The 461373-nt window shown below is 44.1% G+C and carries 361 protein-coding genes, 3 tRNA genes and 1 riboswitch (1 of these 365 cut by a window edge); of the genes, 179 read left to right on the top strand and 185 right to left on the bottom strand.

From position 1 onward, the window contains the following. Positions 1–430: 430 nt before the first annotated feature. From B050_RS0105230 to B050_RS0105240, 3 genes are all read right to left on the bottom strand, one after another. A tRNA-Ala gene (locus tag B050_RS0105230) sits at positions 431–507 on the bottom strand. A 111-nt stretch (positions 508–618) separates the two neighbouring features. Next, positions 619–1239: a recombination mediator RecR gene (gene recR / locus B050_RS0105235; protein WP_018472839.1), complete on the bottom strand. Its 621-nt coding sequence runs from the start codon at positions 1237–1239 to the stop codon at positions 619–621. Between the two features lie 12 nt (positions 1240–1251). Then, a complete protein-coding gene (locus B050_RS0105240; RefSeq protein ID WP_018472840.1) occupies positions 1252–1545 on the bottom strand; it encodes an ATP-dependent Clp protease adaptor ClpS in 294 nt (97 codons plus the stop codon). Between the two features lie 54 nt (positions 1546–1599). Here B050_RS0105240 and B050_RS0105245 point away from each other — a divergent pair, with 54 nt between their 5' ends. Next, positions 1600–3057 (top strand): sodium:solute symporter, encoded by a 1458-nt coding sequence (locus B050_RS0105245; RefSeq protein ID WP_018472841.1) that lies wholly within the window; start codon positions 1600–1602, stop codon positions 3055–3057. On the opposite strand, the gene B050_RS0105250 is transcribed toward B050_RS0105245, so the two are convergent. Continuing rightward, positions 3054–3515: a helix-turn-helix domain-containing protein gene (locus tag B050_RS0105250; protein ID WP_018472842.1), complete on the bottom strand. Its 462-nt coding sequence runs from the start codon at positions 3513–3515 to the stop codon at positions 3054–3056. The genes B050_RS0105245 and B050_RS0105250 overlap by 4 nt on opposite strands. Before the next feature lie 539 nt (positions 3516–4054). On the opposite strand from B050_RS0105250, the gene B050_RS0105255 reads away from it, so the two are divergent. After that, on the top strand, positions 4055–4240 hold the full coding sequence (locus tag B050_RS0105255) for a hypothetical protein (protein ID WP_018472843.1): 186 nt from the start codon (positions 4055–4057) through the stop codon (positions 4238–4240). A gap of 39 nt (positions 4241–4279) precedes the next feature. Here B050_RS0105255 and B050_RS0105260 read toward each other — a convergent pair whose 3' ends face one another. Further along, entirely contained in the window at positions 4280–4615 is a 336-nt protein-coding gene (locus B050_RS0105260) for an MGMT family protein (protein WP_018472844.1), read from the bottom strand. Continuing rightward, positions 4596–5483, bottom strand: coding sequence for a mechanosensitive ion channel family protein (locus tag B050_RS0105265; protein WP_018472845.1), 888 nt, complete (start codon positions 5481–5483; stop codon positions 4596–4598). Before B050_RS0105265 ends, B050_RS0105260 begins: the two co-directional genes overlap by 20 nt. Before the next feature lie 197 nt (positions 5484–5680). On the opposite strand from B050_RS0105265, the gene B050_RS0105270 reads away from it, so the two are divergent. The 3 genes from B050_RS0105270 to B050_RS0105285 all read left to right on the top strand — a co-directional run bounded on the left by B050_RS0105270 (position 5681) and on the right by B050_RS0105285 (position 8079). Beyond that, a complete protein-coding gene (locus tag B050_RS0105270) occupies positions 5681–6361 on the top strand; it encodes an SDR family NAD(P)-dependent oxidoreductase (RefSeq protein WP_018472846.1) in 681 nt (226 codons plus the stop codon). Between the two features lie 12 nt (positions 6362–6373). Next, entirely contained in the window at positions 6374–7069 is a 696-nt protein-coding gene (locus B050_RS0105275; RefSeq protein WP_018472847.1) for a GIN domain-containing protein, read from the top strand. Positions 7070–7626: 557 nt separating this feature from the next. Then, positions 7627–8079 carry a hypothetical protein gene (locus B050_RS0105285; RefSeq protein WP_018472849.1) on the top strand — a complete coding sequence of 151 codons (453 nt, stop codon included), beginning with the start codon at positions 7627–7629 and terminating at the stop codon, positions 8077–8079. A gap of 14 nt (positions 8080–8093) precedes the next feature. On the opposite strand, the gene B050_RS0105290 is transcribed toward B050_RS0105285, so the two are convergent. Continuing rightward, on the bottom strand, positions 8094–8513 hold the full coding sequence (locus B050_RS0105290; RefSeq protein ID WP_026235656.1) for an META domain-containing protein: 420 nt from the start codon (positions 8511–8513) through the stop codon (positions 8094–8096). Positions 8514–8881: 368 nt separating this feature from the next. On the opposite strand from B050_RS0105290, the gene B050_RS23730 reads away from it, so the two are divergent. The 4 genes from B050_RS23730 to thrC all read left to right on the top strand — a co-directional run bounded on the left by B050_RS23730 (position 8882) and on the right by thrC (position 13776). Beyond that, positions 8882–9007: a hypothetical protein gene (locus B050_RS23730; RefSeq protein WP_262485346.1), complete on the top strand. Its 126-nt coding sequence runs from the start codon at positions 8882–8884 to the stop codon at positions 9005–9007. 95 nt (positions 9008–9102) lie between these two features. After that, a complete protein-coding gene (thrA, locus tag B050_RS0105300; protein ID WP_018472853.1) occupies positions 9103–11550 on the top strand; it encodes a bifunctional aspartate kinase/homoserine dehydrogenase I in 2448 nt (815 codons plus the stop codon). Further along, positions 11547–12482: a homoserine kinase gene (locus B050_RS0105305; protein ID WP_018472854.1), complete on the top strand. Its 936-nt coding sequence runs from the start codon at positions 11547–11549 to the stop codon at positions 12480–12482. Before thrA ends, B050_RS0105305 begins: the two co-directional genes overlap by 4 nt. Before the next feature lies 1 nt (position 12483). Then, positions 12484–13776 (top strand): threonine synthase, encoded by a 1293-nt coding sequence (thrC, locus tag B050_RS0105310; RefSeq protein WP_018472855.1) that lies wholly within the window; start codon positions 12484–12486, stop codon positions 13774–13776. A gap of 588 nt (positions 13777–14364) precedes the next feature. On the opposite strand, the gene B050_RS0105315 is transcribed toward thrC, so the two are convergent. Then, complete coding sequence (locus tag B050_RS0105315) at positions 14365–16182, bottom strand: M56 family metallopeptidase (protein WP_018472856.1); 1818 nt, start codon at positions 16180–16182, stop codon at positions 14365–14367. Continuing rightward, a complete protein-coding gene (locus B050_RS0105320; protein ID WP_018472857.1) occupies positions 16179–16556 on the bottom strand; it encodes a BlaI/MecI/CopY family transcriptional regulator in 378 nt (125 codons plus the stop codon). The genes B050_RS0105315 and B050_RS0105320 overlap by 4 nt, the downstream gene beginning before the upstream one ends. Positions 16557–17057: 501 nt before the next feature. Between B050_RS0105320 and B050_RS0105325 the strand changes: the two genes are divergently transcribed. Continuing rightward, a complete protein-coding gene (locus B050_RS0105325) occupies positions 17058–18041 on the top strand; it encodes a YpdA family putative bacillithiol disulfide reductase (RefSeq protein WP_018472858.1) in 984 nt (327 codons plus the stop codon). A 14-nt stretch (positions 18042–18055) separates the two neighbouring features. Here B050_RS0105325 and B050_RS0105330 read toward each other — a convergent pair whose 3' ends face one another. After that, complete coding sequence (locus B050_RS0105330) at positions 18056–19312, bottom strand: sensor histidine kinase (RefSeq protein WP_157492582.1); 1257 nt, start codon at positions 19310–19312, stop codon at positions 18056–18058. 126 nt (positions 19313–19438) lie between these two features. Then, entirely contained in the window at positions 19439–21070 is a 1632-nt protein-coding gene (ade, locus tag B050_RS0105335; RefSeq protein WP_018472860.1) for an adenine deaminase, read from the bottom strand. A 351-nt stretch (positions 21071–21421) separates the two neighbouring features. Here ade and cmk point away from each other — a divergent pair, with 351 nt between their 5' ends. From cmk to nqrE, 7 genes are all read left to right on the top strand, one after another. After that, positions 21422–22105, top strand: coding sequence for a (d)CMP kinase (cmk, locus tag B050_RS0105340; protein ID WP_018472861.1), 684 nt, complete (start codon positions 21422–21424; stop codon positions 22103–22105). 5 nt (positions 22106–22110) lie between these two features. After that, positions 22111–23001 carry a 4-hydroxy-3-methylbut-2-enyl diphosphate reductase gene (locus B050_RS0105345; protein ID WP_018472862.1) on the top strand — a complete coding sequence of 297 codons (891 nt, stop codon included), beginning with the start codon at positions 22111–22113 and terminating at the stop codon, positions 22999–23001. 134 nt (positions 23002–23135) lie between these two features. After that, the gene (locus tag B050_RS0105350) at positions 23136–24500 is read left to right on the top strand and encodes a Na(+)-translocating NADH-quinone reductase subunit A (protein ID WP_018472863.1); all 1365 of its coding nucleotides are present in this window, start codon (positions 23136–23138) and stop codon (positions 24498–24500) included. A 5-nt stretch (positions 24501–24505) separates the two neighbouring features. After that, positions 24506–25708: an NADH:ubiquinone reductase (Na(+)-transporting) subunit B gene (locus B050_RS0105355; protein ID WP_018472864.1), complete on the top strand. Its 1203-nt coding sequence runs from the start codon at positions 24506–24508 to the stop codon at positions 25706–25708. Continuing rightward, positions 25695–26444 (top strand): NADH:ubiquinone reductase (Na(+)-transporting) subunit C, encoded by a 750-nt coding sequence (nqrC, locus tag B050_RS0105360; RefSeq protein ID WP_026235657.1) that lies wholly within the window; start codon positions 25695–25697, stop codon positions 26442–26444. Before B050_RS0105355 ends, nqrC begins: the two co-directional genes overlap by 14 nt. A gap of 44 nt (positions 26445–26488) precedes the next feature. Continuing rightward, a complete protein-coding gene (locus B050_RS0105365; protein WP_018472866.1) occupies positions 26489–27172 on the top strand; it encodes an NADH:ubiquinone reductase (Na(+)-transporting) subunit D in 684 nt (227 codons plus the stop codon). Between the two features lie 13 nt (positions 27173–27185). Then, positions 27186–27797: an NADH:ubiquinone reductase (Na(+)-transporting) subunit E gene (gene nqrE, locus B050_RS0105370; protein WP_018472867.1), complete on the top strand. Its 612-nt coding sequence runs from the start codon at positions 27186–27188 to the stop codon at positions 27795–27797. Positions 27798–27802: 5 nt separating this feature from the next. Here the strand turns inward: nqrE and B050_RS0105375 are convergent, their stop codons facing one another. Next, positions 27803–28036 (bottom strand): hypothetical protein, encoded by a 234-nt coding sequence (locus B050_RS0105375; protein WP_018472868.1) that lies wholly within the window; start codon positions 28034–28036, stop codon positions 27803–27805. A gap of 311 nt (positions 28037–28347) precedes the next feature. On the opposite strand from B050_RS0105375, the gene B050_RS0105380 reads away from it, so the two are divergent. Then, on the top strand, positions 28348–28914 hold the full coding sequence (locus B050_RS0105380) for a DUF502 domain-containing protein (protein WP_018472869.1): 567 nt from the start codon (positions 28348–28350) through the stop codon (positions 28912–28914). A 140-nt stretch (positions 28915–29054) separates the two neighbouring features. On the opposite strand, the gene trxA is transcribed toward B050_RS0105380, so the two are convergent. Continuing rightward, positions 29055–29375 (bottom strand): thioredoxin, encoded by a 321-nt coding sequence (trxA, locus tag B050_RS0105385; RefSeq protein WP_018472870.1) that lies wholly within the window; start codon positions 29373–29375, stop codon positions 29055–29057. 112 nt (positions 29376–29487) lie between these two features. Further along, on the bottom strand, positions 29488–33777 hold the full coding sequence (gene dnaE / locus B050_RS0105390; RefSeq protein WP_018472871.1) for a DNA polymerase III subunit alpha: 4290 nt from the start codon (positions 33775–33777) through the stop codon (positions 29488–29490). Positions 33778–34177: 400 nt separating this feature from the next. On the opposite strand from dnaE, the gene B050_RS0105395 reads away from it, so the two are divergent. Further along, on the top strand, positions 34178–36346 hold the full coding sequence (locus B050_RS0105395; RefSeq protein ID WP_026235658.1) for a bifunctional alpha,alpha-trehalose-phosphate synthase (UDP-forming)/trehalose-phosphatase: 2169 nt from the start codon (positions 34178–34180) through the stop codon (positions 36344–36346). A 4-nt stretch (positions 36347–36350) separates the two neighbouring features. On the opposite strand, the gene B050_RS0105400 is transcribed toward B050_RS0105395, so the two are convergent. The 6 genes from B050_RS0105400 to B050_RS0105425 form a co-directional block, all read right to left on the bottom strand. Then, positions 36351–40448, bottom strand: coding sequence for an ATP-binding protein (locus tag B050_RS0105400; protein ID WP_018472873.1), 4098 nt, complete (start codon positions 40446–40448; stop codon positions 36351–36353). A gap of 172 nt (positions 40449–40620) precedes the next feature. Then, positions 40621–42075 (bottom strand): sodium:solute symporter, encoded by a 1455-nt coding sequence (locus B050_RS0105405; protein WP_018472874.1) that lies wholly within the window; start codon positions 42073–42075, stop codon positions 40621–40623. Beyond that, a complete protein-coding gene (locus B050_RS0105410) occupies positions 42072–43610 on the bottom strand; it encodes a glycoside hydrolase family 10 protein (protein ID WP_044201853.1) in 1539 nt (512 codons plus the stop codon). Before B050_RS0105410 ends, B050_RS0105405 begins: the two co-directional genes overlap by 4 nt. A 13-nt stretch (positions 43611–43623) precedes the next feature. Continuing rightward, positions 43624–44436: an N-acetylmuramic acid 6-phosphate etherase gene (gene murQ, locus B050_RS0105415; RefSeq protein WP_018472876.1), complete on the bottom strand. Its 813-nt coding sequence runs from the start codon at positions 44434–44436 to the stop codon at positions 43624–43626. Between the two features lie 9 nt (positions 44437–44445). Then, positions 44446–45303: a hypothetical protein gene (locus B050_RS0105420; RefSeq protein WP_018472877.1), complete on the bottom strand. Its 858-nt coding sequence runs from the start codon at positions 45301–45303 to the stop codon at positions 44446–44448. 122 nt (positions 45304–45425) lie between these two features. Then, positions 45426–46319 (bottom strand): N-acetylmuramoyl-L-alanine amidase, encoded by an 894-nt coding sequence (locus B050_RS0105425; protein WP_044201856.1) that lies wholly within the window; start codon positions 46317–46319, stop codon positions 45426–45428. A gap of 58 nt (positions 46320–46377) precedes the next feature. Between B050_RS0105425 and B050_RS23375 the strand changes: the two genes are divergently transcribed. Continuing rightward, positions 46378–46521, top strand: a complete 144-nt coding sequence (locus tag B050_RS23375) for a hypothetical protein (protein ID WP_157492584.1) — start codon at positions 46378–46380, stop codon at positions 46519–46521. Between the two features lie 51 nt (positions 46522–46572). On the opposite strand, the gene B050_RS0105430 is transcribed toward B050_RS23375, so the two are convergent. After that, on the bottom strand, positions 46573–47238 hold the full coding sequence (locus B050_RS0105430) for a response regulator (protein WP_018472879.1): 666 nt from the start codon (positions 47236–47238) through the stop codon (positions 46573–46575). Positions 47239–47498: 260 nt separating this feature from the next. Between B050_RS0105430 and B050_RS0105435 the strand changes: the two genes are divergently transcribed. Further along, positions 47499–48191 (top strand): N-acetylmuramoyl-L-alanine amidase, encoded by a 693-nt coding sequence (locus B050_RS0105435; protein WP_229802445.1) that lies wholly within the window; start codon positions 47499–47501, stop codon positions 48189–48191. Between the two features lie 298 nt (positions 48192–48489). On the opposite strand, the gene hflC is transcribed toward B050_RS0105435, so the two are convergent. After that, positions 48490–49428 (bottom strand): protease modulator HflC, encoded by a 939-nt coding sequence (gene hflC / locus B050_RS0105440; RefSeq protein WP_018472881.1) that lies wholly within the window; start codon positions 49426–49428, stop codon positions 48490–48492. Then, positions 49425–50402: an FtsH protease activity modulator HflK gene (gene hflK / locus B050_RS0105445; RefSeq protein ID WP_018472882.1), complete on the bottom strand. Its 978-nt coding sequence runs from the start codon at positions 50400–50402 to the stop codon at positions 49425–49427. The genes hflC and hflK overlap by 4 nt, the downstream gene beginning before the upstream one ends. Positions 50403–50725: 323 nt before the next feature. On the opposite strand from hflK, the gene B050_RS0105450 reads away from it, so the two are divergent. From B050_RS0105450 to B050_RS0105470, 5 genes are all read left to right on the top strand, one after another. Continuing rightward, entirely contained in the window at positions 50726–53977 is a 3252-nt protein-coding gene (locus B050_RS0105450; protein ID WP_026235660.1) for a SusC/RagA family TonB-linked outer membrane protein, read from the top strand. Positions 53978–53989: 12 nt separating this feature from the next. Then, entirely contained in the window at positions 53990–55699 is a 1710-nt protein-coding gene (locus tag B050_RS0105455) for a RagB/SusD family nutrient uptake outer membrane protein (RefSeq protein WP_018472884.1), read from the top strand. A 269-nt stretch (positions 55700–55968) separates the two neighbouring features. Continuing rightward, positions 55969–58920 carry a glycoside hydrolase family 3 N-terminal domain-containing protein gene (locus B050_RS0105460; protein ID WP_018472885.1) on the top strand — a complete coding sequence of 984 codons (2952 nt, stop codon included), beginning with the start codon at positions 55969–55971 and terminating at the stop codon, positions 58918–58920. A 3-nt stretch (positions 58921–58923) separates the two neighbouring features. Further along, on the top strand, positions 58924–60762 hold the full coding sequence (locus B050_RS0105465; protein ID WP_018472886.1) for an outer membrane protein assembly factor BamB family protein: 1839 nt from the start codon (positions 58924–58926) through the stop codon (positions 60760–60762). 584 nt (positions 60763–61346) lie between these two features. Next, positions 61347–63575 carry a heparin lyase I family protein gene (locus B050_RS0105470; protein ID WP_083923238.1) on the top strand — a complete coding sequence of 743 codons (2229 nt, stop codon included), beginning with the start codon at positions 61347–61349 and terminating at the stop codon, positions 63573–63575. Between the two features lie 159 nt (positions 63576–63734). Here the strand turns inward: B050_RS0105470 and B050_RS0105475 are convergent, their stop codons facing one another. The 4 genes from B050_RS0105475 to B050_RS0105490 all read right to left on the bottom strand — a co-directional run bounded on the left by B050_RS0105475 (position 63735) and on the right by B050_RS0105490 (position 68407). After that, the gene (locus tag B050_RS0105475; RefSeq protein WP_018472888.1) at positions 63735–65525 is read right to left on the bottom strand and encodes a glycoside hydrolase family 15 protein; all 1791 of its coding nucleotides are present in this window, start codon (positions 65523–65525) and stop codon (positions 63735–63737) included. A gap of 384 nt (positions 65526–65909) precedes the next feature. Beyond that, on the bottom strand, positions 65910–66554 hold the full coding sequence (gene rsmG, locus B050_RS0105480; RefSeq protein ID WP_018472889.1) for a 16S rRNA (guanine(527)-N(7))-methyltransferase RsmG: 645 nt from the start codon (positions 66552–66554) through the stop codon (positions 65910–65912). 123 nt (positions 66555–66677) lie between these two features. Continuing rightward, complete coding sequence (locus B050_RS0105485; RefSeq protein WP_018472890.1) at positions 66678–67289, bottom strand: RNA polymerase sigma factor; 612 nt, start codon at positions 67287–67289, stop codon at positions 66678–66680. After that, positions 67280–68407 (bottom strand): glycosyltransferase, encoded by a 1128-nt coding sequence (locus tag B050_RS0105490; RefSeq protein ID WP_018472891.1) that lies wholly within the window; start codon positions 68405–68407, stop codon positions 67280–67282. The genes B050_RS0105485 and B050_RS0105490 overlap by 10 nt, the downstream gene beginning before the upstream one ends. A 133-nt stretch (positions 68408–68540) precedes the next feature. Here B050_RS0105490 and tgt point away from each other — a divergent pair, with 133 nt between their 5' ends. From tgt to B050_RS0105505, 3 genes are read left to right on the top strand one after another with little or no spacing between them, the layout of a single operon-like run. After that, entirely contained in the window at positions 68541–69671 is a 1131-nt protein-coding gene (tgt, locus tag B050_RS0105495; protein ID WP_018472892.1) for a tRNA guanosine(34) transglycosylase Tgt, read from the top strand. Next, positions 69671–70744, top strand: a complete 1074-nt coding sequence (locus tag B050_RS0105500; RefSeq protein ID WP_026235661.1) for an LptF/LptG family permease — start codon at positions 69671–69673, stop codon at positions 70742–70744. Before tgt ends, B050_RS0105500 begins: the two co-directional genes overlap by 1 nt. A 4-nt stretch (positions 70745–70748) precedes the next feature. Next, positions 70749–71669, top strand: a complete 921-nt coding sequence (locus tag B050_RS0105505) for a DMT family transporter (RefSeq protein ID WP_018472894.1) — start codon at positions 70749–70751, stop codon at positions 71667–71669. A 54-nt stretch (positions 71670–71723) separates the two neighbouring features. Here B050_RS0105505 and ispE read toward each other — a convergent pair whose 3' ends face one another. Further along, entirely contained in the window at positions 71724–72542 is an 819-nt protein-coding gene (ispE, locus tag B050_RS0105510; RefSeq protein WP_018472895.1) for a 4-(cytidine 5'-diphospho)-2-C-methyl-D-erythritol kinase, read from the bottom strand. A gap of 563 nt (positions 72543–73105) precedes the next feature. On the opposite strand from ispE, the gene ilvD reads away from it, so the two are divergent. From ilvD to leuB, 8 genes are all read left to right on the top strand, one after another. Then, on the top strand, positions 73106–74788 hold the full coding sequence (ilvD, locus tag B050_RS0105525; RefSeq protein ID WP_018472898.1) for a dihydroxy-acid dehydratase: 1683 nt from the start codon (positions 73106–73108) through the stop codon (positions 74786–74788). A 56-nt stretch (positions 74789–74844) separates the two neighbouring features. Further along, a complete protein-coding gene (gene ilvB, locus B050_RS0105530; protein ID WP_018472899.1) occupies positions 74845–76539 on the top strand; it encodes a biosynthetic-type acetolactate synthase large subunit in 1695 nt (564 codons plus the stop codon). A 12-nt stretch (positions 76540–76551) separates the two neighbouring features. Continuing rightward, positions 76552–77055: an acetolactate synthase small subunit gene (ilvN, locus tag B050_RS0105535; protein ID WP_018472900.1), complete on the top strand. Its 504-nt coding sequence runs from the start codon at positions 76552–76554 to the stop codon at positions 77053–77055. 11 nt (positions 77056–77066) lie between these two features. Then, entirely contained in the window at positions 77067–78110 is a 1044-nt protein-coding gene (ilvC, locus tag B050_RS0105540; RefSeq protein ID WP_018472901.1) for a ketol-acid reductoisomerase, read from the top strand. A 156-nt stretch (positions 78111–78266) separates the two neighbouring features. Next, the gene (gene leuC, locus B050_RS0105545; protein ID WP_018472902.1) at positions 78267–79664 is read left to right on the top strand and encodes a 3-isopropylmalate dehydratase large subunit; all 1398 of its coding nucleotides are present in this window, start codon (positions 78267–78269) and stop codon (positions 79662–79664) included. A gap of 18 nt (positions 79665–79682) precedes the next feature. Next, positions 79683–80276 (top strand): 3-isopropylmalate dehydratase small subunit, encoded by a 594-nt coding sequence (leuD, locus tag B050_RS0105550; protein WP_018472903.1) that lies wholly within the window; start codon positions 79683–79685, stop codon positions 80274–80276. A 168-nt stretch (positions 80277–80444) separates the two neighbouring features. Continuing rightward, positions 80445–82025, top strand: coding sequence for an alpha-isopropylmalate synthase regulatory domain-containing protein (locus B050_RS0105555; RefSeq protein ID WP_026235662.1), 1581 nt, complete (start codon positions 80445–80447; stop codon positions 82023–82025). Beyond that, entirely contained in the window at positions 81994–83061 is a 1068-nt protein-coding gene (gene leuB / locus B050_RS0105560) for a 3-isopropylmalate dehydrogenase (protein ID WP_018472905.1), read from the top strand. The genes B050_RS0105555 and leuB overlap by 32 nt, the downstream gene beginning before the upstream one ends. A 515-nt stretch (positions 83062–83576) precedes the next feature. Here the strand turns inward: leuB and B050_RS0105565 are convergent. From B050_RS0105565 to B050_RS0105600, 8 genes are all read right to left on the bottom strand, one after another. Continuing rightward, positions 83577–84395 (bottom strand): enoyl-ACP reductase FabI, encoded by an 819-nt coding sequence (locus tag B050_RS0105565; RefSeq protein ID WP_018472906.1) that lies wholly within the window; start codon positions 84393–84395, stop codon positions 83577–83579. Between the two features lie 126 nt (positions 84396–84521). Then, positions 84522–86174, bottom strand: a complete 1653-nt coding sequence (gene recN / locus B050_RS0105570) for a DNA repair protein RecN (RefSeq protein ID WP_018472907.1) — start codon at positions 86172–86174, stop codon at positions 84522–84524. 54 nt (positions 86175–86228) lie between these two features. Further along, complete coding sequence (gene porD, locus B050_RS0105575; RefSeq protein WP_018472908.1) at positions 86229–87131, bottom strand: type IX secretion system protein PorD; 903 nt, start codon at positions 87129–87131, stop codon at positions 86229–86231. A gap of 102 nt (positions 87132–87233) precedes the next feature. Beyond that, positions 87234–88460: a bifunctional phosphopantothenoylcysteine decarboxylase/phosphopantothenate--cysteine ligase CoaBC gene (coaBC, locus tag B050_RS0105580; RefSeq protein WP_018472909.1), complete on the bottom strand. Its 1227-nt coding sequence runs from the start codon at positions 88458–88460 to the stop codon at positions 87234–87236. Positions 88461–88466: 6 nt separating this feature from the next. Beyond that, complete coding sequence (locus B050_RS0105585) at positions 88467–88787, bottom strand: DNA-directed RNA polymerase subunit omega (RefSeq protein WP_018472910.1); 321 nt, start codon at positions 88785–88787, stop codon at positions 88467–88469. 21 nt (positions 88788–88808) lie between these two features. After that, complete coding sequence (locus B050_RS0105590; RefSeq protein ID WP_018472911.1) at positions 88809–89762, bottom strand: outer membrane protein assembly factor BamD; 954 nt, start codon at positions 89760–89762, stop codon at positions 88809–88811. A 69-nt stretch (positions 89763–89831) separates the two neighbouring features. Continuing rightward, complete coding sequence (locus B050_RS0105595) at positions 89832–90548, bottom strand: T9SS type A sorting domain-containing protein (protein WP_018472912.1); 717 nt, start codon at positions 90546–90548, stop codon at positions 89832–89834. A 161-nt stretch (positions 90549–90709) separates the two neighbouring features. Then, positions 90710–92374 (bottom strand): OstA-like protein, encoded by a 1665-nt coding sequence (locus B050_RS0105600; protein WP_018472913.1) that lies wholly within the window; start codon positions 92372–92374, stop codon positions 90710–90712. A 50-nt stretch (positions 92375–92424) separates the two neighbouring features. On the opposite strand from B050_RS0105600, the gene tilS reads away from it, so the two are divergent. The 5 genes from tilS to B050_RS0105625 all read left to right on the top strand — a co-directional run bounded on the left by tilS (position 92425) and on the right by B050_RS0105625 (position 99959). Further along, a complete protein-coding gene (gene tilS, locus B050_RS0105605; protein WP_018472914.1) occupies positions 92425–93756 on the top strand; it encodes a tRNA lysidine(34) synthetase TilS in 1332 nt (443 codons plus the stop codon). 5 nt (positions 93757–93761) lie between these two features. Then, on the top strand, positions 93762–94277 hold the full coding sequence (locus tag B050_RS0105610; protein WP_018472915.1) for a Crp/Fnr family transcriptional regulator: 516 nt from the start codon (positions 93762–93764) through the stop codon (positions 94275–94277). 176 nt (positions 94278–94453) lie between these two features. Continuing rightward, the gene (mdh, locus tag B050_RS0105615) at positions 94454–95392 is read left to right on the top strand and encodes a malate dehydrogenase (protein WP_018472916.1); all 939 of its coding nucleotides are present in this window, start codon (positions 94454–94456) and stop codon (positions 95390–95392) included. 141 nt (positions 95393–95533) lie between these two features. Then, positions 95534–98257 (top strand): DUF3352 domain-containing protein, encoded by a 2724-nt coding sequence (locus tag B050_RS0105620; protein ID WP_018472917.1) that lies wholly within the window; start codon positions 95534–95536, stop codon positions 98255–98257. A 25-nt stretch (positions 98258–98282) separates the two neighbouring features. After that, entirely contained in the window at positions 98283–99959 is a 1677-nt protein-coding gene (locus B050_RS0105625) for a mechanosensitive ion channel family protein (protein WP_018472918.1), read from the top strand. Here B050_RS0105625 and B050_RS0105630 read toward each other — a convergent pair whose 3' ends face one another. Beyond that, the gene (locus B050_RS0105630) at positions 99960–100661 is read right to left on the bottom strand and encodes a VTT domain-containing protein (protein WP_018472919.1); all 702 of its coding nucleotides are present in this window, start codon (positions 100659–100661) and stop codon (positions 99960–99962) included. Positions 100662–100829: 168 nt separating this feature from the next. Here B050_RS0105630 and B050_RS0105635 point away from each other — a divergent pair, with 168 nt between their 5' ends. Further along, positions 100830–101975 (top strand): trans-sulfuration enzyme family protein, encoded by a 1146-nt coding sequence (locus B050_RS0105635; RefSeq protein WP_018472920.1) that lies wholly within the window; start codon positions 100830–100832, stop codon positions 101973–101975. A 10-nt stretch (positions 101976–101985) separates the two neighbouring features. On the opposite strand, the gene B050_RS0105640 is transcribed toward B050_RS0105635, so the two are convergent. From B050_RS0105640 to B050_RS0105655, 4 genes are read right to left on the bottom strand one after another with little or no spacing between them, the layout of a single operon-like run. Next, the gene (locus tag B050_RS0105640) at positions 101986–102825 is read right to left on the bottom strand and encodes a hypothetical protein (RefSeq protein WP_026235663.1); all 840 of its coding nucleotides are present in this window, start codon (positions 102823–102825) and stop codon (positions 101986–101988) included. A gap of 6 nt (positions 102826–102831) precedes the next feature. Continuing rightward, positions 102832–103788 carry a Smr/MutS family protein gene (locus B050_RS0105645; protein ID WP_018472922.1) on the bottom strand — a complete coding sequence of 319 codons (957 nt, stop codon included), beginning with the start codon at positions 103786–103788 and terminating at the stop codon, positions 102832–102834. Then, on the bottom strand, positions 103785–105083 hold the full coding sequence (locus tag B050_RS0105650; protein WP_018472923.1) for a cryptochrome/photolyase family protein: 1299 nt from the start codon (positions 105081–105083) through the stop codon (positions 103785–103787). The genes B050_RS0105645 and B050_RS0105650 overlap by 4 nt, the downstream gene beginning before the upstream one ends. 50 nt (positions 105084–105133) lie before the next feature. After that, a complete protein-coding gene (locus tag B050_RS0105655; protein ID WP_018472924.1) occupies positions 105134–109804 on the bottom strand; it encodes a translocation/assembly module TamB domain-containing protein in 4671 nt (1556 codons plus the stop codon). A 6-nt stretch (positions 109805–109810) separates the two neighbouring features. Here B050_RS0105655 and tsaD point away from each other — a divergent pair, with 6 nt between their 5' ends. The 7 genes from tsaD to rpsA all read left to right on the top strand — a co-directional run bounded on the left by tsaD (position 109811) and on the right by rpsA (position 117738). Beyond that, complete coding sequence (gene tsaD, locus B050_RS0105660; RefSeq protein ID WP_018472925.1) at positions 109811–110818, top strand: tRNA (adenosine(37)-N6)-threonylcarbamoyltransferase complex transferase subunit TsaD; 1008 nt, start codon at positions 109811–109813, stop codon at positions 110816–110818. A gap of 196 nt (positions 110819–111014) precedes the next feature. Next, complete coding sequence (smpB, locus tag B050_RS0105670; RefSeq protein ID WP_018472926.1) at positions 111015–111476, top strand: SsrA-binding protein SmpB; 462 nt, start codon at positions 111015–111017, stop codon at positions 111474–111476. Further along, the gene (locus B050_RS0105675; RefSeq protein ID WP_018472927.1) at positions 111445–112254 is read left to right on the top strand and encodes a C40 family peptidase; all 810 of its coding nucleotides are present in this window, start codon (positions 111445–111447) and stop codon (positions 112252–112254) included. Before smpB ends, B050_RS0105675 begins: the two co-directional genes overlap by 32 nt. A gap of 1 nt (position 112255) precedes the next feature. After that, the gene (locus B050_RS0105680) at positions 112256–112771 is read left to right on the top strand and encodes an HNH endonuclease (RefSeq protein WP_018472928.1); all 516 of its coding nucleotides are present in this window, start codon (positions 112256–112258) and stop codon (positions 112769–112771) included. Between the two features lie 114 nt (positions 112772–112885). Beyond that, positions 112886–114202 carry a gluconate:H+ symporter gene (locus tag B050_RS0105685; protein ID WP_026235665.1) on the top strand — a complete coding sequence of 439 codons (1317 nt, stop codon included), beginning with the start codon at positions 112886–112888 and terminating at the stop codon, positions 114200–114202. Between the two features lie 234 nt (positions 114203–114436). Beyond that, positions 114437–115567: a D-TA family PLP-dependent enzyme gene (locus tag B050_RS0105690; protein WP_018472930.1), complete on the top strand. Its 1131-nt coding sequence runs from the start codon at positions 114437–114439 to the stop codon at positions 115565–115567. A gap of 389 nt (positions 115568–115956) precedes the next feature. Further along, on the top strand, positions 115957–117738 hold the full coding sequence (gene rpsA, locus B050_RS0105695) for a 30S ribosomal protein S1 (RefSeq protein WP_018472931.1): 1782 nt from the start codon (positions 115957–115959) through the stop codon (positions 117736–117738). A gap of 764 nt (positions 117739–118502) precedes the next feature. On the opposite strand, the gene B050_RS0105705 is transcribed toward rpsA, so the two are convergent. Then, positions 118503–118576: transfer RNA gene (locus B050_RS0105705), tRNA-Cys, on the bottom strand. 372 nt (positions 118577–118948) lie between these two features. On the opposite strand from B050_RS0105705, the gene B050_RS0105710 reads away from it, so the two are divergent. The 19 genes from B050_RS0105710 to B050_RS0105800 all read left to right on the top strand — a co-directional run bounded on the left by B050_RS0105710 (position 118949) and on the right by B050_RS0105800 (position 144274). Continuing rightward, positions 118949–120211 (top strand): c-type cytochrome, encoded by a 1263-nt coding sequence (locus tag B050_RS0105710; protein WP_026235666.1) that lies wholly within the window; start codon positions 118949–118951, stop codon positions 120209–120211. A 40-nt stretch (positions 120212–120251) separates the two neighbouring features. Continuing rightward, complete coding sequence (locus tag B050_RS0105715) at positions 120252–123341, top strand: TAT-variant-translocated molybdopterin oxidoreductase (RefSeq protein ID WP_018472934.1); 3090 nt, start codon at positions 120252–120254, stop codon at positions 123339–123341. 18 nt (positions 123342–123359) lie between these two features. Next, positions 123360–124724, top strand: coding sequence for an NrfD/PsrC family molybdoenzyme membrane anchor subunit (gene nrfD / locus B050_RS0105720; RefSeq protein WP_026235667.1), 1365 nt, complete (start codon positions 123360–123362; stop codon positions 124722–124724). Then, positions 124724–125254, top strand: coding sequence for a DUF3341 domain-containing protein (locus B050_RS0105725; RefSeq protein WP_018472936.1), 531 nt, complete (start codon positions 124724–124726; stop codon positions 125252–125254). The genes nrfD and B050_RS0105725 overlap by 1 nt, the downstream gene beginning before the upstream one ends. A 17-nt stretch (positions 125255–125271) precedes the next feature. After that, positions 125272–125898, top strand: coding sequence for a c-type cytochrome (locus B050_RS0105730; protein ID WP_018472937.1), 627 nt, complete (start codon positions 125272–125274; stop codon positions 125896–125898). Positions 125899–125900: 2 nt separating this feature from the next. Next, positions 125901–127292, top strand: coding sequence for a quinol:cytochrome C oxidoreductase (locus B050_RS0105735; protein ID WP_018472938.1), 1392 nt, complete (start codon positions 125901–125903; stop codon positions 127290–127292). A gap of 21 nt (positions 127293–127313) precedes the next feature. Further along, complete coding sequence (locus tag B050_RS0105740; RefSeq protein ID WP_026235668.1) at positions 127314–128342, top strand: cytochrome c oxidase subunit II; 1029 nt, start codon at positions 127314–127316, stop codon at positions 128340–128342. 27 nt (positions 128343–128369) lie between these two features. Further along, positions 128370–130265 (top strand): cytochrome c oxidase subunit I, encoded by a 1896-nt coding sequence (locus B050_RS0105745; protein WP_018472940.1) that lies wholly within the window; start codon positions 128370–128372, stop codon positions 130263–130265. After that, the gene (locus B050_RS0105750) at positions 130246–131328 is read left to right on the top strand and encodes a COX15/CtaA family protein (RefSeq protein ID WP_018472941.1); all 1083 of its coding nucleotides are present in this window, start codon (positions 130246–130248) and stop codon (positions 131326–131328) included. Before B050_RS0105745 ends, B050_RS0105750 begins: the two co-directional genes overlap by 20 nt. Continuing rightward, complete coding sequence (cyoE, locus tag B050_RS0105755) at positions 131325–132230, top strand: heme o synthase (protein ID WP_026235669.1); 906 nt, start codon at positions 131325–131327, stop codon at positions 132228–132230. The genes B050_RS0105750 and cyoE overlap by 4 nt, the downstream gene beginning before the upstream one ends. Further along, entirely contained in the window at positions 132230–132811 is a 582-nt protein-coding gene (locus B050_RS0105760; RefSeq protein ID WP_018472943.1) for a cytochrome c oxidase subunit 3, read from the top strand. The genes cyoE and B050_RS0105760 overlap by 1 nt, the downstream gene beginning before the upstream one ends. A gap of 26 nt (positions 132812–132837) precedes the next feature. Next, positions 132838–133608: a cytochrome c oxidase subunit 3 gene (locus tag B050_RS0105765; protein ID WP_018472944.1), complete on the top strand. Its 771-nt coding sequence runs from the start codon at positions 132838–132840 to the stop codon at positions 133606–133608. A gap of 18 nt (positions 133609–133626) precedes the next feature. Further along, entirely contained in the window at positions 133627–133956 is a 330-nt protein-coding gene (locus tag B050_RS0105770; RefSeq protein WP_018472945.1) for a cytochrome C oxidase subunit IV family protein, read from the top strand. 70 nt (positions 133957–134026) lie between these two features. Then, positions 134027–134695 carry an SCO family protein gene (locus B050_RS0105775; protein WP_018472946.1) on the top strand — a complete coding sequence of 223 codons (669 nt, stop codon included), beginning with the start codon at positions 134027–134029 and terminating at the stop codon, positions 134693–134695. After that, on the top strand, positions 134682–135233 hold the full coding sequence (locus tag B050_RS0105780) for a DUF420 domain-containing protein (RefSeq protein WP_018472947.1): 552 nt from the start codon (positions 134682–134684) through the stop codon (positions 135231–135233). The genes B050_RS0105775 and B050_RS0105780 overlap by 14 nt, the downstream gene beginning before the upstream one ends. Before the next feature lie 32 nt (positions 135234–135265). Then, on the top strand, positions 135266–135511 hold the full coding sequence (locus tag B050_RS0105785; RefSeq protein ID WP_018472948.1) for a hypothetical protein: 246 nt from the start codon (positions 135266–135268) through the stop codon (positions 135509–135511). Positions 135512–135639: 128 nt separating this feature from the next. Continuing rightward, positions 135640–139320: a sensor histidine kinase gene (locus B050_RS0105790; RefSeq protein WP_018472949.1), complete on the top strand. Its 3681-nt coding sequence runs from the start codon at positions 135640–135642 to the stop codon at positions 139318–139320. A 36-nt stretch (positions 139321–139356) separates the two neighbouring features. Then, complete coding sequence (locus B050_RS0105795) at positions 139357–142839, top strand: hypothetical protein (RefSeq protein WP_026235671.1); 3483 nt, start codon at positions 139357–139359, stop codon at positions 142837–142839. A 295-nt stretch (positions 142840–143134) separates the two neighbouring features. Next, positions 143135–144274, top strand: a complete 1140-nt coding sequence (locus B050_RS0105800) for a glycoside hydrolase family 10 protein (RefSeq protein WP_018472951.1) — start codon at positions 143135–143137, stop codon at positions 144272–144274. Positions 144275–144806: 532 nt separating this feature from the next. Here B050_RS0105800 and B050_RS0105805 read toward each other — a convergent pair. Next, positions 144807–145193, bottom strand: coding sequence for a hypothetical protein (locus tag B050_RS0105805; RefSeq protein ID WP_044201868.1), 387 nt, complete (start codon positions 145191–145193; stop codon positions 144807–144809). A 749-nt stretch (positions 145194–145942) separates the two neighbouring features. Between B050_RS0105805 and B050_RS0105810 the strand changes: the two genes are divergently transcribed. Genes B050_RS0105810 through B050_RS0105830 form a run of 5 tightly spaced genes read left to right on the top strand, consistent with a single transcriptional unit; the run spans position 145943 to position 150234 of the window. Further along, positions 145943–146647 carry an SDR family oxidoreductase gene (locus B050_RS0105810; RefSeq protein WP_018472953.1) on the top strand — a complete coding sequence of 235 codons (705 nt, stop codon included), beginning with the start codon at positions 145943–145945 and terminating at the stop codon, positions 146645–146647. A gap of 11 nt (positions 146648–146658) precedes the next feature. Next, positions 146659–148647 carry a (E)-4-hydroxy-3-methylbut-2-enyl-diphosphate synthase gene (gene ispG, locus B050_RS0105815; protein WP_018472954.1) on the top strand — a complete coding sequence of 663 codons (1989 nt, stop codon included), beginning with the start codon at positions 146659–146661 and terminating at the stop codon, positions 148645–148647. Positions 148648–148704: 57 nt separating this feature from the next. After that, positions 148705–148896, top strand: a complete 192-nt coding sequence (locus B050_RS0105820) for a DUF6728 family protein (RefSeq protein ID WP_018472955.1) — start codon at positions 148705–148707, stop codon at positions 148894–148896. Between the two features lie 34 nt (positions 148897–148930). Continuing rightward, the gene (locus B050_RS0105825; protein WP_018472956.1) at positions 148931–149281 is read left to right on the top strand and encodes an MmcQ/YjbR family DNA-binding protein; all 351 of its coding nucleotides are present in this window, start codon (positions 148931–148933) and stop codon (positions 149279–149281) included. Next, a complete protein-coding gene (locus B050_RS0105830; protein WP_018472957.1) occupies positions 149278–150234 on the top strand; it encodes an ABC transporter ATP-binding protein in 957 nt (318 codons plus the stop codon). Before B050_RS0105825 ends, B050_RS0105830 begins: the two co-directional genes overlap by 4 nt. A 262-nt stretch (positions 150235–150496) precedes the next feature. On the opposite strand, the gene B050_RS0105835 is transcribed toward B050_RS0105830, so the two are convergent. From B050_RS0105835 to B050_RS0105850, 4 genes are all read right to left on the bottom strand, one after another. Beyond that, positions 150497–151015, bottom strand: a complete 519-nt coding sequence (locus tag B050_RS0105835) for an FKBP-type peptidyl-prolyl cis-trans isomerase (RefSeq protein ID WP_018472958.1) — start codon at positions 151013–151015, stop codon at positions 150497–150499. A gap of 394 nt (positions 151016–151409) precedes the next feature. Further along, positions 151410–154184 carry a leucine--tRNA ligase gene (gene leuS, locus B050_RS0105840; RefSeq protein ID WP_018472959.1) on the bottom strand — a complete coding sequence of 925 codons (2775 nt, stop codon included), beginning with the start codon at positions 154182–154184 and terminating at the stop codon, positions 151410–151412. A 122-nt stretch (positions 154185–154306) separates the two neighbouring features. Continuing rightward, positions 154307–155269 carry a hypothetical protein gene (locus B050_RS0105845; RefSeq protein WP_026235672.1) on the bottom strand — a complete coding sequence of 321 codons (963 nt, stop codon included), beginning with the start codon at positions 155267–155269 and terminating at the stop codon, positions 154307–154309. Positions 155270–155360: 91 nt separating this feature from the next. Next, positions 155361–156263: a mechanosensitive ion channel family protein gene (locus B050_RS0105850; protein WP_018472961.1), complete on the bottom strand. Its 903-nt coding sequence runs from the start codon at positions 156261–156263 to the stop codon at positions 155361–155363. A 163-nt stretch (positions 156264–156426) separates the two neighbouring features. Here B050_RS0105850 and B050_RS0105855 point away from each other — a divergent pair, with 163 nt between their 5' ends. From B050_RS0105855 to B050_RS0105880, 5 genes are all read left to right on the top strand, one after another. Then, positions 156427–157968: a bifunctional GNAT family N-acetyltransferase/carbon-nitrogen hydrolase family protein gene (locus tag B050_RS0105855; protein ID WP_018472962.1), complete on the top strand. Its 1542-nt coding sequence runs from the start codon at positions 156427–156429 to the stop codon at positions 157966–157968. A gap of 63 nt (positions 157969–158031) precedes the next feature. Next, entirely contained in the window at positions 158032–158583 is a 552-nt protein-coding gene (locus tag B050_RS0105860) for a KdsC family phosphatase (RefSeq protein ID WP_018472963.1), read from the top strand. Between the two features lie 3 nt (positions 158584–158586). Further along, entirely contained in the window at positions 158587–159432 is an 846-nt protein-coding gene (gene kdsA, locus B050_RS0105865; RefSeq protein WP_018472964.1) for a 3-deoxy-8-phosphooctulonate synthase, read from the top strand. Between the two features lie 146 nt (positions 159433–159578). Further along, the gene (locus B050_RS0105875; protein ID WP_018472966.1) at positions 159579–161270 is read left to right on the top strand and encodes a L,D-transpeptidase family protein; all 1692 of its coding nucleotides are present in this window, start codon (positions 159579–159581) and stop codon (positions 161268–161270) included. 144 nt (positions 161271–161414) lie between these two features. Continuing rightward, positions 161415–163013 carry a L,D-transpeptidase family protein gene (locus B050_RS0105880; protein ID WP_018472967.1) on the top strand — a complete coding sequence of 533 codons (1599 nt, stop codon included), beginning with the start codon at positions 161415–161417 and terminating at the stop codon, positions 163011–163013. On the opposite strand, the gene B050_RS0105885 is transcribed toward B050_RS0105880, so the two are convergent. Then, positions 163010–163765 (bottom strand): murein L,D-transpeptidase catalytic domain family protein, encoded by a 756-nt coding sequence (locus B050_RS0105885; RefSeq protein WP_018472968.1) that lies wholly within the window; start codon positions 163763–163765, stop codon positions 163010–163012. The two genes, B050_RS0105880 and B050_RS0105885, sit on opposite strands and share 4 nt — an antisense overlap. Positions 163766–164157: 392 nt before the next feature. Between B050_RS0105885 and B050_RS0105890 the strand changes: the two genes are divergently transcribed. Both B050_RS0105890 and folE read left to right on the top strand, forming a co-directional pair. Then, positions 164158–164568 carry a 6-pyruvoyl trahydropterin synthase family protein gene (locus B050_RS0105890; protein ID WP_018472969.1) on the top strand — a complete coding sequence of 137 codons (411 nt, stop codon included), beginning with the start codon at positions 164158–164160 and terminating at the stop codon, positions 164566–164568. Beyond that, the gene (folE, locus tag B050_RS0105895) at positions 164528–165226 is read left to right on the top strand and encodes a GTP cyclohydrolase I FolE (RefSeq protein ID WP_026235673.1); all 699 of its coding nucleotides are present in this window, start codon (positions 164528–164530) and stop codon (positions 165224–165226) included. Before B050_RS0105890 ends, folE begins: the two co-directional genes overlap by 41 nt. A gap of 442 nt (positions 165227–165668) precedes the next feature. Here folE and B050_RS0105900 read toward each other — a convergent pair whose 3' ends face one another. Genes B050_RS0105900 through B050_RS0105915 form a run of 4 tightly spaced genes read right to left on the bottom strand, consistent with a single transcriptional unit; the run spans position 165669 to position 172169 of the window. Continuing rightward, the gene (locus B050_RS0105900; protein ID WP_018472971.1) at positions 165669–166781 is read right to left on the bottom strand and encodes a DUF5007 domain-containing protein; all 1113 of its coding nucleotides are present in this window, start codon (positions 166779–166781) and stop codon (positions 165669–165671) included. A gap of 27 nt (positions 166782–166808) precedes the next feature. Continuing rightward, a complete protein-coding gene (locus B050_RS0105905; protein WP_018472972.1) occupies positions 166809–167444 on the bottom strand; it encodes a fasciclin domain-containing protein in 636 nt (211 codons plus the stop codon). A 24-nt stretch (positions 167445–167468) separates the two neighbouring features. After that, positions 167469–169007: a RagB/SusD family nutrient uptake outer membrane protein gene (locus B050_RS0105910; RefSeq protein WP_083923239.1), complete on the bottom strand. Its 1539-nt coding sequence runs from the start codon at positions 169005–169007 to the stop codon at positions 167469–167471. Between the two features lie 12 nt (positions 169008–169019). Further along, positions 169020–172169 carry a SusC/RagA family TonB-linked outer membrane protein gene (locus B050_RS0105915; RefSeq protein WP_026235674.1) on the bottom strand — a complete coding sequence of 1050 codons (3150 nt, stop codon included), beginning with the start codon at positions 172167–172169 and terminating at the stop codon, positions 169020–169022. Between the two features lie 1274 nt (positions 172170–173443). Between B050_RS0105915 and B050_RS0105920 the strand changes: the two genes are divergently transcribed. Next, on the top strand, positions 173444–176560 hold the full coding sequence (locus B050_RS0105920; RefSeq protein ID WP_018472975.1) for a glycoside hydrolase family 2 TIM barrel-domain containing protein: 3117 nt from the start codon (positions 173444–173446) through the stop codon (positions 176558–176560). Between the two features lie 12 nt (positions 176561–176572). Continuing rightward, complete coding sequence (locus B050_RS0105925) at positions 176573–177865, top strand: DUF3472 domain-containing protein (protein ID WP_018472976.1); 1293 nt, start codon at positions 176573–176575, stop codon at positions 177863–177865. A 243-nt stretch (positions 177866–178108) separates the two neighbouring features. On the opposite strand, the gene B050_RS0105935 is transcribed toward B050_RS0105925, so the two are convergent. Beyond that, a complete protein-coding gene (locus B050_RS0105935) occupies positions 178109–180028 on the bottom strand; it encodes a peptide-N-glycosidase F-related protein (protein ID WP_018472978.1) in 1920 nt (639 codons plus the stop codon). Positions 180029–180119: 91 nt separating this feature from the next. Then, positions 180120–181526 carry a sulfatase-like hydrolase/transferase gene (locus tag B050_RS0105940; RefSeq protein ID WP_157492588.1) on the bottom strand — a complete coding sequence of 469 codons (1407 nt, stop codon included), beginning with the start codon at positions 181524–181526 and terminating at the stop codon, positions 180120–180122. 574 nt (positions 181527–182100) lie between these two features. On the opposite strand from B050_RS0105940, the gene B050_RS0105945 reads away from it, so the two are divergent. After that, on the top strand, positions 182101–182967 hold the full coding sequence (locus B050_RS0105945; protein ID WP_026235675.1) for a 3-keto-disaccharide hydrolase: 867 nt from the start codon (positions 182101–182103) through the stop codon (positions 182965–182967). A 148-nt stretch (positions 182968–183115) separates the two neighbouring features. Here the strand turns inward: B050_RS0105945 and B050_RS0105950 are convergent, their stop codons facing one another. The 4 genes from B050_RS0105950 to B050_RS0105965 form a co-directional block, all read right to left on the bottom strand. Next, complete coding sequence (locus B050_RS0105950) at positions 183116–183376, bottom strand: hypothetical protein (protein ID WP_018472981.1); 261 nt, start codon at positions 183374–183376, stop codon at positions 183116–183118. A 182-nt stretch (positions 183377–183558) separates the two neighbouring features. Next, on the bottom strand, positions 183559–184812 hold the full coding sequence (locus B050_RS0105955) for a DUF2264 domain-containing protein (RefSeq protein WP_018472982.1): 1254 nt from the start codon (positions 184810–184812) through the stop codon (positions 183559–183561). A 12-nt stretch (positions 184813–184824) separates the two neighbouring features. Next, on the bottom strand, positions 184825–186354 hold the full coding sequence (locus B050_RS0105960) for a beta-N-acetylhexosaminidase (RefSeq protein ID WP_018472983.1): 1530 nt from the start codon (positions 186352–186354) through the stop codon (positions 184825–184827). 189 nt (positions 186355–186543) lie between these two features. After that, on the bottom strand, positions 186544–187776 hold the full coding sequence (locus tag B050_RS0105965) for a glycoside hydrolase family 88 protein (protein WP_018472985.1): 1233 nt from the start codon (positions 187774–187776) through the stop codon (positions 186544–186546). 254 nt (positions 187777–188030) lie between these two features. Between B050_RS0105965 and B050_RS22065 the strand changes: the two genes are divergently transcribed. The 5 genes from B050_RS22065 (at position 188031) to B050_RS0105990 (ending at position 195277) form a co-directional block, all read left to right on the top strand. Next, entirely contained in the window at positions 188031–188501 is a 471-nt protein-coding gene (locus B050_RS22065) for an RNA polymerase sigma factor (RefSeq protein ID WP_052308736.1), read from the top strand. 84 nt (positions 188502–188585) lie between these two features. Beyond that, positions 188586–190541: a heparinase II/III domain-containing protein gene (locus tag B050_RS0105975; protein WP_157492590.1), complete on the top strand. Its 1956-nt coding sequence runs from the start codon at positions 188586–188588 to the stop codon at positions 190539–190541. A 120-nt stretch (positions 190542–190661) separates the two neighbouring features. After that, positions 190662–192194: a sulfatase family protein gene (locus B050_RS0105980; protein ID WP_018472988.1), complete on the top strand. Its 1533-nt coding sequence runs from the start codon at positions 190662–190664 to the stop codon at positions 192192–192194. Between the two features lie 8 nt (positions 192195–192202). After that, positions 192203–193756, top strand: a complete 1554-nt coding sequence (locus B050_RS0105985; protein WP_083923256.1) for a sulfatase family protein — start codon at positions 192203–192205, stop codon at positions 193754–193756. Between the two features lie 69 nt (positions 193757–193825). After that, positions 193826–195277: a sulfatase family protein gene (locus B050_RS0105990; RefSeq protein WP_026235678.1), complete on the top strand. Its 1452-nt coding sequence runs from the start codon at positions 193826–193828 to the stop codon at positions 195275–195277. 192 nt (positions 195278–195469) lie between these two features. On the opposite strand, the gene B050_RS0105995 is transcribed toward B050_RS0105990, so the two are convergent. Next, positions 195470–195937 carry a hypothetical protein gene (locus B050_RS0105995; protein WP_044201874.1) on the bottom strand — a complete coding sequence of 156 codons (468 nt, stop codon included), beginning with the start codon at positions 195935–195937 and terminating at the stop codon, positions 195470–195472. Positions 195938–196527: 590 nt separating this feature from the next. Here B050_RS0105995 and B050_RS23380 point away from each other — a divergent pair. Both B050_RS23380 and B050_RS0106005 read left to right on the top strand, forming a co-directional pair. Beyond that, complete coding sequence (locus B050_RS23380) at positions 196528–196698, top strand: hypothetical protein (RefSeq protein ID WP_018472992.1); 171 nt, start codon at positions 196528–196530, stop codon at positions 196696–196698. Positions 196699–196702: 4 nt separating this feature from the next. Beyond that, positions 196703–197068: a hypothetical protein gene (locus B050_RS0106005; protein ID WP_018472993.1), complete on the top strand. Its 366-nt coding sequence runs from the start codon at positions 196703–196705 to the stop codon at positions 197066–197068. Between the two features lie 471 nt (positions 197069–197539). Here B050_RS0106005 and B050_RS0106010 read toward each other — a convergent pair whose 3' ends face one another. The 4 genes from B050_RS0106010 to B050_RS0106025 are packed head-to-tail and all read right to left on the bottom strand — an operon-like array spanning position 197540 to position 201627. Continuing rightward, on the bottom strand, positions 197540–198280 hold the full coding sequence (locus B050_RS0106010; protein WP_018472994.1) for a LytR/AlgR family response regulator transcription factor: 741 nt from the start codon (positions 198278–198280) through the stop codon (positions 197540–197542). After that, entirely contained in the window at positions 198277–199338 is a 1062-nt protein-coding gene (locus B050_RS0106015; protein WP_018472995.1) for a sensor histidine kinase, read from the bottom strand. Before B050_RS0106015 ends, B050_RS0106010 begins: the two co-directional genes overlap by 4 nt. A gap of 15 nt (positions 199339–199353) precedes the next feature. Continuing rightward, on the bottom strand, positions 199354–200343 hold the full coding sequence (locus B050_RS0106020; RefSeq protein WP_018472996.1) for a Kelch repeat-containing protein: 990 nt from the start codon (positions 200341–200343) through the stop codon (positions 199354–199356). Between the two features lie 6 nt (positions 200344–200349). Further along, positions 200350–201627 carry a DUF4270 family protein gene (locus B050_RS0106025; protein ID WP_018472997.1) on the bottom strand — a complete coding sequence of 426 codons (1278 nt, stop codon included), beginning with the start codon at positions 201625–201627 and terminating at the stop codon, positions 200350–200352. A 300-nt stretch (positions 201628–201927) separates the two neighbouring features. On the opposite strand from B050_RS0106025, the gene B050_RS0106030 reads away from it, so the two are divergent. Together B050_RS0106030 and B050_RS22835 are read left to right on the top strand one after the other, a co-directional pair. After that, a complete protein-coding gene (locus B050_RS0106030; RefSeq protein WP_018472998.1) occupies positions 201928–203166 on the top strand; it encodes a hypothetical protein in 1239 nt (412 codons plus the stop codon). A gap of 52 nt (positions 203167–203218) precedes the next feature. Then, positions 203219–203653: a DUF2141 domain-containing protein gene (locus tag B050_RS22835; RefSeq protein WP_018472999.1), complete on the top strand. Its 435-nt coding sequence runs from the start codon at positions 203219–203221 to the stop codon at positions 203651–203653. A 644-nt stretch (positions 203654–204297) separates the two neighbouring features. Here the strand turns inward: B050_RS22835 and rlmB are convergent. Continuing rightward, positions 204298–205080 carry a 23S rRNA (guanosine(2251)-2'-O)-methyltransferase RlmB gene (rlmB, locus tag B050_RS0106045; RefSeq protein WP_018473001.1) on the bottom strand — a complete coding sequence of 261 codons (783 nt, stop codon included), beginning with the start codon at positions 205078–205080 and terminating at the stop codon, positions 204298–204300. Continuing rightward, positions 205053–206300: a GWxTD domain-containing protein gene (locus tag B050_RS0106050; RefSeq protein WP_026235679.1), complete on the bottom strand. Its 1248-nt coding sequence runs from the start codon at positions 206298–206300 to the stop codon at positions 205053–205055. The genes rlmB and B050_RS0106050 overlap by 28 nt, the downstream gene beginning before the upstream one ends. Before the next feature lie 49 nt (positions 206301–206349). Between B050_RS0106050 and B050_RS0106055 the strand changes: the two genes are divergently transcribed. Together B050_RS0106055 and B050_RS0106060 are read left to right on the top strand one after the other, a co-directional pair. After that, positions 206350–207132, top strand: a complete 783-nt coding sequence (locus B050_RS0106055) for a class I SAM-dependent methyltransferase (RefSeq protein ID WP_018473003.1) — start codon at positions 206350–206352, stop codon at positions 207130–207132. 14 nt (positions 207133–207146) lie between these two features. After that, positions 207147–207587 carry a GNAT family N-acetyltransferase gene (locus B050_RS0106060; protein WP_018473004.1) on the top strand — a complete coding sequence of 147 codons (441 nt, stop codon included), beginning with the start codon at positions 207147–207149 and terminating at the stop codon, positions 207585–207587. A 234-nt stretch (positions 207588–207821) separates the two neighbouring features. Here B050_RS0106060 and B050_RS0106065 read toward each other — a convergent pair whose 3' ends face one another. After that, a complete protein-coding gene (locus B050_RS0106065; protein ID WP_018473005.1) occupies positions 207822–210803 on the bottom strand; it encodes a glycosyltransferase family 117 protein in 2982 nt (993 codons plus the stop codon). A 145-nt stretch (positions 210804–210948) separates the two neighbouring features. Further along, positions 210949–211566 (bottom strand): hypothetical protein, encoded by a 618-nt coding sequence (locus B050_RS0106070; protein ID WP_018473006.1) that lies wholly within the window; start codon positions 211564–211566, stop codon positions 210949–210951. 650 nt (positions 211567–212216) lie between these two features. On the opposite strand from B050_RS0106070, the gene B050_RS0106075 reads away from it, so the two are divergent. The 5 genes from B050_RS0106075 to B050_RS0106100 all read left to right on the top strand — a co-directional run bounded on the left by B050_RS0106075 (position 212217) and on the right by B050_RS0106100 (position 217205). Further along, complete coding sequence (locus B050_RS0106075; RefSeq protein WP_018473007.1) at positions 212217–213410, top strand: tetratricopeptide repeat protein; 1194 nt, start codon at positions 212217–212219, stop codon at positions 213408–213410. A 211-nt stretch (positions 213411–213621) separates the two neighbouring features. Continuing rightward, positions 213622–214104 (top strand): Lrp/AsnC family transcriptional regulator, encoded by a 483-nt coding sequence (locus B050_RS0106085; protein WP_018473009.1) that lies wholly within the window; start codon positions 213622–213624, stop codon positions 214102–214104. Between the two features lie 73 nt (positions 214105–214177). Continuing rightward, entirely contained in the window at positions 214178–214720 is a 543-nt protein-coding gene (locus tag B050_RS0106090; RefSeq protein WP_018473010.1) for an NUDIX domain-containing protein, read from the top strand. 117 nt (positions 214721–214837) lie between these two features. Next, a complete protein-coding gene (locus B050_RS0106095) occupies positions 214838–216190 on the top strand; it encodes an MATE family efflux transporter (RefSeq protein ID WP_018473011.1) in 1353 nt (450 codons plus the stop codon). Positions 216191–216638: 448 nt separating this feature from the next. Further along, positions 216639–217205: an acyl-CoA thioesterase gene (locus B050_RS0106100; RefSeq protein ID WP_018473012.1), complete on the top strand. Its 567-nt coding sequence runs from the start codon at positions 216639–216641 to the stop codon at positions 217203–217205. 6 nt (positions 217206–217211) lie between these two features. Here the strand turns inward: B050_RS0106100 and B050_RS0106105 are convergent, their stop codons facing one another. The 11 genes from B050_RS0106105 to B050_RS0106160 form a co-directional block, all read right to left on the bottom strand. After that, a complete protein-coding gene (locus tag B050_RS0106105; RefSeq protein ID WP_044201879.1) occupies positions 217212–218432 on the bottom strand; it encodes an MFS transporter in 1221 nt (406 codons plus the stop codon). 52 nt (positions 218433–218484) lie between these two features. Beyond that, positions 218485–219589, bottom strand: a protein-coding gene (prfB, locus tag B050_RS0106115) for a peptide chain release factor 2 (RefSeq protein ID WP_157492592.1) whose coding sequence is annotated in 2 segments (ribosomal slippage) — positions 218485–219528 and positions 219530–219589 — 1104 coding nt in all. Because the reading frame shifts where the segments join, the coding sequence is not laid out codon by codon here. Between the two features lie 335 nt (positions 219590–219924). Then, positions 219925–220443: a hypothetical protein gene (locus B050_RS0106120; RefSeq protein ID WP_018473015.1), complete on the bottom strand. Its 519-nt coding sequence runs from the start codon at positions 220441–220443 to the stop codon at positions 219925–219927. Positions 220444–220579: 136 nt separating this feature from the next. Beyond that, positions 220580–221653, bottom strand: a complete 1074-nt coding sequence (locus B050_RS0106125) for a branched-chain amino acid aminotransferase (RefSeq protein WP_026235680.1) — start codon at positions 221651–221653, stop codon at positions 220580–220582. Positions 221654–221657: 4 nt separating this feature from the next. Further along, a complete protein-coding gene (locus tag B050_RS0106130; RefSeq protein WP_018473017.1) occupies positions 221658–222212 on the bottom strand; it encodes a cob(I)yrinic acid a,c-diamide adenosyltransferase in 555 nt (184 codons plus the stop codon). Positions 222213–222345: 133 nt separating this feature from the next. Then, on the bottom strand, positions 222346–223068 hold the full coding sequence (locus tag B050_RS0106135) for an ABC transporter ATP-binding protein (protein ID WP_018473018.1): 723 nt from the start codon (positions 223066–223068) through the stop codon (positions 222346–222348). Positions 223069–223140: 72 nt separating this feature from the next. Further along, positions 223141–225954, bottom strand: a complete 2814-nt coding sequence (locus B050_RS0106140; RefSeq protein WP_018473019.1) for a tetratricopeptide repeat protein — start codon at positions 225952–225954, stop codon at positions 223141–223143. After that, complete coding sequence (gene gatC, locus B050_RS0106145) at positions 225954–226241, bottom strand: Asp-tRNA(Asn)/Glu-tRNA(Gln) amidotransferase subunit GatC (protein WP_018473020.1); 288 nt, start codon at positions 226239–226241, stop codon at positions 225954–225956. The genes B050_RS0106140 and gatC overlap by 1 nt, the downstream gene beginning before the upstream one ends. Positions 226242–226250: 9 nt before the next feature. Then, entirely contained in the window at positions 226251–227009 is a 759-nt protein-coding gene (locus tag B050_RS0106150; protein ID WP_018473021.1) for a lysophospholipid acyltransferase family protein, read from the bottom strand. A 9-nt stretch (positions 227010–227018) separates the two neighbouring features. After that, a complete protein-coding gene (locus B050_RS0106155; RefSeq protein ID WP_018473022.1) occupies positions 227019–227390 on the bottom strand; it encodes a globin domain-containing protein in 372 nt (123 codons plus the stop codon). 123 nt (positions 227391–227513) lie between these two features. Continuing rightward, complete coding sequence (locus B050_RS0106160) at positions 227514–228878, bottom strand: NfeD family protein (protein ID WP_018473023.1); 1365 nt, start codon at positions 228876–228878, stop codon at positions 227514–227516. Between the two features lie 548 nt (positions 228879–229426). On the opposite strand from B050_RS0106160, the gene B050_RS0106165 reads away from it, so the two are divergent. The 3 genes from B050_RS0106165 to B050_RS0106175 all read left to right on the top strand — a co-directional run bounded on the left by B050_RS0106165 (position 229427) and on the right by B050_RS0106175 (position 232109). Further along, entirely contained in the window at positions 229427–230647 is a 1221-nt protein-coding gene (locus B050_RS0106165; protein WP_026235681.1) for a LysM peptidoglycan-binding domain-containing protein, read from the top strand. 140 nt (positions 230648–230787) lie between these two features. Then, the gene (locus B050_RS0106170; RefSeq protein WP_018473025.1) at positions 230788–231342 is read left to right on the top strand and encodes a hypothetical protein; all 555 of its coding nucleotides are present in this window, start codon (positions 230788–230790) and stop codon (positions 231340–231342) included. Further along, the gene (locus B050_RS0106175; protein ID WP_018473026.1) at positions 231342–232109 is read left to right on the top strand and encodes a TIGR02757 family protein; all 768 of its coding nucleotides are present in this window, start codon (positions 231342–231344) and stop codon (positions 232107–232109) included. Before B050_RS0106170 ends, B050_RS0106175 begins: the two co-directional genes overlap by 1 nt. Before the next feature lie 73 nt (positions 232110–232182). Here B050_RS0106175 and pyrE read toward each other — a convergent pair whose 3' ends face one another. Beyond that, a complete protein-coding gene (pyrE, locus tag B050_RS0106180; protein ID WP_018473027.1) occupies positions 232183–232827 on the bottom strand; it encodes an orotate phosphoribosyltransferase in 645 nt (214 codons plus the stop codon). Positions 232828–232910: 83 nt separating this feature from the next. Between pyrE and B050_RS0106185 the strand changes: the two genes are divergently transcribed. Beyond that, on the top strand, positions 232911–233597 hold the full coding sequence (locus B050_RS0106185; RefSeq protein ID WP_018473028.1) for an NUDIX hydrolase: 687 nt from the start codon (positions 232911–232913) through the stop codon (positions 233595–233597). Here B050_RS0106185 and coaD read toward each other — a convergent pair. From coaD to B050_RS0106205, 4 genes are read right to left on the bottom strand one after another with little or no spacing between them, the layout of a single operon-like run. Then, a complete protein-coding gene (gene coaD, locus B050_RS0106190) occupies positions 233585–234040 on the bottom strand; it encodes a pantetheine-phosphate adenylyltransferase (protein ID WP_018473029.1) in 456 nt (151 codons plus the stop codon). The genes B050_RS0106185 and coaD overlap by 13 nt on opposite strands. A gap of 13 nt (positions 234041–234053) precedes the next feature. Next, positions 234054–234890: a DUF3822 family protein gene (locus tag B050_RS0106195; protein WP_018473030.1), complete on the bottom strand. Its 837-nt coding sequence runs from the start codon at positions 234888–234890 to the stop codon at positions 234054–234056. Between the two features lie 2 nt (positions 234891–234892). Continuing rightward, entirely contained in the window at positions 234893–235480 is a 588-nt protein-coding gene (locus B050_RS0106200; RefSeq protein WP_018473031.1) for a hypothetical protein, read from the bottom strand. A 52-nt stretch (positions 235481–235532) separates the two neighbouring features. Beyond that, positions 235533–236036: an NUDIX domain-containing protein gene (locus B050_RS0106205; RefSeq protein WP_018473032.1), complete on the bottom strand. Its 504-nt coding sequence runs from the start codon at positions 236034–236036 to the stop codon at positions 235533–235535. Between the two features lie 22 nt (positions 236037–236058). Here B050_RS0106205 and B050_RS0106210 point away from each other — a divergent pair, with 22 nt between their 5' ends. Together B050_RS0106210 and B050_RS0106215 are read left to right on the top strand one after the other, a co-directional pair. Beyond that, positions 236059–237486: an ATP-dependent DNA helicase gene (locus B050_RS0106210; protein ID WP_044201884.1), complete on the top strand. Its 1428-nt coding sequence runs from the start codon at positions 236059–236061 to the stop codon at positions 237484–237486. A 174-nt stretch (positions 237487–237660) separates the two neighbouring features. Further along, complete coding sequence (locus tag B050_RS0106215) at positions 237661–238086, top strand: DUF1573 domain-containing protein (protein WP_018473034.1); 426 nt, start codon at positions 237661–237663, stop codon at positions 238084–238086. A gap of 297 nt (positions 238087–238383) precedes the next feature. On the opposite strand, the gene B050_RS0106220 is transcribed toward B050_RS0106215, so the two are convergent. After that, positions 238384–240273 carry a DUF294 nucleotidyltransferase-like domain-containing protein gene (locus B050_RS0106220; RefSeq protein ID WP_018473035.1) on the bottom strand — a complete coding sequence of 630 codons (1890 nt, stop codon included), beginning with the start codon at positions 240271–240273 and terminating at the stop codon, positions 238384–238386. A gap of 209 nt (positions 240274–240482) precedes the next feature. On the opposite strand from B050_RS0106220, the gene B050_RS0106225 reads away from it, so the two are divergent. Beyond that, positions 240483–241145 carry an HAD family hydrolase gene (locus B050_RS0106225; protein WP_026235683.1) on the top strand — a complete coding sequence of 221 codons (663 nt, stop codon included), beginning with the start codon at positions 240483–240485 and terminating at the stop codon, positions 241143–241145. 47 nt (positions 241146–241192) lie between these two features. Here the strand turns inward: B050_RS0106225 and B050_RS0106230 are convergent, their stop codons facing one another. The 5 genes from B050_RS0106230 to B050_RS0106250 form a co-directional block, all read right to left on the bottom strand. Beyond that, a complete protein-coding gene (locus tag B050_RS0106230; protein WP_044202046.1) occupies positions 241193–241954 on the bottom strand; it encodes an SGNH/GDSL hydrolase family protein in 762 nt (253 codons plus the stop codon). Positions 241955–242042: 88 nt separating this feature from the next. After that, positions 242043–243098 (bottom strand): S66 peptidase family protein, encoded by a 1056-nt coding sequence (locus tag B050_RS0106235; RefSeq protein WP_026235684.1) that lies wholly within the window; start codon positions 243096–243098, stop codon positions 242043–242045. A gap of 19 nt (positions 243099–243117) precedes the next feature. Further along, positions 243118–244413 (bottom strand): D-alanyl-D-alanine carboxypeptidase/D-alanyl-D-alanine-endopeptidase, encoded by a 1296-nt coding sequence (locus B050_RS0106240; protein WP_018473039.1) that lies wholly within the window; start codon positions 244411–244413, stop codon positions 243118–243120. A gap of 18 nt (positions 244414–244431) precedes the next feature. After that, the gene (locus B050_RS0106245; RefSeq protein ID WP_018473040.1) at positions 244432–244818 is read right to left on the bottom strand and encodes a DUF423 domain-containing protein; all 387 of its coding nucleotides are present in this window, start codon (positions 244816–244818) and stop codon (positions 244432–244434) included. A gap of 3 nt (positions 244819–244821) precedes the next feature. Continuing rightward, the gene (locus B050_RS0106250; RefSeq protein ID WP_026235685.1) at positions 244822–245496 is read right to left on the bottom strand and encodes a YggS family pyridoxal phosphate-dependent enzyme; all 675 of its coding nucleotides are present in this window, start codon (positions 245494–245496) and stop codon (positions 244822–244824) included. A gap of 381 nt (positions 245497–245877) precedes the next feature. Here B050_RS0106250 and B050_RS0106255 point away from each other — a divergent pair, with 381 nt between their 5' ends. Both B050_RS0106255 and B050_RS0106260 read left to right on the top strand, forming a co-directional pair. Further along, entirely contained in the window at positions 245878–247413 is a 1536-nt protein-coding gene (locus B050_RS0106255; RefSeq protein WP_018473042.1) for a GH3 family domain-containing protein, read from the top strand. A 3-nt stretch (positions 247414–247416) separates the two neighbouring features. Then, on the top strand, positions 247417–248049 hold the full coding sequence (locus B050_RS0106260) for a LysE family translocator (RefSeq protein ID WP_018473043.1): 633 nt from the start codon (positions 247417–247419) through the stop codon (positions 248047–248049). A gap of 165 nt (positions 248050–248214) precedes the next feature. Here the strand turns inward: B050_RS0106260 and B050_RS0106265 are convergent, their stop codons facing one another. The 3 genes from B050_RS0106265 to B050_RS0106275 are packed head-to-tail and all read right to left on the bottom strand — an operon-like array spanning position 248215 to position 251018. Then, the gene (locus B050_RS0106265; protein ID WP_018473044.1) at positions 248215–249261 is read right to left on the bottom strand and encodes a vWA domain-containing protein; all 1047 of its coding nucleotides are present in this window, start codon (positions 249259–249261) and stop codon (positions 248215–248217) included. Further along, positions 249248–250147: a hypothetical protein gene (locus B050_RS0106270; protein ID WP_018473045.1), complete on the bottom strand. Its 900-nt coding sequence runs from the start codon at positions 250145–250147 to the stop codon at positions 249248–249250. The genes B050_RS0106265 and B050_RS0106270 overlap by 14 nt, the downstream gene beginning before the upstream one ends. Next, positions 250140–251018: a DUF58 domain-containing protein gene (locus B050_RS0106275; protein ID WP_018473046.1), complete on the bottom strand. Its 879-nt coding sequence runs from the start codon at positions 251016–251018 to the stop codon at positions 250140–250142. Before B050_RS0106275 ends, B050_RS0106270 begins: the two co-directional genes overlap by 8 nt. 108 nt (positions 251019–251126) lie before the next feature. Between B050_RS0106275 and B050_RS0106280 the strand changes: the two genes are divergently transcribed. Beyond that, positions 251127–251468, top strand: a complete 342-nt coding sequence (locus tag B050_RS0106280; RefSeq protein WP_018473047.1) for a DUF4296 domain-containing protein — start codon at positions 251127–251129, stop codon at positions 251466–251468. Between the two features lie 249 nt (positions 251469–251717). Further along, positions 251718–254111: an endonuclease MutS2 gene (locus B050_RS0106285; RefSeq protein WP_018473048.1), complete on the top strand. Its 2394-nt coding sequence runs from the start codon at positions 251718–251720 to the stop codon at positions 254109–254111. 15 nt (positions 254112–254126) lie between these two features. On the opposite strand, the gene B050_RS0106290 is transcribed toward B050_RS0106285, so the two are convergent. From B050_RS0106290 to B050_RS0106320, 7 genes are all read right to left on the bottom strand, one after another. Next, positions 254127–254558 (bottom strand): nuclear transport factor 2 family protein, encoded by a 432-nt coding sequence (locus tag B050_RS0106290; protein WP_018473049.1) that lies wholly within the window; start codon positions 254556–254558, stop codon positions 254127–254129. Between the two features lie 3 nt (positions 254559–254561). Next, positions 254562–255044, bottom strand: coding sequence for a hypothetical protein (locus tag B050_RS0106295; protein WP_018473050.1), 483 nt, complete (start codon positions 255042–255044; stop codon positions 254562–254564). A gap of 146 nt (positions 255045–255190) precedes the next feature. After that, positions 255191–255826, bottom strand: coding sequence for an ABC transporter ATP-binding protein (locus tag B050_RS0106300; RefSeq protein ID WP_018473051.1), 636 nt, complete (start codon positions 255824–255826; stop codon positions 255191–255193). A 3-nt stretch (positions 255827–255829) separates the two neighbouring features. Beyond that, positions 255830–256609: an acyl-ACP--UDP-N-acetylglucosamine O-acyltransferase gene (lpxA, locus tag B050_RS0106305; protein ID WP_018473052.1), complete on the bottom strand. Its 780-nt coding sequence runs from the start codon at positions 256607–256609 to the stop codon at positions 255830–255832. Beyond that, entirely contained in the window at positions 256606–258000 is a 1395-nt protein-coding gene (locus tag B050_RS0106310; protein ID WP_018473053.1) for a bifunctional UDP-3-O-[3-hydroxymyristoyl] N-acetylglucosamine deacetylase/3-hydroxyacyl-ACP dehydratase, read from the bottom strand. The genes lpxA and B050_RS0106310 overlap by 4 nt, the downstream gene beginning before the upstream one ends. A 44-nt stretch (positions 258001–258044) precedes the next feature. Beyond that, positions 258045–259067 (bottom strand): UDP-3-O-(3-hydroxymyristoyl)glucosamine N-acyltransferase, encoded by a 1023-nt coding sequence (lpxD, locus tag B050_RS0106315; RefSeq protein ID WP_018473054.1) that lies wholly within the window; start codon positions 259065–259067, stop codon positions 258045–258047. A 15-nt stretch (positions 259068–259082) separates the two neighbouring features. Continuing rightward, the gene (locus B050_RS0106320) at positions 259083–260312 is read right to left on the bottom strand and encodes an HD domain-containing protein (RefSeq protein ID WP_018473055.1); all 1230 of its coding nucleotides are present in this window, start codon (positions 260310–260312) and stop codon (positions 259083–259085) included. Between the two features lie 66 nt (positions 260313–260378). On the opposite strand from B050_RS0106320, the gene porX reads away from it, so the two are divergent. From porX to B050_RS0106335, 3 genes are read left to right on the top strand one after another with little or no spacing between them, the layout of a single operon-like run. After that, a complete protein-coding gene (gene porX / locus B050_RS0106325) occupies positions 260379–261941 on the top strand; it encodes a T9SS response regulator signal transducer PorX (protein WP_026235686.1) in 1563 nt (520 codons plus the stop codon). A gap of 7 nt (positions 261942–261948) precedes the next feature. After that, positions 261949–262371, top strand: a complete 423-nt coding sequence (locus B050_RS0106330; protein WP_018473057.1) for a bifunctional tRNA (adenosine(37)-N6)-threonylcarbamoyltransferase complex ATPase subunit type 1 TsaE/phosphotransferase — start codon at positions 261949–261951, stop codon at positions 262369–262371. 5 nt (positions 262372–262376) lie between these two features. Then, on the top strand, positions 262377–263594 hold the full coding sequence (locus tag B050_RS0106335; protein ID WP_018473058.1) for an alanine dehydrogenase: 1218 nt from the start codon (positions 262377–262379) through the stop codon (positions 263592–263594). Between the two features lie 55 nt (positions 263595–263649). On the opposite strand, the gene B050_RS0106340 is transcribed toward B050_RS0106335, so the two are convergent. Then, the gene (locus B050_RS0106340) at positions 263650–264123 is read right to left on the bottom strand and encodes a response regulator (protein ID WP_018473059.1); all 474 of its coding nucleotides are present in this window, start codon (positions 264121–264123) and stop codon (positions 263650–263652) included. Between the two features lie 244 nt (positions 264124–264367). Here B050_RS0106340 and B050_RS0106345 point away from each other — a divergent pair, with 244 nt between their 5' ends. From B050_RS0106345 to B050_RS0106360, 4 genes are read left to right on the top strand one after another with little or no spacing between them, the layout of a single operon-like run. Beyond that, positions 264368–265456 carry a ThiF family adenylyltransferase gene (locus B050_RS0106345; protein ID WP_018473060.1) on the top strand — a complete coding sequence of 363 codons (1089 nt, stop codon included), beginning with the start codon at positions 264368–264370 and terminating at the stop codon, positions 265454–265456. Between the two features lie 7 nt (positions 265457–265463). Beyond that, a complete protein-coding gene (locus B050_RS0106350; RefSeq protein WP_026235688.1) occupies positions 265464–266150 on the top strand; it encodes a hypothetical protein in 687 nt (228 codons plus the stop codon). A gap of 5 nt (positions 266151–266155) precedes the next feature. After that, positions 266156–268294 (top strand): 7TM diverse intracellular signaling domain-containing protein, encoded by a 2139-nt coding sequence (locus B050_RS0106355; protein ID WP_018473062.1) that lies wholly within the window; start codon positions 266156–266158, stop codon positions 268292–268294. Beyond that, on the top strand, positions 268291–269373 hold the full coding sequence (locus B050_RS0106360) for a hybrid sensor histidine kinase/response regulator (protein ID WP_018473063.1): 1083 nt from the start codon (positions 268291–268293) through the stop codon (positions 269371–269373). The genes B050_RS0106355 and B050_RS0106360 overlap by 4 nt, the downstream gene beginning before the upstream one ends. 158 nt (positions 269374–269531) lie before the next feature. Here B050_RS0106360 and B050_RS0106365 read toward each other — a convergent pair whose 3' ends face one another. After that, positions 269532–270248 (bottom strand): SIMPL domain-containing protein, encoded by a 717-nt coding sequence (locus B050_RS0106365; RefSeq protein ID WP_026235689.1) that lies wholly within the window; start codon positions 270246–270248, stop codon positions 269532–269534. Between the two features lie 166 nt (positions 270249–270414). Here B050_RS0106365 and B050_RS0106370 point away from each other — a divergent pair, with 166 nt between their 5' ends. From B050_RS0106370 to B050_RS22075, 3 genes are all read left to right on the top strand, one after another. Beyond that, on the top strand, positions 270415–270954 hold the full coding sequence (locus tag B050_RS0106370) for an inorganic diphosphatase (RefSeq protein ID WP_018473065.1): 540 nt from the start codon (positions 270415–270417) through the stop codon (positions 270952–270954). A gap of 360 nt (positions 270955–271314) precedes the next feature. Continuing rightward, positions 271315–272451: a 1-acyl-sn-glycerol-3-phosphate acyltransferase gene (locus B050_RS0106375; protein ID WP_018473066.1), complete on the top strand. Its 1137-nt coding sequence runs from the start codon at positions 271315–271317 to the stop codon at positions 272449–272451. Between the two features lie 237 nt (positions 272452–272688). Further along, complete coding sequence (locus B050_RS22075) at positions 272689–273060, top strand: DUF983 domain-containing protein (RefSeq protein ID WP_052308737.1); 372 nt, start codon at positions 272689–272691, stop codon at positions 273058–273060. Between the two features lie 6 nt (positions 273061–273066). On the opposite strand, the gene B050_RS0106385 is transcribed toward B050_RS22075, so the two are convergent. Further along, entirely contained in the window at positions 273067–274596 is a 1530-nt protein-coding gene (locus B050_RS0106385) for a BCCT family transporter (RefSeq protein ID WP_026235691.1), read from the bottom strand. A 409-nt stretch (positions 274597–275005) separates the two neighbouring features. Between B050_RS0106385 and B050_RS0106390 the strand changes: the two genes are divergently transcribed. Then, positions 275006–276052, top strand: a complete 1047-nt coding sequence (locus tag B050_RS0106390; RefSeq protein WP_018473069.1) for an App1 family protein — start codon at positions 275006–275008, stop codon at positions 276050–276052. A 2-nt stretch (positions 276053–276054) separates the two neighbouring features. Beyond that, entirely contained in the window at positions 276055–276930 is an 876-nt protein-coding gene (locus tag B050_RS0106395) for a diacylglycerol/lipid kinase family protein (RefSeq protein ID WP_018473070.1), read from the top strand. A 19-nt stretch (positions 276931–276949) separates the two neighbouring features. Here B050_RS0106395 and B050_RS0106400 read toward each other — a convergent pair whose 3' ends face one another. Next, positions 276950–277405: a DinB family protein gene (locus tag B050_RS0106400; protein ID WP_018473071.1), complete on the bottom strand. Its 456-nt coding sequence runs from the start codon at positions 277403–277405 to the stop codon at positions 276950–276952. Between the two features lie 482 nt (positions 277406–277887). Then, positions 277888–279348, bottom strand: coding sequence for a Gfo/Idh/MocA family protein (locus B050_RS0106410; RefSeq protein WP_018473073.1), 1461 nt, complete (start codon positions 279346–279348; stop codon positions 277888–277890). Between the two features lie 309 nt (positions 279349–279657). Between B050_RS0106410 and B050_RS0106415 the strand changes: the two genes are divergently transcribed. Beyond that, positions 279658–281208, top strand: a complete 1551-nt coding sequence (locus B050_RS0106415; protein ID WP_229802442.1) for a beta-N-acetylhexosaminidase — start codon at positions 279658–279660, stop codon at positions 281206–281208. 44 nt (positions 281209–281252) lie between these two features. Here the strand turns inward: B050_RS0106415 and B050_RS0106420 are convergent, their stop codons facing one another. From B050_RS0106420 to B050_RS0106430, 3 genes are all read right to left on the bottom strand, one after another. Then, a complete protein-coding gene (locus tag B050_RS0106420; protein ID WP_018473075.1) occupies positions 281253–282428 on the bottom strand; it encodes a trans-sulfuration enzyme family protein in 1176 nt (391 codons plus the stop codon). 128 nt (positions 282429–282556) lie between these two features. Beyond that, positions 282557–282663: riboswitch (SAM riboswitch) on the bottom strand. Positions 282664–282875: 212 nt separating this feature from the next. Beyond that, complete coding sequence (locus B050_RS0106425; RefSeq protein ID WP_018473076.1) at positions 282876–283544, bottom strand: GDSL-type esterase/lipase family protein; 669 nt, start codon at positions 283542–283544, stop codon at positions 282876–282878. A gap of 1217 nt (positions 283545–284761) precedes the next feature. Beyond that, positions 284762–285970: a Gfo/Idh/MocA family protein gene (locus tag B050_RS0106430; protein WP_018473077.1), complete on the bottom strand. Its 1209-nt coding sequence runs from the start codon at positions 285968–285970 to the stop codon at positions 284762–284764. Positions 285971–286449: 479 nt separating this feature from the next. On the opposite strand from B050_RS0106430, the gene B050_RS0106435 reads away from it, so the two are divergent. Both B050_RS0106435 and B050_RS0106440 read left to right on the top strand, forming a co-directional pair. Next, positions 286450–287046: an acetyltransferase gene (locus tag B050_RS0106435; RefSeq protein ID WP_018473078.1), complete on the top strand. Its 597-nt coding sequence runs from the start codon at positions 286450–286452 to the stop codon at positions 287044–287046. Then, positions 287043–287699: a Crp/Fnr family transcriptional regulator gene (locus tag B050_RS0106440; RefSeq protein WP_018473079.1), complete on the top strand. Its 657-nt coding sequence runs from the start codon at positions 287043–287045 to the stop codon at positions 287697–287699. Before B050_RS0106435 ends, B050_RS0106440 begins: the two co-directional genes overlap by 4 nt. A 32-nt stretch (positions 287700–287731) precedes the next feature. On the opposite strand, the gene B050_RS0106445 is transcribed toward B050_RS0106440, so the two are convergent. Continuing rightward, positions 287732–288538, bottom strand: a complete 807-nt coding sequence (locus tag B050_RS0106445; protein WP_018473080.1) for a universal stress protein — start codon at positions 288536–288538, stop codon at positions 287732–287734. A gap of 532 nt (positions 288539–289070) precedes the next feature. On the opposite strand from B050_RS0106445, the gene B050_RS0106455 reads away from it, so the two are divergent. The 7 genes from B050_RS0106455 to B050_RS0106485 all read left to right on the top strand — a co-directional run bounded on the left by B050_RS0106455 (position 289071) and on the right by B050_RS0106485 (position 297904). After that, positions 289071–289871, top strand: coding sequence for a sulfite exporter TauE/SafE family protein (locus tag B050_RS0106455; RefSeq protein WP_026235693.1), 801 nt, complete (start codon positions 289071–289073; stop codon positions 289869–289871). A gap of 139 nt (positions 289872–290010) precedes the next feature. Then, on the top strand, positions 290011–291435 hold the full coding sequence (locus B050_RS0106460) for an MBL fold metallo-hydrolase (RefSeq protein ID WP_018473083.1): 1425 nt from the start codon (positions 290011–290013) through the stop codon (positions 291433–291435). A 255-nt stretch (positions 291436–291690) separates the two neighbouring features. Then, positions 291691–292275: a YeeE/YedE family protein gene (locus tag B050_RS0106465; protein WP_026235694.1), complete on the top strand. Its 585-nt coding sequence runs from the start codon at positions 291691–291693 to the stop codon at positions 292273–292275. 28 nt (positions 292276–292303) lie between these two features. After that, positions 292304–292759 carry a DUF6691 family protein gene (locus B050_RS0106470; protein ID WP_018473085.1) on the top strand — a complete coding sequence of 152 codons (456 nt, stop codon included), beginning with the start codon at positions 292304–292306 and terminating at the stop codon, positions 292757–292759. Positions 292760–293709: 950 nt separating this feature from the next. Beyond that, positions 293710–294879: an MFS transporter gene (locus B050_RS22080; protein ID WP_018473086.1), complete on the top strand. Its 1170-nt coding sequence runs from the start codon at positions 293710–293712 to the stop codon at positions 294877–294879. Between the two features lie 87 nt (positions 294880–294966). After that, positions 294967–297027, top strand: a complete 2061-nt coding sequence (gene metG / locus B050_RS0106480) for a methionine--tRNA ligase (protein WP_026235696.1) — start codon at positions 294967–294969, stop codon at positions 297025–297027. A 649-nt stretch (positions 297028–297676) separates the two neighbouring features. Continuing rightward, complete coding sequence (locus B050_RS0106485; RefSeq protein ID WP_018473088.1) at positions 297677–297904, top strand: hypothetical protein; 228 nt, start codon at positions 297677–297679, stop codon at positions 297902–297904. 197 nt (positions 297905–298101) lie between these two features. Here the strand turns inward: B050_RS0106485 and B050_RS0106490 are convergent, their stop codons facing one another. The 7 genes from B050_RS0106490 to B050_RS0106525 all read right to left on the bottom strand — a co-directional run bounded on the left by B050_RS0106490 (position 298102) and on the right by B050_RS0106525 (position 317535). Beyond that, positions 298102–298881: a 4'-phosphopantetheinyl transferase family protein gene (locus B050_RS0106490; RefSeq protein WP_018473089.1), complete on the bottom strand. Its 780-nt coding sequence runs from the start codon at positions 298879–298881 to the stop codon at positions 298102–298104. A gap of 850 nt (positions 298882–299731) precedes the next feature. Next, on the bottom strand, positions 299732–303799 hold the full coding sequence (locus tag B050_RS0106500; RefSeq protein ID WP_018473091.1) for a non-ribosomal peptide synthetase: 4068 nt from the start codon (positions 303797–303799) through the stop codon (positions 299732–299734). 4 nt (positions 303800–303803) lie between these two features. Beyond that, positions 303804–310505, bottom strand: coding sequence for a type I polyketide synthase (locus B050_RS0106505; protein ID WP_018473092.1), 6702 nt, complete (start codon positions 310503–310505; stop codon positions 303804–303806). A gap of 276 nt (positions 310506–310781) precedes the next feature. Further along, on the bottom strand, positions 310782–312827 hold the full coding sequence (locus B050_RS0106510) for a S9 family peptidase (protein WP_018473093.1): 2046 nt from the start codon (positions 312825–312827) through the stop codon (positions 310782–310784). 286 nt (positions 312828–313113) lie between these two features. Then, positions 313114–315195: a ComEA family DNA-binding protein gene (locus tag B050_RS0106515; RefSeq protein ID WP_026235697.1), complete on the bottom strand. Its 2082-nt coding sequence runs from the start codon at positions 315193–315195 to the stop codon at positions 313114–313116. A gap of 2 nt (positions 315196–315197) precedes the next feature. Beyond that, positions 315198–316019, bottom strand: coding sequence for a PorV/PorQ family protein (locus B050_RS0106520; RefSeq protein WP_044201895.1), 822 nt, complete (start codon positions 316017–316019; stop codon positions 315198–315200). A gap of 97 nt (positions 316020–316116) precedes the next feature. Next, a complete protein-coding gene (locus tag B050_RS0106525) occupies positions 316117–317535 on the bottom strand; it encodes a POTRA domain-containing protein (RefSeq protein ID WP_018473096.1) in 1419 nt (472 codons plus the stop codon). Positions 317536–317663: 128 nt separating this feature from the next. Here B050_RS0106525 and yidD point away from each other — a divergent pair, with 128 nt between their 5' ends. Next, positions 317664–317885, top strand: coding sequence for a membrane protein insertion efficiency factor YidD (gene yidD, locus B050_RS23050; protein ID WP_083923242.1), 222 nt, complete (start codon positions 317664–317666; stop codon positions 317883–317885). On the opposite strand, the gene B050_RS0106530 is transcribed toward yidD, so the two are convergent. The 5 genes from B050_RS0106530 to B050_RS0106550 form a co-directional block, all read right to left on the bottom strand. Continuing rightward, complete coding sequence (locus tag B050_RS0106530) at positions 317882–318982, bottom strand: prolipoprotein diacylglyceryl transferase (protein WP_018473097.1); 1101 nt, start codon at positions 318980–318982, stop codon at positions 317882–317884. The two genes, yidD and B050_RS0106530, sit on opposite strands and share 4 nt — an antisense overlap. Positions 318983–319020: 38 nt before the next feature. Further along, positions 319021–320871 (bottom strand): NAD(+) synthase, encoded by a 1851-nt coding sequence (nadE, locus tag B050_RS0106535; RefSeq protein WP_018473098.1) that lies wholly within the window; start codon positions 320869–320871, stop codon positions 319021–319023. Positions 320872–320959: 88 nt separating this feature from the next. Further along, the gene (gene rnc / locus B050_RS0106540) at positions 320960–321703 is read right to left on the bottom strand and encodes a ribonuclease III (protein ID WP_018473099.1); all 744 of its coding nucleotides are present in this window, start codon (positions 321701–321703) and stop codon (positions 320960–320962) included. A 7-nt stretch (positions 321704–321710) separates the two neighbouring features. Further along, a complete protein-coding gene (gene fabF, locus B050_RS0106545) occupies positions 321711–322964 on the bottom strand; it encodes a beta-ketoacyl-ACP synthase II (RefSeq protein WP_018473100.1) in 1254 nt (417 codons plus the stop codon). Positions 322965–322986: 22 nt separating this feature from the next. Beyond that, complete coding sequence (locus B050_RS0106550; protein WP_010855324.1) at positions 322987–323223, bottom strand: acyl carrier protein; 237 nt, start codon at positions 323221–323223, stop codon at positions 322987–322989. A gap of 151 nt (positions 323224–323374) precedes the next feature. Between B050_RS0106550 and B050_RS0106555 the strand changes: the two genes are divergently transcribed. Further along, positions 323375–323803 (top strand): IPExxxVDY family protein, encoded by a 429-nt coding sequence (locus B050_RS0106555; protein ID WP_018473101.1) that lies wholly within the window; start codon positions 323375–323377, stop codon positions 323801–323803. Positions 323804–323820: 17 nt separating this feature from the next. Next, the gene (gene pyk / locus B050_RS0106560; RefSeq protein WP_018473102.1) at positions 323821–325257 is read left to right on the top strand and encodes a pyruvate kinase; all 1437 of its coding nucleotides are present in this window, start codon (positions 323821–323823) and stop codon (positions 325255–325257) included. 241 nt (positions 325258–325498) lie between these two features. Here the strand turns inward: pyk and B050_RS0106565 are convergent, their stop codons facing one another. The 5 genes from B050_RS0106565 to B050_RS0106585 are packed head-to-tail and all read right to left on the bottom strand — an operon-like array spanning position 325499 to position 329241. Next, a complete protein-coding gene (locus B050_RS0106565; protein WP_026235698.1) occupies positions 325499–327055 on the bottom strand; it encodes an NFACT RNA binding domain-containing protein in 1557 nt (518 codons plus the stop codon). 2 nt (positions 327056–327057) lie between these two features. Then, positions 327058–327819: an MBL fold metallo-hydrolase gene (locus B050_RS0106570; protein WP_018473104.1), complete on the bottom strand. Its 762-nt coding sequence runs from the start codon at positions 327817–327819 to the stop codon at positions 327058–327060. Further along, positions 327816–328094 carry a hypothetical protein gene (locus B050_RS0106575; RefSeq protein WP_018473105.1) on the bottom strand — a complete coding sequence of 93 codons (279 nt, stop codon included), beginning with the start codon at positions 328092–328094 and terminating at the stop codon, positions 327816–327818. The genes B050_RS0106570 and B050_RS0106575 overlap by 4 nt, the downstream gene beginning before the upstream one ends. Positions 328095–328112: 18 nt before the next feature. Then, positions 328113–328493 (bottom strand): response regulator, encoded by a 381-nt coding sequence (locus B050_RS0106580; RefSeq protein WP_018473106.1) that lies wholly within the window; start codon positions 328491–328493, stop codon positions 328113–328115. Next, positions 328486–329241 (bottom strand): Hpt domain-containing response regulator, encoded by a 756-nt coding sequence (locus B050_RS0106585; RefSeq protein WP_018473107.1) that lies wholly within the window; start codon positions 329239–329241, stop codon positions 328486–328488. The genes B050_RS0106580 and B050_RS0106585 overlap by 8 nt, the downstream gene beginning before the upstream one ends. A 45-nt stretch (positions 329242–329286) precedes the next feature. On the opposite strand from B050_RS0106585, the gene miaA reads away from it, so the two are divergent. After that, the gene (gene miaA / locus B050_RS0106590; protein ID WP_018473108.1) at positions 329287–330210 is read left to right on the top strand and encodes a tRNA (adenosine(37)-N6)-dimethylallyltransferase MiaA; all 924 of its coding nucleotides are present in this window, start codon (positions 329287–329289) and stop codon (positions 330208–330210) included. On the opposite strand, the gene B050_RS0106595 is transcribed toward miaA, so the two are convergent. Both B050_RS0106595 and pfkA (B050_RS0106600) read right to left on the bottom strand, forming a co-directional pair. Further along, positions 330195–330509, bottom strand: coding sequence for a hypothetical protein (locus B050_RS0106595; protein WP_018473109.1), 315 nt, complete (start codon positions 330507–330509; stop codon positions 330195–330197). The genes miaA and B050_RS0106595 overlap by 16 nt on opposite strands. 1 nt (position 330510) lies before the next feature. Further along, on the bottom strand, positions 330511–331485 hold the full coding sequence (gene pfkA, locus B050_RS0106600) for a 6-phosphofructokinase (protein WP_018473110.1): 975 nt from the start codon (positions 331483–331485) through the stop codon (positions 330511–330513). A 487-nt stretch (positions 331486–331972) separates the two neighbouring features. On the opposite strand from pfkA (B050_RS0106600), the gene B050_RS0106605 reads away from it, so the two are divergent. From B050_RS0106605 to B050_RS0106630, 6 genes are all read left to right on the top strand, one after another. Then, positions 331973–335062: a gliding motility-associated C-terminal domain-containing protein gene (locus B050_RS0106605; RefSeq protein WP_018473111.1), complete on the top strand. Its 3090-nt coding sequence runs from the start codon at positions 331973–331975 to the stop codon at positions 335060–335062. Between the two features lie 35 nt (positions 335063–335097). After that, the gene (locus tag B050_RS0106610; RefSeq protein WP_018473112.1) at positions 335098–336042 is read left to right on the top strand and encodes a PorP/SprF family type IX secretion system membrane protein; all 945 of its coding nucleotides are present in this window, start codon (positions 335098–335100) and stop codon (positions 336040–336042) included. 466 nt (positions 336043–336508) lie between these two features. Beyond that, positions 336509–337549 (top strand): NAD-dependent epimerase, encoded by a 1041-nt coding sequence (locus tag B050_RS0106615; RefSeq protein WP_018473113.1) that lies wholly within the window; start codon positions 336509–336511, stop codon positions 337547–337549. 108 nt (positions 337550–337657) lie between these two features. After that, a complete protein-coding gene (rfbB, locus tag B050_RS0106620) occupies positions 337658–338707 on the top strand; it encodes a dTDP-glucose 4,6-dehydratase (protein ID WP_018473114.1) in 1050 nt (349 codons plus the stop codon). A gap of 181 nt (positions 338708–338888) precedes the next feature. Further along, positions 338889–339689 carry a polysaccharide biosynthesis/export family protein gene (locus B050_RS0106625; protein ID WP_026235699.1) on the top strand — a complete coding sequence of 267 codons (801 nt, stop codon included), beginning with the start codon at positions 338889–338891 and terminating at the stop codon, positions 339687–339689. A 3-nt stretch (positions 339690–339692) separates the two neighbouring features. Then, a complete protein-coding gene (locus tag B050_RS0106630; RefSeq protein WP_018473116.1) occupies positions 339693–342140 on the top strand; it encodes a GumC family protein in 2448 nt (815 codons plus the stop codon). A 28-nt stretch (positions 342141–342168) separates the two neighbouring features. Here the strand turns inward: B050_RS0106630 and B050_RS0106635 are convergent, their stop codons facing one another. Together B050_RS0106635 and B050_RS0106640 are read right to left on the bottom strand one after the other, a co-directional pair. After that, complete coding sequence (locus B050_RS0106635) at positions 342169–343428, bottom strand: anthranilate synthase component I family protein (protein ID WP_018473117.1); 1260 nt, start codon at positions 343426–343428, stop codon at positions 342169–342171. Positions 343429–343509: 81 nt separating this feature from the next. Next, positions 343510–344232 (bottom strand): YceI family protein, encoded by a 723-nt coding sequence (locus B050_RS0106640; RefSeq protein WP_018473118.1) that lies wholly within the window; start codon positions 344230–344232, stop codon positions 343510–343512. 644 nt (positions 344233–344876) lie between these two features. On the opposite strand from B050_RS0106640, the gene B050_RS0106645 reads away from it, so the two are divergent. Further along, on the top strand, positions 344877–345392 hold the full coding sequence (locus tag B050_RS0106645; protein ID WP_018473119.1) for a gamma carbonic anhydrase family protein: 516 nt from the start codon (positions 344877–344879) through the stop codon (positions 345390–345392). 472 nt (positions 345393–345864) lie between these two features. Here B050_RS0106645 and B050_RS0106650 read toward each other — a convergent pair whose 3' ends face one another. The 3 genes from B050_RS0106650 to B050_RS0106660 all read right to left on the bottom strand — a co-directional run bounded on the left by B050_RS0106650 (position 345865) and on the right by B050_RS0106660 (position 349419). Beyond that, the gene (locus tag B050_RS0106650; protein ID WP_018473120.1) at positions 345865–346884 is read right to left on the bottom strand and encodes a cytochrome d ubiquinol oxidase subunit II; all 1020 of its coding nucleotides are present in this window, start codon (positions 346882–346884) and stop codon (positions 345865–345867) included. Between the two features lie 3 nt (positions 346885–346887). After that, positions 346888–348213, bottom strand: coding sequence for a cytochrome ubiquinol oxidase subunit I (locus tag B050_RS0106655; protein ID WP_026235700.1), 1326 nt, complete (start codon positions 348211–348213; stop codon positions 346888–346890). Between the two features lie 111 nt (positions 348214–348324). Continuing rightward, positions 348325–349419, bottom strand: a complete 1095-nt coding sequence (locus tag B050_RS0106660; protein WP_018473123.1) for an AMP-binding protein — start codon at positions 349417–349419, stop codon at positions 348325–348327. A gap of 313 nt (positions 349420–349732) precedes the next feature. Between B050_RS0106660 and B050_RS0106665 the strand changes: the two genes are divergently transcribed. Then, complete coding sequence (locus tag B050_RS0106665) at positions 349733–350566, top strand: 1,4-dihydroxy-2-naphthoyl-CoA synthase (RefSeq protein ID WP_018473124.1); 834 nt, start codon at positions 349733–349735, stop codon at positions 350564–350566. Between the two features lie 275 nt (positions 350567–350841). Here the strand turns inward: B050_RS0106665 and menD are convergent, their stop codons facing one another. From menD to B050_RS0106685, 3 genes are read right to left on the bottom strand one after another with little or no spacing between them, the layout of a single operon-like run. After that, on the bottom strand, positions 350842–352539 hold the full coding sequence (gene menD, locus B050_RS0106675; protein ID WP_026235701.1) for a 2-succinyl-5-enolpyruvyl-6-hydroxy-3-cyclohexene-1-carboxylic-acid synthase: 1698 nt from the start codon (positions 352537–352539) through the stop codon (positions 350842–350844). 6 nt (positions 352540–352545) lie between these two features. Next, positions 352546–353748, bottom strand: a complete 1203-nt coding sequence (locus B050_RS0106680; protein WP_018473127.1) for a chorismate-binding protein — start codon at positions 353746–353748, stop codon at positions 352546–352548. Beyond that, a complete protein-coding gene (locus B050_RS0106685) occupies positions 353748–354173 on the bottom strand; it encodes a hotdog fold thioesterase (RefSeq protein WP_018473128.1) in 426 nt (141 codons plus the stop codon). Before B050_RS0106685 ends, B050_RS0106680 begins: the two co-directional genes overlap by 1 nt. Positions 354174–354336: 163 nt before the next feature. Here B050_RS0106685 and B050_RS0106690 point away from each other — a divergent pair, with 163 nt between their 5' ends. Then, positions 354337–354969: a histidine phosphatase family protein gene (locus B050_RS0106690; RefSeq protein WP_026235702.1), complete on the top strand. Its 633-nt coding sequence runs from the start codon at positions 354337–354339 to the stop codon at positions 354967–354969. Positions 354970–354971: 2 nt separating this feature from the next. Here the strand turns inward: B050_RS0106690 and B050_RS0106695 are convergent, their stop codons facing one another. From B050_RS0106695 to B050_RS0106705, 3 genes are all read right to left on the bottom strand, one after another. Beyond that, a complete protein-coding gene (locus B050_RS0106695) occupies positions 354972–355358 on the bottom strand; it encodes a hypothetical protein (protein ID WP_018473130.1) in 387 nt (128 codons plus the stop codon). Between the two features lie 283 nt (positions 355359–355641). Next, positions 355642–356421 (bottom strand): zinc ribbon domain-containing protein, encoded by a 780-nt coding sequence (locus B050_RS0106700; protein WP_018473131.1) that lies wholly within the window; start codon positions 356419–356421, stop codon positions 355642–355644. A 3-nt stretch (positions 356422–356424) separates the two neighbouring features. Continuing rightward, positions 356425–357525 carry a Nif3-like dinuclear metal center hexameric protein gene (locus B050_RS0106705; RefSeq protein WP_018473132.1) on the bottom strand — a complete coding sequence of 367 codons (1101 nt, stop codon included), beginning with the start codon at positions 357523–357525 and terminating at the stop codon, positions 356425–356427. A 41-nt stretch (positions 357526–357566) separates the two neighbouring features. On the opposite strand from B050_RS0106705, the gene lpxK reads away from it, so the two are divergent. From lpxK to B050_RS0106725, 4 genes are all read left to right on the top strand, one after another. Further along, a complete protein-coding gene (lpxK, locus tag B050_RS0106710; protein ID WP_018473133.1) occupies positions 357567–358640 on the top strand; it encodes a tetraacyldisaccharide 4'-kinase in 1074 nt (357 codons plus the stop codon). 25 nt (positions 358641–358665) lie between these two features. Next, positions 358666–360558, top strand: a complete 1893-nt coding sequence (locus tag B050_RS0106715; protein WP_018473134.1) for a putative porin — start codon at positions 358666–358668, stop codon at positions 360556–360558. A gap of 61 nt (positions 360559–360619) precedes the next feature. Further along, positions 360620–361231, top strand: coding sequence for a tRNA-(ms[2]io[6]A)-hydroxylase (gene miaE, locus B050_RS0106720; protein ID WP_018473135.1), 612 nt, complete (start codon positions 360620–360622; stop codon positions 361229–361231). A 210-nt stretch (positions 361232–361441) separates the two neighbouring features. Next, positions 361442–362686 (top strand): ABC transporter permease, encoded by a 1245-nt coding sequence (locus tag B050_RS0106725; RefSeq protein WP_026235703.1) that lies wholly within the window; start codon positions 361442–361444, stop codon positions 362684–362686. Positions 362687–362904: 218 nt separating this feature from the next. Here B050_RS0106725 and mtaB read toward each other — a convergent pair whose 3' ends face one another. Continuing rightward, a complete protein-coding gene (mtaB, locus tag B050_RS0106730; protein ID WP_018473137.1) occupies positions 362905–364224 on the bottom strand; it encodes a tRNA (N(6)-L-threonylcarbamoyladenosine(37)-C(2))-methylthiotransferase MtaB in 1320 nt (439 codons plus the stop codon). Between the two features lie 233 nt (positions 364225–364457). Between mtaB and B050_RS0106735 the strand changes: the two genes are divergently transcribed. Further along, the gene (locus B050_RS0106735) at positions 364458–366620 is read left to right on the top strand and encodes a glutamine synthetase III family protein (protein ID WP_026235704.1); all 2163 of its coding nucleotides are present in this window, start codon (positions 364458–364460) and stop codon (positions 366618–366620) included. 54 nt (positions 366621–366674) lie between these two features. On the opposite strand, the gene B050_RS0106740 is transcribed toward B050_RS0106735, so the two are convergent. Next, positions 366675–367436 carry a creatininase family protein gene (locus B050_RS0106740; protein WP_018473139.1) on the bottom strand — a complete coding sequence of 254 codons (762 nt, stop codon included), beginning with the start codon at positions 367434–367436 and terminating at the stop codon, positions 366675–366677. A 453-nt stretch (positions 367437–367889) separates the two neighbouring features. Here B050_RS0106740 and B050_RS0106745 point away from each other — a divergent pair, with 453 nt between their 5' ends. Together B050_RS0106745 and rfbA are read left to right on the top strand one after the other, a co-directional pair. After that, positions 367890–369329, top strand: a complete 1440-nt coding sequence (locus B050_RS0106745; RefSeq protein WP_018473140.1) for an alpha-L-fucosidase — start codon at positions 367890–367892, stop codon at positions 369327–369329. Positions 369330–369481: 152 nt separating this feature from the next. Next, entirely contained in the window at positions 369482–370339 is an 858-nt protein-coding gene (rfbA, locus tag B050_RS0106750; RefSeq protein WP_018473141.1) for a glucose-1-phosphate thymidylyltransferase RfbA, read from the top strand. 482 nt (positions 370340–370821) lie between these two features. Here rfbA and B050_RS0106755 read toward each other — a convergent pair whose 3' ends face one another. Further along, positions 370822–371517 (bottom strand): hypothetical protein, encoded by a 696-nt coding sequence (locus B050_RS0106755; RefSeq protein ID WP_229802440.1) that lies wholly within the window; start codon positions 371515–371517, stop codon positions 370822–370824. A gap of 292 nt (positions 371518–371809) precedes the next feature. Here B050_RS0106755 and gloA2 point away from each other — a divergent pair, with 292 nt between their 5' ends. Further along, on the top strand, positions 371810–372202 hold the full coding sequence (gene gloA2 / locus B050_RS0106760) for an SMU1112c/YaeR family gloxylase I-like metalloprotein (protein ID WP_018473143.1): 393 nt from the start codon (positions 371810–371812) through the stop codon (positions 372200–372202). Positions 372203–372208: 6 nt separating this feature from the next. Here the strand turns inward: gloA2 and corA are convergent, their stop codons facing one another. The 4 genes from corA to B050_RS0106780 all read right to left on the bottom strand — a co-directional run bounded on the left by corA (position 372209) and on the right by B050_RS0106780 (position 375757). After that, a complete protein-coding gene (gene corA, locus B050_RS0106765; RefSeq protein ID WP_018473144.1) occupies positions 372209–373210 on the bottom strand; it encodes a magnesium/cobalt transporter CorA in 1002 nt (333 codons plus the stop codon). Further along, the gene (locus tag B050_RS0106770) at positions 373203–373598 is read right to left on the bottom strand and encodes a response regulator (protein ID WP_018473145.1); all 396 of its coding nucleotides are present in this window, start codon (positions 373596–373598) and stop codon (positions 373203–373205) included. Before B050_RS0106770 ends, corA begins: the two co-directional genes overlap by 8 nt. 195 nt (positions 373599–373793) lie before the next feature. Continuing rightward, positions 373794–375425 carry a chaperonin GroEL gene (gene groL, locus B050_RS0106775; protein WP_018473146.1) on the bottom strand — a complete coding sequence of 544 codons (1632 nt, stop codon included), beginning with the start codon at positions 375423–375425 and terminating at the stop codon, positions 373794–373796. Between the two features lie 53 nt (positions 375426–375478). Then, complete coding sequence (locus tag B050_RS0106780) at positions 375479–375757, bottom strand: co-chaperone GroES (protein ID WP_026235705.1); 279 nt, start codon at positions 375755–375757, stop codon at positions 375479–375481. Positions 375758–375975: 218 nt separating this feature from the next. Here B050_RS0106780 and B050_RS0106785 point away from each other — a divergent pair, with 218 nt between their 5' ends. Beyond that, positions 375976–376683, top strand: a complete 708-nt coding sequence (locus B050_RS0106785) for a hypothetical protein (protein ID WP_018473148.1) — start codon at positions 375976–375978, stop codon at positions 376681–376683. A 692-nt stretch (positions 376684–377375) separates the two neighbouring features. On the opposite strand, the gene B050_RS0106790 is transcribed toward B050_RS0106785, so the two are convergent. From B050_RS0106790 to miaB, 6 genes are all read right to left on the bottom strand, one after another. Next, positions 377376–378335, bottom strand: a complete 960-nt coding sequence (locus B050_RS0106790; RefSeq protein ID WP_018473149.1) for a sterol desaturase family protein — start codon at positions 378333–378335, stop codon at positions 377376–377378. A 198-nt stretch (positions 378336–378533) separates the two neighbouring features. Continuing rightward, positions 378534–378896: a preprotein translocase subunit SecG gene (gene secG / locus B050_RS0106795; RefSeq protein ID WP_018473150.1), complete on the bottom strand. Its 363-nt coding sequence runs from the start codon at positions 378894–378896 to the stop codon at positions 378534–378536. 12 nt (positions 378897–378908) lie between these two features. Continuing rightward, the gene (locus B050_RS0106800; protein WP_018473151.1) at positions 378909–379754 is read right to left on the bottom strand and encodes a hypothetical protein; all 846 of its coding nucleotides are present in this window, start codon (positions 379752–379754) and stop codon (positions 378909–378911) included. A gap of 37 nt (positions 379755–379791) precedes the next feature. Further along, positions 379792–380334, bottom strand: a complete 543-nt coding sequence (lptE, locus tag B050_RS0106805) for an LPS assembly lipoprotein LptE (RefSeq protein ID WP_018473152.1) — start codon at positions 380332–380334, stop codon at positions 379792–379794. Beyond that, the gene (locus B050_RS0106810; protein ID WP_018473153.1) at positions 380327–381625 is read right to left on the bottom strand and encodes a sigma-54 interaction domain-containing protein; all 1299 of its coding nucleotides are present in this window, start codon (positions 381623–381625) and stop codon (positions 380327–380329) included. Before B050_RS0106810 ends, lptE begins: the two co-directional genes overlap by 8 nt. A 19-nt stretch (positions 381626–381644) precedes the next feature. Next, positions 381645–383105 (bottom strand): tRNA (N6-isopentenyl adenosine(37)-C2)-methylthiotransferase MiaB, encoded by a 1461-nt coding sequence (miaB, locus tag B050_RS0106815; protein ID WP_018473154.1) that lies wholly within the window; start codon positions 383103–383105, stop codon positions 381645–381647. 895 nt (positions 383106–384000) lie between these two features. On the opposite strand from miaB, the gene B050_RS0106825 reads away from it, so the two are divergent. Both B050_RS0106825 and tamL read left to right on the top strand, forming a co-directional pair. Then, entirely contained in the window at positions 384001–389028 is a 5028-nt protein-coding gene (locus B050_RS0106825) for a translocation/assembly module TamB domain-containing protein (protein ID WP_026235707.1), read from the top strand. Positions 389029–389038: 10 nt separating this feature from the next. After that, on the top strand, positions 389039–391342 hold the full coding sequence (gene tamL, locus B050_RS0106830; RefSeq protein WP_018473157.1) for a translocation and assembly module lipoprotein TamL: 2304 nt from the start codon (positions 389039–389041) through the stop codon (positions 391340–391342). A 301-nt stretch (positions 391343–391643) separates the two neighbouring features. Here the strand turns inward: tamL and pfkA (B050_RS0106835) are convergent, their stop codons facing one another. The 5 genes from pfkA (B050_RS0106835) to B050_RS0106855 all read right to left on the bottom strand — a co-directional run bounded on the left by pfkA (B050_RS0106835) (position 391644) and on the right by B050_RS0106855 (position 398798). After that, positions 391644–392630: a 6-phosphofructokinase gene (pfkA, locus tag B050_RS0106835; protein WP_018473158.1), complete on the bottom strand. Its 987-nt coding sequence runs from the start codon at positions 392628–392630 to the stop codon at positions 391644–391646. Continuing rightward, positions 392620–393006: a methylglyoxal synthase gene (locus B050_RS0106840; RefSeq protein ID WP_018473159.1), complete on the bottom strand. Its 387-nt coding sequence runs from the start codon at positions 393004–393006 to the stop codon at positions 392620–392622. Before B050_RS0106840 ends, pfkA (B050_RS0106835) begins: the two co-directional genes overlap by 11 nt. A 243-nt stretch (positions 393007–393249) precedes the next feature. Further along, positions 393250–395766 (bottom strand): replication restart helicase PriA, encoded by a 2517-nt coding sequence (priA, locus tag B050_RS0106845; RefSeq protein WP_018473160.1) that lies wholly within the window; start codon positions 395764–395766, stop codon positions 393250–393252. Between the two features lie 9 nt (positions 395767–395775). Next, a complete protein-coding gene (locus B050_RS0106850) occupies positions 395776–397812 on the bottom strand; it encodes a thioredoxin domain-containing protein (protein WP_018473161.1) in 2037 nt (678 codons plus the stop codon). Positions 397813–397826: 14 nt separating this feature from the next. After that, positions 397827–398798, bottom strand: coding sequence for a GSCFA domain-containing protein (locus tag B050_RS0106855; protein ID WP_018473162.1), 972 nt, complete (start codon positions 398796–398798; stop codon positions 397827–397829). Positions 398799–398991: 193 nt separating this feature from the next. On the opposite strand from B050_RS0106855, the gene B050_RS0106860 reads away from it, so the two are divergent. After that, the gene (locus B050_RS0106860; RefSeq protein ID WP_018473163.1) at positions 398992–399240 is read left to right on the top strand and encodes a hypothetical protein; all 249 of its coding nucleotides are present in this window, start codon (positions 398992–398994) and stop codon (positions 399238–399240) included. A gap of 62 nt (positions 399241–399302) precedes the next feature. On the opposite strand, the gene rplI is transcribed toward B050_RS0106860, so the two are convergent. From rplI to apaG, 6 genes are all read right to left on the bottom strand, one after another. Then, positions 399303–399746, bottom strand: coding sequence for a 50S ribosomal protein L9 (gene rplI / locus B050_RS0106865; protein WP_018473164.1), 444 nt, complete (start codon positions 399744–399746; stop codon positions 399303–399305). Between the two features lie 41 nt (positions 399747–399787). Beyond that, positions 399788–400039, bottom strand: coding sequence for a 30S ribosomal protein S18 (rpsR, locus tag B050_RS0106870; RefSeq protein WP_018473165.1), 252 nt, complete (start codon positions 400037–400039; stop codon positions 399788–399790). Further along, positions 400036–400410, bottom strand: a complete 375-nt coding sequence (rpsF, locus tag B050_RS0106875) for a 30S ribosomal protein S6 (protein WP_018473166.1) — start codon at positions 400408–400410, stop codon at positions 400036–400038. Before rpsF ends, rpsR begins: the two co-directional genes overlap by 4 nt. 224 nt (positions 400411–400634) lie before the next feature. Further along, positions 400635–401558, bottom strand: a complete 924-nt coding sequence (locus B050_RS0106880; RefSeq protein ID WP_018473167.1) for a hypothetical protein — start codon at positions 401556–401558, stop codon at positions 400635–400637. A gap of 394 nt (positions 401559–401952) precedes the next feature. Continuing rightward, the gene (locus B050_RS0106890) at positions 401953–402726 is read right to left on the bottom strand and encodes a class I SAM-dependent methyltransferase (RefSeq protein WP_018473169.1); all 774 of its coding nucleotides are present in this window, start codon (positions 402724–402726) and stop codon (positions 401953–401955) included. 2 nt (positions 402727–402728) lie between these two features. After that, positions 402729–403115 carry a Co2+/Mg2+ efflux protein ApaG gene (gene apaG / locus B050_RS0106895; RefSeq protein ID WP_018473170.1) on the bottom strand — a complete coding sequence of 129 codons (387 nt, stop codon included), beginning with the start codon at positions 403113–403115 and terminating at the stop codon, positions 402729–402731. A 71-nt stretch (positions 403116–403186) separates the two neighbouring features. Here apaG and B050_RS0106900 point away from each other — a divergent pair, with 71 nt between their 5' ends. Then, positions 403187–403849, top strand: coding sequence for a uracil-DNA glycosylase (locus B050_RS0106900; protein WP_018473171.1), 663 nt, complete (start codon positions 403187–403189; stop codon positions 403847–403849). 129 nt (positions 403850–403978) lie between these two features. Here B050_RS0106900 and lepB read toward each other — a convergent pair whose 3' ends face one another. From lepB to B050_RS0106940, 7 genes are all read right to left on the bottom strand, one after another. Then, positions 403979–405049, bottom strand: coding sequence for a signal peptidase I (gene lepB, locus B050_RS0106905; protein WP_018473172.1), 1071 nt, complete (start codon positions 405047–405049; stop codon positions 403979–403981). Positions 405050–405066: 17 nt separating this feature from the next. Continuing rightward, positions 405067–405789 (bottom strand): 4-hydroxy-tetrahydrodipicolinate reductase, encoded by a 723-nt coding sequence (gene dapB, locus B050_RS0106910; protein WP_018473173.1) that lies wholly within the window; start codon positions 405787–405789, stop codon positions 405067–405069. A gap of 5 nt (positions 405790–405794) precedes the next feature. Further along, complete coding sequence (locus tag B050_RS0106915) at positions 405795–406346, bottom strand: DUF5683 domain-containing protein (RefSeq protein WP_018473174.1); 552 nt, start codon at positions 406344–406346, stop codon at positions 405795–405797. An 88-nt stretch (positions 406347–406434) separates the two neighbouring features. Beyond that, a complete protein-coding gene (locus tag B050_RS0106920) occupies positions 406435–407364 on the bottom strand; it encodes a ParB/RepB/Spo0J family partition protein (protein WP_018473175.1) in 930 nt (309 codons plus the stop codon). Positions 407365–407376: 12 nt separating this feature from the next. Then, positions 407377–408156, bottom strand: a complete 780-nt coding sequence (locus B050_RS0106925; protein ID WP_018473176.1) for a ParA family protein — start codon at positions 408154–408156, stop codon at positions 407377–407379. 576 nt (positions 408157–408732) lie between these two features. Further along, the gene (yidC, locus tag B050_RS0106935) at positions 408733–410526 is read right to left on the bottom strand and encodes a membrane protein insertase YidC (RefSeq protein WP_018473178.1); all 1794 of its coding nucleotides are present in this window, start codon (positions 410524–410526) and stop codon (positions 408733–408735) included. 40 nt (positions 410527–410566) lie between these two features. Continuing rightward, positions 410567–412189, bottom strand: coding sequence for a CTP synthase (locus tag B050_RS0106940; protein WP_018473179.1), 1623 nt, complete (start codon positions 412187–412189; stop codon positions 410567–410569). Positions 412190–412921: 732 nt separating this feature from the next. Between B050_RS0106940 and B050_RS0106950 the strand changes: the two genes are divergently transcribed. The 3 genes from B050_RS0106950 to B050_RS0106960 are packed head-to-tail and all read left to right on the top strand — an operon-like array spanning position 412922 to position 415539. Continuing rightward, entirely contained in the window at positions 412922–413395 is a 474-nt protein-coding gene (locus B050_RS0106950; protein ID WP_018473181.1) for a hypothetical protein, read from the top strand. Continuing rightward, a complete protein-coding gene (locus B050_RS0106955) occupies positions 413392–414810 on the top strand; it encodes a CCA tRNA nucleotidyltransferase (protein ID WP_018473182.1) in 1419 nt (472 codons plus the stop codon). The genes B050_RS0106950 and B050_RS0106955 overlap by 4 nt, the downstream gene beginning before the upstream one ends. 15 nt (positions 414811–414825) lie before the next feature. After that, entirely contained in the window at positions 414826–415539 is a 714-nt protein-coding gene (locus B050_RS0106960) for a tetratricopeptide repeat protein (protein WP_018473183.1), read from the top strand. Between the two features lie 193 nt (positions 415540–415732). On the opposite strand, the gene B050_RS0106965 is transcribed toward B050_RS0106960, so the two are convergent. Beyond that, positions 415733–417202 (bottom strand): S41 family peptidase, encoded by a 1470-nt coding sequence (locus tag B050_RS0106965; protein ID WP_018473184.1) that lies wholly within the window; start codon positions 417200–417202, stop codon positions 415733–415735. A gap of 882 nt (positions 417203–418084) precedes the next feature. Between B050_RS0106965 and B050_RS0106970 the strand changes: the two genes are divergently transcribed. Further along, positions 418085–419230, top strand: a complete 1146-nt coding sequence (locus B050_RS0106970) for a glycosyltransferase family 4 protein (protein ID WP_018473185.1) — start codon at positions 418085–418087, stop codon at positions 419228–419230. Positions 419231–419391: 161 nt separating this feature from the next. Here the strand turns inward: B050_RS0106970 and B050_RS0106975 are convergent, their stop codons facing one another. Further along, positions 419392–420144 (bottom strand): DUF2490 domain-containing protein, encoded by a 753-nt coding sequence (locus tag B050_RS0106975; protein ID WP_018473186.1) that lies wholly within the window; start codon positions 420142–420144, stop codon positions 419392–419394. A 9-nt stretch (positions 420145–420153) separates the two neighbouring features. Next, on the bottom strand, positions 420154–420939 hold the full coding sequence (locus B050_RS0106980) for a DUF3050 domain-containing protein (protein ID WP_018473187.1): 786 nt from the start codon (positions 420937–420939) through the stop codon (positions 420154–420156). A 247-nt stretch (positions 420940–421186) separates the two neighbouring features. On the opposite strand from B050_RS0106980, the gene B050_RS0106985 reads away from it, so the two are divergent. The 6 genes from B050_RS0106985 to B050_RS0107010 all read left to right on the top strand — a co-directional run bounded on the left by B050_RS0106985 (position 421187) and on the right by B050_RS0107010 (position 430176). Beyond that, the gene (locus B050_RS0106985) at positions 421187–421654 is read left to right on the top strand and encodes a GNAT family N-acetyltransferase (RefSeq protein WP_018473188.1); all 468 of its coding nucleotides are present in this window, start codon (positions 421187–421189) and stop codon (positions 421652–421654) included. A 119-nt stretch (positions 421655–421773) separates the two neighbouring features. Next, positions 421774–421856, top strand: a tRNA-Leu gene (locus tag B050_RS0106990). Between the two features lie 187 nt (positions 421857–422043). After that, on the top strand, positions 422044–422652 hold the full coding sequence (locus tag B050_RS0106995) for a hypothetical protein (RefSeq protein ID WP_018473189.1): 609 nt from the start codon (positions 422044–422046) through the stop codon (positions 422650–422652). Positions 422653–423049: 397 nt separating this feature from the next. Further along, positions 423050–425458 carry a glycoside hydrolase family 3 N-terminal domain-containing protein gene (locus B050_RS0107000; RefSeq protein ID WP_157492594.1) on the top strand — a complete coding sequence of 803 codons (2409 nt, stop codon included), beginning with the start codon at positions 423050–423052 and terminating at the stop codon, positions 425456–425458. A 155-nt stretch (positions 425459–425613) separates the two neighbouring features. Then, positions 425614–427917 carry a family 20 glycosylhydrolase gene (locus tag B050_RS0107005; RefSeq protein WP_018473191.1) on the top strand — a complete coding sequence of 768 codons (2304 nt, stop codon included), beginning with the start codon at positions 425614–425616 and terminating at the stop codon, positions 427915–427917. 6 nt (positions 427918–427923) lie between these two features. Beyond that, positions 427924–430176 carry a GH92 family glycosyl hydrolase gene (locus B050_RS0107010; RefSeq protein WP_018473192.1) on the top strand — a complete coding sequence of 751 codons (2253 nt, stop codon included), beginning with the start codon at positions 427924–427926 and terminating at the stop codon, positions 430174–430176. 195 nt (positions 430177–430371) lie between these two features. On the opposite strand, the gene B050_RS0107015 is transcribed toward B050_RS0107010, so the two are convergent. From B050_RS0107015 to B050_RS0107040, 6 genes are all read right to left on the bottom strand, one after another. Beyond that, positions 430372–430974, bottom strand: coding sequence for a ribonuclease HII (locus B050_RS0107015; protein ID WP_018473193.1), 603 nt, complete (start codon positions 430972–430974; stop codon positions 430372–430374). Continuing rightward, complete coding sequence (locus B050_RS0107020) at positions 430946–433618, bottom strand: MGH1-like glycoside hydrolase domain-containing protein (RefSeq protein WP_018473194.1); 2673 nt, start codon at positions 433616–433618, stop codon at positions 430946–430948. Before B050_RS0107020 ends, B050_RS0107015 begins: the two co-directional genes overlap by 29 nt. Before the next feature lie 365 nt (positions 433619–433983). After that, complete coding sequence (locus tag B050_RS0107025; protein WP_018473195.1) at positions 433984–435117, bottom strand: glycosyltransferase family protein; 1134 nt, start codon at positions 435115–435117, stop codon at positions 433984–433986. Positions 435118–435120: 3 nt separating this feature from the next. Next, on the bottom strand, positions 435121–435978 hold the full coding sequence (locus B050_RS0107030) for a UDP-2,3-diacylglucosamine diphosphatase (protein ID WP_018473196.1): 858 nt from the start codon (positions 435976–435978) through the stop codon (positions 435121–435123). 181 nt (positions 435979–436159) lie between these two features. After that, positions 436160–437503 carry a sensor histidine kinase gene (locus B050_RS0107035; RefSeq protein WP_018473197.1) on the bottom strand — a complete coding sequence of 448 codons (1344 nt, stop codon included), beginning with the start codon at positions 437501–437503 and terminating at the stop codon, positions 436160–436162. Beyond that, positions 437493–438875 carry a sigma-54-dependent transcriptional regulator gene (locus tag B050_RS0107040; protein WP_018473198.1) on the bottom strand — a complete coding sequence of 461 codons (1383 nt, stop codon included), beginning with the start codon at positions 438873–438875 and terminating at the stop codon, positions 437493–437495. The genes B050_RS0107035 and B050_RS0107040 overlap by 11 nt, the downstream gene beginning before the upstream one ends. A gap of 302 nt (positions 438876–439177) precedes the next feature. Here B050_RS0107040 and B050_RS0107045 point away from each other — a divergent pair, with 302 nt between their 5' ends. After that, entirely contained in the window at positions 439178–439606 is a 429-nt protein-coding gene (locus tag B050_RS0107045; protein WP_018473199.1) for an FKBP-type peptidyl-prolyl cis-trans isomerase, read from the top strand. A 206-nt stretch (positions 439607–439812) separates the two neighbouring features. Here the strand turns inward: B050_RS0107045 and B050_RS0107050 are convergent, their stop codons facing one another. The 5 genes from B050_RS0107050 to rsfS form a co-directional block, all read right to left on the bottom strand. Then, positions 439813–440241 carry a hypothetical protein gene (locus B050_RS0107050; protein WP_018473200.1) on the bottom strand — a complete coding sequence of 143 codons (429 nt, stop codon included), beginning with the start codon at positions 440239–440241 and terminating at the stop codon, positions 439813–439815. Between the two features lie 210 nt (positions 440242–440451). Continuing rightward, on the bottom strand, positions 440452–441294 hold the full coding sequence (locus B050_RS22085; protein WP_018473201.1) for a hypothetical protein: 843 nt from the start codon (positions 441292–441294) through the stop codon (positions 440452–440454). Continuing rightward, a complete protein-coding gene (locus B050_RS0107060) occupies positions 441291–442055 on the bottom strand; it encodes a UDP-2,3-diacylglucosamine diphosphatase (protein ID WP_018473202.1) in 765 nt (254 codons plus the stop codon). Before B050_RS0107060 ends, B050_RS22085 begins: the two co-directional genes overlap by 4 nt. 431 nt (positions 442056–442486) lie before the next feature. Further along, positions 442487–444526 (bottom strand): ATP-dependent zinc metalloprotease FtsH, encoded by a 2040-nt coding sequence (gene ftsH, locus B050_RS0107070; protein ID WP_018473204.1) that lies wholly within the window; start codon positions 444524–444526, stop codon positions 442487–442489. Positions 444527–444592: 66 nt separating this feature from the next. Continuing rightward, positions 444593–444940 (bottom strand): ribosome silencing factor, encoded by a 348-nt coding sequence (gene rsfS / locus B050_RS0107075; protein WP_018473205.1) that lies wholly within the window; start codon positions 444938–444940, stop codon positions 444593–444595. 89 nt (positions 444941–445029) lie between these two features. On the opposite strand from rsfS, the gene B050_RS0107080 reads away from it, so the two are divergent. The 3 genes from B050_RS0107080 to B050_RS0107090 all read left to right on the top strand — a co-directional run bounded on the left by B050_RS0107080 (position 445030) and on the right by B050_RS0107090 (position 448391). Next, positions 445030–445794, top strand: a complete 765-nt coding sequence (locus B050_RS0107080) for a biotin--[acetyl-CoA-carboxylase] ligase (protein WP_018473206.1) — start codon at positions 445030–445032, stop codon at positions 445792–445794. A gap of 135 nt (positions 445795–445929) precedes the next feature. Beyond that, a complete protein-coding gene (gene ahcY / locus B050_RS0107085; RefSeq protein WP_018473207.1) occupies positions 445930–447246 on the top strand; it encodes an adenosylhomocysteinase in 1317 nt (438 codons plus the stop codon). A gap of 272 nt (positions 447247–447518) precedes the next feature. Then, positions 447519–448391, top strand: coding sequence for an SDR family oxidoreductase (locus B050_RS0107090; RefSeq protein ID WP_018473208.1), 873 nt, complete (start codon positions 447519–447521; stop codon positions 448389–448391). 11 nt (positions 448392–448402) lie between these two features. On the opposite strand, the gene B050_RS23055 is transcribed toward B050_RS0107090, so the two are convergent. Continuing rightward, positions 448403–448591, bottom strand: a complete 189-nt coding sequence (locus B050_RS23055; protein ID WP_083923243.1) for a CPXCG motif-containing cysteine-rich protein — start codon at positions 448589–448591, stop codon at positions 448403–448405. Positions 448592–448814: 223 nt separating this feature from the next. On the opposite strand from B050_RS23055, the gene B050_RS0107100 reads away from it, so the two are divergent. The 5 genes from B050_RS0107100 (at position 448815) to B050_RS22095 (ending at position 456737) form a co-directional block, all read left to right on the top strand. Next, on the top strand, positions 448815–449204 hold the full coding sequence (locus tag B050_RS0107100; protein WP_018473210.1) for an HYC_CC_PP family protein: 390 nt from the start codon (positions 448815–448817) through the stop codon (positions 449202–449204). A 104-nt stretch (positions 449205–449308) separates the two neighbouring features. Beyond that, the gene (locus tag B050_RS0107105) at positions 449309–453121 is read left to right on the top strand and encodes an efflux RND transporter permease subunit (RefSeq protein WP_018473211.1); all 3813 of its coding nucleotides are present in this window, start codon (positions 449309–449311) and stop codon (positions 453119–453121) included. Between the two features lie 7 nt (positions 453122–453128). Beyond that, complete coding sequence (locus B050_RS0107110) at positions 453129–454439, top strand: TolC family protein (RefSeq protein ID WP_157492598.1); 1311 nt, start codon at positions 453129–453131, stop codon at positions 454437–454439. Beyond that, positions 454436–456139: an efflux RND transporter periplasmic adaptor subunit gene (locus tag B050_RS22090; protein ID WP_018473213.1), complete on the top strand. Its 1704-nt coding sequence runs from the start codon at positions 454436–454438 to the stop codon at positions 456137–456139. Before B050_RS0107110 ends, B050_RS22090 begins: the two co-directional genes overlap by 4 nt. Positions 456140–456173: 34 nt before the next feature. Then, positions 456174–456737 carry a DUF3347 domain-containing protein gene (locus B050_RS22095; protein ID WP_018473214.1) on the top strand — a complete coding sequence of 188 codons (564 nt, stop codon included), beginning with the start codon at positions 456174–456176 and terminating at the stop codon, positions 456735–456737. Between the two features lie 47 nt (positions 456738–456784). On the opposite strand, the gene B050_RS0107125 is transcribed toward B050_RS22095, so the two are convergent. Then, complete coding sequence (locus tag B050_RS0107125; protein WP_018473215.1) at positions 456785–458080, bottom strand: acetyl-CoA hydrolase/transferase family protein; 1296 nt, start codon at positions 458078–458080, stop codon at positions 456785–456787. Between the two features lie 520 nt (positions 458081–458600). Here B050_RS0107125 and B050_RS0107135 point away from each other — a divergent pair. Next, positions 458601–461373, top strand: the 5' portion of a protein-coding gene (locus B050_RS0107135) for a methylmalonyl-CoA mutase family protein (RefSeq protein ID WP_018473217.1). 569 nt of this gene lie beyond the right edge of the window; only the first 2773 of its 3342 coding nucleotides appear in the window; the start codon lies at positions 458601–458603; its stop codon lies off the right edge, out of view.

The raw sequence follows: 461373 nt of genomic DNA on the forward strand, positions 1-461373 counted from the left end.
TTAAGCCATTTCCTTCTCTTTATTTTAAGGAAACACGCTTTTCCACGAACAGGGAAATCTTGAATACTCACCTCATCATAGAAGCCTTTGGAGGTGAGCTTAGCTCCTTGAAGATGCTCAGGATGAATGTTCTACTCCTCTAAATAAATAAAGAAGCTATCATCTTTAAACTCTGAAGATGTGATATTGAAATAATCTAGCATACCTGCTGGTAAAACTAATCTTGAAATTTCCTTCCCGTCCATTTTCTTTTTTTAACAAAGAAAATCATTTCATCCCAATCCCCCAACTTTTAGGACTGATCCAAGGCTTTTAAATTAAAATGGTGGAGAATATCGGATTCGAACCGATGACCTCCCCGTCGCCTGACGGGGCGCACTATCTACCAAAAAAGGAAGCCCTGCATTTCTGCAAGGCTTTTAAATCAAAATGGTGGAGAATATCGGATTCGAACCGATGACCTCTACACTGCCAGTGTAGCGCTCTAGCCAACTGAGCTAATCCCCCATTTTTTGAGCTTTTAATAAGGGCACAAATATAGGTGTTCGGCTGTTTATAAGCAAGGAAAACCTGTTGGATATATCGTTAAGGTTTTTAAGTGCTTGATTATCACCTTTGTTAATCGATATTATAATTTACCCTAGTGAGGATGCTTCTTCCCAGAGTGATTTCATCGGTGAATTCTAGCTCTCCGCCGATAGGAATGCCTCTGGCAATTGTACTTACTTTCACTCCTTTTTCCTTTAGCTTACGCGTGATATAGAAGGAAGTGGTGTCGCCTTCCATCGTGGAGGGCAGCGCTAAAATTACCTCAAGGACTGGCTCGTCTTTATGTGGCGAGGATATTCTCTGGAATAAGGAGTCTATTTTTAATTCGTCAGGACCAATCCCCTGGATAGGGGATATTACACCTCCGAGGACATGATATAGACCGGTATATTGTGAGGTGTTTTCTATGGCCAGCACATCGGGGATGTCCTCCACTACGCAGATCAGCTGATGCTCGCGTCGAGGACCATTGCAGATGGCGCATATTTCCTGGTCAGAGATGTTATGACAAATCTTGCAGTAAGTGGTTTCTTTCCGAAGTTTAAGAATGGCTTCAGTGAGGTTCTCCGAAATGGTCTCAGGTTGCTTGAGGAGGTGTAAGGCCAGTCTTAGCGCTGTTTTTTTTCCTATTCCCGGCAATCTACTGATTTCATTGACCGCCTCTTCGATGAGTTTAGAGGGAAAATTCAATGCGTCAGGGGATTAAACGATGGCAGCCTGTATGCCCGCATCCAAAATGGACTGGCATAAAGGTTTTAGTGTCTTGTGACTGCCTTTTTTGACAGCACATTTTCCTTTATAGTGAATGATTAGGGTACACTGCTCAGCCTGTTCCTGGCTATGATTGCATACCTTGATCAGCACCTTGGTGACATGGTCAAAGGTGTTGATGTCATCGTTGAATACCACCAGGTCATTCTCCTCCGTATCCACCAAATCCTCTAGTAAGATTTCGATTTCTTCTTCAACAGTATGTTCCAATGGTTGCATGCTCATTTTGCAAAGTTAATAATTATAAACAATTTAGCAGCCTTTATTATATAGCAGACTATGAACTCAAATTTAATACTCCTGGTAATAACATCCTATTTTCTGTTGTTGTTCATTATTTCTTATTTTACTTCAAGGAAAGTGACGCAGGAAACCTTCTTTACCGGGGATCGGCAGTCTCCATGGTTCCTGGTGGCCTTTGGAATGATCGGCGCCTCCCTTTCTGGGGTGACCTTTATCTCTGTTCCTGGAGAGGTTGGAAATAGTAACTTCTACTATTTCCAGGTGGTTATGGGTTATACCTTGGGCTATTTGGTGATCGCCAAAGTCCTATTGCCTTTATATTATAGGCTGAATCTGGTGTCTATTTATGCCTATTTGGAGGATCGATTTGGCTTTTGGTCGTATAAAACAGGCGCCTTCTTTTTTATTCTCTCCAGAATTTTAGGCTCTTCCATCAGGGTATTTTTGGTTGCTGGGGTATTACAATTGATTTTATTTGATGATTGGGGAATCCCTTTTTGGGTGTCTGTGCTGATTACAGTCTCCCTGATATGGCTATACACCCATCGTGGAGGAATCAAGACCGTGGTGTGGACGGATACTTTGCAGACCTTATTTATGCTGATGGCTGTGGGCACGGGGATAGTTTTGGTTAGTCAGGACCTGGGGATCGAAGGAGCCAAAGGCTTATTTACCTCCGTTTTTGAGGATTCCAGATCGACAATCTTCAATTGGGACTGGCAGTCTGGTACCAATTTCTTCAAGCAGTTTGCTTCTGGCGCATTTATTACCATCGTGATGACTGGTTTGGATCAGGATATGATGCAAAAAAACCTGACTTGCAAGAATATTGGTGATGCACAAAAAAATATGCTTTGGTTTACGGTGATTTTGGTGATAGTAAACCTACTATTTTTGATGTTGGGGGTGTTGCTCTATCAATATTGTGAGGTGAATAATATCACACTGCCCACTAAGACCGATGACCTCTACCCGATGCTTGCCACAGAGCATTTTAGCGTGTTTGCAGGGACAGTGTTTGTGTTGGGGATCATTGCCGCGGCTTATTCAAGCGCAGATTCTACGCTTACGGCTTTGACCACTTCGTTTTGCTTTGATTTCTTGGAAATTGAAAGAAAATATCCTCGAGATAAACAGCAAAAAATCCGGAAAAGAGTCCATTTAGCGTTTACTGCCCTTATGTTTCTGGTGATATTGCTCTTCCGTTGGATCAACGATCAAAGCGTAATCAACTCCGTCTTTATAATTGCAGGATATACTTATGGTCCATTATTGGGTTTATATTCATTCGGGCTGTTCACCAAGAGAATAGTCAAAGATAAAGTGGTGCCATTCATTGCCGTGTTAGCACCACTTTTAGCCTTTCTGGTCAGTGTTAATTCTGAACAATGGCTCTTTGGGTATCGATTCGGATTCGAAATCCTTATTCTAAATGGAGCATTGATGTTCCTCGGATTATGGCTCTTCAGCCATGGAAAGGTGAGGGGATCCTAGATCTCCCCCTTTTCTATCATATTATTGAGCTTCTTCAATCTTCTGAATTGATTATCCAGCGTTTCTGGGGAGCCGTCCAAAGTGATTAGAGTAGAGAAATCCTTGAATCCGAAGGTGTCCTTCTGCATGCGCTGCTGCTTAATGGCTGGAGTGCCGCTTACTAATTCCTGAATCGGAACTTCGTATAAAGCTGCAAGCTTGATGGCATCATCCATCTTTAAATTTGATCGGCCTTGCTCATATCTTGAATAGGCAGTGTAATCCTTCTTGCCTAAATATTCTGCAATGTACTCCTGAGTAAAGCCTCTAAGTACTCTGTATTTTCTTAGGTTCTCAGCAATGTGTTGTTTCAATTGTTTTTCCATTTCCATTCCGCTTTTAATTTCCCTTACCTTATCACTGGTTGAAACTATCATGTTTTCATTACCGTTTCCTGAGATTTGATGTTGTGTCTGCATAATTTTATTCTTTAGGCTATAAATTAATATTTACAATTTTTCTGTTTTCGATTACTATAAATGTAACGAAACAACAATGTTTCATTCAAAATTTACCCTACGCACATCTACGCAACTAGCTTAAAATGTGGTAAAAATGGTTTAAAACCATATAAAAAAGGCGAATAATACCAGTTATATATCACCTATTTCCGCCAATTAAATGCTTGTTTGACGAAAAATCATGAAAAATTGACTCCTATTCTCTGTCATAAGAGCCTAAAAATTAGGTCGATTGCTCTCTGTTTTGGCTTTGACTTTCCTGAGTTTCGGTAATTATTCCTAAACTTTAGCTCTTCATTGCCTTAGCGAGTTTTGGAAGCTAGAAAAATTGCATCCGATTTAGATTCGTTTTTAAGACTAATTTTAGATAAAACGACCATAATTAGCCTTTATAAATTTACCTTAGCTTTGGTCTTAAATGCGGGTAGATGAAAATCTGCCTACCCGAACTGGTGATTTTGACTGGTGCTGGATAGACTCCCTAATAAGTGTAAAAAATGAAAGGTGGCATCCTAAGGTATCGGCTGGCTGCGCATTATAAATATAGTGAAGAATTGAATTGGCTGCTAAATTCCCAATGTACTCGGTATTTAATAGCAGATTCCTATACCGTCCGAGCCTACAGGATCGGTCATGGCAATAGAGACGGTGCGAATGGGGGAATTCAGGCAGGTGGAGAGTGAATACTATACTATTGGCCAGCGGCCAAAAAAAAAGCTTTATCAGGTGAGTTCCCTGGAAGGATCCCAGAATTTGCTATCGAAATCTTGTATTTTATCATTTTTGACCAGAATTCCTTCTTCCTCTAAAGCCTCTTGCATGGCGCTGGGAGTGGGGAAATGGTGTTTTCCGGTGAGTAAGCCAGATCGATTGACTACTCGGTGTGCGGGGACATCGGGGAGGCTGTGAGCGGCGTTCATCGCATAGCCCACGGTCCGCGCTCCGGATTTTGTGCCCAGATACTGGGCGATAGCTCCATATGAGCTCACTCGGCCTTTGGGGATGAGTTTTACTACCTGATATACCTGATCGAAGAAGTTATGCTTGTCTATTTTCACGGGATATGGAGATTATTTCTTGATGTACCGCCCAGTTTATTTTTTCTATCAAGGCCTTATTTGAGTTGATCAGCATAAATTGACATTTTAATTTGAGGCTGTTTGCCATGATTTCTACGGTTTTGAGCGTAAAAGTATTCTTCATCAAATGCTGATCAAAGGCATTCACCGCCAGATAAAGCCGGGACTTGATCTGGTCCAAATTGGTTTCTGGCCCTAGATTTAGTTCAAAGTCAAAGGTGAGCTTCTTGCTGTTTTGCCGGGAGTGGTTGACGATTTGGGAGCTAAGGATAAGGTTGTTAGGGATCATTACGGTATCTCCTTCTTCATTGAGTATCACCAGATTGAGAAGGGTGACATCTTGAATCCTCCCCGTTTGGTCGGCGATCCTGACCTTATCCCCAAGGGATAGCTGGTCAGAGAACATGATGATGAGGCCATTGATCATATTGGTAATATAGTCCTTAGACAGTAGGGCGATCGCAGCAGCCACAATGGTGATGCTGGCGAAAAAATTCAATGGGTTTACCCCAAACAAGAACATGAGTGAGATCAGGAATACGGCCACATTCAGTATGCTGGAGATATGATTTATCCCCAATACAAAGTTGCTTCTAAAAGGGTCAGTGGCCTTTTTGCTCAGGTAAAACCGGACCGTGATCAGTCTGCCAAGAGAGATCAGCATATGGCTACTGAGAAGGAAGGTCAGTGCCTTGAGGACATTGTCAGTATGACGGAAATAGGGGGTAAGAAAGGTGGAGATAGTATTGCTGAACCAAAGTAAAATCAGAAAGCTAATAAGCTTAATGACGAAAAGGACTCTTTTTCGTTTTTCCCGGTCCTTTAAAGCAGTTTTATCGTTTGTCATATTTATTTCGCAAATAAAATCTTATTTTTATCAATTATGAAAAAAACAGGCAAGTGAGCAGTTTCCCGTTTAGATTCCCAGCACACTATTTGTGTAGCGGACATTGGACCATCTAACGGCGCAAGCTAGATTTTAGATAAGAATTTTGATTGTTTTTTTAGATAGGCTAAAATTAATAAATTAACCATATATCACTTATGAATAGGAATATAATTATTACCGGAGCAGCAGGTAACCTAGGGAATGCAGTAGTGGAAAAATTTAAAAGAGAAGGTTTTAGAGTGATTGCGACGGTAGCGCCAGGGAAAGGTGATGAGCTGGAGGAGGCAAATGATATTTATGAATTGGATGTGACAGATGAGGAGAAGGTGGCGGCATTTGCAAAGGAATATACAGTGCAGTATGGCTCTGAGCTTGAGGCTATCGTTACTTTGGTAGGTGGATTTACTCTGGGAGGCTTAGAAGACACCACCAAGGCGGATTTGGAGAAGATGTTTCATCTGAACTTTTTTAGTACCTATAATATGATGAAGGCTTTCCTGCCCGTATTCAAAAACAATAATAAAGGAGCATTTCTGATGGTGGGAGCCAAGCCAGCCCTGCAAGTTTCTGAGGGGATAGCTACTGTGGCATACACTTTGAGTAAGAGTCTGGTGGTCAACCTAGCTGATATGATCTCTGCGGAGGTGAAAGGTACAGGCGTGAGGGCACATCTATTTGTCCCAAGCATCATTGATACCCCGCCAAACCGAAAAGCGATGTCAGATCAGGATTTCTCGAAATGGGTGACTCCCGACGAAATCGCCGAAGCAATGCACTTTGCGGTAGCAAACCCAAAATTGAAAAATACGACCTTCAAAATTTATGGTCAAGTATAGTAGATTGAAAAAATGAAAAACAAAGTAAAAGTACTCCTCGCATTAATTATCCTTACGTCCAGCACTTTAGTATTTGGACAGACTAGCACAGAAACTCGCGACCTGTCAGTCTTTAATTCCATATCAGTATCAAATGCCATTGAGGCTGATCTGGTCAAAGGCGAGACCAATAGCATAGAAATCCAAGCCTCTGGAGTGGATGCCTCCAATATCCTCGCGGAAATCAAAGACCGACAGCTGGAAATTAAATTGGCCAAAGGCAATTTTGGTACTAATACCGTAAAAGTGATCCTTACTTATGCCGGTGATATCGATAAGATAGAGGTGTCCAACAGCGCTAAGGCCTTCGTAAAGGATGTATTGGCAAATAAAACCCTGGACTTACGAGTGGAAACCAGCAGCTATCTAGAAGCAAAGGTAAATGTAGCCACGCTAAATCTGGAGGGCGCTACCAACGGTAAAATGTTTCTTCAGGGAACCGCTGAAAAGCTAAATTTAGAGGCCTATACCAAATCGACGATTTCGGCTGATAAACTAGAAGTAAAAGACGCTAAGGTGAAAACCAATACTGCTGCTGAATCCGTGATCCTGGTTACCGGCTCCATCTCAGGATCTGCTGGCACTGCAGGTAAAGTGTGGTACCTGGGAGACCCAGGAAATGTGGACGTGAAGTCCAATACAGGCGGAGATATCTCTAAGAAACAATAAGGCTAATTGCTTTATTTTATACGATAAGGTGTAGATAAATCTGATCCATTCAGGTCATATCTGCACCTTTTTTTGTGCTTATTAATGCAAGGTTCTCCCTAGTGGAGCTTGTATGCCTATTTTTTTCGGTTTTTGATTAATAAAAATATAATGGCAAGCTCCGCCAAAACAAATCCAAAAGCAAAGAAGATTTGAGCCTGATCATTATGAATACTGCCTTTAAATAGAATAAAAAGCAAGAATATGCCGATTGCCGCAATGAAGCCTCTGGTGGTAGTCATGATGCAAAAGTAATCATTTGCAATAAAAAAACGCAAGTTTATATAATGGGTCTTCATGAGACTAAGAAATTCTGTATTAGGTATCAAATGGCGGCTGTAGATTTTAATGAACCCTATCTACTAGGTCTAAGGCTAGGTGGGGTACATTCACGCTATCGTTCAGTGGATCCCACAGGATACGGAGAGTGATTTTTTCCAGGCCAAAGCCGGTCAATTGTCACCGGCCTTAGGAGGGGGATATTAATATGTTAGATTTGCATTTTAGACCAAGGAAGAATGAATATCACAAAACAGGCTCTTATCTCAGAAGTTAGGGATTATCTGAATAGCAAAAAGGCGGAGCTAGAGGCCAGCCTGGTGGAACTCAAGCAGTCTGCGGCTTCGGACACCAAAAGCAGCGCGGGAGATAAGTATGAAACCGGCCGGGAGATGGTACGTCAGGAGATGGATAAGGCCACTAATGTGCTGGCGGAGTATAATAAGCAAAGTCAGATTCTTAGCGGAATTGACCCTAATTCGGTGCATGAAAAAGTCCAGGTGGGCAGCTTGGTGATTACTGATAAGGCCTTCTTATTTATAGCGGCCGCTATAGGTCAGCTAAAAATAAATGGGCAAGTGGTGTTTGTGATTTCGCCACATGCACCGCTTGCCCAATCTATGCTAGGTAAAAGCTTAGGAGATAGGATTAATTTTGGCCAAATAAGCCATAAAATCACTGCGCTCTACTAAGACCTTGCCTATGATTATTTTCCTTGTGGAATTAAAGTCATCAATTCAGAAGCTCCATCCATAAGCGTAAGTTTGTCCTTCGCTATTTTGAAGTTAGAGACATCTTTCAAGGCGCCTAGGAATTTGCTTTCGCCATCTCCCTCACACGCTTTCTTGGTGATCGCTCCTGGATCAAGGTCGATACCTGTACCGCTCAATTCAAAATCACCGCTGAAATTGTTACAACCGGAGAATCCGTTTAGTTTACCTCCGTCAGAAAAACCTAGAGAAGGTAAGGCTCCTTTAAACATGTCCAATCCGCCACCCGTAAGTGATGATAATATCCAGTTGTTCCCTGTCAATAAATCCAGAGGATTAAGGCTGGATACTGAGCTGCAAGAACTAAAGCCTAGAAATAGGCAAACAAGTAAGGTAGAAAGTTTAAACTGTTTCATAGAAAAATTGCTGTTAAATGATAAGTATGTTTTAATCGTGAAAAGGTAATGAAATAACTGCAAAAAAATCCTGATTTATGGTATTAAATTCTTTTAATTTAGGAGGTTTTTATTGGTCTTTGGGATGAGAGGTGATTCTAATGTCTTTAAAATCAACAGGTAAGCGCATAAGTGGGGCTTGGGGATTGGAAGTGTTGGACTTAGCCAGATCGACTGGTAATTTGTGCCGCTTTAGCCAAGGAGAAAAGTAATTTGTTTGATGTGTTTTTGTCAAAGTATTAATAAAAGAGCGGGTAAATTGAAGATTTGTTAATCAAAAATTTGGGATAATAGAATTTTGTGATTAAGATTGTCCTGTCAATAAAAAAATGATGATTAGCCCAGTCAATATACATATCGCCACCAGCTCAATTGCAGACTTGCAAGCAGTGGACTGTGCCACTTTTTTTACCATCATTTCTACCATCACTTTTACCAGCACCATTACGGGGTAATCCCGTGTGTATCTATTATATTGCCGCCTAGACTAGGGACTGTTTTTACAGCCACTCAAAAAATCCATTAACAAGCCAATAAATCATTTGTTTTCATGAACATTATAAAATTCGGAGGTTCATCAATTGCCAATTTCGAAAATATCCAAAAGGTATTCTCGATAATTGATCAAAAATCAGATAAAGAGGAATTTGCCTTAGTCTTTTCTGCATTTGGAGGAGTTACAGAGCAGCTGCTACAGTGTGCCACTTTGGCGCAGCAGAGCGAGGAAAGCTACCATACCTTATTGCAGGACTTAGAAAAACGCCATTTGGATATCGCCAGGCAACTTGTGCCTGTACAGCAACAATCCACTGCCCTTACTTTTGTGAAAGTTCGCTTCAATGAGCTTGGGGATGTCTTCCACGGCATTTACCTGATCAAGGAATGCTCGGATCGTACTCTGGATTATGTTCTCAGTTTTGGGGAGCGTCTATCAAATTTCATTCTGACTGCTGGCCTTCAGGCCCGTGGCAAAGATGCCGTGTACCTGGATGCTAGAGATGTCGTGAAAACGGATGATCGATTTGGCCATGCCAAGGTAAACTTTTCCCTGACCAATGAATTGGTGAAAAAATACTTTGAGATGCATGCGGGCATCAAGGTAATCACTGGTTTTATAGGGTCCACCACCAAAGGCGAGACCACCACTGTGGGCCGAAGTGGCTCCGATTATACCGCCTCCATATTTGCGGCAGCTCTAGAAGCTAATCAGGTGGAGATCTATACCGATGTGTCTGGAGTCATGACTGCGGATCCTCGATTGGTATATACTGCCTTTACCATTCCTCAGCTGAGCTATAATGAGGCCATGGAGCTTTCGCATTTCGGTGCCAAAGTCGTATTCCCCGCTACCATGCAGCCAGCCATGAAGATGGGGATTCCTATATATATAAAGAATACTTTCAAGCCCGAAGATACAGGCTCCCTTATTTCTAAGGATAGCGGAGAAGGTAAAATCATTAAGGGCATCTCCTCCATGGGGAATATATCCATCCTCAATGTCCAGGGTCCAGGATTGGTGGAAGTCATTGGCGTAAGTCAGCGATTCTTTGGGACGCTGGCGAGCTCCAAGATCAATATCGTATTGATCAGCCAAGCTTCTTCAGAGCATAGCATCTGCGTGGCTGTAGCCTCCAAGGATGCTCATAAAGCCAAGACGGTCATCGAAGAGGAATTTCGATATGAAATCCAAAATGGCGAGATGGACCAGATCCAGGTCATGCCAGATATGGCCGTGATCGCCGTGGTGGGAGAGAATATGCAGCATAACCCTGGCGCCAGTGGAAGGATGTTCCAAGCCCTGGGACGAAATAATGTGAACGTAGCCGCGATTGCTCAGGGAAGCTCTGAGCTGAATATCTCAGCGGTAATCAAGCAAGCAGACCTTCAAAAAGCGCTAAATGCCCTGCATGAAGCCTTTTTCCTTTCTGATTATAAGGTCCTTCACGTATTCCTAGTCGGTGTAGGCCTTATCGGCAAAGCTCTGATCGGTATGGTGAATCACCAACTTAAAAAACTACAGGACGAAAACCTGCTGGACATTCAGATCCATGGAATGGCCAATTCCCGATTTATGAAGTTCCATGAAGATGGTTTTGACTTGGCCACTGTGGAGGCGCCAGATGAAAATGATGAGCCTATGGACATGGCTAAGTTTATAGGAACTATGGAGAAGATGAATTTCTCCAACTCGGTATTTGTGGATTGCACAGCAAGTCAGGAAGTCGCTGATGTATATGAGCAGATCCTGGATGCCAAAGTGGGGATTGTCACTCCAAACAAAAAGGCCAATTCTGGCCCGCTACCGGTTTATAAGCAACTGAAGAAGCTTGCCAGCCAGCGTGGGGTGCGGTTCTTCTATGAGACGAATGTGGCTGCCGGCCTTCCGGTGATCAATACCTTGCAGGATCTTATGCTCAGCGGGGACCATGTACACCGTATAGAAGCGGTGCTGAGTGGCTCGATGAATTATATCTTTAGTGAGTTGGAGAAAGGCATGCCTTTCAGTGAAGTGGTGGCTCAGGCCAAGGAGAAAGGATATACCGAGCCAGACCCGCGGGATGACCTAAGTGGTATGGACGTGGCGCGTAAGATATTGATCCTGGGAAGAGAAGCCGGTCAGGATCTTCACTTCGAGGATGTGACGATACAGAGTATGGTTCCTGAAGACTGTGCTGATGCGGCGACTGTTCCGGAGTTTTTCGAGAAATTGAAGCTGCATGATGGTCATTTCCGCCAGTTGCTGGAGGAGGCCAAAGCCAAAGGTGAGAAGCTCCGTTTTATGGCGACTCTGGAAAATGGTAAGGCGAAGGTAGGACTCAATTCCCTTGACCAGGAGCATCCTTTTTTCACGCTGAAAGGCAGTGATAATATGATCCTCTTCACTACCGAAAGGTATAATGATTTCCCGATGATTGTGCGGGGCCCTGGAGCTGGAGCGGATGTTACTGCTGCGGGAGTTTTTGCAGATATAATAAGGTTAGGAAATTATTCAAGATGAAAAATGTAACCGCGTTTGCCCCGGCGACAGTAGCCAATGTCTCCTGCGGGTTTGATATTTTGGGCTTTGCAGTAGAAGAAATGGGGGATAAGGTGACCGTGTCGCTTTCCGACACGCCTGGAGTACGGGTGGTGAGGATAGAGGGTGATGGAGGTCGACTTCCCTATGAAACCGACAAAAACACGTGTAGCGTAGCCTTAAAGGCATTTGCGGAGCATATTGGTTTTGAAGGAGGACTGGAGATTGAGCTTTTTAAGGGCTTGCCTTTAGGAAGTGGCATGGGATCCAGCGCTGCCAGCTCTGTGGCTGCATTGGAAGCGGCAAATGTTCTGCTGGGAAATCCCCTAGAAAAGAAGGATTTATTGCCATTTGCCATGAAGGCAGAAGGTGTGGCTTGCGGGGCGGAGCATGCTGATAATGTGGCGCCGTCACTGCTGGGAGGATTTGTGCTGATCAGAAGTTATCACCCTCTCGATGTGACGAAGCTTCATGTGCCAAAAGGACTTTATTGCACCTTGGTGCACCCTCATTTTGAACTGAATACCGCTGATTCGCGAAGTGTATTGCGCCAGCAAGTTTCCCTGAAAGATGCGATCATCCAATCGGGCAATATCGCTGGTTTAGTCGCTGGTTTGTTTCAGGAAGATATGGGCTTGATCAGCAGGTCTTTGCAGGATGTGATTGCGGAGCCTTCCCGCTCGGTATTGATTCCGGGATTTGATGAGGTGAAGAATGCCGTCAAAGATATCGGTGCGCTGGGGGTAGGGATCTCTGGTTCCGGCCCCACCACATTTATACTTTCTCCCGCCCAGGATGTGGCCTACGCTGCCAAAGAAGCCTGCCTGAAAGTGTTTGAGAAAATAGGGCTTGACGTGGATATCTATGTCTCTGCCGTCAATACCAAAGGTACTTATGTGATAAATAAATCCTGACATGAAATTTTACAGTACAAATAATAAAGACCAAAAGGTCTCCCTAAAAGAAGCGGTGATCAAGGGCCTGGCTCCTGATCAAGGCTTATATATGCCGGAAGAAATCCCTATTTTACACCCTTCCTTCATCGAGAATTTGCCTGCACTTTCCTTTCAGGAGATTGGCTATGAGGTGATCAATGCGGTGTTTGGCAAGGACCTGACGGAGGAGCAGATTATCGATTTGGTCGATCATACCTTGAGCTTTGATGCTCCCCTCGTGAAGGTGGAGGAGGATGTGTATTCCTTGGAGCTTTTTCATGGACCTACCCTTGCTTTTAAGGATTTTGGGGCCCGGTTTTGCTCTAAGCTGATGAGCTTATTGGTCGAAAACCAAAAAGTAAGAGTGCTGGTGGCCACTTCTGGAGATACAGGGAGCGCAGTAGCCAATGGATTCTATAAGGTGCCGGGTGTGGAAGTAATTATTCTTTACCCTACGGGCAAAGTCAGTGAATTGCAAGAGAAGCAATTTACCACCCTTGGAGAGAATATCACAGCCCTGGAGGTAGATGGCGTTTTCGATGACTGCCAAAGCATGGTGAAAGAAGCCTTCTTGGATCAGGAGCTTAATAAGGAAATGCTGTTGACCTCTGCCAATTCTATAAATATTGCTCGCTGGATTCCTCAGTGCCTGTATTATTTTTATGCCTATTCACGCTTGCCGGCTAGCGATAAGAAGCTTGTGTTTTCTGTGCCTAGCGGCAATTTTGGGAATATAGCAGCAGGAATGCTCGCCGAGCGTATGGGACTTCCAATTCACACTTTTGTGGCTGCTACCAATGTAAATAAAGTCGTGCCGGACTTCCTGAAAGGTGTTCCTTTTAGAGCAAGGCCTTCACTGCAGACCATCAGTAATAGCATGGATGTGGGAAACCCAAGCAATTTTTATCGATTGCTGGACCTATATCCCGAGCCTAATACCCTCAAAGAAATGATCAGAGGGTACTTCTATGATGATGCCACCACTAGAGAGGCTATGCAAGAGGTGAAGGCTAAAACCGGATATACCATGGATCCGCATGGTGCCGTGGCTTATTTAGGATTAAAAGACTTTATGGCCACCAATCCAGGCTATCTAGGAGTGTTTCTGGAGACGGCTCATCCGGGTAAGTTCAGAGATGTGGTAGAAGCTGTCCATCAGGAAGAAGTAGTGCTTCCGGAACGCTTGGCCGCTTTCTTGGACGGTGAGAAGAAGACGGAGCGGATGGCAAATGATTATCAGGAATTTAAAGCCTATCTATTATCAAAAAAATAAATTAAAATCCAGGGCGGCGGATTATCCTTAAAGGTTTTCCCGCTCTGGATAAATTCTCCCTTGTACCTTGAGATTTTTTTCCAAAGTAACTGTTTCTTTATTTGCGGTAAATAATGACAACTTTTTACTGTCCGGTTTCCTCATAGGCAGTGATTAATACGGAATCCTTTCTGAAAGAGTAATTGTTGGTTTGGAGTGAACGAAAGCCATCCTTTGATTGATTTCTGTGGAATCGATGAGTATATACTTTATAGCAAGTAGAGTATGCTTAAGCCTCCTCCTTTACTATTTTCCTTAGCCTGGGATTTCCTACATTCCATTCACAGGGTCACCTCTGTTTATGATGAATAAAGTAGTGTTTCTTCAGTAATTTCTGCGACACTGTATAAAATAATTATTGTATAATTTGAGCGCTCAGGAGAGATAAATCCCGAATCTACATTAAAAGAAGATCCTTTTGCAGGACCTCTAATAGTTTTGTGGGAAATTGAAAACCCTTTTGTACCTATAATAAAAAAAGCCGCCTCGACTTCCAGAATTGGTTCGCAGCGGCTTTTTGACTAATTGGCTAATTGTGTTTTCTTGAAGTTATGGTTGGCGATTTTCCTCAATTTCCTGCTGGCGCTCCTGCCAAGCCTCCATTTGGGCTTCATACGCCTTGATTTTTGGCTCATTTTGGGCTTCCCATACTTCCATCTCCTTCTCAAAGGCCTTCATAAGTGGTTCAAATTTTGCCTGCCATTCCTTTTGGCTTTCCTCCATTTGCACTTGCCACTGTTCCATCTCTACTTCCCATTTCTTCAATTCAAGCTCATATTGCTGTTCCCATTCTTTCATATTTAGCTCATATTTCTGAGCTTTCTCCTCAATTTTGGCATGCATTTTATCCATTGTCTTCTCTAGGGATTTTATCTTCTCAGTGGCCTCAGGGCTATCCGTAAGACTCAAAGCGCTGATTTCACTTCCTATACGCGCCATTTCCAAGCTTTCCTCTGCGATATCCATAGGAGCTATATTCATGGTAGGCACCTGCAGAGTGCTGGCAGGTGGGCTGACGCTCATCGGAGGGACATTGGGGAACTTCGGTGTGGGACTTAATTCCAGCACCGGCATGGGGTTGCTTTTATGATCTTCGCTACAATAGACTGTCGTCGTTTTCATAGGCTCATTGGGTATGGAATCTTTCTTAATAAACACCATCGTAGTATCCACCGTAATGATGTTGGACGGTTGATGGTTGGTGATGGTCTTCACCGTATAATAGTGTGTGGAGGAATTTTTTATAGGAGCAACACTCTCTTGAGTGGTCAATTCCGCGTCTTTTTTGGAGGGATTATTAGCGAGGACTAAAGATCCACATAGTAGAAGGCTAAGTATCATAGTAGCAGAAATTAAGGGTGAAAATTTATCCTTGGTGGAAGTGTTTTGGTTCATTATTCTCTGAATCCGGGTAAGGAGTGGATTCTTATTGCCGCTTGCGGCCATGGTCATGGATGGAGACTGCTGATGGCTATACTCCGCTAGATTGGCCAATCCAGTCGCCAATTCTCGAGGAGAATACCCAAGCTGCACGGCAAGATCATCACAGGCATGCTCTCTTTCTTTTTCCAACTGCTCGCTGATCCACCAGAAGCAGGGATGGTAGAAAAACATCATTTCCATTAGTCGCTGGATGATATTTACCAAAAAATCATAGCGTTTGATATGGGCCAGTTCGTGGGCGATGATAGCTTCCAGCTGCCTGATAGAAATACCTGTGAGCATACTGGCAGGGATGAGAATTACCGGCTTTACTATCCCATAAGTGACGGGGACTTGGATTAGTTTGCTGCTCATGACTTTGATGGGCCTATAGATCCCCATTTCTTTGGTCATGGCCTTTACTTGAGCACGTAGATTTTCGGGCACAGTACTGCGATGCTGTAGGTGGAAGTTGCGTAAATCCCAAAGGCTTCCGATGAGTTTTACCAAATAAAATAGCACGCCCAATAGCCAGAGATTGACAATCGTGGCCAGATGATTTTCGAGGTAAACCAGTGTTTTGTCAAGAATACCAGGCTGTACCAGTGCCGAAGCGGATGAATCGATCGATTCCTGGGCCGGGGAGGCTGGAGCAATGCTCGCGATCGCCTTACTAGTCTTCCCAATGATATAATGTGCGTGATTTTTAGTTTCCTGAGACGCTTGGCGGGCAAGGTAATCAAAGGTGAAAATAGCACTAAAAAGAATGAGCAACAGCCCTATCATAGATACTACATATCGCTTTTGTGCTTTACGCTGAGGAATGAATTTCAGGGCCAATGCTACCAAAGCACTGATAATCATAATCTGCCATACCGAATGTATCAGGGTCCAGCCGATGACGCTAAAATATACCTCTTCAAATATTGCCTCAAATGGGTTCATTCGTTCTTGTTTTCAAGTTCGTTGAGTAAATTCCTGATTTCTTTAATTTCTTCCTGAGAAGGATTGCTCTCACCCAATGCTCGCAAAATGAGCTTTTTGGCAGAGCCTCCAAAAGTGGCATTCACAAAGTTGCTCAATAAGGAGCCCTGAGTTTCTTTCTCTGATAAGCTAGGAGTATATAAATGTCCCCTTCCTTGCTCAGCCCGGTCCAAAATCCCTTTATTATGCATGTTTTGCATGGTCTTGAGGGTGGTGGTATAGCCGGTATCCTTAGCGGTGGCTAGTATCTCATGTATGTCCCTTACCGTGGAGGGGCCTTTCTCCCATAGGATAGTAAGTATCTCCAACTCGGAATCTGTAGGCTTAGCTTTCATTTTTTTCTAGTACGATCTAATTCGTAGTAAATATATACGATTATTTTCGTAAGTCCAATAAGTACTACGAACTTTGTCGTAATTGATTGTTAAAGATCGTTAAAAAAGCCTGGGAATGGGGCGCAAAAGGGGGAAGGAGGGAACTAAGGTTAAGGGCTGAGCGTATAGGATTACATAGATGGAGAGTATGAGATGCTTTCTTTTATAGGAATAAAAAATACTATACAGCTACCTGAAATTTAGTAAAAAAGTGCTAAAATGAAATAATAGGAGAGTTGTTTCTTCACCCCCTTAAAGGCCAGTTCGCTGGCCTTTATTTGTTTACTGGCATTACTATTTTAAAGTGTCAATGGTGTTTTTGCAGCATTTGTTGTGAGCATGGAGGGGATTTGATGAGATGAAAGAAGATTTATCAATAAGGAACAAGAATGAGAATCATTTGCCAGCGGATTTTTTTGAGTATTTTCGAACTCTAATCATTCAAAACTGTTTATTTTAAATATGAAAGAAATAGATGTGCTAATAGTAGGGGCTGGCCCGATAGGCCTGGCTTGTGGAATTGAAGCAGAAAAGAACCATTTGGAATATGTGATTCTAGAAAAGGGTACTTTGGTCAATTCCCTCTATAACTACCCGGTGAATATGACTTTTTTCTCTACTTCGGAGAAGTTAGAGATGGGTGGAGTGCCATTTATGTCGATCAATAAACAACCTACCCGGCAGGAGGCCTTGGAATATTACAGAAGAGTGGCCAAGCACTTTCAGCTAAATATTCATTTGTATGAGCAGGTAAACCATGTGGAGAAGCAGGCGGATGGAAGGTTTCTTATTCATTCCTCCAAAGGCAGCTATTTGGCTGAAAAGCTAGTCTTGTCCACTGGATTTTATGATATTCCAAATAAAATGGGTGTCCCGGGAGAGGAGCTTCCTAAAGTGAGCCATTATTATAAAGAACCTTGGCCGTTTATAGGACAGAAGATTGTGGTAGTCGGCGGAGGCAATTCCGGGGTGGATGTCGCGCTGGAGACCTGGCGAAAAGGCGCAGAAGTGACCATGGTCCTGATGGGGCCCACTGTGGACCAGACCGTGAAATACTGGGTGCTTCCCGATGTGGAAAATAGAATCAAAGAAGGTTCTATTAAGGCGTATTTCAATAGTAAAATTGCCGAAATAAGAGAAAACGAGGTGGTCCTAGACACTCCTGAAGGAGAGGTGATTCTCGCCAATGATTTTGTGCTGGCAATGACCGGTTACCGCCCTAATTTTGCCCTACTCAATTTGCTAGGAGTGGAGCTGACCTTAGATGAAAAGAAACGGCCATGCTTTGATGCCAATCAGGAGTCCAATGTGGCCGGTTTATACCTAGCCGGGGTAGTCTGTGGAGGCCTCAACACCCGAGAGTTTTTTATTGAAAACACCATTGTCCACGCAGAGGCCATATTCAAAGATATCATGGCTAAACGTAAATCCACCGTGTCAAAATAAACGATAGAAGAGCTTTAATGGAATACAGGCTGCTTAGGAAGCTTAAGGGTGAAGGTACTTCCCTCATCCAGTTCGCTTTCTACAAGGAGGCTTGCGCCTATGCGCTTGGCGTTTTCATTGCTAATGTATAAGCCAAGCCCCGTCCCTTTTTCTTCGGCTGTTCCTGGAGAGGAACTGAAATTCATTTCAAACAACTTACCGAGTTTTTCCTTTGCTATACCCGTGCCATTGTCGGTGATGATTATAAAAATTCCTTGTTCATTATTTTTGAAGATAAACTGTATCTGCCCTCCTTTTGGGGTGAATTTTATGGCGTTTTGGAGGAGGTTGCGGATGATGAGCAGCAGACGATCAATGTCTGCCGGGATTACCGTGCTGCCTTCAAATGATATGTTTAATGAAAGTCCTTTCTGCTGCGCCAGACTGGAATAGGTCTGCATTATCGTCTGGAATTTCTTCCGAATATCGACCATTTTGAATTGAGGAAGATCGTTTTTTAGTTCCACCGTGGCCCATTCCAAAATTTCCTCAGTCAATTTCTGAGCATTGGAAGCCATGATTAGCAGTTCCTTCTTGACGGCGGTTTCCTCCTCCGGGTCTAGCTGGCCCTCGTTCATTATTTCCAGGACATTGGTGATGGAAAGCAAGGGGCTCTTGAGGTCATGAGATATCAATGCGATGATCTTATTCTTTTGGAGATTGCTTCTGGAGAGTTCTTTATTCGCTTTTTTGAGGGCCAATCCCTTCTGTTCGCTGATCTCTTTTTGCTGTAGGTAATTCCATTTCAAGGCACTGATAATCCCAATAATCGACAATAAACAAAAAAGATAGGTGATGGTAATATCCATAAAGCGGATCTCCTCATCAGGATAATTTGTAGGGATTTGGTGAGGATGAAATATGCCGATATAAGCGAGAATGATAAAGAATAGTAAATTATAAGAACCCCAAAACCAATAGCTTTCCTTGTTTTGGACACATATGATAATGCTCAGCACCATTAGGAATATAAAAAAGGTGGGGCCATTCACCCCGTCGTTATAGTAGAAGTTGAAGGCCAGGACTGGATAGGCCATCAAGGATAGGAAATTGATGCCAGTGGTAAATTCCGTGCGACGACGAGCGATGAGGTAATAGCCCAAAATCAGCCCAGAGGCAAAGAAAATCACCCCTGCGAGAAGGTACTGACCTAACAGCAGGTTGAAGACCGTCATAGAGATCATATAAATGACTGCAATGAAAGCCGCAGAGATGAAAATTTTGGTTTCCATCTGCTGACCTGGAATGGCAGGATTTAATTTTTTCCAAAAATTAATTATATGATTGATCAAAGTAAAATAGTTGTGGCGTGAATGGGCTCTTGCAAAAGGGTAATACTCGGTAAAATGGATTTAGGCCTATGTGAAAGGAGAAATAAATTTAAAATTCTCCCCATCAAATAGCCCTTTATCGCTCAGTTTGAGAGATGGGATGACCAATAAGGCCATGAAGCTGAGTGACATAAAAGGGGCGGCCAGTGTGGTTCCCATTTTTTTAGAAAGTTGATCAAGTGCCTCATATTTTTTGGCTACTATTTCTGCGCTTTCGGTGCTCATTAGGCCAGCGACAGGCAGCGGTAATACCTTCTTAGCAGCTTCGCTTACCACGGACAGTCCACCTTGGGACGCTATGATGAGGTTTATGGCTTCGCAGATGGACTCATTGTCCAGGCCCACGGCGATTATATTATGAGAGTCATGAGCGACAGAGGACCCAATTGCGCCTTCTTTGAGCCCAAAACCTTTGATAAAAGCGATGGCAGGTGGAGCGTCTGCGTATCGATTTACCACGACTATTTTCAGAATGTCCTCTTCTACATTGGCTTCTATATTCCCTTGTCTCAATTGACCTTTTCCTTGGGCAGATTTGGTGATCAGCTGGCCGTCTTCCACCACGATCACCCGAATGTCGTCCGAGGTGGAGGGCAAATTAAAATCTTCCGGGTTTTTGGGATTAGCGTGGAAGTTATTAATAGGTCTGGCCTCGGTGGTATTGATTAGGGATTGGCCGTTTTCAGCCACTTTTTGTCCTTTAATATAGGTTTCCCTGACCATGAAGGAAGTCAAATCCGAGCAAATAATAAAGTCGGCGGGATCTCCAATTTGGAGGGTACCGACTTCCATTTTATAATGATCGACAGGGTTGATGCAAGCTGCCTGCAAGACCTGATAGAGGTCCTTTCCCGCAGCGACTGCCCGGGCGGCGAGCTGGTTGATATGTCCTTCCACGAGGTTGTCAGGATGCTTATCATCGGAACAAAACATGAGGGAGTCATGATATTCATCGAATAATCCGACCAAGGCCTCGAAGTTTTTGGCGGCACTTCCTTCTCTAATGAGGATTTTCATCCCCAAAGCAAGTTTATCGAGGGCTTCGGCTTCTGTAAAGCACTCATGGTCTGTACTGATGCCGGCGCTGGCATAGGCCTTGGCCTGCTCTCCTCTGAGTCCGGGGGCATGGCCATCCACTGGCTTGCCATATTTTTGCGCCAGGTGGATTTTTGACATGACATCGGGATCCCTATGGATGGTACCCGGCCAGTTCATCATTTCAGCAAGGTAGCCGATTTCCTTTCGGGCAAGTAAAGTGTCAATATCCTCCACGGATATTTGACTGCCGGCAGTTTCGAAGATGGTGGCTGGCACGCAGGATGGCGCACCAAAGTTGAAATGGAAGTTGACCGTTTGGCCATTTTTGATCATAAAGTCAATGCCTTCCATGCCGCAGACATTGGCGATCTCGTGTGGGTCAGAGACGGTGGCCACGGTGCCATGAGTTACGGCTATTTTTGCAAATTCCGATGGCACCAGCATGGAGGATTCTATATGTACATGAGCATCGACGAATCCCGGAAGGATATATACGTCTGGAGCCTGCTCTATGGGGGTAATCGCTATGATTTTGGTGTTTTGGACGTTTATCCGAGCAGGATAAATGCATTTTTTCCTAATATCCACCAATTGCCCTTCTATGAAAAAGGTATCTGTCATAATAAGAATTCTTTTGAGGCTATGCCTCCTCTAAAATCTAGAAAGTAAACTACTTAATGAACCGTAAAATGTAAGAAAAACATTCCGAATGTGGTATTGCTGGTTGATTTAATAGAGAAAAATGGCAATCAAATCGCCGAAATCTGTGGTGATATTGCTGATTTTGTCAGTAAACGGTTTGGTAAATTTAATATAAATTTAGGTTTAATGACCAATAAGCAATAAAGTATTTCGGGGTTTGGGAAGAGGAAACAGAAGGGTGTAGGATTCAGGCTTCTCAATCCTGTATTATCCATTTAAAACCTTATATTTGCACCTGTTAATCATTTAATGCACAGGTAATTTTTGGGAATGAAAAAAATTGTAGTTGCCATTGATGGCTTTTCCGGATGTGGAAAGAGCTCTACAGCTCGTCAGGTAGCCAGTAGATTAGGATATACCTATATAGACTCTGGGGCGATGTATCGGGCGGCAACACTACATTTTTTAAATCAATTTACGGTTCTTACCAATCCCAAGGAAATTCAGAAGGCCTTGGATACCATGGAGATCAGTTTTCACCATAATGAAGACACGGGGAAGCAGGAGACCTATTTGAATGGGCTGAATGTAGAAAAAAAGATCCGTTCTATGGAGGTCTCCGAAAGGGTCAGTGACATAAGTAAGATCAGGGAGGTGCGGCTGGAATTGGTCGCACAGCAGAGGCGATTGGGCAGGCATAAGGGGGTGGTGATGGATGGAAGAGATATTGGGACGGTGGTTTTTCCTGATGCTGAGTTGAAGGTTTTCATGATTGCTGATATTCATATTCGAGCGGAGCGAAGGCAAAAGGAATTGCTGGAAAAGGGTGAATTAGTTGAATTGAAGAAGATAGTAGAAAATCTGTCCACCAGGGACCGCATAGATTCCAGCAGGGCTGAAAGTCCGCTGACCAAGGCGGGAGATGCGGTGGAGATCGATACAAGTTTATTGGATTTTGAGGAGCAAGTGCAACGTATCACCGATATTGCAGAGCAAAAAATCGCTAAAAACTAAGTTTTATGCAGGTAACGATAGATAAAAATTCAGGGTACTGTTTCGGAGTGGAGTTCGCCATCCAAATGGCAGAGGACGAAATGGCCGAATCTGACCGACTGTATTGTCTTGGAGATATTGTCCATAACGATATGGAGGTCAATCGACTAAGTGCCAAGGGACTGGTGGTGATCGACCGTGAGGAGCTGAAGAATCTCAGGGACTGCAAGGTTCTGATTAGGGCTCATGGTGAGCCGCCGGAGACTTATCAATTGGCGATAGAGAATAATATCGAATTGATAGACGCTTCTTGTCCGGTGGTGCTGAAGCTGCAACATCGGGTGAAGACGGCCTTTGATAAGATGGAAAAGAGAGAGGGGCAGATCGTTATTTATGGTAAAAAAGGACATGCTGAGGTGATCGGGCTTACCGGTCAAACCTTGGAGAAGGCCATAGTGGTGATGGAAGATGAGGACTTGGAGAAGATTGATTTTAGTCGTCCAGTGACTTTATTTAGCCAAACCACTAAGAGCACCAAAGGCTTCTATGCGCTAAAGGCAAAGATCGCTGAGAGAATGGCCAAAAGTAATCAGGAGATGGAGGAAGTGGATTTTACGGCGAATGATTCCATCTGTCGGCAGGTATCTAATCGTGAGCCACAGCTGAATCGATTTGCCCAAGAAAATGATGTAATTATCTTTGTGTCAGGCAAAAAGAGCTCCAATGGGAAGGCCTTATACCAGGTGTGTAAGGCGGAGAATCCTCGGAGTTATTTTGTGGAGAATGAAAATGAACTAGATCCAAAGTGGTTTGATCCACAGGATAAAGTAGGTATTTGTGGAGCTACTTCTACGCCGATGTGGCTGATGGAGCAGGTCCAAAATTATATTCAATCGATGGATACTGCCACGGTATGAGGTAGTTTTAATTAAGAAAATCAAAAACACACACGGTTCCGCTCATAAATATTCGCTGATTTATCTTCTAATAACTAATGTATTTTATTAGATTTGAGGCGTTTTTCAAAGGACCATATAGTTTCAAATAAAATATGTCAAAACTAGTTAAGCTTAAGAAGGGATTTGATATTAAGCTGGCAGGAAAGGCGGAAAAGAAAATTGAGGCATTCCAGCCAGCCCAGACCTTCGCAATTAAGCCTACAGACTTTGTAGGTATGCAGCGTCCAAAAGTTATTGTCAATGAAGGAGATACTGTGAAGGCAGGAACTCCCCTCATGATTGACAAGAAACTTGATTCGGTATTATATGCAGCCCCCGTATCAGGCGAAGTTGTAGAAATAAAAAGAGGTGAAAAGAGAAAGCTTCTCGAGATCAAAATCAAGGCCGATAAAGAAATCAGCTACGAGGCGTTCGAGAAGTATTCGGAGTCAGATCTCAAATCCCTAAGCAAGGCGCAGGCAACTGCTGCGATTTTGAAGGGTGGAGTATGGCCACAGATCATCCAGCGTCCTTACGGTATTGTTGCCAATCCGGAGGATGAGCCTAAGGCCATTTTTATCTCAGGTTTTGATTCTCATCCTTTGGCTCCCGATTATGGCGTGCTACTGAAAGGTCAGGAGAAATACTTCCAGGCAGGTATCAATGTGCTTAAGAAGCTGACTTCTGGAAAGGTCCACCTTAATCTAGACCAACAATCTGAGGTATCACCGGTATATGCAGGTGCTCAGGGAGTGGATGTCAACAAATTTTCAGGTCCTCACCCAGCAGGAAATGTGGGCGTGCAGATTCATCACCTAGACCCTATGAATAAGGGTGAGGTCGCTTGGACTGTGAACCCTTACGGCGTGGTGCAGATCGGAAAGCTATTGTTGGAAGGGATTTATGATGCTTCCAAAGTGGTGGCTATCACAGGTTCTGAAGCGAAAAAAGCAGTATATGCTAAGACTTTCCTTGGAGCATGTGTGGATAAGTTTACCACTGGCAATACCCATAGCACAAATTTCAGAGTAGTATCTGGAAATGTCCTTACGGGAGAAAGAATCAACGCTGACGGCTATCTAGGTTTTTACGATCACCAGCTTACCTTACTTCCCGAAGGTGATTACTATGAGTTTATGGGATGGGCAAAGCCTACCAGCACTAAACTTAGTTTCCACCGGGCATTAGGCTTACTTTCTTTCTTATCCCCTAATAAGGATTATGTATTGGACACCAATACAAGAGGAGAGGAAAGAGCTTTTGTTCAGACGGGAGTATTTGAGCAAGTTACCCCAATGGATATCTTCCCTGTTTATCTTTTGAAAGCCATCATGGCAGAAGATTTCGATGAGATGGAAGAGCTTGGTATTTATGAAGTGATCGAGGAGGATTTAGCTCTTTGTGAATTTATAGATGTATCTAAGCATCCTGTTCAGGAAATAGTCAGAAAAGGAATAGAACTAATTCAATATAGTTAATCGATATGAAGTTTCTACGTGATCTGTTAGATAAACAGAAGCCACTCTTCGAAAAGGGCGGCAAATTCGAGAATTTATATTATTTGTATGAGGCAGGGGAGACCTTTATGTTTAGCCCAAATCATACAACGAGTATAAAAGGCACCCAAGTAAAAGACGCTATTGATCTTAAGCGGATGATGATTACCGTGGTAGTGGCCATGTTGCCATGTCTGCTTTTCGGTATGTATAATGTGGGGGCGCAGCATTTTATGGCAGTGGGTGAGTCAGCTGGTTTTGGTGAGAAGTTCTTGCTAGGCCTTAAGTTGGTTCTTCCATTGGTACTTGTTTCTTATACTGCCGGGGGTATCGTGGAAGCGGTATTTGCGGTGATAAGAAAGCACCCTATCAATGAAGGCTTCCTGGTGACAGGGATGCTTATTCCATTGGTAGTGCCTGCGACGATGCCGCTTTGGCAAGTTGCTTTGGCGACGATCTTTGCGGTAATTATCGCTAAGGAAGTATTTGGTGGCACAGGGATGAATATCCTGAATGTGGCCATGACCGCAAGGGCATTCCTTTATTTTGCTTATCCAGCTCAGATTTCTGGCGATAAGGTATGGACTTACCTTGGAGACAAGGTAGCCGTTGATGGTTTCTCTGGAGCTACGGCCCTATCTGTGGCTTTTCAGGCAGGACAAACGGGAGAAACAGTCTCCTCAGCGCTGGCAGCACATAATGCCAGTATCGGTGACCAGCTCTATAGCTTTGCCAATATGTTCTTCGGATTTATCCCTGGATCGATTGGTGAGACTTCTGCATTGATGGCGCTGATCGGTGCTTTGATCTTAATCGCCACAGGCGTTGCCAGCTGGAAAATCATCGTAAGTGGATTCGCCGGTACCTATATCATGGGACTGATAATGAATGCCTTTGCTGTGAATGAGTTTATGGCCATGCCTGCACATTACCATTTGGTGATGGGTGGTGTAGCCTTTGGTATCGTGTTTATGGCTACCGATCCGGTATCTGCCGCGCATACCGAAACTGGCAAATGGGTGTATGGTTTGTTGATCGGTTTCCTGACCGTCATCATCCGTGTGACTAACCCTGCCTATCCGGAAGGAATCATGCTGGCCGTTCTTCTAATGAACGTCTTTGCCCCATTAATTGATTATTATGTTGTAAATGCAAACAAGAAAAGGAGGTTACAACGTGCAACAGTCTAACTCATATATTATCACATTTTCGGTAATCCTGACCGTAGTGCTGGGATTCTTATTATCCGGAACATCCCAATTGCTAGGCCCTATCCAGAAGGAAGCAGTGGCCTTGGATACCAAAAAGCAAATCCTTGGCGCCGTGATTCCTGTAGAGGAGATCGCAGCCATGAAGCCTGCAGATATTAATGCGTATTACGAAAATACCATTTCTTCTAAAGTAGTAAACATCTCTGGAGAAGAAGTGACCGAACAAGATGGTGTAGCAGTAACTGCTGAGACCGTTGATATTAGCAAGAACTATAAGAAGCCAGCTGATCAGCGTCTTTATCCTGTATTCATCTTCCATGATGAGGGAAGTGAAGATAAAGTTATCTCTTATATCCTGCCTGTATATGGCGCTGGATTATGGGATGCGATCTGGGGATACCTTGCATTGGAAACTGATATCAATACGATCAAAGGGGTGACTTTCTCCCACGCTGGAGAAACTCCGGGTCTGGGCGCTAGAATCACCAGTCCGGAAGTTCAAAACAGATATACTGGTAAGAAAATCTATAGCGAGTCAGGAGAACTGGAGCCTGTAGAGATGCAAAAAGGAGAAGGTAGAGATTATTCAGGTCAGGAACATCAGGTGGATGGATTGTCTGGAGCTACCTTGACCGCTAAAGGGGTAAACAATATGTTCGTAAATTATCTAGGAGCCTACCAAGCTTACCTCGAAAAGGTAAAAGGTAAGTCTTAATAATCTGCCTCAATAAAAACTTAAACGTCTCAACATTTATTGATATGAGCACAGAAACAGCAGAAAAAACAGCATTCAAAAAGCCCGCAGAGGCGATGCTGTCTAAGAGAAGAAAAAAATTAATATCTGATCCCTTAGTGGATGATAACCCGGTGACCATTCAGGTATTGGGGATTTGTTCGGCATTGGCAGTGACCACGCAGATGAAGCCTACCTTGGTAATGGCCCTCTCTGTAGTATTCGTAATCGTAATGTCAAACCTTACCATTTCCCTGATGAGAAATACCATTCCATCCAGGGTTAGGATTATCGTACAGCTTGCCGTTGTGGCGACTTTGGTGACCTTGGTAAATGAGGTCCTCAAGGCTTTTGCTTATGATATGTATAAGGAACTTTCCGTATTCGTAGGTTTGATCATTACCAACTGTATCGTAATGGGTCGTCTTGAAGCTTTTGCCATGGGTAATAAGCCTTATGATTCCATTCTTGATGGTTTTGGTAGTGCCTTAGGTTATTCATGGATTATCCTAGCCGTGGCTTTCTTTAGAGAGCTTTGGGGCTCAGGTACCGTGTTTGGTATCCCGGTTTTCGATACCATTTCTTCCCTTTTCGGTGAAGATTTTAACTTGGCGACCAATGGTCTTATGGTGAGTCCCGTGGGGGCATTTATCATCCTAGGACTTATCATCTGGGTACAGCGTACCAAAACTGGTTATGTAGAACATTAAAATTTGCTGGGAAATGGAATTATTTAGTTTAGGAATCCGGTCAATCTTTATTGACAATATGGTATTTGCTTACTTTTTAGGAATGTGCTCTTTCCTTGCAGTTTCTAAAAAAGTAAATACAGCACTTGGTCTAGGTGCCGCTGTAGTTTTCGTATTGACGATTACAGTACCTATGAACTGGCTATTGAATGAATTTGTCCTTAAGGAAGGCGCATTGTCTTTCTTGGGTGAGTCTTTCGCTAGTATCGACCTTACTTTCTTGAGGTTTATCATGTTTATCGCCATCATCGCTGCCATGGTGCAGTTGGTGGAGATGATCGTGGAGAAGTTTGCTCCTGCACTTTATGGTGCCTTGGGGATCTTCCTTCCTTTGATCGCGGTAAACTGTGCCATCCTCGGTGGATCACTATTTATGGCTCAGAGAGATTATACCCTTGCTGAAGCTGCCGTTTATGGCTTCGGTTCAGGTATCGGCTGGTTATTGGCCATCGTTGCCCTTGCCGCCATCCGTGAGCGATTGAAGTATTCTAACGTACCAAACGGCCTGAAAGGCCTTGGGATTACCATGCTGATTACAGGACTTATGGGTATCGCCTTTATGTCTTTCATGGGAATCGACTTATAATAAGCCTACCTCGTGTATGCTGATAGAAGCTCTGCCAATCTCTGGCAGAGCTTTTTTAGCTTTATATCCAGAGGGAAATAGTTTGGTCCTGTATTTTTTTTTCCGGCCAATATGATTTCGCCCCTTTCTTCCAAAACTGTTTTGAGTCCGTACCTTATTTTAGGCTCCATCCCTAGCCTCTGTATCCTATACCTCTCCGGGTGGTACTTAGCCAATATTGAATATATGGCTCTTAGCATCTCCAATAAGCGAATTATCGCTCACCTCGTCCGTCCCTTGGGCTTCCTTAGGTCGTGGAAGTTCCTCCTTCAGGAAATATACGAGTGCATTTATTTAGCTCTTATTGCTTATCCATGATCTATTATGGGAGCTTAGGTTCAAATTGATTTTTCTTTCTATCCCATAAATACCTAAAATAGGACTAGGGCCGGGAAAGGTAAAATACCTAAATCAGTATGCAGGGCTTCGCGGTGTAGATATGGAAGTGTTTATTTATTGTCTTTGAATAAAATTGATCCTATTTTTATAGGGTTCATTCATTCTAAAAATTATGTCATTTACATCCAAACGCATCCTTAATTACTTCTTCAAGGGCTTGCTATTTGTAGCTCCTTTGGCCCTTACCGCCTATATCATTTGGCAAATAGTACTGTTTTTGGATAACCTGCTTCCTGTGCCCATTCCCGGACTTGGGATACTCATCGTATTTGGCATGATCACCTTTATCGGCTACCTCGCCAATATTTTCATCACCCGGCCGATCTTTGAATTGGTCGAAAGGTGGCTGTTTCGCATTCCGCTGGTAAATATCCTCTACACTAGTATCAAAGACCTGATGTCAGCATTCGTGGGTGATAAGAAGAAATTTAATACCCCGGCTATCGTAAAACTGTCTGAGAATATGAGTCGTCTAGGTTTTATTACCCAAGACAACCTGGCCATGATAGGAGAGGACGAGATGGTAGCGGTTTATCTTCCTCATTCGTATAATTTTAGTGGGAATTGCTTTCTGGTGCCTAGAGATAATGTCCGTATTCTTCATGGAGCCAATAGCACCGAGGTAATGAAATTTATCGTTTCAGGAGGGGTGTCAGAACTTAGCGATCCCAAAAAATAGATTACCTTATTTTTATTGTAGGTAAAGAATAGATTGGTCTGGGTCAACTGGGGAATGCCCATTGGAACAAAAAAAGAGGAACAAAAAAAGAGGCTCAAAATATTGAGCCTCTCCGTATATCCTTAGATAGGGTTTTTTGATTAGATTTGGTCTTCTAGCTTTTGAGCTAAAACCGCCTTTGGTACAGCGCCCACTTGCTTATCTACTACTTCTCCGTTTTTGAAGAACAATAGAGTAGGGATACTTCTGATACCGAATTTTGAAGCTACACCTGGATTGGCATCCACGTCCACTTTTCCTACTACCGCCTTGCCGTCATACTCTCCTGCAATCTCCTCAACAACAGGTCCGATCATTTTACATGGTCCGCACCATTCAGCCCAGAAATCCACTAGAATTGGCTGATCAGATTTAATAATTTCTTCAAAGTTAGCGTCTGTAATCTCGATTGCTTTTGCCATTGTATTAATTGTTTAAAGTTTCTATTTCTTTCAAATATAATAATCTAAATGATTTTAACTTTTAATTAGTTCCAATCCTACTAAAAGTTTTTATTCCTAAGCTTTCTTGGGCTTAGATAATCTTATACACGACCTCTGGAAGTGTTTCGAGCTCTTTGATCATTTCATGAGATGGATCCACAGTGTATTTCGTTGACATCAGATCCACAGCGATCCTTTCCTTGATATCCGTGACATTGATGTGTAGCTTAGCTTCTCCCTTATACTTGGTGGTGATGGCCTCCAGCTTCTCCATTAGGTCCAAGGTAAGGTCATCTAAATTGATGTTTATCCGTATGCCCTTGACCATCTTCCCCCTCACTTCATTGAGAAGCATGATATTACCTACTTTGAATTCCACATCATCAGGATTCCAGCGCTTACCCTGGACACTTCCTGTGATATAGAGGAACCAACCTGTCATGAAGTATTCCTTAAATTTGATATAGTCTTCCCCAAAGAAGAAGAAAGTATGCCCTCCCTGGTAATCCTCCATGGTCAAGGTACCAAATGGATTTCCATTCTTGGTCGTCCGGTGGGCAAAAGTCGTGACAATTCCAGCGGCCTTGATATTATCGCCTTTGGATTTTAATAATTCCAAATTGGTGAAATCAGACAATGGGGTATTGGTAAAGGACTCAAACTCCACTCTAAACTGATCCAGTGGATGGCCAGAAATATAGAGTCCGACCACCTCCTTCTCGATATTGAGCTGCTGCAGCTGACTGAAAGGCTCAATAGGCGTCAGGCTAGGTAGCGGCACTTCCATTCCTGAGCCACCGCCAAACATCGATACCTGAGAGCTTTCGGCTTCCTGAGCTTTCTTCTGAGCGTACTTTACAGCTTTCTCGATCAGGGTGGCGTCATTTTCTGCCGCCTCCAAATATTGGCGACGATGATGCGCCGTAAAACAGTCAAAGCCTCCTGCCATGGCAAGGGATTCAAGCGTTTTCTTATTTACAGCTCTTAAATTGATACGCTGGGTAAAGTCAAATATATTTTGATAAGGCCCCTTATCGGCCCTTTCTACGATGATGGAATGCACCGCAGAGGCCCCCGCCCCCTTGATGGCCGCAAGACCAAAACGGATTTTTCCTTCCTGGTTTACCGTAAAGCCATCCTTAGATTCATTGACATCTGGACCAAGTACGGGGATGCCCATTCGCTTACATTCCTCCATGAAAAACGTCACCTGAGTGATGTCATTCATATTATTACTCAATACCGAGGCCATATATTCCGCAGGGTAGTGTGCCTTGAGATAGGCCGTCTGGTAAGCCACCCAAGCATAGCAGGTGGAGTGTGACTTATTGAAGGCGTAGGAGGCGAAGGCTTCCCAATCCTTCCAGATCTTCTCCAGTCTGGTTTTGTCATGACCTTTTTCTGCGGCTTGGTTGACGAATTTTGGCTTCATCTTATCCAGCACGTCCTTGAGCTTTTTACCCATGGCCTTTCGCAGTACATCGGCTTCACCCTTGGTAAATCCTGCCAACTTCTGTGACAGCAGCATCACCTGTTCCTGATAGACGGTAATACCATAAGTTTCCTTTAGGTATTCTTCCATATCATCCAGATCATAGGTGATGGGCTCTTCGCCATGCTTCCGCTTAATGAAACTTGGAATATATTCCAGCGGTCCCGGTCGGTACAGCGCGTTCATGGCAATAAGATCCGCAAATACGGTGGGCTTCAGTTCCCTCATGTATTTCTGCATCCCTGGGGATTCATACTGGAAGATCCCTACCGTCTCGCCACGCTGGAAAAGCTCATAAGTCTTCACGTCATCGATAGGGAAGTTTTCCGGATCCAGGTCGATATCATGGCGTTCTTTGACAATGCGAACGGCATCTTTGATCAAGGTTAGGGTTTTTAGCCCCAAAAAGTCCATTTTTAGTAGTCCGGCATTCTCCACTACGGAGTTGTCAAACTGCGTGCAATACATGTCTGAGTCCTTCGCTAGCGCCACTGGGACGAAGTTGGTGATGTCATCTGGTGTGATGATCACCCCACAGGCGTGGATTCCTGTATTTCGTACTGAGCCTTCAAGGACTTTGGCCTGGTTGATGGTTTTGGCCAGGTCATCATTTCCCTTGGACAGGGAAATGAGCTCATAGGCTTTGTCCAGATTTTCAGAATTGTTTTTTAGCTTATCAGCCAATTTCGCTCGGTCGTTCGCCAGGCTGAAAAGCGCTTTTAGCTTGATGTCTGGCACCAGCTTCGCCAATCGATCCGCATCAGCCAGAGGAAGATCTAGCGCTCTGGCTGTATCTCGAATGGCGGATTTGGCGGCCATGGTACCATAGGTGATGATTTGAGCCACCTGATTAGCGCCATATTTATCGATTACATAATCGATCACCTTCTGACGACCATGGTCATCGAAGTCAATATCAATATCGGGAAGTGATACCCTATCCGGATTTAGGAATCTCTCAAAAAGGAGGTCGTACTTGATAGGATCCACATTGGTAATCGCTATGCAATATGCCACCGCGGAGCCTGCAGCTGATCCCCTTCCCGGACCCACCGATACGCCCATCTCTCGGGCGGCAGTGGTGAAATCCTGTACAATCAGGAAGTAGCCAGGATAGCCAGTATTAGCAATGATGGACAATTCAAAGTCCAGCCGCTCCCGGATTTCGGGAGTGATCTCCTCGTATCTTTTCTTTGCTCCCTCATAAGTGAGGTGCCTCAAATAAGCATTTTCCCCTCTTTTTCCGCCATCCTCATCATCTTGAGGATCTATGAATTTCTCCGGGATATCAAACTTGGGAAGTAATACATCCCTGGATAGTTTATAAGCCTCTACCTTGTCAACGATTTCATTGGTGCAGGCGATTGCTTCGGGAAGGTCAGCAAAGAGCTTCTTCATTTCCTCCGGTGTCTTGATATAGAATTCCTCATTTGGAAAACCATACCTAAACTCTCTTCCCTTTTTGCCAATATATCGCTTTGGTTTATCGACTTTCTCACCATCCTTTACACAGAGTAGGATGTCATGCGCTTTGGCGTCATTCCGAGTATTATAATAGGTATTATTGGCCGCGAAGTATTTCACATCGTACTTCTTTGCAAATCGCAGTAATACTTCGTTTACCTTCTCTTCCTCTGGTACCCCATGTCGGTTTAGCTCCACATAGAAATCCTCGCCAAATTGCTCCTTCCACCAGAGGAAGGCCTCCTCGGCCTGGGTCTCACCTACGTTAAGAATAAGGAAAGGTACTTCTCCCCATAATCCGCCTGTGGTGGCGATGATGTCTTCTTTGTACTGAATGACAAGTTCTCTGTCGATTCTTGGTACATAATAGAATCCTTGCGTATAGGCATAGGAAGCCATTTTTGCCAGATTATGATATCCAGCTTTATTTTTTGCTATAAGGACGGACTGGAAGCCATCGTCCTTTTGTGATTTATTTCGATGGTCTTTGCAGACGTTAAATTCACAGCCCACCACTGGTTTGATATCATTGTCCATTGCCGCCTTCACGAAGTGATAGGCCGCCATCATATTACCATGATCCGTCATGGCAATCGCAGGCATATTAAATTCCTTCGCACGTGCCACCATGGCCGGTATCTCGGAGGTAGCCTGCAGGATAGAATACTGAGTATGAACGTGCAAATGGCTGAAAGGGACATCCACCAGATCACTGATATTGGCCTTTTTAGCTTGCTGAATAATGTCTTGAGCGGCTTTCTTTTGCTCGTCCTTGGCCGCAGCAAAATTCGCTGCATCTAGCTTTGGAGCTTCATAGATGACTTCCGCCACCGTCACCCCTGCCTCCGGTGCCAGCACCCCCGCAGTGATCAGCCCAAAGAAACACCTGGCCGTGGCATCCACATCGTAGGCAGCATCGTGAGCATCGCCGAAACCTTTGCCAAATAACTTCTGGTGAAGCTCTGTCAAGGTCGGCCACTTGTATTTGCCCCCTCTGCCACCAGGTATGGCACAAAACTCCGTGGAAAGGTCCTTGGTGTCTAGGTCTTCCTTCTCCAGCAGCTGCATGGGGATCTCCTTCCGGAGAAACTCTGACCCACATACATTAATGTCAAAACCAATATTGTGACCTACCAGGTATTTGGCTTTTTCTACATCTTTATGGAATATTTCCAAAACCTTGGCTAGGTCATGGCCTTCCTTCAGCGCACGGTCCGTGGAGATGCCATGGACTTTCTCCGCATTATAGGGGATGGTAAAACCCTCTGGTTTTACAATATAGTTCTCACTGGATAGGAGTTTGCCTTTCTCATCATGGAGCTGCCAAGCAAGCTGCACCAGCCGGGGCCAATTGTCCAGATCGGTAATCGGGGCATTATAATTCCTGGGTAAACCAGTAGTTTCTGTATCAAAAATGATATACATAAAGTACTCCTTGGATTTTGTGGTTTGGGGAATCTAAATTAAGCTTATTCTTTTTATTGTGCCAGTGCTCTGGGGCAAATTGTCGCAGTAATTCGGATTAAGAAGCTTCGGGGTGTTTTAGGTCCACAAATCCATAAAAATCGCTGTCTGGTCGGTAAAATTGAGAAGGAAAAGAAGGTAAAGAGAATGAAAATATCCTTCGGAACCTGGGAAACTCCGCTATTTTACTTTAAATAGTCTTTTTTAATGGGTTTTTTGGTACTTAGTGAAGGGATGGCAGTTTTTTTGAGAGGCATATTTTTAGTATATTGAACTGTAAAGTTTTAGACTGTTATTTTGTCAATATCACACCAAAATACCTTATGTCTTTTCATTTTTAATAAAAAACCACATAGCAATTATGGCTAAAACAATTATTGTGTCTAACAGGTTGCCTGTTAGTTTGAGACACAAAAACGGAAAATTTGAATTTAAGCCCAGTGCAGGAGGATTAGCGACAGGATTAGGCTCTATTTATAAAGAAGGCGAAAATATTTGGATTGGTTGGCCCGGAAATGACGTAGAAGACCCTGAGCAAAGGGCAGAGATTATAATAGAATTACATGAACTCAAGATGGCTCCTGTCTTCCTCACCAAAGAGGATATCGAGCAATTCTATGAGGGCTTCAGCAATGAGACACTTTGGCCAGCATTTCACTATTTCACCCAAAATATTAATTATGATGAAAACCACTGGGAAGCCTATGTGCGCGTAAACCAGAAATTCTGTGATGCCATCATCAAGAAGGCCTCCCCTGAGGATACCATTTGGGTGCATGATTATCAGCTGCTGCTACTGCCGCAGATGCTTAGAGAGCGCCTTCCCGGGGCCACCATCGCCTTCTTCCAGCATATCCCCTTCCCATCCTATGAGGTGGTGCGTATGCTGCCCTGGAGACAGGAGATCCTCTCGGGGATGTGTGGAGCGGACCTGATTGGTTTTCATACTTATGATGATATGCGTCACTTCCTCAGTGCAGTGGGCCGTATCATGGGACTGAGCAACGAAAGTGGCTATATCCAAGCCGAAAACCGGCTCATCAACGTGGATAGCTTCCCTATGGGCATCGACTATGATAAGTTTGCCAATTCGGCAAAATCAAAAAATACTCAGAGAATTGCCAAGAAATTCCTCGGTCAACTTGACGATCAGAAACTTTTATTATCTATAGATCGACTGGATTATTCCAAAGGCATACCCCAACGGATCAAGGCCTTCGATCGGTTTTTGGAGGAAAATCCCGAGTACCATGAAAAGGTATCCATGATCATGATTGTGGTGCCTTCCCGGGCAAAGGTCAAGTCTTATATGGAGCTGAAAGAGGAAATAGACACCCTGGTCGGGCGAATAAATAGTGATTACTCGACCCTCAACTGGCTGCCGATCCATTATTTTTATAGAAGTTTTCCTTTTGAGGAATTGAGTGCTTTCTATGCCATGTCTGACATCGCTCTGGTCACCCCTCTGAGAGATGGGATGAATCTCGTCTGCAAGGAATTTGTGGCCAGCAAGGTGGATATGAAGGGTACGCTGATCCTCTCCGAAATGGCAGGGGCCAGTAAGGAACTTCAGGATGCTATTCTGGTGAATCCTAATGATAATAAAGGGGTGGCTGAGGCTATCAAGTACGCGATCACCATGGACGAAAAGGAGCAAAAACTCCGTATTACCTCCATGCAGGAAACCATCCAGCGATATGATATCTTCCAGTGGGTGAAAGTATTCATGGATCGACTGGACCATGTAAAACAAAAACAGCTAGACCTACAGTCTAAGGAAGTGGATGCCGATGTGATCAGAGATCTTGGAGGACATTTTGACAAGGCTAAGAAGCCGATCTTATTCCTGGATTATGATGGTACGCTGGTAGGCTTCAAGAGTAAGCCGGAGGATGCCTTCCCGGATGAGGAACTGAAAACTCTCATCACCAAATTGTCCAAAAAATCTCAGGTGGTCATCATCAGTGGACGGGATAAGGAGACCTTAGGAAGCTGGTTCCAAGGTCAAAATGTGGATCTGATCGCAGAGCATGGCGTATGGCTGAAAATGAACGGTAATGAGGATTGGGATGCCTATGCAGAAGTGGACGATCATTGGAAGCCGGATATCAAGTCGGTAATGGCCTATTATGTTCAGCGGACTCCGGGGGCCTTTATCGAAGAGAAACACCATTCCCTGGTTTGGCATTACCGAAAGGTGGAAAGTGGGCTGGGAGACCTGCGAATGAGAGAGCTCTTCAGCCACCTGAAATACATGGCCCGAGGTCATAACCTGCAGGTACTGGAAGGAAATATGGTGCTGGAGATCAAGCGGCCGGATATCAATAAGGGCCGAGCAGCCACGAGTTTTATGAAGGGTAATACGTATGACTTCATCCTCGCCATAGGTGATGACTGGACCGATGAGGATACGTTTCAGGCCATGCCGGAGGGTGCATTTAGCATCCGCGTGGGCTATAGCTATACCAAGGCCACCTATAATATTAAGAACTCCAAAGAGGTACGTTATTTACTGAATAAGTTTACCTGATCAGTTAGTCAGAAATAGGAATATCAATTACAGCCAGGCAGCCTCTGCCTGGCTGACTTTCTATATCGAATTCACCTTCCAGCATTTTTACCTTTGCACGAATGCCTTCCAGCCCCAATCCAAGCGATAGGGAATTCATATCCATCCCTTTACCATTATCCTCCACAGTAAGATTGAGGCTTTGGGGATGTCGGATGATCTGTAGATGAATGCTGGTAGCCTCGGCATGTTTGAGGACATTCTGCACCAGTTCCTGGCATATTCTATATAGAGTCAGTTCTAGTTGCTCTTCCAGCCGCTCCTGTATCCCTAGGACCTGGAGGCTGGCTTCCATCTGCGGACTTTGGTTGAGCTGCTCGGTGAGCGTCTGCAAGGCCGAAGCCAATCCAAATCGAGTGAGCGATACCGGAGACATATTATGTGCGATGCGCCGTACTTCCTCTATGGCCTCATCCATCCTGCCTAAGGTGTCTGAGGTAAAGTTGGCCTCGGGATTTGGAGCATGCTGCAGCTGCATCCGGATGGTGGATAGCAGGGAGCCCAAGCTATCATGCAGCTCACCCGCAATCCGCTTCCTTTCCTCTTCCTGGGTCTTGATAATATCTCTGAGATGACTGTTTTTTTGTTTTTCCACCATGGTGACCAGCGCCTGTTTTTCGGCAATTTCTGACCTTATCTCCTCATTCAGCAGGAGGGTTTTTTCATGCGTTCGGGCATTTTCTATGATCAGCCCACCTTGATTGGCCGTCAGGGTGATCCATCGGATCAGGTCTCCTTCCATGGGGATCGTGGCCAGGCTATATTCCAGATAGATGACCATGGTCAGATAGCTGTTGAGGCTGATGGGAAGGATGAGAAAGGACTTCACACCTTTTTCTTGTAATTGACGCACCTCGGAGAAGCCTCTTTCCGTGTCCAACTGGCTTACGATAAGTGGAGACTGACTTCGGTGGCACATCATCATCAGCCCTGCAGGATACTTGTCAGGGTACTCCATGCTGGATAATAATCTTTTGCTTTGATGATCGATTACCTCCCCTTTATTTTCTATCCATTCCAGCACCACGCGATCTGCGCCGGCGATTCGCAAGAGCATGTTCATCAGTTTCTGCCGCAAGGGGGAGAGCTGTAGGTCGCCGCTGAGCTCCCGCTGGATGGATTCGATATCGGGATAGTTCCAGTGGTTATTCTTCGCTAAGATTCCTCGAAATTGCAGCGTAAGCTGCCGCACCTTAGCATGAGCTTCCCATTCTGAATAGGACTCTATGGCCGTATTTAATGCCTTTAGGCCCGGCTTTATCTTCCCTCCAGCCAGTAAGTACCGCGCATAGGCCTCATGAGCCATCGCTCTATCACTGAGGCTGTGATCGGCGGAAGCGATGGATTTTTGATAGGTTTCTTCCACCTCTTTTTGGGCCTCTCCATGGATTCTTTTCCATTCTGCGAGTAATAAATAATAGGCGGATCGGTAATTCTGCGGAGCATGTTTTCTCCATCTATTCAGCTGATCGAGTAGTTGCTGTAGGGAATTGATATGTTTTTTTTGCCTGACTTCGTCAATATTATGCCAGTTTAAAGTCAGCGATAAGGCCAGAAGACTGAGGTTTGCAGGGACCAAAGGCGATCCTTCCTGTAGCTTCCGGTTGTTATTTGCTTCCTCAGCACAATGGAAAGCTTGCTCATAATGGCCAAATAATAAATAGTACCTTGCCCAAACATGATTTCGATAAAATCGCTCCTCCTGAATGGTGAGCTTGGCCGCCAGCCAACTGGGCTGTTGGCGGGGAATCGCAAAATAAGGGGAGTCGCCAAGGAGGAATTTCACCAGGCTCTTTTGGTAGTGAGTGATATAATAGGTGAGCTCCATGCCTGGGTAGGACTCCTCAAAAGTGAATTCCATTAAGGATCCTAAGGGAAGCCCCGCTATAAAATGCAAATTGAAAAGGTGGGTTTTGAGAATGTATAAGCCAATCAAGTCGCCGACTTTTCTCCCGGCTTCCATCCCTTCCTCTAATAAGGGCATGGAATTAATAAAGGGCTGCTTCCAGGGGGAGATATAAAATGCGTAAACCCCATATACCCGACATCGGTATTCCTGATCATTCATGGACTTATTATGGGTAAGACCATATTGCCCCAGCATAAATCCCTTATCGATATCTCCCGAGATGATGGTCATGCGCCCATAGCTGACATAGCCGATCGCCATGACTCCTTCGGTAGCGCTCTTTGCCGCTCGGATAATGATCTGGCTTGCTGCCCAGGTCATCAGGGTGTCGGAGGTGTGATGCAGGGCCATGCCACCGACATATAATAGTCTCAGGATCATCCTTTCATCAGTACTCAGTACCCCCGATGGCACGCTCCGGTGAATCCCATAATCATGAATCGTGGGGCTAAGAGACTGGATGACCTGAAGGAGTTCCTGCTCGCTATCTGGGATATTTAGTCCCAGTTCGGCCAGCGCTTCCTTCAGGATGGTGATCACTTTCCGGTACCTCCCGAGGTGATTATTGATGGTGATCTTCAGGATAAATGCCTCTGCCCGTCGGCTAGGGTCAAGTGGCCGCTCCAGGATTCGGTCTAGATAGATCTCCGCCAGATCGTATTCTCCCAGCTGATACTCGATCCTTGCCCGCTCCAAAGCCACCTGCCAGGATTGGTTTTTGAATTTCGTCCAGGGGGATTTTAGCATGAGGTCTTCTGCGACCTGAAGGGAATGGCGGGCCTGCTCATAGGCTCCATCAAACTTATAGCTTCCTGCCACCTCAATATTTAGCCGGACCAGTTCCTCTATGGATCGCTGTTCGCCAAAGAGAGCCCGGCTTTGATTGAGGTGTTGGACGGCGAGGGATCTCAGGGTGGATGGAACCGCCGGATCAGGCTGGTCTAGCAGCTGGATGCCGATACGGTAGTGCAATAAGCTTTTATCTGATTCGGGGATTTGCTGGTAGATCAGTTCGCCGAGGTGATTTTCGGAGAAACGTATCGCATTATTATTTTCGAGCAGCACCAAGCCCGAGTCAATGCCTTCCTTGATGGCGGGGAATAGCACTTCCTCCCCCAGGATCTCGCTGGCTTTAATTTGAGACAGATAAGGATTGCCTCCACATGCAAGCCAAAATAGCAGGGTTTTGGTGGAGGATTCCAGGTTGGAAAAGCGTTCATAAATGACTTTCTGAGAATTTTGCCCTTCATATTGGGCGGAGATTTTGGAGGCTTCACCCTGCCAGGTTCCATTTTTTCGGCTCAGCAGCCCATTGGCCTTCAGGCTATCGACCAGCACCTGCATATAGCTGGGATTGCCCAGGCTGGTTTCGTATAATACCTGTGATAATTCGGCAGCAATAGGTCCCTCTAGGATTTCCTCCAGGTATTGCGTGCTTTGGCTGGGACCAAAGCCCGTCAGCGGTAACGTTTCAATGTTTTTGGCCTGATGTTCCAGCCTTTCTAAGAGGGTGTTGAGCCTTTCGACATCCTCTTTGTTGTCTCTGCAGGTGGCCAGCCAGAGGGTTTTTTCGGGAGAAATAGAGGTCAATAAAAAATGAAGAAGCTTGATCCCCGAGCGGTCGGTCCACTGAAGATTATTGGTGAAAAGTAAAAGTGGTTTATCAAAATAATCAGTAAAAAACTCCAGTAGCAGTCGGAATAGACGATAGAGTTGGTTTTCTACTTTTGGCGAAGGGTTTACCGAAATTTCCAGGCTCTCCGCCAATAGGTTTAGTTCAGGGACATATTCATAGAGAAGAGGCAGATGTGCGCCGAGGCCTTGATGAAGTGCCAGGCTGAATCTTTTGAATTCAGCTTGCGGCAATTCCTTATATAGATTTCTTAAATATTCTCCAATCCCCCTTTTAATTCCGGCATAAGGAAGGCTTACCTGCTGGGGGAGATGATTCATTTCGATCAACACAAAGGAGTCTGCATAGGCATCCAGATGCTTATGGAGCAGGTGTGATTTGCCGATTCCAGAAGGACCTGTGATCACCATTCCCGCAAAATCCGCCTTGCCTGCAATACTAGATTGCAGAAATTGATGGATCTTAGCGGCTATCTTTGGGTGGCTATTTCCAAGAAGTGAGTATGGGGAAGGTTCAGACATTGTATAGCGTGCATGAATGATTGACAACTAGGCTCAGACGAAACCCTTGCGGGATACAGGACTGCAATATAATCCAAAAACCACCTGGGTCCGCCATCCGCCCCCTTAGTAAAACCCTGATAAAGCATTCAATGGGCGATGCATAATATTGGCGATGCCTGGATGTGGGTTTTTAGTGAAGGATGAGTGGTTTTTGCTGGCGCAATGCCCATAATCCTATATAGGTGATGGCTGCATTGACGAGTAATATTTCGAATCCAAACTGATATCCGCCGAGCCAGGAGGCGGAATTATAGTCAAGGATAAAACTCAATATAGGACTTAGAAGGCATAATGCCGGTACCCAGCGGTCCTTGATCTGCACGGTATTGGTCAGGCCAAAGGCAAATAGGCCAAGTAAAGGCCCGTAAGTAAACCCGGCGGCCTTGAACACTGCGCTGACCACACTGCTATTATTGAGCAGGTCGAACAGGACGATCACCAGGAATATCAGCACCGTAAAGCCAATATGAACCTTCAGACGAGTGGACTGCTGTTGTTTTCCGGGTTTATTAGGAAGGTCAAGGATATCCACACAGAAGGAGGTGGTAAGTGCCGTCAAGGCTGAATCAGCGCTGCTGAATGCCGCTGCAATGATTCCCAATAAAAAGGTGATCCCCGCTAGTACCCCAAAGTGATCCAGGGCTAAAATCGGATACAGCTCATCTGTGGATTCGGGGATGCTGATATTGTATTGCTCAGCATAATAGTACAACAGGACACCCAGGGAAAGGAAGAAGATATTGGATATAAAGAAACTGATCGAAAACCAGAGGATGTTTTTCTTTGCTTCCTTCTGATCCCTGCAGGTGAGGTTTTTTTGCATCACATTTTGGTCAAGACCATTCATGGTGATGGTGATGAATATTCCTGCAAGGAACATTTTGAAGAAATTTTTATTGGATAGTGGATCCCATTCAAATATGGTGGATAGCGGGCTGGCCTGTACGGTGTGGACGAGGTCCATAGCGCCGAAGTCGAGTTTTTGGCAGATAATAATGATGCTGATCACCACGGCTAGCAGTAGGAAGGTAGTCTGCAGGGTGTCTGTCCATACGATGGTTTTGATGCCCCCCTTATAGGTATAGAGCCAGATCAGTGCTGCAGTGGTGAGGACAGTCACAAAAAAGGGTATGTTGAAAGCATCAAAAAAGGCAATCTGGAGGACGGTAGCAGCTAGAAAAAGCCGAAAAGAGGCTCCTATCGTTTGGGATACCAGGAAGATGACAGAACCTGACAGGTAGGATCTAGGGCCAAATCGATCCCTTAAATACTCATATATAGAGATTAGTTTGAGCTTATAAAAAAGCGGAATCAGCACCAAAGCGATCACTGCATAGCCGACCATATTTCCCATCACAAATTGCAGATAGGTCCAGGAGCTATTGCCGACTTCGCCGGGTACTGAGATGAAGGTGACCCCCGATAGGGAGGCGCCCACCATTCCAAAAGCTACCAAGTACCAAGGGGATTGTCTGTTGCCGGTGTAGAAGGTCAGTTCGTCAGAGTGGCGTGAGGTGAAATAACTAATGAGCATTAATAATAAAAAATACCCGATAATAATCCCTAAAACCAATCCTTCGCTCATTCCTTTACTAGTTTAATTGCCTTATTTGTTCCCTTGGTCTTTACCCATATAGGTGGAGAGGGCTTACTTTCTTTATGTAAGCGATTGAACCCCGTGATAATATAGCTATATTCTTTATGCTTTTCCACATTGTGATCTATCCAATGATGTTTTCCATTGGGCGAGGCTCGGACTTTGGCCAGGATGCTGGAGGAGAGTGAGGAGTCTGGCTGATCTGGGGCGGTCGATTCGCTTCTATAAATCACAAAATAATCGGCCTCGCCTGCCCATGAGAGCGCTAGACCTTCGGCAGGATTACCCTTCGCCAGAGGCCGGCTTGGCGCCAATGGGAGGGTGGACTCGAGCCACGGCATCAATGGCGGGATCGCTGGGGTAGGATAAAGTACCTTAAACTGCTCGCTCACTTTTTCCTTATCCTCCACGATGGTCCTTGCACTGAAATACATGCTTCCATGGACCTCTTCAAAACTACGGTTGAAAGTGATTTGGTTGATCACTTCTGCTTTGTCCTCCCAGCCTTTTTGGCCAAGCCGATAGATTCCTTGGCCGATGTACACATGCTTGCCATAGCTATGTTCTACCCACCACTGTACCAGCGTCTTGTATTCTGCCAGCTCAAAGCCGATATGCCAATAGATCTGGGGAGTGATATAATCCACCCAGCCTTCACGCAGCCACTTCAGGACATCGGCATATAGATCATCATAATTGGTTTGGCCAGCCTGTGTGGCTGATCCTTCCGGGTCTTTGTCTTTATTTCTCCATACGCCAAATGGGCTTATCCCAAATTTCACGAAAGGCTTTTCTTTCTTGATTCTTTCGGCGAGTGTCTCCACGAAATAGTCCACATTAGCTCTTCTCCATTCCTCTATTTCAGTAAATCGTGCCCCGTATTTCTTGAAAGACTGCTGATCTGGGAAGTCCTCTCCGGCGATTTTATAAGGGTAAAAATAATCATCAAAATGCACGGCATCCAGATCGTAATGCCTGACCACTTCTATGATTGCATTGAGCACATATTCCCGTGCTTCGGGGATGCCGGGATCATAATACCACTTGCCGCCGTAGCTTACGAACCACTCTGGATGGCTGACCATGGGATGAGAAGGAGCGGGGATAAAGTTCTTACTATTGGAGGCGCGATAGGGGTTAAACCAAGCATGAAACTCCATATTTCTATTTTTTGCCTCCTCGATCATAAATTGTAGTGGATTGTAATAGGGCTGAGGGGCCTGGCCCTGGGTTCCGGTAAGATAGGCAGACCAAGGCTCATAGCTTGAGGGGTAAAAGCTGTCAGCCGTGGGACGGATCTGCATGATGACAGCATTCATGCCTGCCGCCTGCAACTTGTCCAATAGCTGAATATATTCTGCTTTTTGTTCATAACTGCTCAGTCCAGGTTTTGAGGGCCAATCTATATTGTTTACCGTAGCGATCCATGCCGCACGCAGTTCCCTTTTAGGTGACTGAGCATATAAGGGGCTGCTGATCATGATAGCAATAGCTAGTACTGCAATAAGTGAAAGTATTCTCATGGGTGGGGCAAATCTATTTTTCCTGATGAAAGTGATCTATCGCATTTTGAACTGAGCCGTGGTTTCGCAATAATTCAGCCGCTTGCAGATAGCTTAAAGAAGGGATTTCTTCCATCAGCATCCGGGTGCCACGATCGACCAGCTTATTGTTTGACAGCTGCATATGGACCATTTTATTACCTTTTACTTTTCCTGCAAGGATCATCAGGCTGGTGCTGATCATATTGAGGACCATTTTCTGTGCTGAGCCGGACTTCATTCGGGTACTTCCAGTGACAAATTCCGCTCCCACTTCCACTTCTATTGGGTAATGGGCGGCTTCGGAGACCTTAGCATTGGCATTGCAAGCGATGCTTCCTGTAAGTATGCCCGCCTTGGAGGCTTCTTTTAGGCCGCCGATGACATAGGGAGTTCTGCCTGAGGCGGCGATGCCGATGAGGCAGTCTTTCTCGGTGATTCCAGCGCTTTGCAGGTCTATCCAGGCTTGATCGCTATTGTCTTCCGCACCCTCCACGGCATGGCGGATAGCTCGATCCCCTCCGGCGATGATTCCGGTGAATAAAGAGGGATCAGCACCGTAAGTAGGAGGGATCTCCGAGGCGTCCAGGATGCCCAGCCTTCCCGAGGTGCCCGCTCCAATATAAAATACCCTTCCTCCATTTTGCATTCTCCTGGCAATGGCCGCTACGAGTGTTTTTATAGAAGGGATGACCTCCTCGACGGCGAGGGCTACTTTTTTATCTTCTTGATTGATTTTAATAAGCAGCTCTTCGGCGGACATCTTGTCCAGGTCTGTGTGGAGCGATGAGGATTCTGTTGCAAGCATAACTATGTTTTATTTGATAGCAGGGATGGTTTTGGAATGGTACTTTACCAAGCCTTCCATGGGATGCTGAATGATGGATTTTATCTTAAGCCCTAGGGACTCGGCAGTTTCCTGGAGAAATTCACTGAAATGATAGGCGATAGAGCCTGTAAATGCGATGGGAGGACATTTGCCTACCTCATAGGAAAATACATAATATTCAAAGAACTTTTGGAAATTCGAGCGAATGATGGCCTGGCAGGCAGGGTGTGCAGCGTGCTTTAGGAGAAATGGGGTGAAGGAAGCCAAAAATCGATTGGCCTGAGGCTTATTATAGATTTTGTCAAGAATCTCCCGTAGGTCCATATCATAGGTTTTATGAAAATCATCTATAATACTTCGATCAATATTGCCCTGAAGAATAAGAGCGATCAGGTCCTTGCAGAGCACAGTTCCTGAGCCCCAGTCTGCGAGGATATAGCCTAAGGAAGGGACATTGTCCAGGAGGTTTTTGCCATCATATACGCAGGAATTGGCGCCTGTCCCGAGGATACAGGCAATACCCGCCTGATCCTGAAGTAGGCTTCTGGCGGCCCCAAGGATATCTCCGTACACCTCGGTGGGCAGAGGACTTGAGATGACCCTGTCTATGGCCTCCTGCATCTGGGCCACCTTGGCCGGTAGGCCACATCCTGCACCATAGAAAATAACCTTGTCCACGGAGCCGGCGATGGGGGAAACTTTCTCTCGAATGACTTCAGCAATCTCCGATACAGACAGAAAATAAGGGTTTAAACCCTTACAAATGGCTGTTCCCTTGGTGTTTCCTGCTTCATCTACCAGCCTCCAGTCGGTCTTGGTGGAGCCACTATCTGCAAGTAATAGCATATATTGAGGTTTAATGTCGATATTATTTAGTATAAACGCAGGGTGTATACTCTTAATACAAAGATGTTGGGATTAGATTTTTTGTACATCCCTGAAAATGGGGATTTCCTACAATCACTGGATTAGTAATATTTCTGGTATAGGTTATGGAGAATCCTGATCTCATTCTCCGTCAATGGCGCTTGGATATCGCGCTGTATAAAGTGCAGCTTGAAGGCTCGAATGGCGGCCGGAAGGTCGCTGGTGTCATAGCCAATGATCTTTAGAGCATTCCGAATATTAAAACCCGCTGGCACCAACTCCATCATGACTTCCTCCGTTTTATAGTTTTCATTATCCACCGGGATATCCACGGTCATGATCATAAAGTCATCATACCATAATCCATAGCCATTCTCAGCCAGGGTCTTCCAAGGGAACAAAGGACTGGGGTCCACCTTGCGGGTGGGAGCTATGTCGGAGTGACCTATGATATTGGCTGCCGGGATATTGTAGCGCTCTTTTAGTTCATGGAGGAGTTTTAGTAAACTGGATATTTGCGCTTCGCTAAAAGGTTCTGATCCATTATTATCCAGCTCTATTCCAAGAGAGGAGGAGTTGAGGTCGGTGTCCTGTCCCCATCTGCCGCGTCCGGCATGCCAGGCACGCAGGTAATCGTTCAGCATCTGAACCACTTCACCATCTCTGCCTACCACATAGTGTGAACTCACCTGGGTGTGGGGGACGGTGAAGGTGTGGATGGTCTGTGCCAGCGAGTCCTGCGCGGTATGATGAATGATAATATAGTTTGGTTTGCGAATACTGAAATTAGTCGTGCCCACCCAGAGGTCGTTGAGATGGGTGCTGTCTGAGGCATTTTCTTTTACTGGTGGGGTGGCGGTGATTTTTTCCACTTGGGATTCCACTTGTTTTTGATGTGCTTTATTAAGCTGTGCATAGGGCTTGGGGCTGCACGAATACATCACTATCCCTAAGCTGAGGAAGAGGAAAATACGCTGATAGCTGCTGAGAATCATAATTGGGGTTTCAGAAGTGAATGTTTAATATACAAATATCGCTCAAAAAACCGGGCTTTTGCTCACCGAAAACAGGGATTTGGGGAGAGAGAAATGGGATGGTCTAATAGAGAGGAGAGGACTGGAAGAAGGGGGATTCGAAAGTGGAGAGGTAAGTTATACCAAAAAAATACAGAGTATCGTAAACGTGCTTTCTCACTGATGGGGATAGAATGATAGGAAGGGGAGAATGTCTAAAATATATAAGTCATCTTTAACCGATCAATCGTCTCTTATAAGCATTGTTTACTAGCTCAGCCGTGTTTTTGGCTTGTAGTTTATAGAGTAGGTTTTTGCGGTGGGTTTCCACGGTGTTTTTGCTGATGAAGAGGATTTCTGCTATTTCCTGAGTGGTATGACCCACAGCGATGCTTTCTAGCACTTCCTGCTCTCGTTGGGAGAGTTTTTCATTGACCTGCATGCGGCTAGGGTTCTTCATAAAGCTGGTGAGGAGAGTCTTACTGACTTCTTCTCCCAAATAGGTGCCTCCTGAGTAAAGCGTTTGGAGGGCCAGAACCAAATCTTTCTTGCCGGTATTCTTCAGAATATACCCTTGCGCTCCGGTTTTTAGCATATCCGAGATATAGTGGCGGTCATTATGCATGCTAAGCCCCAGGACCTTGAGGCTTTTATGACTTTTTAGCAGTCGTTTGGTGGCTTCCAGACCATCCATGATGGGCATATTGATGTCCATGATGACTATGTCCACCGGCCTTGCCTCACAATAATCCAATGCTTCCTGCCCATTCAAGGCTTCCCCCACCACCTTAATGCCCGGAATGTCCGTAAGCATCGCCTTCAGCCCATCAATAAACATCCGGTGATCATCGGCTATGAGTACATTGATATTATCGGCGGTCTTCTTGAATGAGGTTTCCATTGGATTGCTGGTTAGGAAGTTATAAGGACAAGTAAGTTTAATTTAACCAAAATTAACAATAGATTTACAGGAACGGCAGTTGGCTAAGGTCTGGTGAATGGTGCTTATTATTAGGTAAAAGGTGTCATATTGAGTGTAATTGGTGATTTTGACTATGAAAATGATTTTTTTCATTATTCGTAAAATCACTGTTTTCAGGGATGCTGTTTTAGGATTTTTGGTGCTTATTTTATGCTAAACTATAAATGACAAAGGAGAGGATGATTAATTTAAAAAGGCGAATAGCACTAAATAGCATCTCAACCTTGCTATTTGGCCTGTCCCTGGGACTGCTGATGCTGGGCTGTACTCGATCGACATTTAGGATCATTGAAAAACCGATACTGTTCAACGAAGAGCGTATAGCCCTCTCTCAGGAATATTTGGCTGATCATTATGGACTGATCCAGGATTACCCCTCCATCGAACCCAAAATGGTGGTATTGCACTGGACGGCTATCCCTGATGTGGAGCGGTCGTACTCGGCCATGAACCCGGTTTTACTGCCTGGCAGCAGAACGGGGATCGCCTCGGCAAGTGCTTTAAATGTATCGGCCCATTTTCTGGTGGATAGAGATGGGACCATATTCCGGCAAATGCCGGATACCCTAATGGCCAGGCATGTGATAGGACTAAATCACTGTGCCATAGGGGTGGAAAATGTGGGCGGCCCCAAGGCCCAACTTACCAAGGCTCAGCTGAAAGCTAATGAAGCATTGATAAGGTATTTGGCAGCAAAATATGATATTCAATATATCATCGGTCATTATGAGTATAAGGCTTTTGAGGGGCATCCATTATGGAAGGAACTGGATGAGGGCTATCGCACCAGCAAAACCGATCCGGGAGAGAAATTTATGAAAAAAATCCGAACGCGCTTAAGTGATTTGGACCTGAAGGAAATAGGAGATTGATGAGAGATGAAACCTGAAATCTTCCTTATCCAAAATGACACTCTTCTTCTTTGGTGCATAGGCTCATACATAGGTATTGTATCCAGACAAAGCTTCTAAATCAGTCGAAAGCCATAAGTTTTCGACCGTCCCGAAGCTGTCTAAGGGCCCGCCGCTCCTTAGCTTTTCCTTTTCTTATATTTTCAGTTCATCCCGACCTTCGCCGCGAATGACTGATCCCTCCTGCCTAATCGGATAAAAATAAACGGGAGCCAACTCTTTATTAAAAGAAGAGCTGGCTCCCGAAATAGGTATCTGATTAATTTAACTTGTTCAAAAACTTGAAAAATTCAGAGTCTGTGGATAGAATGATACTTGTGTTTTCGTCAAATGATTTTTCATAACTTTCCATAGTTCTGAGGAATTTATACAATTCGACGGTTTGTCTGTTTTGATTATAGGCATTGGCATAGATAGCAGTAGCTTCGGCATCGGCGAGTCCTTTGATTTCTTCTGCCTCACGAAATGCCTCCGATTGGATTTTAGCCAAATCCCTTTCTTTATCTCCCTGGATTTTACGCGCTTGGCCCTGCCCCTCCGAGCGGAACTGATCTGCAATACGATTCCTTTCACTGATCATTCGATCATATACCCTGTCTCGTACTTCGTTTACGTAATTCATTCGTTTGAATTTGAAGTCAAGTATTCGGACGCCAAGGTCAGTGGTACGTTCATTGGCTTTGGTGAGGACAATTTCCTCGATCTTCTCCCTACCAAAGGAAATTTCTTCAAGAATTTCTAATTCCTCCATGAAATCTTCTGTTACCTCTGGATCACGATTAGAAGATCGGACGACGTCCAGCAGATTATGGCTGGCTATGGCATTACGGGTCTCACCATCCAGGATGTCATCTAATCTTGACTGTGCAGATCTTTCGTCCCTAAGTCGGATAAAGAACTGTAAAGGATCCGTGATTTCCCAACGGGCATAGGTATCCACGAAGATAAACTTTTTGTCTTTGGTGGGCACCTGATTACGATCTCCATCCCATTCCAAATACCTTTTGTCGAAGAACTGTACTTTTTGTAAAAAAGGCACTTTAAAGTTGATCCCCGGTGTGGTACGTGGTTCACCGATAGGCTTTCCGAACTGCGTTACGATGGACTGTTTGGTTTCATCCTGAATAAAGATGCTACTGTTTACAGTGATCAATAAGATGACTCCTATGACGATATATATGATTATGCGCTTATTCATTTTTCAGAACCTCCTTTTTTGTCCAGATTTAATAGGGGCAATACGTTATTACCTTTTTCATCTACTATGACTTTATTCTCAAGTTTAGGTAAGATTTTTTCCATTGTTTCCAGATAAATCCGTTGCTTGGTTACTTCTGGAGCCTTGATATAAGCCTCATAGAGCGAAATAAATCGTTCTGCTTCCCCTTTTGCCCGGTTTACCCTGTTTAATGCATAAGCTTCTGCCAGCTCTATGGTTTCCAGCGCCTCTCCCCGTGCTCTGGGAATGATACGGTTGTAGTCTGCTTCAGCTTGATTGATAAGGGTTTCCCTTTCCTGTTGAGCCTCATTGACCGCATTAAAGGAGGGCTTGACGGGATCAGGTGGATTGACATCCTGTAAGACCACCTGATCTATACGGATGCCATTCTCATATTCATTACATAGTTCCTGCAATAGCTGCTCAACGCTACTGGCAATTTCCTGTCTTCCTACGGTAAGCACTTCATTAACGGTACGGTCACCGACTATTTTTCGCATGGCAGCTTCAGACATATCACGAAGAGTCTTGTCGGCATTTCTAACTTTGAAAAGATACTTATAGGAATCACTGATTCTATACTGTACAACCCATTCTACATCGGTAAGGTTTAGGTCACCAGTAAGCATGGTGGATTCGCCTACGTACCCTTCTTTGACATAGCTGGAATGTTGTCCGGCAGTTCCTGTTCGAAAGCCAAATTCCTGTTTTAGTTGCCTTTGAACAGGTATTTTGTGCATTCTCTCGATGCCAAATGGCCAGGTGAAATTTAGTCCGGGCGGCACAGTGCGGTTATATTTACCCATTTGAATGACCACCCCTTCCTCTTCCGGCCCGACCGTATGGATGGAACTGAACGCAACGATAATGATCACAAATCCCCAGATGATCTTCCTGAGGTTTCTTTTGATCATATCGGGATCAATATTGACGTTAAATTTTTTGTTACTCATGAGAAGTATGTGTTTTTAAAGCTAATGAAGGATCAATAATCAAAAAAATATTGAGACCACCACGAGGAAAGGCCTGAAATGTCCATGTTATTTCAAAATGGGCCTTTGCAGGTCTGGTAGTTAGTTTTCGTATTGTGGTGATTTTAGAATATCCCTGTTTTCAGGGATGGAACAGATTGATTTTTTAGGAAAATTTGACCAAAGAAAATAAGAGAGAAATAATCATGGGCAATTGACAGTGGACCCAAAATCAATATTGTACTCATTTTTATTTCGCTCTTATCGATAATTAATTCACTTAACTATTATCTAAAATGTCAAACATGAAAAAACTTTTACGCTGTTGCTTGGTAATGGCTTGTTTTCTCCTGTTCCATTTTCAGCTGATAGCCCAGACTAATACAGTTTCCGGGACTATTACCAGTGCTGAGGATGGAGGGACTCTTCCGGGAGTTAGTGTCTTAGTAAAAGGCACCACTAAAGGAGTATCATCAGATGTAAACGGTAAATACCAAATAGAGGTGGCCAAGGGTCAGACTTTGGTATTTAGCTTTATTGGGATGGTTACCACCGAAAGAGAAGTAGGAAACCAGTCAGTCATTGATCTGGCATTAAATTCGGATGCCAAAAGCCTGGATGAGGTGGTCGTCGTGGGGTATGGTACCCAGAAAAGAAGTGATCTTACCGGGGCTGTTGCCACCGTGGACACCAAGGTATTGGAGTCTCGTCCCATCACAGATGTGGGTAGAGGACTGCAAGGTACCACTCCTGGGCTTACCGTCACCACTCCTAGTGGCCAGATCGGGGATAATCCTACCATCCGACTGAGAGGGATGACCGGGACACTCAGTAATTCCGGAGGCGCTCAGCCTTTGATCCTTGTGGATAATGTGGAAATCCCAAACCTCCAAATGATCAATCCCGAGGATATTGAGTCCATTTCCGTATTGAAGGACGCTGCTTCAGCCTCTATATATGGTTCTCGAGGTGCATGGGGGGTAATCCTGATTACCACCAAATCCGGCAAACGCGGAGAAGCCCCAAAAGTTAATTATTCTAATAACTTCTCCTGGGCCACTCCGACCAAGACTCCCCAAATAGCACCTGCCGCTGATGGAGCAGAGATGGCATTTAGGGCCTTGCAAAGAACCAACCCTTCCACCAATGTATTTGGCGTGGTCGGAATGTACTTTGATGAGGAAGGAATCCAGAAAATGAGAGAATGGGAACAGAATTACGGCGGCCAGGATTTAGGAAACGATATGGTCTTGGGACGTGATTTTGAGATTAGAGACGGTCGTCTCTTCTTCTACCGCCCATGGGATGCAGGTGATATGTTTATGGAAAATTGGACCCCTCAGCAGAAACATGATATCTCCGTATCCGGAGGAAGTGAAAAAACCAACTACCGTATGGGTATTGGTTACCTGGGCCAAAACGGCGTGCTGAAGGTCAATCCTGACGAATTTGACCGCTACTCTGTCGATCTAAGCGTAAATACCTCGGTGACCGACTGGATGGATGTGAGAGGCAAAGTCCTGTATAGCAAAACCAGATTTACGAAGCCTTTTTACTTTAGCTCTAATACCTACGATCCTTGGTATTATCTGTACAGATGGCCTCAAAACTACCCTTACGGTACTTATGAAGGATACCCATTCCGCAGCGCGGTGACAGAGGTGAGCCAGGCCAAGATGAACGAAGAAACTACTTCACTAGCCAGAATCAACCTTGGTACCACCATCAGACCCTTACCAGGCCTGAGCATCGATGCCAACTATACCTTTGACTCTAATAACTTCCATGATCATCAAACGGGTGGAGAGGTGTCAGCGTATAATTTTTGGTCCACTGGTGCCAACTTACAGTATGCCCCTTATACCAGTGCTTCTTATAATCGCGTGATTTATGGCTCCAGCTGGAGTAATAGAAATGTCGGGAAGGTATTTGGTACTTATGAAAAAACCTTTGAAGACCATGACCTGAAATTCATGGCTGGTGGTGACCTTGAATCTTACGAATATTGGTATCACAGCTCTCAAAGAAGGGATCTAATGGATATGGATAAGGGAGAGCTAGACCTCGCTTCTGGTGATCAGTTTGTGGATGGATCACGGAATGTATGGGCCACGATGGGAGTTTTTGGTCGTGTAAATTATGACTATAAAGACAAATATTTCCTCGAGCTAAATGGCCGTTATGATGGTTCTTCGAGACTATCGCCTACAGAGAGATGGGCGTTTTTCCCATCCATGTCTGCCGGATATGTCCTGAGTGAGGAGCCATTTATGGAAAGTATCACTCCGGTGATGTCCTTCTTGAAGCTACGAGCGAGCTGGGGAGCCATCGGCAACCAAAATGCCTACCTAAGTGATATTTACAGAATTATGTCTTCCTATTCTTCTGGATGGTTAGTAGGTAGTGATAATAAATTGACCTTCAGCACTCCAGGAGCCTTGCCTTCTTCCTTGACCTGGGAGACGGTAGAGACTTTGGATTTTGGCCTTGATGCCCGATTCTTTATGGATAAGTTAGGCGTTACCTTTGACTGGTACCAGCGTACCACCAAGAATATGCATAGTGCAGGGGAGGTATTACCCGCCTCTTATGGTACCAGCGCCACCAAGCAGAATCTGGGAGAACTGGAAACTACAGGCTTCGAATTGGCGATCGATTATTCTCATTCTTTTTCTGGTGGCCTGACCTTGAATGCTGTGGCGACCTTATCGGATTTCCAGGAAAAAATCACCGCCTTCGCAGATAATAAGAGCATTTACTCCAATAGAGAAGGACGAGTGCTGGGTGAAATCTGGGGATATGAAACAGACCGATTATTTACTAATGATGATTTTGTGAAAGATGCCAATGGCGACTTGTTGCTTCAGGATGGTAAATATGTGATGCAGGAAGGCATCGCCTCTCAGTCGCTTTTCGAAAACAGTTGGTTCTTCTATGGCCCAGGTGATGTGAAGTACAAAGACCTTGACGGTGATGGTGAGATCAGCTACGGCTCCAATACTGTGGATGATCATGGCGACCTTAAGGTAATCGGAAACTCCACCCCACGATACCAATATGGATTCCGCCTTGGTGGGGATTATAAAGGGCTGGACTTCAGCTTCTTCATTCAGGGTGTAGGGAAGAGAGATTACTGGGCAAACGGCCCCATCTTCGTACCGGGATACCGTCCAGGCGAAGCGTGGTACGAGCACCAGTTAGATTATTGGACCCCGGAGAATCCAGATGCTTACTATCCACGACCTACCGATCAGGGGCAAAGCAGCAACTCTAGAAACTTCCTGAGACAATCAAGATACCTGCTGGATATGTCTTATATGAGAATGAAAAATATTACCATAGGTTATTCCCTGCCTCAGTCGCTGATCAGCAAATGGAATATTGACAAAGTACGTGTGTACTTCAGTGGGGAAAATCTGTTCGAATTTGATAACCTGCAGTTGCCGCTAGATCCAGAAGTAGATTACACTTCTTCGGGGGCTAATGATGCCAATACATTTGGCCGGGTATATCCTTATAGCAGAAACCTTTCTTTTGGACTACAGCTAACGCTCTAAACCAAGCAAAACATGAATCGAAAAATAGTAGTGATAATAGCTGCGGTAATCGCGCTAACAGGATGTGATGATTTTCTGGAAAAACCGCCGGTAGATCAGCTTACAGATGAGACTTATTGGACTAGTGAAGATAATGTACGGAGTTTTTCCTGGGGATTTTATACCGCTTACTTTAGCGGATATGGATCAGGATATACCTGGGGGGATTTCTTCTCAGGCCAGTCCCTGAATGATGACTTTGCCCCTTCCAGCCCTTCCCAATTCAGAAGGACAGTGCCTACCAATGCGGGCTCTTATTGGAGTTTTGCCTGGGTGCGTAAGGCCAATATTTACCTGCAAAGGATCCAGACTGTGCCTATGGACGAAGAGGCGATTGCCCATTGGTCGGGCGTGGCGAGGTTTTTCAGAGCTATGGAATACCATGATCTCGTGAAGCAGTTTGGCGATGTGCCTTATTATGATCATGAGGTGGATGAAACTAATGAAGCGGATCTTTATCGTCCTCGGGATCCTAGAGAATTTGTTATGGATCGGGTATTGGAAGATCTGGAGTTTGCTGCCGCCAATGTTAGGCTTGATGATGGCAGTCCCGGACTTTCTGTGGATAAGGACGTGGTATTGGCTTTTATGTCTCGCATCATGCTCTATGAAGGTACTTGGCAAAAATATCAGGAAGGCAATACCGAAAAAGCACAGACTTACCTGGCCGCTTCCAAGTGGGCTGCCAATGAACTGATCCAATCTGGAAGATATAGCCTGGGCAATTATAGAGAGGTATTCACTTCCCTGAATCTGGCGGGGAATTCGGAGGTGATCATATTTAGACATTATGAGCCAGGCCTGATCACCCATGCGCTAAACAGCTATAATAATATGGAACCTCAGACAGGGGTGAGCAAGGATGCCGTGGAGACCTATCTGGCAAGTGATGGCCTGCCGATTACCCTTTCCCCTCTATATCAAGGAGACCAAGGCATCACCAATGTGATGGCCAATAGGGACGGTAGAATCTATGAGACGCTGGTGTCCACTGAGCTTCGCCTCAATGGTATTCAGTCTAATTACAGCACCTCAGGCTATGCCACACATAAGTTCTTAAATGAGGCCATCAAAGATGAGCCAGAAGGAAGCTCCAACCTGAACTATACCGACTCTCCAGTGATGCGTTTTGGGGAGGTGTTGATGAACTATGCTGAAGCGGCCGCAGAGCTGGCGACAGTAGGTGGTCCCGCCTTCACGCAGGCCGATCTGGACCAGTCCATTAATGTACTTCGTGACCGTCCAGGTATTCAGATGCCGCACCTTATGATGATGGGCGATGCCCCTGTCGTAAGTGGCGTTGTTTATGATGATCCTCAGCGGGATCCGGCCGTACCTTCCATGATTTGGGAGATTCGCAGAGAGCGTAGGATAGAGTTGATAATGGAAGGATTCCGCCTGGATGACTTACAGCGTTGGGCCAAATATGAATATACCGATACTCAGGACAATTCAGATATCAACCGAGGCGCTTGGATCGATCGGGCAGAATACCCGGATCTGCAAAGTAGCGTGGTCTTATCTGATGGAGAGACGGGATATATCATTCCCGCGACAGCGGAAACCTCCCAGAGAAGATTTAATGATCCTAAGGTGTACCTGGACCCTGTTCCATTGGATCAGATTACCCTGTATGCGGAGCATGGTGTGACCTTGGACCAAAATCCAGGCTGGGAAGAATGATCCCGATAGTGCCCGCCAAAAGAACGAGGAAAGTAAGCAAGAAAAAAGGATTTGATCGCTATTCAAAGTGATTTATCCCATGCCTAAAGTACAGATGCGCAGTTGCATTCTTGGGTAGCAAAGCATCAGGTTGATCTTTCTTATTGCTCTGCATGGTGGGAAAAAAAGTGAACGTGTTAATAGTTTATTAGATTTGCCCTTCTTTTCTCTGTGAAAAGAGGGGCTTTTTTCAGAAATTGACTTGACACATTATTATACCTAGAAATAAAATGAAAAACCCTTTGTTAAGATTTGTCTTATTATTCACCTGTACGATACTTTCTTTTGGAAGTATAAGGGCGCAGGATCAGGACAAAGCGCCCATTCCATTTTTAGAGAATGAATCCCCTTGGGCAGAGGCTGTATTGCAGTCACTCAGCCCGGAGGAAAGAATAGCGCAGTTGATTATGATCCCTGTTTACTCCAATAGAGATCAGGCTTATATAGATTCCATCGCCTCGCTGATCGAGGAATATAAGGTGGGAGGCTTGATCTTCTTTCAAGGTGGCCCGGGGAGGCAAGCTGCCATGACCAATCGCTACCAAAAGCTGAGCAAAGTGCCCATGATGATCTCCATTGATGCAGAATGGGGGCTGGGGATGCGCTTGGATTCTACCATGAGCTTCCCTTACCAGATGGCCTTAGGAGGAGTAGAAGATGAGAATCTGCTTTTTGAGATGGGCAGGGAGATCGCCCGACACTGTAAGCGGATTGGGGTCAATGTGAACTTTGCTCCGGTAGTTGATATCAATAATAATGCAAATAACCCTGTCATTGGGTTTCGCTCTTTTGGGGAGGACAAGCATAATGTCGCTACAAAAGCCATCGCCTATATGAAAGGGATGCAGGAAGAACACGTTTTGGCCAATGCCAAGCACTTTCCAGGGCATGGCGATACCAATGTGGATTCCCATGTGGGCTTACCACAAATTAGCTTTTCCAGGCTGAGGTTAGACTCTGTGGAGCTATATCCCTTCCGCAAGCTGATGGATGAAGGACTCGGGAGCGTGATGGTCGCTCATATGAATATCCCTGTATTGGATAATACCCCAAACCTAGCCTCGACACTTTCTAAGCCAATCGTCACCGACCTGCTGAAAGGAGAGCTGGGATACGAAGGTCTGGTTTTTACGGATGCTCTGAATATGCAGGGAGTTGCAAAATACTACCCTCCCGGAATCGTGGATGTGAAGGCCCTACTCGCTGGAAATGATATGCTTCTCAATACCATGGACGTGAAGACGACCATAGAGCAGGTGAAGCTGGCGATCGCCAATGGGGAGATTACGCAGGAAGAAGTGGACCGTCGTGTGCTGAAGGTCCTTCGGGCCAAAGACTGGCAAGGCCTTAGCAATTGGAAACCGATAGAGATGAAGGGCATTTACGAAGATCTGAATAGCTCAGCGTCCATGGATATCAATCGGAAATTGGTAGAAGCTTCTGTCACTGTCTTGAGAAATAAAAATGAGCTGCTTCCGATTCAGCATTTGGCGGAGGAAAAACTGGCCTATGTGGCCTTAGGGACTGATAAGCCAACAGCCTTCCAGGAAGGGCTGAGCAGGTATGTGGAGGCAGATCAGTTTTTAGTTCCTAAGAATATGGCTGTGGAGCAGCTGGCGGACTTATTGGACTCGCTGAAGGGCTATACCAAAGTGATCGTCGGATTGCATGAGTTGGGCTTAAAGGCTAGCGTGAAGAATTTCGGGATTACAGCAGAAATGAATTTATTTCTCAAAAACTTGATTGATCAGCAGGAGACGATCGTGACGGTATTTGGAAATGTATATAGCTTAGACAAAATAGAGAATCTCCAAAATGCCGCTGGCCTGATCACCACTTACCAGGAGTCGGCATTGACCCAGGATATCGCCTCTCAAATCATCTTCGGCGGTATCGGTGCGAGCGGGAAGCTACCCGTGACTATCAACTCTCATTTCAAAATAAATGACGGCATCAAGACCCAGGGAGGGCTCAGGTTTTCCTATGTGGAGCCCGAGCGCTTAGGTATAGCCGCTGCGCAATTGCAAGGTATTAGCGAGGAGGTTCATAAGGCTATTTCCGAAAAGGCCATTCCTGGAGCCAGTGTTTTAGTGGCCAAAGACGGGAAGGTTTTTTATCAGGAAGCTTTTGGCTATCATACGTATAAGGAGGAAAATCCCGTGAAGGTGACAGACCTCTATGACCTAGCCTCGGTGACTAAGATCAGCACCTCTTTGGCAGCTTTGATGAAGCTGCAGGGGGAGGGGAAATTTGATGTGGATAAGACCTTAGGCGATTACCTGCCCCTAGCGCAAGGCAGCAATAAGGAAAATTTAAAGTATAGAGATATTCTCACCCATCAGGCAGGCCTGACGGCCTGGATCGCCTTTTGGCAAAGTACGGTAAAGAAAAATGGACAGTTCAAATGGTTTACCTTTAAAGATCATCCGAGCAAGAGATTCCCGATTCAGGTGGCTGATCACCTCTATATTCACCGAAATTACGCCGATAAGATCTATAAGGAAATCATGAAATCGCCAGTCAGTGGGAAGCATGATTATGTGTACAGTGATCTGTCCTTTATCCTAGCTCCACTGGTGGTTAAGGAGATTTCCGGTGAAAATTTTGAGACCTACCTTCAAGAGGGCTTATATCGTCACCTTGGAGCCAGTACCCTGACCTTCAATCCCTATAGGCATTATGCTGAAGACCGCATAGTCCCTACAGAATATGACAGTTTGTTCAGAGGACAGCTGCTGGATGGTACCGTCCATGATGAGGGAGCAGCCATGTTAGGAGGTGTGAGTGGGCATGCAGGGCTCTTTGGGGATGCAAATGACCTTGCCAAGCTCATGCAGCTCTACCTTCAGGACGGGGAATACGCCAAGGAGGAGTTGATTAAAGGAAATACCGTGAGCGAATATAGCAAGTGCCAATTCTGTCCGGATAATTACCGCGCATTGGGCTTCGATAGACCTCGCAAGCCCGGAGACCCTAATGGCAATTCAGCACCAAGTGCTCCTGCAAGTAGCTTTGGTCATACGGGTTTTACAGGAACTTACGCGTGGATGGATCCAGAAAATGGCCTGGTATATATCTTTTTGTCTAATAGGGTGCATCCCACCAGAGAAAATACCAAGCTGTATCAGCTAAATACCCGCACCAATGTGCTGGAGCTGGTCTATCAAGCGCTAAATCACTAAGGTATGAAGTGGTGCTGGTTGATTTTATTTTCTCTCTGTATTTCCCTTTCTCATGCCCAGGTATTTAAGTTCGGCTTTGTGACCGACACCCATATTGGCTCCCCAAATGGTCAGGCGGAGGAGGACCTGATGCGGACCGTTCAGGATATAAATGCGCAGACGGATATAGCCTTTGTCCTAGTGACGGGAGACCTGACGGAAATGGGGACGGATGAGGAGATTAGTAATGCCAGGAGGATATTGGATGGGCTATCGATTCCATATTATGTGGTGCCGGGAAATCATGATACCGGTTGGTCCGAGTCCGCTGGCCTGACTTTTATTAAGACCTTTGGCTATGATAAGTTTGCCTTCGAATATGAGGGGTACAAATTCATTGGTACGGCATCGGGTCCCTATGTCCGCATGTCCGATGGACATATCCCTCGAGATGCGGTGGTATGGTTGGATTCGGTATTGCAGGCCACTCCTCCCAGCCAGCGAATCATCAATATTAATCATTATCCTTTGGATGAGAGCCTGGACAACTGGTTTGAACTAACCGATCGCCTAAAGGAATACAATACCCAGTTTACGATTTGCGGTCATGGTCATCGTAATAAGGTTTATGATTTTGAGGGAATAGAAGGGGTGATGGGCAGGTCAAACCTCCGTGCAAAGGAAGCTGTAGGTGGCTATAATATCGTGGAGGTTACTCCAGATACGGTGTATTTTCACGAGAAGACTCCCGGAAAGGCAGTCGCCAACCTTTGGCACCAGCTGCCTTTATCAAGCAAGGAATATGAAGACGATAATTCTTACCCAAGGCCTGATTATGCTGTGAATAAGGAATATGCTTCGGAGGTAACTGCAAAGTGGGATTATCACAGTTCGGCAAATATCATTTCCACCCCTGTAGTGGTGGAAGGTTTGGTGATATATGGCAATAGCATTGGGCAGATGGAGGCCTTGTCATTGGACTCAGGGATGTTGGTATGGACTGCAGATGCGGGGGCTGGTGTATTTTCTTCTCCTATTAGGTTTGAGGATATGGTTATTGTTGGTGCAGGAGATGGCTATGTGTATGCTTTCGATATAAGTTCGGGAGAGCAGCGGTGGAGGTATTCCGCAGAAGCAGCCGTTTTGGGTTCTCCGGAGCTCGATGCGGATAAGGTGCTGATCGGTGGAAGTGATGGCGTGTTTCGAGCGATTGATGCGGAGACTGGCGAGGAGATATGGCGGTACGAAGGGCTAAATGGGCCAGTGGTGAGCAAGCCTCTGGTGTATGATGGTTTGGTGTTCTTTGGGGCATGGGACACGTATTTATATGCATTGGAGGTTGATACTGGAAAGCTAAAATGGAAATGGTCCAATGGCTCATCAAATAGGATGTTTTCCCCCGCTATGTGCACCCCTGTCGCAGCAGAAGGACGGCTATTTATCGTGGCTCCGGATCGATATATGACGGCTTTTGATGCGCGGACCGGAGAGCAGCTCTGGAGGACCAATGAGCATACCGTGAGGGAATCGATTGGGATTTCTGAGGATGGCACAGAGGTATATGCCAAAACTATGAATGATAAAATTGTCGCCTTTGCGGCTAGGGGCAATTCACCCCAGCTCCTTTGGGAAGTAGATTGTCATTTTGGCTACGATCATATTCCTAATATGCTTCAAGTAAAAAACAGGGATGTTTACTTTGGAACAAAAAACAGCACTATTTATAGTCTTGATTCGAAGTCTCAAGCGATCAATTGGAAGTATAAAATTGATAACTCCATGGCGAATACGGTTCGTTTGGTGGATGGTAATTCACTAATAGTCACCACGATGGATGGTAAAGTGCTGCGGTTGATGTATTAGGGATTGATAATAAATAGTATTTGTTGCAATGGCATTTTCTCTAAGGAGAGGATGCCATTTTTTTTGTCTTATGCTCCAGCATGATTTCAAAGCATTTGTACTTTGAGGAAGGAAAGTAAATAGTGTTAAAGTTCTTATTATCAATATTTTATGGCTTTTATGTCCTTAGATATTGCGTGTTCCTTCCTTTGTTTTGAAAAACACGGCGAAAGTGTGTATTTACGTTTTTGGAGGAACTGGCCGACTGATTGTGAGTAGGCTGTGGTTTGTTTACAGAATAACTCTGATCATACAGGGTATTGGTGGGTCTTTATACAAATGATTAAATGCCTATTGGTATTGAAGTATAATGGTATTAAATTTAGTATGATCATTTTATGTTTTCATAGATGATAATATTTTGAGTTTTTATTTTCTTTATCTGCTTTATAATGGGTTTTTTAGGTTAAAAAGAATTTTGATATAAAGCGAGTACTTATGTGAGTTTTTTGGGTGAAGTCTAGGCAGAGGGAAGGAGTGGGAGGAAGGAATTGATTTTGAATAGCATAGAATATCTAACATTTACACCTATAAACAACAAGATTATGGCAATTCAGATAGTACCGGGAGACTTAGGGTCGAAGGAGTTTTTTGTTAATGACGAGAGTTATCCCGTCGGGGAATTTTTCTTATACCGATCGGGTGATTCAGTAATGTTTAAAAGCCTTAATACTGGCTGCACGGCTATTTCCGGTAAATATTATGAATTCATTGATGAGGCTGGGGATTCATTCAATTCATCAGGTGATTTGCTGACCTATCTTGATCAGGTGATTTTTGAGGGGAATCCTAATCCGGTGAATGGTCAGGAAATAGTAAGTGCTTTACAGAATTTACCAAAAGAGCAGCGGTTGAGTTATATGTATTTGAAAAATACTCCCAGTCTAAAATTAAGAGAAACTGATTTTAATGTTACAGGAGATGAGGTTCAACTAAACGAGTATGAATATACTGAGGGAAATATTCTATTATTCGACCGGAAAAGGATGTATGGCTCCCATATGACACCTTTGAGAGGCGATATTTTAGATTATTATGATGCGGGGGTGGATTCTACCAAAGGTGAGGGGATGATATTTCATAAGGACAGTGTAGTGCCAAATTTTCCGGATGGTTTTTATTTGGAAGCTGGATCTTATCTTATTGATAATTTAAATATTATTAGGTACCAATTTATTAGTAATTCTTTCAAGTTGTATTCGATTACTAGCATTAGTGGTTTTGAGCCTGCGGATTTAAATTACGGACTTGTATTATCCTATGACTTCAACCAGGAAGCACTTCGCAGAGGGGCCATTGTTGATAAAAGTCTCTATGAAAATGAAGGTGTCCTGGTGAATAGTAATGATGCTTTATGGGAGCCGGACTCCACTGATGGGTATAAAATAGTATTGGGAAATTCTGACGATGAAAATTCGAGAAGTTATATTCAGGTTCCTGTTTCTGATTCATTGGAAAGTGTAAAGTATAAATTTTCAATTTATGTGGATTTCGGAAGGTATTCCTCCGCTGGAAGGGTGTTTTTTGCCACATTTAAGAAAAGCAGTGGAGACACAGGGATCAAAATAGGTACCGTTTCTGATGGAAGACTCGAGGTGTCAATCAATGAATCGATTATCGGTACATATGGAAGAATCCGCTCCAACAGCCCGGAAGGTTCCTATCCTTTGGATGGTACCACCTTGGGCTACCTGATCACCTATGATGGACTTGCATTAAAGATCTATGTAAATGGGGTGCTCAATAAAAGCCAAGATATCCCTGAAGCTTACCTGGATATTTCTTCTGATTCAGATTGGTTTTTAGGTAAAATGGATGGTGAAACACCACCTGACAGAACTGTTATTACCAACTTTATGGTTTGGAATAGGGTCTTAACAGACAAAGAAATCGAGATTTTAGAATCTAAAATCGATAAAGTGTCGGTGGTGAAATATTGCCCATTTGATGAAATTCTTACTAATACCGTGAGAGATCAATTAGGGGAAAAAGATGCATGGATCAAAAGACAGTGCTTCAATGATCCTGAGGATATTTCAATTAGTGATTTTGTTTCCAGAGAAGGGGGCACATCGGGTAAATTTGTTTTAACACGTGGATTGCTTTACGGTGGGACAAAACACCGAACCGAGCTCTTGTCTGAAACAGCTATGCCGGAGCATTATACTGATATGAAAAAGTGGACCAGCTTCTCCATCTATTTTCCTGAAGATTATTATATCGATGAAAGTCATCAGATTGCAGAAGTAATTTATCAGGTACATGCTGGCCATGGTCAGTCTCCACCAGTAAGTATTAGGTCAGAATATGATCATTTTTATCTGCAAGTTTGCTTTGGTGAATTTGATGCAACGTATGAAGAACATGCGGAGCTAAAGGATGAACTTAGACAAAGATTCTATTTTGGAGAGATTGATCCAGGATCATGGCATGACTTTGTGGTATACTATGAGTTAAGCCCCTTTAGTGATGGAGTTACTAAGTTGTGGTTTAATAGAGATTTAGTGGTCGATTATGTCGGTCCAAACCTATACACGAATGACGTAGAATTTGAGTATTCCTGGAAAGTGGGTCTATATGCAGCCGCTTGGCTGGATGGTAAAGGAGAAACGCTGCCAAATGATAGGGTTTTATACTATGATGAAGTTAGGATTGCAGATAATAATTTGCCAGCTTCAGTAATGTTCCAAAAAATGGATCCGGAGGGAAGAAAAGCCTTAAGTGGGATTAGTTATCCTAATAATCCTATAGAAATTTTTGGCCAAGGAAAATAGAATGGGCAATAATTTATAAGGCCTATTTATTTCAGTAAATTTAAAAAGCCGTCATTCAGCTACCTGCATTAGGTGCTGATGACGGCTTTTTCTTTTTCTTTGATAAATAATTAGAATTCATCTCCCTCCAATATTTACCTCTCAGCAAGCTGGAACTGACTATAAGAAGTTTGGTTTGTCAAGCTTCTGGCCTATCCTGTAGGCGGCATTCATCAAGCCCACATGGCTATAAGCCTGAGGGAAATTACCCCACTGACTGCCGGTCTTATGATCCACATCTTCGGAGAATAACTGAAGGTGATTACAGTACTTAGTGAGCGTTTCAAATCCCTCTACAGCCTCATCCAGTCGATTGACACAGGCCAGTGCTTCGATATACCAGAAGGCACAGATCAGGAAGGTAGTTTCCGGCACTCCAAAATCATCCATATGCTTATACCTATAGAAGAGGTAATCCTCTGCCAATAAGTCTTTTTCCAGCATTTTTAGGTGATTGTTGGCGCGCTCCAGGTCGTTTCCGAAATAGCCCATCGTGATGAGCTGCAAGGTGCTGGCATCCATATTCTTGGTGCCTATCGCCTGAGAATAAGCCTTCATCTCAGGGATATAGCAAGCCTCGATCTTGTCGATAGACAGCTGCTTCAGGCGCTCAGCCTTGGTTCTCATTTCATCATCCCCCATTCGATCGGCGATCTTGATCGCTGCACAGGATCCCGCCCAGTGGAAGATAAAGGTATAGCAGTGCTCTTGAGCTAGGTTCCTGAATTCCCATAAGCCTGCATCTTTTTCATTCATGGTCTCTTCGATCTTGTCGAGCAGGTTATGAATGAATGGAGCCGAATGGCTCTTTTCTGCCTCTATGAATCGCTTATCTGCATACAATGGCAATAAACTCACTAATACCTGACCGTAAAGGTCATTCTGAATATGGGTATAAGCTTGATTTCCAAACCTTACTGGCTGATTGCCCATATATCCTGAGAGTTCACTTAGCTCCTCTGTAAGCAGGGCGGAGCCAGTGATGGAATATAAAGGCTGATATCTCCCCGTCTCATTGGTGGGTAGGTTTTGGATGAATTCAAAATAGCGCTCTAATTCCTGAAAGTGCCCCAGGGAATTGAATACATTCAGGGTGTAATAGCTGTCTCTAATCCAGCAGTAGCGGTAATCCCAGTTTCTGGTCGAGCCCGGAGACTCGGGAAGGCTGGTGGTGCTAGCCGCAATAATGGCTCCGGTGTCCTCAAACTGGTGGATCTTCAAAGCCAAGGCTGAACGAACAACCAGCTTCTGGTAGAAATGAGGTATGCTGGTGGATTTTATCCATTCCCTCCAATACTGAGTGGTGGCTTGCAGGAAGCGTTCTGCGGTGCTTTCTACCGCGGCTTCTAGAGGCTGGCCGTAGGTGAGGAATAAGTAAATGGGGCGCTGAAGCCTGAAGGCACAGTCATCCATAATATAATTGACCGAGCAGTTGGAGGTAAGTCGTACCGCTTGCTCTGCTCCTAAGTATTCGATATGGTTGCTATTCATGCAGGGCTTCAATACCGTCTGCCCACGATTGGCCACTGGCTTGCAATTAATTTTTATTCGCGGCTCGCCTTTGATAGGTTCCACCTTACGGATCACCATCAGTGGCTTATGATAGCGATCAAAATTCATAAACCTCGGCGCAAAATCGGTGACGGAATAAGCCTCCTCGCCTCCGTTGGTATGAATAGTGGTTTTTAGAATGTTGGTGTTTTCCAGGTATTCCTGATCGGTGGTGAAGTCTGGTGACTCCGGCAATATGCTGAATTCGCCCCCTTTTTCCCGGTCCAGCATTCCTCCAAACATAAAATCGCTGTCAAATCTTGGAAAACATAGCCAGCTGATATTGGTGTTTTTTTCGATATGGGCGATGTAGGCACAGTTGCCTATAAGACCCGTACCGTATAAATGTCTATCTGTCATATTTTTTGGTTGAATGGTAAAAAAAGTAACGTGGCAAATTTTGGGCTTAACGTTGAATATAGGAAAAAAAATAAAAAATTGTAAGCCGATCTCACTTAAATTGGCCTTGGGTTAATTATAACCGAGGGTATCGCTTTTTCAATATCAGCCTTCAATGGGGTTTTTCCCCTTGCTTTTTACGAAAGTACCAATGGTATTTACCCCTTATCACTATCCGATAGCAGCTCCTTTTTCTATCCTCAATTGGCATCAGCCTTAATAAGAGATATAAAAAGAACCGTTTTTCTTGGGCCAGGAGTGCGGTATGGCCTATGCAAGAATGAATGACTGCTGCCAAAAATCAATTGCCTTAAACCTTAATTAAATTAGTTTTAGAAATAAGTCTTATCGACGCTCTTCGAAAGGAACATACACCACCTTTTTAGTGTCAAAATACTCCTCGTCGAAATAGTCTTCGAGGTGATAAGTGACATAGCTGATGGATAACTCTTCCATTTCCTCATCCACTTCACCACCTTTTAGGTAAAGAATGCCATTCTGGAATTCGTTAATATCTTCTTTCTTAAATTTGCCTTTTACCCATGGATAAAAATTCACCATACGTGTCACCGCACGGCTCACCACAAAATCATATTTTCGGTTTAGGCTTTCTGCTCGGACCTGCTGAGCTTCCACATTGGAGAGCTTAAGTTGTTTGACCACATCCTTGACCACCGTTATCTTTTTGCCAATGGAGTCCACCAAGTGGAAGTTTACCTCTGGATAAAGAATCGCCAGTGGAATGCCCGGAAATCCCCCGCCAGTGCCGATGTCCAGCACCCAAGTGCCAGGCTCAAAACTGCAGACCTTGGCGATACCTAGTGAATGCAAGACATGGTGGGTATAAAAAGCCTCCATGTCCTTACGGCTGATGACATTGATCTTTTGATTCCAATCGTTATACAATTCCCCCAAAGCAGTAAATTGCTCCTTTTGCTTATCGGTTAATTGGGGGAAGTATTTTAAAATCAATTCAAGTTCCTCAGACATGGTTTGTAATATTTTGGATAATGAGTCGGCAAAGATACACCTTTAGCCGATACATAGCGAAGGGATGGGGGCTGTAAATGATTTAAATTGTCCAGGAGAATAGAATGCCTTCTCCCTTATTTATTAGATGTGCTTTTCTTTACCTTGAGCGATTTCGTACAGCAATTCACGTGATCGGTGCAGCTGTGCCTTTACCGTACCGAGGGGCTTGTCCAGCTCCTTGGCGATCTCATCATAGGAGAGCTCATCAAAATACCGCAGTTTTACTAGCTTACGGTACTTTGCAGGAAGCTTATTGACAAATATCCTTACCATTTCGATGCGCTGGGATCTGATATACTCGTCCTGCGGGTTGTTATCATCATCTTCTACGTCAATATTGACCGAGTTTCCCCCATCATCCGTCAGGGTATTATTTAGACTCATGGTCTTCAGCTTCTTTTTCCGAATAAAATCAATTGTATTATTAGTGGCGATACGGAATAGCCAAGTACTAAAAGTATAGTCTTTTTTGAATTTATGTAGATTTCGGAAGGCTTTTGCAAAAGCCTCCATGGTAAGGTCCTCAGCGTCGTCAGCATCACGGATCATCTTTAAAATCATAAAATACACCGCTTTTTTATACCTCTTCATCAAGGAAGCATAAGCCTGCTGGTCATTTTTCTCAACCGCCTGATCTATTAAATCAAAATCTTCTAACGCTTTGTCTGAGAAACCTCTTTCGTTTATTTCCATCGAACTGTTTTTGATAGGTAACCTTTAGCCCCAATAACCCAAAAATAACTTAAATACATTAAATCAAAAAACATAGTCCACATCACTTTCTGTTTGCCCTCTAATTTTTCGACTGCCTGATTAAATGTTGACCATTGGAGCACTGCCCTTGCTAAGATAATAACTGTTATCAGCAGAATTAGTTCCCAAGCCTTTATATTACATATCAAAACTAAGGCTGTTGCCCAAAAAAACAAATGACTTAATGCATATATGCCAATTTTTATTTTGGCGCCGGCCTTATAATGCCTCCCCGCCTGATAGTGACGCTGTTTTTGGAGGAAATAATCATTGAACTTTTTCTTGGGAGTGGAATAGGTGATGCTTCTTGGGTCGATTACCACGGCAGTGTTTTTTCTGCTGGCATGCCGATTTACGTACAGATCATCATCTCCCCCCAGAATATGCCATAATCCTTTGAAGGCTTTTTGGTCCATAAAATACTGCCTTCTATAGGCGAGGTTTCTGCCAATACCCATAAAAGGCGCCTTCCATAGCGCAAAGGAGAAATACTGAATAGCTGTAAACCAAGTCTCATATCGTATAAGCGCATTGATGAAGCCCTTCTCCTTATGGTAAGCACCATAGCCCAGAGCAAAAACCTTCCCTTGCATGCGAATGGGCCGTGTCAGAAGCTTTACCCAATCCTGGGTGGCGGGCAGGCAGTCCGCATCCGTCAGGACCAATACATCGTACTTGGCCACCTTGATGCCCAGGGTTAGCGCATACTTCTTTGGCGTGACATGGGCAGGAGTGTAATCTATGGTGACCGTACGCAGCTGAGGGTACTGTATCATAAGCTGCGCAAGTACCTCACGGGTACCATCAAAGGAGCGGTCATTGATCACTAAGATCTCAAAAGCCTCATAATTCTGCTGAGCCAGCAGAGGGATCAAAACCTCAAGATTCCTGGCCTCATTCCTTGCGGCAATAATAATGCTGACCCCTTCCAATTGCTGGTCGGGCTGGTCGGTATTATTTTGACGAAAATAGCTTAGCTTACCAAACACCACCAGCAAATAGAAAAATTGGATGAATGCCGTAAACCCGAATATGAGCCAGAGAAAATTAATGATCATTGGATAGTTTGATTACAAGGCAAAGATAAAATCAAAAACAGCAACTCTTTTAAGGATAAGCTTATATTTTTGTGACAGATTTGATAATTAAATCATAACTAGATCGTTTGATCTGGATTGAAAAGGAGATTTCATGAAGTTTATTCTTGAGCATAAAGACGAAAAAAGTAAAGCCAGAGCGGGAATCGTTAAAACCGACCATGGCGATATCCAAACGCCCATTTTTATGCCTGTCGGAACCGCTGGTTCTGTCAAGGCGGTGCATCAGAGGGAGTTGACCTATGATGTGAAGGCACAGATCATATTGGGTAATACCTACCATCTCTACCTTAGACCTGGTCTGGATATACTCGAAAAGGCCGGGGGCTTACATAAGTTTAATGGCTGGAATAAACCGATCCTGACCGATAGTGGAGGATATCAGGTGTTTTCTCTTGCTGGTACTCGCAAGATTACCGAGGAAGGTGTGATGTTTAAGAGCCATATAGATGGCTCAAAACATAACTTCACTCCGGAGAATGTCATGGACATCCAGCGAACCATCGGTGCGGATATCATCATGGCCTTTGATGAGTGTACGCCCTATCCCTGCGACTATGGCTATGCACGCGAAAGCATGGGTATGACACATCGCTGGCTGAAGCGCTGCATCGAGCAGGTGGACAAGACCGAAGGGAAATATGGCTATAACCAGACGCTATTCCCCATCGTGCAGGGAAGTGTGTATAAAGACCTGCGAAAGCAATCTGCGGAATTTATCGCTTCCTGCGAGAGGGACGGCAATGCGATCGGTGGCTTGTCCGTGGGAGAGCCCGCTGAGATGATGTATGAGATGACCGAATTGGTCACCGATATACTTCCTTCCGACAAGCCTCGTTACCTTATGGGGGTGGGGACTCCCGCAAATATTCTGGAGTGTATTGCCTTGGGTGTGGATATGTTTGACTGCGTGATGCCCACCCGCAATGCCCGAAATGGGATGTTATTCACCTCTGAGGGGATTATGAATATGCGAAATGAAAAATGGAAGGATGATTTCTCCCCTATAGATTCTAGTATCAATAGCTATGTGAGTAATTTCTATTCCAAAGCTTATTTGAGACACCTCACCGTTAGCAAGGAGATTCTGGCTGCTCAGATAGCAAGTGTGCATAACCTGAGCTTCTACCTTTGGCTGGTAGCTGAGGCGAGAGAGAAGATCAAGACAGGGGAGTTTTCTGCCTGGAAAGACATGATGGTCAAAAAAGTAAGCACAAGATTATGATCAAAATACTGGATAAACTTATCATTAAAGATTTCCTCAAAACCTACTTTTTTGTGGTGTTGATGTTGATTCTTATTGTTTTGGTATTGGATTTTACCGAAAAGAATGATGCGTTTATCCGTAATGAGGTGCCTTCAGGGGAGATTTTAAAGTATATGTTCAATTATGGGCTGTACTTAAATAATCTTCTGACACCGATTACAGTCTTTATTTCCGTGATTTTCATCACTTCGAGGATGGCGGGCCGCACAGAGATAGTGGCGATTCTGAGCAGTGGCATTAGCTTTATCAGAATGCTGCGCCCCTTTCTGATGGGTGCAGCGATGATTGCAATAGCCAGTTTCCTTCTCAATGGCTGGGTCTTGCCGGGAGCCACCGCTTCATTATATAAGTTTAAAATGGAGTACCTGGATGATGACGCTCAGTTTAATTACCAAAACCTCCATGTCAAGGTAGCCCCTGATGTATATGCCTATATTTCTAAGTACTATACAGGGCCTAAAACGGGCTACAGCTTTACCTTGGAGCATATCACTGAGGGACGGCTGATCAGTAAGTTGACCGCAGATAGGATTACCTGGGACACCACCACCAATGCCTGGAAGGTGAAAAACTGGAAGATCAGAAAGCTGCAGGATATGGGTGAAGACTTCTCCGTGGGAGAAGAGATGGATACCGTGCTATCTATTACTCCAAATGACTTTGACCTGCCTCCGAATCACCACGAAACGCTGATCCTGCCTGAATTAAGTAAGCAGATCAAGGTGCTGGAAGAGCGTGGGGCAGACAATGTTAGTTTTTATAAAATCGAACGTTATGTGCGCTTCATGTCACCTTTTGCAGCGATTATATTGACTTTTATAGGCGTGATCGTGTCTTCAAAGAAAACTCGCGGCGGCTCAGGCTTTAAGATTGCCCTGGGCTTCATGCTGGCCTTTGTGTATATTATTTTGTTTTTGCTTTCTCGTACTTTTGCGGAAGCAGGGACCACTTACCCGATATTCGCCATATGGCTCCCCAATATCATTTTTGCCTTGACTGGCTTAGTGATGTATAAAACTATCCCTCGATAAACCAATGAATAGCACCTCTGCAAAAGATTATCTGATGCTGCATCTTGTGGTATTGATATGGGGCTTTACAGCCATCTTGGGACTATTGATAAGCATCCCGGCAGTGGAGATTGTGTTTTATAGAACCTTGATAGCCTCGGGGATATTGGGGCTTTTCTTTTTGCTGCGCAAAAGAAATATGCGTCTGCCAAAAGAAGATTTCTGGAAAGTCATCGGCACTGGAGCCCTGATCGGCATGCATTGGATCTTGTTTTTTGGTGCTGCCCGGGTGGCCACGGCATCCGTATGCTTAGCAGGAATTGCGACCTGCTCTCTATGGACAGCATTCCTGGAGCCCATGGTGAATAAGTCTCAGGTGAAATGGTATGAGGTCATGCTGGGACTCATCGTCCTGCTGGGTTTATATGTGATTTTTAGATTTGAATTTGAGCATTGGGAAGGTCTGCTGATGGCGGTGGCCTCCGCATTTCTGGGGGCTTGCTTTACCGTAAGCAATGGATTACTTACCAAAAAACACTCGGCCTACCTCCTTACATTCTATGAGATGGCTGGAGCATGCGCTTTCTCCGTGCTTTTCATGCCTATATATGCTTATTATTGGGCAGGCGAATCAGGATTACAATTGATTCCTACTGCCGCAGATTGGTTTTGGTTACTGGTACTAAGTGGAATTTGTACAGTGTATGCCTTCTCTGTTTCGGTAGAACTAATGAAAAGGCTCTCGGTATTTGTGATTAACCTTAGCGTAAATATGGAGCCGGTGTATGGAATAGCCCTTGCCGTTTTGATATTTGGGGAGAAGGAAAAGATGACGGAAGGTTTCTATTTTGGCACCTTGATCATCCTGGCCTCGGTAGCGCTGTACCCAGTTTTTAATTATGTCTATAAGAAAAGGAAGAATAAACAATTGCTAAGAGTGCAGTAAAGCCCACGTCCTGGAAGGCAGGGCTTTATTGACCTATATTTTTTGGACTTCCTCTCAGGATTTTACCTCTAAGGGGGCTGAATACGTGAAATAGTGCTCGGGGTAGTCCAGAAGCTTCGGGGCATGATCAAATAGTCCAAACACGGTGGAGCCAGAGCCCGACATGGAGGCATAGAAAGCTCCACTAGTATATAGCTGTTCCTTAACCTCTGCTATTTCGGGGTGTTTCGGAAAGATGCTGGTTTCGAAATCATTGCTTAGTCTTTCTTTCCAAAGCTTCCGATCCGCCAGGGTTTCCCGAATATCATATGTGGGGGCAGCGGGACTGACACCTGCATACGCTTCTTTGGTGCCTATATGGATGGCAGGATTGATCAGGACAAGGTGGCAGTCGGAGAGGTCGATGGAGAGGTCTTCAAGGATCTCGCCCCTGCCGGTAGCTATTTTAGGCTTATTCTCTATAAAGAAAGGGCAGTCGCTCCCCAGTTCTGCAGCATAGTCCTCGAGAAACCAATCTTCGAGATGGAGATCAAACATGCTATTCATCATGCTAATGGCAAAGGCGCCATCTGCTGAGCCTCCGCCGAGGCCTGCTCCCATGGGGATGGTTTTGTGTAAGTGAATTTGGATATTAGGGAGGTCATTGAAGTCTTTTCTGAGTAGCTTCAGGGCTTTTAGAATCAGGTTGTCCTTTTCATTTCCAGGGATAAGGATTCCTGTGTTTTTGAAGGAGGTTTTGTCTGCGGGGATGATCTCCAGGGCATCTGTAAGCGGGATGGGGATCATGCAAGTAATCAGGTTATGATAGCCGTCTTTTCGCTTTTCAGTGATATATAATCCAAGATTGATCTTGGCATTGGGGAATAGTAACATAAAATATGGGGCAAAGTATCAGAGCAAAAGTATTAAAAATGATGTATATTTTTTTGGTCAAAGGGGAAGTGCTAGGTGGAATCTTTGTGATTTCTTTCGAAATGGCCTTCAAAAGTTGGTTTGAGGGATTATTATTCCTGTTTTTTTTAACAAAAATTTAAAATAAAATGAAATCAGAAGATTATTTTGAAAATTCTGAAATTCTTTTTGATATAACACAAAAAAGTGGGTAATACATAAAAAAGACTATCAAAAACTAAAGTGAAATAGGAGTAATGCAATAGTTTAATTTTTATTTCATTTTAAAAAATGAAATAAAATATTGTAAGTGTGGAATTAGGGTTTTACTTTTGTTAAGCAATTAGAAAAAGAAAAGGTTCGATACCACTAAACACTAAAAATAGCATGTTAAAAATAGTCAGCGTCATTAACTTTATTATCATTCTCATTTTCACTTGTAAATGAGGCGCTAGACTATTGTAAAACATCCATAAAGCAATAAAGTGCCTCATACCCTGAGGCACTTTTTTTTATAAGGCATAAAACAGAAGAAAATATACATAATGAGTGATTTGAAGAAATATAGTTGGGAAATCAGTGATAATCAGGAGAATCCTGCGGCTATGGCGATGTTATATGCCACCGGTATCAGTGATAAAAAGATGAAGCAGCCCTTCGTAGGGGTAGCGAGTTGTGGGTATGAGAGCAATCCTTGCAATATGCACCTCAACAGCTTTGCGGCAGATATTAAGGAATCCACCGAAAAGGCGGATCTTTCAGGCTTTATTTTTAACACTATTGGGATTTCTGATGGGCAGTCCATGGGTACTTCCGGTATGAAGTACAGTCTTCCTTCTCGGGAGGTAATTGCTGACTCCATCGAATCCTTCATTTTGGGTCATTCTTTTGACGGGGTGGTGACCATCCCGGGTTGTGATAAGAATATGCCCGGCGTGGTAATGGGTATGTTGCGTATCAATCGACCAGCGATTATGGTTTTTGGCGGTACCATCCGTTCAGGACACTATAAAGGAGAAAAGTTAAATATCGTTTCAGCCTTCGAAGCTTACGGAAAGAAGATCAATGGTCAGATCTCCGATGAGGATTATATGGGAGTGATCAAGAATGCCTGTCCTGGTGCAGGGGCTTGTGGTGGAATGTATACTGCCAACACCATGTCTTCAGCGATCGAGGCAATGGGGCTTTCCCTGCCTTTTAGCTCTTCTTATCCTGCCACTTCTCAGGAGAAGCGTGATGAATGTGCCAATATGGGCAAGTATATCAAGCAGCTATTGGCGCTGGATATCAAGCCAAAAGATATTATTACTCGCAAGAGTCTTGAAAATGCAGTTAGAGTTACGGTTGCCCTTGGTGGAAGTACCAATGCTGCCCTTCATATTCTGGCTATCGCCAAGACGGCCGGGATAGAGTTTACCCTTGAAGATTTCAAGAAAATCAATGCGGAGACTCCGGTATTGGGAGACTTCAAGCCTAGTGGTAAGTTCATGATGGAAGATTTATATGAAATAGGCGGTCTTCCGGCATTTTTGAAATACTTCCTGAATGAAGGCTTGCTTCATGGAGATTGTATCACGGTTACTGGTAAGACCATGGCCGAAAACCTCGAAGGCATAGAGCCAGTGAAAGTTTCCAAGGAGAGCGTTATCCATCCATTGGATAATCCTATCAAGGAGTCTGGCCACCTTTGCGTATTGCATGGTAACCTTGCTCCAGGAGGAGCAGTAGCAAAGATCTCTGGAAAAGAGGGGAAAAGCTTCACGGGTACTGCCAGGGTATTTGACAGTGAGGAATCGGCCAATGAGGCGATGAAGAATAAAAATGTACAAAAAGGAGACGTTGTAGTGATCAGAAATGTAGGGCCAAAAGGTGGTCCAGGCATGCCTGAGATGCTCAAGCCTACGTCTATTATCATTGGTGCGGGACTTGGTTCTGATGTTGCGATGGTGACAGATGGCCGATTCTCAGGAGGTACCCATGGTTTTGTGGTGGGTCACGTGACTCCAGAAGCCTATCTGGGAGGTCCTATTGGACTGATCGCAGATGGTGATATCATTACCATCGATGCCGATAGCCTGGAGATCAATGTAAATCTATCCGAAGAGCAGTTTGCCGAAAGGAAGAAAAGCTGGAAACAAAAGGACTTGAGTCATCTGGAAGGTACTTTAAAGAAATATAATTTATTAGTATCTACCGCGTCTGAGGGGTGTGTTACAGATCAAAAGTAACATTATAGACCAATCATAAAAAAGGACTTGAACCTCAAATATAATATATTTTAACAATGAAAGATTCGAGAATCAGAGGAGCTGAGATCGTAATCAAATCCTTGGTAGCCGAGAATTCAGAGTATATCTTTGGATACCCAGGAGGAGCCATCATGCCAGTGTATGATGCGCTATATGATTACGCCGATCAAATCAAACATGTACTTACAAGGCATGAACAAGGAGCCATCCACGCCGCCCAAGGGTATGCACGGGTTTCCGGTCGGGTCGGTGTCTGCATCGCTACGTCAGGACCAGGTGCTACTAACCTTATTACAGGCTTAGCAGATGCCTTGATCGATAGTACTCCTCTGGTCTGTATCACTGGTCAGGTGGCTTCGGCTCTGCTAGGTACAGATGCTTTTCAGGAAACAGATGTAGTGGGATTTTCTATGCCTGGTACCAAGTGGAATATACAGGTACGCAGGGTAGAGGATATTGCTCCGGCAATCGCCAAAGGATTTCATATTGCTGGCACGGGAAGACCGGGGCCAGTACTGATTGATATTACCAAGGATGCTCAAAATGCCCTAGGTGAGTTCAGCTATGTGCCTTGCTTAGGCATAAGATCATATAGACCCTATCCAGTGGTAAATATGTCCGAAATTGAGCGCGCTGCAGAGGTGATCAATAAGGCCGAAAGACCCTATGTTGTCTTTGGCCAGGGTGTCGTAATCGGCACCGCCGAGGCAGAGCTTAAGGCTTTCCTTGACAAAACAGGGATTCCTGCAGCCTGTACTTTATTAGGCTCAGGCGCACTTAGTGAAGATCATCCACTCTATGTGGGTAAGCTGGGAATGCACGGTAACTATGCTCCAAACCTCCTTACCAATAAGTGTGATGTATTGATCGCTATTGGGATGAGATTTGATGACCGGGTGACGGGCGATCTGAAGCGATACGCTAAGCAAGCGAAGGTGGTTCACCTAGAGCTTGACAATGCCGAGATCGATAAGAATGTAAGATGTGAAGTGTCGGTATTAGCTGACTGCAAAGAAAGTCTTCCTCTTCTGACTGCCAAGGTGAATGAAAATAACCATGCAGACTGGGTAAGTAAATTCCGGGAATTGGAAGAAGATGAGAAGAGTGCGGTGGTTTCCTTAGATCTCTCTCCGACCAAAATCGGGCTGACTATGGGTGAAGTGATCCGATATATCAATGAGTTTAAGAATGACAATGCTGTGCTGGTGACCGATGTAGGTCAGCATCAGATGATCGCTTGGAGGTACTTTAAGTACAAGCAGACACGTACCCAGATCACCTCAGGTGGACTTGGTACGATGGGATTCAGCCTTCCCGCAGCACTTGGTGCGCAGCTAGCAGACGTGAATCGTCAGGTGGTATGTGTGGTAGGAGATGGCGGTATACAGATGACGATCCAGGAGCTTGGGACCATCATGCAGACTAAGGCACCAGTGAAGGTAGTACTGCTTAATAATGACTTCCTTGGAATGGTAAGACAGTGGCAGCAGCTATTCTTTGATAAGCGTTATTCCTTTACAGAGCTGGACAACCCGGATTTTGTAAAGATTGCTGAGGCGTATAATATGAAAGCCACGAAGGTCTCTGAGAGAGGGAATCTCCGTGATACGGTAGCAGAAATGATGTCCCATCAGGGACCATACTTCCTGGAAGTGGTAGTGGAAAAAGAAGATAATGTTTTTCCAATGATCCCGACAGGGTGTTCTGTAGAAGAAGTTAGACTAACCTAAGCTCAATATTTTATGAATCGATATACTGTATCTCTTTTTACTGAGAATTTTATAGGTATCCTTAATCGGGTAACCTTGATTTTCACTAGAAGGGGTGTAAATATAGACGCCCTTACGGCATCAGAAAGTAAGGAAGACGGAGTGCATAGGATCACGATAGAAGTGACCACCACGGAGGATCAAGTGATCCAGATCGTGAAGCAAACCGAGAAGATTATCGATGTGATCAAGTCTTTTTATTATTTGGATGAGGAAGTGGTGTATCAGGAGATCGCCCTTTACAAAATCCCAATAAGCAGTTTGGATCCGGGATTGGAGAAGGTAATTCGCCAATACAATGCAAGGATTATTTCTGCGGAAAAAGAATTTGTAGTCATCGAAATGACCGGCCATAAAGAGGACACCAAGGCCTTATTGGAGATTTTGCAGGATTTTAATATCCTGGAATTTGCCCGATCTGGACGCGTGGCCGTGGCCAAACCAATGGGAACAATAGCACAATATTTGAATAATTAAATCTAGAAACAATGAAACTGAAATTCGGAACAGTTGAAGAAGATGTAGTAACAAGAGAAGAATTCCCTCTTGAGAAAGCCAGAGAAGTACTTAAGGATGAGACCATTGCTGTATTAGGCTATGGTGTTCAAGGTCCTGGACAGGCTCTAAACCTTAAAGACAATGGTTTTAATGTAATCGTTGGTCAGCGTAAAAATTCCAAAACTTGGGACAAGGCTGTCGCTGACGGATGGGTACCTGGCGAAACCCTTTTTGAGCTTGAAGAAGCTTGCGAAAAAGGCACCATTCTTCAGTTCTTACTTTCTGATGCAGGTCAAATTTCTCTATGGCCAACCGTAAAGAAACACCTTACTCCTGGTAAGACTCTTTATTTTTCTCACGGTTTTGGAGTTACTTATAAAGACCAGACTGGTATCATTCCACCTGAAGATGTGGACGTAATCCTGGTAGCACCAAAAGGATCAGGTACTTCTTTGAGAAGAATGTTTGTAGAAGGTAGAGGACTTAACTCTTCTTTTGCAATCTATCAGGACGCTACAGGCAAGGCCCGTGAGAGAGTAATCGCTCTTGGTATCGGCGTGGGTTCTGGATACTTGTTCGAAACCAACTTCTACAGAGAAGTGACTTCTGACCTTACCGGCGAAAGAGGTACTTTGATGGGAGCTATCCAAGGGATCTTTGCTGCTCAGTATGAAGTGTTGAGAGAAAATGGTCACTCTCCTTCTGAAGCTTTCAACGAAACGGTAGAAGAGCTTACTCAGTCTCTTATGCCTTTGGTAGCTGAAAATGGAATGGACTGGATGTATGCCAACTGCTCTACAACAGCACAAAGAGGTGCTTTGGACTGGTGGAAGCCATTCAGAGATGCTTCTAAGCCAGTATTCGAGGCGCTTTACAAAAGCGTAACCGACGGTCAGGAAGCTGCCAAGTCTATCGAGTCTAACAGTAAGTCTGATTACAGAGAGAAGCTTGAAGTAGAATTGACTGAGCTTAGAGAATCTGAAATGTGGAGAGCTGGAGCAACTGTCCGCAAATTGAGACCAGAAAATAATTAATTTATAGCTTATTGGGAGGTCTTAGATTATGAAGAGATTAGAGATAATGTGCAGTAGATAGAGACTTTCCCGAAACAATATTCGGGAGGAATAGGTAGAAGCTCAGGCTTTTAAACCTATTCCTTCTGGATTTTAAGACGATTGACAACAGAACAGATGGAACAGAAAACATTATTTGACAAAGTCTGGGATGCACACGTGGTTAAGTCCGTTCCGGGCGGCCCTGATGTGTTTTTCATTGATAAGCACTTTATCCATGAAGTAACCAGTCCAGTGGCATTCCTTAACCTTGAAACCAGAGGGAATAAGGTGCTCTTTCCGGAGCGTACTGTAGCCACTCCTGATCATAACGTACCCACGATCGATCAGGATAAAACTATAAAAGATAAGCTTTCCCGTATGCAGGTGGAAAAGCTTCGCCAAAACTGCAAAAACCACGATATTGAACTGCATGATCTAGGATCAGATCATCACGGTATCGTCCATGTTATTGGTCCCGAGCTCGGTATTACCCAGCCAGGAATGACCATTGTATGTGGAGATAGCCACACTTCTACCCATGGAGCTTTTGGCGCTATCGCTTTTGGTATCGGTACCAGCGAAGTGGAGATGGTTTTTGCCTCTCAGTGCATCATGCAGTCCAAGCCAAAAAGAATGAGAATCACCGTCAATGGTGAACTCGGCGAAGGCGTCACTTCCAAGGACATCATCCTTTATATCATCTCAAAAATCTCCGCTAGTGGTGGCACTGGTTACTTCCTGGAGTATGCCGGATCTGCGATCCAAAGCCTCAGCATGGAAGCGCGAATGACCATCTGTAATATGAGTATTGAGATGGGGGCTAGAGGTGGACTGATCGCTCCTGATCAGACCACATTCGACTACCTCGAAGGGAAAGACCATGCGCCTAAAGGCGAAGATTGGGATAAGGCTGTGGCCTATTGGAAAACCCTCAAAACCGATGATGGCGCTGAGTTTGATCTTGAATATACCTATGATGCTGCCGACATCGAACCTATGATCACCTATGGTACCAACCCTGGTATGGGGATCAAAGTAAAAGGCAATATCCCTACCACAGACGGTATGGAAGGAAGTAATAAAAAAACCTACCTGAAGTCATTGGATTATATGGGCTTCCAGCCCGGTGAACCTATCCAAGGGAAGAAAATTGACTATGTCTTCGTTGGTAGCTGTACCAATGGACGTATCGAAGATATTCGCTCCGTAGCCAACTTCGTGAAAGGAAAGAAAAAAGCAGATAATATCACCGCTTGGATCGTTCCTGGATCTAGAGAAGTAGAAAGACTGGCGATCAAAGAAGGCTTGGTAGAAATACTTGAAGAAGCTGGTTTCAAACTGAGACAGCCTGGCTGCTCGGCTTGCCTAGCCATGAACGATGATAAAATCCCTGCCGGTAAATACGCTGTGTCTACCTCCAACAGGAATTTTGAAGGTCGTCAAGGACCTGGAGCAAGAACCTTGCTCGCCTCTCCATTGACTGTGGCGGCAGTGGCCATCACAGGCGAAGTGACTGACCCACGCGAAGTATAATCTAAAACGATCTAAACAATGGCTTACGATAAGTTTAATGTATTAAAAAGTACGGTGGTCCCCTTGTCAACAGAGAATGTGGATACGGACCAGATCATCCCTGCTCGATTTCTGAAAGCTACCACTAGAGAAGGTTTTGGAGATAATCTATTCAGGGATTGGAGATATGATAACGAGGGCAACCCTAAAGCGGATTTTGTACTGAATGACCCTACTTATAGCGGTAAAGTACTCGTGGCAGGTAAAAACTTCGGTTCAGGATCTAGCCGGGAGCATGCCGCATGGGCCATCTATGATTATGGCTTCAGATGTGTGGTTTCTAGCTTTTTTGCTGATATCTTCAAAAATAATGCCCTAAATATCGGCATTCTTCCAGTGACCATCAGCCCTGAATTCCTGGACGAAATCTTCGCGGAAGTGGAGAAGGATCCTAAAACTGAGGTGGAAGTGGATATCGAAAAACAAACCATAACCCTGCTCAGCACAGGTACTTCTGAGTCTTTTGACATCAACTCCTATAAAAAGGACAATATGCAAAATGGCTTTGATGATATCGATTACCTCCTGAGTATGAAAGAGGAAATCCTGGCCTTTGAGCCTTCCAGACGATAAGTCGCCACGATTATAATACTAATGGGAGCGTAGCGGTCGGCTTCGCTAGCCCCTGCGCTCCCATAATTAATGTTGATCGCCCAGCCGCCCCCTGAGTGCATTGGGCTTGATACTATTATTATTACCTGATACTAGACACTTGATGCTAGTCACTAGATACTAAATAACATGCGTCTTCATCATCAAATAGAAATCATGGATACCACGCTGAGGGATGGCGAACAGACCTCGGGCGTATCTTTCCTGCCTTCCGAAAAACTCCAAATTGCTAAACTGCTCTTGGAGGAATTGAAGGTGGACAGGATTGAAGTGGCATCCGCAAGGGTTTCTGAAGGAGAGCTGGAGGGGGTGAAGAAAATCACGCATTGGGCAACCGAAAAAGGATACCTCGATAGAGTAGAAGTTCTCGGATTTGTCGATACGCCAGCCTCAGTAGATTGGTTAGTGGAAGCTGGTGCCAAAGTGCTCAACCTCCTGACCAAAGGCTCTCTAAATCACCTGGTCCATCAGCTTAAAAAAACTCCTGAAAGGCATTTTGCAGATATCAAAAAATGCATTGACTATGCCCGCCAAAAAGGCATCGCCGTCAATGTATACCTGGAAGACTGGAGCAGTGGCATGCGTAATTCTAAGGAATATACCTTATCACTTATTGACTTTTTGAAGGACCAGCAGGTGGAGCGAATCATGCTTCCTGATACTCTTGGAATCCTGAAGCCTGAAGAAGTAGCGACTTTTATCGCAGAGGTACACGCTACTTTTCCGAAGGTACATTTTGACTTTCATGCCCATAATGATTACGATCTCTCCGTTGCCAATGTCCTTGAGGCAGTGAAAAACGGAGTGAAAGGGGTACATTCCACCATCAATGGTCTGGGAGAAAGAGCCGGCAACGCTCCTTTGGAAAGTGTCGCCGCCGCCTTATCGGATTTTACTTCTACAAAACTGAATATTCAGGAAAATAAAATCTATAGGGTAAGTAAATTAGTGGAGCAGTTCTCTGGACTGCATATCCCATCTAATAAACCCGTGGTGGGTGAAAATGTATTCACCCAAACCGCCGGAATCCATGCAGATGGAGATAATAAAAAGAACCTTTATTTCAATGACCTCCTTCCCGAGCGATTTGGGAGAACAAGAAAATATGCTCTTGGCAAGACCTCTGGCAAAGCGAATATCCTCAAGAACCTGATGGAATTGGGGATCTCCCTTGAGCCGGATGAACTCACTAAGGTGACGCAAAAAATCATCGAACTAGGAGACCGTAAGGAAAGGGTCACCACCGAAGACCTTCCTTATATCATATCTGATGTGCTTCAGAATAACTCTATCCGTAAGGATATCAGTATTGAAGGCTATCATATGACTCACTCCAAAGGCCTCAAGCCAACGGTGCAGCTGAAGCTAAACATCCTCGGCAGCAGCTATGAAGCTCACGCTTCTGGCAATGGCCAATTTGACTCTTTTATGCTTGCGGTACAGGAGATTTACCAGACCTTGGGTAAGAAGCTTCCAAAGCTTACAGACTTTAGTGTCAGCATCCCTCCAGGTGGTAAGACGGATGCCTTCGTGGAAACGGTAATCACCTGGGATTATGGTAGGATTATCAAAACCAAAGGCCTGGACAGTGACCAGACTGTGGCTGCAATGATGGCCACAGAAAAAATGCTAAATATTATAGAACAAATTACTTTAGGAACAACAGAAAATACAAACCATGGAAATGAATATCGCACTGCTGCCAGGTGATGGCATTGGACCAGAAGTGATCGAGCAAACCGTAAAGGTGATTAAAGCTATCGGTCAAAAATTTGGACACACAATTACTTTTACCGAAGCTGTAGTAGGAGCCGCGGCTATTGACGCCACCGGAAACCCTTACCCTGACGCCACACATGAGATATGCCTTAAGGCTGATGCTGTGCTTTTTGGTGCAATCGGTGACCCGAAATATGATAATGATCCCAAAGCTAAAGTAAGACCTGAGCAAGGATTGTTAGACATGAGAAGGAAATTAGGCCTTTTTTCAAACGTTCGACCTACTTTTACCTTCCCTTCCCTAATCCATAAATCTCCATTGAAAAAAGACCGTATCGAAGGTACTGACCTGGTGTTCTTAAGAGAGCTTACTGGTGGTATCTATTTCGGTGAGCCTCGTGGAAGAAATGAGCAAGGAACCAAAGCTTTTGATACTAATATATATAGCAAGGAAGAAATCACTCGTTTGGCGAGAATGGGCTTCGAATTTGCTCAAAAAAGAAGAAAACTGTTGACCTGCGTAGATAAGGCCAACGTGATGGCGACCTCCAGGCTATGGAGAGAGACCGTTCAGGAGCTGGAAGCAGATTATCCGGATGTGAAAGTGGAGTATGAATTTGTCGATGCCGTAGCCATGCGACTTATCCAGTGGCCTAAAGCCTATGATGTATTGATCACCGAAAACCTCTTTGGTGATATCCTTACGGATGAAGCTAGTGTGATCTCTGGCTCTATGGGCTTGATGCCTTCCGCTTCTTTGGGTACTGATGTGAAGTTGTTTGAGCCTATCCATGGTTCTTATCCTCAAGCTGCTGGCAAGGACATCGCCAATCCATTGGCGACTGTGCTCTCTGCTGCTATGATGTTTGAGTATGCATTTGACCTTAAAGATGAGGCTAAAGCTATTTCTGATGTCGTAAACCTCTCTCTTGCAGAAGGAGTGGTGACAGAAGATATCGCTGAAGGCGATAAGGCTTATAAAACTTCCGAAGTGGGAGATTGGCTGGCGGAGCAGATTCTAAAGTAATTTAGATAGTATTGATATGAATAGTTAGAGACGGAATCCATTTTGGGTTCCGTTTTTTTTGTTATACCTGCCAGAAGCCCGGCAGACTTAATCTCTTTATGAAAAATACAGAAGTGAGCGGTGGAGATCCTACCGATTAATCACACCAAAATTTGAGATTGTAGGTGATTTGATTTTACTAAAGATACTTCTTACACTTGAAGGGGGGCACTTATAGTGGACAGCTTTACCTTTCACTGAGCCCTCCTATCAAGTAGCGATCGCATTATAAAATGATCTAGGTGGGTTTTTCAGCGTAAGAAATTATGATAATGTGGGCTTAAATGGTTCTGACGAAGGCCACTGGCTCAGGAAATCTAAAAACCTTGAGGATGTTTTATTAAAAATAGGGAAATATTACTAGGGCAATATTCGGTAAGACAAGGCGGCCTCTACTGTCAAAAGTATAAAAGCCACGGATGCGCGAATAAACTGTATTCGGCATCCGTGGCTTTTATTAATTGCTATCGTATGATTTATTTCTTATCAGAAAACTTCTCCATGATTTCCTCGGAGATTCCTGTATTGGAGTATCCACCATCATGAAAAAGATTCTGCATGGTGACCATTCTCGTGAAGTCAGAGAATAAGGACACGATATATTCTGCACATGATTCCGCTGAGGCATTGCCTAGGGGAGATACAGAATTAGCAAAGTTATAGAAAGCATCAAAACCACCGATGCCAGCACCTGCCGTGGTGATGGTAGGAGATTGGGAGATGGTGTTTACCCTTACTTTCTTACTCTTGCCATATCGGTAGCCGTAGCCTCTGGCTATACTCTCCAATAAGGCCTTAGCATCTGCCATATCCGTATAAAAAGGGAATACCCGCTGCGCGGCAATATAAGATAAACCGACGATGGAACCCCACTCGTTCATGACATCCTGCTTCTCGGCGACCTGCATCATCTTGTGAAATGACAAGGCAGAGATATCATATGATTTCATTGCCCAGTCATAATTAAGGTCTCCATAAGCTCTGCCTTTCCTGATATTAGGAGACATGCCGATAGAATGCAGCAAAAAGTCGAAATTGCCACCTAAATATTCCTTAGCCTCAGCATATAGCTTTTCGATATCCTCCACAGAAGTGGCATCTGCAGGTACCACGATGGTATTACACTCCTGCGCCAGCTCATTGATGGCTCCCATTCGCATCGCAATTGGAGCATTGGTAAGTACAAACTTAGCTCCCTGCTCTTTTGCTTTAAGGGCTGTTTTCCATGCGATAGAGTTCTCGTCCAATGCGCCGGTAATGATTCCTTTTTTTCCTTGTAATAGGTTTTCAGGCATAATATGTTCTGATTTTGATTTCAAATGGATGGGTAAAAATAACTAATTTTTACACTAATTCTTATCTTGAATAAGTTTATATACTGTCCTAGGTATCATATAGACCAATTAAAGCCCCAAATTCTCCTAGGAAGTTAATAAGTCTTTTGCACTTTTGAGAGCCGATTCGGAAGGCTTCGCGCCAGCGATCATCTTCGCAATTTCCAGGATTCGCTCTTCCTCATTTAAGGTTTTTATCTTACTCGCCGTTTTCGCGGCACTATTATCTTTATAAACGAAATAATGCTTTTCACCTTTCGCCGCCACCTGCGGCAGATGACTGATACAGATTACCTGGTGGTTTTTGGCAATTTCCTGCATCATCGTAACCATCTGCAAGGCCACTTCCCCGGAAATACCTGTGTCTATCTCATCAAAAATCAAGGTGGGCAGTGCGATCTTGTCGGCCATTATGTATTTTATGGCAAACATCAATCGTGAGAATTCTCCCCCTGAGGCCACCTGACGGATTGGCTGTGGTTTGATGCCTTTATTAGCAGAAAACTGGATTTCTATTTCGTCCACACCACTGTTGGTTGGAGGGACTGTCTGATGATTGATGACCATGCTGGCATTCTCCATTCCCAGATGGGCGAGCAAGCCAGTGATTTGAGCCGCAAATTCCTTGAACTGACCTTTCCTCTTTGCAGATAATTTATTTCCCGCTTCCTGCAAAGCCTTTTCATTCGCCTTCAATTCCTGATGGAGCTTCTCCAGCTCATCATCTAAGTTTTCGACCTGCAGGGCTTTATCCGCTAAGTCAGCTTCCAGTTGGATCAATTCTTCCACAGTCTGAAGTCCATGCTTCTTCTGCAGTTGATAGATCTTGCTTAGACGATCGCGGATTTCCTCCAGCTTATCAAAGTCCACTTCGATTTTGCTATCCTCATCCTCCAGACTGCCTGCAATATCACTTATCTCAATGAAAACGCTATTAAAACGCTCTTTCAGCTCCTCAAATTTTGAGCTATACCTCGCCAGTTGTTGTACGTTTTGGTTGGTTTGCTGAAGGAGGTGCATTGCTCCAAGATCTTCTCCCTGGAGTGTCTGCAGACTTTCGTTGATCTTAGACTTGATCTCCTCAGCATTGTCCAGGATCTCCTGCTCATTCTCCAGCTCGAGCTGTTCTCCGGCTTGCAGCTGTAAGCTGGATAATTCTTCTAGCTGAAACTGATTGAAATCAGCCTCTTTCCGAAGGTCCGCCGCATCCTTAGCTAGGGCTTCATAGGACTTCTTTGCTTTTTTGTAGGCCTTATAATTACTGGTATAATGCGTGATTTCCGCTTGAGTATTTGCAAAGCCATCAATCAGGCTTAGTTGGTATTCAGAAGCGCCGAGCATGAGATTATCATGCTGGGAGTGAATGTCCATCAGGGCTTTTCCGAGGCTCTTTAGTACCTCCAGTCGTACAGGAGTGTCATTGACAAAAGCCCTTGATTTTCCTGAAGGAGCGATTTCTCTTCGGATGATGCACTGGTTTTCGTAGTCCAGGTCTTGTTCCTCAAAGTACCCCTGAAGACCATAATCCCCAATATCAAATAAGCCTTCAATAATGCATTTTTGATCTTCATCATATAGGGATTTGATGTCCGCCCGATTGCCTAGGAGCAGCCCAATGGCGCCAAGCATAATCGATTTACCGGCACCGGTCTCCCCCGTGATCATATTCAGCCCTCGAGATGGACTCATCTCCAGAGATTCAATCAAAGCATAATTGGTAATGCTTAAGTTTTTTAGCATAAGTCTAAAACGCTTGGTGTTGGTTATGGGGTAAAATTAATTAAAAATTAATGGTTAGTCCTTAAGGATATCATTGTATTTTCTGGAGTTGTTTGGATCCACTTTTATAAGGGCTTCCACGGCCTGCTCCTTGATTTCCATAGGGGCATTCTTTAGCACCTTGCTTATTTCGTCAGACTTGGCATCCATGAAGCTGATTACCAATATGGTATTGGGCTGGGTGTCATTTACCTCCAAGAGTTTTTGGATGGAAATAAGGATGTTTTCATAGGCTTTCTCCGGATTGGAGATGAGCAAATCGAGCCCTTGGCGATGGTATAAATAGAAGGCCTCCCGCACAGGTTTGCTGACCTGAGAATTATATAACTCGTCCACCAGCCAAAATCTGCTCCTTCGGCTTCCCGTGGTTTGTCCCCAGCCATTTCTGCCTGCTTGCTGGGCATTGCTCATTATATTATTGGCAATCTCAAAATAGGGCTCCCCACCTTCCATCGCAAAGGTGTCATAATCTATTCCAATCACGATATGTGCATAATATGCCAATAAAGAGGTGATCTCGCTTAGATAAGAATAACGGCTAAACTCCATTTGCTGCGATTCCTTAAATTCAAAACTCCACTCACGATCCACATAATTGAAGGCTAGTGTTTCAAAACTGGTTCCATAGACAGGTCTTAATGCTTGGATTTGGACCGTAGCCTCAAAAAAACCAACCTGTGGCATATCATTAATGGTGACCAGCATATTGCCTTTGATTCTTTCACTTACAGTAAACTGATCTTCAGTCCAGCTTCGCCCATTTAGGAATTGCTCAAATGAATTTTTCATCTGTTCAAATATGTCCTTATTCTGAGTTCTGGCACGTTCACTATTAATGGTTACCGTGAAGTTGAGCTCCTGGGAATAGCCGCCTGTACTGGCTATTAGACAAAAAAAGAAAATGAGTAAAACTCTCATGGGCTGTAGATCAAATCAATAATTCTATAAATATAAGTGGACCAGAGCAATTTGAGAAATTTATTAGCCTTATGGGCAAGAAGGATTTTATGACCGAAAAGATTATTGGCCTTCAGTAGAAAATATTTTCTCAATCGATTTTACTATTTCTTTAGCGATATCGGTTTTAGACATCAACTCCGTACGATGGATTTTTCCATCCTTATGGAATATCGTCACCTTATTAGTGTCATGTTTGAAGCCCGCGCCTTGATCGTTCATTGAATTTAATATGACCAGGTCAAAATTCTTTCTTTCGAGTTTGGACAGCGCATTTTGGTTTTCATTAGAAGTCTCCAGCGCAAAGCCGATATGAACTTGGTGAGATTTTTTTACTTCTCCTAATTTAGCCGCGATATCTATATTTTTTTTGAGGGAGATGCTGAAGTCTTCGGCAGCTTTTTTGATTTTATCTTTAGCTGGATGAGCAGGGGCATAGTCTGCCACGGCTGCCGCAAACACGCTAAGGTCTGTGTTTTGATGTAGCTTAGCAGCAGCCTCATACATTTGGTGAGCACTGATCACCTTGGTGATGTGGATATTAGGATGGGTCGGCAGGGCCAGAGATACCGGACCCAAAATCAACTCTACTTTAGCGCCCTTTTCTGCCAGCTCTAGGGCAATCGCTAGGCCCATTTTACCACTCGAGTGATTGCCAATATACCGAACAGGGTCTATGGCTTCCTGAGTGGGGCCAGCGGTTACTAAGGCTGTTTTTCCCGAAAAACTCTTTTTAATGTCAGTATCCTGAAAATAGGATTTAAGATGTTGGACAATGTGCTCAGGTTCCATCATGCGACCTTGGCCTGATAGTCCACTGGCTAGTTCTCCACTTTCCGCGGCCAAAATAATATTGCCATATCCCTCGATGGTCCGGAGATTTTGCTGCACGCTAGGATGCTGGTACATGTCCAGGTCCATGGCAGGAGCCACCATGACGGGGCATCGTGCGGAGAGATAGGTTGCGGTGAGAAGGTTGTCCGAGTTTCCTGTAGCGATCTTAGCCAGGGTACTGGCGCTGATCGGAGCGATCAAAAATAAATCCGCCCATAATCCCAGTTCTACATGGTTAGTCCATTCTCCCGTTTCACTATGATGAAAACGATGATATACTGGCCTTTTGGAAAGGGTGGATAAGGTGAGGGGGGTGATAAAATCAAGAGCAGAAGTACTCATTATTATTTGTACTTCTGCTCCTTCTTTGACCAATAATCTGGTCAGATGCGCAGCCTTATATGCGGCAATACTGCCGGTGACTGCTACTACTATTTTTTTTCCTTGCAAGGGCATGGAAAATTATAGATTGTCGTCACCTTCTGGTTCTGGATGACGGAAATGTACTTTTCCTTCCATAAATTCCTCCATAGCCAAGGTGCTTGGCTTTGGCATTCTTTCATAGAATTTGGAGATTTCTATCTGCTCCTTATTTTCGAATACCTCTTCCAAGTTGTCCACCGTAGATGCAAATTCAGAAAGCTTATTGTTAAGCTCTTCTTTGGTGTCCAAAGAAATTTGTTTTGCACGTTGGGAAACCACGTGAAGTGATTCGTATAGGTTTCCAGAAAGATCAGCGACTTTGTCCAAGTCTCTAGTGATGATAGAAGGATTAACTGCCATATAGATATGTAATTTAATTGCTTATTGGTTTGAGATTTCTCCAGCTTTAGGAGCTACTGTTTGCTCAAGATCTTCCTTAGCCTTATTTTCTTTAATACTGTTTTCTCGAGCCTTTTGTTCTAATTTTCTGATCTCATCATATTGCACACGCAATTTCTGATGAGAATCCAACTCACTAGTGGACTGGGCCATCAGTGTAGAGACATCACCTAGGTATTTACTCTTAGGGTATTTTCTCTTAAATTCCTCACCAAATTCCATGGATTGGTTGAGACGTTCCTCTTTTTTGGCAAATACACTTCGCTCTGCGTATTCATAACTTACCTCTACCAGTTTATACGACAGCTCTTCCACATGTTCGCTATTAGGATAAGTCTTGGCGAAGTTTTGGAAGTTTATGATGCAGGCCAGGTAGAATTGACCAGGGAATAAGCCCTCGGTCAGTCGGTAGTACATCTTAGCTTCCTCATACGCTTTCTTTTCAAAACGCTGCTGAAGGTCATCGATCATGCCCATGGCACGCTCATAACTGTCAGATTTCGGAAAACGATTGATGAATTGCTGTATGGCTGAGACGGCTTCCCGGCTACTGGTCTGGTCAAGATTATAATCTGGCGAATCCATATACAAGGCATAGGCATGCATAAATAGCGACTCCTCTGCCAGTGGGCTTCGGCTATAGCTTTCGTAGAATGTCTTGAAATAACTTGCCGCCTCTATATAGCGCTTCAACCTAAAGTGCGCATAGGCATAATTAAATTGAGCAATTTCAGATTTTTCGCTTCCTCTTATGACTGGCAGTACCTTGTCATAGAGAATAATGGCTTTATTGTATTCCCCGTTTTCGTAGTACTCGTTGGCCGCAGTATATAGCTCATCCCAGTTGGTGCTTTTCTCGAGCTTATAAAATCGCCCACATGCACTTATAGAGGCCACTAATACGATTAGGAGTATATGTTTGATGCTGTTGTTCATAATTTTCAATCTGCAAATATAAGGGAAATTGATTCTGTATCAAAACGGATGGGGGATCAGGCTTCTCCGCTATTTTTTTACAACGAGTTTTTTGGTGATGATATTTTCACCGTTTACAATTAAAGTATAAAAATAAACCCCCGGATTGAAGTCACTGACATTGATAAGTACAGTCTTTTGCCGTGGGGAAAGGGTGATTTCCTGGATCGGGTTACCGATGAAGCTATTGATGAGTAATTTGATGTTTGCATTTGGATTTTTAATACTATAATCGATTTGGGCTACTCTATTGCTAGGGTTGGGATATACGCTCCCAAAAGAGATATCCCGATGATTGGTTTCTTCTTCTTTTGTTTCTGAGATACACTCATACACCCCTTCGACGATAAATACGTCACGCAAATCCTCAGAATTGGTGAAGTGCAGATCAAAAGTGCCCTTGGTCGTGGTGATCCCCATATTCATTTCTATATAAAACTCTGTGAATACCTCTTGCGGCTTTAGCGTAATTTTCACCTTAGCCAGGTCCTTTCTCGGATCAAAACACTGCTCACCTATGCATACTTTTAAGGTCTGCGATGAACCAATATTCCCACGCATGAATTTCAATACATATTCTTTGGCGGAGTCAGAGGTGTTTTGAAGAATGACGGATTTTCGTTGAATATCATTTATTTTACCTGTAAGCATAGCTTTATCGCTCAAGACATTTACTTGTCTTGCCTGTACAGTGGAGAACCCAAGGATCAGGTGAATAAAAATTATTAGCGATAAAAAATTTTTCATGTAAATAGTATGTCGATATGATATTCTTTTAAATGATTGACTTTCTAAATCTTATACTTATAAAAATACCGATTAGAATTCGGGAAAGGAAGTAAAGCTGGTTAAAAAATGTTAACCTTAGTGAAATTTTTTATAGTCGGTAGCGTTTATCACTAGTTTTGCTATTTTTGCTTTACCTTAAAATCCGATTTATCCTTCTCCGTGACCGATTCATTTATGATTTTTTCGATTTCATCCTCATCAGGAAAAGGGATTCTGATATTGGGTTCGTCAAAAAGATTTTTTTGATTTGGGTCTTTTTCGGTAGGGCTACGCCAAGTCATAATCATCTCCATAGATGGCCGCTCTTCTATTCTCCACGTGAAGCCTTTGAGCTGAGTGTTTTCCTCGGTAATCATATGCGGAGGAGTGAATGAGGCCTCTGGATTGATAGTATGATTGATGCTCGTGATATTCCCATCATCGAAGTGCATGATGATTTTACCGCATAGAAGGGCATTTACCCCCTGTACCGTGGTGTCATTTTCCAAAGCGAAATAGAGCGATTCCCCATTTCCTTCTACCTCCAGGCGATGCATGTCCCCATCCTTAAAGAAGCCGGTCATCTCCCGGCCTTTTATCTGATTATAGTTGACCACCGTATCTGTGGTCACCGCAAAGGAGTTGTTTTTTAAGAATGCCCGGTCAATATTTTCATTGGCAATCAGGAAATGAATGCTGTCCGCTGAGATCTGGCTCTTATTGTTCCATAGCAGTGGATCGCCATACAGGTATATCGTCGAGTCCGAATAAGTATATACCGTGGAATCAGATCTTCCAGACATATTTCCTTTTATAAATCGGGAATTGGGGAAGGCCAGCATATGGCGCTCCTGCGCAATCTCACTGTCCTGACTGATCAGGGTATCCGCCACCATATACATGGTGTCCGCCTCAAAATACTTCTGCACTAAGGCATTGCCATAGACTTCCGAGTATTTCTTTCCCTCCCAGTATTTGCCCTCATCGCCAAAGATCTCCAAATTTCGGTCTTTATGGAAAATACTTACATTGTTTGTTCCCTCGTAATATTTCTCCTGCTCATCATAGTAAAGCTCATCGCCCACCACGCGGCTGGTTTCATTTTCTACATCACCTTCATAAAATCGAAAAATCTTGTTTTCGGTATCATAAAAGCTGCCTTTTTTGGCATTTAGCACATCACCCTTGGTGGAGCGGATATTGGTCAGACCATCGGTTTCCGCGACCTTGGGGAGGGTGAAATAGTAGAGCACATTGGATTTGAGGGTGTACTCTGGGTTTACTAGGATGACATTATCCGTAAAGGTGATTTTTTCCAGCTGCGTATCATACTTCCCTTTTTGACTGGTGAGCACATTGGTAGAATCTACCACTTTGCCGGAGTTGAAATAGTCAGCCACACCCGTTTGGCGGTTATAGTCCAGGAAATCGGTGTAAAGTGTCGTATTGGATTTAGTAAACACCACATTGTCCCGCAGCTTCGCTAGAGAAGTATTTCCATTATAGTCAGCGTAGCGGCTGGTGCTAGTGACGGTGTCCTTAGGGTTTTTGATTCGTACATGACCGAAAAGTTCAGCACGGTTTTCGGTTTCTATGAAATTGGCGGAGTCGCAATAAATCAGGATGTCCTGGTGGGTCATGAATACATTCCCTAATAAGCGCTGGACATTTCCCTTATTTTTTAGATTGTCTGCTTGCTGGATTTCCAGAAATTTAGTCTTTGGCTGCGTCTGAGCGAGTAAATCGCCAGCTAGGAGCAGGGTAGGAAATATAAAAGCAAGGTATTTAAGGGTGTTTTTTAGCATTCTGTTTTTATCTCAAGCACAAAATTAATGAAAAATGGTATTTTTGGTTTATGCTAGCAGAGTTTATCAGCCATATACGTAGTAAAAATCTTTTAGATGTCCAATATCGGTATTTAATAGCCATTAGTGGTGGGGTAGATAGTATCTGCCTAGCGCATTTGATGAGGCAAGCGGCCATTCCCGTTGAATTAGCCCACTGTAATTTTGGTCTGCGGGCAAATGATAGTGAGGAAGATCAGCATTTTGTCGAGCAGATGGCGGAGCAATGGCAGGTAAAAGTACATACCAAAAAGTTTGATACCAAAAACTATGCAGCCACCAAAGGAATCTCCACCCAGATGGCAGCGAGAGATTTGCGGTACGAGTGGTTTGCCGAATTACTAGCCCACCATGGACTCAAAGGTACCGTGGTGGCACATCATGAGGATGATCAGCTGGAGACGATCCTGCTTAATTTGGCTCGGGGTACAGGCATAGAGGGGATTTATGGGATGTCTGAGCAGCGGGAAAAGTTGATCCGACCCTTATTGCCATTCTCCAAGCAGCAATTATTGGATTATGCCGCAAGGGAGGGGCTTTCCTGGCGGGAGGATAGTTCTAATGCACTGAGTGATTATAAGAGGAATTTTATCAGGAATGAGGTATTACCGCTTTGGGAGAGCCATGAGCCCTTGATAAAAGGCCAGTTGCACGCCAGTTTTGATCGGATAAAAGATACCGGTAAGGCTTTCTTTCATCTGTTTACAGAATGGAAAGTAGCGCATATTCACCAAAGTGGACGCTATCAAAAGCTCGCCAAAAGCGACCTTGAAGCAGTACCAGGCAAGGCCAGCTTCCTTTATTATTGGCTGAGAGAATATGGCTTCAATACCGCGGCGATAGAAAACCTGGTGTCGGTGGTGAGCACCGATCAGCAGGTGGGGCAGCAGGTCTTTTCTCAGGATTTCTGTGTGAATGTAGATCGTGAATATATTTATCTTGGCGCTAGGCAGGAGGAATTTGAAGAGATTATAATAGAGGCGACGGAGGTCGCTGTGAATTGGGAAAACACCGCTTATGATATCTTACAGCTAGAGGAAGTCCCCGCCCTGGATACTCGGCCAGAAAATGCAATGCTGGATGCCGAAAGACTGGAATTCCCCCTGCTGGTGAGGTCCTGGCAGGAAGGAGACCGATTTAGACCGCTGGGAATGAAAAAGTTTAAGAAAATCAGTGATTTTTTGATAGATTTGAAAGTACCTGTTTTACTCAAAAATGACGTAAAGGTGGTATGTGATGCAAGAGGGGAATTGGTATGGCTTCCGGGTTTTCGGATTGATGACCGGGTGAAGATCAGTTCTCTGACCAAAAAGGTGATATATTTTAAGGCAACCAATAAATAAAGGCTATGTTGAATCCATTCAAGCGGACCTATACAGAACAGGAACTAAAGATTTTCGATTTTTTGGCAGCGGTCCAGTTTTTTAGTAGCCTAAAAGAGGCGGAGATGTATCGGTTCTTGCCGGCGATTCATTATCGTAAATACCAGAATGGAGAGGCTGTTTTTTTTCGAAATGACCCTAGCCAGGCCTTATACGTTGTCCGCTCGGGTATGGTAAGTCTGAATGTGGACATCCGTGAGGAGTTTGAGACCATTCATCAGGTGCGCAGGGGGGAAGCCTTCGGCGAAAATTCCCTGCTAGACAGTGCCAAGAGGATCTATACTGCCGTGGTCGAATCCGAGGAGGCAGAGCTTATGGTGATTCCTAACTATGCTATCAAGGAGATTTTTGACAGTAGTCCTAAGATAAAAGCCAAAATGATCACCTCGCTGGCCCTTTATTATGACAATAGGAATCAGCAATTGTTCTCTTCCTACCGCAAATCCTTTGGTTTTTTTAACCTCAGCCAAATGTTTGAATAGACAGCAGGCCGAGTACTGCTTATATAGGTAAATATTGCCAGTAGAGGGATTTAGGGAATAGCAATAAAAAGACAAAATCCCTTCCAACTTATTAATTGAATACTTTATTTAATAGCTATTCTTTAATATCTTAGCGGAGCTTTTCAAAAAATCAATCAATAAAAAAATCATATATCATGACTAAAGTAACCGTAGTTGGAGCCGGAAATGTGGGAGCAACCTGTGCCGATGTATTAGCTTATCGCGAGATAGCCGAAGAGATCGTATTGGTAGATATCAAAGAAGGTGTCGCTGAAGGCAAAGCCTTGGATATTTGGCAAAAAGCCCCAATCAATGCCTATGACAGTAGAACGGTAGGCAGCACCAATGATTATTCCAAAACTGCTAATTCGGATGTAGTGGTGATTACCTCAGGACTTCCTCGTAAGCCAGGCATGACCCGTGATGACCTTATCGAAACCAATGCTGGTATCGTGAAGTCGGTAACCGAAAATGTGGTGAAGCATTCTCCAAATGCGATCATCATTATCGTTTCCAATCCTTTGGACGTGATGACGTATCAGGCTCATATCACCTCAAAACTTCCTCGTACCAAGGTCATCGGAATGGCTGGTATCCTGGATACTGCGAGATATAGAGCATTCCTTGCTGAGGCTTTGGATGTTTCTCCAAAAGAAATTCAGGCCATCCTGATGGGCGGACATGGTGATACCATGGTTCCTTTGCCTAGATACACGACAGTAGCAGGTATTCCTGTGACTGAGTTGATCGACGCCGATAAACTGAATGAAATCATCGAAAGAACTAAATTTGGTGGTGGTGAACTAGTGAAACTGATGGGTACTTCTGCTTGGTATGCGCCAGGAGCAGCAGCTGCTCAGATGGTGGAAGCGATCCTGAAAAACCAAAGAAGAGTATTCCCTGTTTGTATCAAGCTGGATGGTGAATATGGAATTGACGATTGCTATTTGGGAGTACCAGTTATTCTGGGCCGAAATGGTGTCGAAAAAGTAATCGAACTTCATCTTAACGAGGACGAAAAAGCATTGTTGGAGACTTCCAGAACTCACGTGAAAGAAGTGATGACGGTACTTGATAATATTGCCGCCAAATAATTCCTCTATAAAGGCGAATTAGTTAAAGATAAATCCTGGCTATAGGCCAGGATTTTTTACTTTTTGACCAGTTATAATTTGAAAGCTTATATACTTGTCCTTATTTTACATATTGTCTAATCAATCAGAAGTGATAAGCTTATGCTAAAGCATTTATTGGTGATCATATTGGTCTTGGTGTTGGGCTTGGCAGGGTATCTTTTTTTTACTTCCCGAGCATTTACCAATACCCTCGACGCTATGGAGTTGGTGTCCGATGACGCCATCTTGGTTTTCGAAACCCGCGAACCAGTGAAGGCTTGGAACCAGCTGGTCAGCCAGCCCATCTGGGGGAGATTGTCCGCTGTACCCTCCTTACAAGAAGTGGAAAAACAACTGGTGGCCCTCGATAGCCTTACCGGCAAAGACGGAAAGCTGGAAGCTTCCCTCGGTGGCAATCAATTCATTATCTCTATGCACCCCACGGCCAAGGCCGAATTTGACTTTTTATTTATGGTGGCTTTTGAAGATAAAAGCCAGGATCAATTTATCCAATCCATAAAAAGTAGGCTGGACGAAAGCCGTATCAATTCACGAAATTATAGCGGAGAAACCATCTATGAATATTCTACCATCGGCAGTCAGAAGAAACTCTCATATGCCTTACTGGAGAATATCATCATCGGCAGCTTCAATTCATTCCTGATCGAAGAGGCCATCCGCCATCTTCAATCCCCCAATTTGGCAGGGTTCAAGTCCACCTATAAAGAACTGTATCAATCCAAAAAAGACCTCAGCAAAGAAGTAGGGGTATTTAGACTAGGCACCCGTGGTGTGGCAGCCTTCGTCCATGGCGTGGCCCAAAGAGATGATCTGCGATTTGTAAATAACCTGTCTAAGCATAAAATGTCGGCAAACCTAACTATGAAATTTGCCGAAAATAAAATATTCCTCGATGGATTTACCTTCTACCAGGATGGCAACAAAGTCGATTTTAGCAATGAGAAAAAAAGACAAGGAAACCTCTTTAGCAAGTATATCTCCAACCGCACTGCCATCTATTTTCAATACAATATTGATAATATCGACCAACTGCAATCTCTAGCTAACTATGCCTTTGAACCCAAAAACACGCTCATGGGGGAAGTGCAAAAGCACCTTATCGATGAGGGGTTTCTGGATAAACTCACCGGCCAGATAGGCTATATGATGATGGAGAAACTCCCCAATACGGCGGAGGATAGGGTACTCATCCTCAAAACCGCCTCGCCAGATGCAGGACTTGCCGCTTTGAAGAACTTCAGCCTTAAACTGCATCAGGGAGATAGCAGCCAGCTGCTAAGCGATTATTATAAGGACCAAGAGCTCTTTGTGATCGATCAGCCCGAATTTCCCGCACACCTGCTTAATGGACAGTTTTTGGGCTTTCCGAGAACCTATATTTCCAAATATGATGATATGCTCGTGCTGGGCAATAGTCTTCGGGCCATCAAGGTCTTTGTGGATGATATTCATAATGACAATACCTGGGGACGATCCTTGAACCAAAAGCGGTTCCTCGATGGAATCTCTAAAAACGCAGGGTTCAACTTCATCGTCAATATCCCGAGATTTTGGCCCTCATTGATCGAGCTTAGCTCACCGCAGTGGAAGGCACTGTTTCAGAAATATGCCCCACAATTGAAATCCATAGACCTCATGGCCCTGCAGCTCAGTGAGGTGGGCGATGACCAATATATCAACTTAGAGCTGGGCTATAACCTGGCCCCTATTAAGTCTGTTCAGGACATTGTGCTCTCGGAGAGCCTCGGGCTGCAGTTTAAGGCTCCCTTGGTCTATGGACCAAAACCCCTCGAAAACTTCAACGACCGCAGCACCGACTTCCTGGTGCAGGACGAAACCAATGCCATCCACTTCTTCAATGATGAAGGGGAACGAATTTTTGAAGCGCCCCTGAATGGGCGAATTCTTACCGATGTATTTCAGATTGACTACTATAAAAACGGAAAACTTCAGCTAATCTTCGCCACCAAAGATTTGATTTATGGTTTTGATCGCTTGGGAAATGAACTTCCAGGCTATCCTATCCGATTGCCTGAAGGGGTGGAGCTTACCCATATGAACCTTATAGACTATAATAATAGTCGGAATTATCGTTATTTTCTATCTTCAAATTCAGGGGATTTATTCCTTTTGGATAAAAAAGGCTCTTTTCTGGATGGTTGGGATCCACGGCCGACATCAGGCAAGCTGGCTACAGGGCCGGCTCACCATAGGCTTTCGGGCGTGGGAGATTTTATGCTGGCACTTTGCAGAAATGGAGAGCTCTATGTGATGAACCGCCGTGGAGAGCTTCAGACTGGCGCTCCAGTCAATCTAGGCGAGGGAGTGGCGAGTGATTACGCCCTCATTCAGCATGCTGGCCAGGGAGAAACCCAGCTGGTGACCATTACCGCCGAAGGTGAGGTGATTCGTGTCAATTTCCGGGGAGAGCTCACCTATCGTAATCAGCTACTTCGACCGGACAAGAACACCAGGTTTAGTCTGGTGAAAGATCAGGCAGGTGATCGGTATTTCTTCGTGATCCAGGAGTATAATAAAATCTCCGTGCTCAACAGTGAAGAGGAAGTAGTGTTTGAGAAAAATATGGCCTCCGAGGAGTTGGATTTTCAGTTCTTCTCCTTCGGCAATGATAAAAACATCTTCGTGGTGATCGATAGGATACAGGAATTCATTTATCTATATAATCTCAAAGGCGAACTACTCAACACCCGACCTCTGAATGGTCGCGACAAAATTGAAATTAAATATTCAGGAAGCAAAAACGAATATACCATCTATACCATTCATGGTAATAGTTTTTCCGCATACAAATTACCATTGTAAAATACCTAAAGGTTAAGAATTAAAAATGCAAAGTTTGTTAGCAAAACAGATCAGAGGAATTATTCTATCCTTATTCCTACTCGGGGCTTATAGCCCGGCCATGAGCCAGATGCTGGCCGATGAGGATTTGATGCAGATAAGTGATACGGTGGTTTATGAGAATTTATCCACGCCTTATACCACTACGCTGACTTTCTTCCATAATCTACAGGAAGATAATTTTAAGCCAGAAATAGCCGCTAAAACCTTGAGGGATTTTGGCGGAACGGACAAGCAAGCGGCCAGGCAGATCGTCAAGCTAAAACAGATATTCGATGGTAAAGGGGTCTTTGTGGATGTCGATGCCGTGCCGAATACCGCAGACTTTGTGGATACGACTCATAATTATCAGTCCAAGTATTACTACGATAAGGGACGGCTTCCTCAGATCTTTCTGGATAAGCAAGGCGGGGATTGGAAATTTTCCAGATATACCCTCTCCCAGATCGATGCGATGCATAAGGAGACCTATCCATTTGGGACAGACAGGCTGCTGAACTTACTACCCAAAATCGGGCAGCAGGTTTATTTAGGACTGCATTTGTGGCAATTGGTGGGGATATTCATTCTGGTGATGTTTGTGGTGGTGGCACATAAGCTATTTACCTTTATCATTGACAGGGGGCTATTCTATGTCAGCCAGCGGGTGGGCTATAAGCATGTAGCGGAGAAGTACCTGCTGCCAGTGGCGCGAGTGATCAGTATCTACTTTATCGTATTATGGGTGGATATCTTTATCCGGGTATTACAGTTGCCCATAGAGATTGTCACTTGGTTGGTGGTATTATTGAATGCCATCAAGCCGTTGATTATTACGATTGTCTTTTATAAGCTGGCGGACTTGCTTTCTGCCTATTTTGAGCGAAAAGCCGAAAGGACAGAGTCTAATTTGGATGACCAGTTAGTGCCTTTGGTACGAAAGACCTTGAAAGCTTTTGTAATCGTCATTGGGTCATTATTTATCCTCAAAGATGGCCTTCAAGTGGATATTTGGCCATTCCTGACGGGCTTATCTATTGGTGGTCTGGCCTTTGCCCTGGCGGCTCAGGATACCATTAAGAATTTCTTTGGCTCGGTGATGATATTCATCGATAAGCCATTTCAGGTAGGCGACTGGATCACCAGCGGCGACGTGGATGGGATCGTGGAAGAGGTAGGATTTAGGTCCACCCGTGTCCGCACTTTCCGCAATTCCCTGATGTATATCCCCAATGGTCGTATCGCAGATGCGACGGTGGATAACCATGGGCTGCGCCAATATCGAAGGTTCTATTCGACGATCACCATCACCTATGATACACCTCCAGAGCTGATCAATGTATTTGTGGAGGGCTTGAGAGAAATAGTGGAAAATCACCCTAAGACTCGGAAGGATTATTATAATGTCTATTTCAATGATATGTCTTCTTTCAGTTTGGACATCATGTTTTATGTGTTCTTTGAGGTACCCACCTGGGGCGATGAGCTTCAGGCGAGGCATGAGCTATTGATTCAGATATTGAAGTTAGCGAAAGAATTAGGGGTGAACTTTGCCTTCCCGACTCAGACCTTGCATATGGAGACTTTCCCCGAGAAAGAAGGATTGTCTCCCATATATCCAGACCATTCTGAAGGCTATCGCCGAAAGCTGGATGAATTTATCAAAAAGCAAAAAGGGAATTAACTAGCCTTTGGCAGAAAAGAATCGGATCATGCCGAAGCTGCTCAGACCGATCAACCCTAGGATAATCCATACCTGATAAGACTGCTCGGCACCCCCTTTCAGGGCAAGCTCTAAGGAGGCGGCAGCAAGCCCCAGCCCAAAGGCCATAGCAGTACGAGGAAGCATCCCCGGAATGCCAAAGTAAATGACCCGCCTCCAGCCGGTATGCAGCAGCGCAAAGAGGATATTAGAAATTGCAAAAGGGACGATGGGGCTGATGCGCATATAGAAAACCAATTGCCCCATTTTACTCTGCCGCTGGAGGATCATCTGATGTACCTTGGGGTAGGGGGCCAGTAAGGTGGATAAGGTATTTTGGTCAAGGCGATTGCCAATGAAATAGCCGATCAAGCTTGCCAGAGCATAGCCCCCCACCAGATAAGGGAAAATGGGCCAAGCCCATAGGTATCCTGAAATAATAGCCAATAAGGTGGTCGGGCTTAGAGCTAAGCCCATTAGTAATGCCGAGATTAGCATGAAGGCCAGTTTCTGGCCGAAGCTCAATGTTTCAGGAAGTGCTGGCGCCAGTTGATACACCAAGGTGGCGAGAATAGAACTGCCGAGCAATGGAACCAAGCTCACCCAAGCTAATACTAGCGAAATGGCAGGGTTTTGGCGATGGATTACTCGAAGTTGATTAAAGAAAGATTCTATTTTCGACATTATTAAGGCAAATCTCTGACGAAAATAGGAAATTTATTTTCTTTGATTTACGTTGCCTCCCTAAATGATCCCTGGAAAGCCGCAGTTTTTCTTAGGCTTCGCCAAAAATGATAACTAGAGAAATAGAATATCTCCTACTAAATACATAACAGTAAAATATACGAACATATGAAATTTGGAACTAAAGCCATTCATGCCGGAGTGGAGCCGGACCCATCCACAGGGGCCATCATGACCCCTATCTATCAGACCTCTACCTATGTTCAGAAATCCCCCGGAAATCATAAGGGTTTTGAGTATTCGAGGACCCATAATCCCACCAGGAATGCCCTGCAAAACAGCATTGCCGCCCTCGAAAACGGGAAGCATGGTCTGTGTTTTTCTTCTGGCCTAGGTGCCATAGATGCTATTATTAAATTGCTCAGCCCAGGGGATGAGGTGATCAGCACCAATGACCTTTATGGAGGCACATATAGGATTTTTACTAAGGTATTTGCCAAATATGGCATCAAATTCCACTTCGTCTCCATGGATAAACCAGAGACAATAGAGAAGTATATCAATGAAAATACGCGGTTGATCTGGGCGGAAACTCCCACCAATCCGATGATGAATATTATCGATATCCAAGCCTTAGCCGCCATTGCCCAGAAGCACGATGTAATCTTGGGTGTGGACAATACCTTTGCCACCCCTTACCTGCAGAATCCCCTGGATCTCGGTGCAGACCTGGTGATGCATTCGGTGACCAAATACCTCGCAGGCCACTCCGATGTGGTGATGGGTGCCTTGGTGGTGAATAATGATAAACTGGCAGAGGACTTAGCCTTCATCCAAAACTCCTGTGGAGCCACTCCTGGACCTCAGGATTGTTTCTTAGTATTGCGAGGAATAAAAACCCTACACCTTAGAATGGAGCGTCATTGCCAAAATGGAAAAACCATCGCGGGATACCTTCGCAATCACCCAAAGGTGGACAAGGTGTACTGGCCAGGATTTGAGGATCACCCCAATCATGAGGTGGCAGTGAAGCAGATGAGCGATTTTGGTGGGATGATTAGCTTTACCACTGTGGGAGATAAGCAGGAAGATGCCATGACCATTCTTGAAAACTTACATTATTTCGCCTTGGCAGAGTCTCTGGGTGGCGTAGAGTCTCTCTGTGGTCACCCAGCGTCCATGACGCATGCGAGTATCCCAAGAGAAGAACGCCTCAAGGTAGGCCTTACCGATTCTCTTATCCGCCTTAGTGTGGGTGTGGAGGATGCCGAAGACCTGAAAAATGATCTTGCGGAAGCTTTATCGAAAATTTAAGGATTCCGGGCTAGCCCAGGATATCTGAAAATAAGTGTTTACACTGGCTCACTGCTTTGGCGGTGAGCTTTTTTTTGTCCGAACGGATTTTCTTGATGAGCTCCACATATTTTTCGTTGATGGGGTCCTCACGATCCGATAGACTGAAGGTCAGATGCTGAAGGATCAGGTGGTTTTGGTACCAGCGGTAGAGCAATTTGCTAAGCTCCTGCATATGCTCATGAATGATATTGGTGAAGGTGGCATTGAGCCCAGAGGCTATACGGAGGTTTTCCAGCGTGATGATCTGCTGTAATCCTTCATAAATGTCCTTGATCTCCTTAGCCTCCAGCTTGGTCTCACTGTCAAATTTAAAGAAAGCTAACTCCTCATTGATGATTTGTGTGGTGGCGGTATTCACCATGAGTGGAGTGAGCGATTGGCTATGCTCAAAAGCCTCCCTGTACAAGTTCTCCCATACTTTTACGGGGGTAGCCATGATCAATTCATAAGCCTCGGCATAGATACTCTTCTTATCCTTGGCCACTTGCTTTTCATAGCTAGCATAAGTCTGCCCAGTTTTCTCCTGAAGCTGCGCTAGGGCCTGATGAATTAGACGGATATGCAGGGCTTTCTTCAATGCCCTAAAAAGATCCTTATAAGGCCCGAAGAGTTTGAATTTTAGCTTGGCCTCTTGAAAGTGAATCCTTCCCAATAAGTCCACGTATATTTCGAGAAAAATCAGTTTCTCTTCCAGTTCAGCAGATTTGTTAGACTTAAACATCTTCGCCAATGAGTCAAAAAGACTTTTGGCCTCAGTGTACTGTCTGTCAAACGGTTGGAAGATGGGGGAAATTTTTTGAACCTGCATAGTTGTCTAGTTTATCCGTACCAAGGTGGCACCATATCCGAATCGGCTCTTTTGGGTATCCTGAAAATACTTAATATTCTCCAGTTGGCTGAGATATTTGTGAATTTCTTTTCGTAAAACCCCATTTCCCAATCCGTGAATGAAGGTGATTTCATCCATTCCAGTGGCGATAGCATAGTTGAGGTTCTTCTCAAAAGTCTCCATCTGAAGGCGGAGCATCTCGGTATTACTCATAAATTCATGCTCATCAGATAACTTCTCGATGTGCAGATCTATTTCCTTTGGGGGGCGGGTGAACTGCTGACTTACAGGGCTCGCCTCTTTTTCCTCATTCAGCTCCTTATTCAGCTGGTGGATGTCCAAAGTTTTGGTTTGATCTAGCAGGCTAAAGAGGTATCCTTTTTTGTTGATCAAAGGCGTTTCATGCTGACTTTTGAAAAAAGAGGAAGCCTTGAATTTAATCTTTTTTTCGAAGGCCGGCTCCATCTTCTCCATCCGGCGGTTGATAGGAATAAATTGCACGAAAAGGGTAGGCCATTTTTCGAACTGTGGGATGGCTTTTTCATCAATCTTGATCGAGGTCTTGGCAGTGAAGTTTCCTGAAGATAAGGTTCTGGAGCTTTCCCCTTGCATCTCGCTAGCCATGAATAAGTAGTCCTTATCCGTATGATTGACCAGGTACACGCTCAGGTCCTTATCATTGATGGATACATAGCTGAGATATATATTATCATCCGCTTTGCTCTCCTTGACAGGAGCAAGAGATTGCCCGGTTTGGACTGTTTTTTCTTCCCGGTTAAAATATTGTTTCTCTGAGGCATTGACAAGTACCACTTCATTCTTCATGGCGGGGATTTTGAACCCATCCTCGATTTCAATCTCTATCCGGCCACTGCCCGATATTTTGGTGATTATCCCCTCTTCGTTGCCGTGTAGTAATCGTACTTTGTCTCCTATATTCATTGGTCTAGTGCTGATTTGAAAGCTTTAAGGGCTCTTTCACGAGCCATTTTATGTTCCACCATAGGTTCAGGGTATTGGTCGCTGCCATATTCCTGCACCCACTTTTTGATGTATTTATTTTCGTTGTCGAATTTTTTCTGCTGTGATGCTGGATTGAATATCCGGAAATAAGGCTGGGCATCCGTGCCCGTACCTGCGGCCCACTGCCAGTTGCCGTTGTTGGAGGAAAGTTCGTAATCCAGTAATTTTCTTGCAAAATACGCTTCTCCCCAACGCCAGTCAATTAAAAGATGCTTTGTGAGAAAACTCGCTACCACCATTCGCACGCGATTATGCATAAATCCCGTTTGGTTTAGCTGGCGCATTCCGGCATCCACTAGCGGATAACCGGTCTTTCCTTCACACCATTGCCGGAATTCCCCCTCCTCGTTTCTCCATTTTATCCGATCGTATTTTTCCTTATACGACTCGTCCACCACCCGTGGATTGTGGTACAATATCATCATAAAAAATTCCCTCCATATCAATTCCCCCAAAAAAGTCTCATTTAACGATGACACTTTATGGACAAGTTTACGAATGCTGATCGTTCCAAAACGGAGGTGAAGCCCCAGCTCCGTGGTTTTTTCCAATGCTGGAAAATCCCTATAATGATGGTATTCCTTGATGAGCTCCTCCGAAAAGCGCGCTTTAGGAATAGGGATGTCCTCGTTTCGCTCAAAGCCTATTTCCGATAAACTGAGCTTGGCTAGAGGCTTGGTCTGACATAAGCCTTGGTAGTTGACCTGATGGGTGGAGATATCCTCAGCCCGGTACTTGGCGAGCCAGGCTCTTTTATAGGGGGTAAATACTTTATAATGGGTGCCGCTGTCATTCATGATTTCTTCTTTTTCAAAAATCACCTGATCCTTAAAATCAATAAAAGCGATCCCCTGCTGCTCTAACCATGCTGCCACCTCCTTGTCCCGCTGGATGGCGAATGGCTCATAATCCCTGTTGGTATATACTTTTGTCAAATTATATTCCTCGGCGAGGGACTGGAATATCTCCAGGGGCTTTCCGACTTTGAGCAATAAGGAAGAGCCCTTTTCCTCGAGATGCTCCTTGAGTATCATCAGCTGGTCATAGATGAAGGTCACACGGGGATCGTTTCGGTCTTCTAAATCCCCCAGGATGGAGCTGTCAAAAATAAATATTGGCAATACATTGTCTTCATTTTGCGAAGCCATACATAAAGCAGTATTGTCCAATAAGCGAAGGTCCCTTCTAAGCCAAACTAAGGTCAACTTGTCCATTTCTAGTTAGTTTTTAAGATTAAAAGCTAAAACCCCGGGCAATTGTTTTCTTATTCCTGGCTATTTTCCTCAGGTGGTCTGGATTCGATAATATTGATCTGTAAGGAATCTGCAGGAGCCAACGGGTCAGGAGACCGGGGGGGAGTGGAGGAGGAAGGATACCTGAGGTAGTCATCGGAGTCATTGATCAGCATCCGCTCAGACTTGCGCTTTCCGAGATTCTGGAAGAGCTCTTTGAAGGAGCTAAATAGTAAGGTCTGGGAGAGGGATACACCATAGGTATTCACTCGCTCGGCCAGATTGAGAGAGGTGAAGGTGTTAAAATTGTTTTTATTATAAATCCTGATTCTATACCGTCCATCATCAGTGATCAAATATTCTGCTTGCCAGTCCCCAGCGATACTTCCAATATCAGCATTTCCCTGGGGATCTGTAAAGCTGCCGTCGCGGCTGACCCTAAGCCTACCGTCTAGGAAGGTATAAGCCACACTAAGCTGGAAGGTCTCCAAGGCCGTCTCATCAAATGAAGCCAGGTCGATATTAATTTCAAGATTTTGATCCACCTGCGAGATCAGGGCATTGAGCTGAGAAGACACCAGCTGGCTGAGGTTAGAGAATCCTATGCCTGCTCCGATAAATTGCCCCTCGGGAGAGAAGCTTCGTGTCATGATAATGCTGAAGACCTGTCTGTTTTTTTCCTGCTCATCATTGGCGATTCTGTTTTTGAAGGCAGAGATGGTCGTCTGTGCCTCACCTTCAGGGAATTCAGAGAAGTCAAAGTCAAAATCAATATTGGGTGACAGCAAGGGGCCATTCAGGTCCATGATGACCTTCACAGGATATCGGCGATAGAGCTGAGCATCCTCAATCGCACTGGAGCTTTGGCTAGTTTGCAGACTGGTAAGAGAGACATTTTCCTCGTAAGTGGCGGTGATATTCAGCACGCCTTCGTAGGGATCCCCATACCAGGAGATCCTTCCGCCTGGCTGTATCGCAAACTGACGGTTGATGATATTATAGAGGGAGAAATTGTATTTGGCATCCACTATTTCATAATCCCCGGTCATACTGAAGTTTCCTTGTGTATCGATATTTAGGCTAAGATTGCCTTTACCACGGCCTTGGATATTCTCACCCGTCCTTGGGTCTATCTGGATTTCAGTATAGGCATCCGGTGTGACATCGATCACCAGATTCATCCGCACATTATCGATTTCCAGTTTGTCAATGAGCTCATTGGTCTGCTCCGCTTGGGTGGTGTCGCGAATATTGATGATGGTAATGAAGTCTTCCTGTACCTGTGTGTCGGCGTCGGAGAGTGGGATATAAATTTGCGTTTTGGGCTGGGTGCTTACTTTTGCCGTGACATCGAGATTGTCTGGCTTCCCAAAAACCTTAAGGGTGCCGCTGGCATAAGCATTCCCATAGAACAGGGAGTTGTCCTTCAGGGAGGTGTTTAGCACCTGGAAGTTGGATAGGTTGGCATTGATGTCCAAGTTGAAATTCCGGAAGCCTTCATGACTAATTCCCCCGCTCATATTCGCCCGATGATTATAGGCATCGGTAAGGTTTAGCCCTTGGAAGTTTATCTCATTTGGGGAGAAATTGACCACTCCATCCACGGTGTAGCGGGTCTTCAGGTAGTTCACCAATAAGGTGCCTTGCTTGATAGTAGCAGTGCCATTGACGATAGGGCGTTGCAGGGTGCCTCCCATCTTAAGCGCTCCGGAGAGGGTGCCGTCCAGCTCACTGATGTATTCAGATAAGAATGGCTCAGCAATGTCCAGTCGTGTTTCCTTAAACTCCCCTTCGAGGGATAGCTGATCATTGGCCGTGCTGATAAAGCCCACCACCTCTATATTTTTGCGGGCGTCTCTTTCATTGGTGAGGCTAAGATTGATTTTATCATTTTCGAAATAAGTAGCCGCTTCCATATTACCTATGAGGAAGTGATTTACCGTAAGGCTGTCCACCCTCAAGCTTCCATAGGCCCCTGTTTTCTGAAGGAGATTATTAAAGGCAAATATCCCGTTTGCTCTTCCGGAATATTCTTTAGTGTCAAAAGTGTTGAGGAAATCCAAGGATACATCGTTGATCTCAAAGCTGAGGATTTCATCAGGATTTTCGTTGATTCGGCCATTGAGGGCGAGGAATTGCCCGTTATTTGAGAGCTTCAAATTGTCCACATCCACCTGTCCCTGACTGATGACAATGGAGTTTTCGGGATCAAAAGACCAGAAGTTCTCCAGTATTTTTATTTCCGAAGGGTCAAAGATTATGGCGGTTTGTGTAGGAGAGAGCTCTATCTGGCTGCTGATTTTTGCAAAACTTTCAGTTTCTAATTCTTCCAGCCCCAGCTGGAAATCTATTGCTGCATTATTCCAGATGGCCTGGGCGCTGAGGTTATTGAAGATGACCTGCTGGCTGAGTTGCTGCTCCTTGGAGTTGATATAGCAAGCGGCGATTACCTCGCGGCTGCTGCGGGATTTTGAGGTGTTGAAGTCAAGATCATTTTCCAGAAAGGTCTTGCCACCATATCGTATGGTATCGATTCCCGCATAGAAGTTGAATATCGTTTCTTCTGTTGACTGATAAAAAGCACCTTCCACGAGGGTATTTCTGGAGATCTCCAGCGAGGGGACAAATAGCTTGAGGATGGGATTGATATCATATAGACTCATGTTTAGGTCCATATTGTACTCCTGCTCGCTAAGGCTTCCTTCCTCATATTCCTCCAAGGGGGAGTTGGTCAGGATAGCGATATAGTCTTTGATGAGGTAATTGATGTCCCGATAGACTTCTTTGGCTTGGAATTGGCCAGAAATACTCGCCACCAATAGGTCGGAGTTTAGCGAAATCATCCGGGTATCATTCGCAAACACCGACTGGAAGAAGAAGTTGTCCACCGCCAAGGTGCGTTCGTCTAGGCTGACCATCACGTCCTTAAATCTGGCAATGCCTTCTACCTTATCCACATCTGTGCCCTTGGTATCGAGCTCCACCTCTCCATGGAGGATGAAGTTATCCTGAGCGAGATGCAAAGGCTGAAGCTTAGCGGTATCTAGCTTTACCTGCATCCTCGCGGAGTCTTTATGGTTTCGCAGATCCAGGGTGCCATTGACTTCCATTTGTAGGTTAGGGTCTGAGATTTTCAGTTTTCCCTTAAAGAACTCCTTTCCAAAAGTGGCGTTGGTCTGGATGGATTTATAGTTGTACTTATTGATACCAATGGATTGTATTTTGGCGTCTAGCTGAAGGAGCGCTTCCGCTGCGCTGGTCCCCGTACCTCGGAGATCTCCCTTCATGGTGATCTTCTGAAACATCTCGGGGTTATTGAGTAATACCCCCAGGTCCAATTGCTTTAAGGCTGCCTGACCGTAATATCGGGACTGCCCATTCTCGGTGAGGTAATCCAGCCGGCCTTCTATTCCCCCGATTTTAGTCCGGAATTCACCTGTGGTCCTAAAGCGGGTGGAGTAACCCGAAAAGTCCGCATCGAAATAGACCTCTTGAAACTTATCCATTTCTTGCTGAGCTTCAGCGCTGAGATAGGGTGCCAGGTCACGGCTGTTGATAGTTGAGTTTACCAGCGATAGCTGGAAAAATGTACTGTCGATCTTTGGCAATCCATCTATGGTGAACTTGCCAAATAAGGCGCTCTTATTGCCAAATCGCACCAGCAATTCCTCAGAAAACAGGTCGCTTACCTTGCCGGAAACCTCCCCGCTGAGGTAGATCTGGTCATCGAAATCAGGAATATTATCTGTAAAATACTTCAGGTCTTTAATATCAAGCACCGACTCGTCCAGTCGGGCCAGCATGGTGACCTCATTATTGAAATCAGACAGGGAGGCCACGCCCTCATAGGTGAATCGTAAGTAGTTTTTGATGACCGTCTTATTGGATTTGAAATAAAGGTCATCGAACTCCATACCTGTGCTGGAGTAGGTGAAATTTGACAGCATCTGGTCTATCACCACCCCAGAGGTAGCTTCCACCCCTCTGAGGTAACGGATATCAAATGAAATGAAGCCGTCTTTGCTCAGGAAGTCGCGGGCAGCGCCAGTAAGCTCTCTGAATCTGAGTCTCGTATAGTCAAATCCCGTGGGGATGGAATCCTTTCGCAGGTCTAGAATATCCAAGGAAACCTCATCAAAGGACATCTCAGAGATGAAAAACTGACTGGTATTCTCCTCGTCATCCTTTTTTTTCTTTCGAAAAATATTATTAATCTCATTAATGAATTTTGAGATATTCGGTGTTCTATTCCCTGGATGGGTGAGGAAGCGCAGCTGCCCACCCTGAAGCTTTATCTCATCAATGCCCGGCTCATTGGCATCCAGGATCGTGCTGGGCGAGAAGTCTATATATACATCCTCGAGGTTTGCCATCAAGGAATCCCGGGTGTCATTGATCGTAAGTCCCTGGATGCTCAAAGCATCCCACCAGCGGATGTGTACCCTCTCAATTTCTGTGTGGAAACCCGTGCGCTCACTGAGCTGCCCCGCCAAAAACTGGGAGGCTAGCGTTTGTACAAAGGGAATATGCAGGGAGCCGGCGAGTATTACAAAAAATATAAGGAGGTACAATGCTATTTTAAGTACCTTTCTAATCAGTTTTTTTAGAAATAAATTAAAAAATACGTACGGAACAGCAAGGATCCGAGCCATACCCTTCCCTGCTTTCTGTAAAAATTCCGTAACTTTCGAGTTCTTTTCCAAAGGATAATGAAGAATATTAATATACTCGCAATTGAGTCATCATGTGATGAGACTTCCGCCTCTGTCATATCTGACGGCAAAATACTTAATAATATTGTCGCCACGCAATCAGTACATGAAAAATATGGTGGTGTGGTGCCAGAATTGGCTTCCAGAGCTCATCAGCAACACCTGATCCCTGTGGTCAGTGAGGCCTTGCTGAGCTCGGGCCTGAAGGCTGAGGACTTGTCCGCGGTCGCAGTGACCCGTGGACCAGGATTAATGGGCTCCCTCATGGTGGGATTGTCCTTTGCCAAATCCTATGCGTATGCCTTAGGTATTCCATTGATCGATGTAAATCATATGCAGGCACATATTTTGGCTCATTATATTGATGATCCTAAGCCTGCCTTTCCTTTTATATGCCTTACGGTGAGTGGAGGCCATACCCAATTGGTTTTGGTAAAAAGCCATTTGGACATGGAGGTGATCGGTGAGACCCTTGATGATGCCGTAGGGGAGGCTTTTGACAAAACCGCAAAGCTACTTGGACTGCCCTACCCTGGAGGGCCGATGGTGGATAAGTTGGCTGCAGAAGGCAATCCACTGGCTTATACTTTTCCGCTGTCCGAAATGCCAGGCTTGAATTATTCCTTCAGCGGAATAAAAACCGCCGTGCTTTATTTTCTGAGAGATCAGTTGAAGAATAATGAGGATTTTATCAAAGATAATCTTGCCGATATCTGTGCCTCCGTGCAATATACCCTCATAAAAATGCTGATGCAGAAGCTGAAGCGGGCGACCCGAGAGCATAGAATTTCTCAGGTGGCGATTGCCGGCGGGGTGTCAGCCAACTCCGGTTTGAGGAAAGAGTTGAATAGTTTGGCCGCAGATTTGGGGTGGAAGGTCTTCATTCCCAAATTTGAATATTGTACAGACAATGCTGCGATGATCGCTATGGCGGCACATTATAAGTTTTTGGAAGGCGACTTCTGCGGATTAGACATCAGCCCCATTGCCAAGATGAAAATATAGACCTTCCCCTTTTTACACTATAATATAAGGAGTGTATGAGAGAAGGGCTTTACTATAATAGGAAAGGTAGGGGAGGTAGGAAAGCTGTTTTACTATTCGCCCTAAGGAATACAGTGCAGCAGTGGGATTAAGAAAAGTGGCCAATGTGTGAAGTTGGAGGAAGTGGATCACAGGGGCAAAGAAAAAGTAATTAATCATGAAGAAAGAAAATAGATTCAGTAAAATCATCAATATCAAAAACCGAAAAGCAAAATTTGAATTCGAGTTTATTGATACCTATGTGGCCGGGCTCAGCCTAGTGGGCACAGAGATCAAGTCCATCCGTGAGGGAAAGGTGTCTCTTAAGGAGGCTTTTTGTTATTTTAAACGTGGGGAATTATGGGTAAAACAAATGCATATCTCTCCTTATTCTCAAGCCGCCCACTTTAACCATGACTCAGTTAGGGAAAGAAAGCTCTTGCTTAATAAACGAGAGCTTGATAAATTAGAAAGTAAGATGAGTGAAAAAGGACTGGCGATCGTGCCCGTAAGGATTTTTATCAATGACCGAGGTTTGGCAAAAATGGAAATTGCCCTTGGTAGAGGTAAAAAGCTGCATGATAAACGCGAGGATATAAAGAAAAAAGATGCAAAAAGAGACCTTGATCGAATGCCCTGAGGAGCAAAAATACGGAGTGTGCAGGCTGAGTTTAGTGCCTGTATATCTAAGCCCCGATGCGGGAGCCGGCCTGCTTACGCAGCTGTTGTTTGGCGAGACCTATCAGGTGGAGGGATTCACGGCTAGTAAGAAATGGATGAAAATCTCCATTCCCCCTTATGGGCTTCGGGGATGGATGCTGAAGGCACAGCAGCAGATTATTTCGAAGGAAGCTTTTGAAGATTATAATAACGGTGAATATAAGGTGGTCACTTCTCCCATGTCCACCATAGAGTATAAGGGGAATAAGATTTTTTTATCACCTGGCAGCCTTTTACATATAGGAACCAATGAGCTTTTTGAGGTGGAAAAACACCTTAAATTCCATGGAGAAAGCCGTCCCATGCGACCTGTATCCTCTCCGGAGGAGATCATTTCCCTGGCTAGATTATTCCTAAATGTGCCTTTTCTGTCTGGCGGAAGAGGCTTTTTTGGTATTGGAGCTGGGAGTTTTCTGCAATTGGTATTCCGCATGGCGGGCTATCAGATTCCAAAATTTATTTCTGAAATAATTCATGTCGGTAAGGCGGTGACCCTTGCAGAAATTGAGGCTGGAGATGTTTTGATATTTGGAAATAACAAAGATATTCCCCATCATGCAGGAATATATGCGGGTGAGAATCAGGTGATTCATGTGCATGGGATGGTGAGGATCGATAGTTTGACTAGAGATGAAGCCGGATTATACGGAAATAAACCGCCTATATTAAACGTATTGTATGTCAGGAGAATAAGATAAAATGGAAAAAAGGGTATTAGTTTTGAACCTGGACCACACACCGATTGCCGTCGTAAATGTGCAAAAAGCCATGGTGCTTACCTATCTGGAGAAGGTAAGTGTGCTGGCTGATTATGCCATGCACAGTATTCGCACCGTGGACAGAGAATATAAATACCCCGCCGTCCTGAGGCTCGATGAGTATAAATCCGTGCCCTATCGAGGAGTCATGCTCAATCGTACCAATCTCTTCCGCAGAGACAATAATGAATGTCAATATTGTGGCTCTCCGAAGCAGCTGACCATTGATCATGTGGTCCCCCGATCAAAGGGTGGACCCACCACCTGGACCAACCTGATCACTGCCTGCCACCGCTGCAATGTCCAGAAAGGTGACAAAAGACCCGAAGAAGTGGGTATGCTATTAAGTAGAAAGCCCTTTCGACCGAGTCTATCCTATTTTTTGGCAGATTATGCCGAGCGCAACGCCAGCGAATGGATCCCATTCCTGGAAGTGAAACCCATCCAAGCCAGATAATTGATGATGGTCAGTCCCTGAGAGTGAAGGACCATTTATGTATTCCTAAAGAAATAAAGGAAGTGTTTCAGGATAAATTTATAAATTGGTTTTTTACACTAAACCCATTTACCTGTGACCATTATTTATATTCTACTTAGCATACTATTGCTAATACTCCTGATTACCTGGCTTAAGCTCAACCCATTCATCGCCTTTATGATCACCTCTATTTTTGCGGGCCTAGTATTAGGAATCCCCGCAGAGCAGGTCGTGGGCTCGGTGGAAACGGGCATGGGGAAGCTAATGGGAGATCTATTGATCATCATCACCACAGGGGCTATGCTCGGTAAGCTAGTTGCCGAAAGCGGGGCAGCCCAGCGAATAGCCGATTTTCTTATGCGGCTTTTTGGTGCCAAATATATCCATTGGGCCATGATGCTAACCGGCTTGGTCGTTGGGATTCCACTTTTTTATAATGTCGGTTTTATTTTATTGGTGCCCTTAGTGTTTACCGTTGCTCATCAGTATAAGCTCTCCGCAGTGTATGTGGGGATTCCTCTGCTTGCGGCCCTATCGGTTACACATGGTTTTTTGCCTCCTCATCCTTCTCCAGCAGCTTTGGTAGCTCAGTTTGATGCAGATATGGGGATTACTCTGATGTATGGGTTGATTATTGCCATTCCCACCATTTTGGTGGCCGGCCCCTGGTTTGCCAGGTTCTTTAAGAATACCGATGCACAGCCATTAAAGAGTTTTCGAGCCAATCCAAAGCCCGTAGAGGAGCTTCCTGGTGTGGCAAACAGTTTTTTTACGGCCCTTTTACCCGTGTTTTTATTGGTAGGAATGACCATCTGGAACCATAGTCTGGTGGAGGGCGATGAAGGATATGGCTTATCCGCCTTCTTTTCCAATCCCAGTGTGGTGATGTTATTGTCCCTCCTGGTGGCGATCGTCACCCTGGGCTTAAGGCAAAATCAAAATATGAAGCAGCTCACCGAATGGTTTGTTGATGCGGTGAAGGATGTAAGTATGATTATCCTTATCGTGGCAGGGGCGGGCGCGCTTAAGCAGGTACTTATAGATAGTGGTGTCAGCGAGGTGATTGCCTCGGCCCTGGATGGCTGGGATGTTCATCCGCTTATATTAGCATGGTCCATCACGGCATTGATTCGGGTATGCGTAGGCTCGGCCACTGTGGCAGGGCTGACCACTGCTGGTATTATCGCTCCGGTGATGCATGCTCAAGGTGTCGATCCCAATCTGCTGGTACTTGCGATTGGCGCAGGCAGCCTGATGTTTTCGCATTTCAATGACTCTGGATTTTGGATGTATAAGGAGTTCTTTAACCTGTCCATCAAGGATACCATAAAGTCATGGTCGCTGATGGAGACCATCGTGGCCGTGGTGGGGCTAGGAGGAGTGATGGTATTGGAGTTTTTTGTGTCCTGAGTAGATCGTAATGGCATGGACTTTGGTTAGTGTTGCTTAGTAAAATTGGTAGTATATGGCTCTTTTTATTAAATATATTGAGATATATACCTTCATATTGAATTATGATCGATAGCTTTAGTAGTTATTGATACCCATTTTGCAGGTCTCGATTTTACCGAAAGTAATGATGATTTTTGGTTATTTTGAGAATTTAGGTGCTAAGTTTAACGCTAAAAACACGAAGGAGAAATCATGCATGCAGCAGCAGAAGTGCTCGAAGATTGGTACGAGGTAACTAATGTAGGGAAGATCGATTCCCCGGCCTTATTAGTTTATTCCGATCATATCAGGTCAAATATCAGGAAGTTGGTGGATATGGTAGGGGATGTGTCCTTACTTCAGCCCCATATGAAGACCAGTAAATGTGCGGAGGTGGCCAAGATCATGATGGAATTTGGGATTGACAAATTTAAGTGTGCCACGATTGCTGAGGCAGAGATGCTGGCTTTGGCAGGAGCTAGCAAGGTGCTTATCGCCTATCCTATGGTAGGGCCCAAAGTGGACCGAATGGTGAAGCTTATGCTGGTCTATCCTGATACCGAGTTTTCATGTTTGGTGGATTGTCCTGAGCAAGCCCGTCATCTTTCTGCACATACTTATCAGGCGGATGTGCATATGAGATTGTATGTGGATCTTAATGTCGGCACAGATCGTACAGGCATCTCTCCATCGGCGGGAGCTGCGGCATTATATGATTTTTGTAAGAATACTAGTCACCTGATCGTGGAGGGTTTTCATATTTACGATGGACATATCAACTGCAGTTGTCTGGATCAGCGCAAGGCTTTATATGATAAGGCTTATAGCGAAGTCTGGGATTTGGTGAAGGATTTAAGTGAAAAATATCAAAAGACTATTCCTGTAATTGCGGGTGGATCCTGCACTTTTCCTCTTCATGCGGAGGCGGGTAATGTCATTTGTAGTCCGGGGACTTTTGTATATTGGGATAAGGGATACCAGGAGCTCTTGCCTGAGCAACCTTTTGATTTTGGTGCTCTGGTACTGGCGAGGGTGATTTCCAGGCCTTCTCCAGATTTAGTTTGCCTGGATTTGGGCTATAAATCCATCGCCTCAGAGGGGCCTTTGGATAAGCGGGCGTATTTTTTGAATTTTCCGGGTTGGAAATTGGTGAGTCATAGCGAGGAACATATGGTGGTGAGGGAGTCTATCCCGGGAGAGTCGGCCATTGGCCAGGAGGTATTTGTGGTTCCTTACCATGTCTGTCCCACGGTGGCCATGTATGATCGGGTGCTGGTGGTGGAAGAAAAGGAAGTTTCGGCCTGCTGGAATACCCTGTCCAGGAGAAGGAAGATCAATATATAAACGATATAAAGTAGGTTTAAGAAAAAAGTAATTGATAGAATAAGTCCATTTCTCCTCAGCCTGTCACTAGCTAGGCCAGCAGGGATGAACTTTATTTTTTGCATAGAATTTAGGATCATTGGCATTGCTTGGTATCGTAGGTTCAGGGTGGTAGGAGGCTAATGAGTTTAGGATGAGTAGGTTCTGTTGATAGTCGGTGTGGCGAATACCGTGCTTTTTAGTATTACTTTTTGGCTCATAATTCTGGAAAGTTTCAAAAAATCTGTACCTTTGCAATCCGTTCGGGTGAACGGGTTCTATCTGTCTGGTATTCAGGTGGAAGTATTTATGGATAAAAACCTCAGCCCAATGACTCTAGGGCTGTTGAAAATCAGAGTCAACTTATTAATATGTCTAATAACGAAGATTTTAACTGGGACAAGTTCGAAACCAAAGGTTTTGGCGAAGGCTACACTTCTGCAGAAAGAGCAGAGATGGAGAAGCTTTATGATCAGACGTTGACGGAGATCAGTGAGAAGGAAGTAATCAAAGGTGCTGTAGTAGGTATCAATGATAAGGACGTGATCATTAACATTGGCTTTAAGTCTGACGGTCTTGTACCAAGAACAGAATTTAGAGACCTTCCTGACTTGAAGATCGGTGATGAGGTAGAACTTTTCATTGAAGAGCAGGAGAACTCTCTAGGCCAATTGGTACTTTCTAGAAAGAAAGCCAAAATGGTAAGAGCATGGCAGGACATTGAAGATGCATTGGAAAATGACAATGTAATCGAAGGTCTTGTGAAGAGAAGAACTAAAGGTGGTCTTATCGTAGATATCTACGGTGTAGAGGCTTTCTTGCCAGGTTCTCAAATTGACGTGAAGCCTATCAGAGATTTCGATATCTATGTAGGTAAGAAAATGGAAGTAAAAGTGGTTAAAATCAACCACGCTAACGATAACGTTGTAGTTTCTCATAAAGTATTGATCGAAAAAGATCTAGAGAAGCAAAAAGCGGAAATCCTGAACAACCTAGAAAAAGGTCAGGTATTGGAAGGTGTGATCAAAAACATGACCAACTTCGGTGTATTCATCGATCTTGGTGGCGTAGATGGTCTTCTTCACATCACCGATATCTCTTGGGGTCGTATCAATCATCCAGAAGAAGTGCTTAACCTTGACGACAAAGTTCAGGTGGTGGTACTTGACTTTGATGATGATAAGAAACGTATCTCTCTAGGTATGAAGCAGCTTACTGCTCATCCTTGGGATTCTCTTTCTGCTGAGCTTGAAGTGGGATCTAAGGTTAAAGGTAGAATCGTTAATGTGGCTGATTATGGTGCCTTCCTTGAGCTTGCTCCAGGTGTAGAAGGTCTAATCCACGTTTCTGAAATGTCTTGGTCTCAGCACTTGAGAAATCCAGCTGACTTCGTGAAAGTTAATGACGAGATCGAAGCAGTTGTATTGACCTTGGACAAAGATGACAGAAAAATGTCTCTTGGTATCAAGCAGCTTACTGAAGATCCATGGACTAAGCAGGATATGGGTACTAAGTACGCTTTGGGTACTAAGCACACAGGTGTGGTAAGAAACCTTACCAACTTCGGATTGTTCCTTGAGCTTGAAGAAGGTATCGACGGTCTTGTTCACGTTTCTGATCTTTCTTGGACTAAGAAAATCAAACACCCTTCTGAGTATGTGAAGGTAAGTGACGAACTGGAAGTTATCGTTCTTGAACTTGACGTTGACAATAGAAGACTTGCACTAGGTCATAAGCAACTTGAGGAGAACCCTTGGGATACCTTCGAAGGTGTGTTCCCTGTAGGATCTACTCATAAGTGTACTGTCGTTTCTAAAAACGATAAAGGTGCCGTTCTTGAGCTTCCTTACGGTCTTGAAGGTTTTGCGACCATCAAAAACCTTGAGAAAGAAGATGGTTCTCAGTTAGAGGTAGGTGATTCTGTTGATTTTGTGGTGACTGAGTTCTCCAAAGATGATAAGAGAATCGTACTTTCTCACACTGCAACTTTCAGAGAAGAGGCTATGCCATCTAAGCAACCTGCTAAGAAGGCTGCTGCTCCTAGCGCTAAGAAGAAGGCTCCTGCAGCTGATGCTGGTGAGAAGTCAACCCTTGGTGATCTAGACGCTCTTACTGCATTGAAAGAGAAAATGGAAGGTGGCGATAATAAATAAGGTGTAATCACCGGATATTATCCTACTCAATAATATAAAGCACCCTATGAAAATAGGGTGCTTTTTTTTGTTTTAGCCCCTGGGGCAATGATAGGCTACGTCAACGGTAGCTATATATGGCACCAGACAAGTGTCGGTTCGAGGATGATGGCGGATTCGACCTCTGTATTCTTATAGTGACAAAAGAAGCTTATTTGCTTTGCCCCTGAGGCAGGTAGGGTTGTTTTTGGGGGAGATTGCGCTAGGCTCGCTGGATAGGAGGCGGTTGTGCTGGTGATCTAGCCTCTTGGGGAGCCTTGTGGATAAGAGTGAGGGAAGGACGATGGGTGATTCAAGCTTACCATTATAAGAGAACCTCAGAGAGGTTTTAGCTTTAGTGAGTGGGGAAGCTGGAATCCTGGATATAAGGAAAGGCCGGTTTGAATTGGGTATATAAGCAAGTGTGCTTATAGAGGTGTTGCAGGATCAGGAAGGCTTGGTTTGTGGAATCACTGGTTTTGGATCGGCAGGAATAGCCCTTGGATTGGGAAAGGTTTGAGGCTTTGGAAAGAGAGGGGGGGATAAAGAAGCCTGAGTTTTATATAGTGCTCCACAAAAGACGAGGGGTGGGTCGGCGAATAGAGCTGAGTTTAATATTATATAATTATACTTCGGTGGTATGGGATGGTAATATTGGTTTAATATAAAAAGTATTTAATCAATAATAATGGAGCTGAAAAAAAGATGGGGCATAAAAAAACACCTCGTAAAAGAGGTGTTTTAATTGGAGGTCGAGAGCGGATTCGAACCGCTGTAGAAGGTTTTGCAGACCTCTGCCTAGCCACTCGGCCACTCGACCATTGTTTATTGAGATGCAAATGTAGGTATATTATTTTAAATTACAAATTTCCTCTGTTTAATTTAATAAGTTTTTTATAAAGGGAATTTGTAGGTTTTGTCAGTATTTGTTGAGGGGGAGGGCAAATTCACTGCCTGAAATCGCAAGACTAACAAGATATTGTCCCGCGGGGGTTATTTATAAAGGTTCTAAATAGATCGAATATGCTGATATTAGGGTGTAATTAACTGTTTATTAAGTGGTTATATTGCTTAATAAGAACATTTCTTAATAAGTAAACCCTTATATACGGGTTTGAAAAATAGAAGTTGGGTAGTACATTTGTGGGGAGTTTTAAAAACCGTGAAATAAACTGATTAAAGAGTTATAAATATGTCAATCAAACGCTCGTTATTAAGTGTTCCCTTCAGATTTTGCAACATGGCGTTGATTATTTCCTTTTTGCTATTAGGATTTAATGCTTTTGCTGCTGACCCTGGAGTATCGGATAGTGAAGACGCCATCAAGGCTGGTGAATCACTATTTAACGCCAATTGTAAGACCTGCCACAAACTTGATTCCAAGTTCACCGGCCCAGCACTAAGAGGGGTAAGTGATCGTAGAGAGCTCACGTGGATTCAGGCTTTCATTAAGAATTCCCAGCAAGTTATTCAGCAGGGGGATGCCACAGCTACTGCACTTTTTGCAGAGTACAACAACACGGTGATGCCGGCCCATCAGTTCCTCAGTGATGAGGATGTGATGAGCTTACTTTCATACATTGAGTATGGAGGCAAAGCCGAAGCTACTCCTGCTGCTGGTGACGGAGCTGCTGGTCAAGGTGCCGCCACTGGCGGTGTTCCTGGCGAGTACCTTACCATCATTCTCGCGGTTTTGGTGGTAGTGCTTCTGCTCATCCTCATTGTGCTAGGCTTGATCGTTTCTGTACTTACGAAGTACCTAAACAAACAAGATGATCTGGAGGAAGATGACAAGCAATTCATCAATCAGAGGACCGACTTCAAGAAGGTGTTCAAGAGTGATGCATTCATCATCATCATCACAGCCATCGTGGTAGCATTGGTTGCCAAGACCGCTATCGATGGTCTGTACACGGTAGGTGTGCAGCAAGGATATGCGCCGACTCAGCCTATCGCCTTCTCTCACGAACTCCACGCAGGTGATAAGGAGATCCCTTGTCAGTACTGCCATACAGGAGTAGAGATCGGTAGATCTGCCAATATCCCTTCTCCTAATATCTGTATGAACTGCCATATGCACGTACAGAATCTGGAAGGTAAGGAAGGCGTATCTCCTGAGATTCAGAAAATTTACGATGCTGTAGATAATAACACACCTATAGAATGGGTAAGGGTACATAACTTACCTGATCTGGCATACTTCAACCACTCCCAGCACGTGAAAGTGGGAGGGATCGAATGTCAGACTTGTCATGGTCCTATCGAAGAAATGGAAGTAGTACGTCAGCATAGCGCCCTTACCATGGGCTGGTGTATCGACTGTCACCGACAGACTGATATCAAAACTGCTGGCAATGAGTACTACGACAAGTTGGTTCAACTGCACTCAGAGTCCAAAGATGCCCTCAAAGTGAAGGACATCGGTGGTCTGGAATGTGCTAAGTGCCACTATTAATTAAAAAATCTTTTAAGAACATTCTTTTCTTTAATATAAAATGAAAGAAAATAAAAAGACATACTGGAAGGGATTAGAACAGCTGACCAACGATCCGGAATTTGTAAAAAATGCAGATCGGGAGTTTCCTGAATACCTTCCTATCGCTGGACAAGAAGAAGGAGGAGCATCAAGAAGAGATTTCCTTAAACTAATGGGATTCAGCTTAGCAGCCGCCTCTTTGGCCGCCTGTGAAGCTCCTATAAGAAAGGCTATTCCTTATGTGAACAAGCCGGTAGATGTCAATCCTTCCGTACCTAATTATTACGCCTCTACCTTCTATGCTGGTGGTGAATATGCCTCTGTAGTCATTAAAACTCGTGAAGGCCGACCAATCAAAGTAGATGGAAATAAACTTTCTCCAATCACCAAAGGAGGAACAAGCTCTATCGTGGAGGCCTCTGTGCTTTCTCTATACGATAAAAACAGACTCGCTGGCCCTCATAAAGCAGGCCAACCTTCTGACTGGGCTACTATCGATAAGGAAGTTTCGGCTAAGCTGAAGACCGCTTCCAATGTCAAGATCGTAACCAATACCATAATGTCTCCTTCTTCTGAAAAGGCCCTGGCCAAATTAGCAGAAGCCATCGGAGGTGCTGAAGTCGTGACCTATGACGCTACTTCTACTTATGGTATCCTGAAGGCAAATGAGACTTATTATGGTACTGGCGTACTGCCAAACTATAGCTTTGACAAAGCCAAAGTGATCGTCAGCTTTGCGGCCGACTTCATTGGCTCCTGGATCTCTCCTATCGAATTCTCTAAGCAGTATGCTCAGGGAAGAAAGATCTCTAAGGAGAACCCAAATATGTCAAGACACTTCCAGTTTGAGTCTAACCTGTCCCTTACTGGTGCCAATGCAGACTATAGAACTCCAATCAGAGCTTCCCAAAGTGGACTAGCAGTATTGGCGCTTTATAATCTACTGGCCAAAAAAGCCGGAGCCAGCACAGTAAAAGCTGCTGCGGTAGAGGTGGCACATCTTGATCAAGCCGCCAACGAACTATGGGCCAATAAGGGCAAATCCCTGGTGGTTTCTGGTTCCAATGATCCAAACGTTCAGATTGTAATCAATGCAATTAACGAGCTGCTGTCAAATCATAATGCAACTATCAGTTTTGCAAAAACTGTAAATTATAAGAAAGGAAATGATGCTTCCATGAACAAGTTTGTAGCTGACTTAGCTGCAGGACGTGTTGGTGGGGTGTTATTCTATAACTGTAACCCTGTGTATGATCACCCGCAAGGTGAGGCTATCGCTCAGGGAATCGCCAAAGCTAAAGTATCTGTGGCCACCAACGGTAGCCTGGATGAAACGGCTTCTTTGGTACAGTATGTAGCTCCTGATCATCATTACCTGGAATCATGGAATGATTTCAATCCTAAAGTAGGAGAGTATAGCTTGTCTCAACCAGGCATCTCACCTTTGTTTGACACCCGTCAGGCGCAGGATTCATTCTTGACTTGGGCTGGAGACAGCACGAGTTACTATGACTTTTTGCAGTCCACCTGGAAAGACCTTTTTGCAGGTCAATCGGCTATTAGCTCCTTCCAGGAGTTCTGGGATCAATCATTATACAATGGCTTCTACTCCGTAGCTGGAGAGATCAGCGATGTGAGCCTTACTCCAGTAAGTGAGGTTTCTTCTGCCGCTGCCGCTATTGCCAAAACTTATTCTGCTTCCAATACTGCTCCTGAGCTGATCATGTATCAGAAATTGGGCATAGGGGATGGACGATTTGCCAATAACCCTTGGTTACAGGAAATGTCTGATCCTATTTCTAAAACAACCTGGGACAACTATCTTACGGTATCACAGAAGTGGGCATCCGATAATGGACTCAACATCGTGGAAGGTAAGACGCTGAAAGCGAAAATCACCGCCAACGGTAAATCCCTAATTGTCCCTGTGCTCATCCAGCCAGGGCAAGCGGACGGAACCATCGGTCTGGCGATAGGCTATGGTCGTACCAAAGGTGGCCGAGTGGCTAACGGTATTGGGGTAAACGCCTACCAATTACTTGATAGCTCAAAAGGCTATGTGAATTTTGATATTACCACCGGAGTAAGCATCGAGCTTACAGGTGATAGCTATAAAATTGCCCAGACACAGACCCACCATACCTATATGGATCGTGGCAATGTGATTCAGGAATCTACCCTTGCAGAATACAAGGAAAATCCTTCTGCAGGTCGTGAGCATCCAATGATCTATAAGGATGGCGAATTTGTGAAGCCTTCCAAGATTAGTCTTTGGAATGGTCACAAATACAGCCAGCATCACTGGGGTCTGGCGATTGACATGAACTCTTGTGTGGGTTGTGGTGCTTGTACCATTGCTTGCCAGGTGGAGAACAACGTCGCTGTAGTGGGCAAGGAAGAAGTGCTGAACCGTCGTGAGATGGCTTGGATCAGAATTGACCGTTATTATAGCTCTGACGCCGACACTGATGATCTAGAAGGACTGGAGAAAGCTTCTGATAATCCAGAAGTAACCTTCCAGCCGATGATGTGTCAGCATTGTAATAATGCTCCTTGTGAGACCGTGTGTCCGGTAGCTGCTACGACGCACAGTTCTGAGGGGCTAAACCAAATGACTTATAACAGATGTATCGGTACACGTTATTGTGCCAACAACTGTCCTTATAAAGTACGTCGATTCAACTGGTTCAAATATCATGATAATAAGGATTTTGCTAAGGTGAACGTTGCTCAAAACGATGACTTAGGCAAGATGGTCCTTAATCCTGATGTGACTGTAAGAGCCAGAGGGGTGATGGAGAAATGTAGCTTATGTGTGCAGCGTATCCAAGCTGGTAAACTAGCCGCCAAACGTGAGAAGAGAAAAGTGCAGGATGGAGAGATCAACGTGGCTTGTGCAGTAGCTTGTCCTACCGATGCATTGGTATTTGGAGACCTTAACGACGCGAATAGCCAAGTTAGCAAGATGTTGAAGATTGAGGAGAACTCTACTTCGGCATTGAAAGAGGTCAATGAAGAGCGAGCTTACCACGTATTAGAGGAGATCAATGTGAGCCCTAATATCTGGTATATGACCAAGATTAGAAATAAGGACAAAAAAGAAGCGTAAATAATAATTTTATAAGATATGCAGGTTACTTCATCCGTACGCGAGCCGTTAGTTACGGGCGGTAAAACTTACAAAGACGTTACCCACGACGTTTCCAGACACGTGGAAGGCAAGCCTACCATCGGCTGGATGCTGGGTTTAGCTGTTTCCATTGGCGCCTTACTTTTAGGTGGGATTGCTGTGGGAGCCACAGTCTGGGAAGGAATTGGTATGTGGGGATTGAACAAGACAGTAGGCTGGGCATGGGATATCACCAACTTCGTATGGTGGGTAGGTATCGGTCACGCCGGTACACTGATCTCCGCCGTATTATTGCTATTCAGACAGAAGTGGAGAACATCCATTAACAGAGCAGCGGAAGCCATGACCATCTTTGCCGTAATATGTGCAGCGATGTTCCCGGTACTCCACATGGGACGTCCTTGGTTAGGAGCCTATTGGGCACTTCCCCTTCCAAACGTCTTTGGTTCTCTTTGGGTAAACTTCAACTCCCCATTGCTTTGGGATGTTTTTGCAATCTCTACTTATTTCTCCGTATCCCTAGTTTTCTGGTATATCGGTTTGATTCCTGATTTTGCAACCATCCGTGACAGAGCTACTGGCCTTCGCAAGACTATCTATGGAGCATTGAGCTTTGGATGGACTGGCGGCGCCAAAATCTGGATGAGGTACGAAACCGTATCCTTGATCCTGGCAGGTCTAGCCACCCCATTGGTACTTTCAGTACACACCATTGTATCCTTTGACTTTGCCACCTCCGTAATACCAGGATGGCATACCACGATCTTCCCTCCCTACTTTGTGGCTGGAGCGATTTTCTCGGGTTTTGCCATGGTACTTACCTTGATGCTTATTACCAGAAAGCTATTTAAGCTGGAAGATTATATCACCATGGTTCATATTGAGTTGATGAACATCGTAATTATCATCACTGGATCCATCGTAGGTATAGCTTATATCACAGAATTTTTTATCGCTTGGTATTCAGGAGTGGAAGCAGAGCAATATGCTTTCATCAACCGGGCATTCGGTCCTTACTGGTGGGCATACTGGTCCATGATGACTTGTAATGTGATCTCTCCACAACTTTTCTGGTTCAAAAAAATCCGAACTTCATTGGTATTTACATTCATCTTATCGATAGTGGTAAACATCGGGATGTGGTTCGAGCGATTTGTAATTATCGTTACCTCCTTACATAGAGATTACCTTCCTTCTTCTTGGGCGATGTTTCATCCTACCTGGGCAGATATGGGAGTTTACCTCTTTACCTTCGGTTTATTCTTCACCCTTTTCTTATTGTTTGCCAAATTCTTCCCGGTAATCAACATGGCTGAGGTGAAATCTGTTCTTAAGTCTTCATCTGAAAAAGTAAATAAATAATGGAAAGAGATACGAATTTTGTCCTCGGTATTTATGAAGATGAGGATGTATTAAAAGACGCAGTAACCAAGGTGCGTGATAGTGGGGTGAAAATCCACGAAGTATTCACTCCTTATCCGATTCACGGATTGGAAGATGTATTAGGCTATAAGAGAAGTCGCTTGCCAATTGCGGCATTCATCTTCGGAGTTTGTGGGACTGGTTTGGCCCTTACCATGCAGCTATTGATGATGGCTGTAGATTGGCCAATGATCATTGGTGGTAAAGATCACGCTGCCATACCTGATTTTATCCCAGTGACCTTTGAACTTACAGTGCTTCTGGCTTCTTTCGGGATGGTAGGGGTATTTATGGTAAGTAGTAACCTCAAGCCTTGGGGTCAGCCAAGGATCTTTGATACCAGAAGTACAGATGATAAGCATGTGATGGCGATAGATCTAGCGGTAAACGCCGGTCTTGGAGAAGATAAAATCAAAGAAGTGCTTCAGGCTTCTGGTGCTTCTGAGGTGAATAATAAAAGTTTTGAATAGTAGGTAACCACGAAAATATGAAAATTTTAAAGTCCATATATTTACTTACGCTTTCGGCTGCTTCTATGGGAGTAGTATCCTGTGGGGCTTCCGGAGAGGATCAAGGTTTGGAATATGCACCTCAAATGTATCACTCTGTAGCTTATGAGCCGCTTACGCAGATTCAGAATGAAGATGCTGGTAGCTGGCTGTCTAACAGAGAAGATGGAAAAGGTGAATTTTTCAATAGTAATATTTATAACCCGCATAGCATGAATATGCGGGAGCCTGTAGCCAATACGGTTCCTAGAAACGAGCACGGTATTTTACCTTATAGACTTGGAGTAGCGGAGTTGGAAGCATCCGACAGTGTAGCCAATCCTGTAGCGTTAAACGACCAGGTTTTGGCAGAAGGTCAGCAGTTGTTTACGCAATATTGTATGCCATGTCATGGTGACAGCGGTCAGGGAGACGGTAAAGTAGGAGAAGTAATCGGTGGTGTGGCCAACCTTACGGGTGGAGCATATATCAACCTTACTGAAGGACATATCTTCCATGTGATCACACATGGTAAGGGAAGAATGGGAGCTCATGGTTCTCAGATTAGCCCTGAAAGAAGATGGAAGATTGTTCACTATGTTAAACAAGAAATTCAGAAACAATAATAATGGCGCACGTTACAAATTTTAACCTGGATCAAAAATTTGACTTTACGGCGGCTTTGAAGAAGTCCCTCATGATAATGGGTGGCATCGGAGCACTACTGTTAGTCTTAGGTATTTTCACCGCTGGAAGCGGGGATCATGGACATGAAGCTGCCGGGCATGGCACGGAGCATGTAGATGCTGCTGCTCATGGTGATGATCATGGAGCACATGATGATCATGCAGCAGAAGCAGGACATGCTGATGCAGGTCACGAGGATGGCGGTCATTCCGCCTTTCACTGGTCTGAGCGTTTCTTCGCCAACCTTTGGATAAACAATGTTTATTTCGCAGGTATCGCCATTATTGGAGTGTTCTTCTTTGCTATTCAATATGCCTCTCAGGCAGGATGGGCCACAGCTATCCTTAGAGTGATGATCTCATTAGGAAACTGGCTGCCATTTGCAGCTATCCTCATGATCGTCACCTATCTGGTGGCAGGACATGACCTCTTCCACTGGACGCATGCCGATATTTATGTCAAAGGTGGTGATCACTATGATCATATCATCGATGGCAAAGGAAGTTTCTTCTACTGGCCACTTGGCAAAGGTACTTTCCCAATCTTCTGGTTGGGTAGAATGGTACTTTTCTTCGGCCTTTGGATTTTCTTCTTTACCAAACTGAAAAACCTTTCCTTGCAAGAAGATATCCACGGTGGCGATAGCTACTGGTACACCATCAGAAAATGGTCTGCTATCTTCCTTGTGATCTTCGCAGTATCTTCTTCTATCAGTGCATGGGATTGGGTGATGTCTATTGACACCCACTGGTTCTCTACCCTGTTTGGCTGGTATGTATTCAGCTCATGGTTTGTAGCCGGTCTTTCGGCAATTACCTTGATCACCATCATGCTTAAGGAAAGAGGCTATCTTGAGATGTTTAACGAAAACCACCTGCATGATCTTGGTAAATTCGTATTTGGATTTTCCATCTTCTGGACTTACCTGTGGTTCTCTCAGTTCCTTTTAATTTATTACGCCAATATTCCTGAAGAAACAGTTTATTATATCGAGAGATTACGATCAGATAGTTATGGTGGAATTTTCTTCCTAAACCTTATTGTAAACTTCGTATTGCCTTTCTTAGTCTTGATGACTAGAGATGCTAAGCGTCATACCATCTTCCTGAAAGTGGTATGTACCATCATCATCATCGGTCACTGGATAGATTTCTTCCTGATGGTTCAGCCAGGAACCCTCGGCCATAACGGTGGAATAGGATTTATGGAAGTAGGTATGTTTATGCTTTACGCTTCTGTTGTGATATTTGTAGTGTTGAGCGGTCTCGCTAAGAAGAACCTCATCGCCAAGAATCACCCTATGTTGGAGGAAACTTATCATCATCACATTTAATACGTATCCGTAAAAGATAGAATTATGGGATTTCTTATAGCACTCGGTGTTTTATTATTAGTATCCATCATTTGGATGGTTTATAGGATACAAACCTTGGTTTCTGTAGTCAAAGGTTCTGAAAAGAAAGTAGCTACAGGAAGCAATAAAGTTAATGCTGCTTTATTCCTACTATTTCTGATAGGTTCTGGAGTATTGATGTTCTGGTATTCTATTAAGGAATTTGACACATATCACCTTCCTATCGCTTCTGAGCATGGGGTGGTGACGGACAATCTGTTTTGGGTGACCATGGCAGTGACCGGCATTGTGTTTATCATCACGCATATTCTTTTGTTTTGGTTTAGCTACCGCTACCAATATAAAGAGGAGAACACAGCGGCATTCTACCCTGACAATAACAAACTAGAGATCCTCTGGACACTGGTACCAGCTGCGGTATTGACTGTATTGGTGGTATCAGGATGGAAAGCCTGGTCAGATATTACTGCTCCTGCTCCTGAGAATGCTCACGTTATTGAGGTAATGGGATATCAGTTTGCCTGGGAATTTAGATACCCTGGTAAGGATAAGCAGTTGGGTAATTATGATTACCGATTGATCAATCCTACCAACTCCCGAGGAATCGACTTCACCGATAAAAATGCTCTTGATGATTTTCCAGCTCAGAAAGTGGTCATCCCGGTAGGCGAGCCTGTATTATTTAAGATTCGCTCTAGAGATGTATTGCACTCTGTATTTGCACCTCATATGAGGTTAAAGATGGATGCTGTACCTGGTATGCCTACCCGTTTCTGGTTTGTGCCTACTAAGACTACTGCACAGATGAGAGCAGAGCTGAAGGATGATGAATTCGTGTATGAGATCGCCTGTACGGAGGTATGTGGCGGTGGACACTTCTCCATGAGGAGAGAGATCGAAGTTGTAGAGCCTGAAGAATATCAGAAATGGTTCGCTGAGCAAAAGACTTTCGTGGAAATGGATCCTGCTTTGATCGCAGATGCTCCTTCCGAAATTAAGGAGTTGGCTCAAATCGAAAGTGCAGAATAAGATATTAATTGATATAATAAAATAATTATGGCAGTAGCTAACGTATCAACTCACGGTGCTTCAGCTCATGATCATCACGACGATCATGAGCATAGTGATAATTTTATCACTAAGTATATCTTTAGTACCGACCATAAAATGATCGGTAAGCAATTTTTGGTTACCGGTATTGTATGGGCGCTAATCGGAGGTTTCTTATCTATTCTTTTTAGGTTGCAGTTAGGTTTTCCAGATATGGATATGACCTTCCTTAAGCCTATCCTTGGTGGATGGATCGATGAATCCGGTGCTTTGGACACTAACTTCTACCTCGCTTTGGTGACGATGCATGGTACCATCATGGTATTCTTTGTACTTACCGCAGGACTTAGTGGAACCTTCTCCAATTATTTGATTCCATTGCAGATTGGAGCCCGTGATATGGCCTCTGGTTTTATGAATATGCTTTCTTACTGGCTGTTCTTTATTGCTGGGATTTTGATGTTTATCTCTCTGTTCATCGAGACTGGCCCTGCTGGTGGTGGATGGGTGATTTACCCGCCTCTTTCCGCTTTGGAGCAGGCGATCCCAGGTTCAGGACTCGGTATGACCCTTTGGTTAGTCGCCATGGTATTCTTTATCGCTTCCCAGCTTATGGGAGGGATCAATTATATCTCTACTGTGATTAACCTAAGAACCAAAGGGATGTCTTTTAGCAGGTTGCCATTGACCATCTGGTCTTTCTTCCTTACCGCCATTATCGGTTTGCTATCCTTCCCTGTATTATTCTCAGCAGCATTATTATTAGTATTTGATAGAAGTTTTGGTACTTCTTTTTACCTGTCTGATATCTATATCGGCGGGGAGGCTCTTCCAAATACCGGGGGTAGCGCCGTATTGTTCCAGCATTTGTTCTGGTTCCTAGGTCACCCTGAAGTATATATCGTTCTCTTGCCAGCATTGGGGATTACCTCAGAGGTAATTGCCACGAATTCTCGTAAGCCTATCTTTGGGTATAAAGCGATGATTCTTTCCATGCTTGGTATCACCGTATTATCCTTCGTGGTATGGGCCCACCATATGTTCGTGTCTGGTATGAACCCATTCCTGGGATCTATCTTCATGTTCCTGACCCTGATCATTGCAGTTCCTTCAGCCGTGAAAGTGTTCAACTACCTTACCACTTTGTGGAGAGGTAACTTGATCTTCACCCCGGCGATGTTGTTCTCTATTGGTCTGGTATCCTTCTTCATCTCCGGTGGTCTTACAGGGATTTTCCTTGGTAACTCCGCAGTAGATATCCAGCTTCACGATACGTATTTCGTAGTAGCTCACTTCCACCTTGTGATGGGTTCTGCTTCATTCTTTGGATTGATGGCGGGTATTTATCACTGGTTCCCTAAGATGTTTGGTCGAATGATGGATGCCAAATTAGGCTATATCCACTTCTGGTTGACCTTCGTAGGGGTTTATATGGTGTTCTTCCCGATGCACTATATCGGTATCGCTGGTTTCCCAAGAAGGTATTATAGCTGGACCAACTTCAACTTTGCTGATATGTACACTGACCTGAATATGTTCGTGTCTGTGGCAGCCATCATCACTTTTGGAGCTCAGTTTATCTTCTTATTCAACTTCTTCTATAGTATGTATAAAGGACGTAAGGCTTCCCTGAACCCATGGAGATCTAATACGCTTGAGTGGACTACTCCACTAGAGCCTGGGCATGGTAACTGGCCTGGCGAGATTCCTACCGTTTACAGATGGCCTTATGATTATTCTAAGCCAGGTGCTAAGGAGGATTTTATCCCTCAGACTGTACCTTTATCTTCTACTCCTGAATCTAACCTTCCTCATGAAGCAGAGCAGGTGAAACTTGAAAGAGAAATCATGGCCGAAGAGGGTAGTGATATTCTTGTAGCGAATGAATCAAAAGAATCTTAAAAATATTAGCAGCTTTCGCAGGATCAGTTTGATCACTGCGATCGCTGTCTATTTCCTGATTTTGGTCGGCGGGATAGTGCGAAGCACCGGTTCCGGAATGGGATGCCCCGACTGGCCAAAATGCTTCGGGAGCTATGTGCCTCCAACGGATGTGTCGCAGCTTCCCGATGATTACCAAGAAGTATATCTCAACAAAAGGTTAGAGAAAAACGAACGGTTTGTTCAGCTATTACATTCCTTAGGCTTTGATCAAAAAGCGGAAGAAATTAAGCAAGACAAATCGATTTTAGTGGAAGGGGAGTTTAATGTTACCAAAACCTGGATTGAATACCTCAATCGTCTGGTGGGGGCAGTGATAGGCCTACTGGTCATCGCTACTTTGATCGCTTCCTATAAGCTGATCAAGGAAGATAAATGGCTTTTCATTCTGTCATTTGCCAACTTAATTTTGGTGATATTTCAAGGTTGGATCGGCTCTATAGTCGTCTCCACCAACCTGCTGCAGTGGATGATTACCGTGCATATGCTATTAGCACTACTTATTGTATGTTTGCTATTATACGTTCACTATCGGGCGTATAAACTCAAAACCGACATTAAGAGCACCGTAACTAATTCCCAAAGCTTATTCCGAATGATGCTTGTCGGCTTTGTGCTGATGACGCTTCAAGTGGTCTGGGGTACGCAGGTAAGGGAAGAGATAGATATTATAGCCATGCAGTTTGGCGATCTCTTTCGAGATGAATGGATCAGCCACCTGGGAATTGACTTCCTTATTCACAGATCATTTTCGTTGATCTTATTGGGAATACATATTTGGTTTATATATCGAGTGTATCAGCAGACCATAAGGGGAGCTGGTGTTTTGAAATGGTCACAGGTATTAGTGTTGTTGATATTTTTGGAAATTCTGTCAGGAGTCGGTATGGCTTATTTTGGCATTCCAGCGTATCTTCAGCCGGTTCACCTTTTGGTAGGCTCACTTATCATCGGGGTTCAATTTGTGATCATGTTACTATTGTGGGATCAAAAAAGAGTAGAGTTTAATACATCCAAATCATGAGGACATTTAATTTATCAGAAGCGTCCTTCTTTGACAGCATATCGATTCGGTCAAAAGCCTATTACGAGCTTATCAAGTTCCGTTTGTCAGCTTTAGTGACCTTTTCGGCAGTATTCGGTTTTGTCCTAGGTGACGGCGGTGCGGTATTTTCCTGGGGACAGTGTTTTGCATTAATGGTAGGTGGCTTCCTAATCAGTGGAGCCTCTGGAGCTGCTAATGAAATCCTGGAGCGAGATTACGACAAGTTGATGAAAAGGACACAAAACCGGCCTCTTCCTCTGAATATTATATCTGTCAATGAAGCTTATTGGTTTACCACATTGGTAGCCGTGGTGGGTATTGCAGTATTATGGTTATTTACTAACCCATTGACCACTGGGCTGGGGATTCTCAGCATGGTGCTATATGTGTTTGTTTATACCCCTTTGAAGCGCGTAGGACCCATAGCCGTTTTTGTAGGTGCTATTCCCGGAGCAATGCCTCCATTATTGGGATGGACTGCCGCAACGGGTACCATCTCCTATGAGGCTTTGATTATATTTGGAATTCAATTTATCTGGCAGTTTCCCCATTTTTGGGCGATTGCTTGGGTAAGTGACGAAGATTATAAGAAGGCTGGATTCAAATTATTGCCTTCGGGAGGTCGTAAGGACCTCAATACGGCAATTCAAATTATGATTTACACCTTGTTTCTGCTGCCTTTAGGTTTGCTGCCAAGTTATTTTGGATTGACAGGCCTGAATTCAGCGGTTATAGTGACCATCTGTGGGGTATTATTCCTCGCGCAGACTTTCTCCCTGATGAGAGACTGCTCACGGAAGTCGGCATTGAAGATCATGTTCGGATCTTTCTTATACCTGCCCATCGTGCAGATTGCTTACTTATTAGATAAGATACCGTAATGGAAGAGAAATTAGCCTATATAGAGGATGCAGAGCAACCTATTGCAATGCATCCAAAAAAATTCGCTCTTTGGTTATTTATCGTAAGTGTTGTAATGATATTTGCGGCGATGACCAGTGCGTTTATTGTGCGGCAGGGTGAGGGGAACTGGTTAGAATATGACCTTCCTAATATCCTTTGGTACACCTCAGGGATCATTTTGCTTAGCAGTGCCAGTATGCATTGGGCTTATTTGTCTGCAAAAAATGACCAATTGGGAAATTTGAAAATTGCGTTAGGGATTACCGTCGTCCTCGGGCTGCTGTTCCTCGTAGGGCAATGGTTTAGCTGGGAGGCACTTGTGGAGAGAGATGTTTACTTTGTGGGCAATCCTGGCGGTTCATTTATGTATGTATTTACCGGACTTCATGCAGTACACTTGATCAGCGGTGTGATATTTCTGATTATTGTATTAATTTCGTCCTTTAGATATAAAATCCACTCCAGGAAAATGAATACCATGGAGATGTGTGCTACTTATTGGCACTTCCTTGGGGGATTATGGATTTATTTGTTTGTGTTTTTATTGTTGAATCATTAAGAATATTAAGTTAAAACCTAGAATATATGTCATCGACTGCTATTGAAATCAATTCCAAGAGAGGAATATGGGATGGTGGAAATGAGCCATTAAAGGCCAGCTACGGAAAACTAATGATGTGGTTCTTCCTTCTATCAGACATCTTTACTTTTGCTGCTTTCCTGATCACCTATGGTGCGATCAGGGTGAGTTATCCAGGCTTCGAAGGCCACGTTGCGGATTTTGCCAGCTCCAATGAGTACTGGCCTATTCCAGAAATGATTTTTAATGCTATTCCATTTGTACATGGCGTGCATGCTCCCTTGGTTTTTGTGGGTCTTATGACCTTCATCTTGATCATGAGCTCAGTATTTATGGTTTTAGCAGTGGAAGCTGGCCATAGAAATGACCGTGCAGATGTGACCAAATGGTTGCTTTGGACGATTCTTGGCGGGGTGACTTTCCTGGGATGTCAGGCTTGGGAATGGTCTCACTTTATCCACGGAACAGACGGCGGTACCTTGATGACTTATGTCAATACTTTTGGCAAAACCGTTTCGGAAATGGTCTATGGCGCTAACCTTCATGTCAATGAATACGGCCCGGCACCTTTTGCTCAGCTGTTTTTCTTCATCACTGGATTCCACGGATTTCACGTAACCATCGGTGTTGTATTATTATTCCTGGCTTTTTACCAAGCTGCAGTGGGGATATATGAAAGAAGAGGACATTATGAAATGGTCGAGAAAATCGGTTTATATTGGCACTTTGTAGATTTGGTTTGGGTATTTGTATTTACCTTCTTCTACCTAGTCTAACTTAAAAATCTTACTACTATGTCTGCACATCAAAATCACAGTACACTAGAGGTACTTCCAAGAAATAAAGCCAAGATTAAGAAAATCTGGAAAACGGCACTGATCCTTCTGGTGATCACCGCAATAGAATTTTTGCTTGCCTTTACCATGGAAAGAGGAATGTTGCTTTTTGCAATCTTCATCGGACTGACCATAGTAAAAGCTGGTTATATCATGATGGAATTTATGCACTTAAAGGAGGAATCCAAAGTGTTATTCTGGTCCATCATGTTACCACTTATCACATTGATGTGGCTCCTTATCGCCTTATTTAAGGAAGGTGCCGATATCTTTATGTATCGTTGGTAATCAATCGAATTTCATGAAAAAAGTAGGTTGGGGGGAAACCTCTTACCTACTTTTTTGTTTATAGTAAGGTATGAAGATGGTCAGAGTATTACAGGGCTTAGTATTGTTATGTATCCTAATGGTGCCAGTACTAATTATCCTTTTTCTTCGCAATTTTGGGGAGAATGAATATGATATTCCTGTATTATATGAGCAAGGAGTAGAGGATCCCTTTGGGGATTGTAATTATCAGCAGACAGGCCAGCATTATATTCCTGACTTTGAATACATCGCTCAGGATAGCTCACTGGTGGGACGTGAGGATATGGAAGGAAAGATCACCATCGTGGATTTTTTCTTTACCAGCTGTCCTAGCATCTGTCCGGTGATGTCCCAGGAGATGGAGCGTGTGCAGGATGTTTTTCGCAATGAAGATACCATTCAACTTTTTTCTATTAGCATAGATCCTGATTACGATACACCAAAAGTATTGGCTGAATATGCTCAGCTTCATGAAGCCCAGCAGGACAAATGGTACTTCCTGCATGGAGACAAATCCGATGTTTATGGTCTCGCCCGCTGTGGCTTTATCCTTCCTACCATCGATGGTAAAGGACAGCCCGATGACTTTATCCATAGTGATAAACTCGTGCTGGTGGATGCTCAGGGGAGAATTAGAGGCTATTACAGTGGTACCAATCGGGAAGATGTTGATTTATTGATCTTGGAGACTAAAATATTGCTTCATGGAAAAAATTAGAGAAGAAGAAGTTCCTCACAAAGGAATCTATAAGTTGATCATCGTGATATCTGTATTGGTACCCGTGGTGGTGGCAGTATTATTATTTATGCCATCCAAAATTGACCTGGCCGAAGAGTGGGTGTATTTCCTTCCTCATATGAATGCGGTGATCAATTTTGCCTCAAGTATCGCTTTAGTCTTTGGGCTTTATTTTATCAAAAAGATGAATATTACCGCCCACCAGATATCCATGTCCGTTGCCTTTGGCCTTGGTGCGATATTTTTGGTTTCCTATGTGATTTATCATGCTGCAGCAGAGAGCACCAGCTTCGGGGGCGAAGGCTTCATCAGGACGGTGTATTATATCATTCTATTGACCCATATCGTTTTAGCGGCTGTCGCCCTATTCCCTATTTTGCTCGCCTATTATTATGGCCAACGTCGCATGGTGGAGAGACATAAGAAAATCGTGAGATACGCTTACCCCATTTGGCTGTATGTGACAGTCTCTGGTGTGATCGTTTATCTTATGATCAGCCCTTATTATTCTCATTAAACTATATACGGACGGCCTTCGTTATCCTTAATATGAAAAGTATCCTTAAAAAATTCATAGCAAGTAGCTTCCTGTTTATCCTGAGCATAAGCCTGGCCTCTGCCCAGTGTGCCATGTGCCGGGCCTCTGTGGAAAACAACGTCGCCAATGGAGATACCACCGTGGGAGCAAGTCTAAATATGGGAATACTCTATCTCTTTGTTGCTCCTTATTTATTGGCTGCCATTATTGGATTTCTATGGTACCGAAACTCCAGGAAATCCAAGGTTTCGGTATGATCCTTGTATGTCCTCCAAAAAAGTAAGCAAAGTTTGAAAATAGACTTTGCTTTTTTACTTTTATGGCTATTACAAATTGATTTATGCTTAAAAAGAGAAGGTTTATTATCGTTATTGCGATCGTTTTAATGGCAGTTGTACTTGCCGTTAATTTCTTTTCCGGGTCGCCTGATGATCATAAACTTGGCTTGCAGCAGATTGAAACCAAAATCCGCCAGGTAGCAGACGAATTTGATGAAGACTTTATCAGTCTTCTAATGAATAATCGACCCGAAAAGCAAGTTTCCTTCTCCACCCTAAACTATAGCAGTAAGCATCCTTATTATTTATACAATATCGACGGCAAACTGATCTATTGGTCCAATGTGTCCATGATCCCGCGTTTTGAGGATATCAAAGCAGGACCCTATTACCAGCCCTATCAGCTAATCGATAATGATAAGGGTACCTATTTCTCCAGGGTAAGGAAGATTATCCGAAATAATCAAGTGTACTGGCTGGTACAGGTTTACTCCCTGTACGATAAGGTGGAGATCGATAATGATTACCTCCATGCTGGATTTAACGGAGAAGTATTTGGCAATGGAAATTTTATACTCTCCGCAGATCCCTCTGGCGGATACGATAAGGTCACCGGAAAGGATGGGTCTTACTTCTTTGCGGTCTCGCTTAGGGATGGGTACAAGCCCGTGGGACATCAGTCTCATACGGCCTTATTGCTGTTTTTCTTTTCGCTTACTGGTCTGGTATTTATCCTTGGCGGGGACTTCGCCTATCGCCTATGGACCCATGGACGCAGGCGGCTAGCTCTTATATACACGGTGTTTATCCTGGTGAGTGTGAGGGCGATGATGCTTACCTTTCACTTCCCTCAGGATTATTTTGAGGTGGCATTGTTTGATCCGGTTTATTACGCTAGTTCCTTGCTAAATCCTTCCCTGGGCGACCTATTCCTAAATGTCATCTGCTCAGCCGTTATATTAGGGATGTTGGTAAGTATGCTCGGGCGAAGAGAAGCCATCGTCACCTTCGCCAAGATGCGGAAGAAGTACTTCCAATGGGTCTTTTATGTGATCGCTTATGTGCTATCAGCCTTGTTTTTATTCTTATTCTTTAGGCTTTTCAGCAATATCTCTAATAACTCCCAGTGGAATCTTAATATCCTGGATATTCCTTCATTTGATTACTTTAAGGTCATAAGTATTTTGGTTTTATTTTTCGGTGGGGCGGGATATTTACTGTTTACCTTGATGTCCTTAAACTTGGTTTTTTATAAGGCTCGCGCAAAAAAAGCCTACGCCCTAAGAGTGCTGATGGCCATCTCTGTGCCCATTATGGTCGCTCTGGCCTGGGTGGATTTTATCTATCTGGCAGTATATGTCGCTCACCTGATTTTATTGGTAGCTATAATCTCCTTTGAGCTTTATGATAATGTATTGAAGTTGCAGCTAAATACTTTCCTGACGTTTTTCTTTGGCTGCCTGGTGGGGGCCGTGATCACCGGTGCCGCCTCTTATCAGGATTTTCGTAAGAGGGAAATTACCTCCAAAGTAAAGCTGTCCGACCAAATCCTGATGGAAAACGATGTGATGGCCGAGTTCCTCCTGAGTGACGTGATGGATCGGGTAAAAGGTGATATCTTCATCAGAAATCGTATGAAAGACCCTTCAAGGTCCAAAGAGGCCATTGTTCAGAAAATCCGTAAAATCTATATCTCCAATTACTTTGACCAATATGATCTCAATATCAAAATATTTAATGTCAATGGAGAAGACCTCCTGCAGCGTTCTAGCGAACTGAAGCTGGATGACTATAGGTATAGGTATGTCAATAGTGACTATGCTACCAATGTGAGGAATCTCTATTTCGTCAAAGGAAATGAAGGTGCTAATAGCAATAAATTCTACACTTTCATCCCTCTCCGCAGTGAAGGGGTTCTGATCGGCACGGTCCTGCTGGAGCTCGTCCAGCAAAGAATCCAATCCACAAGTGTATTTCCAAAATTGCTTTTGGATAAAAAATACGCCGATGATATCTATGACAAAAACTTCGATTACGCTATGTTTCGGGACGAGGTGCTTCAATATAGTGTTGGCGTATTTAATTATCGAAGTCCCGATGTGGCGGAATTATTGGACAATAATAACCTCTATACCACGGGGGTTTTTAGGAATAACTTCCATCATTTTGGAGTAATAAATGGCTCCCGAACCCTTATCATCTCTAGCCCAATATATCCTTATAATTATATATTGGCGGATGTGTCCTTTTTCTTTGTAAGCTATATCGCCTGCACCCTATTATTCATCATGGCCTATGCCCTGTTGAACGGACTGAATAAGGTGCAATTTAATTATGCTACTAAGCTACAATTTTACCTGAATTTCGCCTTCTTCGTTCCTATGCTGGTAATCAGTGCCATCTCCATAGGCCTGCTGAGTAATTCCTATTTGGACGATCTCCATCGGCAGTATTTTGATAAAGCGGCCATTATTAAGGACAATATTTTTGAGTACCTGGAGCAGGAGTCGGAAGGGGCTATGGATCGGGATGATTTCTTAGCGGAGCTCTATCAATTGTCAGGCACCACGGTGACCGATATTAATGTTTATAATCCTGAAGGACAGCTGATGGCTACGAGCCAGCCAAATATCTTCGAGAAGAAGGTGCTGACAGAATACCTCCATCCTATGGCCTATGCCGAGATGCTGGAGAAACAAAATAACCGTATCATCCTCGATGAGAAGGTCGGTGATCTGAATTATAAGACCGTATATATTAGCCTTCGCGACACCAAGCGACAAAATATTCTTGGCATTGTGGCCATTCCATTCTTCGAGGCTGAGGAGGAACTAAACGTCCTGATCGTGGATGTGTTCAGTACCATCATCAATATCTTTGTGGGAATCTTCATTATCTTCCTCATCGTCTCTTACTTTGTGTCCAAGAGGTTGACTGATCCCTTCCAGCTATTGACCCAAAAGCTGAAATCAACTAATCTAGAAGATAATGAGCCGATGTACTGGCCGGTAAAAGACGAAATTGGCCTCTTGGTCAGTGAGTATAATAATATGCTCTTTAAGCTGGAAGGCAGCCGTAAGGTGCTAGCCAAAAACGAGAAGGAATCTGCTTGGAGGGAAATGGCCAAGCAGGTGGCCCATGAGATTAAGAACCCACTTACTCCGATGAAGCTGACCTTACAGCATCTGCTGCGATTGCAGGCGGAGGGACGTCTGGATGATTTGTCCAAACTTAAGCGGCCTATTAATAACCTGATCCACCAGGTGGATACTCTTAGTGATATCGCCACCTCCTTTTCTACCTTCGCCAAAATGCCTCTGCCTAAAAATGAATTGATGGACTTCGAGGCAGTGGTGGTCAAAGCCGTAGAGCTCTTCAATAACCACGAACGTGGAAAAGTGCTCCTTCATAACCAGGCAAACGGCCCCATTACCGTGATGGGTGACGATAAGCTCTTTGGTAGGGTGATTTCCAATCTTATAATCAATGGCATCCAAGCCGTTCCCGAGGAGAAACCCGCAGAAATCAATGTGTTCCTCAGTGAAAATAACGGCTGGATACAGCTGGAAGTGAAAGATAATGGGATAGGTATCGCCGAAGACCTGCGGGAAAAGATTTTTATTCCTAACTTCAGTACCAAAAGTGAAGGCTCAGGACTAGGACTTGCTATTGCCAAACGTGGGGTGGAAACCGCCGGTGGGAAGATTTGGTTTGATACCCAAATGGAAATAGGAACTTCTTTCTTTCTGGCTTTCCCTATTATCCACTCCGGACAGGATCCTGCATAATGAATATTCATGACGGGTAAGACTAAATATAAGTCAATGCATACAGTAGGGATGGCGCTGCTGTGCATATTGATTTTTCTAAGTCTTACCTCTCAGGCGCAGGAGCAAACCTGCAAATGGATATTCCCAGCTCCTCATCAGCAGGAATATGAGCAAGTGCTGGATTCCCTCACCGTCATACAAGCTTCCATCAGCCTTGCCGATAGCGTAGGCCTCCATTGGACTTATGATAGCCAATCGGGAAAAATTAATATTAAATCCATTAGCAAGACTGCGCAGATTTTACCAGATTCCTTGCAGATCTGCTATCAGACTTTTCCTATCAATTTTGCCAAACCCATCGCCCATCGTACCCTAGAGGAACATTATGATTCCATGGCCTATTTCAAGGCGGTGCAGGAGGTCAGTGATCAGATGATTGACTTCAGCGAGGAGATTTTTCCATCGGGCAAACTCAATAAAGCTGGCAGCCTGACCCGGGGAATTTCCTTTGGCAATACCCAAAATGTATTTGTCAACTCCTCCCTAAATCTCCAGATGGAAGGGGAACTCGCGGATAACCTGAATGTGAGGGCTTCCATAACCGATCAAAATGTCCCCTTTCAGCCTCAGGGGAACACCCAGCAGGTTCAGGATTTCGATAATGTACTCATTGAATTGTATAATGATAATATGAGTCTCAAGGCCGGAGATGTCGTTTTGCGCCAGCCCCAGTCCTTATTTCTGAAGTACTATAAAAATGTCCAGGGACTGCATGTCTCCACCGACTATAAAGTCAACGAACAATGGAAAGCCAGAACAGAGATAGGCGCATCCATCGCCAAGGGAAAGTTTAACTCTGTACAACTGGAAGTGAAGGAAGGGGTGCTCGGCCCGTACCGTATCCCCGGTCCCTCCGGCGAAAAGTATATCATCATAATGGCCAATTCAGAACGAGTATTCTTAGATGGGAAGCTTCTCAGCAGAGGGTATAATCAGGATTATATCATTGATTATAATCAAGGGCAGATCACCTTCACCAGTAATGTGGTGGTCACTCAGTACTCTCGCTTGAGGGTGGATTATGAATATGCAGAAAGGAATTTTTCCAGATCCATTATCACCGCTAGCCATCGACAGGAGCGTGATAACCTCGCCTTTTATTTCAATTATTATAAGGAACAAGACAATAAAAACAGGCCTCTATTTACAGAATATTCTGATGCAGATAAGGTGCTTTTGGCTTCCGTCGGTGATCAACTGGATAGGGCTCTTATCCCCCGGGTAGATAGTGTCGCCTTTACTTCTCAGCGCATTCTTTACCAAAAGCAGGTTTATACCAATACTTTAGGGCAAGAGATTCTCTATTACGAATATTCTACCGATCCACAGGAGGCCCACTTTGAAGTCAGCTTCTCAGAAGTGGGACAAGGAAGGGGTAATTATCGCCGGAAAGAGCAGCTTGCCAATGGAGTGGTTTATGAATTTGTGCCTCCTCAAAATGGCATCTTGCAAGGGGACTATACGCTTTTTGCGCAGCTACCTGCCCCTAATAAGAAGCAAATGTTTACCGCTGGTACAGAGGTGAAACTATCCAAATACGAGAAAGTGTATGCAGAGCTAGCGAGCTCTAATCAGGATCTGAACCTTTTTTCTGAATTGGGGAATGAGGATAATAAGGGCTTTGGCGCCAAAGGGGGCTTTATTTCTGAAGGTAGAAGCCTTGGCGGTAAACTAAGCGATTATAAACTGAAGGGTTTCACCGAAATGGAGTATAACTCTACCAACTTCCAATTCATTGATAGGTATCGCTATATAGAGTTTGATCGGGACTGGGGGCTGAGTCCTGACCAGCTGGAGTTGCCCCAAAGTGAAAAACTGGCAAAGGCCGGGCTAGGGATAGAAAAAGACAGGGATAATGCGTGGAACTATCAGTTCCAGTATAGAAACCGGGAGGAGCAACTTCAGGGTGTTCAGCAGGAGCTTTCTATTCGGGAGCGGCTGGCTGGAAGATTCCAAACCTCCCAACAGGTGTTTCTGCTAAACACCAGTGGCTTGCAAACCGAAAATACATGGAAAAGGTATTATGGCCAAATCGAATATCGCTCCAAGGTGCTGGTTCCCGGGTATCGGTATGAGGTAGATCGAAACAGGGAAACCTATACGGAGACCGATTCGGTGTTTTATAGTGCGATTAATTATAGCGCACACCGCATTTTTATTAGCTCAAATGACACCCTGACTTATCGGTTTTTGGCAGACGCTAGTTGGCGCGAAGACCGTAGGCCCATCGGAGGTCAGCTGGTGGATGACACCAAGGCCTTCACCACCAACTATAGTCTTCAGAAAAATATGGGTTTACATCAGCTGAAAGGGACATTTACCTATAGGCGGCTGGAGCAATTGCAGATGGAGAATGCCGTGGAGACGACGGTGATGGGCAGGCTGGATTATAGCGGCTCTCTATGGGACAATGCCCTGCGCACCGAGCTGAATTATGCTATAGGCAATGGTCAGGAGTTGAAGCGTGAATTTGTCTATCTGCTCGTGCCCACAGGGGAGGGGACGCACACTTGGAGAGATGATAATGGCGATGGACTGCAGCAATTGGGAGAGTTCTATCTTGCCGTAAACCCGGAGGAGAAAAACTATATTAAAGTGTTTACCCCCACGGATGAGTATATTCAGGCTTATAAAAGCTTGTTTAATTTCCGGCTCAATGCGGGCTTTCCTTCCCAGTGGAGTGCCGAGAAGGGACTTAAGAAATTCCTCTCCAAATTCTCCAATACTACCGTTTGGAATGTAGAGAAGAAGATTACGGCAGAGGATTTTTGGCAAAGGATTAGCCCTTGGGCAGCGGGAATAGCGGAGGAGGATTTGGTGTCTCTCATTGGGCTATTTCGCTCTTCTCTATTTTATAATCGGACCTCTCCAGTATTCGGGATGGATTTTAACTTCAGCCTTAATGAAAATAAACAACTGTTGACAGGGGGTTTTGAGCAGGACCGACGTAGTGCCTGGCGCCTCAATACACGCTATAATGCCGCTACCAATTTAAGTTTGCGATGGCTGCTGGAGCAGGGCCGAAGATCTACCTCCTCTGATTTTTTGGATAATAGGAATTATGAAATACACCAAGTGGGAACCGGGCCTGAGATCACCTGGCAGCTCTCCTCCATCTTCCGAACGGCGGTGAAATATCAGTATTCGCATAAGCAAAATATAGAGAATATAGAATATGATGAAAGGGCAAATCTGCATGAGCTAGGTTTGGAGATGAGGTATGCCAAGGCAATCAAAACCACCTTAAATGCACAGCTAAAATTTACGCGAATCGATTATAATGGCCTTGCCAATACCCCGGTGGGCTATGAAATGCTCAATGCCCTGACCAATGGCAGCAATGTCTCCTGGATGCTCAATTGGGTGCAGCGCATAGGGGAGGGTTTGCAAATGAACCTTGCCTATGAGGGGAGAAACTCAGAAGGCTTAGATAAGGTGGTCCACACCGGGAGAATGCAGGTTTCTGCTCTTTTTTAAACGCAGCCAAAAACTCCATGTCGCCTTGAAATACGGGGCTTAGCAATCCTAATTTAGTATACTGTCCTTCAGCTAATGGGTTGGGCTTAAATGTGATGAGATTTCTCACTTTATCCTCATTTATGAATTGGGACACAAGATATTTCATTAATCAGCCAAATAGATATATAAAAAAATATAGAAAGTCATTTGATGATGGTGAAAATTTTTTAATTTTATCAAATGCATTTCCATTGATATCATTTAATGGATTTGTAGGACGTTTTTACAGAGACCGATAACCCTTTACTGAATTATGAAAAAAGCACTTACTTTATTAATGGCTGTTTTATTACTAGCCAGTTGCTCAGGCAATAAAGAGCAGCAAACCGGTACTGAAGAGAAGGTAGCGGCCAAAATCCCTGTGCATGCATGGATGGGCGGATTTAATGACAAATCAGAAGAAGAGATCAGAGAGAAGTTTACCGAATTTAAGGAGCATGGCATCGATGCATTGATGTATAATGGTGGCCATCATCCGGAAGATTATAAGAAAGTAGGCAAAATTGCCAAGGAATTAGGGCTTGGTTTTCATGCTTGGATTCCTACCATGGTGCAGCATAAGACGGACGAGCTGAAGGCAGAGTGGTATGCGGTAAACCGAAATGGAGAGTCAGCATTGGAGAAGCCAGCCTATGTGGCTCATTATACTTTCTTGTGTCCAAACAAAGAGGGAACGTATAATTTCCTTAAAAATATGTACACCAAAGTCGCTCAAGTGGAAGAGGTAGATGCCATTCATTTGGATTATATCCGTTTCCCTGATGTGATCCTGGCTAGAGGCCTTTGGGATAAATATGGCTTAACTATGGACCAGGAATTTCCTCAGTTTGATTATTGCTATTGTGATGACTGTACAGGTGATTTCAAAGAGAAAACTGGCATAGACATCAAGACTGTAGAGGATGCTACCCAGGTGCAGGAATGGAAGCAATACCGATATGACCTTATCACTAGCATCGTGAATCGTCTCGCGGATGTCGTGCATGCAGAAGGAAAAGAAATCAATGCGGCAGTATTTCCTGGGCCACATTCCGTAGCCATGAAATTGGTGCGTCAGGAGTGGGACAAATGGAACCTGGATGCTGTATTCCCAATGAACTATAATGACTTCTATCTGGAGGACACCAAGTGGATTGGTGAGATTACCAAGGAAGAAGTAGCATCGGTAAACGGTGAGCGCCCAATATTTAGTGGCTTATTTATCTGCCCTAACCCTGAAAAGAAAGCTGAAATAGCCGATCCTGAAGGTCATGGTCTTCTGCCAAGTGAACTTGGTGCGGCCATTAAAGAATCTATGGACAATGGCGCAACAGGCATTTGCCTATTTACTCCGGGTCGTATGACTGATGAGCATTGGGTAGAGCTTAAGAAGGCCATTTATCCGACGAAGTAATCATAATCAAGGCGCAAGGCCTGAGAGACTTCTGGTCTAATAGGTTTATAGTCTCCTTATTTTTGATGATGATTTTCTAGAGAACCAAAGTGATTCCTTCTACTAATAGTTAGAGTAGTCGAAATAGAAAGAGATGGCTTTTGCCATCTCTTTTTTTTTATACTCTTTTTGATTCTTAAATCATATCCATTAGTGAATGGACGTATTTTCCTATGAATATCGAAGGCGATTTCCTCATGTGCTCGTGTGGTTTTGGCAGAGCCAATTGGCCAATAGTGATTAGCTAAAATGCTAGGCTATAAGCACCGGGGAATAGCTACTTACCCATCCAAACCTTTAATCCAGCCCTATAATCCTTTATAATCACCTATGAGGATGGGATGGAGGAGGAGTAAAGCAATCCCATGCTCCGAAGCAGAAATCACTTCACCTCAATTACCGGTGTGTTCTTTGAATTAAATTCTGGAAATTCAACTGATAAGCCACCACCAAATGCATATTAATAGAAACCTATGGTTAGAGTTGTTTTCATTTATTTGAAATTATCCGCCTGGACGCTGATTTTATCCAAATAGGTGGTGATTGTAAAGTCCCTATGGATCATGGCGCCCGGGTAAGATACTCTGTAATAAGCCACCGTGTCCCGAATATCTTTGTTGTCAACTAATCCACAGATTATATGACCATCACCAGTACCTAAGTTTGGCTTCCACTTTTGATTTATGGTTGTACCATTTTCGGGGAGATGAATAACCAGAGAGTCGATAACCCTATTTTGTGAGTAATCTGTGGTCAGAACGTACAGTAAAACTTCTCCAGTAGTACTATTTGCTTTAAAATTGATTTCCGGATTCCTGTCTTCATTTCCTGAAATGCAGGAAAAACATAGGATTGCCATTGAAATGATAATCAGTCTCATATTTTTTTTAGTTGTAAGTCAATAAAAAGTTCAGTTTATTCCTCCACAGCACATTTTATCAGCTACAGATTTTTATTTAATAGCAATGATCGGGAAAATATTGACAAATCACAAAGTCCTGATAGTGAGTAGGTTGTAAGGTGGTTATAATAGGTTTTTGTTACTTGTTTTAGGAGGTAAAATGGTAAGAATAGCCAGGCTTAGATTGTGGATTTAGTCTGTTCTTCCATTCCCAGGTTTGATTTAGGCAATGGAATGGTGTTGGCTTGATGCTATTTTAGACTTGCATAAGCTGGCCCTACTCGCGGATTAGTTCTCTGATGAGCTAAAAAAGATAGGCTTGACATTGCGATTACTAGCAATGGATAAGGTTCTAACCAGAATGGGGATTTCCCTATAAAGGGGTAGAGATAAGGCCGTGCTAGAGTAAGGTGTTTATATTTCTAAAACTATGGGGAGCATAGGTTCTATATTCTTGGAAATAGCTCTGTTTATTTCTGAGGAAGATACTAAGTACAGGAATATCAGAAGGATATGGGACCATTGGCAAGTGGTCATTATGTTTATTTGATAATAGAAACGATTGAATTGGATAATAGTGATTCGTGGAAAAATCTGTAACTTTGTAAACGTATAATTAGTTGTCATACTAATTATTTAAAGGAACAATTGATTAAGGTAAATCAGTGGCCAAGTGCTTTTTTCGGGAGTGTTTCTGGATTTAGTGGCCTAAATAGCAACCCATAACTATGTCCCAAAATATTATAGTAACTGGAGGAACAAAGGGAATCGGCAAGGAAATCATCAGGCGTTTTGCGCGAGAGGGATTTTCGATTTTCACCTGCTCTAGAAGCGAGGAAGATCTGAAGCTGTTGGCGGAGGAAATAAGGAGTGATTTTCCTGAGGTCAGGATACATACCAAGGTGGCGGACTTGTCTAAGAAGGAGGAGGTAATTGCCTTTTCGCAAGCGGTGAAGGCGGTATTTATTCCTGATGTATTGGTAAATAATACGGGGGTGTTTCTACCTGGAGCGATCCATGACGAACCCGATGGAAACCTGGAGCTGATGATGCAGACCAATTTATACAGTGCTTATTATTTGCTGCGTGCCTTTGCTCAGGAGATGATAGCGCGTAAGTCGGGGCATGTATTCTCCATTGGCTCTATCGCGGGTCTTACAGCCTACGCCAATGGGGGCAGTTATGCCATTTCAAAATGGGCCATGCTAGGGATGACCAAGTGTCTGCGCCAGGAGCTTATGCCTTTTGGTATCAAGGTGACTTCTGTGCTGCCCGGTGCTACTTTTACGGCCAGCTGGGAAGGAGTGGATATCCCGGAGGAGCGATTTATGAAAGCGACGGATGTCGCCGAGTCAGTTTGGTCAGCCTATAACCTTTCTGCCCATTCTGTTGTTGAAGAGATAGTGATCAGGCCTCAATTAGGAGATTTATAATTGAAATTACGATGGAACTTAAAGATTCGAATATAAATACATTGAATTATTGTGATAGTTTAATTCGCTATTCACGCCGCAGGACCATTCCAGTGAAAGTGGGCGGGCTGTATATAGGTGGTGAGCATCCGATCGTGGTGCAGTCCATGACGACCAAAGACACCATGGATACGGAGGGCTCCATAGAGGAGTGCATCCGCATGATCGAAAGTGGCTGTGAATTGATCCGTATTACGGCTCCCAGCATCAAGGAGGCGGAGAATCTTAGAAATATAAAAGCCGGATTGGCTAAGCGGGGATACCATGTTCCCTTAGTGGCGGACATCCATTTCACCCCAAACGCCGCGGAGATTGCCGCGCAGATTGTCGAAAAAGTCCGCATCAATCCGGGAAATTATGCAGACAAGAAAAAATTTGAAGAAATAGAATATACCGATGAAAGCTATCAAGCGGAGCTGGACCGGATTCGCGAGCGCTTTTTGCCCTTGGTGAATATCTGCAAGGAGCATGGTACCGCCATGCGTATCGGTACAAACCACGGGTCCCTGTCTGATCGGATCATGAGCAGATATGGCGATACCCCCTTAGGGATGGTGGAGTCAGCATTGGAATTTCTGAGAATCTGTGAGGACGAAAACTACCATGATATCGTCATCTCTATGAAATCTTCCAATACTCAGGTGATGGTGCAAGCCTATCGTCTGCTGGTGCAAAAGCTGGATGAAGGTGGGTTTAAGCCTTATCCCCTGCACTTAGGAGTGACAGAAGCGGGTGATGGTGAAGATGGTAGGGTGAAGTCGGCCGTGGGCATTGGTACCTTGCTTGAGGATGGACTTGGGGACACCGTAAGGGTTTCCTTGACGGAGGATCCAGAGCTGGAGGCTCCCGTAGCGCGTGCTTTGGTGGATCGCTATACGGTCAGACCTGGACATGCCCCCATTCGGGATTTGACTCACTATCCTCTAAATCCTTATGAATACCAAAAGCGATCGACTCATGAGGTGGTTAATTTTGGCGGAGCCAACGTGCCAAGGGTAATTACTGATATCTCCACTCTCGCAGCGTTGACCGAAAAGGAGCTGAGGAATGTGGGGCATTTTTACTTACCTGAATTGGATAAGTGGAAGATGAATGACCAGGGCTGTGACTATATCTATTCCGGCGACCAGCCGATTCCTTTTATGCTGCCCAATGGCCTGAAAGAAATAGTCAATCTGAAGGCTTGGACCGCACTTGAGGATCATGAAAATAAACTTCCTGCCTATACTTTGGAGGAATTTACCTCCGCCACCTCCTTCCATTCAAAAATAAACTTTCTGAAGTTAGAAGATGTTGAGGTAGAGGCTGCCGTGAAGGCTTTGGCGGGGCGCAAAGATGTGGTGATTATCTTGTCTAGCAAAAACAAACATACTATGGCCGCCCTGAGGCGTGCTTATATTACTCTGATTAATCATGAAATCACCGCCCCAGTGGTTTCCGAAGTTGGATATCAACTGCAAGATGCTGACCATACGATGCTATTTGCTGCGACCGACCTTGGCGGCTTATTGATCGATGGCCTTGGTGATGGCGTCATGCTGGGCCTAGAAGCCAAGGGGCAGCAGAGCCGCGAGGAAATGTTGGAGACTGTCAAATTGCATAACTCCGTAAGCTTTGGGGTGCTTCAGGCCGCTCGTACTCGAATGTCTAAGACGGAATATATCTCTTGCCCTTCCTGTGGAAGGACCTTATTTGACCTTCAGGAGACCACCGCCATGATTCGCCAGCGTACTGATCACCTGAAAGGGGTGAAGATTGGTATCATGGGATGCATCGTGAATGGCCCGGGAGAAATGGCTGATGCCGACTATGGCTATGTCGGTTCGGGCAAAGGAAAAATCACCCTTTATAAGGGAAAAGAGGTCATGAAAAGATCCGTGCCTTCGGAGCAAGCAGTGGATGAACTTATTGAGATCATCCGACAAGGTGGCCAGTGGATCGAACCGGAATCGGTGGAATAGATTGCTGAGCTCATTTTAAAATGCCCCAAATCCATTTATTATAAAAATTAGCATATCATGGGAGATAATAAATTTAAAGAGTTTTTCCAGTTGGGTGCCGTAGGCAATTACTTCATTCGAGTATTTCAGAAACCTGACCCAAATCAGAAATCTAATTTTAACCTACGAATGATGCATGGGATCAATAAGATATCAATTTTGGTATTTATGGGGGCCCTTATCATTTGGTTGGTAAGAAGATTTATGTAAATGAATCTGGCGGCTCTTAAAAAGTAATAGCACTATGGATATTGAGTATTTCAGAAATTACTGTTTAAGTAAACCTTCCGCAACAGAGGACACCCCTTTTGATGCGAATACCTTGTGTTTTAAGGTGGGAGGGAAGATTTTTGCGATTATTAATATTGAAGTATTCGAAAGTGTAAATCTAAAATGTGATCCTGAAAGGGCCATAGAGCTTAGGGAACAGTATAATGGGGTCCTGCCAGGCTATCATATGAATAAGAAACATTGGAATACCGTCTCCTTTGGGGCGGATGTTCCTGATCCAAGGGTCTTAGAAATGGTGGATCATTCCTACGAACTGGTTTTTGCCAGTCTATCCAAAAACCAAAAAGCAGCATTGGGATTATGAGTTTTTTGAAGGTCACCGAGCTAAGCAAGCATTATAATAATACTCATAAGGCACTGGAAAACTTCAGCCTCCAACTTCCCAAAGGAGGGATACTGTCCATGGTCGGCGAGAGTGGCTCTGGTAAGAGCTCACTCCTACGGATCATCGCAGGCCTAGAGGTCCAAAGTGCTGGCCTCGTCCATCTGGGAGATCAGAAGATCCTCAACCCCGACCAAAAACTAGTGGCGGGCTATGATGAAATCCAGTTGATCCATCAGGAGTATAAGCTATATCCCAATTCCACCGTGGAGGAGAATATTGCTCGACCCTTATTATTATACGACAAAGCCTACCAAAAAGAAAGAACAGAAACCTTGCTCTCCATGCTACGGCTGCAGGACCATCGCAATAAGAAACCGCGTCAGCTCTCCGGTGGGCAGCAGCAAAAGGTGGCTATTGCCCGGGCATTGAGCATAGAGCCGGAGGTGCTCCTTTTGGATGAGCCTTTTAGCAGCCTGGACGTGATTCAGAAGCGTATATTGATCGAGGAGCTTAAGGATATCTTTGAAGAACTTAAGGTAACCGTGATCTTTGTCACTCATGAGGTGGAGGATGCCATGCTGATGAGCGAAGACCTGGTGGTGATTCAAAAAGGCGAAATAGTACAGCAGGGCAAGGCCCAGGAATTGGTGGAGCAGCCGGCAAGTGAATATGTCGCCCGCCTTTTTGGTTTCTTGAATAAAATCCCAAAAATGGATAATACCTTCATTCGTCCCATCGATATACGTGTAAGCGCCAAGGGCGAGCTAATGGGGAAAGTCCTTAGCAAGCAGTATTTGCTTCAATACAACCTTCTCAAAGTGGAAGTGGCGGATGAGGTATGGCGCATCGTCGATTTCCAGCGAGCCCTGACTATTGGCGAATCGATAGGTTTGGATTTTGATGAATCTAATTTTTTGAAGTTTAAGGCATAAATAGGCCATTAGTTTCTGTTAACAAGGGTTTTTGCCCAAAAAAAGGATGTTCTTATTGTAGTGCTCCGCCTGTTTCTATCGCTTTGGGATAGGATCGATGGGAGGAAGGTCGAAAAATAATTAGGGTATAGGCCACGAGTATTCCCGTGGCCTGGTATATGTGTTTTTTATTAGCAGGAAATTGAATTTACCCTAATTATAATAGAGCGCGGCCCTATCGGCGTACCTAAGGAAAGCAAAAACCTGCCTGATGCAAATGAATTTAATGCTGATGTCCATTGACCCCGTGCACGTGGCCATGAGCGATTTCTTCGGCAGTGGCTTCACGAACTTCCAATACTTCTCCGTCAAAATGCAGTTTGAAGCTTACCAAAGGATGATTAAAATCTAAGAGCAGCTGATCTCCCAGGTCTTTCAATACCTTAGCCTGCATAGGATAGCCATCTTCATCCACTAGCGGTAGGAAGTTGCCCTCTTGAAGCATTTCGGGTTTGAATCCACGCTCTTCAGTGAGTTGTGCTTTTTCGATATCTACGATCAATTCATCATCGGCAGGACCATAGGCCTCGTCCACCTCCAGGATAAACTGGAACGTATCCCCCTGCTGCTTATTGGCGAGCAGTGTTTCGAATTTCTCTGGCAGGCCACTATTGCCATAAATAAAGTAAAAAGGGTCTTCATTGTCCCGAACTTCCACGCTGAAGGGAGCTGATTCTTCCTCTTCCTTGCTTACTTTTAATTCATATGTGAGGCCAACGACCTTGTTTTGGGATATTTCCATGGTGTATTCTTTTGTGTCAAGCAAATATAAGTGACTCCCTCACCGCCTCCAAGTTTTTGGAACCATTATGGCCGCTCCTTATTCGATATAATACTAATTCATCTGAATTTAAGAGACCTCTTCCTATGGGGGATTTCCATTTGGCACACTAAAAATAATGTCAGCACCCATTCCCATGCCAGAGCCTATGCTGTATTAGCTAAGCTTAATAGAAGTACCTTAAAAATGCTAAAGCCACAAAACCAACCATTCGGAATCGGTAATCGAGGGAGTTTTGACAAATGGAAATAGAGATTGTTTATCAAGGTCACTTCGCCTGAAGGCTGGAATAGCTAGTAACAAAAAAAGGCTGGAGATTTTTCCAGCCTTTTAAGAAGGTATGTTTTTGTAGTTTTTACACTACGATATTGACGATTTTGCCAGGGACTACAATGACCTTTTTCGGGCTTTTCCCTTCCAGCCACTTTTGTACATTGGCATCCGCAAGGGCTGCTTTTTCGATTTCATCCTTAGTCAGGCTCAAAGGAAGTGGGAGTTTCACCCTCATTTTTCCATTGATAGACACCGGATATTCATGATCGTTTTCTGCCATATATTCCTCCTTAAATTGAGGGAATCGGGCTTCCAGGATGGATCGATCATGGCCCATGAGGGACCACAGTTCCTCCGCAATATGTGGCGCATAAGGAGAGACTAGGATCACTAGTGGTTCGAGTATTTCTCGTTTATTGCATTTAAGGGCAGATAGCTCATTCACACAGATCATAAATCCAGAAACGCTGGTGTTGAAGGAATAATTGTTCATATCCTCTTCCACCTTTTTGATGGTTTTATGTAAAGCCTTCAGTTCCTCCTTGGAAGCTTGTGCATCCGAGATGGCGAAGTTGCCATTTTTGTCGTGAAAGAGACGCCATAGTTTCTTAAGGAATTTAGATACGCCGTCTATGCCATTGGTATTCCATGGCTTAAACTGCTCCAATGGCCCCAGAAACATTTCGTACAATCGTAAGGTATCCGCGCCATATCGCAAGATGATATCATCAGGATTGACCACATTGTATTTGGACTTAGACATCTTTTCCACCTCAGCACCACAGAGGTATTTGCCCTCTTCAAGGACAAATTCTGCGTCTGCAAGGTCAGGTCTCCAGGCTTTAAACTTCTCCAGGTCCAGCTGGTCATTATGGACGATATTCACATCCACATGCATCGCTGCGGTGTCATATTCACCTTTTAGGCCATGGCTTACAAATTTATTGCTGCCTTTTACTCTATATACAAAGTTTGATCTCCCTTGGATCATTCCTTGGTTGATCATTTTCTTGAAGGGCTCTTCGATCGAGATGATGCCTCTGTCAAAGAGGAATTTGGTCCAAAATCGGCTGTAAAGCAGGTGTCCCGTGGCGTGCTCAGCTCCCCCAATATAGAGATCCACTGCCTGCCAATACTGCTGGGCATCTTTGCTGACCAGTTCGGTATTGTTTTTTGGATCCATATAGCGAAGGAAGTACCATGAAGAACCAGCCCATCCGGGCATAGTGCTCATTTCTAGCGGATATTCACCCTCTTCAGTCTTATAGGTCCAGTTTTGGGCCCTGCCCAATGGCGGAGCACCATCCTCTGTAGGTAGGTATTTGTCCACCTCGGGAAGTACCAATGGAAGGTCTTTTTGATCTACCAAATAGGGAATTCCCTCCTTGAAATAGACAGGAAGAGGCTCTCCCCAATAGCGCTGACGCGTAAATATCGCATCTCTCATACGGTATTGGATCTTTCCTTTTCCTATTTTTTTCTCTTCGAGGAAAGCAATGGCCTTATCCATGGCGTCTTTCATCACGAGTCCATTCAGGAAGTCAGAGTTCATGGCGATGCCATCTCGTCCAGGGAAAGAACCATTTTCCATGCTTCCTTCCAGTACCTGTCGTATCTCTAAGCCAAAATGATTGGCAAAGTTAAAGTCTCTTTCATCATGAGCAGGTACCGCCATCACGGCGCCAGTACCATATCCCGCCAATACATAATCAGCGACCCATACCGGGATCTCCTCCCCATTGAAGGGGTTGATGGCGTAGCTACCAGTGAAGGCTCCTGAGATGGTTTTTACATCACTCATCCGCTCTCTTTCAGAGCGATTTTTGGCCACTTCAATATAGGCTTCGGCAGTTTCTCTTTGGTCTTCGGTGATCAGCGCCGCAGCTAGCTCACTTTCCGGTGCCAAAGCCAAATAGGTAACCCCATAGATGGTGTCGATTCGCGTGGTAAACACCTTGATGCTGGCCTCACTGTCCTTTACCTGGAAGGTCATTTCAGCACCTACTGATCTTCCGATCCAGTTGCGCTGCATTTCCTTGATCGGTTCATTCCAGTCCACCTTTTCGAGGTCATTGAGGAGACGCTCCGCGTAGGCTGTGATCCGCATGCTCCACTGCATCATCTTTTTACGCTCCACAGGATGTCCCCCTCTTTCAGAGAATCCATCCTTTACCTCGTCATTTGAGAGTACCGTACCCAATGCAGAACACCAGTTGACGGTCGTCTCCGCTAGATAGGTCAGGCGATATTGGAGTAGGGTTTGCTGCTGTTGCTTCTCCGAAAATCCCCTCCAGTCCTCAGCTGAGAATTCAGGGCATTCTTCATTACAAACCGCCTTTACGGAGGTGTTCCCTTCTTTTTCGAAAATGCTGATCAGCTCTTGGATAGGTTTTGCCTTGTCGGCCTCCTTATCATAAAAGCTGTCAAAGAGCTGCATGAATATCCACTGGGTCCACTTATAATAGGCTGAATCGGAAGTTCTTATTTCCTTGTCCCAATCAAAGGCGAAACCAATGTTTTTTAGCTGCTCGGTATATCTTTTGATGTTTTCTTCGGTGGTGATAGCTGGATGCTGGCCAGTTTGGATAGCATATTGCTCCGCGGGCAGCCCAAAGGAATCATAGCCCATTGGATGCAATACATTATATCCCTGAAGTCGCTTGAATCTGGAGACTATATCAGAGGCGATATACCCTAGAGGATGGCCCACATGTAAGCCTGCTCCCGAAGGATAGGGAAACATGTCCAAGCTATAAAATTTTGGTTTTTGAGGGTCTATCTTGGCGTTAAAAAGCTGGGAACTTTCCCATATCTCTTGCCACTTTTTTTCTATTTCTTGAAAATTATAATCCGCCATTTTTAACAATATTACTGCTTAATAAAGGTTTGATTGCAAAAATATAAAAATAAATGGGATATGCGGGTGGATTCGGGTAAGTATCAGGCCTTGAGATGAAAGATAATGAATAGAATTCTCCCTTACCAGAATCTCCATCCCCTTTGTTTGGTGCGTCCACGACGTAGCCAGTTTTCCCAGATGTCCTGAGAGAAGTAGATTTCTACCCCTACATTCAGCGTGAAATAGCCATCATAGCGATGATCTAGGCCACTTCCCCGACGAATGCTATGCTGGAATTCCCCGTTTTTGTCATAATAAACCGCATTTCGGATCGCATCGGTTTTTGGCAGCCCATCATCATCAAGCCATTGTGGGTTTCTGACCGCCAGGCGTAGCCTCTCCGGCATAGGCCCATTCCCATTGTCTCCATAGCTCTCTAGCAAGCTGAGGTAGGAATCTTTCAGGTTAAAAGCACTCACATCGTCCAGGTAATCGGTCATCGTGAAGCGGTAATTCCCCTCGATGAATAAGTCTGTGTACACATTAAGCTTGTATTTCATTCCCAAACCCATAGGGAAGACCATGACCACAGCAGGATACTCATTGTCCTCCAAAGCCAGAGGCCTAAGGCTATAATATTCTCCGTCTAATTGTGCTTTTGGGGTATTGGTGGAGGCTCCTACACCTGCGAAGACGTACCAATTGAGGAAATGACGGGTGATATTATTGATCTTGACCGGCTTCCAATGATACTCGCCGATAAAGGCCGCCTCAAAATTCCTGGCCCTGAACTCCAAGCTCCGCGGGTAGCGAAAAGCTCGGGGATCAGAAGGGATATCGCTGCCGGACATTTGGATATAGGAAGCATCAAACCGTAATCGGATATGAGTCCCCGTTGTCCGCCGGACATTTACCGAGACATTATAGTCAGGCTGTACCCCTTCCACATACTTCCACAATGAATATAGCTCGCCGAAATACTGTGTAGGACCTATCCCAACTCCCACAGACCATGGTTCTTCAAACTTAAAGCGATTGAAGCTTTGTGCTTGGAGGCTTTGGGCCAAGCCAAGTAGCAAGAACAGAAAGGGTAATTTTTTCATGGCGTTCATGCAAGCTATGGGTCAGAATTAGGGTTAGGTGGCTAAAATGCTCGTTTATGTGAGTCAATGATTAAGCACCGTAAATAAACGATTATTTTTCAAGCTTGTCAAATCCAGATTTTAAATGCAAATCTCGTTGTGGGAACGGTATTTCTATGCCTTCATTATTGAACCTACGGAAGATCTCATAGTACAATTGGCTCTTGAGAACGGAAGGTTTATTGATGAAATCGGAAGTCCAGACCCTCAGTAGGAAGTTAATGCTATTGTCACCGTACTCCACAAAAAGCACATCCGGCGGTGGGGTCTTGAGTACCCCTTCATTATTGGTGGCCACCTCCAGAAGGATGGATCGTATCTGATCAGGGTTCTCTTTATAGGAAACCCCTACAGGAAAATTAAATCGAATATTCCGGTCATTATGGGACCAGTTGATCACCGGACTGTCAATAAACTGGCTGTTTGGGACGATGATGGATATATTGTCGTTGGTTACGATCATCGTGGATCGAGAGGAGATTTTGATTACATCTCCACTTACATCGCCCACTTCTATTCTGTCGCCGACCTTGATAGGGCGCTCAAAAAGAATAATCAGCCCACTGATGAAATTATTGGTGATATTCTGAAGGCCAAAACCAATACCCACACCAAGGGCACCGGCCAGAATGCCTAATGCGCTGAGGTCTATTCCGGAGTTTTGGACTATAATGATAAATCCCGCTATCAGCAGGAAATAGCGGATGATGGTACCCACAGACTGGCGTGTGCCAACATCCATTTGGTATCGGATCAGTACTTTATTTACAATGAATTTTCTGATCCATTCGGTAACTATTACCAGTACAAATACCGAGAATATAAGGGCGATTACCACCCCTACGGTTAATTTGGAGGATCCTAAAGTGATAATGGAGTATTCCAAAAAGTCGTTTAATCTATTCAGAAACGCCCCGATTCCATCTTGCTGTACATCTTGCAGAAGATCTTCCATAAAATTTTAATTGTCAAATTTGAGTGAAATTGTAGGACAAAATAATAATATTTTGCCTGTTAAACTAGTTGATAATTAACAGATTTATTTAATTATCACCTATGAGGACCGTAAATAGTTTATGATATTTGTATCGACAATCGCAAATTAGCATATTGACCTTATGAGCAAACATAAAGAGGAACTCGAACACCGCTTAAAACTTAGAAATGTCCTTTTGAAAGATTATGAGGACATCAGAGATATAATGACCTCTATCTATCAGCAGAAGGGGATGACGTACACCCGTCAGGAATTAAAAAATCAGATTTCTGCCTTTCCCGAAGGGCAAATATGTATTGAGGACAACGGCCAGGTGGTCGCTGTGGCCTTGAGTGTGGTGGTGGAATACTCCAAATTTGGGGATAATCATACCTATGATGAAATTACTGGAAATGGGACTTTCAAAACCCATGACCTGGAGAATGGTGATACGCTCTATGGAACGGACGTATTTGTGCATGGAGAATACCGCGGACTGCGGCTAGGAAGAAGGCTATATGATGCCCGAAAAGAGCTCTGCGAAAACCTCAACCTGCGCTCCATCATCGCTGGAGGGAGGATACCGGGATATAGCAAATATGCCGAGCAGATGACCCCTAGGAAATATATCGAGCTAGTGAAGAATAAGGAGATCTATGATCCCGTTCTTTCCTTTCAGCTGGCCAATGAATTTCACGTAAGAAAAGTAATCACCAAATATCTCCCTGAGGATAAGGACTCCCGAGCCTACGCCACCTTACTGGAATGGATCAATATCTATTATGAGAAGGACGAGAAACTTATTGGTAATCGGAAGTCGATCGTGCGCCTTGGGCTAGTGCAGTGGAAGATGAGGCGATTTAAGGATGTGGACGACCTGATGCAGCAAGTAGAGTTCTTTGTGGACACCGTATCAGGATATAAGTCGGATTTCTGCCTTCTTCCCGAGTTTTTCAACGCTCCATTGCTGGCGGACTTCAACGATATGGATGCCTCAGAGGCGATCCGAAACCTTGCAGACTTCACCGATGAGGTGCTCTCTAGGATTAGAGAGCTGGCCCTATCGTATAATGTCAATATCATAGCGGGCAGTATGCCCGAATATGATGGTAAGAAACTGAGGAATGTAAGTTTTCTGTGCCGTAGAGATGGGACCACAGATAAGCAATATAAGCTGCATATCACTCCTGATGAGCAGTCTTACTGGGGCTTGCAAGGTGGCAATGGGATCAAGGTGTTTGATACAGATGCGGGAAGAATTGGTATTTTGATATGCTATGATGTGGAGTTTCCTGAGCTGGGCAGGATCCTGGCTGAGCAGGAGATGGATATCTTGTTTGTTCCTTTCTGGACGGACACCAAAAACGCTTACCTCAGAGTAAGCACCTGTGCCAAAGCCAGGGCGGTGGAAAATGAATGCTATGTGGCTATTACTGGCTCGGTAGGGAACCTGCCGCGGGTGGAGAATATGGATATTCAGCATTCTCAAGCAGCGATCTATTCGCCTTCTGACTTCTCTTTTCCCCATGATGCCGTGATTGCAGAGGCTTCCTTGAATACAGAAACCACCATCGTGGCCGACGTGGACCTGGACTTGCTGACGAAGCTCCGCAAAATGGGAAGCGTAAGAAACCTGGCGCAGCGAAGACTCGACCTGTACTCCATTCACTGGAAAAAGAAATGAAATTCATAATTGATGTCCATAGACATTATATATTTGCTAAATAGGAATAATTAAGGATAACTAATGGATCATTACCTGAAAGGAATCGATGAGAAAATCATCAAAAAAGCCTCAAAGATCAAGTTGCTAATCACTGATGTGGATGGCGTCCTGACCGATGGAGGGGTTATATATGATGATAATTACCTAGAGTATAAAAAATATAATGTAAAAGATGGCTTGATCGTCAAGGTGCTGCAGCGCCATGGCATCCTCGTTGGGGCGATTACGGGACGTAATTCTCCCGTGGTCCAAAAGAGATGCGAGGAGTTGCATTTTGACTTTCATCATCATGGCATCAAGGATAAGGGGGCGAAGCTTCTGGAAGTCCTGGATCAATACAATCTTGACCTCAACGAAATAGCCTATATTGGCGATGACTTAATTGACCTGCCCATTTTGGTGCAGGTAGGCCTGGCTGTGGCGCCTAAGGATGCCCTTCCTTATATCAAAGAAGAGGTGGACTTCGTGTCTTCCTTGAATGGTGGTAAAGGGGTGTTTAGGGAAACCGGCGATTTGATTTTGAGCGCTCAAGGACATTTAAAAAAGATTATTAATCAATTGACAGGGAAATAAATAATGAAAGTTTTTAGTCATAAAATGAATATTGCGGACCATATGGTCCTGGGTGCTGAGAAACCTGTGCTTTTCTCTGGGCCATGTGCCGTGGAGAGTTACGATATCTGTATAGAGATAGGAAGTACCGTGAAGGAATTGGCGGAGCGCATGGGTTTTTCTTATGTGTTCAAGGCCTCTTTTGACAAGGCCAACCGTACCTCCTCAGGTTCCTTTCGTGGGATCGGGATGGATGATTCTCTTGGGGTTTTAGAGCGGGTGGGCAAAGAGCTTCAGGTGCCTTTGGTGACTGATATTCATGAGAGCTATCAGGCTGCTGAGGTGGCTGCGGTGGTGGATGTATTGCAGATTCCTGCTTTCCTATGTCGCCAGACCGATTTATTGCTGGCAGCAGGGCATACCGGCAAAGCCGTAAAAATCAAAAGAGGCCAGTTTATGGCTCCGGAAGACATGCAGTATGCCGTGGATAAGGTACGCTCCACCGGCAATAATAATGTATGCCTGACAGAACGAGGCTTTGCCTTGGGCTATCATAACTTGGTGGTGGACATGCGTTCTCTACCGACCATGCGCCAGTACGCACCTGTGGTGTTTGATATTACTCACTCCGTACAGCAGCCAGGAGGCGAGGGAGGCAGCAGTGGAGGCCAAAAACAATTTGCCCCTTTTCTGGCTCGTGCCGCCGCCGCCACAGGAGTGGATGGCTTCTTTATAGAGACTCACCCCGAGCCAGCCAAAGCCCTAAGTGACGGCCCAAATATGGTGCCGCTCGAAAAGATGGAAGGCTTCCTTTCCATGCTTAAGGACGCTTGGGACTTAGGCCGAAAACATATTGATTTTACTATTTAGGAAATAAAGCCGCTTTGCCGGCTTTATTTTTTACCCTTGCCGGAGCTCCGCCAAGCCTTAAAAATGGACTTGTGGACTTCCTCCGTATGGGCGCTAAAAGAATTGTTTCCTTTTTTTATACCTCTATCTTTTATTAGTTCGATCTCATGAAATCTCTTCTTTTATTTCTATTTATCGCTCTGTTTTCATGGCAGTCTTACGCTCAGGATTCCCAGGAGGAAAATTCTGTCCCAGCGGAGTTGAGACGTATTCTAGAGTCTTTTGATGCCAGCCAGACCATTCAGATTGGCGAGCAGGATGTGCTGGAGCCCCAGCGAATCGTGGATTTTTATACCCAAGGCGATTTTGTGCCTGTATGGACGGAGCAAGGGAAATTACATCCTGCTGCGAAGGAGGTCCTGGAAGCCATTGAGGATAGTAAATGGGATGGCCTGATCCCTCAGGAATACCACTTGGAGGTGATGACCAAGGCGGTGGAGCTGATCCATTCTTCAGAGAAAGAACTTACGGCCTTGCACCAGGCTTATCTGGATATCATTTTTACAGATGCCTACTTTGCCTTGGCTTCTGATCTATACTTCGGTAAGGTGTCTCAGGAGGCTTTGAAGACCGGCTGGAGGATACAGACCAAGGAAGAAAAAATCGATATTGGGGAGGTGATGAAGGAAGCTCTGGAGACTGGAGATGTAAAATCCAGCATCCAGAAGTTTTGGCCTCGGTACCAGGTATATCGCAATATGAGAAATACCATCAAGGACCTATCGGCTAAGGCGGACATCGATTCGCTGAGCTGGAAGTCGGTCAGTGGGAAACTGCTTAAAGTAGGAGATCAAAATAAATTGATTCCTGAAATCAGACAGCGACTGGCCTATTGGGGAGATTATTCGGGGACTGATCTCAGCCCGGAGATGCTTACCTATGATTCTACCTTGCGCGAGGCCGTGATCCGATTCCAAGCCAGAAATGGCCTGGATGCAGATGGGGTCATGGGCAAAGACACCTATGAAGCCCTCAGTGAGGGGCCAGGAAAACTGGTGAAGAAGGCCGCCGCTAACTTGGAGCGCTTGAGATGGCTTCCAGATACCGTGATTCAGGATCGTTTTGTGATGGTGAATATCGCTAATTTCCACCTGGACTTCCTCAGAGATAATGGCATGGATACCTTGTATTCTTCCCGAGTGATCGTGGGCAAAGAATATCACTCCACGCCAGTCTTCAACGGCGAAATGGCCTATCTGGTCCTTAGCCCCACCTGGACGGTCCCTTCTTCCATTATTAGAAATGAGATGGTGCCAAAAGCCAAAAAGGACCCTTCTTATCTAAGCAGAAATCACCTGAATATCCTTACTTACCAAGGAAAGGCAGTAAGCGCCGAAAGTATAGACTGGGCTACTGTCACGCCAAAAACCTTCCCTTATATGATTCGTCAGAGCCCCGGAGTTTTTAATTCCCTGGGGCAAATAAAATTTATTTTCCCCAATCAATACCATGTATATATCCACGATACTCCTGCCAAAAGCCTGTTTGACAAAGGGGTAAGGGCTTTTAGCCATGGCTGCATCCGACTAGAGAACCCTCAGGGATTGGCGGAGAAGATCCTGGAAAATGATTCCAAATGGACCCCGGAAAAGATCCATGCAGGGATGAATGCGGGTAAGGAAACTACCGTTATGCTAAAAGAAAAAATTCCCGTGGTGCTTATTTACCTGACTTTCTGGACGGACTCCGTGGGGAATATGTATAACAGAAAGGATATCTATGAGCGTGATAAGGAGATAGAGATGGCGATGTTTTCTGATGAGGTTTTTCTGCAAAATTATAAGCTGAAGGATAAATAGAATTAGCGAACCTGAGGAAGGAATAGCGGCTATATAGTGGTTACTTATATAGGCTCCTTGCTGGATTAGATTTATGCGGCATTAGATGGCATAGTGATTGCAAAGAGATGGAAGATTGTATCAACCAACTATTTCTAGATTACTATGACGACTCTACACAAGTGGATTGCACTTAGCTTTATATTTTTATCAGCCTGCAGCTCAGGATTACAAGAAGAAACACTTCAGCAATTAAGAGATAGGGTAAGCGAAGATTCCGACCTTTCTGCAATCTATGCGCCCAGTGCCATTCAGCCCATTTGGGTGAATGATGATGGCCTCAATGAGGAAGGAGAGACTTTTTTGGAGGAATTGGATCAGGTGCAGTTTGATGCTTTGATAGCGGAGAATTATCATTTGGAAGAAATTACCGCCTTACTTAGCGAGTGGGAAGAGCAACAGGAGCCTTCCACGCTGATCTCCTTGGAGGTGCTGATTTCGAAGAGCTTTTTGAAATTAGGGCACGACTTGCAATTTGGAGGGGTAAGCCCTCGGAAATTATCCGAGGAGTGGAAAATAGAACCCCGGGATACCACTGATTTTGAAACGGAGGCCTTAAAGGAGCTGGCTTCTGGCAAAGGCTCGGTGGCCGGGCAGCTGGATGAGTTGCGGCCTTCAAGTGACCTTTATCGCAATTTGCGTGAGCAATACCAGGAATTAATCAAATCAGAAATTGATTTTGCCTCCTTTGGGGGTGGCGAGGCCATCAAGCCGGGAGAAACTTCTGCCAAGGTGGAGGAAGTACGAAAACGATTTGAGGTGATCACAGGAAGGGACTTGCCTGATTCCGATGCGCCAAAGCTATATGATGAGGCCTTGGTGGCTGAGGTGAAGCATTTCCAGCGCCTTCATGGGCTGAATCAGGATGGAGTGCTGGGGAAAGAGTTTTGGGAGGCTTTTGGAGCTTCCTCGCAGGACCTGAAGGTAAAGCTCGCCGTAAACCTTGAGCGATTGAAGTGGCTACCTGATATGCTGGACACTGAGCTCCCTAAGGTATTGGTCAATATTCCCGCTTTCAGTGTGGACCTTCTTTATGGGCAAGATACAGTATATAATAGCCGCGCAGTAGTCGGCACAACCAGCAACCAAACGCCGGCATTTACCGCCAAAATGAGCTATTTGGTGTTCAGCCCTCGCTGGTATATCCCTGAGGGAATAATCAAATCGGAGACGCTGCCAGCCATCCAGAAGGATAAGGAATATATAAGTAAAAAAAATATGGCCGTACTCGATGGCAATGGAAAGGAAGTCGATCCTTCCAAGGTCAAATGGGATAAGCTGAATCAGGATGAGCCTTTACCCTATCGCATTTATCAAAAACCCGGGAAGGACAATGCCTTGGGAAGGGTGAAATTTATGTTCCCGAATCCTTATAGCATTTATATTCATGATTCTCCCGCCAGATCACTGTATAGCAAAGATGAGAGAGCTTTCAGTCATGGCTGTATTCGTTTAGAGAAACCTCAGGAATTCGCAGAAGTTCTCTTAAAAGAGCAGGAGAAATGGCCTACTGACTCCATCGCCTCTGCGATGAATAAGGAGGATGAGGTGACAGTGAAGCTGCCTGAAGGTCCCCAAGTCTGGATCTATTACCTTACCGCATGGAATAATGGGGGGGAGCTGCACCTAAGAGAAGATATCTATGGTCAGGACCGAAAAGTGGCGAAGCTGATGGGCTTGCAGCCTGATGAAAAATATTATTAATTGGATGCGATGAGGTTTGATTCTGAGTTTTGGGGGATAAAAGCGCTAGATTTTAGGTATTTTTGATCAGTAGCATAGATGTACAAGCATCCATCCTCTTTGATCGTATCGATGATCTCCTGGTATTGATCCATGGGAAGGGCGGGACATCCCAAGCTTCTGCCTAATCGGCCCGTTTTTTCGATGAATTCAGGATTAGCATAATCAGCACCGTGAATGACGATCGCACGGGTACGAGCATTATCATTGAGCCCTTTTTCTAGTCCATCCAAGCGCAGCGAATAGCCGTGTTTTCCTTGGTAGGTTTCGGAAGTTTTATAAAAACCCAGGCTGCTCATATAGCTGGAATTGGTATTGGAGAAGTTTTTGGCCATCAGCTGACCGCTATTACGTCCATGCGCCACCCAGGTATGATGCAGGATGGCTCCCGAGACCATATCGATGGTCCAAAGTCGTTTTTCTGAGGAAGGTAGACTGAAATCTATGATGGTAAGTGGCTTATTAATGGCGATTAATCCTTTCTTTACCAGCTTCAAATAGCCAGTTACGCCGATGGTTATCGCCGCCTGATTGGGAAGGCCAATGGCCGGGTTGGTAGCGAGCTTCTCCGTAATCAATGAAATGACAGCTTCTGTGCTTGTATTGCTAGCTAGATTCTTGTGGATCGATAATTGAGCTTGGCCCGAAGGGCGAAAAGCAAATAATGAAAGTGTGATAAGTGTGGCAATGGTCAATAAAGATTTTTTAAGCATAGGGGTCGTTAATTAAATTAGGTTGGTTTAGGGTGGTGTTTGGCTTAATATGTTGGTGTATAGCCAGTTGGTTCCATATAGTATAACGCAAAAGTAAGGGATAGATTGTAATAAGGAACTGAATACTTATAAATTTTTGTTGGAGGAAAGTGTAATTGATTGAATAAAAAGGGGGGAAGAAGGTATGAATAAAAAGGTTTAATCCGATTCGGGATGCAAAAGAAATTTTAATTGGTTAATTTTGCACTCTTTAAATGAAATCAACCTTTTGGCATTGAAACAGTTGAAAGGCTAATAAAGATAAGTTTGAAACCTAAACCTGCTAAATGGAGTTTAGTGTTTAGGCAAGACTCCCTAAATGTGGGTTTTGCAGACTATCCTAAAGAAAGAGAATGAAGGTATCAGTATATCGCAAGGAGCATTTCAATGCTGCTCATCGTTTATTCAATCCGGAATGGTCGGAGGAGAAAAACAATGAAGTATTTGGTAAATGCAATAACCCAAGCTTTCACGGACACAATTATGATTTACATGTAAAACTGGCAGGACCTATTGATCCGGCCACGGGATATGTGTATGATATGAAAGTTTTGAGTGATTTGATAAAGGAGCATGTTATCAAGAAATTTGATCATAAAAACTTAAATCTAGATACAGATGAATTTAAGAACCTTAACCCTACTGCAGAAAACATTGCTGTGGTTATTTGGAATATTTTAAGGAATGAAATTGAAGAGAAATACGATCTAACAGTTCGATTATATGAAACAGAAAGGAATTATGTTGAATACGACGGGGATTAATGGAGGGCGGAGCATCGATGAAATCGGTGATGAACATATAGGTACTTCGCAGGATACGCCGCTCAGAGCGGATGCTTTTGTGAAGAGTGATGAGGAGAAAATGGATCTTATCGAAGATCATTTTAAGGGGATAATGGAGGTATTAGGGCTTGATCTAAATGATGATAGTCTCAAGGGTACTCCAAGAAGGGTGGCCAAAATGTTTATTAAGGAAGTATTTAGCGGCCTTGATCCAAAGAATAAGCCAAATGTAAAGCTGTTTGAAAATAAATATCAATATAGCGAGATGCTGGTAGAAAAGGACATTACCTTCTTTTCTCATTGCGAGCATCACTTTGTACCTATTTATGGCAAGGCTCATGTGGCTTATATTTCTAATGGAAGTGTAATCGGCTTATCAAAAATCAATCGAATAGTACAGTATTTTGCCAAGCGCCCGCAGGTTCAGGAGCGCCTTACCATGCAGATAGGAAAGGAATTGCAGCAGATCCTGGGTACAGAAGATGTGGCGGTGGTGATCGATGCACACCATATGTGTGTGTCCTCGAGAGGTGTACAGGATGTGAATAGCAAAACCTTAACCTCCTTCTATGGTGGGAAATTTGACTCCGACGATCAGTCGCGTCAAGAATTTAGACACTATATTACCATGAAATAATAGATCAATGATCTTATAGTTTATAGAAAGCCGGAACGTATGTTCTGGCTTTTTTCTTTTAAAGAGATTTTTTGTGTGAAAATTGTTTCTTCATAGATGAAGGAGCAAATAATTACCACTATCCAGCTAGCCTGTGCTTTTTGAAATGACCCTGTAGAGTCAGCCAGGACATTGATAGTGGCTAGGATGGATCGATTACTTAGTTTTAGTGAATCAACTGATGAAGCAGGAAAGCCGACTTTCCGGGAAGGTCAGTTTTCCTAATAAACCTCAGAGATGAATAGAGCTTTTTCCTCATTTAGGCATTCAAAAATTGCTCTGTTTATAGAGGGTTGATTCTGATAAGGCAATTAAAAAAGGCGCTTATATAAGCGCCTTTTTTAATTATATCTACTTTTCACTCTACTGTTGGTCATGCCAATGGTTTTGAGCCACGCCTTTCTTAGTTGGCGGCAGTATTAATTTTAGTATAAGGGATTTTCATCTTTATTTCCCAGGTACCTGAATCAAGGATCTTGATACCCCATCGGATATAGGCATGGTTTCGGATATTGCCAGTCACTGGGTCTCTGTAAGGAGCCCAGAATTCCTCCCATTCTTCGGGGGTTTTAGGACCCTTATCGGCCTCGTAAGCTTCCTTATCCACTGTGAAGGCATCACCTCTGGATAGATAATACATCAAATAAGAGCTATTGCCCGTATAGTTTCTGCCGTATTGAGGGAATGGTGGGGCTGGAAGGAAAAAGGAGGTTTGCTGATCATCAGTAATGGTCTCCACCGAATTGTCATGATAGTTTTGCAGGTAGCTGGAGCCACTTGGGTAGAAGGTAACCTTATTAGGGTTTAGCGTTTCACCATAGCTATCTTGAATGACCATATTGACTTGTACGGAGTAGGCAGGCTCCTCACTTATTTTCTGAATCGAAAAATAAGGATTCGTGCCATCCAGTGTACTAGGGATATTTTCGTCATTAGGCCCTGTGATCGTTCCGGTATGAGCGATATAGTTCCCATTGTCTGAGTCGAATAGAAGTCTGGATCTCATCTCCACGGGGAATTCTACCGGCTGGAAAGGCTGCATCTTAATGACAGCGAAGTCCTGCAGCAGTTTAGACCCTTTAATATTGGACACCTGTACATCTACCTTGAATATATCCCCTTCCACAAATTTGGTGGCTTGCGTAAAGGCAAACTCCCCACTTACCTTATTGATAAGGATGGAAGGCTCATTAGACAATTCCAGTTTCTGCTCTGCAAGAGCCAGAGTGGTGTCCGTATCACCGTTGAAGGATTCCTTCCAGATACGAATTTGATGCTCGTCCAGCAGTTCATTATTAGGATTGCCGTCCAAATCAGTAAATCCCACGATTTCCCATTCCATTGGGGCGGTGGAGTTTTCGATGGCTGGTCTGGCCGCCACGGAGAATCCTCCGCGGGGCACATAGATGGTGTCTTGATTGGAGTGAATATCCTCACTCAGGTAACCTATTTCTGGTGGAGTACAGGACACCACAGCCATATAGGATATGAATAGTATAAATAGTGTTTTTTTCATCTTTCAAGATATTTTCTGATGGATGTATTAATCCTTATAGTTGAATAGGATATGATTGCCCTGGAGGACATGGACCACACCATTGGTGGAGATAAGATTGGAGGTTCTCACCTGAACGAGCTCATCATCCGTGATATTATTCCAGAGATCCCATTCTTCACCCTGCTTGTAGGTGTAATAGACATACTCTGGGAAGCTACTCAGTTGAGCAGTGTATTCCTCTCTTGGCTCCAGGGAGATTCTTCTTTCTTCGCCATTTAGGGCGACCATGATATCTCCTTCAGGACTCATGTCCTCTCTGGTGATCTTACCAGGGAAGATATAAGCCCCCATATATTTGTCCAAAGTATCCTTAGGGATGTCATTGACGGTAAATTCCGCTTCTGGATCCAGCTCTCGCATGCCCTTTAATATTTCATCCACATACTTTTTTACAGATAGATTGTTTGGTGCAAATAGGGTAACCTCCCCATTGACCTCATCAATCAATCCTGCTCTCTCGATCAGCAAGGCTAAGGTGTCCATCTGAGGATGGGACTGCAGGAAGCTGAAGGTATCTGTGCCCAGCTCACCGCTGCTCACTCCGCCATCCACCAGGTAGTCGTTATCGACACAGGAGAATAAGCAAAGGGACAAGGCTATATAATAAATACAATATTTCATATTTCTTCTGGTTTTAAATTTGACTTAAAGTCGTCCTTGCCAGTATTCCGTCTGGACGATGGATGGGTTTCTGATGATAATATTAGGGGATACAGGCCAAAAGACTCCGTCCTTTGTCTTCCTGTCACTGTTCATCCAGGAGACCCCCTCGAAGTAATCCATTCGGATTCTATCATAAGCCAATTGGCCTTCAGCGATTAGCTCGATCGCTCTTTCGTCAAATATCGCCTTGATCAAGCTTGTGCGATCCTGTGCGCCCTGATATGCAGGCACTCCGGCTTGGCTACGAACGAGATCCAGATCTGCGATGGCACTGCTATATTCTCCGGCTTTGGCATAAGCTTCGGCTCTTAATAGGTAAATATCCGCCAGTCTGAAGATCAGTATGTTGGACTCGGAGAATAAGGCATAAGCATCTTCAGAGTCAGGATCGTCTGAGCTCAAGGTGTATTTTACAGGAAACGCATCAGTGTCCATGTCTTCATAGTCATAGAAGAACAATTCCTTCCGGATATCATTTTCACGTTCTGGTGCATTCATGAATTGAAATCCATAAAAGTCAGGGTTTCCTTTTGGTGCAGTACCATTATTACTTCCAAAGAAAGGCTGATTGACGGTCAATCCTGTATGGCTTCCATCTCCTGCGCTTAAGCGGAAAGATTCATTCATATTAGAATTGATATTGATTTCAAACAATCCTGTTTTAGACTGTCCTCTCATCATCTTCTCGAAGCCTTCCACGCCTTCACTTACATAGTTTACCAAGCTGGTATTGCTATTATTAATAACCGAAGTGGCGGCATCGATGCTCTCAGTGATCATCTGTGCGTTATCATTATCACGGCTAGCATACCATAAAGTGACGTGCGCTTTGAGTGCTTCTGCACTGGCCTTATTGGCAGTGATGGCCCAGTTATTAGTACTTTGCGTAGCATAGTCCAATAGGTCGATGGACTTTTCTGTAGCTTCCAAGATATAGTCTAAGACTTCTTTTTCGTCTGAGCGACCGATCTCCATGATATATCCATCAGGGGTGATCAGCTGAGTAGAGCTCTCGATAGACTCATGGACGATAGGGACATCACCCCAGATTCTAGCCATATAGAAGTAAGATATAGCGCGCACAAAAGCGGCTTCACCTAGAATACGGTCTTTCTCCTGAGGCGTTTGGAATATCTCCACAGGCATATCTGCCACATATTGCTCAATGGTAAAAGCCCAGTTGGCTGAGCGGTAGAAATACTTCCACTCCTGGCTGTCACCTCTATAAGGGAGGTTATAGTCACCATTATTCTCTATATAGTTCACGATCCAAAACTGGCTGTCCATAAAGGTCATGGCGGGAAACTCACCCCATAGCAGGAAGTTACTCTGATTGGTAAGGGCAGACTTAAGCAAGGCGTAAGACCCTGCCAATGCCTGCTCAGCCTCGCTTTGAGAGCTCCAGTACACGTCCGGATGGGTAATCGTAATCGGTTCCTGATCCAATAAGTCCGAGCAGCTGAAGAAAGCGGCGAACACTAATGAAAGGATCGGTATAGTTATAATTCTTGGTTTTTTCATGTCTGTAGTAGTTTAGAATCTAGCGTCAATACCGATGAAAAATGTCTGAGCCTGCGGATAGCCATTGCCCAATACGTGGCCACGAGCATCCACAAGTGAAGCATCTACGACCGCCTTAGAGCGCTGCCATTGGTACGGATTCAGTACGGAGAAGTAGGTTCTCAGTCGATCGAGCCCAAGGTTCTTGATGAAAGAATTCTTGCTGAAGGTATGACCAACAGATGCATTGGTGATCTTCCAGTAATCGCCGCTTTCTATCCATAAGGTTTGAGTGTCACGGAAGGCATAAAAAGGAGCCTCGCCGCCTCCAGCAGGAAATAATGCTGGGAATCGCACGCCTGCAGCGCCATCGCCCGGCTGCTCCCAGAAGGAGTATTCGCTCAGATCAGCTAGGCCAGAGGTCGCCCAGCCTGTGCCTCCACGGTCATAGCGGTCCATATAGCTATTCAGCACGGTATTCATGATGTCTGCACCGAAGGAGAACTGGCTATAGGCTTGGAAGTACCATCCTTTATAGCGAAGGTCGATATTGAAGTTACCTTGGATATCCGGAATTGGAGAGTAATCCAGAGCCATGATCAGGTCTCCTGTCTCGTCCAATAGGTAATCGCCGTTAATGTCTTCCCAGATAGGAAGCCCCGGACGGATGCTGGCCCAGGCGGATTTGCCCGTAAGCGCCTCACCTGTATAAGGATTGACTGGCAGCTGCTCAATATTATCGATGATATAGTCATTGATGAATACCTTATACAGGTTCAATGGACGACCAACGATGAAGCCGTAAGTGCCGATCAGGTAATCACGATTCCCGTTTGGTAATTGGCTTACATAGTTTTCGTTTTTGGAGAAACCTGCCGTAAGGTCTAGCTTCCAGTCACTCACTCGTGGGAATAGGTTGTATTTCACCTGAGCTTCCCAGCCGTAGTTTAGCACTCCAGCTATATTAGCTTTGGCTTGGTTATAGCCTGAGTAAGAAGGGAATTCAATATCGAAAAACAACTTGTCAGTACTCTTATGGTAAGCATCGAAGGTGACATTCAGTCGCTGATCGAGCATCGCTAAGTCAAAACCAATATCCCACTGCTCTGACTGCTCCCAAGAGAGCTTGTCATTTCCTATGGAATTGTAGTTTGGTATCACGCCGGTCACTCCACCATAGGAGGCGACATTCATTTGGTTAGATCCATAGCCAGTTGCCAGACCGCCATATCCAAGGCTATAAGCCCCGAATCGCAGGTAGTTTTGGCTAAACTGCTTGCCATTTATCCCCCAGCTACCTCTGATCTTACCAAAGTCAAACCAGTTTCCTTTAATGTTTTCGAAGAATTTCTCATCCGTGAATACCCAGCCCGCTGATACAGAACCGAATTTTGCCCATCGTACGTCTTCACCGAATCTGGAAGATCCATCGGTACTGAAGTTGGCACTGAAGATATACTTGTCTCTAAACTTATAGTTTAATCGGGCATAATAGGATATCAAGGCGTTTTCACTGATATCAGTATAGCCATCGATATTGTCTTTTTCATATCGATTGTTGATGACTTTGATGGCATCACTTCCGAAGCCTACTGCAGAGAGCCCCATGTCTTCGTATTTGTTATAGTCAATACGATTACCTGCGATAGCAATGAACTCATGATCACCGATGGTCTTCAGATAATCAAAGTAAAGATCGGAGGCCTGGTTCTTACGAGTGTATAAGGCATAGGCGGCATAGCCGTCGCCATTCGGTCTGATGGAAGAAGGTTCGTAGAAGTTCTTCTTGTTTTGGTCGTACTGGAAGGTCAACTGGGAGTTTAATTTCAGTCCCTTTACGATCTTCAGCTGCGCAAAATTCGAGAACGTCACCTTAAACTGCTCATCGGTATTCAGCTTTTCTTCCAATTCGCCCTGTAAGGACTGGATTTTAGCTTCTGGAAGGTAGAATAGGGAGGAGTTCAGATTGTTTGGACTGGTAGGAAGACTGTTGTCTAGGTTATAAGACCCGCCAGCTGGGTTTCCTTGACCAGTTTTGTTTTCGGTGAAGGAGGTGTTTACCAGGAATTGATTGTTAAATCGCTTTCCTGCCTTAGTATTGATATGGGTGTTGAGGGTGTACCTGGTGAAGCCAGTCGCTTTCACCACTCCTTTGTCATCGTTATAGCCGAAGGACAAGCGGTAGTTAGAAGCTTCGCTTCCGCCTCTCATGCTTAGGTTATACCGTTGGGAGATTCCTGTCTGGTAGAATAAGCCCTGATAATCCACATTATTATTAAAAGCAGGGTTCAAGCTATCGGTAAGCATGATGGGCGTTTGGTTGGAAAGCAAGAAATCATGATCCCACCACTTATCGATCATTCCCATTTTTTCTCTTCTCTCTGCAGCTCCTGCCAGCATAGGCACTAGCTCAGGGATAGGCTGCACGCCAAAGCTCATGGAAAAGTCAAATTGTGGTTTGTCCAATGCTAAACCGCCCTTGGTTTTGATGATGATTACGCCATTTGCACCTCTGGATCCGTAGATCGCAGCAGCAGAGGCATCTTTTAAGATATCTATACTCTCTATATCATTTGGGTTTAGTGAGGCGAGGTAATCAGTATTGGACACGCCATATCCTGCAAGGTCTTCCAAGGAGGTCTGTACTCCATCCACCACGTATAGTGGTGTACTGAAAGCCGTGAAGCGCTCGCCTCCGTCCAGTTCGCCAGAGACGGCAGTACTACCCCTGATGACCAAGGCTCCCCTTGCTCCGGGTGCGCCACTGATATTGACCGTCTGGATCCCTGTACTTTGCGTGCCTATTAGGGTGGCGACGTTGGTAACCGGGATGGCTTCGAGTTGGTCACTTTTGATGCTACTTACGGAGCCCGTGACATCTCTTTTGATAACAGACTGGTAGCCGACTACCACTACTTCATCAAGTTCCGATTCATTGGCCTTCAGGGCCACATCGATTACCTGCTGCGTGCCAACAGTCACTTCTGTTGGGGTGTATCCTAGAAAGGAATAGATCAAGGTTTGACCTTGTTCTACGTTGATTTTATAATGGCCGTCCAAGTCGGAGGCCATTCCCTTGGTGGTTCCTTGGATTCGGATGTTTGCCATGGGGATGGTCTCGCCCGTCTCCGAATCTGTCACCGTTCCACTCACGGTAATTGTCTGGGCTGATAGGAAGCCCATAAGACAAAAGGTGAATAAAAAAGTTAGTACAGTTTTAATCATAATCTTGTTTGTTTTCTCTTGAATGGTTTCGTAGGTAAAGGAAATCTTAGGCTGTGATTTCCTCTGTATTCAACTTCCTTTTGATAGTATCCCCCTCGCGGCCCTGTGGTAGTTTTAGCCAGTTCTCCATGGCCCTGAGGGCTTATGAAGATTGGTGGTGGTAGGGATAGCTGGTGAGGCTATGGGCGATAGGTGATGGTGTTTTTATCTTAGGAAGTACCGCTAGCTATTATTTTCTGTTTTAGGTAAATATCACCTAGTTCGAGGCACAATTATTTTGTTTTCAAATCATTTCATTTTAGAGTTTTCTTGGATGATTATTTCGAAACGTTGCCTTAACAGCAACATAATATATTATGAATAATTGTATAATAAAATATATTCGCAAATAATTATTTTCGAATTGATGCTATTTGGCTAGTAATGTATATGAATTGAAAGTGTTTTAAGTGCATGAAAAACAAAAAGAAAGGTTATTGCTTTGGTTTTAAAGGCGTGTTTTTGGGATTTTGATTTAGCTGGGTTAAAAAATTTTATAAAAAATATTATTTCACGTAAAGATGACTAATATAGGTTTCAATAATTGATGAAACAGCCGATGTTTACTTTAAATATTGAAAAACAGACTGTTTTCGTTTTGGTGTGATATGCCTTTCGAAAAGTGGTCCTCCTATTTAATCTTCAGATTGAAAAGTTATATGGAATAGGCTAGTGAGGATTTAGACCTATTATCCATGTGCAGGTTCTTATTTCGCTTTGGTACTTATTACTAACTTTAAGATTGCAAAAATATTCTGATGGTAGATAAGGGATAGGCGCCAGACTCCCTGAGATGAAGTGGAATCTGCGCGGATAGGCAGGACTATAATTTGCTCATTCTGTTCCAAACTTCACTTTGTCCTAGGCCGATAGTTCGCTCAAATACGTATTTTGTCAGCCTGATAAAAAGAAAGAATGTTGAGTGTTGAAAAAAATACTTATAATAAAATATTTCTTTTTCTTATGTTTTCCTGTCCCAAGAACCCTTATATCCGCTTGTTTTAGTAGTAGATAATGGTTTTGAAGTTCCTAAATACAAGAATAAGCGTGCTAAGCTAATTTTTGTTTTGAGTAATAAACATTCGTATTATTTCTTTTTTACCAAATATTTGCATATTTCAAAAGTAAATGTAATTTTTGGTACTTCTTTTTGTCTAATATTCAATTAGCATTTATTTCAAAAATACATCTTCATGAAATCAAAAGTCTGCTTAACCCTAGCATTATTTGGCTTTATACTCCAAGCTATGGCTCAGGAACGATCACCTGATCCCATCTTCGAAAATCCCATGGTACAGGAGGAAAATAGACTCCCCATGAGGGCTTCTTATTTCCCTTACGAAAGCCAAGCGCTAGCGCTGGAAGGCGATAAGGCTAAGTCTGAGCGTTTCCTAGACCTCAACGGTACATGGAAATTCTTCTGGACTGATCATTACACCAAATTGCCAAAGGACTTTTATACCTTGGATTTTGATGATACCACCTGGGATGATTTTCAGGTGCCCGCCAACTGGGAGTTCAACGGTTATGGCACACCTATCTATGTAAACCACCCCTTTGAATTTGCAGTAAGCAATCCCAATCCTCCTTATATAGAGAATGAGAAAAACCCTGCAGGTATCTACCGCCGCAGCATCAGCCTTCCTGAAGGATGGTCAGATGAGCAGGTTTTCATTCATCTCGGTGCTGTCAAATCGGCCTTTAAGCTATTTGTGAATGGGCAGTATGTGGGGCTAGGTGAGGACAGTAAGCTGGAGTCAGAATTTGAGCTTACCGATTACCTGAAGCCAGGCCAAAATCTGATAGCATTAGAAGTGCGCAGATGGCATGATGGATCTTACCTGGAAGCTCAGGATTTTTGGAGAATCTCTGGGATCGAGCGAGATGTTTACCTTTATAGCCGTCCTAAAGTGCATTTTTACGACCTTTTTGTCAAAAGTCCACTAACAAATAGTTACCGCGATGGCTTGCTTAATGTCACCGTGGACCTGTGGAATAGAATGGATGAGGAGCAAGGTGAGAATACCGTAAGGGCAAAATTAATGGATCCTCAGGGAAATGTGATTTATGAGAAGACGCAGAAAACCACTGGCCTGAAGCGTAAACTGGGCAAGACCGTTTTGAATTTTGCCACTGAGATACCAAGTGTTTCGGCTTGGTCGGCAGAGATCCCTACCCTGTATCAGCTTGAGCTGGTATTGGCAGATTCAGAAGGAAAGACCTTAGAGGCCATTCGCCAAAATGTCGGCTTCAGAACCTACGAAGTTGTAGGGAATCAATTTTTGGTAAATGGAAAGGCTGTTTTATTCAAAGGAGTAAATCGCCATGAATCCCATCCTGAGACCCATCATGTGATGACCAAAGAACAGATGGAGACGGATGTGCGGATTATGAAGGAATTAAATATGAATGCGGTGCGACTGTCGCATTACCCCAACGATCCTTACTGGTATGAGCTCTGCGATATCTATGGGTTTTACGTGATAGATGAGGCAAATATCGAATCTCATGGGATGTATTATAGCCCTGAGCGTAGCCTAGGCAATGATCCCGAATGGTTGGAAGCACATATGCTTCGCATCAAAAGAATGGTATATCGCGACAAAAACCACCCTTCCGTGGTGGCATGGAGCATGGGCAATGAGGCTGGGAATGGATATAATTTCTATAAAGCTTATGAATGGATCAAGGCATTTGACCCTTCTCGCCCGGTACAGTATGAGCGGTCCACCCATGAGTGGAATACAGACATCATCGTCCCTCAATACCCCCATCCAAAATCCATGGAGCGCTATGCTGAAAGTAACCCTTCCCGTCCTTATATCATGAGTGAATATGCCCACGCTATGGGAAATAGCATGGGGAACTTTAAGGAGTATTGGGAGGTAATCAAGAAATACCCTAGCCTCCAAGGGGGCTATATCTGGGATTGGGTAGATCAGGGCGTCTATATGGAGAAGAATGGAAAAACCATCTTTGGATATGGTGGCGACTGGGGGCCGGAAGGCACTCCTAGTGATGACAACTTCCTCGTGAATGGGGTGATCATGCCTGATAGAAGATGGAATCCACATGCCTATGAGGTTCGCCGTGTGCACCAGGAAGTAGGTTTTGCCTTGACCAAAGATGGAAAACTCAGCGTCTTAAATGAGCACTTCTTCAGAGATCTTTCCAATTATACGTTTGAGCTGATCCTATTGAAAGATGGAGAGGAGATCAAAAGGGAAAGTATAGGCTCCTTTGCTCTGGCTCCGAGTCAACAAACTCAGCTCAGCATTCCATTTGAGCTTCCGACGGATGCTTCTTCAGAATATCGCCTACAAGTGGAAGGCAAGATCATCAAGGAAGAAGGACTCATGAGTCCGGGTACCTTACTGGCAGAAGCGGAATTTCCGCTGACCGCACCCGTGCTGGCGACCTTCCAGCCACAAGCAGCGGAAGTTACCGTGAGCGATGAGGGCGGAAAACTGAAAATAGAGAATAAGCATTTCAGTGTGGTATTTGATAAGTCCACTGGTCGCTTTCATGAGTATAAGGTGGCTAAGAAATTGCTGATTGTGGACGGTCCTTCTTTGGCATTGTTCAGACCTTTGGTGGATAATGATTTTGGTGGTGGCCTAAACCGCAAAATGGATTACCTAAATGGTACGGTCAGCCAGATGAAGTCCCTGGACCATAAGAAAGCAGAGGATGGAAGCTATCAGGTGACGGTATCCTATGAAGTCCTGGAGGGAGATGCTTCCCTTACCCAAGTGTATTCTTTTGATGAAATGGGCAAAGTGAAGGTGGACAATGACTTTAAAGCGATCAAAGGAGAGCATGAGTGGTTACTTAAATTAGGCAATGACCTGCGTTTGCCTGCGGATCTGGCACAGTTTGCCTGGTATGGCCGCGGGCCTTGGGAGAGTTATGAAGACAGGAAGTTTAGTGCCCAGGTGGCTCGCTATTCTGGAACTGTGCAGGAGCAATATCACCCTTATATCCGCCCACAGGAATCAGGAAATAAGACAGATGTAAGATGGGCGGAGCTCAGAAAAGCAGGCAAAGAAGGAGTGAAGATCTATGCCGTGGGTGACTTGCTTAGTGTCAGCGCCCTGCCTTATGGCATCGATCAGCTCTATCCCGGTCCAAAAAAGAAGAATGTTCACTCTGGTGAACTAGAGCCAAATGGCTTTACCAATCTTCATATTGACCATATGCAGATGGGAGTGGCCGGTATCAATAGCTGGGGTTCCCTTGCTTTGGAAGAATATAGAGTGCCGTTTCAGGATTATTCCTACAGTTATATTATAGAACCATTTCAGAAGTAACCCCAAATATTTATGAACAAATTTTTAAGTGCTTTATTGCTGGGTGGCTTGATTTCCTGCCAGCAGACCTCAACAGAGGTGTTCAAGGATGATTATGCTTCCAAAGTGGAAATCCCAATGGCTGGCAATGCCTACCTCACCGAGGGCAAGGGTGCCAAGATCACCAAGAAAGGTCTCCGTGAATGGACTGCCGATGAGGCGGTGATAAGTGTCTATTTCAAAACCGAAAACCCTCAGAAAGCCTACCTTCAATTGCTGATGGAGGATACTGAAGGTCCCGCAGAATTGACGGTCAAAGTCGGCGATGAGCAGAAGACCATCCCCATTCCTGCGGAAGGTTCAGACACCCTGAACCTCGGACTGTTTGACTTGCCTGGTGGCTATGCCAAGGTGGATTTACAGGGAACCGAACGTTCCTCCTCAGAATTTGCGAGCATCAATTCCTTAATCGTAAACTCCCCTTCGGAGGAGGAAATTACCTTCGTCCGGGATAATGAAAGCAATCGGTTTTACTGGGGACGGAGAGGACCATCCGTGCACCTAAGCTATGCCTTGCCAAAGGATAAGGATTTCAAATGGTTTTATAACGAAATTACAGTGCCCAAAGGAGAGGATCCTAATGGTTCATATTATATGGCCAATGGCTTTGGAGAAGGATATTTTGGCATTCAAGTGAATGGCGATGATGAAAGAAGGATACTCTTCTCCGTGTGGAGTCCCTTTCATACCGACAATCCGGATGAAATTCCTGAAGACCAAAAAATAAAATTGCTCAAAAAAGGTGAAGAGGTGAACACCGGAGAATTTGGAAATGAGGGTTCTGGTGGGCAGAGTTTTAGAAGGTATAAGTGGATAACTGGTAATACCTATCAATTCCTGAACGCGGTGGAGCCAGATGGAAAAGGGAATACTATCTATACGGCGTATTTTTATGCCCCCGAAATAGGCGAATGGCAGCTAATCGCGAGCTTCCTAAGACCACAAACGGACACTTGGTATAAGCGACCTCATTCATTCCTGGAGAATTTCAATGATAAGAATGGTTATATTGGCCGTAAGGCTCATTATGGAAACCAGTGGGCGCAGGATACTGATGGTAACTGGCATGAGCTGACTGAGGCGAGGTTTACAGGTGATGATATTGCCACTAGGGGATATAGAACAGACTACGCTGGAGGCGAGGAAAATGGCCAGTTCTTCCTGCAAAATGGAGGTTATTTTGCGCCAGCAGTTCCTTTAAACTCAGAATATACAAGGGAGAAAACCAATAAGACTCCTCAAATAGATTTTGACGCACTTCCATAATAAGGTTCAGGACTCGTAGAAACTTCCATTTCTCAGTCCACTGAACGTAAAACCACAGGTGAAGAAGATAAACTGATTGGCACTCTATGGCTTATCAGCTTATCTCTTTCCCTGTGTTTTTTTTGTTTATGGCGTGGGAGCCAATAAAAATTAAGCTTCCAGTAGATGATTTTTTAATAGAACAGGATTTTTATTCCTCCAGGGGAATTACTGTGGGAATACTAGCTTACTGGCTTTGATGAGCTATTCTTTTACTCGTAATCTTTTATTGTAGATCAGCTTATCTTCGATATAGACCTGGAAGAAATAGCGGCTTTTCGGGTAGCGGCTTAGATCAAAAGTAAACTTTCCTTCCTGGAGATCTTGGTAGCGATGCTCCTCGACCACTTCACCACTTGGATCAGCCACTAGCTTGACAATTACGGTTTCTGGCTGATTGGCCAAGAAGTCAAAGATGGTATAATCCTGGGCACGGGTAGGGAATACGCCCAGGGAGATTTCCTCAGATGGAATAGCATCAGGCTGATCACTTACGATGAAATCATAGTTTATCTCATTACCGAAATCAGAGTCGAAGCTCTTTACGATCTCTCCATTGCCGTTAAGCAAAATTACGTTACCACGACCAGCCCTGGTCTTATACCAAAACTCGAGTCCATCTCCTGCGCTATCCGTGAGGTGCAGTCTGTAGTTTCCGGCAGGAAGGTGCAAGCTGTCCCTGTAGATGCTGTCCGCCTCCAAGCTGCCATGCTCCCTATGGTTTACCAGTTCCTGCTCAGAGTTGGTCAGGGTGTAGGCATTGTCCAAGGAGGCTTGGTTGGTTTGGATATAGAGTATTAGCTCACCATTATGGACAGGAGCAGGCGAATAATGACTTTGGGATTTATTGTCTAGCGCATAGCCATCTTTCTTTCCATTAGGTTGGAGAAGTTCCACCTGATAGTTTAGCGGACCTTGCTGCGGGATGAGGCCTTCCATGCGCAGGGTGTCAGTCTGACCTGGCGCCAGGAGGCCCGTCCAGGTATAGCTGGCCGGTTTTGCATTGGCTTGACCATGCTTGATTTGTACTTTTTTTAGAGGCTCGCTTCCATTATTTTTGATCACAATGGTAGGACCAAAAGCGGCGGGATTTTGCCGGCTATGAATGGCTAGATCAGAAGGGATGATGATCTCTTCCAGGCTTACGTCATTCTTAGATTCGTAGTGCTTGTATTCTATTAGGTATGCGGATATCAATTCGCTGGCGCTGGGTTTCGGAGCAGAATAGTCTTCCATCTGCAGCTGCAGGCTATGGCTGGCTTCGGACAGCTTCACATCATAGAGGTCGGGCTGAATCAGATCGCCAGGGCACCAGTTAGCGCGATCAAAGATCCAGGTTCCCGCCTGGGGGTATAGGGGATTGCTGCCGCATTGTTTCCACATTTGTCGGCTGGAGAGGATTTTTCCATCGAAGAGGAAATCCCTGAATTTATCGCAGAATTCCCCGCAGCCATCAGGTCTATCCATGCCATGTCCGGTTTGGATGACTCTGAATCGTCCAAGCTCAGTGGCCGGATTTTTGGAGATGGTGAAGGGAGCGAGGCTTTCATTTATAGGGTTGTCATCATTGCCGTAGGCGTAAGAACCCTGGTACACCTTATGGATGGCTACGGGCTCCATGCTTGGCTTGCCTTCGATCAGCTCAAAAGCAAGGGTCACCTTCCATCCACGGTCCTGATTGGGCTCGTATCCGGTGTGCTTGTATTCGATCTCGACACTGTCTCGAAGGATGAGGCTGAAGTCGGTTACATCCACCTTCCATTCGAATTCCCAATCCTTATCAAAAGCACCTCCATAAGGGGTGAGCATTCTGGCTATTTCATAATCTAGCATTTCGCCTTGGAGGCCACCTTGGCGTTTTATGGTGATATGGTCCACATAGTCCCAGTCCGCACAGCGCATATTGTCTGGACAGGCAAATTTGATCTTCAATAGGATCTGCCGTATGGGGACCTCTTTTTCTGGGAACCTGGCCCAGTGGGTATAGCTATTTTCGCCTTTGGAGGGATCAGTGACCACCTCAATATTATCATGACTGATCACCCTGAGGGTGTCGCCTGATTGGGCATGGACTAGAGAGGTGCTGAATAATAAGATGAAAAGAAATAAATGAATTTTTCTCATTGATAGTTGGTCTTGATAATATAAAACTATAATAGCCTCCCTAGGGTAATTAGGGAGGCTATTGAAATTCCTTAAAGGTCTGGTATGGCAATTATTGATTTGCGAGTTTCAGCTGGATCATTTCCTGATTCCAATCAGTATGAAGCTTTAATAGCTCCTTCAAAATCTCAGGATTCTGCTTGGCCACATTGGTGGTTTCGGTGGAGTCTTTGGACATATCCACGAGGTATAATTTGTCCTCATCTCCGAAGGTTAGCTCTTTTTCAGAGTCCCAGGGGTTGCCCAGCAGTTTCCAGTTTCCCTTTCGCACGGCCCATGAGTCGGTGGTGCTTTCCGGATCGCCAGTGGCCCAGTGCAGCACCTCATGTTGGCTGGGTGCATTTATATCATTGATGATAGGCATTAGGCTTTTGCCATCGATCTCCTCTTTATTTGGGATGTCGGTGCCTGTGATTTCTGCCAAGGTAGGGAGCCAGTCGATACTGTTGGCCATCTGATTTCTCACCGCCATAGCAGGGACGGCTTTGGGGTAGCGGATCATGGCTGGCACACGGATGCCACCTTCCAGCATGCAGAATTTTGCGCCATGGTAAATGCCATTACTTCCACCACCAAAATAAGCGCGTTCTTCTGTGCTATGCCCATGGTCAGACTGATAGACAATAATGGTATTGTCCAGCTCACCTGTGGCCTCCAAATGGTCTAGTACCTCACCGATCATCTCGTCATAAGTGCTGATAAATGCGGCATAGAGCTGTCTGGATTCCGGTAGATCTTTATAGTATTCCAGCCATTTTGGATCACCCTGATAAGGGTAGTGAGGCATATTGATCGCCCAATAAATAAAGAAAGGATCTTCCTTATCCTTGGCCGTAAATTTCTTTACTTCATCCACCATCAAGTCCCCAAAAAACTCACCTGGACGGTATATTTCTTCCTCATTCTGGTATAAGTCATGCATATTGGGGCCATGCCAAAAAAAGAAATGAGAGTAATTGTCTATACATCCACGTTGATGACCAAAGAAATAATCGAAGCCCTGACCATTAGGGAGTTTTTCAGGGGAATGGCCTAAGTGCCATTTGCCAATTAATGCCGTTTCATAGCCATCAGCCTTGAAGACTTCCGCCATGGTGATTTCATCGGTTGGCAAGCCTGATTTATATTCCGGGTCACTATGTGGAGGGGATACATTTCCAAATAGCCTGGCGTTTTGGTTGTATTTGGCCGTCAGTAAACTTGCTCTGGACGGGGAGCATACAGGAGCTGCAGCATAAAACTGCGTAAATCGAACTCCCTCATTGGCGATTCGGTCCAAGTTTGGGGTGTGGAGGTCGGTGGAGCCATATGCATGGGTATCCACTGTGCCTTGGTCATCTCCTAAAATAACTAGGATATTGGGTTTTTTTAGGCTCTGGCTGATCGCTTTAGGCTGTAAGCCCATCAGTAGAAGAGTGATGAGAACGAGGTTCAGCCAAGGTTTTACTTGAGTTTGCATGATAATTATGGTTTTATTAGCCCGTAAGTAGGGATATAGTCCTAATACAAAGCTAACTTTTTATTTTATTTAAGTAAATAATCTAGACTTCTTTTATTTTTTTCAATAAATAAGCCAAGTGTTCCTCCTCATTTCTTTTGTTTTTGACCGCTAAGGAAGGCTGTAATCGGGTGAAGTAGAGTAATTTAAAGCTTTTTATTTAGCGATGAATGGTTTTCTACTTAATATTATTTTGAGTAGGGGCTGGGCTTAGGTTTGAGGGCTCGGTTAGGCTGGCCATGGCTATCCCAGCTTTTATAGGATCTAATCGCCATTCCCTGAGGTATAAATATTGGTTTTATTTAATGATTAAAATCAATCCTAAGAGAGTTCTACTTAGTCAAATAAAATTATATCCATGGTGGATATTCTGTTGGGAAAAGAAATGATTTGAGGATATTCTGAAATTTTTCTTTATAAATACCAATAAAACGTTTCTTCTGAATTAATTTAATGGTTTAAACTGTGGTTAGGCAGGCTGAAGGGCAAGCTAAGCCACGGTTAAAATCTATTAAGCCAAATAATTATACCCGAAATGAAAAAAATATTTTTGCCTTTGGCAATCGTTGCTTGTATGTCCGTCGCTTGTTCTTCTTCGGATAACAAAACCGCTGTGGAAGAACCCCTTGCAGATGTTTCCGGTCAATGGAAATCCTTATTTAATGGAAAGGATATGGACCATTGGAAGATAAAAATTGCCAAGCATGAGCTGGATGAAAACTATGGAAATACCTTCCGTGTGGAGGATGGAATGCTGAAAGTTCGGTACGATGAATACACCGATTTTGATAAGCAGTATGGACATATCTTTTATGATGAATCATTTTCGGCCTATCTACTTCATTTGGAATACCGCTTTGTGGGTGATCAGGCGCCTGCCGGAGAAGGCTGGGCACTGCGTAATAGTGGAGCGATGCTTCATGGCCAGGATCCGCGTACCATGCTGAAAGATCAGAATTTCCCGATCTCCATCGAAGGGCAGTTGCTCGGTGGTGATGGTGAGCATGATCGTACCACCTCTAATCTCTGCACGCCAGGGACGAATGTGGTGATGGAAGGAGAGCTGTTTACGCCTCATTGTGTGAAATCCACTTCCAAGACCTATCATGGAGAACAATGGGTGTCGGCAGATTTCTTAGTTCTAGCGGATTCAGTAGTTCAGCATATCGTGGAGGGTGATACTGTTTTGACGTATTATTCCCCTCAGATCGGCGGCGGCAATGTGGATCCTGTGGATCCAGCGATTAAGCAAGATGGCAAAATGCTTACCGAAGGATTTATCTCCTTGCAAAGCGAAAGTCATCCGATAGATTTTAGAAAAGTGGAGATTTTCGATCTTGCACCTTATATGAAGGATAAAAATGAACTTAAAAAGGTCCTTCAGCAGCTACGAGAAAGGTAAAATACTATTGTAAAAAAACATATGCTAGCAAGTAGCATTTATAAATCATTCATTCTCCTACTATGGGAATGAAAGAAAAATAGCACAAAACTACAGTAACGAAGTTTCAGTCTGGCAGTAGGAATCCTGCTGCCAGACTGAGATTATATCAACGTCTCTGGTTTTGTGCTTCTTTTTTTATCTTATCTTTTTGAGGCTTTTTATAGAAAAAATACCAAGCCAAACCAAGAACAAGGACCACTAAAGGTAGTACGATATAGATAATTACCTCCGCACTGTCATTGGTGTTAATACCCGAATCTTCCACCATTGGAGTTCCCTTTGGGAGCTGACCAAAAGCCTGAGTAGCAGATACAATTACACCCCAAATAGACAAATAGATCGACTTAAAATTGATTAGTGGTTTCATGATAAACAATGGTTTTGTATTAGCTGGTTTTTATCCTTAAAAGATATAACTAAGTTGGTTTCGCTAAACTTAAACCTCTAATAGTTATATATTAGACTATTTAGCAAAAGCGATACCAGTTTTGGCAATCGCTGAATAAAACCATGTTTTTTTTACCATAAAACTAGTTTTTATTACTCAATTTAGAAAGAAATCGCATGATCGGCGGGCACGGTGACTCCTGCCCAGGCCTTCTTAGCCGTCCAATCTTCCGCCTCATTGGTCCAGAAAGCGTGCGTTTCGGGTAAGCCTAATGGCAAAAATCCCAAAGTGCATAGATACAGACTTCCGGTAGAGATATAGCGATCACCCATTTCTGGTTGATGTCCACAAAATCCAATCTGAAGCCAGCCATTTTCATCGTAGGTTCCGGGAGCTTCAAATTGTCTATTGATGATAGCTCCTAAGGCTGCCCGTACCTGGCCACGGCTTACATGCTCCGGTAAGCTGTCTTGCAGGGCCACTTCCGCCAAAGGCTGAAAGGCGCCCACTCTATAGGTAATCGATCTGCCAATAGGTGGGTAAGTGCCTTCAGGAGAGATAAGTCGCTCCTGCTGTTCGGCAAATCGAATCATCCTTTTCTGAACTTTCTCGTATAATTCCTGGTAGCTTTTCCTTTTCTCAGCCGCAATCTTCAAAATCTGCTGCATCATTGGCTGGATCACGTAGCCATTATAGTAGTCCATATGGAAATCTTTCCCATCTCCATACCATCCATCTCCCACGTACCATTCATCATGTTTCTTTACAGCAAAATCAATTCGCATAAAATCACCCTGATCACCTGCAAAGAATAAAAAAGCATCCAGCATGGCACCGAAAAGCAGCCAGTTGTTATAATAAGGAGGAATGGCCTCTTTTTGATTTTTGATCTCTTGGATAAATTGCTGCTTTACCTTATCAGGGAGTGGTGCCCACAGGGCTTCTGGAGCGCGCATAATCCCATGCACCAAAAAGGCCCCATCCACCAGTGGCTGGGCGCCTTTGGTCCAGTTGAGGTAATCGGGAGAATCAGGATTCACGCCTGCGGCAATGCTCAGTCGCGCTTTTTCTGCCAATTCTTTACGCATTTCACCTTCCTTAGTATCCTGCTCGGGAAGGTTTAGCCAAGGGGCCAGCCCCGCCAAAGTCCTGCCAAGAGCCTCCAGATGGGTCACGTCTTTTCTGCCTCCATAAGGATCGGAAGGCGTCTCCACGGGCATGGTGGAGATGAGTTTTTCCTCGCTCATTGCGGTGAGCACCGGGTAAGCGATTTTATATAAGGTATTGGCCCAGTATTCCCTTTGGTCTGAGCGGAGGGCTTTGCTGCTACTTTCCTCAGCCCGTAAGGTATGCGGGACAAGACTACCTATCGCTCCCATGGCGGGAATGAATTTTACAAATGATCTTCTATTCATGCTAAGTGTTTTTTAAGGTTTGAATACTGGTTCGGGTGTTGATGCAGGGTCTTTTGGGTCAAAGTAATATAAATCTGCTCGTTCATATAGAAGGGTGTGTCCGGATAGTCGGATTAGGAATTCCTCATAATTTCGCTGAGGTACTGCGGTCCATGCCGCCTCGGCCATAGCCGCAATCCTCGGGAAAGTGAGGTAATCCAAGCGCTCTTCATTATGCACGGTCTCTGTCCATAGATTGGCTTGCAAGCCTTTGATGAGGTGTTGCTGTGACTTGGCGATTCCTAACTTCTCCATACTGAAGGCATAAACTTGCTCTAAAGGGCTGAAGGCTCCCGCCCATTTTCTGCCATATTGGTCCTGCTCCTGCTGGACAAAATCAAAATACAAGGGGATCCTTGGGCAGAGAATAGTGGGGATATTATTGTCCAGTACCAATTGCAGCTGTTTGGGCTGATCATGTCGCCACCACATGAGGAGGGTCTTATCAGACGGTAAACCAGCATCAGCCATCTCATCCCAAGCCAGTAGGGTACTATTCATTGCAAATAATGAGTCTGCCATGCGCTGCATAAAGTAGTTTTCTACCGCCTTCAGGTTGGGGAGTGATTCTCGTTGCATCAGGGACTTTACCTCTGGGTCTGACTTCCATCCCTCATTGCCAAAACTCACCTCATCACCACCTAAGTGGATCATACCTGAGGTGAATAAGCTGTTTACTTCTTTGAGAATAGTGGTCAGATACTGGTAAGTCCCTTCCTTGGCGGGGTGAAAAGTGAATTCGGGGTATTTCTCGGAGCCTCCACCGCTATATTCGGGGTAGGCCATATTGGCGGCAGTCGCATGGCCAGGCATATCTATTTCTGGGATAATGGTGATCTTACGCTCCGCCGCATAGCGTACGATTTCCTTGATGTCTTCTTGAGAATAATATTCTGAATCCAAATTAGGATTGGATTGGTTGCCGATTCCGCCTACCAGGGCTAGCCGGGGATACTCCTTGATCTCAATCCTCCAGCCAGGAGCATCAGTGAGATGCCAGTGGAAGGTGTTGAGCTTATAGAATGCCATCCAGTCAAGCAGTTTCTTGACGGTTTCTTTGCCAAAGAAGTGACGGGATTCGTCCAGCATATACCCTCTCCATCCAAATAAAGCTGCATCCTGAAGGGTCCAGCAGAGAATATTGATTTTCCCCTCTTCGACAGCACTAGCCTCTGCAAGCTGTAGGACAGAAATCAATCCATGAAATATTCCTTCCTCTTTGGCAGCAGAAATAATGATTTGATTAGGTTGGATTTGGAGGCTATACCCCTCTGTCTGATTAGGGTCTAGCTGAAGTAGAATGTCGGATTGAGAATCCTTGCCACGACTGATCGTCATCCCTTTTCGGCGAAGTAGCTCAGTTTGGAAGTAATAAAGTTCGTCCGTCAGCGCTTCATCTGTCGTGAAGATGGTGCTCGCATCAGTCAGAGAAAAAGTGCCATTATTGAGCTCAAAGCTTGCTGGAAAGGGAATAATTTGGGGTTGGATCTGAGCTATAGCCATGGTGCTAGACCAAAAAAATGCTATGACAATCAGTATTTTAAAGGGCTTATGGTTAACAGGGGCTGGATGCATAATGGATATTAGAATAAGAGGTGAAAATATAAAAAAGGGCCAGGTAAAACCCAGCCCTTAAATCATAAGAATTAGGAGGTGACACTTTCGTAGTCAATCGGCCAGGAAGCTATTCGCTTATTTGCCTAGGTCCCATTCTTTGTATCTTTTTAAGGCTTCTATATAATAGTAGTCCGCATAGGTCAATGGGACGTCCACCTCGGACTTATGAGGAAGAGAGCCCACACTGTGCTTTAGGATAAACCCACCATTGTCGCCTTTAGCGGCAGTGTATTTGTCAGAAGCGAGGCTGACGATCATTGTCTCAGCATCTGCGAGGTATTTTTTGGCCTTATCGGTATCCTTCACATATTTGGATAGCTCCAATAATGCGGAAGCATTGATGGCCGCGGCTGAGGCATCTCTGTAGGTAGAGTCAGAAGGGCCGTCGTTGAAGTCCCAATAAGGAACCATGTCAGCAGGTAGATTAGAGTGACCGAGGATGAAGTCGGCGATTTTTACAGCCTGATCGAGGTAAGCCTGATCTTTGGTCTCTCTGTACATTACCGTAAAGCCATAGAGTCCCCAGGATTGACCTCTCGCCCAGGCTGACTCATCAGCCATGCCTTGATGTGTTCTCTTCTCGACCACAGAGCCATCTGCAGGGTCATAGTCGATCACGTGAAAGGAGCTATTGTCCTCACGGAAGTGATTAGCAATCGTGCTATCCGCATGAGCTAGGTTGATGTCGATATATCGGTCATCGCCTCCCGCTTCAGCTGCCCAGAATAGGAACTCTAGGTTCATCATATTGTCAATGATCACTGGATATTTCCACTTGCCATGATCCCAGGACTTGATCAGTCCCACTTCCTCATGAAATCGCGTCGCCAGAGATTCAGCACCCTTAAGCATGATGTCTTTATATTGCTCATTGCCGGTGATGCGGTAGGCATTGCCGAAGCTGCAATAAAGCATGAATCCCAAATCATGGGTTCCTTCGTTATTCTTTTCCTTTTCTAAAATCGTAAGTTTCTGCTCCGCCAATTGTAGTAAGGAGGAATCACCAGACATTTCAAAAAGATAAAGGAGCGTTCCCGGGTAAAAACCCGAGGTCCACCAGCCCGTACCGGAGGTTACTAGTTGCCCGTTTTCGAAAGTTCTAGGAAGCTTGTCCTCAGGAGTATGCTCGCTAAGAAACTTATATTGAGCTACGGCCTTATCAATTTCTGTTTGAATAAACTCATCGGTGATTTTGTTTTCAGCGACCGTTTGTTCGGTTTGAGTATCATTGGCGGGCTCGGATTTGCACGCACCAAAAGCTAGAAATATAGGGATTAAAAGTCCGAATTGGTAAAAGCTGTTTTTCATAAGTTAGATAGTTTGATATCAGGATAAATTGTTTGGGAGGAATTGAATTTTTGCAAAATGTTTCCTTCATAGGTGGAACAATCGGCTAAACAAGTACCTAAATTTACAATTTATTTTTAAAACTATTCTGAATATTTGTTTTGTTTTCAAATCCTCAATACTTATGTTGTGTTGTTATTTTTTGTTATATACTTATATATTAGTGTATAAAACTTTCTTTTTATTATTATTTGAAAGCTCGTGGGCTCTGAAGCATGGATGTTAAAGTAATTGAGATTGAAGATTGGCAGTCGTTTATGATGGGTGATATTGAGGCCTTAGGAAGGATTTATTCCCGTCATATTGATGCCTTATACCAATATGGAATGCAGTTTACTTCCAACAAGTCTCAAGTGAAGGATTCCATTCAGGATGTGTTTCATCGGTTAATTGATGATCGCAAAAAAATAGGTCAAGCCAGGTCCGTGAAGGCTTATTTGATGGCCTGCCTGAGGCGGAAGTTATTGCTAGCACTTGAGGCAGAGCGAAAATCTGTCGATCTGCCCATAGAGAATCATGAGGCTTTTCAGATCAAAGTAGATGCCAGCGCCTACTTCCTCAATTCCTCCTTGACCCTAGATCAAAAGAAGATTCTCGAGCATCACTATAATGCCCTTCCTGTCCGGCAGCGGGAAATGATCATTATGAGATTCTTCGAGGATATGCCGTATGAAGAAATTGCTTAGGGAATTACCCCAGCATTCTATTATCACTTTGGAGGGATAGGATTTAATTGCCATATTTAATCTCTTATCTAATCAGTAATGAAGATGAAAAAAAACAGTTTTTTTAAGAAAGTTTTTGCTGTAGTCGCTGCGCTATTGCTCTTAGGCGTATCTAATGCCTATGCTCAGGAGGAGCGAAACCTTTTGGGATTGGCAATGAGCAAAGACGGCTGGAAGGGTGATATTCTGGAGCCTACCGCTATTTTCCCGGATAAACAGATGATCAAGGCTCAGCTGGGGGACTTATCTCCTCAGATGCGCGAGGATATTCGCGCGAAGGGAGAGCTGGCCAAAGAATATAACTGGCCAGTCATACCGGTCAGCAGTTATTTGGATTTTGTGCGGACAGGGGATAGGACCAGGATGCAGGGGTTTAGAAATGAGCGAGTGGGCCACCTGAAGCAGCTGGTCTTGGCTGAGCTGGCAGCTCAGGAAGGGGAGTATATTGATGCGATAATCGATGGAACCTGGGCCATATGTGAGCAGTCTACCTGGGCGATGTCCGCCCATCTTACTATTCAGAAGTATGGTTCTGGCGTGCCGGATATCAATGACCCGATTATTGACCTTGGCGTGGGAGAAGTGGCGAATTTGCTGTCATGGGTATATTTTTATTTCCGCAGTGAGCTGGAGTCTGTCTCACCACTACTGGCCCTGCGGATAGAGCAGGAGATCAGCGAAAGGGTGATAGAACCCTATTTGGCTAGAGAGGACTTCTGGTGGATGGGATTCGAGTCTTCATTTGTCAATAACTGGAATCCATGGTGCAATTATAATGTGCTCATGTCTGCCATTATGGTGGAAAGAGATAAGGAAAAGCAATTGGCAATACTTGAAAAAACCGCACTTTCAGTAGATAAATTTATCAACTATTATAAAACAGATGGGGCCTGTGAGGAAGGACCTGCTTATTGGGATCATGCCGCAGGAAAAATGATTGAATACCTGGACTTATTAAGCTCCATCACCGCTGGAGAATTGGATATTAGTCAGGAAGAGATTATTCGGAATATGGGGAATTATATCCGGTTTACCCATATTGGCGAGGAATACTATGTGAATTTTGCTGATGCTTCCGCGAAAATTTCCGCTCATCCGGGGATTATTTATCGATATGGGGAGTATATCGATGATCCCGCTTTGAAGGGCTTTGCCGCGGCTATCGTGGAAGATTCTAGCAAGAAATCCTGGATCATCGATGGGAGTCTGGATCGGGCGCTGCATAATGTGGCCCTTGCGGACCAACTGACTTCCTACCCACCCTACAGAGAAAAAGAAGCCTTGGTGTACTATCCAGATACCCAGGTGATGGCCGCCCGGACTGAGGGAGGCTTGTTCCTGGCAGCCAAGGGAGGGCATAATAATGAAAGCCATAATCATAATGATGTAGGTAGTTTCATCCTATATTATAATACTCAACCGATATTTTTGGATATTGGCGTGGAGACTTACTCTGCCAAAACCTTCAGCAAAGACCGATATTCTATCTGGACGATGCAGTCTGATTACCATAACCTGCCTCAGGTCAATGGACAGTCCCAGCTAAATGGCGCAGAGTATAAGGCCGCAATATCTACCCTTTCGGAAGGAAAGAGGCGCGTAGATTATAGTATTGATATTGCGCCAGCATATCCTGCTGATGCCCATGTGGAGCAGTGGATCCGTACTTATAGCCTATTTACCGGACGAGATTATCTGGTTATCCAGGATTCATACGAGCTCGATCAACAGCTCTCGCCAAATCAATTGAATTTTATGTGTGCCTATGCTCCCGATCTTTCTCAGCCAAATAAGGTGCTGATCCCACTTCCCGATGGTTCGATTGCAGCGTTGATATTGCCAGAGGGGCAATTTGAGGTGGCCGTGGAGGAAAAAATCCTCACTGATGGGCAATTGCTTAAAGCATGGTCTCAGGAAAAATTATATAAGCTAAGCCTGACAGAACGTAAGCCTGAACTCAAGGGATCCTGGGAATTAGAACTTAAAATGGTCAAGCCTTAAGAGGTGGAAAGCAGAATAAAGCTGAGTTTCTTTCAGTATAAATTTCATTTTTTAAGCTATTAATTTCTATTTTTATTGAATCCTTTCGTAATGAAAGGTTTTAGCATAAAAAGAAAATACATGAAAAGAAATTTATTACTACTTAGTTGTATCGCCTTATTAAGCGGGGCTTGCAATTCACAAAGTGAAAAAACCGAGGAGGAAACTGCCTCTCCGAATGTACTTTTGATCTATACCGATGACCTAGGATATGGTGATTTGTCGGCTTATGGGGGTGATATTCCAACTCCAAATATTGACAAACTGGCCGCTGAGGGGATATTATTTACCAATGCCTATGCGACGGCAGCCACTTGTACTCCTTCCCGGTACTCCTTATTGACAGGGGAGTATGCCTGGCGCGCCAAGGGTCGTGGGGTGGCACCGGGCGATGCTTCTGCGCTGATCAAGCCAGGAGTGGAGACTTTGCCAGGACTGATGAAGAAGGCTGGATATCGCACGGCCGTTATCGGCAAGTGGCACCTTGGCCTTGGCGGGGAAGAGGGGCCTGACTGGAATGGTAAGATAAGTCCTGGGCCTTTGGAGATTGGCTTTGATTATAGTTTTATACTTCCTGCTACCGGGGATCGGGTACCCACCGTCTATGTGGAGGATCATCATATTGTCAACCTAGACCCTGCTGATCCCATAGAGGTTAGTTACAGAAATAAAGTGGGCGATCGCCCAACAGGCAAAGATCATCCCGAGCAGTTGACCACCATGTGGTCGCATGGGCATAATCACACCATTGTGAATGGGGTAAGCCGCATAGGATATATGTCTGGAGGAGAGGCCGCGCTCTGGCGGGATGAGGATTTTGCAGATATTTTTGTAGGGAAGGCCACTCAATTTATAAAAGAAAAGGAAGATCAGCCGTTTTTCATGTATTTTGCTACCCATGATATCCACGTGCCTAGGTTGGCGCATGAGCGATTCCAGGGGATCACCAACGAAGGGCCTCGTGGGGATGTGATCGCGCAGCTGGACTGGACCGTGGGAGCATTGATGGACTTGCTGGAAAAAGAAGGGATGAGGGAGAATACCATCGTGGTCTTTACCAGTGATAATGGTCCTGTCCTAGATGACGGCTATGAAGACCAGGCACGAGAGCTGCTCGGAGAGCATAAACCTTGGGGAGAGCTGAGTGGAGGGAAATACAGCGCTTTGGAGGCAGGGACACGCGTGCCATTTATCGTAAGGTGGCCACAGGGAGTGTCGTCTGGTCAGCGTAGTGCTGCGATGTTTAGCCAGGTGGATTTGCTAGGAAGCTTTGCGAGTTACCTCTCGATTCCTTATGATCAAAGTCAAGCTATCGATACTCAGGATTCATGGGCAGCCCTTATAGGTGAAGATACTAAAGGTAGAGATTTCGTGGTGCAGGAAGCACTATTTTCTAACCTGGCCCTGCTGAGTCAGGAGGGGTATAAGTATATTCCTGCTAATAATGGCCCTGCTATGGTGCCTTGGGGACCGATCATCAAGACAGGGTTTTCTAAAGAAGATCAATTATTTGACTTGAATGCGGATCCAAAAGAGCAAACTAATATCGCCAATGAGGTACCGGAGAAATTGGCTCAGATGAAGGAGCAGTTAGAAAATATCAAAAATAAATGATTAGTAAAATGAGTCTAAGAAGGATACCAATAGTAGCGAGTTTAATATGTTTTGCGATTTTGCTGCATGCATGTGCTACCAAAGAAGTGAAGGAGGAAGCTGCAAAACCAAGCCCGCCAAATATAATTTATATTTTGGCTGATGATATGGGGCTGGGAGATATTCAGGCTTATTTTCCCGAAGGGAAGATCAAGACACCCCATCTGGACCAGCTAGCTGCGAAGGGGATGCGCTTTACGGATGCTCATACCTCCTCAGCCGTATGCACCCCGACCAGGTATGGCATTCTTACGGGAAGATATAACTGGCGGACAACGCTGAAGGATGGTGTGCTATGGGGAGATTCCAAGGCGCTTATCGATAAAGACCGAACCACCGTGGCCTCCTTATTACAGCGTAATGGCTACCATACCGCTTTTATTGGCAAGTGGCATTTAGGATGGGACTGGAGTCATGATGAGGATGGAGAAATCGATTTCTCCAAGCCAGTCACCCATAATCCGAATGATGTGGGCTTTGATTATGCCTATGGTCATGTGGCCTCCCTGGATATTCCACCTTATGTATATGTGGAAAATGGTCAGGTGACCGCTTTGCCGGATAAGCATACGGAAAGCAAGGATACTTATGGCTGGTGGAGAGACGGCTATACAGGTGCGGATTTCGTTCATGAAGATGTTACCCCAAATTTCTTTAGAAGAGGAATTAGCTATATTCAAGAGCAGGCAAAGACAGAGAAACCATTCTTCTTATACCTGCCATTGCCATCACCACATACGCCGATTTTGCCGACCGGAGACTGGCAGGGTAAGAGTGAGCTGAATCCTTATGGGGATTTTGTGATGATGGTAGACCACTATGTGGGAGAGCTGGTGAAAGCGGTGGCTGAAGCTGGCATTGAGGAAAATACCTTGATCGTTTTCGTAACGGATAATGGATGTTCTCCAGCTTCCAAGCCGGAGGAAATGGTGGCCAAGGGCCATTATCCAAGTGGTCCATATCGTGGCTATAAAGCCGATATCTATGAGGGAGGACACCGTGTTCCCTTTATTGTGAAGTGGCCAGCCATGGTCGCTGCAGGAGCAGTAAGTGATCAGACGATCTGCACCACGGATTTTATGGCCACTTGTGCTGCAATTGTAGGGGATAAACTAGCCGCTAGTGAAGGGGAAGATAGTTATAATATCATGCCGCTGCTGCAAGGAGAGGCCATAGCAGGTGATTTTAGAGAAGCCACTATCCATCATTCTGTCAACGGGAGTTTTGCTATCCGTCAGGGGAAATGGAAGCTGATCATGGCCGCAGGTTCTGCCGGCTGGAGCTATCCTACGCCTAAGGAAGTGGAGGAAATGAAGGACCTACCCGCAGTACAATTATATGATATGGACGAAGATCCTGCCGAAACCAGAAACCTCCAAGGGGATCATCCCGAGAAAGTGCAGGAGCTGCGGGATTTGCTAACCAAGTACATCAAAGAAGGCAGAAGTACTCCTGGAGAGGCACAGCAAAATGACGGCCCTAAGCATTGGAAGCAACTCTGGTGGATGTCGGACGCTGAATAAAACTGGAAGATCCCATCTGAGAATATAGAATTCAATACTATATCATCTGTAATTATGAATAGCGTTCACATGAAAAAACTAGGTCTTATTCTACTCATGCTTATGAGTATCCCTGTACTTGGCCAAAACAACAAAAAGCCGAATGTGATATTTATAATGGCCGATGATATGGGCTACGGTGATCCGCAGTGCTATAATCCAGCATCCAAAATCCCTACTCCCAATATGAATCGTCTTGCGGAGCAGGGGATGAGGTTTACCGACGCCCATTCCGCTTCCTCGGTTTGTACACCTTCACGTTACAGTTTTGTGACGGGCAAATACGCCTGGCGGTCGGACCTGAAGCGAGAAGTCCTGTGGTCCACTTACAATGATCCGCTTATCAATAAAGACGAGGTGACCATAGCCGATATGATGCAATCCCATGGATATGCCACCGCGGTGGGGGGGAAATGGCATTTGGGAATTAATTTCCTGAAAAATCAAGGGTATGAATATGTTCAGGCCAAGGATTGGCACGAGAAAGGGGTGGAAGGGGTGCGAGATGTGAACTTCATGAACCCTAGCTATGGTGGTCCTAATGATCTCGGTTTTGATTATTTCTTTGGATCGGGGGCCGGGCAAAATATGGAGCCTCATGTATTTATTGAAAACCGATATACCTTCGGGTTGCCAAAAATCTGGCGAGAAAAAGGGCAAGCCACTAAGGAAGGGATTTCAGCCTCGGAGGTGCATGAAGGATGGATGATCGAGGGCTGGGATGATACGACCATAGGTCCTACGTTGACAGAGAAGTCTTTGGCCTTTATTGAGGAAAATGCCAATAATGACAAGCCGTTTTTTCTATACCTTCCCACAGTCGCCCCTCATCGTCCGTGTACTCCTGCGGATTTTGCCAAGGGCAAGAGTGAAGCAGGGGAGCGAGGAGATATGGTGTACGAATTTGATTGGACGGTCGGCCAAGTAATGGCAAAGCTCGAGGAATTAGGGATTGAGGAAAATACAATATTAATCGTGTCCAGTGATAATGGCGGCACGCCTACGAGTGATGATGGCAAGGATTACGGCCACCATTCCTGCGGAGATCTCAGGGGATTTAAGGCCTCTCTTTTTGAAGGAGGACATAGAGTGCCGTTTATCGTCAGATGGCCGGATAGGGTTTCTCCAGGAACGCAAAATGACCAATTGGTCAGCATTATGGACATCTACCCGACCTTGGCTGAGATCCTTCAGGACGAGGAGGACGAAATAATGGATGGGATTAGCTTCTTAAGTTTATTGGAAGATGCCAGTGCCAAATCGCGGCGAGAGGAGATGGTTCATCATACCTATTCAGGAGATTATGCCTTTAGGTCTCAGTCGTGGAAATTTATCCCTAAGCGTTCGCCAGAGGATGGCTCATGGACCTATATGCTTTTTGATCTGGAAAATGATCCCTATGAAAAGAAGGACCTGGCTCTAGACCGTCCTGAAATCACCACTGCGCTTAAAGAGAAATTGCAGCAGGTGATCAATCAATGATCTGTTAATTATCCTGATTTTTGCCCTATGGGGCAAAGTCGGGTGATTGTAAAATCAAAAAAAAATCCCTCAGTTGTTTCTGAGGGATTTTTTAATGCTATCACTTCCACATTACCTTAGGAGGGCTTGACCTGGGTAGTGGGGAAGGCGGTTTAAGGAATTTTGGCTATAGGTTTTGATAGGATGAGTGCATTATTCCATTTCGCCTATAAATGGCATTTCTTCCTGCATGGAGAGGCGGAGAGTAGAGTGGATATAGTCATCCACTTGTAGGAATTTTGCTGCTTGAGTGGCTGAAGTGGCTTTCTTGAACTTCGTATAATACTTGGCATGCAGCTTACTTCTTTTAAGGTTGTTCGCTATTGTTTTTTTGGCGAGCCCATCCATCTCGTCATCTCCCAGCTGATCGTAATTTTCCACATAGCGTGAGGCGAGCATGATGCGTTCTTTTGCGATTGCCTGTCGTTCACTTTCATAATTTTGATATACCACCCAGAAAGCTGGCGCTTCAGTTTCGGATAGGTTCATGTACTTTTCTATTAATTCCCTCTTTTCCATGCCGAATTGCGACTGAATAAGTTGGATTTCCTGCTCCTCGCTCATTTGCGCAAAACAGAAAGTAGAACTGAACATTAATAGGATAAAAGATAGAATTTTCATTGCTTTAATAATGTTATGTGTTAGTGAAGTTGTTTTATGCCGATAATCTAGTGAAAATACATTTATTTTGTATAAATATTAATGTATTTTGATAAAATTTTTATCAGAATAGGTGGAGGATACCAATTCGCTTTGGCAGGGAATGGCCTGCATTAAATGCGTTTCACTTTATTTTATCATCATATTGGTAGGCTAAATGGGGAGCGCTTAGAATTTTAATTTTCAGGGCCCAGAACCTTAGCTATTTAATGTACTTGCCCATTTATAAGAAATGAAACAGAAGGACTGCCGATTTGTAGATATTACCTGATTTTGGTTTTTAGTGGAAAATATTAGTAAATATTACAAGGCATAATTGAGATTGCTTGCTTTAGAAAAAATTAGTTTATATATTCATTTTTGAAGGAAAAAGTATAATAATTGAAGTTTGGCATAGCACAATGTTGGGGATTTTGGGAACAGCTACCTACACAATGTGTAGAAAAAATCCCCACTTTTTCCACATATTTAGTCCCAAAAGGGGGCTGAATAGCCAAATACAGGTATGGCACAGCTTATGCTTATATTCTTAGTATAAATAAAGTTGCTGAATGAGTCAGGTGAGAAGGACGGTGTTGATTTTGCTCTCAGTTATCGGAGTATTGATCATGGCCTTAATAGGTGTTACGGGTTTACAGTTAAAAAAAGACCAAAACCCCGAGGGAGATACTCAATATGCAGCAAATATTTTAAATAAGGAGATTAGAGAAGCTAGAGAGTAACTGTATGAAATTGGTAGTTTATAGTATTAGTATAGGCGTAGCATTATTATTCAGTGCTTGTAGCCAATCAACTAAGCAGGAATCTGAATCATCAGAAGTGGTGACAGAAAGCATTCCTGATATTGATGGAGTAAGTGAATTGCAGACGCCTCAGGAGGAAGTGTTGCAGCGCGAACTTGCAAAAGAAGAATTACCGGAGTCTGTGGTAGATGAAATCGAGGAAGATTCCTTACTTTCAACTCTGAAGCTTGAGAAAATTGTAGAAATTACCGAAGGCGCTAAAAAATATTACGATATCACCTTCATCACTGAGGATAGTGAAGATCTGATGGTATCAATTGATGATCAAGGAAATTTCATTGATTATTAAATAGTAACTAAACCACTGTAAATATATATAGTAATGGACCCAAGTGTTTCGGGTTCAATAGTAAAAAGATAAAGCGGGACAATATTCTATTAACCGCTTAAAAAACTAGTAGAGGAGTAGTAGTTTCTTTTTATTCATGACTAAGGCACCGATTTCTTGAATCGGTGCTTTCTTATTTTTTGGAGGTTTTTGACCTGTAAAGTCTGCTCAATGGAAGAACCTCTCTAATAAGGATCCAGATTTTACTCGGGAGTTTGCTTGATTGATTTTCCTAGCTTCTTAAGGCTGCAATATTTAAGCCTAAAGGCTCCTTTGAAGGAATTTGGCTATAACCCCACAGCCGATAGTGAGGCTGTAAAAATCTTCTTAAAATAAATGTCTCGCATTACCCTAAGACTGATCTATAAAAATGCGATGCTGAAAGAGTAGGGTTTCCTGGGTACAGATTTATGGACATTATAATAGCTGGAATTATAAATTTTTCTTCACCACCAGTTCATAAAATATGTCCTTATAGGATTCTCCGATGCTAATGAAAACATCCTTATGAATCATTTTAACCTTGTTTCGACTTATATTTTCTATCTGATCTATAGACACCACAAAGGATTTATGAATCCGAATAAAGCCCTTTGAAAATAAGCTCATTTCATAATGCTTAATAGAGTTGAGGGTCAGGATCGGCGTGTTTTCATCGATCAGGTGGATTTTCACATAATCTTTGAACCCTTCAAAATAGGAGATGTCTTTCAGGTTGATCTTGATGGTGCTATGCTCCACCTTCGCAAAGATATATCCCTTATTATCCACCTGGCTCTCTATGGCTGGGCTACCAATTACTGGTTTAAGATCAGGCTTTGGAAGATTCATGATCTTGCTGATGGCCTTAAAAAAACGATCAAAACTAATAGGCTTCAATAAGTAATCCACGGCATTGATCTCAAAACCTTTTACCGCATACTCACTATAAGCAGTGGTGAAGATAACCTTAGGTTTCAGCGGCAGGCTTTCATAGAATTTTATTCCATTGATATCAGGCATATTAATATCCAAAAACATAAGGTCCACCTGCTGAGTCATCAGGCAGTCCATCGCCTTGATCGCCGAGTCGTATTTTCCAATGAGCTCCAGCATGGGCACCTTAGAAATATAATCTACCAAAATATCGATGGCTAGCGTTTCATCATCTATGATGATACATTTGATTTTCATTTTTTGATGCTTAAGAAACTTTTAAAAGTACTGTTTTCATAAACCTGTTTAAAGCTATGTTTATTTGGATATAAGAGCTCCATTCGTTTTTTTAAATTATCAATACCTAGCCCTTGGGGATTAGTATTGGTGAAAACCCCGTCTTTTTGTAGCCCTACACTATTGACGACAGAGAGTAATATTTCCTTATCATCTTCCACCAATGAGACCAAGACAAATGAGGGGCTGAGGTAGCTAATGCCATGCTTGAAGGCATTTTCTATGAGCGTGATGAATAGCAGCGGCTCGATAGGATAGTCCTCCGACTGAAGTTCAAAATTGCAATTGATCCTGGGCGCTGTCTCAGGATTGTATTTTAGTTTTTCTAAGTTGATATAGTTCTCAATAAAGGCTACTTCCTGGGCCAGGGTGACTTGGTTTTTTCCCGAATCATAGAGCACATAGCGCAGCATATCACTGAGTAGCAAGATGGCTGGTGTGGTGTCCTCCGATTTTTTGTGTGCAAGAGAATAAATATTATTCAAAGCATTAAATAAAAAGTGAGGATTCAGCTGATTTTTAAGAAAGTTTAACTCCTTGATGACTTTTTGTTTCTGCATTTCCTCAAATCTCTTTTGCTCATTTTCGAACTGCAATATGAGCTCTATGCTAGTGCCAAGGCCCATAATCATCAGGAACTTAAGGAAACTCGGAAGAAATATCCAAAGGGGTCGATCCGGGCCTCTTCCATGACCGGCAAATTTGCCCATATGCCGGCCGTCTACCATTTCAGGCATGTCTCGGAAATAATGTTGGGTCACTATGAAGAGGAGCATACAGGCTAATACAAATAGTGTATAGTATAAGTACTTCCTTTTCAGGATAAACTGCGGTACCAGCCAAATCACATTGATAATATAAAATAAAATCAGGCTGAAATTGGTGATGCTGAAATTGAAAAGTGAAGCGGGTAAAGGGTCCGAGCTGATAAAAAATGAAAAGGCTGGGGACATGATGATCCCCAGCACTAGTATATGAATGATGGTTTTTAGCAAAACCTGTTTTTTGACTGCTATCATTTAGGGTATTCTAGTTTAATCTTCTTCATCGTAATCGACAAATGGCTCAAGCTCCCAAATATCATCAAAACGTAAGCTCGAGCTTTTGCCCAATAATACATAGGCTCGCTCATTGTTCACCGAAAAAGCAGAAGCTCCTGTTCTATAGGACCCTTCAAACTCAGTTTTCTCTTCCCAGATATCGGTGCCAGGATGGTACTCCCAGGTGCTGCCGACGATGGAGCCTCTATAGCCGACGGTGATATAGCCAAATGCTCCTATGGTAAATGCGCTGGCATTGGATCTGTAAATTACGTAATCGTCATCATAATCTAAATCCTGCTTTTGGGTCCACTGCAGGCTGTTACCATCCAGCGCCCAAAAGTCAAATTCATAGGCTCCATTATTGACGCCGGTACCCACATAAGCGACCTCGTCAATTACGAATACGGCAGCTCCCTGTCGCTTCGCGCCTCCCATGCTGATGATTTGCTGCCAGCTATTAGTGGTGGGGTCATATTGCCAGAAGTCTTTCTGCTCACTGCCGTCATATCCGGTGCCAATATAACCTTTTCCTACCAAAGAAAAGCCAACCGCATCATACCTTGCGGTACCTCCAAAAGGAGCTACTTCCTTCCAGCTATCCGTCTGAGGGTCGTATTCCCAGAAGTCATTTAGCTTATCTGTGCCATTGTATCCAGTGCCAATATACCCCTTGCCATCGATCGCAAAGGCCACGGCATTACTTCTGGCAGCTCCGGGGAAATCTCCTTTTCTTTCCCAATAATCTCCATCAGCATTGTATTGCCATACATCATTTAGGTAGTCATCTCCCGTGTATCCACCCACGATATATGCCTGATCGCCAATGGAAAATGCAGCTGCATTGGAGCGATTATTCCCATCAAAATACGACCTGCGTACCCAGTTACCTTCGGAGGTCTCTTCCTCCTCGCTTACACAGGAGCTGAATGCCGATATACTTACTAGCCCTAGGAGCCAAACCAATAATTTAATTCTTTGCATGTTTGTTTAATTTAATGGAAGAAATGTAATGTCTATTTTTATTTTTTGCTCTGATGAATTTTCTGCGATATGCAAGGATTGCAGCCCCAGCGTGGTGCCAGACGTAGGCACAGTGATGATTAGTGCATCCTGATTATTGATCCCCTGAGATAATTTATAGTCAAGAAAGCTCTTGATTGGGATCACATAATAGGTTTTCTCCTGAAATTGCTCATCCCATGAATTAAGGGAAATCGTCCCCAGACTTTGGATATAATTGTTTTTCTTATCCCCAACCCATACATTGACCGAGGTGACCGGGATGTTCAGGTACTGATCATAGGTATTGGGTTTGATGGGTAGCCGCAGACTCGCAGAAGTGATATAATAATCGCCCGAGATCTCCAGTAATTCGTGGATATTAGGTACTTCTATCCGCATAAAAGCGCCCATCAGCTGATCGGCCATCATCATTTCTCCTGAGGATTCCATTGGGATATTAGTATAGGGCCTTGGGTCAATGAAATAGTCCGAATTCCTGTCAATATTCAAATGAGTGAAATGATTCTCTCCTCCACTCACCATCAATTTCACCTGATCTGCGCCCTGGTCCAGATCGCTGGGAATACGGTAATAAAAACCCAAATAGGACTGTGAGGTGAAGCTCACGAGTGGGCTCTGCTCATTTACCTTCAGTACCAGTCCGAGGAAGGTGTCCCAGAGATTTTCATTGGACTCGAAAAGTCCTTCTTTTTCCTTTCCTTTTTCGAATAACCGTTGGCCAAAATCCACCGGCATGGTGATGGTCAGCGAATCACGGTGGGGGATCACCCTGACCGTGCTGCTGTGGAGCGGTGATGAGCTGTGCTCGTATTCCTGGAAAGAATAGATGTATCCATCATCGTCAGCTTCCATCTCCTCTAGCAGCTCATAGACCTCTATATCGAAGCCCTGTAAGGTGTCATAGTGATAGTTATTATAGAATAATACCAGCACGGTGGAGTCCAGCACAGCCTCTTCGTCTATGCTTTTGACGCCATTGAGGCCCATTTCCATATAGGGAATGGCCTGGACTGTTCCACGATAGGGTTCATAGTGCTTCCCTAAGAGAAAGCTTCCGCTGGCATTGCTCGCAAGGGAGTCATCAAAATAGGTGAAGCCCGACACGTCTGTATATTCAATGAGCCGTAACTCGAGCTCGTCTCCATCTACGACAATCTGCGATTCTGTCAGCGATTCATTTTCGAAACAGCCCCAGGTCACTAATGGAATTAATGCCCATATCAGGGATTTAAGTTTTTGCATAATTAGATTTTTACTTCTGGTCGAGTACAATTCTATTGCTGCAAAACAAGCAAATAGGAAAACTCTACGACGAAAAAATAGATTTAGAGGCATATTTCACCGACGAAAGCCCGCTTTATGGACACCTAATCCTGCCAAAAAGCCCTTAGGGCTCATTTGACCTTGCTCCAATACTTTCAGGTGAAGGGATAAAGACCTTGAAGAGGTGAGAGCTCCTCTTATCGGGGATATTTGACGGTTGGTCTATTATTATTCCTGAGAAACAAATGACAAAGTACCTTGCGATCAAAAAAAACATCTATGAGTGCCATTCTGAAGATACTTTGTTGTAGTGTTTGTTTTCTTATTTTTAGTAGTGAGCTGTTTGCCCAGAGGGGAGACGGCTCACTTTATTCCTCCTATGGCCTGGGACTGCTGGGGGAGGATAATTATGGTCAGGCAAGTCGGCTAGCAGGAACGGGCGTCGGTGTCCGATCCAATTATTTTCTCAATACGGTCAACCCTGCCAATGGTACTTCTATTAGCGCTTATAATTTTATGGTGGACGCCCAAGTGGATTATCGGCTGATGAATATCCAGACCAGCACTGAGGAGGTATTGATTAATCAGACCACCCTATCACTGCTTTCATTTTGGTTTAGGACTTCCAGGAAGTCGGCGCTCTCGCTGGGGATTATGCCCATGTCCACCGTTGATTATAGCTTTATGGAAAAGACTTATTTTGAGGGTAATGCTGCCTCCTTTGATAAGTCTCTCTCCGCTTATGGTAATATCAATAAGGTCTTTGCCAATTTCTCCTATGATCTGTTCCCTAAGCTTAGCCTTGGCCTTAGGCCATATTATGCCTTTGGGCATATCAATCACGAGACTTACTATGATACCAATGAGATCACTAATGGTACTGTGGTGGATTTTACGATGAATGATCGGGACAACTATAATGGATATGGAATGGACCTGGGCCTGCAATGGTCTCCCGTGAAAACTCAAAAAAGACAGGTGACCATGGGTCTGACGTATCAGCTGCCCGCAAAATTAAAAGCCCAGACCACCACGATGGCCTATCTACCTACTTCGGACAGCACCCTTTATGAAATCGAAAAGGACTCGGAAATCATCTATGCTGGAAGTGCGGTGAAAGGAGGGATTTCCTATCAAAATTCAAAATGGCTCATTGCGGCAGATTATAGCTATAAGTACTTTGAAAAGCAGCAGGAAGCTTATACCCCATCACATCGTATGAGCCTGGGAGCAGAATTGCTGCCTGATTTTTATAGTCTTGACTTTATAAAACGAATGAATTTCTCCGCTGGACTATTCTATGATACCGGATATATCATTTCGGAAGGTTCCACGGTACCGGTCAAAGGAGCTAGCTTAGGGTTGGGAATGCCTATCCATGGCTTCACCAGGGTAAACATATCCTATCAGTATGAACAAAAGGGGAAGATATCCCAGCTTTCTCGGGAGGTGACTCATGGCATCACCCTAAACTTTAACTTAGGAGATATTTGGTTTAAGAAAAGTGCCTACCAATAAATCCAAATTCTCCTTATCGGCTTCTTATCACCTATATTATATTCATTAAATTATGCTTTCAATCTTACTGCCTTTATGGCTGTTTTGGCAGCCGCCGCTTGAAGAATATCAAGCCATCATTACCATTAATAACCTACGCTTTGAGGAAGGAGGGAGCCTGAAAATACAGGTTTTTGATCAGGCAATATTGGCTGATGATGAGCTGGTTCCTGTGCTGGAAAAAGTCCTTGATATTAGCGATGATTGCCTGCCGGTGGTACTCGATGGATTGCCTTCTGGAGATTACCTTATTGCCGTATTTCATGATGTGAATGAAAATGGTAAGATGGACTATTCATTCTTTGGCAGCCCTCGTGAGGGATACGGCTTCTCAGGAGATTTCTCTTGTACCAAAAAATCCAGAAGCCCACAAAGTCACTTGGTGAAGCTCCAGCAGGACTTACAGCATTTTGACATGGAGCTCTGCTATGCTGGTACTGAGCAATAATATAAATGACAGCAGTGTATAGGTTCATATTTATCCATTGAGATAGACTTATGGAATCATTCCCTAAGGGCTGGATTCTAAAACTCCAATCTCATGAAAATAGGGATCCAACCGATAGAGCCCACATCAAAGGAAAGTCCCGGGATGAACCTCGAAGAGGTCAAATGTTTATAGCCAAGGAATAATTATCGGGATCAATTCGACCCTGGTGGGGTCGCATATAGCTTTGTCTCAGTCCTTAGTCAATAAGCATTCGACCCCGCTGGGGGTCGAACATTTTGTTTCTTCCTTTCTTCTATAAATATGCGACCCCCTTGGGGTCAATTAGTAGCTAGTTTTATGAATACAAAAGGATAGAAGATGGAGGAATCTAGACCTCGAAGAGGTCAAATGTTTATAGCCAAGGAATAATTATCGGGATCAATTCGACCCTGACGGGGTCGCATATAGCTTTGTCTCGCTACTTCATTTATAAGCATAAAAACCCTTTGATATCATTTATTAGCAAGTAATTGGCTTAAACCTTACTAAGCACCATTCCCCCTGATAAGGTCTTGGGTGCAGTATAGGAACTTCGTCGCTTGACAAAAAAAAGGGCTACTGATCCTATCAGCAGCCCTTTTTGTATTAACGCCTAAGCGTAATTATGCTTTAATAGCGCGTTGTCTAATAGCTTCATAGATCAGTACGCCAGAGGCTACAGATACATTAAGACTTTCGATATTGCCACTCATTGGGATTCTTACCGTCTCGTCGCTTAGCTCCATTAAGTCTTCAGAGATACCATCTTCTTCCGATCCCATCACCAAGGCTAGAGGGCCTGTGAAATCCCCTTCATACATTCCTTTTTCTGTTTTCTCTGTACAGCTAATCACTTTTAGACCCATTTTTTTGAGGTCTTTCACCATGAAATGCAGGTTTTTGGACCGGCAAATCGGGAGGTGGTTTAGTGCGCCTGCGGAGGTCTTTACCGCATCGGAGTTGATCTGAGCCGCTCCTTTTTCTGGTATTATGATGGCATGGATTCCCGCGCATTCGGCAGTCCTGGCGATCGCACCGAAGTTTCTCACATCGGTGATACGGTCCAATACCAGGATCAATGGATCGATTCCTGAAGAGAAACATTGCTCGATGACATTGTCTATAGAGGCATACTGGATGGCCGACATATGCGCTACCACGCCTTGGTGGTTTTTGCGTGTGGTGCGGTTTAGCTTGGCTTCAGGTACCCGTACCACCGGCACCTTGGCTGCTTTGGCCAATCCGAGCAATTCCTTGATCAGATCGTTGTTCAGTTCTTTATTAACCAGTATTTTGTCTAGGTCCTTCTCAGCATGCAATGCTTCCATCACTGCTCTGGTGCCAAAGATATAGTCTTTTTCGTGGGCTCCTTTTTCAATTAGAAAGCCATCTTTCCGCTTCTCCATAGTGTGATACTTTGAAACCACTCTGGCTGATAGGCTCTGGAGCGGTTAAGCTTATAATAATTTGGTGTGAAAATGTTCTTTATTCGGGCAAAGGTAAAGTTATTTTTTGATTTACTCCCTAAATCATCATAAATCCAAATTTCCTTATCCAAATCAAAAAATACCTGACTTGGAGGACCCATTACTATATAGACCATCCCTCGGTCGCTCATCCAGCCTTCTTTAAAGTCCGAAAATAAGATATTGGCAAACTCGATCTGCTGGAAGTACTCCTTGATGATGCCTTGGGCTTTTTCGGGGTCCTTGGTCAAGTTTAGCCAATAAGCGTCCAAAGCCTTTTTCTTATCGGTAGCAGTTCGGAGCTTCTCATGCTCATTACGGGTGGAAATATATACGAGCTTATCCACCATCTCATCATAATCATTGACACGTGGAAAGGCCTGGGGCGTGGTCTTCAGCAAGATTCCCGCCTGACTGCTGGTGTCAGATTGGATGAAATAATAGCCCTGATCAGGGAAAGGCTGGGGGACATTGATTAAGAAATCTCCCTTGTCCTCTATTTTTATATCCTTCGGCACAGGTGCCGCACGTGTTTCCATTGGTGGCAAGGGAACGTCAAATCGCTGAGGATAGAAATAATGAAAGAGACTCATGCTTTTTTCACTGTCGAAGATCAAAGCTTCTCCTTTATTTATATACGTTTGGTCAAAGGGAATACCATTATCATAATAAGCCCCAAATTCCGGAATGTCGGTCACAAAGGGGCTGATCAGGTCTGTATGATAGCTGTATTGATCTCCTTGACGACTGTCCTTGGCGACCAGGATCACATAGGCCTCCTCTTGCCCACTAGGAATACTTACCTCTTCTTCGAAATAGAAATGGCGATCGGTATCTTTTACCAGCCTATCGCTAGTGAGTGGGATGATATTCTTCTCATTGATCTCTTCCGAGAAACTACTGACTACCGCATAGGAGAAAATATAATCGTCAAAGACAGGATTTTCTTCTATTTTTTCGATGGGCATCTGTAATTTAAAAGTTCTTTCGCCCGTTTTGATAGGGATGATTTTTGGCGAAAGCCGAGAATAACGCGAATACCTCAAATTTTGATTGATATTTTTCAAGCTGCTTTGTGCCAAAGCGGGAATAGCGCTGATACCCAGTAGGATGAGGGCCGCTATTAGCTTTAATTTTGGTGTCTTTGTCTTAATCATCATTCGGTTTTGAAAATTAACCTTATTTTTGTTCAAAATAATAAAAATTTACATGGCTACCTATACAACGGAAATAGCTTCTGATAAGTTGGTTAGTGATAACCCTATTCATCAACGCTTATTAAAGGCATACATTGCAGCAAAACCTTTGGTCCAAGGAGATTTATTGGAGATTGGCTGCGGAGAAGGGCGTGGAGTGGAGGAGCTAGCGGGTGCAGTAAACTCCTATCTCGGCTTGGACAAAATCCCCGAGGTCATCCAGAATCTTCAAGCCAAATACCCCAATGCTAAATTCGAGCAAGCTGTAATTCCCCCGCTGACGACCATTCCCTCGGATCATTATGATACCGTGGTGAGCTTTCAGGTAATTGAGCATATCGAAAACGACCGCTTGTTTTTAGAGGAAATATATAGAGTGCTGAAGCCTGGCGGCAAAGCCATTATTTCCACTCCCAATATCAGACATACCCTTAGCCGAAATCCTTGGCATATCCGTGAATATACCGCCAAAGAATTGATTAACCTTTGCGAAGCCCTATTCGATAAAGTGGAGGCTCAGGGAATCGGTGGTAATGATAAAGTGTGGTCCTACCATGCCGAAAACCGAAAGTCTGTCAATAAAATTATGCGTTTTGATGTTTTTGATCTTCAGCATAAATTGCCCGCAGCAGTACTGAGGATGCCCTATGAGATTCTTAATCGGATGAATAGAAATAAACTTCATAAGAAAGGTGGCGCTGCCGTCACGAATATTCATCACGAGGACTACCTACTAGTGGATCATCCCGACCAGGGCTTGGACCTCTTTTATATTCTTCATAAAAAAGAAGCGTAATAGTTATCAGCCCTATGATTATTGACCAAAACCTAAGTAAGGAAGATTTTCCCGCGCTCATTGAGGTTTGGGAGGCTGCTGCCAGAGCAACACATGATTTTTTGGCCCCAGGAGAAATTGAGCGATTGAAACCACTCATTTTGGAGAATTATTTACCCTTGATGCAGCTGGCATGTGTACGTACCGATACCGGTGGCATCGCTGGATTCCTTGGCCGCGCGGCGGATAAGGTGGAAATGCTATTCGTCCATCCTAACTCCATGGGGCAGGGGATTGGTAAAGCCCTGATGCTGTTTGCCATCCAGCAATGGAAGGTGGATAAGGTGGACGTAAACGAGGAAAATAATGGAGCTCAGCTGTTTTATAGCAAATTAGGCTTCCAAAGTGTCGGAAGAGCTGAGCTAGACGGAGAAGGAAATCCACACCCTGTGCTTTTTCTCAAATTAATGGACTGAAATAGGGGTGTTCTATTTCCCAATAGGTTTTTAGCATCAAGGGCTTAGCTTGAGTTTTTCCTATTTTGCAGACTGCAAACTGATCTCTTCCCGATGAATCCATGCCATTAGCGCAGCCTAATCAAAACTATACAAGGGGATGAAAAAGCAATCTTGATAGGCATTCCCCCACACTGGCTATGCTAAATGTATAAAAGACATAAAAAAAGCGGCGCTAATTGCGCCGCTTTTTTCTTATTTATTATTTTGAAGTACGCCCCTTGGGGAGCCGGATGGCCCGAGTACTTTGTCTAGATTGTTCTGCATTTTGGTGGATAGCTCATCATATCCCCTTTCCTGCAGGAGTGGCACAAAGAACCTCATCATTTCCAGCGAGATCATCGCCTCACGGTCCATGGCTCTGCCTTCTTCCTGGTAGTATTGGAGCATATCAAAGGAGCGATCTGCCAATACCTCTATGATATCCAAGGCCAGATCATCTTCACCCACTTCAAATAATAGAGGGACAGATTGGCCACTGGAGAGGTCATATGGAATGGCCGCATTGGGGAACTTATCCAAGCTTAACTTCTGCACATCTGCTGCCTGGTCCAGCTTATCCTCCATGATCAATGCGGTGGTAAGGCTGTTAAACATGCTACGGTGATTGGAAGTGAACCTTCTGTATTCCTCATCAAAATAATTGTCAGGATTATTCATGCCTCTAAAGGCAAAATTCTCCATTACATTTTGATAGGCCAAATCAGTGTTGACAAATTCTTCCACGTTGGCAGGTTTCTGGATAGGAAGGAGACGGTAAGTGAGTCCTTCCATGATCACGTGATTCTGCAGGTCCAAGCTAATGGAAGCGAGGGAGGTATTATTGAAATAAATAGGTCTCTCCCAGTTATTCGAAGTGATCAGGTCGATCAGCATCAGGTTACCCTTGGTGAGGTAGCTGCCTTTTACCTTTAAGTTCATATGATCCACCACGAGGTTTTCCATTCCCGGAGGGATGATTCCTTTTTGGATCACCTGTGCGGAGTCCACATCCAGAATTAGATTTCTAGAAGGAACTTGATAGATGGTATTCTTATATCCTGACCTTACTTTAAGTAGGTCGCTTTCGTTTTTGAGCAGCTTCAGGTATTCCCTGGCAGAAATTGCCTCCAGGCCTTGGCTGTCATTGACGTAGATGACATCGTTATTCCCTCTCTTATAATTTTTCTTTTCTAAGGAGAAAGGAAGTGCCGCAGACTCATTTACCGGTCGCGTCATTTGTTCCACATACCAGTCAGTGTCAAAATAGCTCAGGACGATCACCCGCACATCGGTACGGAAGCCTTCCACTTCCTGCACATACCAGAGTGGGAAGGTATCATTGTCCCCGCCGGTAAATAGAATCGCATTTTCTTCACATGAGGCCAGGAAATTCCTTGCAGAGTCCACGGAGAAATAGCGGTCAGAGCGGTCATGATCATTCCAGTTTTGGGCGGCCATCAGGGCAGGGATAGGCAGGGCGATTACCGTGGCGATCACCGAGGCCATTACTGCATTTTTGTTGAGTTTTTCTATGGCCTTAGCTATGGCCAATACCCCCATTCCGATCCAAATAGCAAAGGCGTAGAATGAACCTACATATATATAATCCCTTTCTCTCGGCTCCACCGGAGGGGAATTTAGGTAGAGTACCAGCACTACTCCCATCATCAGGAAGAGCATCATGGTGAGCCAAAAGGACTGGCTATCGTGTTTTGCTTGGAAGAACAGACCTATTATTCCCAAAAATAAAGGAAGCATAAAGTAGATATTATGAGCCTTATTGGAGGTGATATAATCGGGGTAATCTTTTAGTGCTCCTGTAAGTCCTATCCATGGGGCATCGGAGATATCACTCTCCCTTCCAGCAAAATTCCACATGAAATAGCGCCAATACATATGGCCAAGCTGATGGTTAAGCATAAAGGCAATATTGTCTGCAAAAGTAGGCTCTTCACCCTCACGCAGCCCTAATTTACTTCGATAAAGCCTCTTATGGTTTGGCTGGGTGGAGTAGATCCTTGGCAGGATGGTGGTCTTTTCAGGATCGTATTTGGTGACAATACCGTAATCTACAATTTCATATTTGTCCTCGCCTTTGGCATATACCGGCTCTCCTTCTTTCTGCTCGGTAACCTCTGCTGTGAAGTATTGGCCATGCATCAGCGGTCTATACCCGTATTGTTCCCTTTTCAGGTAACTTACGAAGCTTAGGACATCTTTAGGGGCATTTTCATTGATTGGCGTATTGGCATTGGAACGAATGACAATCAGCGCATAGGATCCGTATCCGATGAGGATAAAAGTCAGTGAAAGCAATACCGTATTGAGGATTACCTTCTCCTTCTTGATGCTATAGAGCAAGGCTGTGATTAGCCCGCCCAAAACGATGAGCACGAAAAATATGATGCCTGAGCCAAATGGCAAACCTATGCTGTTCACAAAGAAGATTTCCATACTTCCTGCAAGGCTTGGAAGGCCAGGGATAATGATATTATTGATGATTACCAATGCCACACCACCAAGGATAAAGGCGATGAAGGAGCCTAAAAGAGTGGGTTTTGGGAATTTCTTGAAATATACGACTAAGGCCAGTGCAGGCAGAGTGACCAAATTGAGCAAATGGACACCAATGGATAGGCCTACCAGGTAGGCAATGAAAATCATATACCTGTTTTCATCCTTTTGGTCTTCGATGACATCCCACTTTAAGAAGGCCCAGATCACAATAGCCGTGAAGAAACTGGACATGGCATATACCTCGGACTCTACGGCAGAGAACCAAAAGCTGTCTGAGAAAGTGTACACTAGGGATCCTATAATCCCCGCACCCATCAGTGAAAGCACCTGAGCTTTGGTTTCCTGGCCTTTTTGCACCTTAAAAAGCTTCCTGCCTAATAAGGTGATGGACCAGAATAAAAACAATATAGTAAGCCCCGAAAATAAGGCACTACCTGCATTCATCCAATAGGCTACCTCCAGTGGATCTCCAAAGGCTAAAAAGGAGAACATTCTGTAAATAAGCAAGAAAAATGGCGCTCCTGGAGGGTGAGGAACCTGCAGCTTATACGCTACGGCGATGAATTCACCCGGATCCCAAAAACTTGCAGTTTCCTCAATAGTAAGCATATACACTATTGTGGCTAATAAAAATACAATCCACCCCGTGAGGTTATTGACTTTTCTGTAATTGATCATGTTTGAGTTACACTATTGTGAAAGGCGAAAATAAAAAATTATTCAGGAATTATCGGGCTTATGCCTTTATTATAACTAAAGAATCCTATTAAAAGTAAAGGGGCAAACGATGCTTGCCCCTTTTATAAGATATTTTAACTTTTGTTTAGGAGGTTATCCCATGTTTTTTGTTCATCTCATCCACCAATTGGCGCTTCAGCTTACGCTCTCTCTCAAGGGTGTTTTTACGATGATTTTCAAATTCATCTTTGGTTTCCAGCAGGTCCTTACGGGTTTCGGAAATCACCTTATGACTTTTGCTAAACTTGAAAATGAAAAATCCCAAACCTAATGTCAAGCCAATAATGACACTCCACATGATCGTGCTATAGGTCGATTTATACACTTGTAATCCTAAGAAAGAAAAGCTGTCTTTGGCCTCCAGGGCCGACGTTAGTTCATTATTAGTATTGTCTATTCCAGTATTAAGCGCAGTGATCTTTGCCTGCTGCTCTTTGATCATGGCGTTCTTTTCGACGATCTGATCCTTATATACACCAACTGAGTCGAGAATATTATCCTTTATCTTATCCAAATTGGTCTTCTTGACCACCTTATACTCTTGATAATTATTTGATGCCTCATTGAGGTATTCAAATTGGCTTTCGATGGTACCTCCGCTCAGCGACCTGGTGGGTTCCTGTACCGCGACGCTGTCCTGAGCCATCGATGGAGCAGCCAGCATGGCGCATCCCATTAGCATGAGTAAAATCCTTCTCTTCATCTTCTTCTATGTTTGGTAAATCTAGTTGGTTTCGAATATGTAACACGAGATTAACGGTTTTATTGCGTTTTTGAAAGAAAAAACCCTATTTAATGCGATTTAAAGCTAAAAAAAGCCTGTTTTTTTTCTCATTGTAGGTGTTTTTAGTGATTTGGCCTGAAATTGAGGGGCTTGATGGTGAAAAATGATATTTTTTTAAGCTTCATTTTATCCTTTTTATCTGCCTAAAACCAAGCCAATCAGCGAGGGGATTCCAGCCACTATTTTAAATCATTTCAGCTATCGAAAAGTAAAAAGTAGCAGACTGGCATTGGGAGGGCTTAAATAAATGCCTTGGAAACGCGATAAGGAGAATAATAGTGGTTCAAAATCAAATAATCATAATATTTTTTAAGATATGGAAACTAAATAGGGGTGAAATCAGTTTACAATTCTGATTTAATAAATAATCCATAGACCAACAATGATTTGGTGAAGGAGGGCGTTAAAGATAGAATAGGTGTTTCGAATGCAGAATTACCCATATCGTACAGGGCAGTAATTTATTCGGTTTTTGGGGAGAGGAGAAATTAAGTGGATCAAATGAAAGATTTCCATTAAAACCCGGACTTGTAAATTGTTAGGATGTAATTTTGCAGAAAAAATTGTTGATGCATAAGATAATTGGTTTTCTATTAATGTTGCTGTTGAGTAGCCAGCTAGTGCTAGGCCAGACTTTGCCAGTAGATACAGTGACTGAGGTCAAGCCAAATGGTTATTTGCTTTTGGATAAGGGCCTGCAGTTTAGAATCACAGAGGCGGTCAACAGCATGTATAATTTTGACTTTGAAACAGCCGAGAGGGGTTTTGCGGTCATGCGGTATAGTTATCCCGAGCATCCCTTGCCTTATTTTCTGATGGGGCTGGCGCAGTGGTGGAAGATTGTGCCGGATATGGAAAACAAAAAGTACGATGCTATTTTTCTGAGATTTATGGAAGAAACCATCAAGAAGGCTGAGGTTTTGCTTGATGAGGATTCCGAAAACAAAGAAGCAGCATTTTTCTTAGCAGCCGCCTATGGGTTCAAAGGGCGCCTGCTGAGTGAGCGGGACAGCTGGACCGCTACCGCTATCGCAGGCAAAAATGCCCTGAAATATATGGAAATGAGCAAAGGGGAAGAAGAGTTGAGTCCGGAATTGCTTTTGGGTGATGCGCTCTTTAATTATTTTTCCGTATGGATCCCGGAGAATTATCCTTTGATGAAGCCTATTTTGGCACTATTTCCCAAGGGGAATAAGGCTTTGGGACTAAAACAGCTGGAAGATGTGTCCAAAAACGCCTTCTATGCGAGGGTGGAAGCACAGTATTTCTTGTTTAGACTCTATGCTTCAGAAGAAAATAGACCTTATGAAGCCATGCAGATCACGGAGTACCTTCATGATAAGTATCCCAATAACCCTTATTTCCATCGGTTCTATGCCCGCCAACTATATGCTGTAGGTCAAAATGCCCAAGCAAAAGACGTGTCCCTGGATATCTTGGACAGGATAGCTAAAGGCCAGTTGGGCTATGAAGCCAATAGTGGGAGGTATGCCGCCTTCTTTGTAGGTCAATATTATGAGCGTATCGGAGATCAGGCAAATGCCAAAAAATATTATGAGTTGACGCTTACGTATGGAGAGGAGTCGGAGAGCCAAGAGAGTGGGTATTACCTGTTCGCTTTATTGCATTTGGGGGAGATCGAAACGGCCCTTGGGAATAAGGCAAAAGCCAAGGATTACTTCAAAAAAGTGAAGAAATATGCCAAGCGAAAACACCCCGCACATAAGGAAGCTAGAGATTATATGAAAAAGAATAAACTTTAATTCAATTTCACTCGTCTAGTAGTAAATGATACAGGAGATTATTTGAAAAAATCTCTAGAATAGCATTTATATAGATCAAAAGTTCTAAATTTTCGAGGCTTAAATAAACAATATTTTGTATAAATGGTCGTTTTTTAACTCGAAATGCTTTAAAATAAATTGAAATTATATTACCTTTGCACCACATAAAATTCTGCAAATTCTTTAAATCATGGATAATAACATAAAAGTAAAATTCGACAAAATTGATCGCAAAATACTTGAAATTCTTCAAGCGAATGCGAAGATCACCAATGCTCAACTTTCGAAAGATATTGGTCTTTCTCCAGCCCCTACTTTGGAGCGTGTGAAGAAACTTGAGCAGTCGGGAATTATTAAAAGCTACCATGCCAAACTAGATCCTGAGAGAATTGGATTAGGGGTGAGTACCTTCGTTCTAGTGAGCCTGGTAGGTCACAACAAAACCAATATCGATGCCTTCATCAAGGAGATCGATTCTATTCCTGAAGTAATCGAGTGTCATCACATCACTGGTACAGGTGATTTTATCCTGAAGATCATTTCTAAGGACATTATCTCTTATCAGAAATTGATGCTTGAAAAAGTAAGTGAAATCAAGGAAGTGGATTCCATGCAGTCTATGGTGATCCTAAGTACTTTCAAGGACAGCAAAGTTCTGCCAATCCCTTTATAATAAGTTATAAATCAAGATCATTATTAGGGTGGCTTAACAGTCGCCCTTTTTTTGTGTAAAATATATTGAAACAATGGAAGAAAATCCCTGGAAAACAAAATCGAAGAAGGTTATTTATTCAAATCCTTGGATAGAACTCGAAGAACATGAGGTGGTGACCCCCGGCGGGACTGATAGTCAGTACGGAAAGGTGAAGTTTAAGAATAAAGCCATGGCCATTATTCCTGTGGATGAGGAGATGAATACCTGGCTGGTGGGGCAATTCAGGTATACCATCGACGAGTATAGCTGGGAAATCCCCGAGGGCGGTGGGCCTGAGGGCGAGTCGCTGCTGGAAAGTGCCAAGAGAGAACTAAAGGAGGAGACGGGACTGACCGCCGAAAAGTGGACCGAAATCATGCGTTTTCATACCTCCAATTCCGTGACGGATGAGGAAGGCTTTGCTTTCCTGGCGCAGGGCTTAAGTCAGGGAGAAACAGAGTTTGAGGATACCGAAAAAATCCAAATCAAAAAGCTACCTTTACGGGAAGCGGTGGATATGGTCATGAGCGGGGAGATTACCGATGTGATCACCGTGGCAGCCTTGCTGAAGGTCGCCAGACTATTGGATATCTAAGAGTTATACTTAATTATATAAAACCGCAAAGGTGTCGGTTTTACAGTACCTAATTCGGCTTATATGATGGTTACATTATATAAGCCGATTATTGTTTAGCAGAGAAATGTTTACCTTATGTTGCAGCAAATAAATTTTCAGAAGCACTTTTCGAAGACCTTCTTGCTAGCTTATCCTGTGATGCTCAGTCAGCTGGGGCAGGTGCTGGTAGGGGTGGCAGATAGTATGATGGTGGGGAGATTAGGGGCCGAGCCTTTGGCCGCCGCCTCACTTGCCAATAGTATATTCTTTGTGGTGATGATGTTTGGGACAGGAGTGTCCATGGCCATGACACCTTTGGTAGCTGCTGCGGATGGAGAAGGCAAGCCACGCAGGATTACCCGGGTTTTCAGTCATGGATTGATCATTAATACCTTTTCCGGGGTGATTTTATTCCTATTGATTGTGCTGGGCAGCCCGCTCTTGCATCATATGGAGCAGCCTGAACAAGTGGTGAAGCTTGCTATTCCCTTTTTAGGAATCATCACCATTTCCTTATTGCCACTGATGGTTTTTCAGACTTTTCGGCAGTTTGCAGAAGGCCTAAGTAGAACCAAAGAGGCCATGATTATCACCATCGCCTGTAATGTCGTGAATGTGTTCTTAAACTGGGTTTTGATTTATGGGAATATGGGTTTTGAGCCTATGGGCTTGAATGGTGCCGGTTGGGCGACGCTTATCTCTCGTATATTGATGGCTATAGCGATGGCTTGGTTTGTGTATAAAAGCAAGCATTTTCATCCCTATGATCTGCGTTTTGACCTTAAGAAATTATATTTCCCCATGTTTAGCAAATTGCTAAAGATCGGTGTTCCTACTGGTTTTCAGTTTGTCTTCGAAGTGGGAGCCTTTAGTGCTGCGGCCATTATGATGGGATGGATCGGGGTAAATGCCCTTGCTTCGCACCAGATAGCGATCAATCTTGCCTCCATAAGTTATATGATGGCTTCTGGCCTATCTGCCGCAGCGATGGTCAGGGTAGGGAATCAGCTGGGTAAGAATGACATTAAATCCTTGAGGGAAGTAGGTTTTACCGCCTTTGCGATGGTGGCGATGTTTATGATAGGCTTCGTTTTTGTATTTATCGGTTTGAGAAATTACCTGCCGCTACTTTATATTTCAGATGTAGAAGTGGTAACATTGACCAGTGGTCTGCTGGTAATTGCGGGATTATTTCAGCTCTCTGATGGTATTCAGGTGGTCGGCCTTGGCGCTCTGCGTGGTATGTCGGATGTGAAGGTTCCTACCATTATCACGCTGATTGCCTATTGGGTCATCGCACTGCCTTTAGGCTATATGCTGGCCTTTCACTGGGGGGTAGGTGCTAGAGGCGTCTGGTATGGCCTTTTGATAGGTCTTACCCTGACGGGAGGTATGCTGCTTTATCGTTTCCATCAGCTCAGTCTTAAGTTGAAAAATGAGGCCAGCTAAGAAATTGCCGAAGGGTATAATGAATATATATTATGTTGTTATACCCTTTTTTTAGGACTATTTTTTCTAGGCTTAGCTAAATATGAACTTGGTAAGGGGTCTTTTTTAGGGCTATAGTTGTTATTGAAGGTTCTTTTGTCGTTTTTTGATGGGGTTTCTGCCTTGAAGATTTCTCTATATGGATCATTCATCCCAAAGTAAGCCTGAGAAATTACCACAAGTTCAGAACCCTGATTAAATTCGAGCTATCGCAGGCATGGTACTGCTGTCAACTTTATAGAAGCAGGTCAATAGCCCATTATAAACCTGGTTTTTCCTTAGGGCTTATTCTAATATAGAGAGAGGGGATTTCGGTGGCTGTAAGGTGGAGGACCGGACCTAGTGGCTAGCTTGATTGAAAATAGAACTAATTATCAGCCCTAAGGCTGTAGATCATAAGATAAGTACTATGCATAAAGAAATGGATAATGCCAGGACCTCGGACTCAAGTAGGACCACAATTACTGAATTGATGATACCCTCTTACGCTAATTTTGGAGGGAAAATACACGGGGGGATTTTGCTCTCCTTAATGGATAAGGTAGCTTATGCGACCGCCAGCAAGCATAGTGGCGCCTATTGCGTCACCGTTTCAGTAGATACGGTGGATTTTTTGCAGCCGGTGGAAGTAGGTGAATTGGTCTCTCTTATGGGCTCAATCAATTATGTGGGGAATAGCTCCATGGTCGTTGGGATCAAGGTGATTTCTGAAAACGTGAAATCTGGCCTGGTAAAACATACCAATACCTGCTATTTCACCATGGTGGCTAAGGGTGATGACGATAAGCCCACGATGGTGCCGAAGCTGATTTTAGAGAACGCAACTGACGTTCGCCGATTCGTGGAGGCGATTTATCGACGTAAGTTTAAGCAAAATTACGAAACCAATCTGAAGGAGATCAAGTCCAACTGGGACAAGCAGGATGTGGCGTCCTTGCTTAAAGACCAGCGTTGTGTGTCTAGAATGAAGGAATAATACCGATTAGAGGGCTTTGGCCTCCAGAGGCTTGGGACGGTAGATCAATAGGAAAATAAATCCAATCGCCGCACCAGCTGCTCCAATGGAGAAGACCAAGGGGAAGTTTTCATATTTATTGGCATATACCCATCCGGCAACTAAGGCTCCCAGACCAATTCCTGCTTCCAAGGCGATATACATAGTCGCTAAGCCTCTGCCCCGAAACTGGGTAAGGGATAAGTCGATGGTCCATGCAGCGATGGTGGGGGAGGTCATGCCCATGGCAAAGCCAAATAATACCCCGGCAAAGATTAGCATCTCACCACTTTGACTAAGTGCGATGGTCGTCATCGCCAGGAAAAGGCAAACGGTAGCCGCTCGCAATACGGGTGTTCTGCCATAGCGATCTGAGGTGCGCCCTGCTAATAATCGGATCGCCAGAGAGCTGAGGGTGAATACAGCAAAGAAAAGCCCTTTATTGGTAAAGCCAAGGAATACCGAAAAATCAGGAATGATGGTTAATACAATTCCGAAGGATAAATAGCTGAAAAACAATACAAAACAGGGGGCAAGGACCCTTTTTTCGATGATTTCATTTTTCTTAAGATGGAAATGACGGAAACTAAAAGGAACTGTTTCTGCGACCGTTTCTTTGAGTCTTATTAGAAGCAGGATGGACATCAAGGCTACGGCAGAGCTGCAATAAAATAGTGGGTCTAAACCGAATTTTGCAGCTATAAAACCTCCAAATGCTGGTCCGGCTGCCATACCCAGCGAGCTGAATAGTGACTGCAAACCCATGGCTTCTCCACGTCGGTCAAAAGGCACTATGTCTGCCACAAAAGCCGAAATTCCCGTAGGGGTGAATCCTGTACTGAAGCCATGAAAGAATCGAAGGAGTAAAAACCCTGCGACACTGGAGATAATGGGGTATAGCAAACTTACCAATAAGCAGACCGCTGCACCGAATATCATCACGGGCACCCGACCGATTTTGTCCGCTAGCTTACCGCTGAATGGTCTCGATAAACCTGCCGTAAGGGTGAATAAAGCAATGATAAGTCCCTTATAATCTTCCCCTCCTAGCTTGGTGAGATAGTCAGGAAGCTCTGGTATGATCATATTGAAACTTGCAAAGAACAAGAAGGAGCTTAGGCATAACTGTAAAAATCGTAAAGTAAAAAATGCAGGGATTATTCTTGACACAAGGGCTGGGGTTGGGCTATGAAAATAAGAAAAGCACATCGGGGAGACCGATGCGCTTTTCTGAATAATAGTAGTTAGCTAAAGCTTTTGCTTAGGATCTGTCTTCGACTTCTCCCTCACTTTGAGCCAATAAATAGGCCTTGATAAATTCATTTAGGCCTCCATCGAGTACCGATTGCACATCAGAAGTCTCATGTGCCGTCCGTGCATCTTTGATGAGCTTATAGGGGTGAAGGACATAATTCCGGATTTGAGATCCAAAGTCAATCTTCATTTTACCCGCTTCGATTTTGGCTCGTTCAGCATTACGCTTTTCCATCTCCATCTGGTAGAGCCTGGATTTTAGCATTTGCATGGCCTTTTCACGGTTGGCAAGCTGGGATCTTTCGATCTGGCAGACCACCACGATACCGGTAGGCTTATGCGTAAGCTGCACTTTAGTTTCCACCTTGTTTACATTTTGACCTCCGGCACCCCCTGATCTGGACGTGTGAAGCTCAATGTCGGCGGGGTTGATTTCAATCTCGATCGTATCATCCACCACTGGATATACATATACCGAACCAAATGAGGTGTGTCGCCTTCCGCCACTGTCAAATGGGGATATCCTTACCAAACGGTGTACACCAATCTCAGACTTCAGAAAACCATAGGCTAATGGGCCTTCAAATTCCAAGGTGACCGACTTAATACCGGCAACTTCACCTTCTTGAAGATCCACTTCTTTGACCTTATAGCCATTCTTTTCGCCCCACATGATATACATCCGCATGAGGATGGAGCACCAGTCATTACTTTCAGTGCCTCCTGCGCCAGGGTTGATTTCCATCAGCGCACTGAGCTGATCTTCCTCACCACTGAGCATTTTCTTCAGCTCCAGATCCTCTACCTGCTTCAGTGCCTTGGAATAATCCTTACGGATCTCTTCCTCAGATACATCACCAGCAGTATAGAACTCATGCAGAACCTCCAAGTCGTTGGCAGCAGCATCCACTGTTTCATATGAATTGGTCCAGGTTTTTCGGGCCTGGATTTGCTTCATGGTTTTTTCCGCTTCTTCTGGATCGTTCCAGAAATCCGGCTGTGCGGATACAGCCTCTAAATCTTCAATCTCTACTTTCTTACGATCGTAGTCAAAGATACCTCCTCAAGGCCGTGATACGAGCCTTCAAGTCTTTCAACTGATCTGATGTCATAGTTGTTGCTTGTTGTTTACAGTTCTAATTTTGAAAAGACGAATTTCGGTAAATTTTACAAGTTTACCTAATCATTGAACCAAGTGCCTGCGCCTTCCTCTGCAATGGACTACTTCAGCACTGACCTATATCACTCAGGAAGTACCCTAGTTTTGGATAAGAAAGTCTTCAGGTCCCATGCCCTTTGAGGATACGATTCCAGGAAAAGCTATTCATTGGAATGCCATTTTCTAAACCAGTCTATGTGAAGATGGGACACAAGAAACCCTTTGAGGAATTTTTCAGAAATTGAAATTGCCAGTATGCCAGTTCGGGAGGGGTAGTGTCTATTGGTTTTAATTCTCGAATTCTAAGTGAATAATTTGAATTTTGTTCCGTCCTTCGTTTTTGAAATACTTACGCTTAAGCTTAGAGAGCACAAAGCTTCCTACAAATAAGGAGGAGCTAATCACGATGCCACCCGTACTATAAGAAAGGGAGCCTTCCTGATAGATGCTATTGATAGTCTCTGCGGTAAATAATAGTAATCCTGCGGCAGCGGTCAGTGTGCTGAGGTTCTTGATGGTCTGGTTCCGCTCATCGCTATAGCGGACATCCACGATGGCGATATTTTCGGGTCGTATGATATTTTCGCGCAGGATGAGGTAATCAGGTTTGATTTCTAATATTTGATCATCAATAAAAAAATTAAGGTCCTTAGGTTGGTACCTGATTAGATCTCCTTCATGGTAGGTGATTCGGCTTTTTTGATTACCACCTTTTTGAAGGATGAGGTATTTTTGGCCGTAAGTAGGGAGTGTCAGGACACATCCCAGCAGTAATGATAGTAGCGTTACAGGGATGAGGTTTTTCATAGAATTAATTTAGCGCGTGGCAGAAGCCAAGGTATGAAGAGGATAGCGTATTCCTGATGGTCGGAAATAGTAATTTGCCATAAAAAAAGCACTTTAAAAAATCTTTTTAAAGTGCTTTTAGGATATTTAATTTCTTTTAAGATAATATTTTTGTGATCCAGCCGTGGCTGTCTTCCTGCTTGCCATATTTTATAGCATCCAATATCTCCAATACTCGATAGGAGAAGGAGTCAGCTGGTTTTTCGGGAAGTTCATAATCCTGGTCAGCCACATTGATCCTTTGGATATGGGCGATGGTGGCCGCAGTACCAGTGCCAAAAGCTTCCTGAAGCGTACCTGCATCCAGGGCTTCCTTCAGCTCGGCTACGGAAAGGAATCTTTCTTCCACTCTCAACTCGGACTCTCTGGCTAGCGTCAAAACAGAATCTCTGGTGATGCCTTTCAGAATGGTTCCCTTGGTGGTAGGAGCGGTGATGAGTGTGCCATTGATGATGAACATGACGTTCATGGTGCCACTTTCCTCTATATATTGATGTTCTTTCCCGTCGGTCCAGAGCAGTTGATCATAGCCTTGTTTTTGAGCCAGTAGGGCAGGGTAAAGGGATCCGGCATAGTTTCCGGCTGCTTTTGCCTGTCCGGTGCCGCCTTCTGCTGCGCGGGTATATTTGGTTTCCACTTTTACAGATACCGGCTTGGCATAGTAGTGTCCCACGGGACAAGTGAAGATCATAAACTTATACGATGAGGAAGGTCTGATGCCTAGATAGTCGTCTGTGGCAAAGATAAATGGACGGATATAAAGGGAGCAGCCTGGCTTATTAGGGATCCAGTTTTGATCCACTTCCAGGAGTTTTTGTAAGCCTTCCATGAAGATCTCCTCAGGGATCTGAGGGATGCATAGCCGGTCGGCAGATTCATTCAGCCTGCGCTGATTGGCATCAGGCCGGAAGATCAGCACATTATTATCGCCATCCTTATAGGCTTTCAGGCCTTCAAAGACCGATTGGCCATAGTGCAAGGTGGCGTTGGCAGGGTTAAGCAGTAAGGGAGCATATGGCTCAATTCGGAAATCTTGCCATTCTCCGTTTTTATAGTCAGCCACGAACATGTGGTCACTCATTATTTGCCCAAAACTCAAGTTTTCAAAATCAGTCCCTGGTAATTTGGAATGATCGGTTTGCTTTATTTGGATGTCTATTGTTGTATTCATAGTCTTAAGCTCTAGATTCCCAAGTAATCTCTTTTACTCCTAATTCTTTTGCTATGTGTCTTCCCAATACAAATAAATAATCGGAAAGGCGATTTAAATACTTTATGATCAGAGGATCGACCTCCGCAATTTCATGCATGGAGACCACTCTTCTTTCCGCTCTTCTGCAGACCGTCCTTGCGAGATGGGTGTAAGAAACGGTAGGGTGTCCTCCCGGAAGGATGAACTTCTGCAATGGGGCCAGTCCTGCATCCATATTATCGATGGATTGCTCAAGCTGAAGTATATCTTCCTCAGTCAGGTCAGGCTTACTCACTCGCTTTCCCGATCGGTCCATTGCAAGATTTGCGCCAATAGTAAATAGCCGGTCTTGCACTTCTTTTAGCTGAGCGATGGGTCCTTCCTGCTCCGCAACAAGATGATCAGTCAACAAACCGATAAGCGCATTGAGCTCATCTACTGTCCCGTAAGCCTCGATTTGAAAATCCGACTTGGATACTCTGCTTCCTCCTAAAAGTGAGGTGTCTCCACCGTCTCCTCCTTTCGTATATAGCTTCATCTGCGTCCCTCCTTTACTATAAGCCCTCTGCCCCACGTTTTGTTTTCCTCATTTCAAAGAATGTTCTTTGATTGGCTTTGATTACCGAGAAATTAAGCAGCAAAATTAAGAATTTAATTGATTATTTTTATTACTATTTGCTTACAGCATGAAAATTATTTTTTGTTGGATTGGGGTTGACAAGGTCAGTTTCCACCAGGCCATCGCGCAGTCTTACGATCCTATGAGCGTAATGGGCGATGTCATCCTCGTGCGTCACCATGATTATGGTATTCCCCTTTTGGTGAAGTTCGTCGAAGAGATTCATGATATCATAAGAGGTCTTGCTATCCAAGTTTCCTGTAGGCTCATCGGCAAGGATAATACTAGGATCATTGACAAGCGCCCTGGCGATCGCCACCCTCTGGCGCTGACCACCCGATAGTTCGTTGGGCTTATGGTTTACCCGATCTTCCAGGCCCACACTCTTGAGGGCCATGAATGCCTTGTCTTGACGGTCTGATTTATTAAAACCGGCATAGATAAGCGGCAGAGCCACATTCTCCAAACAACTCGCTCTTGGCAATAGATTGAATGTCTGAAACACGAAACCAATTTCCTTATTCCGGATTTCTGCCAGCTCGTTCTCCGACATATGACTCACATCTTTATGGTTCAGGACATATCTTCCCGCCGTAGGGGTGTCCAGGCATCCGATGATATTCATCAAAGTGGACTTCCCCGAGCCTGAAGGACCCATAAAAGCTACGTACTCTCCCTTATCAATATCGATAGTAACGGATTTCAAAGCTTCTACCTTTTCGGCACCCATGATATAGGTTTTTTTGATTTCCGAGGTCTCTATGATCTTGCCCATAATAAAAATTGAGTTATTTGTTCTCCTAAATATACAGTTTTAACTTAAAAACCTTTAGGCATCTCACTTAATTTATCTAAACGGCTCTAATTCCTCATGAACTTGCAATTCACCATACTCTTGGGGGCTCAGGGATTGGCTCAGGCGAGCTTCTAATTGCAAGGCGTAATCGCTGATGCCTAGTTTTTTGGCGGTAAGGATCATGCTTGTCCAGAGGAGTGGGTCAAGGTTAAATTCACTTGCCGCACGCAATATCTCATATCTCTGTGCCAGGTCCTGCTGGCCCGCCGCCTGCGCCAGCACCAAAGGCGTAAAGTAAGGATTCCCTACTCTATGATCTTTATCCGTCAGGAATGCAGATAACTTGCTGTCTGCTGCGATAGCCGGCGCATTTTTTAGGGATAGGCTCGCGACAGCAGAGATAAACGACTGATCAGCCCCCTCCTGCACCTTCAGATAATGCACCAATTCCTCTTTCTGGGAGGGAAGAAGCCAATGGGACTTTTGAAACAACACCTGACTTGCCAGCAGCACTTTCAGCCCTGAGGGCTCCATTTCAGTGAAATAAGGCCAAAATTGAGCCGGAAGAGAGGAGCTCAACTGTAATATATGTGCGTAAAAACTGCTGTCTGAAGTGTATTCAGGATTGTTTTCAGACATCCATTCCGGAAATTTCACCTGATGCTTTGAGGCGATGCGCTCTGCCTCCATTTGATTTTGGCCGAAGGCTAAGATCATTAAATGAACAGGGTTATAATTGCTAAATCCACTTTGGCCCGCCTCGGTAAGCTCTGTGCTGGCTTTATGAAAATCCCATGCACTTGCCAGAATCGCTGCTGCCTGCTGCCGGAAATAGCCTGAGGATTTGGGATAGTCCAGCATCAGGCCGTTTAGCTGCTTTAGTGCAGAGATAAGGTCATGCTGCTGATAATAATTGACCACCTTGCTCAGGCGGAGTTCCATCTGCTCCTGAGTGTTGCTTGAGTTGGCAATCAGGCTGTCCAGATGACTATTGGTGTTTTTACTATCCTTGATTTTGCCGGAGGTAAGGCTATTTCTTATATAGGCAGCCTGCAGTAATCTGGAGTCCATAGGCTGCGCCTGAATGGTATCTGGTGTCAAGGCCAAATAATTTAATCGAGCAAGATTATTGATCGTCCATTGGGGAGACCGTGTCTGTGGAAGATCGATGGGTTCTTGCAGACCCGAGAGGTGCTTTATCTTCAGTCCTAATAAATTGGAAATAAGCACTGAATTAGAAGTTTTCATTGCCTCTAGCAGCTGTATGGCCTTTTGCCCTTGGTTGCCTTTACTATAGAGCAAGGCCAAATTATTGCTCAGCCGGCTGCTGTTTGGGTAGATCTCCAGTCCTTTTTCGTAGTAGAATACGGCATCAAAAAAGCGCCCTCGCTTATGTGCCAAATGAGAGGCAAGGATGATTTCTTCCTCCGAAGGGTCCCATTCCAAGGCTTCCTCAATGAATTTTGAAGCCATAGAAAGCTGCTTTTCCTCTAGGTATAATAAGCTAGTGGCGGTGCTTGCTTTGGGATTGTTACGGTATTGGATCCAAGCGTTTTCGTATAAGATCCTCGCTTGTAGGTCTTTTCCTTGGTTATAATAATAATCGGCAGACCACTGGGTGGAGCTGGCGCTGAGCTGTGGGGCAAGGATGCCGTCTGCATATACCACAATGGATAATAAAGCGATCAGGGCCCCGATTCTCATATGGATATAGGCAAAGAAGTTGGGCTTAAATAGTACCGCTGCCACATCTTTTCCGGAGTTCATGAAGCCGGCGAAGTTTGCCAGTAAATACATGAAGAATAATATCGTCAGGCTCAGCTGCGTATAGATCAACCAATGTCCTAAGAAATCAGCCATGGGTTTATTAGCAGAGGATTCTGCTTTCCAAAAGGTGAAAGCACTAATGGCAAAACATATCCAGTAAAGGGCTATCAAAACCGGTTTTGGCGCCAGAGGCTCCTGCTGATGCTCTAGTTTCTTGCTCAGCTGCACATAGCCAGTGGCTCCAGCGATGAGCATCAGCCAGCTAAATGAGGGGAGGTCAAATGGCAATGTGAAATCGCCCGTAAGGTCCAGCAAAATGAAGGTCAGGAGCGTCAGGTAGATCACTGCAAAAACAGTGATATGCCAGGATATTTTAAGTCTTATTCCCTGATTCAATTTGCTAAGCAAAATATAAAAAGCACCAAGAATACTGTGGCCATTATACAGCATAAAAAGCGCAGTGACTGCAAGGGGCACATAAGCGCTGTTTTCGGCCCAATACAAATCAGCCTGGTCTATCGTGCTCCACTGAAACAGAAGAAAGACAGTGCCTAAGCTTATTGGAATCAAAAGAATAGCGCGCTTCAATAAGGGAAAATGGTCATAAAATACATGAATAATCATGGATGGCAGACAGAATCCGATTAGTAACAAGAGCAGGGCGCTATTACTTCCTATTCCCCCGATATTGAAGCCATTGACTCCGGAGAGGGTGAGTAGGACGATGACGAGGGCCATGGATCCTATGAAATAGTATCGCTTGAAGCTGCTGATTAGAGGAAGGCAGAGGCTCAGTAGCAGCAGCCATACCCATGAGAAGATAAGCGCACTTGTCGATTGGAACTGGGGCAGGAGGATCTCAAAATTTTGGAAAAGCAGGTAGTTTTCTACCTGTAAGGGAAGGAAGTCTAAGCCTAGATCATATAGGTCCAGGGGGACATCTATCATTTCAGAAAAAGTCCCTGGAAGTACATTTATAGGTCCTTCAGGAAGAAAAAACGATTGATAGATCAAAAGAAAACTGCCAATGATCACAAGGAGGATTGGCAGTTTTATGAATAAGGTAGTATATATTCTTTGGCTCGTCTTTGGGGACATTATTCTAGCACCTTTGGTACGCGGAAATAATCTGAATCTCTCTGTGGAGCATTCTTAAGTCCTTTTTCATGATCCAGGTGCTTGCCCGTTTCGTCTTCCCGAAGGACATTGACCTCTGAGGACATTGTGGTGATCGGCTCCACGCCTTCCGTATCCACCTGATCCAGATGCTCCACCCAGTCGAGGATTTGCGTCATGTCGGAGGTCATTTTCTTAGCGCTATTCTCATCAAACTCCAGTCGGGCAAGATGGGCTATTTTTTTTAAGGTATTAATGTCGATTTTCATACGAACTATTTATCTATTATGGGTGGCAAGGTGGTGGCTTGGCGTATTGTCTGCATCTAATTGGTTCTGGATGACACTATAGCATTCAGACTTCATCGCTGCAACGGCCTCTTTCTCATTCCCTTCTGGGAAAATTGGCGAATGGACCACCACTTTTACTGGTTTATAACTTAACAAAAACTTCTTGTCGTCAGGCAAAATTAAATGATTATAAGATAAAGTGACAGGAATTATCGGGATTTGTTTTTCAAATGCCACTTTAAAAGCACCATCCTTAAAGTGAGCCATCTGCGGGATATTATTGGAGTATATTCCGCCCTCAGGAAATATAATGATGCTGCAGCCATGGTCGATAGCTTCCTTGGTTCGTCGAAGGGTCTCCCCTCTGCTTCTAAAGCTGGCCCTGTCCACGGCAATATGGAGCTTTTTAAACATATACCCAAAGATAGGGACCTTGCCCAGGGAACTCTTGCCAACAAATAAGGCCTCCCCCGCCAGCAAGCCCATCACTGGAATATCGATATATGAAAAGTGATTTGCCGCTAAAATATACTGCTTCTCCCTTTTCAAAATCTCCTTGTTCTGAATACTTACCTTCTGGAAAATGAGAAAAAAGAAGGCTCGGGACCATAGCCCATTAAGTCGCCTGCCATACTTTCTCCATTGAGGAATCTGTATGGTCAGGAGAAAGAAGGGGAGTAGAATTATAAAGGATAAACCAAATATCAGGCTGCCATACAGGGAATATATTCTTTTTGTAAAACGCATATTCAATAGTTACTTATTGATCATATGATTGGCAACTTTAATAAAATAACCCATCATCAATTCCTTAATATTCTGTTCTATAGTTAACCTATCCATCGCCTCAAACATGGTGTTTAGCCAATGGTCTCTCATTTTATCATTGATGGTCCAGTCAAGGTGACGCATCCGTAATCGGGGATGTCCTCGCTCTTCCGAATAGGTCGTCGGGCCACCGAATACCTGAAGTAAAAACAAATACAGCCTTCTCTCCGCTGCCTCCAAATCCTCGGGATATAAGGCCCTTAAGGCCGGGTTTTTCTCAACTCCTTCATAAAAATATCTGCTCAAAGTATGGATATTTTCCTGACCTATACTTTGGTAAATAGATTGAAATTCATTCATGATATTCTAATTATCATGCGAAATTAATTAAAATTGTCAAAAATGTTTAGAGGGAATAGCTCTATTCTCCCCATGGATGGCGCGTAAAATCATCCTATCCTCATGGATTGATGGTTGGGCTTATTACACCTTCTTGACCTTAAGAGCAGAACCTTCAGTGCTTATTACTTTTATCCTGCTGCCTCTTTCGATAAAATCGCCCCTGCTGTGAGCATCATATAGCTCGTCTTCAATCATGATTTTGCCGCTAGGCATAAGCCTTGTCTGAGCAATTCCTTCCTTCCCTAATAGGTCAATGGAGTTCCAGGAAGAGGTGTATCCCTGATCTCTTTTCTGGGTATTGGCTAGGGTAAATGAACGGAAGGCTTCATACTGGTTTACTTTTGGGGCAAGGTAAAATATCCCTGCGATGGCCAGTAAGGCGGCGAGGGTGACGGTCATCAAGGCCACAAATAATTCGCCGGCTGGCACAAAGGAAAAGTCAAACAGATCGTTTGGAAGCATTCCCAGGGTAAGCCCCGTGAGGATACCGGCGATTCCTAATATTCCCGCCACGCCAAAGCCGGGGATGACAAATAGCTCTAAAGCCAGGAATATTATCCCTAAAACAAATACCATCACCTCCCAGTTTTCGGCCAGGCCTGTGAGATAGTATGGGATAAAGTATAAGGTGACGGCGATGAGGGCCGCTGCCAGCGGAAAACCGATTCCAGGCGTTTGGATTTCAAAATAAATGCCGCCAATAATTATCAATATCAAGAATCCGCTTATGGCGGGATTTAAGAAAATGGCTATGATCTGCTCCACAAAATCCTGGCTATAGGTTTCTTTTCTATAGTCCACCAATCCCAATCTGGCAATGGCCTCATCGATAGAGGCGACTTCCGCCTCACAAAACCCATGTTTTTGAGCTTCGGAAACAGAGAAGGTGATGACAGAGCCTTCTGTGGTGATGCCCTCGATAGCGATCCGCTCATCCACCATTGCTTCTGCAATATGCGGATCCCGGCCCGAGGCTTCTGCGGTGCTTCGCATCATTGAGCGCATATACGATTGGTACTTATCAGGCGCGGCATCTCCAGAGTCTCCCATGACCACTGTGGCAGCGCCGATGCTGGCTCCGGGAGCCATATAGATGCTGTCACAAGCGATGGAAATCAATGCTCCGGCAGAAGCAGCATCCTTATCAATGAATGATATCGTGGGGATGGGACATTCTAGCAGCATAGTTCGGATGTCATCAGCGTCATTTACCGCTCCTCCATAGGTGTCCATATGCACAAGTATATAGGCCGCACCCAGCCTCTCGGCCTCAGCTATGCCTAGCTCCACTTTTCTATTCATACGTGGGTCGATATTGTCCCTGATTTCCAGGATATATACCAGCGGCGCGGAAGTACTGTCCTGCTGAGCAAGGCTAGGCGAAACCTTAAAGATGCCTAATACGGCAGAAAAAACGAGAAATAGGGAAAGGGTAGAGATTCTCACAATGTTTGATTTTATACTATTTAATTCACCAAGTGAAGTTAATCGATGTAGGCTTAATAAAACTCGATTTCACATTTTAATATATTTTTTTCGTCAATGCGACTCCTTAATATACACAAAAAGGATATAAATAGCAGTGATTTAAAGGCCCTCGTTTTATTAAACCCTTTGCGGATATGGCTGCGCAATGGGGCTCACTGCTCAGTGGTATATTATCTCCGTGGACAGTTCGGGCTGGACAGGGAAGCGGGAGTTTTTGTATAAGGATTTGGGGAAATAAAAATACTTTTAAGCTCCGGCAGTAGGACTGAGGCAGGACGAAGGAAGGGCCCTGGTAATAGCAGCTCATCAGCCAGCGCCTGGGGAAAGTTAGGGTGCTTTAGCAAAGTAAGGCTGCAATTGCATCCAATTTTCTTAATAGCTGTTAATCTGAAATGAAAATTCGTAGCTTTGAAATTATTAGCAGTATTTTTGTAGTAATTTGCTGCCCCTTCAGAGGGTGTTTCTTTGTAGGGTTTAATTTAGAAATTTGTGTACAGAAAGTTAGTATGGACAATTTATTAGCGAGACTAAGTTTACTAGTAGTTTTATTTTTGGGGCTTTCCTCCATTGCTTCCGCATCGGGAGCAGCCAGAGATTCCGTAGGAGTCCAGAAAATCGGCGGGGAAACCTTTATTATCCATGAGGTGGAAACCAAAGAAACCCTGTTTTCTATCTCCAGAAGGTACGAAACCCCAGTGGGAGATATTATAAAAAATAACGAGAATCTTAAGGATGGCTTGAAAATCGGGCAGCGCATCAAGGTGCCTTATACCCCCAAAGCCGCTATCCCTGAGGGTGCCACTCTGCATAAGGTGGCCCCCGGAGAAACCCTTTTCTCCGTAGCGAGCAAATATCAAGTGTCTGTGGAAGACCTGAAAAGATGGAATTCCCTCCAAGGCAATGACCTGAGCATTGGGCAAAGCCTGATCATCCAAGGGGTAAAGCCTCAGGCCGCCGTGCCAAATGAAGCGCCGGAACTAAGAGGCAAGCCTACAGAGGTGGTCGAAGGTGTCACTATCGGTGCTGCGACCAGCCAGACGCCAAAGACTCCGGAGAAGCCTAAGGTGGATAAAAAAGAATCCAAACCCGCTGAAAAACCCGCTGCTCAAAGCCCGAGCCCAAGTACCGTCAGTCCTGCTGCCGGGGATGCCAGAATCGAAGAAGTACCTCAGGGAGCTGAAGCTGGTTGGATCACACATACCGTCACCAAGGGCGAGACGCTTTATAGCATCTCCAAGCATTATAGCGCCAATATGGGAGACTTGATCAACTGGAATGCGCTATCCTCCAATAATCTTAAAGAAGGTCAAAAATTAAAAGTAGGTCGTAAAGAGGGGAAAGTAAATAATCCGAACCCTGCGGTCGCTGTGGATCCGGTACCCGTGACCAAGCAGGAGCCAGTAGATGCCGGTGCCGCATCCGAGGCAGCCGTCAAGAAAGCTAATACAGAAAGTACTGCTTATAAAAACATAAAAGAAAGTGGTCAGGCGGAGGTTATTGAAGGAACATCCAATCACAAAAAATACCTTGTGCTCCATAAAACAGCGCCTGTGGGCACGATCATGAGAGTGAGGAATGAAGAAAATGACATTACTATATTTGCCAGAGTCGTGGGGAAACTTCCCGATACTGGTGGAAATAAGGAATTGCTAATAAAGGTATCTCAAGCGGCCTTTGATCAGTTGAGAGCAGTGAATAATAGATTTAGAGTGGAAATCTCCTATTAATAAAGATAGTTTTCCACGCCTATACTACTAAGGGGCTGTTATGATCTTATTCATAGCAGCCCCTTATTGATTCACGGCAAGCGGGGTTTTGTTAATTGCTTATAAATAGGTTATTTTTGCATGGACGTTTGCATAATTTAATGAATAAAATACAACTGATATTTCATCACACTTTTAGGTTTATCTGGAATCTGATCTTTGTGATATGTTACCCGATCCTTGCCACCTTTGGCTTGGTGTTTATAGGTCTTACCTACTTTTTTTCGTGGATTTCCCGCTTATTGACTAATCTGAGAAAGAAAGAATCCATAGTGGAGATTACTACTTCCGAATGGAAGGGGATTTCCGGGGAGGCAAATCTCCTCGAATGTAAGCAATACAAGCAGATCATGTTTGGCCCCGCCTGCTATATGATGAGAAGGAAAGATGGGGTGCCCTCCGTTCTGGAAGATCATTATTTCGGGGATAAAATCCGTGTGATCGAAGAGGGTTTCCTGATGGAAAGATGGAATACCATGGAGGCCAAAGACCTTCCCGACTTCGATGTATGCCTTTATGATCCCGATACCGATAAGCTCAGGCCATTGACCAATATTAAATGTTTTGACTGGCACCTGGCAGAGAGAGAGGAAAACCTCTTATTCTTCAAGTGGTTTGATGGTACTCAGGGTGGGGAAGTGCAAGTGGCTTTATGATGATAGATCTAAAAGACTTCCTGGACCAAAAAGTAGAAGAGTATAACCAGCCGGGCTTCATTACGGCGGATCCGGTAGGTATTCCCCATCGGTTTTCGAAGAAGCAGGATATTGAAATTTCTGGATTTTTTGCAGCTATCCTTGCCTGGGGCCAGCGAAAGACGATCATCAATAAATGCAGCCAGCTATTGGAGATGATGGATAATGCTCCATATGATTTTATGCTCCATCATACGGAGGCCGATTTACGACCATTTTTAGAGTTTAAGCATAGGACCTTCAATGATATTGACACTTTATGGTTTATTCATTTTTTATCAGGATTTTATAAAAAGCATGATAGCCTAGAGGCGGCCTTTACCATTGGCTGGACAGATTCCACTGAGGTGATGTATGATTTGTTACGTAATTTTCACACGGCTTTTTTCGCCGATCCTCAGGCTCCTCAGCGAACTCGCAAGCATATTGCCACTCCTGTCCGGAAGGCGGCCTGTAAGCGCATCAATATGTATTTGAGATGGATGGTGCGTAAGGATGATAAGGGCGTGGATTTTGGGCTGTGGGATAAGATCCAGCCTTCTCAACTGATATGCCCCTGTGATGTCCATGTGGATCGCGTGGCGCGCAAACTTGGCTTGATTGACCGTAGGCAAACCGACTGGCTCACTGCCATCGAATTAACCAAGCGGCTTAGGGAATTTGATCCGCAGGATCCCGTCAAATATGACTTTGCGCTTTTTGGCCTTGGAGTAGAGGAAAAGTTCTAAGCTTCCTCGCCAGTAGGGCTTAGTGGACAAATGAAATAAAAAAAGCCTGACATGAGCCAGGCTTAGATGAATATTATTGTTTCCAGGTATTGGGGGATTTTCTCCATTCCCCTAGGGAATCGAGGTCCGAGTCACTCACGTATTTGCTGTCGATGGCTTGAGGCAGCATGGCCTCGTAATCACTTAAGCAAACTAATTTTATATTGGCGTCCTGGAAGTTTTTGGCAGCCAAGTCAAATCCATAAGTAAAGATGGCGGCCATTCCGAGTACTTCAAATCCTGCTGCCTTTAAGGCTTCTACGGCTTTAAGAGAGCTTCCTCCTGTGGAGATTAAGTCTTCGATGACGACTACCTTTTGATTGGCGGTGACCTTACCTTCGATCATGTTTTCCATGCCATGTCCTTTAGGCTTAGAGCGTACGTAGATGAATGGCAGGTCCATGGCTTCGGCTATTAGCGCTCCCTGAGGGATGCCTGCGGTGGCCACACCGGCGATGGCTTCGGCTGCGGGGAATTTGCTTTTGATCGCTTCCACCAGGGCATTTTTGATGAAAGTCCTTACGGCAGGAAAAGACAGTGATAGTCTGTTGTCACAATATATGGGGGATTTCCAGCCCGAAGCCCAGGTAAATGGTTGGTTGGGCTGAAGGCGAATCGCTTGGATGTCCAGTAATTTTTGCGCTACTGCGGCGGCGGTTTCTTTGCTGTATAATTCCATATGGTAAAATTAATTCATAAAAATCTAATGCTGGTTGTGATGGCTGAAAAATTTATGCATTTTTGACCTGAAAACTAATATTTATGAGAATTTTCATCAACGATAAGCCTCTGGATATCCTGTCTCTTGACCAGCTACCTGAGGGCAAAACTTTTGAGTGTACCTATGAGTCACCAGAAGACCTTCCTGCCTATGCGGCCTTTCATGATGATGTGCTTATTATCCGGCCATCCCATGACATTATTATCAAGTTACTATACCTTCTGAGAACTCGGAAGATGAAGGATTTAGATTCCATTACGATTATATCCAGTGAGGTGGAGGCGATGAAGAAGTTCATTAAAAGTCGCTTTCAGATCATCAAAGCTGCCGGTGGCGTGGTCACCAAAGGGGATAAGGTGCTCTTTATCCATAGATTGGGTAAGTGGGATCTGCCAAAAGGAAAGTTTGAAAAGGGAGAAACCCCCGAGCAGTGTGCCGTAAGAGAGGTGGAGGAAGAGTGTGCTATTTCTGTAAAGAGAGGTCGCTTGATCTGCAAAACCTGGCATACTTATACCCAAAACCGGAAGAGCATTCTCAAGAAGACCTATTGGTATGCGATGCAATGCAAGGATGATGCGGGTATGAAACCTCAAAAAGAAGAGGGAATCGATGATATCAAATGGCTGATCCATCAGGAAGCGAAGGTCGCATTGGTTAATTCTTACCCTTCTATGCGATATCTATATAAGCAGTTTCTGAAAAAAGTCCCTAAGGTTCAGACTTCATAGGGTAAAAACTCACTCACATTTCCTCCATATCGGTGGACTTCACGAATCACCGTGGAGCTTACCGCTGCATATTGAGGGGAGGTGATGAGAAATACCGTTTCCAAATCTTCATTCAGAAATCGGTTCATCTGGGAGATGGTGTTTTCGTACTCAAAGTCGGTAGTATTTCTTAGTCCTCTGAGCAGAAAATTGGCATTATGTTTTTTGGCAAGGCTAGAAGTAAGCTCGTTATAGACGACCACCTTTACTTGTGGAGTGTCTTTATAGACCTCTTCTATTTTTTCTACCATCAGGTCAATGTCAAAATAGCGGGTTTGCTTAGTCGAATTATAGCCTATGCCGATGACGATCTCATCAAATATATCCAGTCCGCGGATGACAATATCATGGTGACCGCTGGTATATGGGTCAAAGGATCCTGGGAAAATCGCCGTTTTGTTCATTTTTATGCAAGGGTCAATTGGTCCAAAATGCTGCTAGCTTTTTGGTAGTTTTAAATTCCTCGGCACCCGGATGGTAGGTTTGGGTGGTTTTGGGTTCAGGTAAATTGATGTTCTTGAAATATTGGTCTAAAATCTTCTGGTCAACCCCGATTTCCTTAAGGTTTCCTATGATGGTAATCTTGCAATGCATGCGGTCAAAAGCCATCTGATGGAGCACACTAAAGGTGTATTTTAAAAACTCCTGATTATTACTTACCTCAAATCGGTTGAAAAATTTTAATTCGCGTGCTGAAAATCCAGCCACATAGATTTGACCATCTTCAATACTTATGGCCAATTCTTGGTTGAGCATTTCAGATTTGTCGGATAGAAAATACTCTAATGCTAAAGTGCTTCCGTGGATTATCTCAGGCGCATTAATGTGTTTCTTAAAAATCTTCAACAGACTTTTGGGACCTGCTCCGAGCACCACAATAGAATTGTTTTCAATTCCTCGATGGAAAAAAGTAACGGAGTCCATTATTGGAGTGGCAAAGTGCAGGTATTTCGCTGCGGAATCACTTTCAAATAACATTCCGGGAACCAAGCAGAAGTCCTCAGAGAAAACGTATATTTTGGAGCCTTCCTGAGACTTGCAGGCTTGTACCAGCTCGTCTGACTCCAATATAGAATGAAGTTCCTGTGATTCCTGGAAGGGGTAGTCATTCACTGCCAGGATGGAGCCATTGGCGTCCTTGGCTATTATAATTAACCTTTCGGCATATAAGAAAAGCGATAAATTTGACGCTATAGTGGCGTCAAATTTATCGCTATAAAATTCTGTATGGGTATTTTTAATAACCTTTGTCAAAATTATTCCCAGTTACCTGAGGTAGTGGCGTCCACTTTAGATCCAACTCTCAGTGCTTTTTCGTTATTGTTTAATCTTCTTTCTGGATTAACTGGCGCAGGGTCTCTGATTTCAAATACATCAATAAGAACCGCATTTGCTCCTCTTTCTACTTTGGCAGCGAAGAATTCAAATGTTTTTCCACCTGATCCAGGAACCACGTTAAGTTGAGCAATATTAAGCTCTGGGTATTTTCTGGCGTTGAAGAGTGAATCCATTACATTTACAGATCCTAAAGTATCATAATTGATGATTACTTCTTCCTCACCATAATCCAATAGCTTGGTCTCTTCAGTTTTTTGTACGATAAAGATTTTTCCGTCCTCAATGAATCCCTCTAGTTTAGACCAGCTGTCAGCATATTCACCGTTAGTAGCAAGATAAGCCTGCTGACCTATTCGAAGCATCTGGAGCTTCTCAATGATTCGGGCTTCAATGGCTGCAATTCTCTTTTCCTCTTTCATGACGTAGTCAACGCCACTATAAAGCTTGTATCCAACTCCAAGAGCAGCAAGGAGAAAAATAATCGATAAGATTTTTGTCAAATTCATTTTTCAGTCGAGTTTACTTCTTATATAAAGGTTGATGGTATCTAATAAGATGCTATTTTATGCATTTATTTTCAAAATTAAAATATCCTTTCCATATTCTTACGTCTTTAGTCGAATTTATATTCCAAAAATATTGATGTTTCTCCGCTCTGGGGATAGCTTGGATTTCTTTTATATCCATGAATTTCAGCTCTTCCAGTAGCTGCTGATGGCCTTCTAGCTCTGGATCCGTGCCCAAAGCCAGCCTCCCTTTTTTTAATTTTACTTCAAAATATAATTCAACAGCATGAAGAGGAGGCTCCAAAAATTCCGTTACCCCCAGGAATTCGCCCGTTTCTACCTCTAGCCCGGTTTCCTCCAAAAATTCCCTTTCGAGGTTCATCGTGATACTGCTGCCAAACTCCATGCCCCCGCCAGGGACATTCCAGAATACTCGGCTGCTGGACATGCGATGCTTGATCATCAGTATTTTATCATTCTCTATCAAAACGCCATTGACACGAGTTCGTAATCTCCCGCCAAACTTATCCTGAATTTGAGTTTCTATATGTTCCATTTATACTGTAGATTCGCTAATAATGACTAAAGATACTCAACATATCCCAAAGCCGTCTGATTTGATAAGACGAAATTTCCCGCATCAAGCTACACAGGGGCAGGAGCATTTTTTTCGGCTTATGGATGATTTCTTTGCCAAGGACACCCGTTTGCAGCCTACCTTCATCCTAAGGGGCTATGCCGGTACTGGAAAGACCTCCGTGACCGCGGCCTTGGTGAAGTCCCTGAGCGCTTTGAATACCAAAGCCCTATTACTCGCTCCCACCGGGCGTGCCGCCAAAGTCATGTCCTCCTATGCCGGAAGAATGGGTTTCACCATACATAAGATCATTTATCGCCCCAAAGATCAGGACGGAGGAGCCGGCTCAGGTTTTGACTTGCAAAAGAACTATTATAAAAACACCGTTTTTATTGTTGATGAGGCTTCCATGCTCGCCGATGATGCCTCCGGTGGGAGAAACCTCCTTAGGGATCTAATCAAATTTGTTTTTCAACATGACAATAATCGCCTCGTGCTCATCGGTGATACGGCTCAGCTGCCACCCGTGGGGAGCTCTTCCAGCCCCGCTCTGGACAGTGAATACATGGCGCGGCAGTTTAGCTTAGATACCTTGCAGGTGGAGTTTACGGAGGTCATGCGCCAGCAGCTGGAATCTGGCATCTTGTCCAATGCCACCTCGCTGAGAGATGAGGTGACTAAAAAAGAACCCGTTATTTCCTTTCGGGTGAAGGGCTTTCCTGATTTTTATAGAATGACTGGTGAGCGATTAGAAGATGGCCTTCGCTATGCCTATGATAAGTATGGTGTAGAAAACACCATCATCATCACCCGCTCCAATAAGACGGCAGTGCAGTATAATCAATATATCCGAAGGACCATTCACTTCTATGAAGAAGAACTTACCGCTGGGGATATGCTGATGATCGTAAAGAATAATTATACTTATATGGCGGAGTCCGATAAGGTGAATTTTCTTGCCAATGGCGATTTTGTGGAGGTGGTGAAGATCCGTTCATTTGACGAGATGTATGGTTTGAGATTTGCCACGCTGGAGCTTCGATTGATCGACTATCCGGAGGAGCCTTATTTTGAGGCTAAGGTAATTTTGGATACTCTTTATACCTCTTCTTCCGCCTTAGGCTCAGAGGAGTCGCGTAGCCTTTACCAGCAGGTGACCGCGGACTATGCCGACCTCGCCAATGTCAAGGAAAGGAGGGAGCATATAAAGAAAGATCCCTACCTGAATGCTCTTCAAGTGAAATTTGCCTATGCCCTGACCTGCCATAAGAGCCAAGGAGGGCAGTGGCAGGCGGTTTTTGTGGATCAGGGATATGTGACCGAAGAGCAGCTGGATGCCGAATATATCCGCTGGCTTTACACTGCCATTACCCGTGCCACAGACGAATTGTTTTTGGTGAATTTCCATCCCCGTTTTTTCGTGGGTTGAGCCACATGCCGATCTGGATTTTGGATATATATGTCCAAAACCTTGACTATTCTTAAAAAAAATGAAACTTTTACACTGTAAAGCGTTAGAAGATAAGGGCAGAAGCCTAAATTTCGATTGGACTTTGGAATAATTATTGATAAAAACATTAGATAGGAATAAAAATAAACTACCATGAAAAAGTTAATTTTACTAGCAGTTGTGGCTTTAGTTGCTTTTGCCAGCCAGGTAAGAGCTCAAGAAACTAGCGTAAAATCCGAGGTAAAAGAGGCCGTTAAGGGCCCTGTTATTACCTTCGTTGAAACAGAAAAAGATTTCGGGGAAATTTCCCAGGGAACAAAAGTGGAGCACACCTTCAAGTTTACCAATACAGGTACTGAGGTGCTTAAAATTTCTAATGTGGCAGCTACCTGTGGCTGCACCGTGCCAAGCTGGCCTAAAGAGCCAATTGCCCCTGGCAAAACAGGCGAAATCAAAGTGAGCTTCAACTCTACAGGCAAAATGGGTAAGCAACGCAGTGTCGTTCGTATCTACTCTAATGCAAGTGAGCCGATCGAGAAAGTAGCTTTGATCTCTAATGTGACAAAGGAAACTAGATAATAGCTCCTCCAAAGAGCCAATTATAATTGGCCCTTTTTTAGGATTTAACATTTAAAACTCACCCCGAAACCGGGTCCCTAGGGATTCATTTCGGGGTGTTTTTTTTGCTTTTATCTTTTGGGTACTTCCAGACTCTTAATTATGCACCTTTCCTAGGTTGGTCATTTTTGAGGCCTGCGGCGAAATAGGTGTTTAATACCAAAATAAATTCCCCAAATCAGGAGAATCAGCACCATAATCTAGCTGGGTTTTAGGGTTTCCATGGCGGAAAACCAGTGTTATGAAGGAGGCTGAGGATCAGAAAATGGTATTGGTGAAAGCAATTTTCACCTTCATTTGGAAGTTTTTGATGACCTTAAAGATCTCAATCAAGGTGACTTTTTCGATTTTGGTCAGACTGGACATATTGATGAAGTTTCGGGGCTCTTCCTTGTCCAACATGATCTGCTGTGCCTGACGATCTAGTCGAAGACCCATCAGGTAATAGTAGGCTTGCTTAAGTTCCTGAAGTTCTTCTTCGGTGACATAGTTTTGAGCGGCCAGCGCTTCCAATCTTTCGCCGGTATTGGTCAGGAATATCTGATGTTTCAAGGCAAATACCCGCGTGATATCGACGATAGGAGTCATGGCTTTCTTGATGTCAAACACTTTTTGCTCTCCCATAGTGAAGGTCCTGATCCCCTTAAAGAAGGTGAGTGGTGGTTCGTATTGCAGAGAATTGGTGGCCATATTAAAGAAAAACCGCTCCAAGGGCTCTTCCAGCTGACTCCGCATATAAGTATGCAACTCCTCCAGAATGCTCACATCTCCATATATGGCCCGATTGTCAAAGAAAGTACTGTATTTCATTACCGTTTCCTGGGTAGATTCCATCATCCATTCGTCATAGTTACGCTTCCAATGCGATAGAGAATGCGTCCATTTGGGATTTTTGGCCATGAACCCTCCTTTGCAGAAGCTAAAGCCTATGGTATTGAGATGATCCGACACTTGCTCAGCAAATTCCAAGAAATAGCTCCTGACCAATTCTCGCTGTTCGTTTGCCTTATCCTCGTAAATGATGGCGTTGTCCTGATCCGTTTTTAGTGTTTGCTCTTTACGGCCTTCGCTGCCGAGGGTGATAAATACAAACTTGGAGGGTGCAGGGCCAATATCGTGGATGACCTTGTCAATCACCCTCAGCGCAATTGTGTCGGACACCGTGGTGATCACCTGATTCACTGTCTCCGATTTCACACCCCTATGGAGCAGTTGCTCCACGATAGCCGGGACCTGAGCCCATTTATCTTTTAGCTCCGCCACGGTGGTGGCTTGCTTTACCGATTGGATAAATAGAAATGGGGATTGAGACTGCTCACTCAGAAGCTTATTTCGGGATATAAAACCAATAAAATCCCCCTCTGCTTTGACTAATAAGTATCGGGTTTTGGTTTGAAACATCAGCAATAAGGCCTCGTAAATATACGCCTCCGCATCAATATAGACGATATCTTTTTTCATGATGACCTCTATGGGCGCTTCCGGGTTTACTGATTTTGCGATCACTTGGTCCCTCAGTGTTATATCGGTCACATAGCCCACGATATCCTGCCCTTGGCCAGAGATGAAGATACAGCTCGTTTTCTCCTCCGCCATCAGCTTAGCTGCCTCACGAATGGGAGTAGAGATGTGACAGCTGATGATCTCCCGAGGATTAAGCGAGCCCACTTGCTGGGTGTAGAAACTGTCAGAGGTAAGGTTGCTTTGTTGAGGATAATAGGTGGCGCCCTTGATGAAATGGACAAATTCCTCATCCAGCATCCTCTCCCCAAATTCTCTTATAAAATGGTCCTTGAAGTCCGCATGCTCAGTGCAAATCTGCCAAAAGGCTTCTTTTGATAATCGCAAAATCTTGGTACCAGGTAGAATGTCCACCGTCTGGAGAGAGATCCCTTTATTATATAGAATGGATATCCCACCAAACCAGGTACCCGGGCCATAGTTTTCCAGTCTTCTTTTTTGTTGGTTTCGGTCATAGAAATAGCCCTCATAGCCTCCCTCCACAATGAGGTCAAAACCATCAATCGTGGATTGGTTTTGGAGATATAACCTTCGCGACTTCTTATATTCTTCAGCCTTAAATTGGTCCTTAAGGGAAGATTGTAGGGTGCTGGGTAATATGGTAAAAGGGTATGGGAAATTAACCATGGGCTATAAACTACTGTTTCGAAGATGTCATTTGATGAAGGCAGTTCTAAAGTACATCATGGTAGTATTATCCGCAATGGTTTGGTGATTTTTATTGGGAAATATCCCAAACTATGCTGCATTCAGGGCCTGGAGGGAATTTTAATTATAGCGATAGAACCAATTTTTTTGGACTGATGTTTACCTTTTTTATCGAAACCGAACTAACTATGAGCAACGAAGATTTGACCTTTATTTTTGACCTGAATGGGACTATTATTGACGATATGCACTTTCATACCAAGGCTTGGCATCAGCTATTAAATGAGGAACTAGGAGCCAATCTTAGCTGGAATCAGGTAAAATTAGAGATGTATGGCAAGAACCCAGAGGTGCTGGATAGGGTATTTGGGAAGGGGCGTTTTTCGGAAGAAGAAGCCTTGCGATGGTCCATCAAAAAGGAAGAAAATTATCAGCAGGAATACAGAGCCCACCTGAGCCTTATTCCAGGCATGAGGGAGTTTTTTGAGAAAGCCTCTCAGGCTGGTGTCAAAATGGCCTTGGGAACTGCGGCGATTCCTTTCAATGTCGATTTCGTTCTTGATAACCTTCATATCCGCGACTATTTCTCGGCCATCGTCACGGCTGATGATGTGCTGCTAAGCAAGCCTAATCCGGAAACTTTCACTAAAGGTGCTGAGCTTCTGGGCCGGGAGCCTGAGGATTGCATCGTCTTTGAAGATGCCCCAAAGGGCGTGGAAGCCGCTCAGAATGCTGGTATGAAAGCCGTGGTGCTGACCACCGCCCATCCAAAGGAGGATTTTGACCAGTATGATAATGTCCTGGCCTTTATTGAGGATTATAATGACCCTTTTATTCTTGAATTAATATAATGACAGGTCCCCTTTTTTAGTAGCTTATTAAAAAAGGGGACGGTCTATTAATAACCTAAAGAGGAATGCACTTCTGGCAATAATTGATTTGCCCAGGAAGCGTAAATTTTACCACTTGGATGGAGGCCGTCCTCCACGAGATGCTCTGGCTGATGGCCTATCTGCCGGTATTCATTAGTGATGTCTATATAATAGACCGAGCGTTGCAGGCATATCTCCTGCTTGGACGCATTGAAAGCATCTATTTCGCTACTGACTTTTTCTTTATCCACTCCCTGCTGCTTAGCAAAGTCACTTACCGACCAATCTGGGATAGAAATGACTTTCACCCGATGGGTTTTGCCATCAGCAAAAGCAATGGCCTGGTCGAGGAGCTCACTTAGTTCCTGTCTGTAACTTTCTAGGCTAAGCCCTCTATATTGATTATTTACCCCGATGAGTAGGGTCACGAGCTCATACCTATTTCCTTCTATCCCTGCTTGCTGTATGCCTTGCTGGAGCTCTGCAGTGGTCCAGCCAGTAGTGGCGATCACCTTTGGGGAACTGATGGAGATGCCTTTTGCTGCTAGAAGCTTGGTGAGGAGGACGGGGTAAGTTTCCTGATTAGGCACTCCTTCTCCGATGGTGTAGGAGTCGCCAAGGGCCAGGTAACTAATGGGATCGGTAGTGGGGGATTCATTTGGCATGTCTGTGGCTTGTGGGCTGATGGACTTCCCTGAAGGCTGCGGCGCCAGGCTAGAGGAGCAAGACGCTCCGATAAGCAGGGTGCCCACCCAAATCGACGCTATATACCTCCTGGGAGTTTTCATTTTATAATTATTAAGAACTAAAGTGTAATCAATATTCCTTTCCTCTCTCAGGCTTTCTCTCATTAATAAAAGAGGCATGCCGATAAGTTTAGGCTTGGAAAATCTTCTCCATTAATTGAAATGTACCTTCATCGGCATTCATACTCACCTTAGCTCCGATGGGTACGATAAATTGCTTATCCACATGGCCGATCATGGCTCCGCGGTAAGCGGGGATACCAAGTGGCTGGATGAAATCCTCCAGAATCTGCAATATCGTCAATGAACCAAACCCTCCAGAAGGATCACAGTCTGAGCACTGCCCGAAGATAAAGCCTTTGAGGCCTTCCAGTGCTCCCATTAGCTGGAGGGTACTCATCATGCGGTCTATGCGGTAGGGAGATTCCCCCACATCTTCCAGGAAAAGTATCTTGTCCTTGAAGTCTGGCAAATAAGGGGAACCTGCAAGGCCCGTCAGGACTGTCAAATTTCCTCCTACAATAATGCCTTCAGCAGTTCCGGAATGGATCGTTTGGATTCTATTTTTCTTTACGATGAGATCATCGCCTTTTTCTTGTTCATTTTCATATTTTACCAGCTTCTGCTCAAAGAACATCTCCTCAAACTGGCTTACATTAAAGCTATTCCAGCTTCCGGTGCCATTAGGTCCATGGAAGGTGATGAGACCTGTCTGCGCATAGATGGCATTATGAATGGCGGTAATATCACTATAGCCCAAGATAGGTTTTGGGTTTGTTCGGATAGTTTTATAGTCTAATAAAGGTAAAATCCTTGCCGCCCCAGAGCCTCCTCTTATGCAGATGATTGCTTTGACCTGCTTATTGGCAAACATCTCATTGATGTCCTCAGCTCTATCCTTATCCTTGCCGGCTAGGTGCCCATAGCGATCGCTAAGGTGCTTTCCTTTGAGGACCTTGAAGCCTAGAGCTTCCAGGGTCTCCTCCGCAAATTGAAATAAAAGCTCATCGTTTGAGGCTGATGAGGGACTTACCAGGCCTACCAGATCGCCTTTCTTCAGAGGGGCTGGCAGCAGTGTTTTAGCCTTGACCTCTGTGTCAATGCCAGAGATATCCTTCGCAAAGCCCATCATGGGTGATAGCCCTGCGGTCAGCCCCAGCGCTTTGATAAATGTTCTTTTATTCATATCAAAAATTTTATTCAAATTAGTAATTATCCCGGATATATGACAATACCTTTTCCATCTCCGTGATGACCGTGCGTGCCTTGTAGGGAAAATTATTATTCATAAATGCAAAAGCATACAGCTTGCCATTTCGGGTCTTTATATACCCCACCAGCGAATGGTTATTACTGAATGTGCCCGTTTTGGCAAAGATATAAGGGCTGGCTGCTTTATACACATTCTTTAAAGTTCCTGATCTTCCGCCCGTCGGGAGGAGTCGGAATAAGGTGGTGTCAGGGACAATATGATAGATTTTTTCCGCAAGATTTACCATACTCCGAGGGGTAAATAAATTATACCTCGATAATCCAGATCCATCAAACCACAGCAGCTCATCTGGCATATCCGCATAGAGACTTTCTTTTAAATGCGCAATGACCTCAGCAGATTCTAGTTTTAACAGCAATTCATCGGAGACCATCATTAGCAGATGCTCCGCAATGAAATTATCACTTTCCTGGAGCATTTCCTTATATAGACTGTCCATAGGGATACCTGGAAGGACAAAGTGGGTCTCGGGGAGTTTTTCCTTGGATGGAATTACCTCCTTGCCCAGTTCCTCGGAAGCCAAAAGGGCAAAGGTCTCGGTAGAGGTGACAAAGGGGATATACTCCGGCTTAGTGGATGCCCGATACACCGTAGGATTATAGTAATAGAGATTTTGATGGAAGTTCCTTTCGATGTCTTTTATAGCTTTTTGGGTAGGCGTGAGGCTGTTTTCAAAATACCTAGGGCTAATTTGTGGTCTGCCATTGGGGGAACTGACCTTCACCAGATTACCATAAATAGGGAAGGAGGATCGCTCCGCAGCATAGGCATAGTTATAATCATCCCATTGCCAACCGTATCCGTAAGCGCTGTCCTGCCAGTTGGCATCGGAAAAATATATTTTTTGATAAGGAGCAAAAAACTCCTTCATATTCATCTGAGGTAAGGCCTGATAGCCCCATCCGGGATCGCCTGTGCCCCAGATCAGTAAGTCCTTGCCGCGAGGGATATACCTGAGCCTTTTGGTGCTGTCTCCCAGGGTGACCAAGGCGGCATAGAAAGTAAGCAGCTTGGTGGTGGATGCCGGAGCAAAATACTGATGGCTGTTTTTTTCGTACACCACTTGCTGCTGCTCTAGGTCATAGAGTACAAAGCCGGTGGGGTGATTGGCAAAAAACGACTGGTCTCCCAGCATATTTTCTAGCTTTTGACTAGGGGTGGATTGGGCATAAGCACGCTGCAATCCCAGTCCTGACAAAAGCCAAAAACAAAGCAGAATTCGATTCATAGGGTTAGATATACGCATTTATTGGCCCAGCTTATGCTTGGCTCCAAAGAATACCATGATCCAGCCAGCGATGAAGGCTAGCCCTCCAAGTGGAGTGATGGCCCCTAGCCAGGTAATGCCCGTAAGGGAGAGAATATAAAGCGAGCCACTGAAAATCAATATGCCAAGCATGAAGGCATAAATGCTTCCATTTAATAATTTATTTTCGGGGACTTTGGCTTGGAGAAGCCCTACAAGAAAGATGGCCAAGACATGATAGAACTGGTATTTTACAGCCGTCTCAAAGGTCGCTGTGCGACCATGTTCCTCCAAAATGGCCGCTAAACCATGCGCTCCAAATGCGCCTACGGCAACAGTGAGGCCGCCAAGGGCTGCTGCTAATTTTATGCTGGATAGATAATTCATGTTTTATCGATAGTTTCTATTTCCAAAAATGGCACTTCCTATTCTCACCATGGTGCTTCCTTCCTCCTGTGCCAAAAGATAGTCGCCGCTCATGCCCATCGACAATTCATCCATTTGGGTATTGGAGGGTAAGGACAGGCGGTTCATCTCTGCTAATAATTTCTTGAGACTGGCAAATTCTGCCTTCACGCGCTCCTGATTTTCAGTGTTGGTGGCCATCCCCATCAGGCCTCTTACCTGAATATGATTCAGCTCAGCATAAGCACTCGACTGGACCAGGTCAAGAAGTTCCTCTGGGCTGAAACCAAATTTAGTGTCCTCAGTCGCGATATGAACCTGGAGCAGACAGGAGATTTTTCGATTGGCTTTTTCTGCTTGTTTATTGATTTCTAAAAGCAATTTAAACGTGTCCACTCCATGGATGAGGTGAACAAAGGGCGCTATGAATTTCACTTTATTACGCTGCAAATGCCCGATCATATGCCAGCGGATATCCTCCGGCAGTAAGGCTTGCTTCTCCGTAAGTTCTTGGACCTTGTTTTCTCCAAAATCCCTGATGCCAGCAGCATATGCTTCCTCAATGGCCGAGACTGGCTTGGTTTTGCTTACAGCTACCAAAAGGCAGGCGGGATTTATAAAGGTGTCTTTTACTTGTTCCAGATTGGCTTGAATACTCATATCGGCTCTTGTATGATTTGGATGCAATGGCTGGTGGGCTCTTAAGGGATTTCCTAAAGCTGTAGCCTTTCTCAAAGATAGTGGCTGGAAGCCATTTTTGATAGTTTAGCCTTAGTAAATCCATCAAAGGCTAAAATTATAGATGAATTAGGAGTAAAGGAGATTATAATTAGGCCTAGGCACCGTTTTGATTGGGTTGGATTGCGGAGACGTAAGCCCTTCGCTAATACTAATTTTTTCTAAAAGAAGATTACTTCACATTCAGCCAATATAAACTTCATATAATGGATTTTGAGGAATTGGTATTAGGTGCTAGATTGGCGAAGTTAAAGGCTGGCGACCTTTGAGGGTAGGAATATAAGCGTAACTAAGTAATTCATTATGGCAATTATAGGTACCTTGCTCAAGAAGGGAATCCACCTTCGGGAGTCTCTGGAGCAGGAATATGGCTCGGCTTCTGAGCTTCAAAAGCAGGAATTAAAGAAGCTGCTCATTGCTGCGAGGAAAACCCACTTTGGAGAAAAATACCAGTTCCGGGGAATCCTGGAATCTTTCAGACAGGAGGGAGATGCTTACTATCAGGCCTATGCCAAGAAGGTTCCTATCTATGATTATGAAAAAATCTATGCGGAATGGTGGCATCTTTTGCAGCAAGGGGAGAAAAATATTACCTGGCCAAAGGCCATAAAATTCTTTGCCCTGAGCTCGGGGACTTCCGGCGCCAGCTCCAAGTATATCCCCATCAGTAAGGATATGGTGCAAGCCATGCGCAAAACAGGCGTCCGTCAACTGCTGACCTTATCCAAATATGACCTTCCATCCAAGCTCTTTAATAAGGGCATCCTTATGCTGGGAGGAAGTACTGATCTGGAATTTAACGGGACTTATTTTGCCGGTGACCTCAGCGGAATTACCGCTGGTCGTCTTCCCATCTGGTTTCAGCGCTTCTATAAGCCGGGGCAGAAAATCGCCAAAAATAAAAACTGGGGCGAGAAGCTCGATCAAATCGTAGAAAAAGCGGCTAAATGGGATATCGGAATCATCGTAGGGGTGCCCGCATGGTTGCAGATATTGATAGAGAAAATCATCGCACATTATCAGGTGGAGACCATTCACGATATCTGGCCAAACCTCACCATCTTTGTTCATGGCGGAGTTTGTTTTGAACCGTATAAAAGAGGTTTTGAAAAGCTATTAGCAAGGCCTCTGATTTATATGGAAACCTATCTGGCCAGCGAGGGCTTTTTGGCTTTTCAGGCCAGTCCGGAATGCTCTTCCATGAAGCTAGTCCTTAATAATGGTGTTTTTTATGAGTTCATCCCCTTTACTGATCAATTCTTTGATGAAAATGGGGACCTTAAGGAGGGCGTTCAGCCGCTGTCCATTGCGGGGCTGAGGGAAGGTGTAGAGTATGCCATGCTGATCAGTACCTGCGCCGGAGCCTGGAGATATATGATCGGAGATGTTGTGAAGTTTACCTCTTTAGAGGAGTGTGAACTAATTATCACCGGGAGGACGAAGCATTTTTTGAGTCTCTGTGGGGAGCATCTGTCTGTGGATAATATGAATAAAGCCATTCAGATGGCTGAAAATCAACTTAATATTCATATTCGAGAGTTTACGGTGATCGGCCTTCCTTACCAAAACCTCTTTGCCCATCAGTGGTATGTGGGTACGGATGATGCCATAGATCATGAGGTACTAGGGCAGAGGATCGATGATAATCTTAAGCAAATCAATGATGACTATATTACCGAAAGAAATCACGCGCTCAAAAAAGTATCGGTGCAGGTAGTGCCTAGTCGGAAATTTTATGATTGGATGAAATCAGAAGGCAAGGAAGGTGGGCAGCATAAATTCCCAAGAGTACTGAAAGGTGCCAAAATGGATTCCTGGATAGCGTTTCTGGATCAATAAGGAATGTGGGGGGTATTGCTGGAAGGAATGGGGATGGGCTTGGTTCTCAGTATGATTGTAGGGCCTGTGTTCTTTGCCTTAGTCCACAATAGCCTCCAAAATGGCTTCCGATTATCCGCATTTATGGCCTTGGGGATACTTCTTAGTGATGCTCTTTACGTATTGATTTCCTATTTCGGGGTGAGTATTTTTAGCCTTTACCCTCTTCTCAAGGTGATATTAGGCTATTCCGGAGGGTTGATTATGATAGGATTTGGGCTGATAAGCTTCTTTAGAAAAGTACCCCTTCCAGAAGCCGGGTTTTCCTCCTTCCATTCGCCCGTTCCTAGGAAGTGGAATAGTTATATCAAAGGCTTTAGCCTTAATGGGGTCAATCCTTTTGTATTATTGTTTTGGATGTCCATCGCGGAGTTTGTGCAAGTAAAAAAGCGGTATATAAGTACCGATGTATGGATGTTTTATATAAGTATGCTGCTGACGGTATTTGCCATGGATCTTACCAAAATCTATATCGCCAAAAGGCTGCGACAACTAATCACTCCTTCCTTCATGCTTTTAGCAAACAGATTTGTGGGATTAGTGTTGGTGGCATTTGGACTTCGGCTGCTCTGGTTTGCCGCGAATAGCACATGGTGATAGTCCAAACTGGCTCCCATCAGCCTTAAACCTATTAATTATTTTAGCACTTCTCACCTTGCTCACTGCTCCGGAAGGGACAATAAGCCAAAGCTTTTTCTGCTCATTTCTGTTAGGAAAATCAAGGGCAATAGAAGATAGCTCTTTATTGCCCCGATTCTTTATTTAATCCAAAAGGAAGTTATTCATAAAGCTGTTTTTCAATCCTAACCAAATAAGGAAAAACATAATCCCGAAGAACAGATATACGCGATAGTAATCCTGGGTTTCTTTATAGCGAGACTCTAGGATTTCGGCTTTCTCCAGGAGGTCAATCTGCTCAAAGATATTTTCTAAGGCTAGATCATCGGAAGCTCGGAAGAACTGCCCTTTTCCGATTCTGGCCAAGTCTCGTAAGGTAGATTCATTCAAATAGGACTCCACCATTTGGGGCCTTCCAAAGAAGTCGGTACCATAGGGTACCATGCCGTCTTTTCCCACAGCGATGGTATAGATCTTGATATCCATGGCGGAGGCAAGTTCCGCCGCAAAAACAGGGTCCACATTCCCCGCATTATTATCTCCATCACTGAGCAGGACCATCACCTTGGATTTGGATTGGGACTCCCTCATTCGGTTGGTAGCTGTGGCCACGGCGCTCCCGATTGCGGTCCCCTTGGCATCCATCATATCAAAGGAGATGTCCTCAATCAGGTCTGTCAATAATTCATAATCGGTGGTGAGTGGAGCTAAAGAAAAGGCTTCTCCGGCGAAAATCACCATCCCGATTCGATCACCAAACCGTCCATTGATAAAGTCAATGGCTGTGGACTTTGCCGCTTCTAGTCGATTAGGCTCAAAATCCTGCAAATCCATAGACTCGGAAATGTCCATGACCAGCATAATGTCTATACCCTCTGTGGACTGCTCCACTTTTTCATTTGACCGCTGAGGTCTTGCTAGCGCAATAATGACCATCCATACCGCCAGGAGGAAGAAGAGCGTGGGGATCAGCCGAAGGTAAGTCCAGGGATTACTTGCGGATACACTTCCGGGAAGAGAAAGCTCCAGTGAAGGGTTTTTGAGAAATTTGGTGAATTTACGGATTAATAGAATTAAGGGTACCACCCATAGCAGGTGGAGGACCCATAGATTTTGCCATTCGTAAGTACGAAGGGTCTCAGGTAAAAACCAATCCCATGAAAACCATTCGATAACCTTATTTGCGTTCATGGATTTCTTGTGTTTTTTGGTTGTACATGCTTGTGCATTCGGCTTTTAGTTGCTCGCAAGTGTTTTTAAGATCTTCGGCGGGTCTATTAGCATAAACTACAATTTCGATTTTCCTCAGCTCATCTTTTAGCTGTGGTTTTTGAAGGTGCTCGGCGATTTCGGTAGCGGTCCATTCTTTATAAGGCTGCCCACTGAGGCGCTCCATATAGCCTCTCCATAATGCTAGCAGGTGCTCGGCCTCGGCCAGGCTTGGGGCTTTTTGCATAGCCGCCACAGCCTTATTCCACTGCTCAAGGAAGGCCGCATGTTGCTTGCCTAGTTTTCGGACCTGCCATTGCTTCTTGATTTTCTTACCAAAAGCCAGCAATATTACTAAGCCTACCAGCAGCAGACCACCCAGTACAGCGATCAATATCGGATAATTGAATGCCCTTGGTACGGGAAGGTACTTGTCATTATGCTTAAAGGTCAGCTCTTCCGGCAAGGGATCGATGGTGAGCTGAAGCGATAGACTGTCTTCATTAGCGTAATGTACCAAGCTATCAAATTTCAGGATCTCAAACACCGGTAAAGCGTAGGGCTTTACGGGGTCCAGCGAAAAGTTTGATAGGAAATATACCGCGCTATCCACCGTCATGCTATCCGGCGTATAGGAGGTGAAGGTTTGCTTTCCAAGGAATGAAAAGTCCCTGTATCCAAAGGTGGAATCCGGAAAGACGATATTGGTCTGTTGGGGATAGGTGGCCTTAAGTACATAGCCCACTCGCTCTCCCAGTTTAGCAGAATCCTGAAGGAAATATCCTTCCACCTTGAGGTTTTGACCCATGGCGGAGGATATGCTAATGATAAATAAAATGCTGAAGATTATATTATTTCTCTTACCCACGTTTCATGGTTTTATTCCTGAACTTAAACAATTCGATCAAAGGAAGCACGATGTCTTCACGGGTGTCAATGGAAAGGTAATTGATCTGGTTTTTTTTGCATATTTCTCTCAGATTATGACGTTCTGTAGTGAAAGATTCGGAGATTTTTTTTGAAAAGCTACCAAAAGCGGTATTTACCCAGGTGGTTTTGCCTTCTTCCTTATCATACACGGGGATGATTCCGAGAGAGGGCAAGGCGGATTCCCGTGGATCGGTCACCTGGATGGCCACCACATCGTGTTTTTCGCCCATGGCTTTTAGCGATCTCTCGTAATTTTCATCGATAAAGTCGGAAATAATGATGATGATACTTCGTTTTTTGAGCAGGTTTAGCGAGAAGGTAAACATCTCGTTTAGGTCAGTTTTGATAGACTTATTATCATGCTTGAATATTCCCCGGATTACTTTTACCCCTTGCTTAGGGCCTTTGCCAGGAAGGATGACCTTTTCTTTTTGGTTGGAGAAGGAGATTAGTCCCACTTGACTGCCCTCATGGATGGCCGCTAGGGTGAGGACTCCAGCGATCTCTTTTCCAAGGTCAATTTTCTTTCGATTTTCATCACCGATATCCTGCGAACCACTGATGTCTAACAAAAAATATACGGACTGATCTTTATCTTCCCTGAAGGTTTTTACGAAGGTTCCATGGCCTTTTGCGGAGACTTTCCACTCAATGGTCCGAACATCATCGCCATATTGGTAAGGCCTGAGGTCGTCAAACTCCAAGCCTGCCCCTTTGAAAATGGATTGATAATCCCCCTGTAAGTGGTTATTAGCCACTTTTCTGATCATAATTTCGTATTTCCTGAGTTTTTTCAGTAGTTGATTCATGGGCGCATTTATTCCGAAGGCCTAAATTTAATGGACTCTATTGAATAATAAAACGAGTTATGACTATCATATTATCTAAATTTCAACGGAAATGGCTAATTTTGAATTGTGAAAAAACTTATATTCTTTATAGCGGCCTCTCTGATCGCCTTTTCATGTAAGGATGAGAAGGCTCCAAAGTACTTGCTATCCGAGGACGAAATGGTAAATATCATGGTGGATATCCATATGGCAGAAGGCATGGCCAGCTCCCTGCCCGTGTCTTATGACTCCTCCAAAAAACTTTATCCTTTATTTGAAAGTCGGGTGTTTGAAAAACATCAGGTGGAAGATACAGTGTACACCAAAAGCCTGGAGTACTACCTTCGCGATACCGAAAAAATGAAGGACCTTTACAGTCGGGTGATAGATTCACTCAGTGTAAGAGAAAAAATAGGAGAAAGCGAGTAAATTAGCCTTGCCCCTAAAACCTAATCCGCCTAAGGGCAATGACTCACAGCTAACCCAATTCTAAGAAGCTATGAGACATTGTGTGCCTCTTTTGATAAGAGTAATTTAGACGAGGAGATGGTTCAATGAAGGCAGTGACCAATTGATTTCTACTTACTGTGGCCTTTCTTTTGTTAGAAACTTCCGTATAGAAAAGGTCAATACTCTATTCCTTCAATAATAATTTAAATTCCCCAAAACAGTAATAGCATGCAATATCCGGAAAATCTGGAGGCCAAGATAAATTTTGATAAAATCAAGGACTGGATCAAAGAGGAGTGCTCCAGCAGTCTGGGCACAGACATGGTGCAAAATGTCACCTTTACCACAGACCTCAATCTGCTGAATAAGCTTCTGGACCAAACGGAGGAGTTTCGCCAGATATTGGTCTCAGGAGAGATGTTTCCTTCCTCGAATTTCCTGAATATTTATCCTTTTTTGGACAAGGCCAAAATTGAAGGGACCTTCCTATATGAGGAAGATTGGCACCTGATCCGACTGTCTTTGGAGACCTTGCATTCCTGCGTTTCTTTCTTCACCAAAAATCAGGAGGAGTATCCTCAGCTTTTTCAGCTCTTGGGGATGGTGCGCCTTGATAATAGCCTCCTGCGAGCGATCGAGAGAGTGCTGGATGACAAAGGGCGAATAAAAGACAATGCAACTCGGGAGCTGGGCCTGATCCGTAGCCAGATTATCTATGAAGAAAATAGGCTGCGGAAAGTACTAGACCGGATATTTAGAGAGGCCAAAGCCAAAGGGATGACCCCGGATGATGCCTCCATTACCATACGTGGGGGGCGGATGGTAATGCCCGTTTTGGCAGAAAACAAACGTAAGATCAAAGGCTTCGTGCATGATGAGTCTTCCACAGGGCAGACGGTGTTTATGGAGCCAGCAGAGGTGCTGGACATCAATAATGAACTGAAAGAACTCGAGTATATGGAGCGTCGGGAGATTCAGAAGATACTGATGAAGCTTACCGATACCCTGCGACCCTTTATTCCGGAATTAAGAAGTGCCTATAAGTTTTTGGGGATGGTGGATTTTATTCGTGCCAAGGCCAAATTGGCGGTGAAGATGGACGCCTCGAAGCCAGAACTGCAAAAGCCAAAAGAAATAGAATGGTATAATGCCCGTCACCCTGTGCTTGAGCATGCTCTAAAGCAACAAAACAGGAAAATCGTCCCATTAAATATCCACTTAGATCATAATAGCCGATTATTGGTCATCTCCGGCCCCAATGCCGGTGGTAAATCAGTAACACTCAAAACCGTGGCCCTGGTGCAGTATATGCTGCAATGCGGCTTATTGGTTCCTATGGATCCACATTCCAAATGTACTATTTTCAGTAACTTTTTTATCGATATTGGAGATGAGCAGAATATCGAAAATGACCTTAGTACCTATAGCTCTCACCTGATGAGCATGAAGTATTTTACCCAATTTGCTGATAAGAAAAGTATATTTTTTATTGACGAATTTGGTACGGGTACGGAGCCTCAATTTGGCGGAGCCATCGCTGAGGCCATCCTAATGGCGCTCAACAAAACAGGCTCATATGGCATAGTCACGACTCACTATGGCAACCTGAAGCAAATCGCTGCAAAAAATCAAGGCATGACCAATGGTGCTATGCGCTTTGATATCGAGAAACTGGAGCCTATGTATCAGCTGGATATAGGAAAGCCAGGGAGCTCCTTCGCCCTGGAGATCGCCACCAAAATAGGGATCTCATCTGATATCATTGCTTATGCCAAAGAACAAATCGGGGATGAACGAGTACGCTATGATAAGCTGCTCAATAAATTGGAGTCAGAGAAAAACAAGTTTGAGCAATTAGTGGTGGAGTCTCAGCGGAAGGAGCGCATCCTGACCCAGCGGCTGAAAGAATATAATGAACTCAAGCAAAGCCTCGAAGCCAATCAAAAGCAGCTGATTCAGCAAGCGAAACAGGAGGCCAAAGGAATCCTGGACGGGGCAAACCGTAAGATCGAAGAGACGATTCGGGAGATCAAGCAGAGTAAAGCCGAGAAAGAGGCGACTCTTGTGGCGCGGAAAAACCTGGAAACTCATAAGGCAGCGATCAAACCAGAAAAAGGACTGAAACCCAAAGCCGCCGATGCAGAAGTAAAGGTAATTGGCGGGACCATTGCCGCTGGCGATTATGTCCGATTGAAGGATAATGGCGCCATTGCGGAGGTGATTTCTATTCGAAATAAGGATGTGGAAATCAGTATCGGTGAGCTCAAGTCGAATGTAAAGCTGAATCGCCTCGAGAAAATTTCCAAGACCACCCTAAAGAAAGAAAAGAAAGCGGTAGCCGCCAGGATGAGCTATGATACCACTGCAAAGATGCGGAATTTCTCACCCAACCTCGATTTGCGAGGTATGCGGGGAGAGGAGATAATGACCATCGTGCAGAACTTTATCGACGATGGCCATATGCTGGGGGTGAAGGACCTGAGGATCGTCCATGGCCGAGGCGATGGGATTCTCCGGCAGATCACCAGAAATATGCTGCAATATATGTCCGAAGTTCAGCGATTTGAGGACGAGCACGCTGATCGTGGTGGCTCAGGAGTGACCTTGGTAACCCTGAAATAGTGGGCTAAATGAGGATTATGGGAGTTTATAAGCCTGTCTGGCGAGGAGTTTCCAGGCTGTGCCGGTATCCTGCCAGATCATCATTATTCCTATACGCACCGTACCAGGCTGGCCGCCGTCATTGGTGCTGGCGGAGAGAATATGCCTTGCAATTCCGATTTCTCCATCTACCTCATACGTTTGATTTTGCAGATCTATCGATACGAAATCGGACTGCCCATCGACCAAAGCTGCTATAAATTCTGTTTGATTTTCAATCCTTCCACTCGAATGTCCGTACGAAAGCTTCTTATGGGTGATATCCTTGAGCTTGGAGGCTTGGGGATTTATCATCAATTGATTGAGCTGCTGCACGGCCTGGACCAATGCAATGGAATTCTTAGATTGACCTTGTGCAAATGAGGCAGTGAAAAGGAGGGCGAGGAGGAATAAATACGTCTTTCTCATAGTTTATTTCTTTTTGAGATCAAAAACATAGTCCCCAGCCAAAGCCATAATTCTACCGCCAGCAATACTAGGCTGAGGTACATTAAATTCCAATCGCAAGTTACTTCCTATGGTGGAGAAGCTTATAATCTGTCCTGCGGCTGGCTGAGCACCAGAAAGGACTATCTGATCGTAATTGCTACCAGAGAAATCCCAGCTTCCGCTATCGTCGAACAATAAGTGATTATTCAATGTCAGATAGGATTGATTGCTTCCTGAGGCCGTGAAGGTCATCTCAAAATCAGCATAGTCAGAGGTCACTGTTTGGCCATTGTGTGTGACCATGCCGCCACCAGCCACCACCCAGGTCTGTGAGCCATCTCCGGTAAGCTCCTCGATAGCGATCTCCTCAGCAGATTTTTGTGGCTCAGGATCATCTCCGCCACCACATCCTAATAGTAGAAAGAAGGTCAGGATGAAACTCAATTGGAAGACTTGTTTTTTCATGGTTTTGCTATTTTGGATTTTTAGATGCTTTGCAAATAGGATAATCGACTATCCGCTGACAGTGATAGACACACCGATATTTATGGGAGTTCCCGCATTTATCAATGAGAAATTATCAGCCTAAATATACAGATTCGGCCTTTAAATCAAATGGCTTTTTTTAGCTTAAATGTTTCTATCTCTACCATCTGTGTACAGAAATCATATTCCCGCACATCATTAGAGGCGATTATGAGGGTTTTGTCACTGCCGTAGCCTTGTACTAAGTCGAGGTACCAGGCCAGGCCTTTTAGGTCAAGATTGGCGCTGGGCTCATCCAGAAGTAGGAGAGGTTTTGAGGAGAAAAAGCAGAGCCCTAGTTTAAGCCTTTGCTTCATTCCTGAGGAGAAATAACTCACCTGTTTATCTTTGGAATCGGTGAGGTACATGATTTCCATCATCTTGTTAGCGTCCAGCCCTTTGAGTGGGGAGGTGAAGCTAAAATGGAATTCCAGCAATTCGGACAAGGTAAATTCCTCAGGTAATTCGAGGTAAGGGGCAGCAATAGCGAGGTATTGGTAAATGTCATTGGCCGAGATTTCTTTGTTTTCCAAAAAATAAGTAAAGGAACCTTCGGTTAGAGGGGAGGTTCCGGCAAGGCACTTCAGAAGAGTGGACTTACCGGAACCATTGCTGCCAATAATGGCAATATTCTCATTGGGAGTGATCTTCAGGGAAAGATCACGGAATATCCAGTCATATTGGAATCGCTTGGCGGCTTTATTAGCCTTGATTTCCAGCATGATTTAATTGATATATCCTTTCATCACTCCACGTTCGGAGGAGCGGATGAAATTAACGATTTCGTCTCTTTCTTTGGTGGCAGGAAGGTTGACCTCGATTTCCTCCAAAGCCCGGCTATTATTGAGGCTGTTGAGGAATAGGTACCGATAGACTTCCTGAATATGGCTGATGGATTCGCTGCTGAAACCTCTTCTTCTCAGGCCTAGGGAGTTTACACCCGCATAGCTAAGGGGTTCTCTTGCGGCTTTGGTGAATGGAGGCACGTCTTTACGAACGAGGGAGCCACCAGAGATCATGGAATGCATTCCTACTTTGACGAACTGGTGGATGGCGCTGCTTCCGCCGATAATGGCCCAGTCATCGATGGATACGTGTCCTGCCACCTGCACCGCATTGGCGATGATGACATTATCCCCCACAGAGCAATCGTGCGCAATATGCACATAAGCCATCAATAAGCAATTGCTGCCAATTTTGGTGACCCTTTTGTCAATTGTCCCTCTGCTGATGGTGACACATTCACGAATGGTGGTGTTATTTCCAATTTCGACGGTGGATTCCTCACCCTGAAATTTCAAATCCTGCGGGACGCCGGAGATGACCGATCCAGGGAATATTTTGCAATTTTCGCCGATTTTGGTGCCAGGGTAAATGGTGACATTAGATCCGATCCACGTTCCTTTACCGATTTGTACGTTTTCATGAATTACCGTAAAAGGGTCGATGCTTACTTCATCGGCTATTTGGGTATTTTCATGTATTTCTGATAGCTTACTTATCATGCGTCTTTTCTTACTATGCTTGCAGTCATTACGGCTTCACAGACCAATGTGTTGCCTACATAGGCTTCGCCTTTCATTTTTGCAATCCCTCTTCTGATTGGGGACAATAGTTCACATTTGAATACTAAGGTATCCCCAGGTAAAACCATTTTTCTGAATTTGCAACTTTCGATCCCTAAGAAATAGGTCCAGTAGTTTTCTGGATCATCTACGGTGCTTAGGACTAGAATTCCCCCTGTCTGAGCCATTGCTTCTACTTGAAGTACGCCAGGCATCACGGGATTGTTTGGAAAGTGCCCCATAAAAAACGGCTCGTTGATCGTAACGTTTTTTACTCCCGCTACCACGGTGTCATCCAGATAGATGATTTTATCCAGCAATTGGAAGGGATAGCGATGAGGGAGAATATTTCCAATCTGGTTGATATCCAGGACGGGAGGCAGCTTAGGGTCATAGTGAGGGATATGACTAGGCCCCACTTTTTCCATGGCTCTTTTTAGTTTTTTGGCAAAAGCCACGTTGGCGGCATGGCCAGGTCGTGCAGCTAGGATCTGTGCCTTCAGTGGTCTGCCCACTAGTGCCAGGTCTCCCACCACATCGAGTAATTTATGTCTGGCTGGCTCGTTTTTGTAGCGAAGCTCCACATTATTAAGGATCCCTTCCTTGCGGACTTCCACCTTAGGCTTGTTAAACATTTTGGCGAGTCCTTCCAGTTCCTCATCGGTCACGACTCTGTCCACCACCACGATGGCGTTGTTTAGGTCTCCACCTTGAATGAGATTTTGCTTATAAAGCATCTCCAATTCATGCAAGAAACAGAAGGTACGGCAAGAGGCGATCTCCGCCTTAAACTGGCTGATATCAGTGATGGAGGCATGCTGACTTCCCAGCACTGGGGAATTATAGTCCACCATGACCGTCACTCTGTAATCATCAAGGGGCAAAGCGGCCATTTCCACCTCTCTGGAGGAGTCGCGGTAATGGATGCTCTCGGGTACCTCAAAGAATCTTCTAAGAGCATTTTGCTCCCTCAAGCCGGCATCTTCCAGAATACTGATAAACTGGATGCTGCTGCCATCCATAATAGGAGGCTCAGGGCCATCCAGCTGGATGAGCACATTGTCGATCTCCAGACCTACCAAGGCTGCCAGGACATGTTCTACCGTATTTACCCTCGCGCCTCCTTGTTCGATGGTGGTGCCTCGGGATACGTCCACCACATTGTCCACATCTGCGTCCACGATGGGGGATCCTTCCAGATCTATTCGTTGGAACTTATAGCCGTGGTTTGGTGGAGCTGGCATAAAGGTCATATTGGCTTCCACCCCGGTATGTAATCCTACGCCGGAGACGGTGACCTGCTTTCCAATAGTATGCTGTTTGACTTTCATTTATGATGATTTTTGAGCATCTGTCATTAATTGATGCCGCAAATTTATTGTTTTTTTTCCAGTTCTTTTATTTTCTCTTGTAGAGAAGGTAGGTTTTTGAAGATTGAATATGACTTTAAGAAGTCTTTCATCTCAAATCCCATATATCCAAGGATAGTCCTGCCAGGCTTAGTGATGGACTTGCTGATCCCCGTATTGGCACCGATGATGGTGTTATCGGCGATCTTCAGGTGTCCCACAAGGCCGGCCTGACCTGCTATGATACAGTTTTTGCCAATCTCAGTAGATCCCGAGATCCCCGCCTGAGCAGCGATCACCGTATTCTCTCCTATGATGACATTATGTGCAATCTGTACCAAATTGTCAATTTTAACCCCCCTGCGAATAATTGTGGAACCTATCGTCGCACAATCAATGGTCGTGTTGGACCCTACACTTACATGGTCTTCTAGTATGACATTGCCCAGCTGGGGCACTCCCTTATAGGTTTTGTCATCCTGTGGGGCAAAACCAAAACCGTCGGCTCCGATCACCGTATTAGGATGGATCTCGCAGTCATTTCCTATGACACTGTCCTTGCAGATCCTAGCGCCGGAGTGTATGATGGTGCGGTCTCCCACTTGTACATTGTCACCAATATAGGAATTGGGATGAAGGATCACCTCTTGCCCGATTTTGCAGTTTTTGCCAATATAGCTGAACGCTCCCCTATAGCCATTCTCTCCCATGCTGCTGTTTTCTCCAATAAATGAAGGCTCCTCTACTCCGGATAAATGCTGCTTATTCAACTGAGAATAGGCCTCTAGAAGCTGGGTGAAGGCGGTATAAGGGTTGCGTACCTTTATTAGGGTGGTGGAAAGTGCTTTGTCTGGCACATAGTCTTCCGCTATAATCACCGCCGAGGAATTGGTGGTGTATAGGTGCGGTTCGTATTTCATATTGGACAAAAAACTCACCCCGCCTGTAGTTCCCTCTTGGATCTTATCAAGCCGGCTGACTTTTGTCGTGCCATCACCTTCCACTGTACCGTTTAAAAGTTCTGCAATCTGACTGACAGTAAATTCCATTGGTTTAAAATTATATTAACGCAAAGTTAAATTTTTAGCCCGACAAGCATAATACTTTTTTACAATTTTGCTCATCGCTTTGATATTTGGAAGGTCCGCAGCCTGGGCCACATCGATCACTTCTCCTTTTTTGGTAAGGATCAATACTTTTTCCTTTGCCATATAGGCATTGTTTGAGATGAATCCTGAGCTTACAAAATAAGGTAATTCCTCAGGACTGATCTTGAGATTTTTGATTACTTCGGCTTCCATCTCGGCGAGCTGCTCTTCTGTAAATGGCGTATTGCTAAGTTTGATCTTAAACAAATTACGGGTCAAAAACATCTGTGAGATGCTTCTAAGCACAAAATCAGGGTGGTTTTTCCAGTATTTAATGGCTCCCCAAATATCGTAATCATCCAAATTGGCAAATATCTCTTGTAAATCCTCCGACTTCTGGAAGTCCTTTAAGGTATAGTTGTTCTGCAGGAAATGCCTGAATGCTTCCGAGCCTTCCACATGCACGCCTCCCTGCTGGAGGTCCTTCGCGCGGGTGATGAGGTTGATGAGCATTTTTTCGGCACTTACAGTGGTTTTGTGCAGGTAAACCTGCCAATACATGAGTCTTCGGGCACTGAGAAAATTCTCTATACTATAAAGCCCTTTTTCCTCTACCACGATTTGATCATCCTTAATATTCATCATTTTGATGATACGATCCGCACCAATGGTCCCCTCGGATACACCCGTGAAGAAACAATCCCGCTGAAGGTAATCCAATCGGTCTATGTCCAACTGGCTGGAAACCAGTTGATAGAAGAATTTACGCTCGTATTTATTCTTAAATATTCTTAAAGCAAGATCTAATTGGCCGTTTAATTGTTTATTTAAAGTCTCCATTAGGAGTAGCGAAAGCGACTCGTGAGGAATACCTTTGAGTAAGGTGTATTCCAGGGCATGGCTAAAAGGGCCATGGCCAATATCATGCAAGAGAATTGCAATCAGCGAAGCTTCATATTCCTTATCACTGATTTCATGTCCTTTATTTCGTAGATTGTCTAAGGTGATGCTCATCAGGTGCATAGCGCCGATAGCATGGTGAAACCGCGTATGCAATGCACCGGGATAAACCAAATCAGTCAAACCAAGCTGCTTAATCCGCCGTAACCTTTGGAAGTAAGGATGATCGATGATGGTGAATATTAGCTCACTTGGAATAGTGATGAAACCGTAAACCGGGTCGTTGAGTATTTTATGGCTTTTCAATTGCCTAGTAATTAGTTGATAGAATTCAAAAGTAATTATAAATTTAAAGGATTTAAACCTCTGAAGATGCAAAAATTTAAAATACTATGGGCTGACGATGAGATTGACTTATTAAAGCCTCATATAATGTTTCTGGAACAAAAGGGATATGAGATCACCACCGTCAATAGTGGTCTCGATGCTGTGGAGATGGTAGAAGAAACCAATTTTGATGTGATATTTTTGGATGAGATGATGCCAGGGATGACTGGTCTGGAGACCTTGCAGCAGGTCAAAATCCTTAAACCTCAGACTCCTGTGGTCATGATCACCAAAAGTGAGGAAGAGCATATCATGGATGATGCCATCGGTGGAAAAATCGCCGATTACCTGATCAAGCCCATCAATCCCAATCAAATACTGCTTTCTGTAAAGAAAATCCTGCAGAACAAACAGCTCATCAGTGAGAAAACAAACTTGTCTTATCAGCAGGATTTCTCCAAAATCAGCATGGCCTATAATGATGCCATTGACCATCAGGAATGGGCCGATATCTATAAGCGTCTGACGTACTGGGAGCTGGAGATCGATAAGACCGAAAACAAAAGTATGCAGGAGGTTTTGGATACCCAAAAAACCGAAGCCAATGCGAATTTTGCCCGCTTTATCAAGGAAAATTACCTTGACTGGCTCAATGATGCAGACTCTGACAAGCCTATCCTATCCCATCGTGTGATGAAAGAAAAGGTGTTTCCCCACCTTCAGGAAGGCAAAAAGCCCCTGTTTTTTGTGGTTATTGATAATTTGCGCCTGGACCAATGGGAGGTTATTGAGCCGATATTAAGTGATTATTTTAATATCAAAAGCGAAGACACCTATTATAGCATTCTTCCTACGACCACCGCTTATGCGCGGAATGCCCTCTTTAGTGGCATGATGCCCATGGATATGGCTCGCTTTCACCCGGATTTATGGGAAAATGAGGATACCGACGAGAGCAAAAACAACCATGAGGCGGAGTTTTTGGAGGTGAACCTCAAGAAAAACAGACTTCCTATTAAGTTTAGCTATAATAAGATCCTGCAAGCCAACCAAGGCAAAAACGTATTGGAGCAATTTCCCAATATGATGAATAACGATCTGAATGTGCTTGTCTATAATTTTGTAGACATGATGTCCCATGCTAGGACGGATATGAAGATGATTCGTGAGCTAGCACCCGATGAGTCGGCTTATCGATCCATCACCGAAAGCTGGTTTTTACACAGTTCATTATTCGAATTATTCAAGAAGGTGAGTGATGCCGGCTGTGAGGTGATCGTCACTACAGATCATGGAACGAAGAAGGTGAATCGCCCTTACAAGATTATTGGTGATCGTAAAGTAACTACCAATTTAAGGTACAAACAAGGGAGGAATCTGAACTTTGAATCCGGCAAAGTATTCGAAATTAGTAAGCCGGAAGATGCAAAGCTTCCGAGATTTAATGTCTCCACAAGTTATGTTTTTGCGGTAGAAGATTATTTCTTTGCATATCCGAACAATTACAATTATTATGTAAATTACTACAAAGATACCTTTCAGCATGGGGGAGTATCCTTGGAGGAGGTAATTGTTCCTATTATGCATTTGTCACCAAAGCAATATTGATCAAGCCTTGAAAGAACTAATTTGTGAGAGCAGCAATGACCTTTCGGCGATAGCCGAGGAAGTAATAAATACCTGTAAGGATTTACCTGTATGGGTATTTAGAGGTGAGATGGGCGCTGGAAAGACCACACTCATCAAGGCCATTGCTGCTCATTTTGGTATCCATGACACGGTAAGTAGCCCGTCGTTTTCGATAGTAAATGAATATCAGGGAGAGCAGGGAGAGGTTTTTTATCACTTTGACTTTTACCGTATCAAAGAGCAGGAGGAAGCCATTGAGATAGGAGTAGATGAATATTTTTATAGTGGGAAATACTGCTGGGTGGAGTGGGCTGAGAAGATTCCGGATTATTTGCCGGAGGATTTTTACCTGATTGACCTATCGATCGAAGAGGGTGAAAAAAGGAGATTGGAAATAAATAAGATTTAAAGAAGATGGGAGCTAATATGGCTGAGATTAGTAAAGAAGCTAGTATATATCCTCAGGAGGCAGTCGCAAAAATTGCTACTTCCGGGCATTCAGTGTTGGTCGGGATACCAAAGGAGACCGAGTCGCAGGAGAGGAGAGTGGTACTCACCCCTGAAGCCGTGGCTTTATTAGTGAATAATAATCAGCGGGTGATGGTGGAGACAGGGGCGGGAGATGCCTCTAAATTTAGCGATAAGGAATATTCTGATGCTGGCGCCAAGGTGGTTTATTCCTCTAAGGAAGCTTTTGAGGCGCAGGTGGTGCTGAAAGTGGAGCCGCCGACAGAGGTGGAGATTAACTATATGAAGCCTGGGGCTTGTTTGATTTCGGCCTTGCAGCTTGGCAAGCAAAATGCGGAGTATATCCATGCCTTAAACCGCAAAAAAATCACGGCCGTATCTTTCGAGCATTTGGAGGATAAGGTGGGAGGAATGCCCGTGGTAAGGGCCATGAGTGAGATCGCCGGAAGCTCGGTGATGCTCATAGCCGCCGAATACCTTTCCAGTGCCAAAAGTGGCGGAAAAGGCCTTATCCTCGGAGGAATCACCGGGGTGCCTCCGACCAAAGTCGTGATTATTGGGGCAGGTACAGTCGCTGAATATGCAGCCAGAACGGCCTTGGGCCTCGGGGCGAGCATTATGATTTTTGATAATCATCTGTATAAGTTGAGAAGAATCAAGCAGCTTCTGGGGCAGCAGGTTTATACTTCCACTATTGATAATTACACTTTGGGTGAAGCGTTGAAAGAGGCGGATGTGGTAATCGGCGCTTTAAGGGCCGAAAAAGGCCGCGCCAAAGTGGTGGTGAGTGCAGAGATGATCTCCGCTATGATGCCAGGAAGCGTGGTGATCGATGTAAGTATTGATCAGGGAGGATGCTTAGAGACTTCCCAAATGACGAGTCATGAAAATCCCATCTATTTTGTGGATGACATCATCCATTATTGTGTTCCAAATATAGCCTCCAGAGTTGCTAGAACCGCCTCCATGTCACTTTCTAATATTTTTACGCCCATACTTCTCCAGATGTCTGACCATGGTGGAGCAGAGGAAATGGTGTTTAATTATAAGTGGTTTATGAAGGGCGTGTATACCTATAGAGGTAGTTTGACTAATGCTCATTTGGCCAGAAAATTCCAGATGAACCATAAGGAACTTCAGCTTTTATTGGCCGCTAGGTACTAATATTTTTGTTGCAAAAAGGGTGATAGGACGAGGGTTTTCTGCAAGCGATTTATGACTACGAGAGTAGTTTTTGTCTAAGCAAAAATTCAAGCTGATCATTTGCACGTAATAAATCATCTGTCAGCTTTTTGTTTTCTTTACGTAAAGAATACACTTCAAATGCATTTTTTATTACGGTTTTGATATACTCTTCCTCCCAGGGTTTGGTGAGGTAATGGTACACTTGACCTTTATTGATAGCGTCTATAACTGCCTGAATATCAGTGTATCCTGTAAGTAGGATCCTGATCGGCTCGGGATGCTTATAAATAATAGACTCCAAAAACTCCACACCCGTTTCTTCAGGCATACGCTGATCGGTCACGATAATGTCGATTTTGTTTTGCTCTAATATTTCTCTTCCCTTATCAGCTGATACCGCAAGGTGGATTTTAAAGTCCCTCCGAAAAGTTGCCTTAAAAGCCTGCAAATTATTCTCTTCATCGTCCACATAAAGAATGCGGATTTTTTCATTCGTTTCTTCACTCATGAGGATGTAATATTTAATGCCAAAGTTTAGAAATGGTATGAGTGCTTTAGGGTAATTATGCCAATTCTTGTTGATTTCTGATACAAATATATACGTAATTTACTTATTCAACTCGAAAAACAACAATTCTGTTTCCATTAAATGCATGTTTGAACAGCAAATTTTTTAATTTTTTATTTATTTCTGCAACATATAATATAACTTTACTTGTATTAATTACCTGATGTACCACCAACTTAGTGAAATGAACGCAATCAATATTGATGGGTTAGACCTGAATTATCAAGCGCTGGTAGTCCCCGCAGCGGATGCAGAAAGTCATCCATTTTTGATCCAATTGTTGGAGAATCAGTCAGTTGAGAAGCTTGATGAATTGGATATCCAGGTGGCCGAACTCATGAAGATCAATAGCCCTAAAGAGAAGCTTTCACAAGAGGAATTGATGATTAAAGTGGGTGAATTTTATGGTAAACACAATAGGGATAATTATGGTTCCTGGGTCTATTTCCATTGGCGGAAGCAGTTAATTAGGATTTTGTCTAAGGAAGATTTCATTCAATTAAGAACCTCCCGCAACAGGTATAAAATCACCCAGGAGGAACAAGAACTTTTATACAGCAAAAAAATCGGAGTAATTGGTCTTTCGGTAGGTCAGAGTGTGGCCCTAAGTTTAGCGATGGAGCGCTCTTTTGGAGAGCTGAGGATTGCGGATTTTGATACGCTGGAACTGAGCAATATGAATCGCATCAGAACTGGTATTTATAGCCTGGGGCTGAAGAAGGTATGGGTAGTGGCTAGAGAAGTGGCAGAAGTGGATCCTTACCTGAAGGTGAGTATCTATGACCAAGGCATCACGCCCGAGAATATGGAGGAGTTTTTTGAGAAAGACGGTGGGCTCGACCTGCTGGTGGAGGAGTGTGATAGCCTTCCGATCAAGATCCAAAGCCGCCTAAAGGCTAAGGCAATGGGGATACCCGTGATCATGGATACGAGTGATCGGGGGATGATGGATATAGAGCGATATGATCTAGAAAAGGACAGGCCGATCTTTCATGGATATCTCAAGGATTTTGGAGATGAAACGGAGTTGCTCACCAAATTAAATGATAATTATAGGGAAATATTGTTTGCAATTTTGCATTTTGAGCAATTATCCGAGAGATTAAAATATAGTATGAGCGAAATCGGCAAAACTATTACCACATGGCCGCAGTTGGCCTCTTCTGTGATAATGGGAGGGGCTATGGGCGCACATTATGCCAGGGCAATATTCTTAAACCAGGATGTTCCCTCTGGCAGGTTTTATGTCGATTTGGATTCGATAAAATGGTAGTTAAAGCATGAGGGTTAGGATAAGGGCAGTTAGATCTATAAATGATACTACCACAACTGATAAGTATATTGACGGACATTTTTCGGTGTTGGAATCATATGGGGTGACCAAGGTGACCTCTGCTGATAGGTCTTGGGCCAATAACCCCAATGTGTATTTATTGGTGGTAGAGTCAGAAGATGGATCTAAGGTATTTGGCGGCGGAAGAGTTCAGATTAAAAATGAAGCATATAATTTACCTTTAGAGCCTGCGATCGTAGAGAAGGATACCCGCATAGTGGAGTACATGAGCCAGTATTCAGATATGGAAGTGGCAGAACTCTGCGGGGTATGGAATTCCAAAGAGATCGCTGGCTATGGTATTGGGGCCATATTTCTGATTAGAGCAGGGGTAGCTGTGGCTTCTTTGCTCGATCTGAAGTGCCTGATGGGGTTTTGTTCCCCTTTTACCTTGCAAAATTGCCAGAAATTAGGTTTCAAAATTATAGAAAACCTAGGTGATAATGGAACCTTTTTGTATCCTAAAGAAGGCCTTATCGCGACGATTCTGGATATCAAAAACCTAAAGGATTTGCCCAATGCCAAAGAGGAGGAAAGGGACAATATCTTTTATTTGAAAAATAACCCTGTCCATTCCTCAAATGAAACAAGCCCAAAAGGTGAGTTTACAATAATGTATGACCTGAATGTCTGATCTATATGAAGATTTTTACCTTAAATGTAAAGGTGCTTATTAGACTCATAGTAATAGTGGTCGGGGCATTGCCTTTTATTGGCTGTTCTGAGGCTATTGAAAATGATAAAAAACAAGAGTTTAAAATAGATCAATATGCCATCCTCGATGTAGAAAATGGGGACCTAACTAATTTTTCCATCAAAGAAGGTCTTCACGATAACCTTGTGGTTTCTCTAGGGATTCAGACCGATACGGTCTATATATTAGCCCATTTGGATGACAAATTAGCGTATCAGGGTCAGGCAGCTTATCTGGAACTTAAGAGCCCTACTCTTAGAAGCATAGAAGTATTTCATAAAAATGAGGAAGGGGAGCATACCTCTCTAGGCCTCGATGGTACCGCCTATTCGGTGGATATCCATGGGATTAGTGACCATCTCAATCCCGTATTTCATCTGTCGCAACTTAAAGAGGGTGAGTTTATCCTTAAAATATACTCTAAAGAACCCATCGCCTTTGAGACCTCCGTTTACCCAGAGCGGGTATTCCAAAGGATAAATACTCGTAGATTACTATTGGCCAATATATACATCGGTATAATGTTGGCCTTATTTCTTTATAATCTGGTACTGTATTTTTCTATCAAAGATAAAGTGTACCTCGTGTATTGTCTTTATACTTTATTTATCTCCCTGGCCCAGCTGTCCCTGTCAGGATATTCGATGATTATCCTTTTTGGTGACAATTATCAGTTATTTGAGCAGAGTGCTGTTATATTTTCTGGTATTTCTGGTATTTTTGCAGTGACCTTTGTTAGAACCTTCTTGAAAACCAAGAAGATAACACCTGCATTAGATAAAGCATTACTGGGTATTGGGGTTTTATACGTGCTGGTCCTTGTTTCTAGCCTATGTAGTCTGGTAGAGCTGAGCTATAGACTTACCGATCTGGCGGGAATGCTGGTGGCCATCGTGTTTTTCATGACTGGAGTGATGGCCGCGAGAAAAGGCTATCGCCCTGCGGTTTATTTTCTGATTGCCTGGTCTTTCTTCCTGATAGGCGTTGTGATGTTCGTTCTGCGGAACCTGGGCATAGAGCTGTTTCAGGATTTAGCCAACTTCCCTATGCTGATAGGGACGGCACTGGAAGCGATATTGCTTTCCCTTGCCTTGGCTAATAGAATTAATATTCTCAAAAAAGAGAAAGAACAGCAGCAACAGGGGAAATTGGAAGCCCTAAAGGAAAACGAACGCTTGATAAGAGAGCAAAATGCCCTCTTAGAAGATAAGGTAAAAATGAGGACTGAGGAGTTAGAAATGACCCTCAAAAACCTCCAGAATACCCAAACTCAGTTGGTTAATCAAGAAAAAATGGCTTCTTTGGGACAACTTACCGCAGGTATAGCTCATGAAATCAATAATCCGATTAACTTCGTAAGCAGTAATATTTCCCCTCTCAAGAGGGACCTGCAGGATGTCTTAGAAATCATGCAGACCTATAGAGAAAAAGGGAAAGTTGAATTTTGTGAGGCAACTCAATCTGAGATCAAAGAGCTGGAGGAAGATTTAGAATTTGATTATTTAATAGAAGAAATAGACATGCTTCTCAAAGGCATGGAGGATGGCGCCAAGAGAACGGTGGAGATCGTCAAGGGATTACGCTTATTCTCTAGAGTGGATGAGCAGGATGTCAAAAAAGTGGATCTTCATGATGGAATCAATAGTACTTTAGTATTGCTTAACAGTACTATGGGTAGGGTGGAAGTGGTCAAAAACTACAAGGAAATCCCCATGGTGGAGTGTCTGGCTGGGAAAATCAACCAGGTCTTTATGAATATCATTAGCAATGCTATTCAGGCCCTGACCGAACAAGGATCAGCCAACAGTAATCCACAGATTACCATTAATACCTCGGTGGACAAGGACCGTGTTCGCATGGAAATAGCAGATAATGGCCCCGGAATGCCGGAGCATGTGAAAGAGAGAATTTTTGAGCCTTTCTTTACCACCAAAGCGGTGGGAAAAGGCACGGGCTTGGGACTATCTATAGTATATAAAATAATAGAAAATCATCAAGGGACTTTAGAAGTGGTCTCGCAGGAGGGTAAAGGAACAACTTTTGTGATAACATTGCCAATTTACCAAAAAAACACCAAAGAATGAGTGGTAAAATACACGTTTTATATCTGGATGACGAGGATAACAACCTCAATTCTTTTAAGGCCAGTTTAAGAAGGGATTTCAAAATCTTCACTGCTCTCAATGCAGAGGAAGGTCTTATAATCGCCCAACGGGAAGAAGTGCATGTGGTGATTGCTGATCAGCGTATGCCTGGCATGACGGGGGTGGAGTTTTTTGAGAGGCTGGTGCAAGTTAAGCCTGACCCCATAAGGATCCTTCTTACTGGATATTCGGATATTGCCAGTGTGATAGATGCAATCAATAAAGGCGAAGTATATCGCTTTATCGATAAGCCTTGGAATATTGAGCAAATTAAAAATGCCATAAAAAATGCTGCTGATATTTACTTTACGCGGCAGGAACTTAAAGAGAAGAATACAAGGTTGGAGAAAATGCACTCTGAGATGAATCAGTTTGTCTATAGCCTTTCTCACGAACTCAGAGGGCCACTGATGAGCATCTCTGGCGTGTCCAAATTGGCTAAGATGGAATGCTTTGACCCGACCATCCTGGAATATTTTGAGATGATCGACTCGGCCACCGTGAAGCTGGATGACTTTATCTATAAAATGCTGGACTTCTATCGCTCCACCAAGATCGATAATGTGGTCGCCAATGTGGATTTTGGAGAGCTCCTCAATCAACAATACGAGGCGTACCAAAATAAGTGGGACTTAGGCGAAATTGAAATCGAAACGATTATCGACCAAAAGGAGGAGTTTTATTCTGATGAGGCGAAACTCAGAGTGATCTTCAATAACCTCTTTAGCAATGCCTTTAAATTCCAAAAAGAAGATAATTCGGATAAGTATATCAAGATTAGAATCGAGGTCTCTGGTGGCAATGCAATTATCGAAGTGGCGGACAATGGTATAGGAATCGATGAGAAATATAGAGATGGCGTTTTTAACCTTTTTCATAGGGCCACACAGAAGAACGTGGGTTCTGGGATAGGCTTATATATGGTCAAGGAATCTGTCGAACAGCTGCGTGGCTCAATCGAGCTAAACACAGTCTTGGGTGAAGGTACCCAGTTTAGGATCACCATTCCTTCCTTATAGCAGTCCACTCTAGAGTAGCCAGTGTGGGGATATACTTTTCTTTAGGGAAGAATTACTCTCCACTTTGGGTCCGCTAAGGCACTAATAAATGCTAAGGCATAGAAAAGGCGTCAAGATTTCCTGACGCCTTTTCTATGCCTTGTTTTTTGAAGGTATTATTAATCTTGGTCGTAGCTAAATACCACCATTATATTATCAGTGAGTTTTTGCTCCTCCGGATTGAAACTTGGAGCGGCATCTGCAGCTTCGGCCTTCATCATCCTATATTCCATCTGCGGTCTGGGGAAGTCGAAGCTTCCACCAGAGGAATAAGTGATATTGCTGACCTTAATGGGGCCTAAATCCATGGTGCTGGCTATGAGTTCTGCCTTATATCGAGCATCCTTAATGGCGCTTTGGAGAAGTGTTTCTTTATAGGACTTAGTCTTTTCTTCTGAGATCCCAAACTGCACATTAAAGGTGATTTCTTCATTTTCACCTAAAACCTGCACGGCCTTCACTAAATCCACCTCTGGATTAGAAATTTTTATTTTTACGTTTTGTCTCGCCACATAGCCGCTGTCTTTGCTGGTGCCTTTAGTATATATCCTGTTGATATTTACCTGATAATTATCGGTGGTCAATTTATAATCCTTAAGCTTGGACTTATTGATTTGTTTCTGGATATCTTCGACCTGCTGATTCAGCATCTTTGTTGCTTCGGAGGCAGTCATGGCCTTTTTTATGGCGGATATATTGATAATAGCCTCATCAGGGATAATGGCAATTTCGCTGAAACCATTGACTTGAATGGTGTTTTTTTCTTTAGAGTCTTGCGCCATAAGAGTAGTAATGTTTACCAAAAGTACTGCTAATATTAGAGTTATTTTTTTCATGTTATATTGGTTTGTTTCCATGTTCTATACGTCAAAAGACCAGCCAATATAACAGTGGAAACAAAAATTATAATAAATTCAGCTTTTTTTGCTTTGTTAACTTCATAATTGGCAGTAATTTGCCACCCATATAATTTTGAACACAAAAACATAAAAAGTTTTTAATATGATCAATCCATGGCATGACGTCAATATAGGAGAAGAAGCCCCTGAATTTGTTCAAGGCGTCATTGAAATTCCAAAAGGAAGTAAGGGAAAATATGAATTGGATAAAGAAACCGGTATGTTGAAGCTGGATCGTGTGCTGTTTTCTGCAGTTCACTACCCTGCCAATTACGGTTTTATTCCACAGACTTTTTGCGAAGATCATGATCCTTTGGATATTTTGATAATTTCACAAATTGATATTCCATCCATGACTTTGGTGAAAGCCAAGGTGATCGGTGTGATGCGAATGATTGATGGCGGAGAGGCAGATGATAAGATTATCGCTGTGGCTGCTGATGATCAGTCGGTAAATTATATCAACGATATCGATGAGTTGCCTCCGCACTTGATGAAGGAAACGCATAGATTCTTCGAGGATTATAAGAAATTGGAAAGTAAAGATGTAAAAGTGGAAGATTTCCTTGGCAAAGAAGATGCGATGAGAATTATCCGCGAAAGTGTAGAGCTCTATAATAAAAGCTTCCGAAATAAGAAGTAATTCCCTTTTCGAAAGATAGATGGTCCCAAAACTTTATTTTGGGCCTATAAGCTCTATCCTCACAAAAAAAGCAGCTGTCTTCGTATAGCTGCTTTTTTTATTTAAAGCGCTTAGCAAATAGGCTCAGCTTAATGAGATCTGGGCGGAGCTTACGTCTGGTGTCAATAGAGAGGTAGGCGGAGAGAGTGGCTTGAGCACTGCGTGAGAGGGTGAGGGAATGGGCCTTCTATAGGCGACTTATTCGTGTGTTGGATTGGTTTTTGGAATCCGGGGGAAGGTCCTCTCCATAACTTAATTTGTAGGTAAAGTTCAGCCTACACATATTTTTTTGTAATTTGCGACTTTGTAAAGAAAAACAACATGTCAAAATTTGATCATATAAGACCGTTTTATGATACTGAGGTGAATCAGGCATTGCGCAGTATAGCCGATGATCCGATGATGAAAGCCATTATGGCCTTTACCTTCCCTGAGTTGGAGGAGGCAGAATGGGTAAAGGAGCTCCATCGGACTTATTCTATCCGTGATTTCCAGATTAATTTCATCTATCCTGCGATCAATATGGTGCTGAAAAAGAGCTCAGAAGGGCTTTCTTATTCAAAATTGCAACATTTGGATCAGCATACCCCCTACCTGTTTATCTCTAATCACCGAGATATAATTCTGGATACCTCCTTATTAAACTATGTCCTATATAGTGAGGACTTGATGATGACCTCCAGTGCTATTGGGGATAACCTGGTGAAGCGTCCGCTGCTTTTGGCCCTTTCTCGCTTGACCAGAAACTTTGTGGTTCAGCGGGGGCTACCGGCCAGAGAAATGCTGGAAAGCTCCAGGCTCATGTCCGAGTATATCGGAGAACTTATCTTCCATGAAAATCGATCGGTCTGGATCGCTCAGCGAGAAGGACGTACCAAAGATGGCAATGATGCTACCCATAAGGGCATCCTGAAAATGATCGCCATGGGAAAAGGGGATCTGGCCGATTTGGAGTACTTCAAGAAACTTAATATCGTTCCCGTTTCTTTTTCTTATGAATATGATCCCACCGATGTATTGAAAATGCCTGAATTGATGGCCAAATCAAGATCTGAGGTATATGTGAAGCAAGATAATGAGGACTTTAATACCATCATCAATGGCATTATGGGCCAAAAGAAAAGAATTCATGTCCATATCGATTCACCAATAAATGACGAAATAGACGCTATCCTCCAAAAAGGAGAGTCTGGAAATAAGCAGCTTCAAGAGCTCTGCGATGTCATCGATAGACGCATTATCAGTAATTATAAACTTTGGCCTTCCAATTATATAGCCTTTGACTTATTATATCCGGGCGAACTTTTCGCCAATGAATATACAGAGGCGGAAAAGCAGGACTTTGTCGCACGAATGAATAAGGGTGTGGACACTTCCGATGTGGTGGCGCTGGAGAACTTCCTGAATATGTATGCTAACCCTGTCAAAAATAAGCAAACCATCCTGAATGGGGAATAATACAAATGATGATTAGGCCCTATTTTCATAAATAATGAGGGTATAAAATATCAAAACAACAAAGACCGCTGAACGACTCTGTTTGGCGGTCTTTTTTTTAGCGGTTGCCACCAGGGAAATTGAGGTGTTTGGTAGGTGGGAACAATTTACCAGTTAAATTTTGGGATTTGCTCACCGGGCTCTGGCTATCATTCGATGGAGTTTTGTTATCTTTAGTAGTTAATAAATCACAAGCAAATGAAAAGTACGGGAGCCGCAATATTGGCAGCTAAATGTCCACGATGCCATCAGGGAAGTATCTTTCCTGTATCATTGATGAGTTTCAGGAAATTGACACAGGTGAATGACCATTGTCCCAATTGTAATGCGACGCTGGAGCCAGAGCCGGATTTTTATTATGGAGCGATGTATATCAGTTATGCCCTTTCGGTAGCCCTAGTGGTCAATATAATGCTCATTCTTAATTATGGTTTTGGTGACCCCGAGATTTGGGTGTATCTGGTGACCGTAGGAGTGACTAATGTGCTTCTGCTGCCTCTGATGCTGAGGTATTCTAAGGTGCTCTATTTGTATATTGCAGGAAAACTGAAATATGATCCTAATGCCTGATTTTTCTTAAAGATATTTGCTGGGTTGCCACATGATTTTCCAAAGGCTTATCATGATGGTGGCCAGCAAAAATAATGCAGGAAGGCCTCCCAAATTGGAGAGCATTTTTACGCCATCAATTCCTGCAAAAGTGATCATGACCCAGGCCAGGATCCCTACGAGTAAGCCCCAGGTGACTTTTAGGCGGTTGTCGGAGTCCAGCTGCTGGAGATCAAACTTCTTCATGCTCAATGAGGCCATCGCTTCCGTTCCCGAATCTGCCGCAGTCACATAGCTGATAAACATGGCAATGATAAAGGCAGGTTGGAGTAGCTCAGCATGACCAATTAGGCTGATTACTTCATAGATAATTGATTCCGGACCCATTGTTTTTAGCAATTCCCGAAAATTGACAGGGCCCTCACTGGCAAAATACAAGGTGCTCCCTCCAAAAATCCCCATCCATGCAAGGCAAAAACAGGCAGGTAAAAACCAGTTGAATAGCAAGAATTCTCTCACGGTCCTTCCATAGGCTATTTTTCCCAAAAACAATGCGGTTATGGGGGCCCAGGCCATCCAATTGGCCCAGTTGAATACTGACCAGGATTGTGTCCATTCGGAGTTTCTGATCTCTCCTAGTTGTAGGCTTAGCGGGATATAGCTGCCGATAAGCTCCTGGAAGCCCTGAAGGCTGAGCATGATGATCTGCTTACCTGGCCCGAGAAGAGCTATGGCTAAGCTGAAGAGGATAAAAAAGAAGAAATTAATTCGGCTGAGGTTCTTGATGCCATGATCTATCCCCGAGGAAGCTGAGAGGATGAAAGCGGTGATGATGCCAGTAGTGACTAAGGGGATAAGTAAGGGGCTGTTTAGCGCTGGCCACATACTGCCTAGTCCACCAGTAATGCTCAAAATCCCTGCACCTAATGAGGCCGACATACCAGAAACCAAGGCAAATAGACAGATCATATCGATCAGATTCGCATAGCGTGGAGCATGTTTACCTAGAAGCGGTGATATGGGACTGCTAAGGCTGAAGGCTTGATTTCGATTATAGATCGCTAATGCCACGGCCAAGGCCGGAATGGAGTAAATCGCATAAGGCGTAAATCCCCAATGCAGGAAAATCGCTGACATAGCAAATACCGAGGATTCAGGGCTGGACTCGGGAATATGCGCAAATGCCGGGGGGGATAGAAAGTGAAATAATGGCTCAGCACTGCCCCAAAATAAAATCCCTACTGCGACCGTCGTACAGAGGACAATCGAAAACCAACTTAATCTGCTGAACCGAGGCCTGGCATCTGCTCCACCAATTCTGTACTTCCCCAAGGGGGAAATCAAAACAGCAATACAGGTCAATACCATGAAAAAAGAGGTATAGGAAAAGGCTAATGAAAAATGGTCAAGGATGAAAGTATTGATGGAACTCATCGCTAGCTCGAAAAGGCTGGGCTGCACCAGACTCATCACCACTGCAAACGTTAATAGGATAAATGGCGGCCAAAACACCCATTTCTTAACTAGTTTATCGTATTTTTTCCAGTATTTATCCAATTTATATCCTTTCAGTAGAATTGATTATGCTTAAGACTGACTTATCTTTGGTAGGAGTATAGCCTGAATAGCTCGCTAGTGTAGGCATAAATTTTGAATTTAGCATCAGCAGTCTTATTTTCTTTATTTAGTGATCTAAAATAAAGTATAAATGATGATTTCCAATGACTTTGGGATGATTGTTGATTGAATCTTTTAAGTCAATCTTTTTTCAAATGATGATTTTACCTGAGTGATACATTTTGAGGTAGATAAAGTTTTGTAATGAATAGTGACCTCATGGATTGCACTGTATTTGAATACAGGACTTAAGTCACTTCAGGATATTGGCTTGGAATATATACTGAGCTGAGAGCCTTAGGGATTGTTGGAGAAAGAGAATTCGAGTCTATAAAATTATACCACAGTTATGATCATTAGATTACTTACTTTTCCATTTAGATATGCCATTTCAAAAATCAAGAAATGGTTAGGGAACCTTGATAAGATTAAAGTGGAGCCCTTATATGCTTTTGGGAATGAGGAGTGCATATTTGTCAAGGCTAGGGTGGTGGAGGCCTACAGACAAAGTCGCCCCTCCGAGAAAAACAATCGCTTTCAGAATGTGCTGGCGGCACTGCGGCGGTACGCAGGAAGTAGTGTGCCCGATGCGCGAGTCACGGTCACTTGTGCGGGTCAGCAGCATGTACTGGAGAGTGATGAGGAAGGGATCGTCTCAGGGAAATTCCGAGCTCCCATGGGCAAAAAACTCCATGCTGATTCGGTGATCTTTAAGCTGCAGGAGGAAGAAGGACTGGTAAGAGAGCATAAAGAAGAGGAGATTCCCGTTTGTCAGTTTTCCAAAAATCACCCCACTGGAATAATATCCGATATTGATGATACCGTATTAGTCTCTCACGCCACGGAAATTGGTAAGAAACTCTGGCTGTCAGTATCGAAAAATGCCTATACTAGACGACCCTTCCCAGGCGTTAGTAAGTTTTATCATGCACTTACCAATGCCGGCGAGCATCCCATCTTCTATGTGTCCAGCAGTGATTGGAATTTGTTTGATATGATCAAGGATTTTATGGATTTCAGAAATATTCCCTCAGGTCCTTTATTACTTCAAGATTTACATCTTAATTTGAAAAATATATGGAAATCAGGAGGCGGAAATCATGAGCATAAGCTAGAAAAAGTAAGAATGTTACTGGCGATCTATCCGGGGATGAATTTTTTCTTGATCGGTGACAGCGGTCAGCATGATCCAGAACTATATGAGCAGGTCATCAAAGAGCATCCCGGAAGAGTGAAGACGGTGTATATCAGGAAAGTAAAGCATGAGATCACTGAGGAGCGAATGGAGATGGTCCATAATCTCAAAGAAATACCAAATTCACCAGAAGTAATATTCGTTAAGGATACCGAGGAGGCACTGAAGCATGCCTTGGAGCATTCTTTTATTGTTCAATAAATATGAAAAAGAAATTTTTGTATGTCGTAAACCCTATCTCAGGAGATGGGGATGACAGGGAGGAAGTCAGTGACTTGCTTTGTAACAGCCTTCATGATGTGGAATTCCAAACCTGGGAAACCACAGGGAAAGAATCGGATCCTGAGCAAATCAGAGAAATGCTAAATAGTAATGCTTTTGACGGCGTATTGGTAGGAGGAGGAGACGGTACCATCAAGATGGTGGTGCAGGCCATCAAAGGAATGGGGGTGCCAGTGGGGATTATCCCTCTGGGGTCTGCCAATGGATTAGCCACAGATTTTGGGATTCATGGAATCTCGGATGCTTGTCATGCCATCAAAAACGGGATTGAAAAGCGGGTAGATCTTTGGGATATCAATGGGGAACTGTGTATTCACCTAAGTGACTTTGGTTTTAATGCTGGCTTGGTAAGAAAGTCCTCAGACCAGGAGGGTAGAGGAATGCTGTCCTATGCAAAGGGCTACCTCGCCCAACTTCAGGAGATTCAGTCGTATCGTTTTAGACTCCTGGAGCAAGGAGACGCTCGAGAAGTAACTGCCAAGATGCTAGTCATCGCCAATGCTGCCAAATATGGTACTGGCGCAAGGATCAACCCTTTCGGCGATATCTCTGATGGACAATTTGAGATTATTGCATTAAACCCTGAGGGGATTGACCAGATAATATCCCTTTCTATAAGCCTGTTTAAAGATAATATTGAGGAACTTGATTTTGTGAAATCCTGGAGTTTTAACGAGCTGGAGATTGAAAACCTCGACGGGGCCGATTTTCAGGTGGATGGAGAGGTGATGCCTCAAACAGATAAAGTCAAGATTACTAAGATCAATGAACCCATTGTATTTTATGCCCTTGAATAAATCTGCCTGAGGCTATTTGTTATCCTTTTAATGCTCTTCGCTGGGCTAGCGCATAGCCTAAGTGCATGGCTTCATGGAGACCATTGAACTCCACTGCATCGTGGATAGACTTTACTGTAATGCCAAAACTCGTGGAGTATTCTGTGAATTCTTTGAATATCCCGATCATAAGGTCATTCTTGAAGCTTTCTAAGGTGGATAATGAAAGTATCTTCAAATGCTCAAGCTCCTTTGCCGAAATGGGTCCCTCAGGTTTGGTGCCCTTTCGGTATTTTTGCACTAGTTCATCTTCTATCAATAACTCCTGACCAGCAAGTCGGTAGCATAACAACTGCTGCGTGACAATGATATGGCCAAAATTCCAAGCAATATTATTGTTGAATCCTGGAGGTATTCGGTTAACTTCCTCCAGACTTAGGTCATTGATGAGGTTAATGAAGTTTTCTCGGGTTTTAATAACGGGGTGGATGTTCATGTTGATTTGCTGTTGGTAAATTAATATTAGGTGTATAATTATTCTATGAATAAGGCATTGCCTCTAAATTCTTCATGGCAAATTAATCGGAGTTGCCTGTTTTCCTGTTCCCTGCCAAATAGTGAGGCTAAAGGAAATAGGCTAAAAAAAGAGCCAGACAGATTCCATCGCCAATCGGGGCTCATAAATAGAGGCATGTGTACTGAGAAATAATATCTAAAATAGATATATTTTTTATATTATCGTACAGAATACACTTCTACTTAGGAGCTTATGGGTTTTTCAATAGGCTTCAAATAGGTCTTTAGTAAAAACTTAAGGTAATTAAATAAGTAGGGTTAATAAGCGTTTTTACCAATTATTTGTACCAAAAAATGGTGAATAGTAATTGTTATTGGGCTATTGCCTAATAGCAATTATTTATTCACCACTTTATAATATAATTTAGGGAAGGATTTCCTTCTAGTAATAGGGTTGTTGCCTTACATTTTCAAGGACCAGTCGCCTCGATATTCTCTTTTTACAAATTGGTTGGCTTCATCGAAGTTCGTTACTTTCATATTCGGTCCGTCCCACACTAGTTTTATACCTCTTCCCGGATAGTTATGTCCTCCATTTTCCTTAGGCGTGCGAATGTCATAGCTTCTTATAGCCAGGTTGCCCATAAGCACAGATTCGGTCAATGGTCCAGCGACAGAGAAAGGAGAGCTCAAAGCTTTGAATTCCTTACTGCCATGACCGGCCACGCAGGCTTTCACCCATTGGGCGTAGTGGCCATTGGCTCCATCTTCCACTCTTGCTAAGGTCTCAGGGACTTTGTCCCCATCCTCCCTGGAGGTTGGGAGTAATTTTGGGTTGATACCATAGGTAGAGCACATCATTTTGCCTTTAGTACCTTCGATAATCACGCCATTTCCGCCGTCTCCCATTTGCTCATTTGGTCCGAGCTCTTCGGGTCTGGTGGGTTGGATACCACCATCCATCCAGTGAAATTCGATGTCCCGGCCTTGAGGAGAATTGAATCTCAGGGTAACATGAGAGGAAGGAGGGCAGCCATCAGGGAAATAGCCTCGTTGGAATTCTCCCACATATACGGATCCCACGCTGCATTCTGCTTCAGACGGATATCCTAATCCTAGAACTCTAAACGGAGGCTCCATAATATGACAGGCCATATCGCCAAGGGCGCCCGTACCATAGTCCCACCATCCTCGCCAGTTGAACGGCACTAGATTGTCCACGTATTCTCGGTGAGGGGCAGTCCCTAGCCATAGATCCCAATCCAGTTCGGCTGGGGGAGTGCTGCCTTGCTCTGGCCATTTGATGCCTTGAGGCCATACTGGTCGATCGGTCCAGCACCATACCTTGGTAGCCTCTCCGATAAGCCCGGCCTCATACCATTCGACCATTCTTCTTACCCCATCACCGGAGGAACCTTGATTGCCCATTTGAGTGACCACCTTGTATTTTTCGGCTGCCTGAGTGAGCATCCTTGCTTCATATATATCGTGGGTAAGCGGCTTCTGTACATAGACATGCTTGCCCAGCTGCATCGCCGCCATAGCCTGTACTGCGTGATTATGATCCGGCGAGGATACGGTCACCGCATCGATGTGCTTATGCTCCTTTTCGAGCATTTCACGGAAATCCTTATAATACTTGGCTTTGGGAAAGCGCTTTCTGGAGGTGGCCGCTCTTCTGTCATCCACATCACATAAATAACCTATTTCTGCCTGGCCACTTTTATACATCATATTGATGTCACTTTCTCCCTTGCCACCCACTCCTATGCCTGCTACCACGATCTTGTCACTAGGAGCCGTAAATCCCGGGCCGCCAAGTACATGACGGGGAACCAAGTAAAATCCGGCAGCAGCTGTCGCCGCTCCCTTCATAAAATTTCGTCTGGAATTTTCCTGGCTTACTTCTTTTTTCTTTTTCATGTGGAATATTGTCGATTTCTTATTATTTCAATTTGACCAATCAATTTATTGAATTCTTTTTTTACTTCTAGCTAAAAAATTATTTTTCCCATCGAATGGTAAATATTTTATTTGGACGGACTTAGATTTTATCCCCTTATTTGACCAAAAACCGCCTATACCTCTGCGGCTAAATCGATAAAATCTACATTATATCAGTGGATTTACCCTTTATAAGAATGTTGTTTAGCTTGCTAAGTTTTGAAAAAAAATTGATTAAGTTTAGGTTTCGTAAGAATTTAATATAAAAATAATAAACCGATGGTCCTGATGAAATGGAGTAAGTTGCTTGGTCTAGGTCTGTGTATTGCTGCGATGGTAGCATGCGAGCCAGATCCCAAAATGGAGGATGCAGTTCTGCTGCCCCTGCCACAGGAAGTGAGTTCCGCTAAAGGCTCCTTCGAAATCGATGGAAACACCGAGGTATTGATTGGCTTTGATATGGAGGGCATGGATTTGAGTGCAGGTTTCCTGGCTAATTTGCTAAAAAATTCTACAGGTCTCAATCTGCAGGTAAAGAACCAAAAACTTCCTTCTGATGGGAGTATCTGGCTCACTTTAAATGATGATTTTGCTGCGGAGGGCTATCAAATTGAGGTATCCGAAAATCAGGTGATCATCCAGGGAGGAAGTCCCGCAGGCTTGTTCTATGCCGTGCAGACTTTACGAATGCTCTTACCCAATGAGGTTGAAAAAGCAGGTAGCTATGAAGGTGTGAGCTGGAAAATCCCTGCTGGCATTATTAAAGATGCTCCTACCTATGATTATAGAGGAAGTATGCTGGATGTGTCCAGACATTTCTTTGAGGTGGCGGATGTGAAGAAGTATATTGATTATCTGGCGATGTATAAGTACAATTACCTTCATCTTCACCTATCAGATGACCAGGGTTGGAGGATCGAAATTAAATCTTGGCCAAAGCTAACAGAAATCGGAGGCTCTACCCAAGTAGGAGGTGGTAAGGGTGGATTCTATACCCAAGAGGATTATAAGGATATCGTACAGTATGCCGCAGATAGATTCATTACCATCGTTCCGGAGATCGATATGCCTGGGCATACCAATGCGGCATTGGCGAGTTATCCAGAACTTAATTGCGACGGGGAGGCTCCGGATCTGTACACTGGCACTGAGGTTGGTTTTAGTACATTCTGCACCGATAAGGAAGTGACCTATCAGTTTGTGGATGATGTGATTCGCGAATTGGTGGAGATTACTCCCGGACCCTATATTCACATTGGTGGTGATGAGTCTCATGTGACCGCTTTGGAGGATTATATTCCCTTTATAGAGCAGGTGCAAGATATGGTAACCTCCTATGGTAAGCAGGTGATAGGCTGGGATGAGATCGCTCATGCTGCACTGAGACCAAGCGCTACGGCTCAGTACTGGGCCAAGGCCGAGAATGCTAAGATGGCCGTGGAGCAGGGTGCCAAAGTATTGATCTCGCCAGCCACCCGCGCTTATCTAGATATGCAATATGACTCTACAACACGTTTGGGGCTTCACTGGGCTGCCTATGTGGAGCTGGATAGCGCCTATCTTTGGGAGCCATCAGAATTGGTAGAGGGAATTAATAAGGAGAATATTCTGGGCGTAGAAGCCCCATTGTGGACGGAGACGATTTCTACCCTGGATGAGGTGGAGTATATGGTTTTCCCAAGGCTTATCGCCATATCAGAAGTAGCATGGACGGATGCAAAAGACCGTAACTGGGAGAGTTTTAAGAAAAGGTTGAAAAGCCATTATAAGCGGATGGAGTTAATGGATATTGACTTTTATAAATCTCCGCTGATCGATAGTGTAGAAGTTAAGAAATAAAAAAAAGCCCAATCAAATTAATGATTGGGCTTTTTTTTGAGCATTTATTTTGACTTGTCGAGAGCCTGCTGCACATCGGCTATGATGTCTTCATGGTGCTCTAGACCAGTGGATAGTCGTATCAAACCTGGCAGGATTCCTACGCGCTGCCTTTCCTCTTCGGTGAGTTTGCTATGAGTGGTGGATGCCGGATGCGTTATGATGCTTCTGCTGTCTCCTAGATTGGCAGTGACCGTGATCATCTGTAGCTGATCGATGAATCGCTGAGCGCGTTCTATGCCCCCTTTAAGGGTAAGTGTGATGATGCCTCCCCCTTGTTTCATTTGTTTTTTGGCCAGCTCATGTTGAGGATGACTTTTTAGAAATGGGTATTTGACAAATTCCAGTTCTGCATTACCTTCGAAATAGGAGGCCACTTCGAGGGCGTTTTTGCAATGCCTATCCATCCTTACGGCGAGGGTTTCCATGCTTCGGGAAAGTATCCATGCATTGAATGGAGAGATGGAAGGGCCAGTATGGCGGGCAAAGAAATTGATCTCGTCAATAAGTTCTTTCTTGCCTAAAATCAATCCGCCTAATACCCGGCCTTGACCGTCGATGTATTTGGTGGCGCTATGGGCCACGATATCCGCTCCCCATTGGGCTGGCTGCTGCAGGTAAGGGGTCGCAAAGCAGTTGTCCACCACCAGGATTAGATTATGAGCTTTCGCAAATTTACCTACCCATTCCAAGTCGATGATTTCCAGACCAGGATTAGATGGGGTTTCGATAAATAGCATTTTGGTATTAGGCTGGACGAGTTTATCCCAGTTTTCTATATCAGAAATATCCCCATAAGTGGAGCTGATGCCCCATTTAGGAAATACCCTAGTCAATAATTGGTGCGTGGATCCAAAGAGCGAGCGTGAGGCCAGGATATGGTCCCCTTGCTGCAAGAGCGCAGCCATGCTTGCAAACATCGCTGCCATACCAGAGGCAGTGGCTAGTCCAGCTTCTGTGCCTTCCACGGCGCAGACCTTCTCTATTAGGTCAGTGCTGTTTGGATTGGCATAGCGAGAATAGATATTGCCAGGGATTTCCTCAGCAAACATCTGTCGGGCTTCCTCGGCACTGTCAAAAGTGAAAGAGGAGGTAAGGTATATCGGAGCGCTGTGCTCTCTTTGGTTTGATTTGGAGGAGGCAATGCGGATTGCTTCCGTTTCAAAATGCTTCTTGGACATGAGTGAGATCTTTCTTGATGAATATTGATTTGGAATACAGGAAAAAATTGCCCCGCATCGAATAGATCCTGGACTGTGTGTGATGAATGAGGAAAAAAAAGTGTACGTATAACTGTGTCATAATTTCTAATTTATAGCTCCCTATTTTTTTGGGCAGGTTTTGGCACCTTTTTGTAGTTACAAATGGTTGCCAGAGGGTCTCAGAGCCTGGTCTCTCGCCTCTTCTTTATAAATCAGTTTCCTGAAGTAGTGCAAAGTAACAGTGGCAAATCGTATTTTCCAAACGATTGCCTTCTTGATATAAAATAAAGTATATCTGGTGTTTTTTCAGCAATAATAAAAATACCATGCTGCCATAGGTGACATTACCCCTCAATATTTTTATTTAGCAAGTAAATAAGCTGTTGCAACCCAAGGTTTGCCTACTCATACGTTAAGGGATGATCTTTACTTAAAGTATTTTCCGATGACCTTAGCCCAGTCATCATAGCCATTTTTATTCATATGAAGGCTGTCCTCTAGGAAGATTTCTGGCTTGGGACGCCCCTGAGGATTGATGGCTATATCCCATACGTTCGCAAATTCCACCTTGCTGTCCGTATTTGCATATACCTCAAGGAGTCGGTTGAGGTCGTTATATTCCTTCTTTAGGTGCCAGCGGGAGGGGCTTGGTTTTGGGCTGATCAGGACAATGCCAGCCTCTGGCAGTGCTTCTTGGATTTTTGCGACTAGTGTCTTCATGGTCTTCAGGACCAGAGCAGGGCTTTTTCCACTCGCCAGGTCATTGTCGCCTTCATAGATAAAGACCTTTTGTGGATGATAGTGCAAAATTAGCTCCTCTGCGAAGTGTAATAATTCATGGGTTTGAGAGCCTCCAAAGCCCGTATTTACGATAGTTTTGCCAGGGAAGTAGCTAGGCAGGTCTTTCCATAGTCTTACGCTTGAGCTGCCTGTAAAGAGATATATGGGACCCTGATCGGGGACGGGGGTGCTTTCTGTGATCTGCTTTACCTCGGCATCGAATCGCTCAGGACCCTGCTGGGCAAATCCATAGGAGCTGCATAATATGATGAGAGAGAATCCTAAGGCCTTCAGCCGCGCTTTCCATTTTTTCATTCTTTCTTCTAGCTTATTATTGAATATTCAATGTAAGGATATTTTGCAGAAGGATGAAATTCTATTTTAGCATGGCTTCCTTATGTTATTCATTTTGTCAATGGTGAAACTTGAATAGGGGTGTTTCTTACAATTACAAGCCGTTAAACCAGCTAGGTAAATATTCATTAAAAGCAGAACCAACAAAATAGGTCTGTTATTTGGCCTTTAGCTTGAATGGATCATTTGGTTTGAATATTAATTATTGGCCTATATCAGGTATTGTGCTAAGGTAAACCATAATAGGGTTTTAGATGGTTTTTGGAGGGAAATCCATTTGTCCTCGATAGTGTAAGTGTATATTTCTATATAGTTATTTGGCGATTTTTGATTTTTTCCAATTACTGCTGTTTATTGAGATGCATTTTAAGAAATTGTTAAAGAAAATCCATTTTGTACACTAATTACGGTAATTAATCGTTTTAGTGACTTTTTAGGGCGGGTTTTGGTGACTTTTCCCGGTGTTTTCCCTCTATTTTGATAGCTTTGACAGAAAGTTCCAGAGAAAATAATTATCGCATTTTATTGTATTAAAAAATATTTTTATTAAGTTTAAAGAAGTTTTGGTTCCAAAAATGAGGATTTCAATCCTTTTTTCCAAAATATATACGGCTGTTAGTCAGTTAAAATAAACCCATTCGAGGAATCTCTGCAAAGATTCCTCTTTTTTTTGCCCTTTTTTGAACCGGGATTTATGGGAATTGCATAAATGACGTTAAATAAGGTTAAAATTTGAACCAGATTTTTAAGGTTTCGCAAAATGCCACCTGTTAATCTGCCCTTTTTTAGGCCTAAGTCCTTGTAATTGAGTCTATTTTGCTAAAATGAACCTAAAATCAAGCCCAAAAAGTGCCTTTAAAGTGGTTTTAATACGATAACAGTGATTTCTACGCTATATATTATCTTAATGTTATGCTATTAAATCTAGCTGTTTTTATGTGTTATAGATACAGTTAATAGTTGCTGATTATTTGGCAGTCCTTGAAAAATTAATTTTCAGGAAGAAAAATTTTTTACTCAGGTAGAAAAAAATACACAGAAGGAGTGATATCCTTCCTGCCTTTGGTTTAATTACATTGCCTAAAACCTAAAAACCAAAAAAAAAACCTCTGCAGCCTTAGGCTAAACAGAGATTTTAGTATACGTCATATCACTTAAGAGGTCTTAAGCATTTTATCTTAGCTGTAATTATACTCAGGCTTCCATTCTTCTAAGGTATTATGGAAGAGGGAATGGTTGGCGAGGTGGATACAGGTGGCTGTAGTGGCACCACTGATTACATTCGAAGCTGGCATCTGTTGCGTCTGGATGGATTTGTGGAAATCTTCCAGGGCGTAGATCGTTCCATCCTTGGTTTTTTCATCTAGAATAGGGATTCCTTTTCCGTCCTTCCAGGTAAGCTTAGTCGCACCAGAAACTCCGTCCACAATTTGCAGCTCCTCCATTTTCTTTTGTTCAGGGTAGAAGTATCCTTCATCCATTAGGAGTTCGATGGTGCCTTCGGTTCCTTTGATACTGAAGGAATAGCCTTCACGGGCATTGCTGCAGGTCGCCCCAAAGTTACCGATCATTCCTGCCTTATCATATCGCAGGATTAATTGCACATTATCATAAGTCTCTCTGCCGTCCTTATAGTTATCAATGCCACCAGCACCCATGATGCGGTCTGGGTTGGTTTCGAATGCCCAGTTGATGAAGTCAATCTGGTGAGAGAGCAATTCCGCGGGTAATCCCCCCGAATATTCCTTGTACATCCTCCAGTTGATGGCTCGCTCCATAGACGGATCCGGTACGGGTCTCTTCCAGTTCCAGTTACGATCCCATCGGGAATCGATCTGGGTGATTTTGCCCATATATCCTGACTGGACCATATCTCGCACCTTATAGTATAATGGCGTATATCGATATTGGTGGCCCACCTGTAGGGTAAGTTTAGGGTTTTGTTTCACCAGCTGGATGAGCTCCTGAGCTTCTGGGATGTCATAAGTCATGGTTTTTTCCAGATAGACATGGAGTCCAGCCTGCAAGGAGGCCTTCGCTGGGGCAAAGTGCATGTTTAGAGGAGTGGCGATCACCACTGCATCCAGATCCACCTTGTCTAGCATATCCTGATAGTGCTTATAGGATTTGCCCTTAAGTTTAGGGAATTTTTGGTAAACCTGCTCTAGCCTAAAGTCCATAATGTCACAGGCAGAAACAAGGGTATATCGGTCTGGCATTCGACTAATTACGTGCATGATGCCTTTTCCTCGGTCACCACATCCGATGACTCCGACCTTAAGTGGTCCTTTATCTGAATTGGCGTTGAATGCACTCGCAATTGGGTAAGGGAATATGGAACCTCCTACAACCAAGCCCCCCGATTTGATAAAATCCCTTCTATTCATACTTATTATTCATTATAATTTTAGTAACTAATTTCTTGAATTCAATACCTGTCTATGCCCTAAATCCAGAATGCCTTGACAGAGGTCTGCTAGTCTATTTTTATAGTCTTTATGACCAAAACGAATGATTTTATATTGTATTATCCTTTCGAACTGCCTCAAAAAATCATTCTTTAGACTTTGGACAAAGTTTAAATATATAGTATTCTTTGATCAAAGAAAAGTAGATGATTTTTAAATTGAAGTAAAAAGATGTTAATGGGTCATATATCTGGCTGTGAGGTAATTTATTAGGATTGCTTATCGTCCTATGGCGCCTCCTGCCAAGGACGAGCCTTAAGCGATCACTTCTTGATCTTTGGGGGATTTTCTTCGAATATGATTCTTAAGTTTATATTTACATTAGTTTTGTAATGGCTGTTTTCCTCAAATAATGAGAAAGGAGCGACAAGGTAATAAAGCATAAATAAGGTGATTATATGTATCTATTCGGCGCTTCAGGTCATGCCAAAGCCATAATTTCGGCTCTCGAAAGCCAAAATATCCCTTTGATGGGGGTTTTTGATGATAATCCTGAGCTTGAGCTATGCCTAGGCTATCCTGTCCAGCGCTGGCCGGAGCAGGGGCTTCCTGCTGATACCAAGCTGATCCTAGCGATTGGCGTCAATAAAACCCGGGAGAAATTGGTTCAGAGGATAGGTGCGAGTCATAATTACGGGAATATAATTCATAGGATGGCTTTTGTGAGTCAGCATAGCAGGGTAGGGCAGGGCACAGTCATCATGGCTTCAGCGACTGTCCAGGCAGCGGCACACATAGGAGACCATGTCATTATAAATACCTCCGCCTCGGTGGATCATGATTGCCAGATAGGTGACTTTGTCCATATTGGCCCCAATGCCACTCTATGTGGTGGGGTATCTGTGGGTCATGGAAGCTTGATCGGGGCAGGATGTACGATAGTGCCCGGGATACGGATCGGGCGAGACGTGGTCATTGGCGCAGGAAGCGTAGTATTGCGAGATGTGGAGGATGGTCAGCATCTAAATGGTCTTATAAAAATTGAAAAGAAATGAATAAATCATCTATACAATCAGTGCTTCCCGGATTCAAGGATCAGAAGTTATTAGATGCGATAGAGGAGGTGGGGCAGGTCATCACTATGCCCGCCGGCACCGTTCTGATGGAGCCCGGCCGAACCATCGACAGGGTGCCTTTGGTGCTGGAAGGAGCCATCAAAGTCCTGAGGATGGACGAGGAAGGTAAGGAGCTGTTTCTGTACTATATCTACCCTGGAGAGACCTGCGCCTTATCGCTGAGCTGTTGCCAAAGTCGGCAGCTAAGTGAGATCAGGGCGGTGCTAGAGGAGGATTCCTTATTGCTTACCGTCCCTGCGGAGGTTCACGAGGCCTGGAATCAATCTTTTCCTGATTGGAAGAATTTCGTTTCCCAAACCTATCAAAAGAGATTTCAGGAAATGCTGAAGGTCTTAGATTCGGTCGCTTTTCTGAAAATGGATCAAAGATTGGTCCGGTACCTTGTCGCCAAAAAAGAGAAAAATGGAGGTACAGAGCTGCATCTTACTCATCAGGAAATAGCAAATGAACTCGGCACTTCTCGAGAGGTGATTTCGCGCTTATTAAAGCAGCTGGAAAAGAAGAAATGGATTGAGCTAGGTAGAAATAAGATTGATGTAAGAGCTGATTTGGAGGAGCTGGACTGGAAATAGAGTAAGCGCCCGCCGCTTTCCCAAGGTCATTATCACTCTGCTTTCAGCACAAGCATGGGGACCGTCACCTGCTGAGCCATTTGAGCGCAGCGACTGGTCTTAAATAGATAATCCAAAAATCCCTGCTGCTTGGAAACCATCACCAATATGGTTTTTGGATGTTGCTGACAGTAGGCAAGGAGGGTTTCGCAGGTCTCTGATCCCTCCAGAGACATGAAGCTGAAGTGTCGGCTGGGGTATTGCTTTTGGAGGTTTTTGGTAAGGCTAGTGAGCGATTGTTGAAGATCCGTTTTTTCCTGATTGATGTGGATGAGGTTATATGGAAGGTTAAACTGCCGCGTAATTTCTATGATAGAAGTGAATTTGGAGGCTTTCAGGTCTTTTGCCGCCACAGCAAGTGATAGGCTGCTGATATGTTTGAATTTGGATTTTCCGGGAATCATCAGCACCGGAGTCTGGCTGCTGCGGATGAGATCGGAAGCCGTGGAGCCAAGCAATACCTTGGATAGGCCAGACTTCCCAGTGCTCCCTATCACTATCATATCGTACTTTTCCTCTTCAGCAATTTGAATTAGCGCATCGCTAGGATTTTTTTGGAGGATAAGGCTATTGCTTTTGATCCCTTTTCCTTCTAAGACATCAGACCATTTCCTAATAAGTATTGCCCCTTGCTTTTCCATATCAGCAGCATAACTGGCCGTTTGAGCTGCAAAATCATAGATTAAGGTATAGGCATGTACCAAAGTGATGCTGGCATCGAGTGCTTTGGCCAGGCCAGAGGCAAACTTAATTGCATTCTTTGACGATTTAGAGAAATCCACTCCTACTAATATCTTCATGTCTTGGGTTTTTGTGAAATCAATTAAATATACTTTTTTACCAACAAAAGACCATAGCCATTTTCATTACTTTTTTGGTTCCATTTAGATTCCTGAGGAAGTTGTTTTATAGCCTTTCGGCAAATAAAAGGACTGTAATATGCTGGTAGTCAATGGTAGCGAGACCTTTTTGTGAAGAAAGTGTTTGAAGTGATAATAAGCAATCTTCATCTATATAGACCTTCTTGTTGACCAATATAAAATGCAGGAATATGCAAGCGATCATGCTTTGCATAGCCCTTTGTGATTTAAAAGACCTGAGTTTTTTTGGCCATCTAACCAATGTCAGAGCCATTTGTGACGGTTTTTGGTAAGTTCTTTGCAGTTATTTTTTTCAAAATAAATCGGTGATCCAAATCTAAAAGAATCAATCGTTGTTTTTCAGCATGATTAAATAAGGGTGTTTTTAAAACTATAGTGCTTAATGTAACATTTATCACTGTGGATCCGCTTTCATTGGAGTAGTTTTGGAGTATCAAAATGAGATTATCAAATGGAGATACAACAGATAATAGGGTATTTGGCGGCAATATTAATCGGTCTTAGCTTAGGCATGATTGGTGGTGGTGGGTCGATATTGACTGTGCCAATTTTAGTTTATTTACTTCATGTGGAGCCGGTTTTGGCAACGGCCTATTCCTTATTTGTGGTGGGGCTGACCTCATTAGTAGGCTCTGCCAAGTATATGAAGGCCCAGCTGATCTCTTATAAGGCAGCCTTAATCTTTGGCTTGCCCTCCATGGTCGCGGTGTTTGTCATTCGCAAATTCCTCATTCACGCGCTTCCGGACGTTATAGGTACATTTTGGGGCTATGAGCTGTCCAGAGATGTCTTCATACTCTTGCTATTTGCGATTTTGATGATGCTGGCCGCGATATCCATGATCAGAAACGGGGAAAAATCCGAGCCTTCCGATCAGAATAGTTCGCTTAATGTTAAGGTGATCTTTCTTGCTGGCTTATTGGAGGGAAGTATCACAGGGATCGTTGGTGCCGGGGGAGGGTTTTTGATTATCCCAGCCCTGGTATTATTAGCACATCTCCCCATGCGGACGGCTGTGGGAACCTCCTTATTGATTATCGGCGTGAAATCCCTCATTGGATTTACTGGTGATGTGATGGAGCAGTCGATCGACTGGATGTTTTTGGTTTGGTTTTCGGCCTTGAGTGTGGTTGGGATATTCATAGGCGCACGATTTGCTAGCCGAGTTGATGAGTCCTCCCTTAAGAAAGGATTTGGATGGTTTGTGTTAGTGATGGGGATATATATAGTCATCAAAGAGCTGGTTTTATAGCTTGATGGCACATAATTACCGCCTTAAGTGACAAAAATCACTGAACTTTAGTACTAATAAAATTAGTTTTACAATAGAAATATCAGAAAGCCTTTATAGGTTTTCATTTCAATAAACCGCAACTATAAACACAGATATTATGAAAGTAGAACAGATTTATACAGGATGTCTGGCCCAGGGAGCTTACTATATAGAGTCAGACGGGGAAGCCGCCATCATTGATCCACTTCGTGAAGTGGCGCCTTATATTAAGAAGGCTGAGCGCAATGGGGTGAAGATCAAGTATGTATTCGAAACTCATTTTCATGCAGACTTCGTGTCTGGACATATAGACCTGGCTGAGAAGACCGGGGCACAGATTGTTTTTGGCCCTACCGATGCCAAATTGGGCTTTGAGGCCAAAATCGCCAAAGACGAGGAGGAGTTTTTTATTGGCAAAGCCAAAATAAAATTGATCCATACTCCGGGGCATACCATGGAGAGTTCATGCTATCTGCTATTCGATCCAGAAGGAAAACCAGAAGCTATTTTCACGGGTGACACCTTATTCATTGGAGATGTGGGGCGTCCGGATTTAGCACAGAAGGTTTCTTCAGACCTCACCGAGGAGAAGCAAGCTGGACATTTATATGATTCGCTGCGCAATAAAATTATGCCTCTGCCAGATCATTTGACAGTATTCCCCGCACATGGAGCAGGAAGTGCCTGTGGCAAAAATATGAGTAAGGAGACTTCTGACTCTCTTGGGAATCAGAAAAAAGAAAATTATGCCTTGCAGGAAATGTCCAAGGAGGAGTTTATAGAGAAGTTGACCGAGGGGCTTACTCCACCGCCGGCGTATTTTCCTGAAAATGTGAAGATGAATATCGAAGGCTATGATAGCATCGATACCGTACTCGAGAGAGGGGCGACTCCACTGGATCCTAAGGCCTTTGAGGCGACTGCCAATGATACCGGGGCCGTCATGCTTGACACACGCTCACCGCAGGAATTTGCTAAGGGCTTTGTGCCCAATAGTATCAATATCGGAATCGATGGGAATTTTGCCGTATGGGTAGGGACCATGTTGCCGGATATTAAACAAAAAATACTCGTAATCGCTGAGAAGGGACGTGAAGAAGAAGTGATCACCCGATTGGCGAGAGTGGGCTATGACTATGCCCTTGGATACCTCGAGGGAGGCTTTGAACAGTGGGAGAAGGCTGGTAAGGAAGTGGATCAGATCAAGGTCGTCTCTCCGGAAGAGCTGGCGGAGATCGCTCAGGACTCCGATCAGGAAGTAAATATCCTTGATGTGCGTAAGGAGAGTGAATATGAAAGTGAGCATGTGAAAGATGCCAAAAATGTCCCCTTGGACTATATCAATGAAAACATGGATGAGGTGGACCGCAATAAAACTTACTATGTCCATTGTGCAGGCGGATATCGCTCCATGATTTTCACCTCAGTACTGCGTGCAAGAGGCTATGACAATCTAGTGGATATCAAAGGAGGCTTTAAGGCCATTAAGGACTCCGAGGAATTTGAACTTACGGATTTCGTCTGTCCTTCCACCAAACTCTAATCACCTTCTTGATAAGGCTTAGGGAGCTCCAGGGCCTATATATCGGGAAATCCGACCCTGGCTGAGTACCTATGACTTTGACGAAGTCAGTATACTACAGTAGGCTAAGCCACCCAATCCCAGGAACGGCCTTGCACACAAAGGCCGTTCCTCTTTATTTCTCCTCAAATGTCTCTGCCCGCCGTAGGTAATGGTTTAAGATGAGGGCTTGGGGAGAAAGGGATTAATTCTAAAATCACCCAAATTAAAAATCAAATGTTAGAAATTATGAATTGGCTGCGAGAGCCGTGGCCATGGTATATTGCCGGGCCTTTATTAGGACTTACAGTGCCTGTACTATTATTGATAGGAAATAAGTCATTTGGGGTTTCCTCATCACTTCGGCATGTATGCGCGGCATGCGTTCCTGCCAAAATCCCCTTCTTTAGCTATAATTGGAAGAAGGAGATGTGGAACCTATTATTTGTAGCGGGCATCGTAATTGGTGGTTTCTTAGCCGCCACCGTGCTGACCAATCCCGCGTCTATGGTCGTTGCTGAAAGTACTCAGACGGACTTAAGAGCTTTGGGAATTACTAATTTCAATGACTTACTGCCTCATCAATTGTTCAGCTGGGAAGAAACGAACTGGTCCATTGTATTGATATTCTATGTATTGGGCGGTTTCTTGGTAGGATTTGGAACCCGTTATGCAGGCGGTTGTACTTCTGGCCATGCTATTATGGGAATCAGTACCCTGCAAGGTCCCTCTTTGGTGGCCACCATCTTCTTTATGATTGGGGGAATAGTGATGACTCACCTTTTTCTCCCCACTTTACTTCAGTTTGCCTTAGGCAATTGATAGATTTTCAGCAGCAAAATATATAGCCATGAATGCAAAAACAATAGATAAGGCTCCTTCAGAGGAAAAAGGCCTTCAATTACTTAAATACTTGATCGTCGGGATATTTTTCGGCTTGATTCTGGTCAAATCAGAAGTGGTAAGCTGGTTTAGAATTCAAGAAATGTTTCGTTTCCAGTCCTTTCATATGTATGGAGTCATTGGTGCGGCGATCGCCGTGGGGATGCTATCGGTATTCTTAATTAAGAAATTCTCCATAAAAACCCTGGCAGGAGAAACTGTCGAGATCAAAGATAAGGTGTTTAAAAAAGGACAAATTATTGGTGGTTTTATATTTGGATTGGGCTGGGCAGTGACTGGCGCATGTCCAGGGCCTATTTTTGCCCAAATAGGAGCCGGGTATTCCGTGACTTTGATCACCTTCATCAGCGCTTTAGCCGGGACTTGGGTGTATGGTCGTTTTGCACATAAACTCCCTAATTGACAATTAGCAAAGCCTAAGAGAGGAATCGATTCCACCCTTAGGCTTTGCTGCTTTTTATCTGCTTTTTTGGCGGCCCTTTTTTAATAGTCCCATGTAGAACTAAATCTGAAATAGTATTTTATCATAGCTAATCCTTCTTGCCTCTTGAGGAAATAATCAGCCATGGGGCTGTAGTGAATAGCTAATGTTTCGAGTAGCGATTGTAGAGTTTACTTCCGCTTAGCTTTATTTATGCTTATTACTTCATTTATGCTTATTACTTCCAAAGCTTAAGCGAGAACAGATGTTACTGAGCGTGTTAAGCCATAGCTTTTTTGAAATCTAAAAATAGAGTCTAAGCTTAAGAGCGATGGTAGAGGCCAGGTGATATTACTTAAACGGGTCTCGTTAAGGAGATATTTTTTTTACGACCTATTAAAAGACTTTTTTATAGATAAATCGGATAAGAATGACGGCGGCAATAATGACGATGCCTGCGATTACTAGTTCCATGATTTCTGAGAGTTTGTCTAGTTGATAACCAATATCTGATCCAAATGGTTTGCACTAGGATTATGTTTGAGGAAGATATTGGATTAAATGGTAGATGGAGAATTTATCTTGTACTTTGTAATGGAATCTTCCCTAAGCTACTTTGAGGATTATTAAGGTTAGGCATTAAGAAAATGAATGGCTGATCTTAGGATGTTGAAGCATGATGGAAGTTGGTTAGTTTTTAAGCAGTCCTGGGAAAGGAGCTGAGTTAAGGCTTACTTTATAGATTAGGAGGTTTTTTATTATGGCAAGAGGCAGGAGTTTTGGAAGCGAAATGGGGGCTTAATTTTATGAATGCATTTTATTTTCCGAAAAATATCGGATGCAACCGATTGATATATTAATTATCAAAAATGGATAGCCAGAAATGGTAAAAAAGTCCTTTTCTTTGTAGTGCAAACCTATACCAACGAATTATGAACTTATTAAGAAAGAGACGAGTAGCGTTAAGCGGACTCTTTTTTCTGGCAGGATTAAGCTTTGCATCCTGGGCTTCCAGAATTCCCGATTTTCAGCAGCATTTTGATTTGAGTGAGGGGCAATTGGGCACCTTATTACTAGGGATGCCTCTTGGATCTTTGCTGGCATTGCCATTAGCGGGCTGGGCAGTAGATAAATATGGTAGCAGGCGGGTGATTGTGGCCGGAAGTATTTTTTATGCGATCTCACTTTTGAGCCTCGGTTATACCCAGAGTATCATTCAGCTGGGGGTAGCCGTGATGTTTTTTGGGATGATGGGAAACATCATGAATATCTCCCTTAATACCCAGGCTTTGCTGGTGGAGGATGGATATCAGCGAAGTATTTTGGCCTCTTTTCATGGTTTATGGAGTTTTGCTGGGTTTGCGGGTGCCGGTATTGGCGCCTTGATGATCCAGTTAGGCTGGGCGCCAGTGTATCATTATTGGGTGGTCAGTATCTTAATGCTGGTGATTCTCGGCAGCAGTTTTCAATTGTTATTTAAGGAAGAAAAACGTACCGGCTCCGGCGGTTTAGTACTGCGGAAGCCCGATGCTTTATTGCTACGAGTGGGTTTGATAGGCTTTTTTGGGATGATGTGTGAAGGATGTATGTTTGATTGGAGCGGGGTATATCTGAAAAAAGTCGTGATGGCCGAGCCACATTTGGTGCCCTTAGGATATGTGACTTTTATGGCAGCGATGGCTTCAGGAAGATTTGTATCTGACTTTCTCGCCAATAAGTGGACAAAAATTGTGATGCTGCGGATTTCTGGAGGTCTAATATTTTCGGGCCTTTTGATAGCGGTGGCTTTTCCCTCATTTATCAGCTCAGTGATTGGCTTTCTTTTGGTGGGTTTTGGGACTGCATCAGTGATTCCGCTCTCTTATAGTATTGCAGGAAGGTCTAAGATGTATGCGCCTAGCATAGCCTTGGCCTTGGTATCCACCATTTCCTTTTTTGGATTTCTATTGGGACCTCCCTTGATTGGATTTATCGCCGAGCTATTTAATTTGCAGATTTCATTCGCCTTTATAGCGGTGATGGGGATGTGTATTACCTTATTAGCTACGGTAAAAACGGATATATTTTTCGCCTATAAGAAGAACGCCGACAGCTTGACCTAGGATTGTTCTCCTTCTATGGGGGATTTGGAAGGACTAAGGAAGGGAAACCTTACGAAAAAAAGTCAATTTTACCTATCTTTGCAGCCTATGAGCAAATCAGAATTTAAGAGATATACCGTAACTTCAGCCCTTCCTTATGCCAATGGCCCCTTGCATATTGGTCACTTGGCGGGCTGTTATATACCTTCAGATATTTATGTGCGTTATTTGAGGTCCCTGGGCAAGGACGTGCTATACATCTGCGGCTCCGATGAGCATGGCGTGGCCATTACCATCAAAGCCAAAAAAGAGGGGCTGAGCCCTCAGGAAATCGTGAACCGATATCATCAGATGATGAAAGGGAGTTTCGAAGAATTTGGGATTAGTTTTGACCATTATTCTCGTACTAGCTCGCCTGTTCACCATGATACTGCCTCTGGTTTTTTTAAGGATTTGTACGATAAAGGCGAATTCCTGGAGCAGTCTACCGAACAATATTATGATGAAGAAGCCGGCCAATTTTTGGCTGACCGATATATAGAAGGGACTTGTCCTAAGTGTGGATTTGAACATGCCTATGGCGATCAGTGTGAAAAGTGTGGCTCCTCGCTGAGCCCTACCGAACTGATCAACCCTAAGTCGAAGCTGAGTGGAAACTCCCCCGTGCTGAAGGAAACGAAGCATTGGTTTTTGGACTTGGGTAGGTATTCTTCTTTCCTGAAACAGTGGATTCTTACAGATCATCAGGCAGATTGGAAAAACAATGTCCTCGGCCAGTGCAGGTCCTGGCTGGAGGCCGGTGAAGGCTTGCAGGCACGCTCCATGACGCGAGATATGGACTGGGGTGTACCAGTTCCTGTAGAAGGCGCAGAGGGCAAAGTGCTTTATGTATGGTTTGATGCACCGATTGGTTATATCTCCTCCACCAAAGAGTGGGCGGCAGAAAAGGGTGTCGATTGGGAGCCGTATTGGAAGGATCAGGATACCAAATTAGTACATTTCATTGGTAAGGATAATATTGTATTCCACTGTATCATCTTTCCTGCTATCCTCAAGACTCATGGAGAATATGTATTGCCTGATAATGTGCCTGCCAACGAGTTTTTGAACCTGGAAGGTGAAAAAATCAGTACCTCCCGAAACTGGGCCGTGTGGCTGCATGAATATCTCGAAGACTTCCCTGGAAAGCAGGATGTATTACGGTATGTGCTTACCGCCAATGCCCCGGAAACTAAGGACAATGACTTCACTTGGAAGGACTATCAAGAAAGGAATAATTCTGAGCTGGTAGCAATTTACGGAAACTTCGTCAATCGTGCCGTGGTGCTTACGCACAAGTATTTTGACGGCGCAGTGCCGGCCTGTGGAGAACTGTCGATGTTTGATGACGAGACCCTGGCTGAGTTGAAAGCTTTCCCGGATAAAATTGCTGCCTCTATTGAAAAATACCGTTTTAGAGAGGCCTTGAGTTTCGTGATGGATTTTGCCCGATTAGGAAACAAGTATCTGGCAGACACAGAACCTTGGAAAACTATCAAAACAGATAAAGAGAGAACCGGTACAGTACTTAATATAGCACTAAACATTGCAGCGAATCTTGCAGTGGTTTCTGAGCCCTTCCTGCCATTTACTTCTAGCAAACTATCCAGTATGCTTGGTACAGAAGGCCTAAGGTGGGCTGATGCTGGACAGGCAGATTTGCTTAAAGCAGGGATGAAAATTCAGCCTGGCGAATTATTATTTGAGAAAATCGAAGACGAAACTGTGGAACAACAAGTAAATAAGTTGCTAGATACCAAAAAAGCGAATGAGGCTGCCGCAGCCACCGTTCCTCCCGTTAAAGACACCATTTCATTTGATGATTTCACCAAACTTGATCTCAGGGTAGTTACAGTTTTAGAAGCTGAAAAGCTGAAGAAATCAAAAAAATTGATCAAGCTTTTGGTGGATACAGGATTGGAAAAGCGAACAGTCCTTAGCGGGATTGCTGAACATTTTGATGCTGCTGACCTAATTGGAAAGCAGGTGACGATGTTGATAAATCTTGCTCCAAGAAAAATGATGGGGATTGATTCCGAAGGAATGATCTTAATGGCTGAGGATAAAGATGGCTCCTTGAAGCTACTAAAACCTAGTGATGATACCGCTCCTGGGTCTTCCATCAGTTAATCAGAAATAATAGAAAACACCTTCTTATTCTTTTAAGAAGGTGTTTTTTTATGCTGAAAAATGAATTTTTACAGCTTATATTTTTATTTACGTGATTATCAGTGCGTTATATTAAAATAGTTATTTTTATACAATTTTCTTTTTGTCGCCTATTTTGAAGCTGGGGGCTTAGTGAGGAAGAGGCGCTTATTCTTTTTTCTATTTTGTTATTTATTAAAATCAAAAGCACGTTCCTCTAATTAGATGACTGATCATGGAGCTTATAATTTATTCCTTCACCAGCTTCTACTTTTTTGTAATTTCTAAAAATGTCTCGTGGACCTCTTGATTTTTGAATTCATTTTGGGACGAAAAAATATTATTCAGGAGGTACTGGATTTGTATGAAGTTCCTATGCTAAGCGATGTGATGAAGCGCAAATTTTAGTATTTTCAATACAGAAAAAAATATTTTTTAATCAAACAGGATTTTTTTTCTGTTAAATATCACTGATTATTAGAAGTTATTCACCCTCAGCTGGTATATAAGGCTTTTTACCTTTTATTAAATACGTGTTTAAGTAAGCGAAACGAAAAATACCCCAAATTGGGTATTTTTTTATAGGGCTCTTTGACCTAAATTTACAGCATACATTATAATACATAGTTATATGATATTCTATTATTTATCTAATTTTTACAAGAAGACAGGAGCGCATAAGGTGCATGCGATGAGCTGTCCAGAGATGCCGGATATGAATGAGTTATCTTATCTAGGGCCCTATAATAATTCAGGGGAAGCAGTGAGAAATGCTTCTAAGAAATATGAAAATGTGGAGACCTGCGAACACTGTTGTGGAAACAAGGTGAAATCTATCGTGGAGAAACTTCGGGATTAGACGTACAAAGAATACAATTTTTAATCCCTGATGCTCATCTTGGATATCAAATTATAATACGATCTGCGAATCCTATTATAGCTAGTTTTTTGGGAGCAGTAGTTTCACTAGCTTTCTCGCAGGGATTTTTCCCATAAAAAAATCCCCCTAATCAATAGGGGGAGATCTTATTATATTCTTGTTGTTAACTTTTATTTTTAAATATGACTCTTGATCATTTGTTCGACGAGTTTATCACTCGTTTCGTAGAACCTGATTTTCCTGTATTTGACAGGGAAAGCAAGGCTGATAAGGTAGAGCTCATCCATTAATAAGCTCTTGATCTTCCAGTCAGAGAAGCCACCACCTATTTCGTAAGGGATATACTGATATCCGTCAAGGCAGTTAATCGAGTGAAGGTTATCCACCATTCCAATGGAGGTAGCCTTCAGCAATGATTCCTTTCGGGTCCATAATTTATAGAACTCATGACGAGGAGAATAGGCATTTTCGATATAATGAGTTTCTGGCTTAGTAAAGCAGTTGTTCATCATCGACATAAAGTCAAATTCGCTATTTACATATTCTATATCCACCCCTAGCTCATCCGTACAAAACCCAAAAACCAGCCAGTCGTGGGAGTGAGAAATGTTAAAATGGATGTTTTTCTTATCCTTTAGAATAGGCTTATGATTGATTCCTTCGGTAAATTCAATCTCTTCTGGCTTGCAGTCCAGGTATTTAGCGAGGAGCACCTTAAGGTATCCCTTACCGATGATATATCGAGTACGGTCACTTTCCTTGTGGTAGCGTTCCATGGTTTGGATTTCGGCCTCAGTAAGGTATCCTTGAAGGAGGTCTATCTCTTCCATCAATTTCTTGACAGATACCCTCCATAAGTCCACATGATCATTGATCAGGTAATCCGATTCCTGGCTCCAGTTTGGAAGTAAAACTGTGCTGCAATGAATTTTGCTGATATATAGTGAGCTATTCATGGGATGTATTTATACCTGCTGTGAGTGTTTGATTTACCTGTAAGGGAACGTGCTGCTGTCGGTTAAAACTTGCTTTTTTATTTAGGATTAAACGCATAAGTACTTAGTGGTAAAACTGAATTTACCGTTTTTTGTTCTGTTAAATCACAGAAGGGGATACTCATATTGCTATGGTAAGTCCATAAGGATTTTGCCTCTTTCTGCGTAGGATGATAATTGTAGTTTCTTTGGGGTTACCTCCCCAATCAAAATAGTGTTTTCGTAGAAGTAGTTTATCCTATGTTCTCCTTGTTTTGTACCGTGGTTATCGGTGGTGAATCATTTAGTAAATCTAATTAATTTTTACACCAATAAAAATGTATTTTGTAATAAAAAAAATGAATTTATTTTTTTTGTCGGTAAAGAGTTTAAAAACGCTTACCATTCAAGGTAAAAAGTATAAAACCTCAAGAAAAAATTGTCTTTTAATTAGCTCAACTTGCTTAAATAATTGATTGAAAATATGGGTTATAATTCATTTAATGATGGTTAAATCATGATTTAGCCATATTTAATTTTATTAATACCTCACTGCCCTATCCTTTATGGTACATTTCCTTAAATTCAAGTCAAAGCTTCACTTTAACACTAATATCCAGCTCCAGCTCAGAGATTTTCCTTATTTCTATTAATAATCTGGTTTAAATCCTGAATTTTCCTGATTTATAGAGTGGCCAACCAAAAAGGATAAAGATCTAATTTAATCGGAAGCATTTGGTTAATGGAAGACGAGGATAAGTCGCAGGAATTATAATCTCAGTAAATAAATTTTACTTCTGCCTGCCTAGGATTAAACAGGCAGAAGCATAGATCAGAGTTCTCCATTCATTAATGCTTGTAGCTTATGAGTAAAGGGCTCCACATAAGGGCTTTCAAACATGCTGTTATGATCCCCTTCCACATCGATCACCTTGACATGGTTTACAAAGGGAGCCCAGCCATAATATTTCTCCTCTTTTATAGGAGTTAGTTTGATGCTTGCTTTGAATAATATGCAATCAATGGAAAGGGGGCTGAGTCTGTAATTTTCCAAAGAAGCAGTATTTATCGCTTTAATTTTCTTGATGATTTCAGCCCTGTCTTTAGGTTGTTCTTCCACCTTTTTAAGACCTATTTTTTGAAGTAGGTTTTCCATTTTGCGCTTGATCATCCTAGCCTTGGTGATCCGGAAGGTTTTTGGTGCTTTCCATAATAACTGCAATTCCACCTTGCGCTGCTCAATCTGGGCCGCGATAACATCCATCATACCTTTTTTTGGCACTAGCTCGTCGTCTTGGTCCACATTTGTGTCGAAAATAATCAGGTTTTGCACCGTTTTTCCCCTTTGGATAAACTGCTTGGCCATCTCAAATGCCACATAGCCTCCAAATGAATATCCTCCTATCTGGTAGGGGCCTTCGGGGTTATGCTGGATTATTTCATTTACATAATGCTTAGCGATATTTTCAATTCCTATATTAGGTGAATCGATTCCGTTCAGCCCTTTAGCTTGTAAGCCGTATAGCGGCTGCTCTGCATCTACATAATCGATGAGCTTATAGTAGTTAGTGATATTAGCTGCCACTCCGTGGATGAGGTATATGGGGTTCTTTTTGCCCTGTGGTTTGATGGGGATCAGAGAGCTCCATTCCTGGCTAAGTTCCTCGGTGACATCCTCTCCATCGATGAGCGCACAAAAGTCCCTTAATATGGGGCTTTTAAATAGACTAGTTAATGGAAGCGTTTGGCCAAGTGCCTTGTCCAATTTGCTCATCACTGCAACCGCTAAAATGGAATGCCCTCCCAAGGAGAAAAAGTCATCGTCTAATTGAATATTATTGATTTTTAAGCCCTCTTGCCATATTTTAGCGACCATTTTTTGGGTTTCCGTCCACTCGTCTTTGCTTTGGGAGGAGCTGATATTAACTTTTTTAGATGGTTTGGGCAGGGCTTTTTTATCTATTTTCCCATTGGTATTGAGCGGAAAGTATTCCATTCCTACCCAGTCTGTCGGAAGCATATATTCAGGTAGCTTACGCGAAAGTGCTGTTTTCCAACTGGAGATTTGCTCGGGGCTTATTTTTACCGTTTGAGGTAAGCTGTCTGAGGTCTCATTGTCCGTAAGCATGAGGACCTCATTTGGTATGATATAAGCGACGAGGGACTTAGAGCCGTTACTTTGGTCCAATACTCCCACATGGCCATTGCTTATCCCCGGGAGGGTGTTTAAGAGCAGCTCTATTTCACCAAGTTCTACTCGGTTTCCCCGAATCTTCACCTGATGATCGATTCTTCCAAGGCATCTCAATTCCCCATTAGGCTTGAAAGCCCCCATATCGCCAGTTTTATAAAGACGTTTGCCAGGCAAGGAAGGGCTTTCAACAAAGGCCTCTTGGGTTTGTGCCGGATTGTTAAGGTATCCTATGGTTACCCCTTCGCCAGCAATATAAATTTCCCCTTGCTTACTAATAGGAAGCAGTCGCTTTTGAGGGTCAAGCAGGTATATTTCTGTATTTCCAATAGGCTGTCCAATAGAATCATAATCTTCCTCTGTTTCAAATAGTTTTGCAGTGGACAAGATCGTCGTTTCTGTAGGACCATAAGCATTCCATACTTCCTTGCAGAGCCCCAAAAGTTGCTTTGCGAGGGGTTTTGAAAATGGCTCTCCGCCAGACATAATTTTGAGTGGCAAGGGACTATTCCATCCCACTTGGATCAACATCTGATAGGTGGCGGGAGTGGAAAATAATCGTGTGATCTGATGGTCCTTAAGTGCCTTAAGCAATAATCGGCCATCTTTAGCCATATCATGGTCAGCCATGATTACCGTGCCTCCTCCTATTAATAAACAAAATAGCTCAATCTGAGCGACATCAAAAGAGATGGAAGTGATACTCAGTACCTTATCATCCGAATCGATCCTTAGCTTACGCCTCATATAATACAAGGTGTTGCAGAGGTTACGATGACTCACCAATACTCCTTTGGGAAGACCCGTGGATCCGGAGGTATATAGGATATAGGCTGCAGCATCGGTATCCACCTTGACATTTGGCGTCGAAGCCTCCTTCTTGGTAGCTTCTTCCTGTAGCTTTGATACTTCCAGTAGTTGAAGATTACCTTCCAGACCTTCCTTTAAACTGCGACTTGTGATGACTGCCGCCGCCTGGGAGTCTTTTAAAATATGATTTACTCGCTCTGCTGGCAGCTGGCCATCCAATGGAATATAAGTGTTCCCAGATTTAGCTATGGCTAATAAGGCGATGACCATATCGGCGGAGCGTGGTAGGAAGACCCCGATCCGAGATTGGTCTTTGAGGCCCTTGGAGAGGAGCAGGTTGGCGACTTGGTTTACCCGTCGATTCAGTGCTGAATAACTTAATTTTTGGGTTTTAAATTGTAAGGCTATTTGATCGGGGTATAAGTGAGCCACCTCTTCAAATAACTGTGTGATCGGGGTATTGACAGGGAAGTCGGTAAAGGTTTGATTGAATTTTTCGTATTGATCCAGTAAGGGTTTTCTATCGATAATCTCTAGGGATCCCAGTGTTTTGCTCGGCTCGGCAATGAGCAGGTCCAATAGCTTCATATAGCTTGCCATCATCCCTTCGATGGTTTCTGGCTTGAACAAATCGGTCTGATATCTCCATATGAACTGGAAATCATCCTTAGAATTCGTCAGGTTTAGCGTAAGCTCAAAGTTATCGTAAGCTCTTGGGTTGGAAATCAATTGGTACTCAATTCCATCAAAATTTAATTTAGCATCCATCCCCATGTCCAAGTTAAAAATAACCGGTACCAAGGTGGTTTTGCTAAGGTCTCTTTTTAGCCCTATGGTCTGGATCAATTCACTATAAGTAAATAGCTGATGATCATAGCAGTCAAGGATTTGCTGATTTCTTATTGCTAAATACTCATCAAAACCCAAGTCTTCCTGAATTTTGCTCTTTAAGGGTAACAGGTTTACACAATGGCCTACCAGATCAAAATTACCCGTCGCAGCCTGTCCAGCAGCAGGTACGCCGAGTATTATTTCTTTGCTGTCGCAATAGTTAGATAAGAATATCTCAAAGGTCGTAAGCAGGGTGTTGACCAGGGAGCTTTTGCTTTTTTGTCCCAGTTTTTTGATGGCGTCCAATTTAGCCTTAGGCACCTTGAAATCCATCCTTTTACATTTAAAGGACCTCTCCTCAGGACGTACAAAGTCAGTCGGTAGAACCATTTCCTCCGAAAAATCAGCGTATAGGTTTTTCCAAAACGACTGTATTTCCTGCTGGGCGGGGGAAGATTTATGCTCCTCCAGCTGTTTAGCATATTCACTCAATTGATCGGCAGGAGCCTTCACTGAGGTTTTTTTCTGAACAATATTATTATAAATCCTGCCTAGGTCTTCCAGCAGCACACCGATGGACCAGCCGTCTCCGATGATATGGTGAATGGTCAGGGTCAGCCGGTTTTTATCATCTGCAAGTTCGTGCAAATGAATACGGAACAAAGGCCCTTTTTCCAAGTTAAAGGCGATTAATGAATTGGCAAGGAGAAAATCAGATAGATGCTTTTCCTGCTCTTTTTCGCTCATCGCACGAAGATCCTCCTGCTGGAAAGGCAGGTTGATTTCGGTATGAATAAGTACCATTTTGCCATCGGCACTAAAAGAGGAGCGTAAGGCCTCATGGCGATCGACGATTTGTGTCATCGCAGCACGTATTGCCTCTGGTTTTAGCGGCCCCTCCAGCACGAGCGAAACAGACTCGTTATAAGATTTGTTCGCCTGCTCCCCACCGATCTTACATGCAAGCCAGATTTCCTGTTGGGATATTATCGTCGGAAATACTTTGTCCAGATGCCCATCCTTAAATGGATTAAAGTCGATAGGGATTAGTTTTAATGGGTTATTCATGATTTTAGCTTAGGCTTTTTCCATAATCCAACTGAAGAAATTTACCCGGTCTTTTAGGGTCAGCAATAAACCATGCCAGCTCACCCTCGGGAGTTTTTCCTAATTGAGCTCCCGGAAGGGGAGGCTCAGCAGTGTTTACAGCTTCCATTTTAGGCCCATCATGGCCTGATCCTGAAAGCTTAAATTCTCCCCAAAATCCAGCTTCCACAATTTCCTTTATCCCTTCTTGGAGGACACGAATGATCGTGTCGATATCTTTTTCTTCATAAGCTGCTGTGGCAAAACAAGGGAAGCCATCATAGATATGAAGTCCTTTTTCTCTAAACAAGGTAAACAATAACTCTGTGAAAGGCAGCTCTTCATGGTATTTGATTTTCCAAAGAGAGCCAAAATTGGCAATATATGCTGGAATATTGCTTTCGGTGAAGAACGAATTCATCTCGTCGGCTAACTTTTGAATATATTGGCCAAGCCTGATTTGAAGCTTTCCTTGGTCTTCTTTTAGGAATTTTAAGGACGCTTTTGCTGTGGCAAGTACCAGTGGATGACGTACAAAAGTGCCTGCAAAATAAGTCACCCCAATCTCAGGTACCGACTCATCTCCATATTGCCAAAATCCTCCATCCAGGGCATCCATGAAGTCTTTGCTACCAGCGATCACGCCAATAGGTAGTCCGCCGCCGACCACCTTACCATAGGTGGCGAGGTCAGCCTGAATTCCAAAGAGCCCCTGAGCGCCACGTGGGTGCATTCGGAAACCTGTAATTACCTCATCAAATATCAAGGCCGTTCCTGATTCCTTGGTGATCTGCCTTACCTTCTTCAAAAAGTCTATGGGTTGAAATTCTGGACGACGGCTTTGGACAGGCTCTACTAGCACTGCGGCGATTTCATCTTTTCGTTCTTCGATAATCCTCAAAGCCTCATCAGTGCCGTAATCCAATATCAGGATGTTTTCCACAGACTCGGCCATGATTCCGGCTGCAGCAGGGAATGATTTTAGGGATTTGGTTCCCCGAACGATTACCTCATCAAAGGTTCCATGGTAGGAGCCGTTAAAGGCTACCACAAGTGGGCGCTGGGTGATCGTCCTGGCGATTCTCAAAGCTCCCATCACCGCTTCTGAGCCAGTATTACAAAGCGCAGATCGCTCATGCCCTGTCAGCTCACATACCAGCTGACATACTTCCGCCGATAGCTCATGCTGGGGGCCGATCTCGTAGCCTTTTTCGATTTGCTCTTTTAATGCCTCATTGATGAAATCTGGCCCATGGCCAAATAAAACGGATCCAAAGCCATTTAAAATATCTAAATACTCGTTTCCATCGATATCCCAGAGTTTGGTGCCTTTGGATTTGTTCACTACCAAAGAGTACACCGCTTCTTTGATGGCCGGGTTAAAGCCACTCACTACTCTTGGGTCGGCCATATGGCTTCGGTTTTCCTGAGTATAAGCCTTGCTCTTGGCGGTTTTACTGGTGTATTTTTTTATAAAATCACTGATAAACTCCTGCTGTTTTGCAGGTAAGGTTTGTTTGTTTTTATCGATTCGCGCCGTAGCTCCAAATGGTTTCTTGATGGCAGCCTCTTCGGCCGCGTCCATCGGTGCAGGACTTGCCTTAACAGGACTAGCAACTGGTAGGGGCATAGGCGCAGCTGCTGTCGGGGAGGGTGTGCCGTTCGTGTGGCTAGGACTAGGAGCTCCTTGCTGCAAAAGTGCCAGTTGCTTGGATAAAATCTCCAGCTGCTGACCAATCAGGCCAATAGCAGAGTTGCTACCGTTTTGGCTAAAAGTCTGTACAGAACCCATAGATGCGTAAGTAGCGCTAGCAGGCAAATGGTTTGAGGGGGCTAGCGCAGCTGCTTGAGTTACCTGCTGCGTTTGTACTGGAGCTGCAGGTCGATACTGGTCAGCAGGGAGCTGCTGATCCATATATCCCGCCAAATCCTGAATAGTATCATATTGGGAGGTCAGCTGTCTGAAGGTAACCTGGGTGCCAAATTCCTTTTTGATAGTAAAGGAGAGCTGAGTCAACAAAAGTGAATCAAGCCCTAGCTCAGAAAAAGTAGCATCCAAGGGTGCATCATTTAATTCTAAACCTGAAGCTTCTTCTAAAATTTGCTTTACTTTTTCAATTAATGCGGGTAGTCTCATTAGAGTAGTAGTCTGTTGTGGTGTTGAGGGAGAATTTGAGGATTGATTTTCTGCTTGCATGGAGGAGTTGTCGCGGTTTATGACCACGGGCTCGATCCAGCACCGCTGCCGGTCAAAGGCATAGGTAGGCAGTTTTAGCTTATTTCTGGATTGTCCTTTATAAAAGGAAGTTGGGTTGATCTCCACGCCGGCGGCATGTAACTGTCCTAAGCTATCCAACAGTTGCTTATATTCATGATCGTCCTGGCGTCTTTCCATGCTGCAGACGGTGGGTATTCCTTTGGCTTCGGGATGCTGTTTTGTAAGCGAGGAGAGTACATTTCCAGGTCCCACTTCCACCAAGGCCGTGCCTGGGGAATCATCCAAAAGAGCCGCAATTGCAGGGCTGAACTTGACCGTTGCGCGTAAGTGATTGGTCCAATAATCTGCTGAAGTGGCCTCCTCAATTTTTAATTCTCTACCGCTGACGGTGCTGAATATTCTAATTTTGGGGGCTGAAAGTGTCGCCTTAAGCACTTCCTTGCGGAAGTCCTCCAGGACTGGATCCATCATCGCGGAATGAAAAGCATGGCTGGTAAACAGTTTTTTGTTTAATATCCCTTGCTGGTCTAGAAGTGAAATGAATTTCTGAATCTCCTCCTCAGGACCCGCCACCACGCAGAGTTTTGGGGAATTGATAGCTGCCATAGATAGATTGGCAGGTAGGATCTTAGTTATTTCTTCGTGGTTTGCTCGTACTGACAGCATATCGCCTGTAGGCAGTTTTGCTACCAGTTTGCCGCGAACTGCCACCAATCTTACCACGTCTTCCAAGGTAAATACTCCTGCCAAATGGGCGGCGACAAATTCCCCAATGCTGTGTCCACAAAGGATATCAGGCTCATAGCCCCAGGAAATCCACTGCTTAGCCAGAGCGTATTCCATCGCAAAGATGGCCGGCTGGGTGTATTGGGTGTCTCTCAGCTGATCTTCTGCCACCGAATCTTCGATGTCAGGATAGATGATCTCTAATAGAGACTTGCCGATTAATGGCTCGAATAAGGCACTGCAATGATCTAAGGCTTCCCTAAATATTGGCGCAGCATCATAAAGCTGTCTTCCCATATTAAGATATTGAGCCCCTTGGCCGGGGAAGAGGAAGCTTAGTTTATTCGATACGGTAGATAGTTTTTGCAAAGGTAAACCATGTGAAATAGCTCGCTCTAATTGGCGTACCAGATCCATTTGGTTTTGGAATACTAAATGACTCTTTAGGGAATAATTTCCCACCTTTATATGATTGGAATAGCTGAGATCATCCAAATTGAGGGAAGGTGATTCCTTCAAAAATCTAAGTAGCTTTCGGTAATATAATTTGATACTGTTCTCAGTTTTGGCCTGGAAGGCCAATAAATGAAAAGGAGCAGTGCTGGCGTCGGAGGTCTGCTCGCTCTTGCTGACTTCCTCCAGGATAATGTGGACGTTGGTCCCACCGATGCCGAAGGAACTTACACCTGCTCGCAAGGGGAAGTCAGCCTTCCAAGGGCTACCCTTCTTTTGGATATAAAAAGGAGAGTCCGCCAGGTCTAATAATGGATTTGCAGAAGTAAATCCAATTGTGGAAGGAAGGTATTTATGCTGAATAGATAACACGGTCTTGATCAGCCCGACGATGCCGGAAGCGGCGGTAAGGTGACCCAAATTGCTTTTTACAGAGCCTACTGCGCAGTAATTGGTTTTCTCCTGAGGACCAAAAGCGATCTTTAAGCCTTCCATTTCTATAGGGTCTCCCACCGGCGTGCCAGTGCCATGTGCCTCAATATAGCTGATGGTGGCCGCAGAGATGTCAGCATCCTCGATGGCTGTAAGGACGGCACCTGCCTGTCCTTCCGCACTAGGGGCAGAGAATGAGCTCTTTTGGGCGCCGTCATTATTGACGCCTATTCCTGTGATGGTGGCAAGGATATCATCTCCATCCTGAATAGCCAGGTCATAGTTCTTAAGCATGATGGCGCCTGCACCATCGCTGAATACCGTCCCAGAAGCCTGCTCGTCAAAAGGCTGACAATGCCCATCCTTACTGAAAATAGCGCCTTCTTGGTAAAGATGACCAGCATGGATGGGAGAAGAAACGGTGGCTCCCCCAGCAATAGCCATATCACACTGTCCCGTACGAATGTACTGTACCGCTTGGGCCACGGCTAGCAAGGACGTGGAGCAGGCAGAATGTACACTCACCGCTGGGCCATTAAGGTCAAAATGATAGGCCGTACGCGTGGTGACATAATCTTTTTCATTAAGAGCCATGACATTTAGCTCTCCATGCCGATCCATCAATTGCTGATTGGGAAGGAGGTTTTTCTGGAAATAGGTATTGTTATTGGTTCCTCCAAATACCCCTATTTTATAATCATCAGCAGTGTATTTATGCTGCGTTTTTTCTAATAATTCCCATGAAAGCTCCAGAAAGATTCTTTGCTGGGGATCCATCAATGAGGCTTGGATTGGGTTGATCCCGAAGAATGCTGGGTCAAAATCCGTAGCATTTTCGAGTATTCCACGAGCCTTAATATAGTTGGGGTCACGAAGCTTTTCTTCAGAGACCATAGGGTCGATCTCTTCCTCGCTGAAGAAACGGATCGATTCCTTTTCTTCCACCAGATTTTGCCAGAAGCTAGCAATATCCTCCGCTCCTGGGAATCGGCCGGACATCGCGATGATAGCCACCTTTTTACCTGATTTCTGCGGTTTTGCTTTGTGAGATTTTTTTGATTTTTTACCAGTATTGCTGATGAGCTGGGCTATTCCAGCGACACTTGGCTTATGGTATATTTTGGTGACCGGTACCTCTTTGCCTAGCTGATCTTTGATTTCTATAGATAAGCGCTGCGCCAAGAGGGAGTTTCCTCCCAAGTCAAAGAAATTATCAGAAGTACTTACTTGATCATAATGCAGGATCTTGCTGAATATCTTGCAGAGAGAAGCTTCCAATTCACCCAATGGCCATACCACCGGGCTGTTGATGTTTTCTCTTTTGTTGACAGGATTGGGCAGGGCCTTACGGTCAATTTTGCCACTGATGGTCCTTGGGAATTCCCGTACCTTAAAGAATATGGAGGGGACCATATATTCAGGTAGGAGATTAGCCAAATAGCCACTTAGGGCTTGTGAAGATAGTTTTGAGCTACCAGAACTGTAGTAAGCCGCCAGGTATTTTTGGCCGTCCTCATATTCACGGGCAGTTACTGCCACTTGCTCTATTTCCGGATGGCGAGCCAGGACGGTCTCGATCTCCCCTGGTTCGATGCGATGCCCACGGATTTTTACCTGATCGTCTTTTCTTCCCAAGAAGATGACTTCCTGGCTATCCTTGATCTTCACCAAATCACCTGTGAGATATACTCGAAGGCTGTTTTTGTCGCCATCGACGATAGAGATAAACTTAGACTCCGTAAGCTCTGGCTTATTGAAATAGCCATCGGCTAAGCAAATCCCACCTATCGCCAGTTCTCCTTCCTGGCCATTGGCTAGAGGTTGATGGTTTGCATCCAAAGCCCACAGCCTTACGCCATCGATTGGGAAACCGATGGAGGGAAGTTCCGGCCATTGTGCCAGATCTTTTGGCGCCAAGGTTAGTTGAGATACCACATGGGTTTCCGTGGGACCATATTGGTTCTGAAGGGTACACTGATTTAATTCTCCGAAAAAGCGACGCACTTTTTCGGTAACTTTAAGCTGTTCTCCAGCCGTAATTACTTCCTTTAGAGATTGGGGATAGACGCCATGAGCCACTGCCGTATTGGCAAGAGACTGGAGGCTCACAAATGGCAAAAATAACCTTTCGATCTGTTGTTTATCCAATAGACGCAAGAGCGCTAAGGGGTCTTTTACAGTATCCTCATCGATCAATACCAGACATCCGCCCGTACTTAGCGTGGCAAATATCTCCTGAAAAGATACGTCAAAAGTAAATTTGGAAAACTGTATGGTTCTGGCCGGAGAAGGAGATTGGGCGACCTTCTTTTGCCATAGAAGGAGGTTTACCAATGGCTGATGAGCCATCTTTACCCCTTTAGGCTCTCCAGTACTTCCGGAGGTGAATAAGACATACGCAGGATGCTCAGGAAGGATTTTTACCTGCGGAGCTAGGATGCTATTCCCTTCTTTTAGCTGATCCTGAATGATAAATGCGCTCGCTAAAGTAGAGGCTTCGGAGGAGGTGGCTAAGGTGTAAAGTGCCAACTTGCTTTGGCAAGCGGCAATAATATGATTCTTCCGCTCCTCCGGGAATTCTGGAGCCACAGGTACATAGCCCGCACCGCATTTCAGAATAGCAAGGATACCAATAATCATTTCTATGGAGCGCTCTGCACAGATGGGCACCGTATCCCCTGGCTTGATTCCTTGAAGGACCAGCTGGTTTGCCAGGAGATTACTCCGGTCTGCTAGTTGCTGGTAAGTCAAAAAAGTCTGGTCATGCTGTAAAGCGACCTCTTGGGCATGAAAGCTTAAACTTTCATTGACCAAATCTATAATGGTTCTTTTATTTCGTTGCTCTGTTGTAGTAATCATAACTACGATAATTTATGTGGCCCACCTAAAATTCTACTAGTGGAAAGTTTGGAGTATAAAATTAAGCATTTTTAAATAAATAAAAATGTATTTCAAATTATAAAAAATGAGATTTATAGCATTTTAAACCCTTACGTCTTATTGGCTTATTGGAGTCGTTGATAGGGTGGAGAATGTATTTGGTACAAAGAGTTTAAAAAATTGTTTTATTTAAAGTTAATTTATTAATAATAGGTAAATAAGTAGAAAATAAAAGCCCCGTAATTGGGGCTTTTATTAGTTCGAAAATTTTAAAAGAAATGCATATTCCAAGGCTGTTTCTTTCAGGGATTGGAATCTTCCCGAGGCTCCACCATGTCCTGCATCCATATTGGTATAAAGTAGGACCTGGTTTTGATCGGTCTTAAGCTTCCTCAATTTGGCGACCCATTTGGTAGGTTCCCAATATTGCACTTGGCTATCATGAAGCCCGGAAGTGACCAGAATATTTGGATAGTCTTGTGCCTTTACATTATCATAAGGGCTATAGCTGAGCATATAGTCATAATATTCCTTGTTTTTTGGGTTTCCCCATTCATCAAATTCCCCAGTGGTCAGAGGGATGCTTTCGTCAAGCATCGTGGTGACCACATCCACAAATGGAACCGCTGCAATCACTGCTTTGTAGAGCTCGGGCTTGATATTGATGATGGCGCCCATCAGCAAGCCACCGGCGCTTCCACCCATGGCGAAGAGCTGCTCAGAGGATGAGTAATTATGTTTGATCAAAAACTCAGTACACGCTATGAAATCAGTGAAGGTGTTTTTCTTTTGAAGCATTTTACCCTCATCGTACCACTTTCGGCCCATTTCCTGCCCACCACGGATATGGGCAATGGCAAAGACAAATCCTCTATCGAGAAGACTGAGCCTGTTAGAGCTGAATACGGCATCAGTGCTATATCCATAAGATCCGTAAGCATATTGCAAGAGCGGATTGGTGCCGTCTTTTTTGAATAAGGATTTCTTATACACCAGGGAAATGGGCACCTGTGTCCCGTCCTCGGCGGTGGCCCAAAGTCGCTCGGCTTCGTAATCGGAAATGGAATATCCTCCGACCACTTCTTGCTGCTTTAGCAGCACCTGACTGCGGTCTTCCATATTATAGTCATAAGTGGAGGATGGCGTCGTCAGCGAATTGTACCCGAAACGAAGCAGGTGAGTGTCGAATTGTGGGTTATAACTAATCCATGCAGAATAAGTCGGATCCTGAAAGGTGATCTTATGGGCAGGACTTTGGTCCCACGGATGAATCATGATCTGTGTAAGCCCCAGCTGGCGCTCCTCCAATACAAGGTATTGGCTGAAAATATCAAAACCTTCCACTAGGATATCTTCCCGATGGGAGATGAGGTCCTTCCAATTGTCTTTCGAAGGCTGTGTAACTGGCGTTTTTACAATTTTATAATTTTTGGCTCCTTCTGCATTGGTCCAGATGATGAAATCTTCCCCAAAGTGCTCCACGCTATATTCTAAATCCCGAATACGTTCCTGAACTAAAGAAAATGGGGAGTCAGGCTGTGAGGCATTTGTAAATCTGATTTCGGAAGATACGGTGCTGGAACTCTCGATGAATAAGAATTCCTTGGATTTTGACTTGGACACCTGACAGGTGAAGGTGTCATCTTTTTCCTCAAATATCAATTCGTCATTCTCCACGGGGCTGCCCAGAATATGCTTGTAAATTCTGTAAGAGCGCAAGGTTTCATTGTCTTGGCGGGCATAGAAAAGGCTTTTGTTATCATTGGCCCAGACCATATTGCCGGTGGCTTCAGGGATGAAGTCCTCCAGCAATTCACCCGTTACCAGGTCTTTGAATTTGATGGAATAGATACGGCGACCTATATGATCTTCCGAATAGGCTAAAAGTTGCTGATTGGTGGCGATTGCCAGTCCATTTACATTAAAATATTCATGGCCTTCGGCAATATTATTTACATCCAAAATAACCTGTTCCTCCGTTTCACCCTCTTTCTTTCGGCAATAAATAGGGTATTCGCCTCCTTTTTGGTAGCGGGAATAATACCAAAAACCATCCCGCAGATAGGGGACACTTTCATCATCCTCCTTTATCCTGGCCTTCATTTCGTCAAATAACTTAGTCTGAAGCGGAAGCGTCGCTTTCATCTGCTCATCCAGATAGTCATTTTCCTTATTAAGGTAGTCGATGACCTCCGGATTTTCCCTGTCATTCATCCAATAAAAAAGATCAATGCGAGTATCATCGTGAAAGGTGATTTCATAGGGTTTCTCCAAAGCTTGTGGAGGGATGGCCGTTTGCATATAGTCGGAATTTTAGATAGTGTCTTGGAAACAAATTTATAGGGAATAGGCTACCAAACCTATCGATTTATAATATGAATGAGTCTTTTTGTGCTGGCTAAAGTCCTTTGCCTGTGATATTCTATAGGACTTAGGGCTAAAGTACCCTGCTAAATAAGAATGTTGTAGAAGAGAATTTTTGTTGATATCATAAAGTGGAGGCTTAGGCTAGTGAGAAATTGATGGGTGAAGTAATGGCGTCCTTCCTTTTTGAAAGGGGAGATGGAATGGGCTGCTTCATCGTATTTTATTTGTTGAACTGGTAGCGAAGTTGCAGGGTCAGTTCGCTAAGGTGGTTGCCCTGGACTTCCTGAAGTCCGCTGCTGATACTTTGCCGATCGGTATAGCTCGTCCTCGCCCATCGCATCCATGTGGTCAATTTTCTGGAGACCTGATATTGGCCCAAAACATAATACCTTAGCCCCTGTCCATAATAGCTGGGAATAGAAAATGCCCATAATACATTCTTTTCATAGACATATTGGCGATTGTCATAATCCTCGGTATCAAATAAGGCTGCTCTAAATCCCCATTTCCACTTACGATGCTGGATATTTAGGTCTTGTACCAGAGTATATCCACTGGTTTTTTTTCCATCAAAATCGAAGGTGCTGGTCTGCAATCGTGTCCTTATCATAATATTTTTGGAAATGGAATAATCCATATTGATCAGGTAATTTCGTTTTATTCCGGTGATTACCTGATAGGTGTTGTCGGCATTGGCATCGCTGGATCTATTTCGATCTTTTACTTCCTCTCTCATTTGAGCATATATTTTCAGGGCTTTAAAAGGGCTATAACTGAGTCGATTGAGCCATTCATAGCCTGTGGAGGGCTGATACAGCCTGTATCTTAGCCAAGGGAATTTAAATTGGTCGATATATCCTGACCATTGAAATTTCCTGCTGGGGTGATAGCTGAGGCCGAGGTAGAGGCCTGATTCATTGATGGGTCTGGAGCCTTCGGCAAAGGCATTTCCATAAAAGGAATGAAAATCCCTGTCGTATTTGCGCACATGCACCACCATATCAAAATCATGACTCAGGCTGCTCATCATTCCCAAAACAGCTGCATTGCCCCGACTTTTAGACTGAGCATATTCGCCAAAGAAAAAATGGTTTTGGTGATTATAAGAAAAATATAAGCTGTGAAGATAATTGTCCTTTCCCCCAAACTCAAATTGATTATAGGGCTGTGGACTTCTGAAATAGGGTGCCTCATAGCTGCTGAATAAACTGTTAATGCCGATCTGTAGTCTTTTATTGTCGGAATTATAATTGGCATTCATGCCTAAGTTTCTTATTTGGCTATTGGATTTTCTACTGATCTCTGTAAGGGTTCTGTGGTAGCCGCTTTCACTGATGGACTGGATATAGCGCGAGGAATCGGGCAGGTACTCATAAGTGGCATCAATCGGTGTGGAGGAGGCCATGAGACTTCCCTCGACTCGGCCAAACTGGTAGGTGGCGGCCAAGCCTCTGAAATAGCCTTGCTCGGTAGCCGAGGTGTAGGGTTTGATCCCGGTGGAGCTTCTCCTAGTGGTGGTGATGGTTTCTGCTCCTTTTCCAATAGAAAAGCCAGCACCATAGACCAGCCCCTGCCCAAACTGGGCCTGATAATCTCCCAGACTAATTACTTTCCATTTATTACGATTATAGAGACTGAGATGATAGCTGAGATAATTGTAGCCATATCTTCCTGAGGAAGGCGACCAGGTAAATTTCTCCCCCATGTCCTGATCCATAGTCAGCCCAATACTGAAATCACCGGTATGCTGGCTTCTGAATCTTAAGTATTGGGCGGAAGGAGCACCAAGATACCGGCTGGTCAGGCTGCCATTGCTGAGCGTATCGGGAGCAGTGAAGCCCTTTCTTTGTTCTATATTCTGCCGATAGCGGTAGATAAAATAAGCCCCATCTTCAGAAAGTATCCTGGGAATGAATTTTTTGGCTCGTTTGGTAGCATTGTCATTAAGGTAGATAAATCGCTTTAAGCGCTGCAGCGTGCTCAAGTCCAGACCCGGCACTGCCTGAAGCTCATAAATGGAAATGAAAGGCCCCAGCTGGTTGCGATAAGTAATGATGGCATTGGCCTGCTCCGGGGAGAGTATATAGGTGGACTGCAGTTCATCGGAGGTGCAGGCATTGAGGTCCAGGGGATTTAAGAATCGCTGCAAAAGAGATTCATAGACCTGCTCATAATCAATGTCCTCCTCCTGCATGGAGAATAGTTCTTCCGCGAATCGTTCAAAATCAAACTCATCCTGAGCCATCAAAGGCCTAAGACCAACGCTAAGCAAAAGGGTCAGTATGCTCAGAATGGCCCGCATGATCAGTGGATGATATAGGACATGGAGAAGTGATGCGTGCTGCCCAATTTATTGTTTTGCCCTAGGGCATAGTCGATTTTAAATTTCCTGGGGCGGAAGCCTAATCCAAAGTGAAAGTTGGAAGGGGCTGTGGAAGCGCCGCACCTGGCCCAGAATTTATGTACCAGATTATATTCCAAACCCATTTTGAAACTTGCTGGCAAAAGGATGTCTTTTTCTGCCTCCAGGCTAACAGAAAGCTTTGTTTCTGGAAGATAGGCGAGGCCCACTTGCAGGACTGTAGGGTAGTAGTCGTCTGTATCAGGTCCATATTTGGCCCTTCCGACATTGAATAGATAAGCTCCGAAGTAGAATTCCGGACTCAATGCTGCCCGACCTCCAAATCCAATAAGCGGAACCGCCCTTTTTCCATAGCCTTCTATATTGGTTTGGAGATAGATGAGCTGTGCGCCAAGGCTGGCGATTCCCATCTGATGACCATAGCCCACGTTAATAAGTTGCTGGTTAAATACCTCACCACCATAGCGGCTGACGCCCAGACCAAAATTCCCCCAATCACTAGCGATTACTGCACCGGCTCCCAGCGTGGTCAGATCATTGATCCCCAAGCGCTGATCATAGGAACAGAAGATACTTGACTCTTTCAGATTGCCTATTGCTCCTATATTATTGAATAGACTCCACTCATCGGCGATTGCTACTTGAGCATGTGCCATAGCCCTGCTCCTGGCTCCCGCAGGAAACACCTCCATTCCACTCTGTGCCCAACTTATCGAGATGCAGAAATGGAAAAAATACATAAAAGAAGTAAATATAACCTTCATTAATGTATAAATAAACTGTTTAAAAATGTAGATGAAATAATATAAATAGAAATGAGAATATAAAAAAGCGAAGGGATAAAAAATTAAGGCTATTGACCTATAATGGTGCTTTCATATTGATAAAGAAGCTTCCTTGATTTTGGCTGTTTATAGAGTATTCAAAGCGGATCACCTGATCATAAAAAGTGACAAGGTCCAGGCCGAGTCCATATCCATACAGATAGTTATTGGTAAGGGCAGTATTTTCAGGGATGTGATTTCGATCATTGACAAATCCATGATCAAAATTGGCACTAATATAAGCGGTAATGGGAAAGGTGCTAAACTCATCAATCGGGATGAGCTTAGATATATCATAAGCCACATCAAAAAGCTGAAAACGGAAACTATTTTTGTTAAGGAAGGTCTGCTGTCCTTCTATCACATAGAGCTCGTAACCTCTGATGAAGTCGGGGCTGTAGCCAATCCCTCTGACCAAGGTATAAGGCTGAGAGGGGCTGAGGTAAGAGGATAGGGAGATTCCGGTGACATAGTGACTTTTGTCGCTAAATCTAAAATATTTATTGGCGACCAATGAAAGTTCTGTTTCGTTGACATCATCATTAGTCAGTAAGCCATATCGGGTAAGCCCCGCGGAGATCAGCTCTCCATCAGTGGCATAGGCCACATTATCCCTTCGATCGTGTTTGAAATTATAGGCAGCATAAAAGTACTTCTGCCGGGTACCGTCATCAAGAAAATAGTTAGGATTTTGGCTCAATACGTCCTCGTTGATTTTGGTGTCACTATAGCCGATGGTCAGGTAGTTGAAATTATAATAACTACCTCGGTAAGTGTATTGAAGGCTGGCGGTGAGGTTTTTTCTCAGGATATCCTCATCTTCATCGGTGTAGAAAACCTGCTTATTATACGCTGATTTCACTGCGATGGTCTTATTAGTATTATAGTTAAAGCGCATGGCGAGGCCATGTTCCTGGTCCTTGTCGATATAGGGTATGCTATAGACCAGATCAAAGGCCTGGGTAAATCCCAATTGTCCCATGATTCTTAGCTTTTCATTTCGGCCGCCCACATTACTATGATATAAGCTCAGGCCGTAGTTTACCCTGGAGAAATCCCTGTTTTGGTTGACCCACCATTCGGAAAAGTTCCTGTCTGCCAGGTCAAATATAATTCCAGGCAGCACATACCATCGTTCTTTTACGGATACTAAGATTTCCACTTCCTCCCCATCCACAAATAGCGGTGTGATCTCGACGGAGGTGAATAGCTGCAGGTTATAGACCCGCTGTTGATCAGATTTCAGTATTCCCAAAAATTCCTCCCAATCGTATTTTATCCCCGGGCGAATGTCAATTTCTCTCAGGATAATATTTTTGCGTGTCTTTTCATTTCCTACGATATAGACATTATGAACACTTACACTATCAGGAATACCCTTGGGCACGCTGCTAGGCTCGTAGGTGACGGTAGCGGTGGAATCTTGAGCGAGTACTGGCAAAGAAAATAAAAACAATATGCAGCCCAATACTCCTAAGCATTTGGTGAATGCTGAGCCTTTGTCTTGTTTTATAGGTCTTTTTTGTAACACTTAATGGAACTTTGTATTATTGTGGATGATTCTATTCGCTATTAGCCTCTAATTTGAAGAACATAATCCGAAATATCGCCATACTACCAGTCTTGTTTTATCAATACTTGATCTCTCCGCTTTTTCCATCTGCCTGTAGGTTTACGCCTACATGCAGCCAATACACCAAAGAGGCCATCCTAAAGCATGGTCCTTTTAGAGGAGGCTGGTTAGGTATAAAGCGAATTGCCCGCTGCCATCCCTGGGGAGGCCATGGGCATGACCCTGTGCCTTAACTTTTGCTTGGATTACCTTTTTTGAGCGCTCTGAAGATGAGGACCACCCCGGCGATTACCAGCGGAATACTCAGCGATTGCCCCATATTCAATGTCAGTTCCTCCTCAAAATCCACTTGGTTTTCCTTAAAGAACTCCCAAACAAATCTCATTCCGAATACTGAAACCAAGAATATTCCTAATAATAATCCATCGGGCAGGTTTTCTTTATGTTTCCTCCATAGTCCAAATAATACCAAAAATATGATGAAATAGGATATTGATTCGTATATCTGCGTAGGATGCTTAGACAGCCCAAAAGTTTTTACGGTTACCAAATAGTGATCCCCTTCATCGGTGAGGCTGTAATCTAGCGGGCTATCTTGGGACTCTGCCATGTATTTGGTGGAGCTTCTGAATTTGGTCAATACATATTTGACATCAGCTTCTATGGTCCGACGAAGATCGGCTTCAGAATAGCTGCCTTTGGCAATCTCCAAGTCAAAATTTACTGGGACTCTACCGTCGCCATTGTCCTCCTGATCGCGATCTGAAGGCTTATAGGCGGATACATCTTCTACAGGAGCATTGAGGGTCATGAGGATTTCCTCGGTATCCCGGGCATAGACGATTCCATAGTCAGAGCCGGTCTCTTTGCCTCCGATCTCGGAGTTCATCAGATTCCCCAGACGGATAAGTGCTCCGGTCATGGCCACCACGATCACGATTCGGTCCACCACCCAGAGGTATCTTTGGGTGGGAGTATTGCGGACATATAGCCAGAGGGAGAATAAGATGGCGAAGGCGGCACCATGACTGGCCAGTCCACCTTCCCACACTTTTAATATTTCTATGGGATTGCTGAGGTATTTTTCGGGCTCGTAGAAAAGTACATGGCCTAATCTGGCGCCGATGATGGTCGCGAGGACCATGTATATGGTGAGCTTATCGACAAGACGCTCATCATGTCCTTCTTTTTTGAAGATATATAAGATGATTTGCTGTGAGAGGATAAATCCCAAAGCAAATAAAAGGCTGTACCATCGGATCCTCTCTATCGCTGGGAAAACAGCTGGATTTGGGCTCCAAACAATATAATCGATAATCGTATTGATCATTATTGGTCTAGTTCGTTTGTGCTAAGTTAGTTTTATTCTCAATCTAATTGATCCAATTCTGCTAATTCTTCGGTGAATCCACCAGAAAGTATCGGAAATCGACACCAGGTTTTAGGGTCCACATTAAAGTCATCCAGATGAAATGAAGGGGCAAACCTTTCTCTCTTCCATTGGTTCCTGGCCCATAATCTAAAGAACTTAGTTACGTAGTTTTTTAGCAGCGGGGCGGGGATATCGAGTTCTTCCAGGAGTATTAGATATACATCTGCAGGTTTGCGGTATTCGCGGATGGCCAGTTTTTCTATATCGACGATCACGGAATAAGGCATAAGGTCCTGTTCATCGGTCTGATGCTGGTCTTGAGGTCGGAGTTCGGCTGTAGGCTGGAGGGCGTTTACCTTGGCAAGGCCCTCATATCCCAGCTGCTCTTCGGCCCATTGCAGCCACTGGAGCAAGAAGTACTTGTCCACTGCGGCGATAGGGGAGATGCTTCCGCTGGTGTCACCGTCCATGGTGGCGTATCCCACATCCCCTTCGCTCCTATTGGAAGTAGCCAGGAGCAGGGCATTTTTGATATTTGTCAGCATCCATATGATGGGTGCTCGGACCCGTGCCTGTATGTTTTGCAAGGCAATATCATCTTCCTTCCACGATAATGTACGGCCGATAGCCGTTTCGATTTTTGAGGAATAAGACTGCACCTCCTCGCTGATGTTCCAATGGTGAAAGGAAGCACCAAGGCTTTTGGCAAGAAACTGAGCACTGTCCAAGGTGTCTTGAGAGCTGTTTTCTGAAGCTTGATAGGCGGTGGTCAATACCTGTCCGATAATTTCCTTCGGGCTGGCATCAGTGGAGACTTTGCCCAGTAAGCCTGCTTTTTCGATAAAGCGATGTGAACCTAAGAGTCGGCAGCCTCGGTGTACCATCTCTGCCACGAGGACTGCGATGGAAGAGGAGTCTGCTCCTCCGCTGAGGGAAAGCACAAATCCAGCGCTTCGGCTTTTGCGCATATAGTCAAAGAGTGCCAGGGTCACCGCATGGGTAAACTCAGTATTCTTATCATGATCAAGGGAGTTTTCCGGAAGCGGAGGAAGTCCATGGTCCATATTGTACTCATGGACTTGATAATCTTCAAATGATAAGAGAGGGTTTTTATAGTATAATTTACCGTTTTTGGCGACTAGTGTTTCCCCATCAAAAATCATCCGGCCGGCTTCATTGCCGAGGAGGTTGACGTAGAAATAGGTGGCGTCCAGGTGAATGCTACTTTCAGTGACTAGTTCTTCCCGGAGCTTGCTCTTGCCCATGGCAAAATGGCTAGCGCTGGGGTTGAAGATAAGGTCAACGTTACGGTCTTTTAGGCGATAGCCGGGTCTTTTGTCTCCTCGCCAGGCATCTTCACAGATTTCAAAGCCATAGGTGATGCCTTTTTTGTCAAACACCATATCGCCAAGGGGAACTTCTGTTCCGAAGAAATCAAAGGTGGCGATTTTGCCTGCTTGCCAGGGGCTAAACCATCTGAATTCATAATGAACGCCATCGATGGCCAGAAACTGCTTCGCGACAATTCCTTTGAGTTTTTGATCCTCCAGAATAGCGATACAATTGTACAGCTGCTGCTCCAGGCGGATGGGCAGTCCGATACAGATGGTGATGTCCTCGGCAAGGGGGAGTAGCGCTTGGAGTTGCTGAAGTGCTTTTTTGGGATACCATTGGCTAAAAAAAAGATCCTCACTTCCATATCCGGTAATGGCGAGTTCGGGGAAACAGAGGAGTTCGATATTTTTTTCCTTCGCTTCACGGATTGCCTTATGGATATTGTCCAGGTTACCCTTCCAGTCCAGAGGAGTCTGGTTTACGGTGACACCACCTATCTTGAGGTTTGACATTTTTTGCAAGTATGGTTATAAATGAAAAGCCTGTATAGGCTAAAATATACAGGATTTATCAAGAAACATATTTGGCAAATATAGGATTCTATACTGCCAAATTAAGTTTTTCGCATGCATTTTTTGCAGCTTCCTGTTCTGCCTTTTTCTTGGTGGGGCCTTTACCATCGGTGAAGAATTCATTTTCGATTTTCAGTTCGATTGTAAATTCTTTAAATCGCTGGGATCCATTGACTGATTGAAGGACAAATTCCACTTCCTTACTTTCTTTCTGGGACCACTCGATGATTTTACTTTTGAAGTTGGTGGTGGTGGTGATGATATTGTCCAGATCAAAGAAAGGGGCAATAATTTTGGTCAGGATAAAGTGTTTGCAGAAGATATAGCCACGGTCGAGGTACACGGCACCGACGAGGGCTTCTAGGGTATCTCCATAGATGGATTTGTGGGTATAGAGGCCTTTTTGTGAAAGGTCTGATTCCACGATTTTGGAGAGGCCTATTTTTTGGCCTACACGGTTTAGGGATTCGCGATTTACGATTCTTGAGCGTGTTTCGGTTAGGAAACCTTCATCCCGATAGGGGAATTTGATGAAAAGTAATTCAGCGACCACAGCACCGAGTACGGCATCGCCTAAAAATTCAAGTCTTTCATTGCTCGCTTTGACGCCATGCTTTATTTCCTCTGCTACAGAGGAGTGGCGGGCAGCGAGTTTATAAAGAGATAAGTTTAAAGGCTTGCGGCCGACCATCAACTTGATGGCAGCAGCAAGCCCTTTATCTTTTTTATTGTAAAGTAGTTCGTGTACTCTGAGTTTGCGAAATAGTTTCAAGGTCGGTCTACTCAGTTATTTTTTTGAAGATGACAGAAGCATTATGCCCGCCAAATCCAAAGGTATTACTCAAGGCTACATTTACAGTTTTTGCCTGTGCTTTATTGAAAGTCAGGTTAAGCTGGTCGTCAAATGCTTCATCATCCGTAAAGTGGTTGATGGTAGGAGGTACCAAGTCATTTTGGATGGACATGATAGAAGCAATAGCCTCTATAGCGCCCGCAGCTCCCAGCAGGTGTCCGGTCATGGATTTGGTACTGCTGATATTCAGCTTGTACGCATGATCACCGAATACACGTTGAATCGCTTTAATTTCTGATACATCTCCCAGCGGTGTCGAAGTACCATGCACATTGATATAATCCACATCTTCAGGTTGCATTCCTGCGTCCTCCAAGGCGAATTTCATCACATTTCCAGCGCCTACCCCTTCAGGGTGAGGAGCAGTAATATGATGTGCATCAGCTGTCATACCAGCACCTACTAATTCAGCGTAGATTTTGGCACCACGAGCTTTGGCATGTTCGTACTCTTCCAGAATAATTGCGCCAGCACCCTCTCCTAAAACAAATCCATCACGGTCCCTATCAAAAGGCCTAGAGGCAGTTTCTGGAGAATCATTTCGCTGTGACAAAGCTTTCAGGGCATTAAATCCACCTACTCCCGCTTCAGTGACTGCTGCTTCCGATCCTCCCGAGACAAAGACATTAGCCTTGCCAAGACGGATATAGTTGAAAGCATCAATCAATGCATTGGTGCCAGAGGCACAAGCAGAGACAGTGACGAAGTTGGGACCTTGAAGGCCATACTTCATGGAAATAAATCCTGCGCTGATGTCAGCGATCATCTTTGGAATAAAGAAGGGGTTGAAACGCGGAGTTCCATCTCCTGTAGCAAAACTTGCTACCTCATCCTGAAAAGTTTTTAGTCCGCCGATACCTGAACCCCAAATGACTCCAGCTTTGGCTAGGTCTATTGAATCTAAGTCCAAGCCTGAATCTTTCATCGCTTCATCACATGCGATCATCGCATATTGTGTGAAGGGGTCCATCTTGCGGGCTTCTTTTCTATCTATAAATGCCTCGATATCGAGATTTTTGATCTCGCAGGCAAATTGAGTCTTAAATTTAGATGCGTCGAATCTCGTAATAGGAGCAGCACCACTCACTCCATTAGACAGCCCCTTCCAGAATTCCGGAACGGTATTGCCTAGTGGGGTGAGGGCACCTAAACCTGTTACTACAACTCTTTTTAAATTCATAAATGAATTTTGAGAAGTTAAATTATTTTACGTTTGCTTCCAGATAGCTTACAGCCTGACCAACTGTACCGATTTGCTCGGCTTGGTCGTCTGGAATAGAAATGTTGAATTCTTTTTCGAATTCCATGATAAGCTCTACCGTATCGAGAGAGTCAGCGCCTAAGTCATTAGTGAAGCTCGCTTCAGGAGTAACTTCTGATTCTTCTACGCCTAACTTATCCACGATAATGGCTTTTACTTTTTGTGCAATTTCAGACATTTTGTGATTAGTTTAGTTAAAACACTCCGCAAAGAAATATATTTATACGCTTAATGTCAAAAAAAACCGATAACTAAATTTAAGATATTCCTCGGAAACATAGAAGTTGGACAATTATTTTTAATTTTGTTTTTTTAAAAATGCTTCCTTTATGAGGAAAACAAAACTCCAAGTAGAACATATTTATGAATTTGACCTGTTGGGTATTATGGCACCGCTCAAAGACTATAAGATGGCTTGGTCTGTGAATAACTCATTGAGTATCAATATGGTACGTTCTGAGGATTTTACACTGAAATTTCTCAATCAACCGCGATTGGTCATTTCCCGGTTTATTTTGGAAAAAGAACATGGTTATATTCAGTTATTAAAGAACCGTTCTTTTTCAGATTCGGGACAAACACTGTATCTTGTACCCGAATTGAAAGTCATGGATTATTTTCTTCTAATGCAAGATTTTACCCATGAAACAGATTTGCCGGACTGCATCAGTCAGCTGTCGAAAAGTAATTATATTCAAAATGTAGTGAAAATCGATGTCAACAAACTGAAGTCAAAAGAGAACCTATTAACCTATTAAATTATAAAACATTAAAAATGAACTTACCCATCGCAAATAAGAAAACCAAGATTTTGGCAACTGTTGGGCCTGCTTCAAATAACGAAAAGACACTCACCGATCTGGTGAAAGCAGGTGTAAACGTTTTTAGATTGAATTTTTCCCACGGAAATCATGATGGCCATGCAGAAGTCATCGAGTTGATTCGCAAAATCAACAAAGACTATGGTCTCAATGTAGGGATCCTTCAGGATTTGCAAGGACCAAAAATCCGCGTAGGCGAAGTACAAGACAACGGCGTCGAGATCAAAGAAGGTGAGCCGATCACCATCACCAATGATCCCGTAATCGGTACCTCCCAACTGGTGAGTACCGTCTATCAAAACCTACCACAGGACGTGGTGCCCGGCGATCGTATTTTGATCGATGACGGAAACCTCGAAGTGGCCGTCAACAGTACCGACGGAAAAAATGTAAACTGTACCGTCGTGCATGGTGGTATATTGAAATCCAGAAAAGGAATCAACCTTCCTAATACCAAAGTAAGTGCTCCTTCCCTGACAGAAAAGGATATCAAAGACCTAGCTTTTGGCTTAGATAAAGAAGTGGACTGGATCGCCCTGTCTTTTGTGAGATCTGCTGAGGATATCGTGGACCTTAGGAAACGCATCAAGGCTCAAGGAAAAGACTGCCGCATCGTGGCCAAAATCGAAAAGCCTGAAGCACTGGATAATATCGATGAAATCATCGAAGCTACCGACGGTGTGATGGTCGCTCGAGGGGATCTCGGTGTTGAAGTGCCTATGGAAATGGTGCCACTTTGGCAAAAACGTATTGTGGAGAAATGTAAGAAGGCCTGCAAGCCGGTGATCATCGCCACCCAGATGCTGGAAAGTATGATCCAAAATCCTCGCCCTACCCGTGCAGAAACTAATGATGTCGCCACCGCCGTCCTTGATGGAGCGGATGCCGTGATGCTATCTGCTGAGACTGCCTCAGGATCCTATCCGGTGCACGCGGTGAAAGCCATGACCAAAATCATCCAATATATCGAGCAAAACTCTGATGTCTATCATTATCTCTATGAGATGCGTGAAGATGATCCGACTTATGTGAGCAATAATGTCATTATGATGGCCTCAGGCTTGTCAAAAAATGTGAATGCCAAAGCTATCGTAGGTATTACCGCTTCTGGTTTTACCGCCTTTAGAATCGCTTCTCACAGACCTTTTGCTAAGAACTTTGTCTTTACCCATAACAAAACACTCATCACTCAGCTGAGCTTAGTATGGGGGGTGACCGCCTATTATTTTGATGGTGAGCAGACTTCTACGGATGAAACCATCACCTTTATCCAGGATAGCCTGAAAGAACTGGGTGATCTGGAAGTGGGAGATGTCATGATCAATACCGCAAGTATGCCGTTGAAGAGCAAAGGCAAAACGAATATGTTGAAAATTCATGTGGTAGAGTAAGCTCTATCCTATTTATAAAATACAAAAAGGCACCCTGAGCAATCAAGGTGCCTTTTTTATTGCTCAAAATAAACTTTAAGCATGATGGTAAATGAATCATGCATTTTGATAAACTAAAAATCTTTTACCGCGCCTGGGTTTTGATTCCCTGCTCAAGTAGCCATTTTATTGGACCTTAAGCAGCTCACTAGGAGCGATAGGGCTTGAGCTGATCTTCGCTGAGAAAGTTTAATGTCAGTTCTTATCCACCTTGGGGTTTGACCAGAATGACTTTTTCCTGGTCCACCATCACCGCTCCCGCAGGAGAACCCTTTACCTTTCTTACAAATTTGCAGGGAGTATAGATTACTGCGGCTACAGATTCATTCTTGCTCTTGGAGTGGTATGCGGCGATCTCTGCGGCCCGTTCTAGGGTGGACTTGGGGAATTGCATGCCGGACTGGTGTTTGATGATTACGTGCGATCCTGAGACATCTTTGGCGTGAAGCCACATATCATCCTTCCAGGCATACATGCGTAGCATAATATCATTGGCCTTAGCGGAGCGTCCCACCAATACATCAAAACCATCGATCTCTAGTTTTTTGAAAGGCAGGGATTCCTCTTGCACCTTCTTGCCAGGGCTCAGTGAATTTTCCTTCGCAAAATCCCTGAGCTCTTTGAACTGATCGATCTCCAGTAGTTCTTGGACTTGTGCGGTGGTAGTTTCTAAAAACTCCTCTTTCTCTAATAAATTGTTTTCAAGTTTTGAGACCTCTATTTTCCGATTTTTACTTTTACGATAGAGGTTTTCGGCCTGCTTCTGGGGGCTTACTTCCCTTTTTAGGCTGATCGTTATTGTGGTATTATTATAAAAGTCAAAAAGCTCCACCTCGGTGGCCCCTTTGGGGATTTGGTGCAGGTTGGCCATGATGATATCCGCTAGCCTGCTGGGCGGTGTGGCACTTTCCAGTTCCTCGAGTTTCTGGGAGGTTTTCTGAATATAAGCTTTGGTCTTTTTTACCTGATCTTCGAGGCGTTTTTGAAGCTGGTATTTTTCCCGGTCAAATGCCTGAAATATTACGGCCTTTTGGAAATAGTAATTACAGGCAGAGATGGGATCTGCCGATTGGAACTCGGCTTCCGGGACTGGTAGAAGGGATAAATAATAAGTCCCATTCTCCTGATATATGCTGAAGAGCGGACTTTCCAGCATATCCAAAATCTCTTGAATTAAGACCCATTTCTGCTCGATTTCAGCTTCTATATAGCCTTGTGATTTTAACCAATTTCTGGGTATTTTCCCAAGGGTGGGTAAGAAAGCTGCGGCTTTTCCTTCCAGCTCATAAAATCGGCTTTTGCTCAGATCCAGGTCCTGAGCAAGCTCGTCAAGACTCAGATTCCAATCCTCTTTCAGTTCATTTTTGAAGAGACTGAGCGGCTGGCTGGTTTCATTTGCATACAAAAGGATATTGCTTCGGTTTCCATGCAGCTTAAACAGCAGGAGGTGACCGGTGGAGAAATTAATTACAAAGGACCTTTCGAAGGGGATTACCTTTATCGCGCGCACGGTCGCCCCCATGATTAATGGGAATAGGTTTGCGCTATTTTTTTTGGATCGCTTATAGTCATCAGGGAAACTGATGCAGGGATTGGAGGGGTTGAGATGGGCCCTTATATGCAGGGATTTTTCCTCAGCAGCATAACCCATCACCAGCTCATCTTTATGTTGGGAGAAGCATTCCATTAGCTCCATGCCGACTAGCGATTTTGCGATCTCAGGGCAGAGGTACTGTAAGAAATGGTAATTTAAGTGCATAGTTATAGGTTCAACTGTAGGCCGTCATAGGCCAGAAAGATGTTTTCCGGTAGCATGTCTTCCACCGACTTATGTTTTCCTAACTTATGACTGATATGGGTAAGGTATGCTTTTTCTGGCTTGATAATGCTGATCCATTCGATGGCTTCTTTGAGCGTCAGATGAGAAATATGCTCTGTTTGTTGAAGGGCATTGAGGACCAGTGTTTTGGTGCCCTTGAGTTTGGCCATTTCGCTGTCTAAAATGGATTTGGCATCCGTGATATAAGAGAAGTCTCCGATTCGGTATCCGAATACGGGCAGCTTATAGTGCAGCACCTCAATGGGTAGGAAGGTATTTCCAGCCACAATAAAGGGTTTATTGTCGATTTGATGGGTGATGACCTGAGGGACACCGGGGTATTTTTTTTCGGCGAAGATATAGGAGTACTCCCTTTTCAGCTGGCTGAGCACCGGCGCTGTGCCATAGACAGGCATATCTTTGTTTTGCATGAAATTATACGGGCGGATATCGTCAAGACCTGCAGTATGATCCTTATGCTCGTGGGTATAGACGACCGCGTCAAGACTCGAGATCCCTTCACGGAGCATTTGGGTTCGGAAATCAGGGCCAGTGTCGATGACAATACTGCTGTCGTCAATTTGCAGATGGATAGAGCTTCGTAATCTTTTGTCCCGAAAATCAAGGGATTTGCATACCTCACATTGACAGCCGATCACAGGAACCCCTTGTGAGGTGCCTGTTCCTAGAAAAGTGATTTTCAAAGCTTTAATTCAGTTTGTTGGAGTTCACTATAGAAATCCTGGTTCTTTTTGTTTTTAAATTCCTTAGGGTTGAAATTCAATTCTTTCAAAATATCGATCAAGGTGTTTATTTTTCCTTCCAAGGTATAGTACTTATTGATGATGACCACTTTTGTGTCTTTTAATAAGCAGTAACCGGATCGGAAATTACCCTTTTCATATCGCAGCATATACTCCGATTCTGCAAAGAGGCTTTCGATTTTATCCAAATTGGTTTTCGTGTATTTTATTGCCATTCCATCCTAAGCTGTAGGTTACTTATTAAGGTGTTTTTTGACGGTGGACAGAAGCAGGTCATAGTCCAGAGGCTTCTGTAGGTAGTCATCAAGACCTGCGTTTTTGAAATCCTCCATGGTGTAATTCTTATAGTTTCCCGTAATGGCGATGACCGGGATGGAAGATTTTTTTGGGTCTTTCAGCGCCCTAATGGCTTTGGTACATTCTATCCCGTCCATGGTCGGCATATTGATGTCCATGAGGATGAGGTCAAAATCATCTGTCATCAGCTTGTCGAGCACTTGCTTACCATTTTTTACTGCGGTAATATGATAATTCTCAAACAGCAATACGTTCTTGGTAAGGTTGATGATTACCGAGCTGTCCTCTGCTACCAATACTTTTTTATTATCACTCATTTTCAGATTTATTTATTAATTCTATCAGGTGATTTTTAAAGGTGTTCAGTTGATCTTGTAATGTTAAGTAATCCTCAAAAATATCGTTATAATTTGAAGATTTTATTTTTTGGTCCAAGAAACTTGCCTCTTTGAATAGTTTGACAGCTCCAAGGGTCCCTGAATTACCTTTTAATATATGAAGTTTTTCATCAATTTCAGTATAGTTATGCTCATCGATCATCGATTTGATCTCGTCAATTAGCGATTGGGCTTCGTCAAAAAAGTCCTCATATACTGTTTGAATATCCTCCCTTGAATTGTACTTGCGAAGCTGCTTATAGACATTGATGTCCAGCACAGCTTTGCACTCTTTTTCCTTGTGCACATCCTCTGGAGGATGCTGTTGGGTAAGGTGAGAGTTGATGCTTTCGAGGAGGTCCTTGGGCTTCACGGGCTTATCGATGAAGTCATCAAAACCTGCGGAAAGGAAATAATCCCGATCCGTCTGGTCAGAATAAGCCGAAATAGCGATAATCGGGGCAGAGGTAAGGTTCTCTGCCTTGATGATTTTTAAGGCCGTAATTCCGTCCATGACCGGCATCTGAATGTCCATAAGTATCAGGTCAAAGTTTTCCTCTTTGATTTTGTCTATAGCCTCCTGGCCATTCTCGGCAGAGACATAGGGATAAGTATGACTAATGATGTTCTCAAACACCTTTCTGTTCAGGTTATTGTCATCGACTATTAATATCTTTTTGTTTTCCATGACCTAAACGTCTAATTTTGGCTTGTCATTCGCCTTTCAATAAAGATGGTTAATACTTCTGCAAAAAATAATTACTTACTGGTCATAGCTGGTCCAACCGCGGTTGGTAAAACCGAGTTATGTATAAAACTAGCCAAAAATTTTAATACTGTTATTATATCTTCGGATAGTCGTCAATTTTATAAGGAGACCAATAAAGGCACTGCAAAGCCAACTTTGCAAGAAATGGAGTGTGTTCCTCATTATTTTGTGGATAATAAGTCTATTTTTGATGATTATGATGTTCGCAAATTTGAGAAAGATGCGTTAGAACTCCTAGAAAAGTTTTTTATAAACCAGAAATTGGTAATTATGACGGGTGGTTCCGGCATGTATATCGACGCGATCTGTCAGGGATTGGATGAAATTCCCGAGGTCGATCCCCAAATTCGCAGCTCCCTAAATGCTTTCTACCAGGAGTATGGTTTGGAGAAACTCCAACAGAAATTACTGGAGCTGGATCCTGAATATTATCAGGAGGTGGATCTCAAAAATCCCCATCGGCTTATCCGCGCTTGCGAGGTGAGTATTGGGACAGGAAGGCCTTTTAGTCAGTATAGAATTAAGAAAATTAGCCCCAGGCCTTTTCATATTATTAAGGTGGGGCTGGAGCGGGACCGTGAGGAACTGTATCAGCGAATAGACCATAGGATGGATTTGATGATCGCAGATGGCCTCTTTGAGGAAGCAGAAAAATTATATGCTCACAGACATCTCAATGCCCTCCAGACGGTGGGGTATTCGGAGATATTTGGTTTTATGGAGGGAAAGTATAATCGTGAAGAAGCTATACGCTTATTGAAACGCAATTCCCGGAGGTATGCCAAAAGGCAGCTCACCTGGTTCCGAAAGGACAAGACCATCAAGTGGTTTCACCCCGATCAATATGATCAGGTACTAAATTATATACAAAGTCAGATCAGCTCGTGACCGGCGATTTTGGCCACGATCTTATACGGCATGGTTTCGATCAGCTGATTATATTGGTGGCGGTACAGTTTTGCTTTGCCATGTAGGTGCTGAGTTTCCGTAGAAGATTGGGGATGGCTCGCTAGAGATTTACTGATAGCATCCAGGTTTAGCGTATTATCAGATGAGCCAAGGGTTTGCGATAGGGACTCCAAAGTGGACTTATATTGAAGTTTCTTACGGGTAATGCTTTTGTTTACCACCATAAAAAACAAGAATATAAATCCACCCAAAGTGACAAATATTGGAACGAAGCCCATGTTAAATGCTTAGAATTTCAATTAATTTTAAAATATCCTGATTGAGAGGTTTGTCTTTAGTAATGCAATCCTCAAAGCTCGTATAAGCGACCTGATCATGGATGATGCCCGCCATGCAGTTGGCTTTTCCGCTCATGAGTCCCTCTATTGCCGCCATACCGCATCGGCTAGCGAGCATTCGGTCTTTTCCTGTTGGGCTACCGCCTCTTTGGATATGCCCTAAAGTGGTCACCTTAAAGTCCAGAGAGTCATCATTGATGGTGGTTTTAACCTTTTCCATGATTTCGGCTGCATTGCCTTCCTCATCTCCTTCGGCCACCACGATCACACTGGATGTCTTGGTAGTAGGGGAGCCTTTCAGTTTTTCTACCACTTCGGCTAGCGTGGTTTTGGTTTCTGGAACCATCACCATTTCTGCACCACCACCAAGGCCACATTCCACGGCGATATATCCGCTGTCACGCCCCATCACTTCTATAAAGAAGATCCTGTCATGGGCAGCAGCGGTATCTCTGATCTTATCGATGGCTTCGAGAGCCGTATTGATGGCCGTGTCAAAGCCAATGGTATAATCTGTGCCGTATATATCATTGTCAATGGTCCCTGGGCATCCAATCGTAGGGATCCCATATTCCTCATAGAATACCTTGGCTCCAGTGAATGTTCCATCTCCGCCAATGGCTACTAATCCTTCAATGCCTAATTTGCTGAGCTGTTCGAAAGCCTTCTGCCGGCCTTCTTTGGTACGGAACTCATGGCTACGAGCAGATTTCAGAAAGGTCCCTCCTCGCTGTACAATATTGCTCACATCATGAGATTTCATCTTAAAAATCTCTCCATTGATCATCCCGTCAAATCCGTACCTGATTCCGTACATGTCCAGGCCGTGATAAATCCCGGTGCGGACTACCGCCCTGATACAGGCATTCATGCCAGGTGCATCTCCTCCGGAGGTTAATACAGCTATTTTCTTCATTGGTTTATATAGGTTTTGAATGAGCCAAAAATAATCATTAATGAATGGAAAAGTAATTAAAATAGGTAATTCTTTTAGGGTTTGTACCATTGCCCTGTTTAGGGTCTCGTCCAGGTGCCAGATGCCTCCCCCGAACTTAAAAGGATCAGAAGCCTACCTTTTTTGAAGCTGGTCCATTGCCGTATATTTTACTTGATACACTTTTTAAATGTAAACTGACTGATAATCAGTTGATTGCTATTCTTTTCATCTGTTTGTTTATGAAATAAAGCTATGTATATGGTAAAAAATACATTTTTTAGGTTAAAAATTTCGTACCTAGGCTTCTTTTATTATATTTGCTTTTACTCGAATATATAAAATATTATTTTATCACCCGAATGATAATAAGAATATATTTTTGTGTTGTTCAAATAGTTTTATTTGAATTTCATGAAAATTTGGTTTAGGTATTGAGTAAAAAGACACGCACACATCAACCTTATTTATGAAAAAACATCTACTTCTTTTGCTCTTAGGAGTGGCCTCCGCGCTTATTCCTCTGAAGATTTATGCGCAAGCATCAGGGGCAGCTCCAGTAATTATTACCACCGAAGGTTTTACTGAATTTGAGCCTACCAAAGGTGCCGTGATCATTGATGGTGGTGTCACTGTGACTGATAGCGACTCCCCATTTGCCTCCAAGGCAATAGTGAAGCTTACCAACTTGCCTGATGGGGGGAATGAGCTAATCAGCATAGACCCAGCGGTGGTACAGCTAGCTAATGAAAATAAATTGGTGGTAAATTATAATTTCACCACTGGGGAGCTCACCATTACTGGAGAAGCGAGTTTCGCAGTATATCAGCAAATCCTCCAAAAACTCACCTATAATAATGTGTCCCAAGTTCCTGATACCGCAGACAGGCTGGTAAACTATACCATATTTGACCAGGATGGAAATGCCAGTGCCGACCAAACTCGGGTGGTGAAAATAAAAAATGTGCAAGCCCTCGTGACCTCGGTAAGCGCTCCCCCCAATGGTCTCTATGGCATAGAGGATGAGATCAGTATCCAGCTGACATTTAATCGCCCCGTGTGGGTGACCGAAGGATCGCCTCGCATCTCACTACAGCTGGGAGATCAGCAGGTATATGCCGCTTATTCCTCTGGCTCAGGGTCCAGCCAGCTGACCTTTACCTATACGGTGCAGGAAGGGGATCTGGATCAAGATGGGCTTGTCTTCGGGAATACCATAGACTTAAATACCGGCCTAATAAATGACAGTACGGGTGAGCCTGCCAATTTGCTAATCAATAATATGCCTGGCACCTCGCAGGTACATGTAGATGGTATTCGTCCCTGGGCTAGCGAATTGACTTTGCCGCAGGCAGGCCAATATGCCGTGTGCTCCAATAATGTGCTCACATTTACTCTCACCAGCTCCGAGCCTATCCGCATAGAAGGAGAAGGGTTAATGCTGAGCTTGACTTTTGATAGTGGGGAGCGAAACGCAGATTATGACGAGGAAGCTAGTGATGAATCCCATTTGGTATTTACCTACTCCATCGCCTCAGGCGATACCGATAGTGACGGGATTACAGTGAATGCTCTTGTCCTTGGCGAAGCTAAGGTCCTAGATGTGGCAGGAAATGAACTGACCGATATAAGCTTATCCCTGACTAGCAAGCCAGACACTAACCAGATTCTCATCGACGGGACTGCCGTGGAGGCGCCAGTGGTGACCGGTATCAGCCCGGACAGTGGAAGCTCTGACTCAGATGGACAGACCAATAATGCAGATTTTACAATCAATGGAACCGCAGGAGCTGGCTTAGAAGTAAAAGTGATTTTGGATGATAAGCAGATAGGCACCGCCCAGGCTTCGGAAAGTGGAAACTGGTCATATGATGCCTCTGCTGTGGAAATCACTGAGGGGCATCATATCATAAGCGCTGTGGCGACTGAGGGAGACTGTAATACCAGCGCAGCCGGCGATGGCTATGCCTTACTACTGGATCTCAACGGTCCCCAGCTGCTGGTCAATATGCCTACGCTGCTGCTCGATGGATCTGGCCAGCTGATAGTGAAGCCGGAGCAAATCGTGCAAAGTGTCACGGACAATTATACCGCAACAGAAAATATTATAATCAGCCTAGCCAAGGATACCTTCACCTGTGAGAATATCGGTGAGAATGAAGTCCTGATTACCGCTACCGATTTGGCAGGAAATAGCACGGAGGTCAGCGCTATAGTGACGATTGCTTATGATGGCGAGTTGGATTTTGAACTGGTGGATGCAAGTATTGACTTGGACGAGACGGGAGCTGCCAGCTTTCTCTGGGATCAAGTGGTGAAGGGCGTCACCGGAACTTGCCAGGACCTAGGCAGCTTCAGCTATAGCTTAAGCCAAAGTGAATTTGACTGTAGTCATATTGGAGAGAATGCGGTCCTGCTGACCGTGACCGGCGAAGGAGATTTTTCTGCTAGTTACGAGCTGACCATCACTGTACATGATCAGCTGGCGCCAAGCCTTAGCAGTCCCCAGGAAAATGTGGAGGTCCTAGTGGGGATATCTGCTGAGTACGCGATGGAAGATTACGCTGCTATTTTTGGCCTTAGTGACAATTGTTCCGTGACGGAGGTTAGCCAGTCGCCAGCGGTAGGAGAGATGCTTTATGGCTATAATATTCCGCATCCAGTGACGATCTCGGCAAAAGACGCCTCAGGGAATGAACTTGAATATTCCTTTTCGGTAACTCTCATCACCAATGTGCTGGTGTCCATTGTGGATCCGGAGATGCTAATGGTAAGCTGGGGTACGGAAGAGGAAGAGCTTAGCCTTCCTGAGCAGGTGATAGGAATATTGGCATCTGGTGAGGAGGTCATGGTGACGGTGTCATGGGATATGGTAAACTATGAAAGTACCGTACCAGGGATTTACCAAAATTCAGGAGAGATCCAGATTCAGGATACGGCTTATACTTTGGCAGAAGAGATGGAGAGCACCTTGACGCTGACCGTAATGGAAAAGCTGCCTCCCGAGGATATTCTACTGAGTGATGAGACTTTTTCGGTGGAGGATGATCCTATTGCCCCATTGGGGGTATTGAGCACGGTGGATCCGGATGATGATCAGCATAGCTATGCGCTGACTGGGGCTTATCCTGATGAAGTCCATTTTTATATCCTTGGAGACCGGTTGTTTTGGACCGCAGAGGATATGCCCGATGACCAATATGAATTTGTGATTCAGGTATCCAGTACCGATCAGGTAGGGAATACCATCACTAAAGACTTCATGATCGAGAGGTTGAAGCCTTCCTTGGATGGTCTGGCGATTAGCAATGTGTTTAGTCCAAACGGGGACAATATCAATGATACCTGGGGGATAGAAGCCTTGAGGTATTATGGAGAGATGAAGCTTATGGTATTTGAGCGAGGCGGTAAAATGGTATATGTGAGTTTTGATCCGGAGGACCGCTGGGACGGAAGGTATGAGGGGAGTGAGCTGCCGGTGGGGAGCTATTATTATGTGATTGAGCTGGCGGAAGCAGGTCAAAAGAGGAGGGGAGTATTAACCTTGCTTAGAGACTAAAGGGTCAATTTAAAGAACATTTCAATCCGAAAATCATGAAAAGATTCATCATTATATTTCTAGTAATTATAGGGCTTGATATCACCGACTCTGCCGCCCAGAGCAGAAGGTATTTCAGTTATTTTAGCTCCATGCAAAGTTATTTTAACCCTGCATTGGTAGGGCTGGAGGGAAGCTCTGCCAGAAGCGTCATCAGGAGCCAGTGGGCCGGAATTGATGGAGCGCCAAAGTCGGCGTATGGGAGTGTGGAGGGAGAGTTTTCGCAACTTACTGGCGACAATTCTACCCCGATTGGTAAGAATGCCATTGGGCTGTCGGTGCTGTATGATCAGCATGGTCCTTTTACTGAGACCGAATTATTGCTAAACTATACCAGCAGAATCAAGCTCTCTGATAAGCATTTTCTAGGCCTTGGTGGAGGGGTGAAGTATATGAATACTGAGCTAGACGGTACCGCACTGAGCCCTGATGAAGCGGGAGACCCTGCTATCAGTCGGTATATGGGTGGCTTTGCCGATATGAAGTTTTTGGATTTTAATTTTGGTCTGGCCGTGAGGACGCAGGAGTATTATTTCGCCTATGCAGTCCAAAACCTTGCCTCGGGCACGATCAGTAGCGGTGATGACTTCTATGTCGCGCGACCGCCAAGTCATAATTTTCAGGCGGGTTTTCGTGGCCCTGTAAATGAAAGCATTGGCCTGATCGGGAATGTACTCTATCGCTTGCAGGAAGACTTGCCTTTTAATGCAGAACTAAATTTTAAGGCCTTGCTACTGGAGAAAGTATGGCTGGGCGTGGCTCACCGAGTGGATTATTCTACAGGACTCCAGGCAGGATTTATCCTCGACAGGGTCAATGTGGGCTATAGCTATGAGATCTCCACCCGCAACAGGGCAAAAATGTATGGCAGTACGCATGAATTTGTCGCTGCGGTCAGATTATTTGATTTCAAGACCAAGGGAATATATAGTATGTGGTAAGGAACCGCGCTATTTATAATGAGCTTTGTTTACAACTCTAATTTATATAAGCGTGCCTGATCTTCGGGTACGCTTTTTTTATAACGATCATTCGCCCTCATCCGCCAAACCCAGGTGCATTAAAGCCGGGCTATTCGCTACCTGCTGACTGACGTTTTGGAAAGGGCAGAAACTTATAATCCAATTATAGCTTTTGACCATCAAAATAGATATTTTTACATTTATAAGCTGAAAAGGTGAATTGCTAATTATCCGTATTGAAGAGGGTTTTATGCGGTATGTGTGTAATGTATCGTGATGGAAATTGTGAATTTGTGAAAAATAATCGTGATTTAGTAAATGTTATGAAAAACATTTATTTAAATATTTAATACCTTTTACTATATTTGTTTGGATTTTAGGGAGCTTCGTTCCTTAGGATTCTAGAGAATTGGGTACAATATTATAAAAAGAAATCTAATCTTATATGAAATTTTTAGTAACCGGTGCAGCAGGTTTTATTGGGCATGGACTAGCCAAGAAACTTTTGAAAGAGGGGCATCAGGTAGTGGGGATAGACAATAATAATGATTATTACGATGTAAATCTAAAGCTATCAAGGCTGGCTGATTTGGGTCTAAAACCAGAGTTAATTGTGCCAGGAGAAAAGTTATCATCTTCTACCGGTTCTGAGTTTTCATTTGTTCAAATGGGATTAGAGGAAGGCGATCGCATGATGTCGCTTTTTGAAGCTGAGAAATTCGATGTAGTCGTAAACCTTGCTGCCCAAGCTGGGGTGCGCTATTCCATTGAAAACCCTCGGGCTTATATCAATGCCAACGTGATGGGGTTCTTAAATGTCCTTGAGGCATGCCGACATCACCCTGTAAAGCACCTGGTATATGCCTCTTCCAGCTCTGTGTATGGAGCCAATACCAAAATGCCATTCTCTACCAAAGACAATGTCGATCACCCGGTGAGCCTCTATGCGGCCACCAAAAAATCCAATGAGCTTATGGCGCATACCTATAGCCATCTATATGGTGTGAAGACTACTGGCCTTAGGTTTTTCACTGTCTATGGTCCCTGGGGTCGCCCAGATATGGCTCTGTTCTTATTTACCAAGGCCATATTGAATGGAGAGCCTCTGAAGGTGTTTAATCATGGTAAGATGAAAAGGGACTTCACTTATATAGATGATATTGTGGAAGGAGTATATAGGACATCCCTGCTTCCTCCGGAGCCAGGAAGCGATCAGCGAACAGACAATGGTACCAATGCGCCCTTTAGAGTATTTAATATTGGGAATTCTAAATCAGTAGCCCTGATGGATTTCATCAAAGCCATAGAAAAAGCTACCGATAAGGAGGCCGTTCTTGATATGCTTCCGATGCAACCGGGAGACGTGCCTGCTACCTATGCCGATGTGACGGCTTTGTCTGAAGCGACAGGCTATAAACCTGATACCAAAGTCGAGGATGGAGTGAAGCAATTTGTGGATTGGTACCGCAGTTATTATAAAGTATAAATCATTCTGAAGCTATGGTATTGTTTTTGGTTCTGTTATTTTTGTAAAAATTACAGAGCTTACCAACGCATACCTTGGAAGTTTTTAGTTAACCTTTTTTGTAGCTTCATGAAAAAATCAATTTTAATAACCGGTGGCGCTGGATTTATTGGCAGCCATGTAGTCAAGTTATTTGTAAATAAATATCCTGATTACCATATTGTCAATTTAGATAGCCTTACTTATGCGGGGAATCTTGAAAACCTTAAAGAACTAGAAGGAAAGCCAAATTATAGCTTTGCCAAGGTGGATATTCTCAACGAATCTGCTCTGAAAGAGGTGTTTGAGCAGCATCAGATCAGCGACGTCATCCATTTGGCCGCCGAATCTCATGTGGATAGGTCCATTTCTGATCCCTTAGCATTCGTGAAAACGAACGTAATCGGCACGGTAAACCTTCTCAATGCTGCCAAAAATTTCTGGAAAGATCTAGGGAATCACCTTTTCTACCACGTATCCACGGATGAGGTATATGGCTCATTGGGTGAAGATGGTTATTTCCTGGAGACCACCTCCTATGACCCCCAATCTCCCTATTCAGCCTCTAAGGCTTCCTCCGACCATTTCGTGAGGGCTTATGCCAATACCTATGGAATGAAGACGGTCATCAGCAACTGCTCTAATAATTATGGCCCAAACCAATTCCCTGAAAAACTTATTCCCTTATGCATTCATAATATCAAGAATAATAAGGCTCTTCCAGTATATGGTAAAGGGGAGAATATCCGAGATTGGCTCTATGTGGTGGACCACGCAGCAGCTATTGATGTGATATTTCACGAGGGTAAGCAGGGCGAAACCTATAATATCGGCGGCTGGAATGAGTGGAAGAATATCGATATCGTGACCACGCTATGCCAGGTTATGGATAAGAAACTTGGTAGATCCGAAGGTGAATCAGCTAAGTTGATCACCTACGTGAAAGACCGTGCCGGCCATGATATGAGGTATGCTATTGATGCTAGCAAACTCGAAAAAGAACTTGGTTGGAAGCCTAGCTTGCAGTTTGAGGAAGGGATCGAGAAAACCGTGGACTGGTACCTCTCCAATGAAGAGTGGCTCAATAATGTCACCTCTGGAGCTTACCAAAAATATTACGATAAGCATTATGAATCTTAATTGATCACCGATCAGAATAGATTCTCATTATAGATTTTATAAAAAGGACAGCAGAGTTAGTTTCTGCTGTCCTTTTTTTTGTTAACGTTATTGGGCCTTTCATTTCTTTCATTGTTTCCTTAAGGACGATATTTGAGTATATTTGAACTGACATGAAAGTTTGACGATCCACCAACGACGAATGAAGAAAATTTTACCGGTATTGGCGATTACTGTTTTATTGCTGTCCTGCGTGAGCAATAAGCGGCTGAATTACCTACAGAATCTCGAGGGCAATGAAGTCATCGAATTGGACGAATTTATCCCCTATGCAGCCATCGATTACGAGTATATTCTCCAGCCTTATGATGTGGTGGACATCGACTTTGCCTCCTCCAATGAGGAGCTACTGCGGGTGTTTGAATATCAAGGCTCGGCAGGGAATAGAGGCAGTTCGGCAGGCTCCTCAGGGGATCCGTATTTTTTTTCAGGTTATAATATTGATAAGGATGGCATGGTCCGCATCCCCAAATTGGGGAAGATAAAGATCGCAGGAATGACCGAAGAAGCGGCTCAGGAGAAGATTGAAGGCCAAATCAACCAGTTCTTCAAAGAGGAGGTTTATGTAAGATTACGCACCGGAGGGATTAGATTTACCACCCTTGGTGAATTCAATAGCTCCGGCACCAAGGTGATATTTAAGAATCGAGCGACCATCTTCGATGCAATCGCCATGGCCGGTGAAAGCGATATCCTAGCTAAGAAGAACGAATTATTTCTCATCAGACAATATGACGGTGGAACAAAAATTCACCAGATTAATCTCAATGATCGGGCACTTTTAGCTTCCCCCTATTATTTTGTGCAGCCTAATGATATTCTCTATTTGCAGCCCATGGCTATCAGGCAGATTGGAGATGCGAATACCCTCACCGCGACCTTACAACTCGTGATTGGCCTGGCTACAGCCGTATTGTTTTTCATAGCAATTACTAATAACTAGGCGATGACGGATTATAATAATATCCCCGGCTTTGAAGAGGAGGAAAGTACCATAGACTTCAAGTATTACTTCGTAAAGTATGCCCGGCTATGGCCGCTGTACCTGATCAGTATCCTTCTGTCGCTGACGGCTGCCTACCTGTATCACAGATATACGGTGGAGAAATATGAGGTGACCGGCAGCATTATGATCAAGGATACCAGCAGCCCGGAGGTGAAGATCCTCGATCGATCAAATATATTTTCCACGCCTACTAATCTTGAGAATGACATTCTCGTGCTCACCTCCAAGACCCTTGCCGCCGAGGCACTTGAGAAGGTGCGCTTTGATGTAAGCTATTACGCCTCCACCAATATCAAGGAGATAGAACTTTATGAGAAAACCCCCATAAGGGTGCATGTGGATTGGCGTCATCCTCAGCCTATCAGTGATTTTATAGAATTGACCATGACCGGGCCTGAGACCTTCAGCCTCAAGCCAGTTACTATTGGCTTATTAGGATATTTCTCATCCAGTGTGGACCCTGTATCGCAGTCAGGCCTCATGGGGGAAGGTTATACTTTTGGGGATACCCTGTCGACCTCAGGTGCCAGGTTCCTGATCGAGAAAGTACAGGGGATGAAAGTGGGAGAGCGAGTGGTATTTGTCATTCATAATCCTGCCTATCAGATAGAATATTATTCCAAAGCGATCGGGGTCAAGCCGCAGAGAAACTATGGATCTGTGCTTCAGGTAAGCCTCGTGACCAAAGTGGTGGAAAAAGGCCGGGATTATATCAATGCGCTCATGGTGGCCTTCATCGAGCATGACCTCAAAGAAAAGAATCTTATTTCAGAAAATACCCTACAGTTTATAGAAGACCAGCTTTATGTGGTGGAGGATTCCCTACGGCTAGCAGAGGAGCGTATGCTGGATTTTAAGGTGGACAATATGATGCTGGATGTACCTTCAGAATACGGAGGTGTACTTACCAAGATCCAGGCTATGGAGGTCCGTCTGCAAGAGTTGGAGTTTGAGCTGGGATATTATAAGTCTCTGGAAGAGTACCTCCAGAAGAAGTCAGTGGACTATTCGGAAGTGCTAGCTCCCTCTCTGGTGGGGATTTCTGACGGTCTCCTGAATTCGATGACAGAGAGCCTCATGGAACTGTCCATGGAGCGCAGGCGCCTGCTTACGGTGGTAAATACCAATCATCCGGATGTGGAAAAATTAGATGACCAAATAGGCCGCTTACGGGCCAATATTTTTGAGAATATTAATAATCTGGTGGCCAATACTGAGAAGAAAATCAAGGAAGCTGAAGGAAGACTTCGGGAGTTTGACGCTGAGTTTTCTCGTCTCCCGAAGGCTGAATCTAATTATACCAATATATATAGGGAGTATAAGCTACGGGAAAATTTATACAATTACCTTCTGGAAAAGCGCGCCGAAGTGGGCATCGCCAGGGCTTCGAATATATCTGATAATTCGGTGGTGGATTACGCCCGGAAGGGAAGCCTGATTCACCCTCAAAAGCTGAAGAACTATGGGCTTTCTTTGGCATTGGGACTTTTGATCCCGCTGGGAATAGTGATTTTTATCGACCTGATGAATGGCCGAATCATGGATCAGATCCAGCTGAAATCCTCCATCCATTTGCCCTTATTGGGGACCATTGGTTTCAGTGAGAAGAAAACGAATATGCTGGTAGCTGAATATCCGAAATCAATGGCCTCGGAATCTTTTAGGTCCTTACGATCGGCTTTATTTTATTTGGCGAGCGAAAAGCGCTGCAAGAAAATCCTGGTAACCTCAAGTGTATCTGGGGAGGGGAAAACATTCATTAGCTTAAATCTAGCCGCGGCCATGGCCATGAGTGGTAAGCGAACCTGCGTACTGGGCATGGATCTGCGCAAGCCTCGGATAGCTGAATATGTGGGGCTAAGTAATAAGAAAGGCCTTTCTTCTTATTTGGTAGGGAAGGCTAGCCAGGAGGAGATCGTCCATGAAACCAGCTATGAAAACCTATACTTCGTCCCCTCAGGCCCGATACCGCCAAACCCCGCCGAGCTACTGCTAAAACCTCAGCTGGAGACTTTGCTCAAGGCCCTGGAGCAGGAGTTTGAAGTGATTATCCTTGATACTCCGCCTATGGCCCTGGTCTCTGAGACCATGGATCTGCTGAGATTTTCGGATGTCAACCTCTATGTGGTGAGGCAGGATTATACTCAGAAGAAATACCTTCTGATGATCAATGACCTGGAGGAAAATAAGCAAATCAAGAATTTCTACACCATCTTCAATGGGATCAAAGCCGGCGGAGGAATGTATGATTTCGGAGGATATAACTATGGCTATGGGTATAATTATTCCTATATGCAGAAGGGGAAATACGCGGGAAGCTATTATGATGAGGAAGATAGAGATCCTCAGCCTTGGTGGTTAAGACTGCGGAATAGATTCCGGGTATAAATCCCCCATTGATTTAGCCTTTTTTTAGTTAGTCAAAGGAGGTGAGGACCTCCATGATGGCTTTGGCTTTTAGTAAGCATTCGTCATATTCATAGACAGGGTCAGCATCATAAGTGATGGCACTGCCTGCGGCAAAATAGAGTTTATTACCATCCTGATCACCTATTATACTGCGGATGATGACACTAAAGTCAAAATCCCCCTCTTCATCGATATAGCCTATAGCGCCGGAAAACCAGCCTCGCCTGAATATTTCATACCGCTCGATGAGCTCCATGCATTTGATCTTGGGAGCACCTGTCATGCTGCCCATGGGGAAGCAGGCTTGGATGATTTCGGTAAATTTTACCTCAGGATCCAGCTGGGCGCTGAGGCTGGAGATCATCTGGAATACCTGCGCAAAAGGGTAGATTCCAAAGAGCTCATCCACCTGCACCGAACCAGTTTTAGCGATTCGGGCCAAATCATTTCTCATCAGGTCCACAATCATCAGGTTTTCGGCCATTTCTTTTTCGCTGGAGCGAAGGAGGTGCTTTAAGCGCTGGTCTTCTTCTTTGCTGCTTCCTCTGCGGATGGTGCCTTTGATCGGCTGGGCAAGGAGGGAATTCCCTTGTTTCTTCAGAAAGCGCTCCGGCGATGCGCCTACCAGCCATAGATTGCCCGCTTTGAATAAAGAAGAAAAGGGCATGGGGCTTTTTTGGGCCAGGGCCCAATAGAGAGCTGCGGGATTGATGGATTGATAGTCTGCAGAAAAAGGCATGCAATAATTCAACTCATAAAGGTCTCCCTCTGCAATATGCTCCTGAATCCGGCGAATAATACGGATATATTCTTCCTTGCTTTGGAGCTTACTGATAGGACCAACTTGAGTAGGGGTAGATGTATCCTCCCATCCATCGATCGCATCTCGGAGCTGCGAGGGGTCTTGTACGGAGCTAGCGAGCAGGCAAGTTTGAAGGTTCTCATCAAAGGAAATTCTTAAAGAGGCGGCAAAAAACAATAGGTCCGGGCAGCTTATAATAGCAGGATTGCGGCTATACAGCTTCTCAAATCGATTCTTTAAATCATAGCTAAGTATTCCTCCCTTAAAGCCAGCAGTATGGTCTAGCTCCTCAAAGGGGATCTCCTGATGCCCTGCCAGCAACAGGGTTTTGAAGCCATCTTCAGGGTATGGTAGTCCCTGAGGATGATGAAAAGATACATACTCGAAGTGCTGTAATGCCCATTTTACGACTTTCTTTTGCCAGTCTGGCGTATAGGGGAAAGAAATTTCTTGGACCTGCTTCATACTTCAAAATTAGCATTTAGGGCATAAAAAAAGAGGAATTTGATCCAAATTCCTCTTTTTTATAATAACAAACTACTGTAATTAATTGGCTTTGATTTCGAAACCAACATTTACCGTATTGTAGATAAACTTGTCTTTGGCCTTATCAGTTGCAGCACTTTCATCGCCGTAGGTCAATCCCCAGTCAGTTCTGTCGATATTAAATCCAGCTGCCGCAGAAGCATTGTCATTAGACACGGATACAGAGGCAGGGAATTTGATGTTTTTGGTGGTTCCTCTCATGGTCAGGTTTCCGCTGATCCAATGGGTAGGATTTGGTACCATTTGCTCACTTAGAGTATTAGGAGTGTTGTCAGTTTCGTACTCCTCTTTGTCTTCCACCGTGTCGCCGCTCCCATAAGGCTCGACGCTGGTGATCTCAAAAGTAGCGGTAGGGTGGTTGGCTGCATCGAAAAAGTCAGGAGACTGTAAGTGTCCGTGAAGCTTACCGTAGTTTTCGGTTCCTTCCTCCAAATCGTCAATTTTCAAGCCGGTAATGTCAAAAGTGAATTTTCCTCCAGTAAGGCTGCCGTCTTCAACATTGATCTCGCCACTCTGTACAGGAATACTTCCAAAATGCTTGCCTGCAGGCTTATATCCGGTCCAGGATATGGCGCTTGCTGCTGGATCCACAGTCAAAGTGGCCCCTGTAGCTTCTGCTACTTCCTGAGCATCAGAGGTCTCTACAGTGTCGGTTTTCTGCCCACATGAGGCTACTAATAATGCACTTGCCAAAAGTAGGCCGCTGGTTTTGATGAATTTCATAAGTGGTTTTTGTTTAATTTTACAAATCGAATTTAATGTATATACATGGAAATTTAAAATTATGGGAAAAGGTTCAGATTCTGGTCAAAAAAGGCACTATTTCTCGATATTAATTTCACCCTAATATCGCAATACTGAATTTAGCACGGATCATTTGCCTTAAATAATTTTAGTCCATCAATGACTTTTACACAAAATCTCTAAATCCTTCTCCTAAGAATAACCTTAATTTTGTATTCTAGCAAAAATTATGCTGAATATATGTAATCAGCACTAAGTACAACGTTTTATTTACTTTGTTTTCCACCATAATCACCAAAAAGCCGCTACTCCATTTTGCAGCTTTAGGAATTCTCAGGCTCGCAGGTCGGAAATCATTTTTGCCGAAGGCGAAAGAAGAAGAGGTGATCTGTGAGCCTGAGGGATTTACCAGGCGACTGCATAGCAGTCCAAATAAGTTTTGTATAAGGCGGATAGTATAGTTAGCTAGCTTAATTCTAAATCCCCCTGATAGGGCTAAATAAGAAAATCCAGATCTTGGGGATGTTTGCCAGATCGGCTGTTCGCAAATAAACCTTTTATATACCTAAAAATTGAAGAGTTTTGATTTATTTCAAGGTCTATAAAGAAACCAAACGATATAAATGGCGCTTATCAAAAAAGTACAAGGAAAATCTCCAAAATGGGGAGACAAATGTTGGCTGGCAGAGAATGCTACGGTGGTGGGAGATGTAATCATGGGGGAGGAGTGTACCGTATGGTTCAATGCAGTGGTGCGTGGGGATGTTCATGAAATTAGAATTGGCAATCGGACCAATATTCAGGATGGAGCGATCATACATTGTAGCTACCAGAAGGCGGCCACCTATATTGGTGACAATGTGTCTATCGCGCACAATGCCATTGTCCATGGCTGTACCATTCAGGACAATGTGCTAGTGGGCATGGGGGCCGTGGTGATGGATCATGCTCTGGTCCATAGCGGAGCTGTGATCGCAGCTGGTGCCATCGTATTGGCCGGGACGGTCGTGGAAGCTAATAGCATCTATGCTGGGATTCCTGCCAAAAAAGTAAAGGATACAGGTCCCGAAATGCTGGAAGTAATCCGTCGTACTGCTGAGAACTACCCGAAATACGCTTCCTGGTACGAGGAAGAATAGGGTGCATAGTGCTTTATCGTTCACAGTCAGGGAGGCTTAGACTAAGGATCCATAGGAGTTTCCTCCTATCGTCGGAAAGGTGTACTATTTATTTCGAGGAGGTATCTGTGAGTCTATCGATTAAACGGTATGAAATGACCTAGGCTTGGTATTCGAATAAGTGGGAGAAGCCTATACGGGTCGAAGCTGCGACTGGAAAGCAATATATTTTATGGAAATAAAAAATAGAGGAATCCATGAGACGATAGGCATCATGGCTTCCGGGTGGTTGTGGGGAAATAGCTCAGAACAGAATTTTTTTTATTAACCTCTAGATTTATAGAGCTCTGTCGATGTCGTGCTGTGGGGGCAGGCCCAAAAAAATGACCGTACAAATAGGTGCAAAATTGTAAACTTCCAAACCTAAATGGAAGCTAGGCGATTTTTGATTAATAGCATTCAGGCTATAGGCTGAGCGGGTATATCCTTTGGATTAATTTAATTTCTTGACTGAAACGGGTTGTTTTTGGAAGCTATAAATTAAATAAAATAGGGCGGGGAGAATGAATAAACTGCCTATCAGCAGGGCCATCGCGAGGCTAAAGATCGTGGATTCGCCGGCGGCGGCACCTTCCAAGGAAATGGCCCCATTGCGGAAAATAATAAAGTCGGGATGCTGGCTGGCACCCAGGGTCAATAGGATCATCGTGATTTGAAAGCCCACCATTATCCTTGGCCAATATACTTTCTTTTTTCGGAGCATTATCCAAGTGATTGGCAGGGCCAGGGTGGCTGCAATCATAGCGATAAAACCAATCGGATGGCTAAGGAGCTCTGTAAACAATCGGATTCCCTGTAATTCGCCCACTAAGAAAACCAAAGCCCCCGAGACCACGGCCAGCATATTCATTCGAAATGCTTTTTGCCGGAAAAGGTCTCTGTCTTCTACGGTATTGGCTTCGCCAATAAGATATACGGCGGCCATAAATCCGCAAAGCACTACAGTGAATAGGCCTACAGAAACAGGGAACCACCCTAGCCAAGGCTGGATATAAGCACTGAAGAAGTCTTGGGCCTCGGTATCTATCCTTCCTGATATGGCTGTGCCCGCTAGGATTCCCAGAAAAAAGGGAGTCATAAAGGAGGAATAAACGAAAATCGCATTGTAGATCTTTTGGAAATAATCTTCTACAGGATCATAATGCCTGAATATAAATGCCGTTCCCCTCGCTATAATTCCCACCAATAATAAGGAAAGCGGGATGTGTAAATAAACAGAGGTGAAGGTATAAATCTCTGGAAAGCCCACAAACAGGATGACAATGGCGATAATCAACCACATATGATTTGCCTCCCAAATGGGCCCAATAGCCTGATACGTGAGCAAACGGGTGCGCTCTTTTAGAGATCCCCTAGAAAATAACTCGATGATACCCGCACCAAAATCAGCCCCACCAAAAAGCAGGTAGAACAAAATGGATACATACAAAAAGGCTACAACAACATAAAACATGGCTTAGGTATTTGAGGCGAAGGGTTCGTTTTTGGTTTTGTCGAGGTTCTTAATCTGCCGATAAAGCAGCAGGCTGACGATGCCTGCCAAGGAAATATAGATCAGAGAATAGAGGATAAAAGACCAGACGATGCCTGGCATAGGAGTCACTGCGTCTTCGGTCTTCATGATGCCGTGCAATATCCATGGCTGCCGACCTACCTCGGTCACCACCCAGCCTGCTTCCACGGCGATGAAGCCCAGTGGGGTCAGGAATGCGATCAGCTTCAGGTAAGAGGGGTGATGGATATAGGACTTCTTTCTCCACTGGCCAAAGAGCCAGGTGATACCTGTAAGCATCAGGATCATCCCGCAGGCTACCATAATCTGGAAGGCAAAATGCGTCACAGTAACTGGCGGTTGCTCATCGGCGGGAATCTGATCCAGCCCTATTACCTCCGCTTCAAAGTCCCCATGGGCAAGGAAACTCAATGCCCCCGGGATTTTTATGGCATAGTTTACCGTTTTATTTTCTTCATCAGGAATACCACCAATGATAAGCGGGGCACCTTTTTCGGTATGATAATGAGCTTCCATTGCGGCTAATTTGGCAGGCTGTCGTTCTGCCACGTCTTTGGCGGAGATATCGCCACTGATAGGCTGAAGTATTGCGGCCACTGCCCCTAGCGTCAATGCTATTTTTAATGCACTTCGGTGAATTTCCTGATTTTTGCCCTTTGTTAGCATCCAGGCATGGATACCCGCCACCGCAAATCCTGTGGCTACAAATGCCGCCAAAATCATGTGCAGAGCCTGCGAAAACCAGGCATCATTAAACATCGCAGCAATAGGGTCAATATTTAGGTACTGGCCATCGATATAGTCAAAGCCCGCCGGACTATTCATCCAGGCATTGGCTGCCACCACCAATATCCCAGAAGCCAAGCCGCTGACTCCCACGACCACCCCTGTAAACCAGTGAAACCAGGGACGAAACTTCTCCCAACCATATAAATAAAATCCCAGTGCTATCGCCTCAATGAAAAAGGCAGTGCCCTCCAAAGAAAATGGCATTCCAAAAATTGGCCCCGCATGCTTCATGAATTCCGGCCATAGTAAGCCCAATTCGAAGGAAAGCATGGTACCTGAAACTGCTCCGGTGACAAAGAAAATGGCGACCCCCTTACTCCAAGCTTTCGTGAGGGTTTTATATTTGTCCTTACCAGTTTTTAAGTATTTGTAATGGGAAATAGCCATAAAGAAAGGCATGATCATTCCTATACAGGCAAAAATAATGTGGAATCCCAGTGATAAAGCCATTTGCGACCTCGCGGCCATTAAATCATCCATATCAGCAATGTTAAAAATCGTTAAAACCTTCTAATTATTACGTGTACTTCCCCTAAGTGTTTACCTCCGAAAGGTAGGAAATAAAGGAGGATTCCTTATGGTTTTATTGTTTTATTGATCCTCTTTGGCTTTTTCTAATGCCAAGCTTAAACTCTCCTTCCTCTTGATTTTACTAGATGGGGTGCTAGCGAAATTTTCTATAAATAACACTTTTTTTGGGCGGTGGTATTTTTCTAATTGCTCAGCCATACCTTCCATTAATTGCCCTATTAGATCTGACGCTTCTGCGCCTTCAATGAGCAGGACGACTTCCTCTCCCCATTTTTCATGGGCTGCTCCTGCAATGATATAACGTGTGCCCGGAAATAAATCATTCATAAGTCCTGCTATCTTTTGCTCCACGATTTCTGGTTGGATTTTTACTCCCCCCGAGTTAATGGTGAAATCAGATCGACCCAGCCAATGGAAGCGGTCTGTGCCTATGATCTCCACCCTGTCATGCGTGTGGAGGCGCTGCTCTGCCATAGGAGCATCAATAATCAGCTGGCCATCTTCACTGGTGTTTATTACCACGCCAGGAAGGACCTGATAAATCAGCGGGAGGCTGCCGGTGATTTCCGCCAGGGCTATATGCGAGACAGTTTCTGTCATGCCATAGGTCTGATAGGCTTTTATAGGAATCTGGCTGAGGGCTAGCTGGACTTGGGAGGAGAGGGGAGCTCCACCAATGATCAGCTTTGCGATCGATTGAAGTTTCTGTTTTTCTGCCGGCTTCATGAGACAGTTTTCCACCTGTGCAGGTACCATCGCCACGAAATCCCAATACTGCTGTGCGGAAAAAGTAGCTAAAGGAAGCCCCTCAGGCTCTCTAAGATGCAATAGGCTGTCCCATTCCATGGCTCGGACTAGCATCATTCTTCCCGCAATCATGCTGGTATTTAGGCAGCAGAGTAAGGTGCTATTGACAGGGATTTCAAAAAACGCACCGGTGGCCGCTGCGCTGATTTGCATTTGACGGCGAGAAACCGTTATGGTCTTGGGATTGCCTGTGGAGCCGGAGGTCTGTAGCTGAAATTCAGCTTTGCCATTCAGCCATTCCTGACAAAAGTCCAGGGTTTCCGAAAGGTATTGACTATGCATTGGCCAATGCCCCCCCTTGATCATGTCAAATGATATTTCCTGACCTTCAAAAATTATCTTTCCCATTGCAATCCTTATTTTCTGCTAAAATACTAAAATATGAGCTCTCCCAAGGCTTTTAGACCAGTAAAGCTAAGCTGGATTTAAGGATTCGGGAATTCCTGTACAAAGGACAAGCGCCTATGGTTGGTTCTGCCTGAGCTGTAGTAATAGGTTGGAAAGAGCAGTCGTGGGAGGAGTAGTCCCTTGAGCAGAGAATAGGGCTATGTATTCGGCCGTCTGCGTTGGGTTAGATACAAAATCAAATAGAATTATGCTTAATCGGCGGCAGGCTATTATCTTGCATATAAATTAAGTTTAGTCATAAATCGATAAAAATATGGAATGGAAGGTAGTTAAAGAGTTTGAAGATATTACCTACAAGAAATGTGGAGGTGTGGCACGAATAGCTTTTAACAGACCGGAGGTTAGAAATGCTTTTCGTCCAAAGACCACTAGTGAGTTGTTCGAGGCTTTTTTGGATGCCAGAGAAGATACTTCCATTGGGGTGGTATTGCTTTCTGCTGAGGGACCTTCTCCAAAGGATGGGGTGTATTCCTTTTGCAGTGGAGGCGACCAAAAAGCCCGTGGCCAGCAAGGCTACGTGGGAGAGGACGGAATGCATCGACTTAACATCTTAGAGGTGCAGCGATTGATTCGCTTTATGCCTAAGGTGGTGATCGCCGTGGTGCCAGGATGGGCCGTGGGTGGTGGACATAGCCTGCATGTGATTTGTGACCTGACCTTAGCCAGTAAGGAGCATGCGATTTTTAAGCAAACTGATGCTGATGTGACTAGCTTTGATGGAGGTTATGGATCTGCTTACCTTGCTAAAATGGTGGGCCAAAAAAGAGCTCGGGAAATCTTCTTCTTAGGTAGAAATTATTCCGCTCAGGAAGCCTATGATATGGGGATGGTCAATGCGGTAGTGCCTCATGAGGAATTAGAGAATACTGCTTTTGACTGGGCTCAGGAAATACTCGAAAAGTCACCTACCTCGATCAAAATGCTGAAATTCGCCTTTAATCTAACAGATGATGGAATGGTGGGCCAGCAGGTTTTTGCGGGTGAAGCCACTCGATTGACTTATATGACCGAGGAAGCCAAAGAAGGTCGTAATGCCTTTTTGGAGAAAAGAAAACCTAATTTTAAAGATATCAAATGGATTCCGTAAGGAGCATTTACCTGGATAGAAATCTTTAATAGGCTAGCCTAAAGAAAAAATATAAATGGGACCTGCATGAAGCTTTATAGTTTTGCAGGTCCTTTTTTTACTGCTATATTTTTGATAACTCTATTAAGCCATGAAAAAAAGCATCCTTTTAGCTACCGGCATATTTATTTTTCAATAGGCTCAGAAACAGCCATCGCTGAACCAAATTGCAGATTCCCAAAAAGCAGCAGCATTTCCTTATATAAAATGATCCTTATTGCCAGACATTTATAATCTTAGGAGACCTGTCCGGAATTTTGAAATCCTGCCTTTAGCTTTGCTTTAATTTCTTTCAGAATGCTCGTATTATTTTTACTGTCAGTGATGACTTCTATGATTTTTGGCTGAACGGAAGGCTGAAAGAAACCGTCCAGAGCTTTCAGGTAATCCTCCTCCAGAGTCACTTGTTTATAGTGAAAGTTAAATTCCCGAGCTAGATTCTCCGCGCTTAGCGCCTGCTTGGTCTCAAAGAACTCTTCCAGCTCAGGCTGCATGGCAGGCCCATCGATGATCCTGAATATGCCGCCAGCATGGTTGTTTAAGAGGATAACTCTTAGGTTATTAAATGTGTAGTTGTTCCAAAAGGCATTTCTATCATAGAAGAAGGCCATATCTCCTGTGATCAGTGTCACCATTTCCTTGGTGGTGAAGGTACATCCCACGGCAGTGGAGTTTGAGCCATCGATTCCGCTGGTACCCCTGTTGCATATCACTTCCTGGGGGCGGGGGCCAAGGAAATTGACATACCGTACCGCCATACTGTTGGCGAGGTGGAGTTTGGATTTTCCAGGCATCAGGCTTAAGGCCTGGTGAATAGCTTTCCACTCGCCAAACTCCGCATGGGATAGTTCTTGCTTTAGCCTATCGGCCAAATGCTGATCGCACTGTGTCCAATACTCCTGGAAATGGGGGTCGTTTTTACTTATATTTTGACCCAAAAAGGTGAGAAAAGAGGCTGGGTCTGCGAATAGTTGCTTCGTCAAGCCCTGATAAGTGTCGGGAATATAGCCGTTTGGTCTGATGTGCCAGTGCTCTGCTCCGCTACTACGGAGGAAAAGCTTCAGTGATTTGGAAATAATAGACTTGCCAAAGCTTATAATTAAATCAGGAGACAGCTTCTCCGCTTCAGCGACAGGGATAAATTGATCATGATAGTTGATACTATGTTCTGACTGGAGGTTGCTAATGGTGTCAGTGACCACCACGGCCCGCTGTTCCATCATTAGTTGATCGAGCAATTGCTGTAATTTTGGATTGGGCCTTTGTTGTCCCGGCACTATCAAAATCCGGGAATAGCGTTCGAGCTGGTTTTTGAGTTGGATCTTCTGATCTTCTGTCAATGCACCTCCGGAATGGACCTGATCAACGCTAGGCAAGGGTAAGGAATAATTGAATTTTTCGGTGGCTGAGGGGTAAAAAGGTTCTCTCAGTGGGATGTTGATATGGACGGGTCCTGCGGGATAAGCCGCGGCAATATTAATGGCTTCATTACTGATGCGATGAGCATGCCAGGACTGGTCCGGATGGCTGAAGGCATCGGGAAATCGGAAGTCCTTCTTGATATGATTTCCATAGATTTTTTCCTGACGTATGGTCTGCCCATCCCATTGATCGATCCATTCGGTGGGTCTATCGGCGGTGATGACGATTAGGGGTATTTCCTGAAAATAAGCTTCGGCCACCGCGGGAGCATAATTTAAGGAGGCAGTACCGCTGCTGCAGACCAGCACGACTGGTTTTTGGGTTTGCTGGGCCATTCCTAGAGCAATAAATGCCGCCGAACGTTCGTCAGAAATCGTCCTGCAATGCATTTCCGGATGGCGGGCAAAGGCCAATGTGATAGGTGCACAGCGAGAGCCAGGCGATAGAATCACGTTCTTTACTCCTTTGCGGGCACAGATCGCCACAAGATCTACTATGGGTTGGATAATCATTTATTGCTATTGAAAGAATTTGCCAATAATATTACATTTGAGACTCGTCTCCTCCCATTCTTTTTCGGGAACAGAGTCTTCCGTCACTCCTGCGCCAGCATAGAGGATTACATGATCTCCTTGCAGCTGAGCGGTTCTTAGGTTGACATAGATCGTCGTTTGATCCTCTATATTGACAGGACCCAGGTATCCAGCAAAGAAGGAGCGATCAAAGGTTTCATATTGTGCCAAAAACTCCATAGCCTCCTGTCTCGGACTGCCACACACCGCAGAGGTAGGATGAAGTAATTTGAGCATGACAGAGCCCAGTTGAGGGAAATTGGTGGCTTCCATGTCCACTTCAAAATCAGACCTCAAATGTAATAAGCTTCCTGCCTGCACCGTTTTAGGGCCTATTTCCTTGTATTCACGAAGTCGGATTTTCTTAAAATTATTCACAATATACCTGCTGACTAAGGCCTGCTCTGCAATCTCCTTTTGTCTCCAGCCGGCATTGGCTAGGGGATCCGGGCCTATCGCTGGCTGCGTGCCCGCCAAGGCCATAGTTTGAAAGTATTTCCCCTTGGTGCAGATTAAGGTCTCTGGCGTAGCGCCGATCCAACTGCCTACTTTTGGGATATGAAAGAAATTTACAAAGGCCTTGGGATATTCCTGGCATAAATTCAGGAAGGTCTTCGCCAAGTCAAAATCTTCCGGCAAGCCTTGGATGATTGTGCGCGCTGGAACAAACTTGGACATGACTCCTTCTTTGATCAATGCCATGCCTTTTTTGACCAGCTCTTCGAAATCCTCCATTGTAGTGGATGCTTGCAGTGACCTGCCCTGATTTTCTATAGCTTCGTTTAGCAATGGCTTAATGGCCAGATTTAGGGTTTTCGGATCGATAGAGATTTCCGGAAGTTCTATTTCTTCATTCTCTGATAAATCAGGGCGAAGGGAAAATTTTATGTGTTTGGAAGCCTCAAGGAAATAGGCCTTTTCATCGCTTTGATCCGCAAAGGGATGCACGATAAACCCCTTAGGCAATTGCTCAAGCTCAGGGATAAGGCGTTTTATACTTCCTGAAGAGTCCACGATGATCTCCACCTCATGACTGTCGGGTCTTCGCCATACCGCTATAGGGTGGTTGCCCAGCAGTGCAGCATACAGCCAATGGTTCAGGATTTGGTCTTGGTGGAGGTGGGTATTATTTTTTGTTAAGGTTTTCATTATTGTTTTTTATCCAATACTGCCAGCGTGATCCTGCTTACGCAGGAAAGATCCCCCTCTTCATTATAAATTTTCACCTCCCACACCTGCGTTTTTCTTCCAATATGATAGGGCTTGGCGACCCCCTTTACCTTACCGGACTTCACGGCTTTGAGGTGATTGGCATTGATCTCCAGCCCTACACAATAATGAAGGTCTGCATCCACGCAACAGGAGGCGGCTACGCTGCCCAAAGTTTCTGCCAACACCAGGCTGGCTCCACCGTGTAACAAGCCAAGAGGCTGTTTTGTTCGATGATCTACCGGCATGGTCGCCTCAATACTGTCTTCGCCGATGGCGGTAAATTCAATGCCTAAATACTCTACCATGTTTCCTTGGCCGAGGATGTTTAGGTGGGAGGTGTTGAGGTTTTTAGGAAATATCATGAAATTTGGAATAAAAACGCTTTCTTTGAATTTATAATGAAATCTTTCTACCTATTCATTGTGAAATGAATAATGTGGCGGATTTTTAAAATCAAATCTCTATCGCTAGGAGAACTTTTTCTTTTAGTGAAAGACTCGAAATTGAAAACAAAAATACAGAATCTTGACTACTAAAAAAATCTACCTTCTTCGTCACGGCCAAACTGATTATAACCTTCGCGGGGTGGTTCAAGGAAGTGGCATCAATGCACCTATCAATTCTACGGGAGAAGCTCAGGCAGAGGCTTTCTATCAGGCCCATAAGGATGTGAAATTTGACAGGATTTATTATACGGGTTTGCAGCGTACACGTCAGTCTATCCAGAAGTTCCTGGATGATACCGTGCCGCATGAGGCGATTCCGGATTTTAATGAGATCAGTTGGGGTAAGTATGAGGGCGTTCCCATGAGCCAGGAGGAGCATAGCTATTATCAAAGTATGCTAGAAAAATGGTCTGACGGGGACTTGGATTATGCCATTGAAGGCGGAGAATCACCAAATATGGTGTTTGCTAGACTGCAGCGAGGATTGGAATATGTGCTCTCTCAGGGTGGTGAGACGGTATTGATTTGTATGCACGGCAGGGCGATGCGCGTGATGCTTACCTTAATGCTGAAATACGACCTGCGCTTTATGGATGTATTTGATCATCATAATTTGGGGTATTATGAATTGACGATCAACGAAAAGGGAGATTTTCAGATGCAGCGATATAATAATATCAAGCACCTGAAAGAGGCCGGGCTTATCGGCTAATATTATTTGCGTTTAGCGCTGAGATCTTCATAGGAAGCTATTAATTCCTGATAATTGTCCTTGCTTTCGCTTAAGTCAATGATCCGAAAAGCAATTTCGCTTAAGGGCTTCCAAGTGTTGTCTTTGATTTGAACGAGTCGTTTTGCGATATCGCACTTATCGAGCTCGCATTGTGGGATGCTTATATAGATTACCGCATCGGAGTTGCCGGTATAAGACTTAGTTTTATAATCTTCCATCAAGCTCGTCTCTATAAAGCTAGCGCTGGTGTCTAAGCTTTTGAGTTCTTTTTTGCTAAAGATTACCAAAAAGGTCTTGTCTTCCGGCGTTTTGCAAAAAGCGGAACTAACCACTAGGGTGATAAATGTGATCAGTAATAAATGCTTCATTTGAGAAATATATAAAAATATTTCTATTGCGCCAAGAACTAAATGGGATGCTTTAAGGAAAATTTTACCAAAATGACTTAATTATTACCAATTTAACCCTGTATCTATTTTGCATTGTGGGGGAGCTTGATGCTGCTTTGATCGAGGTATAGCACTCATGAGTGAATGGGGCTAGTAAAGGGCCTGATAGGCTAAGGGAAATAAAAAAATAAATTGGCTTAATTTCTTAAGGAAAGATAAATGGTATTAAAATAAAAAAGCCTGGCTTAGCCAGGCTTTTTACTTATGATTTTTTAGCACGAGTGCTTCTTTTTTTCTTTGGAATCGTTTCGTCCTCGATTTCATCGGCTACATCCGCTAGGATTCTTCCGCAATGTTCGCAAACGATAAGTTTTTTCTTTTCTCGAATATCCGCTTGACGCTGAGGGGGAACGATATTAAAACATCCACCACAAGCACCTCTTTTTACTTCTACTACCGCCAATCCGTTTTTAGCATTGTTTCGGATTTTCTGATAGGATTTCAGTAGACGCTCTTCGATTTTCTTAGTAGCCTTCTCACGTTCGGCTTTAAGCTTGTTTTCTTCAGATTCACTTTCAGAAACAATATTGCTCAACTCCTCTTTTTTCGTGTCAAGGTCTTTTCTACGATCTTTGACGGTCTCTTTGAGCTCTTCCAGATCTTTCTTCTTGTGCTCTATTCTGATTTCTGCTTCACCGATCTTCTTCCTAGAAACCTGGATCTCCAAGTCTTGCAGTTCCAGCTCTTTGGTGATGGCGTCATACTCACGATTGTTTCTGACGTTCATCTGCTGTTCCTGATACTTCTTGATCAGTTTTTCAGATTCTTTTATAGCTTCTTTGTGCTTCTTGATTTCATCCTCAAGGCCCTGAATGTCATTATTGAATTTGTCTAGCCTGGTTTCATAACCAGCTATTTCGTCTTCCAAGTCTTGAACTTCTTCAGGTAGAGCCCCCCGGATTTTAAAAATGGCGTCTAACCGGGAATCTATTTTTTGAAGATTATAGATGGCATCAAGTTTCTGTGCGACTGTACTTTCCATGTACTATATGTAAGTTATGGGATTCGTAATGACTTTTGTCAAATAGAGTGCAATATTACTAAAATTCTGGGACAATAACTCCAATAATAAGTCTTTTGTATAAATTTCACTTTCGTAATGCCCAATGTCAGTTATAATCAGCTGATTGTCAGCGTCAAAGAATTCGTGGTATTTTACGTCAGAAGTGATAAATATGTCTGCGCCAGCACTTTTGGCAGCATTCAAAAGAAATATCCCAGCTCCACCGCATACGGCTACTGTGCGAATCGGTCTATGCTGCAAGGGCGTATGCTTGATGACTTGAAGGTTCATTTTCTCTTTTAGCAAAGCTAAAAATGCTCCCTCTTCCATCTCTTGGTCCAGCCTGCCGACCATGCCCGAGCCCACATCTTGATGTTGGTTTTCCAGTTGGTGAAGATAATAAGCCACTTCCTCATAAGGATGGCTCTTCTTAAGTGCTTGAAGAATTTTATTTCGTAAATAACCGGGGAATATCACCTCAATGCGATCCTCAGAAACCCTTTCTATCCGACCCTTTTGTCCAATAGTAGGATTTGCATTGTCCGAAGGTAAGAAACTTCCTTGGCCTGGCACCTTAAAGCTGCAATTTTTATATTCCCCTATGGCTCCAGCCCCTGCCTGATGCAGCGCGTCCAAAACCTTATTCGTGTCTTTCTCTGGCACAAAGGCCGTTAATTTATTCAAAAGGCCACCTTTAGGAGCTAGGATCTTTGGATTTAGAATGCCGATTTTATCGCATATCCTCTTGTTTACCCCCGTATGAATATGATCCAGATTCGTATGAATAGCATAGATTGCCACATCTCCTTTTATGGCTTTGATGATCGTGCGCTCCACATAGTTTCTTCCCGTCAGGCTCTTTAGCCCCTTGAAGATTATGGGATGATGGGCCACGATTAGATTACAGCCCAGCGATAGGGCTTCTTCCACTACCGCCTCAGTGACATCCAGGGTGCAGACAATGCCTTTTACCTCCGCAGAAGGATCGCCAGTGAGCAGCCCGGAATTGTCATAAGACTCCTGATAGGCTGGCGGAGCTATGCTTTCCAAATAGGAAACTATATCGCTTATTAAATTAACCATATATTTGTGTTTTGACCTGTGGATTCAAATGTAAAAAAAATATGGCAATGAGCCCTTACCGATGGTTACTCTATCCTTTTTCGCTTGCTTATGAAGGGATCACCAGCTGGCGCAATAGTATGTTCGATTCTGGGGTAAAAAAAAGCAGCTCCTTCGATGTGCCTTGTATTGCGGTGGGTAATCTAGCAATGGGAGGGACGGGGAAGACACCGATGGTGGAGTTTTTGGTAGAAGCCTATAAAGATCAATACCCTCTGGCAACTCTAAGTCGCGGATATGGTCGCAGGACGAAGGGCTATATCCTGGCGGATAAATTTACCGGCCCTGAGGATATCGGTGATGAGCCGTATCAGATTTATAGCAAATATGCAGGCCAGATTACGGTGGCAGTGGGCGAAAAACGCGCCCTGGCCATTCCTCAGATACTTAATGATGCTCCAGAGACATCGTTGATTTTTCTGGATGATGCCTTTCAACATAGATATGTGAAGGCTGATTTTTATATAATGCTTACCACTTTCCAGCGGCCTTTCTTTGAGGATTATGTGGTGCCTGCAGGGACGCTGCGCGAGAAAAGAGAGGGAGCGCAAAGAGCTCAGGCCGTCGTGGTTACCAAATGCCCCAAATCACTTTCCAGCCAACAACAAGAGCACTATAAATCAGAAATAATAAAATATACAAAGAAGGATTGCCCGGTGTATTTTAGCAGCTTGGAATATGGCGCACCCTATGATATCGCTGGGAAAGACCGCTATTTTTCTGGGAATGTGATTCTCCTGACGGGTATAGCAAGCAATGCACTGGTAAAAGAGAAGGTCAAGGCTAATTTTAATCTTTTGGAGACACTGGAATATTCCGATCATCATCGCTATCAAATGAAGGATATAGAGGGCTTAAAGCGGATATATCAAAATTATAAAACACAGAATCCTGTGGTGCTGACCACCGAAAAGGACGCTGTGAAACTTAAAGATGACAATTATGCTGGATTTTTGAAGGAAATCCCGATTTTTGCGTTACCTGTAAAGGTCCATTTGGAGGGAAATGGAGACCAGGAATTACTAAAACAAGTTTCCCAAGCAATCAGTAATAAAGGTTACCACCGTGAAGTATAAGCATCTATTAATAGTTTTTGTATCAATGATATTGATCCTGCGTCAGCAAGATGCTGCTGCCCAGCGAGAAATACAGGGGCAAGGTACTGAGCAGGAAAAAAAGCAGAATGAGCAGAATAACGAACGATCCGGCCTAATAGACGACTCCACCAAAATGGTCTATGGTCCTAAGACTACGCTTTATTTTCAGGAGAAAAATGTCAAGTTCAATAATATGGAGAAAACGCCTCTGGATACGGGGCTAACAGGTTTTCATAATTTCGAGCCGGTATTCAGAAGTGGACAGAAGTTTCAGGATTTAGGGAATATAGGAAGTGCTGCCACCCCGGTGTATTATCAGCTGCCTGGTCAGATCGGTGCCAGATCGGGCTTCGAGGCTTATGATTTATATTATCATTCCCCCGATAGTATGCTTTATTTTGATACTAAGTCTCCTTATACCAAGCTGGAGGCTTTCTATGGCGGCGGAAATCGCAATATGCTGAATGTCGCCTTTGCCAGAAATATTAATCCTAGGTGGAATATTGGTTTTAACTATAATACCATCAGAGCTCGGAAAACACTCAATCCTAATGCCCGCGATGATAATATGGTGGAGCAAAACTCCTACTCCCTGCATACCAATTATAAATCGGAAAATGGCAAATATTTCCTATTGGCAAACTTTTCCCGTATGCATCATAAGGTATTTGAGATCGGTGGGATCATTCCTCCTTCGGTGGACAGCACCTCCTTATATTTTACTTATGAGGACTCCAAAGTATGGCTGAGTGAGAGTGAAGCCACCGATATCCGGCAAGATTACCATCTCTATCACCAGTATGAGATCCTGAAAGGCTGGCAAGTATATCATGTGTTCGATAAGAAAAAGCAAGGTTTATCCTTTTTCTCTGACTTGACGACCAGCGATTCGGCCTTTTTTGACTATCATGATCGACCAGGAATTATAAATTCAGATTCTACGACCAATTATCACCATTTTTCAGAAGTGAAAAATGAAGCAGGCTTCAAAGGTGATTTTGGGCCGGTATATTATAATGCTTTTGTGAAATTTCGTACCGGGAAATTCACCAGCCCAAATTTCACCCAGGATTATTCCTTCAATGAAGTGTTTATCGGGGGAGCCTTGCGGGGTGAGATCAATGACCAATGGTCCTTTGAGGCTGATGGAGAGTACCTTATTCCCAGCGGATATAAAATCAGCGGCTACTTCCATTCTCCATTCCTGGACTTCACCTATACCAAAACCTCCTATAAGCCCTCGGCGATGCAGGAGCGATATATGGGGAACCACTATCAATGGGAGAATAATTTCAGCAATATAGGCGCTGATCAGATCAAAGGGGTCATTAAATTGGACCTTCCTAATATCATTGTCCGGCCCTCCCTGACACTGTCCAGGGTAAATAATCACGTCTATTTCAATGAGGTACAGGAAGCCCAGCAGGCCGACGGGCAAGCGTATATGATCAGCCCGGGAATCCGTGCCGATATCACCTTCTGGAAGAATCTTAGATGGCAGTCTGAGCTGATTCATACCACCATCACCGGAGATGCCAAAGACGTATTCCGTATTCCCAGCTTATTTATAAGGAGTCGGCTGTTCTTTGACGGGCCGATGTTTGATGATAATTTGTATATCCAATTTGGCCTGGAGGGCAGGTATAAGAGTGATTATTTTGCGATGTCCTATATGCCAGCCAGCCAGCAGTACTACCTGCAAAATGACTTTAATGTATATGCCTATCCGGTATTAGATGCTTTTGTGGACCTGAGAATCAATAGAACCCGGGTCCTATTTAGGTATAATCATCTCAATAGTGGTTTTATGCAGGAGCAAGGGTATTTTGTCACCCCGGATTATACTGGTCTCAAAGGGTCCCTGGATTTGGGGATCAGCTGGTATTTCTTCGATTAATAAGCAGCGGGTTTGGCCAAAGGAGATGTAGTGGATGGTGAAAAATGAGCTTTATTAAGAGATGAATTGGGAAGAAAGTACACGAAATAAAATGCTGAATCTGCAGCTGCCTACCGATCCTCGGTGGGTGAATATCGCGGCAATGAACCTGGAAGATATTTTGGTGGATCATGCCTATTGTGAGCAAAAGGCTGCCTCTTCCTGCATTTCTTTAATCTTACGATTCCCTGATTTGGTGGAGCTGGTGGACATGCTCAGCCCGGTGGTGGCTGAGGAGTGGGCTCACTTCGAGCGAGTAATGGAGCAAATCAGGAAACGTGGATTTCACTTCGGTAAGGCACGTAAGGATGAGTATGTGCTGCAGCTGGCGGCCTTCGTCCGAAAAGGAGGAAGACGAATGGATCAATTGGTCGAATACCTCCTGATGAATGCCTTGATAGAGGCTAGAAGTTGTGAGCGATTTAAGCTTCTTTGGAATAATATTCAAGATAAAGAACTTCAGCAATTTTATTATGAATTGATGATCTCCGAGGCAGGACACTATGTTAATTTTTTGGAAATGGCAAAGTTCTATCATGAGGAAGACTATGTGGAGGCAAGGTGGAAAGAATGGCTGGAACATGAGGCTGAGGTGATGAAAAACCTGGAAATAAGGTCTGATAGAATGCATTGAGCCCCTCAGCTGTTCTTGTTTGTTTTAATAGAAGGACTATAACGGAAGCTAACAGGGTAGGCTGCTAGCTTTGCTGAGGGATAAAGTCTGGAACTGGCTTGAGGCTGGTGTATTTTTAAGTGAAATAATTCGCTTATCGTTGAATAAATTGATAATATATGGTTCTTTAAGCATCGTGAAGATGTTTTTTGTATCGATACTGTACACTTTATGGAATTGCTCGAAAATATAAGAGAGGCACTTAGGTCTATTAGGTCAAATTGGCTTCGTACCATCCTGACAGGGATGATTATCGCGATAGGAATCACCTCCTTAGTAGGGATGTTGACGGCTATTGATGCGATGAAAGCCCAGATTGTGGAGAGTTTTAGTGGCTTGGGAGCTAATAATTTTGATGTGCGCACCAAAAACACCTCTGGTGGTAGGGTGACGCAAGATGGAGTGAAAGAGAAGACTTTTCCCCCAGTGGACTTTAGGGAAGCTCTTGCATTTAAGGAAGCTTACGGCTCCCGTGGACAGTCCACGGTATTTACTAGGGTCTCAGGATCCGCAGAGGTGAAGCGAGGTTCCGTGATTACTGATCCTAATGTAAGAATTACCGGTGTGGATGAAGATTATTTATTGATCAAGGGGCTGGATATTAATCAGGGGCGTAACTTCAGTAATGTGGAAGTGCAGTATGGAAATAATGTATGTATTATTGGTAGTGAGCTGGTGGAGACACTTTTTGGTGAGAATGAAAAAGCCGTTGCTGACTATATTTCATTTGCCGGAAATAGATATACCATAGTAGGAGTTTTGGAAGAGCAGGGTGCTGTAGGGAATGATTCGGGTGCAGATAGGACGATTTTGATTCCTGTGGAGAATGCATCTCGCTTGGACCAAACGGGTGGTTTTAGATATACCATTACACTCAGCTCTGCAGATCCTGCAAAATTAGATTATGAAATGGGCCAGGCCACGGGTCTGATGCGCAAAGTGAGGCAGGATAGAGTGGGGGAAGAGGATTCTTTTGAGGTGATCAAATCAAATACTGTGGGAGAAAGCCTCGAGGAGGTAGCCGGATATCTTCGTATTGGAGGATTTGGAATTGGTTTTATTACCTTGCTTGGAGCTTCTGTAGGATTGATGAATATCATGCTCGTTTCGGTGACGGAGCGGACCCGCGAGATCGGAGTGCGCAAAGCTCTTGGAGCTACTCCAAAACGGATTCGCCAGCAGTTTCTGATTGAGGCCATTGTCATATGTGTTTTAGGAGGCTTGTTTGGAGTGATGTTAGGATTAGGGATCGGCAATATTGTTGCCAGCCTTGTGGGCCCCGGAGGATTTTTGGTGCCTTGGCTTTGGGTGATTATGGCATTTATAGTATGTATTGTGGTGGGATTGGTTTCCGGAGTTATTCCTGCGATCAAGGCGAGTAAGCTGGATCCTATTGAGGCGCTTCGATATGAATAAGTGGCTTCTGAGCCTGCTATAGATTTTCAGGAAGCAGGCTTTCCTTAGAACTAGACACTAATACCCCCCTGATATTTGAAGGATAGAGATCTGATTTAGGTCAAAAAAAACGCGATAAGAAGTAGGTTTCTACCACTTATCGCGTTTATATTTTTAGTTAGATGGTACTTTTTATTCGACCATAAATTTATTTGTTTCCCAATAAATCTCTTTGATGATCAATGACTTTCATATACTGATTCTGGCTCCACGGCATCCACGGATCCTCTTTCATTGATTTCCCAAAGCGTCACCTTCTTTACTTCATTGATCAATAGGGGGTCGTATTTGGCTGCCACCCGAATATAGTTTTCGGTAAAGCCATGCATCATTCCTTCTTCTATATCTTCCTCAAAAAGCACCTCAAAAGTACCCTTGAGATTTTCTTCATAGAATTTCCGCTTTTTCTTTTCTGAGAGAATTCTCAGCATTTTTGATCGCTGGTGGCGGACCTTCATTGGGACGGCATCGTCCATTTCGGCAGCCCTTGTATTAGCTCTTTCAGAGTAGGTGAAGACATGGAGGTAAGACACTGGGAGCTCATTGAGGAAATTATAAGTTTCCATAAACAGTTCTTCGGTTTCTCCGGGGAATCCGACGATCACGTCCACGCCAATGCTGCAATGGGGCATTAGGGATTTTATTTTGGTTACACGGTCCACGTATAATTCTCGCAGGTACCTTCGTCCCATTTTTCTGAGAATGGTATTACTGCCCGATTGGAGCGGAATATGAAAGTGAGGGACAAACCGCTGGGACTGGCTGCAAAATTCAATGATTTCATTAGTGAGCAGGTTAGGCTCTATTGAAGAGATCCTAAAGCGGTCGATTCCCTGGACCTCGTCGAGTTCTTTGACTAAATCAACGAATCGGGCTTTTCTTTTGCCGTCTTCAATGCCGAAGTCTCCTATGTTTACACCAGTAAGCACTACCTCTTTGACATCGGTTTCGGCGATTTCGCGGGCAGACTTAAGGATATTTTCGGTGCTATCGCTTCGGCTTTTGCCACGTGCGAGGGGGATGGTGCAGAATGCGCAGCCATAATTACAGCCGTCTTGCACCTTAAGGAAGGTCCTCGTGCGATCGTGCATGGAGAAGGCGTTGTTAAAAGTAGTGGCTTCCTGTATTTCGGATGCCAAAACCTTAGTTTCTTGTTCTTTTGCGAAGCCATCCAGCAATTCTATAAGCCGAAATTTCTCCGCGGCCCCTAGCACGGCGTCCACTCCTTTGATTTCGGATATTTCCTTTGGCTTTAGCTGTGCATAACAACCAATAATGGTAACATATGAATTAGGCGATATTTTTTTAGCCTCTTTCACTATCTTTTTACACTTTTTATCTGCATTTTCGGTCACAGAACAAGTGTTAATGATAAAGATGTCAGGATTGTCTTCAAATCCAACCTTTTTATAGCCCTTCTCTTCAAACTGCCTACTAATGGTAGAAGTCTCCGAATAGTTGAGTTTACACCCTAATGTATAAAATGCTACCTTTTTCACGATTAGCTCTTATGTTTTATTGAAGTGCAAATTTAGGGATAATCTTCCGTTTTTCAATTTTGGCTTAAAAATGAGGCTTTTACGGAATAAGAGGCTTATAAGTGATAATTTGGCGTGTATTTTTAGTGAAAAATGTATTTTCGGTAAAGAATGGTGTAAAAAACTACGATTTTTCTTTTTATTTAAGATTTTTGATTATCTTCGCTACTGTTTTTAAACCACATTATTAAAACATGGCAACTTTACGACAACAATCATTAATGATGGTTCAGTCAAGAGAGAAAGTTTCTTTTGATGCTCCATCCCCAAAAATTTCTGACTATTTTGGATCTGAAGTATTCGGTCTTTCTAAAATGAAGGACGTATTGGCTCCTACTGTTTATAAAAGAGTAAGTGAGGCAATCGAGAAAGGATCAAAAATAGACTCTTCCAGTGCTGAGGAAGTAGCAACAGCCGCTAAGGCTTGGGCGCTTTCTAAAGGCGTTACCCACTATACCCACTGGTTTCAGCCATTGACCGGTTCGACCGCTGAGAAGCATGATACATTCTTCGATGCACATGCCAAAATCGAAAGATTTAAAGGATCTGCATTGGTTCAGCAGGAGCCAGATGCCTCATCTTTCCCTAATGGTGGTATAAGAACAACTTTCGAAGCTAGAGGTTACACTGCCTGGGATCCTAGTTCCCCAATGTTCATCTTCGAAAACACGCTTTGTATTCCAACCATCTTCGTGTCTTACACGGGTGAAGCTTTGGATTATAAAACTCCGTTGTTGAAGTCTGTGGAAGCGATAAGCAATGCTGCTGCTCCTATTTGCCAACTGTTTGACAGAAATGTAAAAAAAGTAGTTCCTTCCCTAGGTGTGGAACAGGAATACTTTGTAATTGATAAAGCCCTTTATGCTGCCCGTCCTGATTTGGTGATGGCTGGTAGAACGGTTTTTGGTCATAATCCAGCTCGTGGTCAGCAATTAGACGATCACTACTTTGGATCTATCCCAAGCCGCGTGAAAGCTTTCATGAAGCATTTCGAGATCGAAGCCCTCAAGTTGGGTATTCCTGTTTCTACTCGTCACAATGAAGTAGCTCCAGGCCAATTTGAAGTAGCTCCTGTATTCGAAGAAATGAATAAAGCTACGGATCACAATCAATTATTGATGGATCTGATGGACAAGGTTGCTGATCAGCACCACCTGAAAATCCTCTTCCACGAGAAGCCTTTTGCAGGTCTTAACGGTAGTGGAAAGCACAATAACTGGTCTTTGATCACTGATACTGGCGTAAACCTCTTCCAGCCGAGCAATTCTGCTAGAGAGAACCTTCAGTTCCTGACTTTCCTTGTAGCCACGGTTAAGGCCGTTCACGACCATGCCGATATCTTGCGTGCAAGCATCGGATCTGCAGGTAATGACTTCCGTCTAGGTGCAAACGAAGCCCCTCCTGCGATCATCTCTGTATTCCTTGGTTCTACCCTTAGTGGTGTCCTTGATGAATTAGAGAAAAATGGCAATATCAAAATTGAAAAGGGTGATAATATGTATATGAAATTAGGAATTAGCAAGATTCCTGAGATCATCCTTGACAATACCGACCGTAACAGAACATCTCCTTTTGCCTTCACTGGTAATAAGTTTGAATTTAGAGCAGTAGGTTCTTCTTCTAACGTTGCTGGTCCAATGACTGCCCTGAACGTAATCGCTGCGGATACCCTTCGTACGATGTACAAAGAGATTCAGGCTGAAATCGATGGTGGTGCTGAGAAGAAAATTGCTATCGTTAATGTATTGAGAAAATACATCAAAGACAGCAAAAGAGTACGTTTTGAAGGTGATGGTTACTCTGAAGAGTGGGCAAATGAAGCTGAAAAAAGAGGCTTGTCCAACCTAAAAAGCACTCCTTTCGCCCTTGACGTATTGAGCGCTAAGTCCACTGCTGAGCTTTATGAGAGACATAAGGTACTTAATGTGACAGAACTTCATGCTCGTCATGAGATCCGTTTGGAAAATTATATCATGAAGGTTCAAATTGAATCCCGTGTTATGGGCGACCTTGCTCTAAACCACGTGATCCCAACAGCCATCAGGTATCAAACTAAATTGATCGAAAATGCAAATGGTCTGAAGAGCCTTGGTTTAGATGCCAAAGCAGCTATCGAAACGATCAGTGAAATCAGCAAGCATATCGAGTCAGTGAAAGCTAACGTGATCGGAATGACCGATGCTAGAAGAAGACTGAACAAAGAAGAGGATATCGCTAAGAGAGCCAAAGGATATAGCACCGACGTGAAAGATGCTTACTTTGACACTATCCGTTATTCTGTGGATAAGCTTGAATTATTCGTTGACGATGAATTCTGGCCATTAGTGAAATATAGAGAAATGTTATTCTTGAGATAGTCTTAAGAATCATATCATACCATTAAGGAAGCCGGGACTATATCCCGGCTTTTCTTATTTATAGGGATCGTATTGGTTTAGGGTGGCTAATTCAATAAATAGCTTTGCTACTTTTTCGGTCACATCCTTGAAGTATTTTTCTCCTTTTTCGGCACTTGCCAGAGAAGGATCGCCGATTCCGGTGTCTTTGGTGACTCGTGACCACTTGCGCTCTGACCAGGCCCATCCCTCCCGGATACCTGTGACTAGAGATTGTCTTTCCTCGCCTGGGCCTGCCTCCTCAAGTGGCCTTACCAAGTGAGGGTGAAGATACATGATTAAGCTCGTCTCCATCTCGTCAGCATGATCTCCCTCTTTTTCAAAATAGTTCTTTTTGTCCAAGGACCTAAACCAATTGCATGCGCTAAAAAACATATCCGGGTATAATAAACCCACCTCCCGAAGGATGGTCTTGAAATCATTTCCTCCATGGCTGTTTAGAATGAGGAGCTTGCGGACCTTCTGGCGGTGCAGCACCTCGGTGATGTCCTTTACGATAGCAAGCTGGGTGCTGGGATTTAGGTTCATATCCAGAAAAATATCAGCTTGCCCTGTGTTTACACCAAAAGGGATGGTGGGCAATACAATGATGGAGGAGCCAGCTTCATGGGCAATTCGAGCGGCCTCCGTGGCCACCGCCTCAGCCTCAAAATTGTCTGTGCCATAGGGTAGATGATAATTGTGGGCCTCGGTGGCTCCCCAAGGGAGAATGGCCAGCTCGATATTGGCCTTCCGGAGGTCCTTCCAGTTGGATTCTGCTAATAGATATGGTCGCATTTAGTATAGTAGGTTATGGTATGGTAATCTGATTTCTGCTGTTTGTTTGGTACGGAATTCTTGATTGGATGATTTATGGTCTCTTTTTTCCAGCACGCTGTTTTATTGTTTGGGCTGATAGGTCCCATTGCGGGTTGGTATAGGCCTTATTTCGTTCTATTATGAGATTAAATCAATCTTATCATTTCAATATACTAAAATCTCTATGTCGAGGCCAATAATCAAAAGTTCAATCTGATTATAATTCTGAAAATTGTGTGAATTTTAAATTTTTATGAGATGAAATATGTGATTAATACCAATAATAACCCTTCACACTGGAAGTTTTAGCATAGATGTAATACTAAATGTTTATCGAATGCATAAATCTTTTTTAAAATTTTTAATTATGGAAATATGGTTGTACTTTTATTTAACGAAAAAGAAAAATCGCCAATTGGTAAATAAATAATATTGAAAAAGCATATCATCAGACTTAGCGTAATTACATTAGGATTGGTTTGGTCAATTCAGGCTCTTGCACAGCAGGACAATTTGCATCAGCAGTCCAGTGTATATGAGGCACCTACAGACCCTATGGTGGTAGAGAAGTTGGATCAATGGCAGGATTTGAAATTCGGAATGATCATTCACTGGGGGGTATATGCTGTTCCGGGGATGATAGAATCATGGGCTTTATGTTCAGAAGATTGGATCAATAGAGATAGTACTGTCAGCTATAATGATTTCAAAGATTGGTATTGGGGCTTAAAGGATGAGTTTAATCCTCAGTCTTTTGATCCGGATCAATGGGCGAATGCGGCAGACGCAGCGGGTATGAAATATGTAGTTTTCACGACCAAGCATCATGACGGGTTCAATATGTTTGATACCCAGGAGACGGATTATAAAATCACCGATGGGCCATTCAAGGATCACCCGAAGGCAAATGTAGCAAAACACGTTTTTGAGGCATTCCGCAAGAAGGACTTTATGATCGGGGCTTATTATTCTAAGCCTGACTGGCATTCTGAATATTATTGGTGGTCAAAATACGCCACGGCAGATCGTAATAATAATTATGATATTCGCAAGAATCCGTGGAGATGGAATAAGTATAAGGAGTTTACCTATAATCAGATCAGCGAATTGATGCATGAGTATGGTGAGCTGGATATATTATGGCTTGATGGCGGATGGGTGAGACCGTTGGAGACCGTGAATGATGAAGTGCGGTCCTGGGGAGCGCGAATTCCAGAATGGAGCCAGGATATAGATATGCCAAAAATCGCATCTATGGCTCGGGAGGCTCAGCCTGGGCTTATCATGGTGGACAGGACGGTTCATGGACCTTACGAAAACTACCAGACTCCTGAGCAGAGTATTCCAGATCATCAGATGGATGTACCCTGGGAAGCCTGTATGACTTTAGGCCACGCCTGGGGATATACTGAGCATCAGAATTATAAGTCGGTAACCAAAGTGGTGCATACACTTGCCGAGGTGGTCGCAAAGGGTGGAAGCCTATTATTAGGCGTTGGTCCTACTCCACAAGGATTAGTTCGTGACGAGGATGTGGAGCGATTGGCGGGTATTGGAAGTTGGCTCGAGGTCAATGGACAGGCCATCTATAATACGCGAACCACCAAAGTGTATCAGGACGGTAAGGTGTTTTTTACCCAAGGAAAGTCAGGTGAGAAATATGCGATTGTCCTCATCCCAGAGGGAGAGGAAATCCCTGCCACCATTCGCTGGACTGCTGAGCAGGCGCCAAGCGGAAGCCACGTGAGCTTGATTGAAGGAGGCTCCAAAGTTAAGGCCAAGGTGAAAGATGGTAAGGTGGAACTCAACTTATCCGCTTCAGCTAGAAAAAGAATTAAACATCCAGAAGCGATCGTTTTTGCTTTTGATTGATTATACCAATATTTATTAGGGTCAAAGCCTGGGGGGAAGGATTCCTCTCGGGCTTTTTTTTTATTGGCCTGTTTTTTGTCAGAATGGTACACAGGTTTTTCTTATTACAAGACTAAGCTTATCTTCGTAAACATTTCAAAAACACTTTTAATATGAAAGGTATTATTTTGGCCGGAGGATCCGGTACCCGACTCTATCCATTGACCATAGCGGTAAGCAAGCAGCTCATGCCGGTATATGACAAGCCCATGATTTACTATCCATTATCAGTGCTGATGATGGCAGGAATCCGCGAAGTGCTGATAATTACCACACCGGAGGATTCTGAGGCCTTCCAGAAGCTTCTGGGAGATGGTTCTCATCTGGGATGTGAATTTACCTTTGCGATCCAGCCAAAGCCGGAGGGACTTGCTCAGGCATTTGTGATCGGAGAGGAGTTTATTGGCGATGATAAAGTCGCGCTGATTTTGGGAGATAATATCTTTTATGGCTCAGGATTACAGGAAAACCTGATGAATCATACCGATCCTGAAGGTGGGGTGGTATTCGCTTATCACGTCAATGATCCCCAGCGCTACGGTGTAGTGGAGTTTGATAAAGATAAAAAGGCCATAAGCATAGAGGAGAAACCTTCTAAGCCTAAATCCAATTTCGCAGTACCTGGATTGTATTTTTATGATAATAGAGTAGTCGAAATAGCTAAGAAAATAAAGCCCAGCCACCGCGGTGAGTTAGAGATTACGGATGTGAATAATGTCTATCTTGAAGAAGGGAAACTCAGTGTTGGGATATTGAGCAGAGGGACAGCATGGCTGGATACTGGTACGCATCAGTCGCTACAGCAAGCCGGTCAATTTGTCGAGGTGATTGAAGAGCGTCAAGGACTTAAAATTGGCTGTGTGGAGGAGATCGCTTACCGAAAAGGCTATATCAATAAAGAGCAGCTACTTCAGCAAGCGGAAAAATTAGGTAAAAGTGGTTATGGCGATTACCTAAAAAGAATCATTTAAAGTAATTACTCCATTCGGGGATAAGCTGGTCAATAGGGCCTCCCACCTGATGGATATCAAGAAGCACTGTTATCCTACCGGCTATGTCCAAAAAATAGGATATCGATCTATCTCTCCTTTTAAAACTCCCATTATATAAGTGTGGAAATAAAAGGAGAGATTTTTTTGTTGTATAGTGTTCTTGCCCGAATGGGTCAGGATGATATTATTACTTTAATACCAAGATGCGATCTTAGCGATCACTAATCCACCTAAGTTTGAATAGGGCTTATTCGACCTGCTAAGTAGGTGTATAGCTGTCTTCCCCTTAACTTTTAGCATCAGTAAATAAGAGTGATCTGCGGGTTATATTATTCTATTCTGGCTATTAACCTTCCTTATAAATTGAACCTGACCATCTTTAAGTACAGAAACAGTACGCTTTAGCCATGCGTTGGCAAGGAGGTGCATCGGTTATAGGATAATAAATAGGAGGATACTCTTTATTTCTTCCAGAAGGGAAAAGGAGAAATATAATGTTTCACAAAGAAGTTTGCTTGCATGAATAGGTCATTGGTTTGGTTGGTGCCTGCATTGCCGTCCAGCTCATCAGAGAAGGAGGCAAACAAGCTTCCCTCAAAGCCTATATCCCAATTAGATCCAAAGGCCATAGACCCACCTAAGCGGATGGGAAGATAAATGGTGCTGTTGGTGATATCGATGACGCTAAGTTTTGGATCGCCATTCGGGTCTTTGGTAGCAAAAGCCTGCTGACCGGGAAGGACAAGGTACCCAAGTCCAATTCCTGCATATCCATTTACCCTTGGTCTCATGACATGGGATGGGTAAGGTATGAAATAGAATACGGGGCTGAAATCGATATAAAAGGCATCTCCCTGAAAGGCATAAGCTTTATTATCTTCGCCCCACTGGAAGGCTTGATTGGCATTGTATTCCTTATTACTGCTGACATGCTGGTAGCCAAGAGTGGCTCTAAAATTCACTCTACTGGTAATTTTCTTCTCTCCTGCAAGTGCAAAAGACCCGAATATTGGAAAATTCAAATCCCTATATGGTCCACCATTATCGGTGTACATACTTGCGGGACCTCCATATAGACTTACTGTATAAGGTCTAGGAATTCGTTCTTTATAAAAATTTTGTGCATTAATTTCGGAAGTCAAAAAAAAGACTAACAAACTAGTAAAAAGGAGTTTAATGGGCATACTCATAAAATCTAATCGGCTTCACCGTAAAATTACTAAAATTAATATTTTATTAAGCAAAAGTAGATCAAAGTTTATACCAAAAACAATTTTTTTAGTATAAACGGTTGAATACACTGTAAATTCCACATTTTGGCTATTTTTTTAAGGGATAGATTCCTCAGACTGTAGAAAAATGTGTTTTTTAATTTACAATATTATAATTGAGTTTAGTACTTTGAATTAATAAAGGATTTGACGCAAGGCTAATTTATTTTTATTTTTAATGATGAAGTTAAAAGGCGTACATCATATAGCGATTATTTGCGGGGATTATGCTCAGTCTAAGGATTTCTATACCCGTATCCTCGGCTTGGAAATCCTACAGGAAGTTTATCGAGAATCCCGTGATTCGTATAAGCTGGACCTGGCTTTGGAGGGGCGGTATATTATAGAATTGTTTTCCTTTCCGGAGCCACCAGAGCGCCTTAGCAGGCCCGAAGCAAAAGGCCTTAGGCATTTGGCATTTGGGGTGGGGGATATAGAAGAGGCCGCCCGGTATTTGAAGGCAGAGGGACTTTGCGTGGAAGATATACGTATGGATCAGCTTACCGGCAGGCGTTTCCTGTTTTTTCAGGATCCAGATGGGCTGCCTCTGGAGTTATATGAAGTGGATTAGAGTTGGTTAGAACCAGTTTTTCTTCTTGAAATAGACGATCATTCCTGCGATCATTACGGAAAAAACCAGCCATACCATGAGGTATCCATATTTCCACTGAAGTTCAGGCATTACCTCAAAATTCATCCCATAGATCCCTGAGATAAAAGTGAGTGGAATGAAGATCGTAGAGATCACGGTAAGTGTTTTCATGACCTCATTTTGCTTGATGCTTAGTTGGGTCATATATAGCTCTGCCAGGTTGCTGAGCGTCTCCCTTTGCAGCTCCAGGCCTTCAAGGATCTCAATACTATGCTCGTAAACATCATTGACATAGGTGAGGTTTTTTCTTTTGATTAGCGGATGTTCAGATTTTCTCCAAAGGGATAGAATTTCCCGGATAGGCCAAGTGCTGTGTTTTATCTTTCGGAGTGTTTTTCTATAGTTATGGATGGATTCCAGGCTAATCGAGTTTGTGTTTTTGATAATCTGATCCTCACAGTTTTCCACAGCATCATTGAATAGCTCAAGGATTACATAATACTCATCCACAATGCTGTCAATGAGGGCATAGGTGAAGTAGTCTGTTCCCAGTTTTCTCATTTTGCTCTTAGGGTTTTCCAGCCTAAGGCGTATGCCATCAAAGATGTCTTGGGGTGTTTCCTGAAAGGAGATGATATAATTGTCACCAAAGACTAAACTGACCTGTTCGGCCTGTATTTCCCGGATGGTATTTTTGGAGTAAAGCATTTTGGTCACCACAAAAATCTGATGATCAAATTCCTCTATTTTGGGACGCTGGGAGGTGTTCAGTATATCCTCAATTACTAAGGGGTGGATATCGAAAATTTCCGAAACCTGCTGCAGCAGGTTCTCGTCTGTGAGGCTTGGGATATTGACCCAAAATTTGCGTTCTTTTTTTCCCAGATAGCTATGTAATTCCTCTGGGGCAGTGATAAGGTTTTTTTGGAGGTGGTTATCCGCGAAGGAATACACTTCCAGGGTGCTGTGCGAGGAAATATTATTCATGCTTTACGTATTCTGGAAGGACTTCAAAAAGCTTAATGCTGGTAAGCGGTTTTTCTATAAAGCCTCTCACGGCCTGGTAGGCCATGGATTTTTTCTTGTCATTATAGTCTATAGAGCTTGATAGCATCAAAATATGGTCATTTCTATCAGGGCATTTTTCCTGATATTGACATAAGAAATCCCAACCGTTCATTACAGGCATGTTTATATCCAGAAAGATCAGTAATCTGTCCGATTTATCAAGGTCTATGATACGCTGAAGGGCATCTTCAGCTTCCAAAAACTCTACGATAGATGGACATATTCCGGCTTTTCGGAGTAACCTCTTATTTATGAGGTTATTGATAGGATCGTCATCAATTAATACGATTGAATCGAAAGAAAGCATCGATTGGAACTTAAATAATGTTTGGTTTTTAATTCTCCAGTAGCGAGTAAGATACGATTATATTTTAAGTATAAAAAAATTTTTCTTTGAGGGATGATGTCTTTTTTCATTAACACATTTACAAAATCCAAAAGTTGATCAACAAAAAAGGGATGTCATAAGACATCCCTTTCATTTTATAGGCAACTAAATGGATTACATCATGCCACCCATGCCGCCACCCATTGGAGGTGCACCAGCATTTCCGCCTTCTTCTTTCATATCTGCCACTACACATTCGGTAGTAAGTAGAAGTGCTGCGATAGAAGCCGCATTTTCAAGGGCTAGACGGGTCACTTTAGTTGGGTCAATAACTCCAGCTTCGAACAAGTCTTCAAACTTGTCTGTTCTGGCGTTATAACCATAGTTTCCTGTTCCTTCTTTGATTTTGTTGATCACTACTGATCCTTCCGCGCCAGCATTGGCCACGATAGATCTTAGTGGAGACTCGATAGCTTGCTTGATGATATTGATACCAGTGTCCTGGTCATCGTTTTCCCCTTTGAGGCCATCCAGAGCAGAGGATGCTCTGATTAGGGCCACACCACCACCAACTACCACGCCTTCTTGGACAGCAGCTCTGGTTGCGTGCAATGCATCGTCAACACGGTCTTTCTTCTCTTTCATTTCCACTTCAGTAGCAGCACCTATATAAAGGATAGCCACACCACCAGAAAGCTTAGCAAGTCTTTCTTGCAATTTCTCTCTATCGTAGTCAGAAGTAGTTTTGTCGATTTGAGACTTGATCTCAGAGATACGAGCTTCGATAGCGGATTTTTCACCAGCACCATTTACGATGGTAGTATTGTCCTTATCGATATTGATTTTCTCAGCAGTACCTAGGTATTCTACTGTTGCATTTTCTAATTTATAACCTCTTTCTTCAGAGATAACAGTACCACCAGTCAGGATAGCGATATCCTCAAGCATAGCTTTTCTTCTGTCACCGAATCCTGGAGCTTTTACAGCAGCAACTTTCAGAGCACCTCTGATTTTGTTTACTACAAGAGTAGCAAGAGCTTCACCATCGACATCTTCAGCGATGATCAAAAGTGGCTTGCCTGACTGAGCTACTGGCTCAAGAACAGGAAGCAATTCCTTCATGGAAGAGATCTTCTTGTCATAGATCAAGATATATGGGCTCTCCAATTCAGCTTCCATCTTCTCCGTATTGGTGGTGAAGTATGGAGAAAGGTAACCTCTGTCAAACTGCATACCTTCTACAGTTCTCACTTCAGTTTCAGTACCTTTAGCTTCTTCTACAGTGATTACACCGTCTTTGCCTACTTTCTCCATGGCGTTAGCGATCATATTACCGATCTCTTCGTCATTGTTAGCGGAGATAGTTCCTACCTGAGCGATTTCTTTAGAAGTAGAGATCTCTTTGGAAGTTGCTCTAAGCTCAGCCACAACCGCCGCTACAGCTTTGTCAATTCCTCTTTTAAGATCCATTGGATTAGCACCTGCTGCTACGTTCTTGATCCCTACATTGAAGATCGCCTGCGTAAGTACAGTAGCAGTAGTCGTACCATCACCTGCATTATCAGCAGTTTTGGAAGCTACTTCTTTTACCAACTGCGCACCCATGTTTTCGATAGGTTCTGACAGTTCGATTTCTTTTGCTACCGATACACCATCTTTTGTGATAGTAGGAGCGCCAAATTTCTTGTCAATAATTACATTTCTGCCTTTAGGGCCTAATGTTACTTTTACTGCTTCAGCTAGTGCATCCACGCCTTTTTTAAGCCTGTCTCTAGCGTCTGTATCGAAAAATAATTCCTTTGCCATTTCTTTTAATTTTTTAGATTTTTTACTGTTTACTTAAAATGAGTGAAGAGTGATTAAAGAATCGCAAATATGTCAGATTCTCTCATGATCAAATAATCAGCACCTTCTACAGAAAGTTCTGTACCGGCATACTTGCCATACAATACAGTGTCTCCCACCTGAACAGTAAGTGGTTCATCTTTTTTACCATTGCCTACAGCTACAACAGTGCCTTTCTGTGGCTTCTCTTTGGCAGTGTCAGGAATGTATAGTCCGGAAGCTGTTTTTTCTTCAGCAGCAGCAGGTTCTACTAGAACTCTGTCTGCAAGTGGTTTGATGTTCACTTTTGACATAATAGTATTGATTTTATAAAGTTTATTGCGTGTTCTGCTGTCCATATAGCATTTCCTGTGCCAATGAAATTACAGTACCTTATCATGACATAAAGTCTTATTATTACCACAAAGGCTGTCATGATCCTTCCGGAAATATTCTTTAGGCTGACAAATTTTCGTTCAATGCTTGACACTTTTGTCAGATTTTTAGTAAATTCTGTAATAAAACCTCGCCTATGAAGACCTTATCTGATCACTGGGTAGAAGAAGGATGGATCGACTTCGAGTACAAGAAATACCTTCTCCTCGCTTATCTTAAGGAAGTAGAATCGGCCTTTACAAGGGTCAGACTCTATCCGCCATTAGCAGACCTCATCAGGCATTACCAAAACCTGAAGATTCTAAGCGAAAATAAAAAAGGGCTGCAGCAGGCTTTTCCTACCAAAGTCGTGGGCCTGGATCCCGACAAGCTGCAGTTTAAACGTAAATCACTGCTCCAGGAGTCTGAAATGATGAAGGAACTTGATGATATCATCGCTTTCTCGCTGCCAGAATTGAAACGGTATATTGAGGAAGGTAAGGGTATCTATGACTTTATCGAAGAGCATATTCAAGTGGAGCCCGTAGGACTGTCTCCCCTATACCAGAGGGAAGGATATGTCTTTATTTCCTGTGAAAAATCCAGTGATATTCACGTTTATAATTATCAAATAAAACTATTTGAAAACAGTACTGAGCATTATCGGGGGATTGCTTTTTCTTATCTCCGAAAGGAAAAAAAATCCCTGGCCCATTCTTATGAACAGATTAAGCTCGATCTGGTACGGAGCCACCGAGAACTGCCAAATCCGGCGGCTTGGAGGGTGCATAGCAATAATATGGTTCCGCTAGAAGAGAGTTTGCTCCCAGTGAGTAAGCGTATGCTGCTCAGGATGATTGCTTGATGGGAAATAAAAGGGCTCCTCACCACAGGTGAAAGAGGTTTTTCCTTCCAAATGTGAGTTTACTCTTTCGCAATGCCTCCTTATTGATGGGGAATATGTCGCTATACCGCAAACCCTTCACGACCTAAAATACCCTGCTCATGCCCTTTCTACTCCAAAGATAAACGGGGTAGCCTTCACTTCTTTGGCCAAATGGAAAACTGTAAAGTGCCTCTCATCTAAAATTAAGCTTAGTAGTGAGACTATTTTATAGTTCTAGGCCGAGCTGTCCTTAAAGTACTTTATTGCCTGCTAGCCAGTAAGCCAACCGGTAATCTTCTATATAGCCTTTCCTGTTTAAAATGTAATGATATAAGCTGAAATCTATAAAGTTTTCGACCCTGAATGATATGCCCGTGAACGCTCTACGCTCAAAACCTCGTAAGGATATTACCCTGTAGTTGGCTAGTAGTGATTGACATTATATCCACTGTATGCAAAGCTTGCATTTTAGGAGAGGGGCTCACTTCGGATAGGTCTTCCTATTTCTGCCATGATCTCATGTTTATGGGCAAGTGCAGGGGGGGGGGTAATACGGGGAATCATTTTGCTTTGTGAACCCCAGGTCTGAAAAATCAAAATCACCTATGCAGATTAGGCAATAGGGTTTTTGTCAAAAAAAAAAGCCCGACGATAGTCGGGCTTTAGGTAGTTTATCTTTCTTTTTGGAGCAATGAGGGCTCCTGTTCATTCAATATAGGTGCGGCAGGTACTTTTTGGCTTTCCAGCCTTTGGGCTCTTCTGAGTTCTCGGTTTTTGATTACCTCATCTCCGGGCTTTCCAAACATAATCTGCATCGCTTCTTTTCTGTTTTCTGCTTGCTTAAGGTCGCTGACGATATCATACCATTCATGAAATACCAAAGTTACCGGATTATAAGTGCTTACGGGCTTAGTGATTCCATAGGTAGGTCGCTCTTTTTCTTCCATAAAGGTACCAAATATTCTGTCCCAAATGATGAAGGTAGAACCGTAGTTTTTGTCTAAGTAATGCTCATCACTTGCATGGTGCACGCGGTGGTGAGACGGCGTGGTGAATAGGTACTCGATAGGAGCCGGAAGCTTAGTGATGTATTCGGTATGAATCCAAAACTGATAAAGCACCGCTATCTGGTGGCAGATAAAGAAGACAAATGGGTCAAATCCTATCATCACCACGGGGATGAAGAAGATGAATTTGATATGCTGGGTCCAGCTCAGTCGGAAAGATACTGAGAAGTTATATTTTGTGGAATTGTGATGGGTGACGTGAGTGGCCCACCAGAAACGCTGCTCATGTGCCACACGGTGGGCCCAATATCTAGCAAAATCAATGGCAATAAAACAAGGAATAAAAGACCACCAGGTAGGAGGGATTTTCCAGGGGACGATATTCCAAAAGAATAAAACCGCCGTAAATAAGGCTACCTTGATCAAGGCGCTGATCCCTACATTGATCAGCCCAATGCTGGATGCTGCAAGGAAATCCTTGCCATCGTAACTGTCTCTATTTTTGTAAATACTCAGACCCCACTCCGCAAATACCAATGCAAACATTACAGGCGCGGCCCATAATATGACATTAGGCCATTCATTTGCTCCGAGATCTTCAAGGGTTTTATAATTTTCAAACATAAAGATGAATGATTTTTATGGTTAAAGTTTCCAATAAATTAAAATTAATGCTTTTGTCCAGCTAATACAAATAATAGGTCTTGTAAAGGCTGTTTTTTGCATATTTTTAATATACACTACAAATATTGCTGATTATTTAAACGCAAAAAGAGCCTGATAAGTATTTACCAGGCTCTAGAATTTTTTGTGCTTTGTAGTTTACTCTGCGGAATCTGCAGGAGTAAGGCTTTCACTCTCCTCAGGAAGAATGCTTTCTTCACCACCAAAAGCTGGAGCTACCATTTGTTCTTTGGCACTCTCAATATTTGGAGAGGAGAATTCAGTAGATCCACCAATATTGCTCTCAAAAAAGGCAGAAGTGCCCAAAGAAAGAATCAAGATGGAAATAGCCAATACCCAAGTGGCTTTCTCTAGTATATTACCGGTTTTGGTAACCCCCATAATCTGGGATGCTCCACCGCCAAAAGCGGCACCTACACCACCTTTGGAGTCTTGGCCAAGAATTACCAGTACCAAGATAACTGCCATTACGATGATGACGCTGATCAATAAAGTAAACATATGCTTAAATTTTTATCCTTCTAATTCTTTTAATAATTCCGCAAAATAAGCTTTTTTCTTCGGAAATTTCAAACTTAATTTTCGATAAATGCCTTTTGCTTTTTCTTTTTTGCCTTGTTTCAGCAATAATTTAGCGTAAGACTCCGATATAAGCTTGTCAGAAAGTACCGTGCTGCTCTCTGATAAGTCTGCCAATTTTTTACTGTCCTCGTTTTCCTTAATGGCTGCCAGCTTGATATCCTTTGAGCTAAAAGCCTTGATGATGTCCATCTGCTCTTGCTTCTTAGCGTCTTTTATTTCCTTTTTCTCCTTTTGACGGATCGTTTCTATGAGGTCGTCTCCTCCTTTGCGCTTGATGCCTGCTTTCTTCTTCTTAGCCGGCTCCATAGCTTCTATTTCTTCTGCTGCAGGCACTGCCGCTTCTGCCGCATCCACCGCTTTGACCTCAGGTGTTTTACCTGGGTTTTCGGCTTCAGGCTTGCGAAGTTTGTTAAGATTTTCCTCAAGCTTCTTGAGTACTTCTGCACGTGAGTTGATAGCTGGTGGATTTTCCTTTTCCTGCTGGATGATGGCTTCCGGATCTTTGGCAGGAGCGATGTTCTTGGAGGATTCTCCTGGCAATACCACTTCCTCTTCGATTAGCTGCTTCAGCCAAGACCGGTCAGGACTCTCCACCGCCGCCCAATGCAGGAGCTCCTTGGAGCTGCTTCCCGCTATCTTCTGCTCATACTTAGCCGCCAATACCTTGGGCACAAGGAAATATGGGAAGGTTTCATGGAGCTTGATTAAGGCTCTGAAATCCTCCTTGCTGAGCTCATTTGGCCTTTGGATGATCTGTAGAAGTTCTGCTGCGTTCACGGGACAGTTTTTTGTTAGAGGTCTAATTTACTTAAAATTACCAATTTGCCACAGTGGAGGTGAAAATATCCTGAATGATGTTTTCGAAGATATCGTCTATAAGATCCGTTTCCACCGCCAATAAAGAGGTGGTCCGAGGATCATAATCCTGGTAAAATGAATAAGTCTTCTTATTGTCCTCCTCTTCATTTTTCAGGTTGAGGTAATTCACCTCTACGGCTATCGTCAGACGCATTTGGCCAGCCCTGTCAGGTTGGTTGGGGTCTGTGGTGGATACCGTGGCCTGTGGCGTGATATTATACCGGGTGATGGCTCCTTCAAACTGGAGGTCACCATTGTTCTGCACCAGATCCAGCTGGGTATTTCGCTGGAAATAATCTTTTAGCGATTCAGTGAAGTTCTGACCCATATTGGCAGGCCCTCCACCAGAATCATTGAAGAAGTTTGCTACCGAAAAGGTCTGTGTTGTATTATAATCTATCGTGGTGCCTGTAAAGCTGTATTCCACCTTGCAGGCTCCAACAAAGGCCGATATCAATAAGGCAATCAGCAGCCTTATGCCCGTATTTTTGCTATTCATTGATATCATATTGTTTGATTTTACGGTATAAGGTCCGCTCAGAAATCCCCAGATCCTGGGCAGCGTATTTTCGTTTATTATTATGCTTGCGCAAGGCCTTGATGATCAATTCTTTTTCCTTCTTTTCGATGGACAAGGAGTTGTCATCCTCCTCATGAATGATATCTTCTATGCCTTCATCATCATAGTCTTCAGAATGGGAGGAAGCCAGTTTGCCTGATTCCAGGACAATAGGCATGGAGGAGGGGGATTCCTTTGGGCTGTCTTCATCGAAGGATACCGACGTGTCCATATCCTCAAATAATGAATGGTGCTTCTTAAGGATGTTTTGGTTTATTCCTCCAGATTGATAAGTGTCCAAGACCAATTTTTTCAATTCGGTCATGTCTTTTTTCATATCAAATAACACCTTATAGAGGATTTCCCGCTCCGAGAAATCAGAGCTGCTTTCCCCATCTTTTCCGTTTTTGGAATTGTATGGAGCCGGAAGGTTGGACTCTTCACTAGGGAGGTATTTTGCCAAGGTGATGGCGTCCACCTCTCTATTTTCTTCTAATAATGAGATCTGCTCTGCCAGGTTTTTGAGCTGCCGAATATTGCCTTTAAAAGGGAATTTTTTCAATAATTCCTTCGCCTCATAATCTAGAGAAATAGGCTTTACGCTATATTTTTCACTGAAATCAGTAGTGAATTTTCGGAACAGCAAATTGACATCATCCCCACGCTCCCGCAGTGGCGGCACAAAAATGGGCACGGTGTTCAATCTATAATATAAATCCTCTCGAAACTTCCCTTTTTCCACGGCCTGAAACAGCTTGACATTGGTAGCGGCGATGACCCTTACATCCGTTTTTTGAACTTTGGAGGAGCCTACCTTTATAAATTCACCATTTTCTAGTACCCGAAGTAAGCGGGCTTGGGTGCCTAGTGGCATTTCACCTATCTCATCCAGAAATATAGATCCTCCGTCGGTGACATCAAAGTAGCCTTTTCGAGCTTCATGTGCCCCTGTAAAAGATCCCTTTTCATGCCCAAATAGCTCCGAGTCTATCGTGCCTTCAGGGATAGCACCGCAGTTAATTGCAATGAACTTCCCGTGCTTGCGAGTGCTTAAGGAGTGAATGATCTTACTAAATGACTCCTTTCCGGATCCACTTTCTCCTGTGATCAGCACCGTCATATCGGTGGGGGAGGCTTGCATGGCCACCCGAATGGCGTGATTGAGTAATGGGCTGTTGCCAATTATTCCAAATCGCTGTTTTACACTTAATACTTCTTGGTCGGTGATCATAGAGGATGCTGTTGAAAGATTAGGAAAGTACTTCTCCAAAAAGGGTGGCAGGAGTGCAATCCACAATTTTTACGGTTACATAATCTCCCTTTTGATGATTTCCCTTATCAAAAATTACGACCTTGTTCGCCGAGTTTCTGCCTTTCAGCTGTAGCTCCGATCGCTTTGAGCTTCCTTCTACCAATACCTCTTGGATTTGGCCGAGATCCTGCTTATTTCTTGCGTAAGAATGTACCGCCTGCTTATCAATGATCTCCTGAAGCCTTCTTTTCTTCACTTTCAATGGAATATCATCTTCGTATTTCTTTGCAGCCAGGGTTCCTGGACGCTCAGAATAATAAAACATATAGGCGAAGTCAAACTTCACAATGTCCATTAGGCTAAGGGTCTCCTCATGCTCCTCCTCGGTCTCGGTGCAGAATCCGGAAATCATATCCGATGAGATGCCGCATTCCTCCCCAAGGATCTCCCGGATTTTTGATATCCTTTCCAGATACCAGTCGCGGGTATAGGTACGATTCATCAGATCGAGCACGCGTGTATTGCCGCTTTGCACAGGGAGGTGAATGTATTTACAGATATTATTATACTTCTTCATCGTATAGAGCACCTCATCAGTGATGTCCTTAGGATGAGATGTGGAGAATCGGATGCGAAGCTGAGGGCTGATCAATGCCACCATCTCAAGCAAATTCGCAAAGGTGATCACCTCGCTGACGTCTCCTTCCTGCTTGATGAGTCTTGCTTTATTGTTTTCTTCTGGAGACCATTTATAGGAATCCACATTCTGACCCAATAAGGTCACTTCTTTATAGCCTTGGTCAAATAGATCCTGCGCTTCCTTGACGATGGAGTGTGGATCACGGCTTCTTTCCCGGCCCCTCGTAAAGGGTACCACACAGAAAGAACACATATTATCACACCCTCTCATGATGGAGATGAAGGCGCTGATGCCATTGGAGTTTAGTCTCACAGGGGCTATATCCGCGTAGGTTTCCTCTCTGGAAAGGAAGGTATTTACTCCTTTGTCTCCGTCTTCGGCGTCTTTGACCAGATTGGGGAGGTCACGGTAGGCGTCAGGTCCGACCACCACATCCACAAGTTTTTCTTCCTCCAGAAGCTTGTCCTTTAAGCGCTCAGCCATACAGCCTAGTACCCCTATAGTCAGAGAAGGATTTTGTTTTTTGATCGTATTGAACTGGCTGAGCCTTTTGCGTACAGTCTGCTCCGCTTTTTCGCGTATAGAACAAGTATTTAAAAAAATGACATCGGCTTGCTCATAATTGGACGTGGTGTCAAAACCGTTGTCCTTCATGATGGACGCCACTATCTCACTGTCAGAGAAATTCATCTGACAGCCATAGCTTTCTATATATAGTTTCTTTGTCTTACCGGTATTTTCATCCACCGTAGTTTTGTACTCACATGCTTGCGCCTCTTCTACAGGTAGAATGTCGATATCTTTGATAATGTTCTCCATAGCACTGTTCAATCAAATTTGAATGCGAAATTAATAAAATACCGACAATTTGACAGACTTTTGGCGCTTTATCTTTTCTTTCTTCCTCGTCAATTATTATATATATGGCTTGACTATAGATATAGACTTATCCTCTACAGGAAAGAAGGGAGCGCAAAGGCATGTGGAGGGGCAATACCTCAATAATTAGCGAACACTAATTATCTGCCAGAATTGGTTGTTTTATTATTCTCCCCTCTTCAGATTAAGAAATGCCACCTTTGCGGGGATAGGCTCCTCACTCTTAAATTTTATTATCATTTTTTATAGGCAGGATTTTTAATAGGAATATCTAATTCAATATTCGCAGGAAAAAAACCTGGTAAACCTCAAAAATTGGAAAAGGTTGAAATCCCTTACTTCAGCGCTGGTTTTTAACTTTTAGGTTTATGCAATTTCAGCTTAGAAAATATCATAAAAGAGGGATTAGTATTTATTATTTGTGGACTTTGGAGACTATTGGTTTTCAAATAGTGAAAAAATAGTAGAAAGTTTGTGATCCCTATCTATTTAGCATGAATATTGAATGCAAAGTTTAGCTCAGAAGCTATGCAGTCCCATCCATTATCAATAACGGAAATTCTTTATTGCTTCATTTTCAGTGAGGTAGTAAAGTGATTTTTGGCTTGCTTGCTTTTTTTAATTTTAAACAAGCATATCTTTGACGGCAGCAGGCTGCAAAAACTACTATTTACTATTTAAAACATATGAGCGNCTGAGGAGTTGATGAGAGACAAATGCCTCTTTGGGGGAGTGATATCTTGTTAGATTATTTCAAAAGGGCCTAAAAATTGTTTCTTGGCCGATATAGGGAAAATAGCCAGCATTAATACATCAGGATAAACAGCATAGTCACTTGGACAAACGAAAAATAGTACATACGATTTTTAAAATTCTCAAGATCACACTTCTGGTCCTTATCGGACTAATAGTGGGGATATTGTTATTTATCCGTAGCCCATGGGGACAGGATATCGTGGTGGGAAAAGCCCTGAATTATGCCCAGTCAAAAACCAATACTGAGATTAATATCGATCGGTTATTTATCACCTTTTCGGGGAATCTTCAGGTAGAAGGACTATATGTCGAGGATATGGAAGGGGATACCTTGGTGTATTCAAAATCACTGGAGACTGGAGTGAAAGTCTGGCCCCTGATCAAAGATGGCGCTATTCACCTGTCCAAGCTGGACTGGGACGGACTCGTCGCCAATGTCTCCCGAAAAGAAGATACGGGTAAGTTTAACTTTGACTTTCTCACAGAAGCCTTTACCTCCGCAGATAGCACCAGCCAGACTCCTGTGGATACCACCAGCCAAAGCAGCGCTATGCCGGACTTTTCTATTGGCCCAATAAATATCACTAATCTCAAGGTGAAATACCTGGACGAGGTGATGGGAATCGACACGGATGTGCGCCTAGGTAAGCTATTGGTGGAGCCTAAGAATATCGATCTTAATTCCATGGGCTTTTATATTAAGAATATTGAATTTGAGAATATCCAGGCACACTATATCCAGACCAAGCCTTTTCCACCTAGTGAGGAGGATACGACGGCCTCGGTAATGCCCTTGGTGAAACTGGATCATTTTTCAATTAAGAATGTTTCCGCCTTATACCATTCTCAGCCCGATAGCCTAAAGGCAGAGCTGAGTATCGGAGATTTCTTATTGGAGCTTCCTGAGGCTGACTTGGCCAAAAATAAAATTGTTGTAAAGAATCTATTACTTTCCCAGTCGGATATCAGGCTATCTATGCCAGCTGTGAGTCAGGAAACGGCGACTTCGGGGCAGGAGGAAGAGGTAGCAGAAGCGGCATTTGAATGGCCGGCATACGATATAGATATCCAAAAGGTACGACTTGATGAAAACCGATTTGACTTCACCTCTGGGAAGGCCGAGGTGACAGCTGGGGTGTTTGATGCGAATGCGGTTTCCTTGGATAGTATTAAGCTTCACCTGGACCAAGTGTACCTTAATTCAAAAGGGGCAGGCTTAAACCTAGTGACCTTAGGTTTTGAAGAATCCAGTGGACTGACCTTGCAGAATTTCACCTTCAATGGGCAGCTTACAGAAACAGAAGCAAAGCTAAATGACTTAATTTTGCAAACTGATCAAAACAGCCTGGAGGGTTCAGCCGCTTTGACTTATAATTCGCTACAAGCCTTTATAGACGAACCTGATAAAGCTAAATTTAAGATAGATATTCCTACCCTTAGTTTGCATCTGGAGGAGTTTATGTCACTTATGCCAGACCTGGCAGAGGATCCTTATGTTCAGACTGCTATGACTAAGCCGCTTACTGGACAACTCCATGCGGAAGGGAGCTTAGCGGATTTACGTCTCGGAAATAATGAAATATACTGGGGCAAAAACACCTATGTTCATGTCCAGGGAGCCCTCAAGAATGTGAGTCAGCCAGATCAGATGAGCATGGATATAAGTACGTTTACTTTCCATTCATTACGTGAAGATCTATTGGGTTTTGTGGATGAAAAAGCGATGGGCATACGTATTCCGGATACACTAAATCTCGAGGGCAATGTGCAGGGTAAGCTCGATGACCTAAATGCGCAGGCGTTACTGACCAGTAGCCAAGGAACGATAGATGTAAAAGCGGCTTACCAAAATACGGCGGAGATGGCCTTTGATATTAATCTGGAAGCCTCTCAGCTGGCACTGGGAGAGATACTTCCCGGGATGGGCTTAGGTGATCTGTCCGTGAGTTTACAATCCAAAGGTCAGGGGGAATCCCTAGAGAGCCTAGATGCGACCTTGAGCTCAGATTTTGGCGAGCTATCTTATAATGGCTATGACCTGTCTGGGCTGGAGCTTTCCGGGGAACTCACCTCAGGAAAGGGAAATGTATTATTGTCCTTTGTGGATGAAAATGTGGATATGGACCTCAAGGCTGATTTGGTTTTAGACTCTACAGCAAATCACTATACAGCATTTTTGGATCTGAGAGGAGCTAATTTGCAGGCGCTGGGCATTACCCAGAAAGACATTAGAGCCAGACTGGAGCTGAAGGCGGATTTTGAGGGTGACCCCGAAGAATTTGAGCTGAGTACCAGCATCACGGAAGGAATGGTGGTCTATGATGGACGAAGTTATCCTTTGGGAGAATTTGACCTGAAGGCTTTTGCTACCAATGACAGCACCAGTATGGATGTGAATAGCCTGATGCTAAATGGCTATATGCGTTCCAATACCTCTCCGCAGCATTTGGCCGAAGGCCTGACCAGACATATAGAATCATATATGAGGGACAGTGCGTCATTCCATGCGGAGAAGGACAGTTCCCATCTCCATCCTGTGAGCTTGGATTTGAATTTGGCTTTCCGCCGCGCGCCAGTCCTGGATCAGGTTTTTGTGGAAGGACTGGACCAGCTTGATTCCATAGATATTAACTTGACCTTCGATGAGGCCAAGCAAAACCTCCAGGCAAATATCCGCTTGCCCCATCTGAAATATAATGATATGGCACTGGATAGCTTGATGATAGAAGCCAACGGAGATGGTGAAAATATGGAGCTGGCCCTTGGGTTTTCTGGCTTAGAAGCCTCTCCATTGCTCATGGGACCCACCTCGATCAATGGGAACTTTAAGCATCGTAATCTGGAGCTTAATTTTGTTTCTTCCTACAAAAATGACACGACCTATTATATCGATGCGCTCGTACAGGCCAAGGGGGACAGTACCATCGTCAGCGTCCTTCCTGCGGGCCTTAAGGTCAATAAGAAGCCTTGGGAAACCCCGGAGTCTAACCAGTTGATCTATGCTGATAATTCCATAAAGTTTGTTGATTTCAAATTTTCCAATGCAAATCAGGAAGTAGCCTTCAAGAATGACCTAAGCCCAAATGCGGAAAGTCAAGCAGGCATCACCTTTACCAATTTCAATTTAGCGGCTTTACTGAGCCTGCTGAACCCCCAGGAGGCCATTGTGGATGGAAGGCTTAATGGAGACTTTGTGGTGGAGAATCCCTTTACCGCTCCAGGCTTGGTGGCTGACTTGCAGATCAAAGATCTTAAAGTGATGGATGCCGAGCTAGGAATCATGTCGCTGAAAGCGAAAAGCGTCGATGCAGGGTCTTATGATTTTGACTTGTCACTAAAGGAAAAAGCCCTGGACCTGGAAATCAAAGGTGACTATATCGCGAATGAAACGGGGGCAGAGCTGGATCTAAATATGGACCTAAAAGAGCTACAACTAAAACTCCTAGAGTCCCTGATGCCAGAGAAGTTTGCAGAGGCTTCAGGAAGTCTGCAAGGAAATCTTTCGGTGAGTGGCACGACCCTAGAACCCCAGTATGAAGGGGACTTTAACTTTAAGGAGGGATCCCTCCTGGTGAAAATGCTAAATTCGAAATTTACTCTTCCTTCAGAATCGCTAAAAGTGGATCAAAATGGCGTTTATCTTTCGGACTATACCTTTAAGGATGCTCAGGGGAATCTGTTCTCACTGGATGGCACCATTGGAACGGAGGATTTTACCAATATGACCTTTGATCTAATGCTGAAGGCCGATAAGTTTCAGGTGCTCAACTCTGGCCCTGAGGACAATGATCTCTTTTATGGCAAGGCCAATATCAACGCAGATGTGAGCATCAAAGGAGATATGAATCTACCGAAGGTGGATGCCAAGCTAGTGGTAAATGAAAATACCGACCTGACTTTTGTGATTCCAGAGACGCAGCTGGAGGTGGTGGAGCGTGAAGGGGTGGTGCTCATCGTGGATCGTGATGATCCCAATGATATCCTCACTAAGCGAGCGACAGAATCGAACGAGTCGGCATTTACGGGGATGGACATCAAGGCCATCCTTAGAGTAGATCCCAAGGCGGTATTTACGGTGGTAATTGACGAAAGATCCGGAGATAACCTAATGGTGGCAGGGGAAGCAGACCTTAACCTTAATATAGAGCCTAACGGCCAAATGAATTTGTCTGGGATATATGAGCTTTCCGAAGGACACTATGAGATGAGTTTATATAGCTTGGTATCCAGGAAATTCAATATTGTGAAAGGAAGCACGATCACTTGGAAAGGAAATCCTATGGATGCGGATCTGGCCATCACCGCTTCTTACGATGTGAAGACCTCCGCGAGTGACCTGATGGCCACTCAGATCTCTGGAGTAAGCACTGAGGTTGCCAGTCAGTATAATCAGCGCTTGCCATTCATAGTGCTGTTGAATGTAGAAGGAGACCTGATCAAGCCACAGATTTTCTTCAAACTGGATATGCCGGAAGATGAGCAGGGGGCACTTGGCGGGAATGTGTACACCAGGCTGCAGCAGATCAACGAAGAAGAAGGAGAGCTGAATAGACAGGTATTTTCGCTGCTTGTGTTGCAAAAATTTATGCCTTCCACAGGTGGTGATGGGTCTGGAAGTGCTACCTCCTCCATCGCTAGGTCCAGTGTGAGCCAGATGCTTTCCAGCCAAATGAATGCTTTGTCTAATAACGTTCTTGGAAACAGTGGCTTCGAGTTGAATTTTGATTTGGATAGTTATTCCGATTATACAGGAGATAAAACGGAGCTGAATGTAAGTGCTCAGAAACGCCTGTTTGATGATCGACTGGTGGTGCAGGTGGGTAGCCAGATGGAGCTGGAGAGCTCTTCTCAGGAATCCCAAAATACCGGCGGGGTCTTTGGGAATGTCAATATCGAATATCTGCTTACAGAAAACGGTCGATACCGAGTTCGAGGTTTTAGGAAAAATGAATTTGAAAGCATTATTGACGGTCAGGTGATTGTCACGGGTGTAGCATTTATCCTTAATAGGGAATTTAATAAGTTTAGGAATTTCTGGAAAAGCGAGGAAAAGATCCAAAAGGAAAATCAGCAAGGGAAGGAAGTAAAGGAGGAACAGCAGAAATAGTCAAAAATTTATGGGTAAAGGGAGACATATATTGGTTTTATCACTGGTTTTTTTGCTGGGAGCCTGTGGCGTGAAGAAATTCATCCCGGAAGGGGAGCAGCTATACACCGGTGCGGAGCTTACTGTAAATTCTGAAGATAAAAAGAATGTAAGCAGCAAAACGCTGAAAATCATTGATAGCAGGCTGGAAGAGATGATCCGGCCAGAGCCCAACAGTACTTTTTTAGGGATGAGGGTAGGTTTATGGGCCCACTATAAGGGCACCAAGGAAAAACCTGGTTTCATCAATAAATTCATGAATAAGAAATTTGGCGAGGAGCCAGTATATTTCAGTCAGGTAGATCAAAATAAAACCGAGGAGCTCATCCTTAATCGTCTGGAAAATAATGGCTTCTTCTACACCACCGTAAATCATGAAAATGAGGTGGACGAGAAATTTGCAAGCGTAAACTATACCGCCGAGGTCAGCAGACCTTATAAGCTAGGTAAATTGCAGTTGGAGGTGGATTCCCTTCCAATAAAAGAGGAGATAGAGGACATTCTCAAGGAAACAGAGCTGAAAGAAGGCGTAAGATTTGAACTCGATGCCTTCAAGAAAGAAAGGACACGCATCGATGATGAACTGAAATTGAGAGGGTTTTATAATTTCAATGCCGACTTTTTGATTTTTGAGGCCGATACCAATAATTATGAGGAGCGAACTTTTGACCTGTATTTGAGGCTGAAGAATGGTACCCCAAAGAAATCAGTGGTGGCTTATGAAGTAGGCGCTGTCAATGTCTATCCAAATTATTCTGTGGAGGAGAAGTCACAGGCTCAGGACACGACTGAGCTAAATAGCATACATTATATTCAGGATGATATCCAGTTTAGACCCGAGCTGTTGGAAAAGTATATTTTGATCCGGGAGGGGCAAAATTATAGTTCTAAATTATCGAGATTGACCACCAATAGATTGTCGTCCATCGGGAATTACCGGTATGTAAATCTCAGGTATGATGAGCCTGATACCACCTTCATCGGGCAGACCAATCCGCTGGATGCGAGTATTTACCTATCGCCACTTAAGAAGCGAACGGTCCGCCTGGAGCTGCAGGGATTGTCCAAATCAAATAATTTTATTGGTCCATCAGTATTGGTAAGTTACCGTAATAGAAATTTATTCAAGGGAGGGGAGACGATGAATCTCTCCGCCAATTTTGGCTATGAAACGCAGATAGCAGGTGGAGGAAGGACCGGTTTGAGCACCTATGAGTTTGGGCTTTCGGCGGATTTGATCTTTCCTAGGGTGATATTCCCCTCCAATGTGGATGAGAAATTCAGCTACTCCGTTCCCAAGACCAAGATCAGCCTAGGTGGTGAATCGATCAATAGAATCGGTCTGTACCGTCTAAATAATGTGACGACAAGCTATGGTTATTATTGGAATGCCAACCGATATGTTTATCATGAGTTCAACCCGGTGAGTTTGAGTGTGGTAAGTTTATCTGATGTGAGTCCGGATTTTGAGGCTATTTTAGATGATAACCCTTTCTTACGGAAGAGTTTTGAGCAGCAGTTTATAGCGGGGATGAATTATACTTTTCACTATAATCAGCTAGGGGATGAGTTCAGGACGCATAAAATTTTTGCCGGAGCCTCGCTGGATATGGCGGGCAACTTGCTTGGCCTGGTAGATGGTGAAGGTTCTGTGGAGAATCCGAATAAGATTTTTGGTTTGGAATATGCGCAGTTTGTTCGAGGAGATTTAGATTTTAGATATCATATCAAATTAGGAGAGGACAAGGTTTTGGCCACTAGGCTTTTTGGTGGTCTTGGTATACCTTACGGAAACTCCATTTCACTGCCGTATATCAAGCAGTATTCTTCTGGAGGGCCTAATAGTGTGCGGGCTTTTAGGATTCGTTCCCTGGGACCGGGTACTTATCAGCCGGATTCTGTGGATAATCAATCCTATTTTGAGCAAACGGGGGATATTAAGATTGAGGGAAATATTGAGTACCGCTTTCCACTAGTTCCTTATCTCAAAGGAGCGGTGTTTGTGGATGCAGGTAACGTATGGCTGATGAACGATAACGAAGCCTTGCCAGGAGGGGAGTTTTCTAGCTCTTGGTTGCGCGAGTTAGGGGTCGGTACAGGAGTGGGCCTGAGGATCGATATTGAGTTTTTTGTGATTCGATTTGATTTTGCCACACCGCTACGGAAGCCTTGGCTGCCCGAGGGTGAACGTTGGCAGAAAAACTACAATATCTTTGATAGGGACTGGAGAAGGGAAAACTTCATCTTTAACTTTGCCATCGGCTATCCATTCTAACAGTTGTAAGCACCGAGCCTCGCCTGCCGACCAATCTGTCTGAAAGGTATAGAGACTAGCATGCTGAATCCCTCTGATCTGAGCTTTTATTGGAAATTTCAGGAATGAAGGCTTATTGATAATTGCGTATATTTTTATAATCAGGACTGATCAAAGTCCCTGTAGATTGCTATCTATTAAGGGCTTTAGAATGGTTTGCTCCCTAATATCAGGATCAATAAATAGGTGGTATAAAAAAAAAATCCCAAGGATTGCCTTGGGATTTTGGTGCTTTTTAGGGCATATAATGGTGTTTATATTCTTAGGTAGAAAGGATTTTAGCGACTCTGAAGTCTTCCTCGTCCACTTCCTTATCATCTACAATAGCTCTTTTGATAGGGGTATAGACCACTTTATTATTGATCACCCCGGCCATCACGTCACATTTACCTTGCATCAGGCCTTCCACTGCTGCCACGCCTAGCTTACTGGCCAGTACACGGTCATAGGATGTAGGGGACCCGCCACGTTGTAAGTGGCCAAGGATGGTTACTTTGATATCGTAATTTGGAAGGTATTTCTTTACCTTCTTAGAAATCTCGAGAGCTCCACCACTTTTGCCGCCTTCAGCTACAATAACGACGTTAGCTTGCTTATTGGCTTTGGCACGGGTATTCAGGCGCTCGATGAGGTTTTCTACGGGCATCTTCTTCTCAGGAATGAGGGTGGCTGCAGCAGCACTGCCTATCCCTGCATTGATCGCAATGAATCCAGAATCACGGCCCATCACTTCCACGAAAAACAGTCGGTCATGAGAAGTCGCCGTATCCCTGATCTTATCGATCGCTTCAATAGCGGTATTACAGGCAGTGTCAAAACCGATAGTATTGTCTGTTCCTGCCAGGTCATTGTCAATGGTGCCCGGGAGGCCAATCGCTGGAATGCCATATTCTTTATAGAATAAGTGGGCACCAGTAAGGGAACCGTCCCCGCCAATTACGACTAAGCCATCAATATTATGTTTTAGAAGGTTTTCATAGGCCTTTTGACGGCCTTCGGCAGTACGGAACTCCGCACTTCGGGCAGACTTCAGAAAAGTGCCCCCGCGCTCGAGAATGTATCCGATATCATGACTGTCCAATTTACGGATGTCATCCTGGATCATTCCTTCATATCCACGGTAGATCCCAAAAACTTCTAAGTTATAGTAAAATGCACAACGAACTACCGCTCTGATGGCGGCGTTCATTCCTGGAGCATCTCCCCCTGAGGTCAATACACCGATCTTCTTTATCGTCTTACTCTCCATTTGCAAAATCGGTTGTTATTTGTTTGAACATCAGTTTAGCGGAAGCCAGATTGGTGGCCAAAGGAATATTATGTACGTCACAGATCCGCATAAGCATCTGCACGTCTGGTTCATGGGGATGTTTGTCGAGTGGGTCGCGGAAGAATATTACTAGGTCTAGTTTCTTCTCTGCAGCCATAGCGGCAATCTGCGCGTCTCCACCGTATGGGCCTGACATCAGTTTCTCTACCTCAAACCCCGCCCGCTCAATATGTGAACCGGTGGTGCCGGTGGCAAATAGTCGTATGTCAGCGCCTAGCAATCGGTCTTTGAAGCCACTCAGAAAGTGAACCATGTCAGCTTTTTTGCCATCATGGGCGATTAAGGCAATTCTCATTTTCTTGTGTTTAATAGGTTGAAGGCCTAAAGTTATAAAAAATTATCGTTATCCTCATTCCTATTCATCTACCTATTTCGTCCAAATAGTCAGATACTTTACTCGGGCTTTGGCCCAATAGGAATAATAGTAATTTTCTGGAAAAATCATATCGGACGTACCGCTTGATTTCATATGTAATATAACTTGTTTTAGGTACTCAATAATGTAAATTACTCATTAATTATAAGGAGGGCTTTAGGTTTAATAGGGATCTACATCCACCACAAAACGAACACTGCGGAAATCTTTATTTGTCCCTAAATTAAATATTATCTTCTGTAATTCACTTTTGAATATCGCAGGAATATTACCAGTGCGATCCACCTTAATATAAATCTCATAGATATACTGATTTCGCAGCTTTGCAATTAAGCCTTTTTCGGGCCCCAGCACGATCTTCTTAAGGGAAATGTCCTTAATTAAATTGCTCAAATGTCTTGCTGCCCGCTCAGATACTCTTCCGTCCTTATGCTTTACCGTCACTTTGATGGTTTTCACAAATGGGGGATAGAAGAATCGCTTTCTTTCGCCCATCTCCTGGAGATAGAGTTCATGAAAAAGATGCCCTGTGATCTGGGTGAATATTGGCAAGTCTGGCTTGCGGGTTTGAATGATGACTTCCCCTTTTTTGCCTCTGCGGCCAGCTCTTCCTGCCACTTGAGTGATCTGCTGATAGGTCCTTTCGGTGGCTCTAAAGTCTGGGAAATACAGCATCCGATCAGCATCCACGATGCCCACCACCGTGACATTGCCGAAATCCAGACCCTTGGTGATCATCTGTGTGCCCACCAGAATGTCCACATTGCCACCCGAAAACTCTTCAAAGATCCGCTGGTAGGCATATTTGCTCTTGGTGGTGTCCAAGTCCATTCGGGCAATCCGCGCCTCAGGGAATAATAGAGAAAGACTTTCTTCGAGCCGCTCTGTGCCCACTCCCACGGTGTTCAGCTTATTGGAGCCGCAGGCAGGGCAGGCCTTGGGTACCTTATCCTTAAATCCACAATAGTGGCATCGCATTTCCTCCGAATACTGATGGTAAGTCAAGCTCACATCACAGTGCTCACATTCTGGCGTCCAGCCGCATTCCTCACAAGAAATAAATGGCGAATAGCCACGGCGATTTTGGAATATCAATACCTGCTCCTGTCTGTTAAGCGCCTCCTGGATTTTCTCGCGCAAAAGTCGAGAAAAGTCCAGTTTCAGCAGGTTTTTTTTTCGGTCTGCCAGCAAGTCCGCAATATGGTAAGTCGGTAATTCCGCTCCTCCAAATCGCTGAAAAAGAGAGGTGTATCCGTATTTATCTGTTCTGCAGTTATAATAAGACTCAAATGACGGCGTAGCACTTCCCAGCAAGGTCTTTGCCTGGTGCAGCCAAGCGAGCATAATCGCCGCATCCCTGGCCTGAAATCTCGGCGCAGGATCAAACTGCTTATAGGAAGACTCATGCTCTTCATCCACTATGATCAAACCTAAGCTATCGAAGGGTAAGAAAATAGATGACCTGACGCCCACCACCAAGGAGTATTTTCCAGAAAGAATTCCTTGCCATACTTCCACACGCTCATTATCTGAATACCGCGAATGGAAGACCCCCATTTCACTGCCAAAGACCTTCTGCAGCCTCTCCACTATCTGCGTGGTAAGAGCAATTTCCGGCAATAATAATAGCACCTGGGAGCCACTCTCCATGACTTCCTGGATCAACTTAATATAAATCTCTGTCTTCCCACTACCCGTAATGCCATGCAGCAGCGTGGTTTGCTTACTTTCAAATTGTGATTTGATGGAGTCAAATGCCTCCTGCTGTCCGTCAGAAAGTATGATCTCAGTCTGAGTGACTGGCTGCTGCTCAAATCTGCTGACGATAATTTCAAACTCTTCAAAGACTCCCTTACCAATAAGCGTTTTTAGCGAGCTTCCCGAAAGTCCTGCCTCCAGAAACACTTGTTTTCGGAGCCCTTTTTCATTGGCTTCCGGCTGCTTATAGATGGGGACCTCTTGGAGGTATTTTAAGAGTATATCCTCCTGCTTCGGTCGCTTGCTCAGCAGGGTAAACAATGCCTCTAGCTCCTTTTTGTCCTCGCAATAAGGGGAAGAAAGCCGAATGCGGTTTTCGATTTTGGGACTGTACTTTTCTTTAACTTGCTCATAGACCAATACAGCGCCCTTGATCACCAGGCTTTTTATAATGGTATAAGCAGACTTTAGCCCAAGAAGCTTATTGCAATCCTCATAGGACAATTCTGACTTTTCCTTAAGTTTCTCCAGCAATATGATTTCCCTGTCATCCATAGGGTAATTTTTGAGAGAGGGATCATATTCAGGGTTCAGCTGCACATTACTTTCACTACTGAGTTTTAGACCGGAAGGCAGTGCGGCATTCATCACCTCGCCCAGATGACAGCAGTAATATTCGGCCATCCAGGACCAGAATTTTATCTGCAATGGATTGACCACTGGATGATCATCCAAAATCTCTAATATAGGCTTGGTTTCATAGTCTTGAGGAGGTCTTTGATGGACTTTTCCCACGATTCCTGTTAGGACTTTTTTCTGTCCAAACTGAACGATCACCCGATGACCAATGCCTATAGAAGGCATCAGGTCACTAGGGATCTCATAGGTAAACATATTCGGTATGGGTACCGGTAATATAATATCCGCAAAATTCGCAGGCTGATTTTCCTGCTCATACATAGCTCCAAAAAGGCTCTCCAAGGTAGTGTTTTATGAGTTGGGTAATAACTTCAGCGCCTCTTCCAAGCTGCTTACCGGCTGGTGGCAAGTCCTGTCAAAGCAAACGTAAATTAACGCATTTCCATCCGTATCTGCTACTTTATGCGCCAATACTGGTAGCTCATCCGTGGCACTGTGGCTCGCCGCTAGCGCATACCCAGAAGGGATCTGCCTACCCAGATTTCCAGCCAGTTGCTTGGCTCCTTTTCCTATGATTGCTATTTCTGCCTGAGGCATAGTTTTATACAAATATAAATGCGCCCATTTACTGAGAAATCCCGGGTCACTTATCAGGAGTTTTCGCATCGGCGATAGCATACGGTTACTTAATTCTGAATAGTGGTCCTCGTAAAAATACTTGGATAATAAATGCAAATTATGCCCCATTTGAGCATTCGAAGAAGGGATGACATTGTCAAAAATCTCCTTCTTATTTGCAATTAGTTTTTCAGCATCAGGGTTATTGAAATAAAAGAACCCTTCTGATTCATCCCAGAAGTGCTCCAAGGTAAAATCGGTGAGCGCCTTAGCCTGCTGAAGCCAACGCAGCTCAAAATCAATCTCATATAATTTGATGAAGCCCTGAATTACCGCAGCATAATCTTCCAGGAATGCCGGGGTATAAGCCTTGCCAGACTTATATGAACGGAAAAGCTCCTGGCCTTTTAACATATGGGCCAGGATGAATTCTCCACAGTTTATAGCGAGTGTTTTGGCAGTTTCATTGCCCGTGCATAGATAGGCGTCCACTAAGCCAGAGATGCAAAGCCCATTCCAGCCTGAAAGTACCTTGTCATCCAGACCCGGTGCTATCCGTAAATTTCTGACCTTTAGAAGTTTAGTTTTGATTTCACTGAGCCTCGAGAGGAACTCATCAAGAGGGATATGATGCTTTTGAGCTATTTCTTCATAGGATTTGGTTTGAAATAATATATTGATGCCGTCTTCCCAGTTTCCCTTAGTTTGAATATTATAGAGCTTATTAAACCATTTTTGGTCCTCGCCGAGAAGGGCTTCCAGCTCCTCATGATCCCAGGTGTAGAACTTGCCTTCCACTCCTTCGCTGTCTGCGTCCAAGGCGGCATAAAATCCCCCGTCTTCCTGCAACATTTCCTCCTTAAGCCAGAGTATAGTTTCTGTGATTTTTTCATTGAAAAAGGGGGCTTCCGTCAATTTATAGGCTAGGCTATAGAGAGAGAGCAGCTGCCCATTATCATAGAGCATTTTCTCAAAGTGAGGAGCAAACCATTCGCCATCTACAGAATAACGGGCAAATCCCCCACGCAGTTGGTCGTAGATTCCTCCCATCCCGATTTTTTCGAGCGTGAATAAAGCGGTTTTCTGGATGGCAGGAGAGGGGTAATGGTGGGTGTATTCCAACAGGAACTGCCAGATGGAAGGCATGGGGAATTTAGGAGCGCGATTCATCCCTCCCCATTTGGGGTCGGTATTGGAGTGAATGGTCTGCGCCATATGATCCAATTCCGCCCGATCCAGCGCTTTGGTTTCCTGGACGAGCTGATATTTTTCTGAATCTTTCTGCTGAAGAGATCTGCCAAATCCCTCTGCGCTCTTCTGAAGCTCATCCTTATGACTCACAAAAGCCTCTGCAATATTCTTCAATAAACCCTTCCATTGGGCATTGGGGAAGTAGGTGCCGCCGTAAAATGGGCGCTGGTCGGGCATCAGGAATACATTCAATGGCCAACCTCCTTGCAGGCCCATAGCCGTAACCGAATCCATATAGATATTGTCAAGGTCCGGACGCTCCTCCCGGTCAATCTTGATGCATACAAAATGCTCATTCATGATTTTGGCGGTGTCCAGGTCCTCAAAGCTCTCACGCTCCATGACATGGCACCAGTGACAGGCAGAGTAGCCGATGGAGACCAGGATTGGCTTGTCCTCGGCAATGGCTTTGGCCAGAGCTTCCGGGCTCCAGGGATACCAACTTACGGGATTATGCGCGTGCTGGAGAAGGTAAGGACTTTGACTATTGATGAGCTCGTTGGGCGTAGTATTAGACATATGGATCAGACTATTTAGAGTTGCGCTTTTATGGATAGGATTTCTGTTCTAAAATCAATAGGATCGGGGATTTGTTCCATTTGTTTCAAGAGATTTCTTAAAAATCGCCGATGACCTTCTCCCTCTGGGTTGAAAGGCCGATGACGGAGGCTTTGGTTGATTTTCTCTATCTGCTGGTTTAGAAGATGTGTTTCCGATGAAAAAGAGGTTTCCCCAAACCTCTTCCAAATGTACTTCTCGGCCATTTGGCTGGGATGAATAAGATCGTCTGCATAAAAACGATAATCTCTTAACTCATCCATCATGATTTCATAACTAGGAAAGTACATAATGTTTGGGTCATATGCAGTAATTTCATGACATAATATTCGAAGAACTGACTTGCTAACCTGATTCTCTGGAATTCCATCTTTGGTATGCCGGACGGGGCTCAGTGTCAGGATGATCTGGATATCAGGGTTGTGTGTTTTGATAAGATCAATACCCTTTTGAAGCATCACCTGCATGTCCGCTAGGGAGGATAAGCTTTTGCTGAAGCCTTTAGAGGGTTGTTTGTGACAGTTAGCAACCTGCCTTTGAGTAGTGAGAAGACGGTACTGGTAAACGGTACCGAAAGTCAATATCAGATGACTGGCGGTGCTAAGCGCAGATTTTAGTGCTTTGGTTTTGGTATCAAGCAGCTCCATCAATAAGGGTTTTGAAGGCGCACTGATGCTGGAGTGGACGGAGTGATGAAAATACATTCCCTCTCTCTCCAAGGCTAATTCCTCTGCTAAGGGGCTTTGATGAAGGGCCGATCGGATCAGTTCCATGATAGAATTAGGATGAAAGAGGGTTCCGAAGGGATTATTGAGAATGGTGAACTTATGCTCGTGTAGGAAGTCGCCAATGGTGCTCGAAAAGCAGGATCCCATAGACACAATGCTGCTGTGATGATCGATCTGCCGATCGAGTGGGGGGATAGGGAAGGAGGTTTGGAATTGCATGGCTCTAAATTAATTAAAATGCCTCAATCTAACAGCCTATACCAGCAAAAGGGTGTTTAGGCCCGAAAACAAGCATTAACTACCAGTTGATTTGAAGTTTTGGTAATAAAAATAAGTTTTTATTGGTGTATTCGTAATGGATACGTATTTTTAGTGAGGAATAAATATTTTTAAGGGTGTAATTATAAAAGTTATGAGTGTACAAAAAATTGAAAAAACAGTAGTAGCCACGGTGGACAAGCTTCAGAAATTAAAGATTGAGCAAAACCTCATTGAGGAGTTGCAGTGGTGTCTAGGAAGCTATAGGAATGACCAGAATCCATGCGGTTTGGTAGAGAAGAGTGCCCTAGCCTATGAGGCTTTGAAGGCGCTTAAAGAGACCAATAGCCGGGCGGTATCCAAGAAGCTACTGGAAGATCTGGAAAAAATTGCAGTAGCCTAAGGGCAAAAAAAAAGAGGCTATCCTTAGGATAACCTCTTTTATATTGTGATTGATCGTGGTGCTTATTCAGCAACAACTTCAAATTTCACTTCAGTTTTCACTTCTCTGTGAAGATCCACCTCAGCTACGTATTCACCGGCTCCGGTTACTGGCGTGCTGATAGAGATTTTCTTTCTGTCCACGTCTACGCCTTTGTCAGCTAGAGCGTCAGAGATTTGCAAAGTGGTAACTTTACCAAAGATTTTACCGGAATCACCGATTTTTGCTTTGATTTCAAGCTTAAGACCTTCGATTTTAGAAGCGATTTCTTCAGCTTCAGTTTTGATTTTCTCAGCTTTGTGAGCGGCTTGCTTGATGTTTTCTTCCAGAATTCTCTTATTGGAAGCAGTAGCTAACACAGCAAAACCTTGTGGGATAAGGTAATTTCTGCCATAACCTGGTTTTACAGCCACCAAGTCATTTTTATAGCCAAGTCCTTTTATGTCTGTTCTTAATATAACGTCCATTGTAATTGTCTAATTTAAAACTAATGAATAGAACCGTCGGATTACTTAAGTCCGTCAGTTACATAAGGTAACAAGGCCAAGTGTCTTGCTTTTTTGATAGCGTTAGCTACTTTTCTCTGGAATTTTGCAGAGTTGCCAGTTAGTCTTCTAGGAAGAATTTTACCTTGCTCGTTTACAAATTTTAACAAGAAGTTTGGATCTTTATAATCGATGTACTTGATGCCTAATTTTCTGAATCGGCAGTACTTTTTCTTGTTTTGCTCTCTGTTGATTGGTTCGTTCTTAAGTGTCATTTCGCTGCCTCCTCTTTAGTAGTTTCAGGTTTTTTGTTGAATTCGCCTTTTCTTCTTCTTACTGCGTATGCTAATGCATTTTTGTCAAGTACGGTAGTTAAGAATCGCATGATCTTCTCATCTCTTCTCATTTCCAACTCAAACTTCTTGATCAAAGTAGGCTCACTCTTAAACTCTACCATTACGTAGAAGCCGGTGTTCTTCTTCTCGATTGGATAAGCAAGTTTCTTAAGACCCCAATTTTCAACATTAATAACGTCTGCCCCCTCTTCTTTTAACAAGTTTATGAACTTGTCAACGGTATCCTTCATCTGAACATCAGACAAAACGGGAGTTAAAATGAATACCGTTTCATAATTTCTTTGGAACATCTTTAATTGTTGTTTAGGTAATATTATTTAAACAGACCGCAAAATTAAGGGATTATTTTTATTTTGCAAAACTTCCGTTGCTTTTATAGTATATTCTATATATGGATAGGCTTTTCAGGGCATTTTTGGCCCTTCATCACCTGATACTACAGCAAAAAAGCTACCCGCAGGTAGACCCTACAGGTAGCTTTTTCTTTCCCAGAACATCATTCAATGCTCAGCGATTATTTTATCTCGAAGGTCTTTTGACCAATCTTAAATCCATCAGAAAATATCCGTACTTCATATTTCCCCTCAGGATAATCAGTGCCTTTTTGGTACAGATAGATCAAGCTTTTGGCTTTATTATCATATAAAATTGATTGCTTGGCCGTATAGAACTCCTCGCGTCCGTCGATGCTGAAGGTTCCTGAGCCTTTGGCAATGTCAAAAATCACCTGATTATTCGGAGCGACCACCTGCACATAGATCACTTTTGCTCCCGCTTGTGTTACCTTATTCTCGCTGATGTCAAAGGCAACTTTCAATTTTTCCAACTGACGGTTTTTGAACGATCCATCCCTTTCCTTACCCTTGGAATTGACCGCTGAGATCATGATATTCTGGGCTTGGAGCTTCTGAGCGATATTTACCTTCTCCTCCAGCTGATCCTGCTTTAGGTTTAGCTGCACTATAGAGTCTTCGATCTCGGCTTTGGAAGTCTTTAATTCCTGGTTTTCGGTAAACAACTGCTCGTTTACTTGCTTTAGGCGAGATATTTCCCCGTCTTTTTCAATTAGGATACCGGAGAATCCATCGATTTTCTTATTCAAGGCATTGATTTCAGCAGCACTTCTATTGCGATCCGTGCTCCTTTCAGCTAGCAGTTGCTCCTTTAAGACTACTAAAGAGTCCACATCGCCACCTAGTTTCTCGATCTCATTGATCCGCAGGTCTAGTTGGTAGGCCATCGAATCAATTCGTCGGTTGAGATGGTCGTTTTCTTCCGAAATCACTAATATCTGCTCGGTCTTTTGGGTTTTATCGACACTGTCAAAATAGAGTTTTACCCCGCTAAAAATGACCAGTAATAGCAATACTATAATAAGGATATTTTTGCCTTTGTCACTTTTTTTGGGCGCTTGGTCTGGTGGTGTATTGGTATTCATGAATACGAAAATTAAGGCTGTATTTTATACAAAGATTAAGGTAATGATGTTGAATGTATCAAAGATTGGTCTAATGAATACAAAAATGGATAAATCGTAAACTTTATAACTTTTGCTTTATAGCAATATTTAGACCAGTTTTGGTCATATTTACTTTTAAAATACTCCTGATTTCCCAAAACATTGTTATTCAGGTGTTATGCAGGTTTTTTCAAGATTGAGATCCCCCAATTGGCCGAAGGATTTGCCACAAATTCATTGAAATAAGGGCCTTTAAACTTACTTAGAACTCAAATTTACAAAATATTAGTTTCAAACTTCCTTTTTATAGCGGCCAAATTTCAGGAAGGGAAGCCTCTCTAATCAATTCCCTAAACGTATTTTGAGTGGGGCACTAAATGGACAGGATATAATTCTCCTTGTTAATCCCTTTCTTAAAGAGCAAAACACCGCATTCATAGAAGTCTATAGAAGCAGAAACTTCCTTCTGGGCTTTCAGGTCTTTCCAGGCTTTTTCCATTTGGGAATTAAGATGAATATCTGCTATTACCACGATACTGAGGCTAGTGATTTTTACTTTGATCAAATTCCAAAAGTGCATCGTAGGCTCGTAGGCATGATGGGCATCGATTAGGGCAAAATCTATCCTTTCGCAGGTTTTGAGAAAGCGGGGAAGGCTTTCTTGAATTTTTCCGGTGATAATTTGGGCATTCTTTCGGTCGCCAAGGGTTTCCTGAGCGACCGCTGCCAAAGCTTTAGCACCCTCGAAGCTATAGATCTGCCCACTCGTCTGTGTGGCGAGATGGGAGGCAGTAAGCCCCACGCAGGTGCCAAGTTCGAGGAGAATACCAGCCGGGGTTTGCTGGGCTAGAGATGCATACAGCTGGGCGTATTTGGGAAGGCTGCTGCTGTATTTTGTGATATCAGAGATTTTCCTTTTTTGGGATTTTAGATGCACAGATCCTGATCCATAGTCGGTGATTTCTATTTCTGTAGGATTGGATAGTAGCACCTTCCTTCGATCGAGCAAGGACTCATCGATCGTTTTTTGGTCTCCTTTGATCTTTTCATATAGCTCAAAGATATATGGGGATTGCAGGGAATGACGGTCCACCTTGAGATGGAAATGCTTGATATAGGCTACTAATGGGTGGATTAATGCCTTCAATACTAATTATGAAAGATAGAGGAGATCAACTGGAATTCGGGGATGGTGATTACTAATAGCTTGCCATCCTGAAGGCGCTCCATAAAATAGCTGCCTTTCATCTTGCCCATGCCTGAGCGTAGATTGCAGCCGGATACATACTGGTGGGTGGCTCCGGGCTCTAGCACTGGCTGCTGGCCTATGACGCCTTCTCCCTCCACAATCTTGATGGGCATTCCTGCGTCATTAATTTCCCATTTTCTGCTCATCAATTGAACTGTCGCTGGGCTGTTGTTTTCGATAATTACCTTATAGGTGAAGACAAAGTGGTGCTGTTGCGGACTGGAGTATTCCGGTTGATAGGTCGCATCTACAGTTACTTTTATACCATTGGTGATAGCCGTTACCATTTTGTTTTTGATCAGAGGGAATAATATTCGAAATTAAGGGATTATTATTAAATCTCAAGCAAAAGAACGTAATGAAGATTGAAATCGCTCCTAGCTGGAAGGATAAATTGAAGGATGAATTTGAGAAGCCCTACTTTCAGAATTTGGAGATGTTTGTCAAAGATGCCTACCAAAAGCAGCAGGTATTTCCTCCCTCCTCCGAAATTTATAATGCCTTTGCGCATTGTACTTTTGAAAATACCAAGGTAGTGATCCTGGGACAGGACCCTTACCATGGACCTGGTCAGGCACATGGTCTAGCTTTCTCGGTGCGGGAGGGAATGCCGTTTCCACCTTCTTTAAGGAATATTTTCAAGGAGCTCAAGAGCGATATGTCCCAAGATGTACCCTGGCAAGGAAATCTTGACCACTGGGCCGACCAAGGGGTTTTGCTGCTGAATGCTACGCTAACGGTGGAGGCCAATAAGGCCGGTTCCCATCAGGGCAAAGGCTGGGAGGAATTTACTGATGCAGTAATTAGGAAATTGGCAGAGGATAAAGAAAACCTTGTGTTTATACTTTGGGGGGCCTATGCACAGAAGAAGGCTGGCTTTATTTCTGAGGATAGACATTTGAAGCTGATGGCGCCACATCCTAGTCCATTATCTGCGCATCGTGGGTTTTTTGGCTCCGCTCCATTTTCCCAAACCAACGATTACCTGCGCGCTCATGGGAAAGAAGCGATTCTTTGGTGAGACATGAATTTGGTTAACTATAATTAAAAACAAAGCCTGCAAAATCATTTTGCAGGCTTTGTTTGAAACTTTCCTATAAGATAAAAAGGGTAGAGGACGAGTCCGCATCCTTTCTTCCTGAGGGTAAGATCAATCGATGGATTTCAGGAATCGATCAAAACGAATTCTGCTAAACATCGTCTTATGCTTGTCCAGCGATAGCCATAAGAACCAAGCTTTTCCTACGATATGATCTTCAGGGACAAAGCCCCAGAATCTAGAATCCAAGGAGTCATGTCTATTGTCTCCCATCATAAAATAATAGTTCTGCTTGAAGGTATAGCTATCTTGTTTTTGGCCATCGATAAAGAGCTGATTGGCCTCTATTCTTAGGTCTTCGATCCCTTCATAATGACGGATGGTAAAGGCATATCTACGGACATTGTCCTCGGTAAGGTCAATGGTCCAGCCCTTTGCAGGTACGGTAAGTGGGCCAAAATTGTCCCGGTTCCAGGTATAGTAAGCTCCATCAGGGTGGATTTCCGGATCACCCTTGTCTTTTTCGTATATCCTGATTTTCACCTCTTTGATGACTGGAGATTGTTCCAGTTGCTTTGCAATGGCAGGAGTAGTAAATACGATATTCATGCCATTGAAGGAGTGAAATGAATCTTGATTGATATCGAATTTGTCAAAAAACTCTGCATTCAGCATTCTATTAGGAATGACATCATAGCTAAACTGCATTTCTTCAGGATTTTCGGCTACCTGACCATTGATGATGAGCTGGGCGTTATCGATTTCTACCACATCTCCGGAAATCCCAACGGCTCTTTTGATATAGTTGGTTTTCAGATCAACGGGATGTTCGAATTCATCAGGGTAGTTAAATACCACCACATCATTACGTTTTACACTGGTGAAGCCCGGCAAGCGGTAATAAGGTAGCTGGATCGCATCGGAATAACTAGGGATATCCGTCCCCCAGATCTTCTGGTGAGTCAGTGGCATCTGAAGGATGGTCTGTGGGGTACGGGTTCCATAATGCATTTTACTTACAAAAAGGAAATCGCCTACCAGCAGGGATTTTTCCATGGATGCTGTAGGGATGGTGAATGGCTCTAAAAATAACCATCGAATAAGGCTGGCCGCGATAACGGCAAAAACCAGTGCATCAAGCCACTCTCTAATAGGGCCTTTTTTCTTTTTTTCTGAACTCATGGTTTTATTTGCTAATATTAAAAGGAAAGGAAGTCATCCATGGATAGTACTCCTTTTTTATCTTTTATCCATTCGGATACTAAAACTGCGCCAAGGGCAAAACCCTTACGGCTATGTGCAGTGTGTTTGATCTCAATATCGTCTATTTCAGAGGAATAGGTCACTATATGAGTGCCAGGTGCAGGGTCCTGACGGGTGGCCTTGATCGGCAGGCTGTGTTCGCTGTCGGTCACCTCAGTGTCCAGATCCCAACGTTTTGCTCTTCCCACTCGGTCGATGATATCCTCCGCCAAAGTGATGGCTGTACCGCTGGGAGCGTCGAGTTTTTCGGTATGATGGATTTCTTCCATAGACACCTTATAGTCCAGGTGCTCTTCCATCATCTTGGCAAGTACACGGTTTAGCTTAAAGAAGATATTCACCCCTATGCTATAGTTGGAAGCATAGAAGAATGCGCCACCATTTGATAAAGTGAGTCTCTCGATTTCGGGCTTCTTATCGAGCCAGCCAGTGGTGCCACAGACCACAGGAATCTGGTTTTTGATAGCCCAGCTGAGGTTGCTCACTGCTGCGGCGGGCTGGCTAAATTCTATCGCCACATCCACCTTACTATTGTCCAGGTGGTTTAACTCCTCCGTATTACTTTCGTCTATTTTTCCTACTATAGTATGGCCTCTTTCTTCTGCCATTTGGGAAATGATCTTTCCCATTTTTCCATAGCCTAAAATTAATATGTTCATTATGATTATTTAAATTTTAGTTTTAATGATAGTCCTATTGAATTGCTGCTAGCGTAGGTTTCCTGAACTGAGGGTTCTAAGTGAAAACTCAGGTCATCCGATACGTCAAAGCTCGAAAGGTGAGCGTCCACCAGCGCGTCGAGAATATTGAGTGCATAGATAGCTCCGAAAAGCAAATAGCAGGCATCTCTATTTCTCCTCCAGTAATCCACATTTCGGATGAGTGAGTTCTCGTTGAGGCTGGGGAATATATTACTGGTGGTTTCGTCATCATCTCTATAGATGAGCAAAGCTTCCTTAAATAACTGGTACCTTCTATTATTGAATTCCACAAAATAGGCGGTGGTGATGATTCCTCCATAAATAATAGGAACCTTCCAGGCCTTTTCGTTATAAACCTGTCCTGCGCCAGGCAGGATAGCGGAGAGTATGGCTGCTTTTTTAGGGTTCTTGATATCCTTTGGCGGGCTCAGTTCTATTCCCGAATCAGCCACAGTCGCGGAGTCCAATTGTAGTTTTCGTACTCCCTGTGCCTGCACAAGGGTGGTAAGCAGCATAAAAACAAAAACAGCAATAGCTCTATGGAAGAGGGCTATTGCTTTTTGTTTACTTATGATTTTATCCTTGTAAGTACCTGAGTGCACGTTAAATGATTTCTAAAATCTCCAAAATCCTGTTAAGGTCATCCGCGGAGCCGAATGGTATTTTTATTTCTCCTTTATCCTTATGATCCATCTTCAAGCTTACTTTGGAGCCTAGATGAGAAGCGAGTTTTTGCTGTAGTTTGCCCAGTTCATATTTCTTCACAGGGTCCAGCTCCGCTTTATTGGTCGTGGTCGTGGTTTCTTCAGGCTCTTCATGCAGGGCTTTTACCAGGGCCTCCACTTTGCGTACGCTGAGTTCCTCCTCAAGGGTTTTTCTATAGATCGCTAGTTGCTTATCGATATCCTCGACATTGATGAGGGCTCTCGCATGACCCATGGAAATCTTTTTGTCCCGGATACCGGCTTGGATATCTGGTGGTAGCTTCAATAGACGGAGGTAGTTGTTTACAGTGGTTCTGTTTTTACCTACACGATCGCCAAGCTGCTCTTGTTTTAGTTCGCATTCAGAGAGTAACCTTTGGTAAGAATGAGCAATTTCCAGCGCATTAAGGTTTTCTCTTTGGATATTTTCGATCAAGGCCATTTCCAGCATTTGCTGGTCATTGGCTGTTCTGACATAGGCAGGCACGGATTCTAGGCCCGCTATCTTTGAGGCTTGGAATCTTCGCTCTCCAGAGATCAGCTGATAGGCATTGTCTTCCAGTTTGCGGACGGTGATAGGCTGAATGATCCCTTGCACCATAATGGAATCTGCTAGTTCCTGTAATGCTTCCTTGTCAAAATGGGTCCGTGGCTGATAGGGGTTTACCTGGATTTCCGACAGGGGGATTTCATTGATCCCTGCTGCTGGCAATATCTCTCCAGTGCTTTCATCCACCCTTTCTTTTGGGCTAGGGGAGTCCTGCAATAACGCGCCTAATCCTCTTCCCAACGCCTTTTTTCTATTCACAGGTTTTTTATTATCAGCCATAATTCTTTAATATTAATTCACTTTCACTAAGCCATTACGCTCGGCAATTTCATTTGCCAAATTCAGGTAGGCCAATGCTCCTTTTCCTTCCGCATCAAAAGCGATCACTGGAAGCCCAAAACTAGGCGATTCGCCCAGCTTCACATTCCTCGGAATGATGGTGTCGAATACCATATTTTTGAAATGTATTTTTACCTCTTCGACCACCTGATTGGATAGTCTCAGACGAACATCATACATCGTCAGCAAGATACCCTCGATCTCCAGGTCTGGGTTCAGACGGGTCTGGATGATCTTGATGGTGTTCAGAAGCTTTCCTAAGCCCTCCAGAGCGAAGTACTCACACTGTACGGGGATGATCACCGAATTGGCAGCCGTCAGGGCATTGATGGTGATAAGGCCCAGGGATGGCGAGCAATCAATAATAATAAAATCATACCGATCCTTTACCTCTCCGATCACCTGACGCATTTTTTCCTCCCTATTCTCCAGATTGATCATCTCCACTTCTGCTCCTACAAGATCAATATGTGAAGGCACCAAATCCAGATGCTCCATATCGGTCTTCATGATGATGGAGGTGATCTCTATCCCGTCCACCATACATTCATAGATGCTGTTTTCGATCTCCTTTGGGTCTTGGCCTAGGCCAGAAGTAGTATTGGCCTGTGGGTCAGCGTCAATTACCAGGGTTTTGAATTCCAATACTGCCAGGCTGGCAGCTAGATTCATTGCTGTAGTGGTCTTACCCACCCCTCCTTTTTGATTGGCAATAGCTACTATTTTTCCCATTATCCTTGGTGTCAAGTGGTGATTGTTGTTCAATATAAATTATTTCACATTCCCGAATTAGCAGGTCACAGGCTATTGCTTTTCAGCAAGTCTTCGCTCCCGATGAATCCGCCCTTGATTAAGCAGATTAGTACTGAGAGTCCCTCTGGCTCAGCTTCGTTGAAGCCTATGCTGGCTTTTTTTGCCAAATTGCTAATTTCACGCTACACAAAGATAGAAGTTTAATTTGTACATGAAATACTTTGTTATCCACATTGCCTTGTGGATAGGGGTAAATGCCTGATTCATAACTTCAAAGGCTACTTTTAATTTGAATCCTATCGGGATATTTTTGTGACAGATAGCGCTACGCCTTCCTCGCTTGGCTCCCGATCCTTGATCTATTCTATATTTTTCCTTGATTAATCATAAGCAAGGTCTGAGTATTACTTTTCCCTATTGGGCAAATTCGGAAACTGCCTCATATCTAATGGATAAGCAGGTCTAGACTGTGCGAATAATGCTTAGGGGTATAAATACCGATACCCTTCCATAATATATTACGGAAGGGTACCGGTAATTAGTATTCAGAAGATCTTACTTTTTCTTCTTATTAGAATCTGCCGCTTTCATGGCTTCCTCTAATTTTGATTGAAACTTAGATTTTTTCTTATTCACATTCTTCTTCTTATTCTCTTCGATCTTTGCACGGATCTTTTTATCATCCACAAATCTCTTGATGATAGCTTGCTGACCAAAAGTCACCATATTGGAAACGAAGTAATAGAAACTCAATGCCGCAGGGTAGGAGTTAAGGACAAACATGAAAGTCACTGGCATGATATAGCCTATGTTTTTCATTGGTCCCTGAGCGGCCGTCAGCTGGTTATTGAATCGGGTATATGCGATCTGCGATACCGTCATCAGCAAGGTGAATAAGCTGACGTGATTGCCATAAAAAGGTATGGTGAATGGCAGCGTGTATATAGAGTCATATGTGGACAAATCATGCGCCCATAGGAAAGACTCTTGACGAAGTTCTATACTGTTTGGGAAGAAAAAGAACATCGCAAATAAGAAAGGCATCTGGAATACCATCGGAAGACAGCCACTGATCGGGCTTACCCCCAGCTGTCCAAATAGCTTCATCTGCTCCTGCTGCTGCTTAGAAGGATCGTCAGGGTATTTCTCTTTCAACTCATCGATCTCAGGCTTGATTACCCGCATTTTGGCCATTCCTATATAGGACTTATAGGTCAGTGGGAATAAGGCTAGCTTGATGATCAAAACAATTAGGATGATGATGACACCGTAGTTGGTAAATACTTTCTCGAGGTAGTGGAAAAGATTTACGATGATGTATTTATTCACCCAACTTACAAAGACATAACCCATGTCCACATTTTCTTCAAAATCTTCGGTCACATGCTTGAGGATCTTGAAGTTATTGGGGCCGAAATAATAAGTGACAGATGACTTTCCACCTTCTAGGGGAAGCATAATCGCTGCTTCCATATTCTTCACCGAAAGGGTGTCCTTAGGGATGGTTTGGGTAAGTTCGGCACTGGTGAAATGGTCGCCAGCAATAATCCCAGCAGTAAAGAAACGCTGTTTGAAGGCTACCCATTTTACAGGACTGGCTAGACTTTCGGCATCTTCATCAGAGGAGGCACTTAAATAGTCAAATCCATCTTCGTCTGTGCGGTAGTTTAGATGAGTTTTTCTTCTGGACTCTTCGATATCAGCCTCTTGTTTTTTGAGCTTGTCCATCCAGTTGATACTGATGGACTGGTCGGTGATGGACTGGAAGCCCGAGGTGCTTAGGTTATGCCCCAGTGTATATTGTCCATCGGCCAGGGTGTAAGTTCTGGTGATTTTTCCGGAGGCGCCCTGGGAGGTGAAGGTCAGCTGCTGAGCAGGTACTTCTTCCACGGTGGTGGTGCCCTTGGACGAGCCAAAATGGAGTTGATTTAAACTTATAGGTCCTTTGGAGGTGCTGATTTGGTAGTCGATCAGGGCACTTTTCTCATCCATAAGGATGAGAGGTTGCTTAGACCAAGTTTTGAATTCCTTAAGCTCAACGGTTTTTATTTCACCACCTTTAGTAGAAAAGGAGATTTTTACCAATTCATTTTCAAGGCTGATGATTTCCTCCTGGCCGTTGGTCATTTCCGCAAATTCGCCGAATTTCTGGCGAGCCTGCACCGATCTTGCGCTATCTGGCAATTCGACCGCTTGGCTATTGAGGTCCGAGGAGGTAGGTTCATCTACTGCTTCGGTGGCTGCAGGTGTTGGTTCGTCGGTTACTGGCTCTGGACTACTAAAGTAAAAGGAGTATATCAAGAGCACAGCAGCGAAGAGGATAAGTCCTGTCGCTTGATTTCTGTCCATAATTGAAGTGTTCTAAATCCCTGATTGGATCAGGTATATTTTAGTTGATATTCTTTTTATTATCTAAGGTGGCCTGGATAAACCGTACAAATAGTGGATGTGGAGTCAAAACGGTACTCTTGTACTCAGGGTGGAACTGGGTTCCCACAAACCACGGATGGTCTTTGAGTTCCACGATTTCCACAAGTCCGGTTTCTGGATTCACTCCTGAAGGGATCATGCCGCCTTGCTCGAATTGATCCAGGTACTTATTATTGAATTCATAGCGGTGACGGTGACGTTCTTGGATTTTCGCCTTGCCGTAAGCAGCGCTTACTTTGGTGCCCTTCGCCAAGGTGCAAGGATAAGAGCCAAGACGCATAGTGCCTCCCATTTGCTCCACATTCTTCTGCTCTTCCATTAGGGAGATGACCGGGTGTGGCGTGTCAGGAACCATCTCTATGGAGCTGGCACCCTCAAGGCCAAGCACGTTTTGTGCATACTCGATCACTGCCATCTGCATACCGAGGCAGATGCCAAAGAACGGAATATTATTTGTTCTGGCAAACTTAACTGTTTCCAGTTTTCCTTTCATCCCTCTTTCGCCAAATCCCGGAGCTACCAATATCCCGTCTAGCTCGGCGAGCTTTTTATGAACATTTTCGCTTTCGATCTCCTCAGAAGAAATCAGGCTAAGATTGACCTTCGTCTCACAGGCAGCGCCCGCATGGGTAAAGGCCTCGATGATGGATTTATAAGCGTCTGGAAGGGAAATGTATTTACCCACCAGGCCTATGTTTACTTCCTGAGTGGGGTTCTTTAACCTGCCTAAAAACTCCTTCCAGAGCTCTAGTTTGGTATCGGACTTAGAAGGTAATTTCAGCTTGGTCATTACTCTTTCGTCCAGCTTTTCCTTCTTCATATGGAGAGGGACATCGTAAATCGATTCCGCATCCATTGCTTCGATGACGCAGTTTAACTGCACATTACAGAATAGGGCGATTTTTTTCTTGACATCCAGCGGAAGGTGATGTTCGGTACGGCATACCAGAATATCCGGCTGGATTCCCGCTTCGAGCAGCTGCTTTACAGAGTGCTGAGTCGGCTTGGTTTTTAGTTCTTTGGCGGCAGAGAGGAAAGGGATAAGGGTCAGGTGAACCACTAAGAAGTTGTTTGGTCCCAGATCCCATCGGGCCTGTCTTACCGCTTCTATGAATGGCAATGATTCTATATCGCCTACACATCCACCGATCTCGGTGATGACCACGTCGTAGTTGCCTTCTTCGCCGAGTTTATAAAAGCTATTTTTGATTTCGTCAGTAATATGAGGGATGACCTGAACGGTTTTTCCCAGGAATTCACCTTTACGTTCTTTGGTGATGACATTATTGTATATCCTTCCCGTGGTGACGTTATTGTCCTGGGAGGTGTTGGTGTTTAAGAAACGCTCGTAATGGCCAAGGTCAAGGTCGGTTTCGGCTCCATCTTCGGTGACGTAACATTCGCCGTGCTCATAAGGGTTGAGTGTTCCCGGGTCAATGTTTAGATATGGATCGAATTTTTGGATGGTGACCTTAAAGCCTCTGGATTGCAGAAGTTTGGCAAGGGAGGCAGCGATGATGCCTTTGCCTAATGAAGAAGTTACTCCCCCTGTGATAAAGATATACTTCGTGGGTGACGCCATAAGAATAATTAGATTGTTTTGTTTGAATTCCTATGGGGTTCAAAATTAAATAAAATAATTGACTTGAGAGTGACGTAATGGATTAAAATTTTTAATCCTATTCTCAAAGACCCCCATAGGATATTTCCAGTTTCACTACGGTGTGAAGTCGGGAAATTACCTGAATATTATAAGATTACCTTTTCGCAAAAAACCAAAAGAGGCCATCCGCCGCAACGGATGGCCTCTTTTGGTTAGCATTTTATGCAATATTACTTACTGAAGTCTTTCTTAAGCTCTTCAACATCTACATTCTTGATTACCGGCTGAGCGCTCAAGTGCTTAATTTTAAGTACTCGAGTGACTTGTCTTTGCCTGTTTCTTCTAGCTTTTCTTTTTAATGTCGTGACTGCCATATCCTAATTGTATTTTAATGAGTTCTGTTTCCAAATGAAGGGCAAAGATAAGAAAAATAAATTTAAAATACCGCATGAGCTTTCAGTAAAAATATTCAAATGGCCTTATCTTCCCCTTGTTCCTGAGCGGCTACCGCTTAATCTTTTATAAGTATAAGCAAGGAATTTGTAGGAAATATAGGGCGTATCCGTCAAAGTGTTTTAATTTTGGCTTTTTAACCGGTGTTCCTTCCGGGAAGCTGTGGGGTGAGGAGGATAGGGATAAAGTAGGATATTTTGAATAAGTAGCCTCTTCTCACCGATTAGAGGCTCACTGTACTTTAAGCAATTTACAAATATGGAAATAAAAGAGATTGTCAGCATCATTAGGGATCAGGGTAGCATAAGCCTTGCCGATTCCGCCGGTGAAAAAGTCACCCTTATCAATCCCCAAGCCTATCAATCTGAAACGACTGGCGGCAGAGGAGTCTTTCTATTAGTAGATTTATTTCAGATAAGAGGCATAGCAGGCCAGTTCTCAGAAGTGTCCCTAGATATAGTGGAATATACCTCCAAGCCTACCGTCTATACCACCTGGGCCAGTGAACTGCTGAAAACCGGCCCTGTAAACGAGGGAAAGGTTAAATTTAGCGTTCTTAAAAAAGGCATTTGGAACCAGATTGTATTTGCTTTCGGAAGGCCTTTGGTGGCTACCTTGATTCCTGATCAAGAAACATCTGACAAACTGAACGAAAACTTTCCTTTATATAGCAAGGAAGTTCGCCAGTTGTTTTTGGGACCTGAAGGAGAGGTGAAAATTATCGAAGAATGAATTTAAAGGAGAAGATTGACCATATAGCGGTGATCAAACGGGTGGGGGAATGTGCCGATGAACTCGGGTTGGAAGCTTATATAGTAGGGGGATTTGTGAGAGACCTCTTCTTAGATCGCCCAAGTAAGGACCTGGACTTTGTCTGTGTCGGCAGCGGAATAGAACTTGCTACTAAGGTGGCTGAGTCCTTTGATGAGCATGTGCCACTGTCTGTTTTTAAGAATTTTGGTACAGCCATGATCAAGCTGCCCGATTGGGAGCTGGAATTTGTGGGGGCACGTAAAGAGTCCTATCGCCAGGATTCACGAAAGCCCCTGGTGGAAGACGGTACCCTACAGGAGGATCAGGAGAGAAGGGATTTTACAATCAATGCCATGGCCATCAGAGTAAATCAGAGCCATTATGGAGATTTGATCGACCCCTTTGGAGGAATCATGGATCTCAAGAAAAAAATAATTCGTACCCCAATGGATCCAGATACCACCTTCTCGGATGATCCATTAAGGATGATGAGGGCGGTGCGATTTGCCACCCAGCTTGGCTTTGATATCGAGGCCAGCACTTTCGATGGTCTTATACGCAATGCCGAAAGACTTCAGATTATCTCCGGTGAAAGGATTATCGATGAGCTAAACAAAATCATTCTGTCAGAAAAGCCAAGCTATGGCTTTAAATTACTTTTTGTAAGTAAACTTCTTCATCAGTTTTTTCCTGAGATGATCGATCTTCAAGGTGTGGACTCAGTGGGGGATAAGTCTCATAAAGATAATTTCTATCATACACTGCAGGTTTTGGATAATGTATGCGCCTTTACCGACGACCTGTGGCTGAGGTGGGCGGCTATCATGCATGATATTGCCAAGCCCGCCACCAAGAGATTTCATGCCAAAGTGGGCTGGACTTTTCATGGTCATGAGGATAAAGGCGCTCGAATGACCCCTAAAATCTTCCGAAGACTGAAATTACCTATGGATGAGCGCATGAAATATGTGCAGAAATTAGTAAGATTGCACTTGCGCCCAATTGCCCTGGTGAATGATAAGGTTACCGACTCGGCCGTGAGACGCTTGCTCTATGAGGCAGGTGATGATGTCGATGACCTCATGAAACTCTGCCGTGCTGATGTGACTTCAAAGAATCCGGTAAGAGTAAAACGCTTCCTCGCCAACTTCGATAAGGTGGAAGAGAAAATCCAAGAAGTGGAAGAAAAAGATCATGTCAGAAACTTCCAACCTCCTGTGTCAGGAGAGGAAATCATGGAAATTTTTGACTTACCACCATCAAAAATTGTCGGAGAATTAAAAGAAGAAATAAAAGAAGCTATATTGGAAGGCAAAATTGAAAACAATAAACAACAAGCTTTGGAGTTTATGTTTCAATTGGCCAAATATAAAGGGATTTCCAAAAAAGATTAACAGATAATTTTCTCTATGAATAAGTTTAAAATTGCATTAATAGCATTGCTCCTGATCGGGATGGAGGTAAGTGCTCAAGAAAAAACTACTGAAACTACTGCTAAGAAAGATAGTGCCAAAGTGACAGATGCTCAGTCTGCCCTGCGAATATATCAGATGGCCGTGCGCTATAATGATCCTGCAGTGGCTAGAACTAAGCTGTATGAACTCATTGAGAAGAATCCCGAAAATCCTCGTTATGCCGAACTGTTGGCGACCTTGTATTTTGAACTCGAGCAGTATAGTTCCGCAGCTTTAGTCGCTTTGGACCTCTTGCAGATAGATGATCAAAATATCTCCGCATTGGAAGTAGCCGCTTACTCCCTGGAGCAATTAGGTGCTTTGGATAGAGCATTGCCTCATTTCGAATCCCTAAACTTGCTGACAGGCGACCTATACAGTCTATATAAAACAGCCTACCTCCAATACTCCCTTAAGAAATATGAGGAAGCGCTGAACTCTATCAATATGCTAGTGAAGAACCCTAAATCTGAGGAGCAAAAACTCACTTTTCCTAAAGAGGATAGTTCTACTCAGGATGTAAGTATGAAAGCCGCCGCACTCAATCTGAAAGGCCTGGTCTATAAGGATCAAGGAGCTGATACCGAAGCGAAAGCTGCTTTTGAAGCTGCCCTAGCCAATGCCCCGGAGTTTGAACTGGTACAGGTAAATCTGAAAGAATATAACTAAAAAGCCCCGCCCGAAGAACGATAACTTCTTCCAAGTGGAAGCCTTTCTCGATTTCTAATAAGTGTATTGATCATTTAGGTGAGAAGTGATAGCGCTTTAAGCTTGCTTGAAATCAAAGAGGATATAATATTTAACCACATAAAAAAACCGTTTGGATAAGTTCCAAACGGTTTTTTTATGTGGTATATCTTTCTTAGTGAGGAAACTTATCCTCTGACTCGATCATGGTACCAAACCTCGGGTGCAACTGCTGGCTGGAGCCTAGCTGCTCCACCGGATTTCTATTGATTCTGGCGCCTGCAGAAATTTCGCCATTTACGATATAATCCAGGGCTACATTTAGCAATACTTCCCTTGAATCACCCAATGGGTAAAGGAATACATTATTGTCATACTCACTTACCGATACATCAGGATCGAAGCCTAAGGAGTATTCAGATTCATTGTTCTTATTGAAAGTTTTGAAAATAATAGGGAGCAATCCATAGTGATTGTCCTCATTTTCGGTGTCCTGAAAAGTCGTGGAACCCACATTCTTACCATAGGTCGTCGATCCAATATGGATAATATTCATATAGGGTTTTAAGCCATTGATCACTAGCTCACTGGAGGAGGCGGATTGCCGCGTAGCGATTACAAATAGATTCCCGCTGCTCAGGTGAGCACCGATATTATTTGGCTTATCTACGAAATTATTGGTGAAGAAATCCGGACCATTGTTTTGAGTAAAATAGCCCTGGAGAAGATCATTGTATTCATTAGTGTAAAATACATCTGAAGATGAAATCCCTTTACCCAAAGAACTTGCCAGATGAACGGCACTACTGGTGTATCCACCTCCATTATACCTTAGGTCTAGAATCATCTCATTTACCCCTTTGCTAATGAAATCTCCGAAGATTTCGTCCAGTTGCGCATCATAGGCGCCATAAACAACCTCGTAATCTGAGCTTACGGGTGCTCCTGGAGCAAAGAAATTATAGACGATATACCCGATTTTTTTGTCCCCTATAGTATATACTGAATCCAGAAAAACAGGGTTTTCTGTTAACTCTACCACATCTACCGATACGGGTTCTGCTAAGAAAGCAAAGGCCCCTGTCTCCGCATTATAGCGGGAGATGGTGAGTGAGTGAGCCACATCCGTATTGCCAAATACGCTGGAATAATTGGTGGTGGAGAGCTCCGTGCCGTTGACTTCATAGATGCGGTCATTTCTGCGAAGCCCTGCCGACTCAGCGGGGCTATTTTTTTTGACATAAGTGATGACAGCCACCACTTGCTCACTTTCTGCACTCGCTCGTACTAATCCGAAATCGTAACCAGCTTCTTTCTGTACCCCACTTAGTAAGGCTACCAGCTCGTCATAATTGGGATAAATCACCGAAAACCGATCCTCAGCGACCAGCAGCTCATTGAAGTAGTCATTTGGGTCAGACTCAAGGGCTAGGGGAGTCCCCATGCTCGCAGACCAATAATAGACCTGCTCCATTACATCTTGGATCCACTCATTGACCGCAATGTTTGGATCTGGCTCTTCGGTGTCCCCATCGTCTGGAGTGCTAGGCTCAGTAGTGTCATCATCCTTACAACTAAAGGTCAGTAATGATCCGATAGCAACTATTAATGCCCAGCGGCTGAAACTTATAAAATTTTTCTTCATTGGTTATTATTTACGGTAATAAACGTAAGGTTGGATGTGAATTTCATCAAAATATCACGACCCCTTTATGTGATTTTCTTAATTAAAGCATTCTTCTCCCCTATTAATAACGCTGCTTATGTGGTACTGCCCTATCAGAAAAGGTGTTTTTTGCTATTTCTCCCTTAATATAAAACATTTAATATACGAATGGTATGTCTTGGCAATATAATAGACAGCTGGCATATATTTACCGACCAAATTAAATCGGATGCAAATATCCTGTTTTTATCAACATAAAAGAGCTTATAATAATCCATGGATTTTGGCTTTTTGCAGGATTATTTCTTAAGCCATAGATTTTTCACTTGTATTTAGAAGAAATTGCTAGGATAACCCTCGATCAAAATGAGAAAAATAATTATTCTCTTCCACCATGATTGTGTGGAAAAATGGGGCAAAAATACCCCTATTTGGGTATTGTCCTCCTTTCCTGCATTGCCTATCTTTGTATTCTAAAGGGTTTCAAGTACTGGCCTGATTATTGGGCATAAGGCTCTGAAAATAAGAGGTATTAGATTCCTTAATGGATTTAAACCATCATTTAATATTCGGTTAATATTAAATGTTTATTTTTGCAAAACAGGGTTTGTATTCCGTCTCTTTTGCGGACACCTATTTTGCGATTAGCACCTAACGAAAAGAATAAAAATCTCAATCATCCCATTGCTTTTTCGGTTGACGGACTTCATTGCCTTAGCCGAATGGCTTAGCTATGCAGAATAGCATCGGATGATTTGTTGGATAGAATTCCCACTTTGAGTTCTCCTCCTGCAGCAAAGACCCTTTATATTCATCAAAGCATCAGCGACCTTCGGGCGTTGGGCAAACAAACGTTTTTCTATGCAAGCCATCCTGACAGTGTTACTCGCTTTTTTTACCGGATTATTGATCATGCCCTTTGTTATCAAATTGGTGACGAAAAATAATGTGGTGGATAAGCCGGGAGGACGAAAGATTCACAAGGAGATCATCCCTTCCATGGGAGGCATTGGTATTTTTGCAGCTATACTAGTGGGGCTGCTGGTAGGTTTGGACCTTAACCACTGGCAAAACTTAAGTTATATACTGGTGGCTGTTACGCTCATGTTTTTGCTGGGATTGCAGGATGATAGGGTGGAGCTGAGTGCTCGATATAAACTCCTGGGCCAGCTGCTAGCTGTATCTGTGATTTTGATAGGTGATGTGCGCATCAGCAGTTTTTATGGTTTTTTGGGGATATATGAGCTTCCAATGGGCCTGAGTTATTTCCTGACTGGGTTTGTGATAATTGGGCTTACCAATGCTTTTAACCTTATTGACGGGGTGGATGGTTTGGCGGGGCTGTTGAGCCTTGTTTCCTTTCTGTTTTTAGCGATTTGGTTTTTGGCCACGGGCTATTTGGCCTTTGGGCTTGTGAGTTTGGCCTGTGTCGGTGGTGTTTTAGCATTTTTGGCTTTCAACTGGCATCCAGCAAAGATCTTTATGGGTGATACAGGTTCGCTTACTCTTGGTTTTTTACTGGCGATTTTGAGTGTACTTTTTGTGGAGGCGAATGGCAAGCAGATCAGCCATCATCATTATTTCCATTTCAATGCACCCATCACCGCAGGCTTGGCATTAGTGCTGGTCTCCTGCTTTGATACCTTACGAGTGGTCATCAAAAGACTGAAGAATGGAAGACCGCCTATGGCCGCTGACAAGAGTCATATTCATCATTTTCTGATGAGAGCAGGGTTACGACATGATCAGGTGGCCATTGTGTTAGGCTTCGTTAAGATTAGTTTTCTCGGCCTGATGGTGACCCTTTCCTCCTTCTCTGATATGATCCTTTTACCCTTATTATTAGGTTCGGTGACTTTACTCTGCTTGTTTTTAGACGCAGTTACGCTTCGCAAGGTGAAGCAGATAGCCCGTGAGACTCCCGGGGTTTTGGTCCTCGAGGAGGAGGAAGGGATCCAAAGTGAAAACCTGAATTCCCCCTCGAAATTGCAAAAAGAACCTGCCTGAAGAAAAATTGGCCTACCCCATTTTTTAATTAATTGTACGGATTAATCCTGCGAGAAATCGCAGTGACAGGACCGAGGTATTCTCGTTTATATCCCTTTGGTGGTTCAGGAATACTATTTTAATGACTCAGATCAAAGGTAAAGGCACTTTTGCTAGCTGTATTATTTTAGAGAGATCGCATGATTTATACCCAGCCAAAAGATGTCTCTTTGGATAAAAGTGCTCTCCTCAGAGCTGCTCGAATACTGATGTTGGTAGAGCAGGGTGAAGCCTAGGCTTTCATTTAGCTGGTAAGTGGGGCCCACCAAAAATCTATTTTGATCAAATAGATCTCCTGTCACCTCCTTGCCGGCCTTTAGGAATAATTCATCGCCAAGATTTAAGGACAGTTTTCGCTGGGACTCCTTCTGGGAAAAACTAATAAGTGGTAGGGTAAGCATGAGTCGATAGCGAAACCGGAAATTAAATCGATCATAATCTAAATTTGTTCGGCCAAGGCTGGAAAAAAATTGCTCTTCTATTCGTAATCGATTCGCCAATTTTACCTTGCCCGCATGGGAGCTCATGGTAATGGCCTGATGTGGGCGGAACTCCTGAATATCCTGCTTTCCTCCTAAATAATAGCCCAAATAACCCATCCCTGCTGCCAGATGCAAGGATTCGCTGGCATTATAGCCCACTTGGCTGCGGACGATAAACTGGCTCTTGGTGGATAAACCGTCCCTGTACCTCATTCCTCCATCCGTCGAAACGTCCCATTTTGGGTTTAGGATAAGGGTATTATAGTATTGGAACCACTGCTGATCTCCGTGGATGATATTTTTTGATTGTGCCAGCAGCTTATAGGGGGTGATAAGGTAAATACCCACTACTAAGGAGAAAGTAAATAAGCTTTGCTCTGTAAATCGCTTCATAATATTGGTTTAAGGATGCACCTGTTGGGTTTCCTGAATTTTAGAATTAATTCCATCCCAAAGCGCTATTCTTTTTGCCAGGGCTTCTTTGGCCACCTCAAGGCTGTCCTGCCATTTTTGGGCATCATTGCCGCAGAGCTCACTGATCATCTGCAGAGAAAGCGGTCCATGCTCATCACCGTCCAATTCGATATGCCTGTTGAGGTAGTAGATAAGTTTGCTATAGGAGGTATTATCCGTTTTTTCGGCCTCCTTGGTGATTTCTATGAACATATCTGGAATCAGGTCTTCCCGGCCAAAGGTGAATGCTGAGGCAATCAGATGAGCTTTTCCTGTGGCGATCACTTCAAAGGTAAAGGTGACAAAATCAAGCACCATGGGTTCCACCCCCGCCTTGGATAGTGCATCGGAAATCTCCAGACCTTGTTTTATAAGACCAATGAAATGGGTAACCTGCTGAGTACTTGCCCCTGCTTGCTCCATAGCTTCCAGGTACATCTCAAAGTGGCTAAGCGGCTTACCTTCCTCATTCAGGTCGCTTTCTTCTCCCAGCACAATCTCATTGATGAAGCGAGCTGTAGTGGGATTAGAGCTGGGGATCCACGGGTTGGTGACCGTGGTCAGCTGGTTTTGAAGGGCTTTCAGCAAGGACATGAAATCCCATACTGGATATACATGGGCCTGCATAAATGTGCGGATGTCCTCGAGGGTTTTGAGGTTTTGATATAAGGGATGGGAGGAAAGCTTCTCCTTCAATGGTTTGAGGCTTTCTTCGATATGTTTGATCTCATTCATGGATGGCAATTAATTATTTTCCCCGACAGGGGAGTAGAAAGGGAATAGCCATGCAAAGGTAATAAAAAAAATAAAGTAGGCGAATCAGCCAAAAGGCTTAAAAGATAGGTGTGGTTTTTGTTTTTTAAGGGGTAGTATTTATCCTGATGGAAATAGTAAGAATATAAGGACACGAGTACTATTTCTAAGGAGATAGAGAGTGAAAGTGCTAAGAAATAGATTAAATGAATAGAAAGAAGCAGGTATAATGAGCCAAAATGGGAAAGCAGAAATTATAATTAGAGAGGGGAGTATTCCTGAGATTTTGTCCATAAGTCTGATGATTCCTGAGTTTAAGGGCTTGTATGATGATGATAAGTACGCGGATAGGTTGAGATCCCGGCCTCATCTCGTGTTGGTAGCCGAATTTGGGGGTAAATTAATTGGCTTCAAGGTAGGCTATGAATGGTCGGCCAACGAATTTTATTCATGGATGGTGGCGGTGGTTCCGGGTTTCAGGAACAATGGGGTTGCCAATGCCTTGTCGGAGGTTCAGGAGGCTTGGTGCAAGACCTCCAGGTACGATGCCTTGGTCTTCAAAACACGGAACAGACAGGTCGATATGATATGTTATGCGCTTAGACAGGGTTTTAAGATGGTCGAGGTTGATTATCGCAGCAATTGGGATGAGGCCAGGCTTACCTTGAAAAAACGGCTGGAGGCTCATTATGGATAATGTAAAAATATCTTATTGGTTTTGAATAGGTTATTAGGAATTGGGGGATTTACAGGGACTTAATTGCGGAGAAAGTTTGCAGCATATGGATTTAAATCCTACTTTTGCAAACCTAACCAGCGCACGTGGTGAAACTGGTAGACATGCCATCTTGAGGGGGTGGTGCTCTTTGGGCGTGGAGGTTCGAATCCTCTCGTGCGCACGATATAAGGTCTTTCGATTTGTTCGAAGGACCTTTTTTTATGCCATTTTTTTTGGATTGGGGTTGGTGAGGAGAAATTTTTCAGATCTTCCCGTAAGGAAAACCTCAATTATTAGTATAGGGTCGGGAAGTATTTTTTAGTAAATTGATAGCAGTAACTCTTCCTTTTACCTAAGCGATTTGAGATATGGTAGATATTATTCAAACGATAGCGATCATTACCCAAACCATCTTCATTGGTTGGGCTTTTTTTGAGGGGCGCAAATACCTGAAGAAATATGCCAACCAGCTGAGGTTGGAGGAGAAGATAGGCACCATCACCGAGACTTACCGGGCTTTGTTCGAATTTCTCGCGGTCACCGATGATGTATTATCTCTAGGCTCTCAGGAGGCTTATGATAAACTTAAGACTCCTTCCTTATCCAACCAGGAATTGCAAGCCCAATTAGACATCTTTCTACAAAGGTACCAAGCCAACTCTACTACCTATAAATCTCAGTCCCGAAGGCTACAGGGACTTATAGAAGCCAATCTGGTGGTAATTGACAAGGCTGAGCTTCATGTGTTATGGGCCACTGTTTTAGAGAATTTCAAAGAGCTTCTGTCACCTTTGATCGAATACCAAAATCATAGAAGATATGGAGGAATAGCTCTGTTTGACCTGAACGAAATTGCTCAAAATATTCCCAATGGCGCTTTTTCAGGTCATACGATGTCCCAGCGATTTAGAGGAAGCATCAGTGTTTTGAAGGCTGCTTTGTCAGATCATAGAAAGAATATTAATGGCCTGACCTAATTCTTATTACTTATTATCCTAACGTTTTTACTTTCTCAACCCTAGATTCCATAGGCTTATATTACTCAATTCCATCTCCTTTTGTCCCAGGTTTTTCAGTCCTATTGAAGGCGTTTATTGCATGAGGCTTTACTACGCCATTGATCCAAAAGTAGCTCTTTCCCGATCCTGTCGCCAAAGTAGCATAATGGGTGATTCTGCAAATAAAATTCTCCTATAGCTAATTTTTACAGGAATTAAGGACAGCACTTTGGAGTTGTCGGAAAGTTTCTTGAATCGATTTAGCAGAGGTTTAAATATAATTTTTTGGATTTGCTTTTACTTTTTTAAAAAAATAGCTAAATAGAACTTTCATTCTAATCGACTTATCTTACAGGTCGAAAACCCTCATACAGAAATGGTAAAAACTACATCCTTTACAGGCAGCATGAAATTGTTATGTTATATGGTGATCCTTCAGTGTGGGATCAGCAGCGGGCTTATGGCGCAGGGAATGCAGACCACTCCTGACTATAAGCGGTCTGATCTCCCTACGGAGAAGCGGGTGGAAGATCTGATGAGCAGGATGACCCTGGAGGAGAAGGTTGGACAGCTTAGCACACTTTTGGGCTGGGAGATGTACGAGAAGCAGGGGAATACAGTAGGCATCAGCGCGACATTTGAGAAGGCGGTACAGGAGCGACATATTGGGATGCTATGGGCCACCCTTCGGGCGGATCCATGGACTCAGAAAACCTTGGTGACGGGCTTACAGCCTTCTCAAGCAGCAGAAGCGACCAATGCCATGCAGAAATACATGATTGAAAATACCCGATTGGGCATACCTCTTATGCTGGCCGAAGAGTGTCCGCATGGCCATATGGCCATTGGTACGACGGTCTTCCCTACATCTATGGGGCAGAGCAGCACATGGAATCCGGAGCTCATCGAAAAGATGGCTTCCACCATTGCTAGGGAGGCGAGGCTTCAAGGAGGGCATATTGGTTATGGTCCTGTATTGGATCTGGCCAGGGAGCCGAGATGGTCCAGGGTGGAAGAGACGTATGGGGAGGACCCCTATCTTAATGCCCGTATGGGCGTGGCTATGGTCAGGGGATTCCAAGGAAATGACATAGCCTCAGGCCAAAATGTAATATCTACCCTCAAGCACTTTACAGCTTACGGCGTGCCAGAAGGCGGGCATAATGGCAGCAGCGTGAGTGTAGGAAACCGTGAATTGCATTCAAGCTATCTGCCACCTTTCAAAGCGGCAGTGGAAGCTGGAGCCTTGTCGGTGATGACGGCTTATAATTCTATAGATGGTATTCCATGTACCTCCAATGGCCATTTGCTCAGAGATGTATTGGTGGAGGACTGGGGTTTTGATGGCTTTGTGGTGTCAGATCTGGGAAGTATCTCTGGCCTGAAGGGCAGTCACCATGTGGCGGCGACCAGTGAGGAAGCAGCAGCATTGGCCATCAATGCAGGGGTGGACTCTGATTTGGGTGGTTATGGTTTTGACCAGTATCTACTAAAGGCGCTTAAAACTGATTTGGTGAAAGAGTCGGTTTTAGACGAAGCGGTGGCAAAGGTGTTACGCTTAAAATTTGATATGGGTTTGTTTGAGAATCCCTATGTGGATAGTGAGAAAGCAGGCCGGGAGGTGCGCAGTGCCGCGAATATAGCTTTGGCAAGACAGGTGGCCAGAGAAGGGGTGGTCATGCTGAAAAATGAAGGAAACGTATTGCCTTTGGACAAAAACATTAAAAAAATAGCGGTAATAGGCCCCAATGCGGATAATACCTATAATCAATTGGGAGACTATACGGCACCTCAGGCTTCGGATAATATCATTACTGTATTGGAAGGAATACAGAATAAACTGGGAGAGAATGTGGCGATAGATTATGTAAAAGGCTGTGCCATTCGCGATACCAGCCAGAGTGATATTGATGCGGCGGTGCGCGCGGCGAGCGCAGCAGAGGTGGCTGTGCTGGTTCTGGGTGGCTCTAGCGCCAGGGATTTTGATACTGAGTATGAAGAGACCGCCGCCGCAAAGGTAAGCCAGGTGGAAGAGGGAAAGTTGATCAGTGATATGGAAAGTGGTGAAGGCTTTGATCGGATGACCTTGGACCTCCTTGGGGATCAGTTGGCACTGCTTCAGGCTATTCAGGCCACCGGTACTCCAGTGGTTTTGGTCCTGATCAAAGGCCGTCCGCTAAACCTTAACTGGGCGGCGGAGAATGTCCCTGCAATATTGGACGCCTGGTATCCTGGGCAGGAGGGCGGAAATGCCATTGCCGATATCCTATTTGGAGATTATAATCCTAGCGGGAAGTTGCCCATTTCTGTCCCCACCTCCGTGGGGCAATTGCCAGTCTATTATAACTATAAAAACCCCCATCGACATGATTATATTGAAGGCAAAGCTGATCCGTTGTACTCTTTTGGTCATGGCTTAAGTTATTCTACCTTTGACTATGCTGACTTGAAAATCTCGGGAGATCTGCAAAGTGAATCCCCGGTCGTGCAGGTGAGCCTAAGCCTTACCAATACCAGTGAATGGGCAGGCGAAGAGGTGGTCCAGCTGTATCTTCGGGATGAAGTAAGCAGCACCGTGGCGCCAGTAAAGCAGCTTCGAGCCTTCAAAAAGGTGATGCTGAAGCCTAATGAAACCCTTACCGTGGACTTTACCTTGGATCAGGAAGACCTGCAGGTGCTGAATCCAGCCATGCAATGGGTAGTGGAGCCAGGTGCTTTTACCATCCAGATAGGAGCCTCCTCCAAGGATATTCGTTTGGAGGATCAATTTGAATTAGTCCCTTAAGCAAACTCCAGGACTCTTTATAACCTTAACATTGACCAACAAATACTGTGGCGGAAGCACTTTCAGGCATGAAGGGGCCGTTCATCAATTGCTTATTATAAAGCCATGGCACCTTGGACGACATGAATTTAGCGAGAAAATAACTGTAATATATAATGTATAATAAATCTATTGGCTTATTGATTTTAGGGATGCTGGCTTGGTCTGTGGGATTCGGTCAGTCCATCCCATTGGCGGATAAGTATCCGATTATTCCTTTGCCTCAATCGGTGGAGGCGAGAGAGGGTGAATTTACCCTATGGAAAAACCTGCCTATTTCTGTCCAGTCTGCGGGTGTGGATATTCGAAATGAGGTAGCCTTTTTGGCGGAGGTCCTTGCCAATCATCAGGTTTCAGAATCAGTGAACCCTTCAGGGCAGATCATCTTGAAAATTGATACAAGCATTGCTGCCGCAGAAGGATACCAGCTGGAAATTTCCACTGAGGAGATCCAGATTACGGCTGCGGCACCCGTAGGCCTATTCCGTGGGATACAGACCCTAGGTCAGTTGATCCCCGTATCAGCCAATGGCGCTGCTCCAGGTACAATAAATCTTCCGGCTGTGGCCATCGAGGATTATCCAAATTACGCCTGGCGGGGAATGCATATTGACGTATCCCGACATTTCTTCACCAAGGACTATATTCGGAAGTTTATCGATAGAATGGCTCGCTATCATTTCAATAAACTACACCTTCACCTTACGGATGATCAAGGCTGGAGAATAGAAATCAAGCAGCTTCCAAAACTCACGGAAGTTGGAGCTTGGAGGACTTATAATAAGCATGATACCGTCTGCATGGACCGTGCAAAAACCAATGCCGATTACCTACTTGACCCTTGGAATATCAAGGAGGTGGATGGTAATGAGGTGTATGGCGGTTTCTTTTCGCAGGAGGATATGACCATGATCATCGATTATGCAGCGAAGCACCATATTGAGGTGATTCCGGAGATCGATATGCCAGGACATATGTCGGCGGCGGTGAGAGCTTATCCTTTCCTGACAGGAGATCAGGAGACGGAGTGGGGAGAGATTTTCTCCAGCCCTTTAAATCCCTGTCAGGAGAGTACCTATGAGTTTGTAGAGACGATACTGGATGAAATTATAATGTTATTTCCCAGTAAATACATTCATATAGGTGCGGATGAAGTGGAGCGTAAATTCTGGCAAACTGCCAACTGTGAGCAGTGGATGAAGGATCATGATATCGAGGATATCGATAAGCTGCAAGGGTTTTTCGTCTCTCATATGGAAGCGTATGTGAAGTCAAAGGGTAAGGAATTGATCGTGTGGGATGATGCTTTGGAGGGAGGAATCAGCTCCACCGCCCATGTGATGTATTGGAGAAGTTGGGTGAAAGATGCGCCGATGAAGGCAGTGACCAATGGCAATGATGTCATCATGTCACCAGTCGGTGGAGGCTTGTATTTTGACTATGCACCGAGTAAGTCCTCTTTGAGGAAGGTATATACCACCATGATTGTTCCTCCAGGATTTTCTGAGGAGCAAGCCAATAAGGTTTTAGGTGGGCAAGCCAATATTTGGACTGAGTATATTCCTTCTGAGCGTCGGGCAGATTATATGGTTTGGCCAAGGATTACGGCGCTTGCAGAACGACTATGGTCTGCGCCAGATCAATATGACGATTATATCCAACGATTAAATACCCATTATTCATGGATGCAGGCGCAAGGCATTAATTATAGGTTGCCAGATCTGGAAGGAATCTCTGACAGCAATATGTTTGTGGAGCCAGTGGAATGGACGGTGACCGCTCCGGTGGATTTTCTGGATATCCGCTATACCACTGATGGGACGGAGCCGACCTTGGCTTCCATGAAGTTTGAGCAGGGGATAGTCGTGGATAGCAATCAGGAATTTAAATTAGCAGCATTTGGCCCTACGGGCAATAGGAGTGATATTTATGAGGTGCCATTCCGGAAAACCAGCTGGGCACAGCCAGTTAAGAAAAGCCCTGCCAGACTTACCAATGGCCTTCACTTATTTTATCATAAGGGAACCTATAAGCAGACCGCTTTGATGGATGAGCATGAAGCTGATGAAGTAAGACATGTCAACGAGCTGCAAATCCCTGATGATCTGGGTAATGGTAGCTTTGGGATGGAGTTTAGAGGCTTTATTGAGGTTCCGGACAAGCAGATTTATAATTTCATTTTGACGAGTGATGATGGGAGCAAATTGTATATCGCTGACCAGGAAATTATCGATAATGATGGTTTTCACCCTGCGAGGGAATTGAGTGGGCAGGTAGCGCTGGAGGCAGGATTGCATGCCTTCGAACTTGATTTTATCGAAGGTGGCGGCGGATATACCCTGCGATTGGAGTATATAGATGAGGCAGGGAATAGAGTGCCTGTTCCGGCAGACTGGTTTAGAGTAGAACAGAGAAAATAATAATTAATGACTATTTCAGGATTACTAAAGAATACCCTCCTCGGGGGGATGACCGCATTTATGGTGGGAAGCTGTGCGGAAAAACAGCTGATAGAGGAAAAGAGTGAGGAAACTATCCCCTCCCTGACTCAGTTTGTGAACCCATATATCGGGTCGGGAGGTCATGGCCATGTCTTTGTCGGAGCAAATGTTCCCTTTGGAGCCGTCCAGCTAGGACCTACCAATTTGACAGAGGGATGGGATTGGTGCTCAGGCTATCACTTTTCTGATTCTACCATCATTGGATTTTCTCATACCCATCTAAGCGGAACAGGGATAGGTGACTTAGGCGATGTCCTCATTATGCCCTTGGTAGGGGAGGTGTCAGTTAAAAAAGGCCTTCCTGAGCAACCAGAGACGGGTTATTTCTCTTATTTCTCTCACGATAATGAGGTCGTGAAACCTGGGTATTATTCGGTGCTATTGGATCGATACCAGATCAAAGCAGAAATGACGACCACGGAGAGGGTAGGGATACACCGCTATACTTTCCCTAAGGGAGAAACGCCCCGAGTTCTGGTAAACCTGGAGCAGGGGATCGGTTGGGATTCATCCACTGATACCGAGATTCAGGTGGTCAATGATAGCACCATCGTAGGGTACAGAAATTCAAAGGGCTGGGCTGAGGACCAGAAGCTTTATTTCAGTGCTATATTCTCCCAGCCTATCCTGAAAACTCAATTGTATAATAAGAATGAGGCTGAGGAAGGGTTGGATTTACGAGGCAAGGAAGTAAAAGGAGTCTTTGATTTTGGGGATCTTCCTGAAGGAGAACTGCTGCTCAAGGTGGCTATATCACCAGTTAGTATTGAGAATGCAGTTCAAAATCTTAAGCATGAAATGCCCGCCTGGGGATTTGATAAGCAAGTGGCCAAGGTGGATGCTATGTGGAACGAAGAACTAAATAGGATTCACGTGGAGATGGATAGCCAGGAGGAGCTTACCAAGTTCTATACAGCGCTGTATCATACTATGATTGCCCCTTCGATATTCAATGATGTCAACCAGGAATACAGAGGTTCTGATGGCAAGATCTATCAGGATGAATCCTTCACGAATCTCACCACTTTTTCTTTGTGGGATATTTACCGTGGAGCGAGCCCTTTATATAGTATCTATCAGCAGGACCGCATGGCTGATATGATTGCCTCCATGCTGAAGATTTATCAGCAACAAGGTAAGCTGCCTGTATGGCATCTGATGGGAAATGAAACCAATACCATGCCGGGCTATAGCGCTGTTCCTATAGTGGTGGATGCCTATCTGAAGGGAATTGATATGGATGTAAATCTTGCTTATGAGGCAGTGAAAACCACGGCTATGCGAGATGATTTTGGCTTGGATAAGGTGAAGGCCTTAGGTTATATTCCTGCTGATGGAGAGGTGGAAAGTGTCTCCAAAGGCCTTGAATATGCCCTGTCAGATTGGTGTATCGCTCAGATGGCCAAAGCTCTTGGAAAGGAAGAAGATTACACCTATTTCTCAAAAAGAGGTGAGAATTATAAGAATTATTTTGACCCTGAGGTAGGATTTATGCGGGGCAAAATCTCGGATACAGAATGGAGAACGCCCTTTAGCCCTTTTACTTCCGTGCATATGAAAGGGGACTTTACCGAAGGTAACGCTTGGCAATATACCTTCCTGGTTCCTCAGGATGTGTCTGGGCTTATAGAATTATTAGGGGGCAAAGAGTCATTTATCCAAAAGCTAGATTCCTTATTCATTGCGGAAGGGGATATGGGCGAGGAAGCTTCTAATGATATCACTGGATTGATCGGTCAATATGCCCAAGGCAATGAGCCCAGCCATCACGTAGTTTATCTTTATAATTACGTTGGGCAACCGCATAAGACAGCGGATAAGGTTCGGTATATCCTAAAAGAATGGTACGCCAATAAGCCTGATGGCCTCAGCGGCAACGAGGATGTGGGTCAAATGTCCGCTTGGTTGGTGTTATCCTCCCTGGGTTTTTATCCCGTGGAGCCTGCTGGAGGGAAATATGTTTGGGGAAGCCCAATCATCAATACCGCTAAACTGACGCTGGACAATGGAAATGTACTTTCTATTAAAGTCAAAAATAATTCTGCGGAGAATAAATATATTCAAGGCATCCTATGGAATGGCGAGGAGTATAGCAGACAGTTCTTTATGCATAGCGACCTTGTCCAAGGGGGGACTCTCGAGATAGAAATGGGAAACAGCCCTAAATCTATTGATTAAAAGACGAAGTCATTAAGGTGGATTTTCTTTTGGCCCATATAGAATAAGTATAGTGGGTTTTATATTTACCAGAAATTGTAAAAGGCCAGGCGATATGCCCGGCCTTTTATAGTTATGATACTTTTTAATAATACCTCAGAGTAACCCTGCTGCCGATTAGGGCGGTCGAGTCATCTCAGAGTAAAGTCTTATTTCTTAAAATTCTAGTTCCAATTGATCGGGAAGAAGCTTGAAGGACCTTCGGTGGTGAGGGGTGATTCCAAATTGGTGGATGCCCTTACGATGCTCTTTGGTGGGGTAGCCCGCATTTCTCTCCCAGCCATATCCAGGGTATTCCATGGCATATTCCGCCATCATCTTATCTCTATACACCTTGGCGAGGATAGACGCCGCTGCAATGCTCGCAAACTTCCCATCCCCCTTGATAATGCAATCATAGGGAAGCTCAAGGGTGCTGCGGAATCTGTTGCCATCGATCAGCAGGTGTTCGGGCGGCGTGGTCAGGGCTTCCACGGCACGGCTCATCGCCAGGAAGGAGGCATTCAGAATATTGATTTCATCAATCTCAAGGACTGAGGCTTCGGCGATGGCCCAAGCGATAGCCCTCGACTGAATCTCCTGAACCAGCTCTTCCCTGTTTTTTTTATTTAGCTTTTTAGAATCATTGATCAGCTCATTGGCATAGTCGGGAGGGAGGATCACGGCCGCAGCCACCACAGGGCCACATAGGCAGCCCCGCCCCACCTCGTCACAACCAGCCTCTAAACGATTAGTTTCTAAATAAGGTAATAGCTTCATCAATAGGTTTTTCTTCTCTAGGATATAATTTGTGGATCATCTCAGCCACCAATCCGGTCCATCCTGTCTGGTGGGAGGCTCCTAAACCTGAGCCATTGTCCCCATGGAAATACTCATAGAATAGCATATAATCCTTGAAGTGCGGATCGTTTTGCATCTTTTCATTATCACCATATACAGGTCTTTTGCCATCCTTATCCTTTAAGAAGATCGCAATATTTCGCTTAGATAGCTCCTTAGCGATGATGTCTAAAGTAAGGAATTTGCCAGAGCCTGTTGGGTACTCGATTGGGAAGTCTCCGCCATAGTAGAAATTAAACTTCTTCAGCGATTCCATGATCAGCCAGTTGATAGGAAACCAGATAGGTCCCCTCCAGTTGGAATTGCCGCCAAACATCCGCGTGTCAGATTCCCCGGGGGTATAGGAGACGGTATGCTCCACCCCGTTTAGCTTCATACTGTACGGATGATCCTTATGGTATTTGGATACGGATCTAATTCCGTATTCAGAGAGAAATTCATTTTCGTCCAGGAGCTTATTGAGTAAGCTCTTCATGCGATGGCCTCGGAGCAGGGAGAATAAGTGCCTCTTGTCTTTTCCTGGTTCGATCCAGTTGGAGACTAAGGAGGCGAGCTTAGGCTTTTCTTTCATAAAGAAGTCTAGTCTCTCCTTGAAAGCGGTGAGGTGTTCGTACATTTCCTCCTTGATCGGTTCCACCGCAAAAAGGGGGATAATGCCCACAATCGACCTTACCTTCATTCGCTTGGGTGCGGTATCATCGATATGGAGAATGTCATAAAAGAAATTATCTTCATCATCCCACATACTGATATTCTTTCCCGAAATATTATTCATCGCGCCAGCGATATAGAGAAAATGCTCTAGGAACTTGGTGGCTGTATATTGGTATACCTTATTGAACTCACAGAGATCGAGTGATATTCGCAGTAGGTTTAACGAAAACATCGCCATCCATGCTGTGGCATCGGCCTGCTCCAGTCGGGCGCCGAACTGATCTACGTGGCTTCGGTCAAAAAGGCTGACATTATCCAAGCCCAGGAACCCACCTTCAAAGATGTTTTGGCCTTCGCTATCCTTTTGGTTTACCCACCAGGTGAAGTTCAGCATAAGCTTATGCAGTGCACGCTCTAGGAAGACCTGATCGCCTTTGCCACCATTCATTTTTTTCTCTATTTGGTACACACGGTGTACGGCATAGGCGTGAATAGGAGGGTTCACATCATTGAAATTCCACTCGTAAGCGGGGATCTGACCATTGGGGTGCATATACCACTCGCTGAGAAGTAGGAGCAGCTGCTTTTTGGCAAATTCCGGGTCTAGCCTAGCCAGAGGAATACAATGGAAGGCCAGATCCCATGCCGCATACCATGGGTATTCCCACTTATCCGGCATCGAGATAATATCGTAATTCTGTAAGTGTCGCCAGTTATGATTCCGCCCTTTTTTCCGTTCTGGGGGAGGCATAAATCGCCCCGGGTCACCTTCCAGCCATCTTTCTACATTATAATAATAAAATTGTTTTCCCCACATCATACCCGCATAGGCCTGACGCTGGATACTTCTTAGCTCCTCATCTTCCACATGATCCTGAAGGTCTCCGTAGAATTCATCAGCATCTCTGATACGATCATTGATGATGTCTTCACAATCCTGGCTTTTTGTCGCCACATTCTTATGACTCATTCTGAAGGTCACCTGCTTAGAGGAGCCTGCGGGAATGGTGATTTTGTACAAGGCCGCAGCCTTGGTGCCGTTTTTATTGGGGTTAAGGTGACTATCATCACCATGTACTACATAGTCGTTGATAGCGTCTTTAAGGTATTTCTTTTGATTGGCAATATCATACAGCTTCACCCGATTGGTTTCATTGTCGCAAAACAATAATTCAGGCTCGCCTTCAAAGTGGAAGAAATAATTACCCATTTTTGGGGAATAGGCAAGTATCTTATCGTCAGATTTCTGAGAGAATTTCGGCAGAAAAGGCTCATGACCTGTAAACCAGGTTTTGCGGAACCAGATCGTAGGCATCACCCAGATTTCAGCATCTTCCTTGCCCCGATTATGGATGGTGGCTCTGCCCACCAGGTCATTATGATCGGCCTTGGCATATTCCATGAAGATGTCAAAATATGCATCATCATCGAAAATACCAGTGTCTATCAGCTCAAATTCAGGGTCTAGCTTGGTTCTTTTAGCATTCTCCTCCACCAATTGGGCGTAGGGGAATTCATTTTGAGGATACTTATAAAGCATCTTCATATAACTATGTGTGGGGGTGGAGTCGAGGTAATAATACAGCTCCTTCACATCCTCACCATGGTTGCCTTGATTTCCAGTAAGACCAAAAAGGCGCTCCTTGATCAGAGGATCCTTTCCATTCCAAAAGGCCCAGGCCATACATAGCTTCTGCTTATAATCACTTACTCCTGCCAGCCCCTCTTCTCCCCATCGATAAGCTTTGCTTCGGGCATCCTCATGAGTTACATTCTCCCATGCGGATCCATCTTCACTATAATCTTCACGTACCGTACCCCATTGTCTCTCTGTGAGATAGGGTCCCCACTTCTTCCAGTGCTTGATACGGTCTTTATCTTCCTGTAATCTTGTCTTCTCTATATTCATGGAACTTTCATCAAACCCAAAACTCAAATTTACGAGTTTTCACTAAAATCTTTACCACTGAATGGATTAAGCTTTCCGAAAGATGTTCTGCAAAATGGTATAATCGCTTTTATTCATCTAAAAATTAAAGCGAAGCCCTATTTCATGAAATCTTTTGAAATTCGGAAGGTCCTTTCGTTTGATTTTTCCTAGAGATGGAAGGATAGGCTTTGTCAGCTCCAAAGGAAAATAGTTGACTAGGTCTGTTTTATTGATCCAGCAGGATAGTCGGATGCACTTACCTAATTAATTTTCACTTTTGAATCTATATGATCTTCCCAAGCCCTGTCTGGTAAATTGGGGGATATTCTATCTCATCATCCAGGTTAAACCTCAGCGAGGTATTTTGGGCTAGTTATAGCAGTGTTTTCTCCTTTTGAAGGGCTATTGCCGAGGATTTCCCTCAGTTTAGGTCCCAACTGCATCTCCCAATTTACAAAATTCCCGTTTGTGGAATAGTTACTTGATAAATATTTGTCAAATTTTTTTATATCAAAGCAGTTGTGGCTTATTCCAGCCCCTGCGAGCAGGGCGTCAAGCGCATTGCATTCTTGCTCATACTGCCCCTGTACTGGGACCATCATCACGGGTTTGCCATAATACATCGCCTCACATACCGACTCAAATCCTGCACTTGTCAGTAAGCCCCGGCAAGAGGCCATTTTTTCCAGGTATAGGCTGTCGCTAAGATGATGGAAGGTCAGATTTGGAATGGGGGTATAGGGATTGGGCATCTCCCTATTGTCCCAAAATGCCTGCAACTCTATGCTGGGATGCTGTCGGCAGAAGTCAATAAGCTCCTCGGAATAACCCGCATTGACCATATAAGTAAGGATGAAACCCTGCTTGCTAATGCTATACTCTTTGACCTGCCTGCGGAGCAATGGGGGGAGGATCACCAGCCTTGAGTCTTTATCATTGGGAAGAGGCCGAAAAGAAAGTGCCAATAAGCGGCTTGCTCCTAAGCAGGTGATTTTGGTGTTCAGCTGAAAAAGTGCCTNCTGGATCTTGCTTTTTCTGGCAAAAGGGAAGTCAGGATGATAGATCAAATATTGGTGACCTATCGCCCAGTATTCAGCCTTTGGGCGATAGAGGCAGGCATAGATGCCCGCTAGTAAATCATAGAAGTTGATGATCAGGTCCGGTGAGCACTCGGTGATAGTTTGGTGAATGAGCCTTAGGCTGCGCCCAAAAGTAGCCGACCTCGCTAGATTGTGGCCTATCGTTTTCTTGAGATTGATGGTTTTTCCGCCTTTATCAGTGACGAAGTTGGGGCTTTCGAAGGGGATGAGGGGGCAATTGATACCTTCAGAAAAAAAATCAGGAATATTTCTGCGCTTGCTTTTGCCTATCAATACGGCCAGGACCTGGTGGCCCTCGCTCTCCAGCCAGTGGGATAGTGCTAAGGCTTGGGTCATATGCCCCCGACCTTCGCCCTGAACGATAAACACAATGCGCATAATCTAGAATCTAAATGGAGGAAGTTCTATGTCCTCATTTGGTTTTTGGAAAGAAACTGCCGAGTAAGCTTGATGATCCTGAATAGGGATGATTTTGTCGTGATCTGAGTTGGGCTTCGCAAAATCAATTTCATTATAATGGATAAGCTGCCAGTTGCCCTCATGATCCTCTGCGAGGGCACTCATGGTCTCCACCCAGTCCCCGGAATTTAGGTAATGAATGCCATCGATCATCCTTGCCTCGGCCTTATGGATATGGCCACAGATGATGCCGTCACAGCCTTTGGCCTTGGCCATCTTGGCAAGCTCCTCCTCATATTTGTCAATATAACTCACCGCTGACTTTACCTTGCCTTTTACATATTGGGAAAGAGAATAATAGGGTAAGCCTCTTTTTTGTCTATAACTATTGATCTGACGGTTTAGCCATAATAAAAAAGTATAGCCAATATCTCCTAGGTAAGCGATCCATCGGAGGTTGGTGGTGATGCTGTCAAAGACATCCCCATGAAGGATATAGTATTTCTTTCCATGGGACTCGTACATCATATCCTTTTGGATGGAGAGATTGCCGACTTTTAAGGGAAGTACTTGATCCAAAAAATCATCGTGATTGCCTCGCAGGTAATACACTTTGGTATTGTCACTGTCAATCATCTTCAGAATTCTATTAAAAAATCGCGTATGCTTCCTTTTCCAGGAGCCTGACTTTTTCAGCTGCCAGCCATCAATGATGTCCCCGTTTAGAATTAGATTTTCACAGCGGTATTTTTTAAGAAACCGAACCACTTCTTTAGCTTTTGACCCTTTGGTGCCTAAGTGGATGTCTGAGACTACGATGGTTTTGAATTGTGTTTTCAAGAGCTTACCTGTTTTGCTAGCAATATAGGTGCTCGGAATTAATTGGTAATGAATGACTTATTAATAAAATGATATGTTTGGTAGGTCAGCGGTGGGTTTTTGTGAATGAAATGTTACTTAAACATTAAGATCGTCCATTAGACTGTGCAATAAGGCTACTGAATTGGGCAGGATTTGGGTCTTAAGCATTGAAAATCAGCTTGAAAGTACTGCCTTTTCCTACTGTGGATTTCACCTGAATATTGCCCTTATGGCGGCGCATGATCTGCTTTGAGAGGCTTAGGCCGATGCCAGAGCCCTTTCTTTTGGTGGTGAAGAAAGGGATAAAAATCTTCCCTAGCGCTTCCTCTTCGATTCCCTTACCCGTATCGCTGACCTCAATGATGATTTTCCCGGCTTCATCTATAAAGGCATCGAGCTGGATAAGCTTGTCTTCAGCGTCTTCCACTGCGTGAATGGCATTTTGGATGATATTGATCATTACCTGCTCGATAAGGGAGCGATCAGCGAAGAGCAATAATTCCTGAGGGTTGATGTTTTTGTGACATCGTATGCCTGCTTGTTCGATTTGATGTTGGAACAGTACGGAAAGCTGATCGAAGAGCTCCTGTATGCGGACGGCCGAAAACTTAGGAACGGGAATATGGGCCAGGCTTCGGAAGTCACTGACGAAGGTGATAAGGCCCTCGCTTCTCTTTTCGATAGTGGATATGCCCATGAGGTAATCTTCCACATCGCTATATGGGACATCTGTATGCGTGTCCACATGATGCTGAATATCTGTTTTGATAGTAGCGGCCAGGGAGCTGATAGGAGCGATGCTATTCATGATTTCATGGGTAAGCACCCGCACCAGATTTTGCCAGGCTTCCATTTCTTTTTCTTCCAGCTCACTTTGGATATTTTGAAGGGAAACAAGCTTAAATTTCACCCCTCTCATGACCAGCTCGATCACATATACTGACAGCTGCATAATGCCGTCAGGATGGGCGATTTTGATCAATTCACTGCCCCCGGTGCGCAGGGATTGCAGTGCATTATGGAGTTCTTTATTGACCTGCTCTATTTCGCGGATATTAATGAGTTGGTCGATGCTGAGCATCCTTTTGGCAGCGGTGTTCAGAATCTGAATGCTGCCATCTTCCTCAAAGGTGATCAGGCCTATGCTGAGGTGCTGAAATACAGATCGGAAATATTGGTAATTGGCTTCTTTTTCTGCTTGATCCTCTTTAAGTTTTGAGAGGATGGCATTGAACTCGATATGTAAATCGTCGGTTTCTGTACCATCAAATTTCACCGGATATACCGTAGCATAGTTGTTTTGCTTGATATTGTCCAGAAACTGTCGCACTTTTTTGAAGCTGCCCTCGGCATAATTGACCAGGAAGATCAATTGGGCCAGGACCATGATGATAAATAAGGAGGTGATGAAGACCCCCGAATTGTTGAGTATAGCATATGAAAGGATAAACAGGGATAGTGTTAGCAGCACTATTCTGCCCATCAGGCCGACTTTATAATCCATATTTCTCTAATCTTCTGTACAGCGAAGCCCGGGTGAGGCCGAGTTCTTTTGCTGCTTTGGAGATATTACCTCCGTTTTTGTCAATTGCTTTTTGGATGACATTCTTCTCCACCTCATCCAGGTTTAGGCTTACCGACTGCGGCGTTTTTTCAGCAATAGGCTTAGAGCTTAGGAAGAAGAAATCCCGAGTGTCCAGCTCATTGCCCTCAGCCATGATGATAGCTCTCTCGATAGCATGCTGAAGCTCCCGGATATTGCCAGGCCAGGCATAGGACTGCAATAGCTGCAGCGCTCCAGGCTTGAAACCATGAAATTCCTTGCGGTATTTTTTAGCATACACTTTCAGGAAGTGCTCTGCGAGTAGGGTGATATCATCGTGCCTCTCCCGGAGTGGAGGAAGGAAGATCTCCACCGTATTGATCCGATAGAGTAAATCCTGGCGGAAGGTGTTTTCCATCACCATCTCATGCACGCTCATATTGGTGGCGCAGATCAGGCGGATATCCACCGAGATGGACTTATTGGTGCCTATTCTAGTTACTTCTCTTTTTTGTAGGGCAGTGAGCAATTTAGATTGTAGGGGCATGCTCAGGTTTCCTATTTCATCTAGGAATAATGAGCCCTTATCGGCCACCTCAAAGCGGCCAGCACGATCTTCTTTGGCATCGGTGAAGGCGCCCCTTTTATGGCCAAACAGCTCACTTTCAAATAGACTTTCGGTGATCGCTCCCATATCCACGCCCACGAAGATCTCTTCTTTCCGCAGGGACCTATCATGAATGGCCCTTGCGATAAGCTCCTTACCGGTGCCATTTTCGCCGAGGATAAGGATATTGGCGTCGGTCTTAGCCACCTTATCAATGATGCTAAAGATATTCTTCATAGAAGCACTATTTCCGATAATGTCCGAAAATGGCTTCTTCATATCCGCCTGCAGCTGCTTAGATTTTTGGGATATATTGGCGACTTCCTTATAGCTTTCTTTTAGCTTGCTGGCAGAGCTGAGCGTGGCTAGCAGCTTTTCATTTTGCCATGGTTTCAAAATGAAATCCGTCGCGCCTTCCTTAAGTGCCTGAACCGCCATCTCCACATCACCAAAGGCCGTAATCAATATCACCACTGCCTTGGGGTCGATTTCCTTTATCTGCTTTAACCAATGGAAGCCCTCCTTGCCAGAGGTGGTGTCCTCCGTGAAGTTCATGTCCAGCAAGATGACATCATAACTGTTGTTGTTTACCAAAAATGGAATACGGCGTGGGTCCTTTTCTATCGTAACCTCTTTGGCGTACTTCTTAAGCAGCATTTTGGCAGCAAACAATAAATCTTCATTATCATCTATTATTAGTATTTTGCCTAGACTGGTATCTTCCATGGATTAGTAAAGTTTATTAATGTACTTTGGTAAAGCTTTTTATAAAAAAAGGTGTAGAATCAATCACGACTCACCTTAATCAAACGGGTGGCTAACCTGTTGAGCGTACCGTAATGCCTAAATAGTGCCAAGTATATTTCTGCTCAAGATAAGGGTTTTAAGCTGATTTTTAAGCATAAGGTGTGCGTATTTGAACAAAAATTGGACGCTTGCGAACGGTTTTCAAATGTATGCTTGGATTCTTTTTTTCCCTTTCCAAAAATTATTACCTTTAACTTTATTCACAAAAAAGAAATAATTAAATGTCTGTAGCAACTAAAGGAAGTACCGTAAAAGTACATTACACAGGTAAGTTAAAAGACGGAACAGTATTCGATTCTTCAGAAAACAGAGAACCACTGGAATTTACAGTAGGTGATGGTAATATGATCAAAGGCTTTGATTCTGCTGTTGATGGCATGGAGCCAGGTCAGGACAAAAGTGTAACCATTCCTTCCGCCGAAGCTTATGGCGAAAAAAGAGAGGATATGATGATCAGTGTTCCTAAGGAGCAAGTTCCTGCCGATATCAAACCTGAAGTAGGAATGGACCTATCCATCCAAAACCAACAAGGTCAGCCTGTACCTGTAAAAGTGGTTCATGTAGATGAGGAAAAAATCACATTGGATGCCAACCATCCTCTTGCTGGTGAAGATTTGATATTCGATATCAAATTGGTAGAAGTTAACTAAGAAGGAGATCTTCTTTAAGAGTAAAAAGCCCATTCGAAAGAATGGGCTTTTTTTATAATTCATGACTTGAATAATCTATCCTTGCTTCTTGGCTTTTGCTCAATATTTAGACGCTGGGATAAGGGTACCATTATAGGTTAAGTAAAATGCTGAAAGCACAGTAGGTAAGCGCCAAATAAGATGGAGGCGCTCTGCATTAAATGAACTTAATTTTTGTCCTCCTGAGGAGTCGGCTGATTTTTTTGGATGCTTGCTGTATCCTGTTTCTTGACGCCAGGAGGGTTGGCATAGATGCTCTTGGTTTTATTGTACTTGGCATTGCCCACTTCCACCACGAATAGTTGGCTTTTCACCTCCGAAAAATCATAATCCTTCTGCTTCCCATCCTCTGGAGAAATGGTGTCTTCCATGATTAAATTACCGATGATGTCGAAAATCTTGATGGAAGTTTTTTCCGGAATATTCTTCTCCAGAATAATTTTGAACTTCTTTGAGCCCGTAGATTTTAGGTTAAAATCCACATCCGGCTGGTTTAGATTTTTGGGAAATAGTAAGCCACTGTCCGATTTCTTGAAAAATCCCTGAGCATAGAATTCCCCCGCAAGACCAGTAGAAACTAGTAGTGCGCATATCATAAAAAAGGTGTGGAATGTCTTACTTGGTAAATGTTTTATCATCGGGACGCAAAATTGCAAAAATCAATCCAAATTTCGAATCAAAAAGAACTTTTTATTAGAAATATTCTAATTTATCTTTTTATCCTGCTGAAAATAATTCATCTCCAAGACAATTGAAAGCCTTCTTTTGCTTCAGCTCGTTAAAAGAAGTTAAAAGCCCCGGGGCCATCAGGGTAGGGAGGGCTTTAGCTGGCTGATTTCCTCTCGGGATAAGCGCCAAATACTTCCAGCAGTGTAATAATACATATGGTCCTGGTTTGCCGCCAATTTGAAGTTCCTGGAAAAGGAGTAGGCGTTGGATCGGGCGGTGACATAATCGGTAAATATCAATTGATCAGTCTCCAGGCTAAGGAGGTTTCTATCCATAAACGTAAGCGTATCGGCATGTACTTCGGTGAGATGCTGAACCAAATTCCCTTGATTATCGAGGATATAAACCCCTTGTTCTCCCATATTTATGAATAGCAGATTTTTGTGCTCGCGCAAGGAAAGTACTTCTGAAGACCTCTCTTCCACGATTAGGTTTAAAGGGATTTCCTGCACGGTGATTTGCTGCTGATAATCCCAGAGTAGAAGGGTATAAGAAGATTGGTCAAATAGCCAAATGCGATTATTATTGCCCAAAGAAGCGGCGGAGATATATCCAAATTGACTGTTCTCAAACCTGGAAGAAAATAAGGGAGCCAGGAATCGATCCAGAATTTCTATCCGCTGTAAGGTCTTAGAAAAAGTAAAAATGGTGGAGGTGCGGCCCGTTTCCAGATGGCTGAGACGCCCTTGTATTGCCGGAGAATAATTATTGATCGAGTCTCCGGAGGAGTCATATTGTATGATGTTTCCCTGCAGGTCTGTCACGAATATATGGCCAGCATTATCTGTCCCTAGCCTGTCGATAGGACGGTCGCTTAGGATCAAAGCTTCCACACTTCCCAATTCCATTGGGCTGGTCTGGCCCATGGTGCTATGCGCAATAAGAACGGTCAATAGCAGGAAAATGACGGGGATCCTCATTTTGCAAATGATTTCAGCATGAATTTATCGTGCTCATATACTCCATAGGTGTATTGACTCACCCATTCTCCCAAATTGATATAGGAGGATTTTTCCCCTACAGGAAGCTCCAGAGGAAGGTGCCTATGTCCAAAAATATAATAGTCAAAGTGAGTCCTTTTTTCCACCTCTTTGGTATATGCCCATAGCCATTCATCTTCACCTTTGAAGGAACCTTCATCCTTCTCCAGATTGCTGATACGGCTGCTTCCTGACCACTTCTGTGCGATCCATATCCCAATATCAGGGTGTAACCATCGGAATAGCTCCTGACAGAGTTTATTGGTGAATAGCTTTTTCAGAAGCTTGTATTTATTGTCACCAGGACCTAGCCCATCACCGTGGCCCACCAGTAGTTTGCTGCGGTTGATATGGATCTCTATGGGGTGATGGTGCACAGGGATTCCGAGCTCCACGGTGAAGTAATCCTTCATCCATAAATCATGGTTGCCGGTAAAGAAGATTATTGGTATACCCTTTTGTCTCATTTGAGCGATTTTACTGATAAAAGGAATAAATCCCTTGGGGATAACCGTATTGTATTCAAACCAAAAATCAAAAATATCACCGACCAGAAAAATGGCTGCGGCATCATCTTCTATGCTTTCCAGCCAGCGGATGATCTTATATTCCCGCTCCTTGCTCGTTCTATAATCGGGTGCTCCCAAATGAAAATCAGAGGCGAAATATACTTTTTGGTCTGAGGCGAGGTTAATTTGCATAAGGGAGAATACTGTTGGGGCAAGTGTGAAAGCGTGGGTTCCTGGCTAAGTTTGCCGCTTAGAAGGAAGATTAAACTTAATAAGTAATCAAAATTAACAATCTTTTCTGATACTAATATAGAATATCAGGATCCAGTCTTCTTTTTTCTTCCTGCATTAATTTTATCTCTGATAATTATGCAGAAGAAACATGGATCCAGAATTATTCATTGAGAATTATAATGAGAACTGAAGCTGCATGAACATCAGTCTGTTTGGAGGTGGAAGCATAGCGCTGCCAGGATGGACTCCAAAACAGAGGTACAGTGTCTGATTTTGGAGAGGGTTCGGGCCGTAATAGCTTGGCTAATGCAGAATGTTGGTTTAATGGAAGGGCATAAAAAAAGGCCTCATGAATTGAGGCCTTTAAATAATAGATATTGCGAAGCTAATTAGTCATTACTTTCGCTGATACTTTTCTCCACATCAGACTTATCGTCATCGTCAGAGTTTTTTTCTTCTTCTTTGATTTCCTTCACTTCTTTCTTGGTGAAGGCCTCATAGGTAGTTTCCTTATCAAAAGGACGCTTACCGATAAGTTTTTCAAGGTCAGACTGGAAGATAATCTCTTTTTCCAATAGCTCTTGAGCTAAGGTTTCCAGCTCTGGCTTTTTGTTATTAAGCAACTCAAGCGTTCTCACATAGGTTTCAGCGATCAACTTGCGGACCTCATCATCGATAGTTTCGGCAGTGGCCTCAGAATAAGGCTTATCAAATTTGTATTCGCTGCTTTTGCTATCATAGAAGGATACATTCCCGATCTTATCGTTCATACCATAGATAGAGACGATAGAGTAGGCCATTTTGGTTACCCTCTCCAGATCACTAAGTGCGCCAGTGGAGATCTTACCAAAGATGATCTCTTCGGCTGCCCTACCGCCTAGAGTCATGCACATCTCATCGATGAGCTGTTCTGTTTGGTAGAGGAATTGCTCCTTAGGCAAGTACTGAGCATAACCCAGGGCTGCAATACCACGAGGGACGATACTTACTTTTACCAATGGATCAGCGTGTTCCAGGAACCAGCCTGCCACGGCGTGACCAGCCTCATGGTAAGCCACGATTTTCTTTTCTTCAGGAGAGATAATTTTATTTTTCTTCTCCAAACCACCAATGACTCTATCTACAGCATCCTGGAAGTCCTGCATATCCACTGCTGCTTTATTTCTACGGGCTGCGATTAATGCGGCTTCGTTACAAACGTTGGCAATTTCGGCACCTGCAAATCCAGGAGTCTGGGCGGCAAGTTTTTTAGGGTCAATATCAGAGCCTGTTTTGATAGGGGCAAGGTGAACTTTGAAGATCGCCTCACGACCTACGATATCTGGCTTATCAATACTAATCTGACGGTCAAAACGTCCCGGTCTAAGGAGGGCGGAATCAAGCACGTCAGGACGGTTGGTCGCCGCAAGGACAATCACACCGGTATCAGTACCAAAACCATCCATCTCCACCAAAAGGGAGTTTAGGGTATTTTCTCTTTCGTCGTTAGATCCTGGCATTTGGCCTTTTCCTCGGGATCTACCGATCGCATCGATCTCATCAATAAAGATGATACAAGGCGCTTTTTCTTTAGCCTGCTTAAATAAATCTCGTACCCTTGCGGCACCCACACCCACGAACATCTCCACAAAATCAGAACCTGATAGGGTGAAGAATGGAACGCCAGCCTCACCAGCTACGGCTTTGGCAAGTAAGGTCTTACCAGTACCTGGAGGGCCTACTAAGAGGGCTCCTTTAGGAATCTTACCTCCTAATTTGGTGAATTTGGAAGGGTTTTTCAGGAATTCAACGATTTCCTGTACTTCTTCTTTCGCCTCATCCAGACCTGCAACATTGCCGAAGGTGATTTTTACCTTATTCTCAGCATCGAATAGCTGGGCTTTGGATTTTCCTACATTGAAGATCTGTCCTCCTGGTCCGCTAGGACCTGCCATACGGCGCATCATGATCCAGAATAAGAAGAAGACTAATATGAGGAAGCCAAAACTTCCAAACCAGTTGCCCCAGCTCTCTTCAGCGCGTGAGGTATAGCCGATTTGCTCGGCCTCCGGCATTTTTTTCTCTAAGACCTCAAAATCTTCAATAAACTTATCCACTGAGGCTACCGTCACTTTGAAATGAGGGCCCGCAGGATTGAAGAATGGATTTTGGGATTCTAGATCGTCTTTATATCGCTGATTATTTAAGGCTTCCTCTTTTAAGGTGACTTCAACATAATTTTGATTATAAATGACGGCTACTTTTTTGACATCGTTGCTAAGCACCATGTCCTCAAAACGCTTCATTGTCACATCGATCATGGCACTACGCTGGTTAAACCAGGTGATGCCTATCAGGACAATTACAGCCGTTACAATCAGCCAAAGCTGGAAGTTTGGCTTTTGAGGAGGCTTAGGGATGAACTTTTTATTTTTGCTTTTTTCACTCATCGTTTGATTATTAATTCAATAGCTTTAAGGTACAACGAAATAAAAAAAATGAAAGTTTACGTAATGTTAATTTGTACTGGTGATTTTTGCATCTCCCCACAGATCTTCTAATCCGTAAAACTGACGTTTATCTTTCAAAAAGACATGGGCAACCACATCAATATAGTCAACTAACACCCAATCACAGGTGTTTTTCCCTTCACTTCTCCACGGTTTTTCTTTGTTTGATTTGAATACGTGTTCTTCGATCGAATCAGAGATGGCTTCCACCTGGGTGTCAGAGGAGCCCGAACAAACCACAAAAAAATCAGAAACAGAGTTGTTAATTTCCCTCAAATCCATCACCACTATATCGGAAGCCTTTTTATCTTCCATGCCTTTTACGATTATTTTACTCAGCTCTTCTGCTGTCATACTTTTTGTTTGTATTTTTACTTTTTCATTTGGGTCTTACAATAAAAGTTTAAATATCTTTATTGTGAAACAAAATAACTAATTATTCTATGCATAAAATCCTTGCCAATACGCTTTTTCTTGGTAAAGATATCAATTACATGACAGACTGTCATTCCACCAATGACATAGCCGCTGCTATGCTGAAAGAAAAGTCTGCCATAGAAGGGACCATTGTCATCACTGACCGACAGCTCAAGGGAAAAGGCCAGCGTGGAAATACATGGTATAGCGAGCCGGGTCAAAATCTCACCTTTAGCCTTGTTCTCAAGCCTACTTTTATTACCGCTAGGAGACATTTTGACCTTAATATCATCGTTGCCCTCGCTCTTAAAGATACTTTGACTGATATAAACCACCAAATTCAAGTGAAATGGCCCAATGATATTGTCCATCCTGCTGAGGGAAAATTAGGGGGGATATTGATCGAAAATACCATTGCTGGTGCTAATATTGAATCATCCATCATCGGAATCGGCCTCAATCTGAACCAAACTGACTTCCCCTTTCCGGGTGCCAGCTCCCTAGCCCTTCTGGCAGGAAAGACCTTTGACCAATGGGAGCTATTAGAGACCTTCATCCGCTATCTGGAAGGAAACTATATGGAGCTAAAGAAAATTGGCAATATTTCCCTTAAACAGCGATATCAGCAAGGGCTATATAGAAAGGATATCTGGTGTAAATATGAAGATGAACAGGGTGCTTTTGAGGGGATCATCCAAGGTGTGGATGAAGATGGACGATTGATCATCGAGAAAAAGGACCTTTCAATAAACTTTTATAATATCAAAGAAGTTAAGTTTATTCAGGATTAAAGACCCAAAGCATGAAATTTTCTCATTGCCCTGGCGTTTTGGCTAAAAATACCTTCTATAGGGATATTTCATAAAGTCTTTTGGATTAAGTAAATTTGTATTTCGAAAAATAATCAGACTAAACATATAAAATAAATGTCAGAAATTAAATCAAAGTACGTCAAGTACAAAGTAAAGGATATTTCCCTGGCTGCTTGGGGACGAAAAGAAATCAGACTTGCTGAAGCTGAGATGCCAGGATTGATGGCATTGAGAACAGAATTTGGTGAATCAAAACCATTGCAAGGCGCGCGTATTGCAGGATGTCTGCATATGACCATTCAGACTGCGGTCCTTATTGAAACCTTGGTCGAATTGGGCGCTGAGGTGACCTGGTCTTCTTGTAATATCTTCTCTACTCAGGATCACGCTGCTGCGGCCATCGCGGCTGCCGGCATCTCTGTATATGCCTGGAAGGGTCTTTCTGAGGAAGATTTTGACTGGTGCATCGAGCAGACTTTGTTCTTCGGTGAAGACCGTCAGCCTTTGAATATGATTCTGGATGATGGAGGTGACCTTACCAATATGGTGCTGGACCGTTACCCGGAATTGGTGGATGCCATTAAGGGCGTTTCTGAAGAAACCACCACTGGCGTGCATAGACTATATGAGCGTATGAAGAATGGCTCTCTGCCGATTCCTGCGATCAACGTCAATGATTCGGTTACCAAGTCTAAGTTTGATAATAAATATGGCTGTAAAGAATCCTTGGTAGATGCGATCAGACGTGCCACCGATGTGATGCTTGCCGGTAAAGTGGCTGTGGTCGCTGGGTATGGTGATGTGGGCAAGGGCTCTGCTGCGTCTCTCAGTGGTGCCGGTGCTCGTGTGATAGTTACCGAAATCGATCCTATCTGTGCCCTGCAAGCTTCTATGGATGGCTTTGAGGTGAAGAAAATGATAGATGCTGCTGCTGAAGCAGATATCGTGGTGACCGCCACTGGTAATAAAGATATTATCACAGGGGATCACTTCCAGGTGATGAAGGATAAGGCTATCGTATGTAATATTGGCCATTTTGACAATGAGATCGACGTAGCTTGGCTAAATGAAAACTTTGGACATACCAAAGACGAAATTAAGCCTCAGGTCGATATCTATAATGTCAATGGAAATGACATTATCCTTTTGGCAGAAGGCCGACTTGTGAACTTAGGTTGCGCCACTGGCCACCCTTCTTTTGTGATGTCAAACTCCTTTACCAACCAGACACTAGCTCAGTTGGAGCTTTGGAATAATACCGACCAATATGAAAATAAGGTATATGTATTGCCAAAGCATCTTGATGAGAAAGTGGCAGCTTTGCACTTGAGCAAATTGAGCGTTGAGCTGGATGAGCTTTCAGAAGATCAGGCAAAATATATAGGTGTAGAGGTTGCCGGGCCGTTCAAGCCGGATTATTACAGATATTAATCTGTGATTATCACCTAAACTTATTAAGGAGGCTGCTGAAAAGTAGCCTCTTTTTGTTTGCCGGATTTCTCCCATGCCGCTAGCCTGTAGTTTTCTCTAAATGATTCCTTTTAGAATTTATAGGGATAGCTCAGCATTAGAATCGGCAATTGGCAGACATCTCATTGGCAGCGGTTATATAGCGGGATGTTTTTAAATATTTTGGGGACTTTTTGGCTGGCTAATTCTTTAAACATTGGCTATATTCACCGAGCAACCAGAATAATATAACCATGACCTATACGGAAGGAATGCTTAAGGAAGATGCCTTGTCAGGCAAAACAATCCTAATTACAGGTGGAGGAACAGGGCTGGGAAGAGCGATGGGGAAGTATTTTCTTGAACTCGGTGCCCAACTTATCATTACCAGCAGAAAAATGGAGGTGCTGGAAAAAACCGCCCATGAACTGATGGAGGAGACCGGCGGTAAGGTACTACCGCTCGCCTGCGATGTCCGAAATATAGAGGAAGTGGAGGGGATGTTTGCCAAGGCGATTGCCGAATTTGGGGCCGTCCATGCTGTGCTTAATAATGCAGCAGGCAATTTTATCAGCCCCACCGAACGGCTTTCTGCCAATGCTTTTCAGACCATTATAGACATCGTATTAGTAGGGACCTCTAATATCACCTTGACCGCAGGCAAGCATTGGATCGAGCAAAAACAAGCTGGGGTATTTCTAAACATCGTCACCACGTATGCATGGACAGGTTCGGCTTATGTGGTGCCTAGCGCCACTGCCAAGGCCGGTGTGCTGGCACTTACCCGTTCCCTCGCCGTGGAGTGGGCCAAATACGGGATTCGTAGCAATGCCATTGCCCCCGGGCCATTTCCTACAGAAGGCGCATGGAGCAGGCTGCTGCCGGGGGATTTGGCTAAGAAATTTGACCCTGCCAGACAAGTGCCACTCAGACGGGTCGGGCAGCATCAGGAATTAGCCAACCTTGCCGCTTACCTCATGTCAGATTATTCCTCCTATGTGAATGGAGAAGTGATCACTATCGATGGGGGAGAATGGCTCCAAGGAGCAGGGGAGTTTAACCATCTGGAGCAAATCCCTCAGGAAATCTGGGATCAGATGTACGCCTATAGGAAGAAAAAGGAATGAGATAAATAATCCTATTGCTCTATGGAGCCTGCATCAAAACTCTCCAATTCCCCCTGATCCACAGAATAGCGTACCTCAATAGGCCTGCAGCATACCTCGCAGTCTTCAATATATTCCTGACCCGAAACGCTCAGGTCTAATATCATACTTATCGGTGATAGACAGTAGGGACAGGTAAAAGGATGTTCGATCGTTAACATATTATATTATATTATAGTGTCGTTTGGTAAATCAAGGTATTCATTTATTTGTGCAATATTGCTGCCAGGTAGGAGATAGTGCAATCAAGGATTGTGGATTAACTGCGCTTCATTCATCAGGGATTATAGCTCGTCTTTACCAGTTCTTCTGAAGGGGTTATAAAAAATCCCTGTAATTTTATAAATCGAAACCGAGATAAAGAATTATCTTTGTCCATAAGTTATGAAACGAAAGCTGATCCATATACTGCTGCTTACACTCTATCTCTGCTTCAACGCGGGCCTGAGTTATTCTATGCATTACTGTGGGGAGCAGTTTCAGAAGATCAACGTTTTTTCCAGCCAAGAGAGCTGCTGTGATGGAGAAGAAAGCATGGATGACTGCTGCAATGACGTCAGCAATCATGAGTTGAATGAGTCCAATCAGAATACCTCCAAGCTATTATCTCTACAGTTTATTCCTAAATTATTACCTTTATTTCAAGTGGCATTTTCTGACTTCTACCAGCTTTTTGCGATAGCAGAGGAGGAGGGTCATTTTTATACTTTTGAAGAGCAATCCGGTCCTCCGGCGGTACCTATATACCTGCGGAATCAACTTTTATTGATTTAGCCTGAGATTTTGATTAAGGAGAATATCTGCCCCTAAAATGCTGCGATGCGGATTAATTTGGGTGTAGTTCATTGTTTCTATTTCAAAATTTTATAAAGGTTAATATGCTTAATGCAATAATCAGATTCTTTCTTGAGAATAAGCTGGTGACCATTCTATTAGTAGTTTTACTGATCGGATGGGGCTTAGTGGTGGTTCCTTTTCAGTGGAATCTCGACTTTATGCCTCGTGATCCAGTGCCTGTGGATGCCATTCCCGATATAGGGGAGAACCAGCAGATCGTGTTCACCCAGTGGGAAGGCCAGTCCCCGCAGGATATAGAAGATCAGGTCACTTATCCGCTTACGACCAGTCTATTAGGTCTGCCGGGCGTGAAGTCCATTCGGTCGAGCTCCATGTTTGGAACCTCCAGCATTTATGTCATTTTTGAGGATGATATAGAGTATTATTGGAGTCGGTCGAGGATATTGGAGAAATTAAATGCCCTGCCCTCAGGGCTCCTGCCGGAGGAAGTGCAGCCCAAGCTGGGGCCAGATGCCACCGCCCTTGGGCAGGTATATTGGTACACTCTGGAAGGCAGAGACCAAAACGGCAAGCCCGTGGGTGGATGGGATATCCAGGAGTTGAGGTCCATACAGGATTTTTATGTACGCTATGGCTTGTCCTCGGTGGAGGGCGTGTCTGAGGTAGCCACCGTTGGAGGCATGGAGAAGGAGTACCAGGTGGACCTCGACCCCAATGCGATGAAAGCCTTTGGGGTGAGTCTGGGAGAAGTGAGAGAGGCCCTCAGGCAAACCAACCAAGAAATCGGAGTGAGTACCCTAGAAATCAATCAGGTGGAATATTATGTCCGCGGGATTGGCTATATCGAAAAAATAAAAGACTTGGAAGAGACGGTGGTGAAATCCGTGGATTTCGTGCCTGTACGCATCCGTGATATTGCCAAAGTACAGATGGGGCCGGCAGATCGTGCCATGAAAGGACTGCTGGACAAGGGCGGTGCTGAGGCTGTAGGCGGAGTGGTGGTGGCCAGATATGGGGACAATCCCATGAAGGTGATCCAAGCGGTCAAGGAAAAAATCAAAGCTATTGAAGCGGGGCTTCCCGAGAAAAGGCTGGAAGATGGAAGGCTTTCCAAAGTGACCATCGTGCCTTTCTATGATCGGTCCGGCTTGATCATGGAGACTCTGGGTACCTTAAATTCCGCCATAATCTTGCAGATTCTCATGACTATAATCGTGGTGATGGTCATGGTATATAATCTTCGTGCTTCTATATTGATCTCCTCGATTTTGCCACTGGCAGTTTTGACCTGCTTTATTTTCATGAAATACCTCGATGTAGATGCCAATATTGTGGCCTTGTCTGGTATAGCGATCGCCATTGGGACCATGGTGGATCTGGGGATTATCCTCAACGAAAACATCCTCAGGCATCAGGAAGAAGCTCCCCATGACCAGCCATTGATCAAGACCGTTTATAATGCCACCATAGAAGTTTCTACTGCGATTATTACGGCAGTAGCCACCACCATCGTGAGTTTTCTTCCGGTGTTTACCCTCCAAGCGGCGGAAGGGAAGCTATTTGGTCCATTAGCATTTACCAAAACTTTTGCCCTGGTTTCCGCCTTATTATTTACGCTGTTGGTGATGCCAGCATTTGCCCATTGGGTATTTGGGATGAGGAGTCCGGGGAACAGGTGGAAGAAACCCGCCAATATAGCCTTGCTGGTATTGGGACTTATCGCCTTATTTGTGGCGCCCCTTGCGGGAATGGTAATGATGGCCTTAGCGGCAAATAACCTTGCCCTACTCTATAAGCCTACCGATTATAGAGGCTACCATGCTCCGGTTTTGGTAGGTATTATTGTCCTGCCCATCGCCTGGCTATTGGCCGAAAGCTGGCTGCCTTTAGGAGCTTCTTATTCGGAGTTTATCAATTTCCTCTTTGTAGGGTTTATCGTCGGCTTGGTGCTCGGTGGGTTTAATCTTTTCATTCGATATTATGAGCAGCTATTGACCTGGTGTCTGGATCATAAGAAAAGCTTCCTGCTGATACCTTTCGTCCTTATCTACCTAAGCCTTATGATATGGCTGGGCTTCGGAAGGATCTTTGGCTGGGCCGCCACAGGCTTTGATGCTTTAGGGTGGAATATCCGCACGAGCAGTATTTATAGTACCATGGTGCATGCCTTTCCCGGTATAGGGGAGGAATTTATGCCAGCATTGGATGAGGGGGCTTTCCTGCTGATGCCCACCTCCATGCCGCATTCGGGTGTGGAAGCCAATCAGCGGATCTTGCAGCAGCTGGATTTACTAGTTAGCAGCATTCCGGAGGTCTCCTCCGTGGTGGGCAAGGCGGGACGGGCGGATACCGCCTTGGATCCTGCTCCCATGTCCATGTTTGAAAATATCATTCAATATAAATCAGAATATAAGTCAAATCAGAATGGTCAAAAGATAAGGTTTGCAGTGGATGAGGAGGGGAATTTCCTTAAAGATGATCAGGGAGCCCTAGTGGAGGACAAAGATGGGAAATATTTCCGCCAATGGAGGGATCATATTCATTCCCCAGATGATATATGGCAAGAAATCGTGCAGGTGTCCAGCCTTCCAGGGGTGACCTCTGCCCCTAAACTACAACCTATAGAAACTCGTCTGCTTATGCTGCAAACGGGCATGCGCGCTCCCATTGGCCTCAAGGTATATGGACCAGACCTGAAGACGATCGAATCCTTTAGTTTCGAGATGGAAAAAGTCCTGAAACAGGTACCCGGCGTGAAGCCCGAATCGGTCTTTGCAGATCGCTCTCTGGGCAAGCCTTATATGGAGATTACGCCTGATAGATCGGCACTGGCTAGGTATGGATTGCAGATCGCTGATGTCCATCAGGTCCTGCAGACGGCGATGGCCGGTCAGGCGCTCAGTACCACCGTGGAGGGCAGGGAGAGATATACCATCAGAGCGAGATATGCCCGGGATTATAGAAACCAACCGCAGTCCTTGGAGAATATCTTCCTGACCACCACCGATGGAGGACAGATTCCCTTATCAGAGGTGGCGAGTGTTTCGTATTCTCCCGGACCCATGATGATCAAAAGTGAGGATTCCTTCTTAGTGGGCTATGTATTGCTAGACAAAAGAGCGGATATCGCTGAAGTGACCGTGGTGGAAAATGCAAAGAACCTGATCCAAGAGAAAATTGATCAAGGAGAATTGCAGGTGCCCGCAGGGGTGAGTTTTAAGTTTTCCGGATCCTACGAAAATCAAGTAAGAGCAGAAAAGCGCCTCGCTATAGTGATCCCACTTTCATTAGTGGTCATATTCCTAATCCTTTATTTTCAGTTTAGGTCGGTACCTATTGTATTCTTCATCTTTACCGCCATCTCCATGGCCTTTAGTGGAGGATTTATCATGTTGTGGTTATATGGGCAATCCTGGTTTATGGATTTCGACTTATTTGGAATCTCATGGCGGGAAGTATTTCAGATACGATCATATAACCTCAGCGTGGCGGTATGGGTAGGATTTATAGCGCTATTTGGCATTGCCACAGATGATGGCGTGGTGATGGCGACCTACCTGAAGCAGAGTTTCAGTAGCCGTCGTACCAAAACCGCAATGGAGGTCCGTCGGGCAGTGACCGAGGCCGGTTTGCGTAGGGTGCGACCATGTCTGATGACCTCAGCGACCACCTTGCTGGCCTTGCTGCCAGTGCTGACCTCCACAGGCAGAGGTTCAGATATTATGATACCCATGGCTATTCCCTCCTTCGGAGGAATGCTGGTGGCACTGATCTCCTTATTTATCGTGCCGGTACTCTATAGCTGGTGGGAGGAGCGTCAGCTGCGCAAAGGGAAAGCAGTAAGTAATCCTTCGCAAGGAGAAGATGGTTTGGACGATATCACCGTAAAATGATACTAAGATGAGATTTATCATAAACAATAAACTAAAAATGCTTGCCGTGCTGATGATGGGATTTACGCTCCTCTTCAGCAGGCCGCTGGATGCCCAGACTCTGGAGGATTACCTCTGGGAAGCGGCGGAAAATAATCCGGGGCTTCGGGCGGACTATACCCTATATCAGGCAAAAATGGAGGAGGTCGATCGCCGAGGCACTTTGCCAAATCCTGAGCTGAGTACTGGCTTTTACTTGATGGATATGCGAAGCCTCATGGGAAACCAAAAGGGCAATTTAAGTGTGATGCAGCAGTTTCCTTGGTTTGGCACCCTGAAGCTTCAAAAGGATATGGCCAGTAAGGAAGCCATAAGTTCATTTTATAGATTTCAGACTAGCAAGGAGGATTTGTTTTTTGAGGTGAAGACCACCTATTACCAAATCTATCTAATCCATCACCACCTCACTGAAGTCAAAAGAAGCTTGGAACTGCTCAGTCAGATGGAGCAGCTTGCGCTGGAGCGGTTCAAAGGTGCCGCCCCAGGGGTGTCAGGGAAGCTTACGGATGTGCTGCAAGTGCAGTCTGCCCGGAAGGCTAAAGAAACCAAGGTGGCACAGCTTGAGGATGAGTTGCAGCTGGCGCAGTTGACCTTTAACCTGCTGCTAAACCGAGCGGAGGACTCTCCAGTCACCATGGATCATAGCTTTATTAACAGCAGTATCTCTTACGAAAAGGAAGCCGTGCTGGACTCTGTCTTGGTGTCCAATCCCGGCCTTAAAGAACTTCAGGCCGATGGGGAAGCCTATAAGCTCCAAGGCGAGCTCGCCGCAAAGCAAGGCTTGCCGAATTTTGGCTTAGGCTTAAATTATATGATCAATTCAGCCCGTGCTCCTCAGGGTGCGATTGGCGAACCTGGAGGCTATGTGCCGGGCGGAATGGGACATAATATGGTCATGCCAATGGTGAGCATTTCGATACCTATTTATCGCAAAAGTATCAAAGCCGCAAAGAATCAAAGTGACCTGTATCGCCAATCATCGATGTCTAAGCAAGAAAACCTGAAGCTTGGATTGAAAACAGAGGTGGAGGAGGCTTTTCTGGAATGGCGTACCGCTAATAGAAATGAGGAATTGTACCGTACTCAAGTGGAACTGTTGGAGAAAACCCGTGAACTGATGTTCGCGGCATATAGTGCCGGCGAGGAGGATTTTGAAAATTTACTTACTGTCCATGATCAGCTAATTGAATTTGTCATGAAAATGGCCGAAGAAAATGTGCGTGGCTTAAATGCCCTCGCTAAAATAGAAAAGATGATGGCCTTAAACCTGGAGCAATGAAAAAGCAAAATATAAAAGTGATTGTATATATAGCCAGTGCTTTTTTGCTTGGCGCAATACTGAGCAGGGCAATGATAAGCTCCTCCACTCCGGAAGATGAGATCAGTCATCAGCATGAGGAAGGATCGGAATATACCTGTTCCATGCACCCACAGATCAGGCAGGAAACCCCTGGCAGCTGCCCCATATGTGGGATGGCACTGATTCCCGTGGGTGGCCAAAACCAAGGTACTAGCTCAAATGGCCCTCTAAATATTTCCCTGACTGCCGAAGCAGCAGCCCTAGCCAATATCAGTACCCTTGAGGTGGGCACGGAGACAGGAGCGGTATCCAAAAGCCTGACTGGTAAAATCGAAGCCGATGAAAGAGCCGTAAGGACCGCTACCGCCAACTTTGAAGGGCGGGTGGAAGAGTTGTTTGTGGCCTTCACAGGGCAGACCGTAAGCAAGGGGCAGCGCTTGGCGACCCTATATGTGCCTGCGCTTATATCTGCCAAAAAAGAACTAGAGGAGGCCAAAAAGATGCAAAGCTCCAATCCGGAAATCTATCAAGCCGCCAGGCAGAAGCTGAAAAACTGGCAGCTTAGTGAGAAGCAAATAGACAGACTGGAGCAGGAGGGATATCAGGCCACCTTTGAGGTTTATGCCAATAGTAATGGCGTGGTCACTGAAAAGAAAGTGGCTCCCGGCGATTATGTTTCCAAAGGGCAGGTGCTCTACGAGATCACCGACCTGACCAAGGTTTGGGCCGTCTTAGATGTCTTTGAAAATGACGCACAGGCTTTTCAGGAAGGTGATAAAATTGAATTTACAATCCCTTCCTTACCTCAGGAAACATTTGAAGCCACAGTGTCATTTGTAGGGCCGGTCTTGACGGGGAACTCCAGAAGCATAAGAGTCCGTGCCGAGCTGCCCAATAAGGACAAGCTGTTGAAGCCGGGGATGTTTGTCAATGCCACTATTGCCCGGAAGCAGCGTGAAAAAGTGGAGCAATATTTGTCCGTTCCTTCTTCTGCCATACTATGGACAGGAAAGCGATCCGTCGTTTACCTAGCGGTAGGCACAGCGGAGGATCCTGTCTTTGAGCTGAGGGAGGTAGTATTAGGTTCCACTTCCGGCGACCAGCAGGAGGTGCTTAAAGGGCTGAAAGATGGCGATAGAATTGTCTCCAACGGGCTATTTGCAGTGGATGCTGCTGCTCAGTTGGCTGGAAAATACAGCATGATGAAGCCTCCTTCCAGTGAACTGGTAGCACTTCCGCAGGAGCAGAAACTGGCCTTTGATGGCCTGTTAGAAGATTATTTTACTATCAAAAACAAATTGGCTACCGATCAGTCTGCCAGTAGCGAGGCCAAGGTCATGGGGGCACACCTCGCAGCATTTGCAAAAGATGGAATGAATGAGAAAGCTAAAAAAATCTGGGTGGAGCAGGCTGCAGCCATTCAGCAGGCTGTGGAGAATATCTCCGCCAGCTCCGAATTGGCTAAGCAACGAGATGACTTTTATAACTTGTCCACTTCTATGATCGAATTATTAAAGACCTATGGTACCTCCAAGGAGGTTTACCAGGATTATTGCCCGATGGCGGATGAGGATGAAGGAGCTTTCTGGCTGAGTGAGTTTAAAGAAATCAAAAATCCCTATTTTGGAGAGTCCATGCTCCGCTGTGGGGAAATCAAAAAATCATGGTTAATTGACTGAAAATCGATAAATTAAATTTCTAAATTATAATAGCATGAAAAATAACCAATTTATTTCAGGAGCATCTGTATTCATTTTAGCCATGGTCATGATGGCCTGTGGCGGGAATACCACCAATGACAATGGCCACGACAATCACGAAAACCATGAAATGCATGAGGAGACAGCCAGTCCGTCTGAGGACGAGATGTCACATGCAGAGGTTAAGTTTTCGGATGAAACAGTGAGTGCTGTTTTTGCTGATTATGTGGCCCTAAAGACCGCCCTGGTGCAAGGAGATGCTGATGCCGCCAAATCCTACGGCCAGAAGATAGAAGGCCATGCAGCTGCGGGCTTTGAAGGACAGGAAGCCGCAAAAGCGATTGGCTCCTCTTCGGATATCGCCTCTCAGCGTACCGCTTTTGTGGACCTTACCACTGCGGTGGAGAAGCTTATTGATACTCAGGTCACTGAGGGAGTGGTCTATAAGCAATATTGCCCAATGGCATTTGACGGAAAAGGCGGATACTGGCTCTCAGACCAGAAAATGATCAGAAACCCATATTATGGGGATAAAATGCTGAAATGTGGTCGTGTAGAAAAAGAAATAGGAGTATAATGAAGATATGCCCCCAGATAGTTTAATACTTCCTGGGGGCATTTTTTTTAGCTTACGGGATGATTTATAGCGCCAAATCGATTGATGATTTCTTGCTCTAGTTCCTCCCGATGTTCTGGGGCAGCGATATTCATTAATTCAATGGCTCGTTGACGAAGATTTTTACCGTAAAGATAGGCCACTCCATATTCTGTCACCACATAATGCATATGCGCCCGCGTGGTGACCACCCCAGCACCTTGCTTGAGGAAGGGAACCAGTTTTGATTGTCCTTTACGGGTGGTGGCAGACAGAGCCATGATAGGCTTTCCTCCTTCGGATAATGCCGCCCCTCTCATGAAATCCATTTGACCACCTACCCCAGAATAGTGATAAGTACCAATGGAATCGGCACATACCTGCCCGGTGAGATCCATTTCCAGACAGGAATTTATTGAGATTACCTTTGGATTTCTTCGGATCACCGCGGTGTCATTGACATAGGCCGTTTCATGGAAGCCCATTTCTGGATTATCATGAATACGATCATATAGAGCTCTGTTACCCACAGCAAAGGAACTGACGATTTTCCCTGGATGCTTGGCCTTAAATCTATTCGTCACAGCACCGCTGTCCAATAAGCCCAATACACCATTGGAGAACATTTCGGTATGTATGCCGAGATCCTTATGCTGGTGCAGGGCATCGAGCACAGCATCTGGAATAGCGCCAATCCCCATCTGAAGGGTACTGCCATCCTCTATCAAGCTGGCAATATGATCCCCAATCTTACGTTCATTCGGCCCAATTTTGGTAGAATAATCCACCTCTGGCAGGGGATCATTTGCTTCCACCACATGTGCAAATTTGCTAATATGGATCATCCCATCCCCATGGGTGCGGGGCATATGGGGATTGATCTGGGCGATCACCAGCCGAGCAGTTTCCACCGCTGGCTTAGCCACATCTACCGAAACACCCAAAGTGCAAAACCCATGGCTATCGGGCGGGGAGACATTGACGATGGCCACATCCAAGGGCAATATGCCACGGCGAAAGAGAATTCCTATTTCACTCAGAAAAATGGGTACATAGCCTCCCTGACTGGAGTTGACCGCCTCGCGGACATTAGCAGATACAAATAAGCTATTGATATAAAAACTTTTGGCGTAATCCGGTGAGGCTAGGGGCATATCTCCCAGGGTCGTTATTGATACGATTTCCACATTGGATAGCTCTTCATGCCGGTCAGCCAGCGCTTGAAGTAAGGTGGATGGGGTGGCGGCACTGCCATGCACAAAAACTCTGGTATTGCTCTTGATGACTTTTACCGCCTCGGAGGCAGTACTATATTTGGTCTCCATATTAATGATAGGGATTAGGTAAAAATGTATTTAAATATACCTTATCTGTTACTTATTTGAAATGATTATGTGCTAAACATGATTTTAATCATATCCAATGAAATAAAAGCTAGGGTTTATATTGGCCCAGGATGATTTAGATAAGGTTATCCATTTTGAGCTTATGCCTATCGAGGTACTCAGCTGGCGGATGGCTTTGTGCTAGATTTATAGGAATGCTTTTGCACCGTGGTGCTAAATAAAAATATCCATTTATTCCTGCCAAAAGTCAAAGACCTTAGTGGTCTGGACACTGCCTTTTCCGCCCTAAATTTCCTATATTCGCCTCATCCCAAAAAAGAATAATGTGAGGCATATCTCCTTAGAACGGAGTGATTTTAGACCATTATTATCTGTGCTTGGAAGATTAAGAGATAGTGTATTGGGTAAGAGCGCATTCTTTATGGACTGAGATACTGGCAGGTGAATGTTATAATTATTGAAAAAGAAGAGCAATTTATAAGTAATAAAAATATCCCTAATGGAAATATATAAACCCAAAAACCCAATTAGAATAGTAACTGCGGCCTCTTTATTTGATGGACATGATGCGGCCATCAATATAATGCGGAGGATCATCCAGTCCACCGGCTGCGAGGTGATTCACTTGGGCCATAATCGTTCGGCGCAGGAGATAGTGGACTGCGCCATTCAGGAGGATGTGCAGGCGATTGCGATCACCTCCTATCAGGGAGGGCACCTTGAATTTTTTAAGTACATCAGGGATTTGCTGGCGCAAAGAGAGGCTAGCCATATCCGGATCTTCGGTGGCGGCGGCGGAACCATTCTAGAGGAAGAAGCCCGGGAATTGCAAGAGTATGGGATTACCAAAATTTATTCTCCGGATGATGGCCGGCGGATGGGACTGCAGGGGATGATCAATGACCTAGTCGAGCAGTCAGATTTCTCTGTAGAGGAAGCACCTATAGCTAGGGATGCTCCGAACGAGGGGTTTGCCTATGGGCGGCTGGCTAGAGCGCTGACCCTTATTGAGAATGGCCATGAAAGTGAATTACCAGCTGCTGAGGCTGGCAAGGGGATTCCAGTGGTGGGAATCACGGGAACTGGAGGAGCTGGGAAGTCAAGTTTAGTTGATGAGCTGCTTCGTCGTTTTCTGGCAGATTCGCCAGAGGTGAAGATTGGCGTTCTATGTGTGGATCCCACGAGGAGGAAGAGTGGAGGTGCTTTATTGGGGGATAGGATTCGGATGAATGCCATCCATCATCCTCAGGTATATCTGCGGTCCATGGCGACGCGGCAGGCCCATCAGTCAGTATCCTCAAGTCTTGAGGCATGTGTGAAGCAGATGAAAGCGGCCGATTTCGATTTTATTATCCTGGAAACGGCGGGCATTGGTCAGTCTGATTCGGCGGTTGCCGAATTGTCCGATTTATCGGTATATGTGATGACACCGGAATTTGGGGCTGCTAGCCAATTGGAAAAGATAGATATGTTGGATTTTGCCGATTTCGTGGCTATCAATAAGTTTGACAAAAAAGGAGCCGAAGATGCCTTGCGAGATGTGCGAAAGCAGTTTGCCAGAAACAAAGGGTTATGGCATGATGCCCCGGAAAGTATGCCGGTTTTTGGAACTATGGCCAGCCAATTTAATGATCAAGGCCTGGAGGATTTATACCAAAGCTTAGCCAAAAGGCTCAAGCTGGCAGGGTTAGAGTCACTAGTATTATCGAATAAGAAAATTGATGGCTCAAAGGAGAGTTTTGGAATTATACCTCCTTCGCGGGTGCGGTATTTGGCAGAAATAGCCGAAAGCCATCGCCAGCACCTGGACTGGGTGGAGGATCAGATCCAAGCCGCCCAGCAGCTATATGCCGCTGAAAAGGTGAAGGAAGGGATGAAATCACACAATATGGCGGGGGAGGAGATATTGCAGCCCCTGCTGAAGCTAGCTCAGGAACAGCTGAGCGAAGAAAATCTCAAATGGATCCGTCAGTGGCCTAACTTATCTGCTCAGTACAGGGAGGAGGAGTTTTCCTTTTGGGTGAGGGAGAAAGAAATTAAAATCAAGACAAGACATAAGTCTCTTTCAGGAACGCAAATACCAAAAGTTTCCCTTCCTCGCTTCGAGGCTTATGGCGATCTTTTACGGTGGAAGCTCAGGGAGAATTTACCGGGAGAGTATCCCTTTACTGCCGGTGTATTCCCTTTTAAGCGCCAAGGTGAAGACCCAACGCGGATGTTTGCTGGAGAGGGTGGGCCAGAGCGGACCAATAGGCGCTTTCATTATATCTCCAGAGAAGTTCCTGCAAAGCGGCTCTCTACGGCCTTTGATTCGGTTACCTTATATGGTGAAGACCCAGATTGGCGTCCGGATATTTATGGTAAAATCGGGAATTCGGGGGTGAATATTTGCTGCCTCGATGATATGAAAAAACTCTACTCTGGCTTTGACCTTGCTGACCCGCTGACCTCAGTATCCATGACGATCAATGGGCCTGCGGCGATCATGACTGCGTATTTTATGTTATCGGCTATTGATCAACAGTGCGAAAAGTACATTCTTTCCCATGGAATGAAAGAAGCGGTGGAGGAAAAGATCAAGAGCCTATTTGCTGAAAAAGGTGAGGAGCAGCCTCGCTATAACGGCAAGCTTCCTGAGGGGCATAGTGGCTTAGGCTTACTGTTGCTGGGGCTTACCGGAGACCAGGTACTGCCAAAAGATATCTATGAAAATATCGCAAAGGAGACCCTGACCCAGGTGCGGGGAACAGTCCAGGCGGATATCCTTAAGGAAGATCAAGCGCAGAATACCTGCATATTTTCGACCGAATTCTCCCTCAAATTAATGGGGGACTTGCAGCAATATTTCATCCTTCATGGGGTCAAAAACTTCTATTCAGTCAGTATCTCGGGCTATCATATTGCGGAAGCAGGTGCCAACCCGATCACCCAGCTGGCATTTACACTTGCTAACGGCTTCACTTACGTGGAATATTACCTCGCCAGAGGCATGAAGATAGATGATTTTGCAGGCAATTTATCATTCTTCTTCTCCAACGGCCTCGACCCGGAATATGCGGTGATCGGAAGAGTGGCCAGAAGAATATGGGCCAGCGCCATGAAGGAAAAGTATGGCGCCAATCGCCGATCACAAATGCTGAAATATCATATCCAGACCTCGGGCAGATCGCTGCATGCGCAGGAGATCGATTTCAACGATATTCGGACCACCTTGCAGGCACTTAATGCCGTGTATGACAACTGTAATTCTCTCCATACCAATGCTTTTGATG

It is taken from the genome of Echinicola pacifica DSM 19836 (assembly GCF_000373245.1).
GTDB lineage: Bacteria > Bacteroidota > Bacteroidia > Cytophagales > Cyclobacteriaceae > Echinicola > Echinicola pacifica.

Coding starts and splice junctions, on each gene's coding strand:
- B050_RS0105240 (WP_018472840.1), bottom strand. CDS start 1,545: ATGAGCATGCAACCATTGGAACATACTGTTGAAGAAGAAATCGAAATC.
- B050_RS0105245 (WP_018472841.1), top strand. CDS start 1,600: ATGAACTCAAATTTAATACTCCTGGTAATAACATCCTATTTTCTGTTG.
- B050_RS0105250 (WP_018472842.1), bottom strand. CDS start 3,515: ATGCAGACACAACATCAAATCTCAGGAAACGGTAATGAAAACATGATA.
- B050_RS0105255 (WP_018472843.1), top strand. CDS start 4,055: ATGAAAGGTGGCATCCTAAGGTATCGGCTGGCTGCGCATTATAAATAT.
- B050_RS0105265 (WP_018472845.1), bottom strand. CDS start 5,483: ATGACAAACGATAAAACTGCTTTAAAGGACCGGGAAAAACGAAAAAGA.
- B050_RS0105270 (WP_018472846.1), top strand. CDS start 5,681: ATGAATAGGAATATAATTATTACCGGAGCAGCAGGTAACCTAGGGAAT.
- B050_RS0105275 (WP_018472847.1), top strand. CDS start 6,374: ATGAAAAACAAAGTAAAAGTACTCCTCGCATTAATTATCCTTACGTCC.
- B050_RS0105285 (WP_018472849.1), top strand. CDS start 7,627: ATGAATATCACAAAACAGGCTCTTATCTCAGAAGTTAGGGATTATCTG.
- B050_RS0105290 (WP_026235656.1), bottom strand. CDS start 8,513: ATGAAACAGTTTAAACTTTCTACCTTACTTGTTTGCCTATTTCTAGGC.
- B050_RS23730 (WP_262485346.1), top strand. CDS start 8,882: ATGATGATTAGCCCAGTCAATATACATATCGCCACCAGCTCAATTGCA.
- thrA (WP_018472853.1), top strand. CDS start 9,103: ATGAACATTATAAAATTCGGAGGTTCATCAATTGCCAATTTCGAAAAT.
- B050_RS0105305 (WP_018472854.1), top strand. CDS start 11,547: ATGAAAAATGTAACCGCGTTTGCCCCGGCGACAGTAGCCAATGTCTCC.
- thrC (WP_018472855.1), top strand. CDS start 12,484: ATGAAATTTTACAGTACAAATAATAAAGACCAAAAGGTCTCCCTAAAA.
- B050_RS0105315 (WP_018472856.1), bottom strand. CDS start 16,182: ATGAACCCATTTGAGGCAATATTTGAAGAGGTATATTTTAGCGTCATC.
- B050_RS0105320 (WP_018472857.1), bottom strand. CDS start 16,556: ATGAAAGCTAAGCCTACAGATTCCGAGTTGGAGATACTTACTATCCTA.
- B050_RS0105325 (WP_018472858.1), top strand. CDS start 17,058: ATGAAAGAAATAGATGTGCTAATAGTAGGGGCTGGCCCGATAGGCCTG.
- B050_RS0105330 (WP_157492582.1), bottom strand. CDS start 19,312: ATGGAAACCAAAATTTTCATCTCTGCGGCTTTCATTGCAGTCATTTAT.
- ade (WP_018472860.1), bottom strand. CDS start 21,070: ATGACAGATACCTTTTTCATAGAAGGGCAATTGGTGGATATTAGGAAA.
- cmk (WP_018472861.1), top strand. CDS start 21,422: ATGAAAAAAATTGTAGTTGCCATTGATGGCTTTTCCGGATGTGGAAAG.
- B050_RS0105345 (WP_018472862.1), top strand. CDS start 22,111: ATGCAGGTAACGATAGATAAAAATTCAGGGTACTGTTTCGGAGTGGAG.
- B050_RS0105350 (WP_018472863.1), top strand. CDS start 23,136: ATGTCAAAACTAGTTAAGCTTAAGAAGGGATTTGATATTAAGCTGGCA.
- B050_RS0105355 (WP_018472864.1), top strand. CDS start 24,506: ATGAAGTTTCTACGTGATCTGTTAGATAAACAGAAGCCACTCTTCGAA.
- B050_RS0105365 (WP_018472866.1), top strand. CDS start 26,489: ATGAGCACAGAAACAGCAGAAAAAACAGCATTCAAAAAGCCCGCAGAG.
- nqrE (WP_018472867.1), top strand. CDS start 27,186: ATGGAATTATTTAGTTTAGGAATCCGGTCAATCTTTATTGACAATATG.
- B050_RS0105375 (WP_018472868.1), bottom strand. CDS start 28,036: ATGCTAAGAGCCATATATTCAATATTGGCTAAGTACCACCCGGAGAGG.
- B050_RS0105380 (WP_018472869.1), top strand. CDS start 28,348: ATGTCATTTACATCCAAACGCATCCTTAATTACTTCTTCAAGGGCTTG.
- trxA (WP_018472870.1), bottom strand. CDS start 29,375: ATGGCAAAAGCAATCGAGATTACAGACGCTAACTTTGAAGAAATTATT.
- dnaE (WP_018472871.1), bottom strand. CDS start 33,777: ATGTATATCATTTTTGATACAGAAACTACTGGTTTACCCAGGAATTAT.
- B050_RS0105395 (WP_026235658.1), top strand. CDS start 34,178: ATGGCTAAAACAATTATTGTGTCTAACAGGTTGCCTGTTAGTTTGAGA.
- B050_RS0105400 (WP_018472873.1), bottom strand. CDS start 40,448: ATGTCTGAACCTTCCCCATACTCACTTCTTGGAAATAGCCACCCAAAG.
- B050_RS0105405 (WP_018472874.1), bottom strand. CDS start 42,075: ATGAGCGAAGGATTGGTTTTAGGGATTATTATCGGGTATTTTTTATTA.
- B050_RS0105410 (WP_044201853.1), bottom strand. CDS start 43,610: ATGAGAATACTTTCACTTATTGCAGTACTAGCTATTGCTATCATGATC.
- murQ (WP_018472876.1), bottom strand. CDS start 44,436: ATGCTTGCAACAGAATCCTCATCGCTCCACACAGACCTGGACAAGATG.
- B050_RS0105420 (WP_018472877.1), bottom strand. CDS start 45,303: ATGCTATTACTTGCAGATAGTGGCTCCACCAAGACCGACTGGAGGCTG.
- B050_RS0105425 (WP_044201856.1), bottom strand. CDS start 46,319: ATGATTCTCAGCAGCTATCAGCGTATTTTCCTCTTCCTCAGCTTAGGG.
- B050_RS0105430 (WP_018472879.1), bottom strand. CDS start 47,238: ATGGAAACCTCATTCAAGAAGACCGCCGATAATATCAATGTACTCATA.
- B050_RS0105435 (WP_229802445.1), top strand. CDS start 47,499: ATGATTAATTTAAAAAGGCGAATAGCACTAAATAGCATCTCAACCTTG.
- hflC (WP_018472881.1), bottom strand. CDS start 49,428: ATGAATAAGCGCATAATCATATATATCGTCATAGGAGTCATCTTATTG.
- hflK (WP_018472882.1), bottom strand. CDS start 50,402: ATGAGTAACAAAAAATTTAACGTCAATATTGATCCCGATATGATCAAA.
- B050_RS0105450 (WP_026235660.1), top strand. CDS start 50,726: ATGAAAAAACTTTTACGCTGTTGCTTGGTAATGGCTTGTTTTCTCCTG.
- B050_RS0105455 (WP_018472884.1), top strand. CDS start 53,990: ATGAATCGAAAAATAGTAGTGATAATAGCTGCGGTAATCGCGCTAACA.
- B050_RS0105460 (WP_018472885.1), top strand. CDS start 55,969: ATGAAAAACCCTTTGTTAAGATTTGTCTTATTATTCACCTGTACGATA.
- B050_RS0105465 (WP_018472886.1), top strand. CDS start 58,924: ATGAAGTGGTGCTGGTTGATTTTATTTTCTCTCTGTATTTCCCTTTCT.
- B050_RS0105470 (WP_083923238.1), top strand. CDS start 61,347: ATGGCAATTCAGATAGTACCGGGAGACTTAGGGTCGAAGGAGTTTTTT.
- B050_RS0105475 (WP_018472888.1), bottom strand. CDS start 65,525: ATGACAGATAGACATTTATACGGTACGGGTCTTATAGGCAACTGTGCC.
- rsmG (WP_018472889.1), bottom strand. CDS start 66,554: ATGTCTGAGGAACTTGAATTGATTTTAAAATACTTCCCCCAATTAACC.
- B050_RS0105485 (WP_018472890.1), bottom strand. CDS start 67,289: ATGGAAATAAACGAAAGAGGTTTCTCAGACAAAGCGTTAGAAGATTTT.
- B050_RS0105490 (WP_018472891.1), bottom strand. CDS start 68,407: ATGATCATTAATTTTCTCTGGCTCATATTCGGGTTTACGGCATTCATC.
- tgt (WP_018472892.1), top strand. CDS start 68,541: ATGAAGTTTATTCTTGAGCATAAAGACGAAAAAAGTAAAGCCAGAGCG.
- B050_RS0105505 (WP_018472894.1), top strand. CDS start 70,749: ATGAATAGCACCTCTGCAAAAGATTATCTGATGCTGCATCTTGTGGTA.
- ispE (WP_018472895.1), bottom strand. CDS start 72,542: ATGTTACTATTCCCCAATGCCAAGATCAATCTTGGATTATATATCACT.
- ilvD (WP_018472898.1), top strand. CDS start 73,106: ATGAGTGATTTGAAGAAATATAGTTGGGAAATCAGTGATAATCAGGAG.
- ilvB (WP_018472899.1), top strand. CDS start 74,845: ATGAAAGATTCGAGAATCAGAGGAGCTGAGATCGTAATCAAATCCTTG.
- ilvN (WP_018472900.1), top strand. CDS start 76,552: ATGAATCGATATACTGTATCTCTTTTTACTGAGAATTTTATAGGTATC.
- ilvC (WP_018472901.1), top strand. CDS start 77,067: ATGAAACTGAAATTCGGAACAGTTGAAGAAGATGTAGTAACAAGAGAA.
- leuC (WP_018472902.1), top strand. CDS start 78,267: ATGGAACAGAAAACATTATTTGACAAAGTCTGGGATGCACACGTGGTT.
- leuD (WP_018472903.1), top strand. CDS start 79,683: ATGGCTTACGATAAGTTTAATGTATTAAAAAGTACGGTGGTCCCCTTG.
- B050_RS0105555 (WP_026235662.1), top strand. CDS start 80,445: ATGCGTCTTCATCATCAAATAGAAATCATGGATACCACGCTGAGGGAT.
- leuB (WP_018472905.1), top strand. CDS start 81,994: ATGGAAATGAATATCGCACTGCTGCCAGGTGATGGCATTGGACCAGAA.
- B050_RS0105565 (WP_018472906.1), bottom strand. CDS start 84,395: ATGCCTGAAAACCTATTACAAGGAAAAAAAGGAATCATTACCGGCGCA.
- recN (WP_018472907.1), bottom strand. CDS start 86,174: ATGCTAAAAAACTTAAGCATTACCAATTATGCTTTGATTGAATCTCTG.
- porD (WP_018472908.1), bottom strand. CDS start 87,131: ATGAGAGTTTTACTCATTTTCTTTTTTTGTCTAATAGCCAGTACAGGC.
- coaBC (WP_018472909.1), bottom strand. CDS start 88,460: ATGCCCTTGCAAGGAAAAAAAATAGTAGTAGCAGTCACCGGCAGTATT.
- B050_RS0105585 (WP_018472910.1), bottom strand. CDS start 88,787: ATGGCAGTTAATCCTTCTATCATCACTAGAGACTTGGACAAAGTCGCT.
- B050_RS0105590 (WP_018472911.1), bottom strand. CDS start 89,762: ATGAACAACAGCATCAAACATATACTCCTAATCGTATTAGTGGCCTCT.
- B050_RS0105595 (WP_018472912.1), bottom strand. CDS start 90,548: ATGAAAAATTTTTTATCGCTAATAATTTTTATTCACCTGATCCTTGGG.
- B050_RS0105600 (WP_018472913.1), bottom strand. CDS start 92,374: ATGCTAAAAAACACCCTTAAATACCTTGCTTTTATATTTCCTACCCTG.
- tilS (WP_018472914.1), top strand. CDS start 92,425: ATGCTAGCAGAGTTTATCAGCCATATACGTAGTAAAAATCTTTTAGAT.
- B050_RS0105610 (WP_018472915.1), top strand. CDS start 93,762: ATGTTGAATCCATTCAAGCGGACCTATACAGAACAGGAACTAAAGATT.
- mdh (WP_018472916.1), top strand. CDS start 94,454: ATGACTAAAGTAACCGTAGTTGGAGCCGGAAATGTGGGAGCAACCTGT.
- B050_RS0105620 (WP_018472917.1), top strand. CDS start 95,534: ATGCTAAAGCATTTATTGGTGATCATATTGGTCTTGGTGTTGGGCTTG.
- B050_RS0105625 (WP_018472918.1), top strand. CDS start 98,283: ATGCAAAGTTTGTTAGCAAAACAGATCAGAGGAATTATTCTATCCTTA.
- B050_RS0105630 (WP_018472919.1), bottom strand. CDS start 100,661: ATGTCGAAAATAGAATCTTTCTTTAATCAACTTCGAGTAATCCATCGC.
- B050_RS0105635 (WP_018472920.1), top strand. CDS start 100,830: ATGAAATTTGGAACTAAAGCCATTCATGCCGGAGTGGAGCCGGACCCA.
- B050_RS0105640 (WP_026235663.1), bottom strand. CDS start 102,825: ATGCAGGTTCAAAAAATTTCCCCCATCTTCCAACCGTTTGACAGACAG.
- B050_RS0105645 (WP_018472922.1), bottom strand. CDS start 103,788: ATGAATATAGGAGACAAAGTACGATTACTACACGGCAACGAAGAGGGG.
- B050_RS0105650 (WP_018472923.1), bottom strand. CDS start 105,083: ATGGACAAGTTGACCTTAGTTTGGCTTAGAAGGGACCTTCGCTTATTG.
- tsaD (WP_018472925.1), top strand. CDS start 109,811: ATGAAGAATATTAATATACTCGCAATTGAGTCATCATGTGATGAGACT.
- smpB (WP_018472926.1), top strand. CDS start 111,015: ATGAAGAAAGAAAATAGATTCAGTAAAATCATCAATATCAAAAACCGA.
- B050_RS0105675 (WP_018472927.1), top strand. CDS start 111,445: ATGCAAAAAGAGACCTTGATCGAATGCCCTGAGGAGCAAAAATACGGA.
- B050_RS0105680 (WP_018472928.1), top strand. CDS start 112,256: ATGGAAAAAAGGGTATTAGTTTTGAACCTGGACCACACACCGATTGCC.
- B050_RS0105690 (WP_018472930.1), top strand. CDS start 114,437: ATGCATGCAGCAGCAGAAGTGCTCGAAGATTGGTACGAGGTAACTAAT.
- rpsA (WP_018472931.1), top strand. CDS start 115,957: ATGTCTAATAACGAAGATTTTAACTGGGACAAGTTCGAAACCAAAGGT.
- B050_RS0105710 (WP_026235666.1), top strand. CDS start 118,949: ATGTCAATCAAACGCTCGTTATTAAGTGTTCCCTTCAGATTTTGCAAC.
- B050_RS0105715 (WP_018472934.1), top strand. CDS start 120,252: ATGAAAGAAAATAAAAAGACATACTGGAAGGGATTAGAACAGCTGACC.
- nrfD (WP_026235667.1), top strand. CDS start 123,360: ATGCAGGTTACTTCATCCGTACGCGAGCCGTTAGTTACGGGCGGTAAA.
- B050_RS0105725 (WP_018472936.1), top strand. CDS start 124,724: ATGGAAAGAGATACGAATTTTGTCCTCGGTATTTATGAAGATGAGGAT.
- B050_RS0105730 (WP_018472937.1), top strand. CDS start 125,272: ATGAAAATTTTAAAGTCCATATATTTACTTACGCTTTCGGCTGCTTCT.
- B050_RS0105735 (WP_018472938.1), top strand. CDS start 125,901: ATGGCGCACGTTACAAATTTTAACCTGGATCAAAAATTTGACTTTACG.
- B050_RS0105745 (WP_018472940.1), top strand. CDS start 128,370: ATGGCAGTAGCTAACGTATCAACTCACGGTGCTTCAGCTCATGATCAT.
- B050_RS0105750 (WP_018472941.1), top strand. CDS start 130,246: ATGAATCAAAAGAATCTTAAAAATATTAGCAGCTTTCGCAGGATCAGT.
- cyoE (WP_026235669.1), top strand. CDS start 131,325: ATGAGGACATTTAATTTATCAGAAGCGTCCTTCTTTGACAGCATATCG.
- B050_RS0105760 (WP_018472943.1), top strand. CDS start 132,230: ATGGAAGAGAAATTAGCCTATATAGAGGATGCAGAGCAACCTATTGCA.
- B050_RS0105765 (WP_018472944.1), top strand. CDS start 132,838: ATGTCATCGACTGCTATTGAAATCAATTCCAAGAGAGGAATATGGGAT.
- B050_RS0105770 (WP_018472945.1), top strand. CDS start 133,627: ATGTCTGCACATCAAAATCACAGTACACTAGAGGTACTTCCAAGAAAT.
- B050_RS0105775 (WP_018472946.1), top strand. CDS start 134,027: ATGAAGATGGTCAGAGTATTACAGGGCTTAGTATTGTTATGTATCCTA.
- B050_RS0105780 (WP_018472947.1), top strand. CDS start 134,682: ATGGAAAAAATTAGAGAAGAAGAAGTTCCTCACAAAGGAATCTATAAG.
- B050_RS0105785 (WP_018472948.1), top strand. CDS start 135,266: ATGAAAAGTATCCTTAAAAAATTCATAGCAAGTAGCTTCCTGTTTATC.
- B050_RS0105790 (WP_018472949.1), top strand. CDS start 135,640: ATGGCAGTTGTACTTGCCGTTAATTTCTTTTCCGGGTCGCCTGATGAT.
- B050_RS0105795 (WP_026235671.1), top strand. CDS start 139,357: ATGCATACAGTAGGGATGGCGCTGCTGTGCATATTGATTTTTCTAAGT.
- B050_RS0105800 (WP_018472951.1), top strand. CDS start 143,135: ATGAAAAAAGCACTTACTTTATTAATGGCTGTTTTATTACTAGCCAGT.
- B050_RS0105805 (WP_044201868.1), bottom strand. CDS start 145,193: ATGAGACTGATTATCATTTCAATGGCAATCCTATGTTTTTCCTGCATT.
- B050_RS0105810 (WP_018472953.1), top strand. CDS start 145,943: ATGTCCCAAAATATTATAGTAACTGGAGGAACAAAGGGAATCGGCAAG.
- ispG (WP_018472954.1), top strand. CDS start 146,659: ATGGAACTTAAAGATTCGAATATAAATACATTGAATTATTGTGATAGT.
- B050_RS0105820 (WP_018472955.1), top strand. CDS start 148,705: ATGGGAGATAATAAATTTAAAGAGTTTTTCCAGTTGGGTGCCGTAGGC.
- B050_RS0105825 (WP_018472956.1), top strand. CDS start 148,931: ATGGATATTGAGTATTTCAGAAATTACTGTTTAAGTAAACCTTCCGCA.
- B050_RS0105830 (WP_018472957.1), top strand. CDS start 149,278: ATGAGTTTTTTGAAGGTCACCGAGCTAAGCAAGCATTATAATAATACT.
- B050_RS0105835 (WP_018472958.1), bottom strand. CDS start 151,015: ATGGAAATATCCCAAAACAAGGTCGTTGGCCTCACATATGAATTAAAA.
- leuS (WP_018472959.1), bottom strand. CDS start 154,184: ATGGCGGATTATAATTTTCAAGAAATAGAAAAAAAGTGGCAAGAGATA.
- B050_RS0105845 (WP_026235672.1), bottom strand. CDS start 155,269: ATGAAAAAATTACCCTTTCTGTTCTTGCTACTTGGCTTGGCCCAAAGC.
- B050_RS0105850 (WP_018472961.1), bottom strand. CDS start 156,263: ATGGAAGATCTTCTGCAAGATGTACAGCAAGATGGAATCGGGGCGTTT.
- B050_RS0105855 (WP_018472962.1), top strand. CDS start 156,427: ATGAGCAAACATAAAGAGGAACTCGAACACCGCTTAAAACTTAGAAAT.
- B050_RS0105860 (WP_018472963.1), top strand. CDS start 158,032: ATGGATCATTACCTGAAAGGAATCGATGAGAAAATCATCAAAAAAGCC.
- kdsA (WP_018472964.1), top strand. CDS start 158,587: ATGAAAGTTTTTAGTCATAAAATGAATATTGCGGACCATATGGTCCTG.
- B050_RS0105875 (WP_018472966.1), top strand. CDS start 159,579: ATGAAATCTCTTCTTTTATTTCTATTTATCGCTCTGTTTTCATGGCAG.
- B050_RS0105880 (WP_018472967.1), top strand. CDS start 161,415: ATGACGACTCTACACAAGTGGATTGCACTTAGCTTTATATTTTTATCA.
- B050_RS0105885 (WP_018472968.1), bottom strand. CDS start 163,765: ATGCTTAAAAAATCTTTATTGACCATTGCCACACTTATCACACTTTCA.
- B050_RS0105890 (WP_018472969.1), top strand. CDS start 164,158: ATGAAGGTATCAGTATATCGCAAGGAGCATTTCAATGCTGCTCATCGT.
- folE (WP_026235673.1), top strand. CDS start 164,528: ATGAAACAGAAAGGAATTATGTTGAATACGACGGGGATTAATGGAGGG.
- B050_RS0105900 (WP_018472971.1), bottom strand. CDS start 166,781: ATGAAAAAAACACTATTTATACTATTCATATCCTATATGGCTGTGGTG.
- B050_RS0105905 (WP_018472972.1), bottom strand. CDS start 167,444: ATGAAATATTGTATTTATTATATAGCCTTGTCCCTTTGCTTATTCTCC.
- B050_RS0105910 (WP_083923239.1), bottom strand. CDS start 169,007: ATGAAAAAACCAAGAATTATAACTATACCGATCCTTTCATTAGTGTTC.
- B050_RS0105915 (WP_026235674.1), bottom strand. CDS start 172,169: ATGGGCTTCCTATCAGCCCAGACAATTACCGTGAGTGGAACGGTGACA.
- B050_RS0105920 (WP_018472975.1), top strand. CDS start 173,444: ATGAAATCAAAAGTCTGCTTAACCCTAGCATTATTTGGCTTTATACTC.
- B050_RS0105925 (WP_018472976.1), top strand. CDS start 176,573: ATGAACAAATTTTTAAGTGCTTTATTGCTGGGTGGCTTGATTTCCTGC.
- B050_RS0105935 (WP_018472978.1), bottom strand. CDS start 180,028: ATGAGAAAAATTCATTTATTTCTTTTCATCTTATTATTCAGCACCTCT.
- B050_RS0105940 (WP_157492588.1), bottom strand. CDS start 181,526: ATGCAAACTCAAGTAAAACCTTGGCTGAACCTCGTTCTCATCACTCTT.
- B050_RS0105945 (WP_026235675.1), top strand. CDS start 182,101: ATGAAAAAAATATTTTTGCCTTTGGCAATCGTTGCTTGTATGTCCGTC.
- B050_RS0105950 (WP_018472981.1), bottom strand. CDS start 183,376: ATGAAACCACTAATCAATTTTAAGTCGATCTATTTGTCTATTTGGGGT.
- B050_RS0105955 (WP_018472982.1), bottom strand. CDS start 184,812: ATGAATAGAAGATCATTTGTAAAATTCATTCCCGCCATGGGAGCGATA.
- B050_RS0105960 (WP_018472983.1), bottom strand. CDS start 186,354: ATGGCTATAGCTCAGATCCAACCCCAAATTATTCCCTTTCCAGCAAGC.
- B050_RS0105965 (WP_018472985.1), bottom strand. CDS start 187,776: ATGAAAAACAGCTTTTACCAATTCGGACTTTTAATCCCTATATTTCTA.
- B050_RS22065 (WP_052308736.1), top strand. CDS start 188,031: ATGGATGTTAAAGTAATTGAGATTGAAGATTGGCAGTCGTTTATGATG.
- B050_RS0105975 (WP_157492590.1), top strand. CDS start 188,586: ATGAAAAAAAACAGTTTTTTTAAGAAAGTTTTTGCTGTAGTCGCTGCG.
- B050_RS0105980 (WP_018472988.1), top strand. CDS start 190,662: ATGAAAAGAAATTTATTACTACTTAGTTGTATCGCCTTATTAAGCGGG.
- B050_RS0105985 (WP_083923256.1), top strand. CDS start 192,203: ATGAGTCTAAGAAGGATACCAATAGTAGCGAGTTTAATATGTTTTGCG.
- B050_RS0105990 (WP_026235678.1), top strand. CDS start 193,826: ATGAAAAAACTAGGTCTTATTCTACTCATGCTTATGAGTATCCCTGTA.
- B050_RS0105995 (WP_044201874.1), bottom strand. CDS start 195,937: ATGAAAATTCTATCTTTTATCCTATTAATGTTCAGTTCTACTTTCTGT.
- B050_RS23380 (WP_018472992.1), top strand. CDS start 196,528: ATGAGTCAGGTGAGAAGGACGGTGTTGATTTTGCTCTCAGTTATCGGA.
- B050_RS0106005 (WP_018472993.1), top strand. CDS start 196,703: ATGAAATTGGTAGTTTATAGTATTAGTATAGGCGTAGCATTATTATTC.
- B050_RS0106010 (WP_018472994.1), bottom strand. CDS start 198,280: ATGAAAATCAAATGTATCATCATAGATGATGAAACGCTAGCCATCGAT.
- B050_RS0106015 (WP_018472995.1), bottom strand. CDS start 199,338: ATGATAGCAGTCAAAAAACAGGTTTTGCTAAAAACCATCATTCATATA.
- B050_RS0106020 (WP_018472996.1), bottom strand. CDS start 200,343: ATGCAAAGAATTAAATTATTGGTTTGGCTCCTAGGGCTAGTAAGTATA.
- B050_RS0106025 (WP_018472997.1), bottom strand. CDS start 201,627: ATGCAAAAACTTAAATCCCTGATATGGGCATTAATTCCATTAGTGACC.
- B050_RS0106030 (WP_018472998.1), top strand. CDS start 201,928: ATGAGTGCCATTCTGAAGATACTTTGTTGTAGTGTTTGTTTTCTTATT.
- B050_RS22835 (WP_018472999.1), top strand. CDS start 203,219: ATGCTTTCAATCTTACTGCCTTTATGGCTGTTTTGGCAGCCGCCGCTT.
- rlmB (WP_018473001.1), bottom strand. CDS start 205,080: ATGGAGAAGCGGAAAGATGGCTTTCTAATTGAAAAAGGAGCCCACGAA.
- B050_RS0106050 (WP_026235679.1), bottom strand. CDS start 206,300: ATGATGATTAAGACAAAGACACCAAAATTAAAGCTAATAGCGGCCCTC.
- B050_RS0106055 (WP_018473003.1), top strand. CDS start 206,350: ATGGCTACCTATACAACGGAAATAGCTTCTGATAAGTTGGTTAGTGAT.
- B050_RS0106060 (WP_018473004.1), top strand. CDS start 207,147: ATGATTATTGACCAAAACCTAAGTAAGGAAGATTTTCCCGCGCTCATT.
- B050_RS0106065 (WP_018473005.1), bottom strand. CDS start 210,803: ATGATCAATTACAGAAAAGTCAATAACCTCACGGGGTGGATTGTATTT.
- B050_RS0106070 (WP_018473006.1), bottom strand. CDS start 211,566: ATGAAGAGAAGGATTTTACTCATGCTAATGGGATGCGCCATGCTGGCT.
- B050_RS0106075 (WP_018473007.1), top strand. CDS start 212,217: ATGCATAAGATAATTGGTTTTCTATTAATGTTGCTGTTGAGTAGCCAG.
- B050_RS0106085 (WP_018473009.1), top strand. CDS start 213,622: ATGGATAATAACATAAAAGTAAAATTCGACAAAATTGATCGCAAAATA.
- B050_RS0106090 (WP_018473010.1), top strand. CDS start 214,178: ATGGAAGAAAATCCCTGGAAAACAAAATCGAAGAAGGTTATTTATTCA.
- B050_RS0106095 (WP_018473011.1), top strand. CDS start 214,838: ATGTTGCAGCAAATAAATTTTCAGAAGCACTTTTCGAAGACCTTCTTG.
- B050_RS0106100 (WP_018473012.1), top strand. CDS start 216,639: ATGCATAAAGAAATGGATAATGCCAGGACCTCGGACTCAAGTAGGACC.
- B050_RS0106105 (WP_044201879.1), bottom strand. CDS start 218,432: ATGTGCTTTTCTTATTTTCATAGCCCAACCCCAGCCCTTGTGTCAAGA.
- B050_RS0106120 (WP_018473015.1), bottom strand. CDS start 220,443: ATGAAAAACCTCATCCCTGTAACGCTACTATCATTACTGCTGGGATGT.
- B050_RS0106125 (WP_026235680.1), bottom strand. CDS start 221,653: ATGAATACAACAATAGACATCCAAATAAAGCAAACCGATCATTCCAAA.
- B050_RS0106130 (WP_018473017.1), bottom strand. CDS start 222,212: ATGAAGCTATATACGAAAGGAGGAGACGGTGGAGACACCTCACTTTTA.
- B050_RS0106135 (WP_018473018.1), bottom strand. CDS start 223,068: ATGGGCAAGATCATAGAGACCTCGGAAATCAAAAAAACCTATATCATG.
- B050_RS0106140 (WP_018473019.1), bottom strand. CDS start 225,954: ATGTCCCCAAAGACGAGCCAAAGAATATATACTACCTTATTCATAAAA.
- gatC (WP_018473020.1), bottom strand. CDS start 226,241: ATGAAAATCGACATTAATACCTTAAAAAAAATAGCCCATCTTGCCCGA.
- B050_RS0106150 (WP_018473021.1), bottom strand. CDS start 227,009: ATGCGTTTTACAAAAAGAATATATTCCCTGTATGGCAGCCTGATATTT.
- B050_RS0106155 (WP_018473022.1), bottom strand. CDS start 227,390: ATGAATGAATTTCAATCTATTTACCAAAGTATAGGTCAGGAAAATATC.
- B050_RS0106165 (WP_026235681.1), top strand. CDS start 229,427: ATGGACAATTTATTAGCGAGACTAAGTTTACTAGTAGTTTTATTTTTG.
- B050_RS0106170 (WP_018473025.1), top strand. CDS start 230,788: ATGAATAAAATACAACTGATATTTCATCACACTTTTAGGTTTATCTGG.
- B050_RS0106175 (WP_018473026.1), top strand. CDS start 231,342: ATGATAGATCTAAAAGACTTCCTGGACCAAAAAGTAGAAGAGTATAAC.
- pyrE (WP_018473027.1), bottom strand. CDS start 232,827: ATGGAATTATACAGCAAAGAAACCGCCGCCGCAGTAGCGCAAAAATTA.
- B050_RS0106185 (WP_018473028.1), top strand. CDS start 232,911: ATGAGAATTTTCATCAACGATAAGCCTCTGGATATCCTGTCTCTTGAC.
- coaD (WP_018473029.1), bottom strand. CDS start 234,040: ATGAACAAAACGGCGATTTTCCCAGGATCCTTTGACCCATATACCAGC.
- B050_RS0106200 (WP_018473031.1), bottom strand. CDS start 235,480: ATGAATTTGACAAAAATCTTATCGATTATTTTTCTCCTTGCTGCTCTT.
- B050_RS0106205 (WP_018473032.1), bottom strand. CDS start 236,036: ATGGAACATATAGAAACTCAAATTCAGGATAAGTTTGGCGGGAGATTA.
- B050_RS0106210 (WP_044201884.1), top strand. CDS start 236,059: ATGACTAAAGATACTCAACATATCCCAAAGCCGTCTGATTTGATAAGA.
- B050_RS0106215 (WP_018473034.1), top strand. CDS start 237,661: ATGAAAAAGTTAATTTTACTAGCAGTTGTGGCTTTAGTTGCTTTTGCC.
- B050_RS0106220 (WP_018473035.1), bottom strand. CDS start 240,273: ATGGTTAATTTCCCATACCCTTTTACCATATTACCCAGCACCCTACAA.
- B050_RS0106225 (WP_026235683.1), top strand. CDS start 240,483: ATGAGCAACGAAGATTTGACCTTTATTTTTGACCTGAATGGGACTATT.
- B050_RS0106230 (WP_044202046.1), bottom strand. CDS start 241,954: ATGAAAACTCCCAGGAGGTATATAGCGTCGATTTGGGTGGGCACCCTG.
- B050_RS0106235 (WP_026235684.1), bottom strand. CDS start 243,098: ATGAATAAAAGAACATTTATCAAAGCGCTGGGGCTGACCGCAGGGCTA.
- B050_RS0106240 (WP_018473039.1), bottom strand. CDS start 244,413: ATGAATCGAATTCTGCTTTGTTTTTGGCTTTTGTCAGGACTGGGATTG.
- B050_RS0106245 (WP_018473040.1), bottom strand. CDS start 244,818: ATGAATTATCTATCCAGCATAAAATTAGCAGCAGCCCTTGGCGGCCTC.
- B050_RS0106250 (WP_026235685.1), bottom strand. CDS start 245,496: ATGAGTATTCAAGCCAATCTGGAACAAGTAAAAGACACCTTTATAAAT.
- B050_RS0106255 (WP_018473042.1), top strand. CDS start 245,878: ATGGCAATTATAGGTACCTTGCTCAAGAAGGGAATCCACCTTCGGGAG.
- B050_RS0106260 (WP_018473043.1), top strand. CDS start 247,417: ATGTGGGGGGTATTGCTGGAAGGAATGGGGATGGGCTTGGTTCTCAGT.
- B050_RS0106265 (WP_018473044.1), bottom strand. CDS start 249,261: ATGAACGCAAATAAGGTTATCGAATGGTTTTCATGGGATTGGTTTTTA.
- B050_RS0106275 (WP_018473046.1), bottom strand. CDS start 251,018: ATGAATCAACTACTGAAAAAACTCAGGAAATACGAAATTATGATCAGA.
- B050_RS0106285 (WP_018473048.1), top strand. CDS start 251,718: ATGCAATATCCGGAAAATCTGGAGGCCAAGATAAATTTTGATAAAATC.
- B050_RS0106290 (WP_018473049.1), bottom strand. CDS start 254,558: ATGAGAAAGACGTATTTATTCCTCCTCGCCCTCCTTTTCACTGCCTCA.
- B050_RS0106295 (WP_018473050.1), bottom strand. CDS start 255,044: ATGAAAAAACAAGTCTTCCAATTGAGTTTCATCCTGACCTTCTTTCTA.
- B050_RS0106300 (WP_018473051.1), bottom strand. CDS start 255,826: ATGCTGGAAATCAAGGCTAATAAAGCCGCCAAGCGATTCCAATATGAC.
- lpxA (WP_018473052.1), bottom strand. CDS start 256,609: ATGATAAGTAAGCTATCAGAAATACATGAAAATACCCAAATAGCCGAT.
- B050_RS0106310 (WP_018473053.1), bottom strand. CDS start 258,000: ATGAAAGTCAAACAGCATACTATTGGAAAGCAGGTCACCGTCTCCGGC.
- lpxD (WP_018473054.1), bottom strand. CDS start 259,067: ATGGAATTTACTGTCAGTCAGATTGCAGAACTTTTAAACGGTACAGTG.
- porX (WP_026235686.1), top strand. CDS start 260,379: ATGCAAAAATTTAAAATACTATGGGCTGACGATGAGATTGACTTATTA.
- B050_RS0106335 (WP_018473058.1), top strand. CDS start 262,377: ATGGGAGCTAATATGGCTGAGATTAGTAAAGAAGCTAGTATATATCCT.
- B050_RS0106340 (WP_018473059.1), bottom strand. CDS start 264,123: ATGAGTGAAGAAACGAATGAAAAAATCCGCATTCTTTATGTGGACGAT.
- B050_RS0106345 (WP_018473060.1), top strand. CDS start 264,368: ATGAACGCAATCAATATTGATGGGTTAGACCTGAATTATCAAGCGCTG.
- B050_RS0106350 (WP_026235688.1), top strand. CDS start 265,464: ATGAGGGTTAGGATAAGGGCAGTTAGATCTATAAATGATACTACCACA.
- B050_RS0106355 (WP_018473062.1), top strand. CDS start 266,156: ATGAAGATTTTTACCTTAAATGTAAAGGTGCTTATTAGACTCATAGTA.
- B050_RS0106360 (WP_018473063.1), top strand. CDS start 268,291: ATGAGTGGTAAAATACACGTTTTATATCTGGATGACGAGGATAACAAC.
- B050_RS0106365 (WP_026235689.1), bottom strand. CDS start 270,248: ATGAAAAAAATAACTCTAATATTAGCAGTACTTTTGGTAAACATTACT.
- B050_RS0106370 (WP_018473065.1), top strand. CDS start 270,415: ATGATCAATCCATGGCATGACGTCAATATAGGAGAAGAAGCCCCTGAA.
- B050_RS0106375 (WP_018473066.1), top strand. CDS start 271,315: ATGTCAAAATTTGATCATATAAGACCGTTTTATGATACTGAGGTGAAT.
- B050_RS22075 (WP_052308737.1), top strand. CDS start 272,689: ATGAAAAGTACGGGAGCCGCAATATTGGCAGCTAAATGTCCACGATGC.
- B050_RS0106390 (WP_018473069.1), top strand. CDS start 275,006: ATGATCATTAGATTACTTACTTTTCCATTTAGATATGCCATTTCAAAA.
- B050_RS0106395 (WP_018473070.1), top strand. CDS start 276,055: ATGAAAAAGAAATTTTTGTATGTCGTAAACCCTATCTCAGGAGATGGG.
- B050_RS0106400 (WP_018473071.1), bottom strand. CDS start 277,405: ATGAACATCCACCCCGTTATTAAAACCCGAGAAAACTTCATTAACCTC.
- B050_RS0106410 (WP_018473073.1), bottom strand. CDS start 279,348: ATGAAAAAGAAAAAAGAAGTAAGCCAGGAAAATTCCAGACGAAATTTT.
- B050_RS0106415 (WP_229802442.1), top strand. CDS start 279,658: ATGAAATGGAGTAAGTTGCTTGGTCTAGGTCTGTGTATTGCTGCGATG.
- B050_RS0106420 (WP_018473075.1), bottom strand. CDS start 282,428: ATGTCCAAGAAGCATTTTGAAACGGAAGCAATCCGCATTGCCTCCTCC.
- B050_RS0106425 (WP_018473076.1), bottom strand. CDS start 283,544: ATGAAAAAATGGAAAGCGCGGCTGAAGGCCTTAGGATTCTCTCTCATC.
- B050_RS0106430 (WP_018473077.1), bottom strand. CDS start 285,970: ATGAATAGAAGGGATTTTATCAAATCGGGGGGCTTGGTTGTAGGAGGT.
- B050_RS0106435 (WP_018473078.1), top strand. CDS start 286,450: ATGTATCTATTCGGCGCTTCAGGTCATGCCAAAGCCATAATTTCGGCT.
- B050_RS0106440 (WP_018473079.1), top strand. CDS start 287,043: ATGAATAAATCATCTATACAATCAGTGCTTCCCGGATTCAAGGATCAG.
- B050_RS0106445 (WP_018473080.1), bottom strand. CDS start 288,538: ATGAAGATATTAGTAGGAGTGGATTTCTCTAAATCGTCAAAGAATGCA.
- B050_RS0106455 (WP_026235693.1), top strand. CDS start 289,071: ATGGAGATACAACAGATAATAGGGTATTTGGCGGCAATATTAATCGGT.
- B050_RS0106460 (WP_018473083.1), top strand. CDS start 290,011: ATGAAAGTAGAACAGATTTATACAGGATGTCTGGCCCAGGGAGCTTAC.
- B050_RS0106465 (WP_026235694.1), top strand. CDS start 291,691: ATGTTAGAAATTATGAATTGGCTGCGAGAGCCGTGGCCATGGTATATT.
- B050_RS0106470 (WP_018473085.1), top strand. CDS start 292,304: ATGAATGCAAAAACAATAGATAAGGCTCCTTCAGAGGAAAAAGGCCTT.
- B050_RS22080 (WP_018473086.1), top strand. CDS start 293,710: ATGAACTTATTAAGAAAGAGACGAGTAGCGTTAAGCGGACTCTTTTTT.
- metG (WP_026235696.1), top strand. CDS start 294,967: ATGAGCAAATCAGAATTTAAGAGATATACCGTAACTTCAGCCCTTCCT.
- B050_RS0106485 (WP_018473088.1), top strand. CDS start 297,677: ATGATATTCTATTATTTATCTAATTTTTACAAGAAGACAGGAGCGCAT.
- B050_RS0106490 (WP_018473089.1), bottom strand. CDS start 298,881: ATGAATAGCTCACTATATATCAGCAAAATTCATTGCAGCACAGTTTTA.
- B050_RS0106500 (WP_018473091.1), bottom strand. CDS start 303,799: ATGAATAACCCATTAAAACTAATCCCTATCGACTTTAATCCATTTAAG.
- B050_RS0106505 (WP_018473092.1), bottom strand. CDS start 310,505: ATGATTACTACAACAGAGCAACGAAATAAAAGAACCATTATAGATTTG.
- B050_RS0106510 (WP_018473093.1), bottom strand. CDS start 312,827: ATGCAAACGGCCATCCCTCCACAAGCTTTGGAGAAACCCTATGAAATC.
- B050_RS0106515 (WP_026235697.1), bottom strand. CDS start 315,195: ATGCGGGCCATTCTGAGCATACTGACCCTTTTGCTTAGCGTTGGTCTT.
- B050_RS0106520 (WP_044201895.1), bottom strand. CDS start 316,019: ATGAAGGTTATATTTACTTCTTTTATGTATTTTTTCCATTTCTGCATC.
- B050_RS0106530 (WP_018473097.1), bottom strand. CDS start 318,982: ATGATCAATACGATTATCGATTATATTGTTTGGAGCCCAAATCCAGCT.
- nadE (WP_018473098.1), bottom strand. CDS start 320,871: ATGTCAAACCTCAAGATAGGTGGTGTCACCGTAAACCAGACTCCTCTG.
- fabF (WP_018473100.1), bottom strand. CDS start 322,964: ATGAATTTAAAAAGAGTTGTAGTAACAGGTTTAGGTGCCCTCACCCCA.
- B050_RS0106550 (WP_010855324.1), bottom strand. CDS start 323,223: ATGTCTGAAATTGCACAAAAAGTAAAAGCCATTATCGTGGATAAGTTA.
- B050_RS0106555 (WP_018473101.1), top strand. CDS start 323,375: ATGAGGAAAACAAAACTCCAAGTAGAACATATTTATGAATTTGACCTG.
- pyk (WP_018473102.1), top strand. CDS start 323,821: ATGAACTTACCCATCGCAAATAAGAAAACCAAGATTTTGGCAACTGTT.
- B050_RS0106565 (WP_026235698.1), bottom strand. CDS start 327,055: ATGCACTTAAATTACCATTTCTTACAGTACCTCTGCCCTGAGATCGCA.
- B050_RS0106575 (WP_018473105.1), bottom strand. CDS start 328,094: ATGGCAATAAAATACACGAAAACCAATTTGGATAAAATCGAAAGCCTC.
- B050_RS0106580 (WP_018473106.1), bottom strand. CDS start 328,493: ATGAGTGATAATAAAAAAGTATTGGTAGCAGAGGACAGCTCGGTAATC.
- B050_RS0106585 (WP_018473107.1), bottom strand. CDS start 329,241: ATGGAAAACAAAAAGATATTAATAGTCGATGACAATAACCTGAACAGA.
- miaA (WP_018473108.1), top strand. CDS start 329,287: ATGGTTAATACTTCTGCAAAAAATAATTACTTACTGGTCATAGCTGGT.
- B050_RS0106595 (WP_018473109.1), bottom strand. CDS start 330,509: ATGGGCTTCGTTCCAATATTTGTCACTTTGGGTGGATTTATATTCTTG.
- pfkA (WP_018473110.1), bottom strand. CDS start 331,485: ATGAAGAAAATAGCTGTATTAACCTCCGGAGGAGATGCACCTGGCATG.
- B050_RS0106605 (WP_018473111.1), top strand. CDS start 331,973: ATGAAAAAACATCTACTTCTTTTGCTCTTAGGAGTGGCCTCCGCGCTT.
- B050_RS0106610 (WP_018473112.1), top strand. CDS start 335,098: ATGAAAAGATTCATCATTATATTTCTAGTAATTATAGGGCTTGATATC.
- B050_RS0106615 (WP_018473113.1), top strand. CDS start 336,509: ATGAAATTTTTAGTAACCGGTGCAGCAGGTTTTATTGGGCATGGACTA.
- rfbB (WP_018473114.1), top strand. CDS start 337,658: ATGAAAAAATCAATTTTAATAACCGGTGGCGCTGGATTTATTGGCAGC.
- B050_RS0106625 (WP_026235699.1), top strand. CDS start 338,889: ATGAAGAAAATTTTACCGGTATTGGCGATTACTGTTTTATTGCTGTCC.
- B050_RS0106630 (WP_018473116.1), top strand. CDS start 339,693: ATGACGGATTATAATAATATCCCCGGCTTTGAAGAGGAGGAAAGTACC.
- B050_RS0106635 (WP_018473117.1), bottom strand. CDS start 343,428: ATGAAGCAGGTCCAAGAAATTTCTTTCCCCTATACGCCAGACTGGCAA.
- B050_RS0106640 (WP_018473118.1), bottom strand. CDS start 344,232: ATGAAATTCATCAAAACCAGCGGCCTACTTTTGGCAAGTGCATTATTA.
- B050_RS0106645 (WP_018473119.1), top strand. CDS start 344,877: ATGGCGCTTATCAAAAAAGTACAAGGAAAATCTCCAAAATGGGGAGAC.
- B050_RS0106650 (WP_018473120.1), bottom strand. CDS start 346,884: ATGTTTTATGTTGTTGTAGCCTTTTTGTATGTATCCATTTTGTTCTAC.
- B050_RS0106655 (WP_026235700.1), bottom strand. CDS start 348,213: ATGGATGATTTAATGGCCGCGAGGTCGCAAATGGCTTTATCACTGGGA.
- B050_RS0106660 (WP_018473123.1), bottom strand. CDS start 349,419: ATGGGAAAGATAATTTTTGAAGGTCAGGAAATATCATTTGACATGATC.
- B050_RS0106665 (WP_018473124.1), top strand. CDS start 349,733: ATGGAATGGAAGGTAGTTAAAGAGTTTGAAGATATTACCTACAAGAAA.
- menD (WP_026235701.1), bottom strand. CDS start 352,539: ATGATTATCCAACCCATAGTAGATCTTGTGGCGATCTGTGCCCGCAAA.
- B050_RS0106680 (WP_018473127.1), bottom strand. CDS start 353,748: ATGAAAACCTTAACAAAAAATAATACCCACCTCCACCAAGACCAAATC.
- B050_RS0106685 (WP_018473128.1), bottom strand. CDS start 354,173: ATGATATTTCCTAAAAACCTCAACACCTCCCACCTAAACATCCTCGGC.
- B050_RS0106695 (WP_018473130.1), bottom strand. CDS start 355,358: ATGAAGCATTTATTACTGATCACATTTATCACCCTAGTGGTTAGTTCC.
- B050_RS0106700 (WP_018473131.1), bottom strand. CDS start 356,421: ATGGAAAGTACAGTCGCACAGAAACTTGATGCCATCTATAATCTTCAA.
- B050_RS0106705 (WP_018473132.1), bottom strand. CDS start 357,525: ATGGTTAATTTAATAAGCGATATAGTTTCCTATTTGGAAAGCATAGCT.
- lpxK (WP_018473133.1), top strand. CDS start 357,567: ATGGCAATGAGCCCTTACCGATGGTTACTCTATCCTTTTTCGCTTGCT.
- B050_RS0106715 (WP_018473134.1), top strand. CDS start 358,666: ATGATATTGATCCTGCGTCAGCAAGATGCTGCTGCCCAGCGAGAAATA.
- miaE (WP_018473135.1), top strand. CDS start 360,620: ATGAATTGGGAAGAAAGTACACGAAATAAAATGCTGAATCTGCAGCTG.
- B050_RS0106725 (WP_026235703.1), top strand. CDS start 361,442: ATGGAATTGCTCGAAAATATAAGAGAGGCACTTAGGTCTATTAGGTCA.
- B050_RS0106735 (WP_026235704.1), top strand. CDS start 364,458: ATGGCAACTTTACGACAACAATCATTAATGATGGTTCAGTCAAGAGAG.
- B050_RS0106740 (WP_018473139.1), bottom strand. CDS start 367,436: ATGCGACCATATCTATTAGCAGAATCCAACTGGAAGGACCTCCGGAAG.
- rfbA (WP_018473141.1), top strand. CDS start 369,482: ATGAAAGGTATTATTTTGGCCGGAGGATCCGGTACCCGACTCTATCCA.
- gloA2 (WP_018473143.1), top strand. CDS start 371,810: ATGATGAAGTTAAAAGGCGTACATCATATAGCGATTATTTGCGGGGAT.
- corA (WP_018473144.1), bottom strand. CDS start 373,210: ATGAATAATATTTCCTCGCACAGCACCCTGGAAGTGTATTCCTTCGCG.
- B050_RS0106770 (WP_018473145.1), bottom strand. CDS start 373,598: ATGCTTTCTTTCGATTCAATCGTATTAATTGATGACGATCCTATCAAT.
- groL (WP_018473146.1), bottom strand. CDS start 375,425: ATGGCAAAGGAATTATTTTTCGATACAGACGCTAGAGACAGGCTTAAA.
- B050_RS0106780 (WP_026235705.1), bottom strand. CDS start 375,757: ATGTCAAAAGTGAACATCAAACCACTTGCAGACAGAGTTCTAGTAGAA.
- B050_RS0106785 (WP_018473148.1), top strand. CDS start 375,976: ATGAAGACCTTATCTGATCACTGGGTAGAAGAAGGATGGATCGACTTC.
- B050_RS0106790 (WP_018473149.1), bottom strand. CDS start 378,335: ATGTTTGAAAATTATAAAACCCTTGAAGATCTCGGAGCAAATGAATGG.
- secG (WP_018473150.1), bottom strand. CDS start 378,896: ATGTTTACTTTATTGATCAGCGTCATCATCGTAATGGCAGTTATCTTG.
- lptE (WP_018473152.1), bottom strand. CDS start 380,334: ATGAATAGCAAAAATACGGGCATAAGGCTGCTGATTGCCTTATTGATA.
- B050_RS0106810 (WP_018473153.1), bottom strand. CDS start 381,625: ATGATCACCGACCAAGAAGTATTAAGTGTAAAACAGCGATTTGGAATA.
- miaB (WP_018473154.1), bottom strand. CDS start 383,105: ATGGAGAACATTATCAAAGATATCGACATTCTACCTGTAGAAGAGGCG.
- tamL (WP_018473157.1), top strand. CDS start 389,039: ATGGGTAAAGGGAGACATATATTGGTTTTATCACTGGTTTTTTTGCTG.
- pfkA (WP_018473158.1), bottom strand. CDS start 392,630: ATGGAGAGTAAGACGATAAAGAAGATCGGTGTATTGACCTCAGGGGGA.
- B050_RS0106840 (WP_018473159.1), bottom strand. CDS start 393,006: ATGAGAATTGCCTTAATCGCCCATGATGGCAAAAAAGCTGACATGGTT.
- B050_RS0106850 (WP_018473161.1), bottom strand. CDS start 397,812: ATGTCTAATACTACGCCCAACGAGCTCATCAATAGTCAAAGTCCTTAC.
- B050_RS0106855 (WP_018473162.1), bottom strand. CDS start 398,798: ATGCAATTCCAAACCTCCTTCCCTATCCCCCCACTCGATCGGCAGATC.
- B050_RS0106860 (WP_018473163.1), top strand. CDS start 398,992: ATGAGTGTACAAAAAATTGAAAAAACAGTAGTAGCCACGGTGGACAAG.
- rplI (WP_018473164.1), bottom strand. CDS start 399,746: ATGGACGTTATATTAAGAACAGACATAAAAGGACTTGGCTATAAAAAT.
- rpsR (WP_018473165.1), bottom strand. CDS start 400,039: ATGACACTTAAGAACGAACCAATCAACAGAGAGCAAAACAAGAAAAAG.
- rpsF (WP_018473166.1), bottom strand. CDS start 400,410: ATGTTCCAAAGAAATTATGAAACGGTATTCATTTTAACTCCCGTTTTG.
- B050_RS0106880 (WP_018473167.1), bottom strand. CDS start 401,558: ATGAATACCAATACACCACCAGACCAAGCGCCCAAAAAAAGTGACAAA.
- apaG (WP_018473170.1), bottom strand. CDS start 403,115: ATGGTAACGGCTATCACCAATGGTATAAAAGTAACTGTAGATGCGACC.
- B050_RS0106900 (WP_018473171.1), top strand. CDS start 403,187: ATGAAGATTGAAATCGCTCCTAGCTGGAAGGATAAATTGAAGGATGAA.
- lepB (WP_018473172.1), bottom strand. CDS start 405,049: ATGAGTTCAGAAAAAAAGAAAAAAGGCCCTATTAGAGAGTGGCTTGAT.
- dapB (WP_018473173.1), bottom strand. CDS start 405,789: ATGAACATATTAATTTTAGGCTATGGAAAAATGGGAAAGATCATTTCC.
- B050_RS0106915 (WP_018473174.1), bottom strand. CDS start 406,346: ATGCTGCTTACCACCCTTGTGCAGGCACAGGGAGTACGAAAACTACAA.
- B050_RS0106920 (WP_018473175.1), bottom strand. CDS start 407,364: ATGGCTGATAATAAAAAACCTGTGAATAGAAAAAAGGCGTTGGGAAGA.
- B050_RS0106925 (WP_018473176.1), bottom strand. CDS start 408,156: ATGGGAAAAATAGTAGCTATTGCCAATCAAAAAGGAGGGGTGGGTAAG.
- yidC (WP_018473178.1), bottom strand. CDS start 410,526: ATGGACAGAAATCAAGCGACAGGACTTATCCTCTTCGCTGCTGTGCTC.
- B050_RS0106940 (WP_018473179.1), bottom strand. CDS start 412,189: ATGGCGTCACCCACGAAGTATATCTTTATCACAGGGGGAGTAACTTCT.
- B050_RS0106950 (WP_018473181.1), top strand. CDS start 412,922: ATGGAAATAAAAGAGATTGTCAGCATCATTAGGGATCAGGGTAGCATA.
- B050_RS0106955 (WP_018473182.1), top strand. CDS start 413,392: ATGAATTTAAAGGAGAAGATTGACCATATAGCGGTGATCAAACGGGTG.
- B050_RS0106960 (WP_018473183.1), top strand. CDS start 414,826: ATGAATAAGTTTAAAATTGCATTAATAGCATTGCTCCTGATCGGGATG.
- B050_RS0106965 (WP_018473184.1), bottom strand. CDS start 417,202: ATGAAGAAAAATTTTATAAGTTTCAGCCGCTGGGCATTAATAGTTGCT.
- B050_RS0106970 (WP_018473185.1), top strand. CDS start 418,085: ATGCAAGCCATCCTGACAGTGTTACTCGCTTTTTTTACCGGATTATTG.
- B050_RS0106975 (WP_018473186.1), bottom strand. CDS start 420,144: ATGAAGCGATTTACAGAGCAAAGCTTATTTACTTTCTCCTTAGTAGTG.
- B050_RS0106980 (WP_018473187.1), bottom strand. CDS start 420,939: ATGAATGAGATCAAACATATCGAAGAAAGCCTCAAACCATTGAAGGAG.
- B050_RS0106985 (WP_018473188.1), top strand. CDS start 421,187: ATGAGCCAAAATGGGAAAGCAGAAATTATAATTAGAGAGGGGAGTATT.
- B050_RS0106995 (WP_018473189.1), top strand. CDS start 422,044: ATGGTAGATATTATTCAAACGATAGCGATCATTACCCAAACCATCTTC.
- B050_RS0107000 (WP_157492594.1), top strand. CDS start 423,050: ATGGTAAAAACTACATCCTTTACAGGCAGCATGAAATTGTTATGTTAT.
- B050_RS0107005 (WP_018473191.1), top strand. CDS start 425,614: ATGTATAATAAATCTATTGGCTTATTGATTTTAGGGATGCTGGCTTGG.
- B050_RS0107010 (WP_018473192.1), top strand. CDS start 427,924: ATGACTATTTCAGGATTACTAAAGAATACCCTCCTCGGGGGGATGACC.
- B050_RS0107015 (WP_018473193.1), bottom strand. CDS start 430,974: ATGAAGCTATTACCTTATTTAGAAACTAATCGTTTAGAGGCTGGTTGT.
- B050_RS0107020 (WP_018473194.1), bottom strand. CDS start 433,618: ATGAATATAGAGAAGACAAGATTACAGGAAGATAAAGACCGTATCAAG.
- B050_RS0107035 (WP_018473197.1), bottom strand. CDS start 437,503: ATGGATTATAAAGTCGGCCTGATGGGCAGAATAGTGCTGCTAACACTA.
- B050_RS0107040 (WP_018473198.1), bottom strand. CDS start 438,875: ATGGAAGATACCAGTCTAGGCAAAATACTAATAATAGATGATAATGAA.
- B050_RS0107045 (WP_018473199.1), top strand. CDS start 439,178: ATGTCTGTAGCAACTAAAGGAAGTACCGTAAAAGTACATTACACAGGT.
- B050_RS0107050 (WP_018473200.1), bottom strand. CDS start 440,241: ATGATATGCGCACTACTAGTTTCTACTGGTCTTGCGGGGGAATTCTAT.
- B050_RS22085 (WP_018473201.1), bottom strand. CDS start 441,294: ATGAGGATCCCCGTCATTTTCCTGCTATTGACCGTTCTTATTGCGCAT.
- B050_RS0107060 (WP_018473202.1), bottom strand. CDS start 442,055: ATGCAAATTAACCTCGCCTCAGACCAAAAAGTATATTTCGCCTCTGAT.
- ftsH (WP_018473204.1), bottom strand. CDS start 444,526: ATGAGTGAAAAAAGCAAAAATAAAAAGTTCATCCCTAAGCCTCCTCAA.
- rsfS (WP_018473205.1), bottom strand. CDS start 444,940: ATGACAGCAGAAGAGCTGAGTAAAATAATCGTAAAAGGCATGGAAGAT.
- B050_RS0107080 (WP_018473206.1), top strand. CDS start 445,030: ATGCATAAAATCCTTGCCAATACGCTTTTTCTTGGTAAAGATATCAAT.
- ahcY (WP_018473207.1), top strand. CDS start 445,930: ATGTCAGAAATTAAATCAAAGTACGTCAAGTACAAAGTAAAGGATATT.
- B050_RS0107090 (WP_018473208.1), top strand. CDS start 447,519: ATGACCTATACGGAAGGAATGCTTAAGGAAGATGCCTTGTCAGGCAAA.
- B050_RS23055 (WP_083923243.1), bottom strand. CDS start 448,591: ATGTTAACGATCGAACATCCTTTTACCTGTCCCTACTGTCTATCACCG.
- B050_RS0107100 (WP_018473210.1), top strand. CDS start 448,815: ATGAAACGAAAGCTGATCCATATACTGCTGCTTACACTCTATCTCTGC.
- B050_RS0107105 (WP_018473211.1), top strand. CDS start 449,309: ATGCTTAATGCAATAATCAGATTCTTTCTTGAGAATAAGCTGGTGACC.
- B050_RS0107110 (WP_157492598.1), top strand. CDS start 453,129: ATGAGATTTATCATAAACAATAAACTAAAAATGCTTGCCGTGCTGATG.
- B050_RS22090 (WP_018473213.1), top strand. CDS start 454,436: ATGAAAAAGCAAAATATAAAAGTGATTGTATATATAGCCAGTGCTTTT.
- B050_RS22095 (WP_018473214.1), top strand. CDS start 456,174: ATGAAAAATAACCAATTTATTTCAGGAGCATCTGTATTCATTTTAGCC.
- B050_RS0107125 (WP_018473215.1), bottom strand. CDS start 458,080: ATGGAGACCAAATATAGTACTGCCTCCGAGGCGGTAAAAGTCATCAAG.